The sequence below is a fragment of the Kribbella sp. CA-293567 genome (assembly GCF_027627575.1).
In the GTDB taxonomy this organism is placed as follows: domain Bacteria; phylum Actinomycetota; class Actinomycetes; order Propionibacteriales; family Kribbellaceae; genus Kribbella.
Genome location: NZ_CP114065.1, coordinates 57672 through 512146, shown reverse-complemented (window position 1 = coordinate 512146; position 454475 = coordinate 57672). Strand labels below are relative to the sequence as shown.

435 protein-coding genes, 4 tRNA genes, 1 pseudogene and 2 riboswitches (2 of these 442 cut by a window edge) are annotated in these 454475 nt (G+C 68.6%); of the genes and pseudogenes, 219 read left to right on the top strand and 221 right to left on the bottom strand.

Translation table 11 applies throughout. The annotated features are described in order from the left end of the window. A protein-coding gene (locus OX958_RS02475) for a DinB family protein (RefSeq protein ID WP_270135423.1) crosses the window boundary here: on the top strand, positions 1-203 show its end. The gene continues 385 nt to the left of window position 1, outside the view; only the last 203 of its 588 coding nucleotides appear in the window; its start codon lies beyond the left edge, outside the window; it ends in the stop codon at positions 201-203. Between the two features lie 14 nt (positions 204-217). Here OX958_RS02475 and OX958_RS02470 read toward each other — a convergent pair whose 3' ends face one another. The 11 genes from OX958_RS02470 to OX958_RS02420 all read right to left on the bottom strand — a co-directional run bounded on the left by OX958_RS02470 (position 218) and on the right by OX958_RS02420 (position 9145). Next, positions 218-586: a hypothetical protein gene (locus OX958_RS02470; protein WP_270135422.1), complete on the bottom strand. Its 369-nt coding sequence runs from the start codon at positions 584-586 to the stop codon at positions 218-220. Next, positions 583-1686 (bottom strand): alpha/beta hydrolase, encoded by a 1104-nt coding sequence (locus OX958_RS02465; RefSeq protein ID WP_270135421.1) that lies wholly within the window; start codon positions 1684-1686, stop codon positions 583-585. Before OX958_RS02465 ends, OX958_RS02470 begins: the two co-directional genes overlap by 4 nt. An 88-nt stretch (positions 1687-1774) precedes the next feature. Then, entirely contained in the window at positions 1775-2392 is a 618-nt protein-coding gene (locus tag OX958_RS02460) for a histidine phosphatase family protein (RefSeq protein ID WP_270135420.1), read from the bottom strand. Further along, positions 2389-3171, bottom strand: coding sequence for a CbtA family protein (locus OX958_RS02455; protein ID WP_270135419.1), 783 nt, complete (start codon positions 3169-3171; stop codon positions 2389-2391). The genes OX958_RS02460 and OX958_RS02455 overlap by 4 nt, the downstream gene beginning before the upstream one ends. A 39-nt stretch (positions 3172-3210) precedes the next feature. Then, the gene (locus OX958_RS02450) at positions 3211-3414 is read right to left on the bottom strand and encodes a CbtB domain-containing protein (protein WP_270135418.1); all 204 of its coding nucleotides are present in this window, start codon (positions 3412-3414) and stop codon (positions 3211-3213) included. Positions 3415-3465: 51 nt separating this feature from the next. Then, positions 3466-3530: riboswitch (cobalamin riboswitch) on the bottom strand. 96 nt (positions 3531-3626) lie between these two features. Then, positions 3627-5003 (bottom strand): MFS transporter, encoded by a 1377-nt coding sequence (locus OX958_RS02445; RefSeq protein WP_270135417.1) that lies wholly within the window; start codon positions 5001-5003, stop codon positions 3627-3629. A gap of 73 nt (positions 5004-5076) precedes the next feature. Continuing rightward, positions 5077-5445 (bottom strand): DUF1304 domain-containing protein, encoded by a 369-nt coding sequence (locus OX958_RS02440; RefSeq protein WP_270135416.1) that lies wholly within the window; start codon positions 5443-5445, stop codon positions 5077-5079. Positions 5446-5561: 116 nt separating this feature from the next. Then, the gene (locus OX958_RS02435) at positions 5562-7349 is read right to left on the bottom strand and encodes a DEAD/DEAH box helicase (RefSeq protein ID WP_270135415.1); all 1788 of its coding nucleotides are present in this window, start codon (positions 7347-7349) and stop codon (positions 5562-5564) included. A 250-nt stretch (positions 7350-7599) separates the two neighbouring features. Further along, the gene (locus OX958_RS02430; protein WP_270135414.1) at positions 7600-8271 is read right to left on the bottom strand and encodes a TetR family transcriptional regulator; all 672 of its coding nucleotides are present in this window, start codon (positions 8269-8271) and stop codon (positions 7600-7602) included. Beyond that, positions 8231-8665, bottom strand: coding sequence for a thiol-disulfide oxidoreductase DCC family protein (locus OX958_RS02425; RefSeq protein WP_270135413.1), 435 nt, complete (start codon positions 8663-8665; stop codon positions 8231-8233). Before OX958_RS02425 ends, OX958_RS02430 begins: the two co-directional genes overlap by 41 nt. A gap of 6 nt (positions 8666-8671) precedes the next feature. Continuing rightward, a complete protein-coding gene (locus OX958_RS02420; RefSeq protein WP_270135412.1) occupies positions 8672-9145 on the bottom strand; it encodes a hypothetical protein in 474 nt (157 codons plus the stop codon). Positions 9146-9267: 122 nt separating this feature from the next. On the opposite strand from OX958_RS02420, the gene OX958_RS02415 reads away from it, so the two are divergent. Together OX958_RS02415 and OX958_RS02410 are read left to right on the top strand one after the other, a co-directional pair. Further along, positions 9268-9633, top strand: a complete 366-nt coding sequence (locus OX958_RS02415) for a nuclear transport factor 2 family protein (RefSeq protein WP_270135410.1) — start codon at positions 9268-9270, stop codon at positions 9631-9633. Between the two features lie 157 nt (positions 9634-9790). Continuing rightward, positions 9791-11224, top strand: coding sequence for an ankyrin repeat domain-containing protein (locus OX958_RS02410; protein ID WP_270135409.1), 1434 nt, complete (start codon positions 9791-9793; stop codon positions 11222-11224). Here OX958_RS02410 and OX958_RS02405 read toward each other — a convergent pair. Next, positions 11214-12302 carry a calcium:proton antiporter gene (locus tag OX958_RS02405; RefSeq protein ID WP_442913284.1) on the bottom strand — a complete coding sequence of 363 codons (1089 nt, stop codon included), beginning with the start codon at positions 12300-12302 and terminating at the stop codon, positions 11214-11216. The genes OX958_RS02410 and OX958_RS02405 overlap by 11 nt on opposite strands. A 139-nt stretch (positions 12303-12441) precedes the next feature. Between OX958_RS02405 and OX958_RS02400 the strand changes: the two genes are divergently transcribed. Continuing rightward, positions 12442-12939: a GNAT family N-acetyltransferase gene (locus tag OX958_RS02400; RefSeq protein ID WP_270135407.1), complete on the top strand. Its 498-nt coding sequence runs from the start codon at positions 12442-12444 to the stop codon at positions 12937-12939. 48 nt (positions 12940-12987) lie between these two features. Next, the gene (locus OX958_RS02395) at positions 12988-13875 is read left to right on the top strand and encodes an SCO6745 family protein (RefSeq protein ID WP_270135406.1); all 888 of its coding nucleotides are present in this window, start codon (positions 12988-12990) and stop codon (positions 13873-13875) included. Here the strand turns inward: OX958_RS02395 and OX958_RS02390 are convergent. The 3 genes from OX958_RS02390 to OX958_RS02380 all read right to left on the bottom strand — a co-directional run bounded on the left by OX958_RS02390 (position 13847) and on the right by OX958_RS02380 (position 15614). Continuing rightward, positions 13847-14041 carry a hypothetical protein gene (locus OX958_RS02390; protein ID WP_270135405.1) on the bottom strand — a complete coding sequence of 65 codons (195 nt, stop codon included), beginning with the start codon at positions 14039-14041 and terminating at the stop codon, positions 13847-13849. The genes OX958_RS02395 and OX958_RS02390 overlap by 29 nt on opposite strands. 22 nt (positions 14042-14063) lie before the next feature. Next, the gene (locus tag OX958_RS02385; protein WP_270135403.1) at positions 14064-14648 is read right to left on the bottom strand and encodes a TetR/AcrR family transcriptional regulator; all 585 of its coding nucleotides are present in this window, start codon (positions 14646-14648) and stop codon (positions 14064-14066) included. Positions 14649-14726: 78 nt separating this feature from the next. Next, positions 14727-15614 carry a LysR family transcriptional regulator ArgP gene (locus tag OX958_RS02380; RefSeq protein WP_270135400.1) on the bottom strand — a complete coding sequence of 296 codons (888 nt, stop codon included), beginning with the start codon at positions 15612-15614 and terminating at the stop codon, positions 14727-14729. A 78-nt stretch (positions 15615-15692) separates the two neighbouring features. Here OX958_RS02380 and OX958_RS02375 point away from each other — a divergent pair, with 78 nt between their 5' ends. Together OX958_RS02375 and OX958_RS02370 are read left to right on the top strand one after the other, a co-directional pair. After that, a complete protein-coding gene (locus OX958_RS02375; protein ID WP_270135399.1) occupies positions 15693-16289 on the top strand; it encodes a LysE/ArgO family amino acid transporter in 597 nt (198 codons plus the stop codon). A 126-nt stretch (positions 16290-16415) separates the two neighbouring features. Continuing rightward, a complete protein-coding gene (locus OX958_RS02370) occupies positions 16416-17384 on the top strand; it encodes an Abi family protein (protein WP_270135398.1) in 969 nt (322 codons plus the stop codon). 30 nt (positions 17385-17414) lie between these two features. Here the strand turns inward: OX958_RS02370 and OX958_RS02365 are convergent, their stop codons facing one another. Further along, entirely contained in the window at positions 17415-18392 is a 978-nt protein-coding gene (locus OX958_RS02365; RefSeq protein WP_270135397.1) for an SDR family oxidoreductase, read from the bottom strand. 53 nt (positions 18393-18445) lie between these two features. On the opposite strand from OX958_RS02365, the gene OX958_RS02360 reads away from it, so the two are divergent. After that, the gene (locus OX958_RS02360; protein ID WP_270135396.1) at positions 18446-19132 is read left to right on the top strand and encodes a TetR/AcrR family transcriptional regulator; all 687 of its coding nucleotides are present in this window, start codon (positions 18446-18448) and stop codon (positions 19130-19132) included. 96 nt (positions 19133-19228) lie between these two features. Next, on the top strand, positions 19229-20041 hold the full coding sequence (locus tag OX958_RS02355) for a hypothetical protein (protein WP_270135394.1): 813 nt from the start codon (positions 19229-19231) through the stop codon (positions 20039-20041). On the opposite strand, the gene OX958_RS02350 is transcribed toward OX958_RS02355, so the two are convergent. Together OX958_RS02350 and OX958_RS02345 are read right to left on the bottom strand one after the other, a co-directional pair. After that, a complete protein-coding gene (locus OX958_RS02350) occupies positions 20015-21259 on the bottom strand; it encodes an MFS transporter (RefSeq protein WP_270135393.1) in 1245 nt (414 codons plus the stop codon). The genes OX958_RS02355 and OX958_RS02350 overlap by 27 nt on opposite strands. A gap of 63 nt (positions 21260-21322) precedes the next feature. Further along, positions 21323-21895, bottom strand: coding sequence for a DUF4865 family protein (locus OX958_RS02345; protein WP_270135392.1), 573 nt, complete (start codon positions 21893-21895; stop codon positions 21323-21325). 69 nt (positions 21896-21964) lie between these two features. Here OX958_RS02345 and OX958_RS02340 point away from each other — a divergent pair, with 69 nt between their 5' ends. Beyond that, positions 21965-22846: a hypothetical protein gene (locus OX958_RS02340; RefSeq protein WP_270135391.1), complete on the top strand. Its 882-nt coding sequence runs from the start codon at positions 21965-21967 to the stop codon at positions 22844-22846. Here OX958_RS02340 and OX958_RS02335 read toward each other — a convergent pair. From OX958_RS02335 to OX958_RS02325, 3 genes are read right to left on the bottom strand one after another with little or no spacing between them, the layout of a single operon-like run. After that, on the bottom strand, positions 22833-23228 hold the full coding sequence (locus tag OX958_RS02335; RefSeq protein ID WP_270135390.1) for a GNAT family N-acetyltransferase: 396 nt from the start codon (positions 23226-23228) through the stop codon (positions 22833-22835). The genes OX958_RS02340 and OX958_RS02335 overlap by 14 nt on opposite strands. Continuing rightward, entirely contained in the window at positions 23225-24211 is a 987-nt protein-coding gene (locus tag OX958_RS02330) for a pyridoxal-phosphate dependent enzyme (protein ID WP_270135388.1), read from the bottom strand. The genes OX958_RS02335 and OX958_RS02330 overlap by 4 nt, the downstream gene beginning before the upstream one ends. Positions 24212-24214: 3 nt before the next feature. Next, positions 24215-24571, bottom strand: a complete 357-nt coding sequence (locus OX958_RS02325; RefSeq protein WP_270135387.1) for a helix-turn-helix domain-containing protein — start codon at positions 24569-24571, stop codon at positions 24215-24217. A gap of 126 nt (positions 24572-24697) precedes the next feature. Here OX958_RS02325 and OX958_RS02320 point away from each other — a divergent pair, with 126 nt between their 5' ends. Continuing rightward, on the top strand, positions 24698-25276 hold the full coding sequence (locus OX958_RS02320; protein WP_270135385.1) for a ClpP family protease: 579 nt from the start codon (positions 24698-24700) through the stop codon (positions 25274-25276). Between the two features lie 57 nt (positions 25277-25333). Here the strand turns inward: OX958_RS02320 and OX958_RS02315 are convergent, their stop codons facing one another. Next, positions 25334-26488 (bottom strand): trans-sulfuration enzyme family protein, encoded by a 1155-nt coding sequence (locus tag OX958_RS02315; RefSeq protein ID WP_270135384.1) that lies wholly within the window; start codon positions 26486-26488, stop codon positions 25334-25336. 127 nt (positions 26489-26615) lie between these two features. On the opposite strand from OX958_RS02315, the gene OX958_RS02310 reads away from it, so the two are divergent. Continuing rightward, positions 26616-27113 carry an Lrp/AsnC family transcriptional regulator gene (locus OX958_RS02310; RefSeq protein WP_270135383.1) on the top strand — a complete coding sequence of 166 codons (498 nt, stop codon included), beginning with the start codon at positions 26616-26618 and terminating at the stop codon, positions 27111-27113. A 207-nt stretch (positions 27114-27320) separates the two neighbouring features. Here the strand turns inward: OX958_RS02310 and OX958_RS02305 are convergent, their stop codons facing one another. From OX958_RS02305 to OX958_RS02295, 3 genes are all read right to left on the bottom strand, one after another. After that, positions 27321-28340: an LLM class flavin-dependent oxidoreductase gene (locus OX958_RS02305; protein ID WP_270135382.1), complete on the bottom strand. Its 1020-nt coding sequence runs from the start codon at positions 28338-28340 to the stop codon at positions 27321-27323. Positions 28341-28397: 57 nt separating this feature from the next. Further along, the gene (locus OX958_RS02300; RefSeq protein WP_270135381.1) at positions 28398-28931 is read right to left on the bottom strand and encodes an NADPH-dependent FMN reductase; all 534 of its coding nucleotides are present in this window, start codon (positions 28929-28931) and stop codon (positions 28398-28400) included. A gap of 73 nt (positions 28932-29004) precedes the next feature. Next, positions 29005-29163: a hypothetical protein gene (locus OX958_RS02295; RefSeq protein ID WP_270135379.1), complete on the bottom strand. Its 159-nt coding sequence runs from the start codon at positions 29161-29163 to the stop codon at positions 29005-29007. A gap of 239 nt (positions 29164-29402) precedes the next feature. Between OX958_RS02295 and OX958_RS02290 the strand changes: the two genes are divergently transcribed. Beyond that, entirely contained in the window at positions 29403-31649 is a 2247-nt protein-coding gene (locus tag OX958_RS02290; RefSeq protein ID WP_270135378.1) for a HelD family protein, read from the top strand. Here the strand turns inward: OX958_RS02290 and OX958_RS02285 are convergent. Together OX958_RS02285 and OX958_RS02280 are read right to left on the bottom strand one after the other, a co-directional pair. Continuing rightward, positions 31646-32194, bottom strand: a complete 549-nt coding sequence (locus OX958_RS02285; protein WP_270135377.1) for a hypothetical protein — start codon at positions 32192-32194, stop codon at positions 31646-31648. The two genes, OX958_RS02290 and OX958_RS02285, sit on opposite strands and share 4 nt — an antisense overlap. Further along, on the bottom strand, positions 32191-33990 hold the full coding sequence (locus tag OX958_RS02280) for a PHP domain-containing protein (RefSeq protein WP_270135376.1): 1800 nt from the start codon (positions 33988-33990) through the stop codon (positions 32191-32193). Before OX958_RS02280 ends, OX958_RS02285 begins: the two co-directional genes overlap by 4 nt. 159 nt (positions 33991-34149) lie before the next feature. Here OX958_RS02280 and OX958_RS02275 point away from each other — a divergent pair, with 159 nt between their 5' ends. Next, positions 34150-34833, top strand: coding sequence for a M23 family metallopeptidase (locus tag OX958_RS02275; RefSeq protein ID WP_270135375.1), 684 nt, complete (start codon positions 34150-34152; stop codon positions 34831-34833). On the opposite strand, the gene OX958_RS02270 is transcribed toward OX958_RS02275, so the two are convergent. Together OX958_RS02270 and OX958_RS02265 are read right to left on the bottom strand one after the other, a co-directional pair. Further along, positions 34830-35951 (bottom strand): epoxide hydrolase family protein, encoded by a 1122-nt coding sequence (locus OX958_RS02270; protein ID WP_270135373.1) that lies wholly within the window; start codon positions 35949-35951, stop codon positions 34830-34832. The genes OX958_RS02275 and OX958_RS02270 overlap by 4 nt on opposite strands. A gap of 292 nt (positions 35952-36243) precedes the next feature. Next, the gene (locus OX958_RS02265; protein ID WP_164602023.1) at positions 36244-36474 is read right to left on the bottom strand and encodes a hypothetical protein; all 231 of its coding nucleotides are present in this window, start codon (positions 36472-36474) and stop codon (positions 36244-36246) included. Positions 36475-36741: 267 nt separating this feature from the next. On the opposite strand from OX958_RS02265, the gene OX958_RS02260 reads away from it, so the two are divergent. After that, positions 36742-37293 (top strand): MarR family transcriptional regulator, encoded by a 552-nt coding sequence (locus OX958_RS02260; RefSeq protein ID WP_270135372.1) that lies wholly within the window; start codon positions 36742-36744, stop codon positions 37291-37293. A 36-nt stretch (positions 37294-37329) separates the two neighbouring features. Here OX958_RS02260 and OX958_RS02255 read toward each other — a convergent pair whose 3' ends face one another. Then, entirely contained in the window at positions 37330-38292 is a 963-nt protein-coding gene (locus OX958_RS02255; RefSeq protein ID WP_270135371.1) for a DUF3152 domain-containing protein, read from the bottom strand. Positions 38293-38487: 195 nt separating this feature from the next. On the opposite strand from OX958_RS02255, the gene OX958_RS02250 reads away from it, so the two are divergent. Further along, entirely contained in the window at positions 38488-40329 is a 1842-nt protein-coding gene (locus OX958_RS02250; protein ID WP_270135370.1) for a protein-arginine deiminase family protein, read from the top strand. On the opposite strand, the gene OX958_RS02245 is transcribed toward OX958_RS02250, so the two are convergent. After that, a complete protein-coding gene (locus OX958_RS02245) occupies positions 40320-41087 on the bottom strand; it encodes an SDR family NAD(P)-dependent oxidoreductase (RefSeq protein ID WP_270135369.1) in 768 nt (255 codons plus the stop codon). The two genes, OX958_RS02250 and OX958_RS02245, sit on opposite strands and share 10 nt — an antisense overlap. 223 nt (positions 41088-41310) lie before the next feature. On the opposite strand from OX958_RS02245, the gene OX958_RS02240 reads away from it, so the two are divergent. Genes OX958_RS02240 through pip form a run of 4 tightly spaced genes read left to right on the top strand, consistent with a single transcriptional unit; the run spans position 41311 to position 45762 of the window. Then, the gene (locus tag OX958_RS02240) at positions 41311-42882 is read left to right on the top strand and encodes an ABC-F family ATP-binding cassette domain-containing protein (protein ID WP_270135367.1); all 1572 of its coding nucleotides are present in this window, start codon (positions 41311-41313) and stop codon (positions 42880-42882) included. After that, on the top strand, positions 42872-43747 hold the full coding sequence (locus OX958_RS02235) for a Vgb family protein (RefSeq protein WP_270135365.1): 876 nt from the start codon (positions 42872-42874) through the stop codon (positions 43745-43747). Before OX958_RS02240 ends, OX958_RS02235 begins: the two co-directional genes overlap by 11 nt. Before the next feature lie 57 nt (positions 43748-43804). Further along, positions 43805-44755, top strand: a complete 951-nt coding sequence (locus OX958_RS02230; RefSeq protein WP_270135364.1) for a UbiA family prenyltransferase — start codon at positions 43805-43807, stop codon at positions 44753-44755. Positions 44756-44790: 35 nt separating this feature from the next. Continuing rightward, positions 44791-45762, top strand: a complete 972-nt coding sequence (gene pip / locus OX958_RS02225) for a prolyl aminopeptidase (RefSeq protein ID WP_270135363.1) — start codon at positions 44791-44793, stop codon at positions 45760-45762. Here pip and OX958_RS02220 read toward each other — a convergent pair. Together OX958_RS02220 and OX958_RS02215 are read right to left on the bottom strand one after the other, a co-directional pair. Next, on the bottom strand, positions 45734-46870 hold the full coding sequence (locus OX958_RS02220) for a Fic family protein (RefSeq protein WP_270135362.1): 1137 nt from the start codon (positions 46868-46870) through the stop codon (positions 45734-45736). The genes pip and OX958_RS02220 overlap by 29 nt on opposite strands. A gap of 45 nt (positions 46871-46915) precedes the next feature. After that, positions 46916-47884, bottom strand: coding sequence for a helix-turn-helix transcriptional regulator (locus OX958_RS02215; protein ID WP_270135360.1), 969 nt, complete (start codon positions 47882-47884; stop codon positions 46916-46918). 91 nt (positions 47885-47975) lie between these two features. Here OX958_RS02215 and OX958_RS02210 point away from each other — a divergent pair, with 91 nt between their 5' ends. Beyond that, a complete protein-coding gene (locus OX958_RS02210) occupies positions 47976-48950 on the top strand; it encodes an ATP-binding cassette domain-containing protein (protein WP_270135358.1) in 975 nt (324 codons plus the stop codon). Further along, positions 48947-49759, top strand: a complete 813-nt coding sequence (locus OX958_RS02205) for an ABC transporter permease (RefSeq protein WP_270135356.1) — start codon at positions 48947-48949, stop codon at positions 49757-49759. Before OX958_RS02210 ends, OX958_RS02205 begins: the two co-directional genes overlap by 4 nt. A gap of 60 nt (positions 49760-49819) precedes the next feature. Here the strand turns inward: OX958_RS02205 and OX958_RS02200 are convergent, their stop codons facing one another. From OX958_RS02200 to OX958_RS02175, 6 genes are all read right to left on the bottom strand, one after another. After that, positions 49820-51139, bottom strand: a complete 1320-nt coding sequence (locus tag OX958_RS02200) for an erythromycin esterase family protein (protein WP_270135355.1) — start codon at positions 51137-51139, stop codon at positions 49820-49822. A 106-nt stretch (positions 51140-51245) separates the two neighbouring features. After that, positions 51246-51680 (bottom strand): SRPBCC family protein, encoded by a 435-nt coding sequence (locus tag OX958_RS02195; protein WP_270135343.1) that lies wholly within the window; start codon positions 51678-51680, stop codon positions 51246-51248. A 32-nt stretch (positions 51681-51712) separates the two neighbouring features. Beyond that, positions 51713-52048: a hypothetical protein gene (locus tag OX958_RS02190; protein WP_270135342.1), complete on the bottom strand. Its 336-nt coding sequence runs from the start codon at positions 52046-52048 to the stop codon at positions 51713-51715. Between the two features lie 10 nt (positions 52049-52058). Beyond that, positions 52059-52901: an alpha/beta fold hydrolase gene (locus tag OX958_RS02185; RefSeq protein ID WP_270135341.1), complete on the bottom strand. Its 843-nt coding sequence runs from the start codon at positions 52899-52901 to the stop codon at positions 52059-52061. Then, positions 52898-53437, bottom strand: a complete 540-nt coding sequence (locus OX958_RS02180; RefSeq protein ID WP_270135340.1) for an anthrone oxygenase family protein — start codon at positions 53435-53437, stop codon at positions 52898-52900. The genes OX958_RS02185 and OX958_RS02180 overlap by 4 nt, the downstream gene beginning before the upstream one ends. Beyond that, the gene (locus OX958_RS02175; RefSeq protein ID WP_270135339.1) at positions 53434-54279 is read right to left on the bottom strand and encodes an NAD(P)H-binding protein; all 846 of its coding nucleotides are present in this window, start codon (positions 54277-54279) and stop codon (positions 53434-53436) included. The genes OX958_RS02180 and OX958_RS02175 overlap by 4 nt, the downstream gene beginning before the upstream one ends. A gap of 92 nt (positions 54280-54371) precedes the next feature. On the opposite strand from OX958_RS02175, the gene OX958_RS02170 reads away from it, so the two are divergent. Beyond that, the gene (locus OX958_RS02170) at positions 54372-55313 is read left to right on the top strand and encodes an AraC family transcriptional regulator (RefSeq protein ID WP_270135338.1); all 942 of its coding nucleotides are present in this window, start codon (positions 54372-54374) and stop codon (positions 55311-55313) included. A 22-nt stretch (positions 55314-55335) separates the two neighbouring features. On the opposite strand, the gene OX958_RS02165 is transcribed toward OX958_RS02170, so the two are convergent. Both OX958_RS02165 and OX958_RS02160 read right to left on the bottom strand, forming a co-directional pair. Then, positions 55336-56046 carry a dienelactone hydrolase family protein gene (locus OX958_RS02165; protein ID WP_270135337.1) on the bottom strand — a complete coding sequence of 237 codons (711 nt, stop codon included), beginning with the start codon at positions 56044-56046 and terminating at the stop codon, positions 55336-55338. Between the two features lie 9 nt (positions 56047-56055). Continuing rightward, the gene (locus OX958_RS02160; RefSeq protein WP_270135336.1) at positions 56056-57288 is read right to left on the bottom strand and encodes an MFS transporter; all 1233 of its coding nucleotides are present in this window, start codon (positions 57286-57288) and stop codon (positions 56056-56058) included. A gap of 81 nt (positions 57289-57369) precedes the next feature. Here OX958_RS02160 and OX958_RS02155 point away from each other — a divergent pair, with 81 nt between their 5' ends. From OX958_RS02155 to OX958_RS02145, 3 genes are read left to right on the top strand one after another with little or no spacing between them, the layout of a single operon-like run. Then, positions 57370-58251: a LysR family transcriptional regulator gene (locus OX958_RS02155; protein WP_270135334.1), complete on the top strand. Its 882-nt coding sequence runs from the start codon at positions 57370-57372 to the stop codon at positions 58249-58251. A 34-nt stretch (positions 58252-58285) separates the two neighbouring features. After that, entirely contained in the window at positions 58286-58717 is a 432-nt protein-coding gene (locus OX958_RS02150; RefSeq protein WP_270135332.1) for a protein-tyrosine phosphatase family protein, read from the top strand. 19 nt (positions 58718-58736) lie between these two features. After that, positions 58737-59162: a RidA family protein gene (locus tag OX958_RS02145; RefSeq protein WP_270135330.1), complete on the top strand. Its 426-nt coding sequence runs from the start codon at positions 58737-58739 to the stop codon at positions 59160-59162. A gap of 43 nt (positions 59163-59205) precedes the next feature. Here OX958_RS02145 and OX958_RS02140 read toward each other — a convergent pair whose 3' ends face one another. Then, the gene (locus OX958_RS02140; protein WP_270135328.1) at positions 59206-59613 is read right to left on the bottom strand and encodes a hypothetical protein; all 408 of its coding nucleotides are present in this window, start codon (positions 59611-59613) and stop codon (positions 59206-59208) included. Between the two features lie 91 nt (positions 59614-59704). On the opposite strand from OX958_RS02140, the gene OX958_RS02135 reads away from it, so the two are divergent. Next, positions 59705-60352 carry a MerR family transcriptional regulator gene (locus OX958_RS02135; RefSeq protein ID WP_270135327.1) on the top strand — a complete coding sequence of 216 codons (648 nt, stop codon included), beginning with the start codon at positions 59705-59707 and terminating at the stop codon, positions 60350-60352. On the opposite strand, the gene OX958_RS02130 is transcribed toward OX958_RS02135, so the two are convergent. After that, a complete protein-coding gene (locus tag OX958_RS02130) occupies positions 60349-60684 on the bottom strand; it encodes a hypothetical protein (protein WP_270135326.1) in 336 nt (111 codons plus the stop codon). The genes OX958_RS02135 and OX958_RS02130 overlap by 4 nt on opposite strands. Before the next feature lie 17 nt (positions 60685-60701). Continuing rightward, the gene (gene dnaB / locus OX958_RS02125; RefSeq protein ID WP_270138974.1) at positions 60702-63203 is read right to left on the bottom strand and encodes a replicative DNA helicase; all 2502 of its coding nucleotides are present in this window, start codon (positions 63201-63203) and stop codon (positions 60702-60704) included. A 452-nt stretch (positions 63204-63655) separates the two neighbouring features. Here dnaB and OX958_RS02120 point away from each other — a divergent pair, with 452 nt between their 5' ends. The 3 genes from OX958_RS02120 (at position 63656) to OX958_RS02110 (ending at position 66431) form a co-directional block, all read left to right on the top strand. Continuing rightward, on the top strand, positions 63656-64972 hold the full coding sequence (locus tag OX958_RS02120; protein WP_270135325.1) for an MATE family efflux transporter: 1317 nt from the start codon (positions 63656-63658) through the stop codon (positions 64970-64972). A 67-nt stretch (positions 64973-65039) separates the two neighbouring features. After that, positions 65040-65690, top strand: a complete 651-nt coding sequence (locus tag OX958_RS02115; protein ID WP_270135324.1) for a hypothetical protein — start codon at positions 65040-65042, stop codon at positions 65688-65690. A gap of 48 nt (positions 65691-65738) precedes the next feature. Continuing rightward, positions 65739-66431, top strand: a complete 693-nt coding sequence (locus OX958_RS02110; RefSeq protein WP_270135322.1) for a TetR/AcrR family transcriptional regulator — start codon at positions 65739-65741, stop codon at positions 66429-66431. Between the two features lie 9 nt (positions 66432-66440). On the opposite strand, the gene OX958_RS02105 is transcribed toward OX958_RS02110, so the two are convergent. Genes OX958_RS02105 through OX958_RS02065 form a run of 9 tightly spaced genes read right to left on the bottom strand, consistent with a single transcriptional unit; the run spans position 66441 to position 76038 of the window. Next, positions 66441-66815, bottom strand: coding sequence for a DUF4913 domain-containing protein (locus tag OX958_RS02105; protein ID WP_270135321.1), 375 nt, complete (start codon positions 66813-66815; stop codon positions 66441-66443). After that, entirely contained in the window at positions 66805-68655 is a 1851-nt protein-coding gene (locus tag OX958_RS02100; RefSeq protein WP_270135319.1) for a type IV secretory system conjugative DNA transfer family protein, read from the bottom strand. Before OX958_RS02100 ends, OX958_RS02105 begins: the two co-directional genes overlap by 11 nt. Further along, positions 68655-70274 carry an ATP/GTP-binding protein gene (locus OX958_RS02095; RefSeq protein ID WP_270135318.1) on the bottom strand — a complete coding sequence of 540 codons (1620 nt, stop codon included), beginning with the start codon at positions 70272-70274 and terminating at the stop codon, positions 68655-68657. Before OX958_RS02095 ends, OX958_RS02100 begins: the two co-directional genes overlap by 1 nt. Then, on the bottom strand, positions 70271-71791 hold the full coding sequence (locus tag OX958_RS02090) for an SCO6880 family protein (RefSeq protein ID WP_270135317.1): 1521 nt from the start codon (positions 71789-71791) through the stop codon (positions 70271-70273). Before OX958_RS02090 ends, OX958_RS02095 begins: the two co-directional genes overlap by 4 nt. Then, entirely contained in the window at positions 71766-73343 is a 1578-nt protein-coding gene (locus OX958_RS02085) for a type IV secretion system protein (protein WP_270135316.1), read from the bottom strand. The genes OX958_RS02090 and OX958_RS02085 overlap by 26 nt, the downstream gene beginning before the upstream one ends. A gap of 1 nt (position 73344) precedes the next feature. Next, the gene (locus OX958_RS02080; protein ID WP_270135314.1) at positions 73345-74214 is read right to left on the bottom strand and encodes a hypothetical protein; all 870 of its coding nucleotides are present in this window, start codon (positions 74212-74214) and stop codon (positions 73345-73347) included. Continuing rightward, the gene (locus OX958_RS02075) at positions 74214-75074 is read right to left on the bottom strand and encodes a hypothetical protein (RefSeq protein WP_270135313.1); all 861 of its coding nucleotides are present in this window, start codon (positions 75072-75074) and stop codon (positions 74214-74216) included. The genes OX958_RS02080 and OX958_RS02075 overlap by 1 nt, the downstream gene beginning before the upstream one ends. A 44-nt stretch (positions 75075-75118) precedes the next feature. Continuing rightward, positions 75119-75388, bottom strand: a complete 270-nt coding sequence (locus tag OX958_RS02070) for a conjugal transfer protein TrbC (RefSeq protein ID WP_270135312.1) — start codon at positions 75386-75388, stop codon at positions 75119-75121. A gap of 14 nt (positions 75389-75402) precedes the next feature. Next, positions 75403-76038, bottom strand: coding sequence for a DUF6668 family protein (locus OX958_RS02065; protein ID WP_270135310.1), 636 nt, complete (start codon positions 76036-76038; stop codon positions 75403-75405). A 248-nt stretch (positions 76039-76286) separates the two neighbouring features. On the opposite strand from OX958_RS02065, the gene OX958_RS02060 reads away from it, so the two are divergent. Next, positions 76287-77690: a hypothetical protein gene (locus OX958_RS02060; RefSeq protein ID WP_270135308.1), complete on the top strand. Its 1404-nt coding sequence runs from the start codon at positions 76287-76289 to the stop codon at positions 77688-77690. Continuing rightward, positions 77687-77926 carry a hypothetical protein gene (locus OX958_RS02055; RefSeq protein WP_270135307.1) on the top strand — a complete coding sequence of 80 codons (240 nt, stop codon included), beginning with the start codon at positions 77687-77689 and terminating at the stop codon, positions 77924-77926. Before OX958_RS02060 ends, OX958_RS02055 begins: the two co-directional genes overlap by 4 nt. Before the next feature lie 210 nt (positions 77927-78136). Here OX958_RS02055 and rplI read toward each other — a convergent pair whose 3' ends face one another. From rplI to OX958_RS02030, 5 genes are all read right to left on the bottom strand, one after another. Next, a complete protein-coding gene (gene rplI / locus OX958_RS02050) occupies positions 78137-78583 on the bottom strand; it encodes a 50S ribosomal protein L9 (RefSeq protein WP_270135305.1) in 447 nt (148 codons plus the stop codon). A 14-nt stretch (positions 78584-78597) separates the two neighbouring features. Continuing rightward, positions 78598-78831 carry a 30S ribosomal protein S18 gene (gene rpsR / locus OX958_RS02045; protein WP_270135304.1) on the bottom strand — a complete coding sequence of 78 codons (234 nt, stop codon included), beginning with the start codon at positions 78829-78831 and terminating at the stop codon, positions 78598-78600. 74 nt (positions 78832-78905) lie between these two features. Then, complete coding sequence (locus OX958_RS02040) at positions 78906-79502, bottom strand: single-stranded DNA-binding protein (RefSeq protein ID WP_270135303.1); 597 nt, start codon at positions 79500-79502, stop codon at positions 78906-78908. A gap of 66 nt (positions 79503-79568) precedes the next feature. Further along, a complete protein-coding gene (gene rpsF / locus OX958_RS02035; RefSeq protein ID WP_270135302.1) occupies positions 79569-79859 on the bottom strand; it encodes a 30S ribosomal protein S6 in 291 nt (96 codons plus the stop codon). 200 nt (positions 79860-80059) lie between these two features. Continuing rightward, positions 80060-80758 carry a DUF4241 domain-containing protein gene (locus OX958_RS02030; protein WP_270135300.1) on the bottom strand — a complete coding sequence of 233 codons (699 nt, stop codon included), beginning with the start codon at positions 80756-80758 and terminating at the stop codon, positions 80060-80062. A 106-nt stretch (positions 80759-80864) separates the two neighbouring features. Here OX958_RS02030 and OX958_RS02025 point away from each other — a divergent pair, with 106 nt between their 5' ends. Further along, entirely contained in the window at positions 80865-81668 is an 804-nt protein-coding gene (locus OX958_RS02025; RefSeq protein ID WP_270135299.1) for a deoxyribonuclease IV, read from the top strand. A gap of 25 nt (positions 81669-81693) precedes the next feature. Here the strand turns inward: OX958_RS02025 and OX958_RS02020 are convergent, their stop codons facing one another. Further along, positions 81694-82110 carry a hypothetical protein gene (locus OX958_RS02020; RefSeq protein WP_270135298.1) on the bottom strand — a complete coding sequence of 139 codons (417 nt, stop codon included), beginning with the start codon at positions 82108-82110 and terminating at the stop codon, positions 81694-81696. Here OX958_RS02020 and OX958_RS02015 point away from each other — a divergent pair. After that, a complete protein-coding gene (locus OX958_RS02015) occupies positions 82109-82723 on the top strand; it encodes an NUDIX hydrolase (protein WP_270135297.1) in 615 nt (204 codons plus the stop codon). The genes OX958_RS02020 and OX958_RS02015 overlap by 2 nt on opposite strands. Here the strand turns inward: OX958_RS02015 and OX958_RS02010 are convergent. The 6 genes from OX958_RS02010 to OX958_RS01985 all read right to left on the bottom strand — a co-directional run bounded on the left by OX958_RS02010 (position 82720) and on the right by OX958_RS01985 (position 87489). Next, a complete protein-coding gene (locus OX958_RS02010) occupies positions 82720-83715 on the bottom strand; it encodes an IS481 family transposase (protein ID WP_270135063.1) in 996 nt (331 codons plus the stop codon). The two genes, OX958_RS02015 and OX958_RS02010, sit on opposite strands and share 4 nt — an antisense overlap. A gap of 77 nt (positions 83716-83792) precedes the next feature. Next, entirely contained in the window at positions 83793-85025 is a 1233-nt protein-coding gene (locus OX958_RS02005; RefSeq protein ID WP_270135296.1) for an MFS transporter, read from the bottom strand. A gap of 57 nt (positions 85026-85082) precedes the next feature. Further along, on the bottom strand, positions 85083-85646 hold the full coding sequence (locus tag OX958_RS02000; protein ID WP_270135295.1) for an SDR family NAD(P)-dependent oxidoreductase: 564 nt from the start codon (positions 85644-85646) through the stop codon (positions 85083-85085). A gap of 11 nt (positions 85647-85657) precedes the next feature. Beyond that, positions 85658-86653 carry an IS481 family transposase gene (locus tag OX958_RS01995; protein ID WP_270135063.1) on the bottom strand — a complete coding sequence of 332 codons (996 nt, stop codon included), beginning with the start codon at positions 86651-86653 and terminating at the stop codon, positions 85658-85660. Positions 86654-86720: 67 nt separating this feature from the next. Continuing rightward, positions 86721-86912 (bottom strand): SDR family oxidoreductase, encoded by a 192-nt coding sequence (locus OX958_RS01990; RefSeq protein WP_270135293.1) that lies wholly within the window; start codon positions 86910-86912, stop codon positions 86721-86723. Between the two features lie 10 nt (positions 86913-86922). After that, complete coding sequence (locus tag OX958_RS01985; RefSeq protein WP_270135291.1) at positions 86923-87489, bottom strand: TetR/AcrR family transcriptional regulator; 567 nt, start codon at positions 87487-87489, stop codon at positions 86923-86925. A gap of 183 nt (positions 87490-87672) precedes the next feature. Between OX958_RS01985 and OX958_RS01980 the strand changes: the two genes are divergently transcribed. The 3 genes from OX958_RS01980 (at position 87673) to OX958_RS01970 (ending at position 90037) form a co-directional block, all read left to right on the top strand. Beyond that, complete coding sequence (locus OX958_RS01980; protein WP_270135290.1) at positions 87673-87825, top strand: hypothetical protein; 153 nt, start codon at positions 87673-87675, stop codon at positions 87823-87825. A gap of 75 nt (positions 87826-87900) precedes the next feature. Next, entirely contained in the window at positions 87901-89031 is a 1131-nt protein-coding gene (locus OX958_RS01975) for a lipid II:glycine glycyltransferase FemX (protein WP_270135288.1), read from the top strand. A gap of 4 nt (positions 89032-89035) precedes the next feature. Continuing rightward, entirely contained in the window at positions 89036-90037 is a 1002-nt protein-coding gene (locus OX958_RS01970) for an alanine racemase (protein WP_270135287.1), read from the top strand. 117 nt (positions 90038-90154) lie between these two features. Here OX958_RS01970 and OX958_RS01965 read toward each other — a convergent pair whose 3' ends face one another. Continuing rightward, positions 90155-91372 carry an NAD-dependent epimerase/dehydratase family protein gene (locus tag OX958_RS01965; protein ID WP_270135285.1) on the bottom strand — a complete coding sequence of 406 codons (1218 nt, stop codon included), beginning with the start codon at positions 91370-91372 and terminating at the stop codon, positions 90155-90157. Between the two features lie 103 nt (positions 91373-91475). Between OX958_RS01965 and OX958_RS01960 the strand changes: the two genes are divergently transcribed. Further along, the gene (locus tag OX958_RS01960) at positions 91476-92201 is read left to right on the top strand and encodes a class I SAM-dependent methyltransferase (protein ID WP_270135283.1); all 726 of its coding nucleotides are present in this window, start codon (positions 91476-91478) and stop codon (positions 92199-92201) included. Here the strand turns inward: OX958_RS01960 and OX958_RS01955 are convergent. Together OX958_RS01955 and OX958_RS01950 are read right to left on the bottom strand one after the other, a co-directional pair. After that, on the bottom strand, positions 92119-94332 hold the full coding sequence (locus OX958_RS01955; protein WP_270135282.1) for a glycosyltransferase family 2 protein: 2214 nt from the start codon (positions 94330-94332) through the stop codon (positions 92119-92121). The genes OX958_RS01960 and OX958_RS01955 overlap by 83 nt on opposite strands. Beyond that, positions 94329-95246, bottom strand: coding sequence for an NAD-dependent epimerase/dehydratase family protein (locus OX958_RS01950; RefSeq protein ID WP_270135281.1), 918 nt, complete (start codon positions 95244-95246; stop codon positions 94329-94331). Before OX958_RS01950 ends, OX958_RS01955 begins: the two co-directional genes overlap by 4 nt. A 286-nt stretch (positions 95247-95532) precedes the next feature. On the opposite strand from OX958_RS01950, the gene OX958_RS01945 reads away from it, so the two are divergent. Continuing rightward, positions 95533-99498 carry a GH92 family glycosyl hydrolase gene (locus OX958_RS01945; protein WP_270135280.1) on the top strand — a complete coding sequence of 1322 codons (3966 nt, stop codon included), beginning with the start codon at positions 95533-95535 and terminating at the stop codon, positions 99496-99498. Between the two features lie 241 nt (positions 99499-99739). Here the strand turns inward: OX958_RS01945 and OX958_RS01940 are convergent, their stop codons facing one another. The 5 genes and pseudogenes from OX958_RS01940 to OX958_RS01920 all read right to left on the bottom strand — a co-directional run bounded on the left by OX958_RS01940 (position 99740) and on the right by OX958_RS01920 (position 106363). Continuing rightward, positions 99740-100696, bottom strand: coding sequence for a hypothetical protein (locus tag OX958_RS01940; protein WP_270135278.1), 957 nt, complete (start codon positions 100694-100696; stop codon positions 99740-99742). 697 nt (positions 100697-101393) lie between these two features. After that, positions 101394-102014: pseudogene (locus tag OX958_RS35315) on the bottom strand (mannosyltransferase family protein); the annotation flags it as partial. 64 nt (positions 102015-102078) lie between these two features. After that, on the bottom strand, positions 102079-102438 hold the full coding sequence (locus OX958_RS01930; protein WP_270135276.1) for a hypothetical protein: 360 nt from the start codon (positions 102436-102438) through the stop codon (positions 102079-102081). Positions 102439-102497: 59 nt separating this feature from the next. After that, positions 102498-104741, bottom strand: coding sequence for a transglycosylase domain-containing protein (locus OX958_RS01925; protein WP_270135274.1), 2244 nt, complete (start codon positions 104739-104741; stop codon positions 102498-102500). Positions 104742-104851: 110 nt separating this feature from the next. Beyond that, positions 104852-106363 (bottom strand): short-chain fatty acid transporter, encoded by a 1512-nt coding sequence (locus tag OX958_RS01920; protein ID WP_270135272.1) that lies wholly within the window; start codon positions 106361-106363, stop codon positions 104852-104854. Positions 106364-106586: 223 nt separating this feature from the next. Here OX958_RS01920 and OX958_RS01915 point away from each other — a divergent pair, with 223 nt between their 5' ends. From OX958_RS01915 to OX958_RS01895, 5 genes are all read left to right on the top strand, one after another. Beyond that, the gene (locus OX958_RS01915) at positions 106587-107168 is read left to right on the top strand and encodes a PadR family transcriptional regulator (protein ID WP_270135270.1); all 582 of its coding nucleotides are present in this window, start codon (positions 106587-106589) and stop codon (positions 107166-107168) included. A 10-nt stretch (positions 107169-107178) separates the two neighbouring features. After that, positions 107179-108258: an inositol-3-phosphate synthase gene (locus OX958_RS01910; RefSeq protein ID WP_270135268.1), complete on the top strand. Its 1080-nt coding sequence runs from the start codon at positions 107179-107181 to the stop codon at positions 108256-108258. Positions 108259-108351: 93 nt separating this feature from the next. Continuing rightward, the gene (locus OX958_RS01905) at positions 108352-109212 is read left to right on the top strand and encodes a DUF72 domain-containing protein (protein WP_270135266.1); all 861 of its coding nucleotides are present in this window, start codon (positions 108352-108354) and stop codon (positions 109210-109212) included. 89 nt (positions 109213-109301) lie between these two features. Beyond that, the gene (locus tag OX958_RS01900; protein ID WP_270135264.1) at positions 109302-109454 is read left to right on the top strand and encodes a hypothetical protein; all 153 of its coding nucleotides are present in this window, start codon (positions 109302-109304) and stop codon (positions 109452-109454) included. Beyond that, positions 109451-110686 carry a hypothetical protein gene (locus OX958_RS01895; RefSeq protein WP_270135261.1) on the top strand — a complete coding sequence of 412 codons (1236 nt, stop codon included), beginning with the start codon at positions 109451-109453 and terminating at the stop codon, positions 110684-110686. Before OX958_RS01900 ends, OX958_RS01895 begins: the two co-directional genes overlap by 4 nt. Before the next feature lie 22 nt (positions 110687-110708). On the opposite strand, the gene OX958_RS01890 is transcribed toward OX958_RS01895, so the two are convergent. Next, entirely contained in the window at positions 110709-112028 is a 1320-nt protein-coding gene (locus OX958_RS01890) for a PEP/pyruvate-binding domain-containing protein (protein WP_270135259.1), read from the bottom strand. A 119-nt stretch (positions 112029-112147) separates the two neighbouring features. Here OX958_RS01890 and OX958_RS01885 point away from each other — a divergent pair, with 119 nt between their 5' ends. From OX958_RS01885 to OX958_RS01875, 3 genes are all read left to right on the top strand, one after another. After that, on the top strand, positions 112148-112558 hold the full coding sequence (locus OX958_RS01885) for a hypothetical protein (protein WP_270135256.1): 411 nt from the start codon (positions 112148-112150) through the stop codon (positions 112556-112558). A gap of 74 nt (positions 112559-112632) precedes the next feature. Then, positions 112633-113295 (top strand): transcriptional regulator, encoded by a 663-nt coding sequence (locus OX958_RS01880; RefSeq protein ID WP_270135255.1) that lies wholly within the window; start codon positions 112633-112635, stop codon positions 113293-113295. Next, positions 113292-113915 carry an HAD family hydrolase gene (locus tag OX958_RS01875; protein ID WP_270135254.1) on the top strand — a complete coding sequence of 208 codons (624 nt, stop codon included), beginning with the start codon at positions 113292-113294 and terminating at the stop codon, positions 113913-113915. The genes OX958_RS01880 and OX958_RS01875 overlap by 4 nt, the downstream gene beginning before the upstream one ends. 110 nt (positions 113916-114025) lie before the next feature. On the opposite strand, the gene OX958_RS01870 is transcribed toward OX958_RS01875, so the two are convergent. Together OX958_RS01870 and OX958_RS01865 are read right to left on the bottom strand one after the other, a co-directional pair. Further along, positions 114026-115273 carry a PPC domain-containing protein gene (locus OX958_RS01870; protein ID WP_270135253.1) on the bottom strand — a complete coding sequence of 416 codons (1248 nt, stop codon included), beginning with the start codon at positions 115271-115273 and terminating at the stop codon, positions 114026-114028. Positions 115274-115553: 280 nt separating this feature from the next. Beyond that, positions 115554-117002: a M12 family metallo-peptidase gene (locus tag OX958_RS01865; protein WP_270135251.1), complete on the bottom strand. Its 1449-nt coding sequence runs from the start codon at positions 117000-117002 to the stop codon at positions 115554-115556. Between the two features lie 314 nt (positions 117003-117316). On the opposite strand from OX958_RS01865, the gene OX958_RS01860 reads away from it, so the two are divergent. After that, positions 117317-117952, top strand: a complete 636-nt coding sequence (locus tag OX958_RS01860; RefSeq protein WP_270135250.1) for a dihydrofolate reductase family protein — start codon at positions 117317-117319, stop codon at positions 117950-117952. On the opposite strand, the gene OX958_RS01855 is transcribed toward OX958_RS01860, so the two are convergent. Further along, complete coding sequence (locus OX958_RS01855) at positions 117949-119070, bottom strand: zinc-dependent alcohol dehydrogenase family protein (RefSeq protein ID WP_270135248.1); 1122 nt, start codon at positions 119068-119070, stop codon at positions 117949-117951. The genes OX958_RS01860 and OX958_RS01855 overlap by 4 nt on opposite strands. After that, the gene (locus OX958_RS01850) at positions 119067-119483 is read right to left on the bottom strand and encodes an acyl-CoA thioesterase (protein ID WP_270135247.1); all 417 of its coding nucleotides are present in this window, start codon (positions 119481-119483) and stop codon (positions 119067-119069) included. Before OX958_RS01850 ends, OX958_RS01855 begins: the two co-directional genes overlap by 4 nt. Positions 119484-119572: 89 nt before the next feature. Here OX958_RS01850 and OX958_RS01845 point away from each other — a divergent pair, with 89 nt between their 5' ends. Both OX958_RS01845 and OX958_RS01840 read left to right on the top strand, forming a co-directional pair. Then, positions 119573-120502 (top strand): acyl-ACP desaturase, encoded by a 930-nt coding sequence (locus tag OX958_RS01845; protein ID WP_270135245.1) that lies wholly within the window; start codon positions 119573-119575, stop codon positions 120500-120502. Positions 120503-120638: 136 nt separating this feature from the next. Further along, complete coding sequence (locus tag OX958_RS01840; RefSeq protein WP_270135244.1) at positions 120639-121919, top strand: MFS transporter; 1281 nt, start codon at positions 120639-120641, stop codon at positions 121917-121919. On the opposite strand, the gene OX958_RS01835 is transcribed toward OX958_RS01840, so the two are convergent. The 4 genes from OX958_RS01835 to OX958_RS01820 are packed head-to-tail and all read right to left on the bottom strand — an operon-like array spanning position 121897 to position 126417. Then, positions 121897-123375 (bottom strand): ABC transporter permease, encoded by a 1479-nt coding sequence (locus OX958_RS01835; protein WP_270135242.1) that lies wholly within the window; start codon positions 123373-123375, stop codon positions 121897-121899. The genes OX958_RS01840 and OX958_RS01835 overlap by 23 nt on opposite strands. Continuing rightward, the gene (locus OX958_RS01830; protein WP_270135241.1) at positions 123372-124064 is read right to left on the bottom strand and encodes an ABC transporter ATP-binding protein; all 693 of its coding nucleotides are present in this window, start codon (positions 124062-124064) and stop codon (positions 123372-123374) included. The genes OX958_RS01835 and OX958_RS01830 overlap by 4 nt, the downstream gene beginning before the upstream one ends. After that, on the bottom strand, positions 124061-125359 hold the full coding sequence (locus tag OX958_RS01825) for a peptidoglycan-binding protein (protein WP_270135240.1): 1299 nt from the start codon (positions 125357-125359) through the stop codon (positions 124061-124063). The genes OX958_RS01830 and OX958_RS01825 overlap by 4 nt, the downstream gene beginning before the upstream one ends. Further along, positions 125356-126417, bottom strand: a complete 1062-nt coding sequence (locus tag OX958_RS01820; protein ID WP_270135238.1) for a hypothetical protein — start codon at positions 126415-126417, stop codon at positions 125356-125358. Before OX958_RS01820 ends, OX958_RS01825 begins: the two co-directional genes overlap by 4 nt. A 111-nt stretch (positions 126418-126528) precedes the next feature. Between OX958_RS01820 and OX958_RS01815 the strand changes: the two genes are divergently transcribed. From OX958_RS01815 to OX958_RS01800, 4 genes are all read left to right on the top strand, one after another. Next, positions 126529-127242 carry a response regulator transcription factor gene (locus tag OX958_RS01815; protein WP_270135237.1) on the top strand — a complete coding sequence of 238 codons (714 nt, stop codon included), beginning with the start codon at positions 126529-126531 and terminating at the stop codon, positions 127240-127242. Beyond that, complete coding sequence (locus OX958_RS01810; protein WP_270135236.1) at positions 127232-129115, top strand: sensor histidine kinase; 1884 nt, start codon at positions 127232-127234, stop codon at positions 129113-129115. Before OX958_RS01815 ends, OX958_RS01810 begins: the two co-directional genes overlap by 11 nt. 13 nt (positions 129116-129128) lie before the next feature. Then, the gene (locus tag OX958_RS01805) at positions 129129-129545 is read left to right on the top strand and encodes an MmcQ/YjbR family DNA-binding protein (RefSeq protein ID WP_270135234.1); all 417 of its coding nucleotides are present in this window, start codon (positions 129129-129131) and stop codon (positions 129543-129545) included. A 139-nt stretch (positions 129546-129684) separates the two neighbouring features. Then, a complete protein-coding gene (locus OX958_RS01800; RefSeq protein WP_270135233.1) occupies positions 129685-131064 on the top strand; it encodes a condensation domain-containing protein in 1380 nt (459 codons plus the stop codon). A 59-nt stretch (positions 131065-131123) separates the two neighbouring features. Here OX958_RS01800 and OX958_RS01795 read toward each other — a convergent pair whose 3' ends face one another. Beyond that, positions 131124-131804, bottom strand: coding sequence for a DUF6518 family protein (locus OX958_RS01795; protein ID WP_270135232.1), 681 nt, complete (start codon positions 131802-131804; stop codon positions 131124-131126). Between the two features lie 94 nt (positions 131805-131898). Here OX958_RS01795 and OX958_RS01790 point away from each other — a divergent pair, with 94 nt between their 5' ends. Beyond that, positions 131899-132618, top strand: coding sequence for a hypothetical protein (locus OX958_RS01790; protein WP_270135231.1), 720 nt, complete (start codon positions 131899-131901; stop codon positions 132616-132618). A gap of 19 nt (positions 132619-132637) precedes the next feature. Further along, positions 132638-133450, top strand: coding sequence for a 1-aminocyclopropane-1-carboxylate deaminase/D-cysteine desulfhydrase (locus OX958_RS01785; protein WP_270135229.1), 813 nt, complete (start codon positions 132638-132640; stop codon positions 133448-133450). Here OX958_RS01785 and OX958_RS01780 read toward each other — a convergent pair. The 6 genes from OX958_RS01780 to OX958_RS01755 are packed head-to-tail and all read right to left on the bottom strand — an operon-like array spanning position 133443 to position 138933. Further along, positions 133443-134393, bottom strand: a complete 951-nt coding sequence (locus OX958_RS01780) for an LLM class F420-dependent oxidoreductase (protein ID WP_270135228.1) — start codon at positions 134391-134393, stop codon at positions 133443-133445. The two genes, OX958_RS01785 and OX958_RS01780, sit on opposite strands and share 8 nt — an antisense overlap. A 1-nt stretch (position 134394) precedes the next feature. After that, complete coding sequence (locus OX958_RS01775) at positions 134395-135138, bottom strand: SDR family oxidoreductase (protein ID WP_270135226.1); 744 nt, start codon at positions 135136-135138, stop codon at positions 134395-134397. A 9-nt stretch (positions 135139-135147) separates the two neighbouring features. Further along, positions 135148-135831 carry a histidine phosphatase family protein gene (locus tag OX958_RS01770; RefSeq protein ID WP_270135225.1) on the bottom strand — a complete coding sequence of 228 codons (684 nt, stop codon included), beginning with the start codon at positions 135829-135831 and terminating at the stop codon, positions 135148-135150. Further along, complete coding sequence (locus OX958_RS01765; protein ID WP_270135224.1) at positions 135831-136904, bottom strand: phosphotransferase family protein; 1074 nt, start codon at positions 136902-136904, stop codon at positions 135831-135833. Before OX958_RS01765 ends, OX958_RS01770 begins: the two co-directional genes overlap by 1 nt. Further along, positions 136904-137695 carry an SDR family NAD(P)-dependent oxidoreductase gene (locus OX958_RS01760; protein WP_270135223.1) on the bottom strand — a complete coding sequence of 264 codons (792 nt, stop codon included), beginning with the start codon at positions 137693-137695 and terminating at the stop codon, positions 136904-136906. Before OX958_RS01760 ends, OX958_RS01765 begins: the two co-directional genes overlap by 1 nt. Then, on the bottom strand, positions 137692-138933 hold the full coding sequence (locus OX958_RS01755; RefSeq protein ID WP_270135222.1) for an acyl-CoA dehydrogenase family protein: 1242 nt from the start codon (positions 138931-138933) through the stop codon (positions 137692-137694). Before OX958_RS01755 ends, OX958_RS01760 begins: the two co-directional genes overlap by 4 nt. A gap of 71 nt (positions 138934-139004) precedes the next feature. Between OX958_RS01755 and OX958_RS01750 the strand changes: the two genes are divergently transcribed. Further along, positions 139005-139601, top strand: coding sequence for a TetR/AcrR family transcriptional regulator (locus tag OX958_RS01750; RefSeq protein ID WP_270135220.1), 597 nt, complete (start codon positions 139005-139007; stop codon positions 139599-139601). Between the two features lie 18 nt (positions 139602-139619). Here the strand turns inward: OX958_RS01750 and OX958_RS01745 are convergent, their stop codons facing one another. Continuing rightward, positions 139620-140633 (bottom strand): LacI family DNA-binding transcriptional regulator, encoded by a 1014-nt coding sequence (locus OX958_RS01745; protein WP_270135218.1) that lies wholly within the window; start codon positions 140631-140633, stop codon positions 139620-139622. Positions 140634-140764: 131 nt separating this feature from the next. Here OX958_RS01745 and OX958_RS01740 point away from each other — a divergent pair, with 131 nt between their 5' ends. Then, positions 140765-142699, top strand: coding sequence for a discoidin domain-containing protein (locus tag OX958_RS01740; protein ID WP_270135217.1), 1935 nt, complete (start codon positions 140765-140767; stop codon positions 142697-142699). On the opposite strand, the gene OX958_RS01735 is transcribed toward OX958_RS01740, so the two are convergent. Beyond that, positions 142700-144262, bottom strand: coding sequence for an alkaline phosphatase D family protein (locus OX958_RS01735; RefSeq protein WP_270135216.1), 1563 nt, complete (start codon positions 144260-144262; stop codon positions 142700-142702). A gap of 143 nt (positions 144263-144405) precedes the next feature. Here OX958_RS01735 and OX958_RS01730 point away from each other — a divergent pair, with 143 nt between their 5' ends. After that, positions 144406-144864, top strand: a complete 459-nt coding sequence (locus OX958_RS01730; protein ID WP_270135215.1) for a GNAT family N-acetyltransferase — start codon at positions 144406-144408, stop codon at positions 144862-144864. Here the strand turns inward: OX958_RS01730 and OX958_RS01725 are convergent. The 3 genes from OX958_RS01725 to OX958_RS01715 form a co-directional block, all read right to left on the bottom strand. After that, the gene (locus OX958_RS01725) at positions 144861-146294 is read right to left on the bottom strand and encodes an ATP-binding protein (RefSeq protein WP_270135214.1); all 1434 of its coding nucleotides are present in this window, start codon (positions 146292-146294) and stop codon (positions 144861-144863) included. The two genes, OX958_RS01730 and OX958_RS01725, sit on opposite strands and share 4 nt — an antisense overlap. A 32-nt stretch (positions 146295-146326) precedes the next feature. Then, the gene (locus OX958_RS01720) at positions 146327-146956 is read right to left on the bottom strand and encodes a hypothetical protein (protein WP_270135213.1); all 630 of its coding nucleotides are present in this window, start codon (positions 146954-146956) and stop codon (positions 146327-146329) included. 82 nt (positions 146957-147038) lie between these two features. Further along, positions 147039-148499: a CCA tRNA nucleotidyltransferase gene (locus tag OX958_RS01715; RefSeq protein ID WP_442913244.1), complete on the bottom strand. Its 1461-nt coding sequence runs from the start codon at positions 148497-148499 to the stop codon at positions 147039-147041. 24 nt (positions 148500-148523) lie between these two features. On the opposite strand from OX958_RS01715, the gene OX958_RS01710 reads away from it, so the two are divergent. The 8 genes from OX958_RS01710 (at position 148524) to OX958_RS01675 (ending at position 158620) form a co-directional block, all read left to right on the top strand. Next, a complete protein-coding gene (locus OX958_RS01710; RefSeq protein ID WP_270135212.1) occupies positions 148524-150854 on the top strand; it encodes a hypothetical protein in 2331 nt (776 codons plus the stop codon). Beyond that, positions 150847-152502 (top strand): murein biosynthesis integral membrane protein MurJ, encoded by a 1656-nt coding sequence (murJ, locus tag OX958_RS01705; protein ID WP_270135211.1) that lies wholly within the window; start codon positions 150847-150849, stop codon positions 152500-152502. The genes OX958_RS01710 and murJ overlap by 8 nt, the downstream gene beginning before the upstream one ends. 159 nt (positions 152503-152661) lie before the next feature. Then, the gene (locus OX958_RS01700) at positions 152662-154335 is read left to right on the top strand and encodes a protein kinase family protein (RefSeq protein WP_270135210.1); all 1674 of its coding nucleotides are present in this window, start codon (positions 152662-152664) and stop codon (positions 154333-154335) included. Next, the gene (sigM, locus tag OX958_RS01695; protein WP_270135209.1) at positions 154332-155042 is read left to right on the top strand and encodes an RNA polymerase sigma factor SigM; all 711 of its coding nucleotides are present in this window, start codon (positions 154332-154334) and stop codon (positions 155040-155042) included. Before OX958_RS01700 ends, sigM begins: the two co-directional genes overlap by 4 nt. A 109-nt stretch (positions 155043-155151) precedes the next feature. After that, positions 155152-155913 (top strand): anti-sigma factor family protein, encoded by a 762-nt coding sequence (locus OX958_RS01690; RefSeq protein ID WP_270135208.1) that lies wholly within the window; start codon positions 155152-155154, stop codon positions 155911-155913. 121 nt (positions 155914-156034) lie between these two features. Further along, entirely contained in the window at positions 156035-157021 is a 987-nt protein-coding gene (gene trxB / locus OX958_RS01685) for a thioredoxin-disulfide reductase (protein WP_270135207.1), read from the top strand. A gap of 62 nt (positions 157022-157083) precedes the next feature. Beyond that, positions 157084-157413, top strand: a complete 330-nt coding sequence (trxA, locus tag OX958_RS01680; protein WP_270135205.1) for a thioredoxin — start codon at positions 157084-157086, stop codon at positions 157411-157413. A 79-nt stretch (positions 157414-157492) separates the two neighbouring features. Then, on the top strand, positions 157493-158620 hold the full coding sequence (locus tag OX958_RS01675; RefSeq protein ID WP_270135204.1) for an N-acetylmuramoyl-L-alanine amidase: 1128 nt from the start codon (positions 157493-157495) through the stop codon (positions 158618-158620). Here the strand turns inward: OX958_RS01675 and OX958_RS01670 are convergent. Then, the gene (locus OX958_RS01670; protein WP_270135203.1) at positions 158610-160745 is read right to left on the bottom strand and encodes an MMPL family transporter; all 2136 of its coding nucleotides are present in this window, start codon (positions 160743-160745) and stop codon (positions 158610-158612) included. The genes OX958_RS01675 and OX958_RS01670 overlap by 11 nt on opposite strands. 75 nt (positions 160746-160820) lie before the next feature. Here OX958_RS01670 and OX958_RS01665 point away from each other — a divergent pair, with 75 nt between their 5' ends. Next, complete coding sequence (locus OX958_RS01665; protein WP_270135201.1) at positions 160821-161171, top strand: PadR family transcriptional regulator; 351 nt, start codon at positions 160821-160823, stop codon at positions 161169-161171. Here OX958_RS01665 and OX958_RS01660 read toward each other — a convergent pair. The 4 genes from OX958_RS01660 to OX958_RS01645 are packed head-to-tail and all read right to left on the bottom strand — an operon-like array spanning position 161134 to position 163060. Beyond that, complete coding sequence (locus OX958_RS01660; RefSeq protein WP_270135199.1) at positions 161134-161799, bottom strand: permease prefix domain 1-containing protein; 666 nt, start codon at positions 161797-161799, stop codon at positions 161134-161136. The two genes, OX958_RS01665 and OX958_RS01660, sit on opposite strands and share 38 nt — an antisense overlap. 30 nt (positions 161800-161829) lie before the next feature. After that, a complete protein-coding gene (locus OX958_RS01655) occupies positions 161830-162210 on the bottom strand; it encodes a DUF2784 domain-containing protein (RefSeq protein WP_270135197.1) in 381 nt (126 codons plus the stop codon). Continuing rightward, entirely contained in the window at positions 162211-162867 is a 657-nt protein-coding gene (locus OX958_RS01650; protein WP_270135195.1) for a GNAT family N-acetyltransferase, read from the bottom strand. It lies immediately after the preceding gene. A gap of 16 nt (positions 162868-162883) precedes the next feature. Then, a complete protein-coding gene (locus OX958_RS01645) occupies positions 162884-163060 on the bottom strand; it encodes a hypothetical protein (protein ID WP_270135194.1) in 177 nt (58 codons plus the stop codon). Between the two features lie 213 nt (positions 163061-163273). Here OX958_RS01645 and OX958_RS01640 point away from each other — a divergent pair, with 213 nt between their 5' ends. From OX958_RS01640 to OX958_RS01625, 4 genes are all read left to right on the top strand, one after another. Then, positions 163274-164584 carry an aminotransferase-like domain-containing protein gene (locus tag OX958_RS01640; protein WP_270135193.1) on the top strand — a complete coding sequence of 437 codons (1311 nt, stop codon included), beginning with the start codon at positions 163274-163276 and terminating at the stop codon, positions 164582-164584. Positions 164585-164696: 112 nt separating this feature from the next. Continuing rightward, positions 164697-165644, top strand: coding sequence for a D-alanine--D-alanine ligase family protein (locus tag OX958_RS01635; protein WP_270135192.1), 948 nt, complete (start codon positions 164697-164699; stop codon positions 165642-165644). Positions 165645-165708: 64 nt separating this feature from the next. Continuing rightward, positions 165709-166515, top strand: a complete 807-nt coding sequence (locus tag OX958_RS01630; RefSeq protein WP_270135190.1) for an SURF1 family protein — start codon at positions 165709-165711, stop codon at positions 166513-166515. After that, positions 166512-166850 (top strand): DUF3817 domain-containing protein, encoded by a 339-nt coding sequence (locus tag OX958_RS01625; protein ID WP_270135189.1) that lies wholly within the window; start codon positions 166512-166514, stop codon positions 166848-166850. The genes OX958_RS01630 and OX958_RS01625 overlap by 4 nt, the downstream gene beginning before the upstream one ends. A 783-nt stretch (positions 166851-167633) precedes the next feature. Here the strand turns inward: OX958_RS01625 and OX958_RS01620 are convergent. The 9 genes from OX958_RS01620 to rpmH form a co-directional block, all read right to left on the bottom strand. Further along, a complete protein-coding gene (locus OX958_RS01620) occupies positions 167634-167765 on the bottom strand; it encodes a hypothetical protein (protein WP_270135188.1) in 132 nt (43 codons plus the stop codon). A gap of 2183 nt (positions 167766-169948) precedes the next feature. After that, positions 169949-170899, bottom strand: a complete 951-nt coding sequence (locus tag OX958_RS01615; RefSeq protein ID WP_270135187.1) for a ParB/RepB/Spo0J family partition protein — start codon at positions 170897-170899, stop codon at positions 169949-169951. A 330-nt stretch (positions 170900-171229) separates the two neighbouring features. Beyond that, positions 171230-172168: a ParA family protein gene (locus OX958_RS01610; protein WP_270135185.1), complete on the bottom strand. Its 939-nt coding sequence runs from the start codon at positions 172166-172168 to the stop codon at positions 171230-171232. A gap of 995 nt (positions 172169-173163) precedes the next feature. Beyond that, on the bottom strand, positions 173164-173838 hold the full coding sequence (gene rsmG / locus OX958_RS01605) for a 16S rRNA (guanine(527)-N(7))-methyltransferase RsmG (protein WP_270135184.1): 675 nt from the start codon (positions 173836-173838) through the stop codon (positions 173164-173166). Between the two features lie 52 nt (positions 173839-173890). Then, positions 173891-174415 (bottom strand): Jag family protein, encoded by a 525-nt coding sequence (locus OX958_RS01600; protein ID WP_442913243.1) that lies wholly within the window; start codon positions 174413-174415, stop codon positions 173891-173893. Positions 174416-174516: 101 nt separating this feature from the next. Beyond that, a complete protein-coding gene (gene yidC, locus OX958_RS01595) occupies positions 174517-175737 on the bottom strand; it encodes a membrane protein insertase YidC (RefSeq protein ID WP_270135183.1) in 1221 nt (406 codons plus the stop codon). After that, on the bottom strand, positions 175738-176049 hold the full coding sequence (gene yidD / locus OX958_RS01590; RefSeq protein ID WP_270135182.1) for a membrane protein insertion efficiency factor YidD: 312 nt from the start codon (positions 176047-176049) through the stop codon (positions 175738-175740). It lies immediately after the preceding gene. Beyond that, the gene (rnpA, locus tag OX958_RS01585; RefSeq protein ID WP_270135181.1) at positions 176046-176423 is read right to left on the bottom strand and encodes a ribonuclease P protein component; all 378 of its coding nucleotides are present in this window, start codon (positions 176421-176423) and stop codon (positions 176046-176048) included. Before rnpA ends, yidD begins: the two co-directional genes overlap by 4 nt. Before the next feature lie 30 nt (positions 176424-176453). Continuing rightward, positions 176454-176591 (bottom strand): 50S ribosomal protein L34, encoded by a 138-nt coding sequence (gene rpmH, locus OX958_RS01580; RefSeq protein WP_083933330.1) that lies wholly within the window; start codon positions 176589-176591, stop codon positions 176454-176456. Between the two features lie 683 nt (positions 176592-177274). Between rpmH and dnaA the strand changes: the two genes are divergently transcribed. The 6 genes from dnaA (at position 177275) to OX958_RS01550 (ending at position 184818) form a co-directional block, all read left to right on the top strand. Continuing rightward, positions 177275-179017: a chromosomal replication initiator protein DnaA gene (gene dnaA / locus OX958_RS01575; protein WP_270135178.1), complete on the top strand. Its 1743-nt coding sequence runs from the start codon at positions 177275-177277 to the stop codon at positions 179015-179017. Between the two features lie 511 nt (positions 179018-179528). Next, positions 179529-180674, top strand: coding sequence for a DNA polymerase III subunit beta (gene dnaN / locus OX958_RS01570; protein ID WP_270135177.1), 1146 nt, complete (start codon positions 179529-179531; stop codon positions 180672-180674). A 43-nt stretch (positions 180675-180717) separates the two neighbouring features. Further along, positions 180718-181638 carry a phosphogluconate dehydrogenase (NAD(+)-dependent, decarboxylating) gene (gene gnd / locus OX958_RS01565; protein ID WP_270135176.1) on the top strand — a complete coding sequence of 307 codons (921 nt, stop codon included), beginning with the start codon at positions 180718-180720 and terminating at the stop codon, positions 181636-181638. 73 nt (positions 181639-181711) lie between these two features. Continuing rightward, positions 181712-182845: a DNA replication/repair protein RecF gene (gene recF, locus OX958_RS01560; protein ID WP_270135175.1), complete on the top strand. Its 1134-nt coding sequence runs from the start codon at positions 181712-181714 to the stop codon at positions 182843-182845. Next, complete coding sequence (locus OX958_RS01555; RefSeq protein WP_270135173.1) at positions 182838-183413, top strand: DUF721 domain-containing protein; 576 nt, start codon at positions 182838-182840, stop codon at positions 183411-183413. The genes recF and OX958_RS01555 overlap by 8 nt, the downstream gene beginning before the upstream one ends. Positions 183414-183480: 67 nt before the next feature. Then, positions 183481-184818, top strand: coding sequence for a hypothetical protein (locus OX958_RS01550; protein ID WP_270135172.1), 1338 nt, complete (start codon positions 183481-183483; stop codon positions 184816-184818). 25 nt (positions 184819-184843) lie between these two features. Here the strand turns inward: OX958_RS01550 and OX958_RS01545 are convergent, their stop codons facing one another. Genes OX958_RS01545 through OX958_RS01535 form a run of 3 tightly spaced genes read right to left on the bottom strand, consistent with a single transcriptional unit; the run spans position 184844 to position 186620 of the window. Then, a complete protein-coding gene (locus tag OX958_RS01545; RefSeq protein ID WP_270135170.1) occupies positions 184844-185401 on the bottom strand; it encodes a hypothetical protein in 558 nt (185 codons plus the stop codon). Beyond that, positions 185398-185994, bottom strand: a complete 597-nt coding sequence (locus OX958_RS01540) for a hypothetical protein (RefSeq protein WP_270135168.1) — start codon at positions 185992-185994, stop codon at positions 185398-185400. The genes OX958_RS01545 and OX958_RS01540 overlap by 4 nt, the downstream gene beginning before the upstream one ends. After that, on the bottom strand, positions 185991-186620 hold the full coding sequence (locus tag OX958_RS01535; protein WP_270135166.1) for a hypothetical protein: 630 nt from the start codon (positions 186618-186620) through the stop codon (positions 185991-185993). The genes OX958_RS01540 and OX958_RS01535 overlap by 4 nt, the downstream gene beginning before the upstream one ends. A 281-nt stretch (positions 186621-186901) precedes the next feature. Between OX958_RS01535 and gyrB the strand changes: the two genes are divergently transcribed. From gyrB to OX958_RS01505, 6 genes are all read left to right on the top strand, one after another. Further along, positions 186902-188983: a DNA topoisomerase (ATP-hydrolyzing) subunit B gene (gene gyrB, locus OX958_RS01530; protein WP_442913242.1), complete on the top strand. Its 2082-nt coding sequence runs from the start codon at positions 186902-186904 to the stop codon at positions 188981-188983. 144 nt (positions 188984-189127) lie between these two features. Next, the gene (gene gyrA, locus OX958_RS01525) at positions 189128-191791 is read left to right on the top strand and encodes a DNA gyrase subunit A (RefSeq protein ID WP_442913283.1); all 2664 of its coding nucleotides are present in this window, start codon (positions 189128-189130) and stop codon (positions 191789-191791) included. Positions 191792-192108: 317 nt separating this feature from the next. Continuing rightward, positions 192109-192918 carry a DUF3566 domain-containing protein gene (locus OX958_RS01520; RefSeq protein WP_270135163.1) on the top strand — a complete coding sequence of 270 codons (810 nt, stop codon included), beginning with the start codon at positions 192109-192111 and terminating at the stop codon, positions 192916-192918. Between the two features lie 108 nt (positions 192919-193026). Further along, positions 193027-193100 (top strand) — tRNA-Ile (locus OX958_RS01515). Positions 193101-193135: 35 nt separating this feature from the next. Then, complete coding sequence (locus OX958_RS01510) at positions 193136-193267, top strand: DLW-39 family protein (RefSeq protein WP_270135162.1); 132 nt, start codon at positions 193136-193138, stop codon at positions 193265-193267. Between the two features lie 12 nt (positions 193268-193279). Further along, positions 193280-193352 (top strand) — tRNA-Ala (locus OX958_RS01505). A gap of 351 nt (positions 193353-193703) precedes the next feature. Here the strand turns inward: OX958_RS01505 and OX958_RS01500 are convergent. Both OX958_RS01500 and OX958_RS01495 read right to left on the bottom strand, forming a co-directional pair. Continuing rightward, on the bottom strand, positions 193704-193997 hold the full coding sequence (locus tag OX958_RS01500; RefSeq protein WP_270135161.1) for a hypothetical protein: 294 nt from the start codon (positions 193995-193997) through the stop codon (positions 193704-193706). A gap of 167 nt (positions 193998-194164) precedes the next feature. Then, positions 194165-194434: a hypothetical protein gene (locus OX958_RS01495; protein ID WP_270135159.1), complete on the bottom strand. Its 270-nt coding sequence runs from the start codon at positions 194432-194434 to the stop codon at positions 194165-194167. Between the two features lie 164 nt (positions 194435-194598). Here OX958_RS01495 and OX958_RS01490 point away from each other — a divergent pair, with 164 nt between their 5' ends. Continuing rightward, complete coding sequence (locus OX958_RS01490; protein WP_270135156.1) at positions 194599-195258, top strand: alpha/beta hydrolase; 660 nt, start codon at positions 194599-194601, stop codon at positions 195256-195258. A gap of 6 nt (positions 195259-195264) precedes the next feature. On the opposite strand, the gene OX958_RS01485 is transcribed toward OX958_RS01490, so the two are convergent. Genes OX958_RS01485 through OX958_RS01475 form a run of 3 tightly spaced genes read right to left on the bottom strand, consistent with a single transcriptional unit; the run spans position 195265 to position 197951 of the window. After that, the gene (locus OX958_RS01485) at positions 195265-196338 is read right to left on the bottom strand and encodes an alanine racemase (RefSeq protein WP_270135155.1); all 1074 of its coding nucleotides are present in this window, start codon (positions 196336-196338) and stop codon (positions 195265-195267) included. Then, on the bottom strand, positions 196335-197003 hold the full coding sequence (locus OX958_RS01480; RefSeq protein WP_270135154.1) for a helix-turn-helix transcriptional regulator: 669 nt from the start codon (positions 197001-197003) through the stop codon (positions 196335-196337). The genes OX958_RS01485 and OX958_RS01480 overlap by 4 nt, the downstream gene beginning before the upstream one ends. Before the next feature lie 42 nt (positions 197004-197045). Next, positions 197046-197951, bottom strand: coding sequence for an AraC family transcriptional regulator (locus OX958_RS01475; RefSeq protein WP_270135152.1), 906 nt, complete (start codon positions 197949-197951; stop codon positions 197046-197048). Positions 197952-198091: 140 nt separating this feature from the next. Between OX958_RS01475 and OX958_RS01470 the strand changes: the two genes are divergently transcribed. The 3 genes from OX958_RS01470 to OX958_RS01460 all read left to right on the top strand — a co-directional run bounded on the left by OX958_RS01470 (position 198092) and on the right by OX958_RS01460 (position 200848). Beyond that, the gene (locus OX958_RS01470) at positions 198092-199174 is read left to right on the top strand and encodes an aldo/keto reductase (RefSeq protein ID WP_270135151.1); all 1083 of its coding nucleotides are present in this window, start codon (positions 198092-198094) and stop codon (positions 199172-199174) included. Positions 199175-199460: 286 nt separating this feature from the next. After that, entirely contained in the window at positions 199461-199916 is a 456-nt protein-coding gene (locus OX958_RS01465) for a G5 domain-containing protein (RefSeq protein WP_270135150.1), read from the top strand. Positions 199917-200215: 299 nt separating this feature from the next. Beyond that, positions 200216-200848, top strand: a complete 633-nt coding sequence (locus OX958_RS01460; RefSeq protein ID WP_270135149.1) for a VanZ family protein — start codon at positions 200216-200218, stop codon at positions 200846-200848. Positions 200849-200935: 87 nt separating this feature from the next. On the opposite strand, the gene OX958_RS01455 is transcribed toward OX958_RS01460, so the two are convergent. Further along, positions 200936-201547 carry a pentapeptide repeat-containing protein gene (locus OX958_RS01455; protein WP_270135148.1) on the bottom strand — a complete coding sequence of 204 codons (612 nt, stop codon included), beginning with the start codon at positions 201545-201547 and terminating at the stop codon, positions 200936-200938. Between the two features lie 74 nt (positions 201548-201621). Here OX958_RS01455 and OX958_RS01450 point away from each other — a divergent pair, with 74 nt between their 5' ends. Together OX958_RS01450 and OX958_RS01445 are read left to right on the top strand one after the other, a co-directional pair. Continuing rightward, positions 201622-202533 carry an NAD-dependent epimerase/dehydratase family protein gene (locus OX958_RS01450; RefSeq protein WP_270135146.1) on the top strand — a complete coding sequence of 304 codons (912 nt, stop codon included), beginning with the start codon at positions 201622-201624 and terminating at the stop codon, positions 202531-202533. Positions 202534-202603: 70 nt separating this feature from the next. Further along, positions 202604-203308: a protein phosphatase 2C domain-containing protein gene (locus tag OX958_RS01445; RefSeq protein ID WP_270135145.1), complete on the top strand. Its 705-nt coding sequence runs from the start codon at positions 202604-202606 to the stop codon at positions 203306-203308. On the opposite strand, the gene OX958_RS01440 is transcribed toward OX958_RS01445, so the two are convergent. The 3 genes from OX958_RS01440 to OX958_RS01430 form a co-directional block, all read right to left on the bottom strand. After that, positions 203291-204268, bottom strand: coding sequence for a DUF4328 domain-containing protein (locus OX958_RS01440; RefSeq protein ID WP_270135144.1), 978 nt, complete (start codon positions 204266-204268; stop codon positions 203291-203293). The two genes, OX958_RS01445 and OX958_RS01440, sit on opposite strands and share 18 nt — an antisense overlap. A gap of 87 nt (positions 204269-204355) precedes the next feature. Next, a complete protein-coding gene (locus OX958_RS01435; RefSeq protein WP_270135143.1) occupies positions 204356-205909 on the bottom strand; it encodes a glycerol-3-phosphate dehydrogenase/oxidase in 1554 nt (517 codons plus the stop codon). Beyond that, positions 205906-206538, bottom strand: coding sequence for a TetR/AcrR family transcriptional regulator (locus OX958_RS01430; RefSeq protein ID WP_270138970.1), 633 nt, complete (start codon positions 206536-206538; stop codon positions 205906-205908). The genes OX958_RS01435 and OX958_RS01430 overlap by 4 nt, the downstream gene beginning before the upstream one ends. Before the next feature lie 94 nt (positions 206539-206632). Here OX958_RS01430 and OX958_RS01425 point away from each other — a divergent pair, with 94 nt between their 5' ends. Then, positions 206633-208225: an FAD-binding oxidoreductase gene (locus tag OX958_RS01425; RefSeq protein ID WP_270135141.1), complete on the top strand. Its 1593-nt coding sequence runs from the start codon at positions 206633-206635 to the stop codon at positions 208223-208225. Here the strand turns inward: OX958_RS01425 and OX958_RS01420 are convergent. After that, on the bottom strand, positions 208209-209819 hold the full coding sequence (locus tag OX958_RS01420) for an outer membrane protein assembly factor BamB family protein (RefSeq protein WP_270135140.1): 1611 nt from the start codon (positions 209817-209819) through the stop codon (positions 208209-208211). The two genes, OX958_RS01425 and OX958_RS01420, sit on opposite strands and share 17 nt — an antisense overlap. 34 nt (positions 209820-209853) lie before the next feature. Then, entirely contained in the window at positions 209854-212520 is a 2667-nt protein-coding gene (locus OX958_RS01415) for a helix-turn-helix transcriptional regulator (RefSeq protein ID WP_270135139.1), read from the bottom strand. A gap of 159 nt (positions 212521-212679) precedes the next feature. On the opposite strand from OX958_RS01415, the gene OX958_RS01410 reads away from it, so the two are divergent. The 9 genes from OX958_RS01410 (at position 212680) to OX958_RS01370 (ending at position 222387) form a co-directional block, all read left to right on the top strand. Further along, positions 212680-213489, top strand: a complete 810-nt coding sequence (locus OX958_RS01410; RefSeq protein ID WP_270135137.1) for an ABC transporter ATP-binding protein — start codon at positions 212680-212682, stop codon at positions 213487-213489. Continuing rightward, complete coding sequence (locus OX958_RS01405; protein ID WP_270135136.1) at positions 213482-214207, top strand: ABC transporter ATP-binding protein; 726 nt, start codon at positions 213482-213484, stop codon at positions 214205-214207. Before OX958_RS01410 ends, OX958_RS01405 begins: the two co-directional genes overlap by 8 nt. Next, positions 214204-215055 carry a branched-chain amino acid ABC transporter permease gene (locus OX958_RS01400; protein ID WP_270135135.1) on the top strand — a complete coding sequence of 284 codons (852 nt, stop codon included), beginning with the start codon at positions 214204-214206 and terminating at the stop codon, positions 215053-215055. The genes OX958_RS01405 and OX958_RS01400 overlap by 4 nt, the downstream gene beginning before the upstream one ends. After that, the gene (locus OX958_RS01395; RefSeq protein WP_270135134.1) at positions 215055-216074 is read left to right on the top strand and encodes a branched-chain amino acid ABC transporter permease; all 1020 of its coding nucleotides are present in this window, start codon (positions 215055-215057) and stop codon (positions 216072-216074) included. Before OX958_RS01400 ends, OX958_RS01395 begins: the two co-directional genes overlap by 1 nt. Continuing rightward, positions 216071-217387 carry an ABC transporter substrate-binding protein gene (locus OX958_RS01390; protein WP_270135132.1) on the top strand — a complete coding sequence of 439 codons (1317 nt, stop codon included), beginning with the start codon at positions 216071-216073 and terminating at the stop codon, positions 217385-217387. Before OX958_RS01395 ends, OX958_RS01390 begins: the two co-directional genes overlap by 4 nt. 36 nt (positions 217388-217423) lie before the next feature. Beyond that, a complete protein-coding gene (gene bdeA, locus OX958_RS01385) occupies positions 217424-218293 on the top strand; it encodes a bis(hydroxyethyl) terephthalate hydrolase (protein ID WP_270135131.1) in 870 nt (289 codons plus the stop codon). Between the two features lie 114 nt (positions 218294-218407). Next, positions 218408-220600, top strand: coding sequence for a discoidin domain-containing protein (locus OX958_RS01380; protein WP_270135128.1), 2193 nt, complete (start codon positions 218408-218410; stop codon positions 220598-220600). 42 nt (positions 220601-220642) lie between these two features. Then, positions 220643-221362 (top strand): SDR family NAD(P)-dependent oxidoreductase, encoded by a 720-nt coding sequence (locus OX958_RS01375; RefSeq protein ID WP_270135125.1) that lies wholly within the window; start codon positions 220643-220645, stop codon positions 221360-221362. Further along, positions 221359-222387, top strand: a complete 1029-nt coding sequence (locus tag OX958_RS01370) for an S-adenosylmethionine:tRNA ribosyltransferase-isomerase (RefSeq protein WP_270135124.1) — start codon at positions 221359-221361, stop codon at positions 222385-222387. The genes OX958_RS01375 and OX958_RS01370 overlap by 4 nt, the downstream gene beginning before the upstream one ends. Here the strand turns inward: OX958_RS01370 and OX958_RS01365 are convergent. From OX958_RS01365 to OX958_RS01350, 4 genes are all read right to left on the bottom strand, one after another. Then, complete coding sequence (locus OX958_RS01365; protein WP_270135123.1) at positions 222365-222526, bottom strand: hypothetical protein; 162 nt, start codon at positions 222524-222526, stop codon at positions 222365-222367. The two genes, OX958_RS01370 and OX958_RS01365, sit on opposite strands and share 23 nt — an antisense overlap. A 146-nt stretch (positions 222527-222672) precedes the next feature. Continuing rightward, positions 222673-223449, bottom strand: a complete 777-nt coding sequence (locus OX958_RS01360; RefSeq protein ID WP_270135122.1) for a sugar phosphate isomerase/epimerase family protein — start codon at positions 223447-223449, stop codon at positions 222673-222675. 4 nt (positions 223450-223453) lie between these two features. After that, complete coding sequence (locus OX958_RS01355) at positions 223454-225580, bottom strand: DUF4328 domain-containing protein (RefSeq protein WP_270135120.1); 2127 nt, start codon at positions 225578-225580, stop codon at positions 223454-223456. A 205-nt stretch (positions 225581-225785) separates the two neighbouring features. Then, a complete protein-coding gene (locus OX958_RS01350; protein ID WP_270135118.1) occupies positions 225786-226514 on the bottom strand; it encodes a DUF4328 domain-containing protein in 729 nt (242 codons plus the stop codon). A gap of 154 nt (positions 226515-226668) precedes the next feature. On the opposite strand from OX958_RS01350, the gene OX958_RS01345 reads away from it, so the two are divergent. Both OX958_RS01345 and OX958_RS01340 read left to right on the top strand, forming a co-directional pair. After that, positions 226669-227106, top strand: a complete 438-nt coding sequence (locus OX958_RS01345; RefSeq protein WP_270135115.1) for a methylated-DNA--[protein]-cysteine S-methyltransferase — start codon at positions 226669-226671, stop codon at positions 227104-227106. Between the two features lie 210 nt (positions 227107-227316). Continuing rightward, entirely contained in the window at positions 227317-227649 is a 333-nt protein-coding gene (locus OX958_RS01340) for a hypothetical protein (protein WP_270135113.1), read from the top strand. Positions 227650-227756: 107 nt separating this feature from the next. Here the strand turns inward: OX958_RS01340 and OX958_RS01335 are convergent, their stop codons facing one another. Next, the gene (locus OX958_RS01335) at positions 227757-228533 is read right to left on the bottom strand and encodes a hypothetical protein (protein ID WP_270135110.1); all 777 of its coding nucleotides are present in this window, start codon (positions 228531-228533) and stop codon (positions 227757-227759) included. A gap of 173 nt (positions 228534-228706) precedes the next feature. Here OX958_RS01335 and OX958_RS01330 point away from each other — a divergent pair, with 173 nt between their 5' ends. Both OX958_RS01330 and OX958_RS01325 read left to right on the top strand, forming a co-directional pair. Beyond that, a complete protein-coding gene (locus tag OX958_RS01330) occupies positions 228707-229249 on the top strand; it encodes a peptidylprolyl isomerase (RefSeq protein ID WP_442913241.1) in 543 nt (180 codons plus the stop codon). 70 nt (positions 229250-229319) lie between these two features. After that, complete coding sequence (locus OX958_RS01325; RefSeq protein WP_270135109.1) at positions 229320-230063, top strand: rhomboid family intramembrane serine protease; 744 nt, start codon at positions 229320-229322, stop codon at positions 230061-230063. On the opposite strand, the gene OX958_RS01320 is transcribed toward OX958_RS01325, so the two are convergent. Further along, positions 230053-230658, bottom strand: a complete 606-nt coding sequence (locus tag OX958_RS01320; RefSeq protein ID WP_270135108.1) for a TetR/AcrR family transcriptional regulator — start codon at positions 230656-230658, stop codon at positions 230053-230055. The two genes, OX958_RS01325 and OX958_RS01320, sit on opposite strands and share 11 nt — an antisense overlap. Before the next feature lie 110 nt (positions 230659-230768). On the opposite strand from OX958_RS01320, the gene OX958_RS01315 reads away from it, so the two are divergent. Further along, positions 230769-231923 carry an FAD-dependent oxidoreductase gene (locus OX958_RS01315; protein WP_270135106.1) on the top strand — a complete coding sequence of 385 codons (1155 nt, stop codon included), beginning with the start codon at positions 230769-230771 and terminating at the stop codon, positions 231921-231923. A 65-nt stretch (positions 231924-231988) separates the two neighbouring features. Here OX958_RS01315 and OX958_RS01310 read toward each other — a convergent pair whose 3' ends face one another. Both OX958_RS01310 and OX958_RS01305 read right to left on the bottom strand, forming a co-directional pair. After that, positions 231989-232855: a GSU2403 family nucleotidyltransferase fold protein gene (locus OX958_RS01310; RefSeq protein ID WP_270135104.1), complete on the bottom strand. Its 867-nt coding sequence runs from the start codon at positions 232853-232855 to the stop codon at positions 231989-231991. After that, a complete protein-coding gene (locus tag OX958_RS01305; RefSeq protein ID WP_270135103.1) occupies positions 232833-233909 on the bottom strand; it encodes a hypothetical protein in 1077 nt (358 codons plus the stop codon). The genes OX958_RS01310 and OX958_RS01305 overlap by 23 nt, the downstream gene beginning before the upstream one ends. A gap of 255 nt (positions 233910-234164) precedes the next feature. Between OX958_RS01305 and OX958_RS01300 the strand changes: the two genes are divergently transcribed. Beyond that, complete coding sequence (locus tag OX958_RS01300; protein WP_270135101.1) at positions 234165-234527, top strand: YciI family protein; 363 nt, start codon at positions 234165-234167, stop codon at positions 234525-234527. 46 nt (positions 234528-234573) lie between these two features. On the opposite strand, the gene OX958_RS01295 is transcribed toward OX958_RS01300, so the two are convergent. The 3 genes from OX958_RS01295 to OX958_RS01285 form a co-directional block, all read right to left on the bottom strand. Then, complete coding sequence (locus tag OX958_RS01295) at positions 234574-234846, bottom strand: hypothetical protein (RefSeq protein WP_270135100.1); 273 nt, start codon at positions 234844-234846, stop codon at positions 234574-234576. Continuing rightward, complete coding sequence (locus tag OX958_RS01290; protein WP_270135099.1) at positions 234824-235069, bottom strand: hypothetical protein; 246 nt, start codon at positions 235067-235069, stop codon at positions 234824-234826. Before OX958_RS01290 ends, OX958_RS01295 begins: the two co-directional genes overlap by 23 nt. A gap of 894 nt (positions 235070-235963) precedes the next feature. After that, complete coding sequence (locus OX958_RS01285) at positions 235964-236320, bottom strand: MerR family transcriptional regulator (protein WP_270135098.1); 357 nt, start codon at positions 236318-236320, stop codon at positions 235964-235966. Between the two features lie 83 nt (positions 236321-236403). Between OX958_RS01285 and OX958_RS01280 the strand changes: the two genes are divergently transcribed. Next, positions 236404-237117, top strand: coding sequence for an SDR family oxidoreductase (locus OX958_RS01280; RefSeq protein WP_270135097.1), 714 nt, complete (start codon positions 236404-236406; stop codon positions 237115-237117). A gap of 176 nt (positions 237118-237293) precedes the next feature. Further along, the gene (locus OX958_RS01275) at positions 237294-238958 is read left to right on the top strand and encodes a M14 family metallopeptidase (RefSeq protein WP_270135095.1); all 1665 of its coding nucleotides are present in this window, start codon (positions 237294-237296) and stop codon (positions 238956-238958) included. A gap of 69 nt (positions 238959-239027) precedes the next feature. Here OX958_RS01275 and OX958_RS01270 read toward each other — a convergent pair whose 3' ends face one another. Beyond that, entirely contained in the window at positions 239028-240029 is a 1002-nt protein-coding gene (locus tag OX958_RS01270) for a LacI family DNA-binding transcriptional regulator (RefSeq protein WP_270135094.1), read from the bottom strand. Positions 240030-240300: 271 nt separating this feature from the next. Here OX958_RS01270 and arfA point away from each other — a divergent pair, with 271 nt between their 5' ends. Genes arfA through OX958_RS01240 form a run of 6 tightly spaced genes read left to right on the top strand, consistent with a single transcriptional unit; the run spans position 240301 to position 248102 of the window. Next, positions 240301-241803: an arabinosylfuranosidase ArfA gene (gene arfA, locus OX958_RS01265; RefSeq protein ID WP_270135093.1), complete on the top strand. Its 1503-nt coding sequence runs from the start codon at positions 240301-240303 to the stop codon at positions 241801-241803. After that, positions 241800-243128, top strand: coding sequence for an ABC transporter substrate-binding protein (locus OX958_RS01260; RefSeq protein ID WP_270135092.1), 1329 nt, complete (start codon positions 241800-241802; stop codon positions 243126-243128). Before arfA ends, OX958_RS01260 begins: the two co-directional genes overlap by 4 nt. Continuing rightward, positions 243125-244006 (top strand): carbohydrate ABC transporter permease, encoded by an 882-nt coding sequence (locus tag OX958_RS01255; protein WP_270135091.1) that lies wholly within the window; start codon positions 243125-243127, stop codon positions 244004-244006. The genes OX958_RS01260 and OX958_RS01255 overlap by 4 nt, the downstream gene beginning before the upstream one ends. After that, positions 244003-244830 (top strand): carbohydrate ABC transporter permease, encoded by an 828-nt coding sequence (locus tag OX958_RS01250; protein WP_270135090.1) that lies wholly within the window; start codon positions 244003-244005, stop codon positions 244828-244830. The genes OX958_RS01255 and OX958_RS01250 overlap by 4 nt, the downstream gene beginning before the upstream one ends. A 24-nt stretch (positions 244831-244854) precedes the next feature. Beyond that, on the top strand, positions 244855-247080 hold the full coding sequence (locus OX958_RS01245) for a family 43 glycosylhydrolase (protein ID WP_270135088.1): 2226 nt from the start codon (positions 244855-244857) through the stop codon (positions 247078-247080). Next, complete coding sequence (locus OX958_RS01240) at positions 247080-248102, top strand: glycoside hydrolase family 43 protein (protein ID WP_270135086.1); 1023 nt, start codon at positions 247080-247082, stop codon at positions 248100-248102. The genes OX958_RS01245 and OX958_RS01240 overlap by 1 nt, the downstream gene beginning before the upstream one ends. Here the strand turns inward: OX958_RS01240 and pdxR are convergent. Next, a complete protein-coding gene (gene pdxR, locus OX958_RS01235; protein ID WP_270135084.1) occupies positions 248099-249466 on the bottom strand; it encodes a MocR-like pyridoxine biosynthesis transcription factor PdxR in 1368 nt (455 codons plus the stop codon). The two genes, OX958_RS01240 and pdxR, sit on opposite strands and share 4 nt — an antisense overlap. Before the next feature lie 67 nt (positions 249467-249533). On the opposite strand from pdxR, the gene OX958_RS01230 reads away from it, so the two are divergent. After that, a complete protein-coding gene (locus tag OX958_RS01230; protein ID WP_270135083.1) occupies positions 249534-250235 on the top strand; it encodes a pyridoxamine 5'-phosphate oxidase family protein in 702 nt (233 codons plus the stop codon). A gap of 86 nt (positions 250236-250321) precedes the next feature. Here the strand turns inward: OX958_RS01230 and OX958_RS01225 are convergent, their stop codons facing one another. The 3 genes from OX958_RS01225 to OX958_RS01215 all read right to left on the bottom strand — a co-directional run bounded on the left by OX958_RS01225 (position 250322) and on the right by OX958_RS01215 (position 252776). Beyond that, positions 250322-251128, bottom strand: coding sequence for an ABC transporter permease (locus OX958_RS01225; RefSeq protein WP_270135081.1), 807 nt, complete (start codon positions 251126-251128; stop codon positions 250322-250324). Continuing rightward, positions 251125-252078, bottom strand: a complete 954-nt coding sequence (locus tag OX958_RS01220; protein WP_270135080.1) for an ATP-binding cassette domain-containing protein — start codon at positions 252076-252078, stop codon at positions 251125-251127. The genes OX958_RS01225 and OX958_RS01220 overlap by 4 nt, the downstream gene beginning before the upstream one ends. A gap of 164 nt (positions 252079-252242) precedes the next feature. Next, positions 252243-252776, bottom strand: coding sequence for an EXLDI protein (locus OX958_RS01215; protein ID WP_270135079.1), 534 nt, complete (start codon positions 252774-252776; stop codon positions 252243-252245). Between the two features lie 71 nt (positions 252777-252847). On the opposite strand from OX958_RS01215, the gene OX958_RS01210 reads away from it, so the two are divergent. Next, on the top strand, positions 252848-253747 hold the full coding sequence (locus tag OX958_RS01210; RefSeq protein WP_270135078.1) for a dienelactone hydrolase family protein: 900 nt from the start codon (positions 252848-252850) through the stop codon (positions 253745-253747). 233 nt (positions 253748-253980) lie between these two features. Here the strand turns inward: OX958_RS01210 and OX958_RS01205 are convergent, their stop codons facing one another. Next, on the bottom strand, positions 253981-254247 hold the full coding sequence (locus OX958_RS01205; RefSeq protein ID WP_270135076.1) for a cell division protein CrgA: 267 nt from the start codon (positions 254245-254247) through the stop codon (positions 253981-253983). Positions 254248-254352: 105 nt separating this feature from the next. Between OX958_RS01205 and OX958_RS01200 the strand changes: the two genes are divergently transcribed. Beyond that, positions 254353-255123, top strand: a complete 771-nt coding sequence (locus tag OX958_RS01200; RefSeq protein WP_270135075.1) for a DUF881 domain-containing protein — start codon at positions 254353-254355, stop codon at positions 255121-255123. 55 nt (positions 255124-255178) lie between these two features. Continuing rightward, the gene (locus tag OX958_RS01195; RefSeq protein WP_270135074.1) at positions 255179-255796 is read left to right on the top strand and encodes an aminodeoxychorismate/anthranilate synthase component II; all 618 of its coding nucleotides are present in this window, start codon (positions 255179-255181) and stop codon (positions 255794-255796) included. An 89-nt stretch (positions 255797-255885) separates the two neighbouring features. Here the strand turns inward: OX958_RS01195 and pknB are convergent, their stop codons facing one another. The 6 genes from pknB to OX958_RS01165 all read right to left on the bottom strand — a co-directional run bounded on the left by pknB (position 255886) and on the right by OX958_RS01165 (position 263422). Further along, positions 255886-257736 carry a Stk1 family PASTA domain-containing Ser/Thr kinase gene (gene pknB / locus OX958_RS01190; protein ID WP_442913240.1) on the bottom strand — a complete coding sequence of 617 codons (1851 nt, stop codon included), beginning with the start codon at positions 257734-257736 and terminating at the stop codon, positions 255886-255888. A gap of 127 nt (positions 257737-257863) precedes the next feature. Then, complete coding sequence (locus OX958_RS01185) at positions 257864-259315, bottom strand: peptidoglycan D,D-transpeptidase FtsI family protein (RefSeq protein ID WP_270135072.1); 1452 nt, start codon at positions 259313-259315, stop codon at positions 257864-257866. Then, positions 259312-260709, bottom strand: a complete 1398-nt coding sequence (locus OX958_RS01180) for an FtsW/RodA/SpoVE family cell cycle protein (RefSeq protein ID WP_270135071.1) — start codon at positions 260707-260709, stop codon at positions 259312-259314. Before OX958_RS01180 ends, OX958_RS01185 begins: the two co-directional genes overlap by 4 nt. After that, positions 260706-262100, bottom strand: a complete 1395-nt coding sequence (locus OX958_RS01175) for a PP2C family protein-serine/threonine phosphatase (protein ID WP_270135070.1) — start codon at positions 262098-262100, stop codon at positions 260706-260708. Before OX958_RS01175 ends, OX958_RS01180 begins: the two co-directional genes overlap by 4 nt. 10 nt (positions 262101-262110) lie before the next feature. Next, positions 262111-262599 (bottom strand): FHA domain-containing protein FhaB/FipA, encoded by a 489-nt coding sequence (locus OX958_RS01170; protein ID WP_270135069.1) that lies wholly within the window; start codon positions 262597-262599, stop codon positions 262111-262113. A gap of 10 nt (positions 262600-262609) precedes the next feature. After that, positions 262610-263422 (bottom strand): FhaA domain-containing protein, encoded by an 813-nt coding sequence (locus OX958_RS01165; protein ID WP_270135068.1) that lies wholly within the window; start codon positions 263420-263422, stop codon positions 262610-262612. A 235-nt stretch (positions 263423-263657) separates the two neighbouring features. Here OX958_RS01165 and OX958_RS01160 point away from each other — a divergent pair. Then, a tRNA-Leu gene (locus OX958_RS01160) sits at positions 263658-263741 on the top strand. A 71-nt stretch (positions 263742-263812) separates the two neighbouring features. Here OX958_RS01160 and OX958_RS01155 read toward each other — a convergent pair. Further along, complete coding sequence (locus tag OX958_RS01155) at positions 263813-264307, bottom strand: hypothetical protein (RefSeq protein ID WP_270135067.1); 495 nt, start codon at positions 264305-264307, stop codon at positions 263813-263815. A 97-nt stretch (positions 264308-264404) separates the two neighbouring features. Between OX958_RS01155 and OX958_RS01150 the strand changes: the two genes are divergently transcribed. Continuing rightward, positions 264405-265238 (top strand): carbon-nitrogen hydrolase family protein, encoded by an 834-nt coding sequence (locus tag OX958_RS01150; protein ID WP_270135065.1) that lies wholly within the window; start codon positions 264405-264407, stop codon positions 265236-265238. A 117-nt stretch (positions 265239-265355) separates the two neighbouring features. Beyond that, positions 265356-266351, top strand: coding sequence for an IS481 family transposase (locus tag OX958_RS01145; RefSeq protein WP_270135063.1), 996 nt, complete (start codon positions 265356-265358; stop codon positions 266349-266351). Positions 266352-266463: 112 nt separating this feature from the next. Here OX958_RS01145 and OX958_RS01140 read toward each other — a convergent pair whose 3' ends face one another. Then, complete coding sequence (locus tag OX958_RS01140; protein ID WP_270135062.1) at positions 266464-266661, bottom strand: hypothetical protein; 198 nt, start codon at positions 266659-266661, stop codon at positions 266464-266466. Positions 266662-266792: 131 nt separating this feature from the next. Here OX958_RS01140 and OX958_RS01135 point away from each other — a divergent pair, with 131 nt between their 5' ends. Further along, positions 266793-267770 carry a helix-turn-helix domain-containing protein gene (locus OX958_RS01135; protein WP_270135060.1) on the top strand — a complete coding sequence of 326 codons (978 nt, stop codon included), beginning with the start codon at positions 266793-266795 and terminating at the stop codon, positions 267768-267770. Between the two features lie 37 nt (positions 267771-267807). Here the strand turns inward: OX958_RS01135 and OX958_RS01130 are convergent, their stop codons facing one another. Continuing rightward, the gene (locus OX958_RS01130) at positions 267808-271503 is read right to left on the bottom strand and encodes a S8 family peptidase (protein ID WP_270135058.1); all 3696 of its coding nucleotides are present in this window, start codon (positions 271501-271503) and stop codon (positions 267808-267810) included. Positions 271504-271665: 162 nt separating this feature from the next. Continuing rightward, on the bottom strand, positions 271666-271965 hold the full coding sequence (locus OX958_RS01125; protein ID WP_270135057.1) for a PASTA domain-containing protein: 300 nt from the start codon (positions 271963-271965) through the stop codon (positions 271666-271668). 195 nt (positions 271966-272160) lie between these two features. Between OX958_RS01125 and OX958_RS01120 the strand changes: the two genes are divergently transcribed. The 6 genes from OX958_RS01120 (at position 272161) to OX958_RS01095 (ending at position 278678) form a co-directional block, all read left to right on the top strand. Next, positions 272161-272952 carry a PrsW family intramembrane metalloprotease gene (locus OX958_RS01120; RefSeq protein ID WP_270135056.1) on the top strand — a complete coding sequence of 264 codons (792 nt, stop codon included), beginning with the start codon at positions 272161-272163 and terminating at the stop codon, positions 272950-272952. Between the two features lie 17 nt (positions 272953-272969). After that, positions 272970-274100 (top strand): aminotransferase class I/II-fold pyridoxal phosphate-dependent enzyme, encoded by a 1131-nt coding sequence (locus OX958_RS01115; RefSeq protein WP_270135055.1) that lies wholly within the window; start codon positions 272970-272972, stop codon positions 274098-274100. A 125-nt stretch (positions 274101-274225) separates the two neighbouring features. Then, entirely contained in the window at positions 274226-275332 is a 1107-nt protein-coding gene (locus OX958_RS01110) for a DUF4185 domain-containing protein (protein WP_270135054.1), read from the top strand. Between the two features lie 274 nt (positions 275333-275606). Next, entirely contained in the window at positions 275607-276872 is a 1266-nt protein-coding gene (locus OX958_RS01105) for an extracellular solute-binding protein (RefSeq protein ID WP_270135052.1), read from the top strand. Between the two features lie 4 nt (positions 276873-276876). Further along, positions 276877-277848, top strand: coding sequence for a carbohydrate ABC transporter permease (locus tag OX958_RS01100; RefSeq protein WP_270135050.1), 972 nt, complete (start codon positions 276877-276879; stop codon positions 277846-277848). After that, on the top strand, positions 277845-278678 hold the full coding sequence (locus tag OX958_RS01095) for a carbohydrate ABC transporter permease (RefSeq protein WP_270135048.1): 834 nt from the start codon (positions 277845-277847) through the stop codon (positions 278676-278678). Before OX958_RS01100 ends, OX958_RS01095 begins: the two co-directional genes overlap by 4 nt. Here OX958_RS01095 and OX958_RS01090 read toward each other — a convergent pair. Further along, on the bottom strand, positions 278675-279385 hold the full coding sequence (locus OX958_RS01090; RefSeq protein WP_270135046.1) for a GntR family transcriptional regulator: 711 nt from the start codon (positions 279383-279385) through the stop codon (positions 278675-278677). The genes OX958_RS01095 and OX958_RS01090 overlap by 4 nt on opposite strands. A 137-nt stretch (positions 279386-279522) precedes the next feature. Between OX958_RS01090 and OX958_RS01085 the strand changes: the two genes are divergently transcribed. The 6 genes from OX958_RS01085 to OX958_RS01060 all read left to right on the top strand — a co-directional run bounded on the left by OX958_RS01085 (position 279523) and on the right by OX958_RS01060 (position 284210). Continuing rightward, positions 279523-280458 carry a glycoside hydrolase family 16 protein gene (locus tag OX958_RS01085; protein WP_270135045.1) on the top strand — a complete coding sequence of 312 codons (936 nt, stop codon included), beginning with the start codon at positions 279523-279525 and terminating at the stop codon, positions 280456-280458. Between the two features lie 495 nt (positions 280459-280953). Beyond that, the gene (locus OX958_RS01080) at positions 280954-281697 is read left to right on the top strand and encodes a helix-turn-helix transcriptional regulator (RefSeq protein WP_270135043.1); all 744 of its coding nucleotides are present in this window, start codon (positions 280954-280956) and stop codon (positions 281695-281697) included. Between the two features lie 122 nt (positions 281698-281819). Beyond that, entirely contained in the window at positions 281820-282209 is a 390-nt protein-coding gene (locus tag OX958_RS01075; protein WP_270135042.1) for a hypothetical protein, read from the top strand. A gap of 16 nt (positions 282210-282225) precedes the next feature. After that, the gene (locus OX958_RS01070) at positions 282226-282501 is read left to right on the top strand and encodes a hypothetical protein (protein WP_270135041.1); all 276 of its coding nucleotides are present in this window, start codon (positions 282226-282228) and stop codon (positions 282499-282501) included. Between the two features lie 129 nt (positions 282502-282630). After that, positions 282631-283770 (top strand): endonuclease, encoded by a 1140-nt coding sequence (locus tag OX958_RS01065; RefSeq protein WP_270135039.1) that lies wholly within the window; start codon positions 282631-282633, stop codon positions 283768-283770. Between the two features lie 17 nt (positions 283771-283787). After that, positions 283788-284210, top strand: a complete 423-nt coding sequence (locus OX958_RS01060; RefSeq protein ID WP_270135038.1) for a VOC family protein — start codon at positions 283788-283790, stop codon at positions 284208-284210. A 21-nt stretch (positions 284211-284231) separates the two neighbouring features. Here the strand turns inward: OX958_RS01060 and OX958_RS01055 are convergent, their stop codons facing one another. Then, on the bottom strand, positions 284232-285572 hold the full coding sequence (locus tag OX958_RS01055; RefSeq protein ID WP_270135037.1) for an ATP-binding protein: 1341 nt from the start codon (positions 285570-285572) through the stop codon (positions 284232-284234). A gap of 184 nt (positions 285573-285756) precedes the next feature. Here OX958_RS01055 and OX958_RS01050 point away from each other — a divergent pair, with 184 nt between their 5' ends. The 5 genes from OX958_RS01050 (at position 285757) to OX958_RS01030 (ending at position 290602) form a co-directional block, all read left to right on the top strand. After that, positions 285757-286872, top strand: coding sequence for a hypothetical protein (locus OX958_RS01050; protein WP_270135036.1), 1116 nt, complete (start codon positions 285757-285759; stop codon positions 286870-286872). A gap of 2 nt (positions 286873-286874) precedes the next feature. Beyond that, the gene (locus tag OX958_RS01045; protein WP_270135035.1) at positions 286875-287921 is read left to right on the top strand and encodes a hypothetical protein; all 1047 of its coding nucleotides are present in this window, start codon (positions 286875-286877) and stop codon (positions 287919-287921) included. Beyond that, positions 287921-288976 carry a hypothetical protein gene (locus tag OX958_RS01040; protein ID WP_270135034.1) on the top strand — a complete coding sequence of 352 codons (1056 nt, stop codon included), beginning with the start codon at positions 287921-287923 and terminating at the stop codon, positions 288974-288976. The genes OX958_RS01045 and OX958_RS01040 overlap by 1 nt, the downstream gene beginning before the upstream one ends. A gap of 81 nt (positions 288977-289057) precedes the next feature. After that, positions 289058-289885 carry a siderophore-interacting protein gene (locus OX958_RS01035; RefSeq protein ID WP_270135033.1) on the top strand — a complete coding sequence of 276 codons (828 nt, stop codon included), beginning with the start codon at positions 289058-289060 and terminating at the stop codon, positions 289883-289885. Between the two features lie 39 nt (positions 289886-289924). Next, positions 289925-290602 carry a class I SAM-dependent methyltransferase gene (locus OX958_RS01030; RefSeq protein WP_270135032.1) on the top strand — a complete coding sequence of 226 codons (678 nt, stop codon included), beginning with the start codon at positions 289925-289927 and terminating at the stop codon, positions 290600-290602. 23 nt (positions 290603-290625) lie between these two features. Here the strand turns inward: OX958_RS01030 and OX958_RS01025 are convergent, their stop codons facing one another. Beyond that, positions 290626-291375 carry a hypothetical protein gene (locus tag OX958_RS01025; RefSeq protein WP_270135031.1) on the bottom strand — a complete coding sequence of 250 codons (750 nt, stop codon included), beginning with the start codon at positions 291373-291375 and terminating at the stop codon, positions 290626-290628. A gap of 47 nt (positions 291376-291422) precedes the next feature. Between OX958_RS01025 and OX958_RS01020 the strand changes: the two genes are divergently transcribed. The 4 genes from OX958_RS01020 (at position 291423) to OX958_RS01005 (ending at position 296522) form a co-directional block, all read left to right on the top strand. After that, on the top strand, positions 291423-292319 hold the full coding sequence (locus OX958_RS01020; protein WP_270135030.1) for an aminoglycoside phosphotransferase family protein: 897 nt from the start codon (positions 291423-291425) through the stop codon (positions 292317-292319). 195 nt (positions 292320-292514) lie between these two features. Then, a complete protein-coding gene (locus OX958_RS01015; RefSeq protein WP_270135029.1) occupies positions 292515-293603 on the top strand; it encodes a quaternary amine ABC transporter ATP-binding protein in 1089 nt (362 codons plus the stop codon). A gap of 1 nt (position 293604) precedes the next feature. Further along, a complete protein-coding gene (locus OX958_RS01010) occupies positions 293605-295563 on the top strand; it encodes an ABC transporter permease subunit (RefSeq protein ID WP_270135028.1) in 1959 nt (652 codons plus the stop codon). After that, positions 295560-296522 (top strand): ABC transporter substrate-binding protein, encoded by a 963-nt coding sequence (locus OX958_RS01005; RefSeq protein ID WP_270135027.1) that lies wholly within the window; start codon positions 295560-295562, stop codon positions 296520-296522. Before OX958_RS01010 ends, OX958_RS01005 begins: the two co-directional genes overlap by 4 nt. 3 nt (positions 296523-296525) lie before the next feature. On the opposite strand, the gene OX958_RS01000 is transcribed toward OX958_RS01005, so the two are convergent. Together OX958_RS01000 and OX958_RS00995 are read right to left on the bottom strand one after the other, a co-directional pair. Next, positions 296526-297902, bottom strand: a complete 1377-nt coding sequence (locus OX958_RS01000) for an FAD-binding protein (protein WP_270135026.1) — start codon at positions 297900-297902, stop codon at positions 296526-296528. After that, on the bottom strand, positions 297895-300921 hold the full coding sequence (locus tag OX958_RS00995; RefSeq protein ID WP_270135025.1) for a BTAD domain-containing putative transcriptional regulator: 3027 nt from the start codon (positions 300919-300921) through the stop codon (positions 297895-297897). The genes OX958_RS01000 and OX958_RS00995 overlap by 8 nt, the downstream gene beginning before the upstream one ends. A gap of 68 nt (positions 300922-300989) precedes the next feature. On the opposite strand from OX958_RS00995, the gene OX958_RS00990 reads away from it, so the two are divergent. Together OX958_RS00990 and OX958_RS00985 are read left to right on the top strand one after the other, a co-directional pair. Next, complete coding sequence (locus OX958_RS00990) at positions 300990-301877, top strand: NAD(P)-dependent oxidoreductase (RefSeq protein WP_270135024.1); 888 nt, start codon at positions 300990-300992, stop codon at positions 301875-301877. A 136-nt stretch (positions 301878-302013) separates the two neighbouring features. Beyond that, entirely contained in the window at positions 302014-302610 is a 597-nt protein-coding gene (locus OX958_RS00985) for a ParA family protein (RefSeq protein ID WP_270135023.1), read from the top strand. A 79-nt stretch (positions 302611-302689) separates the two neighbouring features. On the opposite strand, the gene OX958_RS00980 is transcribed toward OX958_RS00985, so the two are convergent. From OX958_RS00980 to OX958_RS00970, 3 genes are all read right to left on the bottom strand, one after another. Further along, complete coding sequence (locus tag OX958_RS00980; protein ID WP_270135021.1) at positions 302690-303913, bottom strand: ROK family transcriptional regulator; 1224 nt, start codon at positions 303911-303913, stop codon at positions 302690-302692. Positions 303914-304008: 95 nt separating this feature from the next. Further along, the gene (locus tag OX958_RS00975) at positions 304009-304902 is read right to left on the bottom strand and encodes an oxygenase MpaB family protein (protein ID WP_270135019.1); all 894 of its coding nucleotides are present in this window, start codon (positions 304900-304902) and stop codon (positions 304009-304011) included. A gap of 39 nt (positions 304903-304941) precedes the next feature. Then, complete coding sequence (locus OX958_RS00970) at positions 304942-306594, bottom strand: PHP domain-containing protein (protein ID WP_270135017.1); 1653 nt, start codon at positions 306592-306594, stop codon at positions 304942-304944. Positions 306595-306663: 69 nt separating this feature from the next. On the opposite strand from OX958_RS00970, the gene OX958_RS00965 reads away from it, so the two are divergent. Continuing rightward, positions 306664-307008 carry a PadR family transcriptional regulator gene (locus tag OX958_RS00965; protein ID WP_270135015.1) on the top strand — a complete coding sequence of 115 codons (345 nt, stop codon included), beginning with the start codon at positions 306664-306666 and terminating at the stop codon, positions 307006-307008. Continuing rightward, entirely contained in the window at positions 307005-308054 is a 1050-nt protein-coding gene (locus OX958_RS00960; RefSeq protein WP_270135013.1) for a hypothetical protein, read from the top strand. The genes OX958_RS00965 and OX958_RS00960 overlap by 4 nt, the downstream gene beginning before the upstream one ends. On the opposite strand, the gene OX958_RS00955 is transcribed toward OX958_RS00960, so the two are convergent. Next, positions 308018-308554, bottom strand: a complete 537-nt coding sequence (locus tag OX958_RS00955; RefSeq protein WP_270135011.1) for a GNAT family N-acetyltransferase — start codon at positions 308552-308554, stop codon at positions 308018-308020. The genes OX958_RS00960 and OX958_RS00955 overlap by 37 nt on opposite strands. 8 nt (positions 308555-308562) lie before the next feature. After that, the gene (locus OX958_RS00950) at positions 308563-309855 is read right to left on the bottom strand and encodes an XRE family transcriptional regulator (RefSeq protein WP_270135009.1); all 1293 of its coding nucleotides are present in this window, start codon (positions 309853-309855) and stop codon (positions 308563-308565) included. 229 nt (positions 309856-310084) lie between these two features. On the opposite strand from OX958_RS00950, the gene OX958_RS00945 reads away from it, so the two are divergent. Next, a complete protein-coding gene (locus OX958_RS00945; RefSeq protein WP_270135008.1) occupies positions 310085-310261 on the top strand; it encodes a hypothetical protein in 177 nt (58 codons plus the stop codon). Positions 310262-310602: 341 nt separating this feature from the next. On the opposite strand, the gene OX958_RS00940 is transcribed toward OX958_RS00945, so the two are convergent. Together OX958_RS00940 and OX958_RS00935 are read right to left on the bottom strand one after the other, a co-directional pair. After that, entirely contained in the window at positions 310603-311652 is a 1050-nt protein-coding gene (locus OX958_RS00940) for a GNAT family N-acetyltransferase (protein WP_270135007.1), read from the bottom strand. A 190-nt stretch (positions 311653-311842) separates the two neighbouring features. Then, positions 311843-313294 carry an MDR family MFS transporter gene (locus OX958_RS00935; RefSeq protein WP_270135005.1) on the bottom strand — a complete coding sequence of 484 codons (1452 nt, stop codon included), beginning with the start codon at positions 313292-313294 and terminating at the stop codon, positions 311843-311845. A gap of 771 nt (positions 313295-314065) precedes the next feature. Between OX958_RS00935 and OX958_RS00930 the strand changes: the two genes are divergently transcribed. After that, the gene (locus tag OX958_RS00930) at positions 314066-316327 is read left to right on the top strand and encodes an NACHT domain-containing protein (RefSeq protein ID WP_270138968.1); all 2262 of its coding nucleotides are present in this window, start codon (positions 314066-314068) and stop codon (positions 316325-316327) included. Here OX958_RS00930 and OX958_RS00925 read toward each other — a convergent pair. The 8 genes from OX958_RS00925 to OX958_RS00890 all read right to left on the bottom strand — a co-directional run bounded on the left by OX958_RS00925 (position 316310) and on the right by OX958_RS00890 (position 326966). Continuing rightward, positions 316310-316918 carry a TetR/AcrR family transcriptional regulator gene (locus OX958_RS00925; protein WP_270135004.1) on the bottom strand — a complete coding sequence of 203 codons (609 nt, stop codon included), beginning with the start codon at positions 316916-316918 and terminating at the stop codon, positions 316310-316312. The two genes, OX958_RS00930 and OX958_RS00925, sit on opposite strands and share 18 nt — an antisense overlap. Before the next feature lie 72 nt (positions 316919-316990). Next, positions 316991-318556 (bottom strand): AMP-binding protein, encoded by a 1566-nt coding sequence (locus OX958_RS00920; protein ID WP_270135003.1) that lies wholly within the window; start codon positions 318554-318556, stop codon positions 316991-316993. A gap of 48 nt (positions 318557-318604) precedes the next feature. Further along, positions 318605-319762: an acyl-CoA dehydrogenase family protein gene (locus OX958_RS00915; protein WP_270135002.1), complete on the bottom strand. Its 1158-nt coding sequence runs from the start codon at positions 319760-319762 to the stop codon at positions 318605-318607. Next, entirely contained in the window at positions 319759-321750 is a 1992-nt protein-coding gene (locus OX958_RS00910; protein ID WP_270135000.1) for an acetyl/propionyl/methylcrotonyl-CoA carboxylase subunit alpha, read from the bottom strand. Before OX958_RS00910 ends, OX958_RS00915 begins: the two co-directional genes overlap by 4 nt. Before the next feature lie 5 nt (positions 321751-321755). Continuing rightward, positions 321756-323330: an acyl-CoA carboxylase subunit beta gene (locus tag OX958_RS00905; protein ID WP_270134999.1), complete on the bottom strand. Its 1575-nt coding sequence runs from the start codon at positions 323328-323330 to the stop codon at positions 321756-321758. Beyond that, the gene (locus OX958_RS00900) at positions 323327-324448 is read right to left on the bottom strand and encodes an acyl-CoA dehydrogenase family protein (protein WP_270134998.1); all 1122 of its coding nucleotides are present in this window, start codon (positions 324446-324448) and stop codon (positions 323327-323329) included. Before OX958_RS00900 ends, OX958_RS00905 begins: the two co-directional genes overlap by 4 nt. Beyond that, on the bottom strand, positions 324445-326184 hold the full coding sequence (locus OX958_RS00895) for an acyclic terpene utilization AtuA family protein (protein ID WP_270134997.1): 1740 nt from the start codon (positions 326182-326184) through the stop codon (positions 324445-324447). The genes OX958_RS00900 and OX958_RS00895 overlap by 4 nt, the downstream gene beginning before the upstream one ends. Beyond that, entirely contained in the window at positions 326181-326966 is a 786-nt protein-coding gene (locus tag OX958_RS00890; protein WP_270134996.1) for a TIGR03084 family metal-binding protein, read from the bottom strand. The genes OX958_RS00895 and OX958_RS00890 overlap by 4 nt, the downstream gene beginning before the upstream one ends. A 144-nt stretch (positions 326967-327110) precedes the next feature. Between OX958_RS00890 and OX958_RS00885 the strand changes: the two genes are divergently transcribed. The 4 genes from OX958_RS00885 to OX958_RS00870 all read left to right on the top strand — a co-directional run bounded on the left by OX958_RS00885 (position 327111) and on the right by OX958_RS00870 (position 330149). Continuing rightward, positions 327111-327851, top strand: a complete 741-nt coding sequence (locus OX958_RS00885) for a GntR family transcriptional regulator (RefSeq protein ID WP_270134995.1) — start codon at positions 327111-327113, stop codon at positions 327849-327851. 143 nt (positions 327852-327994) lie between these two features. After that, positions 327995-328609, top strand: a complete 615-nt coding sequence (locus tag OX958_RS00880; protein ID WP_270134993.1) for a hypothetical protein — start codon at positions 327995-327997, stop codon at positions 328607-328609. Beyond that, positions 328525-329325, top strand: a complete 801-nt coding sequence (locus OX958_RS00875; protein WP_333486511.1) for an alpha-galactosidase — start codon at positions 328525-328527, stop codon at positions 329323-329325. The genes OX958_RS00880 and OX958_RS00875 overlap by 85 nt, the downstream gene beginning before the upstream one ends. A gap of 107 nt (positions 329326-329432) precedes the next feature. Further along, the gene (locus tag OX958_RS00870; RefSeq protein ID WP_270134992.1) at positions 329433-330149 is read left to right on the top strand and encodes a hypothetical protein; all 717 of its coding nucleotides are present in this window, start codon (positions 329433-329435) and stop codon (positions 330147-330149) included. A 62-nt stretch (positions 330150-330211) separates the two neighbouring features. On the opposite strand, the gene OX958_RS00865 is transcribed toward OX958_RS00870, so the two are convergent. Next, positions 330212-331573, bottom strand: coding sequence for an NAD(P)/FAD-dependent oxidoreductase (locus OX958_RS00865; protein WP_270134991.1), 1362 nt, complete (start codon positions 331571-331573; stop codon positions 330212-330214). Further along, positions 331558-332040 (bottom strand): Lrp/AsnC family transcriptional regulator, encoded by a 483-nt coding sequence (locus tag OX958_RS00860; RefSeq protein ID WP_270134990.1) that lies wholly within the window; start codon positions 332038-332040, stop codon positions 331558-331560. The genes OX958_RS00865 and OX958_RS00860 overlap by 16 nt, the downstream gene beginning before the upstream one ends. Before the next feature lie 169 nt (positions 332041-332209). On the opposite strand from OX958_RS00860, the gene OX958_RS00855 reads away from it, so the two are divergent. From OX958_RS00855 to OX958_RS00835, 5 genes are read left to right on the top strand one after another with little or no spacing between them, the layout of a single operon-like run. Beyond that, entirely contained in the window at positions 332210-333397 is a 1188-nt protein-coding gene (locus tag OX958_RS00855) for a polyamine ABC transporter substrate-binding protein (protein WP_270134988.1), read from the top strand. A 6-nt stretch (positions 333398-333403) separates the two neighbouring features. Continuing rightward, the gene (locus OX958_RS00850; RefSeq protein WP_270134986.1) at positions 333404-334540 is read left to right on the top strand and encodes an ABC transporter ATP-binding protein; all 1137 of its coding nucleotides are present in this window, start codon (positions 333404-333406) and stop codon (positions 334538-334540) included. Further along, positions 334537-335430 (top strand): ABC transporter permease, encoded by an 894-nt coding sequence (locus OX958_RS00845; RefSeq protein ID WP_270134984.1) that lies wholly within the window; start codon positions 334537-334539, stop codon positions 335428-335430. The genes OX958_RS00850 and OX958_RS00845 overlap by 4 nt, the downstream gene beginning before the upstream one ends. Then, positions 335427-336251, top strand: coding sequence for an ABC transporter permease (locus OX958_RS00840; protein WP_270134983.1), 825 nt, complete (start codon positions 335427-335429; stop codon positions 336249-336251). Before OX958_RS00845 ends, OX958_RS00840 begins: the two co-directional genes overlap by 4 nt. Positions 336252-336262: 11 nt before the next feature. Continuing rightward, positions 336263-337645 carry an NAD(P)/FAD-dependent oxidoreductase gene (locus OX958_RS00835; RefSeq protein WP_270134981.1) on the top strand — a complete coding sequence of 461 codons (1383 nt, stop codon included), beginning with the start codon at positions 336263-336265 and terminating at the stop codon, positions 337643-337645. Between the two features lie 9 nt (positions 337646-337654). Here the strand turns inward: OX958_RS00835 and OX958_RS00830 are convergent, their stop codons facing one another. Next, on the bottom strand, positions 337655-339046 hold the full coding sequence (locus OX958_RS00830; protein ID WP_270134980.1) for an aspartate aminotransferase family protein: 1392 nt from the start codon (positions 339044-339046) through the stop codon (positions 337655-337657). A gap of 157 nt (positions 339047-339203) precedes the next feature. On the opposite strand from OX958_RS00830, the gene OX958_RS00825 reads away from it, so the two are divergent. The 6 genes from OX958_RS00825 to OX958_RS00800 all read left to right on the top strand — a co-directional run bounded on the left by OX958_RS00825 (position 339204) and on the right by OX958_RS00800 (position 348760). Next, a complete protein-coding gene (locus tag OX958_RS00825) occupies positions 339204-340886 on the top strand; it encodes an amidohydrolase (protein ID WP_270134979.1) in 1683 nt (560 codons plus the stop codon). Between the two features lie 63 nt (positions 340887-340949). Then, positions 340950-342374 (top strand): gamma-aminobutyraldehyde dehydrogenase, encoded by a 1425-nt coding sequence (locus OX958_RS00820; protein ID WP_270134977.1) that lies wholly within the window; start codon positions 340950-340952, stop codon positions 342372-342374. Between the two features lie 120 nt (positions 342375-342494). Continuing rightward, complete coding sequence (locus tag OX958_RS00815; RefSeq protein ID WP_270134976.1) at positions 342495-343403, top strand: N-acetylglucosamine kinase; 909 nt, start codon at positions 342495-342497, stop codon at positions 343401-343403. 175 nt (positions 343404-343578) lie between these two features. Then, positions 343579-344853, top strand: a complete 1275-nt coding sequence (locus OX958_RS00810; RefSeq protein WP_270134974.1) for a hypothetical protein — start codon at positions 343579-343581, stop codon at positions 344851-344853. 104 nt (positions 344854-344957) lie between these two features. Next, entirely contained in the window at positions 344958-346622 is a 1665-nt protein-coding gene (locus tag OX958_RS00805) for a DUF4041 domain-containing protein (protein ID WP_270134973.1), read from the top strand. Between the two features lie 101 nt (positions 346623-346723). After that, a complete protein-coding gene (locus OX958_RS00800; protein WP_270134972.1) occupies positions 346724-348760 on the top strand; it encodes a DUF222 domain-containing protein in 2037 nt (678 codons plus the stop codon). A gap of 1667 nt (positions 348761-350427) precedes the next feature. Here the strand turns inward: OX958_RS00800 and OX958_RS00795 are convergent. The 3 genes from OX958_RS00795 to OX958_RS00785 all read right to left on the bottom strand — a co-directional run bounded on the left by OX958_RS00795 (position 350428) and on the right by OX958_RS00785 (position 354146). Then, the gene (locus OX958_RS00795; RefSeq protein ID WP_270134971.1) at positions 350428-351108 is read right to left on the bottom strand and encodes an MBL fold metallo-hydrolase; all 681 of its coding nucleotides are present in this window, start codon (positions 351106-351108) and stop codon (positions 350428-350430) included. 66 nt (positions 351109-351174) lie between these two features. Next, positions 351175-353238, bottom strand: coding sequence for a YhgE/Pip domain-containing protein (locus OX958_RS00790; protein ID WP_270134970.1), 2064 nt, complete (start codon positions 353236-353238; stop codon positions 351175-351177). Beyond that, on the bottom strand, positions 353235-354146 hold the full coding sequence (locus tag OX958_RS00785) for a hypothetical protein (protein ID WP_270134968.1): 912 nt from the start codon (positions 354144-354146) through the stop codon (positions 353235-353237). The genes OX958_RS00790 and OX958_RS00785 overlap by 4 nt, the downstream gene beginning before the upstream one ends. 58 nt (positions 354147-354204) lie before the next feature. On the opposite strand from OX958_RS00785, the gene OX958_RS00780 reads away from it, so the two are divergent. Then, the gene (locus tag OX958_RS00780; RefSeq protein WP_270134967.1) at positions 354205-354813 is read left to right on the top strand and encodes a TetR/AcrR family transcriptional regulator; all 609 of its coding nucleotides are present in this window, start codon (positions 354205-354207) and stop codon (positions 354811-354813) included. A gap of 37 nt (positions 354814-354850) precedes the next feature. Here OX958_RS00780 and OX958_RS00775 read toward each other — a convergent pair whose 3' ends face one another. Both OX958_RS00775 and OX958_RS00770 read right to left on the bottom strand, forming a co-directional pair. Continuing rightward, the gene (locus tag OX958_RS00775) at positions 354851-356425 is read right to left on the bottom strand and encodes a molybdopterin-dependent oxidoreductase (protein ID WP_270134966.1); all 1575 of its coding nucleotides are present in this window, start codon (positions 356423-356425) and stop codon (positions 354851-354853) included. 78 nt (positions 356426-356503) lie between these two features. Beyond that, on the bottom strand, positions 356504-357058 hold the full coding sequence (locus OX958_RS00770; RefSeq protein ID WP_270134965.1) for a MarR family winged helix-turn-helix transcriptional regulator: 555 nt from the start codon (positions 357056-357058) through the stop codon (positions 356504-356506). Between the two features lie 198 nt (positions 357059-357256). On the opposite strand from OX958_RS00770, the gene OX958_RS00765 reads away from it, so the two are divergent. The 3 genes from OX958_RS00765 (at position 357257) to OX958_RS00755 (ending at position 360919) form a co-directional block, all read left to right on the top strand. After that, the gene (locus OX958_RS00765) at positions 357257-358084 is read left to right on the top strand and encodes a hypothetical protein (RefSeq protein WP_270134963.1); all 828 of its coding nucleotides are present in this window, start codon (positions 357257-357259) and stop codon (positions 358082-358084) included. Next, on the top strand, positions 358084-359520 hold the full coding sequence (locus OX958_RS00760; RefSeq protein WP_270134962.1) for a hypothetical protein: 1437 nt from the start codon (positions 358084-358086) through the stop codon (positions 359518-359520). Before OX958_RS00765 ends, OX958_RS00760 begins: the two co-directional genes overlap by 1 nt. Positions 359521-360118: 598 nt before the next feature. After that, the gene (locus OX958_RS00755; protein WP_270134961.1) at positions 360119-360919 is read left to right on the top strand and encodes a metallophosphoesterase family protein; all 801 of its coding nucleotides are present in this window, start codon (positions 360119-360121) and stop codon (positions 360917-360919) included. Positions 360920-361127: 208 nt separating this feature from the next. Here OX958_RS00755 and OX958_RS00750 read toward each other — a convergent pair whose 3' ends face one another. From OX958_RS00750 to OX958_RS00730, 5 genes are all read right to left on the bottom strand, one after another. After that, complete coding sequence (locus OX958_RS00750) at positions 361128-364664, bottom strand: ATP-binding protein (protein ID WP_270134960.1); 3537 nt, start codon at positions 364662-364664, stop codon at positions 361128-361130. Next, positions 364661-365284 (bottom strand): hypothetical protein, encoded by a 624-nt coding sequence (locus OX958_RS00745; RefSeq protein ID WP_270134959.1) that lies wholly within the window; start codon positions 365282-365284, stop codon positions 364661-364663. Before OX958_RS00745 ends, OX958_RS00750 begins: the two co-directional genes overlap by 4 nt. 15 nt (positions 365285-365299) lie before the next feature. Next, positions 365300-366415 (bottom strand): hypothetical protein, encoded by a 1116-nt coding sequence (locus OX958_RS00740; RefSeq protein ID WP_270134958.1) that lies wholly within the window; start codon positions 366413-366415, stop codon positions 365300-365302. Next, a complete protein-coding gene (locus OX958_RS00735; RefSeq protein ID WP_270134957.1) occupies positions 366408-366893 on the bottom strand; it encodes a DUF4365 domain-containing protein in 486 nt (161 codons plus the stop codon). Before OX958_RS00735 ends, OX958_RS00740 begins: the two co-directional genes overlap by 8 nt. A gap of 94 nt (positions 366894-366987) precedes the next feature. After that, positions 366988-367632 carry a GNAT family N-acetyltransferase gene (locus OX958_RS00730; RefSeq protein ID WP_270134956.1) on the bottom strand — a complete coding sequence of 215 codons (645 nt, stop codon included), beginning with the start codon at positions 367630-367632 and terminating at the stop codon, positions 366988-366990. Positions 367633-367702: 70 nt separating this feature from the next. On the opposite strand from OX958_RS00730, the gene OX958_RS00725 reads away from it, so the two are divergent. Next, positions 367703-368629 (top strand): hydroxymethylglutaryl-CoA lyase, encoded by a 927-nt coding sequence (locus tag OX958_RS00725; RefSeq protein WP_270134955.1) that lies wholly within the window; start codon positions 367703-367705, stop codon positions 368627-368629. A gap of 42 nt (positions 368630-368671) precedes the next feature. Here OX958_RS00725 and OX958_RS00720 read toward each other — a convergent pair whose 3' ends face one another. Together OX958_RS00720 and OX958_RS00715 are read right to left on the bottom strand one after the other, a co-directional pair. Continuing rightward, positions 368672-369367: an EcsC family protein gene (locus OX958_RS00720; RefSeq protein WP_270134953.1), complete on the bottom strand. Its 696-nt coding sequence runs from the start codon at positions 369365-369367 to the stop codon at positions 368672-368674. Between the two features lie 144 nt (positions 369368-369511). Further along, complete coding sequence (locus OX958_RS00715) at positions 369512-370426, bottom strand: class I SAM-dependent methyltransferase (protein WP_270134951.1); 915 nt, start codon at positions 370424-370426, stop codon at positions 369512-369514. A gap of 97 nt (positions 370427-370523) precedes the next feature. On the opposite strand from OX958_RS00715, the gene aat reads away from it, so the two are divergent. Next, positions 370524-371189 (top strand): leucyl/phenylalanyl-tRNA--protein transferase, encoded by a 666-nt coding sequence (aat, locus tag OX958_RS00710; protein ID WP_270134949.1) that lies wholly within the window; start codon positions 370524-370526, stop codon positions 371187-371189. Here the strand turns inward: aat and OX958_RS00705 are convergent. Continuing rightward, positions 371182-371871: a TetR/AcrR family transcriptional regulator gene (locus OX958_RS00705; protein WP_270134947.1), complete on the bottom strand. Its 690-nt coding sequence runs from the start codon at positions 371869-371871 to the stop codon at positions 371182-371184. The genes aat and OX958_RS00705 overlap by 8 nt on opposite strands. A 122-nt stretch (positions 371872-371993) precedes the next feature. On the opposite strand from OX958_RS00705, the gene OX958_RS00700 reads away from it, so the two are divergent. Beyond that, on the top strand, positions 371994-372455 hold the full coding sequence (locus tag OX958_RS00700; RefSeq protein ID WP_270134945.1) for a nitroreductase/quinone reductase family protein: 462 nt from the start codon (positions 371994-371996) through the stop codon (positions 372453-372455). Between the two features lie 6 nt (positions 372456-372461). Here OX958_RS00700 and OX958_RS00695 read toward each other — a convergent pair whose 3' ends face one another. Both OX958_RS00695 and OX958_RS00690 read right to left on the bottom strand, forming a co-directional pair. Continuing rightward, positions 372462-373253: a DUF899 domain-containing protein gene (locus OX958_RS00695; RefSeq protein ID WP_270134944.1), complete on the bottom strand. Its 792-nt coding sequence runs from the start codon at positions 373251-373253 to the stop codon at positions 372462-372464. A 194-nt stretch (positions 373254-373447) separates the two neighbouring features. Beyond that, on the bottom strand, positions 373448-373933 hold the full coding sequence (locus OX958_RS00690) for a DUF1016 N-terminal domain-containing protein (protein WP_270134943.1): 486 nt from the start codon (positions 373931-373933) through the stop codon (positions 373448-373450). 73 nt (positions 373934-374006) lie between these two features. Between OX958_RS00690 and OX958_RS00685 the strand changes: the two genes are divergently transcribed. Together OX958_RS00685 and OX958_RS00680 are read left to right on the top strand one after the other, a co-directional pair. After that, positions 374007-375089 (top strand): adenosine deaminase, encoded by a 1083-nt coding sequence (locus OX958_RS00685; protein WP_270134942.1) that lies wholly within the window; start codon positions 374007-374009, stop codon positions 375087-375089. Between the two features lie 34 nt (positions 375090-375123). Further along, complete coding sequence (locus OX958_RS00680; protein WP_270134941.1) at positions 375124-375636, top strand: GNAT family N-acetyltransferase; 513 nt, start codon at positions 375124-375126, stop codon at positions 375634-375636. A gap of 14 nt (positions 375637-375650) precedes the next feature. Here OX958_RS00680 and OX958_RS00675 read toward each other — a convergent pair whose 3' ends face one another. Further along, entirely contained in the window at positions 375651-376604 is a 954-nt protein-coding gene (locus OX958_RS00675; protein WP_270134940.1) for a GlxA family transcriptional regulator, read from the bottom strand. A gap of 83 nt (positions 376605-376687) precedes the next feature. Between OX958_RS00675 and OX958_RS00670 the strand changes: the two genes are divergently transcribed. From OX958_RS00670 to OX958_RS00660, 3 genes are all read left to right on the top strand, one after another. Further along, positions 376688-376975 (top strand): hypothetical protein, encoded by a 288-nt coding sequence (locus OX958_RS00670; RefSeq protein ID WP_270134938.1) that lies wholly within the window; start codon positions 376688-376690, stop codon positions 376973-376975. 87 nt (positions 376976-377062) lie between these two features. Then, positions 377063-377578 (top strand): hypothetical protein, encoded by a 516-nt coding sequence (locus OX958_RS00665; RefSeq protein WP_270134936.1) that lies wholly within the window; start codon positions 377063-377065, stop codon positions 377576-377578. A gap of 41 nt (positions 377579-377619) precedes the next feature. Continuing rightward, positions 377620-378444 carry a class I SAM-dependent methyltransferase gene (locus OX958_RS00660; protein WP_270134935.1) on the top strand — a complete coding sequence of 275 codons (825 nt, stop codon included), beginning with the start codon at positions 377620-377622 and terminating at the stop codon, positions 378442-378444. 7 nt (positions 378445-378451) lie between these two features. On the opposite strand, the gene OX958_RS00655 is transcribed toward OX958_RS00660, so the two are convergent. Then, the gene (locus tag OX958_RS00655) at positions 378452-378595 is read right to left on the bottom strand and encodes a hypothetical protein (RefSeq protein ID WP_270134934.1); all 144 of its coding nucleotides are present in this window, start codon (positions 378593-378595) and stop codon (positions 378452-378454) included. A gap of 78 nt (positions 378596-378673) precedes the next feature. Continuing rightward, positions 378674-379195 (bottom strand): CbrC family protein, encoded by a 522-nt coding sequence (locus OX958_RS00650; RefSeq protein WP_270134933.1) that lies wholly within the window; start codon positions 379193-379195, stop codon positions 378674-378676. A gap of 90 nt (positions 379196-379285) precedes the next feature. On the opposite strand from OX958_RS00650, the gene OX958_RS00645 reads away from it, so the two are divergent. Beyond that, positions 379286-380143, top strand: coding sequence for a DNA-formamidopyrimidine glycosylase family protein (locus tag OX958_RS00645; protein WP_270134932.1), 858 nt, complete (start codon positions 379286-379288; stop codon positions 380141-380143). Between the two features lie 12 nt (positions 380144-380155). Here OX958_RS00645 and OX958_RS00640 read toward each other — a convergent pair whose 3' ends face one another. Further along, positions 380156-381127 (bottom strand): trypsin-like serine peptidase, encoded by a 972-nt coding sequence (locus OX958_RS00640; protein WP_270134931.1) that lies wholly within the window; start codon positions 381125-381127, stop codon positions 380156-380158. 148 nt (positions 381128-381275) lie between these two features. Between OX958_RS00640 and OX958_RS00635 the strand changes: the two genes are divergently transcribed. The 4 genes from OX958_RS00635 (at position 381276) to OX958_RS00620 (ending at position 386804) form a co-directional block, all read left to right on the top strand. Further along, positions 381276-381593 carry a rhodanese-like domain-containing protein gene (locus OX958_RS00635; protein WP_270134929.1) on the top strand — a complete coding sequence of 106 codons (318 nt, stop codon included), beginning with the start codon at positions 381276-381278 and terminating at the stop codon, positions 381591-381593. Between the two features lie 148 nt (positions 381594-381741). After that, the gene (locus tag OX958_RS00630) at positions 381742-385191 is read left to right on the top strand and encodes a phosphodiester glycosidase family protein (RefSeq protein ID WP_270134927.1); all 3450 of its coding nucleotides are present in this window, start codon (positions 381742-381744) and stop codon (positions 385189-385191) included. A gap of 51 nt (positions 385192-385242) precedes the next feature. Next, positions 385243-385890 carry a flavin reductase family protein gene (locus OX958_RS00625; RefSeq protein ID WP_270134925.1) on the top strand — a complete coding sequence of 216 codons (648 nt, stop codon included), beginning with the start codon at positions 385243-385245 and terminating at the stop codon, positions 385888-385890. Next, positions 385887-386804, top strand: coding sequence for a S66 peptidase family protein (locus OX958_RS00620; RefSeq protein WP_270134923.1), 918 nt, complete (start codon positions 385887-385889; stop codon positions 386802-386804). The genes OX958_RS00625 and OX958_RS00620 overlap by 4 nt, the downstream gene beginning before the upstream one ends. Here the strand turns inward: OX958_RS00620 and OX958_RS00615 are convergent. After that, the gene (locus tag OX958_RS00615) at positions 386797-388599 is read right to left on the bottom strand and encodes a S9 family peptidase (RefSeq protein WP_270134922.1); all 1803 of its coding nucleotides are present in this window, start codon (positions 388597-388599) and stop codon (positions 386797-386799) included. The two genes, OX958_RS00620 and OX958_RS00615, sit on opposite strands and share 8 nt — an antisense overlap. Before the next feature lie 108 nt (positions 388600-388707). Here OX958_RS00615 and OX958_RS00610 point away from each other — a divergent pair, with 108 nt between their 5' ends. Both OX958_RS00610 and OX958_RS00605 read left to right on the top strand, forming a co-directional pair. Next, complete coding sequence (locus OX958_RS00610; protein ID WP_270134921.1) at positions 388708-389226, top strand: SigE family RNA polymerase sigma factor; 519 nt, start codon at positions 388708-388710, stop codon at positions 389224-389226. Further along, complete coding sequence (locus OX958_RS00605; protein WP_270134919.1) at positions 389223-390014, top strand: hypothetical protein; 792 nt, start codon at positions 389223-389225, stop codon at positions 390012-390014. Before OX958_RS00610 ends, OX958_RS00605 begins: the two co-directional genes overlap by 4 nt. A gap of 36 nt (positions 390015-390050) precedes the next feature. Here OX958_RS00605 and OX958_RS00600 read toward each other — a convergent pair whose 3' ends face one another. Together OX958_RS00600 and OX958_RS00595 are read right to left on the bottom strand one after the other, a co-directional pair. Beyond that, positions 390051-391829: an ABC transporter ATP-binding protein gene (locus OX958_RS00600; RefSeq protein WP_270134917.1), complete on the bottom strand. Its 1779-nt coding sequence runs from the start codon at positions 391827-391829 to the stop codon at positions 390051-390053. Continuing rightward, positions 391826-393589 carry an ABC transporter ATP-binding protein gene (locus OX958_RS00595; RefSeq protein ID WP_270134916.1) on the bottom strand — a complete coding sequence of 588 codons (1764 nt, stop codon included), beginning with the start codon at positions 393587-393589 and terminating at the stop codon, positions 391826-391828. Before OX958_RS00595 ends, OX958_RS00600 begins: the two co-directional genes overlap by 4 nt. A 169-nt stretch (positions 393590-393758) precedes the next feature. Between OX958_RS00595 and OX958_RS00590 the strand changes: the two genes are divergently transcribed. Beyond that, positions 393759-395171: a DHA2 family efflux MFS transporter permease subunit gene (locus OX958_RS00590; protein WP_270134914.1), complete on the top strand. Its 1413-nt coding sequence runs from the start codon at positions 393759-393761 to the stop codon at positions 395169-395171. A 17-nt stretch (positions 395172-395188) separates the two neighbouring features. On the opposite strand, the gene OX958_RS00585 is transcribed toward OX958_RS00590, so the two are convergent. After that, a complete protein-coding gene (locus OX958_RS00585) occupies positions 395189-397801 on the bottom strand; it encodes a tetratricopeptide repeat protein (RefSeq protein ID WP_270134913.1) in 2613 nt (870 codons plus the stop codon). 307 nt (positions 397802-398108) lie between these two features. Here OX958_RS00585 and OX958_RS00580 point away from each other — a divergent pair, with 307 nt between their 5' ends. Both OX958_RS00580 and OX958_RS00575 read left to right on the top strand, forming a co-directional pair. After that, complete coding sequence (locus OX958_RS00580) at positions 398109-398996, top strand: sensor histidine kinase (protein ID WP_270134911.1); 888 nt, start codon at positions 398109-398111, stop codon at positions 398994-398996. Beyond that, positions 398993-399994 carry a response regulator transcription factor gene (locus tag OX958_RS00575; protein WP_270134910.1) on the top strand — a complete coding sequence of 334 codons (1002 nt, stop codon included), beginning with the start codon at positions 398993-398995 and terminating at the stop codon, positions 399992-399994. Before OX958_RS00580 ends, OX958_RS00575 begins: the two co-directional genes overlap by 4 nt. Positions 399995-400162: 168 nt before the next feature. Here the strand turns inward: OX958_RS00575 and OX958_RS00570 are convergent, their stop codons facing one another. After that, entirely contained in the window at positions 400163-401191 is a 1029-nt protein-coding gene (locus OX958_RS00570; RefSeq protein ID WP_270134909.1) for a GTP pyrophosphokinase, read from the bottom strand. 166 nt (positions 401192-401357) lie between these two features. Here OX958_RS00570 and OX958_RS00565 point away from each other — a divergent pair, with 166 nt between their 5' ends. Beyond that, positions 401358-402551, top strand: coding sequence for an ATP-binding protein (locus OX958_RS00565; RefSeq protein WP_270134908.1), 1194 nt, complete (start codon positions 401358-401360; stop codon positions 402549-402551). 20 nt (positions 402552-402571) lie between these two features. Here OX958_RS00565 and OX958_RS00560 read toward each other — a convergent pair whose 3' ends face one another. The 3 genes from OX958_RS00560 to OX958_RS35310 are packed head-to-tail and all read right to left on the bottom strand — an operon-like array spanning position 402572 to position 404611. Then, positions 402572-402859, bottom strand: coding sequence for a hypothetical protein (locus OX958_RS00560; protein ID WP_270134906.1), 288 nt, complete (start codon positions 402857-402859; stop codon positions 402572-402574). A 53-nt stretch (positions 402860-402912) separates the two neighbouring features. Further along, the gene (locus OX958_RS00555; protein ID WP_270134905.1) at positions 402913-403788 is read right to left on the bottom strand and encodes a DUF3037 domain-containing protein; all 876 of its coding nucleotides are present in this window, start codon (positions 403786-403788) and stop codon (positions 402913-402915) included. A gap of 10 nt (positions 403789-403798) precedes the next feature. Beyond that, on the bottom strand, positions 403799-404611 hold the full coding sequence (locus OX958_RS35310) for a HipA family kinase (RefSeq protein WP_442913239.1): 813 nt from the start codon (positions 404609-404611) through the stop codon (positions 403799-403801). 202 nt (positions 404612-404813) lie between these two features. Here OX958_RS35310 and OX958_RS00545 point away from each other — a divergent pair, with 202 nt between their 5' ends. From OX958_RS00545 to OX958_RS00525, 5 genes are all read left to right on the top strand, one after another. Further along, complete coding sequence (locus OX958_RS00545) at positions 404814-405671, top strand: DUF3152 domain-containing protein (protein ID WP_270134902.1); 858 nt, start codon at positions 404814-404816, stop codon at positions 405669-405671. 78 nt (positions 405672-405749) lie between these two features. Next, positions 405750-406547 (top strand): hypothetical protein, encoded by a 798-nt coding sequence (locus OX958_RS00540; protein ID WP_270134901.1) that lies wholly within the window; start codon positions 405750-405752, stop codon positions 406545-406547. Next, positions 406544-407209, top strand: a complete 666-nt coding sequence (locus tag OX958_RS00535; RefSeq protein WP_270134900.1) for an alpha/beta fold hydrolase — start codon at positions 406544-406546, stop codon at positions 407207-407209. Before OX958_RS00540 ends, OX958_RS00535 begins: the two co-directional genes overlap by 4 nt. A gap of 22 nt (positions 407210-407231) precedes the next feature. Then, a riboswitch (TPP riboswitch) is annotated at positions 407232-407359 on the top strand. Continuing rightward, positions 407354-408688: a purine-cytosine permease family protein gene (locus tag OX958_RS00530; protein WP_270134899.1), complete on the top strand. Its 1335-nt coding sequence runs from the start codon at positions 407354-407356 to the stop codon at positions 408686-408688. It overlaps the preceding riboswitch by 6 nt. A 45-nt stretch (positions 408689-408733) precedes the next feature. After that, positions 408734-409414, top strand: a complete 681-nt coding sequence (locus OX958_RS00525; protein WP_270134898.1) for a class I SAM-dependent methyltransferase — start codon at positions 408734-408736, stop codon at positions 409412-409414. 101 nt (positions 409415-409515) lie between these two features. On the opposite strand, the gene OX958_RS00520 is transcribed toward OX958_RS00525, so the two are convergent. Continuing rightward, a complete protein-coding gene (locus OX958_RS00520) occupies positions 409516-410082 on the bottom strand; it encodes a methylated-DNA--[protein]-cysteine S-methyltransferase (protein WP_270134897.1) in 567 nt (188 codons plus the stop codon). Continuing rightward, positions 410075-410557, bottom strand: coding sequence for an RNA polymerase sigma factor (locus tag OX958_RS00515; protein WP_270134895.1), 483 nt, complete (start codon positions 410555-410557; stop codon positions 410075-410077). Before OX958_RS00515 ends, OX958_RS00520 begins: the two co-directional genes overlap by 8 nt. Before the next feature lie 352 nt (positions 410558-410909). On the opposite strand from OX958_RS00515, the gene OX958_RS00510 reads away from it, so the two are divergent. The 6 genes from OX958_RS00510 to OX958_RS00485 all read left to right on the top strand — a co-directional run bounded on the left by OX958_RS00510 (position 410910) and on the right by OX958_RS00485 (position 415836). Then, positions 410910-411470 (top strand): flavin reductase family protein, encoded by a 561-nt coding sequence (locus OX958_RS00510; protein WP_270134894.1) that lies wholly within the window; start codon positions 410910-410912, stop codon positions 411468-411470. 22 nt (positions 411471-411492) lie between these two features. Beyond that, positions 411493-412545: an ABC transporter substrate-binding protein gene (locus OX958_RS00505; RefSeq protein ID WP_270134893.1), complete on the top strand. Its 1053-nt coding sequence runs from the start codon at positions 411493-411495 to the stop codon at positions 412543-412545. After that, positions 412542-413390, top strand: a complete 849-nt coding sequence (locus OX958_RS00500; RefSeq protein ID WP_270134892.1) for an ABC transporter permease — start codon at positions 412542-412544, stop codon at positions 413388-413390. Before OX958_RS00505 ends, OX958_RS00500 begins: the two co-directional genes overlap by 4 nt. Next, positions 413366-414088, top strand: a complete 723-nt coding sequence (locus OX958_RS00495; protein ID WP_270134891.1) for an ABC transporter ATP-binding protein — start codon at positions 413366-413368, stop codon at positions 414086-414088. The genes OX958_RS00500 and OX958_RS00495 overlap by 25 nt, the downstream gene beginning before the upstream one ends. Next, the gene (locus tag OX958_RS00490) at positions 414085-415422 is read left to right on the top strand and encodes an LLM class flavin-dependent oxidoreductase (protein WP_270134890.1); all 1338 of its coding nucleotides are present in this window, start codon (positions 414085-414087) and stop codon (positions 415420-415422) included. The genes OX958_RS00495 and OX958_RS00490 overlap by 4 nt, the downstream gene beginning before the upstream one ends. Positions 415423-415533: 111 nt before the next feature. Next, a complete protein-coding gene (locus OX958_RS00485; protein WP_270134888.1) occupies positions 415534-415836 on the top strand; it encodes a GNAT family N-acetyltransferase in 303 nt (100 codons plus the stop codon). Here OX958_RS00485 and OX958_RS00480 read toward each other — a convergent pair. Then, entirely contained in the window at positions 415829-416800 is a 972-nt protein-coding gene (locus OX958_RS00480) for a zinc-binding dehydrogenase (protein ID WP_270139212.1), read from the bottom strand. The two genes, OX958_RS00485 and OX958_RS00480, sit on opposite strands and share 8 nt — an antisense overlap. A gap of 267 nt (positions 416801-417067) precedes the next feature. On the opposite strand from OX958_RS00480, the gene OX958_RS00475 reads away from it, so the two are divergent. From OX958_RS00475 to OX958_RS00465, 3 genes are all read left to right on the top strand, one after another. Then, entirely contained in the window at positions 417068-417949 is an 882-nt protein-coding gene (locus OX958_RS00475) for a glycerophosphodiester phosphodiesterase (protein ID WP_270134886.1), read from the top strand. Positions 417950-418194: 245 nt separating this feature from the next. Then, the gene (locus OX958_RS00470) at positions 418195-418611 is read left to right on the top strand and encodes an ATP-binding protein (protein WP_270134885.1); all 417 of its coding nucleotides are present in this window, start codon (positions 418195-418197) and stop codon (positions 418609-418611) included. 44 nt (positions 418612-418655) lie between these two features. Further along, the gene (locus tag OX958_RS00465) at positions 418656-419624 is read left to right on the top strand and encodes a DUF5926 family protein (RefSeq protein ID WP_270134884.1); all 969 of its coding nucleotides are present in this window, start codon (positions 418656-418658) and stop codon (positions 419622-419624) included. A gap of 219 nt (positions 419625-419843) precedes the next feature. On the opposite strand, the gene OX958_RS00460 is transcribed toward OX958_RS00465, so the two are convergent. Then, on the bottom strand, positions 419844-421043 hold the full coding sequence (locus OX958_RS00460; protein ID WP_270134882.1) for an arginine deiminase: 1200 nt from the start codon (positions 421041-421043) through the stop codon (positions 419844-419846). A gap of 216 nt (positions 421044-421259) precedes the next feature. On the opposite strand from OX958_RS00460, the gene OX958_RS00455 reads away from it, so the two are divergent. Genes OX958_RS00455 through OX958_RS00445 form a run of 3 tightly spaced genes read left to right on the top strand, consistent with a single transcriptional unit; the run spans position 421260 to position 423931 of the window. Next, entirely contained in the window at positions 421260-422024 is a 765-nt protein-coding gene (locus OX958_RS00455) for a glycosyltransferase (RefSeq protein WP_270134880.1), read from the top strand. Next, positions 422021-423604: a DUF2029 domain-containing protein gene (locus OX958_RS00450; protein ID WP_270134879.1), complete on the top strand. Its 1584-nt coding sequence runs from the start codon at positions 422021-422023 to the stop codon at positions 423602-423604. Before OX958_RS00455 ends, OX958_RS00450 begins: the two co-directional genes overlap by 4 nt. Positions 423605-423613: 9 nt before the next feature. Then, entirely contained in the window at positions 423614-423931 is a 318-nt protein-coding gene (locus OX958_RS00445) for a cupin domain-containing protein (RefSeq protein WP_270134877.1), read from the top strand. Between the two features lie 43 nt (positions 423932-423974). On the opposite strand, the gene larC is transcribed toward OX958_RS00445, so the two are convergent. Then, complete coding sequence (gene larC, locus OX958_RS00440; RefSeq protein WP_270134876.1) at positions 423975-425354, bottom strand: nickel pincer cofactor biosynthesis protein LarC; 1380 nt, start codon at positions 425352-425354, stop codon at positions 423975-423977. After that, positions 425351-426079 (bottom strand): nickel pincer cofactor biosynthesis protein LarB, encoded by a 729-nt coding sequence (gene larB, locus OX958_RS00435; protein WP_270134875.1) that lies wholly within the window; start codon positions 426077-426079, stop codon positions 425351-425353. The genes larC and larB overlap by 4 nt, the downstream gene beginning before the upstream one ends. A gap of 109 nt (positions 426080-426188) precedes the next feature. On the opposite strand from larB, the gene OX958_RS00430 reads away from it, so the two are divergent. After that, positions 426189-426701, top strand: a complete 513-nt coding sequence (locus OX958_RS00430; RefSeq protein ID WP_270134874.1) for a DUF4446 family protein — start codon at positions 426189-426191, stop codon at positions 426699-426701. A gap of 18 nt (positions 426702-426719) precedes the next feature. Here OX958_RS00430 and OX958_RS00425 read toward each other — a convergent pair whose 3' ends face one another. Further along, positions 426720-428315 (bottom strand): diacylglycerol kinase family protein, encoded by a 1596-nt coding sequence (locus tag OX958_RS00425; RefSeq protein WP_270134872.1) that lies wholly within the window; start codon positions 428313-428315, stop codon positions 426720-426722. Positions 428316-428420: 105 nt separating this feature from the next. Here OX958_RS00425 and serS point away from each other — a divergent pair, with 105 nt between their 5' ends. Together serS and OX958_RS00415 are read left to right on the top strand one after the other, a co-directional pair. Then, positions 428421-429695 (top strand): serine--tRNA ligase, encoded by a 1275-nt coding sequence (serS, locus tag OX958_RS00420; RefSeq protein WP_270134870.1) that lies wholly within the window; start codon positions 428421-428423, stop codon positions 429693-429695. Further along, the gene (locus OX958_RS00415) at positions 429692-430483 is read left to right on the top strand and encodes an HAD family hydrolase (protein ID WP_270134869.1); all 792 of its coding nucleotides are present in this window, start codon (positions 429692-429694) and stop codon (positions 430481-430483) included. The genes serS and OX958_RS00415 overlap by 4 nt, the downstream gene beginning before the upstream one ends. A gap of 118 nt (positions 430484-430601) precedes the next feature. On the opposite strand, the gene OX958_RS00410 is transcribed toward OX958_RS00415, so the two are convergent. Beyond that, positions 430602-431156 carry a WhiB family transcriptional regulator gene (locus OX958_RS00410; protein ID WP_270134867.1) on the bottom strand — a complete coding sequence of 185 codons (555 nt, stop codon included), beginning with the start codon at positions 431154-431156 and terminating at the stop codon, positions 430602-430604. A 484-nt stretch (positions 431157-431640) separates the two neighbouring features. Here OX958_RS00410 and OX958_RS00405 point away from each other — a divergent pair, with 484 nt between their 5' ends. Beyond that, positions 431641-432492, top strand: a complete 852-nt coding sequence (locus OX958_RS00405) for an HAD family hydrolase (RefSeq protein ID WP_270134865.1) — start codon at positions 431641-431643, stop codon at positions 432490-432492. A gap of 4 nt (positions 432493-432496) precedes the next feature. On the opposite strand, the gene OX958_RS00400 is transcribed toward OX958_RS00405, so the two are convergent. Together OX958_RS00400 and OX958_RS00395 are read right to left on the bottom strand one after the other, a co-directional pair. After that, a complete protein-coding gene (locus OX958_RS00400) occupies positions 432497-433114 on the bottom strand; it encodes a bacterial proteasome activator family protein (RefSeq protein WP_333486475.1) in 618 nt (205 codons plus the stop codon). Positions 433115-433147: 33 nt separating this feature from the next. Next, positions 433148-433678: a CGNR zinc finger domain-containing protein gene (locus OX958_RS00395; protein WP_270134863.1), complete on the bottom strand. Its 531-nt coding sequence runs from the start codon at positions 433676-433678 to the stop codon at positions 433148-433150. Between the two features lie 25 nt (positions 433679-433703). On the opposite strand from OX958_RS00395, the gene OX958_RS00390 reads away from it, so the two are divergent. Continuing rightward, entirely contained in the window at positions 433704-433877 is a 174-nt protein-coding gene (locus OX958_RS00390; RefSeq protein ID WP_270134861.1) for a hypothetical protein, read from the top strand. A 39-nt stretch (positions 433878-433916) separates the two neighbouring features. On the opposite strand, the gene OX958_RS00385 is transcribed toward OX958_RS00390, so the two are convergent. The 4 genes from OX958_RS00385 to OX958_RS00370 are packed head-to-tail and all read right to left on the bottom strand — an operon-like array spanning position 433917 to position 438498. Next, on the bottom strand, positions 433917-436553 hold the full coding sequence (locus OX958_RS00385) for an ABC transporter permease (RefSeq protein WP_270134860.1): 2637 nt from the start codon (positions 436551-436553) through the stop codon (positions 433917-433919). Next, positions 436553-437272: an ABC transporter ATP-binding protein gene (locus OX958_RS00380; RefSeq protein ID WP_270134858.1), complete on the bottom strand. Its 720-nt coding sequence runs from the start codon at positions 437270-437272 to the stop codon at positions 436553-436555. The genes OX958_RS00385 and OX958_RS00380 overlap by 1 nt, the downstream gene beginning before the upstream one ends. Then, complete coding sequence (locus OX958_RS00375; protein ID WP_270134856.1) at positions 437269-437874, bottom strand: PadR family transcriptional regulator; 606 nt, start codon at positions 437872-437874, stop codon at positions 437269-437271. The genes OX958_RS00380 and OX958_RS00375 overlap by 4 nt, the downstream gene beginning before the upstream one ends. A gap of 33 nt (positions 437875-437907) precedes the next feature. After that, positions 437908-438498: a TetR/AcrR family transcriptional regulator gene (locus tag OX958_RS00370; protein WP_270134855.1), complete on the bottom strand. Its 591-nt coding sequence runs from the start codon at positions 438496-438498 to the stop codon at positions 437908-437910. 73 nt (positions 438499-438571) lie between these two features. Here OX958_RS00370 and OX958_RS00365 point away from each other — a divergent pair, with 73 nt between their 5' ends. Next, on the top strand, positions 438572-438991 hold the full coding sequence (locus OX958_RS00365) for a VOC family protein (protein WP_270134854.1): 420 nt from the start codon (positions 438572-438574) through the stop codon (positions 438989-438991). Between the two features lie 4 nt (positions 438992-438995). Here OX958_RS00365 and OX958_RS00360 read toward each other — a convergent pair whose 3' ends face one another. Both OX958_RS00360 and mobA read right to left on the bottom strand, forming a co-directional pair. Continuing rightward, positions 438996-439973: an NAD(P)H-quinone oxidoreductase gene (locus OX958_RS00360; RefSeq protein WP_270134853.1), complete on the bottom strand. Its 978-nt coding sequence runs from the start codon at positions 439971-439973 to the stop codon at positions 438996-438998. A gap of 64 nt (positions 439974-440037) precedes the next feature. Beyond that, positions 440038-440577, bottom strand: coding sequence for a molybdenum cofactor guanylyltransferase (gene mobA, locus OX958_RS00355; RefSeq protein ID WP_270134851.1), 540 nt, complete (start codon positions 440575-440577; stop codon positions 440038-440040). Between the two features lie 76 nt (positions 440578-440653). Between mobA and OX958_RS00350 the strand changes: the two genes are divergently transcribed. From OX958_RS00350 to OX958_RS35250, 5 genes are all read left to right on the top strand, one after another. Further along, on the top strand, positions 440654-441445 hold the full coding sequence (locus tag OX958_RS00350) for a carbon-nitrogen hydrolase family protein (protein ID WP_270134849.1): 792 nt from the start codon (positions 440654-440656) through the stop codon (positions 441443-441445). A 51-nt stretch (positions 441446-441496) separates the two neighbouring features. Further along, complete coding sequence (cobC, locus tag OX958_RS00345) at positions 441497-442534, top strand: Rv2231c family pyridoxal phosphate-dependent protein CobC (protein ID WP_270134848.1); 1038 nt, start codon at positions 441497-441499, stop codon at positions 442532-442534. Positions 442535-442653: 119 nt separating this feature from the next. Continuing rightward, complete coding sequence (locus OX958_RS00340; protein ID WP_270134847.1) at positions 442654-443190, top strand: BatC protein; 537 nt, start codon at positions 442654-442656, stop codon at positions 443188-443190. After that, complete coding sequence (locus OX958_RS00335; protein ID WP_270134846.1) at positions 443190-444425, top strand: cupin domain-containing protein; 1236 nt, start codon at positions 443190-443192, stop codon at positions 444423-444425. The genes OX958_RS00340 and OX958_RS00335 overlap by 1 nt, the downstream gene beginning before the upstream one ends. Positions 444426-444434: 9 nt before the next feature. Beyond that, the gene (locus OX958_RS35250; protein ID WP_333486474.1) at positions 444435-445622 is read left to right on the top strand and encodes a sucrase ferredoxin; all 1188 of its coding nucleotides are present in this window, start codon (positions 444435-444437) and stop codon (positions 445620-445622) included. A 786-nt stretch (positions 445623-446408) separates the two neighbouring features. Here OX958_RS35250 and OX958_RS00325 read toward each other — a convergent pair. The 4 genes from OX958_RS00325 to OX958_RS35305 form a co-directional block, all read right to left on the bottom strand. Further along, on the bottom strand, positions 446409-447011 hold the full coding sequence (locus OX958_RS00325) for a gamma carbonic anhydrase family protein (protein ID WP_270134844.1): 603 nt from the start codon (positions 447009-447011) through the stop codon (positions 446409-446411). A 275-nt stretch (positions 447012-447286) separates the two neighbouring features. Next, the gene (locus tag OX958_RS00320) at positions 447287-448516 is read right to left on the bottom strand and encodes an MFS transporter (RefSeq protein WP_270134843.1); all 1230 of its coding nucleotides are present in this window, start codon (positions 448514-448516) and stop codon (positions 447287-447289) included. A gap of 203 nt (positions 448517-448719) precedes the next feature. Beyond that, positions 448720-448884, bottom strand: coding sequence for a hypothetical protein (locus OX958_RS00315; RefSeq protein WP_270134842.1), 165 nt, complete (start codon positions 448882-448884; stop codon positions 448720-448722). Between the two features lie 21 nt (positions 448885-448905). Beyond that, entirely contained in the window at positions 448906-449097 is a 192-nt protein-coding gene (locus tag OX958_RS35305) for a hypothetical protein (protein WP_442913302.1), read from the bottom strand. A 356-nt stretch (positions 449098-449453) separates the two neighbouring features. Between OX958_RS35305 and OX958_RS00310 the strand changes: the two genes are divergently transcribed. Then, positions 449454-449542: transfer RNA gene (locus OX958_RS00310), tRNA-Ser, on the top strand. Positions 449543-449603: 61 nt separating this feature from the next. Here OX958_RS00310 and OX958_RS00305 read toward each other — a convergent pair. Further along, positions 449604-450815, bottom strand: a complete 1212-nt coding sequence (locus tag OX958_RS00305; protein ID WP_270134841.1) for an IS481 family transposase — start codon at positions 450813-450815, stop codon at positions 449604-449606. 436 nt (positions 450816-451251) lie between these two features. Beyond that, the gene (locus OX958_RS00300) at positions 451252-452916 is read right to left on the bottom strand and encodes a tetratricopeptide repeat protein (protein WP_270134840.1); all 1665 of its coding nucleotides are present in this window, start codon (positions 452914-452916) and stop codon (positions 451252-451254) included. A 200-nt stretch (positions 452917-453116) separates the two neighbouring features. On the opposite strand from OX958_RS00300, the gene OX958_RS00295 reads away from it, so the two are divergent. The 3 genes from OX958_RS00295 to OX958_RS00285 form a co-directional block, all read left to right on the top strand. Next, the gene (locus OX958_RS00295; RefSeq protein ID WP_270134839.1) at positions 453117-453623 is read left to right on the top strand and encodes a glycosyltransferase family 2 protein; all 507 of its coding nucleotides are present in this window, start codon (positions 453117-453119) and stop codon (positions 453621-453623) included. 64 nt (positions 453624-453687) lie between these two features. Beyond that, positions 453688-454293 carry a peptidoglycan-binding domain-containing protein gene (locus tag OX958_RS00290; RefSeq protein ID WP_270134837.1) on the top strand — a complete coding sequence of 202 codons (606 nt, stop codon included), beginning with the start codon at positions 453688-453690 and terminating at the stop codon, positions 454291-454293. A 48-nt stretch (positions 454294-454341) separates the two neighbouring features. After that, positions 454342-454475, top strand: the 5' portion of a protein-coding gene (locus tag OX958_RS00285) for a hypothetical protein (RefSeq protein WP_270134836.1). Its footprint extends 271 nt past the window's final position; 134 of the gene's 405 nt are visible here — the first part of the coding sequence; it begins with the start codon at positions 454342-454344; the stop codon falls past the right edge of the window.

The following is a 454475-nucleotide window of genomic DNA, read 5'->3' as shown; positions in this document are numbered from 1 at the left end:
TGAAGCTGTTCACCATCCTTGCGCACATGCTCAGCGAGACCAGCCGGCATGCCGGTCACGCCGACATCCTGCGCGAACAACTCGACGGCTCGATCGGAACCGTCGCCTCCCGTACGAAGTCCCAGCCCGATCCGGCGTACTGGGAAGCTCGCCAGGCTCAGATCGAGGACGCCGCCAGGAGGGCAGCTCAGCTCGACGGGTGAGCCCGACCTCAGGGTCAGGGGGACGGGGTTTGGCCGGTGAAGGTGATTCGCCAGTCGGTGGTCCAGGCGTGTACGGCGATGTCGAAGCCGTTCAGGGTTGCGGAGACTCGGTGGTGGCCGTCTTCTTCGGGGGCCACTTCGGTGGTCCAGCCTCGGGAGCTGAGGGCGGCAGCGGCGGCGGAGACTGCTGCGGCGGGGTCGGGCGAAGATGGTCTGCCTGTTTCCACCGTCACGCTGGCGACGGTGGCCGGCGCCCGGCCGTCGAAGAGTGCGCCGGGGTTGACCGGGCCGGGGTCGTGGGTGACGACCGCACGCTGATCCGGTACGACGATGGCCGCGATCGCGAGTAGCTCTTCCCGGAGGAACTCTCTGGCATCGGTCATCGCTGCGGGCCTCCTGGTCTTCTCGAGTGGGTCGGGGCGGCCGGTCGTGACGCGACTCGCGCGCCGTCCGTGCCGGCAGCTTGGCGAGCGGCTGCGCGGGATGGTCTGCTCAGCGCCGCCACTCCGTCGTACACCTTGCCGGCCGCGCCCGAGAGCATTCGCAGCCCGGGTCCCCAGGCGAGTTTCGTTTCCTGCGCCGGCGTCGTGTCGGTGCGGGTGATGCGGGCCAGGTCACCGCGGACCACCCGGCCGACGTTGCGCAGCGATTCGCTGTTCGTGCGGTAGTACTCGTTGTGCCAGTGCACCGAGACCGCTTCGTCGTTGCCGACCGGGTCAGCGGTTGCCATCCGGATCGCGTCCGGGAAGTCGGCCGGGTCCGGGCCGTGCCACTGGGTGTAGGAGACGTAGTCGCCGGGCGCGCGTTCGACGTACACCCGGGTGGGTGGAGCCACCAGGTCCGCCGCCTGGCCGACGTGTTTGTCGATACCGGGACTGCCGGTGAGTACGACGCGGTCGGCGTGCGCGCCGTTCAGCAGCGCCTGGCCGACCACCTCCGACCCGTAGCTGTGCCCGACCAGAGTGGTGTTTGCCTCAGGCAACTTCATCGCCGACAGTTCGGTCAGGAAGGCGGAAAGCCGCGGCCCGCCGTCGAGCCCGGCCTTCTTGCTCATCGCTTCGCGGACCCCCTGCGGCGAGTCGTAGTCCAGCCAGACGACGACGGCAGTTCCGGGACCCGACTCGTGCCGGATCGCCTGCCCACGGTCGGCCTGCCCACTGAAGGTCTCCAGCGAGTTGCCCATGCCAGGCACCAGCACGGCCAGATTGCGGGCCGCGGCCAGCTCTCCCAGAACCTCGACCGCTCGCCCCTGGCCCTCCAGGTCGACCGACAGGAAGCGCCGGTACCGCTGAACCTCGACGACGTTGCCCAAGGCATCAACCTCCGCCGAGGAAACCGGCGTGAGCAGGTCGTTGACGGTGTCCAGGCGGGTGCGCTCGTGCTTGGTCGCGACCTCCGCGTCGAGCCGCGCCTGCAGCCGATCACGGGCAGCGACCAGCTGCAGGTGACAGGCGCGGAACCGCGCCTCCAGTGCTTCTGCCATCGCGACTCCCCGTCAGCGCGTCGGCCCAGGCCTCACACCGGGCTCCCGGCAGTCTGGCATCCGGCAAGCCCTGACGGGAAGAGGCAACTCAGCCGAAAGTGAGCGACCAGCTACCAGCGTGCGCGGACAGCCGCACCACCGACAGCGGCCGTACGTCGACATGCCGCAGCGACTCGGCCGGCGCGTCGAGCACGTAGAGCACCGCCGCCCGCACGACCGAGGGATGCACCACAGCAACCGCAGTACGCCGGTCCGCCCGGCCACGACCCCCGCCATCCGCCGAGTCGAAGCCGGACCCAGAACCCGGGCCATCGGCAACAGCAGGCGACTCGGCCAGATCTCCCAGCCAGTCGGCCACCCGGGTGATCAAGTCGTTCTCGCTCTCACCACCCGGCGGCGCCGTGTGCGGCCGCTCGAGCCAGGTCGCCACCGTCCCCGGTGACGCCTCGAGCAGCTCCTCCAGCTCACGCCCGGTCCACTCGCCGTACTCGCGGTCACGCAGCGAGCGAACCACGACCGGCGACAACCCGAGCGCGTCGGCCGTCCGTAGCGCCGCGACCTCGGGACCGGAGTACACCTCGTCGGCAACGATCTTCAACTCCCGGGCCGCCTCGATTCCCGACGGATCGGGTGAGGCGTCACCCCCGAGGACCAGTCCTCGCAGAGCAGGAGTCAGCGCGTGCGCGACCAGCGTCAGAGACGTCAAGCGGCAACCACCTCAGAGTCGACCTTCCCCGTACGACGGTCCGTCACCGCCGCGTAGCCGAGCCCGAGGAGCAACCAGAGCGTGGTCTGGGTGCCCAGCGAGGCCAGCCGGAACTGCCAGAGCAGCGTAGCGGGGAACGACCCCGGAACCTCGTTGATCGTGGGCAGCACCAGGTACGCGGCGACCACCGTCGCCAGGAACGCCGCCGCACCGGCCGCGAGGCGCAGGACCTCAGGGCTCAGCCTCGACGCCGAGCTGAAGCGCGCCGACCAGCGGGACGCGGCCACGCCGGCCCACACCACGAGCAGCCCGAGCACCAGCGTCAGCAGATAGGTCACCGTGCGCTTGGTGATGGTCTCCGGGTCACCGACCGCGGGCGGGTTCGGCGGGTACTTGAGGAACGGCACCAGCACGATCCCGACGTACCCGGCGACGGCCAGCCCCAGGGCGGCGTACGAGTCGCTGGAGGTGCGGAGGCGGCGGCGCAGCAGGGTGAAGCCGACCGCGAAGATGCCGCCGAGCGCCACGCCGTACAGGGTGGTGGCGAGGAACAGCCCGGCTCGCTGGCCGTCGCGGCTGACCAGAGGTTCTTCGTCGGCTTCGGCCGGGACGGCCTTGCCGTCAGCGTCGTGCGTGTGCGCGGTACCGGCAGCTTCTTCGATCGCGATGGCGGAGTCGATGTGCGGCTCGCCCGTCACGTACGCGAAAGTTCCGGCCAGCAGGCCGGCGAAGAGACCGACGATCAGTCCGCGCACCAGGAGGGATCCGAAGGTGCGCATGGCAGTCCTGTCGTTCAGAGGATGGAGCTACGGCAGGACTCAGTGACAGGGGACGCCGAGCAGGTGGCGGCCGTCGTGCATCAGCTCGTGCAGGTACATCCCCGACTGGGAGATGGCGCCCTGGTCGAAGGCGACCAGGTAGGCGAGCATCAGCGCCAGACCGACGGTGAGCAGAGCGATCGCGAGCAGCCGCGGCGAAACCGCCGGAACGGAGACCGGCTGGGCAGGCGTGGGTACGGACATGAGACCTCCTAGGGAAGTGCGCGTCCCTATCGAAAGGCTGCTGGTGCCTGAGCGTCCTGACTCACGAGCAAGCTCGCTCACAGTGGCGCGGCCGTACCGGTCTTGCACCGGTTTCCCTCATGGCACCGCAGGTTGTCCCCCGAAAGGTAGTCGTCCGCTCACACCGGGGTCAACGCATGAGCGGGAAAGACCGCGGTGTGAGGCGCCAGGAACTAGACCCGGCGCCCGGCGAAGACGCCGATCAGGGCGAGGAGCGCAGGCAGGCCGAACGCTGTCAGGTACGCCGCGGCCGGCGAGTGCGGCTCGATCGCGGCGAACAGCGATCCACCGACCGCAAGAACCGTGGCGGTGGCCAGCGCGTCGCTGAGCTGCATCGCGGAACTGTTCGCGCCCTGCTCCTCCCGGCTGGAGTACTCCAGCACCAGCACCGACGCGGTCGGGAACACGGTCCCCATCCCGAGTCCGGTGAGTCCCCAGCCGAGGATGCCGACGGCCACCGGCACGTGCGGGTTGAGCGTCAGGGTCGCGGTCACGATGCCGAGCACGATCGAGATCATCCCGGCCTGCAGGAAGACCGAGTGCGAGAACGGCTGCTTCGGCCGGCCGCGGTACCACGAAGCCGCCGTCCAGGAGAGCGCGCTGACGGTCAGCACCAGTCCGGCGTACGACGGGGACAGCCCGCGCTCACGAGTCAGCATCAACGGCAGGAACACCTCGGCTCCGAACCCCGCCGCGGCGACCAGCCCGCGCAGTGCGATCACCGCAGGCAGCCCGTGACCGATGCGGAACGTGCCCCGGGGCAGCAGCTTCGGCGCGAACGCCGCGACCCCGGCAAGCCCCAGCAACACCAGTACTGCCTGCGACACCCCGTGCTGCTGGCCGCCGTAGCTGAGCACTCCCACACCAGCAGCAGCCGCGACAGCCCACAGCGCCCGTCGATCCCAGAGCGATCCGGACCGCTCGACGGTTTCTGAGTTGGCACCGGCCAGACCAGGCCGCATCACCAGCGCCGCCGGGACGGCCAGCACCGGTACGGCGAGGAACACGATCCGCCAGTCCGTGTGCTCGACGATCACCCCGGCGATCGCGGGTCCGACCAGGGAGGGAACCACCCAGCCGGCCGCGAAGGCAGCGAAGATCCGCGGCCGCAGCGCCGGCGGGTACAGGTGTCCCACGACGACATAGAGCGCGACGGTGACCAGGCCACCACCGAAGCCCTGGATGACCCGGCCGACGACCAGCACCTCCATCGTCGGCGCCAGACCGGCGATGAGCAGTCCGAGCAGGAACCACGCGGTGCCGTACCAGAGCGGCCGGGTAGGCCCCTTCAGGTCACTCCAGGTGCCGGAGACGACCATTGCGACCACGCTCGACGCGAGCGGGCCACCGAAGGCCAGCGCATACAGCGGTAGCCCGTCGAGCGCCTCGGCGACGGTCGGCATCGCCGTGGTGACGGCCAGGGACTCGAACGCGATCAGGGTGATCAGCGCGACCATCCCGACCGTCAGCGCCCGGTACTGCGGCGCGAGCACGCCGGGTGGTTTCGGTGTGCTCGCGAGGTCGGCCGACGGCTCGGCGGTAGCGGTCATGCCGAGCAGCCTCCAACTTGAAGCGCACTTGAGGTCAACCCGCGGACCTCAAGTGCGCATGATGCTCGGCAGGTCAGAGAACGGCGGCGAGCACCAGCGCGAGGATCGGCGGACCGGCCTGGAGGGCGGCGGAACGCAGCATCCGGCGATCGGCCGCGACCAGCACGAGACCCGCGCCGGCCATGCAGGCACAGGCGAACAAGGAGATCGCGTGCCCTTTGTCGCCACCGGCAACGAGTCCGCCCAGGGCACCGAGGGCGAGGAACAGGTTGTAGAAGCCCTGGTTGAAGGCCCACGGCCTGGCCACGGTCGCGTCGGCCTCGTTCCGGATCAGGAACCGCTGGTAGGTGCTCGGCTTCATGAAGAGGATGCTCTCCAGAGCGAAGACGGCGAGGTGGAAGACCCCGGCCAGGACGACGAAGATCTGAGCGATCGTGTTCACCTGCGAACGGTACCGCGCGCCAGGAGACCGTCAGGCGATTCCGGGCAGCCGAGCCGGACAGAGTCGAGCCCGGACAGGCTGGGCCTGTCCGGGCTCGATCGAACCGATTGGTGCTGTTAGCGCGAGCGACCCGCGCGGGAGCCGGCCGAGAAGGCGGCGGCGCCTGCCGGGCGGCTGCTCGAGCCGGGAGTGCTGGTGCTGTAGGTCTTCGGAGCAGCCGAGCCGCCGCGGCCCTGGGACCGGGTCTTGGTCGCCTGGCCTCCGCCGGAGCCTGCGCCCCGACCGCCACTGCCTGCGCCGCGACCGTTGCCACCCGAGCTGCGACCGCCGCCGGAGCTGGCGTTGCCACCGGTTGCGCCGCCACGACCGCCTGCGGAGCGGACGCCGCGCGACCCCTCGCCGGCGCTCTGCGTAGAACCCGCGCCGGTCGCCGTACGTCGGCTGCCGCGGCCACGGCCGTTGCCGCGCCCGCCACCGCCGGCACGGCGTACGGACTCTTCGTCGGAGGCGACCTTGATGGTCGGCGTCACGAAGGTCCGCTCGCCCGGGGCCAGCTTCGCGAGCAGCGGGTCGCCGACGCTGAGCTTGGTCACGGTGGCCGAGATGCCGGCCTTGCGGGTCAGGTCGCGGACGTCGCGGACCTGGTCGTCGGTCATCAACGTGACGACGGTGCCCTCGGCGCCGGCTCGCGCCGTACGGCCCGAGCGGTGCAGGTAGGCCTTGTGCTCGATCGGCGGGTCCGCGTGGATCACCAGGGTCACGTCGTCGACGTGGATGCCCCGGGCGGCGATGTCGGTCGCGACCAGGGTCTTGGCGGAACCGTCGGAGAAGGCTTCCAGGTTTCGCGTCCGGGCGCCCTGCGACAGGTTGCCGTGCAGTTCGACGGCCGGGACTCCCTGCGCGATGAGCTTCTTGGTGAGCGACTTGGCGCCGTACTTCGTCCGGGTGAAGACGAGCGTGCGGCCCGGGGCCGCGGTCAGGTCGACCAGCACGGGCAACCGGCTGTCGGTCTGGACGTGCAGCACGTGATGCGTCATCTTGGTGACCGGCGACTGCGCCGAGTCGACGCTGTGCGTGACCGGCGACTTCATGAACCGCTTGACCAGGACGTCGACGCCGGCGTCCAGGGTGGCCGAGAAGAGCAGCCGCTGGGTGTTCACCGGAGTCGCCTCCAGGATCCGTCGGACGGCGGGCAGGAAGCCGAGGTCGGCCATGTGGTCGGCCTCGTCCAGCACGGTGATCTCGATCTGGTCGAGCTTGGCGTGACCGGTCTTGACGTGGTCCTCGAGCCGGCCCGGGCAGGCGATCACGATGTCGACGCCGCGGCGCAGCTGGGTGATCTGCGGGCCCGCGCCGACGCCACCGAAGATGGTCATCGTGCGCAGGTCGAGCGCGTCGGTCAGCGGTGTGATCGAAGCCTGGATCTGGGTCGCGAGCTCCCGCGTCGGCGCCAGGATCAGCGCGCGCGGGTGGTTCGGCCGGCGCTTGCTGGTGCTCGTGGTGAGCCGGGCCAGCAGCGGCAGGACGAAGGCGTAGGTCTTGCCGGAACCGGTCCGGCCGCGGCCGAGGACGTCCTTGCCGGCCAGCGAGTCCGGCAGCGTGGCCGCCTGGATCGGGAACGGCTTCAGGATTCCGGCGGCGGCGAGGGCCTTGACCAGACCGGCCGGTACGCCGAGGTCGTCGAAGGTCAGGTTCTCGTCGACCACCGTCGGCGCGACCTCGGCGTACGCCGGGGCCTGCGAGCTCTCGGTCAGCAGCGGCGCTCCGCCGATGGTCGGGTTGTTGCCACCGGCACCGGTACGGCGGCGGCGCGGGCGGCGGGCCGAGGCCTCACCCTGGCCGCGCGACGAGCTGGTGGAAGGGGCGGAAATGGGCGTGGTGTTGCTGGGGCGGCGTGCCGCCATGGAGTACTCCAAAAGATCGGGGGGTCGTCCTGCCCGGCGCAGCCAATGGGCCGCGGCGCGTGGTGGTCGACTGCTAGCGCAGCGTATGCACTGAAGCGGCCCGAGGCAGAACTGGGCGGGCCGTCACATTCAGTGTACGGCACCGGAGGACCACCGGCGGAGAGTGACCGGAGCTGGGCGAGCGGTACTGGTCCCAGCTCTGCCTGGCGAGACGATCCGGCGCTCCGACGGGCTCACCGGCGAGGAGCGGTCAGCCGGTCTTGATCTGACGGATCACGCCGACCAGGTCGTTCACGACGCCGCGGACGCCGGGGATCCGGGTCAGGCGCAGCAACCGCTCGATCAGCGGCACCGTGCTGGTGATCAGCAGATTGGTCCGCCGCAACCCTTCGGAGTCGTCGTGCACCCAGAACAGCACGATGCCCATCTGCAGCAGCCAGAGCAGCTCGGGCAGCTCGGCCCGCAGGTCCGGCGGCAGCTTGAGATCCGAACCCTCCACCACCTGACGGAAGATCTCGACACTCGCGTCCCGGGCGGGCTGGGACTGCTCGCTGAACGGGGACAGTGGGCTCTTGGGTTCCGCCGCCGTCTTGAAGAACGTGCCGGCGAACTCGTGGTACGGCTCCGAGACCTCGAGCCAGCTCCGCAGTACGCCGGTCAGCCGCTTGGTGAACGACTTCTCTCCGGCCAGGATCTGCACGGTCGCTTCGCGGTGCAGCACCTGCAGGTGGTCGTAGTACGCCTGCATCAGGTGTTCTTTGGAGCTGTAGTAGTAGTACGCGTTGCCGACCGAGACGCCGGCCTCGGTCGCGATGGCCCGCATGGTCGTCTTGCCGTAGCCCTGCTCGCGGAACAGCCGCAGAGCCGTGGACAGGATCAGCTCACGCGTCTGCTCGCCCTTGGCGGTCGCACTGTCCGTCACATCCGTCAGCGTAGTCACCTTCCATCAACTCCCAGTTCCTGCTCCGTAGCCCGGCCGCCACCTGCACCATCGCCCGCGCCACCGGCCGCATGGCCGGACTCGCCAGCCGTACTGCGGTGGCCCGGTGCTCCCAGGTCGCCCAGAGGCAGACGATCCAAGCCCGGTCGCCGACGTAGACCGCTCCGTCGTCGGCGACCACTGTCACCTCGCGCAGTGTGGCCAGGTGGTCCAGCTCCGGGTACCGCTGCCTGGCCTCCGCCGACCCCGCCGCGACGAAGGCGAACCGCACCACTCCGCCCAGACCGTTCAGCCCTGGCTGCTGCCCCGCCAGCCACTCCTTGAAGCGGCGGCAGAGCCCACACTGCGCGTCGTACAGCACCACCAGTTCCTGCATGATCCGTCAGTAGCCCTGCGGCATCGGCTGCGGGCCACCGGCCAGCGGACCTTGGCCGACCCCCTGGCCGAATCCCTGACCGGCGCCCTGGCCGACGAAGGCGTTCGGCGGGACCGGCGGTGTGGTCATCTGCTCCATCCGGCTGCGCCGGCGGATCGCGTTGAAGGTCCACACGTTGAGCAGGTGCAGCACGCCGAGCACGACCATCACGATGCCGACCTTCACACTGAGCTGCTCGATCACCCCGCGGGCGTCGACCACGGTGCCGCCGGTGCGCAGGAACAGCGTCACGAACCCGAGGTTGACCAGGTAGAAGCCGACCACCAGCAGCCGGTTGACCGCGTCGGCGAAGTCCTCGTTGCCGTGGAACACGTCGACCAGGAAGATCCGCCCGTTGCGGCTCAGCGTCCGGGCCACCCAGATCGTCAGTGGCACCGAGATCAGCAGGTAGATCAGGTAGGTGATCACCGTCATTCTCATCACGTCCTCACTATTTGAACACGTTCAACTCTCTGACTTCCTGAGCGTAAGCCGCGCTTTTGAACATGTTCAAGTCCGGCGTGGGGTGAGCTGGGTCTCAGCCGGCCCGGCAGAATGCCCGCATGGCGCTCAAGGAGAGGCACCTGGATCGCTGGGTGACGGCGTACCGGCGGGCTTGGGAGTCGAACGATCCCGAGCACATCGCCGCGCTGTGGACCGAGGACGCCGCCTTCCACCGGCGGCCCGACGAGGAGCCCGTGGTCGGCCGGGACGCGATCGTCGCCGCCTGGCTGGAGGTGGCCGACGCGCCGGGCGAGACGCTCTTCGAGTACGAGGTGCTCGGGTTCGGCGACGGTGTCGGCTTCGTGCGCGGCTGGACGACGTACCGGACCGAGCCGCCGGGCGAGTTCAGCAACCTGTGGGTGATCCGGCTGGACCGGACCGGCCGGGCCTACGAGTTCACCGAATGGTGGATGGAGAAGCCGTGACGCGGGACGCCGGGTGGCCTACGATCGGATCAGGCACTCAGGGTGCCACCGGTCCGCGGGAAGGGCTCAGCCCACCTGAACTCGAGGTCGCGTTCGCCGTACCCACCTCCTTTCTCGCCTGACCACGCGGACAGCAGGCTGTTGAGAGGAGGTCGCCATGCCGACCCGGAATCTTCCCAGTCCGCCCAGCCTCGACCACTTGCGGAAGCAGGCCAAGAGTCTGCTCAAGCAGGTCCGTGCCGGGGACCCGGCCGCGGTCGCGCTCGCCACCGAGTTCCACCCGGTCAGCACCCTGGCCGACGCGCAGGTCGCGATCGCCCGGAGCTACGGCTTCCCCAGCTGGCCACGACTCGTGCATCACCTGGAACTGGTCGAGCGGTACAGCCGGTTCCCGCACCGGCAGGAGATCGGCGGTCCGTTGCACACTCGCGGCCGGCGCATCGACGAGTTCCTGCGGCTCGCCACGCTGCACTACGGTCAGGACGATCCTGCTCGTCAGGTCGCGGCCCGCGCCCTGGTCGATAATGTTGCCCTGAGCAACATCTATACCCAGGTGGTGGCCGGTGCCGTCGACGCGGTCCGGACGACGCTCGCGGCGGATCCGGCACTGGCCCGTCGCGAAGGTGGCCCGTTCCGCTGGGAGCCTCTGCTCTACCTGGCCTATTCACGCCTGGAAGTCGCCCCCGAGGCACCACTGGAGATCGCGCGACTGCTCCTGGCCAACGGCGCCGACCCGAACGCCGGCTATCTGTGGCAAGGACTCCCGTCACCCTTCACCGCACTCACCGGCGCCTTCGGCCGGGGCGAAGGCGACCAGCCGCCGCACCAGTGCAGGCTGGAGCTGGCGCGGATCCTGCTCGAGGCCGGCGCTGACCCCAACGACAGCCAGACGATGTACAACTGCGGTCCGGGCTGCCCTCCGCCGTACGACGACGACCACCTGGAGCTGCTGCTCGAATTCGGTCTGGGCCAGGGCGACGGTGGCCCCTGGCACGAGCGGATGACGCCCGCTCATCCGACTCCGGGACAGCTCCTGGAGGACGAGCTGGTTTTCGCCGCCTCCAAAGGACTGCCCCGCAGAGTCGAACTGATGCTTGCCCAAGGCATCGACCCTGACGCGCGCGGTACGGAGCATCCGATCTTCGTCGGCCACCGAGCCTACGAGCTGGCAGCGGTCTCCGGGTACGACGAGGTCGCCGCGCTATTGCGGGCGGCCGGCGCGGCGCCGCTCGACGACGTACACGAGCTGTACGCCGCTGCCTTCCGGGGCGGGCCGATCGAGGCCGACGCGGAGCTGGCCGCCCGCGCGGTACGGCGTAATCCGCACCTGCCGCTCGTGGCGGCCGTGCTGGGTCGGACCGAAGCTCTGGAGCCGTTGCGGCAGCTGGGCTTCGATCTGCTCATGCCAGGCCGGATCACGCCCCTCCACCAGGCGGCGTTCTCGGGTCACCTCGACACCGTCAAGAAACTGCTGGAGCTCGGCGCCGACCCGGATGCCGAGGATCCGGCCTACCACGGCACAGCCCGCGGGTGGGCCGAGCACAATCGCCAGCAGGAGGTCGTCGACTACCTGGACCGCCTCACGGACTGATCGCGAGGAACAGGAAGGAGCTGAAGATCATCAGGTGGACCGCGCCCTGCAGCAGGGTGGCCCGGCCGGTCGCCAGGGTGAGCATGCTGACCACCACGGTCAGCACGAACAGCACCAGCTCCTTGCTGTCCAGGCCGAGGACGAGCGGTCCGGTGAGCCAGATCGACGCGATGGCGATCGCCGGGATCGTCAGCCCGATGCTGGCCAGGGCCGAGCCGAGCGCGAGGTTGAGGCTGGTCTGCAGGCGGTTGCGCAGTGCCGCCCGTACCGCGGCCACAGTTTCCGGCAGCAGCACCAGCAGCGCGATCACCACACCGACGACCGCGAGCGGCGCGCCCGCCGACTCGACCGCGGACTCCAGCTTCGGCGAGACGGTCTTGGCCAGGCCCACCACCGCGATCAGGCACCCGAAGAGCAGCGCCAGGCTCAGCAGCGCGATCTTGCTGCTGGGCGCGTCCGCGTGGCTGTCGTCCTCGCCGTCGCCGTCACTGTCGGCCAGCCCCGCGGCCTCGGCCTCGCGGGCAGCTCTGGCGGTGGGATCGACCGAAGGATCGGCGTTGGGCAGGAAGTAGTCGCGGTGCCGGATGGTCTGGACGAACACGAAGACGCCGTACATGACCAGCGAGGTGACGCCGGCGAAGGCCAGCTGCGGCCCGCTGAAGGTCGCTCCCGGCGTACTGGTCGTGAAGGTCGGCAGGACCAGGCTGAGGGTGACCAGCGCGGTCATCACGGCGAGCGCGCTGCCGGAGGCGTGCACCCGGAACTCCTGCGTCTTGTGCCGCAGCGAGCCGACCACCAGCGACAGGCCGAGGATGCCGTTGCAGGTGATCATCACCGCGGCGAACACGGTGTCGCGGGCCAGCGACGCCGCCTTGTCGCCACCGGACGCCATCAACGTGACGATCAGTGCGACCTCGATCACCGTCACCGCGAGCGCCAGGATCAGTGTGCCGAACGGTTCCCCGACGCGGTGTGCCACCACCTCGGCGTGGTGCACCGCGGCGATCACCGCGGATCCGAGCCCGGCGCAGATGAGGATCAGCATGATCGTGCCCGGCTCACGGCCCCAGGACAGCATCAGGACCACCAGGGCGAGCAGCGGCACGGCCAGACTCCAGCGCGGCAGTCCTGCTGACCGCGTGGGCGGGGTAGGCGGGGTCGGATCAGGATTCACACCGTCGACTGTGGTTGTCATCCCCTGTGATTCTATCGGCTCCATGGACATCAGACCGGCCGTTGTGACCGACTGGGCAGCGATCTGGCCGTTTTTCTCGGCCATCGTCTCCGCGCAGGAGACCTACACCTACGATCCGGCACTGACCGCCGAGCAGGCGGAGGCGCTCTGGATGTCGCCGTCCGCCTCGCCACTGGCCCGGACCACCGTCGCGATCGATGCCGATGGCAAGGTTCTCGGCAGCGCCAACATGTACCCGAACCGGCCGGGTCCGGGCGCGCACGTGGCCAGCGCCAGTTTCATGGTCGACGCGGCGGCCCGCGGGCGCGGCGTGGGCCGGGCACTGTGCCAGGACATGATCGACTGGGCCGGGCGGAACGGGTTCCGGTCGATCCAGTTCAACGCCGTGGTGGAGTCCAACACGACGGCGGTCAGGCTCTGGCAGTCACTCGGCTTCGACATCATCGGCACCGTGCCCGAGGCGTTCCTCAGCCCCACGCACGGCTACGTCGGGCTGCACGTCATGCACCGGCCGCTGTAGACACCCAGAACCACGCCTGGGCGGAGGGAGTCTGCTTTGATCGGAACCATGACCGATTCCCGCGCCCGCCGGTTGTGGAAAGTCCTGGAACCGTTCCACGCGATCACCTACTTCGCACCGGACACCAGGAAGGCCACCGACGCGCTCGGCCTCCGTGGCGGCTGGATGAGCTACTTCGCCTGCCGGGCGGCCCCGCTGGGGGCAGCCGGCCCCGAACTCGTGACAGCGGTCTTCTACAACTTCCACCCGTCGATGGTCAGCCGTGCCATCCCGGACGCGTGGCAGCTGGCCACACCCGCGCAGGTCCTGACTGCCCGCCTGGAGGCGGTCGACAGCGCAGTACGCCGCTTCCCTGACGCCGGTACGCCGCTACGCCGCGCCGCGGAGTTGGCACGCCAGGCGGCCGAGTTGGCGCCTACAGCCGGCAGGCCTCTAGCGGCAGCCAACGCAGGTCTCGCCTGGCCGGAGGAGCCGCATCTGGTGTTGTGGCAGGCCACGACGATCCTCAGGGAGTCTCGTGGTGACGGGCATGTCGCTGCGCTGGTGGGAGCGGGGTTGTCGCCGTGTCAGGCGTGCATCACCATCTCCGCCGCGGGCGGGCCCTCCAAGGAGGTGTTTCAGCTCAACAGGCGCTGGAGCGACGAAGAGTGGGCGGCCGCCTCGGAGGATCTCCGGGCGCGCGGACTGCTCACGGCGGACGGCGTACTGACTGGTGCTGGGCACGCGCTGCGACAGCAGGTCGAGGACACCACCGACAGGCTGGCCGAGCAGGGTTGGACTGCTCTCGGCGACGACAACGCGGCCGAACTCGACCGGCTGATGCGGCCGATCAGCGGCGCGATCATGGCGTCGGGGGTGATCCCGGACGACAACCCGATGGCGATGCGCTGGGACGCCGCCGACCTGCCTACTTCTTCCGCGGTCCCCGGAAGGTGACGTAGAGCAGGGAGACGCCGAAGGCCGCGACGACCGGTCCGATGATGGCCCAGATGCTCTTGCCCGACATCGAGCTTCCGCCGACGTAGCCGAGGCCCTGCAACGCCCAGACCACACCGATGACCGTCAGCAGGAGCCCGAAGGCGATCGGGAGTGCTTTCTTCATCTCATGACCCTAGCGTGCTGGGTCAGCGCGCCAGCTGCTCGGCAACCAGCTGGATCGACTTCGCCAGGTCCGCGCCCGCGGGAGCCTGCTCCGGGTCGGCCAGCCAGAGAGCGATCACGCCGAGCATCAAGGCTTGGTAGAAGGTGCCGAGCCGCTGCTTCGCCGCCTCGTCGGTGCCGGCGTCGGCCGAGCCGAACAGCTCCGCCAGGCCCTCTCGCGCGTCGCCCTGCAGCTTCGACAGTTCCTGGAGCAGCTCCGGGTGCTGCGCGCCCAGGCACAGGACTTCGTACTGCGTGACCCACAGCGCGCGAGTCTCCGGCGACGACAGCGTCCCGAGCATCTGCGCCCAGGTCGCTTCGAACCGCTTCCCCGCGTCGGGTTCCTCGGGTTGATCGGCGTTCGTCGTCCGGCCGGCGCCGGCGGCCCATTCGTCCAGCGCCTGCCGCATGGCCTCGTTCAACAAGGCTTCCTTGGAACCGAAGTGGTAGCCGATCGCCGCCAGGCTGACCCCGGCCGCCGTCGCGATGTCGCGAGCGGTGGTGCGGCTGTAGCCGTTGGCCAGCAGGCAGGTCTTCGCGCCCTCGACCAGCGCCTCACGGTTTCCCATGCCGGTGATCCTAGGCGAGCTTGGTACGAACGTCTCATACGCTCGTTGGTGGAGGTTCGAGTCGTTGCGATCGCTGGTTCAGCGGGTCCGCAGGCCGGTCGCGGCGGCGGCGAGGACCGCGGCGGTGAGGGTGTCCAGGACCGCGGAGTCGAGCTTCCAGTGCTGCCAGTACAGCGGCACGTCGATATATTTGCCTTTGGCAACTTCCACCAGGCGGCCGTCGGCTAGCTCGTTCTCCACCAGCTCCGCCTCGATCATCCCCCAGCCGAGGCCGAGCCGGATCGCCCGGACGAACGGGCCCGGCGCCGGGATCGAATGGGTGGGTGGATCGAGCCGACGCCGGGTGACCTTGCGCAGCAAGCGGTGCTGCAGCTGATCCTTGGTGTTGAAGACGATCATCGGAGCGGCTTCGAGCGCCTCTGGCAACGGACGGCCGGTGAGCCAGCGGTCGGCGTACTGCGGGGTGGCGATCGACAGGTAGCGCATCTTGCCGAGCGGCTGGACCCGGCAGCCCTGGACCGGTCGCGGGTCGGCGGTCACCGCGGCCAGCACGGTGCCGTTGCGCAACAGCTCGGCCGAGTGATCCTGATCCTCCTGTCGCAGGTCGAACGCCGTCACCAGCTCGGGCGACACAGCGAAGAGCACCGGCAGGAACCAGCCGTTGAGGGAGTCGGCGTTCACGGCGATCGGCAGCCGCAGTCCTTCGAGCTTGCCCCGCACCGCGGCGATCGCCTCGACCTCCAGCAGCGAGACCTGCCGGGCGAGGCGCAGTACCGCCTCGCCTGCCTCGGTGGCGCGAGCAGGCTTGACCCGCTGCACCAGCACATGACCGAGACGGCTCTCCATCGCCTTGATCCGCTGACTGACGGCCGACGGCGTGATCTGCAGCCGGCGAGCCGCCGCGTCGAAGCTGCCTTCGTCGATCACCGCCGCGAAGGTGTCCAACTGCGCCGAGTCCAGCTGCATCGGGGTCCTTAAGAGTTGCTAAAGGCAGTGAAAGAACTTTAGCTGGTTTGTTGTCCAGCAGCCTTCTACGGTCGAGACGTGCCCCTCTTCGCCGGCTTCGCCACCACACTCTCGCTGATCGTCGCGATCGGCGCGCAGAACGCCTTCGTACTCCGCCAGGGCCTGCGCCGCGAGCACGTCGTACCGGTGGTACTGATCTGCGCGCTCTCCGACGCGCTCCTCATCTCGAGCGGCATCGCCGGCCTCGGTGCTTTGATCACCAGCAGCCAACTCGCCCTGGACATCACTCGCTACGGCGGCGCCCTCTTCCTGTTCACCTACGCCGCCATCGCAGCGCGCCGAGCGTTCAATCCAGCGACCCTGACCCCCACCGATCAGACTCCCACCGCCCTGCGCAGCGTCGTACTGACCTGCCTGGGCTTCACCTACCTCAACCCCCACGTGTACCTCGACACAGTCGTCCTGCTCGGCTCCCTGGCCAACCAACGCGGCACCGACGGCCGCTGGCTCTACGGCCTGGGCGCGGTCGCCGCCAGCTTCGCCTGGTTCGCCACCCTCGGCTTCTTCGCCCGCAAACTCGGCCCCCTCTTCGCCCGCCCCCGAGCCTGGCAACTCCTCGACACCACCATCGCCGTCATCATGACCGTCATGGGCCTGTGGTTGGTGCTGCCCTGATCTGCCCCTCATCTGCCCCGGCGCAAAGGCTCCAGCGCTCCCGAGCTGCCTGTAAGCTGGCTCCAACATGGCCAGCCCCTCTGCCCGTCAGGGCACGGGCTGGTTTTCTCTTGTGGGAGCACTGTCATGGACCTCTACACCAAGCCGCACCTCACCTTCGCCGACCAGGTCAAACTCCTGGAGAGCCGCGGCTTGCTCATCAGGGACCCGGGCGCGGCTGCTGACCTGCTGAGCGTCGTCGGCTACTACCGGCTGAGCGGATACTGGTACCCGTACCGCCGATCGATCCAAGGACAGGACGGGCGAGATGATCAGTTCGTCGCCGGGACGACCTTTGACCAGGTTGTTCACCTCTACGACACGGACCGCCGACTGAAGCTGATGGTGCTGGCCGCGATCGAGCGGGTCGAGGTCGCCCTCCGGGTCAAGATCGGCTTCACGCTTGGGCGACGCGGGGCTTATGCCCACCTGAACGGCGCCGCGCTGGACGGCCAGTTCGTTCGCGCCCGGCCCGGGCGCCTCAGCATCCACCAGGAGTGGCTGCAGAAGATTCTCACCGCTCAGACTCGCTCGTCCGAAGACTTCGTCGTCCATTTCAGGCGCAAGTACGACGGCAAGCTGCCGGTGTGGGTGCTCACCGAGATCATGGACTTCGGCTCGATGAGCTACCTCTACGGCGGCCTGAAGTCCGTCGATCGAGATGAGATCGCGCGAAGCCTGCGCGTCGTCGCTGCGAACGGGGCCGGCAACGGGCCTGCCCTGGTGAACTGGCTGAGGGTGCTGAACTACGTTCGCAACGTCTGCGCCCATCACTCGAGGCTGTGGAACAGGAACCTGGTCAGCCAGATCGCTCCGCGCCATCTCCGGGCGATCTCGCCGCTTGCCCACCTCGGTGACCCGAGCGGCGACAGCCATTTCCGGATCTATTCGACACTCTGCATTCTGGCCTTTCTGCTGCGGCGCTTCGGCGACGAGTCCCAGTGGGCAGCTTCGGTCCGGAATCTTCTGCAAACCGACATCCCTCGCTGCGGGCGACAACTCCACGAACTCGGGATTCCGGCAGGCTGGATCGACTCTCCCCAGTGGAGTAGCTGACCTACTGGTCCGGGTCGGGCTGCACGGGCTTCAGCGGTAGCCGGTGGTGTTGGCTGGTTTGCCCTGGGATTCCACCTCGACGATGTAGCGCCAGGCGTCCGGTTGGCTGCCGTCGAGGTCGGTGAAGTTGTAGACCTGGGCCAGTTCGCCGCTTGAGAGGGACTTGCCGTGGTAGCGGGAGACGTCGGGGTCGGCGGCCAGGGCGGCTACCGCGCGGCCGACGTACGACGGGCTTTCGGAGATGGCGAAGTGCGGGATCTTCTCGGTGGCGTCGCGCCAGTTCTCCTCGGTGACGCCGAAGCCCTCGAGCATCGCCTCCGAGCGGAGCCAGCCGGGGGTGAGCAGGATCGCGGTGGCGTCGTACGGCTCGAGTTCGTGGGCGAGGGCGAAGGCCATCCGGCTGACCGCGCCCTTGGCGACGTCGTAGAAGAACGAGACGCGGTAGTTGATCGCGTTGTACTCGTTGGTGCCGTCCGTCATCTCGATCACCAGGCCGCCGGGTGACTTGATCAGCAGCGGCAGCGCGAAGTGGCTGGTGATGGCGTGGGTCTCGACGCCGAGCCGCAGGAGCTTGAGGCCGTCGTCGAGGGGTGATTCCCAGACGGTCTTGTCCCAGCTGGGTTCGCCGGTCTGGCCCCAGATGTCGTTGACCAGGATGTGCAGCGCGCCTTGCTCGGTCTCGATCTTCTCGACCAGCGCCCGGACTTGCTCGGGGTCGGTGTGATCGACCCGTACGGCGATGCCGTGGCCGCCCGCCGCATCGACCAGCTCGGCGGTCTCCTCAATGGTCTCCGGCCGATCCATCTCCGAGCGCTGCGCTCGGGTGGACCGCCCGGTCACGTAGACGGTCGCGCCGGCCGCACCCAGCTGCACCGCGATCCCCCGGCCGGCCGCCCGCGTTCCGCCGGCGACCAGCGCGACCTTGCCCGCCAACGGCCTGGTCGGGTTGTCGCCTGCCGAAGGCACCGGTGCCCCGTCGCTTGCCACCGGTTTCGTCGTGTCGGTCATCTTTGCGCCTCCCGCTGTAGCCATACGCTGTATGGTTTCGTACCATACGACGTATGGTTAATGCTGGCAAGCCGGGTCGGCCCCGGGCCGGGGAAGAGCGGCTGAGCCGGCAGGCGATTCTCGAGGCCGCGCTGCGGATCGTCGATGACGAGGGCATCGAGGCGATGACGATGCGGCGGCTCGCCGCGACGCTCGGGGTGAACCCGATGTCGATCTACCACCATCTGCCGAACAAGGCCGCCGTCTTCGCCGGACTCGCCGAACTCGTCTTCGCGCAACTGGAGTCGTCGCCACCGGACGACAGCGTCTCCTGGCAGGACGAGCTCAAAAGCGCCGCGACGGCGTACCGGGACGCGCTGCGGGCTCACCCGAATCTGGCACTGCAGGTGCTGTCGGACACCTCGGCGGTCTCCGATGTCGTCGTCGTGACCGTCGAGCCGTTCTACCGCGCACTCGACCGGGCGGGCGCGTCGCCGCGGCAGATCTTCGAGGCGGTGAACACGATCATCGACTTCATCCACGGCTTCAGCCTCGGTGAGGCGTCGGTGGGCACGGACACCTTCGACCTGGCCCCCGACCTGCTCTCGCGGATCAGCAGCCTGCCTGCCGGCAAGGCGCCAACGCTGGTGCGGGTGGTGACCGAGTTGGGCGCCGAAGGTCTCAAGTACGACTTCGGCAGCGGCTTCGCCACCGGGATCTCGCTGCTGGTCGACGGTATCGAGGCACGCTTCAGCCTGTAGTCGGCGACGGTCGAGTCGGCGTTGGCCGAACCGTTGGTGCCGGATGGTTGGAGCGGGCGCTGATAATCAGACGTTCCCTATCGTCGGAGGCTCTCGATGCGCGCCAAGATCCTGTACGTCAGCGATCTCACCTATCCGGCTCGCGGCCGGCGCTACGGCGACGAGGACACCCTGCTCACCCGTGACCTGCGTGAGCACTTCGACCTGGCGTTGTGTCATCCGCTCGACGCCACCGCGTTGATGGACCGTTTCGACGCGGTCGTCGTCCGCAACAGCGGCCCGGTGCTGCACTACCAGGCCGAGTACGACGAGTTTCGGACGGCCGCGATCACCCGGGGTACCCGGGTCTTCAACCAGCTCACCGGTAAGGCCGACCAGATCGGCAAGCAGTACCTGGTGGAGTTGAGCGACGCCGGCTATCCGGTCATCCCGACCACCGACACGGACCCGTCGACTCTGCCCGAGTCAGCCGGGTACATCGTCAAGCCGAAGCTGGGCTCCGACTCGATCGGACTGCGAACGGTCTCCCGTGACCAGCTCACCACCCTTCCTCTCGACGGACTGCTGGCGCAGCCGTTGATCGATTTCCAGTACGAGGTGTCCTTCTACTTCGTCGACCGCGACTTCCAGTACGCGCTGTTCGCTCCGCAGCCTGATCGGCGCTGGGAGCTGCAGCCTTATCAGCCGACCGACGCCGATCTCGCCTTCGCGCAGCGGTTCGTCGACTGGAACGCGATCGACCACGGTGTCCAGCGCGTCGACGCCTGCCGCGCTCGCGACGGCGAGCTGCTGTTGGTAGAACTCGAAGACCTCAACCCCTTTCTCTCGCTGGCCTTGACCACGGACGATCGTCGCGCCGCCTTCGTCAATCGTCTGGTGTCGTCACTCACCACCTTTCTCACCTTGTGAAGCCAGCTCCGCTGATGGCTGCTCGGGCGGTGCCGGCGGTGCCGGCGGCGGAAGCGACGCCGGCGTGATCAGCGCGGTCAGGAACAGCGGAATCGTCAGGCCCGCCACCAGCGCGGGCAGCGTCAGCCACAGCGAACCCAAGGCGAAACCCGCATAGACCAGCACCGCGAACACCTCGGCGAACAACCCCGACACCGACGTCACCGTCGCGCGCGCCGGACCACTGATGGAGTCCTGCAACCGCGCCTCGGCCACGATGATGACGAGTTGCAGCACGCCGTAGCCGACAGCGATCGGCACGAAACCTTCAGCCGTACCGCTCAGCGCACCCCACGCCAGCACCCCTGCCGACCCCGCCAGTCCGACCGCGAGCAGCCAACCCCGCATCCGGTACGCCGGGCCCGCGAGCGCTCCACCGATCGCCTGAGCGGCCACCGTCCCGGCGATCAGCAACGGCACGAGCGTCGTCGAGGCGCCGATATCTCTTGCCAGCAAAGGGAAATACTCATCGAAAGCCAGGAAGCCACCGAGCAGGGCCACCAACCCGACGGCTCTGCGGACGACCCTGGTGGTCGCCACCTCGGTCAACCCTGACCGCAGCATGGCGGCATACCGGCCGATCGGACTGCTTCCGGCTTCTGCTTCCACCTCCTCTGTTTCGTCGGCCGTGGCGACTCGCGGCGCCTCCGGCAGGGACAGGGCAACTGCTGCCTGGGCCAGACAGCTGCCCACGCTGACGGCACCCAGCAACGGGTAGCCGCCGAGCTCGTACAGCGGTGATGCCAAGGCAGTGGCCGCCAGGTTCATGACCAAGGCCGCTGACTTGGCCCGGCCGATCAGGCCGGCGTACCGCTCGACGGCGGATCGCGCGGCGAGTTCGTCGTACACGAAGGCTTCGAACGTGCCGGAGACCAGCGCGGAGCTGATCCCCCAGAGCACGAAGCCGAGCGCGAACCCGGCGTACGAGGGAACGGCGATCCAGCTGGCATAGCCCAGGCCACTGACCAGGGCACCGAGGACCAGCAGTTTGCGCCGGGAGAAGACGTCCGCCAAAGCGCCGGAGGGCACCTCGAGAACGAAGGCGGTCGTCGACCAGATGATGAACAGCGTCGAGATCTGCGCTGCCGAGAGCCCGTGGTCGGTGAAGAGCAGGCCGTACACGGGGTACAACGGGATGAAGTCCCGCAACGCCTCGTAACCGACGATGCGCAGGGACAAGCGGTCAGGACGTCAAAGGTGCGGGCTCGAGTACGTCATACCTGCAAGATATCCGCGCACCCGCTACCGGAACAGAGCTTTTGTTCTGCCTGTGGACAAGTGCAGCACCTGGTACCGCGTGCCTGGCACGAGGCCCGGTTCGCCGCTCCACAAGGTGAAGTGCACCAGCTCCCACCGCGTCGGATCCACCGCCACCGCTGAGCTGTGGACACCAGGCAGTGTCGCAGTCCGCCGCAACTCCTCCAGCGCTTCACCGACCGGCCCAGTCGGATCTACGTCAGGTGGCAGCAACCGTACGCTCTTGGTCGCACCGGCAGCCGGTTGATCGATCTCCGGCCCGGCCACCGCCTCGGCGCCCGTCCAGTGCCGCACCACCGGCCGCCCGAACGACTGGCAGATCCCGCTGAAGAACGCCCCGCCCCACAGGAACCGGCTCATTCCAGCGGTGTCGTTCCACAGGTAGAACGGCGCGTACTGATTCGTCACCGCTCCGTTCGCCCGGTCCTGGACGAGGTACGCCTTCAGCCCGAGCCCGTCGAAGTCATCGGTCCGCGGCCCGTTCAGCTGCACCCGTCGCCGGATGATGCCCAGGTCGTAGTCGGCCGGCAGATTCAGCTCGTACTGCATCGCATACATCCCCGACATACTAGTAGGTACAGAAGAAACCGAGAAGCGGTTCCGGTCCTCCTCCGGCAGGCTTGGGGCATGACGGACGTGGGTGAGCGGGTCTGGCGGAAGGTTCCGGACGGGACGCGGGAGGCGCTGAGCCGAGGGCTGAGCCCGTCGGAGTTGCAGACCGCTCTACTCGACGTGAGCCGCGCGCGGGCGACTGCGGTGACGCCGTCGCGAGTCGTGCAGCGGTGGCGCGACGACCGGTTCGTGCGGCCGTCGGTGGTGGACCCACGGGCGTTGGTGCGGACGCAGGCGCTGCTGTGGGAGCGACTGCCTGAGAAGTTCGCGGGCGTGGAGTTGTCGCCGTTGACTCCGCTCGGTACGTGTTCGGCCGTCGCGACCGTCGACCAGAACAAGGTCGTCAGCACGATCCGCGGTACCGAGGTGGCGAGTGATCCGACCAACGAACTGGCGATCGAGGCCGCCGTACGCCGTCGCGCGGGGCAGGCGCGAGTCGACCTGGCCGCGTGTCAGCGCGTGGTGCGCGCGCAAGCGGTCGAGGGACCGGGCATGTTCGCGCATTTCCAGCTGTTCGCCCTGGTGTCGAGTGCGCGGGACACCGGGTCCGGGCTGGTCGAGGCGGAACTCCTGGTGGACCACCTGCGCTTCTGGCAGGACGTGCTGGGCGACGAGGCCCGACTGACGTTCACGACCTTCGCCCGGACCGCCGTACGAGAGCGGATCGACGACACCGTGCGGCCCGCGCTGAAGGTGGAGTTCGGCGAGGATCCCGGGCGGGACAAGGGATCCAACTACTACTCCAGTACTGCGCTCGGCGTCGGCGTCGGTGACACCGAGCTCGGGGACGGCGGGTTCACCCGGTGGACCGCGGACCTGCTCGGTGATGCGAAGGAGCGCTGCTTGATCTCCTGCGTGTCCACCGAGCGGCTGACCGCGGTGCTCAGCGGAGCTTGAGCAGGGCCGCCTCGGTGGGCGTGAACCCGCAGGCCCGCACGTAGAAGTCGGCCAGGTGCGGCTCGTAGTCCACATGCAGCCACTCGCAGCCGGCTGCCTTCGCCTCGTCGGCGGCGGCGAGCACCAACCGGCGACCGATGCCCTGGCGGCCGTGGTCCGGATGCACGGCTGTGTCGAGCACGAAGGCATGTGCGCCACCGTCCCAGCAGACCTGGACGAAACCCACGAGCTGATCGTTGCTAAAAGCACCTACCCATGTGAGCGCATGCCGCTCCAATCGCGCCGACCACGGCTGCAGCTCGACCACTGACCCGAAGGCGATCGCGTGCAAGGTGGACAGCACGGTGTCGTCGACGGCGAAGCGAACGCGGTAGTCGATCACGAAGCGGCTTCCGTGCTGATCAGGATGACCGTGCTGCTGCTGGTCAACGGCAACCTGTCCCGCGCCGCTCGGAGTCCGGCCAAGGTGGCGGCTCCGCTAGCACCGGATGAGATGCCGACTGCTCCGAGGTCTTCGACGGCTTGCAACGCCTCGCTGTCCTCGACTGTGACTGCAGCATCGAGCCCAGCGCGTAGTACGGGCCAGGCGAGACTTGAGGGCGTGCCGCAGTTCAGACCGGCCATCACTGTCCGGCCTGTCGACACAGTGATGGGTTTACCGGCCTGGAGGCTCGCAGTGACGCAGGCGGCGCTTGTCGGCTCCACACCCAGCAGCCTCGGTGCTGCAACTCCGCTGCGGTAGTGAGTGACGGCTGCCTGCGCGATGGAGCCGACACCCATCGGCAGTACGACCAGGTCGGGCTCAGTGTCGATCTCGCGGAAGAGAGTGGAGTAGCCGTCGACGATGTACTGCGGGATAGCCTCGTAGCCCGGCCAGGCCGAGTCCTGGATCAGTAGGTTGTCGCCGGTCGCCGCGGCGGCAGCAGCAGCAACCACTGCAGCGTCGTACGAGCCTTGGATGGTGGTAACTGCAGCACCTTCCGAGCGGATCGCTCCGACCGCGCGTTCGCTGATGACAGCAGGAACGAAGACGTGCGCCCTGAGACCGAGTGTGGCGGCCATCCGGGCTACTGCGCGGCCGTGGTTGCCATCGGTCGCCGTGACCAGTTCCGTGGTCTTCGGGTGGTCTTGCAGAGCCCTGTGGATGGCCCACCAAGCTCCCAGCGCCTTGAACGCGGGCAGGCCGAGCCGCTGGGACTCGTCTTTGACCAGCACCCTCCCGACACCCAACTCGGCCGCCAGCACGGGTACTGCGATCAGCGGGGTCGGCCGGTAGCCGTCGAGCGCCTGGTGGAAGGCAAGCACCTCAGCGGGCGCGGCCGTAGTACGCCAGGCTTTCGCAGCCGGGTTGCTGTGCCAGAGCACTGACTAGGCGACCAGGGCGAACGCTTGGGCCGAGGCGGAGTAGGCAGTCGGGGTGGAGGCCACTTGCTGCGGAGCGGACTCTGTCACGCGGATCGAGGTGGTCTGCAGGCGCAGCGGCAGCGTGGCCCGGACCGCGGTGGCCAGGTCGAACTGGACCTCGGTCAGCAGGTCGCTGAGCTCCAGCTCCAGCGCGCGGCAGATCGCGGCCAGGATCTCCGAGGAGGGCTCCTTGCGGCCGCGCTCGATCTCGGACAGGTACGGCACCGAGACCTGGGCCTGCTCGGCTAGCTCGCGCAGGGTGATCCCCCGCTCGCGCCTGAGCCGACGGAAGACGTTTCCGATCACCTGGCGTAGCAACACGTCTGGTCCTCCTCGGTGGTCCGTGGTCCTGTTCCGAGTGTGCCACCCCGCACGGGTCTGCGGAGGGCAGATCTGCCAAGGGCAGATTCCCGGGACGCGACCGGCCGGCGCGGTCACGCTGGAGGAATGAGCGAGACCACCGCACCGAATGCCCTCGACAACCACATCTACCAGCGCCTGCTCTGGCAGCGCATCATCGTGCTCGGCGACGAGATCAGGGACGAGAACGCCAACGCGCTGTGCGCTCAGCTGATCCTGCTGAACGCCGAGGACCCGACGGCGGACATCTCGCTGTACATCAACTCGCCCGGGGGTTCGGTCTCGGCCGGGCTGGCGATCTACGACACGATGAACTTCATCAGCAACGACGTCGCGACGTACGCGATGGGGCTGGTCGCCTCGATGGGACAGGTGCTGCTGGCCTGTGGGGCGGAGGGCAAGCGGTACTCGCTGCCGCACGCCCGGATCATGATGCACCAGCCGAGCGGCGGGATGGGCGGGACGGCGACCGACATCAAGATCCAGGCGGAGCAGTCGGTACTGGCGAAGAAGGATCTGGTCCGGCTGCTGAGTGAGCGGACCGGGCAGCCGGTCGAGCGGATCGATGCCGACTCCGACCGCGACCGCTGGTTCACGCCGGAGCAGGCACTCGATTACGGAATCATCGACAAGGTACTGCGGCAGCCGGTGCCGGTGCTCGGCTGAGTCGCCGGGTGGGGCCGGCTTGAGCCGGCCCCCGTGGACTGGCTCAAGCCGCTCCGGCTAGCCCAGGGCCTGGGCGAGGTCGGCGGTGAGGTCTTCCGAGGCCTCCAGGCCGATGCTGAGGCGGAGGAGGTTGGCGTGGGGCTTGGCCTCTTCGGCAACCAGCCGGTGGGTGAGACCTGCCGGGTGCTGGATGAGAGTGTCGACTCCGCCCAGCGAGACAGCGTGCGTGATGAGCTGCAGCGACGCTGCCACCCGTGCGGCAGCGTCGTACCCGCCGGTGGTGGTGAAGGCGAGGACGGCGCCCGGTCCGGCCTGCTGCCGTCCGATCAGGCCTAGCGGGTCGCACTCGGGCAGACCCGGGTAGTAGACGTTATCCACAGCCGGGTGTGTGCTCAGCCAGTCGGCCACCTTCTCCGCCGACGCCTGCTGCGCACGGATCCGTACCGGCAGTGTCTGCAACCCCCTGTGCAACTCGTACGCCGCCAGCGGGTGCAGCAGTCCTCCGGTGAGCGCACGGACCTGCCGCAGCCGAGCGGTCCACTCGGCATCCGCCGCGACCACTCCGCCCATGACGTCGCCGTGCCCGCCCAGGTACTTGGTTGCCGAGTGCAGGACGAGAGTGGCGCCATGCTGTGCGGGCTGCTGCAGCACTGGTGTCGCGAAGGTGTTGTCCACAAGTACCGGTACGCCGTTGGCATGGCGAACGGCTGCGGCGATATCCACAAGCTCCACGGTCGGGTTGGCGGGCGTCTCCACCAGGACCAGTCCCGTGTCGGGGCGGATGGCGTCGGCGATACCCGTGGGGGTCACCCAGCTGACCGTCGTCCCCAGAAGGCCTGTGGATAACAGGTGGTCGGAGCCGCCGTAGAGCGGGCGGACAGCCACTACGTGCGGGCGGCCGGCGACGACGGTGGCGAGCAGTGCGGCCGAGAGGGCTGCCATGCCGGAGCCGAAGGCGACTGCTCCCTCGCAGTACTCGAGCTCGGCGAGCGCCTCTTCCAGGCGGGCGACGTTGGGGTTCCACAGGCGCTGGTAGACGAGGCTGCCGCCGTCCGGGCCGTTGCCGAGCGCCAGGGCGTCGTACGACGCTCCCCCGCTCGCCACGCCGGGCAGCGGGTAGGTCGTGGAGAGGTCGATCGGGGGGACGTGGACGCCGAGCGCGGTCAGGTCGTCGCGGCCGGCGTGCACGGAACGGGTGTCCAGCTGGGTCATAGCGCCTCCTCGGTGATGCGCCGATGGTGGAATCTTGTGCGGAGCAGACGCAAGAGTTCCGAATAAAATTCGTCCACAGGCTTGTCCACACGCTGTGGATTCTGTGGATGAGACTTACAGTGGAGGCATGCCGAAGGATCGTCGGACGCCTGGACCGGCCCCGCGGCCGGTACCTGCCGCGCTCGACGAGGTCGATCAGGAGCTGGTCCGGCTGCTGACCATCGACGGCCGGATGCCGAACAACGCGCTCGCGGAGGCGACCGGGATCGCCCCGTCGACGTGTCTGACCCGCGTGCGCTCACTGCGCGATCGCGGGGTGATCCGCGGCTTCCACGCCGACGTGGATCTGGCCGCGCTGGGGCGTCCGCTGCAAGCCCTGGTGGCGATCCGGATCGGCGCGCACTCCCGCGACGAGATCGATCGCTTCCGGGCGGCGGCTCCGCACCTACCCGGCGTACTGTCCCTTTTCCACGTCAGCGGCGCCAACGACTACCTGATGCACGTGGCCGCCGAATCGCCCGACGCGCTCCGCGACTTCGTCCTGGATCACCTGACCGCGGACCCGGCCGTCATCCACGCCGAGACCAGCCTGATCTTCGAGCACGTCCGGGGAACCCACAGCTGACCTGTGGATAACTTGAACGGTGCTGAGACGGCCGCGCTGTGCCGGTAGTGGTCGAACTCCTCCGGACCGCCACCACAGACCAAGCCCCGCCGCCGAGCGGCTTCGTCCGCTGGCCACGCTCAAAACTTCTTCGTTGGTCCACGCAGCGGAGGGTTGGTCAGTGATGGAGGTCCGGGCCTGCGGGAGACCTGCTCTCGAGCAGGCAGGTCAGCGGGGCTTCAGGCCCCAGGCCCGGGCGAGCAGGTCGTAGGAGTTGCGGCGCTCGGCCGGGTTGTGGATGTTCGTGGTGATGATCAGCTCGTCCGCGCCGGCGGAGTGGGCCCGGGCGGTGAGTTCCTCGACGACCTGGTCGGGAGTGCCGACCGCGACCAGGCCTGCCCACTCTTCGACCGCCGCGCGTTCGCCGTCGGACCACGGGTAGGCCGAGGCTTCCTCGGGGGACGGGAGCGGGCCGGGGCGGCCGGAGCGGAGGCGGAGCATGGAGAGCTGGTTCGCGAGGCTGAGGGCCTCGGCGCGTTCCTCGGTCTCGGCGACGATCGCGGCGAGGGCGAGGATGGCGTGCGGCTCCGCCTGCTCGGCGCTGGGCCGGAACTGGTCGCGGTAGGCGCCGATGACGCCGGCCGGGTCGAGGTTGCCGAAATGGCCGGCATAGGCGAAGCCGGTGCCGAGGGCTGCGGCCGCCTGACCGCCGTACGCGCTGGAGCCGAGGATCCACACCGGCGGCAGCGGGATGTCGTCGGGCTGCGCGGAGATCGGGGCGAAGGGGTGACCGGCCGGGAAACCTTCGGCGTACGCGCGGAGCTCGGTGTACTGCTCGGGGAAGTCGTCGGCACTGAGGGCCTCGCGGCTGCGGCGGAGCGCGAGTGCGGTGCGCTGGTCGGTGCCGGGGGCGCGGCCGATGCCCAGGTCGATGCGGTCGGGGTACAGCCCACCGAGGACGCGGAAGGTCTCGGCGACCTTGAGCGGTGAGTGGTTCGGCAGCATGATGCCGCCGGAGCCGACCCGGATCGAGGTGGTGGCGGCGGCGACGGCCGCGATCATCACCTCGGGGCTGGTGCTGACCACGCTGGAGATGTTGTGGTGCTCCGCCAGCCAGAACCGGTGGTAGCCGGCTGCCTCGGTACTGCGCGCCAGTTCGAGCGTCTCGTGCAGCGCCTGGGACGGACGCGTTCCCGTCGGCACCGGGGAGAGGTCGAGCACGGACAGGGGAATGGGCTCAGCAGTCACATTCAACGCCAACCACCCGGTCGCCGGGAGTATTCCGTACGGCGGTCGCGCGGTCGGTCAGGCTGGGTAGGGGGTGAGCAGGCGCGCTTCGCGGAGGGAGCGGGACCACCAGGCCAGTTGGTCGAGGAGGGCTGCGGCGGCCAGCGGGGTCGTGGGGTCGGCGGGAGCGCCGGCCGCGGTGAAGGGATCGGTCGGCTGGTGGAAGCTGAGCGTCTCGCGGATCGTGACGGCGTGGAGTTCACCGAAGACCTGACGGAGCTGTTCGGCGGCTCGCAGGCCGCCGGAGCGCCCGCCGTACACGATGAATGCGACGGGTTTGGCGTACCAAGGGCGGCGGACCGCGTCGATCGCGGTCTTCAGGTCGCCGGGGTAGCCGTGGTTGTACTCGGGACAGACGATCACGATCGCGTCCGCCTCGTCGATACGGTGCGGGAGCTCGGTCAGCGGGGTCCGGGCGAGGTCGATCGGGTCGAGCTTGAAGTCGTCGCGATTCTCGACCTCGCGGGCGAACCACTCGGCCACCACGGTGCTGAAGCGGTCCGGCTCGGCGTTCCGGACGAGCAGGGCCAGGCGGAGCGGGTGCACAGTCACAGCTTCGACGGTAGGACCTCAAGACGACTTGAGGTCAAGCTCACCGCACGTCTGAGCGGCTGAGCCGGCCGGGTCAAAGGCTGGGCGCGGCCAGGGCGACCGGCTCAGGCGGCGGAGCCTTGAGGTCCAGCGAGAAGTTCGCCGCACGCATCAGCGCGGCCGCTTCGGCAGAACGCTGCTCGGGTTGCGGAGCAGGGGCTGCCGCGGCTTCGGGGGTTTCGGTGCCTTGCACGGTGGTCGCCGTTCTGTGGTGGCTTCAGTGAGGTGAAGCGAAGCTGTGAGGATCTTCCGGACGCCGCATCGTGGACGGCCCGTCGCGCTTCGGCGATCTCGGCCTCAGGCTGGAGAAGGTCCTCGTCGTCCCGGCAAGGGGTCGATGCGATAAACTCAACAATTTATGGCTGCGACCAGAGAAATCACCGAACGTGGCTCTGGGAACCATTGGGCGCAGTTTATCACGAGGGGTTTGAATTGCTGAATCCGGTCCAGGCCGAACAGGTTTACCTGTCCACTTTCTACGCGACGCTCGACCGTGAGCGGGAGCGGACCGAGGGGCGTCGCGAGGACGAGCAGATCGCCGGCACCCGGAACGCGCAGGCCCTGCATCAGCGCGACGGCCGGATCCGCGACCTGAACGCCAGGCTCTCCCGGCTGAACGCCGCCGAGGAGGGTCTGGCGTTCGGGCGCCTCGACGACGAGCACGGCGAGGTGCTGCACATCGGCCGGATCGGACTGCACGACGAGGACTACGAACCGCTGCTCGTCGACTGGCGCGCGCCCGCCGCACGGCCGTTCTACATCGCCACGGCGGTGGTGAACGAGGGAATCGTCCGCCGGCGGCACATCCAGACCAGGCTTCGCCAGGTCGTCGACGTCCAGGACGAGCAACTCGATCTGGACCGGACCGCGGACGGCGCCTCGCAGCCCGGCACCGGCGTGGTCGGCGAGGCGGTGCTGCTGAGCGCGCTGGACGCCCGGCGGACCGGCACGATGGAGTCGATCGTGCGCACGATCCAGGTCGACCAGGACCGGATCATCCGCTCCGGCCTGGCCGGCGTCCTCGTCGTCCAGGGCGGCCCGGGAACCGGGAAGACGGCCATCGCGTTGCACCGCGCCGCTTTCCTTTTGTACACCCATCGCGCTCAGCTGGAAAAGCGCGGAATTCTGGTGGTCGGGCCGAATGCGACATTTCTCCGATTCATCGGTCAGGTGCTGCCGTCACTCGGTGAGGACGGGGTTCGGCTCGTCACCGTCGCGGAGCTGTACCCCGGGCTCACCGCGACCCGTCCGGAGCCTGCCGAGGCGGCGGAGGTCAAGGGCCGCGCGGTGATGGCCGACGTGATCGCGACCGCCGTCGCCGATCGCCAGTGGGTGCCCGAGCAGCCGATCGAGGTGACCGTCGACCGCACCGTACTGCGGGTCGAACCGTCCGCCGTCGAGGAGCTCCGCGACCGGACGCGGGCTCGCCGGCTGACCCACAACCAGGCTCAGCCGTACTTCACCAAGGACTTCATCGACCACCTGGTCGCGCAGTACGCCGACATCATCGGTGAGGACCCCCTCGGCGGCGAGAACCTCCTGGACGACTACGACCTGCAGGAACTGCGCAGCGAGGTGGTCGCGGAACCGACCGTGCAGGCGTTGCTCGATCGCCTCTGGCCCGCGCTCACTCCGCAGCGACTGCTGATCGACCTGTACGGCGACGAGCAGCGGCTCGCGTCGGCGGCGCCTCAGCTCGGCGCACTCGACCGTGAGCACCTGCTCCGGTACGGCGACGACTGGAGCCCGGCCGACGTGCCGCTGCTCGACGAGGCCGCGGAACTGCTCGGCGACGACGGGCGCGAGCTGGCTCGTGAACGGGCCGAGCGCGCCCGGGCGATCGCCTACGCGCAGGGGTCGCTGGATGTCCTGTCCGGCTCGGGTTCGACCGACTTCGACGAGGACGACGAGGCAGAGGTCCTGTCGGCCAAGGACCTTCTCGATGCCGAAGCGCTGGCCGCGCGCTACGAGGCCGACGACGACCGCACGCTGGCCGAGCGCGCTTCGGGCGACCGGCGCTGGACCTACGGGCACGTCATCGTGGACGAGGCACAGGAGTTGTCGCCGATGGCATGGCGGGCGATCGCGCGGCGCTGCCCGTTGCGGTCGATGACGCTTGTCGGCGATGTGGCGCAGACCGGCGCGGCCGGTGGCGGCACAAGCTGGCGGCAGGTCTTGGCGCCGTCGTTCGGGGACCGCTGGCGGCTGGCGGAGCTGACACTCAACTACCGGACCCCCGCCGAGGTGATGGAGCTCGCTGCGGACGTACTGCGTGAGGTCGACCCGACTGCGCAGGCCCCGCGGTCAGTGCGCTCCACCGGGGTTCAGCCGTGGCACGTGGATGCGTCACCGGCCGAGCAAGCCGCGTATGTGAGCAAGGTGGCGCACGAGGAGACGCAGTACGGGCAGGTCGGCGTCATCACTTCGCGGCACCGGCTCGAGCTGGTGCAGGAGGCGGTCGGCGACGTACCCGGCGTGACGGTCCTGACGGTGGCAGGCGCGAAGGGACTCGAGTTCGACTCCGTCCTGGTCGTCGATCCCGACGGCATCCTGATCGAGTCGCCACGCGGCCTACGCGACCTGTACGTCGCGCTGACGCGTTGCACCCAACGCTTGGGCGTCATCGGTCCGCTGCCCGACGTACTGCGCGACTCGGCTGCCTGGGGAGAACGCAGCTAGTGGTTGGAGCAGCACTTGAGCTGGTGCTCGACCTCGAACGGAATCAGTACGCCGCCGGCGGCCGGCTGGACCAGGAGGACCACCTGGCCGTCGCGGCGGACCGGGCGGACGTAGTCGCGGGTGTCGACCAGGGTGGTGTCCTCGATGGATAGTCCGCCGAGGCCCTCCACCTGGTCGATGCCGCAATGGGCGCGGAGGTCGGCGGCCGTCAAGGTGCCCCGGGCGTTCTCTTGACCGGGGAAGACGACCAGGCGTCCCGCAGTACCGAGTGCTGTCTCTACTGCCGCCACGTAGGCACCGCGGATCAGTCTGCTGGGTCCTGCGACCTCTGGCTCCGCTGCGCCCGCACGGATGATCGCCGAGCCCACCTCATGACCGAGAGCGGCCTGGTCGAAGCCGGTCGCGGTGATGGAGAGCGCCAGGTGGCCGCCTGGCACCACGTGGGTGCAGGCGACCGCAGGGCCGGTCGCGGACTCCAGCAGGCCGTGGAGGAGGTGTTCGGCCTCCACGGCGTCTGCGGAGTCCGCATCGACGGCGATGATCATCGGGTCGGAAGCACCCAGATCGGGTTGGTGTAGAACCACAGGTCGACCCACGGGTCGGCGTCGCCGACCACATCGAGCTGCGGGCCTTGCGGGTCGATCGCTGCACCGAGGTAGCCCGGCTGGCTGCGGTTGCCGTCGGTACCGCGCACGCGGACGTAGTACGGCGCCTCGACCTTGCCCAACGGCAGGACCAGCTCGAAGGTGCCGCGCTTGCCGGAGGTGTCCCACTGGCGGATCACCTTGGTGTCGGGAGCTGTGAAGGTGTCGCGATCCCGGACGGCACCCGTCACCGCTCCGCGGATCGCGTCGACGCGGTTCAGCAAGGGCACGAAATTGGCCCAGTTCGGCACGTTCTGAGCGGTGATCCGGACGACCAGCTCGACGGCGCGGCCCCGGCGTACGTGCAGGGCGCCGCCGAGCGGCTCGCCGTAGCGCTTGCCGACCTCGCGGACCTCGACCTCGACACCCTTGACGAGTGCGCCGTGATCGACCCAGACCCGGCCGTTGCGCAACCCTTCCATCACCGACAGGTAGTCGCGCCGGTCGGCGCCGACATGCGTGCGGCTGTAGAAGCCCGGCCAGAAGTCGCCCGCGGTGCGGTTGACCGTGTTGCCGTAGACGGGGTCCATGTACCGGCCGTCGCGGTCGAACTGGGCCTGGTTCGAACCGTCGGGGCGACGGGACGTCTCGTTCCAGTTCACGTGCGAGTCGGAGTTGGCGCTGATCCACCACGGCTTGCCCTCGGCGAGCAGGCTGTCCCACAGCCCGCCGACCGTCGCGGTCATCCAGTCGAAGCCGCCCCAGGTCCGGTAGGACTCGGCCGGGTAGCCGGGGAAGGAGTTCGCGTTCGGGGAGTTGCCGTAGAAGCCGCGGGCCGAGCCGGAGCCGATCGCCGCGGGCAGACCGGCGGCCTGGTGGCCTGGCGCGCCCTCGAACCCGACGGCGATCCGCGGGTCGGCGTCGCGCCAGTTGCGGATCTCGTGCGGGCTGTCGATCCCGTTGCGGGCTGGGTGGTTCGCGAGGAACATCGCGTCCTGCACCCGGCGCCGGTCGACCTGCTGGCCGAGCCACTGGATGCCGGAGACCGCGAGCTGCTCGTTGACCGGGGTGTTGGCGCCGGCGTTCTGCACCCCGCCGTCGTAGCTGTTCTCGAACTGCTTCAGTACCTCGACCTCGCGGCTGCCCGGCGCGACGAAGACCGTGCCGTGCTCGGCGGCGGGGATGTTCCACTCCAGGCCCTGGAAGATCAGCGTGTCCTTCAGTTCCGACCGGGCCGCCTTGATCTGCGGGTTGACCAGGTCGACGCCGATCCGGGCGTGGGTGGCGCCACCGTGGTCGGTGATGACGAGCCAGTCGAGACCGTTGGCGGCCGCGTGCTGCGCCTGGTCGATCACCCGGTACATGCCGTCGGAGCTCAGCTGGGTGTGGATGTGGTGATCGCCCGCGAGCCAGACGTTCGGCCGGCGGCCGGCGCCGAAGACGTGTCCGGTCGGCGTGGTCGCGGCGGCGAACTCGGCGCCGGAGACGGCGAGCGCGGCGGCGCCGCCGAGGATGCCCGCCGAGCGGAGCAGTCCGCGACGCGACAGCTCGGACGGCGAGAGGTCGGTGTCCGGGATCGACTCGTCGAGTGCCGCGGTGGTGGCGGCGTCCAGCTCGGTGTTCGGGTGGTGATGGTCGTGATCGTGCCCATGACCGTGGCCGTGCTCGTGGCTGTGGTCGTGACCGTGGTTGTGGTCGTGACCGTGGTTGTGGTCATGACCGTGGTCGTGGCCGGCGTGGTCGTGGGAGTGTCCCATCGTGCGTCCTCTCGGATGGCGGAATCCAGCGGGATCATCACCTTTCCGGATGACCGCAAGGTGTTGTCCGGATGAACCTCCGACCTCACCCCTTGCCCTCGAACGCCTTGTTTTGCGACCATGTCGCACCTGTCCGGACGACTGTTACGGTGACTCGCAGTGAAGCGCTCTGTGTGGGTGATCTTTCTGTCCGCTGCCTTGGTGGTCTCCGGCGGCGGGCTGCTCGTGTTCACCGCCGTCGGCGGGTTCGACCAGCCGGAGCCGGATCGGCCTCAACGGCCGACTGTTGCTTCGAGCAACCGAACGGCGACGGCCGGCAGCGCCACGAAGTACGTGTTCCCGGTGGCCGGTTGCCGGGCGGACGCGTCGCAGAGTCATCACGACTACCCGGCGTCGGACATCTTCGCGGCGAAGGGCTGCAAGTTCGTCTCGCCGGTCGACGGGCGGGTGGACGAGGTGACCCTGGTCGACACCTGGGACCAGAAGACGAACGTCGGCCGCGATCGCGGTGGGCTGTCGGTTTCGGTCGTCGGCGTCGACGGGGTCCGGTACTACGGGTCGCACCTGTCAGCGGTCGAGGTCGAGCCGGGGCGGGTGGTACGGGCCGGACAGACGCTGGGCCTGACCGGCAAGACCGGAAGCGCGCAGGGGACGCCGCCGCATCTGCACTTCGGAATCAGCTGGCCGACCGTGGCCGGGCACTGGTGGATCCGGCGAGGTGCGGTGCCACCGCAGGCGTTCCTCAACGCGTGGCACGACGGCAGACAACTCTCACCCGTTGCCACCGTGGCCAAGGCCAAGCGTTCGTACGGCGTCGATCGAGCCTGTCGTTCGTACTGCTAGCGGAGACCGCGGAAGAACGTGCGGATGTCGTCCACCAGCAGGTCGGGGGCTTCGAGCGCGGCGAAGTGACCGCCTCGCGAGTACTCCGTCCAGTGCGTGAGGTGGTGCTCGCGTTCGAGCAGGTGCCGCATCGCGGGGTCGGTCGGGAAGACGGCGACGCCGGTCGGAACTCCACTCGGCGCCGTGGGGTAGGTCCCGCTTTCGTAGTACAGGTTGGCCGACGTGGCGCTGGTGTTGGTGAACCAGTAGATGGAGACGTTGGCCAGCAGGTGGCCGAGCGCGACGGCGTCCTCCGGCAGGGCCCGCGCCGGATCGGTCCAGTCGTGGAACTTCTCCAGGATCCAGGCGAGCTGGCCGACCGGTGAGTCGCTCAGCCCGAACGAGACGGTCTGCGGCTTGGTCGACTGCAGTACGGCGTACCCGGTGCCCGTCGCGCGGAGCTGCTCGGCGCTGGCGAGCTTCGCCTGGTCGGTGGCGCTGAGGTCGTCGAGATCGCCGGGTCCGGCGGCTGGGAACGCGAGACCGCCGTTGAGATGTACGCCGATGACGCGGTCGGGCGCCAGGCGGCCGACGAGAGGTGACACCACCGATCCGGTGTCGCCACCCTGAGCGCCGTACCGGTCGTAGCCGAGTCGTTCCATCAGCTCGATCCAGGCGCGTGCGATGCGCAGGTGATCCCAGCCGGACTCCGCCAGTGGGACCGAGAACCCGTGCCCGGGCACGGAGGGCGCGATGACGTGGAAGGCGTCGGTGGCCTCAGCGCCGTACCGGGTGGGGTCGGTGAGCGGCCCGATCACCTCGAGGAATTCAGCGACCGACCCCGGCCACCCATGCGTCAGCAGCAGCGGGACGGCAGCCGGCTCGGTCGATCGGGCGTGCAGGAAGTGGATCGTCTGCCCGTCGATCTCCGTCGTGTACTGCGGAATCGCGTTGAGCCGGGTCTCCCAGGCCCGCCAGTCGAACTCCAGCCATCGCTCGACCGTCCCTCGCAGGTACTCGACCGGTACGCCGCGCTCCCACTCCCCCGGCAGCGATCGCGGCCAGCGGGTCGCCCGAAGGCGCTGCCGCAGCTCGTCGATCGCTCCCTGCGGAACGTCGACCCGGAACGGGGAGAACACAGCTGTCACCCTACGAGCGGGCCGAGGTCAGTGACCGGCGTTCGTCTCAGTTCGGAAGCCGGCGCGGTACCACGCCTCGAGACATTCCGGGATGCCGCGGAATATCCCGATCTCGCGGCCGGACAAAAACGTCCGCACCGGAGAACCTTGCCAGGTTTCGGTGCGGACGATGAAAGTTTTTTCAGTTCAGGCGCATTTCGGTAGTACTGGTAGTTCACTCAGGCGCATCCGAAAGATCGAGGGCGCCGGCGAGGGGCGGTTGGCCCACTCTCACCGGCCGCCGATCGATGGTTCAGCGGGGTGCTACGTCCCACATGCGCTCGCCGGGCAGGGGGTCGGGGAGCCGGTCGACGACGGGCATCGGGTCGTTGGTGACCCGGAGTCCGGCGAAACGACGGCTCATGGCGTGTGCGTAGCGCTCGGCCAACGCCGGCTCGGCGTTGTAGTCGGCGATCACGTGCTCACCGAACCAGACTCGTACGCGTCGGCGCTCAGACGTCTGGGTGGCGGTGGCGGTTGTCACTTGTCCTCCATGCAGTTCCAGGGTGGTCGGCCTAAGTCGCGGAGCGAGCGCGGTGCCGGTGCGCCGTGTGTTCACCGTCACGTCAGATCCAACGGACGACCGGAACGGAAGGTCACGCGCGAATTCTGGGCAATTGTCCAGAATCTTTTGTACACCTGGCCGACCGGTCTCGAAATTGTGTTCGAATACGTCGGGAGACCTAATTCATAGCGTTTCCTCAGGTACGACACGCCGAGGTGGCCTGGTGGGGCTCCGTAGGCTGGACCGGTGACCATCGAAGACGCTGGGACCAGAGCCCTGGCTGTTCCTGACCGGGTCGTGCTGCCGACCGGGATCGCCACCGTCCAGACCGAGCACCTGATCGGGGACATCAGCGACGCCCTTCGCCTGCTGGACGCCGTCGAGCGGGTCCGCGGCCATGCCCACCCGCTCATCCTCGGCCTGCAGGACGCCGTCGGGATCAAGATGCCGGCCGCGCTCGTGCTGAGTGCCATCTCCAACGGCCACGACTCCGCCGAGGCCGTCGCCGCGCAGGTCGGTACCTCTGCCGGCGAGGCCGGGCTGGCGATCGCCGAGCTCGTCGACCTCGGCCTGGCGCGCACTACCCCGACCCTCAGCGTCACCGGCCTGGGGCAGGCCCGCTTGTCCCAGCTGGACGGCCTGACCGTCCGAGTCCTGGACGTCGTCACCGGCATCCTCGGTCCGGCCGATGCCGCGCAGCTGATCCGGCTGCTGCACACCGTCGCCGACGGTCTCGAGTCGGCCGCCATCACGGCCCCGGTCTCCGACCAGCTGGCCCCGACCATCCTGCACAACTGACAGCGGCGCCGAGGTGACGCCGGGAGGAGACACGCCCTAGCTGACCGGCGTCGGGTCGTCGTACTTGCCGAGCTGTCCCTCGTAGCGCCGGCCGTTCCGGAGGGGCCACGCGTACGCCGTACAGCCGTGCAGGCCGAGCGTCTGTTGCTGCATCACGGGAGCCGGCTGTCCCGGCCCGGGGCACAGCTCATGGGCGTTGCCGAGGCGGTGGCCGGTCTCGTGGTTGAGCATGTACTGCCGGTACGTCGCGAGGTCGGCGCCGTAGTTCGGGATGCCTCTGGCCCAGCGGGCGACGTTGAGGACGACGCGATCGCCGATTCGGCAGCTCGTGTACTGGTCGAAGCTGCCGCCGCAGTAGGTGTCGCGGGTGGCGGGCGTGACCAGCATGAGGCGGAAGTCGGCTGCCTGTCCGGGGCCGACCTGGCGGAAGCGGCGCTTGCCGTCGGACGTCCAGCCTTGCGGAGCGCCGTAGGTCTCGCGGACGAAGCGGGCGAACTGCGGTGGGTCGATGCCTTTGATGCCGCCCTCGATTGCGATCTGGAAGGTGTAGATCCGGCCTGTTTGGCCGATGGTGGTGGGGTTGGCGGGGAGGGTCGTGAGGGTGGTGGTGCCGCGGGTCGGGTAGGTGATCGCTGGGTTGCCTTGGCCGGGGGCCGCGTTGGGGTGGGGCGTTTGGGGTGGGGTTTGGAGCTCCGTGTTGCCAGGGTCGGCCGGGTTGGCGGGCTGGACGGCGCTGTTCGGTGCGGTCCGCTTCTGCGAGCCAGTGCCTGCGGCGGAGGCCGGCGGGTCGGCGGTGGGCGCTGAGATTGACGGGTCGGCGCCGGGCACTGAGGTGGACGGATTGGCGCCGGGGACTGAGGTCGATGGGTCGGCGGTGGGCGCTGAGGGCGGTCGCTGTGGGTAGTTGTTGTGGGCGAAGGGGCTGGCGGGGAGCTGGGACAGGGCTCCGGCCATGATCGCCGCCGCGATCACCAGGGCGGCGACTCTCGTCTTGCGCATCAACAGCTCCTCACCCGCGCCCGGCCGGGCACGTCCTCACCCTGTTCTTGCCTGAACGGGCGAAACCCCTTCTCGCCCCGTACCCCGCCCGCTCGCGTCCACCCTGGGGCGGAGGCGGAAAATCCACCTGCCGGATTTCGCACAATCGTGTTAGTTTCGACGAAACCACACGCTCGTACGACTACCGGGAGCGACATGAAGCGTTGGACCGCAGGTTTTGTCGTCGCAACGTTGGCGCTGTCCGGATCGCCGGTGATGCTGGCCTGGGGCGCCTCACCGCATCCGGAACTCCAGCCGGGCCTGACCGCCGACGCGAACAGGGATGGGCGGCTGACGGCCGCTGACGAAGCAGCCGAGGAGCGGTGGACCGATGCCCGCGGCGCGATCTTCTTGCCCAACCTGGACGATGACCAGCGCCGCTGCCGGGTCGATCCGGCGGACCTCGACCGAGCCGGCGCGGAGGTCGATCGGTTACTTGCCGCCTGCAACGATGCGGCAGACGACCGGATCAACGGTCCGCGCGATGCTCTCGACCTGGCGCCGCTCGAGGTGCATGCCCACCGCGACGTGAGCCGGCAGGCAGCTGGGCGGCTCAGCGTCGTACCGGCGGACAAGGCGCGGATCTTCGTGGACGGGCAGGCCGTCGAGACTCTGACCGCCGCGCAACTTCGGCGCGGAGTACGGGTCCGGCTGGAGGGGCGGGACGTGGTTCGGGATCCGGCCAAGTGGGACGGGCAGGTGTCCGTGACGTTGACCGTTGCCGATCGCGGGCGGACGACGACGGACGTGGTGAAGCTCCGGGTCGCGCCGCTGATGTTGCAGAACGAACTGCAGCGCGCCGAGACGGTGCTGGCTGCCCGGCCGAACAAGGGACCGGGTTGGCCGACCGGTGAACCGCCTTATCCGAAGGGAGTTCCGGGCGAGTGGGAGCCGTTCGCGAAGACCTTGGGCCGGGCGACCCGGTCCGCCGGAGCGAGGCTGAAGTTCGTCCAGGGCACGGCGCGGGGCTGGAAGGACATGTGGGTGCAGGACACCTTCGAGCCTGCCACCGCCAGCATGCCGGTGGTCGGGGGCAGCCGGACGATGCGGATCTTGATCCGGTCGGGCAATGTCTGGGAGTTTCCCGACCGGGACGGAACGCCGGTGGCGACCCCGCGGCCTGCCGGGCGACTGCTGTACCGCGATCTGCGGGGTCCCGACATCGGGATCGTGCAGGAGTTGAGCGCGGTGCCGTCGGACGGGCTCAACGATCTGCTCAACATGGGTGGCAACATCGAGTCGCTGCCGCCGTACGCCGGGTATCCGCACGGGCGGGTGGTCTACGGCGCGGAGTCCCGGAGACCTGATGCCGGGTTCATCAAGCTCGTGACCGGGCAGGGCTACCAGGCGCCGGTGGTGATCGACACCTCCTGGTTGATGGTCGGGCACGCGGACGAGACGACGCATGTAGTGCGGGCCGGCAACGCTCGCGGCTGGACGCTCGCGGTCGCGGACCCGCGGCTGGCGGTCGATCTGCTGCGGGAGGCTCAGCGCACGGGAGCTGGACAGGCTCGGCTCTTCGCCGACACCAACTCGCAGCAGAAGCCGACCATCGACCAAGTACTTGCTGATAGCAAGGGGCTGGCCGACAACGAGGCAGCGGCAGGTCACATCGACGAGCAGTTGAGGATCTTGCTCGCGGCCACTGGACTGACGGCGGACGAGTTGGTCAGGTTGCCGGTGCTGTTCGAGCGGGTGCCGGGCTACGGGTTGCTGCGGGCAAGGACTCCGGGGCTGGTGAACGGGCTGTCGCTGACCGCGCGGGACTTCGCCGCACCTGACCCGCACGGTCCGAAGGTTGGCGGCCGGGATGTTTTCCGGCAGGCGACGGAGCGTGCGATGCGACGTAACGGCGTACGGGTGCACTGGGTGGAGGACTTCTTCTGGGCTCACCTGGGTGGTGGTGAGGTGCACTGTGCGACCAACGCATTGCGCGACACCCGGTCCACCGATACCTGGTGGAGGTCGGCGGGAAGTTCCCAGGCACCTCAGGCGTAGCGGACGCCCAGGCCGCCGTCGACGGCCCAGTTGGCGCCGGTGACGAAGGCCGCCGCGCGGGAGGCGAGGAAGCAGACCACCTCAGCGACGTCGTCGGGGGTGCCGATCCGGCCGAGCGGATGAGCGGCCAGCGCGGACTCGCGGGCGTTCGGGATGGTGTCGAAGAACTCTTCGAGCAGGTCGGTGGCGACGAAGCCGGGGCTGACGGCGTTGACGCGGACGTTGTGCGGAGCCATGTCGAGGGCGAGGCTGCGGGTCATGCCGACCAGTCCGGACTTGGCGGCGGCGTACGGGAACATGCCGGCGGTGGTCAACTGGGAGTGGATCGAGGCGATGTTGACGATCGCCCCGTGGCCGGCCTCGATCATCGGTGGCAGCACCTCGCGGGCCATCAGCCAGGCGCCCTTGAGGTCGACGTCGAAAACACTGTCCCACTCGGCCACCGTCATCTGAGTGGCATCGGCGTAGGCGTTGACGCCGGCGTTGTTGACCAGCACGGTGGCCGGGCGGCCGAGTTCCTTCGTGAGGCCGGCGACAGTACGGCGTACCGAATCCTCGTCGGTCACGTCGCCGACGGCGGCCGCGACGGTGGCGCCGGCCTGCCGCAACTCGGCCGCGGTCGCCGCGAGTTGATCAGGCAGGATGTCGAGAACCGCGACGACCGCGCCCTCCTCGGCAGCCTTGCGCGCGATCGCGCGGCCGATCCCGCGGGCGGCCCCGGTGACGAGTACGACCTCGCCGGTCAGACGTCCGGACACTGCGACCTCCTCCGTCGTCGGGCAGCAGCACCATCCTTACAGCAGCGCCGCCGGGGCCGAGGTGAGGAGTTGCCGACACCTGCCGACGCGGGCCGTGGCATGATCGAGAGCGGACAGTTGTCGCAGTAGCAGGAGGTAGCAGTGATTTTCTGACCCGCCGTCGAACCCGGCCGTCCCCGCCTGTGTGGACGCCGAACCGTTCCAGCGCGTCAGGAGGACCCGGATGTCTCAGCTGTCCCTGCACGAGATCTCGAAGTCTTACAACCATCGCCCGGTGCTCGAACGGGTCAGCTGCGCCTTCCCGCCCGGCCAGGTCAGCGGGCTGATCGGCGAGAACGGGTCGGGCAAGTCGACCCTGCTCCGGATCCTGGCCGGCGCCGAACCGGCCGACGACGGGCTCGTGACCGTTGCCGACAGCATCGGCTTCCTCGCCCAGGACATCTCGTTGCCGCTGGAACTCTCGGTCGCCGGGGTCGCCGATCACGCGCTGGCCGAGCTGCGTTGGATCGAAGCACGCATGCTGGAGCTGGAGGGCTTGCTGACGGACGGCGATCCCGCCTTGCTGACCGAGTACGGCGAACTGCAGACCGCCTTCCAGGTCCGCGACGGGTACGACGCCGAGGCGCGATTCCGGCGGGCGCTGGCCGGGTTGGGACTGAGTTCGCTGCCGGGCGATCGGTTGCTGGCCTCGTTGTCGGGCGGTGAGCAGGCGCGGCTGCACCTGGCCGCCGTACTGGTGGCTGCTCCGGAGGTGTTGCTGCTGGACGAGCCGACCAACCATCTCGACCTCGCAGCGACCGTGTGGCTGGAGGATCACCTGCGCGCCCGGGTCGGTACGACGGTGGTGGTGTCGCACGATCGCGCGTTCCTCGAACGGGTCGCGCCGACGTTGTTCGAGGTGGACGGCGACACGCGCCAGGTGACGCGGTACGGCAACGGCTACGCGGGCTATCTCACCGAGAAGGCCGCCGAGCGGGCGCGGATCGCGCAAGCGCGGCAGGTGTGGGAGGACGAGGTCGCGGTGATGCGGACGACCGTCGGAACCGCCGCCGACCGGGTCTCGTACGGCCGGGCGATGACGGACAACAACAAGATGGCCTACGGCCGGGCCGGCGATCGGGTGAACGAAGCTGAGCGGAGCCGGATCCGCAACGCCAAGGAACGGCTGCGCCGGTTGGAGGAGAACCCGCCGCCGGTGCCGTCGAAGCCGTTGCGGTTCACGGCCTCGCTGCAGTCGGCCGGGCTGTCCGGCGTACTGATCGATGCGGCTGGGGTGTCGGTGCGCGACCGGCTCCGGCCGACCTCGATCAAGGTCTCCACCGGGGATCGGCTGCTGATCACCGGGCCGAACGGGGTCGGTAAGTCGACGCTGCTCGAAGTGCTGACCGGTGCGCTGGGGCCCGACACCGGGACGGTCGAGCGGAGCGGTCACCTCGGCTATCTGGCGCAGGAGGTCGTCGAGCCTGATCCGGACCGGACCTTGCGGCAGGAGTTGATGCTGCACCGTGGGGCCGGCCGGCTCGGGCTGTTCGCACGGGAGCAGTTGGAGACGCGGATCGGCAACCTGTCGACCGGGCAGCGGAGGCGGCTGGCGTTGGTCGGGTTGCTGACCAAACGGCACGACGTACTGGTGCTCGACGAGCCGACGAATCATCTGTCGTTGGTGCTGGTGGAAGAACTGGAAGCGGCGCTGGCCGCCTACGACGGCGCTCTGGTGGTGGTCAGTCACGATCGCCGGTTCGTCTCGCGGTGGCGTGGCGAGCGGCTCGAACTGGAGGAGGACCGTGTTGCGTAGTACAGAGATTGTGGTTGCCAACAGCAACGAAGGCCCGTACGGCGTGCTGGCCGGCGCGGGTGGCGAGGTGTGGACGACGCTGGTGCACGCCGGGGTGGTGGCGCGGGTCGTCGACGGCGAGGTCACCCGGTTCGACCTCGGTGCGACGGGCTGCCGGCCGAGTGCGATCGTGCGTGGGCCGGACGACGCGGTCTGGTTCACCCGGAACGGTGATGACCGGATCGGGCGGATCGGGGCGGACGGAACGGTCTCCTCGGTCGAGGTGGGCGACGGATCCGCGCCGTACGGGCTGTGTGTGGGGCCGGACGGGGCGTTGTGGTTCACGCTGATGAACACCGACGCGATCGGCCGGGTGAGTGTCGACGGTGAGGTGGCGACCTTCCCGATCGGGACCGAGGGCAGCTTTCCGGCGATGATCACCGCGGACGACGACGGCGTGTGGTTCACGCTCAACCAGGGGAACGCGGTGGTGCGGATCTCGGTCAGCGGTGAGGCGGTCGTCCATCCGTTGCCGACCGCATCGGCCGGGCCGGTCGGAATCTGCGCCGGGGACGACGGCGTGTGGTTCACCGAGTTGATGGCCGGGCAGGTCGGCCGGATCTCCGCGGACGGGAAGGTCGAGGAGTTTCCGCTGCCGGATCGTGAGTCGAAGCCCCATGCGGTGGTGGCGACGGCTGGCGGCGGTTGCTGGGTGACGTTGTGGGGATCGGGGTCGGCGGTCCGGCTGGATGCGCGAGGCGTGGTGGTCGAGCAGGTCGCGCTGGGCGAAGGTTCGGAGCCGCATGGCCTGGCGCTGGGAGCTGACGGCGACGTGTGGGTGGCGTTGGAGGTCGGTGTCCTTGCGCACCTCCACGCTGAGGAGTGAGCCGATTCACCCGTCAGAGGGACGCCAGTAGCTGATCGCAGGAGCACTGTGGTGTACGTGACCACAGTGGTGGGACCCAAGGCAGAGCCCGCGCGGGCTGTGGAGATCGGAGCCGGACCGCGCGCGTTCGGCCGACGGGCGCTGGACGTGCTCGCGGTAGGACGGCCCGCGTTCTGGGTCGTCTCGGTGGTGCCGTACTACGTCGGGGTGTTGCTGGCGACCCATCGATTGGTGCCTGCGGTCGAGGACTGGCCACGGCTGATCGTCGGCGCGGTGGTGATGGGTCCGCTGCTGTGGCTGAGCGTGCTGGCGATCAACGACGCGCATGACCTGCCCGGAGATCTGGTCAATCCGCGGAAGTCGAAGTCGCCGCTGCTCCACGGGCGGGTGTCGCTGCCGGCGGCGAAGCGGCTGTCGGTGGTGGCCGGGGTTCTGTCGGTGGTCGTTGCGTTGTTCGTGGGGACCACCTTCGCGTTGGGCGTCCTGTTCGCGGTGCTGCTGGGGTTCGCCTACAGCGTTCCGCCGGTGCGGCTGAAGACGCGGGCCGGGTTCGATGTCGCGGCGAACTCGCTGGCTCTCGGGACCTTCGGGCCGTTGGCGGGCTGGGCCGCGGTCGATCCGGGGCTGAGCGGATTTCCGTGGGTGATGGCGTTGCAGGGCACGTTGGCGGCGGTCGGGCTCTATCTGCCGACCACGCTGGCGGATCTGGAGGCGGATCGCGCCGCGGGGTACCGGACCATCGCGGTCCGGCTCGGCGCGCGGGCGACGTACCGGCTGGGGTTCGCGTTCTGGATCGCGGCGGCGGGGCTGTCCGTCGTACTGGCCGGCCTGGACGCGGTGATCCCGCGCAGCATGCTCGCGCTGGAGATCGTGATGGTGCCGGTGCTGATTGCGGCGTACCGGCACTTCCTCAAGCCCGGCATGACTTTTCGGGGCGTCGTGATCGTGGCGTCGCTGTTCCTGCTGCCGTGTGGCACATTCGCTCTGACCTACACCAGCGTGCTTTGAGAGCGGCTGTTCACATCGAGACCAGGAGGCACCGCATGCATCAGGAGACCGAGCCTCACGATCAGGGCCTGCTCGACGTCGGCGACGGTCACCTCGTCCACTGGGAGGTCAGCGGCAATCCCGCCGGCAAGCCGGCCGTCGTCCTGCACGGCGGGCCGGGCTCAGGCGCCGGTCCGTTCTGGCGCGGCTTCTTCGACCCGGCGCAGTACCGGATCGTCTTGTTCGACCAGCGCGGCTGCGGTCGCAGTACGCCGGACGCCGCCGAGCCGGACGCCGACCTGAGCACCAACACGACCTGGCACCTGGTCGCCGACCTCGAGCGGCTGCGCGAACACCTCGGCATCGAGAAGTGGCTCCTGCTCGGCGCCTCGTGGGGCGCCTCCCTGGCCATCGTGTACGCCGAGCAGCACCCGGCCGCGGTCTCCGAGATCGTCCTGTTCAGCGTGACCAGCTCGTCGGCCCGCGAGATCGAGTGGATCACCCGCGACATGGGCCGGATCTTCCCCGCGGAGTGGACGCGCTTCCGCGACGTCGTACCGGTGGACGAGCGGGACGGAAACCTCGCCCTCGCCTACAGCCGGCTCCTGCACGACCCCGACCCGGCCGTCCGCGACCGAGCCGCCCGAGCCTGGTGCGAGTGGGAGGACACCCACGTGGCGACGTACCACGGCTACCGACCCGACCCCCGCTACGAGGACCCCGTCTTCCGGCTCCGCTTCGCCCGACTCGTCTCGCACTACTGGGCCCACGCCGGCTGGATCGAAGACGGCGCCCTCCTCCGCGACGCGCACAAGCTGGCCGGCATCCCCGGAGTACTCATCACGGGCCGCCTCGACATCAGCAGCCCACCCGACACCGCCTGGCACCTGGCCCAGGTCTGGCCGGACGCCGAGCTCCACATCGTCGAAGACGCCGGCCACGGCGCCTCCAAAACCAGCGTCTCAGACCTGGTATTGGCTGCCGTTGATCGCTACGCGACTAAGAGTCGTAGGGATTCGTCAGGGTGATCGGCGTACGGGCGATTTCCAGCACCGCCTCAGGGAAACGCGAACCAGCGGTGTAGTAGCGAGCGCGGGTTCGGCCGACCGGCTGGAGGAACTGGGCGGTGACCAGGTCCCGGAGGTCACGCTGCGCCTGTTGGCGATTGATGCCCTCGGACTGCTCGTACCTCGAGCGCCTGACTCGCCCGGCCATGGCGATGTCGTGCAGTGCGGTGACCACCCGCTCGTCGAGACGCGTCTCTCGAGCGAAGTCGCCGAGCGCCGTCCACACTCGGGCCGAGCGATCGAAACGGCTCTGCACCGTCTGCGCTTGCTGGTGGTAAGCGACCAGATTGAAGCGGATCCACCCGGAGACGTCCTGGTCGGGAAGATAGACGGCTCCCCGCAGGTTGAGCTCCCGGTAGTACTCCCAGGTGTTTCCGGGGCGGCCGAGCCAGGCCTCGATGGAGGAGAACTCAGGCGCCAGCACCCCTTCACGAGCAATCATCAAGGTCTGCAACGAACGGGACATCCGGCCGTTGCCGTCGGCCCAGGGGTGGATGGCGACCAGTTGCAGGTGGGCCATCGCGGCTCGGACCAGCAGATGCGTGGAATCGTCCCCGTTCAGCCAGTCGACCAACTCGGCCATCAACGCGGGAAGCTCGTCCGCCGGGGGTGCCGTATAGGCGGCGATACTGGAATCGCGGACATCGGTGACGTAGACAGCGCCCTTGCGCCACTGCCCCGCCGGCTTGCGGGCGGTGTGCCGGTGCCCCTGGAGCATCCAGTGCAGCGCGTTCAGGAAACCCTTGCTGTAGGTGAAGTCCTCGACGTCGTGCAGGGTCTGGAGATAGGTCATCATGCGCTGGTAGGCCAGCGTCTCTTCCCGGTTCTCGTCCGAGACCTCGACATCCCGCTCGCCTGCCATCAGGTCCTCGACGTCGATCGTCGACACCTTGAAGCCCTCGATCGAATTGGATCCCGCTACGGCGTCGGCAGTGAGGAACTTGCGCAGACCGGACGTCCACTTGGACGGTGTGGCCTGTACCTGGTGGCGCAACGTCTCCCGCATCTTGTCGATGTCACCGAGGACGCGCTCGTCGGCAGGGCTCAGCTCGGGCGTCGGGAACAACATGACTTCACGCTAGATTGATATAATGATTGCGTCAATGTTTGATGCTCAGGATGCCGCGGTGGTGTAGCGGGCGGCTAGTTGGTGGGCGGCTTGTTTGAGTTCTGGTGGGCAGATGAACTCCAGCTCGCTCTCGAACATGCCGAAGGTGGCGGCGAGGCCGGTCCAGGACCAGGCGCTGAGGGTCAGGCGGCAGGTGGTGGGGGTGAGTTCCTCGACCAGGGCGTCGCGGCCGGCCCAGCGGGCGATGTCGGTGGCTTTGGCCTGGAGGACGGCGGTGCCGCGGCAGGGCCATTGGTTCGCGTTCTGGAAGCGGCTCGAGATGTACGTCGAGATGTCGGGGGCGGGTAGTTCGCGCGGGGTGAAGCGGGGGCCTGTGGGGGTCTTGGGCAGCATCCGGTCGACGCGGAAGGTGCGCCAGTCGGCGCGGTCGAGGTCCCAGCCGACCAGGTACCAGCGGCCGCCCCAGGTGACGAGGTGGTGCGGCTCGACCTTCCGCGGGGGTGTCCACTCGTCCTCCGATGCGCCGGGTGAGGCGTAGTCGAAGCGCAGTACTTCGCGGGCGCGGAGCGCGGTACCGATCGCGATCAGGTGGTCGGAGTCGACCTTGATCCGGCGCGAGTCGGCGTACTTGTCGATCGTGGTGACCTGGAGTGCGTCGACGCGTTGCCGGAGGCGGGCCGGCATCACCTGGCGGACCGTGGCGAGGGCACGCAGCGCGCCTTCCTCGATTCCGGTCACCGTGCTGGTCGCGGTCTGCAGCGCCACCGCGACGGCGATCGCCTGGTCGTCGTCGAAGAGCAGCGGCGGTAGTTCGGCGCCCGCGTCGAGCCGGTAGCCACCGTCCGGTCCCTTGCTCGCGCGGACCGGATAGCCGAGATCGCGCAGCCGGTCGACGTCGCGGCGAACCGTGCGCGGACTCACTTCCAACCTCTCGGCCAGCAGCGCGCCCGGCCAGTCGCGGCGGGCCTGCAGAAGGGACAGCAGCGAGAGGAGTCGAGCCGAGGTTTCGGACATGACTTCAGATTGCCACGAGTAACGGCCAGAAGCTGTCCTCTACTGCTGGAAATGTCAGCGAGGTCAGGCCCCAAGATCTCAAGGAGACATCGTGATCAGCACCCGAGAGCTCACCAAGGACTTCGTGGTGAGCCGCACCGACACCGTGCACGCGGTCCGCGGCATCAGCCTGGACGTCGAACCGGGTGAGCTCGTCGCCGTGCTCGGCCCGAACGGCGCCGGCAAGACCACCACCCTGCGGATGCTCACTACCCTGATCGCGCCGACCTCCGGCACCGCGAAGGTCGCCGGGTACGACGTCACCGCCGACCCGAGTCAGGTCCGCCGCCGGATCGGGTACGTCGGCCAGGGCAACGGCGCGGGCCACTCGCAACGGGTCCGCGACGAACTGCACGGCCAGGGCGTCATCTACGGTCTCGACTCCCGCGCGGCCAACCGGCGGACCGACGAACTGCTGGAGTCGCTCGAGCTAGGCGAACTGGCCAAGCGCAAGGTGTCCGACCTGTCCGGTGGCCAGCGCCGCCGGCTGGATGTCGCGATGGGGCTCGTGCACGCCCCCGGACTGCTGTTCCTCGACGAGCCGTCCACCGGGCTGGACCCGCAGAACCGGGCCAACCTGTGGGACCACATCCTGCGGATGCGCGAGCAGCACTCGATGACCATCATGCTGACCACGCACTACCTGGACGAGGCGGACTCGATGGCCGAGCGGGTGGTCGTGGTCGACCACGGCGAGGTGATCGCCGACGACACCGCGGACGCGTTGAAGGCCGACCTGGCCGGCGACCAGCTGGTGCTCACCGTTGTCCCCGGCAACCTCGCAGAGACCGCCCAGCTGGCCACGAAGTTGCCGGGAGCAAGAGAAATAGTTGCCGAGGGCGACCGATTGACCGTGCGGGTGGCCGACGGCCCGAGCGCGCTGCCCGACCTGATCACGGCGGCCCAGCAGTACGGCGTACCGGTGGTGACCGCTCAGGTCCACCGGCCGACCCTCGACGACGTCTTCCTCAACCTCACCGGCCGCAGCCTGCGCGAGGCCGACAGCACCGGAAAGGCCGCAGCATGACCACCCTTACCGTCCCCACCACGACGCCGGCGACCACGCGTCCGGTCAACCGGAACCTCTTCCGGGACACCCGGATCGTGATGCAGCGCGAGCTCAAGCCCGTACTGCGCGACCCGTTCTCGCTGATCTTCGGCATGATCCAGCCGCTGGTCTTCCTGGCCCTGTTCGGCCCGCTGCTCAAGGGCTCGCTCGGCGGCTCGCTGGACGGCGGTGTCTGGCAGTGGTTCGTGCCCGCCATCCTGGTGATGACGACCCTGTTCGGGACCTCGGCCACCGGGTCCAACCTGCTTTTCGAGTTCCAGACCGGCGCACACGAGCGGATGCTGGTGACGCCGCTGTCCCGTTCGTCGCTGCTGATCGGCCGGGCGCTGAAGGAGATGGTGCCGCTGTTCGGTCAAGCGGTGATCGTGATCGCGGTGATGACGCCGTTCGGCTTCGACCTGCACCTGGGCGGCGCGATCGTCGGGCTGGCGCTGCTCGCCGTGTTCGGGATCGGGCTCGGTTCGTTCAGCTACGCGCTGGCGATCGCGGTCCGCAAGCAGGACTGGATGTTCTGGGTGGTGCAGCAGACGTTCCTGTTCCCGCTGATGATCCTGTCCGGGATGCTGCTGCCGCTGGAGACCGGGCCGGAGTGGATGCGAATCGCGTCGAAGTTCAACCCACTGTCCTACCTGGTGGACGCGGAGCGGACGCTGTTCGCCGGTGACGTCACCTCGACCACCGTGCTGTGGGGCTGGGTCGCCGGCCTGGTCACGGTCGCTCTGGGGCTGACCGTCGGCATCCGCACGATGCTCCGTTCTGCTGACTGACCTCGCCGGAACGCTCGAAGGACCCGAAGCCCCGTGGGCCTCGGGTCCTTCGAGCGTGGGTCAGCGCAGCCGCGCCGCCGTGATCTGGTTGAGGTGGATGAGCAGGTCGTAACTCGGGCCGAGCCGGATCGGCAGCTCGGGGGTGGGGTAGCCTGTGCCGATGTCCCGGGTCGGACGGCGTACGTCGAACCACGCGCGGGTGCGGGCCGGCAGGCGGCGCAGGTCGACCAGGTAATCGCGGTACGGGACCTGGTCGAGGGTGTGCTCGTTGTTGCCCTTCGCCGCGGACGGCAGGGTGAAGACGCGCAGTCGGCCGTCGGCCGTGTCGTGGGAGTTGAAGGAGCCGTGGTCGAAGGACATCCCGACGGTCAGGTAGCCGCGGCCGAACTGCTCGCGCAGGAACTGTCCCTGCGTCTTCGGGTAGTCCTTCGGCGAGCCCGTCTCGAGCGCGATGTGACCGTTGTGCGCCGACAGCACCACCTTCGCGCCGGTGGCGCGGGCCCACCAGCCCGTGTTGGCGGCCATCGACTCGTCCCGGAAGTACATCGCCTTCGGCGTCACCGTCGGGTCCGTCACGTCGAACGAGTAGAACTTCGCGACCTGCCAGATCGCCCGTGCGTGCTGGGCCGCCCAGGTCCGCTCGCGGCTCGCAGGCAACGACTCCACCAGTACGACGGCCCGGCGCGCCGCCGCCTCGATCTTGACCCGCTCCGCGAGCGGCTTGGCGAAGTACGCGGCACTCCAGGCGGCGTACTCGGCGTCGGAGCGGAGACCGGCGTACAGGCGGTTGAGCTCCGGCAGGGACGCCGGGCTGGTCTTGCCGACGTAGCCGACCACGCGATCGAGCAAGGCCGGGCCGGCATAGCCGAGGTCGTTGCCGACGAAGTGCAGCTTGCGGGCGTGGGTGCGGTTGTAGGAGCGCATCCACTCGATCAGTTCGAGGTACTCGGCGGTGTTCCAGAACTTGTACGCGTCCTGGAAGTCGCGGCGCATGATCTCGCGCGGATCGCCGACGCCGCTGACGACGTACCGGTCGAGCTCGAGGCCGGTGCTCCAGGGGGCTTCGAGGGAGAAGGTGGTGAAGCCCTTGTCCACCACGAGCTCGCGGAAGATCTTGTGCTTCAGTGTGAAGAACTCACTGGAGCTGTGGGTCGCCTCGCCGAGCCCGACGATCCGGGCGTTGCCGACCATGGCGGCCAGCGGCTTCACGTCACGCAGGCTGCTGCCGGCCTCGGTACTGCGGATCGGGTGCGCCGCCGCGGTCAGGGCAGGCACCGGGTTGGCAGGCGCCGGGGCGCTGGGCGCCGCGGTCGCGGTGAGCGTCGACAAGGGCAGAGCCGCTGCAACGAGCAAGGCCGGGGCTGCCAGGAGCCGCTTCATCAAAGTCCTCCGGGAGGCTGGGTGCTGTTGACTCCCACTCTGTCCGGATCGGCTCGCCGGCCCCATCCCGCAGCCGCCCCGACCGAAGGTAGTGCCTGCTGTACCTTCAGAGCTTTTCGAGCGCTTCCCGCATGCCCACTTCGGCCTCGTCGCCGAGCTTCTTGAACTGCCCCTTGAACAGCGGCTCGATCAGCCGGGTGACGCCCTTGAACTCGAACTCGGCCCGATAGGTCACCTCGGTGCCGCCGCTGCCGGTGGCCCGGAACGTCATCGTGTCGAGCGCGGTGACGGTCTTGTTCGCGCCCCGGAGCTGGAACAGGCGGCCGGGCTCGAGCTTCTGTACGACGTACTCCAGCTCGGTCTCCCGGCCGGCGAACGACGAGGTGTTCTGGTACCTCGTGCCGGGGCCACCGTCACCCTCCACCTTGACCGTCGACACCGTCCCGGAGTCCCACTCGGTGGTCGTCTCGAAGTCGGACAGGTAGGCGAAGACCCGGTCGACGGGCTTCTCCACGGTGACAACGCGCTCGATGGTGATCACTTCGCCACGCTACCGCCCGTGACAACCCGAAGTTATGCAGCGACCCGGCGGTTGGCGACCTCGGCGACCTTGGTGAAGAACTCGCGGAAGCGCGCCTCGTCGTCGGCCGAGATCTGCAGCGAGGAGGTGGCGGCGGAGCTCAGGTCGAGCCGGTCGGTGCCGTAGAGCGGCAGGTTCGCGTCCCGGTTCCGGACCGTGCCGATGAACAGCTGACCCGGCTTACCGGGCTTCTTGAAGAAGATCAGCACCCCGAGCCACTGCAGTGGCAGACGCAGGCTCTGCTGCGCACCGATCAGGTCGAACGCCTCGAAGACCCCCCGGTCCACGCGGAAGTGCAGGTTCTCGTAGTCAAAGGTGAGCGGTTCCATGAACGGCAACCTAGCGGGTGCGGGGTGCGCTGATCGCCAGGATCTCGGGAACGGCCACCGCCCAGGTCAGCGGCGGGAGTTCGTGGCCGGCGCCTTCGAGCAGGACCAGCCGCGCGCCCGGTACTTCGTTGGCCAGCGCTTCGCCATGGGGCGGCGGGAACAGCGGATCTGCGGTGCCGTGCAGGACGAGCGCCGGTACTGCGATCTCGCCGAGCCGGGGACGGACCGATTCGCCGCCCTCGAGCATCCAGTGGTTGGTCATCGCGGCCGGATTGGTTGCCCTGGACAACGCCGCGGCGTAGAGCGCGCGGCGGGCGGGTTCGTCGTACGGGAGGGTGCCGGCGTAGAGGCGGTCGTCCCTGATCAGCGCGTCGAGCGCTGCCTCGGGGTCGGACCAGTCGGTCGGCGGTGCTTCGCCGGAGAAGCTGGCCTTGATCTCGTCGGTCGGCGGTGGCAGGTCCGGGCCCATCGGGCTGGTCGCGACGAAGGTGACCGAGGCGACGCGATCGGGGTGCTCGACGACGAGTTCCTGAACGATGCCGCCACCCATCGAGATGCCGACCAGATGCGCCCGGGAGATTTCCAGTGCGTCGAGGATGCCGAGCGGGTCGGCGACCAGCTCCGCCCCCGTGTACTGCGGATTGCCGGGCTCGTAGCTGGTCGACTCCCCCGTGTCGCGGTGGTCATAGCGAACGACGTACCGGCCGCCGTCCGCGAGCCGTCGGCAGAAGGCCGGTTCCCAGTGATCCATCGAGGCGGAAGCGCCGTGGATCAGCAGGATGGCCGGGTCCGAGGCGCTTCCGAAGGTGTCGACGCACAACTCGACGCCGTTGACCGGCAGCAGGGCAGTCATGACCAGACGGTACCGACGCCAGGGGTCTGCCGATCGGTGCCGGCAGCGGACGCGCTGCCCGCTCCGGCCTGCAGCGCCAGGGCGAAGGCCACGACGGCAAGCGCGCCGGCGACTGCGCGGAGATTGTTGGCCGGGTTCCATTTGGCCAGGTAGTTCAGCCACTCCGCAGCACCGGCCGCGGAGTGTGGGTCGACGGCAGCGAGTCGGTCGTTCAGCGGGATGTTGACGGCGAAGCTGACCACCATCACGCCGGCCAGGTAGAGCACGGAGCCGGCCAGTACCCACCATTTGCCCGGAGTGTCGCGGACCAGTGCGAGGATCGCGAGGGCGACACAGACCAGCGCCGTACCGCAGAAGACCAGCAGGAACAGCGGATTCTGGATCCGGACGTTGATCAGGTTCATCGCGACCGCGCCCTGCCCGGCCGGCATTCGCTGCAGGGAGCCCATCACCGCAGTACCGAAGGCGAAGAACAAACCGCCCGTCAACGCGCTGCCGACGAGTCCGGAGAAGATCAGGATCCTGGTGAGGTTCATGCCGACCACACTCCGGTCCGCGCCGTCGCCCGGGCCCAGTCGGCGAAGTCGCGCGGGGCCCGGCCGAGCACCTGCTGGACGCCTTCCGACACGTACTCCGAGCGGTGGTTGCGGATCACCGCGAACAGATCGCGGACCGCCTCCGCGTCCTCCTGGGGCTGCCCGAAGCCGATCAGTTCGGCCACGAACTCCTCCGGCTCGAGGTCGACGTAGGTGATCGGCCGCTCACTGACCTGGGCCAGCTCCGCGGCGACCTCGGTCATCGTCAGGGTTCGCGGTCCGGACAGCGAGTAGGTCTCGCCGGTATGTTGCTCGTCGAGCAACACCGCCGTCATCACGTCGCCGATGTCGTCGGTATCGATCCACGCCTCGCCGCCGTCACCGGCCGCCACCCGGATCTCGCCGCCGAGCACGTAGTCCAGCAGGAAGTCCTCGCTGAAGTTCTGGGCGAACCACGCCGGCCGGACGATGGTCCAGTCGGCGCCGCTGGCCTTGACCTGGTTCTCCAACTCGAGGCTGCTTTCGTAGACCGCGAAGTCGCGACCCGGGCTGCCGACGCCACGGCCGGACAGCAGCACGACCCGGCGCAGCCCTTCGGCGGCCGCCTGCCGGATGAACTTCCCGGCCTGGGCCAGTCCCGTCGGCCCGACCGGCGGCGCCAGGTACGCCGTGTCGATGCCGGCGACGGTCAGCGACCAAGTGCTCTCGTCGTACCAGTCGAAGCGTTGCTCGCTCGACCGCGAAGCCAGGCGGTAGGCGACGCCCCGGGTGTCGAGCTGCTCGGTGACGCGGCGGCCGGTCTTGCCCTTGCCGCCGAGGATGAGGATCGGTGTTGTTGTCATGACCTCAGTTCACCGTGATCAGCTGAGACAAACCATGGTTCTCCGGCGCATTTCGATGTCTGAGAGTCTCAGTCTGAGGTAGTCTCCTCGCCATGGACGTCCTGGATGACCTGCTCGCCGGCACCCGGGCACGAGGTGGCGTTTTCAACCTGACCATCCTGGATCCGCCCTGGGGACTGCACATCGTCGACGAGGCACCGCTGGCACTGGCGACCCTCGTCCGCGGCTCGGCCTGGATCGTCAGGGACGGTCAGCCGCCGATCCGGATGGAGCAAGGCGACGTCGCCGTGCTCTCCGGCCCGACGCCGTACGTCGTCGCCGACCAGCCCGGCACGGTGCCCAATCTCCGGATCCACCCGTACGGCGTCTGCGAACCGTTGCCGGGAGCACCCATTGACTACAGTTCCCGGCTCGGCGTCCGGACACACGGTGGCCGGCCGGACGGCGAGGCAATGGTGGTCAGCGGCACCTATCAGCTGGAAGGCGACGTCAGCCGCCGGCTGCTGGCCGCGTTGCCTCCGGTGCTGGTGGTCCCGGCCGCGGACGTGGCGGGTCATGTGATGGAGCTGGTGCTCGGCGAGATCCAGCGCGACGAGCCCGGTCAGCAGTCGGTGCTCGATCGGTGGCTCGACCTGGCACTGATCACCACCTTGCGCGCGTGGTTCGCCCGGCCCGAGTCGCACGCGCCGGGGTGGTACCAGGCGCAGAGCGATCCGGTGGTCGGCCTGGCGCTGCGGCTGCTGCACGAGGAGCCCGCGCATCCGTGGAGTGTCGTGGAGCTGGCCGAGCGGACCGGGGTCTCACGAGCCAGCCTGGCCAGGCGGTTCAGCGGGTTGGTCGGCGAGGCGCCGATGGCCTACCTCACCGGCTGGCGGATCACCCTGGCCGCCGACCTGCTGCGCGAGACGACGCACACGGTCGAGTCGATCGCCCGCAAGGTCGGCTATGCCAACGCGTTCGCGCTCAGCGTCGCGTTCAAACGCGTCCGCGGGACCAGCCCGACCGCGCATCGCCGCGCGAGTACGGCGGCGTAGCGCGTCGGCGTACCGGTTGCCGTCAGGCGGTGGTGGCGTCGATGAACGCGAGAGCCTGCGGCCAGGACACCCGGAAGGCGTCGACGTTCGCCGGCTTGTCATGCCGGAAGCGATCGGCGAAGCCGTGCTCGACACCCGGGTGGAAGTGGGTGATCGTCGCCCCGGTCCCGCGACTCTGCAGCGCTGTCTGCAGCGCCTCGAAATCGGCGACCGGTACCGCGGCGTCGGCGCCCGGGTAGACCACCATCACCGGCGCGGTGATGCCGATCGAGTCGGCGATCGCGTCGTGGGTCTGGTTCGGCCGAAGCTCGGAGGGCACCGTCGGGTGGTAGGCGACCACCGTGGCGACCCGGGGTTCTCTTGCTGCCAGCAACAAACTGAAACGGCCGCCGAGACACCAGCCGATCGTTCCTGCCCTGGTGCAACCGAGGTCGTCGAGCAGGTGATCCAGCAGCGCGGCCTGCTCAGCGAGCGCGGTGTCGTCATCCAGTCCGTCGGCCAGCGCGAACAGCTCCTCGCGGCTCGAGTCGTCCGTACTGCGGCCCTTGAACGGATCCCAGACCAGCGCGGTGATGCCGCGCCCCGCCAGCTCGTCCGCCCAGTCGCGAAGCTGCTCGCCGATGCCGGTGATCATCGGCAGCAGCAGCATCCCCGGTCCCGCCTCGACTCCCACCGGCCGGGCGAGATACGCGCCCAGCTCCCCGATCCGCACCTGGCCCGCTTCGATGTCCACGCAGGGAGGCTAGGGCATCGCCTTCAGCATGCGCTGTCCGGCCACGTTGACCAGGACGAAGATGATCGCGGAGAAGATCAGCAGCGCGAGCTGGGCCGGCAGCAGGGCCACCCCGACGCCGATCGCGAGGACCGGGAGCGCCAGTCCGGCGTACGCGATCAGGAAGAGTGCGGCGAGCACCTCACCCCGTGAACTCGGGTCGGCCAGCGAGGCCGCGGTCGCGACGGCGCCGCGGAAGACCAGGCCGACACCGGCTCCCGCGATGACGCCACCGGCGACGAACAGCCACAGGCTGGGCAGCAGCCCACCGACCGCGACCCCGATCAGCCCGGCCGACATCAGCACCAGCCCGAGCTTGAGCTGCCGCGGCCGGCTGAACCGGACGAACAGCATCTGGCTCACGGCCCCCGCGAGGAAGACCGCGAACGTGACGACGCCCGCCAGCAACCGCGAAGTCTGGTGCAGAGTGCCGGCCAGGAAGGTCGGGGCCAGTGAGGTGAACAGTCCGAAGATCGCGAAGGCGGCGAACGCACCGACGGCCGTCGCGAAGAACTGCGGCTTCGCGGCACTCGGCAACGCCACCCGCTGCGGCCGGTACGCCGGACGCTCCTCCTGCCGCTCGACCGTCTCCGGCACCAGCGCGATCCCCAGCGCGCTGAGCAGCAGCAGGACCAGGAACACCTCGTACGGCCGGTCCAGCGGCTTCATCCCGTACTCCGCGAGCAGCCCACCGACCAGCGGCCCGAACGCGAGGCCGCCGAGGTTGACCATCGAGGAGATCAGCGCCGAGTGGCTCGGATCCTCGTCGGGCCGCGAGATCCGCCGCAGCTCGGAGAGGTGAGCCGTCGCGGTCGCCGTCAGCACCCCGACGCCGACACCCGACACAAAACGCGCCAGCAGCAGTCCGGGGACGTCCTGCCAGAAGAGGAAGATCACCGCGGCGAGCGCCTCGGTCAGGACGGCGAGCAGTGCCACCCGGCGGCGGCCGAGCCAGTCGCTGACGTGACCGGCCAGGTAGAGGCTGACCATCACCCCGACCGCGTAGGCGGCGAAGATGACCGTGATCATGAAGGTCGGGAAGCCGTCGCGGCGCTGGTAGATCGCGTAGAGCGGCGTTGGGACCGTGGAGAACGCCATCGTGGTCAGGAAGGCGACGGCGATCATCCAGAAGCCGGCACCGTGCGCGAACCGAACGGGAGTACCGGCCCGGTCGAGCGAGCGGTGGCCGGAAAGAGTTGTCATGCTTCTAGGTTCACTGCTGCGATCTATCGAGTCCAACGAATCTTCTTGCACTGTCTTATCGACTCCGGCGATAATTGGTCGATGGACAGCCGCCAGCTGGAGTACTTCGTCGCCGTCGCGGAGGAGTTGAGCTTCACTCGTGCCGCTCAGCGGCTGTTCACCGTGCAGTCGACCGTCTCGGCGGCGATCCGTGCACTGGAGACCGATCTGAAGACGACCCTGTTCGATCGCTCCACCCGCCGCGTCACCTTGTCGGATGCCGGCGAGGCGCTGCTGCCCGAGGCGAAAGCCGCGCTCGAAGCGCTGGACCGCGCCCGGGCCGTGGTCGAGGAGGCGTCGACCGGGCTGCGGGGGAACGTCCGGATCGGCACGATGACCAGACTCGGGCTGATCGACCTACCGGCCCTGCTCGGCTCGTTCTATCAGCGGTATCCGTTGGTCGAGGTGCAGGTGACGACATCGCCGACGGGTTCGAGCGGCCTGGCCGACGACGTCCGGCACGGCCGGCTCGACGTGGCGCTGGTCGGGTTGAGCCGGGCGGAGATGAGCGGGTTGGAGCCGCGCGAGCTGGCGACGGTGTCGTTCGTCGCACTGGTGCCGTTGACGCATCGGCTGGCGTCGGCCGCTGCGGTGCGCCTGGAGGATCTCGCGGGCGAGCGGTTCGTCGACATGCTGCGCGGATTCGGGAACCGGACGACGGTGGATCGGGCGTTCGACCTTGCCGGACTGCCACGACGGGTGCAGGTGGAGGTGCCGGACCTGACGACCGTCCCGGAGTACGTGCGCGCCGGGCTGGGCGTGGCCGTCGTACCGGACATGCAGCTGGAGAACGTGCCAGGAGTGACCCGGCTGCGGTTGACCGATGTGGAGCTCACTTGGACGTTGTCCGCGATTACTCTGAGCGGCAAGCGACCGAGCCGGGCCGTGACCGCACTGCTGGATCTGATGACTGCCTCGATCTAGCCGGCGTACGCGCTCGGGCCGGTAGTTTGGCGGCGTGGAGACGTGGGAGTTGGGTGCGGCCGGGGTGCTGAAGCTGCCTTCGGGACGGCTCGTGCGGGGACGAGGGTTGCGCGATCCGTTGCCGGGCGGGGCGCTGCCGGAGTACGGGGTGTACTTGCTGGACAGGCAGCCGCCCGAGGTCGAGTGGGCTTCACGATGGGTGCGCTGGCCGGACTTCCGTCTGCCGGCCGACAGCCGGGACGCTCGGGATGCGCTGGTGGAGGTGCTCGACCGGGCTTCGTCGGAGCGAGTGGAGCTGGCCTGCGGAGGCGGCCGCGGCCGAACCGGTACTGCGCTGGCGTGCCTCGCCGTGCTCGACGGAGTCGCTCCGACCGACGCGGTCGCCTTCGTACGGGCGAACTACCACCCCAAGGCCGTCGAAACGCCGTGGCAGAAGCGCTACGTCAGGCGCTTCAGCGCGTCCTGATCGGGATATCCCGTTGACGATGGCGCGGCCGGTCGCGTTTGCTCTGGGCGTGACGATCGAGCGCTCCAATCCCACCGCCCTGCATGCGACCCCCGGCTATCACCACGTGACGAAGGTCCGGGCCGCGGAGCTGGTGATGCTGGCCGGGCAATGTCCGCTGATGCCGTCGGGTGAGCTCGCCGCCGGTGGGCTGGCCGGGCAGACCGAGCAGGTGATTCAGAACATCCTGGTCGCGCTGCAGTCCGCCGGGGCCGGCCCGACGGACGTCGTACGGACTGTGATCTATGTGGCCAGCGCCGCCCGTGAGGACCTCAGCCAAGTGTGGATCCAGCTCAACGAGTCACCGCTGGCGCCGGCTTTCACGTCGGCCAGCACCCTGCTCGGCGTCGCCCAGCTCGGCTTCCCCGGTCAGCTGGTCGAGATCGACGTGACCGCCGCGCTCTGATCGGCTGGTCGGGGACCAGTCTGTTGCCGGTTGACGGGGTGAGTCAGGCGGTGAGCAGACCGACGCCGAGGGTCAGGACGCCGGCCGCGAGGGAGAGCGCGCCGAGCCAGAGGATGGCGACGAACCGGTTCGGCGTGGTGCGGTCCTTGCCGGCCGACGAGGCGAAGAAGCCGCCCGACATCAGGATCGCCGCGATCGGGATGCCCAGGCGCCCGAGGGTGAGGAAGAAGCCTTCGAGGTTGGTCTGGTCGACGTACAGCAGGCCGACCAGGCTGAGGATGACCAGTACGCCGGCGTGACCGTGCCCGGCGCGCGCGAACGACTTCTGGAAGTCCGTCATCGGCACCTCCCCGCGAGCGACCTTGGTCAGCAACCAGCCGCCGACCTGGATCGTGACGATGGTGAGCAGGATCGTGCCGGCGATGTCCCGGGACGGGTCGCTCAGGACCATGGGTGCGCCTTTCTCTCAAAATAGATAGTGGAGGTATCCGCTTACGGATATTGGTACTATCCATCACAGCCGAAAGAAGGGCAAGACCTTTATGCGGATCGCCGAGCTGAGCCGGGTCTCCGGGGTTCCGGTCCCGACGATCAAGTACTACCTCCGGGAAAACTTGCTTCCCCCGGGCGAGCTGACCAGCCCGAACCAGGCGTCGTACGGCGAAGCGCACCTCCGCCGGCTGCGCCTGATCCGCGCTCTCGTCGACCTGGCCCAGGTGCCGGTCGCCCGGGTGAAGGACGTGCTCGAGGGCCTGGACTCAGAAACCATGCCCCTGCACGACAAGATCGGCCGCGCCCACCGCGCGATCACCCCTCAACGCCAACTCACCTCGACCTCGGCCGCCCGCGAAGCCGCCACCGCCCAGGTCACCGCCCTGATCAACACCCGCGGCTGGTCGATCGACCCCGAAGCCCCGGCCCTCACCACCCTGATCGAGACCCTCGCGGCCCTCCGCACCCTCGACCAGGAACACCTCACCGACTCCCTCGACTCCTACGCCGACGCGGTGGAGAAGTTCACCGAACTCGAAGTCGCCGCGGTCACCTCCCGCCCCGCCCCCGACGAGATCGCCGAATCAGTCGTCATCGGCACCATCCTCGGCGAAACCATCATCGCCAGCCTCCGCCTCCTCGCCCAGGAATCAATCTCCGCCAAGCGCTGGAAGGCTCTCACTGACGATCAGGCTTAGCTGCTCGGCTTCATCAGATCGCGAACCCGCTCGAGCCTGGCGGACAACTTCGCCGGGCCGGCACCGGGCGCTTTCCGTTGCTCGGCATAGCGTTCGAGAATCGCCAGCTCGGCGCGCAGATCTCCGCGTTGCCGGTGGATCACTGCGATCTGCTCGAAGTACCAGGGCGCCACCCCGCACGCATTTGCTCGGCTTTCCGCCTCAGTCGCTGCGACGAGGTTCGTGAGTAGCTCCAACGCCTGGTCCAACTGACCTGCGCGTTCGAACTCCCGCACCGCGTCAACCCAAGCACTGAAATGCTTGCCGCGGTGATACCCGGGCTTCAGCGGCATCTTCGTTGATTCTTGCGTCAGCCGTCGTGGGCCATGTCGACGAAGCGGGAGTAGTGGCCCTGGAAGGCTACGACGATGTCGGCGGTGGGGCCGTTGCGGTGTTTGGCGACGATGAAGTCGGCTTCGCCGGGGCGGGTGGACTCGCGCTCGTAGGCGTCTTCGCGGTGCAGCAGGATGACGACGTCGGCATCTTGTTCAAGCGATCCCGATTCGCGGAGGTCGGAGGCCATCGGCCGCTTGTCGGAGCGTTGCTCGGAGCCTCGGTTCAGCTGGCAGATCGCGATCACCGGGAGCTCCAGCTCCTTGGCGAGCAGCTTGATCGAGCGGGAGAACTCCGAGACCTCCAGCTGGCGGGACTCGACCTTCTTGCCCGACGTCATCAGCTGGAGGTAGTCGATCACGATCAGCTTGAGGTCGTGCCGCTGCTTCAGCCGGCGGGCCTTGGCGCGGATCTCCATCATCGTCAGGTTCGGCGAGTCGTCGATGAACAACGGCGCCTCCGAGACCTCACCCATCTTGCGGGCCAGCCGGGCCCAGTCCTCGTCGGTCATCTTGCCGTTGCGCATGTGGTGCAGCGGCACCTTCGCCTCGGCCGACAGCAACCGCATGGTGATCTCGTTGCGGCTCATCTCGAGCGAGAACACACACGAGGTCAGCCCGTGCTTGATCGAGCACGACCGGGCGAAATCCAGCCCGAGCGTCGAGTTGTGGGTCGGGATCATGGACCGGCCGGCCAGGTAGAGGTGGGCGGAGTTGTCCACCTCCACACAACGGACGGGCACGCTGTCGATCCGGCGGACCTGCTTGACCAGCCGGTTACCGATCCGGATCGTCGACTTCGGCCGGCGCTCCTTGTGCGTGATCATCTTTCGCGACAACTTGAAGACGTCGTCCACGGTACTGAAGGTCAGTACGTGCCCGATGGAGGATTCCGGCGTACGCCCCTCGACGGTCCGTGTTCGGTGTCCGCACTTGTACCCCAGGCTGACGATCAGCTCGTAGACATCCAGCGCGAGGCGTTCGTTGGTCAGCGTGATCTGGCAACTGCCCGTCGGGTTGACCGTCCCATCGGTGTCCAGCAGACCTGCCAGGAGCTCGCGCCGCTGGTTCTCGGACGCCCGCAGGAAATCGACTGGGATGTGCTTGTTGCCCAGGACGCCGATCTTGCGGAGGACGGCCTGAACCGTGCCGTGATCAGCGTGACAGGACTGGCAACGCTGGCCGCCCGCATACGCAGCGCCACAATCCGGGCAAGTCGGAGCTGCGACGGCCGGCGACAGGAATCTCGCCTTGCCTCCACAGGACTGCCCGCAGGTGCGGACCTCGACAGTCTTCGGCACGAACAGCGTTCCGCAGACGACACACTCGCGACCCGGCCGCGACTCCCGCGGAAACTGCAGCGAGTAGTTGAGGCTCGACTGCTGCCCGACCATCAACCCGGTGGCCTCCACGAACATCGCTACTTCCGGATCAGCCGACGTGAACCGGGCCGATGCCGAATGACCGTCCCCGAGCCAGACTCCCAGCGCGTACGGCGGCAGCGGAAGGCTGACCTCGGGCAGATCCAGAGCTGAGGCGTTGTCGATGGAGTGATTGACCCGCAACTCCGCGCCCGGGCAGTGCAGAGTTTCGGCGATCTCGGCCGTGGTCCGCACTGCGGCGAACTGTCGCTGACTGCGGGTTCGGTTGTGGCCGGTCTCGGCTGCCCACCGAGCCTTCCGCGAAGCGCGAGTCTCCGTCAGCCACTGGTGCTCGGCATCGGCGACCAAGGTGCTGCCGTCGGAGAACGTGATCTCGTAACACGGGCGGTCGACCAAGACCTCGGTCGCGGCAACGATCGTGGTGGGGCGCCCATCGGCGTCGATCAAGTGGTCTCCGACGCTCACCTCACCCATGGTCGTCCAGCCGGTGGGGGTCGGCAGTGGAGTGTCCAGTGCGAGCGCTTTGCCCATCGCCGGTCTGGCCGCGACGATGACCATCTGGCCGGGGTGCAGGCCGTTGGTGAGCTCGTCGAGGTCGGTGAAGCCGGTCGGTACGCCGACCATCGCGTCGCCGCGGGAGTCGATCGCCTCGATCTCGTCGAGGGCGCCCTCCATGATGTCCTTCAGCGGCGCGTAGTCCTCGGTGGTGCGCTTCTCGGTGACCGAGTAGATCTCCGCCTGGGCCTGGTCGACGACGTCGTCGACCTCGCCCTCGCCGGCGTAGCCGATCTGGACGATCTTAGTGCCGGCCTCGACCAGGCGGCGCAGGATCGCCTTCTCCCGGACGATGTGCGCGTAGTACCCGGCGTTGGCGGCCAGCGGCACCGAGGCGACCAAAGTGTGCACGTACGGCGCGCCGCCGATCCGGGTCATCTCGCCGCGCTTGGCCAGCTCGGCCGCGACGGTGATCGCGTCGGCCGGCTCGCCCCGGGCGTACAGGTCGGTGACCGCGTCGAAGACGATCTCGTGGGCCGGCCGGTAGAAGTCCGTGCCGCGCAGCGTTTCGATGACGTCGGCGATCGCGTCCTTGCTGAGCATCATCGCGCCGAGCACGCACTGCTCGGCGGCCAGGTCCTGAGGTGGGGTGCGGTCGAAGCCCATCTCCGGGCTGCGTTCTTCGTTCCCGCCGCCGGACCCCCCGCGGAACTCCGCAACGCTCACTAGCCCAGCCTCCTCGTTCGGCTCGAATCGAACACCTGATCGAACCCTAACCAGCGCCACCGACACTTTCGCTGGCAGTCACGCGACGGTACGCCTCCCACGCCGGACCCCGGTAGCCAGCCATCCACAGGGGTTGTGGACAAACGGTGCATAACCCCACGATCAGGTGTGCACAGGTTGGGCATATCCCTGTGGATATCTGTGGACGAGTTTCAACAACAGGCCTCTGACCTGCGCTTTCTTCTTCCCCACACTGTGGAGGAGAAAAAGATCCGGTACTCACAGGTCCGGTGCGCCGTCCCCCGGTGCGGCCAGGCACAATGAGGCCCATGCCCCTTACCAGCTGGTCGCAGGATCGGGAGATCCTCCGGCTGGCGGTACCGGCCTTCTTCGCGCTGGTGTCGGAACCACTGATGCTGCTGGCCGACTCCGCGATCGTCGGCCACCTCGGTACGCCGCAACTCGCGGCTCTCGGCGTCGCAGGCACTATCCTGCAGACGCTGGTCGGCATCTGCGTCTTCCTGGCCTACGGCACCACCTCCGCGGTGGCCCGGCGAATCGGGGCAGGCGACCACCGGGGCGCTCTCGCCCAAGGCATCGACGGACTCTGGCTGGCCGCGCTGCTGGGCGTCGTACTGGCTGTTGCCGGCTTGCTGTTCGCCCCTGCGGCGATAGCTGGGTTCAACCCCTCACCAGACGTGGCGGACCACGCGGTGACCTACCTGCGGATCTCCTGTCTCGGAATCCCCTCCATGTTGCTGCTGCTGGCAGCCACAGGCGTACTGCGCGGCCTGCAGGACACCAAGACGCCGATGATCGTGGCGATCGCCGCCAACCTGGTCAACATCGTCCTGAACCTCCTGCTCGTCTACGGACTCGGCCTCGACATCGCCGGCTCCGCACTCGGCACTGTGCTCGCCCAGACCGCCGCAGGCGTGGCCCTGGTCTGGGTGGTCGTCCGCGGAGCCCGCCGTGACGGCGCGAAGCTGAGGCCCGACCGCCCGGGCATCCTCGCTTCCGCCCAAGCCGGCATCCCCTTGGTCGTCCGGACCCTGACGTTGCGGGTGGCGATCATCATCACCACCTTCGTCGCCACCGACCTCGGTACGACGTCCGTCGCCGCGCACCAGGTGGCCTTCACGCTGTGGACCTTCCTCGCGCTCGCCCTGGACGCCATCGCCATCGCGGGCCAGGCGCTGACCGGCCGGGCCCTGGGCGCGGGTGACGTCACCGGGACGAAGGCGATCACCCGGCGGATGATGTGGTGGGGTCTGGTCTCGGGCTTCGTCGGCGGGCTGGCGCTGTGGGGACTGCACAGCCTGTACGTCCCCTGGTTCACCACCGACCCCGAGGTGCGGCACACGCTGGCCGCCATCCTGCTGGTTGCGGCGCTCTGGCAGCCGGTCAACGGAGTGGTGTTCGTGCTGGACGGCGTACTGATCGGCGCTGGCGACGGGCCGTACCTGGCGGTCGCCGGTGTCATTGCTCTCGTCCTTTACGTGCCGCTGGCGCTCAGCGTGCTGTGGTTCGACGGTGGCGTGGTTGCCCTGTGGTGGGCCTTCGGCGGGTTCATGCTGCTCAGGCTGCTGACCTTGCTGGCCCGTGAACGCCGCGACGGCTGGCTGGTCACCGGAGCCACCCGCTAGGCACCGACGCGGTACTAGGCGCTGACCTGGTTTTGCGGCATCGTGGGGTCCGATCGGAAGGAGCCGCATGGCCGACACGGACGACGACGAGCAGATCATCGCGCGGAAACCCAGGGTTCCGGCGCGAGGCGCTGACGGCGTACCCGAACTGGCGAAGGCCGACGACGAGCTCCGGGTCGAGGAAGAGCACGCGGAGGCCGGCCGGCTGCGGCGCGACGAAGACCTCGAACTGGACGACCGCGAGGAGCGGGAGCTACGCGAAGCCCGGCAGCGGCGCGATCAGGCGCTCGACAACGACGCCGAGATCGCCGACGCGATGCGCCGGGCCGATTTCGCCGAGCGGAACCATCGGCAACTGCGCGCCAAGGCGGCCGATGAGCGGTTGCTCGCCCGCAGCGACTCGGCCCACGCCGCACACCTGCGCGACGGTGCCGTCGGCCGCGACGATGCTCAGTCGGATGCCGACCTGAAGGCCGCCGACCGTGCGCAGGCAAGGGCGAACCACCGCGACCGGCTCGCGAACGACGACGACCGCCGCGCCGACTGGAACTACGCCGAAGGCCGCGAACAACGCCTGCGCGCCGAGCAGCCGCCCGCCGCGGAGGCGGTTCGCAACGCGCCCGAGGAGCCACCGGTCGCCCGCAAGAACGTCAAACGCCCGCGTCGGCTGGAGAAGAAGAACTCCAAGGCGCTGCGCGACTTCGGCCTGGGTGACTGAACACCCCTCACATTAGAGAGCGGAGCTCTCTGAAATACACTGGCCTGCGTGACCGAGACCCCGCGGCAGCGCCAGCACCGGCAGACGATGGCCGACATCCTCCGGATCGCTCACCAGCAGCTCGCGACCGAGGGCAGTGCCGGCCTCTCCCTGCGCGCGATCGCCCGGGAGCTCGGGCTGGTCTCCTCGGCGATCTACCGGTACGTGCCGAGTCGCGACGAGCTACTCACCCTGCTGATCGAGGAGTCCTACACCGCGTACGGCGACGCCGTCGAGGCCGCGGAGTCCCGCATCCGTCGCGACGACCTGGGCCGTCGCTGGTTGACCATAGGCCGCGCCGTACGCCGCTGGGCCGTCGCCAACCCGGCCGAGTGGGCACTGCTCTACGGTAGCCCGGTCCCCGGCTACAAGGCGCCTCCGGAGCGCACCACGGCTGCGGGTAGCCGGGTGCCACTCCTGATACTGGCTGTGCTGGCCGACGCTGACCTCCAGCCATCAGCGGACGACCCGCCCATGACCGCCGCGCTGCACCGCGAGCTTGACCGACTCAGGCCGCAGTTCCCGGGCGACTTGAAGCCGGAGGTGCTGACCCGTGGCCTGCTGGGGTTCTCGTCGCTCTGCGGGCTGGTGAGCCTCGAGCTGTTCGGTCAGTTCACCAACACAGTCACGCAGTTTCCGGGCCACCTGGATCACCAGCTGGCCCGCCTAGGCACAGTACTGGGGCTGCCTGAGCCCAGCTAGGCCACCTCGCTAGATCCCGCGGAGGTTGGGCTGGCGCTGGTCGAAGAAGAGACCGGCGGGCGGCTCCTCCACCGGCAGCGGCGGGATCGGGTAGTCGCTGTGCGTCCCGCGGCAGGCCGCGAACGGCCCGTCCGGGTCCAGCAGCGCCTGCATGTGCGGGTCCGCGTGGTCCCGCCACCAGACGGACATCCCGGTCGCCGGGTCGAGCCGCAGGTGTTCCCAGGCGCGCCAGATCGAGTCGAGCCGGCTCAGCGCCTCGGCGTGCCGGAACCACTCCGGGCACCACATGTACTGCTGGCCGATCCGCCGGCAGTACAGGTAGACCAGGCGGTCCTCCACGAAGGCCGCGACATGCGGGTAGAAGAGTTCCTGCTCACCATCCACGGCGCTGCTCCTCGCTCTGCTCCCAGATCGGGACCGGCGGACCAGACGGGGCGGCCGGAGGCGGCGCCTGACCGGTCCCGGCTGCCACCCACGCGTTCGCCCCACCCTGCGCCGCCAGCGCAGGACCCGCGCCCGGATCGTGGTTGGCCAGCGAGGCCTTGACGGCCCCCGCGTCGGGGCGCGCCATCCAGGGCACGGTCTTGATCATCGTCGCCGGGATCCCGGACGGGAAGACGACCGCGCGGCCGGGCGGCATCGAGGCGAGGTCGGAGACCTCCATGATGTGGTGCCGCTGGGTCTGCTTGCTGGTACCGCGCTCGCCCTTGTTGTACGAGACCGAGCTGGACAGGATGTCGTAGTCGCCGATCAGCTTGCTCAGCCGCTCCAGGAAGTTGGCGTCGGACGCGCCACCGCCGTACACCCGGATGTTCGCGGCGGACCAGAGCTTCTCCATCCCGCGCTCGCCCCAGCACTCCATCCCCTGGGCCCAGGACTGCAGGATCGTCATCAGCACGATGCCGCGGGAGCCGAAGTGGCTGTAGAGGTCCGGCAGGTTCTTCCAGCGGCAGACGTTGGCCGCCTCGTCCAGTACGCCGACCAGCGGGCTGGGCAGCCGGCCCATCGGGCAGGTCTTGGCGTACTCCTCCGCCGCCTCGACCACGGCCACCGTCAACGCGGTGACCAGCGGGCCCGCCGTACCGGCGCCTTCCTTGGACAGGCTGTACAGCGTGCCGCCCTCGCGGACGAACTGGTGCGGGTTGAACTGCGGGCGGTTGTCGTTCGGCCCGTTCGGGATGACCCAGCGGGTGACCTTGCGGTTGACCAGGAACTGCGCGCTCTGCTGCGCGGTGCCGTAGACACCGGCGCGCTGCTTGTCGGGCGCGTTGATCACACCGGACAACGCGTCGGCCGAGAGCTGCAGCCCCGGTGTAGCGCGCAGGATGCGCTCCGGCTCGTCGTTGCGCTGGTCCGCGAGCCAGCTGTAGACCTGCGTGATCGGGCGCTTCGCGACCGCCGCCGCGAGCAGCAGACCGGCCAGCAGGTCGGTACCGGCGGAGTCGAAGAAGGCGTCCGTCTGAGCACCTTCCTTGCGCTGCGAGGCGACGAAGTGCTCGGCCAGTTCGCGCGCCTTGGTCTCGTCGGTGATGTAGCTGAGCGGGTTCCACCACCAGTTGTTCGGCTCGCTGCAGACCTCCTGCGGGTCGAACACCCAGATCGGGCCCTTCTTCGCCCGCGGGTCGCGGGTGGCGTCGACGATGTCGCGCTTGTTCGAGGTGACCACCACGGCCCCCGGAGCGTCCAGGATCGCCGGTACGGCGCGCGACGTCGTCTTACCGGTTCTTGGTCCCCAGATGTCGACGTGCATGTCCTCCCAGGACCCGAACACCTCCAGGTTGTCCCGGACCGTCCGGCCGATCATCACGCCCGGCCCCGCGTGCCCGGCGCCCAGCCGGTTGGCGATCTCCTGCGCGCCCTGCCGGGTGAGCTTGTAGATGTCCTTGCGCTTCGACATCAGCTGCGCGGAGCGGTCCACCCGGGAGCCGGCGTTCTTCATCCGGCCGACCAGGTAGAAACCACCGACGGCGAGCAGGGCGAGCACGACCACCTCGAGGATCAGTACGCCGGTCGCCGCGCCGGACCAGCGGACCCGGCCGTTGATCAGGTCGACCAGGTTGCTCATCGGGTCGCCGATCGGCCGGGTGCCGTTGATCGAGGCGGCCACCTTGGTCGCGATCCAGGTGCCCCCGACGACCAGCGCGAACAGGCCGATCCCGATGAAGACCAGGACCGACTCGGCCGACAGCCCGCCGGGTCCGGTGCTCTTCCTGCCCTGTGCCATTACTCGTCAACTCCCGTTCTGGCGACCACCCGGGTGGTCGGGTCGGGGGGCGGCAGCGCCGTCATGGTCGGGTCGTCGAAGGTGTACTCCTCGACCACCTCTTCGGTACCGTCCTCGGCGATCTCCACCTTCAGCGGCTTCCCGTCGACACCGGTCTTCCACAGCTTGTTGGTGTCGTTGATCTCGCGCTCGACCGAGGTCAGGCCGACGTGCACCGGGATGCCCGGGCGGCCACCGACCTTGACCAGGAAGTTGCCTCGCCCGGGAGGCGCGGCCTCCTCACCGGTGGCCGGGTCCCAGGCGGGTGGGTCCTGCCAGCCGATCAGCATGTTCTGCTCTTCGCCGGACAGCGGTACGACGGCGGTCAGGTTCTCCATCTCGGCCCGTGGCAGGCCGCCGCAGATCACCATCCCGGACCGCTCGACGAAACCCTTCGCCTTCATCCGGTCCTCGGAGTGCTCCAGCGCCAGCAGGTCGGACATCGTGTGCGAGATCATCGCCATCCCGACACCGCGCTGCCGGTTCAGCCGGGTCAGCGCGTCGACCCGGTCGACCAGGCCGCGGCCGGCCCGGAGTACGCGCCAGAGCTCGTCGAGGATGACGAAGTAGTGCCGGCGCGGCTCGAGACCGGCGTCGGCCAGCGCCTGCGCGACGGCGACCGCGCCGAAGCCGTAGGACCAGCAGGCCAGCAGTACGGCGGCCTGCAGGCTGGTCTCGGAGTCGTCGATGTTCGAGACGTCGAAGACCACCGGGCGGTCCATCGCCATCGGCTGGTCGGTCTGCTCGGAGAAGATCTCCCCGAGCCGGCCACCGCCGACCAGACCGATCAGCGACGCCTCCAGGCCTTCGGTGATCTGCCGGTAGCGGTCCATGCTGCCGCGGTCGAGCGCGACGTCGCGGACCCGGTCCGGTGCCTCCTGGACGACCTGCAGCAGGTCACGCAGTACGGGGGTGCCCTCGTGCCGCTCGTCGAGCACCTTGAGCGCCTCGTCGAGGATGGTCTCCTCGCGGTCGGTCGGCGGCGCGGACCGCATGATCGAGATCAGTGCGGAGACCATCGTCTGCCGGCGGCCGTGCGCGTCGGCCTGGATCGCCTGCCGCGCGCTGCCGGTGAGCCGGAGCGCCGCACGCCGGGACTCGCCCGGGTCGAGCACGTTCAGGTGCCCACGGCCACGACCGAGCTCGATCACCTGCCCACCGAGGGCCACCACCAGGTCCTTGTAGTCAGGCTTCAGGTCGCCGAGCACCAGCGGCATGACGCCGTACCCGGACAGCCCGAGGGCCATCCGCCGGATGATCGTCGACTTGCCCAGACCGGGCTTGCCGAGGACGAAGACGGACGGGTTGGAGATCAGCTTGGCCCGCATGAACCAGCTGATCGGGTCGCAGCACATGGTGGCGCCGGAGAGGATGTTGCGGCCGATCGGTACGCCGACCATCGGGCTGCCGGTACCGGCCGAGAACGGCCACATGCCGCAGACCTGGACCGTCGTACCGCGCCACTCCTGCGGAGCCTGCAGGTACGTCGAGTAGCCGCGAGCCGGGCCGGGCCAGCCACGCGGCATCGGCCGCTTGCCGCCACGGGTCGGGTCGACCGGCGCCTTGTCCTTCTTGCTCACAGCGACTCCCGCAGACCGGCTGGGACCGACAGGTGACTCTGCAGCACGACGCCGAGCGGCAGCGCCGCCACGAAGGCCGAGTCCTGCGACCCGTACGCCGGCCGCAGCAGCACGCGGGCGGTCGCGCCGAGGTTGTCGATCGCGGCCACCATGTCCGGGATCTGATCGGCCGACATCACCGTGCCGGTGACGATCATGCCGAAGTTGACCAGGCCGGCGCCGCGAGCCTCTTCCTGCGCGGTCCGGTCGGCCGCCCTGGCCTCCGCGATCGACCGGGCCGACGGGCGGGACGACGTACTGGCGCGGAACGAGGCGTTGCGCTTGTCGGCCTCGACCATCCGGGCCGAGGTGGCGGCGTCGAGCGGACGGTAGAGCAGGGTGACACGCTTGCGGTCGATGTCGGGGTGCGGGCCGACCAGTTGGGACAGCACCGACGAGAAGACCTCTCCGCGCGGCGCCTGCGTCATCTGCCAGGTGACCGACCACGCGCTGTCGTGCCGGTACTTGTCCCAGAACGACTGGGCACCGGCCGGGCCGACGTCGGTCCACTGCAGCTCGGGCGACATGCCCTGGCTGCGGGCCTCGTCGATCAGTCCGGCGGCCGCCGGGTCGTAGGCGATCCGGATCGTCTCGCAGAGTTCCTGCGCGTTGACCGGCCGGGCAGCGCCCGCGCCGGTGGAGTTCAGGCTCTGGGTCAGCGCCGGGAGCCGGGACGCGAGCTCGCGGCCCATGTCCTCTTCCTTGCGGCGCTTGCCGCTGCGGTCGGTGCCCTTGAAGGTCAGCGCGACCCGGGCGGAGACCAGCGCGGAACCCTCGGGGTAGGTCTGGACCACCTCGGTGAGCATCGCCCGGGCGATCGCCGGGGTGCCCTCCTGCATGTTGTTGCTGACCTCGCGGCGCAGCCGGATGCCGGTGTCCGGTGCGCTCTCCACCGTCACCGAGGCGGCGATGACGCCGGGCTCGTGACCGAGCGAGGCGAGCCACTGACCCCAGTGCGCGACCCAGACGTCGATCTGGTCCTCGTCGACCAGCGACGCGCCGTCCGGTTCGGCGTTGATGATCACCGTGAAGTGCCGGGTGCTCGGGTAGAAGAGCAGCGCGAACGGGCGGCCGTAGGAGTCCTTGTACTCACTCAGCTGGGAGGCCGCCGCCAGTCCGGGCAGCTGGAACTTGCCCCACGGCGTACGGCCGAGTGGGCCGGAACGGTAGATGTTGTGTTTGGCCATCTTTGCTCGCTGCCATCCAATACGGGTCGAGATCCGTTGCAGGGCGGACTGGTTGTGTTTGTCCTTCGTCATCAGCAGACCCAGGCAGATGCCGACCAGCAGCATCACCACCAGCGCCGGGCCGATCCCGGCCGCGGTCATCACGATGATGGTGAGGATCAGGCCGCCCATCATGATGCCGGTGCCGAGCGAGCCCAGGCCGCCGATACCGGCCGAGGCCGGCTGCCGCCAGTTGCCGTAGGTCCGCGGGACGGTCCGGATGTTGTCAGCCGCTGCCACTAGGTCCCTCATCCATCGCGTCGTTGTTGATCGTCTCGTTGGCGCCGGCCTGGCCGACTTCCTTGGTCACGTCGGCGGCCTTCTTGACGGCCGCTGCCGTGGCGACCACTGCGATGCCCACCGGGCCTGCAGCAGCACCGGCTCCTGCCGCCGCACCACCGGCTGCCGCACCACCCGCAGCGGCTCCACCGCCTGCGGCCGCACCACCCGCAGCGGCACCGCCACCCGCGGCCGCGCCACCACCACCAGCCGCGCCGCCGGCTGCACCACCACTGGCGCCACCTCCGGCACCACCGCCAGCGCCACCACCGCCACCACCGGCCGCGCCACCACTAGACCCGCCGCCGGTGCCGCCACCGCCTCCTCCGCCACCACCCCCGCCTGAAGGTGCACCGCCTCCACTGCCACTGGGCTGGGACGACGGATTCTGCGAACCCTGCGGACTCGACGGCTGCTGACTGGGCCGGCCGACATTGCGAGCGCCGCTCGGGCCGTCGCTCTCGCCCTTGGTGGACTCGTTGACCTTGTCACCGATCTTGTCCGCGCCGACCATCTTGGCCGCGAGCATCCCGGCGCCTGCCGAGCCGGCCGTCGCGGCCACCATCGGAGCGATGAAGCGCATCAGCGCGGGCAGCGCGAACAAGGCCAGCACCAGCATCGTGATGCCGACGACCATGTTCATCACCTGCGCGCCGACGGGCTCCTTGATGTCGTCGAAGTTCAGGCCCTGACCGTTGTTCGACGCGAGTCTGAGGGCGGTCGCGTAGACCAGCGCGGCCACCGGTTTGTAGAGGATGAAGGCCAGCAGCCAGGAGATGATCCGCTTGAACCAGCTCTTGCCCATCTCGGTGTTGGTCGCCGCCGCCGCGATCGGCAGCACGCCGAGCAGCAGGATCAGCATTCCGCTGCGGACCACGATCAGCACGACCTGGATCACCGAGGCGAGCAGGGTCAGGATGCCGATCGTGATCATCAGCCCGACGCCGACCGCGCCGGCCGTGGCGGAGAAGCCCATCACCGCGGTCATCGCCTCGCCGAAGGCCTTGCCGCTGGCGGGAAGTTTGTCGTCCTCGGTACAGAACCAGCCGGTCGCGTTGCCGTCCTGGATCGCCGTGGTGATGATGCAGTTGGAGAACCGGTCGCCGAACTCGATCAGCACCTGGACGACCGCGATGCTGAAGGCCGAGGCGACGCCGAAGGTGATCAGCGAGCGGAGCATCTCCCGGACCGGCTCGCCACGGTGGCTGATCGCCATCTGGATGGCTGCCACCATCACGCCCAGCACCGCCACGAAGACGGCGATGTACTGCGTGTTGCCCCAGATCCAGCCGACCGTGTCGCTGGCCGGAGCACCGGTCGCGATGCTGCCCACCGACGGGGTTTTGACGAAGACCCAGAAGGTGCCGATGGTGGTGAACATGGTGCCGACGGCCACGGACAGGGCGTCGAGAATCGGCTGGAACATGAGTTCGATCAACTTTCCGACGGCGTTGCCGAGCGCTTCCTTGATCCAGCCCACCAGGCAGTCGTACCAACTGCCCGCGCAGAGCGCGATCCTGATCATCTCAAGCCGCCTTCGGGGAGACGAAGCGCAGCAGCGCCGGCAGGGCGACGACCCCCATCACCATCATCGTCACGCCGGTGATGACCTTGAAGGTGGCGTCGGTGGGCGACGACATCAGCTTGATCGCGGTGGCGTAGATCAACGCCGCCACCGGTTTGTAGATCACGAACGCGACCAGCCAGGCGATCGCCCGCTTGAACCACATCGCGCCCATCTCGGTGTTGGTGGCCGAGGCGGTCAGCGGCAGGACGCCGACCAGCAGGATCAGCATCGCGTAGCGGATGATCATCAGGGCCAGCTGGATCAGCGCGGTGATCACCATCAGGATGCCGACCAGGATCACCAGCGCCAGCCCGACCCCGCCGTCCTTCAGCGGGTCGGTGACCTTCTCGACCAGCTTCTTGGCGAAGGCGTTGTCGTCGGCGCCGAGGGCGCGGTCCAGGATCCAGGCGGAGAACTGGTCCGAGGCCTGGATCAGCAGCGCGATGAAGCCGGTCAGGCCGGCCGAGACCATCGCCATCGTGATCAGGCTCTTCATGATGTCGCGCAGTGGTTCGCCGCGCTGCGAGATGGCCATCTTCATGCCGCCGGCGATCACCGCGATCGACGCGGCCACCACCAGGATGTACTGCGTGTGGTCGTGCACGAAGGTGATCGTCCGGTGGTCCTGGACGTTCGGGGAGTCGATCTCGATCCAGAGGAAGCCGACCGCCTTGATGACGGCTTCGACGGCCGCGATCACCATCGCCTTGATGGCGTCGAAGATCAGCGAGAAGAATCCGCCGATCGCCGAAGTGACCGCCTCGCCGAGGTACTTGTCGAGGCACTCCCCCCAGTTGGGTGGCCACAGGCAGTTGATCTTCGGGATCATCACGCGCCCCCGAACCGGACGTAGCCGGTCAGCGACTGGAGCAGGTCGGGCTCGACCGCGCCGTTGAAGCTGCCGTCGGTCTGCAGCGAGGCCCTCCAGTCACCCTTGGACCAGACCATCGTCACCGGGATCGCCCCCACCTTGGTGTCCTCGGTCCGGACGGCGACCTGGATGATCGCGCGCTGTGGCAGGTAGTCGACCACCTTGAAGGCGGTGAACTGGGCCACCGACTGGGTCGGTCCCTGGGTCGGTGGGGTCGCCTTGCCCTCGGCCAGCGCGACCTTGAGTCCCGCGTTCTGGACGAACCGCTGGCGCAGTACCGGCATCGTGAGGTCTGGATTGCGGATCTGGCCCAGCGTCACCAGGGCGGCCAGTACGGCGCCGGTCGGTGAGTGGGCGAAGCAGGAGCGGACTCCGGCACTGTCCATGACGGCCGGCCCACCTTCCTGCTGCGTCGGGATCAACATGTCCGCCTCGAACTCCCACGTCACCGCGGTCGGTGTGGTTCGGGGAATCCGCAGATTGCCGGGCGTGCTCTTGCACCCGCCGACGCCCGGGGTGGGGCGCGCGGTCGGCTGGGTGGCCGACGGGTTCGTCGGCTCCTCGCTCGGCGGGGTCGCCGCCGGGCCGGTCGGCTCGATGGTGGGCTGCTCGGTGGGAGCGGTGCTGTTGGTCGGAGTCGAGGGCCGGCTGTCCGGGGTGGTGTTCCCCCGGGCGAAGAACCAGACCAGGAGGCACACGAGCACTGCACCGACGACGATCACCGACGCGACGAATCCGCGGTCCATCCAGAAGGATCCGCCGCCGTCGGTGCTGCCGTCTCCGGAATCGGAGCCGGAGTCCCTGCTGAACAGTCCCACGCCCGATCAGCCTCCGGCGACCGGGCGCGGCTGGTGGAACAGCGTCACTGCAACGCCCCGACCAGCAGCGTCGCCGAGGCGATCACGATGCAGGCGGCCAGCACCCAGCCCAGGCGGGCGGCGTGCTCGCCACCCTCACCACGACGCTGGCCGACGGCCATCATCGCGCCGGCGATCAGGATGCCGAGAATGCAGACGGTGAAGGCGATCCAGCGCACCCAGTCGACGACCTTGAGCAGCTTGTCCGAGCCGGGAGGCGCCTCGCCTCCGTTGCCCATGATCAGGTCAGGAATCAAGTGAGCCAACATCATCATTGCGGTGGTGCCTTTCAGTAAGGGGCGGGGTATCCCGCTGGGTTCGACGCGCGAAGAGCGTAAATGGATTCAAGGACTTCGAAAACCTCGTCCGGGGTGTTGTCAGGGGTGGGATCTTCCCCCCTTCGCCACTCCTCGATCCAGGGAATGTCCCAGACCCTGGGGACGCCGCCACCGACGATGTCGGCGAAGTCGTCCAGAACCCTGGGCAGCCGGCCGGGCGCGTCGGCGATCAGCACCAGGCCGAGCACCGCCACGCCCTGAACCACACCGGAGGCCCACTCGATCGCGGCGCGCTGAGCGGCCCGCAGCCCTGACCCGTGGGTGCGGGCGACCAGCACCACCGGGGTCGGCACCGGCGGCGGCGGGATCGGCCAGCGATGGCCGGAGGCCCGCGTGCCGGGCAGTAACTGTGACATCGTCGTCTCGCCGGCTCCACCGTGCACCCCGACCCACCAGAGGGTGTCGGCGGCGGGGATGGCGAACTTGGGCAGCCGCTGATCCTCCGCCGGAGCCGGTACGCCGTGCTGCGGCGTCGCCGGCCCGCGGGGAGTCAGGTCCGCAGGCTGCGGGGGACCCTGGTGCGGCTGCTGCGGACCGGGCTCCGGCTGTTGTTGCCGAGTCCACGGGTTCTGCGGCGGCTGCGTCATGGCCCCTCCTTTCGCGGCGTGTCACGGGCTGTCGCCCACAGTATTCTCTCGCTATCCGGGTGTACTGGCGTGACCCATCCACAGGCGAGGATGTTTCTACCCCCTTGTCGGGGTCAGACGAGCCTGGCCGGCTCGCGTGCTGACATGCCATCGGGCGGAAGCATGAGTTACGGGCGGACGCCATGCTAGAACGGCGTAGACACCGACGGACTACCGAGGGAGTTTTGTGGCTGGAATGAGAGGTCACCATGGCTGACAAGGGCATCCCGTCCTGGCCGAAGGTGACGATCCGGCTGTACGACGACCACAACGCCGAGGTCAAGATCGCCGGCCGGAGTCACCCGGTCAACCACCACGACCCCCGGCAGGCGGCGATCCAGCTCGTCAGCGAGCGGGCGGCCCAGCTCGGCCGCCCGGTGAAGGCGACCGCGGTCGAGTCCGACGGCGCCTCCTGGCCGCTGATCATCCACCCGGACGGCCGGGTGGAGTCGGTCGATGTCGATGTCAAGAGCAAGAAACCGATCTGGCCGATCATCGTGGCGACCGTGCTCGCCGGGCTGCTGATCGCCGGTACGGTCCTCTGGCTGGTCGTCCTCCGGAAGCCGAGCGACAACGTCACCCAGCCGACCGTCTCGCCGAAGCTGCCGGAGCTGCCCGGCCCGAGTGTCGGACCGGACCAGTTCTCCGCCCGGCCGGTACCGCCCGGCTGGACGGCCACCGCGAGCTGGACCGTGGATCTCGATCCCGACACCAAGCCCGCCGTCTCCCCCACCGGCCGCGAGGTCGCGATCATCACCCAGGACGAGAAGATCGCCGTCTTCGACGACACCGGCAAGGTGCTCTGGCAGGACAAGGTCCCGCGCGGCGCCGAAAGCCCTGTGTACACGACGATCGACGGCAAGCCGGTGGTGGCCGTGGTCGCGCCGGAGTCCTTGTACTACTGGGCCGGTGACGGCGCCGAGGCGGTCGAGCTCGAGCTGCCGAACTCCGCCAGCGTGCAGTTCTTCGGCGCCTCTCCCCTGGTGGTGCTGGGCAGCGAGGGCGGCGCGAGCGTCGTCTCCGGTGGTGAGCTCAAGGCACTGCCTGCACCGGAACGGCTCGCTACCCTCCTGCTTGCCGAGGGCGACAAGGGCTTGTCGGCGCGGTACCGCGGACCGTTGTACTGGGACCAGCCTGGCAAGGAGACGGTCACCGTGCAGCCCGCCAAGCCGAAGGGCGCGACGGGAATCAACCACATCGTTGCCGCCAGCCCCGGCCGGGCGCTGGTCATCTGGAACACGCCGGTCGCCGACAAGGTGATCCCGGTCGTCCACGACAGCACCTCGGGCGCCGCGGTGGCGACCTGCCCGACCTCGGCCCCGAACAAGGCGGCCGGCTGGCAATGGCTGCCGGACCAGGCCGGCAAGGTGGCCGCCTGGGGTGAGTGCCTGATCAACTTCACCACCAACAAAACCTCGGCGTACAAGGACTTCCAGCCGCAGTCGATCACCGGCCTGACGATCTACGGCCAGGCTCTGAGCACTCTGGTCGCCGGTACGCCGGGCGGCAAGTTCCGCCAACTGCAGCCCGGAACGGCCCGGCCGTGGGGTGTGGCCGGCACGCGCGCCATCGTCGTCTACGACGGAACCCTCTACGCGCTGGACAAAAAGTGAGGAAGCGTCTGCTGACCGGCGTCGTCGGTACCGCGCTGCTGCTCCTGCCGGGAGTCACGGCGTCCGCCGCCGACGACCCGGTGCCACCGAAGTGGCCGACGATCCAGAACTTCGGCACCACCGGGGGCACAGCGGACGACCCCAAACCCGTCACCTGGCCGGACGTCGCCGAGCCGGGTCCCGACTCGGCCGCCGACCCCAAGGCCCCTACCTGGCCGGCCCCCGAGCCGCTCTGATCCGCATCACCGTTCAGGCGCGTGGCGGGGCTGCGAGTCTCTGGGAACGGCAAAGGAAGCGCGCCGCCGAGCCGCGACACAACGACAGCTGAACGCCGGCTTGCCGTGAAACAGCGACAGCTGAACGCCAGGTTGCTCTGGCTGACACAGCGAAGGCCCGCTCTCCCCGAGGGGCGAGCGGGCCTTCGTGGTGCTGGGTGAGGCGTTGCCTCAGACTGCGACGACCTCGAGCCGGACGGTCGCGGCGACGTCAGGGTGCAGCTGCACCGAGACGGCGTGCTTGCCGGTGGTCTTGATCGGCGAGCCGATGGTGATCGCCCGCTTCTCGATCAGCGGTCCACCCGCGGACTTGATCGCGCCGGCGATGTCCGCCGGGGTGACCGAGCCGAACAGGCGACCGGTCTCGCCGGCCTTCACGTCCAGCTGGACGCCGAGCTGCTCGAGCTGGTTCTTGACCTCGCTCGCGTGCTCCTTGCCCTGGATCGCCCGGGCGTCACGCGCCCGCTTGATCGACTGGATCTGCTTCTCCGCGCCACGGGTCCAGCCGATGGCCAGGCCACGCGGAACGAGGTAGTTACGGCCGTAGCCGTCCTTGACCTCGACGATCTCGCCGGGGGCTCCGAGGCCCTCGACCTCCTGCGCCAGGATGAGCTTCATGTCTCAGACCTCCCTCAACGAGCGGTGCTCGTGTAAGGCAGCAAAGCCACCTCGCGAGCGTTCTTGATGGCAATGGCGACATCGCGCTGGTGCTGGACGCAGTTGCCCGTCACCCGACGCGCGCGGATCTTGCCGCGGTCGGAGATGAACTTGCGCAGCAAGCCGGTGTCCTTGTAATCGACGTACGTTGCCTTGTCCTTGCAGAAGCCGCAGACCTTCTTCTTCGGCTTCCGAATGATCTTGGCCATTGTGGTGCTCTCTTCCTACTACTAGAGCCCGGCGACTGCCGGAATGGTCATTCGGTCGAAACTGTCCTGCTCGATCAGAACGGGGGCTCTTCCATCGAGCCACCGCCGCCACCCTGGCCGGCCCACGGGTCGTTGGCCGGAGCGGACTGACCGCCACCGCCGCCGCCACCCGCGGGAGTCGCCCAGGGGTCGTTCTGCGGGGCGCCGCCACCTTGGTTGCCGCCGAAGCCGCCCCCTTGGTTGCCGCCGCCCTGGTTGCCGCCACCACCACCGAAGCCACCACCGCCACCGCCACCGCCGTCAGAGCGGGACGTCTTGGTGATCTTCAGGGTCGCGTACTTCATGCTGGCGCCGATTTCCTCGACATCGCACTCGAAGACCGTGCGCTTGTTGCCGTCACGATCGTCATAGCTTCGTGCCTTCAGCCGGCCATGAACGACGATGCGGGAACCACGGGTCAGCGACTCGGCGACGTTCTCGGCGACCTGTCGCCAGACAGCGCACTGAATGAAGAGGGTTTCCCCGTCCTTCCATTCGTTGCTCTGCCGGTCCAGGTTGCGCGGAGTACAGGCGATCGTGAAGTTCGCGACCGCGGCGCCTGACGGCGTGAAGCGGAGCTCCGGATCCCCGGTCAGGTTCCCGATGAGAGTGATGGGTGGCTCGCCGGCCATGTCAGCTCCTCCTGTACTACGGACGATGGGTGGTGTGAAGACGCCAGACCACCTGACGCCCCAGGGTTACTTCTGGTCCGGACGGATGACCTTGGTGCGCAGGATCGACTCGTTCAGCGAGAGCTGACGGTCGAGCTCCTTCACCACCGCCGGCGTGGCGGTCAGGTCGATGATGGCGTAGATGCCTTCGGCCTTCTTCTTGACGTCGTAGGCCAGCTTGCGACGGCCCCAGATGTCGACCTTCTCTACCGTTCCACCTTCCTTGCGGACGATGTTCAGGTACGTGTCGAGCGACGGCTCAACGGTGCGCTCTTCGAGCTCAGGGTCGAGAATCACCATGACTTCATAACGACGCATGCGCGAACTCCACCTCCTTCGGACTTTGGCGGCCACGGTCTTTCCGTGGCAGGAGGGCGATGCGTGCCCGCCGCCGACAATCGCCGTCGGCGCCGAGCTGGGTCAAGCAGTAAGCCCGGTCGAAGGACCGGGCCCACACCAACAGAATACCAGCGCCCGGACCTGCTATTGACCACTGTCCACAGGCCTGTTCCGGCGGGTCAGGTCGCTGACGCCCCAGCCACCTCGTCGGCCTCGTCCTCCTGGTCCTCGAACTCAGCCACCACGAGCAGGTCGATGTGGACGGCCAGCAGGCGCCCGTCGGAATCCGACGTGCTCAGCACGGGGTAGTACCCGTCGCCCCAGCCCGAGTGAGCCAGTACGACGTTCTCGCCGGCGGTGGCGGCGGGCATCACCACGTTCGCGCAACCCTTGATCAAGTGCTCCTTGGAGTCGATCAGCGCGAACCAACTGTCGTCCCTGCCGTTGTCGTAGACGTCCTCGTACCAGTCTCCCGCCGGCATCGCGCTCGCCACCGCGTCGGCATCGGCGAAACCGACCGTCCCGGCGTCCACCGGAACCGAGAAGTACTTGCCGTCCTCCGGCACCTCCCCGGCCCTCGCCGCCGCGGTCACGGTTGTCACCTCCCCCTCGGCCAGTACGACGCTCAGGTACGCCTCGCGCAGGTGACTGCCGTCCTGTTCGTCCGACACGTCGGCAACCGTCACGCGGACCGGATAGTCACCCGGCGGGATGTCGACGACGATCCCTTCGCCGAGGTTCACGAACGGGTCGCTGGCCTCCAGGCGGCCGCTCGGCACACGCAGTACGCCGAGGTCGTGCACGGTCAGGCTCCAGTTGTCCTTGCCGACCGAAACGGGCCCGGGCGACAGGGCGCGGAAGTTCTCGACTGTTGGCATGCCCGAAGGCTACGGACGCCCGCCGACATCGTCGTACGCCGGATCGTGCCTCCGCGGGCTGGCGAGGGGTTGCGGGACTGTCGGTGGGCGGCCATAGGGTGACGGCATGAGCTTGAGACTGGGTGCGCACGTCGAGCAGAACGACCCGCTGGCCGAGGCCGCCGACCGGGGGGCCGACCTGGTCCAGTTCTTCCTCGGCGACCCGCAGGACTACAAAGCACCGAAGGTGGCGTACGCCGACGGCGCCGAGGCGCTGAAGGTCCGGGCGGAGGCGGAGGGCATCGACCTCTACGTGCACGCGCCGTACCGGCTGAACGTGGCGACCCTGAACAACCGGATCCGGATCCCCAGCCGCAAGCTGCTGCAACAGACCCTCGACAAGGCGGCCGAGATCGGCGCCAAGGGCGTCATCGTGCACGGCGGTCACGTCGGCGAGGACGACGACCCGGAGGCCGGGTTCGACAACTGGCGCAAGTGCATCGAGCGCGCCGAGCTGCCGGTCCCGCTGCTGATCGAGAACACGGCCGGCGGTGAGAACGCGATGGCTCGCAAGCTGGAGCGGATCGCCCGGCTGTGGGACGCGGTGCAGAGCTCCGGCAACGAGCACGTCGACCGGGTCGGCTTCTGCCTGGACACCTGCCACTTCCACGCCGCCGGCGAGGACCTGCCGACCGTGGTGGAGAAGGTGGTCGCGATCACCGGCCGCATCGACCTCGTGCACGCCAACGGCTCCCGGGACGCGTTCGGCTCCGGCGCGGACCGGCACAGCAACTTCGAGGAGGGTGAGATCGACCCGGCCGAGATCGTCGCCGTGGTCAAGGCCGCCGACGCTCCCGTCGTCGTCGAGACCCCCAACGGCGATCACGGCCAGAAGGCCGACATCGACTTCCTCCGGTCACACCTGAAGTAGTCGCTCCGGTCGAGCGCTCAGGCAGTCACTCGGCCGAGGTGGTGACCCGGCCGGTGGGCGGGTTCAGGTTGTGGAGCCAGTACGTGATGCCCCACGGCAGCAGCAGCGCCAGCCCGCCGGTGTCCCGGCCGGGGATCAGGATGTCGGCCCCGACGGCGACGACCAGGCAGATGGCCGACAGCTTGAAGAGGCTCGTCGGCCCTACTTTCTTGCCAAGGGTGACCCGGCCCAGCGCGCAGGCGACGTACAGAGCGGTCAGCGCGATCATGGCGAGTGCCGCCAAGGCGACTCCCAGCCAGGCGAGCGGCCGATAGTCGGCGGTCGACTTGACGACATCGGCGACGAGGAAGCCGCCCACGAACACGGTCAGCACGGCACAACCCCAGAGAATGCGGGTGGTGATGCGCTCGGCGCGCTCGGGACTCGGTTCGGCAGCAGCCATGCGCCGGACGCTATCGCAGACCGCCAAGCCGCCGGTGCACAGCGGTGGACCGGTGGTGGACCAAGATGAGCCGATGCAGACCTGGGCCGAGCAGCTTCCCGACCTGTACGCACCCGCCCACTGGCCCTGGGGCGAGCTGGACGTCCAGTTCGGGACCGAGCAGCCGCCGGACGAGCTGATCAGCAACGCGCACGTCGTGGCCCGGACCGAGGGCGGCATCGTCGTCTGCCAGAACGACCTGGGCTGGCGCTTCCTACCCGGCGGGACCAGGGAGCCGGGCGAGACGATCGAGCGACTGGTCGAGCGCGAGGTGCTGGAGGAGGCCGGTGCCCGGATCGCCGGTCCGCTGACCTGGCTCGGCGCGCACCGCGCCGATCACCGGCGCCCCACGCCGTACCGGCCGCATCTGCCGCATCCGGTCTCGTACTGGGCGAACTACGTCGTCGACGTCGTGGTGGACGGCAAGCCGACCAACCCGGAGGACGGTGAACAGGTCACCGAGGTGCTGGTGCTGCCGCCGGACGCGGCGATCGAGTACCTCGACGGGATGGACGACAACGACGGCGTGATGGGCGAGGTGGTCAGACTGGCTCAGGCAATGGGACTGGTCTAGCTGTGATGTCCAGGGAGGTTGGTCAGTCGGCTGATTGGTGGTTTGCCTCCGATGGCGGAGTGGGCTCGGTGGTGATTGTAGAAGTGGAGCCAGCCGGGTAGGGCTGTGTTGCGTTGGTTGGTTGAGTTGTAGAGCCGGGCGTAGGCCCAGCCGTCGGCCAGGGTGCGGTGGAAGCGTTCGATTTTGCCGTTGGTTTGTGGCCGGTAGGGCCGGGTGCGTTTCGGGGTGATGGCGAGTGCTGTGCAGGTGTCGTGCCAGGCGTGGGAGCGGTAGCAGGATCCGTTGTCGGACAGGACGCGTTCGACGGTGACGCCGTGGTGGGTGAACCAGGCGACGGCGCGTTGGAGTACTGCGGTGGCGGTGCTGGCTTTCTCGTTGGTGTGGATTTCGGCGTAGGCGAGGCGGGAGTGGTCGTCGATGACGGTGTGCACGAACGCGGTACCGATGTTGGGGTGGCCTTTGGCGGTGCGTCCGGTCCGTAGCGCGGTGCCGGCACGGTTTTTGTCGCCTTGTTGTTTGCCCAGGTAGCGCCAGCCGCCGCCGTCGGGAATGTTGGCGAATTTGGTGACATCGACATGGATCAGCGATCCGGGATAGTCGTGTTCGTAGCGGCGCAGGGGTTCGCCGGTGACCCGGTCGATCCGGGACAGCCGGTTGATTCGGCAGCGCACCAGTACTGCATGGACGGTGGAGGCGGGCAGGCCGAGGCGGCCGGCGATTTGTACCGGGCCGAGCCGGTGGCGCCACCGCAACCGCACGATCCGGCGTACCAGGTGTGGCGGGGTCTTGAAGGGGCTGCGGCGCGGGCGGGAGCTGCGGTCAGCCATCCCTGCAGGTCCTTCGGCGCGGTACCGCTGGGCCCATTTGCGCGCCGTTTTGGCTGCGACCATGAACATTTTCGCCGCCGCGGCACAGCTCCAGCCTTGATCGACGATCAGACGCGCGAGCCGTAGCCGGGTGCGGGGGGTCAAAGTCGCGTTAACGTGGGACACGAAGGCCTCCGGTGTGGTGAAGCGGTGAACTAGACAGCTCCACTTCACAACCGGAGGCCTTCACCTGTCACACCGACTCACCGCCGCAACACGGGACAACCTTCCTGGACATCACATCTAGCCGACTTCCACGGCAGCACGAAGGCGCTCACCAGGCACAGACCGCCGGCGATCACCATCGCCGTGCGGATGCTGGTCAGTGCCGCCAGTACGCCGCCCGCGGCCATGAAGGCGGGCTGGACCGAGCGCGAGGTGATCGACCACGAGGTGATCACCCTGGCCATGAAGCCGTCATCGGTCACGTTCATCCGGTACGTCGCGAAGGACGGGTTGAAGGCTCCCGCGGCGACCAGCAGGCAGGTCTCGGCGACGATCAGCAGCACGAAGCCGTCCAGACCGGGGGTTGCCAGGGGCAGCAACAGCAGCCACGGGGTCCGCAGTACGCCGAAGAGCAGCAGCATTCGATGCAGCCCGAGTCGCAGGGTTAGACGCGGCGCGAACCAGGCGCCGAGTACGCCGCCCAGGCACGGCACGCCTGCCACCAGGCCGTATTGCCAGGGGTCCATGTCGAGTTCGCGCAGCATCAGCACGGGCAGCAGCGGCGACACCATCATCACCGGGCCGCCGAACAGCTGAGAGTTCCAGAACAGCGCACGCAGCCCTTGGTGGCGCCAGATGTAGCGCCAGCCCGCCGTCACGTCCCGCTTGCCCTGACGGGGTTCCGGCGCTGCCTCCGGCTCGCGGATGCGGCGGACACCGACCGCGGACAGCAGGTACGACACCGCGTCTAGGACCAGGGTCAAGGGAGCGCCGACCAGGCTGACCAGCCCGCCACCGATCGGCGGCCCGACGCTCATCGCCGTCCAGGCCGTCGACTCGAACCGGCTGTTCGCCTCGGCTCGCCCGGCGACCGGAACGAGCGCCTTGAGATGAGCGCCGCTCGCGGCGGTGAAAGCGATCAGCGCGGCGGCCTGGATCACCCCGACTATGCACAGCTGTGGATAAGTCAGCAGATCGAGCACTGCCGCGACCGGCACACTCAGCAGTGCGAGGAACCGCACGACGTCCGCCGCGACCATCACCGGTCGCTTGCGGCGCTGCTCGATGAAGTCGCCCATCGGCAACGCCAGCACGGCACCGACCACTGCCGACAACGCGGCCAGCAGCGATACCTGGAAGGTGCTCACGTCCAGCACCAGCAGAGCGACAAGTGGCAGCGCGCCGTACCCGATGCCACTCCCGAATGCGCTGATCGCATAGGCGGCCCAGAGCCGGCGGAAATCCTGACTCAGAGCGACACCGGACGACATCAGCCGATCGTAGGAGCCGCCACCGACAGACTCGCCGACCCCCAGCTCACCCGGTCATCAGCGCAGGTTGAGCCCACCGTCGAGCAGGATCACTTCACCGGTCAGATACTCGTGCACGGCCAGCGTGGCGATCAGGTCGGCGACCTCCGACGGCCGAGCCGCCCGCCCCATCGGGCTGATGGTTTTCCACAGCTCCTGCGCCTCGGTCCAGTCGGCCGTCAGCGGAGTGTCCACCAGCCCGGGCGCCACCGCATTCACCCGTACGCCGGGCCCGAGCGCCGCGGCGAGCAGCTTGGTGACGTGGTTCAGCGCCGCCTTGCTGGCGGCGTACGCGATCGAACTGCCCTTCGGCCGTACGCCGGCATGGCTGGTCACGTTCACGATGGCACCCCGCGACTCGCGGAGCGCGGGCAACGCCGCCGTGCACAGCAGCCACGGAGCGATCAGGTTGACCTCGAGCAGCCGGCGCCAGTCAGGGGCCGACAACCCGTCGAGCTCCGCATGCGGCACCGGCCAGCTGATCCCCGCGTTGTTCACCAGTACGTCGAGGCGCCCGTGGGCCGCCAGCACAGCCGGGACCAGCGTCGCTGCCTGATCTTCCTGCGACAGGTCAGCCTGCAAGTAGATCCCGCCTAGCTGTGATGTCCAGGGAGGTTGGTCAGTCGGCTGATTGGTGGTTTGCCTCCGATGGCGGAGTGGGCTCGGTGGTGATTGTAGAAGTGGAGCCAGCCGGGTAGGGCTGTGTTGCGTTGGTTGGTTGAGTTGTAGAGCCGGGCGTAGGCCCAGCCGTCGGCCAGGGTGCGGTGGAAGCGTTCGATTTTGCCGTTGGTTTGTGGCCGGTAGGGCCGGGTGCGTTTCGGGGTGATGGCGAGTGCTGTGCAGGTGTCGTGCCAGGCGTGGGAGCGGTAGCAGGATCCGTTGTCGGACAGGACGCGTTCGACGGTGACGCCGTGGTGGGTGAACCAGGCGACGGCGCGTTGGAGTACTGCGGTGGCGGTGCTGGCTTTCTCGTTGGTGTGGATTTCGGCGTAGGCGAGGCGGGAGTGGTCGTCGATGACGGTGTGCACGAACGCGGTACCGATGTTGGGGTGGCCTTTGGCGGTGCGTCCGGTCCGTAGCGCGGTGCCGGCACGGTTTTTGTCGCCTTGTTGTTTGCCCAGGTAGCGCCAGCCGCCGCCGTCGGGAATGTTGGCGAATTTGGTGACATCGACATGGATCAGCGATCCGGGATAGTCGTGTTCGTAGCGGCGCAGGGGTTCGCCGGTGACCCGGTCGATCCGGGACAGCCGGTTGATTCGGCAGCGCACCAGTACTGCATGGACGGTGGAGGCGGGCAGGCCGAGGCGGCCGGCGATTTGTACCGGGCCGAGCCGGTGGCGCCACCGCAACCGCACGATCCGGCGTACCAGGTGTGGCGGGGTCTTGAAGGGGCTGCGGCGCGGGCGGGAGCTGCGGTCAGCCATCCCTGCAGGTCCTTCGGCGCGGTACCGCTGGGCCCATTTGCGCGCCGTTTTGGCTGCGACCATGAACATTTTCGCCGCCGCGGCACAGCTCCAGCCTTGATCGACGATCAGACGCGCGAGCCGTAGCCGGGTGCGGGGGGTCAAAGTCGCGTTAACGTGGGACACGAAGGCCTCCGGTGTGGTGAAGCGGTGAACTAGACAGCTCCACTTCACAACCGGAGGCCTTCACCTGTCACACCGACTCACCGCCGCAACACGGGACAACCTTCCTGGACATCACACCTAGCTCAGCGGCAAGCGCAGCTCCCGCGTCCCGGCTGGTCCGAGAGTGCACCACCACCTGGAAACCGTCAGCAGCGAACCGCCGTACCGTCGCCTCACCGATCCCGGACGTCGAGCCCGTCACCAACGCGACCTTCTGCATGGCCAACCCTTCAGGCGCGGTAGCGCAGACCGTCCAGCAGCAGATCGAGCAGGCGCCCGGTCTGCTCGCGGTCGGAGCCGGCTGCCAGCACCACACCGCTCAGGCTCATCAGCACGTCTTCGGCGGCGATGTCGGAGCGGATCTCATCAGCCGCTGCGGCGGCCTCCAGCAACGGCTGGATCGCGCCGACCAGCAACTCGAAGCTGTGGGCGTAGGGGTCGGCGCCGGCGGCGATCAACGCCCGGAGCGCGTCGGCCATCCCGATCTTGCGGGTCATGAAGTCGACGAAGCGATCCATCCAGGCGCGGGTCGCCTGCACCGGCGGCATCGCGGCCAGCAACTCGGGCGCCGCGGCGCACACGGTCGCCAGCTCGTTACGGTAGACCGCTTCGACCAGGGCCTCACGGGTCGGGAAGTGCCGGTAGAGCGTGCCGATCCCGACGCCGGCGTTCTTGGCGATGCTCTCCAGCGTCGAGTCCGGGCCGCACTCGGTGAAGGCCTTGGCCGCGGTCGCGAGCAGCAGGTCACGATTGCGCTGGGCATCCGCGCGCAGCGGCCGCTCGTTCGGCGTACCCATCCGGCCTCCTTTGCCGCAGCGGACGTGGACCACGAACCTAGCCGACCCCACCGGCGGGTTGTGAAACGGAGGATCTTCCGATCAACTGAGGATACCGGAGGTTCCTCCGGTTAACTCTGGCTCGCCAACTGGAAGTCGACCGAGCAGGGGGCCGCGACCTCGGTCCTGCTGGCCGGCTCCCCGTTGGTCGACGGCGTCTCCGGCCGGTACTTCGAAGACTGCAACGAGGCCGAGCAGACCCTCGTACCGGGAGTGTCCGGAGTTGCCCAGCACGCACTCGACCCGGAGGCCGCCACTCGCCTCTGGGAGCTCTCGCTCGACCTGCTGCTCCAGTAGCCGGGCGAGGCAGCATCCGGTCAGGTTTCCGGCTCGGCTACGGTCTGGCGCCGCGGGCCGGTAACCTGACCGACCGTGAGTGACTTGAGCATCCGGACCATCTCCGCCGAGCAGCACGCTGCCTATCTCGCGGCGCAGCCCTCGGCGAGCTTCCTGCAGACCCCAGGGTGGGCGGCGGTGAAGAGCGAGTGGAAGGCCGAGTCGCTGGGCTGGTTCGATCCGGCGGCTCCGAACGATCTGGTCGGCGTCGCTCTGGTGCTCTACCGGCAGATGCCGAAGGTCAAGCGCTACCTCGCCTACCTGCCCGAGGGCCCGGTGATCGACTGGGACGCGATCGACCTCGGCCGCTACCTGCGCCCGCTGGCCGCGCACACTGCCGAGCAGGGCGCGTTCGGGCTGCGGATGGGACCGCCCGTGCCGACCCGGCGCTGGAGCGCGAAGACGATCAAGGACGCGATCGCCGGCGGGCAGCAGCCCAAGCTCGGCGATGTCCGCCCGGACGTGATCGAGCCGTCCGGCGCGACCGTGTCCGCGCAACTGCGCGCGCTGGGCTGGAAGGCGCCGAAGACCGGCGAGGGCTTCGCAGCGGGACAGCCGCAGTTCGTGTTCCAGGTGCCGCTGGCCGGCAAGACGCCGGAGGACCTGCTGACCGGGATGAACCAGCAGTGGCGCCGCAACATCAAGAAGTCGGCCAAGCTGGGCGTCGAGGTCACCCAGGGCACGATCGAGGACCTGAAGGCCTTCCACGGCCTCTACCTCGAGACCGCCGAGCGGGATCACTTCACCCCGCGGCCGCTGCCGTACTTCGTCAAGATGTACGAGGCGATGGCCGACCAGCCGGCCGACTGCTGTGACTTCCGGGTCTACAACGCCCATCACGAGGGCGATCTGGTCGCTTCGACGATCTGGGTCCGGGTCGGCGGTCACTCCTGGTACTCCTACGGTGCCAGCTCGACCGCCAAGCGAGACGTCCGTGGATCGAACGCGATCCAATGGCGGATGATGTCGGACGCCCTCGCCGAGGGTGCGTCCGTGTACGACCTACGGGGCATCACCGACACCCTGGACGCGAACGACCCGCACGTCGGGTTGATCCAGTTCAAGGTCGGCACCGGCGGCGAGGCCGTCGAGTACGTCGGTGAGTGGGATCTGCCGTTGAACAAGGCGCTCTACACCGCATTCGACCTCTACATGAGACGGCGATGACAACATGCCCCTGATCCTGCACATCGATTCCGATCGGTGGCGCGACCATCTACGTTCCACGTGGAACCCCGACATCGTCCCGGTGGCCAAGGGCAACGGGTACGGCGTGGGCAACACCCGGCTGCTGGCCGAGTCCCGCGCGCTCGGCGCCCGGACCGTCGCGGTCGGCACCTACACCGAGGTCCCGCCGGACTTCAAGGACGACGTCGTGGTGCTCTCGCCGTGGCGCCCGTTCCTGGAGATTCCGCAGGGCAAGAACGTCATCCACACGGTCAGCCGGCTCGCCGACCTGGTCTCGATCCCGGCCGGCAGCCGGGTCCTGATCGAGGTCCAGACGTCGATGCGGCGGCACGGAATCGGCGCCCGCGAACTGCGGCACACGATGCTGCTGAACGCGCTGGACCGGATCAAGTTCGAAGGCTGGTCGCTGCACTTCCCGATGGGCGCGGGCGGCACGTCCGCGAACATCCGGGAGGCTCAGGAGCTCGGCCGCGCGGCCCGGGCGGTCCGCAACGGACCGCTGTGGGTGTCGCACGTTCCGGCCCAGAAGCTCGCCGACGTCGGCGAGAACGTGAAGCTCCGGATGGGCACCGGCCTGTGGCTCGGTGACCGCGGCGCGTTCAGCGTCCGCGCGACGGTTCTCGACGTGCACTCGGTCCGTCGCGGTGAGCGGGTCGGCTACCGGCAGCGCCGGGTGGCCGGCGACGGTCACATCCTGGTGGTCTCGGGCGGTACGGCGCACGGCGTCGGCCTGGAGGCCCCGACCGCCGCGGCCACCGTCCGCCAGCGGGCGATCGCGATGGCCAAGGGCAGCCTGGACGCCGCCGGGATGGCGCTCTCGCCGTTCACGATAGAGGGCAAACAGCGCTGGTTCGCCGAGCCGCCGCACATGCAGGCAAGCATGCTCTTCCTGCCGTCCGCGGTGGCACCGCCCGCTGTCGGCGACGAGGTCGGCGTCGACGTCCGCTACACCACCACCGTCTTCGACAAGGTGTCGATGGACTGACCCGGCGGCGATCCTCGAAGCCCGCCGGGTAGCACGACCCGGTGGGCGGATCGTGCTGGCCGGCCGGTCAGGCCGACCAGGGCCGGCGTGACCGGCTCCGCGCCGCAGTACCGGAGATCAGGCCCCGCTGACGCCCCTGGCCTTGAGACCGCCCCGCCAGCGGACGGTCGGCAGCAGAGCGTCCAGGTTCACCCGGTCCTTGTACTCGGCGACGATCGGGAACATCGACTCGATCAGCGTCTCCGAGAGCAGGTGCGGCTGCAGGCCGAGGCCGACCAGGCCGGTGTGCTTGACGTTGTAGTAGTGCTCGGGCTGCTCGACCCGCGGGTTCTCCAGGTGCTCGACCTGGACCGGGCCAGGGAAGCACTCGGCGACCTTCTCGGCGATCTCGCTGACCGAGTAGCTCTCCGTCATCTGGTTGAAGACGCGGAACTCGCCGACGTCGGCCGGGTTCTCGACCGCGAGCCGGACGCACTCGATCGTGTCGCGGATGTCCAGCAGACCGCGGGTCTGCCCCCCGGTCCCGTAGACGGTCAGTGGCTCACCGAGCACGGCCTGGATGACGAAGCGGTTGAGCACGGTGCCGAAGACCGCGTCGTAGTCGAAGCGGGTCGCCAACCGCGGATCCCGGATCGTCTGCGGCGTCTGCTGGCCGTAGACGACGCCCTGATTCAGGTCGGTGACGCGCAGCCCCCAGACCCGGCAGCCGAACTCGAGGTTGTGCGAGTCGTGCACCTTGCTCAGGTGGTAGAACGAGCCCGGCTTCTTCGGATAGAGCATCCGGTCCTTGCGGCCGTTGTGCTCGATCTCCAGCCAGCCCTCCTCGATGTCGATGTTGGGCGTGCCGTACTCACCCATCGTGCCCAGCTTGACCAGGTGGATGTCCGGATCGAGCTCGGCGATGGCGTACATCAGGTTGAGCGTGCCGATCACGTTGTTCTGCTGCGTGTAGACCGCGTGCGCCCGGTCGATCATCGAGTACGGCGCGGCCCGCTGCTCGGCGAAGTGCACGATCGCCTCGGGCCGGAACTCCTCGAGCACCCGATAGACGAAGTCGGCGTCGCACAGGTCACCCTCGTACGTCGTGAGCTGCTGCCCGGACACCTCCTGCCAGGCGGCGACCCTGGTCCGGAGATCCTCGATCGGCACCAGACTGTCGACCCCCAGTTCGCGGTCGTAACCGCGGCGGGCGAAGTTGTCGAGCACCGCTGTCTGGTGTCCGCTGTCGGACAGATGCAGTGCTGTCGGCCACCCCAGGTAACCGTCACCACCCAGGACGAGAACGCGCACGGCTCCAACCGCCTTCCGGACGAAGAAGATGCTTTGTTCTGTCATGTGTACCCACCTGACGCCGGAAACACCTGTGGACAAGCTGGCAATCTGCTGTGAATCGGCTCGCATCGGCAACGAAAGCGGCCGACGATGCAGAATGGGCTCGATGCAAGAACACACCGGAGCCTTCAGCAACGCCACCGGCCGCGCCCTCGAGCAGGGCGGCGCCGGCCAGCCGCGGTACCGCCGCTACCAGCGAGAACTGATCACGCCGTACTGCGGCCGCTCGGTGCTCGAGGTCGGCGCCGGACTCGGCGAGTTCGCCGCCGGCCTGACCGGTCTGGACCGGTTGGTGGTCACCGATGCCGACCCCGATGCGGTCGCCCTGATGGCCCAGCGGTTCGCCGGCCGACCCGAGGTCGAGGCGCAGCAATTTGCCTTGGGCAACAAATTTTCGCTGGCCGAGCCGGTCGAGACGGTGATCGCGATCAACGTGCTGGAGCACCTGGAGGACGACGCGGCGGCGCTGGCCGGCCTGGCGGAGCTGGTCGTTCCCGGCGGCACCATCGTGTTGTGGGTGCCCGGCTACCAGCAGCTGTACGGCGAGTTCGATCGACGCGTCGGGCACTTCCGCCGCTACACCCCGGCCACCGTCAGCGACGCCGTACGGCGGGCGGGACTACAGGTCGAGGTCGCGAAACCGGTCAACCTGCTGGGTGGAATCGCTTGGTGGGCAGCGGTTCGGCGAGGTGGCAGCACGGCGCCGAACCCGAAGCTGGTGGCGATCTACGACAGGTTCGTCGTACCGGTCACGCGGGCGGTCGAGCGCCGGATACCTGTTCCTTTCGGCCAAACCGTACTGTGCGTGGCACGTACTCCCGCAGCCAGGTAGTGGTCATCACTCGCGCGTAGTTGGCACCGTAGACGAGCCCCGGCCCCTTCTTGCTGGTCCCGTCTCCCCTGCGACGCATGGTCATCGGCAACTCGACCACCCGCGCACCACTGGCCAGTACTCCGAGCAGCAGTTCCGACGACTGGTACTGCGGCTCGCGTAGCGTCACCTGCCGGGCAAGACCTGCGCGCATCGCGCGGAAACCGAAGGACGTGTCGGTCAGGCGCCGGCGGGTCAGGATCGACGCCAGCGCAGCGAAGACGCGGACGCCGAGCCAGCGCAGCCTGCTGTCGGCATCCTCGGCACCCAACCGGCGCGACCCCGTGACGAAGTCCGCCTTGCCGTCCAGGATCGGCCGCAACAACACGTCGAGTTCGTCGTTGTCGTACTGCCCGTCGGCATCGGTCGTCGCGATGTACTGCGCTGCGCCCTGGCCCGCAAGGTGGTAGCCGAGTCTGAGCGCGGCACCCTGGCCGCGGTTGCGCGGGGCAACACACACGTAGGCACCGTGCGCAGCGGCGATCTCGGCCGTGTTGTCCTCGGCACCATCCACGACGACCAGTACGTCGACCGGCAGGTCGGCGCAGATCCTGGGCATGCCTGCCAGCACGGGTCCGATGCCACCGGCCTCGTTGTAGGCGGCAATGACTACGACCAGCGGGGCGAAGCTCACGTCACCGTGCCGGTCCCGGAAGTCGTCCAGCGCCTCGGAGTCGGTCCGGTCCGGGTAGCTGTCCAGCGGCGGCCTTGCCTGGTCCTTGCCGAGGATCGCGCGAAGTCCGATCGCTCCTGCCAGCGGGAACAGCACCAGGCCGGGCAGTTGGTAGCGCCAGGAGAACTCGAAAGCCGCAGATCCCATCAGCAGGATGACTCCGGCCGCAGCCGGCAGCAGTGCAGCTGCGCGGAGCCCTGACTGCTTGGCTCGGCCTGCACCAGCTACTGCAGCCAACGCGAATAGGACAGCTAGCCCCAGCACAACACCTGACGTATAGCCGCCGTTGAGCTGGTAGGCCCGCAGTACGGCCGCTGGGCCGTGGTTGACGTGCGGCTCCATTCCACCCCAGAGCCGCGAGGCCTTGGCCGTGTTGGGATCTTCCAGGTTCGGGTAGGTCAACTGGAACTGCCAACGCTCCAGCGGTACGTCATCCGGCGACGTGGTCCGGGTCGGCGCGAAACCCTTCGCGAAGTCCTTGAGCGCGGCCCACGCGACATCGAGCGGCTGATGCCTTAGCACCAGCGCGCCGAACTCCTGAGCCAATTGCTGCTTGTTGGTGCCTGGTGGCAACTCGCCCGGCCAGTTGGGATCGCCAAGGTGGTTGTGCGCGTACTTGTCGACGCCCAGGCGCTGGCCGAGCGGCTCCTTGGGGCAGAACAGCTTGGTGCCCTCGTCGAGCGGCAGCTTGGCGCAGTCGGCGACCACTGCGGCCCGGCCGTACAGGACGGTGTTGTCGGCGCCCGAGAGGGCCCACTTGCCCGTCTCGCTGTGGATGTAGCCGACGTAAGAGCCGAAGACGACAGCGAAGCCGGCCAGTACGGCAGCGGTTCGCAGTACGAGCCGGGTGCGGTGGTGGCGCCAGTCGGAGCCGACCACCACCACGTACAGGACGGCAGCGACGATCAGGGTGAGACCGATCGTCCGCACCGCAAAGGCGGCGCCCAGGAGCAGACCCGCCAGCAGCGCTCGCCTCCACCCGGGCTTGCCCCAACCGAGGAGAGTCCAGAGGACACCGACGAGCAGTACGTCGAAGGTGGTCTCGGCCATGATGTTCTGCTCGATCTGCACCTGGTAGGCGTCGAGCAGGAGCGGTGCCGCGGCCAGGGCGGCCAGCCACTTGTAGACGCTGAGCCTCCGGGCCAGGGCGTAGACGGCGATCCCCAGGCCGAGCCCGGCGAGGTGCTGCACGATCACCACGGCGGTGAGACCGCCGAGGTCGACCAGCGGCTTCAGGACGAAGTCGTAGCCGATCGGGTTGAGCTGATCGGCCCGCAGGTGCTTCATGTTGTTCAGGTACTGCACCGAGTCGGTGTAGATGATGGCCGGCCGATAGGCGACGGTCGCCAGCACACGCAGCACCAGGCCCGCCACCAGGAAGGTGACGAGCAGCCAGTGGGCCCGGAGGCCCCGCCTCACTGGGACTGGAAGTACTGCCACGTTCGCGCCAAGCCGTCTTCCAGCGAAACCGTCGGCCGGTAGCCGAGCTTCTCCGCGCTGGCAGACACGTCGACCACCACAGCGGGCATCTCCCCGTCCGGCGCCTCCACGTGCTCTGCCGGCACGGCGGCGCCGGTCACCGCGCGCACAGTGTCGAGCAGGTCGAGCACGGAGACCGAGTTGCCGGAGCCGATGATGGCCCGGCCGTCGAAACGGTTGTCGAGCGCCAGCAGGACGGCAGCGACCACGTCGTCGACGTACACGAGGTCGCGGCGCTGCTTGCCGTCGCCGTAGACCTCCACACCGCCGCCGGTCAGCGCCGCCCGCATCATCCGCGGTACGAAGCTGTCCTTGTGGCCCATGCCGGGCCCGTAGACGTTGGTGAAGCGCAGCGCCGCCGTCGCCAGGTCATAGCTGCCGGAGTACGCCGAGAGCAGCATCTCCGCCGCAGCCTTCGTCGCGCCGTACGGCGTGAGTGGGTGCAACGCGCGCTCGGCAGTGATCGTCTCGGTGCCGACGTCGCCGACCACGGCGTTGGTGGAGGCCAGCACGAAGCTGTCCACGCCACTGCCCCGGGACAGCTCGAGCAGCACCTGGGTGATGGTCACGTTCTCGGCGAAGGTCCGCATCGGGGAGCCGACGGAGCGCAGTACCGAGGTCAAAGCCGCCAGATGCACCACCGCCCGCGGCCGGGTCTCGAACGCCGCGATGCAGACCTCCTGCTCGGACAGCTCACCGGTGATCGCGGTCACGCCCTCGTCCCACGACTCGTCCGGCGGCTCCCGGTCCACCGCCGTCACCGGCAGGTCCCGCTCCCGCAACGCGGCCACCACGGCCCGCCCGATGAAGCCGGAGGCACCCGTCACGAGCACCCTGTCGTCGAATCCGTCCATGTCCGCCAACCTACCGCCGTGGCCAGAACCGGTCGCCACCCGCGCAGGCTCCGCTCAACCGTGGCATCCCAGCCGTAGGGTTCGGTGACGAACCCTTGACCCGGGGTGACGAAGCTGGGCATCATCAGCCCCGACGCGGGCTGACAACCTTGTCATCGGGGCCGCGTAAACCTCCGGCACACGGCGACCGCCGTACGCCGGTTCCGTCGTGCAAGGAGCGTAGATGGATCTCCGCCGCCCCCTGGGGCTCGTCACGTCTCTCGGGCTTGTTGTGACAATGTCTGCCATGTCCTCCACATCGTCGAGCGCCGCGTCCGACCCGGGCCCGGCCGCCGAAGCACAGCCGGCCGCGACCGGTACCAGCTTCTTCACCTCCTTCGAGCCGGGCCAGCCGCAGCCCGGGTACACCGACGCGGTCGAGACCGGACCCGACGGGCAGCCACGCAGCGGCGGGGTCGAAGGACCGACGCCGACCGGGATCGGCGGCTCCGAGATGGACAAGGTCGTCAAGGTGACCGCCAACGGCGAGAACACCGGCGGCGGTGAGATCGCGTCCAACGTCGCCGACGGGGACAAGTTCACCAAGTGGCTGGTCTTCGAGCCGGCCGGCTGGCTGACCTACGAGACGTCGGCGCCGGTGGTGATCCGCAAGTACGCGCTCACTTCGGCCAACGACGCGGAGGGGCGCGACCCGCAGAACTGGACCCTGTCCGGTTCGGTCAACGGCACGACCTGGACCACGCTGGACACCCGGAGCGGCCAGAGCTTCGAGAACCGGTTCCAGACCAAGGAGTACAGCTTCACCAGCGCGACGGCGTACAAGTTCTTCAAGCTGGACGTCACGCTGAACCACGGCGAGGACATCGTCCAGCTCGCCGACTGGTACCTGTCCAACGGCGCCCCGCTGCCGCCCCCGGGCAAGACCGTCGAGTCCCGGCTGGACTCCGGTCCCACCAGTGCCTACAACGCGCGGGCCCGGACCGGCTTCACCGGCGTCAAGTCCTTCCGGTACGCCGGTCACCAGACCGCCGAGGGCCGCGGCTTCAGCTGGAACAAGATCGCCGACGTCGACCTGACCATCGGTCCGGACACCCGGCTCGGCTACAAGATCTTCCCCGAGCACGTCGAGGGTGACCTGAGCTATCCGAGCACCTTCGCGGCGGTCGACCTGGCCTTCTCCGACGGCACCTACCTGAGCGACCTGAAGGCCAAGGACCACCACGGCTTCGAGCTCAGCCCGCGCGGACAGGGCGACGCCAAGGGACTGTCCACGAACCAGTGGAACAACGTCGAGGCCGACCTGGGCAAGGTCGCGGCCGGCAAGACGGTCAAGCGGATCCTGGTCGGCTACGACAAGGCATCCGGCCCGGCGGACTTCCGCGGCTGGATCGACGACCTCCGGATCAGCAAGGCGACCACCACGGACGCCGCCTCGCAGCTGACCGCCCGGCACCACCCGTCGGACCTGGTGGCCACCACCCGCGGCACCAACTCCACCGGCGGCTTCTCCCGGGGCAACAACTTCCCGGCGACCGCCGTACCGCACGGCTTCAACTTCTGGACGCCGGTGACGAACGCGGGTTCGACGTCCTGGCTGTACGACTACGCCAAGGGCAACAACGACCAGAACAAGCCGGAGATCCAGGCGTTCTCGATCAGCCACGAGCCGAGCCCGTGGATGGGTGACCGGCAGACCTTCCAGGTGATGCCGTCGACGGCCGAGACGCCGACCGCGAACCGCAAGGCGCGGGCCTGGGCGTTCAGCCACGACAACGAGATCGCCCGGCCGCACTACTACGGCGTCACCTTCGACAACGGCAACGCGGCCGAGCTGACCCCGACCGACCACGCGGCGATGCTGCGGTTCTCGTTCCCGGCCGGCCGGGCGAAGCTGATCTTCGACAACACCAGCAACCTCGGCGGCCTGACGCTGGACCCGGCGACCGGCGTGGTCACCGGCTACAGCGACGTGAAGAGCGGGCTGTCCACCGGCGCGGGCCGGCTGTTCGTGTACGGCGTCGTCGACCAGAAGGTCGTTGCCAGCGGCAAGCTTTCCGACGGTGGCGGCGCCAATGTCGGCGGGTACTTCTCCTTCGACCCCAAGGTCAAGCAGGTCCAGCTCCGGCTGGCCACCTCGCTGATCGGCACCGAGCAGGCGAAGAAGAACCTCGAACTGGAACTGCCTGCGAGCAGCCGGTTCGAGAAGGTCCGCAACGCCGCCCAGAACGCGTGGGACGCCAAGCTCGGCACCATCGAGGTCGACGGCGCCACCACCGACCAGCTGATGACCATCTACGGCAACCTGTACCGGCTGTTCCTCTACCCGAACAACGGCTCGGAGAACACCGGTACGGCGAGCAAGCCGGTGATCACCTACGCGTCGCCGACCTCACCGAAGGTCGGGACCGACACTCCCACCAAGACCGGCTCGAAGATCGTGGCCGGCCAGACCTATGTGAACAACGGGTTCTGGGACACCTACCGGACCGTATGGCCGGCGTACAGCCTGTTCGCGCAGGACACGGCCGCCGACCTGGTCAACGGGTTCGTCCAGCAGTACAAGGACGGCGGCTGGATCTCCCGCTGGTCCTCGCCGGGCTACGCCAACCTGATGGTCGGCACCAGCTCGGACGTCGCCTTCGCTGATGCCTACCTGAAGGGGATCAAGGGCATCGACGTCCAGGCGGCGTACGACGCGGCACTAAAGAACGCGGCCGCCCGTCCGCCGACGGACAACGTCGGCCGCAAGGGTCTCGACCGCTCGGTGTTCAACGGCTACACGGCCAACACCACCGGTGAGGGCTTCAGCTGGTCGATGGACGGCTACATCAACGACTACGGCATCGCCAACATGTCCAAGGCGCTGTACGACGCGGCAAAGAGCGACGACCCGCGCAAGCAGGAGTACAAGGACAATTACGACTACTACCTGAACCGCGCGCGGAACTACGTGACGCTGTTCGACCCGGCGCTGAACTTCTTCCAGGGCAAGGGCCCGGACGGCGTCTGGGGCCACTCGCCGAGCACCTTCGACCCGCGCGACTGGGGTCACGACTACACCGAGACCAACGCCTGGAACATGGCCTTCTCCACTCCGCAGGACGGCGCCGGCCTGGCCGCGCTGTACGGCGGTCGCGAGGGTCTGGGCAAGAAGCTCGACGAGTTCTTCACCACCCCGGAGGACGCGCTGCACACCGGCGGCTACGGCGGCACGATCCACGAGATGCTCGAGGCGCGGGACGTCCGGATGGGCCAGTACGGCCACAGCAACCAGCCGTCGCACCACATCGCGTACATGTACGCCTTCGCCGGGCAGCCGGCCAAGACACAGGAGAAGGTCCGCGAGGTGCTGGACCGGCTCTACCTGGGGTCCGAGATCGGCCAGGGATACCCGGGCGACGAGGACAACGGCGAGATGTCGGCCTGGTACCTGTTCAGCATGCTCGGGTTCTACCCGCTGCAGGTCGGCTCGCCGTCGTACGCGATCGGGGCGCCGCTGTTCACCCGGGCCGCGGTCCGGCTGCCCGGCGGGAAGAAGCTGACCGTCGTCGCGCCGAACAACAGCGCCACGAACAAGTACGTGAAGAGCGTCAAGGTCAACGGCAAGGCCTGGACCTCGACCAACCTGCCGCACGACCTGATCGGCAACGGCGGCAAGATCGAGTTCGAGATGACGGACAAGCCGTCGGCCTGGGGCACCGGCAGCGACGATGCTCCGCCGTCGCTGACGACTCCGGGCGAGGACCCGAAGACGTGGCGCGACTCGACCGAGGACACCGGCGCGGTCGTGGCGGCCGGCGGGGTGGATGTCACCGCGCTGACCGACAACGACTCGAAGAAGCAGGTCACGCTGACCGGCGCCGCTCCGACCGTGACGGTTCAGTTGCAGCAGGGCCGGCCGGTCACGATGTACACGCTGACCAGCGGAACCACCGGTACGGCGCCCGCGGGCTGGACGCTGGAGGGGTCGAACGACGGGACGACGTGGGCCGAGGTGGACAAGCGGAGCGGCCAGGAGTGGGCGTTCCCGGCGTACACGAGGTCGTTCAGCGTTGCTTCGCCGAAGGCCTACACGCAGTACCGGCTGGTGCTGACGCCGGCGGCCGGGGCCACCGGCGTGACGCTGTCCGAGCTGGAACTGCTCGGCACCGTGAAGGGCATCGAGGCCGGGACGCACCCGAGCGAGCAGCGGGTCGCCCGGACCAAGCCGAGCCCGACGCCGTCGCAGTCCATCGATCGGAACTACGGCTGAGTTGAAGTACGGCGCCGCACCGGCCCGACCGGTGCGGCGCCGTGTTCCTCGCGGTCGAAAAGGGCAAAAAAATTTCCGGCGGAACCTGCCCCTGAGAGGTTCCGCCGGACACCTACGGCCTGCCGGCCGGAAACTTATGGAGGGGTGGCGACCCCGCCCGGCCTGCCACCCCAACACCAGTACTGACGAGCAAGGCCGCGGTTAGGTTGCCTTGGGCCGAAACTGTCCACATCGTGGACGTTCAGGCGAGCGGCGTGCAGAATCCACACTCCGCGGCAGCCGCCGCGAGCGGCCAGGCCGAGCCGGGCTCGAGCGACCGCGCGACCTCCTCGACCCGCGCGTTCTGCCGGCTGCCGTCGCCCACATAGTGGTTGGCCGACACGTGCGCCCACTGGTCGCCTTCACCGCGGACCCAGGCGTGGGCCTTGACTCCGTCCAGACCTCGCCAGATCCCAGGCTGGATTTCCACGCAGCTCTTCGTCGTACTGGCCGGGGCGAGATCGGTGAAGCCGGTGCACGGCGCCGACGACGACGGCAGCTTCCGGAGGGTGATGTCGATGTCGGCGCTTCTGGTGCCATCACTACTCGCCGGCTCCAGTACGGCGTACGTCACACCGGTCGTCCCGTAGCCGACGGCCCACAGGTCCGTGCCGGCCAGTTCGGGCTGAAGCGGCCGCTCGACCAGGCTCGCGATCCCGCGCTGCGCCTGGCGGACGTCGTTGAGCTCCTTGACCAGCGGGACGGTGGCGACGCCGAGGACGGCGGCCAGCACCAGGACCGCGATCGGTTTCGGCCGCTCCCAGCCACCCGCTGCCTGGCTGAGCGTGAAGCCGACGACCAGAGCGAGTGCTGCACCGAAGTACAGGAGAGGCGCCCAGCCCCACTGGGCCCACCAGAGGTTCGCGCCGGCGGTCAGCAGGAACGCGATGCCGGCTCCCACCCCGAACGCCACTCCGATCTGCAACCGCACGGCCAGCACGATGGCGGTGATCGCGGCGGCGACCGATCCGGCGATCAGCGCGGTGAAGAGTCCCGCCAGCAGCGCCCAGCATTCGTCGTCCGGAGCACAACGGGCCTCGTAGACCGACGTACCGATCAGCCCGGCCGCCACTGCGACCAACAGTCCAACGGCAAGTGCCCCCGCGAAGCACCTGACTTGTCCGGTCAGCCGCTCGCTACCACTCGCTTCGTCCGTCATACGACTGACGGTAGGTGAGCTTGCTCGGCGTCCGCGTGAGCACAACTACTCAGCTCTCCCCGGGTCGCTCAGCGCCCGGTGCTCAGCCGGTCCAGCGGCCGGTGAAGAAGGCGGCGGCCCAGATGGCTGCCAGGGGTATCGCCACCGCCAGGTAGAGGCGGCCCAGCCAGGGTCTTCGGTGCAGCAGCACCGCCAGGCCGATCCACAGTGGCCACCACAGCAGGGTGGCGCGGGTCAGCGAGTAGATCCAGAACGAGGTGACGAACGCCGCGATCGTGCTGGCCACCCAGGCCGCCTCGCCCCAGGAGTGCCGCCGGACCAGCCACAGCAGCACCAGCAGGCCGATCAGCAACGTCACCAGCTCGGCCCGGAACATCCAGGTCCAGTCGCTGCGATCCGCCGCGAAGTGGCCCTTCGTCGCGGCCTCGACGGTGTGCATCAGCGAGACCCACGGCGCAGTGAACTCGCGGGCCCAGCCCTTGTCCTGCGCTTCCTGCCAGGCGAACCAGGAGCCGTGGATCTGCTTCAGGTAGGCCATGAACCCGAGCACCGGGACGAGCGGCAGCGCCAGCCACGGTACGGAGTACCAGTCGCGCTTCTTCGAGGTCAGGAACTCGACGCCGAGCGCGAAGATCAGGAACAGCCCCGAGACCCGGACCGTCGACGCCAGCATGACGAAGAGGGCGGCCCGCGCCCACCTGCCCTGCCGCGCCGCGAGCCAGCCGGGGAAGGCGAACGCGCAGAACAACGCCTCCGTGTACGGCGCCGCGAGGAACACCCCGACCGGAGCCGCGAACCAGATCAGCGCCGCCTTCGGCCCTAGCTCACTGAGCTGGGGAAACTCGTGCTGCGCCAGCTTGGCGAGGTAGACCCCCGCGACGGCGCTGGCCACCAGCGAGATCACCACGCCACCCGCGACCGGACCGATCCCGGTCCAGCCGACCACCCGCATCAGATAGGGCAGCCCCGGGAAGAACGCCGCGAGCGGAGCCCCGGACGGCTCACCCTGGTTGTAGCCGAAGTCCGCGATCGCCTTGAAGTGCCAGACGTCCCACTGCAACCAAGCACGCCACACGTTGGGGTATTCGCTCCCCCGGTTGAACAACAACGGCGCCGACACCGACAGCACGAAGATTCCGATCCGGGTGACCAACCACCACCCGAGCGTCTCCCGCACCACCAGCTCAGGCCGCCACCGAATCCCGACCGCGGCTCCGTCCTTGGCCCGCCGAGCCCGCCGCGGCTGCTCCTCCGGAGCCGACCGCTCAGCAACCACCAGACGCCCGTTTCTGCGCGCGGCTCCACCGCCACGCAGCATTCTGTCCAGGCGCCCTCACACCCCCATCGTGCCCCATCCACATTTCCCAGTCGAACGAGACGCCTCACCGCTGAGGCTCGCCGGCGCCCTTCGCTCGCCGCCACACCACTGCACCGCCGAGCACCATCACCAGCCCGAGCCCGATGACCACCAACGGCAGGACGGTCACGTTGCGAGACACCAGCTCCAGCTCTTCCCCCGTCTCCGGCCACCGGCACACCGAGCTGACCGGAAACGCCCCCGGCGTCCTCGTCGGCATCCCACCGAAGTCCCGGTTGAGTCCACCCCGCGCGGTCGCGCAAGCCTCACTCGCGGGCTGGATCGGCGAGTACGCGGAGGCGAGGAAGAACCCGTAGATCAGCGCACCGGCCAGCACGACCCCACAGCCGTACAGCGCGACCGTCCGCCCTCGCACCGGCCTCATCCCCTCACCTCACCCGAATGCAGGAGACGGCACCCCGGTCGGGGTGCCGTCTCCTGGAGCTACTGATTGTCCGGGTCGTCCGGTGTTCCCGGTGGATCCGTCGGTCTGGTCGGAAGCGTCGGGAACGTCGGCTTGGGAGGCTTGGTCTTCGTCGGGGTGTCCGACGGAGACGGCGACGACGGCGGCGGTGAACTCGGCGGGGGCGGCGGCGTGCTGGAGGGAGGCGGCGTGCTGGCCGGCGGCGGAGGCGTGCTGCTCTTCGGCGGCGTGGCCGTCTTCGGCGGCGGGGTGTACGTCGGGGTCGGCGTACCCATGTTCTCCTCCGACGGCTCCGAGAACGGCTCCTCGGGCAGGTCCTCCATCGACGGTTTCATGAAGTCGACCCAGGTCTTGGTCGGGTAGTTGCCACCGAAGAAGGCGGGGTCGTCGCTGAACGGGTCGAGGTCGGACTCACCCTCCTTGCCGGCGCGGTACAGCACCGCGGTCGACAACTGGGGCGTGTAGCCGACCCACCAGGAGGTCAGCGTGTCCGAGCCGTCCTTGAACTGCTTGCACTTGCACTTGGCGTTCGCCCGGCGGTGATCGACGGAGATACCACCGGCCGTACCGGTCTTGCCCGCGGCCGGCCGGCCGAGCTCCTGCGCCCGGTTTCCGGTGCCGTTCTTGTCCTCCACGACCTGCTGCATCGCGTAGCTGGTCGTCTTGGCGATCTCCGCCTCGATCGCCTGGACCTGCTTGTACTTCGACTTCGCCGCCCAGACCACCTTGCCGGTCTGGTCCCTGACCTCACTGATCACGTGCACGGGGACGCGTTTGCCGTCCGCCGCGAAGGTCGAGTACGCCCCGGCCATGTCCACCGGCGACGCGTACGCGTTCGGACCGAGGACCAGCGCGGGCGCGTCGCGGTCGGAGGCCGGGATCTTCGGGATGCCGGCCGCTTCGGCCATCTCGACCACCTTGCCGGGCCCGCCCTCCATCTGCCGGTCGACCAGGTCGTAGAACGCCGTGTTGACGGACATCTCGGTGGCCCGCAGCAGGCTGACCCGGCCGTAGTCCTCACTCAGCTCGTTGTCGTACTTGCCGCCCCGGATCTCGATCGGCCCGTCGCCTTCGAAGGTGTCCTCGAGGGTCTTGCCGTCCTTGAGCGCCGCCGCCACCGCGAACGGCTTGAACGACGAACCGGGCCTGGCCTTCGAAGTGGCCCAGTTGATCTGGCTCTTCAGGAAGTCCGGTCCACCGACCATCGCGACCAGCTCACCGGTCTGCGGGCGGACCGAGGCAAGGCCGACATGCAGGTTGGCCGCGCTGCCCGGTTGCTTGTCGCTGAAAACGGCCGCGACGGCGTTCTTCTGGAGTCCGTAGTCGAAGGTCGTCCGGACCTGCAGGCCGCCACCGTCGATCTGGTCGTCGGTGAAGCCCTCCTTGGCCAGCTCCTTGCGCGTCATGTCGAGGAGGAAACCCTGCCAGCCCTTGTACCGGCTGCTCTTCTGCCGCTTGTTGATCTTGGGCAGCCGCGCACTGTACTGCGCCGCCTTCGCCTCGGTGATCGAGCCGGTCTGCCGCATCCCGTCGATGACGTACTGGTACCGCTCGATGATCCGCTTCTGCGCCGCCGGGTTGTCCGGGTCGAACCGGGTCGGGTTGTTCAGCACCGTCGCCAGGAACGCGGCCTGCTGGGGACTCAGGTTCTTCGGGTCCTTGACCTGGAAGTAGGCGTCACCCGCGGCGGCGATGCCGTACGCGCCCTCACCGAAGTAGATCGTGTTCAGGTAGCCCTCGAGGATCTCTTTCTTGTCCTGCGAACGGCTCAGCTTGGTGGCGATGAAGAGCTCGGAGAACTTCCGCGAGAAGGTCCGCTCCTGGTTCAGGTACATGATCTTCACGTACTGCTGGGTGATCGTCGAGCCACCCTGCAGTTGCTTACCGCGCACGATGTTGAAGGCGGCCCGCGCCATCCCCGACGGCGAGATGCCGGGGTTCGTCCAGAAGGTCCGGTCCTCGGCCGCGATCACGGCGTCCTGGACGTACTTCGGAATCTCCGCCAACGGCACCGAGCGCCGGTTCTGCTCGAAGAACGTGCCCAACGGTTGCTTGCCGTCGGAGTACGTGACCTGCGTCGTGTTGGTCGCGAACTCCTTGTTCGGGTCCGGGATGTCCGTGGTCTGGTAACCGATGAAGAAAGTGGCCACGGCACCGATCACCCCGAGGAAGCCCAACGCGAGCATCCAGCCCAGTACCCGCAGCGCCCAGTGTTTCTTTCGGCGTACCGCGCGGGTGGGGGCCTTCCTACGAGCTTCACTCACAGTGCAATCCTCGACGATCTCGCTGAAGTCATTGCGACCCAGAGTACGGCGGATGTGGTAACGGACCCTATTCCGCCTGGATCGTAGCCGTCCCGGCGGTCAGGCCGGCATCAGCCCGTCACGTGGGGTGCCAGCAGCGTCACGGCGATCAGGGCCGCCGGGAAGCAGGCGAGGAACATGGTGAACGTGTAGCCCATGATGTCGCGCGCCTTGAGCCCGAGGACGGCCAGCGTCGGCAGCATCCAGAACGGCTGCAGCAGGTTGGCGCTCGCCTCGCCGAGGTCGTAGACGACCACCATCCAGCCCGCGTCCACCTTGAGCTGGTTCGCCGCGTCCAGCACGTACGGCGCCTCGATCACCCACTTGCTGCCGCCGCTGGGCACGAACACGCCGAGGATGCAGGAGTAGATCGCCACCAGGGGCGGGAAGAAGAACTGACTGCTCGCCTGGACCAGCCACCCGGCCAGCCGGGCGGAGATCCCGGTGTACGCGATCATGCCGAAGATGCCGCCGTACAACGGGAACTGCAGCAGTACGCCGGCCGCCGCCGGTGCGCCGTCCCGCACCGCCCGGGCCATCCGCCAGGGCCGCCAGTGCAGCAGCATGGCGAGCAGGAACAGGATCAGGTTCACCGTGTTCAGGTCGAGCGCGTTGAAGAAGCTCTTGCCGTCGAAGTACCGGAGCAGGTAGATCGAGCCGAGCAGCACCACCAGCAGGCTGAACAGCGGCGAGTGCTCCAGCCAGTCACCCGGCCGGCGCTTCTCGTCCTCGGCGCCGTCCACCCGCTGGCCGTTGTCCCGCTGTCCGTTGTAGGGCGAACCACGGCCGATCAGCGGCCGCAGCTCGATCCCGAGGTCCTCCGCCGTCTTGGCGTTGTCCTCGCCCGGCGCGACGAACCACGCCATCGCCACGCCCACGACGTACACGAAGAGGGTGGCGAGGAGCGCCTGCCAGGTGAAGATCGTTTCGCTGAGCGGAATCAGTCCGGAGGCGCGACCGCCTTCCCGGATCACCTCCTGCACAGGGGCGGGGCTGCTGCTCGCACTGGCGACCTGCAGGGCCGCCGAGCCGGACAAACCCTGCGCCCAGACCGTGCCGAGCCCCAGGAACGCCATCGCGCCCAGCGCCCGGTAGTCGGCCTTCGGCACGTTGCGGGCGACCTCACGGGCCAGGATGGCGGCGAAGATCAGGCTGAACGCCCAGTTCAGGTACGACGCCAGCATGGCGACCGCCGCGACGAAGGCGACCGCCGTACGGGGTGACCTGGGGATTCGCGCGAGCCGGGTGATCAGCCGCGCGACCGGGCCGCTGGTGGCCACGGCGTACCCGCCGATGATGATCATCGCCATCTGCAGCGTGAAGGTGATCAGGCTCCAGAAGCCGAGACCCCAGGCGTCGATCAGGCCGAACCCGTTGGTCGCCGCCGGGTCGTCCGGCCGTTTCAGCAGCGGCTCGCCGGTGACCAGGCCGAAGACGAAGACCAGGAACGTGCCGACCAGGACGAAGCCGAACGCGTCCGGCAACCACTTCTCGGTGAAGGCGGTGAAGCGCAACGCGGTCCGGGCCAACGGGCCCTCGCCCTCGGTGCTGTGCTTCGCGTGCTTCCCATGGCTGTCCGCCATGACCCTCCGCTCCTGACCCACGACGCTGTGTCAGCTGATTAACGCAGCTCAGCGTCTGACGTAACAGGTTTTTCGTTCAGCGCGTCGTGATGTACCTGACAAAGCCCGCCTTTGTCAGGAGTTGTCCACCGGCGGACTCGTGCTTACAGTGGCGGAGCGATGTATCAACTCGATACATCAGGTCATGACATAGCCATGACAAAATGGTCGAGGGAGGTGGGTCATGGGAAACCGCAGTGGGGTCCTGGAACTCGCCGTACTCGGCCTGTTGCACGAAGCGCCGATGCACGGTTACGAGCTCCGCAAGCGCGTCAACGCCCAGTTCGGGTGGGGACGCGTGTTGTCGTTCGGGTCGCTCTACCCGTGCCTGAAGGCGATGCTCCGCAACGGACTGATCTCCGCCGACGCCGGTACGCCGGACGCCGGGCGGAGACAGAAGATCGTTTACACGATCACGGCCGACGGCAAGGACCACTTCGCCAGCGCGATGCACGACGCCGGTCCGTCGGCGTGGGAGGACGACACGTTCGGCGTCCGGTTCTCGTTCTTCGGCCGGACCGACCCGGCCACCCGGTTGCGCATCCTCGAGGGCCGACGGGCCCGGATGGAGGAGCGGCTGGCCAACTTCCGGGCCGCGATGAGCCGGACCGCGGAGCGGGTCGACACGTACACCCTCGAGCTGCAACGGCACGGCCTGGAGTCGGCCGAGCGAGAGGTCCGCTGGCTGAACGAGCTGATCGACGGCGAACGCAGCCGGCAGCGGACCCCCGAAGAGCACCAACCGCCTGTACCACCCCCCAACTAAGGAGTTCCAGATGACCTCGATCCGCGTAGCGATCGTCGGTGTCGGCAACTGCGCCAGCTCGCTCGTCCAGGGCGTGCACTACTACCGCGACGCGAAGCCCGACGAGCGCGTTCCCGGTCTGATGCACGTCCAGTTCGGCGAGTACCACGTCCGCGACGTCGAGTTCGTCGCCGCGTTCGACGTGGACGGCAAGAAGGTCGGCCTCGACCTCGCCGACGCGATCGGCGCCAGCGAGAACAACACGATCAAGATCTGCGACGTGCCGCCGAGCGGTGTCACGGTGCAGCGCGGTCACACGCTGGACGGTCTCGGCAAGTACTACCGCGAGACGATCACCGAGTCCGACGCGTCGCCGGTCGACGTCGTCGCCGCCCTGCGTGAGGCGCAGGTCGACGTACTCGTCTGCTACCTGCCGGTCGGTTCGGAGCAGGCCGCGAAGTTCTACGCCCAGTGCGCGATCGACGCGAACGTCGCGTTCGTCAACGCGCTGCCCGTGTTCATCGCCGGCACCAAGGAGTGGGCGGACAAGTTCACCGCCGCGGGTGTCCCGATCATCGGCGACGACATCAAGTCGCAGATCGGCGCCACCATCACGCACCGCGTGCTGGCCAAGCTGTTCGAGGACCGCGGCGTCACCGTCGACCGGACCTACCAGCTGAACGTCGGCGGCAACATGGACTTCAAGAACATGCTGGAGCGCGACCGGCTGGAGTCGAAGAAGATCAGCAAGACCCAGTCCGTCACCTCGCAGCTGGTCGACGACATCGACCCGCGCAACGTGCACATCGGCCCGTCGGACTACGTGGCCTGGCTGGACGACCGCAAGTGGGCCTTCATCCGGCTCGAGGGCCGCAACTTCGGCGACGTCCCGCTGTCGCTGGAGTACAAGCTCGAGGTGTGGGACTCGCCGAACTCGGCCGGCATCATCATCGACGCGATCCGCGCGGTGAAGATCGCCAAGGACCGCGGCATCGGCGGCCCGATCCTGTCCGCCTCGTCGTACTTCATGAAGTCGCCGCCGGAGCAGTACGCCGACGACGTCTGCCGTGACCTGGTGGAGAAGTTCATCAAGGGCGAGATCGAGCGCTGACCCAGGTACTCCGGTACTGCGGGCCCCGCGACCCTTCCCGGGTCGCGGGGCCCTGGTGCGTTCTGTCGGTGGTGATCGGTAGCGTTCCGGGTCATGCGGCTGCATGTGGGGTGCGCGATGTGGACGCACGCGCCGTGGAACGGGCGGTTCCTGCCGCATCCGTTGCCGTCCTCCGAGCGCCTGGAGGCGTACGCGACCTGGTGCAACGCGGTCGAGGGCAACACCACCTTCTACGCGACGCCGGCCCGCGCGACCGTGCAGATGTGGGCCGATCAGGTGGCGCCCGGCTTCCGGTTCGTGCTGAAGCTGCCGAAGACGATCACCCACGACCTGCGGTTGCACGACGCCGCCGATGCCGAGCTGCGGACCTTCCTGCACGCGATGCGGCCGCTCGGTTCGCGGGCGCATGCTCTGTGGATCCAGTTGCCGGCCTCGTTCTCACCGAACGAACTGGGCTCGCTGGCCGCCTTCCTGCACCGAGCGCCGTCGGCCTTCCGGTATGCGGTCGAGGTGCGGCATCCGGCGTTCTTCGAAGAGGCTCGGTGGACGCAGCAGCTCGAGCAGATCCTCGGGCGGGCCGGAGCCGAGTGGGTTCCCTTCGACACCGTGACTCTGTTCGAGACTCCTGCCGACAGTTACGGCGAGCGGGAGGCGTGGATGAAGAAGCCGCGGCTGCCTCGGCGTACTCGGGCGCTGACGGAGTTCCCGATCGTGCGGTACATCGGCCGGGACGATGTGTCCGTCACGATCAAGGGCTGGCAGTACCTCGCGGAGCAGACCGCCGTCTGGCTGCGTGAGGGCCGGTCGCCGACCGTCTTCCTGCACACGCCCGACAACGTCGAGGCGCTTGCGCTCGCACGACGTTTCTACGACGACGTCCGCGCTCTGGTGCCGGAGCTCGCGGAGTTGCCGGCACCTCTGACGGCACCGGCCGAGCCGCCCACGCTCTTCTGAGGGTTATCCACAGCTGACGAATCCGTAGCTGCGCGCGGCCCGAATCTCCATATGTTCCCTGGCGAGACCCCATCTCCGGGAGGACAGCCATGGAATCCAGTCACGACCGCCAGGCCCGCCTACAGGTGCTGATCGCCGATCTGCGCCAACGCGCCGCTGCCTGCGAGGACCCCAACGAGAAGACCAACCTCCGTCGATCCGTGGACTCCCTGGTCCGCCTGGCCGCGGCGCACCAGTCATGATCACCTCGTTCGAGGGCCTGCTGGAGCAGCACGCCTCCGCCGCCTTGCGGGTCAGTGGAGCCGACCAGTCCTCGTGGAGCGGTGAGATCGTCGAAGCCGGCGAAGGAATCCTGGGCCTGGCGCACTGGGACGGCACGCTCCACCTCGACCGCGAGTTCATCCTCGACCCGTTGCGCGAGCTCTACGCCCGCGCAGGTGAACCACGCGGCGACGCCGAGCTCCTGCGCTATCGCGAGGCACTGGTCACGCTGCTGCACGAGCAATCCCACTTCCTCGGCCCGGCCGGCGCTACCCAGAAGGCAGCCCGCACCGCCTTCAGCCTCCCCGGCGGCCGGGCTCTGGAGGAAGGCGTCGCCGAGGCCTGGGCCCACGATCACTTGAACGAGTACCTCCGCGACCTCGAGATCGACAAGGTTGCCCCCGGCATCCTCGACGTCCGCTGCGAACCGTCGTACGCCGCTTTCGTCCCCGCCGTCCGTCTCCTCACCACCGACCTCGACCAGCAAGCCGCGGCCCCACCCGGCGAAGCCCTCCACCTGCTCAATCGCCAAACCGCCGAAGGCCAATGGCATCAAGTGGTCGCCCGCATCTACCACTCCAGCCGCCTTCCCCACCTTGTCCCGGCTGCCGAAGCCCCCGCCATCCGCCTCCACCTCGAACAAGCCCTCCGCGCATCCTTCAAAGGCCTGGAGCTCTACGAACCCCTCCCCCGAGGCTTCGCCGCCTCCCGCTCCCACGCGGCCACAACCCGCATGATCTCCCTGCTCCACCAGGAGGTAGCAGTCACCGAACGCCGCTACACGCCTGCCCCACGGTCACCCCGAGTCCAGTTGACGTTCCCGCCGCCCCCCAAGCCCCTCGACGCCTCCGCGCCCTCTCCTCCACTCGCCACCCCACCGCAGCTTTCCTCGGAGCCTCAGCGCTCCACCCCACCTCGGCTCTCCTCGAAGCCTGAGCTCTTGACCCCACCTCGGGTCTCCTCGGAGAGTCAGTTCTCCACCCCACCTCAGGTTCTCTCGGAGCCTCCGAGCTGCACCCCACCTCAGGCTTCCACCCCGTCGCCTGCTTCGCCCTCCCCGGCGGCCACCGTCACGCCGATCAATTCACCCCACCTTGCCCTCCACCACGCCTTCGCCGGCCTCACCCCACCAACTGCCTCCATCAGCGCACCACCCAACGCTCCGCCATCACCGACCCCTCCGGCCGGCTCCGCAAAGCAACGGGACCTTTAGCCCTTGGGACCGCCCCGTCCGACTAGCTGGGTGGAACTGGCTCAACCAGCCCAGTGCTGCCGTCAATCCTGATCCGCTGGTTGTCGCGAAGCGCCCTCATCGCATCGACAACCCCAAGAACAGCAGGAACACGGTGCTCACGGGCAACGATCGCGGCATGCGACAGACGGCCACCGACTTCCGTCACCACCCCCGCCACACAACTGAACAGCGGAGTCCACCCAGGATCGGTGAACCGGCACACCAAGATGTCGCCCTGCTCAACCCGCCCGAAGTCCTCGACACCATTGACGATGCGTGCCGGACCGACGGCAACCCCGGCGCTGCCACCAACTCCCCGGAGTACGTCGAGATCCGCTGCCACCGATTCGCCGGAGCCAGTCGCCGCTCCATCGGAATCGGTTGCCGCTGAGCTGCTGGTCGGGTCCAGCGGAGCCGTGATGGGGCGAGACTGAAGCAGCCAGATGTGGTTGTTCTCCAGGGCGAACTCGATGTCCTGTGGTTCGCCCATGAGGTCGGCTGTTCGCTGGCCGAGCTGGATGATCCGGTGAGCCTGCTCGTCGGTGAGGCACAACTGCTGCTGTTGAGCGAGCGGAACTTCGGTGGTGGCGATGCCGGACGTCCCGGCGTGCGCTGCAGTTGAAGCGGGCGTGGTGAGGCGATCTCGACGAGTTTGCTTCGTCCCCAGAGTGCGGTTGAGGGCGCCGGTCGAGGTGAGGACGTACGTGTCCGGGGTGACCGAACCTTGCACGACGCTCTCCCCCAACCCCCAGGACGCTTCCAGTACTGCGGTGTCGGGGTTGCCGCGAGGGTCTGCAGTGAAGAGGACACCTGCCACTTCGGCATCCAGGTGGCGTTGGATCAACACCGCGATGCCGGGTGCTTCGCGGCGCGGGTCGCCACTGAGGCCAGCTCGGTACGCGATCGCTCGAGGGCTCCAGAGAGAGGCCCAGATTGCCTGGATCTTCGCGGTGAGATTCGGGAGGCCCTGAATCCCGAGGTAGGTGTCGTGCTGGCCGGCTGCTGAGGCTGTGGGGGTGTCTTCGGTGGTGGCTGAGGAGCGTACGGCGACGGGGGTGTTGCCCAGGGCGGCCAATGCTTTGGACAGGTGGTCGAGGAGCTGAGCGGGAACCGGCTGGGCTTCGACGAGGAGGCGGGCCTCGTCCGGATTCTGGCTGGTGAGCGCGCGGGGCAGGTCGAGATGCGCGGTGGCGGCTCGGTAGGCGGCGACCGGGATGACGAACGCGGGTGGCACCGAGAATCCGGCTCGGCTCAGCCCGCCCAGGACAGCGGCCTTCGCGCCGGCGTTCTGGGGCGTGGCTTCGGTGAGACGGATGATCAAGCGAATCTCTCCAGTCGCGAATCGGAGTCCAGCCAGAGCGAACAGATCTCAACAAGATGTTGACAACATTCTGTTGATAATGGACTGTTTCGAGGTGCAGCGCAATCAGAGGTGGCTCAGTGAGTGATCAGGATCAGGCCGAGCGGGAGCGGGCGGCCAGGGAGGTTTTGCTGGCGGCTGGGGCGGACGGCCTCGACCAGCGGCCGTGGCAGATTGGTGCGATGCCGCCGTCGGCGGTTGATCTCGTTCAGTTCTTCTTGTGGCACTCGAGGACGGCGGCTTTCGGCGAAGAAGGTGAGGGCGATCAGAAGCTGACTGACGAGGTGGAGGCTGCGCTGCAGTTGCTCTCGGCCGCGCGGGCGGAGCTCGATCAGTTGGAGACCGGGCTCCTGTTCGCCGCCCGCGGGCTCGGGCTGACCTGGGCTCAGATGGCGACGGCGCTCGGGCTGAACTCGCCGCAGGCCTGTCAGCAGCGACTGGATCGACTCACTGCCCGAGGAAGCCGCCCGACGGAACGGCCGGCGCAGTGAGCGGCGCGTGGGTGCCCGACGGGGAAGCTGGCGGTGCGAGCGGCGCGGGGGTGCCCGGCGGAGAGGCTGGCGGTGTGGGCGGGGACCGGGTGTCCGGGTCGGCTTCCGCGCCGGAGTTGCTGACCTTGCACGCCGTTCGGCTCAAGGGTGTTGCCGATGACCGAGGGGTCGCCGAGCGGTTCGCGCTCGATCAGGCTGCGACGACGGAGTTGCTGCTCGACTACCAGGCGTTCGGGTGGATCACCTGGAGCGAGTTCGCCGGCACGGGGGGCTGGTCCCTCACTGACGCCGGTCGGGTCGAGAACGAACGACGGTTGGCGATCGAGCTCGACCAAGCCGCCGGACGCGAGTGGATTCGCGAGACCTACTCGGAGTTCCTTCCGCTCAATGAGCGCCTGCAGCAAGCCTGTACCGACTGGCAGCTCAGGCCGACCGAGGCAGACGCCCTGGCCTTCAACGATCACACCGACTCACAGTGGGATCGCCGGGTGATCGAGGAACTGCGCTCCCTGGGGCAGGCACTGCGAACCATCTCGAACCGGATCAGCGTCGTTCTCGACCGCTTCCACGGGTACGACGAGCGGTTCGCCGCGGCGCTGGCCAAAGTACGGGCCGGCGACGGGACCTGGGTCGATCGAACCGGCGCGGACTCCTGCCACACCGTCTGGTTCGAGCTTCACGAAGACCTGATCGCGACTCTCGGCATTCCGCGGGGCGCCGAGGTTGCCGGCGGATGACGATTCAGCATGTGCTGTTCGACGCCGACGGAGTGCTGCAGGAGATCCCGGGCGGCTGGTACGCCGCAATGGAGCCGTACGCCGGAGACATGGCGCGAGACTTGCTGCACAAGACCTGGAAGGAAGAGTTGCCCTCATTGGCGGGGCGAGGCGACTACCTGCCTCTGCTCGCGGCGACCCTGGCGGAGTACGGCGTATCGGCGGCCGTGGAGGTCGTGTACGCCGACGTGTGGCACCGGATCGACCGGAACGACGAGTCGTTCGCCATCGTCGACGCCCTTCGGCGCAACGGGTATGGCGTACACCTGGGGACGAACCAGGAGAGGTATCGCGGAGCGCACATGCGCACGACCATGGGCTACGACGGTCTCTTCGACGTCAGCTGCTACTCCTACCACCTCGGGGTCGCCAAACCTGATCCGGCCTTCTTCGTCGAGGCGGCCCGGCGGATCGGGGCCGAGCCTTCGAGCATCCTCTTCGTGGATGACAGCGCGGCCAATGTCGACGGGGCGAGGAGCGCGGGGCTGATTGCTGAGCAGTGGGAGTTGGCTCAGGGGCACGACGTGCTCAGGGCCTTGCTGGCTAGACATGGGCTGAACGCGAGCGCTCCCGCCCTCTAGCGAGAGGGCGGGAGCGGGACGAGCCTGCGATTGGCCAACTCAGCAGAGAGCTGACCGATTGCAGGGGTTCGGCGGCCCGGGCCGGGGGGCGGGAGGCCCGGGCCGAAGTGTCAGGACGGGTTGATGGCCAAGGAGTAGCCGCCGCGGCTGCCGTAGGTGGAGTAGCCGGTGTTCAGCGGACTGCCGTAGCCGACGTTGTCGATGCGGAGGTAGTAGGTGCCGGGCTGGAGGTTGCTGGTGACGGTGGCGCCCAGACCGGTCGGAGTGCCTGCGTCGGTCTGGCCGGAGTCCGGGTCAGCTGTGGTGACGACTGCTCCTGCTGAGTTGAGCAGGTCGAGTTTGATGTCGAGGTTGCCGCCAAGAGCTGCGGAACTCGCGGTGGCTGTGTAGTTGCCGGCGGTCGCAACATCGACGCGGTACACATCGGTGTCGGCTTCAGCAGCGATGAATCCCGCAGCCGGGGTGCCCACTGACAGGGCAGTCGCGGCGGCGGTGCTGTCGCCGGCTTCGTCGGCGCGAAGAGCGAGACCGTGGCTGCCGATCACCGCGAAGTCGTCCTCGGCGTTGTTGGCGCCGGAGTACTCGCCCTTGCTCCACTGACTGATGCCCCGGTAGTAGCCGACGCCCATGATCGGCGCCCACGCGCCGTGGCCCTCGTAGTACCCGACCGACGCGGTGCCGTCGTGGCCGAGGCCGACGTTGTGACCTGCTTCGTGCGAAGCCGCTTCGGCGAGGTTCTTCGCGCCCGTACCGACGCCCTTCGTGAACACCAGCGCGGGTTGGTAGTAGTCGTGCTGGTCCGCGTTGTCATAGACGCCGATGTAGGCGACGCCGCCACAACCGCAGCTCGACTGGTACCAGGTGCCGGGATCGATCAGGACCCGCGTGCCGTACTGCTGGTCGGCCGCGTCCGTGCGGTTGATCGCCTCCTGCGACGGCTGCTGGGTGGTGACGTCCACATCGAAGGCGGCGTAGTCCTCCGCGACCCGCGCCCACACTTCGTGTACGACGTCCTGCTCGGCGGTGCTGAAGCTTGCCGCGTTTCCGTCGGTGTCATAGGCAGAAACGGCGATCGGATCGATCGCCTTGTCCGCGTTCCACGCCGTACCGGTGATGCTGTGACCGTCGAAGTCGAGATAGATGACCTTGTCGGCGCCCGGCTTGCTGTGCAGCTCGAACGCCGGGCCCTCCGCCGCGGCGACCTTCGTGGTCGCCCAGCGCGGCGAAACTTCGTGCGCCTGCTGGGCTTCCGTCAGCATCGGCTCACGGAAGAACAACCGGCCGGCTGAGTCGAGCCAGGCCGTCTTGTCGGCGGCCAGCGTGTCGCGGAACTTCCGCTCGGACATTCCATTGCTCACGGCAACTTCTCCGAGCCGGGACCCGGACTGGTCGAGCGCGATCCTGCCCGGTACGGGCCGGTCTGAAGTCCGGGCGTCGGCTTGGGTGCCGGCAGCTACCGACAGTGCTGCGAAAACGACCGCGCCGGCGCTCACCAGCGCACCGGCACGACGAGATTTGTCGAACAATTCGGAACCCTCCTCAAGGATTCCCCCCAGCCAAGTGGTCCGTCCCCCCGTGGACGTAGCCGGGACAGGTGTGCGGGCCGAGCGCACACCTGTCCCGAACCACAACTGGGAATCAGCCGGCGGTGACTCGCACCGAGTAGCCGCCGCGGCTGCCGTACGTCGAGTAGCCGGTGTTCAGCGGGCTGGCGTAGCCGACGTTCTCGACACGGAGGTAGTACCGGCCCGCCGTGACCTGGCGGTTGATGCTGGCGCTCAGACCGGTCGGCGTAGCGGAGTTGGTCTGGCCCGCGGCCGGGTCCGCGGTGGCCACGACGGCCCCCGAGGAGTTCAGCAACTGGAGCCTGATGTCCAGATCCGCACCCGAAGCCGCGGCGTTGGCCGCGAAGGTGAAGGTTCCGGCCGACAGGTCCACCCGGAAGGTGTCGACGTCCGAGTCGCTGGCGTAGACGCCGTTGACCGCGGTACCCAGGGTGAGGGCGGTCGCGTCGGCCGTGCCGTTGCCGTGGTCGTCGGCGCGCAGTGCCAGTCCGTTCTGGCCGGCCACCGCGAAGTCGTCTTCCTTGTTGTTGGCGCCGGAGTACTCGCCCTTGCTCCACTGGCTGATCGCCTTGGAGTAGCCGACCCCCATGATCGGCGCCCAGGCACCGTGACCGGTGTAGTAGCCGACCGAGGAGGTGCCGTCGTGGCTGAGACCGAGGTTGTGGCCGGCCTCGTGCGACGCGGCCTCCGCGATGTTCTTCGCGCCCGTACCGACGCCCTTGGTGAAGACGAGGGCGGGCTGGTAGTACGAGTGCTGGGACGTGTTGTCGTAGACACCGACGTAGGCGACGCCACCACAGCCACAGCCGGACTGGTACCAGGTGGTCGGATCGATCACGACGCGCGTGCCGTACTGCTGGTCGGACGAACCCGACCGGGTGATGGCCGACTCCGGCGGCGCCTGCGTCGTCACGTCGACGTCGAACGGCGCGTAGTCCTCGGCGATCCGGGCCCACACCTCGCGGACGACGTTCTGCTCGGCGGTGCTCCAGTTGCCGGTGTTGCCGTCGGTGTCGTACGCCGTGACGTTGACGCTGGCCGGCTTGCCACCGGTGTTCCAGGCGGTACCGCTGATCGTGTGACCGTCGAAGTCCAGGTAGATGACCCGGTTCGAGCCGGCCTTGCTGTGCAACTGGAAGGCCGGGCCGTCGGCGGCGGCCCGCGCACGGGTGGCCCACTTCGGCGACTTGGTGGTGGCGGCCCGCTCCTTCGCGGAGGCGACCGGTTCGGTGTAGAACAGCTTGCCGGTCTTGTCCAGCCAGCTGGTCTTGTCGGTGGCCAGGATCTGTTGCAACTTCTGCTCGGCGATGCCGTTGCGCTCGGCCAGTTCGGCGAGTCGCGGCTTGGCCTTGCCGAGCGCGGTCTTGCCTTGGAGCGACTGCCCTCCGAGCAGCGTGTCCAAGGGGGCGGGGGACGGACTCTGCTGGGCGCCTGCCTGGTTACCGGCAACAACGGCCAGCGCTCCGAACAGAACGGCACCGGCGCCTACGAGCGCACCGGTCCGGCGGAACCTGCTGTGCATCTGGGGCCCTCCTCAGGGACTCCTGACGGCTCCTCGGCGGTGTACGCCGGGCGGCGAGGAGGAACCGTCGTACCTCACTTGCGGTGCGTTCGCGCGCACTCTGCGTCGAAGCGTGCCCCATCGGTTGCCTCGCTGTATACGGTTTTCCGCGGAATTTACGTACTCCAAAGGCTGGCTGCGACGCTCCCGGACTCCCTGACACGGCAATCGTCGAGTGTGAGGTGGATCACAAAGCGAGAGATGTCGATCCTGCCGCCAACCGTCCGACGCGTTGTCGCAGGCACGAACCAGTTCGACGACAACGGAGACCGATCATGAAGCTCACACTGCACACCTTCCTCAGCATCGACGGCGTCATGCAGGGCCCCGGCGGCCTCGACGAGGACCGCAGCGGCGGCTTCGACCGCGGCGGCTGGCTGATTCCGTACGGCGACGAGGTGATGGGCGAGATCGCGGAGGGCTGGTTCGCCCGGGCCGACGCCATCCTGCTCGGCCGGACGACGTACACGATGATGCAGGCGTACTGGTCCCAGATCGACGACGGCAGCAACACCGCCAGCGGGCTCAACAACCTGCCGAAGTACGTCGCCACCTCGACGCCGCTGGAGCCGGTCTGGAACGACAGCACCGCGCTGACCGGCGATGTCCTGAAGCAGGTCGAGGAGCTGAAGGCGAAGCCGGGCGGCGAACTGCAGGTCCACGGCTCAGCCGGACTGGCCCGCTCGCTGCACCGCGCCGGGCTGATCGACGAGTACCGGCTGCTGACCTTCCCGGTCGCGATCGGCGCGGGCAAGCGGCTCTTCACCGAGGACGCCCCGGCGATGGGGTTCGAGCTGGTCGAGAGCCGGGTCACCAGCACCGGCGCGACGTACGCCGCTCTCCGGCCGACGCCGTTCCGGACCGGTACCGCGGTGATCGAGGACGGTACTTCGACGTTCTCGGTCGACTAGAGCACCAGCACCTGGCGGATCGCTGTTCCCGCCGCGAGGGTGTCGAATGCTTCGTTGAGGTCGTCGAGGCTGACCGTCGACGTCAGCAGGCGATCGACCGGGAGGCGGCCGGCCTGGTAGAGCGCGATGTAGCGCGGGATGTCGCGGCTGGGGATCGCCGAGCCGAGGTAGGAGCCTTTGAGCGTGCGCTCCTCCGCGACCAGGCTGACCGCCGGGATGCTCAGCAGCTGCGCGGGATCCGGCAGGCCGACGGTGACGGTGGTGCCGCCGCGGCTGGTGGCGGCGTACGCCTGGCCCAGTACTGCGGCGCTGCCGACGGTCTCGACCGCGTACTGCGCGCCGCCGCTGGTCGCCTCGCGTACCTGACCGACGACATCGTTGCTGCGGGCATCGATCGCGTGGGTGGCGCCCAGCTCTAGTGCCAGTGCGAGTTTCTCCGGTACGACGTCCACCGCGACCAGGGGGTGGGCGCCGACGAGAGCTGCGCCGAGCAGCGCTGACAGGCCGACGCCGCCGAGGCCGAACACGACCGCGCTTTGGCCGGCCTGAATGCGGGCGGTGTTGACGACGGCGCCGACGCCGGTCATCACCGCGCAGCCGAAGAGCGCGGCGACCTCTGGGGGGAGGGTGGGGTCGATCTTCACCGCGGAGCGGGCCGACACCACGGCATGGTCGGCAAAGCCGGAGACCCCGAGATGGTGGTGGAGGTCGGTCGAAGGCGGGGTACGTAGGCGGCGGTGGCCGGAGAGGAGGGTGCCGGCGGTGTTGGCTGCGGCGCCTGGTTCGCAGAGGGCGGCGCGGCCTTCGGCGCAGGGGCCGCAGGCGCCGCAGGCTGGGACGAAGGCGAAGGCGACCGTGTCGCCGGGTGCGAATCCGGGGGCTTCGGACTGGAGGACCTCGCCGGTTGCTTCGTGGCCGAGCAGCATCGGCAGGACGCGGGGGCGCGAGCCGTTGATCACCGAGAGGTCCGAGTGGCACAGGCCGGCGGCGCGAATGCGGACGAGGAGCTCGCCGGGGCCGGGGGGTGCGAGCTCGATCTCTTCGATCGCGAGCGGCCGCGATTCGGCGTACGGGCCGGGCAGTCCCATCTCCCGCAGTACTGCGCCTCGCACGATCATCCGGTGATCCCTTCCAGCGCGGCGCGGATCCCGGCCGGGATCGGTACGGGCCGGCGGTCGGAGCGATTCACGAAGACGTGCACGAACCGCCCGGTCGCGGCCGGCTCCGCTGAGCCTTCCCGGAACAGGCCGATCTCATACGTGACGCTGGAGTTGCCGAGTTTCGCCACCCGCAGTCCGGCGTCCACCGTCTCCGGGAACGCCAGCGACTGCCGGAAGCCGCACTGCGACTCCACACAGAGCCCGATCACGTCGCCGCGATGGATGTCGAGCTCCCCCACCCGGATCAGGAACTCGTTGATGACGGTGTCGAAGAAGCTGTAGTACTCGACGTTGTTCACGTGCCCGTAGACGTCGTTGTCCTTCCACCGCGTACCGATCGCGAGGAAGTGCGGGTAGGCGCTCCGATCCATCGGCCCAGCCTAGTGCGCCGGCTCCGAACCTACGGATGCGTAACTTACGGTGCCGTAGGGTGGGGGGACCCCCGACGAAGGAGATTCCGGTGAACGACAAGCTGGTGACCAACCTGCTGCACGAGCTGGAGCCCGTGGTCGAGGAGAACCTCGAGCGGCACCTGGCGATCACCAAGAACTGGAACCCGCACGACTACGTGCCGTGGAGCGAGGGCCGCGACTTCGCCTTCCTGGGCGGTGAGGACTGGTCGCCGGAGCAGTCCCGGCTCGACCCGGTCGCCAAGGTCGCGATGATCACCAACCTGCTGACCGAGGACAACCTGCCGTCGTACCACCGCGAGATCGCCACCCAGTTCGGCCTCGACGGCGCCTGGGGCACCTGGGTCGGCCGCTGGACCGCGGAGGAGGGCCGGCACGGGATCGCGCTGCGCGACTACCTGGTGGTCACCCGGGGCGTCGACCCGGTCGAGCTCGAGGTCGCCCGGATGGAGCACATGACCGCCGGGCACGAGGTCGACAAGAACATGCTGGAGGCGATCGCCTACGTCAGCTTCCAGGAGCTCGCCACCCGCGTCTCGCACCGCAACACCGGCAAGGCGACCGGCTGCCCGATCGCCGACCAGCTGCTGTCCCGGATCGCGACCGACGAGAACCTGCACATGATCTTCTACCGCAACCTGGTCTCCGCCGCGTTCGAGTCGGCGCCCAACGAGACCATGCGCGCGGTCACCAACGAGGTCCGCAACTTCTCCATGCCCGGCGCCACGATGGAGGGTTTCGCCCGCAACTCGGTGACGATCGCCAAGGCCGGCATCTACGACCTCCGGCTGCACCACGACGAGGTGGTCGCGCCGATCCTGCGGATGTGGAAGGTCTACGACCGCGAGGACCTGTCCGGCGACGGCGCCAAGGCCCGCGACGAGCTGGCCGAGTTCATGACCGCGCTGGACGCTCAGGCGTCGCGGTTCGTCGAGCAGCGCACCCGGTTGCTGGAGCGCCAGGCGGCTCGCGCCAACTAGCCCGTACTGCGTACGCCGGGTCCGGTGGAAGCTGAGCCGGGCGACTGCGACGCCGCGGGCGTCATCCCGGTGAACAAGCGGGGTGACACAGCGGCCGAGCGGCTCGGCGGCAAGTAGCTGTGACTACAGTGCAGGCGTGCAGTTCATCCGGGATCTCGGCAGGCTGTTGCGGCGTGGGGATTTTCGCCGGCTGTTCGCGGTTCGGCTGAGTTCGCAGTTCGGGGACGGCGTGTTCCAGGTGGCGCTGGCGTCGTACGTGCTGTTCTCGCCGGAGCGAGCGCCGGACGCGGCGGCGATCGCGGGGCTGTTCGCGGTGGCGTTGCTGCCGTTCTCGGTGCTGGGACCGTTCACCGGGGTGTTGCTGGACCGGTGGTCGCGGCGGCAGATCCTGTTCGGGGCGAACCTGACCCGCGCCGGGCTGGTACTGGTGGTCGGCGGGATAGTTGCTGCAGGCAACGCCGGGACGCCGTTCTACCTGGCGGTGCTGTTCACGCTCGGGGTCAACCGGTTCCTGTTGTCCGGGCTGTCCGCCGGACTGCCTCACGTGGTGGAGCGCGACGAGTTGGTGATGGCCAACGCGGTCACGCCGACCTCAGGTACGGCGTCGTTCCTGGTCGGCGGTGGTTTCGGCGCGGGCGTCAAACTCGTCTCCGACTCCGATCTGGCCGTCCTCGGTACGACGTCCGCCGTGTACGTCGTCGCCGCCCTGCTCGCGCTGCGGCTCGGACGCAACCAGCTCGGCCCCGACCTGACCGGTGACGAACCCGGTGTGGTGGAAGCGATCCGCGGCATCCTGGCCGGGTTGATCGACGGCGGCCGGCATCTGAAGGAGCGGCGGCAGGCAGCGCTCGGGCTCGCCGCGATCGGTTCGCTGAGGTTCTTCTTCGGCCTGGTCACGGTCGCGATGATTCTGCTGTACCGCAACAAGTTCTACGGTCCCGATCAGCTGGACCAGGCGTTCGGCGCGCTCGCGCTCGCGACCGGCGCGGTCGGTGCCGGGCTCTTCGTCGCGGCCCTGGTGACACCGTGGGCGACCCGCGTGCTGAGCCTGCGCCGATGGATCACCGTACTGTTCGTCGCGGCCGCCGTGGTGACCGCGTTCCCCGGCGGGCTCTACACCCAGCCCGCGATCCTGGTCTCCGGCCTGCTCACCGGTTTCTGCGCGCAGGGCGTGAAGATCAGCGTCGACACCCTCGTCCAGACGGGTGTCGACGATGTCTACCGCGGTCGCGTTTTCGCTCTCTACGACATGATCTTCAACGTCGGCCAGGTCTCCGCGGCCGCCCTCGGCGCGCTGATCCTGCCCGACAACGGCCAGTCGTACCCGGTTCTGGCCTTCGTGGTGCTCGGCTTCCTGCTGTCCGCGGTGCTCTACTCCCGCTGGTCCTCACCGCTCAGGTCCCCCGCAGTGCCGTGATCGGCTGGATGGCAGACGCCTTCCAGGCCGGGTAGGTGCCGGCGATCAGGCCGATGACGGCGCCGAGGAAGGGCGCCCCGAAGGTGAGTTGGCTGTCCAGGATCGGAGTCCAGTCGCGGGCGAAGGAGACTCCGACGGTCAGCAGGACACCCACCGCCGTACCCAGCAGTCCGCCCAGGAACCCGACGATCACGCTCTCCACCAGGAACTGCCCGGCCACGTGTCTTCGCGCGGCGCCCAGGGCGCGGCGCAGGCCGATCTCCCCCACCCGCTCCAGCACCGACAGCAGGGTCACGTTGGCGATGCCGAGACCGCCGACCAGCAACGCGACCGCGCCGAGCAGCAGGAACAGCGCGTTCAGGTTCGACTCGACGCCCTTGCGGACGCCGCCTTGTTTCGGCGGAGCGTCGACCTTCAGGCCGCTCGGGTCGTTCGGCTCGATCGCGACCGGCGCCTGTTGGGCGATCAGCTGGGCCGCGCCGACCGACGTACGGATCTCGACCGACTCCGGGGCCTTCAGGTCGTACTCCGCCCTGGCCGTCCCGTTCGGCACGATCACCGAGTCGAGCAACTCGGCCTTGCCGCTGACGGCATCGAGGATGCCGATCACCGTGTAGGCCTGGTCGCCGATGAAGACGGCCGGCTGCGAGTCGACCCGGTTGATGCCGAGCCGCTTCGCCGCGTTCTTGCCGAGGACGACGACCCGGTCGCCGCGGGCGTCGTGGCCGGCGTCGAAGAACCGGCCGGTCTGCAGCGCGGCACGTACGGCGTCGAAGAGCCCGCCCGAGGCGGCCATCACCTGCAGCTTGTAGCCGTCCTTCGCTCCGTCCAGCCCGGTGACGCTGCGGACCAGGTCTGCGCCGACCTCGACCTGGCTGACCGTGCCGGCGGCATCCACGCCGTTCAGCCGCACGATTCGCTGGGGCGCGTCCCATGGCAGTTGCGTCGCCGCTTCGCCTTCCTGTCCGTTGTCGTCCGGTGTCACCACCACCCGGGTCGCGGCGGCGAGATCGAACAGCTGAGTGATCTGACCGGCCGCGGTCTGCCCGAGGCCGACCGTTCCCACCAGCGCGGCGATGCCGAGCACCGTGCCGAGCGTGGTCAGAACCAGACGGGTCGGCCGGGCCGCGACGCCTGCCAGCGCCTCGTCGAGCAGATCGCGCAGCGCGGGTCCGCTCTTTCGCTGCGGACTTCCGGGGCGCGCCGGACGTTGATCGTCTCGCCGCGAGCCGGCGATTCGCTGTACTACGCCCGCCAGCGCCACACGTCCTTGCCTGCGGCGCCGGCGGGAGGTGGACGGCCCGCCGGCGGGATCCGGGAGGCCTGCATTGGACGAGTCGGCGTTGAGCGACCCGACATTGCGGGGGTCGGGGTTGGGCGCCCCGGCGTTCCGGGGGTCGGGGTTGGGCCGCCCGGCGTTGGCCGGGCCGGCTTTCGGGGTACGCCGCCAGCTCACCACTGCAGCGTCCCGTCGACGATGCGGACCCGGCGCTGGGCGCGCTCACTGACGTGGTCGTCGTGAGTGATCACCGCCAGCGTCATGCCCTCGTGGTGCAGTTCGTCGAACACCTGGAGGATCGCCTCCGCGTTGGCGCTGTCCAGGTTTCCGGTGGGCTCGTCGGCCAGCAGCAGACTCGGCTCGGCGACCAGCGCCCGGGCGATCGCGACGCGTTGCCGCTCGCCGCCCGACAGGGTGCTCGGCCCGAACTCCATCCGGTGTGCCAGCCCGACCCGTTCCAGGGCGACTCGTGCACGCGCCATCCGCTCCTTCCGCGGTACTCCGACGTAGACCATCGACAGCGCGACGTTCTCCAGCACCGTGCGGTGGTCGAGCAGGTGGAACGACTGGAAGACGAAGCCGATCCGCTCGCCCCGCAGGACGGCGCGGCGCCGCTCCCGCAGGCTCATCGTGTCGACGCCGTCCAGCCGGTAGATCCCGCCGGTCGGGTTGTCGAGCAGCCCGAGCAGGTGCAGCAGGGTCGACTTGCCGGAGCCGGACGGCCCGACGATCGACAGGTACTCGCCTTCGCGGATGGTCAGGTCGATCTCGCGGATCGCCTGCACCTCGGGCGGCCCGGGGAAGAACCGCCGGACGCCGATCATCTCCACCACCGGAGCCGGCAGCGCCACCGCCGTCGAGCTCATTTGCCGACCACCACTTGGTCGCCCTCGGACAGCTTCGCGTCGCCGGTCGCGGTCACCTGCGCGAACCCGTCGGCGGACAGCCCGACCTTGACCGGGATCAGCTCCACCTTGCCGTCGCGCAGGACCTCCACCCGCGAACCGCCGTCCGAGCCCGCCGACAGCGCGGCCAGCGGTACGGCGAGAACCTTGCCGTTCGTGCTCTTGAGCGGAACCGTCACCTTGACGTTCGCGTCCCGGAGCCGGCCCAGCTGAGCCGCGGTCAGCGTCTTCGGTGAGATCACCACCGTGTACTCGTCGCCGCTGCCGGTGATCCGCACGATCTTCGCCTGGACGACCGACCCGTCGCCGATGTCGAAACTGGCCGGCATCCCTGCCTTCAGCCGCTCCTTGGTTGCCGCGTCGACCTTGAGGCTGACCACCAGGGCGGCGCCGCTGGCCGACATCACCACTCCGTTGACGACGGCGCCACGCTCGGTCTTCACCTCGTCGACCCGGCGCGGCAGCGACTTCACGTAGACGACCTCGGACAGCGGCAGCGGCGTACCGGCCTTGAACTGGGCCTCGTTCTTGGCCAGCTGGGCGTCGGCCAGGTTCTCCTCCGCGTCGTCGACCAGCCCCTGCTGGACCGACGTGTCCGCCTTGCCCGGACCGGCCTTGGCCTGCTTGAGCGCCGCCTTCGCCTGCCGGAGCGCGTTCTTCGCCGCGTCGACGCTCTTGTCCGCCTGGTCGACCGCCTGCTTCAGCTGCTCGTCAGGCTCCGGCGCGTCGTACCCGGCTGCCTCGTAGAGCTCCTCGACGGCTCGCGAGGTACTGGTGTCGTACTTCGAGTCGACCTTGCCCGGATCGAAGCCCAGCTTCGCCAGCGTCTGCTCGAGCTGCAGCACGTCCGGCCCCTTGGAGCCCGGTGCCAGCGCCCGGTACATCGGCAGTACGCCGGGCAGCCCGATCACCGGGCGCCCCGCGATCTCCAGCAGCGCCTTCCCTGCCAGCAAGGACGATCCGACCTTCGGCACCTTGCCCGTCACCACCGCCGGGGTCTGCAGACCGCTGGTCTCGACCCTGATGTTCACCGCTCCGTCGAACGAGGTGTCCCCCCGCCCGACGATCTTGCTGGACAACGCCTTCAGCTCCACCGGCACGGTGATCTGGGAGGCCTTCGGCGGCGCCGTCTTGGCCGCGGCGTCCTCCGGTGACATCAGCCGGCTGCCCGCGGCGACGCCCACCCCGAGCGAGAGGGTCGCGACCGCGGAGACCCCGATCAGTACCCGGCGACGCGATTTGGGTGACGCGGTCACCGCTCCGACACCGAGTCGCGGTACTGCTCGAGCTGGGTCTTGTTCGCCTCGACGAACTCCTTCTCCAGCTCGTACTGCGCCTTCTTGAACGGCTCCTCGTAGACCTTCTGCTTGCAGCCCTGGTCGGCCTTCGCCAGCTCGATCTCCTCCTTGCGGAGGTCACCCAGCTTGGCGGCGTCCACCTTGTCCAGCGACGGCGGGCCGATCGCGGTCATCTCACCGGGCTTCGGCGCGCCCTTGTCCCCGCCGGACAACGTCTGCAGCTTCTGGCTGATCGACTCGCGCGGCTCGTTCACCTTCGTGAAGCCGCTGTGCCCCGCGTCGGCGAGGCAGTCCGACCAGGCCGAGGTGGCGTCGATGACCCGTTGGTCGGCCTCGACCCGCTTGCGCAGCGCCTCGATGTCCTTGAACAGCGAGTCGAACTTCCTGAAGTCGGTCACCTGCTCGTCGGGGCTGCCGTAGACCTCTTCGGCCGCCTTGCCCCGGCACCCCGTGTCCTGTTTCTTCCCCTTGTCACCGGTCGACGGCGCGATCCCGATCACCCCACCGCCGGGATTGTCGAACTGGCCGTTCAGCGCCTTGCCGTAGGCCTTCTGCGCCGTCGGTGACAGGGCCTTGCGGATCTTGCTGTTCGGGTCTTCGTTCGCCTGGTCGTCGGGTTTGCCCCAGTCGATCGTGGAGATGCCGTAGCCGTACTGCTCGGCGAACTTGTCCGGCGGCAGCTTGAACGCCTCGTCGAACTTGCCTTTGCCCCGCGCCTCCGGGGGCACCGCGACGTACTCGAAGCCGGCCGTCTTCATACAGGCGGCGATCGCGTCCTCCATCTTGCGCTGTTTGGCCAGCTGCTCCTCGGACGACTCGTTCGCCCCCGGACCGATGGCCCTGGTCACGCTCATCCCGCCACCACCGGAGCTGACGAATCCTTCTCCCATGTACTCCGCGAGCGGGCTCTTGCCGTCGCTCGCGACCGGTTCCTTGTCGGCTGCCGAGGTGTTGGCTCCACAGCCGGCCAGGGCCAGGGCGGCAACCATCGAGAGCGCTATGCGTGAGTTCTTCATGAGCTGGAGCCTGGCGGGAACGCCGTGAAGAACCTGTGAAGGACCGATCAGCTCCCGATGCTCTCAGCCGATCTTCATCGAAATCTCATGATGATCAGTCACTGTCGAGGCATGGCAGCCCGGATTCTCGTCGCCGAAGACGATCTCAAGCAGGCGGAGCTGATCCGGCGTTACCTCGAGCGGGAGGGCCATACGACGGTCGTCGTGCACGACGGGCGGGCCGCGATCGACGAGGCCCGCCGGCGCAGCCCCGACCTGCTCGTGCTCGATGTGATGATGCCGAAGGTCGACGGCCTGGACGTCTGCCGGGTACTCCGGGCCGATGCCTCCGGCAACGGGGACGTGCCGATCATCATGCTCACCGCCCGCTCCACCGAGGACGACCTGCTGCTCGGCCTCGACCTGGGCGCCGACGACTACCTGACCAAGCCGTACAACCCCCGCGAACTGGTCGCCCGGGTCCGGACGGTACTGCGCCGCACCCGCGGCCGCGTCGACGGCGAGAGCTACCGGGTCGGCGGGCTGGAGATCGACCCGGTGCGGCACGAGGTCCGGCTGGACGGCGACCTGGTCGAGGTGACGCCGGCCGAGTTCAAGATCCTGGCCTGCCTGGCGGCCTCCCCCGGCCGCGCGTTCTCCCGGCAGCAGTTGCTGGAGCACGCGTTCGGCTTCGACCACTACGTGTTCGACCGGACGATCGACGTGCACGTGATGAACCTGCGCAAGAAGATCGAACCGGTGCCGGCCGACCCGGCGTACCTGAAGACCGTTTACGGCGTGGGCTACAAGCTGGCCGCCGACAAGGTGGTGTCCGATGCGTCGTAGCGTGCTGGTCAGGTTCCTCGGGCTCTCGCTCGCGGTCGCGCTCGGCGCCGTCATCGCCACCGCGCTGATCGCGACCTACAGCACCTCGGAGCAGCTCCAGGGCGAGATCGACCAGAACACCTCCCAGCTCCAGGTCGACGGCGACATCTACGCCCAGCTGAGCGCGTACGCCGCCGATCACGCCGGCTGGTCGGGCGTGGACAAGCTGATCGGCACCCTGTCCGACCGGACCGGACGGCGAATCGCGCTGACCGGTGCCGACGGTGCCGTCATCGCCGACTCGGCGCGGACCCTCGGCGCCGGTCCGGAGCTGCCATCGGTGCCGGCGGCAACAGTCGACCCACGCAGCGAAGGCGGCCAGGCCGTCGCCTTCAGTCTCGCTTCCGGGGCCACCACCCGGATGGCGACCCGAGCGGTCGCGCCCCTGTCGACGACCGTAGCCGGCCTCTCGTACGCCGGTCCGCAACTCGTCGGGTCGGCCAGCTGGGGCATGACCGACGAGGAGAAGGCGCAACGCCGGCAGCTCGCGGACCAGGCGGCGGCGTGCCTGCGGTCGAAGGGCCGTCCCGTCCAGGTGATCAGCGCACCGGACGGCACCCCGCCCGCGCTGGCCTGGGAGAGCGCACAGGCCGACGGCAGCGCGATGCAGATCCAGCGGCCGGTCACGCTCCAGGGCGATCCCTGCGTGCCCGCGGGACTGTACGCGCCGAGCGCCAAGGCAGCCGCGGTCAACGCCGACGAGATCCGCCGCTCGACCGAGTGCCTGGACGCGGCCGGCCAGCCGTACAAGCTGACCGCCAACCCGGACGACGGACTCGTCGCGGTCACCCCGCTCGACGCGGAGAACACGCCGGTCTCCGCGGCGTTCTTCGAGTGCGGCAACACCGCCCGGGTCGCCGCGCTCACGCCGTACGTCGCACCGCAGGCGAAGCTCTATCTGGGGGCCAAGAGCAGTTTCAACGTCTTCTCCGGCGAGGGTTTGGCCCGGACCGCGGCGACCGCGCTCGGCGTACTGCTGATCGCGGCGCTGGTGATGGTGTTCGCCGGCCGCCGACTGGTCCGGCCGATCCTGGCGCTCACCGGGGCGGCCCAGCGGATGACGAACGGCGACCACGCGGCCCGGGTGCCGGTCAGCGGACGGGACGAGGTGGCCCGGCTCGGGCATGCCTTCAACGCGATGGCCGAGTCGATCCAGCACCACGACCATCAACGCAAGGCGATGGTCAGCGACGTCGCCCACGAACTACGGACGCCGCTGGCCAACATCAAGGGGTACCTGGTCGCCTCCGAGGACGGGGTCGTCCCCCTCGACAGCGCACTGGTGACCTCCCTGCTGGAGGAAGCCGGCCTGCTCGAACGGCTGGTTGCGGATCTGCAGGATCTGGCCCTCGCCGACGCGGGCAAGCTCCGGATGCATCCTGAGCTGAAGGACCTCTCCGAGCTGGCTCAGCAGGTGGTGTCGGCGCACCGGCCGGCGGCGGACGCGGCCGGAGTCACGCTGACCGCGGAGGTCACCGGCCCCGCGCCGGCCGTGGTGGACAACGCCCGCATCCGGCAAGCACTCGGCAACCTGGTCTCCAACGCGATTCGGTTCACACCTGCCGACGGCCGGGTCATCGTCGGCGTACGCCGAGTCGGCGACGGCTACAAGCTGACCGTCACCGACAACGGGACGGGGATCGCGGAGGAGCACCTCCCCTATCTCTTCGACCGCTTCTACCGGGCCGAACAGTCCCGCAGCCGAACCACAGGCGGCAGCGGACTCGGCCTGGCGATCACCAAGCACCTGGTCGAGGCACACCGCGGCACCATCGCCGCAACCAGCCGGCTGGGGCACGGCTCGACATTCACCATCCAGCTGCCCGCCAGGTAACTAGACTGCGGAAATGGCGAGCAAGAAGGCTCGAGTGGCCGATGTCCACGCGATCGCACTGGCGATGCCCCACGTCACGGTGGTGCAGGGCGGCGGGGAGAACCCGGTCTACCAGGTCGGCGGCAAGTCGTTCGTGTTCTTCCGAACGCCTCGGCCGGATGCCTTCGATCCCGAGACCGGCGAGCGGTACGACGACGTGATCGTGTTCTGGGTGCCGTCCGAGGACGACAAGCTGGCCCTGGTGTCGGACGAGAGCAATCCGTTCTTCACGACGCCGCATTTCGACGGGCACAAGTCGGTGCTGCTGCGTGGCAGCCGGATCGGGGAGCTCGGCCTGCAGGAGCTGACCGAGGTGATTCAGGATGCTTGGCTGTCGAGAGCGTCCAAGCGACGGGCAACTGCTTGGCTGGAGGAGCACCGGCTCACCTAGCGGGTGGCGGACGATCCGCTGGACCGACGCGCCCGGTAGCACCCGCGACAGCAGACACAAAGGGCAAGATCTAGTTGAACTTGTCTGCGCGAGGTGCTCTTCGCGCGGCCCGACGCCCAAGTCAGTGAGGTTGGTCAGCGTGATCACCGAGAGTACGACCGAGGCGCTTTTCAGCGGCGGACGGTCGCGGGTCGCACCGTTGACCTGGGGGCAGCAGGGGACCTGGGACGGCATCCACGAGTGGCTTCCGGAGATCAAGCCGTTCTTCACCCTGACCCGCTGGCTGCCGGTGCCGCTCGTGCTGAGCCTGCCGGATGTCCTGGAGCAGCTGGGCGAGCTGCTGAACCGGCACGAGTCCCTGCGAACCCTCTACCGCTCGAGCGCACGGGGTACCGCGAACCAGGAGGTGCTGGCCGCCGGTGCCGTCGCGGTGACCGTTTTCGATCGGCCGGCCGACGACCCGGTCGAGTTCCACGACCTGGTGGAGGAGAGCCTCGGCCGGGCTGTGAAGACCGCCTGGGACTACGGCACCGAACTGCCGATCCGCTTCTACGTCGCGATGCACGAAGGCATTCCGGTGCTGGTGACCTTCGGCGTCTCGCACCTGTCCGCGGACTACCTGAGTGCCGACCTGCTCTCGACCGAGTTGGCCGCGCTGTTGCAGGCGAAGGCGGACGCGAGCGCCCCTCCGGCGGCCCGATCGGGGATGCAGCCGGTCGATCTGGCGATGTTCGAGAACTCGCCGGACGGGCAACTACTGAACGTCGAGGCCATCAGCTACCAGCGACAGCAGTACAAGAAATACCAGCCGGGCATGCTTCCCTTGCGGGCCGAGCCGCTGACGCCGCGGTTCCGCCGCGGCGAGCTGGAGTCGGACGCCGTACCGGTGGCGGTGCGGGCGGCCGCGCGTCGTCATCGGACCAGTCCGTCGGCGATGCTGCTGGCCATCACGACCGCTCTGGTTCGCTCGATCGCCGGGGCGGACGTCTACTCGATCGACATCATGCAGAGCAATCGGCTGCTGCCCGAGCTGGTCGGCGCAGTGACCACCCTGAACCAGATCGTGCCGACGGCGATCGACCTGACGGCAGACTCGTTCGAGGAGATCGTCCGGCAGTCGACGGTGGCGATGGACGGAGCCCGCCGGCACGGCCGGTACGACGCTCGGGCAGCCCGGGCCATGGCGCTCTCCCTCAGAGGGGCGGACTGGGAGCCAGGCTCCCAGCTGAACGACATGTGGTCGCTGCTGCACCGGCCGAAAAGACCGGTGGCCACGGACGAGGCCGAGCTGAGAGTGCTGGCCGAGGGGACGACCTTCAGCTGGCCGGAGATGACCGATGACGAGGGCATGGTCCTGTTCCTCGACATCCGGGGGACAGCCGAGCGGATCCAGCTGTCGATGATGGCGGACACCGCCTTGCTGCCACCGCCACAGATTCAGGCTTTCCTGTACACCTTCGAACGGACGGCCATCCAGCTGGCCGTCGCGGACGTGGACCTGGAGACGCTCCGGCTGTAGCGACCAATGGCCGTGGGAACACAGTGCGCGCAGCGAGCAGCGGGGGCCGCGCGGGGAAGTCAGCCGGCCAGCAGCAGGTCGAGCAGTCCGTAGAAGGCGATGCCGGCCAGACCGAGCGGGACCAGCAGGAGGAGGCCGGTGAAGCGGTCGCGGTTGGAGCGGGCCAGCATGATCGGTGCGAGCACGGCGAGGACTACCTCGACTCGGCCGGAGGCGTGCTTGTTCTCCACCTGCCAGAGGAAGTAGATGCCTTCGGCAAGGAAGGCGCCGCTGAGCAGCGCGACGCCGACGACCGGGCGGCTGAGGTGCCACAGTCGCGCCTCGCTCCGCAGCGACTCGCCTCCGCCACTCAGCCAGCTCCCGGTACTGCGGACCGCCGCGCCCTCGCTCCACCAGCTGCCGGCGATGCCGAAGACCGGTCCTCCCACGATCGCGGCGAAGGCCCAGACCGCCATCGTCGACACGGAGCTGGTGGCGTCCTCGATGAAGCGCGCCGAGACGTAGTACCCGGTCAGTGCGCCGGTGAGGGTGAGGAAGCCGAGCAGCGCGGACCAGCCGGTCGGCAACCGCAGTACGGCGGTGACTGCGAAGGCGAAGACGACCCAGACGACTCCTGAGTTGGCCAGGGTGTTCCAGTTGCCCGGCAGGTAGGCCTGCAGGTGCTGGGTCAGGAACCCGAGTCCGAGTCCCACCACGACTGCGCCGACCACCGCTCTGACTACCCGTGCATGCTCGGTCACGCGAACAGTCTGAAGCACCATGGGAGCAGAGGCGAGTACCTTTCATTCGCGGCGCATGGACCTCGAGTGCCCCTCTCGCTGCGACACTTGCTCCGTGAGCTACCCACCGCCGCCCGGCCCACCGGGCCAAGGCCCCCAGAACGGTCCGCCCGGCTGGCAGTCGCAGCCGTACCAGCCGCAAGGCGGGCCGTCCTACCAGCCGCAGGGCGGCAACTGGGCAGCACCGCCGTACGGCGGACCGCCGCGCAAGGACAAGGCCGTCCTGATCATCGTGCTGATCGCGATCCTGCTCGCCGTCGTCCTGGGGATCGGCGGCTTCGTCGCCTACCGGCTGGCCTCGGGGAACTCCTCCGACGGCACCGCGCCCGCTCCGGCGCCATCGAGTGTGCCCGTCGCGCCTACGCCGGCCGAGGAGTCGCCGACCGCGCCGCCGCCGACCGTCCCGTCGGCGATCCCCACTCCGGCGCCCACCAAGCTGCCGACGAAGGTGCCGACGCTGCCGGTGCCGAGCAAGCCGGTGGGCCGGGGCACCAAGGCCGCGGCGGTCGCGCTGGCCGGGCGGTTCGTGGGGCACCTCAACGCCGGGAACGAGAACGCCGCGACCGCGCTCAGCTGCGCCGAGACCAGGCAGCTGTTCCCGAGCCTGATGAGGGTCTGGATCGCGGCGCCGACCAGTCTCAAGCTGAGCGACGTGGCGATCGGCCAGGACCCGTACATCATCGCGATGTCCGGCACCACCAACGGCAAGAAGATGGAAGGCATGGTCATCGTCCAGGGGTCCTGTGTCCGGGTCTTCCAGCTGTCACCTGCCTGAGCTGCGGCTGCCGTCGCCGGTGACCGAGCTCGTCGACGAGCGGCTGGGCGGGGTCCGCGTCCTGCTGAAGCGGGACGACCTGATCCACCCGGAGATGCCGGGCAACAAGTGGCGGAAGCTGAAGTACAACATCGAGCCCGCCCGCGAGGTGGGCACGATGCTGACCTTCGGCGGCGCGTACTCCAACCATCTCCGGGCGACTGCGGCGGTCGGCCGGTACGCCGGGTTCGCGACGATCGGCGTGGTGCGGGGCGAAGAGCACCTGCCGCTCAATCCGTCGCTGGCTTACGCGGTGTCGCAGGGGATGCGGCTGACCTATCTCGACCGGTCGGCTTATCGGCTGAAGACGTCGGCCGCGGTGATCGACGGTCTTGGTTGCGAGTTCGGTGAGTTCTATTTGATTCCCGAGGGTGGCAGCAACACGGCGGCCGTGTTCGGGTGCGCCGAGGTGCCCGGGGAGATCAATGAGCCCTTCGACGTCATCTACTGCGCGGTGGGGACCGGTGGGACGTTGGCCGGGGTCGCGGCAGGGCTTCGGCCAGGACAGACGGCGGTCGGGGTGTCCGTGTTGAAGGCGCCACTGGAAGACGATGTGGTGGCGCTGCAGCGGGCGGCGTACGGGGGACGGACTGGCAGTTGGCGGCTGGAGAACGACTATCACTTCGGCGGCTATGCCAAGCGGACGCCCGCGTTGGCTGCCTTCGTCGACGACTTCGAGGCCAGGCACGGGCTGCGGCTGGACCCGGTCTACGAAGCGAAGATGATGTACGCCTTGTTCGACCAGGTCCGCCGGTTCGCCACCGGAACGACAATCATCGCCTTGATCAACTAGTTGGGGCCAGCGCGCGGGCTGTCTCCAACAGGTCCGCGCCGGTCGGCAGGGTGGCGAGAATCGGGGTGTCGAGGCCGTTGGCGACGTACTCGCCGATCCTGGCGCGGCAGTCGGCGGCCGAGCCGTGCACGATCAGGTCGTCGATCACCTCGACCGGTACGGCGGCCATCGCGGCGTTGCGGTCACCGGCGGCCCACGCGTCGCGCATCGCCTTCATCGCCTCGCCGCGGCCGAGCCAGTCGTGGAAGGCCGAGTAGCCGGGCACGGTCAGGTAGGTCGCGATCAGGAAGCGGCCGATGTTGCGGGCCATCTCGGCGTCCTCGGTGACGCAGACGAAGATCCGCGCGGCCAGTTCCTTGTCGTCGCCGAGCTCGGCCCGGACCTGGCGGACGTCGCCGGCCGACAGCCAGTTGGTGATCGCGCCGTCCGCCTCACGAGCCGCCAGCCGCAGCATCTGCGGGCGGAGCGCGGCGAGCATGATCGCGGGCGCGACGTCCGGCGCCTTCTCCAGCCGGAACCGCTTGATCGTGAAACTGTCGAACTCGCCGTCGACCTTCTCCCCCGCGAACGCCTGCCGGAGGAACCGCAGGACGTCGCGCGTCCGGGCCAGCGGCGGGTCGTAGGCGATTCCGTTCCAGCCGGTCACGATCGTCTCCGACGACGCCCCGATGCCCAGCACGAACCGGCCGGGCGCGAGGTCGGCCAGTGCCGCCGCGCTCATCGCCAGCGCCGCCGGCCCACGAGTGTGAACCGGTACGACGGCCGTCCCCAGCCGCAACTCCTGCTCCCACTCCGACGCCAGTACCAGCGGCGTGAACGCGTCGGCGCCGGCCACTTCGGCCGACCACAGATCGGTGTACCCCAGTGCGGCCAGCTCGGTGATCAGCGGCTTGTGGTCCCGGATCGGTACTCCGGTCAGCGGCACGGTGAGACCCCAGCGCATGTCAGACCATCCTCTTCAGCAGCGGCAGCGGTGCGTACTTCAGGAATCGTGCCATCACGACCCACGGCCACGGCGGCGCGAACGCCTTCGCCTTCTCCGACTCGATCGCCGCGACCATCGCCCGGACGCCCGGCACGGTGTCGACGATCATCGGTGCCCTGGCGACGTGGTCGTTCAGCTCCGACCTGATGTAGCCGGGGAAGATCGTGCTGACCTTGATCGGTTTGCCGAGCAGCTCCAGCTGGAGCCCCTCGGCGAGGGTGGCGATCGCGGCCTTGGTGGCGGCGTACGTGGTGACCGACTTGGGCAGGCCGCGCATCGCGGCGACCGAGGAGATGAAGACCAGGTGACCGGCGTTCTTGCTGCGGAACAGCTCGAGAGCGGCCTCGGCCTGGGCCAGAACGGCGGTGAAGTTGGTCTGCGCGGTGATCAGGTTCGCGTCGAACCGGCCGGTGCCGAGCGGCGCGCCCTTGCCGATGCCGGCGTTCACGACGATCCGGTCCAGCGACAGGTCGGCGTCGATCGCGCGGAAGGTCGCGAACACGGCGTCGTGGTCGTTCACGTCGAGCGTGCGGACCAGAATCGTCAGCCCGGGATGGGCGGCGATCAGCTCGGTCCGCAGGGCCTTCAGCCGGTCCTCGCGCCGGGCGGTCAGCGCCAGGTTGTGACCCTTGGCTGCGAACTGCCGGGCCATCTCCTCGCCCAGCCCCGAACTCGCCCCGGTGATCAGGATGTTGCGTCGCATCAGGTCGCCTTATCTGTAGGAGAGCAGGTCGGTCCCGTCGAGATGGCCGTGTTCGTTGTAGCTGACCAGCGTGAGGCCGCCGCGTCCCGAGGTGAGCTTGGTGATCGCGGTGTTGACCGTGACCGGGTTGAGCGCGAGCCAGAGGTCGTCGGACCCGGCGAGCAGCCGGCTGGTGACGGCGGCGATCGGTCCACCTGAGGTGAAGACGATCGCGGACTCGCCCTTGCCGAGGCGGTCCGCGGTACGGCGTACGGCGTCCTCCGAGCGTTGGCAGAAGGCCTGGAAGGACTCCGGGTAACCGGTGCCGTCGCCTTCGGCCCATCGCTGGGTGGCCGCGGTGAACATCTGCTGGAACGCCCGCTGGGGATCGCCGGTGCGGGCCAGGTCGGCGAGCAGGACCGGACGGCGTTTGTAGGCGGGTTTGTAGGCGACGATCACCTGGTCGTGATCGAACTCGTTGAGTCCTTCGTCGACCTCACTGGTCGCGTCGAGACCTGCGGCCCGCAACGCGAACTCGGCGGTCTGGGCGTGCCGCCGCATCGCGCCCCTGATCACCAAGGTGGGTTTGATGCCGCGCTCGGTGAGCGCCCGGCCCAGTACCGCGGACTGCTGCTCGCCCTGCGGCGACAACCGGTCGTAGTCGCTGCGCCCGAACGACGCCTGCGCGTGCCGGATCAGGTAGATGGTCGGCATCAGCGGCTCATGATCCGGCGGCAGCGCCGCTCGAGCAGGTTGACCGGCAGCCAGAGGTTCTTGAAGCGCGGGTTGCGGGTCTGCTTGTGGTGGTAGCGGTAGTAGATCTGCTGCGCGATCACGGCCAGACGGAACAGCCCGAAGACCTCGTAGAACGCCCAGTTGGACGCGTCGAGGCCGGACTTCTCGCAGTAGTAGCGGACGATCTCGTCGCGGCCGATCATCCCCGGGGCGTCGGACGGCTGCATCTTGAACCGCCGGAAGGCCCAGTCGTCGTCAGCCTGCACCCAGTAGGCCAGCGCGCTGCCGAGATCCATCAACGGGTCACCGAGTGTGGCCAGCTCCCAGTCGAGCACCCCGACGATCTTCAACGGATCGTCCGGCGCCAGCACCACGTTGTCGAGCCGGAAGTCGTTGTGGATCACGCAGATCCGGACGTCGCCGGGCTGGTTGGCCTCGAGCCAGGCCATCACCTTCTCGAAGCTGGGCACGTTCCAGGTCTTGGCCTTGCGGTACCGGCCGGACCATCCGCTCACCTGGCGCTCGACGTACCCGTCGCCCTTGCCGAGGTCGGCGAGCCCGGCCGCGGCCGGATCCACCTGGTGCAGGTCGACCAGGGTGTCGACCAGCTTGTACCCGAGCAGCTTGGTCTTGCCCGGAGTCAGCTCGACTCCGAGCTCCGACCTGCGAGGGATCGTGCCGACGACCCGCTCCATCACGTAGAACTCGGAGCCGATCACCGCCTGGTCGTTGCAGTGGGCAACCATTTTCGGGACGTACGGGAACACCGGTGCCAACTGCTGCTGGATCCGGTATTCGCGGCCCATGTCGTGCGCGCCCTTGGCCTTGGTGCCGGCCGGCGGCCGGCGCAGGATCAGGTCACGGTCGGGATAGCGGAGGAGATAGGTGAGATTGGAGGCGCCGCCGGAGAACTGCTGGACCTCGGGGAGCCCTTCGGGCAGGCGAGGCGAGGCGGTCGCCGCGCGGAGCCAGCTGTCGACGGCCGCGACGTCGAAGGCGTCCTCGTCCCGGACCGGGCGGGCGCCTTCGACCGGAGGGTGGTCAGGGGGCATCAGCGCTTGGTCGCGCTTTCGGCGCGGCTGCGGGCCCGGGCGGCGATCTTGCGCATCTGCCGATCGTAGAGCGGGCGGGCGAACCGCTTGGTACGCCAGGCCAGCAACGCCGGGCGGTCGGGGATGATCAGGAACTGCTGCTTCCGGATCCCGGCGATCACGTTGGCGGCGATCTCGTCGGCGGTCCGGGGCGACTTCTCGATCAGCCGGCGGGCGGTGGAGGCCATCTCGGTGTCGTCGCCCTGGATCGAGTCACCCAGGTTGGTCTTGAAGAACGACGGGCAGATGACCGAGACGGTGACGCCGTACGGGTGGAGCTCGTGGGAGAGCGTCTCGGAGAGCGCGACCACACCGGCCTTCACCGTGTTGTACGAACTCATCATCGGCGGATGCACCAGACCCGCGGCCGACGCCGTGTTGACGAGGTGGCCCGAGCTCTGGCGTTTGAACAGCGGCACGAAGGCGCGGCAGCCGCGGACGACCCCCATCAGGTTGATGTCGACGACCCGGTCCCACTCGTCCAGCGACTCGACGTCGATCCGGCCGCCGGTCGCGATCCCGGCGTTGTTGACCAGGATGTCCAGCCCGCCCCAGTTCTCCTCACACCACGCGACCGCCTGCTGCCAGTCCCCCGCGTCCCGCACGTTCAGCTGCCGGTACTGCGCTCCGGTCTGCGCGGGCGACTCGGCCGCCAGGTCGGTACTGAGCACTTGGTGGCCTGCAGCAACGAACTGGGCGACCAGCGCCGCCCCGAGTCCACTGGCGCCACCGGTGACGAGAACCCTGCTCATTCGGACTCCTTGTACTTCGCCAGCTCGATCTTCGCGACCACTCCACGATGCACCTCGTCCGGCCCGTCGGCCAGCCGCAGCGCCCGCGCGCTCGTCCAGGCCGCGGCCAGCGGGAAGTCGTCGGACAGCCCGCCACCACCGTGCAGCTGGATCGCCATGTCGATCACGTCCTGCGCCATCCGCGGAACCGCGACCTTGATCTGGCTGACCTCGCTCAACGCGCCGGCCAGGCCCTTCGTGTCCAGCAGGTACGCCGTCTGCAACACCAGCAGGCGGGCCTGGTTGATCGCGATCCGCGCGTCGGCGATCCGTTCCCGGTTGCCACCGAGATTGACCAGGGGCTTGCCGAACGCCGTCCGGCTGGTGCCACGCTGGATCGCCAGCTCGAGCGACTTCTCGGCCAGCCCGATCAGCCGCATGCAGTGGTGCACGCGGCCGGGACCGAGCCGTCCCTGGGCGATCTCGAAAGCGCGACCGGGGCCGACCAGGATGTTGGCGGCAGGCACCCGAACGTCGGTGAAGGACACCTCGCCGTGGCCGTGCGGTTCGTCGTACCGGCTCATGGCGGGGAGCAGGCGCTCGACCTTCACGCCAGGGGTGGCGCGCGGGACGAGCACCATCGTGTGGCGCGCGTACCGGTGGGCGTCGGGATCGGTGAGGCCCATGAAGATGAGCAGCTCGCAGTCCGGGTGGCCGACGCCGGTGCTCCACCACTTGCGGCCGTTGATGACGACCTCGTCGCCGTCGACGATCGCGGTGGCGGCCATGTTGGTCGCGTCGGAGGAGGCGACGTCGGGCTCGGTCATGCAGAAGGCGGACCGGATCGCGCCGTCCAGCAAGGGCTCCAGCCACTGTTGCTTCTGCTCGTCGGTGCCGTAGCGGAGCAGGACTTCCATGTTGCCGGTGTCGGGGGCGTTGCAGTTGAACACGTACGGCGCGATGAACGACCGGCCGGTCAGCTCCGCGATGGGGGCGTAGTCGAGGTTGCTGAGCCCCTCCTCCGAGCTGGCGCCGTACTGCGCGTTGCCGTGCTCGGCGGGCGGGAGGAAGAGGTTCCACAAACCCTGCTTACGGGCCTTCGCCTGCAGCTCCTTGAAGACGGGCTGCGGCAGCCACGGATCCTCGGCGGCCTTGGTCGCGGCGTGCAGCTCGGCCTCGACCGGCTCGATCTCGGTCCGGACGAACTCGGCGACCTGCTCGATCAGCTGCTGCGCCCTCGCGGACGGTTCGAACCCCATCACGGCTCCCCAATCGCTTCTTCCGGCGGCTTCCTTGACGGTAGCGCACCTACTGAGCAATGCTCAATAGCGTGAAGGCGGGCGAGACACGCAAGCGGCTGACCGCGGAGGACCGCCGCAAGCAGCTGGTCGGCATCGGGCTGATGATGTTGCGCACCCAGCCGATCCACGAGCTGTCAATCGACGCCGTCGCGGCCGAGGCGGGGATCTCCCGCGGGCTGCTGTTCCACTACTTCCCGACCAAGCGGGACTTCTACGTCGAGGTGATGAGCGCCGCCGGCCGCCGGCTGTTGCGCGTCACCAAGCCGGATCCGTCGCTGCCGCGGGACGAGCAGCTTCGGCAGATGCTGCTCTCCTTCGTAGCCTTCGTCACCCGCCGGCGCGACTCCTACATTTCTTTCGTCCGTGGCGCCGCCGGCGGCGACAACTTCGTCGTCGAGGTGTACGCCGCTACTCGCGCCGGCCTCACCGCTCGGGTCCTCGACCTCCTGGACGAGCCGGAACAGGCGCCGGCCTCGCAGACCCGGATGGCGGTGCATGCCTGGCTGGCGTACGTGGAGGACCTGGCCATCGAGTGGTCAGGGCTTCCGGAGGCGGATCGGCCGAGCACGCCGGAGGACCTGGTCACCCACTTCATTGCTGCGCTGCAGGCACTCCGCGCGCTCTAGCAGGAATCCGCCGGGCGGTCAGCTCGCGGGTGGGGCGGTGGAGTCGCGGACGACCAGCTCGGTGGCCAGCTCGACGTGGAGTGCTTCCAGTTCGTGGCGGTCGAGCAGGCGGATCAGGAGGCTTACTGCCATGCGGCCCATTTCCTGGAGGGGTTGGCGGACCGTGGTGAGGGCTGGGGTGGTGGCTCGGCTCACGTCCAGATCGTCGAAGCCGGCTATCGACAAGTCACCAGGGACGGAGAGTCCTCGGGAGGTGGCGGCTTGGAGGGCGCCCACTGCGGCTTTGTCGTTGAAGCAGACCAGAGCCGTGGGGCGGTTGGGGAGATCGAGTAGCTGGGTGGCGGCTTGGTGGCCGTGGTCGGTGGTGGGCTGGATCGGGCGAACCAGGGCGGGGTCGGGGAGGATGCCGGCGTCGGCGAGGGCTGCGGCGTGGCCGCTGAGGCGGGCGTCCGAGGCCAGCCACTCGCTGGGGCCGCCGATGACGCCGATCCTGGTGTGACCGAGGCGAACCAGATGTGCGGTCACCTGACGGGCGCCGTTGAAGTGCGCGGCAGAGACAGCGGCGATGTCACGCGGCAGCGGCGTACGGGGATCGACGACGACGAACGGGAAGCGCCGGGCCCGCAACTGGATGAGCTCGTCGCTGGTCTCCGGCGGCAGGATCAGGATCGCTCCGGCCAGTTCGCGCTGCGCGGGAAGTCTGGTGAGGACCTGTTCGTGCTGGGTCGCCTCGCCCGCGTTCAGCACCAGTTGCCGGCCGTGACGGTCGAGCGTCTCCGCGATCGACGAGACGATCACCCCGAAGTAGTCGGTCAGCACGTAGGGGCAGCGCAGATAGACCGCCCCGCCGACCGGCTTGGGTGATCCGCCCCGCGGGCTCGGCGCCCGTACCCCCAGCCGCTCGACCGCCTGCTCCACCAACTCACGGGTCCGCGGCGCCACGTTGCCCTGCTGGTTGAGGACCCGCGAGACGGTCGCGATCGAGACACCGGTCTCCGCCGCGATATCGCGCACAGTGGCTCGGCTAGGCATTTGTTACATCGCTCTGTTTCACACTCCGCACGATAGAGGATCTTGACAGGCTTCGCCTAGGCGCGTTTCCTGAGCCACAGATGTTGCGTTCGTGTTTCATTTGTTACATCGGGGTTGACCTGAGGAGAACGATGAAGAGACCTGCGATCGGTGCCGTTCTGGCCGGCTCCGCCCTGCTGATCAGCGGCCTGTCCAGCGGCGCCCAGGCAGTCGAACTGCCTGCTGTCGTGACCACCACCGCCGGCACCACCAAGGCGGACGTCTGGGTGACGACCCCGGACCGCGCCGAGCTGCTCCACCAACGTGCTCCGGTCGCTTTCCAGAAGCGGCAGAGCGCGCAGACGACCATCACGGTCGACCCCGGCACGAAGTACCAGACCATGGACGGCTTCGGCGCCTCCATCACCGACTCGTCGGCCGCGGTGCTCTACCAGCTGACGCCTGCGGTGCGGGACCGGACGATGCGCTCGCTGTTCGACCGCAGGCAGGGCATCGGGGTGAGTTTCCTCCGCCAGGTCGTCGGTTCGTCCGACTTCACCGCGGCGCCGCAGCACTACACGTACGACGACGTACCGGCCGGACAGACCGACTTCCCGCTGCGGCACTTCAGCATCGCGCACGACCAGGCGCAGATCCTGCCGCTGATGCGCCGGGCCAAGCAGCTGAACCCGTCCCTCAAGGTGATGGCGACCCCGTGGAGCCCGCCCGCCTGGATGAAGACCGGCGACTCCCTGGTCGGCGGACGGCTCAAGGACGATCCGAAGATCTACAACGCCTACGCGCGCTACCTGGTGAAGTTCGTGAAGGCGTACGAAGCGGCCGGCGTACCGGTGGACTTCCTCTCGATCCAGAACGAACCGCAGAACCGGACGCCCAGTGGCTACCCCGGCACCGATCTGCCGGTGCGTCAGGCGGCCGCGGTGATCGAGCAGCTCGGCCCGATGCTGCGCGCGGTCAGTCCCCGCACCAAGATCCTCGGCTACGACCACAACTGGACCACTCACCCGGGCGACGTCAACAACACCCCGCCCGGTGAGGACCCGGAGACCGACTACCCGTACCAACTGCTCGACAGCCCGGCAGGCAAGTGGCTGGCCGGTACGGCGTACCACTGCTACTCCGGCAACCCGAGCAACCAGACCGACCTGCACAAGGCCTTCCCCAGCAAGGGAATCTGGTTCACCGAGTGCTCCGGCTCGCACGGCCCCGACGACACGCCGCCGCAGATCTTCCGCGGCACGCTGACCTGGCACGCCCGCACGCTGATGCTCGGTACGACGCGCAACTGGGGCAAGTCGGTCGTCAACTGGAACATCGCGCTCGACGACAAGGGCGGCCCCTACAACGGCGGCTGCACCACCTGCACCGGGCTGGTCACCGTGCAGCCCGACGGCAGCGTCACCACCGACGCGGAGTACTACACGATCGGGCACCTGTCGAAGTTCGTGCGCACCGGCGCGCAGCGGATCGCCAGTACGTCGTACGGGACGACCGGGTGGAACGGGCAGCTCATGTCCTCGGCCTTCCGCAACCCCGACGGCTCGACCGCTCTGCTGGTGCACAACGAGAACGACGAGCCGCGGACCTTCGCGGTGGCCGTCGGCGACCAGTCCTTCGAGTACACGCTGCCTGGCGGCTCGATCGGGACCTTCACCTGGGACCGCTCGCCCAGGTCGTCGCTGACTCCCGTGTCGCTCGACGGCGCGACGGCCAGCGCAGTACCGGCTGCTGACGCGGCGCTGGCTTTCGATGCCGACGGCTCGACGATCTGGCAGTCGAAGACAGCACAGGCGGCCGACCAGTACGTGCAGCTCGACCTCGGTACGGCGAAGCAGTTCCGCCGGGTCGCGATCGACAGCGGCGGCAACCTCGGCGACTACGCCCGCGGCTGGCAGGTCTCGACCAGCTTTGACGGCACCACCTGGCGACCGCTGGCATCGGGGGCAGGCACTGGCCAGCTCACCAACGTCGATGTGAAGCCGACTCGCGCCCGCTACGTGCGGATCTCCTCTACCGGCAGAGCCGGCAACTGGTGGACCCTTGCGGACGTGCGGCTCTACAACTAGTCAGATCACCTCGACTGTCGAGCTGCCACGGGCAGTGCGGACCTGATAGCTGGTGTCGACTCCAGCGTTGGCCTGCAGCTTATCCACAGCTCGGTAGGCGAGGGTGGCGTCGTCCTGAGTCACCTCGAGTACGCCGTACCCGTGCTGGCGCATGTCGACCTGCTTGAGATGCGGGTTGTACTGCAGCCGCTTCTGCTCCTCCGCCTTCGCACCGGCGACGCCATTGGTGTCGCCGGTGTTGGTGGACGACACGGACGGTACGACGAACTCCACGCCGGCCCGCCTGGTCCCACCAGGGTTCCCGGGTGCGCCCGGTGCGAAGCCGGTGTCCCACAGCTCGCCGGAGAAGGTGTCGTGGTCGTCGCCGGTCACCACCACCAGGTCGGACACCCGCTCGGCCGCCAGCGACAGCAGCTCGGTGCGCTCGGCGCCGTACCCGTCCCAGGTGTCCATGAAGGCACGCTCACCGGCCGCTCCGGTGACCATGCCCATCATCATGTTCGGATTGGCCAGCACCTTCCAGCGGGCGCCCGACGAGCGCAGCCCGTCCGCGAGCCAGCTCTTCTGCGCGGCGCCGAGCATGCTGCGACCTGGGGCGTCCGCCGCCTCGCAGATGACGCTGCCGCCGTCGTCACACGGCTGGTCCTCCTTGTACTGCCGGTTGTCGATGGCGAACAGCTCGACGGTCCGGCCGAGCTTGAGCGATCGGTAGGTGCGCGTCATGTCGCCGCTGAACCGCGGTACCGGCATCCGCTCGAACCACGCGTGCCAGGCGGCACTCTTCTTCTCCTGGAAGAACAGTTCCGGCAGCGTCCAGTTGTCGACGCTGTAGTTGTTGCGGAACTCGTGGTCGTCCCACAGCGGCAGGAACGCGTGCTGCGCGTGCATCGCGCGGAGGTCGGGGTCACTGCGGTAGAGCGTGTACTTCGCCCGCATGGTCGGCAGGATCTGGGGATAGAGGTTGAGGTCGATCCCCCGGACGCCGGGCACGGTGGCTTCGTAGACGTAGTCGCCGAGGCAGACCACCAGGTCGAGGTCTTCGGCGGCGAGGTGGCGGTGGGTGGCGTAGTACCCCTCGGTGAAGCCCTGGCAGGTGAAGAAGCCGATCCGGACCGGCTGGTTCGAGTCGGCCGGCCGCAGGGTCTGGAACCGGCCGACCGGGCTGACGGCGTCCTTGCCGCGGAACTGGTAGAAGTACTCCGCTCCGGCGGCGAGACCGGTCGCCTGGAAGTGCACGCAGCCGTCCCACCGCTTCTCCGCGATCACCGTCCGGACGAGCTCCGGCCGGCTCAGGTCGCGCTGGTTCGACACCACGACGGCCAGTTCGGCGTCACCGTCGAACAGTCCGCGCGGAACTCTGGTCCACAGGGTCGCGCCGTCGGTGCGCGGGACGCCGGCCATGATCCCCTCCGGGAAGGTGGCGCCACGGACGAGCGTCGGCGAGGCATCGGCGGAGGTGCGGAGCATCGGCGTACCGGCACTCCAGGCGACGGCCGTCGCTGCTGCGGTGGCACCAGCGACGGTCAGGGCGCCGAGGACGGTTCTGCGGGTGAGGTCAGCCATGGAGAAAATACTGAGAGGTAATGATGAATCTGGGAAGACCTCAGCGCGACCGATCGGTGACGGTCGGTAGACCTCACTGCTGGTCGACGACTGAGTGAGGAAAGCGAAACAGCCACGTCACGCCTGATTGCTAGCGTCCGACCATGGAACTGATGGAGGGCGTCCAACTACGCCGAGCAGCCCGGGCCGACCCTGCCGTGCTCGCGCTGACGACCGCACAACAGGCCGAACTGGCCGCCATCTACGCCGACGACCAGCCCCAGGCCGGGCCGCTGCACCCTGCCATCGAGTTCATCCTGCTGACCGTCGACGACACCCCGGTCGGCTGCGTCGGCCTGCAACCGATCAGCCCCGGCCTCGGCGAGGTGAAACGCATGTACGTCGAACCAACCTCCCGCGGCTGGGGCCTGTCCCGCCTGCTCCTCGCCGAGATCGAGTCGCAGGCCCGCGCCCGCGGCATCACCACGCTGCGCCTCGAGACCGGCACCCGGCAACAAGAAGCCAGCGCCCTCTACACGCACCACGGCTACACCCCGACCCCGCCGTACCCACCGTTCGAGAACGAACCAGCCTCCCTCTGCTTCGCGAAGCAACTGGACTAGTTCGCCCGCCGATAGAGGTCATCGAGCCCCACTGTCAGAACACTGGAGTCAAGCCCAGGCTCGAAGCCGGCTCCGCTGTAGCAGGCGAGCACAGTCTCCGAGGTGTCGTAGTCGCGAGACAGCAGATGCCGCGCTCGCTCCAGCCGGCTGACATGCCGCCGACCCATCACCTCACCCCACTTCGCCTCGCCCAGCGACAAGACCTTGCGCTTGTGGCCACTGACCGCGGGCGCCAGAACGGCGACATCCACCTCGATCTGGCTTCGGTTGTAGTGATCCGGCACTACCCCCGAGCCGATCTCCCCCGGCAGTTCACCGAACCGCTCGGCCGGCGCGGACATCGCGTACTCCCGACAGAGCTGCTCGAAGTGCGGGCCCACGACCTGCGACGAGAAGCGCGGACGCGCCGCCTCCCACACGGTGGCGGACCGGCCGCTTTCGAGCAGGCCCCACTGCGGGCGCATCACCACTTGGTAGAACACGATCAGCGGCTCGGCGACCTCGTAACCGGAGCGTCCTGACCTGAAGAGGTCCGGCCGGCGTCTCAACAGACCGCTGTCTTCCAGGACGTTCAGTTGGTGACCGATGTCGGTCGCCTTGCGGCCGACGTAGTTGGCGATCCCGCCTCTCGTCCGGTTGCCGGAAGCCACCGCCGCGAGCACCGAGTGGTACAGCGCGCTGTCCCGGACATCCATCTCCTCCTCGAGGAGATAGCGAGCCTCCCGAAACAGCGGGCTTGCCGGGCTGAGCACGGTACGCAGTACCCAGTCGTCGAAGTCCTCGAGCGACTCCGGAGCGTCGTCATTGACGAACCGCCGGTACGCCGGTGTGCCTCCGACCACGGAGTGCAGCAGGGCGGCGAGCCCCGGATCCTCAACTCCCCAGTACTGGGCCGCCAGCAGGTAGTCGAAGGGCCGGACCACCAGTTCGAGTGTCGCCCGCCCCCGCAAAGGAGCGGTGCCGGACAGTAGGCCGCCCATCACCGACATGGCCGAGCCACACAACAGGACCTTGGTCCGCCGGCCGGCGGACGTTGCCCGGTCGATCTCCCGCTGCAGAATCGATGGCAGTACCGGGGAGACCTGACTCAGGTAGGGAAACTCGTCGATGACGAACGGTCCGGGGGCATCGATCGAGAAGAAGAAGCGGACGGCGTCGTCCCAGCTGTCGAAGCGGGGCGGCACCGGTGAGTCGAGGTGAGCGGCGATCGCCGCGGCGAACTGCGCCAGCGACTCGGTCTCGGTCGCCTGGGTCGCGCCGAAGTACAGACCGCCGGTTTGCTCGGCGAGCCCCTCCACGAGGTACGTCTTTCCCTGCCTTCGCCTGCCACTGATCACACCGAGCTGAGGGCGGTCCGCCTTCACGTCGGCGAATCTGGTCAGGTGGGCCCATTCCTGGTCGCGGGCGAAGATCCGCTCAGGCTTTCTCATGATGTAGAACTATACTTATAATAAATATAGTTCTACAACTTTGGGTCATTCGGGAGGTCCATCACCAGGCTGTCGCCCTCGCGGTGGAAGCCGAGCTTCTTCAGGTAGTTGGCCGAGTCGCGCATCCGCGGCGGGGCCAGCACCTGGTGGAAGCCGTGGCCGGTGAAGACGTCGCTGCGGCGGTAGACGAACTCGCCGGGGGTGAAGTCGCGGTACTTCGGCAGCACGTAGTCGAGGTCGATCTGGGCTCGGCCGGAGCCGGCGTCGTGGGCCAGGACCACGCCGACGGTGCGCTCTCCGCGCTGGACCAGGAACGCGTACGGGCTGGTGGCGGTGGTGAAGCCGGGGTTGAACTTGGCGATGTCGCTGCGGTGCGCGGTCAGCACGTGACCGAGGTACGCGTCGGAGCTGTCGACTTCCAGGACGGCGTACTCGAGGTCGTCGTGGCGGTGCCGGAGCAGTCGCCACAGGTGGACGACGTTGATCACCGCGAGGACGGCGTTCATTCCGACCATCGGCCAGACCGGAATGGCCAGGTTGAAGCCGACCAGGATCACGCAGCCGATCAGGTTCAGTACCCGCAGCCGCAGGATCCGGGTCTGCAGCAACGACACGACAACGAGCGCCGATCCGCCCCACCCGATGATGCTCAAGAGGTCCACGCGGCGAGACTAGACCAGCAGGGAGGGTGGACTGTTCCCCGTCACCGCTACCGTCACCGTTGCACGTGAAACAGTCGACATTTCAGGAGCGGGCGCTCCACCACTCCAGCAGCTTCTCGCGAGCGGCCTCTTCGCCCAGTGGGCCCTCGTCCATCCGGAGTTCCATCAGGTACTTGTAGGCGTCGCCGACCTCGCGCCCCGGGCCGATCGCCAGGATCTGCATGATCTGGTTGCCGTCGAGGTCCGGGCGGAGCGAGTCGAGCTCCTCCTGCTCCTGGAGCCGCTCGATCCGCTTCTCCAGATCGTCGTACGCCGACCGCAGCGCGTCCGCCTTGCGCTTGTTGCGGGTCGTGCAGTCGGCCCGGGTCAGGACGTGCAGGCGGCCGAGCAGATCGCCGGCGTCCCGCACGTAGCGGCGTACGGCGGAGTCGGTCCACTCGCCGGTGCCGTACCCGTGGAAGCGCAGGTGCAGCTCGACCAGCGTGCCGACCTGGTCGATCTGCTCGTTGCTGAACCGCAGCGCCTTCATCCGCTTCTTGGCCAGCTTCGCCCCGACCACGTCGTGATGGTGGAAGGTGACCTTGCCCGCGCCCTCGAAGCGCCGGGTCTTCGGCTTGCCGATGTCGTGGATCAGCGCGGCGAACCGGACCACGAAGTCCGGCACCTCGACCCCGATCCGCGACTCCAGGTCGATGGCCTGCTCCAGCACGATCAGCGAGTGCTCGTAGACGTCCTTGTGCCGGTGGTGCTCGTCCAGCTCCAGTCGCAGGGCCGGCAGTTCGGGCAGCACGTGGTCGGCCAGCCCGGTGGAGACCAGCAGGTCGAGACCGATCCGCGGGTACGGCGCGCAGACCAGCTTGATCAGCTCGTCGCGGACCCGCTCGGCCGACACGATCGTGATCCGCTCGGCCATCGCCGTCATCGCGGCCACCACGCCGGGGTCAGGGGTGAAGCCGAGCTGCGCGGCGAACCGGGCGGCGCGCATCATCCGCAGCGGGTCGTCGGAGAACGAGTCCTCAGGCGAGCCGGGGGTGCGGATCAGCTTGTTGGCGACGTCCTCGATGCCGCCGAACGGATCGACGAACTGGTGCGACGGGAGCAGCACCGCCATCGCGTTCATGGCGAAGTCGCGGCGGGCCAGATCGCCCTGCAGGTTGTCGCCGTAGGCGACCTCCGGCTTCCGCGAGGCCGGATCGTAGGACTCCGACCGGTACGTCGTGATCTCCAGCACCCAGTCGCCCTTGCGGCAGCCGATGGTGCCGAACGCCTTGCCGATGTCCCACACGTGGTCGGCCCAGCCGGCCAGCAACCGCTCCACCGCGTCGGGACGGGCGGAGGTGGCGAAGTCGAGATCCTTGCTCCCCCGGCCGAGCAGAATGTCCCGGACCGGACCACCCACCAGGGCGAGCTCGTGCCCGGCCGCGGCGAACCGGGCGCCCAGTTCGTCGACCACCGGGGCGATCTTCAGCAGTGACTGGACACCTTGCCGCTGGACGGCGGACAACGATCCGGCAGAGGCTGAGCGGTCGGCAGTAGGAGACACGAGGAACTAGGTTACGGTGACGGCGTGTTGAGACGGCGACTGAGGCTCCCCGTGGCGGCGGGCGCGAGCCTGCTGATTGCCGCGTCGTCGGCTGGGCTGGCCTCGACGCAGGCGGTCGCGGCCCCGGTGGAGGACAACCCGGTGGTGGATGTCGCCATCGACTCGTTCAGTCCGCTGGCGCCCGTTCCCGGTCAGGCCGTCACCATCACCGGCCGGATCACGAACACCAGCCAGAGCACCTTCCAGAACTCGCAGGCGACCGCCTGTATCCACCGTGAGCGACTCGCGACGGCGGCGGCGGTCGCGGCCGTTCCGACCGAACTCGACGTGCCGATGAAGGACCGCAACCAGTGCGTCGGGCTGACCAATCCCGAGGGCACCACCCTCCAGCGGTACGACGCTCCACTGGCCCCCAAGTCCTCGGTCACGTTCAAGCTGGTGGTGCCCTGGAACGAGTGGAAGATCTCGAGCCAGCCCGGCGTCTACTCGGTCGGAGTGCGATTCCGCGGTGACCTGACCAGGACCTTCCGTACCACCGCCGGGTTGAGCCGGATCCTGATGCCGGTGGTCGCCAAGACGCCGCCACGCAAGGTGAACGCCGCCCTGGTGGTGCCGCTGACGCACCGCCCCACCCTGCTGGCCAACCGCCTCTTTGCGAACGAGTCACTGGCCGAGTCAATGGCCCCCAACGGTGATCTCGGGCGACTGCTCACGCTCGGCCGGAAGCGGGTCGTCAGCTGGCTGGTCGACCCGGCGATGATCGACGAAGCCCGCGTGATCGCGAACTCCGAGTCGTACCAGGTCGAGGCCGGCCCAGGCCGGAGCAAGGCCGGGACCGGCCGCTCGGTGGTCAAGGCCTGGCTGAGCGCCTTCGACGAGAGCCGCAAGGTCAACCCCGTCGTCCTGCTCCCGTACGGCGATCCGGACGTCGCGACCCTCGCCTCCGCGGGTCCCCCGGTGAAGCAGATCGTCACCGTCGCGCGGACCCGGAGCGCGGGCTTCGACCTGCGCCTCCCGGCCCCGAGCAATCCGACCGGTCTGTGGCTCGACGGTGGGGAACTGACCGCCAAGACGCTGAGCGCCGGAGCCTTCGGGTTCGCCGGCCTGCGCGGCGACGAGCTCAACATCGTCCAGAGCTCCTCCTGGCCGGCCACCGAGCGGCCGAACCTGCAGTCCGGCCCGTTCGCCAGGATCCTGACCCCGGAGAGTCCGTCACCCGGGCAGGTCAACGCGGTGATCGCAGACTCCACCCTGCTCGCGGGCGGGCCCGATCCCGCCACCGCCAAGCAGCCGCTCCAGCTGCGGCAACGGTTCGCGGCCGAGACCTCCTTGCTGGCCGGCACCGGCACCGGTCAGGCCACGGTGGCGGTCGTCCCGCCTCGCGGCTGGGAGACCGGCGACACCGCGCCCATCTCCGCCGTACTCGACGCGATGGCCAGTCCCTGGATCACCCCGGTCGGCATCGACCGGGTGACCGCGGGCGAGCCGAAGGTGACCACCAGGCTGCCCACTTCGCCGCCGGCCGCCGGCGGGCTCGACGACAGCCAGCTGAACGGGATCCAGGGGCTCACGGCGGCCACCGCGACGTACGACCAGCTGCTCAGTCAGGCCACCAGCTCCGACACCCGCAACATGATGTCCGAGGCGATGATGCGGGCCTCCTCCACGGAGTGGACTGCGTTCCCGGAGGAAGGCCAGCGGTACGTCGCCTACCAGCGTGCCGCCGTCGAGGCTCAGCTCAAGCTCGTCCACCTGGTCACCAACACCACCAAGAAGGGCCAGCAGCAGGGCATCAAGGTCAACCTGTCCGGCAGCAAGGGCAGCTTCCCGTTGACCGTCGAGAACGGGCTCGACGTGAGCATCAGGGTCGGCCTCCAGGTCACCGCGACCGGCAACCGGAACGACCTGCGGATCTCCGTCGAGCGCATCCTGACCCTGCCGGCGGGCCAGAAGGGCACCTTCCAGGTGCAGGCCAGCGCCGAGCAGAACGGTCTCATCAACGCCACCGCCCAGCTGGTCACGCTGGACAAGCGGCCGGTCGGCGAATCGCAGCAGCTGGTGATCCAGGCGGCGCAGTACGGCAGTGTCGGCTGGATCCTGGTCGGTGCCGCCGTCGCGCTGCTGTTCGGTACGTCGATCGTCCGGATCTACCGGCGGGTGCGCTCCGAGCGGCGCAACCCGGCCAAGCCCGAGGGCGACGCGCTGCACCCGGCGCCGCTGTCCCCCGAGGACCTCGCCCCGGCGCCGGACGACTCGGCCGGCAGCCCGGCAACTCCTGAGCCACCAGCGACGTCGAACCACGACGTGAGCGATCGCGAGAGCCTGAAAGAAGGAGTCGGAACGAAGGATGGCTGACCGCACCCTGCGCTCCGCGGCGGTGATGGCAGCCGGAACTGTGCTGTCCCGCCTGCTCGGATTCGTCCGGATCGCTCTGCTCGCCGCCGCCGTCGGCACCGCACTGCGCGGCGACATCTTCACCGCCGCGAACACGATCCCGAACAGCCTCTACATCCTGCTGGCCGGCGGCATCTTCAACACCGTGCTCGTTCCGCAACTGGTGCGGGCGATCAAGAACCACGACGACGGCGGCCGCGACTTCACCAACCGGCTGCTGACCTTCGGCTTCATCATCCTGGCCCTGGTCACGGTGCTCTGCGTGCTGTTGTCGCCGCTGATCGCCGAGCTCTACCTGCCGAAGGAGCTGCAGGACCCGTCCCGGGCCTCGGAGCGGTCGGCGATGCTGATGTTCGTCCGGCTCTGCCTGCCGCAGATCTTCTTCTACGGCGCCTTCGTGCTGGTCGGCCAGGTGCTGAACGCGCGCCGCCGGTTCGGCCCGATGATGTGGGCGCCGATCGCGAACAACATCGTCGCCTGCGCGTCGATCGTGGTCTTCCTGCTCGTCTACCGCACCGGCGACACCCCGGCGACCTTCACCCAGGGCGAGGAGCTGCTGCTGGGTCTCGGCCACACGGTCGGCATCGCCGTGCAGTTGCTGGTGCTGGTGCCCTACCTGAAGGCCAGCGGGCACACCTACGCGCCAAAGTTCGGGCTGCGGGGCACCGGGCTCGGCAGGACGGCCAAGCAGGGCCTGTGGACGCTGATGTTCGTCGCGGTCAACCAGGTGACCCTGGTCGTGGTCACGCAGCTCGCGATCGCGGGTAGCGCGTCCGAGGGGACCGGTTCCAAGGCCGGTCTGGTCGCCTACAGCACAGCCATGCTGATCATCCTGGTGCCGCACGGCATCGTCACTGTCTCGCTGGCCACGGCCGCTCTGCCACAGATGTCCTCGCTGGCCGCGGAGGGCGACGTCACCGAAGTGGCCCGGCTCTCGGCCCGGTCGATCCGGCAGACGCTGGCGATCGTCGTACCGTCGGCGGCCGCGATGGTGGCCTTCGCGCATCCGATCACCACGGTCATCGCCGGGTACGGCGCGGGCGCGGGCAACACGCGGTTGATGGCCTACACGTTGATGACCCTGGCGCTGGGCATCGTGCCGTTCACCATCCAGTACTTCCAGCTCCGCACTTTCTACGCCTTCGAGGACACCCGCACCCCGTTCTTCCTGCAGTGCGTGATCGCCGCCACCAACATCGCGGCCGCCACCATCGGCGTCCGGGTGCTGCTCGACGAGGAACACCTGCGGTACTCCGGTGTCGTGCTCGGCGGCGCCTACTCGGTCTCCTATCTGGTCGCGGTGGTGATGTCGCGCCGGGTGCTCGCCCGCAAGGTGCCCCGGGTACACGGCGCGGGCGTCGGCCTGCCGCTGCTCGCGATGGTGATCGCTGCCGTGATCGGCGCCGGTCTCGGCCGCGCGGTACTGTCCCTGGTCGAGTCGGCCACCGACTGGTCGGGTCCGCTCGGCTCGATCCTGCAGCTCGCGGTCGGCGGAATCGTGATGCTCCCGGTGTACGTCGGGGTGGCCCGGGTACTTCGTATCCACGAGGTCACCGACGTGGTGGCCATGGTCACATCCAAGCTTCCGGGGCGGGGCCGCAGGTCCTGATCGCCCCCCTTGTGCGCTCGTGCACCACTTGTCCCGTCAACGGGGCACTAGCATGGGGCCTGCGATCGGACCGCCAACCGCTCGCAGCCGGGCCCGAACCCACTGGGCCCGGAGCGGAGACGCAGGACGACCAGTGCATCGAGGAGGGCGAGAGACACCGTGTCGAACCAGACCGTCAGTCCTGGTGCCCTGCTCGCCGGCCGCTACCGGATCGCCGAGTTGCTCGCGGAGATCGACGGTGCGCGGGTCTGGCGAGCAGTGGACGAGGTGCTCAGCCGAGCCGTCGTCGTGGACGTCCTGCCAGTCGGCGATCCACGGACCGATTTGCTCTTCGACGCTGCTCGGCGCGCGGCGGCAGCGGCAGACCCGCGGTTCCTGCGAGTGCTCGACTGCGACATGCACGAAGGCGTCACGTACTGCGTCCGAGAGTGGGCGGGAGGCCGCCCGCTGGAGCGGATGCTCGGCGCCGGCCCACTGACCGGCCAGCAGGCCGGCTGGCTCGCTCGCGAGGTCTCCGAGGCACTGGAGAACCTGCACCGCACCGGCCACTCGCACGGCTCGATCAGCCCCTCCACTGTGGTCGTGACGGACGCCGGAGCGATCAAGGTCGTCGGCCTCGCCACCGAGGCCGCCCTGCGCTCCACCGGCCCCGGCACGCCGGAGGAGGACGTCCGCGCGCTCGGAGAGCTGCTCTACGCCTCGCTGACCGGCCGCTGGCCAGGCCCCGCGCCCGCGTGGGGTCTGCAGCCCGCTCCGGTCGAACACGGCCGGCTGATGAGCCCGCGGCAGGTGCGCGCCGGCGTACCGCGCTCACTCGACGACATCTCGGACCGGCTGCTCGGCGACCCGCCGCGGCACCACTCGGTCCCGATCACCAGTGCGGCCGGCCTCTCCGCCGCGCTGTCCGGCGTCATCGGCAGCTCGCACGAGCCGCCGAGCCAGATGGACGAGACGGTCGCGGTCGCCCGGCAGAACGGGAGCGTCGACGACGCCACCCAGATCGCGCCGGCGATCCAGCCTCCGCCTGCGCTCGATCCGCCGGTCCCGCACTACCAGCAGAGCGCGTACGCCGAGAACAACGGCCACGCCGCGCCGCAACCGTCGTACGCGACCGCAGCCGAGACCCAGCCGGTACGCCGTCAGCCCAGCCCGCCGCAGAACGGCAACGGCCGGCGCAAACCGCCGTCCGACGAGCCGAAGCAGCGCGGCAGCTGGGGTGGCCGGATCCTGATCCTGCTCGCCGTACTGGCACTGCTGTCCGTGGTCGCGATGGCGCAGTTCCTGGTGAAGGGCGCGATCAACAAGGACCAGGGCACCGACGGCAAGACGAGTGCGCCGCCCCCCGCCAACACGCCGCCGCCCGCCGCGTCCGGTACGCCGGTGAAGATCGCCGGCGCCAAGGACTTCGACCCGGAGCCGCAGGGCAACGGCGAGGAGCACCCCGAGGACGTCGGGAACACCTACGACGGCAAGGCCAGCACCACCTGGACGACGATGTCGTACAAGCGGCGCCCCGATCTCGGCGGCACCAAGGACGGCGTCGGCATCGTCTACGACCTCGGCGCACTGACCGACGTCTCCAAGGTGACGGTCAATCTGGTCGGCGAGCCCACCGACCTGTCGCTGATGATCCCGAAGGCGGATCCGGCCGTCTCGGCGCCCGACGTGAGCGGCTGGAAGGCCGTCGCCTCGCTGGAGAAGCAAGGTGCCCAGGCGGCCCTGACGCCGACCGCGCCGGTCAAGACCCGGTACGTTCTGGTCTGGCTGACCAGCCTTCCGAAGGAAGGCAGCGGCTATCGCGGCGAGATCTCGGAGGTCACGGTCCAGAAATGACCTCCCTGGATTCGAGCCCCACCCCACCGCCCCGATCGGACCTCAGCCGGATCGGACCGCCGGCCGACGGCTCCCTGGTCGCGCCGCCCGCCGGCTACGACTCGATGGACGATCACGAGCTGCTCCGGCTGCACGTCTCGGGCAACCCGGACACGTTCGGCATCCTGGTCAAGCGGCACCGGGACCGGATGTGGGCCGTGGCGATCCGCACCCTCGGCGAGCCCGAGGAGGCGGCCGACGCGCTGCAGGAGGCCTTCATCTCGGCCTTCCGCCGGGCCGACTCGTTCCGCGGTGACGCCAAGGTGACCACCTGGCTGCACCGGATCGTGGTCAACGCCTGTCTGGACCGGATCCGCCGCCGGCAGGTCCGGCAGGCCGATCCGCTGCCGGAGGACGAGGACCGCGCGGCCGAGCTGGCCGGGCCGGTCGAGGAGGACGCCGCCGAGGTGCGCGAGCGCCGGCTCGACGTCCTGAACGCCCTGAAGCAGATCAACGTCGACCAGCGCAGCGCGCTCGTTCTGGTCGACATGGAGGGCTACTCGATCGAGGAGGCGGCGGCGATCCTCGGCTGCGCCCCCGGAACGGTGAAGAGCCGCTGTGCCCGCGGACGGGCCCGCCTGCTGCCGCTGCTGAGGCACTGGCAGACCACTCGGGGCGGCTCCGACCTGCCCGTGAAAACCGCGGCAGAATCAAGGGGAACCGAATGACCGCCGGCCCCGTCGTAGCAGAGTCGCCATCCTGCGGCCCCACGCTCGCCGACCGGAGCTTTTCACCGATGACCACTCTGCGCACCTCCCGTGAGGGGGCGATTTCCCGATGACCGAATCCGGTCTGCCGACCAGTGAACATCTCGAGCATCTGGACCCGGACACCATCGCCGACCTGATCGAGAACCTGCTCCCCGCTCCCGAGGCACATCGCGCTCGTGAGCACGTGAAGGCCTGCCCGGACTGCCAGCAGACCTACGACGCGCTGCTGCAACTGACCGAGGACCTGGCCGACGAGGGTCGCGCGGACATCCCGATGCCGACCGACGTGGCCGACCACCTGGACGCCGTGATCGTCTCCGAGTCCGTACTCCGCGCCTCCACGGTCGGCGTGCACTCGCTGGTGCAGTTGCGGGAGGAGCCACGCCGGCACCTGCCGAAACTCGTCCTGGCCGCGGCCGGCGTGATCGTGGTCGCCGCGGTGGGCGTCGGCGTGGTGATCGCCACGGCGGACCACAGCAACGACGGTGCCGCCGGGATCAACCCGACCGTGCCGATGGACTCGGTTCCGACGCTCAGCACCGACCAGGTCGGGCCGAACGTGCAGCGCTGGCTGGAGAACGCCAACGGCCCGGTGCTGCGGGCCGGTCCGGCTGAGGTCGAGTGCGCCCAGAGGTTCGCGGCCGAACGCTCCAATCCCGAGCTGCGGCTGGTCCAGCAGGCCAAGGTCGACGGCAAGCGGGCGACGGTGATCGGGCTGGAGGGTAGCTCTCAGCGCGACATCCTGATCACCGTGGTGACCGGGTGTAGCGGCTCCGGGGACACCGCCGCGCCGTTCGCCGAGACCAAGGTGACTTTGCGTAACCGCTGATCCCGTTCGGTGAGGCGATTGGGTGCCTGATCCACCCGATGGGTACCGTGGGAATGGTCGGGCTCCGAGTTCCGTTGAGTACGACGTACCATCCGTCTCGACGACCCCGAGGAACGCCTGAATGAGCGAGGCAGAAGTCCGCAACGTCATCATCATCGGTTCCGGCCCGGCCGGTTACACCGCCGCCGTCTACGCCGCCCGCGCCCAGCTGGCGCCGCTCGTCTTCGAAGGCTCCGTCACCGCCGGTGGCGCGTTGATGACCACCACCGAGGTGGAGAACTACCCGGGCTTCTCCGCGGGCATCATGGGCCCGGCGCTGATGGACGAGATGCGCACCCAGGCGGAGCGCTTCGGCGCCGAGCTGATCGCCGACGACATCACCGCCGTCGACCTGACCGGTGAGATCAAGTCGGTCACCGACTCCGGCGGCACCGTGCACCGCGCCAAGAGCGTCGTCCTGGCGATGGGCTCGGGGTACCGCAAGCTCGGCCTGGAGCACGAGGACCGGCTGTCCGGTCACGGCGTCTCCTGGTGTGCGACCTGTGACGGCTTCTTCTTCCGCCAGCACGAGATCGCCGTGATCGGCGGTGGCGACACCGCGATCGAGGAGGCGACCTTCCTGACCCGGTTCGCCGACAAGGTCACCCTCGTGCACCGCCGCGGCGAGCTGCGCGCCTCCAAGATCATGGCCGAGCGCGCCTTCGCCAACGAGAAGATCGAGTTCGCCTGGAACTCCGAGGTGGCCGCGATCTTGGGCGACGAGAAGCTGTCCGGCATCGTGCTGCGTGACACCGTCACCGGTGAGACCCGCGAGATCGCGGTCACCGGCCTGTTCATCGCGATCGGTCACGACCCGCGCTCGGAGCTGGTCAAGGGCCAGGTGCACCTCGACGAGGACGGCTACGTGCTGGTCCAGCCCGACAGCACCCGGACCAACCTGCCCGGCGTGTTCGCCGCCGGCGACCTGGTCGACCACACCTACCGCCAGGCCATCACCGCGGCCGGCACCGGCTGTGCCGCGGCCCTGGACGCCGAGCGCTTCCTGGCCACCCTGGAGTTCGAGGCGACCGCGGCGGCAGCCGAGGCCACCACGCCCGTCGGCGTCTGACTCCGAACCACCCCCGCGCCACTTCCGGCACCACCTCGAGCAGCACTCAGAAGGAGATACTCATGGGCGACAAGATGAACGCAGTGACGGACGCCGAGTTCGAGCAGACCGTGCTGAAGAGCGACAAGCCCGTACTGGTCGACTTCTGGGCCGAGTGGTGCGGCCCGTGCCGCCAGGTCTCGCCGATCCTGGAGGAGCTGGCCGGTGACCACGGCGACAAGCTGACGTTCCTGAAGATGAACGTCGACGAGAACCCGGTCACCCCGAGCAACTACCGGGTGATCTCTATCCCTACCATCAACGTCTACGTGAACGGCGAACTCGCCAAGTCCATCGTCGGCGCGAAGCCCAAGGCTGCGCTGCTGAAGGAACTGGCCGCCTTCACTCAGTAGGCTCGGTACCGGCCGAGACACGCTTTACCGGCGGTCCCGCGAGGGACCGCCTTCCGCCGCACGGCAGCAAGGAGCATTGATGGCAGCCTCCCAGGGCATCTACCGGATCGGCGACAGCGGCGAAGCCGTGGCCGAGATCATCGGGAAGCTCCAGCGGCTCGGCCTGCTGGAACTGGGCGATCACTTCGTCTACGACGAAGCGACCGCTCGTGCCGTGCGGGGGTTCCAGCAGCAACGAGGGCTGATGATCGACGGCATCGTCGGTCCGCAGACCTACCGGGCGATCGACGACGCGCGCTGGCGGCTGGGTGACCGGCTGCTGACGTTCGTCGTCTCGCACCCGCTGACCGGTGACGACGTCCAGGCGCTGCAGGCGAAGCTGCAGGAGCTGGGCTTCGCGGTCGCGCGGGTGGACGGCATCTTCGGGCCGGACACCCAGCGCGCGGTGACCGAGTTCCAGCGCAACATGGGCCTGCCGGCCGACGGCACCTGTGGCCCTTCGACCTTCAAGGCCCTGCACCGGATCCGTCCGATGGCGACCGGTGGCCGGCCCGACGCGCTGCGTGCGTCCGAGGCGGTTCGCGCCGCCGGACCGCGGTTGTCGGGCAAGACAGTGGTGATCGACCCGGGTCACGGCGGCTTCGACCACGGCTGGCAGGGTTTCGGCCTGCGCGAGTCCGACGTCGCCTACGACCTGGCTTCCCGGATCGAGGGCCGGCTGGGCGCGACCGGCGTACGGGCTTATCTTTCGCGGGGTCGCGACCAGGGGCCGGACGAGCTGGCTCGGGCCGCCTTCGCCAACGACACCGACGCGAACCTCTGCGTCTCGCTGCACACCGACGGGTCGATGAACCCCGAGGCGCAGGGCATCGCGACGTACTACTACGGCTCCGACCTGCACGGCGCCTCCTCCAGCGTGGGTGAGCAGTTCGCCGGCCTGGTGCAGCGCGAGATCGTCGCGCGCACCGACCTGCTGAACTGCCGCACCCACCAGAAGACCTGGGATCTGCTGCGCCGGACCAAGATGCCCGCGGTCCGGCTGGAGATCGGCTACGTGACGAACCCGCACGACTCGTCCCGGCTGGCCGATCCGGCCTTCCGCGACGTGATCGCCGAGGCCATCGTGGTCGCGATCCAGCGCGTGTACCTGCCGCCGGAGCAGGACGCCGCCACCGGCATGCTGCGCTTCGGCCAGCTCACCGTCTGACCTCCGCCAACTCCCCCGGTACGTCGTCCGCCGCGTCCTCTCGCTCGAGGGCGACGGCCGGGAGCACGCGGTCGAGCCAACCCGGTAGCCACCAGGCCCGGGTGCCCAGCAGGCGCAGTACGGCCGGGACGATCACGCAGCGGATCAGCAGTGCATCGAGCAGTACGGCGACAGCCAGGCCGAGGCCGAACTGCTTCAGCATCCGGTCCGGACTGAGCAGGAAGGCGCCGAAGACGACGATCATGATCGCGGCCGCGGCGGTGATGACGCTGCCGGTGTTGGCCAGCCCTTCACGGACGGCCCCGAGCGCGTCACCGGTCCGCCGCCACTCCTCGTGGATCCGGGAGATCAGGAACACCTCGTAGTCCATCGACAGGCCGAAGACGATCGCGAAGATCATCACCGGCACGAACGCCTCGATCGGGCCTTCCTGTACGCCGAACCAGCCCTGCTGGAAGACCAGCGTGATGATGCCGAGGGACGCGCCGATACTGAGCAGGTTGAGCAGTGCGGCCTTGAGCGGGATCAGCACCGACCGGAAGACCGCCATCAGCAGCAGGGCCGAGAGCCCGACCACGACGAGGACGAAGATCGGCAGCCGCTTGCTCACCGCACTGGCGAAGTCGTCGGCCGCAGCGGTCGATCCACCCACCAGGTACGTCGCCTTCGTCTGCTCGGCCAACTGCGGCAGCGTCTCGTTCCGCAAGCGTTCCACCAGCTCACTCGTCGCCGCGTCCTGCGGCGCCGACTTGGGGAAGACCAGAACGGTCGCGACCTTGCCGTCGGCGAGCAGTTGCGGAGGTGTCACCGCCGCGATGCCGGGATCCGTTGCCAGCTTGGCGTTCAGCGCCTGTGCTGCCTGCGGCGATCCCTCCGAGACGACGATCAGCGGACCGTTGAAGCCCGGCCCGAAGCCGCTCGCCAGCAGATCGTAGGCCTTGCGGCTGGTCTTGGCCGGGTCGTCCGTGCCGGCATCGGCGAAGCCGAGCCGCAGGTCCAGCGCTGGGAGGCAAAGCGTAACCAGGGCAAGGGTTCCGAGCACGAGTGGTGCCCAGGGACGACGCTGGACCATCGTCGCGAGCTTGCGCCAGCCGTCGCCCGGGCGACGACGCGCCTTGGCCGCGTGCTTGCGGACGCTGCGCTCGATCCGCCCGCCGAACAAGGTGAGCAACGCCGGCAGCAGACTCACCGCGGCGAGCATCGTCATCAGGACGGTGACCGTCACCCCGAGCGCGAGGCCTTGCAGGGAGCCAAGTCCCAACGCCAGCAGGCCGAGCAGCGCGATCACGACCGTGCAGCCTGCGAAGAGGACGGACCGTCCAGCGGTGTCGAGCGCGATTCGGGCCGCCTGGTGGCGATCCGCTCCTTCGAGCAGTTCGCTGCGGTACCGGGAGAAGATCAACAGCGCATAGTCGATGCCGACTCCGAGCCCGACCAGCATCATCACCGGCGCCGTGTAGTCGGGGATCGTGAACAGGTGCGAGGCCAGCACCAGCAGGCCAAGAGTGCCACCGACCGCGAACACCGCAGTGAGCAGCGGCAGGCTGGCAGCCAGCAGTGATCCGAAGAGGAAGACCAGGATCACCAACGCAGCAAGCATTCCAGCGCCTTCCGAAGCGCCGCCGTCACTCTCCTGCGCACTGCGGACCAGGTCGCCACCGAGCTCCACCTGAAGCCCGTCCTTCGCGATCCCCTGGGCCTTGTCGATGATCGTCCGGACATCCTCGGCGGGCATGTCCGGCGCCGCCACGTCCAGCTGCACCGTCGCGTACGCCGTCCTGCCGTCAGTCGACAAAGAGCCTTTTCCGGCGAAGGGATCGGCTACGGCCGCCACCTGCGGCAGCTCCCCGACCTCGGTCAGCATCGCGTTGATCCTGCCTTTGGCGGCCACCAGGCCGCTGTCGTCGAACAGGACGATCTGGATCGACTCGGTCGCACCCTGCGGCTGGTGATCGCGGAAGGTGTCGACCACCCGCTGCGAATCCGTGCCCGGCAAGGAGTTGTCGTTCCGGTAGGCGTCGCCCACCAGCGTCGATCCTGCGGTCACGGCGATCAGCGCCACCACCCACAGCGCCACGGCCAGCCCGGCCCGCCGCATCGCCCACCCCACCACCCGGTGCATCATCTCGTCGCCTCTCTACATGTAGCGTCTCTACATGTTGCCTCACGACGGTAGCACTCTCATGGGTAGACTGCCTACATGAAGGCCGATGCGCTCCGGGGGCACTTGGACCCGATGATCCTGGCTGTGGTCGAGCCCGAGCCGCTGCACGGCTACGCGATCATGGAGGCTCTGCTGGAGCGCAGCGGTGGCGCGCTGGACCTACCCACGGGGACGCTCTACCCAGCGCTCAGGCGACTGGAGAGGGCCGGCTACCTGGCCAGTGAGTGGAGCACCGTGGGGGGCCGCAAGCGGCGTACGTACCAACTGACTTCAGCCGGGCAGAAGATGCTCGCCACCAGCAAGTCCGAGTGGGACGCCTTCCGTGCCGTCGTCGAAGGCGTACTGCGCCCTAAGCCAGGCGCAGGCAGAGGTGAGCTGAGCGGCTGACCAGCAGGAGCGGTACGACGACGAAGGCGCCGACCACGAGCAACGCTTGAGCGCCTGTGCCCTCGGTGGCCGAGCTGGCCGTCGCCAGCAACACGGCGATGCCGCTCACCGCCACACAGCTCGTCAGCGCGAACCGCGCGATCACTCTGGTAGCGCGCTCACGAACGGCCGGAAAGCGCAGGCCTACACCGCTCGCGATCAGGGCAAGGACACTGCCGGCGATGGACATCATCCCCACCGCTTGCACCAGGTCGTTGAGCACGGTGACGACGGCGACGCCCGAGTCGGCGTGCTGCGTCCAGCTCCAGGTGCCTTCCAGCCAGACGATCGGTTGAGCGAGCATCACGAGCACCAGCAGCACCGCAGTACGCCGTCCCTGCGCGATCGCCAGTTCCGACCGGTACCCCGGCACGACCTCCGTCAGGTCGCCGAAATCCTCGACTGCTCGTTCCGCCGCCACCCGTGGGCTCAATCCGCCGGCCTCGAAAGCCTCGGTGGCGTCGATCAGGCTGTCCCGGGCCTCCGCGAGCAGATCCGCCTTGCGGCGGCGTGGACCCCGCAGCGCGCGGCTGAGCCCGGTCAGGTAGACGTCGACCGGGTCCGGCAGGACGGTTCGATGGCTGGACACGTCATCAAGTATGGGGAAGAACCGGTGAGATCACGTCCGGGTCTCCACTGACCGTCCCCTGGTTCGCCGGCTGACGAAGTACAGGCCGAGGTAGGAGATCACCAGCAACGCGAAGCCGATCCGCTCGGCGAGCCAGGTGTAGCCCTCGGGGTAGACGGTGCCGTCGACGTAGTGCTGGATGAAGCCGCCCTCGTAGACCTGCTCGCCGCCTTCCCGCCGCCAGTGCTTCTCCAGGGCCGTCACCGGGCAGCCGAAGTCGAGGATCACGATCGTCAGGTTCCAGACCGCGACGAACAGGTGGGCCCAGATCACCCGCCGCCACTTCCAGGCCAGGAAGCCGCCGATCACGAAGAAGATCAGGAAGGCTCCGTGCGCGATCATCACCAGGTCGGCGAGGGCTCGGTAGATCATCTACAGCTCCGTCCGGCGGGTCGAGGTGTCGCGGACCGCGGCCGGGACCGGCCGGGCGGGTTCGGGCCGGATGGCGCCCATCAGGCGTTCGACCGCGGCCTCCATCTCGCTCCGCCAGGTGACGGTGGAGCGGAGGTCGAGCCGCAGCCGCGGATGCCGAGGATGCTCCCGTACGACGCCGAAGCCGACCGCCTGCAGGAAGTCGGTGGGCCAGACACAGCCCGGCCCGTCCCAGCGGGAGTCCCCGAACGCCTCGACCGCCCGGAAGCCCCGCTTGAGCACATCCTTGGCGACCGCCTGGACGAGGACCTTGCCGAGCCCCATCCCGAGGTACCGCGGGAGAACCCGTCCAGTGGCCAGTACGACGGCGTCCGGGCTCACCGGTGCCGTGGGGAAGGCCTGGGTCCGGGGCAGGTACGACGCGGGCGCGTAGAGCACGAAGCCGGCCGGGACGTCGTCGACGTACAGGACGACTCCGGCGGTGCCCCAGTCGAGCAGCAACTGGGAGAGCCAGGCTTCCTTCTCCAGTTGGGTGTCGCCGGTGCGGTTCGCCTGCCGCGAGGCGACCGGATCTAGCTCCCAGAAGACACAGGCACGGCAGGGAAGCGGTAGCTCGCCGAGGTTGTCGAGCTTGAGCGGTTCCAGCCGTCGGGCCATCAGGGCGTCCGCTGGTCTACCGAGCTGCCGGTGCCGGGGTCCGGGCGCCAGGGGTTTCGGCCGCCTCCGGGGCGACGTAGCGCTGCTGCACCTTGGCCGCGGGCTGCCGTCTGAACAGCTCACCCGCGAACCCGGCGAGCACGCCGAGGAGTAGTCCGCCGAGCATCAATCCGAACGCCTTGCCCACGCTCATCCCATCCTGCCTTCCACGGCACACCAGGTCGTGCTCAGGGCCGGTGGCCATCTCAGCCACCAGTCGGCACCATGGTCGAACCTGGCCCTATAAGGCATGGTAGTGAGAGGTTGCTCCGATCGGCAGTCCGGGCGCGCGAACACGCTCGGCTACTTCGGCGTAGCCTGGTGCCTTCCCGGCATGCCCCTCGTCGCCCGTTCCTGGAGCCGCTCCGTGAGTGCTGACCTGCCCGATGTCCGGCAGACCCGTCTCGACAACTACGTCGATCGGTACGCGGCACGGACCAAGGGCATGACCGCATCGGAGATCCGCGCCCTGTTCGCGGTGGCCAGCCGTCCCGAGGTGGTCTCGCTGGCGGGCGGAATGCCCAACATCGCCGGCCTGCCGCTCGACGTGGTCGGCGGCGCGGTCCGCGATCTGGTGGTCGACCACGGCGCGGTCGCGATGCAGTACGGGTCGGGCCAGGGCGATCCGACCCTGCGCGACCAGATCTGCGACGTGATGCGGCTGGAGGGGATCGACGCCCATCCGGACGACGTCGTGGTGACCGTGGGTAGCCAGCAGGCGGTCGATCTGGTCACCCGGGTGTTCTGCGATCCCGGCGACGTGGTGATCTGTGAGGCCCCGTCGTACGTCGGAGCGCTGGGGGTTTTCCGCGCGTACCAGTGTGAGGTCGTTCACGTCGCGATGGACGACGACGGCGTCGTACCGGAGGCGCTGGAGCAGGCGATCGCGTCGGTCCGCGCGGCCGGCAAGAAGATCAAGTTCTTCTACACGATCCCGAACTTCCACAACCCGGCCGGTGTCTCGCTGTCCGACGAGCGTCGCCGCCGGGTGCTGGAGATCTGCCAGCGCGCCGATCTGCTGATCCTGGAGGACAACCCGTACGGGTTGCTCGGGTTCGACGGGGAGCCGCAGCGGGCGCTGCGGGCCGACGATCGCGAAGGCGTCATCTACCTCGGGTCGTTCTCGAAGACGTTCGCGCCCGGTTTCCGGGTGGGCTGGGCGGTGGCACCGCACGCAGTACGGGAGAAACTCGTGCTGGCGCAGGAGTCGGCGACCCTGTGTCCACCGGTCTTCAGCCAGCTGGCCATCTCGTCGTACCTGAGCCGGCACGACTGGCTCGGTCAGGTGAAGCAGTTCCAGGAGATGTACCGCGAACGCCGTGACGCGTTGCTGGCCGCCCTCGCGGACAAGATGCCGGCGGCAACGACGTGGACCAGACCCGGTGGCGGGTTCTACGTCTGGCTGACGCTTCCCGACGGTCTGGACGCGAAGGCGATGCTGCCCCGAGCGGTGACCGCCCGGGTTGCCTATGTGCCCGGCACTGCCTTCTTCTCCGACGGTTTCGGCTCGCAGTGCATGCGGCTGTCCTACTGTCACCCGACACCTGAGCGCATCACCGAGGGGGTCGCCCGGCTCGCCGCGGTGATCAACGAGGAGCTCGAGCTCCGGCAGACCTTCGGGCCGCTGAAGCCGGGTGCCGGGCGGGACTACGACGCGCCTGGGCCCGAGCTGAGTTAGCGCTTGTTTTACCGGGCACTGGACGACTCGGCCCGTGGATCGCGGTACCGTTCAAATGGGCCTCGGGACCGGCGCCCTGCCGGAGTCGCCCACGAGTGATCGGGAAGTCTTGATGAGTGATCTGGGTCGAGTGCTGGTACTGGCCGGCGGACTGTCGCACGAGCGGGACGTTTCACTGCGCTCCGGTCGCCGAGTCGCCGATGCGTTGCGCAGCGTCGGTGTCGAGGTGGAGCAAAGCGACGTCGATGCTGGCCTGGTCGAGCGGCTGCGCAACGACCCACCCGACGCGGTCTTCCCGGTCCTGCACGGCGTGACCGGTGAGGACGGCGCGCTCCGCCAGGTGCTCGACCTGTACGGCGTTCCGTACGTCGGCGCCGACGCGGCTGCCTGCCGGACCGCCTTCGACAAGCCGGTGGCGGCGACGATGGTCGGCTCGGCCGGGCTGCACACGCCGCCTTCCGTCGTACTGGGGCATGACACGTTTCGCGAGCTGGGTGCCGCGGCGCTGATGGAGGCCGTCATCGGCCAGATCGGACTGCCGCTGGTGGTCAAGCCCGCTCGCGGCGGTTCGGCACTCGGCGCCTCCATCGTGCGGTCGGCCGATGAGCTGCCGACCGCAATGGTCAACTGCTACGCCTATGGGCCGGTCGCGCTGATCGAGCGGTATGTCGAAGGCACCGAGGTCGCCGTGACGGTGGTCGACACCGGCGATGGTCCTCGGGCGCTGCCGGCCGTGGAGATCCGGCCCGACTCCGGGTTCTACGACTACGAAGCTCGGTACACGGCGGGCGCGACGCAGTTCGTCGTACCGGCTCGGCTGGATGTTTCGGTCGCCGCTGCCTGCGCGGAGGCTGCTGTGACGGCGCATCGCGCGTTGGGCCTGCGCGACTTGTCGCGGTCGGATCTGGTCGTCGACCCCGACGGTGTCCCGTGGTTCCTCGAGGTGAACGTGGCGCCGGGGATGACCGAGACGTCGCTGGTCCCGTTGGCTGCTGAGGCCGCCGGAATCGAACTGGGCGTGCTGTGCCGCGATCTGCTGGCCGCGGCTGCTGCTCGCTGAGGTCCTGATGTCTGTCGAATCCCCTGCGGCACCTTCTTCCCCGCCTCGACCGCTTTGGCGGACCGTGCTGACGCCGCATTGGCTCGGGCTCGGCCTGCTCGCTTTGGCGATCGCCACGGTGATGTCCGTCCTCGGTGTCTGGCAGCTCGACGTCTATCAGTCGAAGACCGCGGCGGCGACGGCGAAGCGAGCGGAGGGCGCGCCGATCGCCCTGCAGTCGCTGTTCTCGATCAACGACGGATTGCCATCGAAGGCTGTCGGTCGCAGGGTGACCGTCGAGGGGACCTGGGGACCGGCGGCCGATCAGCTCTTCATCACGGATCGACGATTCGGTGACCGCGACGGTTTCTGGGTGGTGATGCCGCTGATCCTCACCGAAAGCGGTACTGCGGACGGCACACCCGGCGCTGCGATGATCATCCGCGGCTGGGTGCCCAGCGTCTCGGACCCCGCGGCGACACCGCCCTCCGGCCAGGTCTCGCTGACCGGAGCGATCGCGCAGTCCGAGGCACAGGATGCTTCTGGTGACGCGGCCAAGGGCAGGACTCTCCAGTCGCTACGGATCCCGACCATCGTGGACCTGGTGGACTACCGCGTCTACGACGCCTTCGTCGTACTGTCGTCGATCGACAAATCCATCCCCGCCGCTGCTGTGCCGTCGCAGGCTCCCGCGATCGTGCCGGCGCCGGCTCCCCCGACCGACCACGCCGGCCTGCGCAATGTCGCCTACGCCTTCCAGTGGTGGATCTTCGCAGCCTTCACGCTCTGGATGTGGGGCCGAATGGTCCTCGACGCCCACCGCTCGAACGACTCCGAGGACGCCGACCAGCCGGACGACGAACTGGAGCCAAGCGGTACCGTTTCAGCGTGACCTCCCCCGTTGAACCCGCCCGCACCCTGACCCCCGCGGTGAAGAGCGCCCTCACCCGGTACCGCGTGATCGCCTACATCGTCGGCGTCATGCTGCTCCTGCTGCTGTTCGTCGCGATGCCGATGAAGTACCTCGCCGACAACCCGGCCGCCATGAACGTCATCGGCCCGATGCACGGCTTCCTCTACGTCGTCTACCTCCTCGGCGCCTTCGACCTGGCCCGCCGTGTCCGCTGGGGCCTCCCCCGCCTGGTCCTGGTAGCAATCGCCGGCACCATCCCGTTCCTGTCGTTCTACGCCGAGCGCAAGGTAAGCCAGGAACTCAACCCTTCCTGACCCGTAGTCCCCTCTTCACCCCTGTCGCCCGCCACGGCCGACCTGCCAACTCCTCCGCGCAGGCGGCCCGCCCTCGAACATTTCGAGCTGGCCCGTCGATGTTTCACATGAAACATCGCGGCCGATAGGTCGCCAAGTAGTTATATCGACAAATCGCGACCGTAGGTTCTGAGCGCTACCGCAGACTGGGTTCGTGCGTGAAATCGCCCCGAACCGCTCAAAGTCCCCTGAATCCGAGCCGCCACCAGAAGTCCGTCGCTGACAAGACGCCACAGCGGTCCAAGGCCAAAGTCCCGCAGAATCGCTCTGACAGAACCCAAACGAGTCGTCGAGCACTCACCCTGGCTCAGACCTCGACATGCGTTCGACCGAACGTCGGTGAACCGGCCATACCGCGATGCCTTGTAAGAGCCGCCCGGCGCCAGCTCAGCGGACTTGCCCGGGACGTGTCGCACTCCCTGGCATCAAGCGATGGACCTCATGAACGCCAACCGCTTCGCCGATCGATCTCCCCCGAGTCCCCCAAATCGCGCGACAAGGGCGAGCCGGCCAGCTCCCGCAGAATGCCGCACACAGAACTTCTGGCCACCTCGGCGTGGTCGGCACAACGCCCCGAGCCGTCGCCACGAAGAGCACAGCTCCCCAGCGCTCGGCCCAAGCCGACCGCCTCGACCCGTCGACGGTTCCTGCTCACCCGCTCGTTCGCACCGACGGCACTCCATCGCCTCGATCAGCGCGGGCCGTTGGAGCCAAACAGGTCGAGCTCACCACACCTCTCACCGGTCACGACCTCACCCAGACGATCCAACGCGAAGTTCTGCGGACGAACTGGTTCATCGACACCGCGAGCGGGCAGTCGTTCATCGACACCGCGCGCAGGCAGTCGTCGGCGAACCGCGGGGGTGGCACAGCCATCAACCCGACTCGCCGCCCCCCACATCAATCGCCGAACGTAGGTCGCACCGTGCCCACCGGCACCACGCCGCGCCGACACCACCTCAAGCCAGCGCCTTCACCGATTTTCGACCCCGACACGGCTTGCCACCCGCGACCGTCGGCGCACTGTCTGCCTCTGTGCGGAGGTCGAGTGTCTTTACACGGATTGCATGCTCGGCGGCTTCACGCTACCCCGCCATTTGCGAAGTGCTCAGGTGCCAGACCGAGGCAGGCGGCAAACCCGAACCGGCTTCCCTATCCCTAAATCCGCCACCGAGCTCGACATCAGTACCGCGGCCGTCGTCACCACACGCACTAGCGTCTCAATTGGCTCCGTCCCGCCTGCATCCACTCCTCTCGCGCCATCCAACGGCCGCGCACCACAGGCAATTTGCCGAGATTCGCGCCCAACCGTCATCCCCGCGCCAGGCGCAACGATCCGCCTCCCTGACCGGAGTGCAAGTGTCTCCGCATGACCGCGACGCAGGCGGACTCTTGCCACTGACGAGTCCCGGGCGACGCAGGTGCTAGACCACCCCGGCGATCCCGCGACTTCGCCTCCCCAGATTCGGTCACCAACTTCAAGAGTCACGCCGAAGCCGGTGAGTACTGCTGTGAGCCGCCGTCAGCACCCGGCCTAGAAGCCGACACATCCTCAACACGTTTGCCAGTGCCGATTTTGACTGACGCCTTCCGACCTTGTTGAGCGCCGCCTCGGCATCAACCATCGCTTTTGACGGACTGCCTCCTCCAGGATCGCGCGCCGCACCGCCGACCACAGCGCGGCGGCGAACTCCGAGCCCGCAACTGTCGTCGTAGCCGCCTGCCTTGCCGCTTTCGCGATCTCCACACTCTCGTCGATTCGCGCCGTAAATCCATCGCTGCATCGCCTCAGCCGCCGCCCTCGAATCCTCCGCGCAGCTGCACACGAAACCCAAGACATCATCGGCTTCGAACTGCCAGGGCCTGGCTCGAGTAGGTTGCCCCAGTCGTCCGAGCCCATCTCAGTGGGGGTGGTTGGTTGCAGGCAATCGGACAAGGGCCGGCGAGTGCCCCCGAGGGAGTCAGTTTTGGAGGCCGGTGAGCTGGACCGCGATCAACTGAACCCTGCCAGGCGGTGGGAGCCGCATCCGGCTTGGGCTGCTCCGCAGCTTGCTGAATCACTTCTCGACATCTGCCATCGAGCCCGCGATGCAACCGCGGTCCATCAGCGCCGCCCCGCATCCGATGCTCCGGTGGGGCGGCACCCTCGGTCAGTTCATCCTCGAGCCGTTGCCACATCATGTCCATCCGCGTCCCGACCGGGTCCGTGAGCCTCTGCGCCTGCCACAAGATCCACAGATCCGGGAGATTGCCGCCTACCCCACTGGCTCCCATGCCCTGCATCTGAATCGCGGTTCGCGGTTCGCGGTTCGCGGTTCGCGGTTCGCGGTTCGCGGTTCGCGGTTCGCGGTTCGCGGTTCGCGGTTCGCGGTTCGCGGTTCGCGGCAGTGAATCATCCTTGGCGCACCAGTCGAAGCAGGCTGTCCCTGAGGCTGCTACGCGGGACTCGCTTCGGTGTCGAAGCGGACGAAGTCCAGCGAAGTTGGCAAGCGTGAAGGTGATCTGCCCGAATCGCTGGAGTCGCGTAGTTGGGCGACTGAACTGGGCCGGGCTCCTCCGATCCGAACAGCCTTCGAGCGTTAGGCGCTGAGGTGTTCCGATGTGCCGACTGTCTTCTCTATCCGTTGTGAGCACGGAACCCGAACTGAGTCCGGCGGCTCGGCGGCACGACGGTACGGCTCATTCACGAGTCTGGTGGCAGGCACTCGGAAACGTGGGAAGAACGTCGGTCCGGTGACACGGAGGTACACGTGTCGATAGGTCTGCGAGCCAGCGTGCTGTGATCGTTGCCCGTAGCGCCAAGCGCATTGTTGATGGCGAGCGTGTGTCGACGCCGGTATGACCGATGGGCTTCTGTGTCGTCAGGTCAGAGCGTGCAGCTGTGGTGTGGCCGGACGTAGAGCTCAGCAACTCCATGGGTATGGGCTCGGCCCAGTGACCTGCCGACGCACCGGCGGATGCGGTTGGACTCGAGCGGTCAGCGGTCAGCGGTCGCGGCCGGCAACGAAGAACGCCCTGCCTTCATCATCAGATGAGGGCAGGGCGTTGGAGGATCGGGCCTACTGCTGCTGCTTGTTCGGGTCCATCAGGGTGACGATTCGTTCGAGGTCGTCGAGGGTGGCGAACTCCACGGTGATGCGTCCCTTGGACTTGCCCAGGTCTACCTTCACCCGGGTTTCGAAGCGGTCGGAGAGGCGGTCGGCGAGGTCGACCAGGCGGGGGGCCACGGGCTTCTTGCGGCGGCGCGCGGGGGTTGGGTCGTCGCCGTCCATGTCGCCCATGGAGACGATCTCTTCGACGGTGCGGACCGACATTCCTTCGGCGACGATGCGTTGCGCGAGGCGCTCGATAGCGTCTCCGCTGGGGAGGCCGAGGAGGGCGCGGGCGTGGCCGGCTGAGAGGACGCCGGCGGCTACGCGGCGCTGGACCGAGGCTGGGAGCTTCAGGAGGCGGAGGGTGTTGGAGATCTGGGGGCGCGAGCGGCCGATGCGGTTCGCCAGTACTTCCTGGGTGCAGCCGAAATCGTCGAGCATCTGCTGGTACGCCGCAGCCTCTTCCAGCGGGTTCAGCTGGCTTCGGTGCAGGTTCTCCAGGAGCGCGTCCCGAAGCAGGTTGTCGTCGGCGGTGTCGCGGACGATCGCGGGGATCGTGGTGAGGCCGGCCTGCTGGGTCGCGCGCCAGCGGCGCTCACCCATCACCAGTTCGTACGTCGTGTCGGTCAGCCGACGGACGACGATCGGCTGCAGCAGGCCGATCTCCTTCACCGAGTGGACGAGCTCCGCCATCGCGTCCTCGTCGAAGACGCTGCGGGGCTGCTTCGGGTTCGGCGTGATCTTGTCGACGTCGATCTCCGCGAACTCAGCGCCCGGGACGGCGGTCAGTTCGGGCCCGGCCGGTACCGGCGGGGCGCCTGGGATCGAGTTCGACTTGCTGCCCAGCGAGTTGCTGGCTCCAGGAGCTGGCGTGCTGGGAATCAGCGCACCGAGTCCACGTCCGAGTCGTGTGTTCATCGCCGCTCCTTGAGTTCAGTACTTCGGATCGATCAGGTTCATCGACAGCAACTGCGCCACGGTAGCTGGTCGGGAGTGGCGACCGCAGTACCGGTCCCCCGTTCTGTGGATAACGCCTCCGGCGTCGTCCTCGTTTCACGTGGAACGAGGACGACACTCTCTCGCGGTTCACGTGGAACCGAGAGCTCGAAGGCACTCGCTCCCGCGACCATCCGATTCACCTCCACGAGGTTTCACGTGGAACGCCAGAGGTGGTTTCACGTGGAACAGCTATGGGAAGCAAACAGCTCGCCGACACCCAGGTGTCGGCGAGCTGCTGATAGCGCGAGGTCAGGAAGCGTTGTTGCGCATCGCGATCTCGCGCGAAGCCTCCAGGTAGGACAACGCGCCCGCCGACGCCGGGTCGTAGGCAAGCACCGTCTGCCCGTGGCTGGGCGCTTCCGAGATTCGGACGGAGCGCGGTACCGCGGTCCGCAGCACCGAGTCCTGGAAGTGGTTGCGCACCTCGGTCGCCACCTCGCCGGCCAGCTTGGTGCGGGCGTCGTACATGGTCAGCAGAATTGTCGATACATCGAGAGTTGGATTCAGGTGCGACTTGACCATGTCGATATGCCGCAGCAATTGCGATAGTCCCTCGAGCGCGTAGTACTCGCTCTGGATCGGTACGAGTACCTCGCGGGCGGCGGTCAGCGCGTTGACGGTCAGCAGGCCGAGTGACGGCGGGCAGTCGATGAAGACGTAGTCGTACCTCTCACCGGCGGCCTCGGTCTCGGCCAGGTGCGCGTCCAGAGCCTTCTTCAACCGGCTCTCCCGCGCCACGATGCTGACCAACTCGATCTCTGCGCCGGCCAGGTCGATGGTGGCCGGAACTACCACGATGCCGGGGTGCTCGACGCAAGGAGCGAGCAGCTTGCTCAGCGGCTCCCCCTCGATGACTGCTTCATAGACACCCGGAGTGCCTTCCGAGTGGGCGATGCCCAATGCGGTCGAGGCGTTGCCCTGAGGGTCCAGGTCGATGACCAGGACGCGCGCGCCGTAGAGGGCAAGGCCGGCAGCGACGTTGACGGTGGTCGTCGTCTTGCCGACACCGCCCTTCTGGTTGGCGACCACGAAGACCCGGGTCTCCTTGGGCAGCGGGAACTCGCGGCCCATCGTGCGTCCTTCATTCACCAGCAGGGTCCGTTCGGTGGCGGCGGCGATCGGAGGTTCGAGGAGGCGTCGCTGGAGCTCGTCCGAGGTAGCCCGCGCGGCGATCTGTGCGGCAGTCATAGCGCCCATTCCGATAGATGCGGTACTTGGCCCGAAGAGGATGTCGGTGGGGGTCGGGGCCGGCTTACCCCCAGCTTTATCCACAGGCCTCTGTGGATGAATTCCCGCCTGAGAAGGGCTGATCAGGGGGTGGTCATCCACAGGTGGGGGCGATTCTGGGAACTCGTCCTCAGGGGTGCTGGAAGCGCGCGTCTCGGGCGCTTCGAGCTCTTCGGTTTCACGTGAAACAGGTGCTGCGGCGGCGACTGCCGGCTCTGCGTCCAATCCGATCGAGGCGGCTGCACGAAGGGCTGAGTGACCCGACGAAGCGGAGGTGAAGCCGGACTCAAACGGGCCATCAGTCGTGATCGGATTGGAAGACTCGGTCGGGGACTCCGGGCGAGCCGCAGGGGTGGAGACGGGAGCAGTAGCCGGCTCGAAAGCTTCAGGATCGCGCTGTACGTCGCCCGCCGTGGTCGACGCAGCAGCCCTTGCCTCGACGCCCCTCGCTTCATCGGCGGTGGCCTCGGGCGCGGCGGCTTCATCGAGCACACCGACGATCTCATCGGGCACACCGACCGAAGGCACCGCACCAGCGGAGGCGGAGAACGCGACGGACCCGGACCCATCGGACGAGGCGGGAGCATCGGAAGTGGCGGACGCATCGGAAGCGGCGGACGCATCGGGCGAGGTGGAGGCATCGGACCCGGCAAACGCATCGGACGAGGCGGGAGCATCGGACGTGGCAAACGCATCGGACACGGCGGAGGTACCGGACGCGACCCTGCCCGCATCATCCACAACTCCACCCTCAGGTGCAGCGGGAGGGAGGTCTTCAGCAACAGCCGGATCATCCAGGCTTGCGGGTTCAGCGGCCGCAACGGCCGCGGAGGTGGAGTCGGAAGCTACTTGGACGGTGCCGACGGACTCTTCCACCGGCCAGCCGATTCCTTGTGACACCTGAGGCTCACCAGTACTTTTCTCAGGCCATCCGAGAGCACGACTCACCAACCCGATCACCTCCCGCGTCTCCTGTGCTGGGATCCCCGCGCAGCACGTCCGGCCACAATACTCACGACTGTCGTCGGCTGGGCCAGTTCTTCGACGCCGAGTTGGTGGACGTGCCATTCCTCGGCGCCGAGGGCCTCGAGTTCGTCTTCCGACGCAGCGAGTTCCTCCTCCGCGGAGACACCCTTCATCGCCAGCATCAGCCCGCCCTCGGCGGTCAGTGGCAGGCACCAGCCGGCCAGCTTGCCGAGTGGCGCGACGGCGCGCGAAGCCACCACGTCGTACGGCGCCTGGCCTAGTGCGGCTCCCTCGGCAGCGGAGCGGCGACCTGGGATGAGGTCCTCAGCACGGGCACGAACCACCACGGCATTGGTGCAGCCGAGGAGCTCGACGGCTTCTTGCAGGAACGTCGTACGTCGCAGCAGCGGCTCGACCAGTGCGACCTGAAGATCAGGCCGGACGAGAGCGAGCACGATCCCCGGCAGTCCCGCACCGGTACCGATGTCGGCAACGGTCGATTCCTCGGGGATCAAGCGCTCCAGCACCGCACAGTTCAGCAGGTGCCGATCCCAGAGCCGGGGAACCTCACGCGGGCCGATCAGCCCCCGCAGCGTTCCTTCGGTAGCCAGCAGCTCGGCGAACGCCACAAGCCGGTCCGCCGCCCGCGGATAAAGCTCCTCCACGAGCGGCGGTGTTTCACGTGAAACGTCTTCCGTCACGAGCGGGCCAGGGCGATCATGCGGGCTGAACGACGACCCGGCGACGCGGCTCCTCGCCTTCGGACTCACTGGTCAGGCCGGCCGCGGCGACGACGTCATGCACGACCTTGCGCTCGAACGGCGTCATCGGAGCGAGCTTCACCGCGGCACCGGAGGTCTTGACCTCGTCGACCGCCTTGCGTCCGACCTCTTCCAGCTCCGCCTTCCGGTTGGCCCGGTAGTTCGACACGTCGAGCATCAGCCGCGACCGCTCGCCGGTCTCGCGGTAAACGGCCAGCCGGGTCAGCTCCTGCAGTGCCTCGAGCACCTTGCCGCCTTCACCGACCAAGTTGCTCAGGTCCGCGCCGACGATCGACACCGCGGCCCGATCGCCGTCGATGTCCATGTCGATGTCACCGTCGAGATCGGCGATGTCGAGCAGCTCTTCCAGGTAGTCGGCCGCGATGTCGCTCTCGGCCTCCAGTGCCTTCAGCCGGTCGCCCGGCTGGTCTGCCGGCGCGGACTTCTCCGCTGCCTCGGTGTTCTGCATGCCGTCGCTCACGGCCACTCCTTCACGTTTTCGAGATCCGCCCCACGGGGACCAGGTCGTACACAGCAGAGAAAAACGGGTGCCGGTTCAGCCGGCCGTTCCGACGCCTGGCGTCAGGAGCGACCGGACGAGCCGCCACCGGGCTTCTTCTGCGTCGGCTTCTTCTGGGCGGCCTGCTTCTGAGCGGCCTGACGAGCGGCCCGCGACTTCGCGGCCGGCTGTCGCTTGGCACCCGACGTCTGCTTGGCCGCGGCGGCCTTCTTGGCCGGCTGCTGGCCGTTGCTCGCTGCCTTCGGAGTGTCCTGAACCCTGGGCGTGTCCTGCACCGGAGACTCGCCCGCCGGCGCAACCGTCTTGCGCGTACTCCGGGACTGGCGCTTCGGCTGCTGGCGGTTGGCCGGACGACGGTCGGTCGCGACCGAGCCCTCCTCCTCATCGCCCAGGCCCTCTTCGGCCGGTCGACCGGCCCGCAGGTTCTGCTCGCGCTTGCGGGCTTCCAGCGCGTCGAACGCCGGGGTGCCCGGAGCCGGGTTGCGGCGGATCACGTAGAACTGCTGGCCCATCGTCCACACGTTGGAGACGAACCAGTAGATCAGCACACCGATCGGGAAGTTGAAGCCACCGATCAGGAAGAACACCGGGAAGACGTAGAGCATGATCTTCTGCATCTGCGCTGCCTGGCCCTCGAGGGCCTCCTTCGGCATGTTCTTGCGCATCAGCTGCAGCTGGGTGATGAACATCGTCGCGGTCATCAGGATGATCAGCACGATCGCGACGAACTTGACGTTGGTCGCGCCGGAGCCGTTCGCCTTCAGGAACGTCTGGGAGATCTCCGCACCGAAGATCTTCGCGTGCTGCAGCGAGAAGACGTGCGGATCCATGATGTCGCTGTGCGTCTTGCCCTTGGAGGCGTAGTCCAGCACCCGGAAGAGGGCCAGGAAGATCGGCGACTGCAGGAGCAGCGGCAGGCACGAGGAGAACGGGTTGGTGCCCGTGTCCTTGTACAGCTTCATCATTTCCTGACCGAGCTTCTCCCGGTCGTGGCCGTACTTCTTCTGCAGTTCCTTCATCTTCGGCTGCAGCAGCTGCATGTTCCGGCTGGAGCGGATCTGGCGCACGAACAGCGGGATCAGCAGCGTCCGGATGACGATCGTCAGGCCGGCGATGGACAGCGCCCAGGCCCAGCCGCTGTCCGGGTCGAACACCTGTGACAACAGCCAGTGCCACCCCACCAGCAGCGCCGAGACCGCCCAGTACAGCGGCGTCATGACGGCGTTGAAAACGTCTACGATCCCGTCCCACAAAGCGAGCTGGGGGATGGCCAGATCAATCACTCAAGCACCTCGCTGCACAGGCCCGGGGTCCGCTGACGGCCCGGGCTGATTGGCGGAGACGACGTCCCCGCGCTGGTCGACATCTGTGGGTGGAACGGGGTCGTAGCCGCCGGGGTTCCACGGGTGGCAGCGGGCGAGTCTCCTCGCCGCCAGCCAGCTACCGCGCACCGCGCCGTGGCGTTCGACCGCCTCCAGGGCATAGGCAGAACAACTGGGGTAGAACCGGCACACCTGCCCGTACATCGGGCTCACGAACTTCCGGTAGAGCTTCAGAAACCCGATGATCCCGTACTTGACGGGCGCGATCTTCATCGACCGTCATTCGCGGGCACGGGTTTCGACGGGCCCGTCAGCACCCGTCGCAGCGCGCCGGCCAGGTCGTCCGCCAGTTCGTCGTACGACGAAGCGGCCGACGGCGGCAGTGCCCGTACGACGGTCAGACTGCCGGCCGGCAGGCCGGAGAGCTGCGCTGCCATCAAGGCACGCAGACGGCGGTGGACACGGTTCCGCAGAACCGCATTGCCCACCGCCTTGTTCACCACGAATCCGACACGAGCGGGCTCGGCCGTCGGGCCGGACCCCGGCAACAGATGGACCACCACGGCACGCCGACCAGCCCGCCGTCCGGTTCGGACAGCGCGGCGGAATTCGTCGGACCGGCGAAGCCGGTTCGACGCGGGTAACACGAGGTGGTCACCGTCGCCAGCTCAACGGCGTCAGGCCGCGAGGCGCTGGCGACCCTTCGCACGACGGGTTGCGAGGATGGCGCGGCCCGCGCGGGTGCGCATCCGAAGACGGAAGCCGTGCTTCTTGTGCCGACGACGGTTGTTCGGCTGGAACGTCCGCTTGCTCACTGGAATGACTCCGGTTACTCGAGATCACGTTTGTCGACAAATCCATTGATAGATTTGTCGCTGGTGCAGGTCCTGCCCACCGTCCAGAAACCTTCACAACAGGAGGGTCTCGCTGGGAGCGCAGCACGAAACGGCCGGCTCAACACCGACTGATCCACGGTACGTGGCGGCCTGTGGACAGGTCAAACCAGCTGTCCCCATAGTTTTCCACAGGGCCTGTGGATGAAACGTCCTGTCAGGTGCCGGTCACTACCGGGTGACCGGCACCGCGAACTCCGGGCAAACCCGGATCTCGCACCACGACTACGCTCCGGCGTCTACCCGACACGCCGCAAGTTGCCCCCAATTTACGCCCCATAGCCTGTGGATGACGGCTTGAAGAGGGGTGGGCGGGCTTGTTAGCGTCAGCCCCTCACACCAGAGGTCCCACACCCCGAGACCGGTAACCAACTGCCCGCGCGCTTCGTTCACAACTGTGGACAAGGATGTGGACAATGAGGAAAACCGGCTGAGGAGAAAGCCAACTGCTCAGTGCGGCCGACCTGGCCGGACGAGCCGAGTGTCGGGTCGAACGGCCGCACTGCACCGGGAGCCAGCCCGGGAGCGCAGGCCACCGCAGCAAAGGATTCGGGGAGCAACGCGTGGTCGAGGACCAGTCCGCCAATGCGGAAAGCAAGGCGGAAGTGAATGATCTGGACGTTGCCTGGACCAGGGTCCTCGCCGGCCTGCCACCCAACCAGCGGGCCTGGCTGACCAACTCACGGCCGGTCACCCTGCACGAGAGCACCGCGATCGTCGCCGTTCCGGACGACTTCACCCGCGGTCAGCTGGAGACCCGGCTGCGTCCCGACCTCGAGCGGATCCTGACCGAGAGCTTCGGCCGCGACATCCGGATCGCCGTCACCGTCGACCCGACGCTGGATCCGGAGCTCCGCGAGCCGACCCCGGCACCGAAGCCCGTCGTACGGGAACAGGCGCCGGCCTTCCAGTCGCCGCTGAACCAGCCGCCGAACCTGCCGCTCACCCAGCCGTTCGGTCAGCCGATGCATCAGCAGTACCAGCCGCAGTACCAACCCCAGCACCAGCCGGTGCAGCACCAACCTGTTCAGCACCAGCCGGTACAGCACCAGCCGGTACAGCAGCAACCCGTGCAGCACCAGCCGGTACAACAACCGGAACAGCAGCCCTCGCACCAACCGAGTCATCAGCCCCAAGACCAGGGACTGCAAGACCAGGGACTGCAGGAGCCCGCACCGGTTCAGCACCAGCAGCCGGTACAGCACCGGCAGCCCGAGCCGGTAGCGCAGATCACGCCGCCGCCGCTCGGCTCGGTCGCGCCGCCGCCGAACGGCTCCGCCCAGTTCCAGCCGCCGACCGACTCGCAGGGCGAGGCGCGCCTCAACCCGAAGTACACGTTCGAGACCTTCGTCATCGGTAGCTCGAATCGCTTCGCGCACGCCGCGGCCGTCGCGGTCGCCGAGGCACCAGGCAAGGCGTACAACCCGCAGTTGATCTACGGCGACTCCGGTCTGGGCAAGACCCACCTGTTGCACGCGATCGGGCACTACGTCCGCAGTCTCTACACCGGCGCCCGCGTGCGTTATGTCTCCAGCGAAGAGTTCACCAACGACTTCATCAACGCGATCCGCGACGACAAGGCCGCCCAGTTCCAGCGCCGGTACCGCGACGTCGACGTCCTGCTGATCGACGACATCCAGTTCCTGGAAGGCAAGATCCAGACCCAGGAAGAGTTCTTCCACACCTTCAACACGCTGCACAACGCGAACAAGCAGATCGTGATCAGCTCCGACCGGGCGCCGAAACGGCTCGAGGCGCTGGAGGACCGGCTGCGCAACCGGTTCGAGTGGGGCCTGATCACCGACATCCAGCCGCCCGACCTCGAGACCCGGATCGCGATCCTGCGGAAGAAGGCCGCCACCGAGCGGCTGACCGCGCCGCCGGAGGTGCTCGAGTTCATCGCGAGCAAGGTGCAGACCAACATCCGTGAGCTCGAGGGCGCGCTGATCCGCGTCACCGCGTTCGCCAGCCTGAACCGGCAGCCGGTCGACCTGTCGCTGGCCGAGATCGTGCTGAAGGACCTGATTCCCGAGGGCAGCAAGCCCGAGGTGACGGCCGCCGTGATCATGGGCCAGACCGCCTCGTACTTCGGGCTGTCGATCGACGACCTCTGCGGACCGAGCCGGAGCCGGGTGCTGGTGACCGCTCGCCAGATCGCGATGTACCTGTGCCGCGAGCTCACCGACCTGTCGCTGCCGAAGATCGGCCAGCAGTTCGGTGGGCGCGACCACACCACCGTGATGCACGCCGAGCGAAAGATCCGCCAGCTGATGTCGGAACGGCGCAGCGTCTTCAACCAGGTGACCGAGTTGACCAACCGGATCAAGCACCAGGCCAAGCAGCAATGAGGCGGCGTGTGACGGGGTCGGGGAGCCGGTACGACGGGCGCTCCGACACGGTCACACGAACCTCACAGGCTGGGGATACATCTGTGGATAACTGTGGGTATCTCGGTGGATACAGCCCAGTCATCTGTGGATTGCCTGTGTGTACAGAAACCGTCGTACCCAGGCAACCCCAGGTTGCCCCCAATTCGTCCACAGTCCGTACACAGGGCAAAACCGGGTCTGACCTGCGAACTCGTCGCTTTTCCACACAATCCACAAGTGCGAAGAACCCTATGGATACATCAAGAGGTTCCAAGTCCGAAAAAGGTTGTGGCGGCCAAACCTGGGGAAAACTCCGTTTTCGGGCCTGCCCGAGCGGCCCCTGGAACGACCTGTCAGGCTGTCCCCCCGAGCCGCACAGCGACGGGGTCGCGACCCGCCCGAACCGCCACGTCAAGCCCGGTTGGCGCACATCACATCTGTCCGTGGCAGGATTCGCCTGGCACACAGCCGATACAGGAGGCACCCAGCGGTGAAGTTTCGCGTCGAGCGCGACGTACTGGCCGAGTCGGTGGCCTGGGCCGCGCGCAGCTTGCCCAGTCGACCCAGTGTTCCGATCCTTGCCGGCCTTCTGGTCGAAGCCGAAGAAGGCCAGATCACTCTGTCCGGCTTCGACTACGAGACCTCCGTGCGAGTGACCGTCCCCGCTCAGGTGGCGGACGCCGGAAAATGCCTGATCTCCGGCCGGCTGGTCGCCGACATCTCGAAGAGTCTCCCGAATCAGCCCGTGGACTTCGCTGTGGACGGCGCCAAGGCGCAGGTCACCTGCGGCACTTCCCGGTTCACGCTCCAAACGCTTCCCACAGAGGAATATCCGGCTCTGCCGGATCTCCCCGCGGCCAGCGGCACGGTCCGGAGCGACGTTTTCGCTCAGGCGGTCGCTCAGGTCGTCACCGCGGCCGGCCGGGAAGACACGCTTCCGGTGCTCACCGGCGTCCGGGTCGAGATCGAAGGCTCCACGATCTCGCTGCTGGCCACCGACCGGTACCGATTGGCGATCCGCGAGCTCGAATGGAGCCCGGAAAGCCCAGATGCCTCTGCTGCAGCCCTTATCCCGGCCAGAGTGCTCTCGGAAACCGCGAAAGCGATGACCGGAACGACCATCACGGTCTCGCTGGCCGCTCCTGGCAGCGGCGAGGGCATCGTCGGCTTCGAGGGTGAGGTGTCCGGTGGCAACCGGCGCGCCACCACCCGGTTGCTCGACGGTGAGTTCCCGAAGGTCCGCGGCATCATCCCGACCGACGCGGCGATCGCGACCCGGGTCCGGATCGAGACCGCGACCCTGGTCGAGGCCGTCAAGCGGGTCGCGCTGGTCGCCGAGCGGAACGCGCCGGTCCGGCTGACGTTCTCCGACGACACCGTGACGCTGGATGCCGGCTCCGGCGACGAAGCTCAGGCGTCGGAGTCGATCGAGGCGCGCGTGGTTGGCGAGCCGGTTACGGTGGGTTTCAACCCGACGTACCTGCTGGACGGCCTGAACGCGATCGGCACCTCGGTCGCGCACCTGGCTTTCACGCAGGCGACGAAGCCGGCCGAACTGACCGGCGTGAAAGATTTCGACGGCGACCCGATAGCTGAGTTCCGGTACGTGCTGATGCCGGTCCGCCTGAACAGCTGACGCAAGCTGACCGCTAAACGCCAATAGAACAAGGGGATTCACGATGGAGCTCGGCCTTGTCGGTCTCGGCAAGATGGGCGGCAACATGCGCGAGCGGATTCGCGCTGCAGGCCTGACCGTCGTCGGTTTCGATCACAACCAAGCCATCTCCGATGCGACGGACCTGGCCGACATGGTCGGGCAGCTGACGGCGACCGGCCAGCCCAAGGTGGTCTGGGTGATGGTGCCGGTGCAGGCCATCGACCCGGTGCTGACCGAGCTGGCCGAGTTGCTGTCCGAAGGCGACATCGTGATCGACGGCGGCAACAGCCGGTGGACCGATGACATCCGCCGGGCCGAACTGCTTTCCCACAAGGGCATCAAGTTCGTCGACTGCGGTGTCTCCGGTGGCGTCTGGGGTCTCGAGAATGGCTACGCCCTGATGTGTGGCGGAGACGCTGAGACAGTCGCCGCGGTGATGCCCATCTTCACGGCGCTCAAGCCCGAGGGTGAGTTCGGTTTCGTGCACGCCGGCCAGGTCGGCGCCGGTCACTTCGCCAAGATGGTCCACAACGGCATCGAGTACGCGATCATGCAGGCGTACGCCGAGGGCTTCGAGCTGCTCGAGGCCGCGGAGATCGTCGAGAACGTGCCGGAGGCGTTCGACTCCTGGCGCGAGGGCACGGTGATCCGGTCCTGGCTGCTCGACCTGATGGTCAACGCGCTCAAGGAAGACACCCACCTGGACAAGATCCGCGGGTACGCCGACGACTCGGGTGAAGGTCGCTGGACCGTCGAGGCCGCGATCGACCACGCCGTCCCGGTGCCGGCCATCGCCGCGTCGCTGTTCGCGCGGTTCGCCTCCCGCCAGGAAGACTCCCCCGCGATGAAGGCGATCGCGGCGATGCGCAACCAGTTCGGTGGTCACGCCGTCAAGGGCGCGTCCGCGGACCCGTCGTACGCGACTCCCCCGGCCAAGCACTGAGCTCGTAGTCCGGGCCGCCGAGTTCGGCGGCCCGGACTTCCGGCTCAGGATCCGCCCAGCAGAGGAATATCAGGTGTTTGTCACCGCACTCGGCCTGATCGACTTCCGGTCGTACCACCAGGCGGAGGTCCAGCTCCAGCCGGGAGTGACCGCCTTCGTCGGCCCGAACGGCCAGGGCAAGACCAACCTGGTCGAGGCGATCCACTACACCGCGACCCTCGGTTCGCACCGGGTCGCGAACGACGCGCCGCTGGTCCGGGCCGGCGCTCCGCGCGCGATCGTCCGGACCGAGTTCCGGTCCGACCAGGACCGGGCGCTGGTGGTCGAGCTGGAAATCAATCCTGGGAGGGCAAACCGGGCCCGGCTGAACCGTTCGCCGGTCCCGCGGCCGCGCGAAGTGCTCGGATTGCTCCGTACGGTGCTTTTTGCGCCGGAAGACCTCGCGCTGGTGAAGGGCGATCCGTCCGAGCGGCGCCGCTTCCTGGACGACCTGCTCACTCTGCGGACGCCGCGGCTGGCCGGCGTCCGGGCCGACTACGACCGGGTGCTGAAACAACGTAACTCGCTGCTGAAGAGTGCGTCGATCGCGCGCCGGCAGGGCCGTTCGGGGGAGGCGCAGTTGCGCACCCTCGAAGTGTGGGACGACCACCTCGTCCGGACCGGCTCGGAGCTGCTCGCAGCGCGGCTCGACCTGCTGGAATCCCTGCGTCCGCTGGTCTCCGGCTCTTACGATGCCGTTGCCAGAGGAAAAGGCGATGCCCGGCTGGAGTACAAGTCGTCGGTTCCGCTGGAGCCTGGGGTCTCGAGCCGCGAGCAGCTCGCCGAGGTCATCAAGACCACCGTGTTCGAGCGTCGTTCGGACGAGCTGGACCGAGGCGTTTCCCTGGTCGGGCCGCACCGTGACGACCTGCTCCTCGGCCTCGGGGACTTGCCCGCGAAGGGGTATGCGAGTCACGGTGAGTCCTGGTCGTACGCGCTCGCGCTGCGGCTGGCGTCGTACGAACTGCTCAGGACGGACGGGGGTGAGCCGGTGCTGATTCTGGACGACGTGTTCGCCGAGCTCGACACGAGTCGCCGCGACCGGCTGGCCGAACTGGTCGCACCCGCCGAGCAGGTCCTGGTCACCGCGGCGGTCGGCGCCGACGTACCGGCGGAGCTCAGTGGGGCCCGTTTCGACGTCGGTGAGGGCTCGGTACGCCGTGCCTGACCAGCTGCTGCCCGACCCGAAAGGCCAGAATTCCTCTGAGAGCGGCGTCGAGAGCGAGTCCGTCGAAGCGCCTGAGCACGACAAACGAGGCCTCGAGCTGGCCAAGACGCTGGCCAGCCGGCTCAAGGGCGCCGGTCCCATCCAGCCTGTCAAGAAGGCGCGCCGCCGCCGCCCGACCGGGAACCAGGTCAGCAGCGCCCGCGCCGACGACCGCGATCCCCAGCTGCTCACCAACACCCTCGGCCGGCTGATGCGCGAACAGGGCTGGGAGGTCGACGTCGCCGTCCACGGCGTGATGGCGCGCTGGCCCTCCATCGTCGGTCCGGAGATGGCGTCCCACTGTCAGCCGGAGACCTACCAGGACACCGAGCTGACCGTCCGCACCGACTCGACCGCCTGGGCCACTCAGGTGCGCCTGCTCGCCCCCGACCTCGTACGCCGCCTCAACGCCGAGCTCGGCGACGGCACCGTCACCCGGGTGAAGGTCGAGGGCCCCAACGCCCCCAGCTGGCGCAAGGGACCCCGCACGGTCCGCGGCGGCCGAGGCCCCCGCGACACCTACGGCTGAGCCCATCCGGCGTACGTCGCGCGGGGACGTTCCGGCCGACCCCGGCGGTCGCCTAGGATCGGGCGCGATGCGCACGATCGTTGATGGTTTTCGCGAGATGGTCCACCTGGTCGGAGACACCTTCCGGCTGTGGTGGCGCAACCTGCTGCCGTTGCTCACCTGGTTCCTGGCCGGGTACGTCGGCTTCCGGGCCGCGATCAACGGCGCCATCTGGCTGGACGAGCACCAGCACTCGAGTCTGGGCGTCGGGGTGTTCTCGACCGGCGTACTGATCCAGATCGCCGCCACCATCGGGATGATCCGCACCTGTGCCACCTCGCTCTACCGCTGGCGCGACGCGGCCGGCAACCAGGCCGAGGAGACCTCCGACCCGACCCAGCAGGGCCTGATGGAGCTGCTGGCCGTCACCCTGCTGCCGATGATCGCGGTCTGGTCGGCCTGGGGATTCCTGGACGACCGGATCTCCGAGCTGTCGATCAGCAACATCGTCCAGCGCGGGATGGGGCCCGGCGCCACCTTCCTCGAGGTGACCAACGGCGCCTGGCGGGCCTATCTCCCCGCGATCGTCATCCTGCTCGTCCTGCGCCGGGTGCTGGAGGCGATCGACGATCGCTGGCCGAGCCGGCCGGTCAGGTTCGCCCAGGTCTGGGCCGAAGCGTTCTTCCTGCTGATCACCGTCGTGGTGACGCCGTACGCCGTCGGCGACCTGACGGGCTGGATCGAGACCCGCGACTTCTGGTACGTCACGGTCGGCTGGTGGGACGGGCTGAAGGAGTTCTTCGCCGGGATCAACATCCCGATCCCGGCCGGGATCGAGTTCCTCTGGGGCTTCTTCTGGGAGAGCCTGTGGCCGTTGTTCAAGTCCGGCGTCGCCGAGCCGCTGACCTGGCTGGCGATCACCACGGTCGTCTTCGGGCACCGGGTGCTGACCAGCAGCGGGGTCTTCAAGGGCACCCGGATCGAGCGGCGACTCGGTAACCAGCCTGCCGCCGAGGCCGAGGCCGCCAAGCCGAATCGCCTGGTGACGTTGACGAACCAGGCCCCGAACCTGCTGCTCGGCGGTCTGCGAGAGAAGTTCTACCCGACCCTGACCGCGTTCCGGTTGCTGGTCCGGGTGGGTCCGGTCTTCCTCGGTGTGGTCTGCATGGTCTACACGTTCTGGATCCTCGCCGACCAGTGGGCGCTGGTCGGGCTGACCCGGCTGATCGGCGTCCACGGCACCGGCTCCGACTGGAACCTGATGAACCACGAGATCGCCACGCTGATCCGTGACTCGATCTTCGCGACGCTGCGAATCGCCTTGCTGGCGGCGGCTTTCGACCTCTGTATCTCCGTCGGGGCCGAGCGCCGGGCCGAGGCTGCCGCGGCCGAGAAGCAGGAAACAGCGGAGTCCGTCCAGGCGTGATCGCCGGCCGTACCGCGAATTCGGGTCAGCGCGTCATCAGGACCCGGCGGAACTCCGTCAGATCCTCGACCTGGATACCGCTCAGATGCTTCACCGCGGACTCCGGTACGACGAAGATCTGCGCGACCTGACCCGGCTTGTTGCGGGTGAACGGGAAGTCCGAGTCGCTGCAGTTGGTCGGCATCCCAAGCCCATAAGGGCTTTCGGGCTTCCACACGTTGCCGCGGTCGTCACGGAGCTTGGCCGCGCAGGTGAAGCCGCTGTCACTCATCTTCACTCCGTCGAGCGGCGTGACCGAGGCCTTGGCGACGATCACCACCGAGCCGGCCGGCTGCTCGAGGTCGACCTTCTTCTTCTCGGCGTTCACCAGTTGGGTGTAGACCTCCAGCGACTCCAGCTTCCACTGCACCTCGCCGATCGTCACCGGCCCCTGCTGGACGACCTCGGTGATCTCACCCTGCCGGAAGACCTTGTCGTTGTCGGTGAGATAGGTGCGCAGCAGCAGGAACGCGCTGGTCGCGGCGAGCGCGAGCAGCAAGGAGATCTGGGCGGTGAGCCGGAGCGCGCGCTGTGACTTCGTCATGAGGCCACCCGCTTGACGCCGCCGCGGGGAATCAGATACTCCGGGGCGGCCGCGTCGATCAACTGCTGGGCGACCTTCTCGTCCGGTACGCCGAGGTCGACCGCCACGTCCTGGGTCAGCACGTTGTACAGCGGGCCGGTGCGGACCTGCAGGGTGAGTCCCTCCACGTTCGTGGGGTCGACCTCGAAGACGACGGAGCTGGAGATGCCGAATCCCGGCTCGGCGAAGTCGATGTTGTTGCCCCAGGTCTCGGAGATCGGGGCGTAGACGGTGTCGTCGGCGGTGACCAGCCGGGTGGTCGGGTAGGGCACTTCCGCGGTACCGCGGACCGTGTCGTACTCGACCGCGACATAGATCCCGCTGGACTGCACGGGCTTCTCGTCGGAGTCGCCGGTCAGGTAGGCCCGGGCGAACTTCACCCGCTGCACGGTGACGGTCGAACCGTTGTAGTCGAGCGCCTCGCCGATCGTGCCCTGGACGACGACCCGGTTCGCCTCGTCGAACACCTGGTCCGGCGCGGCCAGCCGGCTCAGGCCGCCGAGCAGCACGAACATGACGCCGACCAGTACGGTGGCCGGCCGATAGAGCTTCATCCTTCGGTCTCCGTCGTCGTCTCGGTCTTCATCCGGACCACCGCGACCGCGTTCTCGCCCTGCCAGTACGGATCCTCGGTCGCGCCCAGCAGGCCGTTCGCCGACGTGTAGCTCTCGGCCAGTACGCCGACCTCGATCGAGTCCGCCTTGTAGTTGGGCGACACGTCGAACTTCGCCACGCAGTTCTCGGCCGGCAGCCCGTAGACGAGGACGTAGCCGACCACCCTGTCCTTGCAGCTCACGTTCTCGGGCTTGACCGGATCCTTGCCAGGCACCACCCAGCGCAGCAGGTCGGTGTCGAAGCTGACGCTCTTGTGCTCTTCCTCGTCGATGTTCTTCAACTGCAGGGCAACCTCCAGCCGGGCCTTGGCCGGGCTGTAGTCGGTCTTCGGAGTCTGGATCAGCTTGGCACCGCTGACGCCGACCTCGAACCGGCCGGCCTTCAGGGTGGCCGGTGCGTCCATCGTGTCGACCGTGCGGCCCTTGCGTTCCTTCCAGCCGCCGGTCAGCAGGATGACCAGGGCGAGGACCAGGACGACGCCGACGGCGATCAGCCACTTCCGGCGGTGCCGATGGATCACCCGGTCGGCGATCATGGCGTCGATGACGTCGTCGAGACTCTCCACGGCAGCGATCCTAGAGGGCTCCGGGGGCGGTGTCCCCGGAGTGTCCCGGTCTCGGTTCTCAGACGGTCAGGGGCGATCCGGTCAGAAGCCACTGAGCGGCGTGAGCGCTTGGGAAGCCCCCTCCCCGCGTGGGGGGACATGGCAAGGAGTCCAAAAAGACGTTCTGTCCGCGACTAGGGGCGCCTGGTGACCGGTTCTGCTTCGGTCGACGGGTAAGATGGGGCTGTTGAGAAAGCCGCACCACTGATGAACACAGTAGGGGCGGCTTCCACTGTGCATCGATGCCCCGTGCACGCGGGGTCCGAGGAGGACAACAGCCGGTGACCGACGAGCCGACCGAGATCGACGAAACACCGTCCGCCGACAGCACCGGTATCCCAGCAGAAGCACCGCTGACCGAGATCACCCGAAGCGCGGTCGACCGCGAGTACGACGCGAGCGCGATCCAGGTGCTGGAGGGCCTCGACGCGGTCCGCAAGCGCCCGGGAATGTACATCGGCTCGACCGGTGAGCGCGGTCTCCACCACCTGGTCTACGAGGTCGTCGACAACGCCGTGGACGAGGCGCTGGCCGGCTTCTGCGACCGGATCGTGGTCACCCTGCTGCCGGACGGCGGCGTCCGGGTGGTCGACAACGGCCGTGGCATCCCGGTCGACATCGTCGAGTCCGAGGGCAAGCCGGCCGTCACCGTCGTGCTGACCGTGCTGCACGCCGGCGGCAAGTTCGGTGGCGGCGGGTACAAGGTCTCCGGTGGTCTGCACGGCGTCGGTGTCTCCGTGGTGAACGCACTGTCCAGCCGGCTCCAGGTGGACGTCCGGAAGAACAGCAAGACGTACACCCAGTCCTTCACGATCGGCGTCCCGGACGAGGACCTGGCCGAGATCGGTCCGTCCGACACCAACGGCACCACGATCACCTTCTGGCCGAGCCCGGACGTGTTCGAGACGACGACGTACTCCTACGAGACGCTGTCCACCCGCTTCCGTGAGTACGCCTTCCTGAACAGGGGGCTCGAGCTGGTCATCCGCGACGAGCGGCCGGACCACACCGAGGACGGCAACCCGACCGAGATGTCGTTCAAGTACGACGACGGCCTGGTCGACTACGTCAAGTACCTGACCGGCATCCGCGAGACCGTGCACCGCGACGTGATCGCCTTCGAGGCGGCCACCGGTGAGGACTCGCTCAGCCTCGAGGTCGCGATGCAGTGGAGCGGCTCCTTCCAGGAGTCCGTGCACACCTTCGCGAACGCGATCAACACCCACGAGGGCGGTACCCACGAAGAGGGCTTCCGGGCCGCGCTCACCTCACTGGTCAACTCGTTCGGCGAGGACCAGGGGATGATCAAGAAGAAGGAGGACAGGCTCACCGGTGACGACATCCGGGAGGGCCTGACCGCGATCATCTCGGTCAAGCTGGCGGAGCCGCAGTTCGAGGGCCAGACCAAGACCAAGCTCGGCAACACCGAGGTCAAGGGTTTCGTCCAGCGGGTCGTGAACGACCGGCTGGGTGCCTGGTTCGAGCAGAACCCGCAGGAGGGCAAGGAGATCATCCGCAAGGCCACCGCGGCCGCGAGTGCCCGGATCGCCGCCCGCAAGGCGCGCGACCTGGCCCGCAACCGCAAGGGCCTGCTGGGTGGCGGTGGCCTGCCGGGCAAGCTGTCCGACTGCCAGTCGACCAACCCGGAGGAGTGCGAGGTCTACATCGTCGAGGGTGACTCGGCCGGTGGCTCCGCGAAGGGTGGCCGGGACCCGAAGTACCAGGCGATCCTGCCGATCCGGGGCAAGATCCTGAACGTCGAGAAGGCGCGGATCGACCGGGTCCTGCAGAACAACGAAGTGCTGGCGATCATCTCGGCGCTCGGGACCGGCATCCACGAGGACTTCGACGAGGAGAAGCTGCGCTACCACAAGATCGTCCTGATGGCCGACGCGGACGTCGACGGTCAGCACATCCGGACGCTGCTGCTCACGCTGCTGTTCCGCTTCATGCGGCCGCTGATCGAGCGCGGTCACGTGTACGCCGCGCAGCCGCCGCTGTACAAGATCCGCTGGAGCAACCAGACGCCCGAGCTCGCCTACACCGAGCGCGAGAAGGACGGTCTGCTCGAGGCCGGGTTCGAGGCCGGCAAGAAGCTGCCGAAGGACAACGCGATCCAGCGCTACAAGGGTCTGGGTGAGATGAACGCGCAGGAGCTGTGGGAGACCACGATGGACCCGGCCAACCGGGTGCTGCTGCAGATCACCCTGGACGACGCCGCCCGGGCCGACGAGACCTTCGCGACGCTGATGGGTGACGACATCGAGGCCCGCCGCAACTTCATCCAGCGCAACGCCAAGGACGTTCGGTTCCTTGATATCTGAGGGCCGCCCGGGTTCTGCCCGGGCGCACCTCGCGCAGCGCCGACCTCACCGACGTACTGACACGAACGGGACGAGCACCAGATGACCGAGACCCCTATCTCTCCGGGACACGACCGGATCGAGCCCCTCGATCTGCAGACGGAGATGCAGCAGTCGTACCTCGACTACGCGATGGCCGTCATCGTCGGCCGCGCGCTGCCCGAGGTCCGCGACGGCCTCAAGCCGGTGCACCGCCGGATCCTCTACGCGATGTACGACGGTGGCTACCGGCCCGACCGCGGCTTCTCCAAGTGCTCCCGCATCGTCGGTGACGTGATGGGTCAGTACCACCCGCACGGTGACTCCGCGATCTACGACACCCTGGTGCGGCTCGCGCAGCCGTGGGTGATGCGCGCGCCGATGATCCAGGGCCAGGGCAACTTCGGCTCGCCGGGTAACGACCCCGCCGCCGCGATGCGGTACACGGAGTGCCGGCTGGCGCCGCTGGCGATGGAGATGGTGCGCGACATCGACCAGGAGACGGTCGACTTCCGCCCGAACTACGACGGCCGTTCGCAGGAGCCGGTGATCCTGCCGAGCCGTTTCCCGAACCTGCTGGTCAACGGCTCGGCCGGGATCGCGGTCGGGATGGCGACGATGATCCCGCCGCACAACCTGCGCGAGGTCGCTGCCGCGGCCCAGTGGTGCCTGGAGCACCCGGACGCCACCCAGGAAGAGGTCCTGGCGGCGTGCATGGAGAACATCAAGGGCCCGGACTTCCCGAACGGCGCCCTGATCGTCGGCTACAAGGGCATCGACGACGCCTACCGCACCGGTCGTGGCTCGGTCACGATGCGCGCGGTGGTCGACATCGAGGAGGACGCCAAGGGCCGGACCAGCCTGGTCGTCAGCCAGCTGCCCTACATGGTCAACCCGGACAACCTGGCGCAGAAGATCGCCGAACTGGTGAACACCGGCAAGATGACCGGCATCGCCGACATCCGCGACGACACCTCGTCGCGGACCGGCCAGCGGCTGGTGATCGTGCTGAAGCGCGACGCGCAGCCCCGCGTCGTACTGAACAACCTCTACAAGCACACCCAACTGCAGGACACCTTCGGCTGCAACATGCTCGCGCTGGTCGACGGCGTACCGCGCACGCTCAGCCTGGACCTGTTCATCACGCACTGGATCGACCACCAGATCGAGGTCATCCAGCGCCGGACCCGCTACCGCCTCCGTGAGGCCGAGAAGCAGGCGCACATCTACCGCGGTCTGGTGAAGGCGCTGGACGCGCTGGACGAGGTGATCGCGCTGATCCGCCGCAGCCCGGACGTCGAGGAGGCCCGCACCGGCCTGATGTCGCTGCTGGAGATCGACGAGATCCAGGCGCAGGCGATCCTGGACATGCAGCTGCGCCGGCTGGCCGCCCTGGAGCGGCAGAAGATCATGGACCGGCTGCACGAGCTCGAGATCGTGATCGCCGACCTCGAGGACATCCTGGCCGACCCGGTCCGGCAGCGCACCATCATCCGCGACGAGCTGGCCGAGATCGTGGACAAGTTCGGCGACGACCGGCGGACCGAGATCATCGCGGCCGACGGCGACCTGTCCGTGCAGGACCTGGTCCCGGACGAGGAGGTGGTCGTCACGATCACCCGCGGCGGGTACGCGAAGCGCACCAAGACCGACCTGTACCGGACCCAGAACCGCGGCGGCAAGGGGGTCCGTGGCGCGACCATGCGGGCCGAGGACGAGATCGGCCACTTCTTCGCCACCACGAACCACCACTGGATGCTGTTCTTCACCACCAAGGGCCGGGTCTACCGGGCGAAGGTGTGGCAGCTGCCGGAGTCCGCGCGCGACGCCAAGGGCTCGCACGTGGCCGGCCTGCTGTCCTTCCAGCCCGACGAGGAGATCGCGCAGGTCCTGACGCTGCGCGACTACCAGCAGCAGCCGTACCTGTTGCTGGCCACCAAGCGTGGTCTGGTGAAGAAGACGGCACTGACCGACTACGACTCGGCCCGGCAGAGCGGCATCATCGCGGTGAATTTCCGCGACGAGGACGACGAGCTGATCGGCGCCGAGCTGGCCTCGGCCGAGGACGACCTGATGCTGGTCTCCCGGAAGGGTCAGTCGATCCGGTTCACCGCGAACGACGAGCAGCTGCGGCCGATGGGCCGGGCCACCTCGGGTGTGACCGGGATGAAGTTCCGCAACGACGACGAACTGCTGTCGATGGCGGTCATCCGGGCGGGGTCGGAGGAGGACACGCAGTTCGTCTTCACCGTCACCAACGCCGGCTACGCCAAGCGCAGCCGGGTCTCGGAGTACCGGCAGCAGGGTCGTGGCGGGCTGGGCATCAAGGCGGTCAAGCTGAACGACGAACGCGGTTCGCTGGTCGGCGCGCTGATCGTGGTCGACTCCGACCAGGTGCTCGCGATCAAGAACAGCGGCCAGGTGGTCCGCAGCCGGGTGGACAGCGTGCCGGTCAAGGGCCGCGACACGATGGGCGTCAGGTTCGCCGGTGTCGGTGAGTCGGACGCGGTGGTCGCGATCGCCCGCAACACCGACCTCGCGGTCGCCGACGAGTCCGACGCGGCAGCGGGTACCGATGCCCTGGTCGTGGACGGCGTGGTGGTCGACGAGGGCGGCCCGCTGGACGGTGTGGTCGTCGACAGCGGCGAGTTCGCCGGTGATGTCCAGGATGTGGACTCGGAGACAACCGAAACCGTCCCTGGGAGCGTCAGTTCAGATGACCAGCATTCGACGGACGTCGACGGCGCGGCTACCGTCGAGGATGACGAAGCCGGCCAGGAGGGCACCTGATGACCAACCGCGCGAGGCCGACATGGCCTGATGGAGCGGACAGCCCCAAGTCTCAGCGGCCGCAGGGCAGCTCGGGCAAGGGACAGTCCACCCCACCGGCCACCCAGGCCTCCAACGGTCGTACCACTTCGACCAGCAACGCCCCGAGATCCGGTACGGCGAACGGCCAGCGGCCCGGCGATGCGCGTCAGCAGCCTCGCCCTGGCGGGCCGTCGGCGAGCCCGACTTCCACCCAGACCTCGACGTCGGGGCCTGCGGGGAGCGCAGGGGCCGCAGGCAACGCCGGTAAGCAGTCACGGCCGCCACAGCAGCCGCCGGTGCGGCCCTCGTCGTCCGGCCAGCAGGCTCCTGCTGCTGGGAGCCCGTTCTCGGGCGGGGCCGGCTCCGGTGTGGGGTCGTCGGCTGGTTCCTCGGCGCCCGGCTCCACCCGGCCGGGCAACCCGGCTCCGGTCGGCAACCCGAGTACTCCGGGTCGCCCCGAGCCGCGGCTGCCTTCGGGCGGTGGCCAGCCCGGCGCAGCGGCGTACGGGCAGACGGGGAAGCCGTCGACACCGACGCACACCACGACCGAGTCCTTCGGCGACAAGCTGAACGCGGCCAAGCAGGCCGTGCTCGGCCGCGCCAGCGCGCTGAAGGAGTCCGCGACCTCGGCGACGTCCGGGGCGCAGAGCGCGGAGCCGAAGGCCAAGCTCGACCAGCGCGAGAGCCCGGCGCCCGCGGTCGAGACGGCACCGAAGACCTCGACCCGGCCGCAGACCCGCAAGGCGCGGCTGCGATTGTCGCGGATCGACCCGTGGTCGGTGATGAAGACCGCGTTCCTGCTCTCGATCGCGTTCGGCATCGTGATCTGGGTGGCCGTCTTCATCGTCTGGTCGGCGATCGGCGCGGCCGGCGTCTTCGACAACATCAACAACACGGTGCGCGAGGTCCTGGGCAACCAGGAGGGCACCGACCCGTTCCAGATCGAGACGTACATCAACACCGGCAAGGTGATGGGTTTCACCACCCTGCTGGCCTGTGCCGATGTGCTGATCATCACGGCGCTGGCGACGCTCGGATCGTTCCTCTACAACATCGCGGCGACCCTGCTGGGCGGCCTCGAAGTGACGCTGGCCTCGGAGGACTGAGGCCTGAACGGTGGCTTCGATCGGGTCGTTCCGCGGCCCGATCGAATCCAATTTGGGAGCCGGGCACCGGGTGCGGTAATCTTCCCGAGGTTCGTCCCCCGCAGTTGCGGGCCTATAGCTCAGTTGGTTAGAGCGCTGCCCTGATAAGGCAGAGGTCACAGGTTCAAATCCTGTTAGGCCCACCCCCTGTTCGTCCCAGATCCGAGGGAGATCCCCGATGCTGAAGAAAATCCTGCTGGTCCTGCTGGCCAGCCTCGGGGGATACTTCGTCTTCAAGAAGTCCCAGCAGTCCCGCGCCGAGCAGGACCTCTGGGCCGAGGCCGTCGACCCGGTCACCCCGGGCCGCTGATCTCACCCCCACGGGGGCGTAGCTCAACTGGCAGAGCACTGCCTTTGCAAGGCAGGGGTTAGGGGTTCGAGTCCCCTCGTCTCCACCCCGTAGTAAGCCGGTTCCTTCGGGAGCCGGTTTTTTTCGTACTCCGGAAGTGCGCCCACGCGCCCGCTCCGCTCCTGCGTCGCGCGGAGCTGCCGCTCCTGCGTCGCGGTGGGCGCTGGGTGCGGCTGCCTAATCGCTGCCGGAGGGTAGGCGACGCTTCCTTCATCAATCACGTGCAGGTGTCGCCTGCCTGGTGAGAGCCGTCAAGTGCAACCCTGCGCGATCTGTCCCGATGTTCGATCGGCGATCCGGAACGCGAGGTTCGATCCAGTGAACGTGAGAGCCGACCGGCTGCCGTCCGCGTGGCAGTTGCCGCCGGTCACTCGTGGTGTCCAACTAGCTGGCTGACTCAGCCAGGCAGGATGGTGCCGACTGCCCAGAGTTTCGTTCCGTTGAGGCAAGCGCGGTGGGTCCAGTTTTCGTTGAATCGGTCGATGCCGCCTCCGCCCATGATGAAGGCGGCTCCTGAGCGGGCGATGACGTTCTTGCCGGCGTCGAGGACTTCGAAGGACTTCGCGCCGCCTTGGACGGTATAGCCGAGCGGCCATACGGGCGTCGACGAGTACTGTCCGGAAGTCCCGGATCTCACTCGGACACAGCCGCTTTCGTCCGCGGTCAGCGTGCCTCGCAGTGCAGCTTCCATTCCTGACGTATTCGGATGGTCGGACTCGATGATGCGGAGCGGTGCCGTCTGGATCGAGGGGGACGGCGTGGCCGGCGTTGAAGATGAGCACCCGGCTGCGACCAGTACCGCGGCCGATCCAAGAACCGCTGTTGGCCAGCCAATGCGCAGAGCGGGGCGCCTCTCCGTCACGGCTGGATTTCTGGTGCGTAGTACTGCGGCAGCGGTTCGGGGCCGTCGTACAGCTGGCACGAGCAGGCGACGAACATCTGGACGCCGTTGGCGGACACCTTGTTCGTGGCCTGGCAGGCGGCTTTGCCGTCGATGTGCTGGCCGCGGGAGTGCTGGCAGGAGCAGACCGCTCCGGTGGTGTTCGGTGGCGTGGTGGGGCGGCTGCGGCGGCCGGCGAGGTAGCCGGCCAGCAGGCCTGCCAACAGGATCGCTGCTCCCTCGATCATGCTGCCTCATCTCCTGGGAACGTGAACTCCGTTCCCATTCTGCTCCTGATATCGGCTCACAGGCCGAACGCGTGACCCTCGATCAGGATCAGCAGGCCGATGGCGACCAGGACGATCGGCAGTACGACGTGGGCACGGCGCAGGTACTGCGTTACGTTCGACCGATGGATGCCACAGCGGGCGAGCTGGTCACGGAGGCGTTCGGGTACGACGGCGGCCGGCAGGTCACGGTGTACGTGCCGCCGGATCCGCCTGAGGCGGTGGTGTTCGCCGGTGATGGTCAGCTGATCTCGCAGTGGGGTGGGTCTCTCGAGGCGGCCGACGTACCGCCCACGATGGTTGTCGGTGTTCATGGCACGGACGATGAGGACGAGATGGCGCGCATCCGCGAGTACTCGCCGTCGTTCGACCGGGAACGCTTTGCGGCGCACGAGAAATTTTTCGTGGGCGAGGTCCGCGACTGGGTGCGATCGCGCTTCGGTGTCGCGCTGCCGCCCGAACGGACCGCGGCGTACGGCGTATCGGCGGGTGGAGAGCTCGCTCTCGCCCTGGGGCTTCGGCATCCGGATGTTTACAGCGTGATCTTCTGTGCCTCGCCCGGTGGTGGGTATCGGCCGCCCGCCGTGATGCCGAGTCCGCTCCCACGCACTTACCTCGTCGCCGGCACGCAGGAGCCGTGGTTCCTGGAGAACGCGACGCGCTGGGCGGATGCTCTCCGGGACGCCGACGCGGACGTTGTGCTGACGGAGCGGGCCGGCGACCACGGGGACCCGTTCTGGCAAGCAGAGTTCCCGCTGATGGTCGCCTGGGCTTTCGGCAGCTGAAAACCCTTACCAGCCGTGGATTCGCGGCCAGAACGCTTCGCCGACCTGGTAGCCCTCGTGTTGGGCGGCAGTGGCGCAGGCATGGTTCGGGAGGATGCGCAGGCGGGTGCCGATGGGGAGGTTGGGGAGCGCGGCAGAGCTTCCGGGGCGGAGAGAGAGGATGCCGTGTTCCTGGCTGGCAGCCGTCATCAGCAGATCAGGAAGTGGGCGGCCGTCGAGCGTGGTGACGACGCCGTAGCACTGGTCGATGGACTGTTTGGCGGTCGACCGGTCTCGAGAGGTCGCCATCCAGCCTGCGTCGGTGAGGATCCAGCCCCTGTCCGGGCGATGCCCGATGACGGTGGTGACGACCGAGAGAGCGAGGTCGTCCTGGCTGCAGACGCCCAGGCCGGCCATGAAGAGGTCGAAGAAGACGAAGTTGCCTGCCCGGACTTCTGTGACGCCGGTCAGGTCTTGGGCGAAATGCGCGGTCGGAGTGGCGCCGACGCTGACCACCGGGCAGGCGAGGCCGGCATCGCGGAGGTCCTGAGCCACCGCGACTGCGGTGAACCGCTCGTGTTCGGCGGCTGCGATCAGTTCGGCCGGCGAGCTGGCGTGGTACGACTCCCCTGCGTGTGTGAGGATTCCGGCGAAGTTCGCACCGAGGGTCTCGGCGATGCGGTGGATCGTGGGGTCGCCGCGGAGAAGGCCGCCTCGGTGGCCGTCGCAGTCGATCTCCAGCAGGGCCGGGATTCCAGCAGACGCCACGGCCGAAGCCTGCTCGACGCTGTCCAGCAACACCGTCACACGGATCCCCCGGTCGTGCAGGTCGCGGACCCGGTCGAGTTTGCCGGGCGCGATGCCGACGGCGTACAGGATGTCGGTGAAGCCGGCAGCGCCGAAGACCTCGGCTTCGCGCAGCGTCGAGACGGTGACCGGGCCCGTGCCGCCGTCGAAGAGCAAGTGGGCGACGTCGATGGATTTCGCCGTCTTCAGATGCGGCCGCAGCGGTACGCCGAGCGCACGCAGGCGGGTCGAGAGCCGCGCGATGTTGGCCTCGACGCGAGAGCGGTCGAGCAGCAGGAAGGGCGTTGTCGTCATGAGGTCGCTCCTGTGCGGCGGCACTCGGCCAGGTCGGCGTAGAGGGAGGCGCGGGAGATGCCCAGCGCATCCGCGATGCGGGGCGCGGCCCGGCGTACGGCGAAGGCGCCGCGCTGGTCGAGAGCACGCAGTACGTCGATCCGCTCGGAGCGGCTCAGCGTGGTGGCCGGCTTGCCCAGTTCGTGAGCCTGCTTGCGCAGTACTGCGTCGACCACGTCGTCGAAGTCGGAACTGAAGGTGGTGGTGGGCAGCTCGGCGGGTTCGTCACCGGCGAGTTCGCCCAGCAGGTCCCGGGCCTGCCAGAGCGAGGTGACGTCGACGTTGAGGCAGAGGGCCCCGAAAAGCCGGCCTGTGCGGTCTTTCAACGGCAAGGTGGAGGACTTCAGCACCTGGCCGTCGGCAGTGCGGGTGAGGTAGTTCAGTTCGGCGGTGGCGTCGTCGCCCTTAGCCAGCACCGACAAGCCGATCTTGCTCATCGGGCTGCCGACCTCCCGCGCGGTCAACTGCCCGGCGACCGCGACAACTGAGGCGTCTGCCTTGCGGTAGTCGTGCAGCACCACCTCACAAGAGCGGCCGAACGTCGCCGCGATGCCGTCGACCACCTGAGCCAGTGCCGCGAGCACCGCGTCCGGTTCGTCTTCGGTAGGCAACGCGGGAGTCTCCATACCTGCCAGTCTAGATCATTCGTCCAGGAGTCAGACAAACTGTCAAGGAAGCTGGGGTTGAGCGGCGAGACGGAGCTGGGCGGCGTCCGCACCGGGCGGGGAGCCGAAAAGGCGGCGGTACTCGCGGTTGAACTGGGACGGGCTGTCGTAGCCGACCAGATGCCCGACTCCGGCCACGTCGCCAGGTTGGGCAGCGAGGAGTGACCGGGCCTCCTGGAGACGGATGCGCTTCTGGAACTGCAGCGGACTCAGCGCGGTGATGGCGCGGAAGTGGCGATGGAAGGCGGCCGGGCTCATGCCGGCCAAGCGGGCGAGGTCGGCGACGCGCATGGGCTCGGCGTAGTTGTCGCGGATCCAGCGGATCGCTCGGCTGATGTGGGTCAGGCTGCTGTCGGCAAGGCCGATCTGCCGGATCACTTCGGCGTGCGGACCGGTGAGCAGGCGCCAGAGGATCTCCCGCTCGATCATCGGGCCGAGCACGGGCGCATCGGCCGGTGAGTCGAGCAGGCGAAGCAGCCGGACCGATGCGTCGAGCAGCTCCGGACTGGCATCCCCGGTGGCCATTGCAGGGCCGTTGGGGGTTGCCCGGCCCCGCTGGCCGGCTGCGGACTCCAGCAGCAGCGGGGCGATCGTGGCGGGACGTAGTACAAGGCCTAGGCCGAGTGCCGGTGTCTGGGGAGTGGCTTCGATGAAGTGGCCGGTGATGGGCAGATCGGCGGTGACCAGCAGGAGCTGGCCGGCTCGGTACTCGAAGATCTGGTCGCCGAGCAGGAGTTGTTTGCCGCCCTGGGCCATCACGACCAGCAGCGGCTCGGTCAGCGAATGCTCCTGCGCTGAACTCTCCATCCGGGAGACGAAGAGGCCGTCGATCGAGGTTCGCAGGTCCGGTCGGGCATGAGCGGCGATCAGATCGCGCAACTCGGTCATCAACGCTCGGCTGTCGGGCATGGTCACAGCACAGCACACGACAGTGCGATCCGGACCCAGAAGATCGGAATAGGCAAGAACCGGCGCGGAACGATCTACCGTCGGTGGCCGACAGCCAGTGAGATGGAGGAAGCCAGCAAACCAGCGATAGGAGCACGATCATGCAACTCGATCACTACCTCACCCTCGGCCGTTCCGGCCTCCGCGTCAGCCCGTTCGCGCTCGGCGCGATGACGTTCGGCGAGGACTCGGGCGCGGCCGGCACCAGCGTCGAGGAGTCCGAGCAGATCCTGGCCACCTACCTGGACCGCGGCGGCAACTTCATCGACACCGCGAACTTCTACACCAACGGCCACTCGGAGAAGATCCTCGGCGACTACTTCGCCGCCCGGCCCGGCCGCCGCGAGCACGTCGTACTGGCGTCGAAGTTCTTCGGCAACATGTTCCCCGGCGACCCGAACGGCGGCGGCGCGGGCCGTACGTCGATCCGCGCGCAACTCGACCAGACGCTTCGCCGGCTGCAGACCGACTACCTCGACCTCTACTGGCTGCACAACTGGGACCGGCACACCCCGGTCGAGGAGACGCTGCGGACGCTCGACGACCTCGTCCAGGCCGGCAAGATCCGCTACCTCGGCTTCTCCAACACCCCCGCCTGGTTCACCGCCCAGGCGCAGACGACGGCCCAGCTGAAGGGCTGGACCCCGCTCATCGCGCTGCAGGTCGAGTACTCCCTGCTCGCCCGCACGGTCGAAGGCGAACTGGCCCCGTTCGCCCAGGACCAGGGCATGGCGCTGGTCCCGTGGAGCCCGCTCAAGAACGGCTTCCTCTCCGGCAAGTACCGCCGCGGCAGCGAAGTCACCGACTCGGCCCGTGCCGCGTACGTCGGCGAACCGAGCGACCACGAGTACGTCGTCATCGAGACCGTCGCCGGCATCGCCGAAGAACTCGGCACCAACTCCGCCGCAGTCTCCCTCGCCTGGCTCCGCGCCCGCCAGGCAACCGTCGTACCGATCATCGGCGCACGCCGGGTGGAACACCTCGAGAAGAACATCGCCGGCCTCGCGGTAACCCTCACCCCCGACCAGCTGCGGCGCCTGGACGAGGTGTCGAGCCCGACCCTCGGCTACCCCGCCCCGATGCACGGCGACCAGAACGCCATGCTCCAGTTCGCCGGCGCCACCGTCGACGGCCGGGAGTCGACGGTCTATCCCCCGCTGCTGCAGAGCGACGTCCGCTACTGAGAGTCGCTGAGCTCTGGTCGTCGACGGCCTCCGGGTGGAGGGTGTGGAGATGAAAACCAGAAAGCGGGTGTGAAGTATGTGGGGGGTAAGGGAGAGGCGATCGGCGGGGGGACTGCTGATCGCCACGGGACTGCTGCTGACCGGATGCGGTGGCGAAGGAGTCACGCCGTTGGCCGGCGTCGGTTCTACGGAGTCGGTCAAGGCATCGAGCAGTCCGGGAAGCGAACAACCGAGCACGACACCGCGCACGGCACCGAGCACGCCGCCGACCGAGCCGGTGCCACCGGTGACGCCGCCGCCGAAGCGCGTTCCGCGGGTGGTGACGAAGAATCTGGTGGTGACCCGGGCGATCCCGTTCAAGAAGAAGAACGTGAAGGACCCGGAGTTGCCACAAGGTGAGGTTGTCGTCACCACGGTTGGGGTCAAGGGCACCAAGAAGCTGACCTACGCGGTCACCTACACCGACGGCAGGGAGACCAGGCGCCGCTTGGTGCGCCAGCAGATCACCGTGCGGGCCGTCACCCAGGTCACGTCGATCGGGACCCTGGAGGAGGAGTCCGAGCCGGCCGGCGGCTGCGATCCGAACTACGGCGGGGGCTGCGTCCCGATCGCCAGCGATGTCGACTGTTCGAGCGGCAGTGGCAACGGACCGGCCTATGTCACCGGTCCGGTCCAGGTGATCGGCTCGGATGTCTACGACCTGGACCGCGACAACGACGGTCTCGGTTGCGAGGACGGCTGAGCCTCCGCAGGGCCGGGGTTCACCAGGGCCGGCGGCAGGACAAGTTGCCTCCGGCTACCAGTTGATTGCCTTGCGCATCGATTCAAACGCTGCCGGCCGTGACAGTTCGTGTACGGATTGTCACGGCGGTCTCACTGTTTGTTTGCGGGTGCGTGCAGATGTCCGGAGCGGCCTAGCGGCCGTCGGTGCGGACACCGGAGTCTCTGTTGAGGAAGGGACAACGGGCTAACCACTGACGACGTGATCGCGTGGACACCGACCGGACTGCGCGAGCCGGCGACTACGGAGGTTCCGGACGCGTGCTCGAGACCTATCGCGGGATTCCGCATCTGCTGGACACCTGGATCGTGCTGACCGGGATGGCGGTGCCGATCGCCATCTCGTCGGTCCGCCGGCGAGGGGACGCGGTCCCCCGGATCGCCTCCTTGCTGATGCCGGCCGCCATCGCACTGATCTTCGCGGCCACGCTCAGCCCGACGGCGCACCGAATACCCGGGATCGGCACCTGTGGCACCCAGCTGACCACCACCGGCGGTCTCACCTCGCTGCAGGGGCTGCTCAACGTCTTGTTGTTCATCCCGGCAGCGGCCCTGTTGACGCTGGCGAGCGGCCGGCCCGCGGACGGGATCGCCGCCGGGATCGGGATGTCGGCCACCGTCGAGGCGATCCAGGCGCTGATCCCGTCGCTCGGCCGCTCGTGTCAGTTGCACGACCTGATGACGAACACGCTCGGCGCCTTCGCGGGCGTCGGCCTCGCCGCGGGACTGCTGATCGCCGTGCGAGTGGCGTCCAGCCCGGTGCTGCTGCGGACCCCTCCGGAGTACGTCGTGGAGCACAGCGCGATGCTGATCAGGCGTCCGGCCGCGAGACACCGGCGGGGCGAGCTGGCGCCGGTGCTGGTCAAGGCGCGACCCGTCGTCAGGACTCGGTGAGGATTGTCGGATGGTTATCCACAGGTTGTGGGTAAACCGGGGGATGAAGGGTCATCACCCCGGAGATATCCACAGGCAAGGCTCGTATCAGGGCCGGACGTCGAGCCCGAGCGAGGTGGTGATGACGACGGCCTGGGTCAGGTCGACGATGGCGTCCCTGAGCCCGACGGTGAGTGGATCGACGGTCGACAGGTCGGATCCCCGCAGGTCGGCGCCGGTGAAGTCGGCCCGCTGCAGCGAGGCTCCGGACAGGTCCACGTCACGTAGTACGGCCTTGCTCGCGCGCAGGCCGGTGAGATCGGCCTCCCGCAGTTTCGTGCCGGTCAGCTCGACGCCGCGCAGGTCGGCCCCCGGTAGTCCGACGAACGACCAGTCGCCGCCCACGACCTTCATCAGGTTGTAGGTGCAGTCGTCGAACATGCTGCCCATCAGCTTGCACCGGGTGAAGGTGCTGTCGAAGAACGAGCACCGGACGAAGGTGCAGTTCACGAAAGCCGCCTCGGTGTGCGTCGACGCGTTGAACCGGACGCCGCGGAACACACACTCCTCGAACACGCCCCGCTGGTTGGCGACCTCGGTCAGGTCCGAGTCGACGAAGAGCACCCGGGTGTACGTCTGCCCGGACGGGTCGGCGTCGTCCCAGTCCCGGATCGTCGACTCGGTCTTCGCTGCCGCCCTGCCACCCACACGATCTGCCATGCCGCTCCCTTGGTTAGCCAGCAGTTTGCCCTCAGCCACCGACAATGTTCAGCCCGACCGGGAGGATGACAGATGTGAGCGGATCAGAGCGAGTGATGGTGTTCGGCGCCGGCGGCTTCCTCGGCGGCGCGATCTGCGAGTTGCTCGCGGAGCGGGGGATCGAGCACCGCGGCTTCACCCGAAGTACGGGTGATCCGCATCGGCGGTTCGACCTGGCGAGCGCGCACTGCTTCGCGCTCGACACCCAGCTGGCCCTCTACAAGCCGACGGTGATCGTCAACGCGGCCGCCGCGACGCAGGGCGACGTGCTCGAGCTGACCAGGGGAAACGTCGTCGCGGTGCAGGCGTTGCTGTCCGCGATGAACGGGCACGCCAGCAACGCGCGCTTCGTCCAGATCGGGTCGGCAGCCGAGTACGGCGGAGCGCCGCGCGGGACGAGCCAGGACGAGCAGGCCGAGCTTCGCCCGGGGGCGGCGTACGGGTACACCAAGCTGGCCGGCTCCGAGCTCGTACTGCGCGCGCAGCGCAACGGCGCCGACGCGGTCGTGCTGCGCTCCTTCAACATCACCGGTCCGGGCTCACCGCCGAGCACCCTGTTCGGCCGCGTACTGCGGCAGCTCGGCACCACCGACACGATCGAGCTCGGGTCCCTGGAGGCCTGGCGCGACTATGTCGACGTGCGGGATGTCGCCGAGGCGGTGGTCGCCGTCGCGACGGCCGGTGGGAAGCTGCCGTCGGTGCTCAACGTGGGCTCCGGCAAAGCGACACTGGCCCGGGACGCCGTCCACAGGCTGGTCGAGCTGAGCGAGACGGCCACGAAGATCGTCGAGGGTCAGCCGCACGCCGGCCATGCGGGCTCGCCCGCCGACGCGGTCGCCTGGCAACAGGCCGACACCTCCCTCATCGGCAAACACCTCGGCTGGTCCAGCAAGATCTCCCTCGATCAGTCCCTCGCCGATACCTGGACCGCCCGCCCCAGAGAATGAGGCCCAGCCTGTGGATATCTCCTCGGTTTGCGAACCCGCGCCGGATCGGCAGGGGCCGAACGAGGATCTGGTGGTCAGCGGCCCGGACTTCGTGGTCGTGCTCGACGGAGCGACCGCGCCGGCTCAGCTCGATTCGGGCTGCCGGCACTCCGTGGCTTGGCTGGTCGCGCGGCTGGGAGCCCAACTGGCCGTCCCGCTGCTCGGGCGATCGAAGGCCACCCTCGCGGACCTACTGGCCGACGCGATCACCGCGGTCATGGCCGAGCACGCGGACACCTGCGATCTGGCCAACCCGGACAGTCCGTCGTCCACAGTCGCGATGGTGCGAGTCATGGACGAGCAGGTCGAGCACCTGGTGCTGGCCGACTCACCGATCGTGCTGCGCGGTCCCGACCGGCAGGTGACGGTCATGGCGGACAATCGGGTGGACCTGCTGCCGGAATACACCTTCGAGGCCGTACGCCGGTCGCGCAACCAGCCAGCTGGCTTCTGGGTCGCCAGCACCGATCCGAAAGCTGCCTACCAAGCAGTCTCCGGTACGACGAACCGCGCGGCGGTCGAGCTGGTAGCGCTGCTGACCGACGGCGCCTCTCGCTACTCGGAGCGCTACGGCCACTCGTGGCAGGACCTGGTTGACCTGCTCGACACTGCCGGGCCGCAGGCGCTGATCGACACGGTCAGGCAGTACGACGCCGCTGCGGCCACGACTGCGTTTCGGGGGAAGCGGCACGACGACGCGACCGCAGTACTGTGCCGCCTACCGCTGCCAGGGTGAGCGTTGCGTGTACGACGGGAAGGCCGGCCGCGGCACGTATTGCGGCGGACCACTCGGTGGTTGGGAGAACCGCGCGGCCATCCGCCCGTCCTGCCAGGAGTTGGTGCGGATCATCAGCAGCACGATCGTCGCACCCGCCACGACCAGCGCCACGGCAGCGACGGTGAAGCCGATGTTCACCGCGAGGGCCAGCCGCACCATGAAGGTCTGCAGGTCGTAGAGGTCCAGGTAGTCACCGCTGGCGTCCGCCGCCTCCGCGCGCTCGACCACCCGCACGATCCAGACCAGGACGCTGAACATGGCGACGCTGCCACCGCCGACGATGATCACCCAGAACGTCGTCCAGGCGGTCCACCAGCCGTAGAGCAGCGTCCTGACCTGACCCCTCTGCGTCCATCCGGCGGTCCGGTGGGGGCCTGGAGCCTCGGTCGGCTCGCTGGCGCGCACCACGTCCTCGACCACCTGCAGCGGATACCAGAACTGGACGATCGGGCAGACCCAGGCACCGATCACCCAGCCCTGCTCGTGTCGATGTGGACCGCCGCGACCACGCTGCCCGCCGTGCTGCGCACCTTGATACCCGCCCTGGAAGCCACCGGCCGCCGGAGTCAGCACCTCGGTGTTCTCCCGGGCCCGCCACAACCAGATCAGGAAGACGATCGTGGTCCCGAGGAAGAGCAGGCCGACCACGTTGAGGAGCGGCCCGCTGCCGGCCACCGACTGGACCGCCCGATCGAGCTCGTCGTCGGAGAGCAGACCGAAGACGAACCGCTTGACCTCGTCGTACGACCGCCACATCAGCGCTGCCTGCACGCCGGTGACGATCGTGGTCAGCGCCATCAGGATCCCGAAGACCACCGTGATCCGGCGCAACGACTGATAGGTCCGCGGAACCATCGGCGGAACGCCCGGATGAGGCGCTGGAAAATAGCCGGGTGGTCCCGGATAGTGCTGGCTCACGCGCCTCACCTCCCACCGACAAGTTAACCCGCTGGTGGGAGCCCCGGGCGGTTGTCCACAGGCCAGTTGCTGCAACTCACCGCCGGGTCACACCGCGGCGAAGGCCTCGCGCGCGGCAGGCAGGGCCAGCAGCCGATCCACCGCGGACAACCCGATCCGGGTCCGCCGGTCGAGCAGATCGTCCTCCGTCATCGCCCCTTCGTGCCGTACGGCGAACCGCAGCTCGGCATGTGTCGTCGACAACCCCGGCGCGATCGGCTGCAGCAGCGCAGGCTCGACCGCGATCACCTGAGTCGCCTCCACGCCGTACCGGTCGACGAAGCGGCCCGGTGCCCGCACCGCCGCCAGGTGTACCCGATCTGCCGCTCCCACCAGCGGAATCCGGTGCGTCAGACACGGTCGCCGCGCTGTCAGCGACTGGCGGGCCGAGGACTGCTGCAGGGCGGTGTCGAGCGCGTCCTGCGCCATTCGCCGGTACGTCGTCAGCTTCCCGCCCACGATCGTCACCACCCCGTCAGGACTGGTGATCACCGCATGCCGCCGGGAGATGTCGGCCGTCTTGCCGATCCCCTTGTGGTGCCCGGTGTCGAGCAGCGGCCGCAGCCCCGCGTAGCTGCCGAGCAGATCGTCCCGCGTCAATGGCACTCGCACGGCCGCACTGATCGTGGTCAGCAGGAAGTCGATCTCCGCCTCGGTCGCGTGCGGCACGTCGCTGACCGGGCCAGGCGCGTCCTCATCGGTCAGCCCGACATAGACCCGCCCGTCAGGCGCCGGAATCGCCATCACCACCCGCCGCAGCTCCCCCGGCACCGGCACGGTCAGCACCGCCGACAGCCCACCGAACGCCGATTGCGGCAGCACCAGATGCGTCCCCCGGCTCGGCCGGAGCTTGATGCCGGAGGCAACCTGATCGGCCCAGATCCCGGTCGCGTTGATGACGATGCCGGCATCCAGGTCGAGTCGCCGCCCGGACAGCTGGTCCACCAGCACCGCCCCGCGCCCGGTCACCTGCTCGGCCGCGCAGTGCGTGATCACGCGAGCGCCGTACGACGCGGCGGTGCGCGCGATCGCGACCACCAGCCGCGCGTCGTCGTACAGCTGGCCGTCCCAGGTGAGGAAGCCGCCGCGCAGGCCATCGGGCCGCACGGTCGGGGCATAACGCAGCACCTCGGCAGAGCTGACCCGGCGGGAGTGCGGCAGATAGTCGTCGCTGGTGCGGGCGAAGGTGCGGAGGACGTCGCCACCGAGGAAGGCGCCGCGCAGCATCGCGGCCTGAGCGAAACGGGCCTGCGGGAACCAGGGCGCGACCTGCGGCACCGGGTGGACGAGATGGGGAGCGGTCGTCTTCATCAGGATGCCGCGCTCGACGGCGCTCTCGTAGGCGATTCCCACCTGACCGGAGGCGAGATACCGCAGGCCGCCGTGAACGAGCTTGGAGCTCCAGCGGCTGGTACCGAAGGCGAGGTCGTGCTTCTCGACCAGCGCGACGGTCAGACCGCGGGCAGCCGCGTCGAGGGCCACTCCAGCACCGGTGACGCCGCCACCGATCACCAGCACGTCGACCCGGCCGGTGGTGTCGAGCGAGTCGAGCTCACGCGTCCGGCGGGCCGCGTTGAGGCTGGAGTTGCCCACCGCGATCATGGCGTCAGGTACCTGACCAGCATGACCCGCAGCTCCTCGTCCAGCTCCGGATACTCCTTCGGCTCGGCCAGCACCGGTCCGGACACCGCGGAGGCGAGCGAGACCAGGATGATCTGCCGGGAGATCCACTCGGGATCGCCGGCCCGGATCGAACCGTCCGCCTGCCCGGACTCGATCCCGGCCTTCACCAGGGCGAGATGCGCGACCGTGCTGCTGCCGCGCCGCTCCAGCAGGTACGGCGTGAGGAACTCGGGGTCCAGCTCGATGATCTTGCGCATCAGCGGATGCGTCCGGGTCTTGGCCACCACCTCGACCACTCCCTCGACCAGCCGAGCGCGACCGTCGACGGCGTCGGGCTGGAAGGCGGAGACCAGCGCCGTGGTCCACTCCCGCGTCATCAGCGCGGCGACCACCGCCTGCACGTTCGGCCAGCGCCGGTAGAGGGTGGCCCGGGAGACCTCCGCATGGCGGGCGATGTCGGCCATCGTCATCCGGCGCATACCGATCGCCAGCAGCAACTCGTACGCCGCGTCGAGGATCCGCTCCTCGCCGATCGCGTTCGCCGGGGTCGGGCGCGACGATCCGGTCGGGCTGGAGGCGGTATCGGCTTCGCTGCTACGCTGAGACATCACACGTCAGAGTGTATCAGCGACTTGGCCGACTGCAACAGCGTTGCAGCGCCTCCGCGACGCTACCTCCGAAGACCTCAGATGGGGAGCCTCCATGACCGAGTCCGACCTTGCGGTGGTCAAGCTCACGCCCGGCCGCTGGGGCGACCCGGCCCAGGTGGTCGAGGTGCCGGCCGCCGCGTTGGAGGCGCTCAAACACCTCGGCGTACGCCGCCCGCCGGCTCCTGTGTCTCCGGTGCCGAGGGCCGGCGCCGGCGACGACACCATCGCGCTGCTGGAGAAGGTGCTCGGCGCGGAGTACGTGAAGACGGATCTGGAGACCCGCTGGGCCCACACTCGCGGCTACTCGACTCCTGATCTCCTGCGCCACCGCGCGGGCGACACCACCGACATGCCTGCCGCGGTCGTCTACCCCGGCTCCCACGACGACGTACAGGCTCTGCTGGCCGCGTGCTCCGAGCAGCGCATCGCCGTAGTCCCGTTCGCCGGTGGCACCTCGGTGGTCGGCGGGCTGGCGCCACAGGACACTCAGTTCGTGGCGGTCGATTTGAGCCGGCTCGATCGCCTGGTTGCGGTCGACGAGGTCTCCAGGACGGCGACGATCGAGGCGGGCGTCCGCGGTACCGCTGCCGAGGCTCTGCTGGCCGAGCACGGCTACACGCTCGGGCACTTTCCGCAGTCCTACGAGGGCGCGAGCATCGGCGGCTATGCGGCGACCCGGTCGAGCGGGCAGTCCTCCGCGGGGTACGGACGCTTCGACCAGATGGTCGTCGGCCTCACGCTCGCGACCCCGCGCGGCACCATCGAGCTCGGCCACGCCCCGATGTCGGCAGCAGGTCCGGATCTCCGCCAGCTCGTGCTCGGTTCCGAAGGCGCTCTCGGCATCATCACCAGCGTCGTCCTGCGGATCCGCCCACGTCCCACCGAGCGGTCCTTCGAGGGCTGGCGCTTCGAGTCGTTCGACCAGGGCCTGGCCGCGATCCGCCGGCTCGCGCAGGACGGGCCGTTGCCGACCGTCCTGCGGCTGTCCGACGAAGCCGAGACCGCGATCAACCTGGCCGATCCTGATGTCCTCGGTGGTGGCTCCGGCGGAGTGCTGGCGATCGTCGGCTTCGAAGGCCCCCGTACTGCGGTACGCCGCGCCGAGGTGGCCGAGGTCCTGACAGCGGCCGGCGGCGAGCCGGTCGGAGAAGGCCCCGGCGAGACGTGGCGCCAAGGCCGGTACCGCGCTCCGTACCTCCGCGATCCCCTGCTCGACGAAGGCGCGCTGGTGGAGACCCTCGAGACGGCCGGCTTCTGGTCGGCACTACCTGCTCTGAAGGCCCGCGTCACCGAGGCGCTGGTCAGCTCACTGTCCGGTCAGGGCACACCGCCGATCGTGCTCTGCCACGTCTCGCACGTCTACGAGACCGGCGCCTCGCTCTACTTCACCGTCGTCTCCGCCCAGACGGACGAGCCGGTCACCCAATGGCGCAAGGCGAAAGCCGCGGCCGGTCAGGCGATCGCCGCGGCGGGCGGCACCATCACCCACCACCACGCGGTGGGCACCGACCACCGCGAGGCCTACGTGGCCGAGGTCGGCCCACTCGCCATCGAGGCACTGCAGGCGGTCAAGCAGGTGCTCGACCCGAACGGCATCCTCAACCCCGGCATCCTTCTTCCGCCGAGGCTCAACGCAACGCGATGAGCGAGTCCTTCCCCCGCGCCAGTACGACGTTGCCCACGGCCCGAAGCCCCAGGGGACAGCGGACCTCGTCCGGCACCGGAGCGGCGCGGTAGCCGGTCTCCTCGACCACGTTCAGCCTGCACCCGGCCGGCAGGTCGACGAACGACACCACCCGGCCGTCAGTCGTCACCGCCGGCTTCGCGGAAGTGTCGATCGGCGCCGTCCGCTGCCAGCCGACCACGCCGGTGGTGGCGTCGATCACCGTCACCACCGTCTGGGTCTTGTCCGTGCCGGCCGGGCAGTTGAGCAGCACGACCTTCTGGTCCGCCTCGAACAGCTTGGTCTCGCACGACAGCGCGGCCGGCAACTGCCAGCGCCATTTCACGTCACCGGTGCGGGCCTCCATCCCCACCAGCTCGCGGTCCGTCCGTAGCCCGACCACCAGACCGCCGGCCACCACCGGGCTCGCGGACCACTTCTCGGCCCGGCTCCACAGCTTCCTCCCACTCCGGAGATCGAGCGCGGTCAGCTCGTCGGGGTCCTTGCCGCAGCTCCGGTGGAAGGAGGCCAGCGCGGTGTCCGCCGTGGCGACGGCGGTGATGCTGGTGCACCGGCCGGGTTCGAAGGTCCACCGGTCGTTGCCATCAGCATCGACACCGCGCAGCTTGTCCGAGCCCTTGCCGACGGCCTCACCGGTGAGCAGTGGGTCGGCGGACAGAACGTCGTGATCCTGGGTCCTGCCCGGCCAGGCCGCCTTGCGTTCGCCGGTGTCGGCATCGAGCAGGAGGTAGCCGACATCGTCGAACGACACGAGCAGGAACCGGCCGTCGCCGGTGACGGTGAGATCGGGCAGGCCGTCGGAGTCCGACCGTGAGTACCGCCAGCGCAGCTCGCCGGTGGCCGGATCGAGCATCTCGACGCTGCCGATCGTCCGGGTGGTGGCCACCCCGTACGGCGTACTCACGGCATTGCGGAAGCCGTCGGAGTTGTAACCGTTCGACCTGCTGGACCAGGCCACCTGGCCGGTCAGCTCCGACCACGCGATCGGTGCGACCGGTGACCGCGAATCACTCACGTACTCGTTGGTGGTGAGCGCGTACGCGCGCCAGAGCGGCAGGACGCCGAGCACCATCACCAATACGAGGGCCAGTGGCACCGCGGTCCTGGCCAGCAGCGGTCCGCGGGCGAGCGGCGGCGCCGGGTCGAGCGCGGACGCGGCCATCGACGAGCCACCCGCGACGACGAGCAATACCGAAGCGGTGAGCAGCAAGGGCACTCGAGCGCCGACACCGACTGCTGGGTTCGTGTCCGGGGCGAAGTACAGGACGGCTGCCACGCCGAGCACACCGGCCGCGGTCACCCCGCCGTCCACCATCCGCGCCGTACGGCCCTTGCGGCGCGAGAAGCGGAACAGCAACGGAACGGCTGCCAGCGCGACGATTGTCAGGAGCACCGCCAGCCAGAGCCGGGTCGGCGCGAAATCCGGCATCCGCCAAGGCCACTGGGTGGACGCGAACGCGAGCAAGAAGGCGAGTGAGGCACCACAGACGGCGAGGGAGGCCAGCGCCGCTCGCTGCCAGCCACGCCAAGGTGTCGACCGCTCGTCATCCGTCACGCCGTCATCGTGTCAGAGCAGAGGTCATCGGCCGCTATCCCAGCAACCGGGCCAGCTCGACCCGGGAGCGCACCTCCAGCCGGGCGAAGATGTTGCGCAGATGGTGTTCCACCGTGCGGTGGCTGATGAACAACTGCGCCCCGATCTCCCGGTTGGTCGCACCTTCGGCAGCCAGCCGGGCGATCTGCGACTGCTGCGGCGTCAACTCGGCGGTGGCGGTCGTCCGGGTGGGCGCGATGGTGTCGCCGGAGGCCCGCAGTTCGGCCCTGACCAGGCCGACGAAGTGGTCGGAGTCGTACTGCTGGAAGATCCGCAAGGCGTCGCGGAGGTGCTCCCGCGCGGCCTTGGGCTGGCGATCGCGCCGGAGCCGGTGACCGTAGAACAGCTCGGTCTTGGCCAGTTCCATCGGCGTACCGCCGACCCGGTGCAGCCGGATCGCTTCGCGGAAGTGCTCGTCCGCCGAGGGATGAGTGCCGGCCAGCAGGGCATGCGAACGATGGGAGAGCGCCAGCCTTGCCGGGCAGCCCGTCCCGGTCGCCCAGCCCTCGAACTGCTGAAGCACCTTGGCAGCCGCCGCCTGCCGGCCGCAGGCCACCGCGGCCTCGACGAAGTGCGGCGCGGTCATCACCTTGATACCGGGGTGCACGCGACCGGTGTCGACGGCGAGCAGCCGCAGCCGGTTGAGTGCGTCGGCAGGCCGGTTGTCGACGAGGTCCACACACGCCAGCGTCCAGGACCCGAAGGTGCTGGGCCGGCCGAGGCCACGGCGGCTGACGTCGGCGGCGGCCAGGTGCAGCCGGTGGACAGCGGTGGTCTTGTCGCCCTGCAACGCCGCCATCAACGCCAGGATCGTCAGGTGGTCGACCACCGTGTTGGGCTGGCCCATCGCGGTCGCCTCGCGCACGCCTTCCAGCGAAGAGTCCAGCGAGATCGAGTGCTGGTCGAGCAGCAGCGCGGCCAGTGACTTGTAGACCAGCGCCCATGGCACGAGCGAGGTCATCCCGGTGTCACGCGCTGCTGCCGCCGCCTGGGTCGCCAGCTCCAGCGAACGGCTGGCGCGGCCGAGAACATAAGCGGCCTGGCTGCCCCAGATCTTCGATCGCGGATCCGGCAGTTCGGTCGCCAGCCGCACCGCTCGGTCGAGGGCGGGCCTGGCGGCGAGATGGTCCCCGGCGAAGGTGGCGGCCATCCCTTCGAGGTGGTCGAACATCAGCGCCGTGGCCGGCGGTTCGTCCGTCCGGCGAAGGGCGGCCGCGCGCGCGGCGGTGGTGGCGTGATCGGCCTGGTCGCCCGCGATGCTCGCGGCCTCGGCAGCGAAGACCAAGGCGGTGACGGCCAACGGGCGATGCGAGTCGAGCAGTTCGTCGGAGGCCTTCAGCAGGCTGCGGACCGCCGTACCGGGGACGCTGTCGCCCAGTTCGATCCCGCCACGGACGAAGTCCGCCAGCCCGCGCAGCTCTCGCCCGCGAACGTGGACGGCAGCTTCACGAAGCATCGCGCGGGACCGCCGTGGCCGCCCGGTCGACCACTCGTCGGCCGCCGCGGCGAGCAGATGGGCGGCCTTGTCCTGCGGTGACCTTGCCAGTGAGGCCGCGCGTTCGGACGCCAGCGAAGCCGCCGGATAATCGCCCGTACGCCGTGCGCGCGCGGCCGCGGCGCCGAGTTCGCCGGCCTGACCCTCGATCGGCTCGCGGCTCATCGCTGCCCGGTGCCACAGCCAGCGCGACGTGTGCTGCTCGGAGTCGAGCACGTCCGCCAGCAACGCGTGGGCCTGCCGATGGTCGCTGACCGGGACCTCGGTTCGCAGTACGGAGCGGGTCAGCTGGGTCGCCAGCTCGACGCGCTCGCCACGCAGTACGAGCAGGCCGCCGGCCCGGGCCTCTTCCAGCGCTTCGGTCTCCAGTTCCGCGCGGATGACGGAGTCGAGTTCCAGGTCTTCGTCGGCCACCGCGAGCAGGACGAGCCGCCGGGTATCCGGCGACAGAGCGTCGAAGCGGGCTCTGAGGCGCGCCCGCAACGCACTGTCCGGCGGTAGCTCTCCCGTCCTCGCCAGCTCGGTCAGCGCCAGCGGATTGCCGCCGGCCAGCCGGAGCACCTCTTCGGCGAAGTCCTCCGACAGCCCGAGTGGACTGAGATCGGACAGCACCTCCATCGCCGCAGGGTCGTCGAGCGGCCGCAACTCCAGGACGGGGAGGCCGGTCAGGGGATTCTCACCCCGGTGGGGTTCCAGCGCGAACAGCACCGCCAGCCGGTGGCCCGCGGCGCGGCGAGCGACGAAGGCCAGTGCTTCCAGGGACGGCCGGTCGAGCGAGCCGGCGTCGTCGACGAGGACGAGCACCGGATCCTCGGTCGCCAGTTCGCACAGCAGCCGATGCAGCTCGGTCTGCCGCGCGAAGGTGCTGGACGGAGAGCCCGGCGCCAATCCCGTTGCCAGTCGCAATGACTCGGGGAGCCGATCGGTCAGCGGCTGCAGCAAGCGGTGCAGACCCGCGGGCTCGAGCGCAGACTCGGCCGGTACGCCTTGCGCCGTCAGTACGCGGAAGCCGGCGGTCGGAGCGGCCTTCAAGAGCGAGGACTTGCCCGTTCCGGAGCCACCGGTGATCACCAACGCGGAGCCCTGGCCGGCTCGAGAGGCTGCCAGCAGTTCCTGCACTGTGGCGCGCTCCTGATCCCGCCCGCGGAGTACGACCTCGGCAGCCATACCGACCAGTAAAGGTTGCCTGGCCCGAGCACGGAAGGGCTGGGGCCGAATTACCGCCTGTGACGAGACAGGACCACATGACTGGTGGTTCTACCGATGCCCCCCGCGAGCGATCGGCCCAGACTGCTGCTCACTGTCGGCCTCGGGAAGGAGTCACACATGAGTGTCCCCCTCCACAACGACCCTTCCCCTGAGAAGCTGCTGGACGTCACCGGCGTCACGGTCAGGTTCGGCGGCCTGGTCGCGCTCCGTGAGGTCTCGCTGAGCATCCCGCCGCGCAGTGTGGTGGGGGTGATCGGGCCCAACGGCGCGGGCAAGACGACCTTGTTCAACGTGATCTGTGGCTTCCTCCGGCCGGAGGCAGGGCAGCTGCGCTGGAAGGGCCGGCCGCTGCCCGCTCACCGGCCGGACCAGCTCGCCCGGCTCGGCATCGCCCGTACGCTCCAGGGGCTCGGCCTGTTCGGTGGCCTCACCGTGCTGGAGAACGTGATGACCGGTGCCGGCAGGTTCGCCCGGACCGGATCAGTGGCGGCGCTTCTCGGCACCGCCAAAGCTGCTCGTGACGAGGACGAACTGCGCAGCCGGTCGCTGCGGCTGCTGGCCGAGCTCGACCTGGCCGACGTACGCGACCTGCTCCCCAGCGCGCTGCCGTACGGCTCGCGCAAGCGGGTCGCTCTCGCCCGGGCACTCGTCTCCGAGCCGGAACTGCTGCTGCTCGACGAACCCGCGAGCGGCCTGTCGATGGCGGAGACGGACGAACTGGCGGCCCGGATCCGGGCGTTGACCGGCAAGACGGCGGTCGTGCTGGTGGAACACCACATGGATCTGGTGATGGGCGTCTGCGACCAGGTCGTGGTACTCGACTTCGGAGAGGTGATCGCGACCGGTACGCCGGACGAGGTCCGCGCCGCGCCGGCCGTCGCCGACGCCTATCTGGGCCTCGCCCCCGGGGAGCCGTCGAGTGCTTGAGATCGAGGAACTGACCGCTCACCACGGACTCGTCCGGGCGCTCTCGAACGTGTCGCTGACGGTCCGGGAAGGCAGCATCACCGCCATCCTCGGCGCGAACGGCGCCGGGAAGACGACGCTGCTGCGGGTGATCAGCGGCCTGCTCCGGCCGACCACCGGCCGGATCACCGCGTTCGGCCAGGACATCACCGCCTGGTCGGCCGACCAGATCGCCCGGTCCGGCGTAGCGCACGTGCCGGAAGGCGGCGGCGTGATCCCGGAGCTGACCGTGCTGGAGAACCTGCGCCTCGGCGCGCTCTGGCGGGCCGATCGAGCGGACCGGGTCACAGCCCTCGACGAGATGGTCGAGCTGTTCCCGCCGCTCGGGCCACGCCTGACCAAGGCGGCGGGCACCCTCTCCGGCGGCGAGCGGCAGATGCTCGCGATCGGCCGCGGCCTGATGGGCCGGCCGCGGATGCTGTTGCTGGACGAGCCCTCCCTCGGTCTGGCACCGCTGGTCGCCGCCAGGATCATGGCCGTCCTCCGCGACCTCCGCGCGGAGACCGGCCTCACCGTTCTGCTCGTCGAGCAGAACGCGCACAGCGCGTTGTCCGTGGCGGACCACGGCTTCGTGCTGGGCCTCGGGGAGGTGGTGGCGTCGGACGACGCCGCCACGCTCCTCGCAGACGAGCAGCTGAGCGACGCGTACCTCGGCCTCCGGCTCAAGGGAGCCCGATGACCACCTTCCTGAACCTGACCGTGGCCGGCTTGTCCAGCGGTGCCGTGTACGCCGCGCTGGGCCTGTCGCTGGTGATCATCTACCGCGCGACCCGGGTGGTGAACTTCGCTCAGCCCGCGCTCGCCCTGATCTCGGGCTACCTGGCCTACTCCGTCACCAAGAGCACCGGCAGCTACTGGCTGGGCTTCGCCGTCGCCATCGTCGCGGGCACTCTCCTCGGCGTCGCGGTGGAGCGGCTGCTGATCCGGCCACTGCGCAACGCGGGCGAGTTGAGCGCGATCATCGTGACGCTGGGACTGCTGCTGGTGTTGCAGGCGGTGGCCGGAATGATCTGGTCCAACGAGCCGCACGCCTTCTCGTACGCGTTCGACTTCCGTGGCCGGTTCGCCGCGAGCGACCTGTTCGCCGTTCTCGCGGTGATCGGTACGGCGGCCGGAGTCCTGCTGCTGTTCAAGTTCACCTCGCTCGGGCTCCGGCTCCGGGCGGCCGCGTTCAACCCCGAGGTGGCACGGCTGCTCGGCGTACGGGTGGGGCTGATGCTGACGATCGGGTGGGGACTGGCCGCTGCGGTCGGCTCACTGGCCGGGATGCTGGCGATTCCTCCGTTCATCTCCCCGACCGTGCTGGACGAGGTGTTCGTCTACGCGCTCACCGCGGCGGTTCTCGGTGGGCTGGACAATCCGCTCGGCACGATCGTCGGCGGCCTCGCCGTCGGCATCGGCCTGTCGTACGTGTCAGGACTGCTGGGGCCGGAGCTGGTGCCGCTCGCCGCCTTGGCGATTCTCGTTGCAGTGCTGGCGATCCGGCCCACCGGCCTCTTCGGCCGGGCGACGGCGAGGCGAGCCTGATGCTTCGCAGACTCCCGCCTTCGGCGACCCATCTCCTGGCGGCACTGGCCGGCCTGGTGCTGCTGGTCCTGCTGACCTTCCTGACGGATCCGTTCACGAACCTCCGCATCGCGACCGTCGGCTACTACCTGATCGCAGTCGCCGGACTGGCGTTGCTGACCGGCTTCAACGGTCAGATCTCCTTGGGTCACGGGGCTTTCATGTTCATCGGCGCCTACACGGTCGCCCTCTTGGTACTGCGGGTTCCGGCGCTCCCGATCTGGGTGGACCTGCTGCTGGCGGCGGTCGCGGGTGGTCTGGCCGGATTGCTGGCCGGTGCTGCCGCAGCTCGCTTGCGCGGTCCGTACCTGGCGGGTGCCACACTGGCGCTGGCGGTCGGGCTTCCTGCTGTGACACAACGCTTCCCGGACTTGCTGGCAGGCAGCAACGGGCTGAGCTTCACCGTCAACAGTCAGCCGGCCGCGCTCAGCGCAGTACCGGCGACTCGGTGGCAGGCGTGGATCGTCTGGCTTGCCGTTCTGCTCGCCCTTGTGGTGCTGGCGAATCTCGCTCGTGGCCGGCTGGGCCGCACCCTGCGGGCAGTGCGTGACGACGAGGTGGCCGCGTCACTGGCAGGCATCCACGTCGGTCGCACGAAGATCCTGGCGTTCCTCGTCAGCTCGGCCTGCGGAGGCCTGGCGGGTGGTCTGCAAGCGTTCCTGCTCGGGACTGCCGCACCTGGCTCGTTCACACCGGCCTTGTCGCTGAGTCTGCTGGCCGCGCTGGTGCTCGGCGGTCTCGGCAGCCTGTGGGGTGCGCTGTGGGGCGCCATCGCTCTCGTCTACGTCCAGGTCTGGACCGACGATCTCGCCGAACTGTTCAGTCTGCGCAGCAACCTGTCCGACAACCTCCCCCTCGCCCTGTACGGCGTGGTGCTGATCGTGATCGTCCTCGCCTTCCCGGCGGGGATCCAAGGCGGCCTGCACAAGGTCTGGACCCGGGTACGACGCCCGGCTCCCTCTCACCGAGGAGAACAATGAGGAACAAGCGTTCTGCCGTTGCGGTCGCCCTGGCCACCGCACTCGTGATCAGTGGTTGCGGCGGCGCCGGTGAGACACCGGCCGACGGCGGCCAGAAGGGCGAGGCTGCTCCCGGCGTCACCGACACCGAGGTGGTGATCGGAACGCACCAGCCGCTCACCGGGCCCGCCGCGCCGGGGTACAGCAAGATCTCCGTCGGGGCCAGGGCCGTCTACGACCACCTCAACGACGGCGGCGGGATCAACGGGCGCAAGATCACCTACAAGGTCGAGGACGACGGCTACAACCCGACCAGGACGGTCGAGGTGGTCAAGAAACTCGTCCTGCAGGACAAGGTCTTCGCGATCGTCGGCGGCCTGGGAACGCCGACGCACTCGAAGGTGCTCGACTACCTCACCGCCGAGGGCGTACCGGATCTGCTGGTCTCCTCCGGCGCGCTGATGTGGAACTCACCGGACAAACACCCGAACACCTTCGGCTATCAGGTCGACTACACCCGCGAGGGCAAGGTGCAGGGCCAGTACATCAAGGAGAAGTTCGCCGGCAAGAAGGTCGGCCTGCTGGTCCAGGGCGACGACGTCGGCGCCGACACCCAGAAGGGCCTCGACCAGTTCATCAAGCCGCAGATCGTGGCGCGCAAGACCTACGACCCGGCGAACACGGACGTGACTCCGCAACTCTCCGCCCTGAAGGCCGCGGGCGCCGAAGTGCTGGTGTGCGAGTGCATCCCGGCCTTCACCGCGCTGACGATCCTGACCTCACTGAAGCTCGGCTACAGGCCGCAGCTGGTGGTGAGCAGCATCGGGGCCGACCCGGCGACGTTGACCGGACTGGTCGAGCAGTTCGCCAAGCAGGGCGGGAGCGAGGTGTCCGGTGGTGCCCTGCTGACCGGCGTGATCGGTACGCGGTACCTGCCGAGCTCCCGGGCGGCCGACGACCCGTGGACCAAGTACTTCCGCGGGATCCACGACAAGTACATCCCCAAGGAGCCGTTCACCGACACGCTGCTCTACGGGATGGTGCAGGCCTACACCTTCGGTCAGGTGCTCAAGGCCGCCGGCCGGGACCTGACCCGGCAGAAGCTGATGGACGCGATGAGCTCGGGTGAGCTCAAGGGCCCGGGCCTGACGCCGTTCGCCTTCAGCAAGGACGACCACGCCGGCTACACCGGCGCCATGGTGTTCCGGATCGCGGCCGACGGCAACGTCGAGACGCTGCAGGAGCCCAGGGTGACCGACCGTGAGACCGGTGAGGTGACGCCGTACGAGGAGAAGCGATCGACCCCGGAAGAGATCAGCCTCGTCGGCCAGTGAGATCGAACCGCCCCAACCCAGAAGGACGTGGACGCCATGAAACTTCGCAACGTACTCACGACCCTGACGATGACGACCGCCCTGGTGGGCGCCGTCGCCGTCACGGCTCCTTCGGTGCAGGCCGCCGAGAATCCCTACGAGCGTGGCCCGGCGCCGACCAACTCCAGTATCGAGGCGACCCGCGGTTCGTTCGCGACCGCTTCGACCTCGGTGTCCTCTGCCGTCGCCGGCTTCGGCGGTGGCACGATCTACTACCCGACCACCACCACCGCGGGAACATTCGGCGCGATCGCCATCTCGCCCGGTTTCACCGCCCGGCAGTCGTCGATCTCCTGGCTGGGGCCGCGGCTGGCCTCCCAGGGCTTCGTGGTGTTCACCATCGACACCAACTCGGTCTACGACCAGCCGGACAGCCGGTCCACCCAGTTGCTGGCCGCGCTGGACTACCTGACCCAGCGCAGTACGGTCCGGACCCGGATCGATGCCAGCCGGCTCGGCGTGATGGGTCACTCGATGGGCGGCGGTGGCACCCTGCGCGCGGCGGCGCAGCGCCCGGCGCTGCAGGCGGCGATCCCGCTGACCGGGTGGCACACCGACAAGACGTGGGGTGACGTCTCGGTACCGACCCTGGTGATCGGCGCGGACGGCGACACGGTCGCGCCGGTCTCTTCGCACTCGTCGCCGTTCTACAACACGCTGCCGTCGTCGCTGGACAAGGCCTACCTGGAGCTGCGGAACGCGAGCCACTTCACCCCGAACAGCTCGAACACCACGATCGCGAAGTACAGCATCTCGTGGCTCAAGCGGTTCATCGACAACGACACCAGATACGAGCAGTTCCTCTGCCCGGCGCCCTCGGCCAACCTGCAGATCGCGGAGTACCGGGACACCTGCCCGCACTCCTGAATCACTCACTGTTAAAAACTTGCAAGACGTAGTCGAACTCTTGCGCGGGGTTGTCTCCTTCCTTAGGGTGTGGCGCACCTTGCCCTCCGTCCGCCCCCCAGGAAGGCGCAGTTCATGCCCCCACGCAAGTACCCCCACCTGGCCGCCGCGCTCGCGATGGCCGCCGGAGCCGGTCTGACCGCGCTCCCAGCTCAAGCCGTAGCTCAGGCGCCGGCCGCGATCCAGGCGGCCGGCGCCACCCTCCCCTTCACCATCCTGGAGGCGGAGAGCGCCGCGACCAACGGCAGCAGGATCGGCCCCAGCTACGCCCAGGGAACGCTGGCTGCCGAAGCCTCCAACCGCCAGGCGGTGACGCTGAACGGCGGCCAGTTCGTCGAGTTCACCGCTCCTGGCACCACCAACGCCATCAACGTCGCGTACTCCGTTCCGGATGGCCGCACCGGCACACTGTCGGTCTACGTCAACGGCCAGAAGCTCTCGCGGTCCCTAGCGGTGACAGCGAAGTACAGCTACCTCGACACCAGTTGGATCCCGGGGTCACGCACTCACAAGCTCTACGACCACTCGCGCCTGCTGCTCGGCCAGACCGTTGCCGCGGGCGCGAAGATCAGGCTGCAGGTGGACGGCGAGAACACCGCCGGCCCGTACACGATCGACGACGTCGAGTTCGAGAACGTGGCCGGTCCCGCCGGTCAGCCGGCCGGCTCGATCTCGATCACCGACCGCGGCGCCGACCCGAACGGCACCAACGACTCCACCGGCGCGATCCAGAGCGCCATCGACAGTGCTCGCGGCTCCGGTGGAACCGTCTGGATCCCGGCCGGCCGGTTCCGGGTCGGTGGCACCATCAACCCCGACGGGGTGACGCTGCGCGGGGCCGGCCGCTGGCACTCGACGCTGCTCAGCCATCACCTGATCGACCGCCCGAACGGTGGCGGCAACCTCCGGCTGCACGACTTCGCGGTGATCGGCGAGGTGACCGAACGCAACGACCAGTCGCCGGACAACTTCGTCAACGGCAGTCTCGGGCCGAACTCGGTGGTCTCCGGCCTGTGGCTGCAGCACCTCAAGGTCGGGCTGTGGCTGACCGGCAACAACGACAACCTGGTGGTCGAGAACAACCGGTTCTACGACATGACCGCCGACGGCCTGAACCTGAACGGTACGGCGTACAACGTGCAGGTGCGGAACAACTTCCTCCGCAACCAGGGTGACGACGCGCTCGCGGCCTGGTCGCTGCACGCGGCGAACCGGAACAGCACCTTCGCCAACAACACGATCGTGCAGCCGAACCTGGCGAACGGCATCGCGATCTACGGTGGCACCGACCTGACCGTGCGGGACAACCTGATCTCCGACACCAACGCGCTCGGTGGCGGGATCGCCATCTCGAACCAGTCGTTCGGGTCGCCGTTCTTCCCGCTCGCGGGAACGATCAACGTCGCAGGCAACACGCTGATCCGGACCGGCGCGATGAACCCGAACTGGGGCCAGAACCACCCGCACGGCGCGATCCGGGTGGATGCGTACGACACCCAGATCAACGCGCAGGTGCGGTTGACCAACAACCGGCTGGTCGCCAGCCCGTGGTCGGCGTACCAGTTCGTCGATGGTGGTGGCGCCGGCCGGCGGGTGCAGAACATCACCGTGGACGGCGGTTCGATCGAGGGCGCGGGCACCTTCGCCTTCCAGGCCGAGACGGCCGGAGCGGCCACGATCAGCAACGTCGTCGCGAGCGGGATCGGCCGGGCCGGTGTCTACAACTGCGCCTACCCCAGCGGGACGTTCGCGCTCAACCGTGGCTCCGGCAACAGCGGCTGGGACTCCACCTGGAGTGGGTGCAACTGGGTCGAGCCCGGCAGCGGTGGCGGTACCGACCCGGGTCAGCCGACCGGAAACCTTGCCGCAGGCAAGCAAGTTTCGGCGAGCAGCGTCAACCAGAACTACGTCGCGGGCAACACGGTCGACGGCAACGCGGGAAGCTACTGGGAGAGCGCCAACAACAGCTGGCCGCAGTCGCTGACCGTCGACCTGGGCGGCAACCTGAACGTCAAGCGGCTGGTCCTGAAACTCCCGCCTGGCTGGGGTTCCCGGACCCAGACCATCGCGGTGCTGGGCAGCACGAACAACTCGTCGTACAGCCAGCTGGCCGGTGCGGCGGGTCGTACGTTCGACCCCGGCTCGGGCAACGCGGCGACGATCACGCTGCCGGCCGCGGTCAGCACCCGCTGGGTGCGGCTCACCTTCACCGGCAACACCGGGTGGCCGGCCGGTCAGCTCTCGGAGTACGAGATCTACGGCAGCTGACCGCTTGACCTCAAGTTCGCTTGAGGTACGAGGGTGACCGGCATGACCTCAGAATCTGTGACTCGTCCTGTTGCACTCCTCACCGGCGCCAGCGCGGGGCTCGGCCTCGCGCTGGCGCACGGTCTGGCCGATCGCGGCTGGGCCCTGATCATCGACGCCCGGGGCGCCGCGGCGCTGAAGGACGCGGCCGACGCGCTGGCCGCCAAGACCGATGTGGTGCCGCTGGCCGGTGACGTCACCGATGCCGAGCATCGCGCCGACCTGGTCGACGCGGTGGGTGAACTCGGCCGCCTCGATCTGCTGGTCAACAACGCGAGCTACCTCGGGGCCAGTCCGCTCCAGCCGTTGGCAGGGGTGGAGCTGGAGGAACTGCGGCGCGTGTACGAGGTCGACGTGGTGGCGCCGATCGCGCTGACCCAGGCGCTGGTGCCCGAGTTGAGCAAGGCGGCCGGGATCGTGATCAACCTCAGCTCGGATGCCGCGGTCGAGGCCTACGAAGGGTGGGGTGGCTACGGTTCGGCCAAGGCGGCGCTGGACCACGCGAGCGCGGTACTGGCAGTGGAGAACCCTGGACTGGCTGTGTACGCGGTCGATCCGGGCGATCTGCGGACCGCGATGCATCAGGCGGCCTTCCCCGGCGAGGACATCTCCGACCGGCCCGAGCCGGCGAGCGTCGTACCGGCGTTCCTGCGGTTGCTGGACAGCCGGCCGGCCAGTGGCCGGTACCGCGCCTCCGAGTTCGCGCCGGCGGTGACTTCATGACGCTTCATCCCCACACGAGATTCACGCTGCCCGACGAGCTGAACGCGGTCGAGCCGCCCGAGGCCCGTGGACTGGCGCGGGACCAGGTGAAGCTACTGGTCGCGAAGGGGACGACCGTCACGCACACCCGGTTCGATCGCATCGGCGAGCACCTGCGGCCGGGCGACCTGCTGCTGGTCAACACGTCGGAGACCCTGGCCGCCGCGGTGGACGGATCGTGGATCACCGGTTCGGGGGTCGCTCCCGTAGTCGTGCACTTCTCGACCGCGCTCGACGACGGCGACTGGGTGGTCGAGCTCCGTCACGACGGCTCACCCGTGTTCGGTGGCTCGGCAGGTGATCAGGTGGAGCTGCCTGAAGGAGTGCTGACGTTGCTGGAGCCGTACCAGCCGAGTGGTACCAGGCTGTGGCGGGCCAGACCGCCAGTTGGCGAGATGGTGGGCTATCTGCGGAGGAACGGGCGTCCGATCAGCTACAAGTACGTCGGCCGGCGGTGGCCGCTCGCGCTCTACCAGACGGTGTTCGCGGACCAGCCCGGTTCTGCTGAGATGCCCAGTGCGGGCAGGCCGTTCAGCTTCGAACTGGTGAGCCGGCTGGCGGCAGCCGGCATACTGATCGCGCCGATCCTGTTGCACTGCGGGGTCTCGTCACTGGAGAGTCACGAGCCACCTCTGCCCGAGCGGTTCGAGGTCTCGGAGCACACTGCCCGGCTGGTCAACTGGGTGAAGGCCAACGGCGGCAGGGTGATCGCCGCTGGTACCACGGCGGTGCGGGCGATCGAGTCGGCAGCCCGGCCTGACGTGGTCGCGTCGAAGGGCTGGACCGATCTCGTGCTCGGACCCGACCACCCGGCAACAGTGGTCGACGGATTGATCACCGGCATGCATGCGCCGGAGGCGTCGCACCTGCTGCTGCTCGAGTCGGTGGTCGGGGGCGACGTCGTACAGAACGCTTACGACGCCGCCCTCGAACACTCCTACCTGTGGCACGAGTTCGGTGACGTCAGTCTGCTGCTGCGTCACTGACCTCGGCGTCGTCGGCGACGACCACGACCTGCTCGGCCGGGTCGAAGTCGGCAGTGCTGAGGGCTGCCGGTGGTCCGATGGGTGCCGGGCTTGCTTCGTTGCCGGGCCGGGCCCGCTTGTCGACGGCCCGCGGACTCACCGCGGCCACCACCTGATGTTCGTAGACGTCATGACTGTCCTTACCTGCAGGTCCCCCGTTGGGACTTCACTCCTTTGACGAGTGATCGGTGCCCAATGTCATGCGTCGAGGCGAAATTGTGGCCTAGGCCCAAACTGGTACCGGATTCAACGACGGTGGGCCGACAGCCACTCTCGGGTGGCCGGCAGGGCTTCGCCCAGCGGAGGCAGGTGGGGATGCCACTTCAGTTCCCACTCGAGGGAGAGCCAGTAGCCGGTGCCTTCGAGGGCGGTCAGCAGGTCGGCGATCGGGTAGTCGCCGGCGCCGATCGCGACCGGTTTGAAGCGCACCGAGTCCTCGTCCTTGATCTGGACGAAGTCGATCCACGGCTCGAGCAGAGCGAAGGACTCGGCCGGGGTCTCGCCGCGGCTCCAGGTGTGGGCGCTGTCCCAGAGCACCTTCACGTTGTGACCGGGCGCCTCGGCGTCGAGCAGCCGGCACAGCGAGGCCATCTTGGCGCCGGCCGAGTGCGAGTCGTGGGTCTCCAGCAGGATGCAGGAGTCCTTCGGCGCGGAGGTGACCCGGTCGAGCGCGCGGATCTCACCAGGGCTCGGCGAAGTACCGGCGAAGTCGGGATCGTCGCCCGGGAAGACCCGGACCCCGCGGGCGCCGAGATCGGCCGCCAGTTCGAGGTGGGACTCCAGAGGCTGTTCCTCGACGGCGCACAGCTTCACGTAGCTGTTGACCGCGAGGATCTCCAGGCCGGCGTCCTCGATCCGGGTGCGCAGCCCACGCCGCTCGGTGGCGGTCAGGCCGACGTGGGTGAACTCGTCGTCGGCGGTCCGCAGTTCCAGGCCGGTGAAGCCGTGGCGCTCGGCCAGCGCCAGGACGTGATCGAGGGGCTCTCCAGGACAACCGAGGGTGGAGAAGGCGAGCGAGGTCACTCGGTCAGACCCAGCGTCGACGCGGGTGCGTGCGGGGAGCTGTGGTCTCCGGCTCGTCGTTTCCGGCGTCCTGCTTGGCCGGGGCGGCCGGCTCGGACGGTGCCTCGTAGGAGTACGGCGAGGACTGCTCGTCCGCGGCCGGCCGGCCGGAGTAGCTGGAGCTGTAGTCCGACGAGTAGTCGCTGGAGTAGTCGGTCTGCGGGTACGTCGGGCTGTAGGAGCTGTCGTAGCTCGCCTGGCTGTAGTCCGACTGCGGCGCGGTGTAGGAGGTCTCCGGCGTCGACGGCGGCGTGTACGAGTCGTAGCTCGCGTTCGCGCTGTAGGCGTCGTACGAGCTCTCCGAGGAGTAGTTGTCGTACGACGTCGAGGTGTAGCTGGTGTCCGGCGTGTAGGCCGGCTCGGGCGTGACTGGCGCGGCCGGCTCGGAGTACGAGTAGTTGGACGAGTAGTCCGAGGTGTACGACGTCTCGTAGTCGGTGGTGCTCGGCGGGACGGTGGGAGCGTCGTACCCGGTGTAGGTGGTGTCCGGCGCGTAGCTCGGTGCCGGGGCGCTGTAGCTGGTCTCGGGCGCGTACGACGGCTCCGGCCCGTACGACGGGACCGACGGCAGCGGCTTCGAGGGAGTCAGGTAGTCGTCCTGCGAGGGCAGGGACGGCGCCTGCTGGTAGTAGCTGTCCGAGGAGGGCTCCGCCGCCTGCGGGACCGTCGACGGGCTGTCGACCGCGACCCGAGCGGCCCTGCGACCAGCGCGCGCAACGGGCGCGGGCTCAGGCTCGGGTGCGGGCTGGGTGGAGGTCAGGTAATCGGAATTGGTGTCGCTGTACGAGTAGGGCTCGGAGTACGAGCTCGACCACGACGGCTCTTCGGTACTGCGGGCCGCGGGCTGGTACGCGTACGGCTCGGGCTGGGCGGGGGCGAGCGACGGCGGGGCCACGGTCTCGGCCTGCCAGCTCGGCAGCGGCGCCGACAGCAGATCGTTGCTGGCAGCCGGCGGGTAGGGATTCGCAGGGCTCGACCAGGTCGGCGCGTCCAGACCGGAGGCGGTCGGCTGGTACGACGGCTGTGCCTCGATGACCTGGCCGGTGTCTTCGCGCCAGCTCTCCACCGGACTGAACTGCTCCGTGGCTGGGCCTGCGTCATCCCAGGACGGAGCGGCGGGGGCCTGAGCGGCCGGGGCCGGGGCGAACGGGCTCCACTTCGGCGCCTCGTCCGCGGGGGCGGCAGGGCTGCCGAACGAGCCACCGACCGGCGCGCCGGCGGCGAGGGCAAGTGCGGGCTGACGCTCCGGGCGGGCGGCGGGGGCCGCGATCGGCTCGGCGATCACGGGCTGCTCGGAGGTGTCGTCGTCGGCGGCCACCCGGTACGACGGGACGGCGACCAGCTTCGGCTCGCGCTGGTCCCACCAGGGCATCCACTCGCGGGAGGTCTGCATGGCGTTGATCTTGCGGATGATCAGCGTCGCGGCGACGGCCGAGACGGCGGTCAGCACCAGGGACGCCGTACCGGCCAGGGCGATGCCGCGGAGGGAGCCGATGGTGGCCTCCATCCACATCAGCGCGCGGCGGACCACCACGTCGAACACGAGAGCGCCGACCCAGGCGACCCACCACACGTTCGTGAGGAGGGGCTTCCTGAGCCGGCGCAGGTCGTCGGCGTAGACCGGCGTCCGCGGATCGCTCGCCAGCCAGATGTCGTCGACGATCTGTTTCGGATAGACCAGGTTGGGGCCGGGGCAGAACCAGCTGGCCAGCACCCAGCCGTGGCTGCGGCGGTGGTCGGCCTGGCAGAAGACCTCGGAGTTGACCCGGACCCGCCACAGCCAGATCACGAAGACCACGGCGGCGGCGACGGAGACGATCACGTTCGGGATCGCGGTCAGGCGGGAGATCGCGTCCGCGCGGTTCAGGTCCGGGTTGTCGACGCCGGGCCCGCCGCTGAGATAGGTGTTGACCACGCCGTAGGTGTTCCAGTCGGACCACGTACAGAGCAGATGGGTCACCGTGGAGGCACCGAGCAGCCCGATCGCGATCTTTCCGACCGTGCCGACCTGCTGGAACTCCTCGGCGGCATGTGGCTGCCACTCGTCGTTGTCTTCAACAGCAGAAAGAACTGCTCGTTGCGGGTGGCTCACGTCGTGCGTCCCTCGCGTTGCTGGAACTCCGTCTGTTCGGCGTTTCGGTCGAATCCTGCCCCCGCGTGACCGAGCCACATTGATACCACGAAGTAAGTACCCCTGTGGAGTCGATGCCAGCACGGAGGGTATCGACTTAACGCGGTCTTTTCGTAGGCCCATCACCACTTGTAACGACCAACTCGACCATCTGTGACGGTCCGGTTTACCCCGTGGGCGGTGGGAAACCGCGGCCGAGCGGGAAATCCGCCTGGTCCCGGGACCACCAGGGAGTCCAGGGCCGGTGCAGCTGGAGCTCGTTGACGCGCTGGATCAGGATCACTGCCAGTACTGCCGCGACCGACGTACTGAGGGCCGAGATGAAGGACATCACAGCGTTCGTCCGGAGTTCGGAAAGCTGCGGCTCACCGTCCAGGACGCTGCGCTGGGCGACGTTGTCCAGCACCAGCCCGACCACCCAGGTGAGCCACCAGGCCCAGACCAGCCGGGTGCCGGGGATACCGCGCAGACTCAGGACGTGAGCGGGGGTGCGCGGGTCGCTGGCCGCGACCACGTCGTCCATCACCCACTTCGGGTACCAGAGGTTCACCACCGGGCAGATCCAGCTGCCGAGCACCCAGCCGCGGGTCAGCCGGTGCTCGCCGCGGCAGAACATCTCCGCGTTCCAGCGGACCCGCCAGAGCCAGACGATGAAGACCACGGCGGCGGCCAGCAGCGCGAGCGCGGCGACGATGCCGAACAGGCCGGAGATCAGGTCGGCCTGGTCGAGCCGGCGCTCGTCGTCGGCGTACAGCAGCAGGGTGCGGTAGGAGTACCAGTCGGACCATGCGGTGGCCCAGCCCAGCACCGTGACCACGCCGATCAGCACCGAGGCGCCCAGGCCCATCGCCTGCTCGGAGCTGAACCATCGGTCCATCGGTGGCTGAGCGGTCATCCGCACCCCCTGGGAAAGAAGAGGAAAACCAGGAATAGCACACCGACAGTGATCGGACCCGAACCTTGCGTACGGTCTGGAAAGTGTCGGTCCCGGGCGGGACGATGGCCCGATGCGCTGGTCTGTGTTCGATTCTCCGATAGGGGACCTGTCCGTGGCGGTCGACGACGACGGTCTGTGCCGGCTGCGGTTCGGTGCCGTCGAGCTCGGCCCGGAGCGGTCACGCGACGAGTTGCTGCTGGCCGCGGGGAAGCAACTGCAGGGGTACTTCGCCGGTGAGCTGACCGCGTTCGACCTGCCGCTGTCGGTGCGGAGCGGGTCGCAGTTCGAGCGTGCGGTCTGGGAGCGGCTCAAGCAGATCCCGTACGGCGAGATGCAGACCTACGGCGACATCGCCAAGGCGCTCGGTGACCCGGGCGCCGCTCGCGCGGTCGGGGTGGCCTGCAACCGCAACCCGATCGCGGTGGTTGTGCCGTGTCATCGGGTGGTCGGGGCGGGCGGCAAGATGGTCGGCTTCGGCGGCGGGATCCCGGCCAAGCGGCACCTGCTCGAGCTGGAGGCGCGGGTCACGCTCGAAACCAGCTGGCTCTGAACAATCCGTGAAGAAGTTCGGGCCGCAGCGTAAAGAAGTCTCCGGACCGGCCCTACCGATGACCGCCGTCGGCCGGCCAAGCGCTAATGTCGCGGTGTGCAATCGGGCTGACACGAGTTCGATCACCCACCAGGCCAAGAGCTCCGGTCCGTTCGCCGCTGCCCGCGGTCGCATCCTGGTTCCGCCCCGACCTGCCCGGAGACCGAAGAGATGACTCACCCCTCGTCCAGCTCAGCGCCTCACGACGACGACCTGAGCCAGCTGATGGACAAGAGCGCCGAAGAGTGGTCCGCGCCAGAGATCCAGGACGCCGCCCGCTCGGCCCTTCAGCTGCACGCGCCGGACCGCGAGCCACTGACCTGGATCAAACGCTTCGGCGTTCTGCCCTGGTTGCACCGCAACGACGCCGTCTGCCGCGAGTGCGGCGGCAGCTATCCGTGCATCACCCACCGCTACGCCACGCAGCTGCTGTCGGCCGGCCGGCTCCCCAATTCCCGCCCGGACCGGCACGACGAGGACTCCGCGGAGCCCACGGCGAACTGACCGCCGGCGCCGAGCAGTTGCCACGACGAACGAAGGCCGCGACCTCCACCTGAGGATCGCGGCCTTCGTCGTCACGGGATCGGCGAGCCGGTGCGGCCCGCCGGTCATCAGGAGTCGGTCGGCTTGGTCTCCGTCGACTTCCGGGTGGTGCTGGTCTTCTTCGCGGCGCCGTTCGAGGAGGCCTTGGCCGCCTCGTCGGTCTTGGCGTCGGTCTCCGCCTTCGCGTCCACGGTCTTGCCGTTGGCAGACCCGTTGACGGCCGAGGTGTCGGCCGACTCGGCCTTCGGCGCGGCAGCGGCCGGCTTGTCGGCGGCCGGGCGCGACGTCGTACCGGCTGGGGCGGAGCTGTAGTCGCGGCCGCTGGTCGGCGTCGACTGCCAGGCCGGCTCCGGCGGAGTCAGCAGCTTCTTCACTGCCGCGGCAGCGAGGGCGCCGAAGCCGAGGAAGAGGACCACCTTGCGCAGCTTGTGGCTCTTCTTCGGTACCTCGATCTCGCCCTTCAGCGCGGCTGCCGTGGCCCGGCCCCGGCGCGAGCTCTCCTCGATGACCGGCTCGGCCGCGGCGGCCAGCGTCGCGAGCGCGGCGGTCACCTTCGGCAGCAGGTCGTCGTTGAAGCGCTCACGGGCCTTCTCGGCGGCGTGCTCGGTGGCTGGACCCACCTTGCGGAGCGCGTCGTCGATCACCGGCCCGGCCTTCTCCACGGCCGCGTGGGCGACGTTGGCGCCACGCTCGACCGCCTTCTCGGCGTACGGCGAGACTCGCTCCACGGCTTTTTCGGCGTACGGCGACACGCGGTCCCGTGCGCTGCCCACGGCGGACTCGGCCAGCGGACGGACCTTGTCCTTCGCGGTCTCGACCCGGCCCTTGGACTTCAACAAACCCACGGTTCCTCCATGGACGCTTCGATTACGACTTCTGGACAAATCTGGCTTCATCTGCATCGTACGACGTACCCAGTCGATAAACGGGTCAGCCGCCCCTGAGATCCCCCTGACGGCCGATTTTGTGGGCCATGACAGGATCGTTGCCGTAAGCCGTAACCGATGAGGAGTATCTCGTGGCCGAAGAACTGTTCGCGACGCTGCAGACGACGAAGGGCGATGTCGTCATCAAGCTGTTCCCCGATCACGCCCCGAAGACGGTGCAGAACTTCGTCGGTCTGGCCGAGGGCACGAAGGAGTGGACCGACCCGACCACGGGCGAGGCGAGCACCGCGCGCTTCTACGACGGCCTCGGCTTCCACCGGGTGATCGACGGATTCATGATCCAGGGCGGCTGCCCGCTCGGCACCGGCACCGGCTCGCCGGGCTACAGCTTCGACGACGAGATCCACCCGGAGCTCCAGTTCGACCGGCCGTACCTGCTGGCGATGGCCAACGCCGGGATCCAGTTCGGCAAGGGCACCAACGGGTCGCAGTTCTTCGTGACCGTGGTCCCGACCCCGCACCTGAACCGCAAGCACACCATCTTCGGCGAGGTCGTCGACGAGGACTCGAAGAAGATCGTGGACGCGATCGCCACCGCCGACACCACGGCGGGCGACCGGCCGACCGAGCCGATCGTGATCAACAGCGTCAAGATCGAGCGCAAGACCGTCTGATCCGAGTCACCGTGGGCCGGCCGCCGGAAGGTGGCCGGCCTGCATCTTTCCCCACAGCGGAGGACCTGGCGTGATCGAGACCGTCTGCTACCGGCACCCGGATCGACCGGCAGGAGTCCGCTGCCAGCGCTGTGAGAAGCCGATCTGCCCGTCCTGTATGAACAGCGCGGCGGTCGGCTTCCAGTGCCCGTCGTGCTTCAACGAGGGCGTGAAGTCGGTCCCCAAGACCCGTACGTCGCTCGGTGGTGTCGCGGCGCGCGGCAACACGCCGGTCGTCACCTACGTGATGCTCGCGTTGAACGTGCTGGTCTTCATCGCCGTGCAGAGCGGCAGCGACCGGCTGCTCAGCGATCTGGTGCTCTACCCGTTCCTGGTGCAGTCGGAGCCGTGGCGGCTGCTCACGTCGGCGTTCACGCACGTGGCGATCTTCCACATCTTCTCGAACCTGTTCATGTTGTTCCAGGTCGGTCCGCAGTTGGAACACATGCTCGGCCGGTTCAGGTTCGCCGCGCTCTACCTGCTGTCAGCGCTCGGCGGCGGCGTTGCGGTCTGGCTGCTGAGCAGCCCCGTCCGGCCGACTCTCGGCGCCTCCGGCGCGGTGCTGGGCCTGGTGGGCGCGCTGCTGGTGATCAGCAAGGCCCGGGGTCTGGAGACGACCTGGATCCTCGTCTACGTGGCGATCACCGCGGTGATCTCGTTCGCCGTCCCGAACATCTCCTGGCAGGGCCACCTCGGGGGTTTCGTCACCGGTGCCGCGCTGGCCTGGATCTTCCTGCAGGACGCGAAACGCCGGCGCTCCAAGTTCAGTCGCTGAGGCTGCCGGTCAGATAGCGGGTGATCGTCGGCCCGAGCCAGGCGACCGCTTCCTCGCGGCTGAGCGCTGCCACCGGTGGCAGCGCGAGGACGTAGCGGCAGAGCGCGAAGCCGAGGGCTTGAGTGGCGACCAGACCGGCGCGGGTCGCCGCGGTCGCCGGGTCGGCCAGGGTGGAGATCATCGGGCCGAGTTGCTCGGCGAAAAGCTGCCGCATGCGGTCGGCCGCGACCTCGTTGGTGACGCTGGCGCGGAGCAGTGCCTTGAGCGACTCGTCGTCCTCCCACCGGTCGAGGAAGTGGTTGGTGAGGGCCGCGCCGACCTGCTCTCGCGGTAGTCCGCTCAGGTCGGGGAGTCGGAGATCGAACTCAGCCGCCGCCGCGAACAGCTTCTCCTTGGTGCCGAAGTACCGCATGACCATCGCCGGATCGATCGCCGCGTCCGCCGCGATCGCCCGGATGGTCGCCCGTTCGTACCCGTCGGCGGCGAACCGCTCCCGCGCCGCCGTCAGGATCGTCGCCCGGGTCTGGTCTCCCGAGCGCTTGCCGCGAGCCGGTACGCCGGTCTGCGTGGTCGGCCGGGAATCGCCTGCTGTCATGGCGCCATCCTAGGTCAACACCTGTTGACCTGCTCGCCGGATCGCCCTACTGTTGAAGTCAACAAGCGTTGGCCAACGGTTGTTGACTTTGACTGAGAGGGTGGGCCGGGATGATGCCGAAGCGGGCTGACGTGGTGATCGTGGGAGCCGGTCCGGTCGGGCTGGCGCTGGCCGTCGGTCTGGTCGACCGCGGTCACGAGGTCGTGGTGGTCGACCGGCTGGCGGCCGGTGCGAACACCTCGCGCGCTTGTGTGGTGCATCCGCGAACGCTGGAGATGCTCGAGCGGATCGGCGTGACCGAGCAACTCACCACGGCCGGGATCCACGCCGAGCAGTTCGCCATCCGCGACGGTGACCGCGCGCTGGTGCCGCTGCAGTTCCGCGAGCTGGCGTCGGCGTACCGGTATGTGCTGATGGTTCCGCAGCAGGTCACCGAGCAGGTGCTGCTGGAGCGGCTGGAGGAGTTGGGCGGCTCGGTGCATCGCCCGTACGCCGCAGTCGACGTGACCCAGAGCGCCGAAGGAGCCGAGGTGACGCTCGACAGTGGAGACGTGGTCACTGCCCGGTACGTCGTTGCCGCCGACGGGATGAACAGCAAGATCCGCGACGCCGCCGGGCTGGGCTTCGATCACTCGGACACGCTCGCGCTGAACTTCACGCTGGCCGACGTACGGGTGCAGGACGGGCTACAGCACGACGTCGTTCAGCTCTACCTGTCCCGCCCCGGCATGCTGGTGGTGGCTCCCCTGCCCGACGGCTCGTTCCGGCTGGTCGCGGAGGTCGACGATGCTCCCGAGCGGCCGGACGTCGCCTACGCGCAGGGCCTCCTTGAACTGCGCGGTCCGCAGAGCGCTCCGGTCCGCGTCACCGAGGTGGTCTGGGGTTCACGCTTCCGGATTCATGAGCGGGTGGCCGACCGGTACCGCGACCGCCGAGTCCTGCTGGCCGGCGACGCCGCCCACACCCACAGTCCCGCTGGCGGCCAGGGCATGAACCTGGGCCTCCGAGACGCCGTCACTCTTGGGGAGGCACTGTCGGCAGCACTGACGACCGGCAATGAGAGTCAACTCGACCAGTACGCCGCAGCGAGTCGCGCCGAAGCTGTTCGGGTAGTAGCCCTCGCCCACCGCCTGACCCGAGTAGCAACCGTCCCACCCTTTGCCCGGCCGTCCCGCAACGCAGTACTCCGGTTGCTCTCCCGCTTCCCCGCCTTCCGCCGATCTCTGACCAACCAGCTCGCCGGCCTCACCCATACGCGCCAATGAGCATCCGGGATCATGAACCGGCAGGCCGGGCCATTGCTTGAGACGTAGTGGATGTTCGCGCTGGCTCAGGTCGCAACCGCCGAGAAACTGACTGCGGAAAGCAGGTCCTCGGCGAGGGCCGAAACGCTCGCAGCGACCTGGTCTGGGTTTCCGATGCCGTCCTCGGCTCGCCCAGCGATCGCGGAGCCATGTGCGTGCGGACCCGCAGCAAACAGTTCGCGCAAGTGGGTAAGCGCTTCCGCGGTCACTGCTCCGGATACCTCCGCACCGAGCAGATGCATCATCGGTGCTGCTAGGTCTTCGGTCTCGATCGCGACGAGCAACCGATACACGTCATGGGCATCTTTGTCCTGCAGGCGTTTGGGATTGGAGTCGCCGACGCGCTCACCAATCTTGTGAAGTTTGGCCACCAGCAGCGCCGCGGGACCTGCGACAGCGACTAGGAGCCGTCGGGGATCAGACGGATCGAGAGCACTGATGTACATCGGGGAGTTGTCGACCATGGAGGCTTCGAGGCCGCGCGCGCGACGTGCAGCACGCTTGGAATGCGGCGGAATCCGGGCGCCACGTGTCTGCTGACCTCCGCTGCCCGCCAGTACAGCGGGAACCATCAGATCGACCTCGAGCCCAGCGGCATTTACCCAGGCGCCAGGCTGGTTCTTGATCGGGTTCGGAGTGAAGCCGCCGCGCAGCATCGCCTCTTCGAGCAGCGGTTCGTCTGCAAGTTTCTGTGGGTCGACCGCCACGTCGCTGTCCTTGGTCGACTCAGCGAGGGCCACCCTGCTACGCACTTCGCTGGTGTGGAGATAGACCGCTTGGGCGCCGATGACCACGACGGCGTCGCGGTGTTCGGCCAATGCGTTGAGTGCGTCCAGCAGCGCGCCTCGAGAGGCGACCAAGAGATCCGGGCTACCAGCGCCAGGAGGATTCATTGCGGGTCATCCATCCAAGTAGTTCCTCGCCCTCGGAGGGGTTCCGTCCGGGGCCGGTCAACAAGTCGGCGGTCACTTGAGCAGGTGCTGCCAGTACGCCGTGCCAGTTCTGCGCTATGACCGGTCGCGTGAAGGCGTAGTTGCCGGAAGGCTCGGCAAGCAGGACGTTCGCTTCGGTCTCAGCAGGACGCAAGTTCCACTCCGCAGCTGCTGCGGACGGATCGGGCGTGAAAATCATCGCCGCGCGGACGGGCGCATACGGAGCCCACTCTGCAGCCGCGATGCTGCCTGTAACGACATACGGCACCTGTCCGGCCGTCAGTACGCCTTGGAGGTGGTCCAGTCCCCTAGGGGCCAGCCAGCGCGTAGTCGTATTGCTATGGACGAAGCTGTAGTCACGCGACCAGCGCCGTAGCAAGGCGGACCAGTCCGGCACATAGATCTGGGAACCGTCGCGCTCGAGTATCCGCTCCTGCTCGAGCAGTTCGACCACCCGGTACGTCGAACCTGTCGACGTGCCGGCTGCAGCGATGAGCCCGGTGATTCGCCACTCCCGGTCGACGTCGATCAAAGTGCGGACGATTGCCGCGGCGACCGGCCCCTTAAGATCCCCTGAAGGTCGGCCTGGCCCTCTCCAAGGGTCGCTGTCTGCGCCGCGATCGGCCAAGAACACCGCCGGTTGCTCAACGACAAGGCGGATGTTCCCGGTGAGATCGAGATAGGAAATCCCTTCCTCGGTAAGGCGGTCACGAACCGTTGGGCCGAGGTAGCGCGCGAGTAGTACAGGAGTCGCCTGGGGGAATCGGTGCCGCCAGAGACGCAAGTATTCGCTGACTGAAGCCAGGTCACGAAGCCTGGGTGAGGAGGGTTTCGTCTGGATCAAAAGCCCGGCGCTGTCACCGCCCGGACTCACCAGATCGACGAGCAGGTCTGGCCCGTCCGATCGGGCGGGCCCGACTGCGACTTCCCATCCAGGAGGCAAGCGGTCCTTGAGAAGCGCCAAGGAGCGGTCGAGGAACTCTCGCTCCGTCATTCGAGCAGCGGGCTGCGTCATTGAGGCCGACCTCCTCGAATTCAGGTTAAGGTCCACCTCCGTGGACCACGGAATCATTGAATATCATGAACACCGCTGATGAGAAGATTCAGTGCGCTCCGGCGCGCCGTCCCTCCACCGGGTTTCTGTTCCGTCGGCCGTGCGAACCCGTCTTGAACCGGACTGCTGGATGGTGTCGTATCGGGGTGCTGCTGTTCGTTGAGTTGATGCGCGGCGGCCGTGCTGGACGTCGGCATGACCTGAGAGGAGACAGCAGTGGCGGAGTACCTGATCAGTTTCAATGACGAGTGGGTGCCGGAGCACAACCTGGACCAGTTGCGGGCGAAGTCGGTCTCCGGAACAGCTGTGGTCGAGGAGATGAAGGCGGCGGGCATCTTCCTCTTCAGCAACGGAGGCATCGACGCGTCGACCGCGTTGTGCAGCGTCGAGGCGCAGAACGGGGAGCCGGTATTCACCGACGGTCCGTACGCCGAGACCAAGGAACACCTGGGTGGCTTCGCCGTGATCGAAGTCCCCGACGACGCCACCGCGAAGTACTGGGCCGGGCGGCTGGCTGTCGCGCTCGACTGGCCGCAGGAGGTCCACCGGTTCCCTCAGTTCCCGGGCACCGACTCCTGAAGACCTGTCGCCCGGCACACCGATCGGTGCTGCCGGGCGAGCCCGTCTAGATGTACTGGTTGCGCCAGGACGGCTGGACGCACCCGGTCACCGTGCCGCTGGGCTTGCGCAGGCAGAACTGGATCTCGACGCGAAGGATGCGGCGGTTCGGCATATCCCAGCTGTGCAGTGCGATCATCCCGGCGTTGTCCGCGCAACCGCTGTTGTCGCCCTCCCACTCAGACCAGGCGGTCACGGTCCCGTCGCCACGGATCGCGCGCCCGCGGATCATCGCGACGAACCCGTCCCCCTGCCCGTCACCGGCGCACTCGTCGTGCACCCTCGAAGTAGTAGGAAGCGCGCTGAGTGCTGAAGAACTTCACCGAACCGGCCCGCGCGACCCCGTACCCGCTCGGGTACGCCGTCGGGTCCGTCCGCAGATACGGCACGCTGGCGTCGGCCGCCGCCGGTTGCGCGCCCCCGGCAACCATCGTCGCGACCACCGCCAACCCGGTGACACTCTTGACCAGCCTGGACCTCAGAAAGCCCGGGGAGATGCGCATGACAACACCTTTCGAAGCGTCGATCGCCGTGAACCTGGCGGTCCCCCAGCCGGCAGGCCGACTCTAGTTGCCGGATCCCCGGCCGACAATGCTGTGCTGGTTGGTCGGTGGGTGGGCTCGCGGCGCCCGCTCCACTTCGTTACGCCGGCTGCATCGTAGGCGAGTGCTGGCGCTCCGCGCGGACCCGCAGTGCTGGAGCTTCGCGTGCGCCCGGGCTCGCGACGGCTGCTCCGCTTCGCTCCGCCGCCTGCATCGCAGCGTGAGGTCTGGCGCTGCGCGCGTGAACCCGCGTGGTGCAGGTTCGCTCGCGGGGTACGCGGGCTCGCGACGGCTGCTCCGCTTCGCTCCGCCGCCTGCATCGCAGGGCGGGTGCTGGCGCTGCGCACGAACTCGGTGTGGGGCTCGCGACGGCTGCTGCGCTTCGCTCCGCTGCCTGCATCGCAGCGTGATGGGGCTGCGCGCGCAAACCCGCGGCGGAGCTGAGGTGGCTCGCGACGGCTGCTCCGCTTCGCTTCGCCGCCTGCATCGCAGCGTGAGGTTTGGCGCCGCGCGCACGAACCCGAGTGTGCAGGTACGTGCTGGGTGGGCTCGCGGCGCCTGCTCCACTTCGTTACGCCGGCTGCATCGCCGGGGTGATGGGTGGTGCTGCGGGCGAATCGGCGGTGCTGGAGTTTGCGCGCGCGGGCTCGCGACGGCTGCTGCGCTTCGCTCCGCCGCCTGCATCGCAGCGTGAGGTTTGGCGCTGCGCGCGTGAACCCGAGTGGTGCAGGTTCGCTCGCGGGGTACGCGGGCTGCGCGCGAACTCGGTGTGGGGCTCGCGACGGCTGCTGCGCTCCAACCCCGCCGCCCGCATCGCTGAAAGCAGAAGCAACAACCCCGCAATACAGCCGCCGCTTACGCGGGCATACGCAAGCGCGCAGTAGCCGCGACGAGGATGCCGTCGAGGCGTTCGCGGGTTGCGATCAGTTCGGTGACCTTGGCGTCGAGGCGGGATCGTTCGGCGGCGAGCCGGTCGAGCATCGCGGGTGTCGTCGTGCCGGATTCCGCGCAGGGCATGATCGCCAGGACGTCGCGGCTGCTGACGCCCGCGCGGAACAGTAGCTGGATCAAGTCGACGTAGCCGACGGTTGTTTTCGAGTAGACGCGTTGCCCGCCTGAAGTGCGCTCGGAGGTGATCAGGCCTTGTTCTTCGTAGTAGCGCAGTGACCGCACGCTGACGCCCGTACGTCGTGCCAGTTCGCCGATCTTCACGCATCCTCCGGGGGGTGTAGTGAGGCAGGTCACATGGGTCGGGGTTGAACCTCACATGGATGTCAGATTCTACCGTGGACGGTATGAAGATCACGAATGCGACTGCCCTTGTCACCGGCGCCAACCGTGGGATCGGCCGTGAGTTCGCTCGCCAGCTGGTCGAGCGGGGTGCGATGGTCTATGCCACTGCCCGCCGGCCTGAGACGATCGATCTCGACGGAGTCAAGGCGCTGGCCCTCGACATCACCGATCCGGACGCTGTTCGCGCTGTTGCCGAGGCCGCGCGCGACGTCGACCTGCTGATCAACAACGCGGGCATCACGACGCACCAGAACCTGCTGACCGGCGACCTGGAGCTGGTCCGCGCCGAGCTCGACACCCACTTCTACGGAACCCTCGCGGTGACCCGGGCCTTCGCTCCCATCCTGGGCGCCAACGGCGGCGGCGGGATCATCAACGTCTTGTCGAACCTGTCGTTCCGGGCCTTCCCGAACGCCGGCGCGTACGCCGTGGGGAAGGCGGCCGAGTGGATGCTGACCAACAGCACCCGGCTCGAGCTGGCGGATCAGGGCACTCAGGTGCTCGGGCTGCACCTCGCGGCCACCGACACCGACATGATGGCCGGCTGGGACATCCCCAAGAACCGGCCCGAGGACGTGGTGAGCGCGGCCCTCGACGGACTGGAGGCCGGGCTGACCGAGGTGCTCGTCGACGACGACACCCGGCAGTCGAAGGCGTTGCTGTCCGGCCCGCCCGAGGACATGTACCCCGACCTCGCCCGCACCTGGCGCGACTGACCGGACACCCGGCACGGGCCGCGGAAGTCTGCAGGCAGGGAAGCCTGCAGACACGGAAGCCCTGAAACACTCCGCGCAAGTTTCCCCGCGCTCTTCCCCGAACGGCTTCCGCCTAACCCACCCCGCCCCCTACCCTCCAGTTACCCAATGCGACAACCTCACTACTGGAGGTCACCGTGTTCCATCCCGCCCGATGGCACCGACTTGTCCCGCTCGCGATCGCGGCCGCCGTCGTGATCGGCGCCGGCGCGAACGTCCAGGCGACCGCGCCGCCGGATCGCAAGACGCAGGCCTACGAGAACGCGGAGTTGATCCAGCTGCTCCGGATCAACACCCCGACCGCGGCCGATCGCCAGCGGCTGGCCGGCCTCGATCTCGATCTGGCCGAGTCGGCCGGGCCGGGGTACGTCGATGTTGTTGCTTACGGCAACCAGGATCGGCGGTTGCTGAAGCTGGCCGGCTTCAGCTGGTCGGTGATCGAGGACGATCTGGTCGGCGCGGACCAGGAGCGGGAGGCGGCCGACGCGGCGTACGCGAAGGCGGTCCGGAGCCGGGCGATCCTGGCGACCTTGCCCAGTGGGCGATCGGCGTACCGGCAGCTGGCCGACTACACCAACGACCTGACCGCGCTGGCGCAGCAGTACCCGACGAAGGTCAAGCCGATCACGTTGAAGAACACCTCGCTGGAGGGTCGCGCGGTGCGCGGCATCGAGATCAGCCGGGACGTCAACGTGAGCAGCGGAAAGCCCGTCTTCGTCATGATGGGGCTGCACCACGCGCGGGAGTGGCCGTCGGGTGAGCTGACCATCGAGTTCGCCTACGACCTGCTGAAGAACGACGGGGTGGTGCCGCGGATCACCAACATCCTGGACAAGGCGCGGGTGGTCATCGTCCCGGTGGTGAATCCCGACGGCTTCACCCTGAGCCGCACCCTCGGCTACGAGATGAAGCGGAAGAACTGCCGGATCACCAACGGCCAGCTGCCGACTCCCGGTCAGTGCGCGCAGTCGTCCAACCAGTCGCGCGGTACCGACCTCAACCGCAACTATGCCGGCTTCTGGGGCGGACCGGGCGCGTCGACCAGCCTCACCTCGGAGACGTACCGCGGTCCGAGCGCGTTCAGTGAGCCCGAGTCGCGCAACATCCAGTCCCTCCTCTCGGGCTACCAGGCGACCACGCTGATCACCAACCACACCTACTCCAACCTCGTACTGCGTCCGCCGGGCTACGCGAGCGCCGGCAAGACCCCCGACGAGACGCTCTACAAGTCGCTCGGTGACCAGATGGCCGCGCAGAACGGCTACTCCAGCCAGTACAGCTACCAGCTCTACGACACCACCGGCACCACCGAGGACTGGTCGTACTACGCGACAGGCGGTCTCGGCTTCACCTTCGAGGTCGGCGCCAGCAGCTTCCACCCGGCCTTCAGCAACATCCCGAACTACTACTTCGGCTCCGGAAGCACCGCAGGCAAGGGAAATCGCGAGGCCTACCTGATCGCGGCCGAGAGCACGATCAACCCGGCCCGGCACTCGGTCATCACCGGCACTGGTCCGGCCGGCGCCGTACTGCGGCTGAAGAAGTCCTTCAACACCAAGACCTGGAACGGCACCAACATCCCCGATGTCCTGAACACCACGATGACCGTCCCGGCCAACGGCAGCTACACGTACCACGCCAACCCGTCGACGCGCCCGATCGTCGTCCAGCAAGGCGGTACGGAGGCCTGGACGCTGACCTGTGAGCGACCGACCGGTCAGGTCCTGGAGACCCGGCAGATCACGGTGGCCCGCGGCGCGTCGGTCACCGCGAACCTCACCACCTGCGCGGCGAACTTCTGATGCAACGCGCCTGATCGAAAGCGGACTGATCGGAGGCCGCCTGATCGAAAGCGGGCTGATCGAGCACCGTCAGCCGGCCGAGGACTCCCTGATCTGCAACGTGTAGGGGACGGTGAGGTCGCGTCGAGCGACCTCACCGGTTCCCGCGATCCGGTCCAGCAGCAGCCCGACGGCGTTCTCCGCGAGCCACTCCTTGTCCGGCGAGATCGTGGTCAGCGACGGCGAGTGGTAGCGGCCGTCCTCGATGTCGTCGAAGCCCACCACCGCGACGTCGCCCGGCACCGACAAGCCCGCCTCGGCGAGGGTCCGCAACGCGCCGAGCGCGAGCAGATCGTTGAAGCAGAAGACGGCATCGGGCGGTTCGGGCAGCGCCAGCAGTTCGCGCATGGACGCGGCGCCGTCCTCGCGGTGATAGCCGGTGCCGGCCAGCTCGAGCGCGGGGTCGTGCGCCAGTCCGGCCGCCTTCAGCGCCTTGCGGTACCCCTTACGCCGTACGGCACCCGTCCCGGCCCCGCCGCCGACGCCGATAGCGGCGATCCGGCGCCGGCCGATCGAGATCAGGTGCGTGGTCGCGTCGAAGGAGGCCTGGACGGAGTCGACCGCGACGTGGTCGAGCGTGCCGCCGGCCTGCCGCTCGCCCAGCAGCACGATCGGTTTCGCGGTGGCGGCCAGGTCGATCCTGGCCGGTGAGGTGGTGATCGGCGAGAAGATGATGCCGTCGATCAGCTGACCGCGCATCCCGTCGAGGACCAGCTTCTCGCCGGCCGCCTCTCCCTCGGTCTGGTCGATCAGCACGGTGATGCCGCGCTTCTTCGCGGCCCGGCTGATCGCGGCGCCGAGCTCGGCGAAGTACGGCGAACCCATCTCCGGGATCGCCAGCGCGATGAAGTCCGAGCGGCCCTTGCGCAGCGACCGGGCGCTCACGTTCGGGGTGTAGTCGAGCGCCTCGATCGCGGCCTCGACCTTGGCCCGGGTCCGCGCGGTGATGTGCGGGTAGTCGTTGATGACGTTGGAGACCGTCTTCACCGACACCCCGGCGCGTGCCGCCACGTCACTCAACCTGGTCGCCATCTGGACTCCCTCCCGCAAGATCTGTCGCAGTCTGTCACGTCGGCGCCGCGCTCAGGGTGCGTCTCCCAGTACCCGCCTACTGCGCGGCACTCGGCACGGCACCTCGACGCACCGAGCACCTGCTCGCTACGGCGGGTACTGGGAGACGCACCCTTTGTGCGGTCACAACACGGCGACAAGACCAGTTGACTCAATGGTCGGGTCTTTACAGCCGATGTCAATCGTTGTAGAAACTCAGGTTAATCGTTGTAGAGATTTTCCTGGAGGATCTGTGGCGCGTCTTGCGGTTGATCCCGCGTTTGTCGTCGGTGCACTGGACCGGCGCCTGTTCGGCTCGTTCGTCGAGCACATGGGCCGCTGCGTCTACACCGGCATCTACGAGCCGGGGCACGCCACGGCGGACCCGGACGGTTTCCGCGAGGACGTGCTGGCGCTGGTCCGCGAGCTGGGCGTGACCGCGATCCGCTATCCCGGCGGCAACTTCGTCTCCAACTACCGCTGGGAGGACGGCGTCGGCCCGGCGGACCAGCGGCCGCGGCGGCTCGATCTGGCCTGGCGCGCGATCGAGTCGAACCAGTTCGGTACCGACGAGTTCGTCAAGTGGTCCCGCAAGGCGGACGTCGAGCCGATCTGGGCGGTCAACCTCGGCACCCGCGGGATCACCGAGGCGGTCGAGCTGCTCGAGTACTGCAACCTCCCGGCCGGTACGGCGACCGCCGACCGCCGGGTGGCCAACGGCACCCCCGAGCCGCACGGCATCAAGGTCTGGTGCCTGGGCAACGAGATGGACGGCCCCTGGCAGATCGGCCACAAGACCGCCGAGGAGTACGCCCGGCTGGCCGAGGAGACCGCGAACGCGATGCGCCGGGTCGACGCGAGCGTCGAGTTCGTCGCCTGCGGATCGAGCAACCGGCACATGCCGACCTTCGGCGAGTGGGAGCGCACCGTCCTGGAGCGCACCTACGACCTGGTCGACCACATCAGCCTGCACGCGTACTACGAGCCGAAGAACGGCGACCAGCAGAGCTTCCTCGCGGCCGCCGAGGAGATGGACCGGATGATCTCCGAGGTGGTCGCCACCGCGGACCACGTCAAGGCGCTGAAGCGCAGCGACAAGGAGATCACCCTCTCCTTCGACGAGTGGAACGTCTGGTACCAGGAGAAGTTCCCCGGCGAGCTGGGCCTGGACGTCCGCGAGGTCGCCCCGCTGATCGAGGACACCTACTCGGTCGACGACGCGGTGGTGGTCGGCAGCCTGCTGATCACCCTGCTGCGGCACGCCGACCGGGTGAAGATCGCCTGCCTGGCCCAGTTGGTGAACGTGATCGGACCGATCCGGACCGAGCCGGACGGCCGGGCCTGGCGGCAGACGATCTTCCATCCCTTCGCGCTGACCGCGAGACACGCCGGCTCGACCGTACTGCGGACCGAGGTGGCCGGCCCCGAGATCGAGACCGCGGCGTACGGGCGGGTACCGGCGCTGTGGAGCACCGCGACGTACGAGGAAAGCACCGGCGAGGTGGTGCTGTTCGTGGTCAACCGGAGCGAGACCGACAAGGTCGAGCTCGAAGCCCCTCTGATGCCGGGCCTGCAAGTGGTCGAGCACCTGGCGCTCTACGACGACGACCGGAGTGCGGTCAACACCGCCGAGGACCCCGACCGGGTGGTGCCGCGACGTATCGACGGCACCGAGGTCAAGGACAACAGCTGTACGGCCACGTTGCCTCCTGCCTCGTGGCACATGATCAGGCTCTCCCCTGGAGGTACACGGTGAACACCATCAATCGGCGGCTCATGCTCGGCGGACTCGGCGCTCTGGGGGCGGCCGGCGTACTGGCCGGCTGTGGCTCCGGCTCGGCCGGCACGCCCGGCGCGGGACCCGCGAACGGCGACGGCGGCGCCAAGGGGTACGACGGTCCTGCCGTCGAGCTCGACTTCTGGAACGGGTTCACCGGTGGTGACGGCCCGTTCATGCGCAAGCTGGTCGACTCGTTCAACGCCGAGAACCCGAACATCAAGGTCAAGATGACCGTGATGCAGTGGGCCGACTACTACACCAAGCTGCCCACCGCCGTCAGCAGCGGCCGCGGCCCCGCGGTCGCGATCATGCACGTCGACTCGCTGGCCACCAACGCGGCCCGCAACGTGATCGAGCCGCTCGACGACGTGGCCAAGGCGCTCGACCTCAAGCAGGACGACTTCGCCGAGGTGGTCTGGAAGGCCGGCGAGTTCAACGGCAAGCGGTACGGGATCCCGCTGGACGTGCACCCGCTCGGCTTCTTCTACAACAAGACCCTGATGACGCAGGCCGGCCTCGACCCGGCCAAGCCGCCGACCAACGCCGACGAGTACATGGCGGCGCTGGAAGCGCTGAAGGGCAAGGGCATCCAGGGCCACTGGGCGACGCCGTTCCAGTTCACCGGCGTGCTCAGTGTCGAGGCGCTGCTGTGGCAGTTCGGCGGCGAGTTGTTCAACGACGACTCGAGCAAGGCGACCTGGGCCGAGGAGCCCGGCGTCAAGGCGCTGAGCTGGTTCACCGACCTGGTGAAGAAGGGCTACAGCCCCAAGAACGTTGCCCAGGACGCCGACGCCATCGCGCTGCAGAACGGCAAGAACGCGTTCAACTGGAACGGCATCTGGAACATCAACACGCTCAAGGAGAAGAAGGGCCTGGAGTGGGGCGTCGCGCCGCTGCCGAACATCGGCGGCCAGAAGGCGGCCTGGGCCGGCTCGCACCAGTTCTGCCTGCCGAAGCTGAAGACGCCGGACCAGAACAAGTCCACCGCGGCCCGCGTCTTCGTCAACTACGTCAGCCAGAAGTCGCTGGAGTGGGCCAAGGGCGGTCAGGTCCCGGCCCGCAAGCAGGTCCGCGAGTCGGGCGACTTCAAGGCGCTGACCGACCAGGCCGCGCTGGCCACCCAGATCGACGACCTGCACTTCCCGCCGCCGGTGCCCGGTATCGGTGACGCGCTGGCCGAGCTGAACAAGGCGGTCAACGAGGCGGTACTGCAGAAGGCCGAGCCCGCCAAGGCGCTGTCCGACGCGGCCGCCCGCGCGGACAAGATCCTGGAGGCCAACCGCAAGAAGTACGGAGCATGAGAGCGCACGGCCGGGCCACGCCGTACCTGTTCCTGGCGCCGTACCTGCTGCTGTTCCTGTTGTTCGTGATCGGTCCGGCGGTCTTCGGTCTCTGGATGAGCCTGCACGACTGGGACTTCCAGCTGCCGGGCAAACCGTTCGTCGGGCTGCAGAACTACAAGGACCTGTTCGACCCGCTGTCGGCCACGGCCGAGCCGTTCTGGCACGGCATGCGGGCGACCGGGATCTTCACGGTCGCGTCGGTGCCGTTCCTGGTGGCGGTACCGCTCGGCCTGGCCGTGCTGCTGAACCGCAAGTTCCCGGGCCGGACGTTCTTCCGGGCCGTGTACTTCGCGCCGTACGTGCTGGGGGTGGCGGTCATCGGCCTGATGTTCCGCTACATCCTGGACACCACGTTCGGCATCCTGAACGCCTTCCTCGGAGTCTTCGGGATCAGCGAGATCGGCTGGACCACCGAGCAGCCGTGGGCCTTCGTCGCGCTGGTCGCGGTGACGGTGTGGTGGACGGCCGGCTTCAACGCGATCATCTACCTGGCCGGGCTGCAGGACATCCCGGGCGAGCAGTACGAGGCGGCCGAGCTGGACGGGGCCAACGCCTGGCAGCAGTTCCGTCACGTCACCCTGCCCGGCCTGCGCCCGGTCACTGTCTTCATCGTGGTGATCACGCTGCTGGCCAGCGCCAACATGTTCGGCCAGGCGTTGCTGATCACCCAGGGCGGGCCCGGTGACACCACCACGACCGCGTTGATGGTGATCACCGACACCGGCTTCAGCCAGTTCCGGATGGGGCAGGCCGCCGCGATGAGCTACCTGCTCGCGATCTGCCTGGCGATCGTCGCGCTGGTCACCTTCCGGCTGATGAAGGAGCGTGAGTCATGAAACGCCGACCGTCCGCCGCGTTCTGGGTGATGGTGGTCCTGCTGACCTTGCTGGTGGTGCTGCCACTGCTGTGGATGGTGATCACCTCGATCAAGAGCGTCGGCGAGGCCCAGGCGGATCCACCCACCCTGGTCCCGCAGGACCCGAGTGGGCGAGCGTTCGGCGAGGTGCTCACCACCGGCGGCCAGAACCCGGTCCTGCGCTGGGCGCTGAACAGCTTCGCCGCGGCGACCCTGCACGCCGCCCTGGTCGTGGTGGTCGCCTCGATGGCCGGGTACGCGCTGGCCAGGATGCAGTTCCGGTTCAAGAACTTCATCTTCAGCTTCATCCTGCTGACGTTGTTCATCCCGGGCTTCGTCTTCCTGATGCCGAACTACCTGTTGATGGACAACCTGGGCTGGCTGGACACGCTGTGGGCGCTGGTCGTCCCGGGCGCGGCCGGCGCGTTCGGGGTGTTCTTCATGCGGCAGTTCTTCCTGGCCATCCCCAAGGAGCTGGAGGAGGTCGCGCTGATCGACGGCGCGAACGCCTGGACGGTCTTCACCCGGATCATCCTGCCGAACGCCAAACCGGCCCTGGCCACCCTGACGGTGCTCTCGTTCCTGGCCAACTGGAACGACTTCGTCTGGCCGCTGTTCGTGCTCTTCAGCCCCGAACGTCTCACCCTGCCGGCCGGTCTGAGCCTGCTGCAGGGCGCCTACACCACCGACTACCCGGTGATCATGGCCGGCGCGACCGTCGCCGCCGTACCGGTGCTGATCCTCTACGTCTTCGTCCAGCGGTACGTCATCGAAGGTGTCGCACGCAGCGGCATCAAAGGCTGAATCTTTTGTGAGAGGAACCCGCCCGTGCCTCCTAAGCGCTTTCTAGCGGCAGCGCTTGCCGTCGCAGCGGTAGCCACCGGTACCACGGCTGCCGTCGCCGCGCCCCCGCGACCGCCTCTGACCACCCAGAACGACATCTCCAAGCCGTTCGCCGACACCTTTGCCGACCCGTCGATCATCCAGGGCCGCGACGGTTACTGGTACGCCTACGCCACCTCCGACCCGCTGGTCGCAGGCGGCCCCTTCGGCCTGATGCACATGGCCAGGACCAAGGACTTCGGTTCCTGGGAGTACCTCGGCACGGTCTTCAACGACAGCAACAAACCCGCCTGGGCAGCACCGGGCTCGTTCTTCTGGGCACCCGACATCCGGTACTTCGGCGGCCGGTACGTCATGTACTTCACCGTCACCGACACCGCTGCCAACCCTGGTGGCGACCCGGCGATCGGCGTGGCCACCGCACCGACCCCGCGCGGTCCGTGGACCGCCACCGACGGTCCGGTCGTGGCGCCGAAGCCCGACGGCAACGGCGGCTACTTCGGGAACATCGACCCGGCCATGCTGACCGCCGCCGACGGCAAGCGCTACATGTACTCCGGCGGCTTCTACGGTGGCATCGCGGTCACCGAGCTGACCCCTGACGGCCTCCGCTCCGTCGGTACGCCGACCCAGGTCACCATCGGCGACCGTTACGAGGGCGCGTACGTCGTCTACCGCGACGGCTGGTACTACTTCATGGGCTCGTCGAGCAACTGCTGCGCGGGCCCGACCACCGGGTACTCCGTCTTCGCCGGGCGCTCGCGCTCGCCGAAGGGGCCGTTCCTCGACAAGGACGGCGTCGACCTGACCGAGTCGCGGGTCGGCGGCACCACGGTGATCACCCAGAACGGCAACAAGTGGATCGGTCCGGGCCACCACGCCTTCATGACCGACGCGGCGGGGCAGGACCACATCGTCTACCACGCCATCGACCGGGCGACGCCGTGGCTGACCGACCCGTTCGGGATCAACCGGCGGCCGATGCTGATCGACCGGATCGACTGGATCGACGGCTGGCCGCGGACCCGGGCCGGTGCCGGCCCGTCCGACACTCCGCAGCCCGCGCCCACGACCGGCTCGGGCGCCGGGATCGACGCCGCTGATCCGGCCGGCGGCATCCGCGGCGCGACCAGGTCGGCCGGCGACTCGCTCGGTGGGCCCACCGCTTCGATTCGTGTCGCGGCCGCGACGAGGCAACCGGCGCCTGCGGGGTCGGTGCGGGTCGAGGCGAACGTCAAGCTGGGCAGCAGCTTCACCACCGTGGTCGGTGGTGGCGCGGTGGTGGTCACCGTCGGTCGCGACAAGCTCAGCATCGTTGCCGGGGGCAAGGTTGCGAGCGCGCCGTTGCCCGCGGGCTTCGACCGGTCGCAGTGGAACAACCTGGTGGTGCAGGTCGCCGGAAGCACCGTCACCGCCCGGGTGAACGATGCGGGCCTGGGTGATCTCTATGCCGAGGCGCGACTCGAGGTTCGTGGGTTGAAGGTGCGATCCGTTCCGGTTGCCTGGCTCGGAACTGCCGAGCTCGACAACCTCACGGTGCGCCCGGTGGCGGCGCCGGTACGCCGCGAGGCCGCAGTACCGGTGACCGGGAAGTTGCTGGCCGGTGACGAGTTCAGCGCACCGCTGGGCGCCCAGTGGTCGTGGGTTCGGCCGGACGCCCGCGCTGTTGTTGCCAATGGCAACTTGTCCTGGCCGTTGTCCAACACCGACCTGGTCGGCTCGGGCAACAACGCCGGGTTGCTCTTCCACCGGACGCCGGCCGGCACCAGCTGGATCGCGGAGACGAAGCTGCACCTCGACCTCGGGGAGGGGGACATCCGCAACTACCAGCAGGCCGGGATGATCGCCTACCTGAACGACGACGACTTCGCCCGGCTCGGTGACGTGTCGATCTGGCGCACGCGGCAGACCGAGTTCGGCCGTGAGCTGGTGGCGCGTGCCGACGGAGCGACGAGCTACGGCGGCGCGGCGATCGGGCGGCAGGCGTCGACGATGTGGATGCGGCTCGCCTACCACCGCAACGCGGCCGGGGAGCACGTCTACCGGGCGGGCACGAGCACCGACGGCAAGGCCTGGACCTGGGGCGCTTCCTGGGTGCTGCCGGCCGGAACGACTCCGAAGCTCGGCCTGTTCGCGCACGGCGACCAGACCGGTTCCAACCCGCCGCCGGTCGCCACGTTCGACTACCTGCGGTTCTACGCGAGCAAGTGATGTCACGCTGGCCGGGGTTGCTGCTGCTCGTCGTGCTGACGGTGGGGTGCAGCAGCTCCGGCAGCGCTACCGGCAGCGCTACCAACAAGGCCTCCGAGCAGGTTACCGAGGGGACGACGATGGGCTTCACGAATCCGGTGTACGACGGGAACTTCGCCGACCCGCAGGTGGTCGCCGTCGGCTCGGAGTACTACGCCTTCGCGACGAACGGGCCGCTCGGCAACGTGCAGACGCTGCGGTCCACCGACCTGGTCTCGTGGGACCAGGTCGGGGACGCGCTGCCGTCGCTGCCCGCCTGGACGTCGGCGGGCAAGGTCTGGGCGCCCGAGGTCGGCGTACTGGGGGCGGATCGGTTCGCCATGTACTACACGACCTCCGACACCGCGTCCGGTCACCAGTGCATCGGTGTCGCGATCGCCGCGTCGACCAAAGGTCCATATGTCGACAAGTCGAGTAAGCCACTCATTTGCCAGGCTGACGAGGGTGGCTCGATCGACGCGAGCCCGTTCCGGGACTCGAGCGGTCAGTGGTGGCTGTACTGGAAGAACGACGGCAACGCGGTCGGCAAGGACACCTGGATCTACGTCTCGCGGCTGTCGCCGGACGGCCTGAAGCTGGTCGGCGAGACCACTCGGCTGATCAAACAGACCCTGCCGTGGGAGGGCAATCTGGTCGAGGCGCCCTATGTCGTCGAGCGCAACGGCAAGTTCCACCTCTTCTACTCCGCCAACGCCTACGACAAGGCCGAGTACGCCGTCGGTCACGCCCTTTGCGCCACCCCGGCCGGCCCATGTCAGAAGTCCGGCGACCCGATCCTCACCACCTCGGACGATGCCGCCGGGCCCGGTCACAACATGGTGCTGGTGAAGGACGACCGCTACTGGTTCGTCTACCACGCCTGGGATCCGGCCCTGGTCGGTGCCGACCCGCCCGGCCGCACGATGTGGCTCTCCGAGCTGACCTGGAACGGCGATGTGCCCGTCGTCCAGCCGCCACTGGCGGACAACCCGGAGAAGCCCTAACCAGATCGACCGAGTACTGCGCAGAGCCTGGTCAGGGCCTGGTGAAAGTCTTCGTCAGTAGGTGTGGCGTAGCCGATCACCAGGCCCGGAAGGCCGGGAACGGAGCGGCGGTAGTCGGAGAGTGGAGCGACCACCACCCCGGCCGCTCTCGCTTCGGCGGCCAGGGCCACGTCGTCCGTGCCCGGTAGCAGCAAGGTGATGTGGAGTCCGGCGTCCTGACCGACGATCTGGCCGTAGGGAGCCAGCGCTGCGCAGGTGCGGTTGCGGCGGTCGGAGTACAGGCGTCTTGATCTGCGGATCACCTGGTCGAGGTAGCCGTCGCGGAGCATGGCCAGGAACGCGGCCTGCATCGGCCAGCCGGGCCAGTCGCCGACAGCCTGCCGGTACTCCGCCAGCCGGTCGACCACCTCCGGTGAGGCGACCAGCCAGCCCAGGCGCAGGGCCGGGCTGAGGATCTTCGACAGCGTGCCGAGGTGGACGACCCGGTCGAGGTCGAGCTGGGCCAGTGCGGGCAGCGGCGCCACGTCGTACCGGAACTCGCTGTCGTAGTCGTCCTCGATCAGGGTCGCCCCGGTACGCCGGGCCCAGCGGATCAACTCGTTGCGTCTGGCAACGGGGAGCCGGCCGCCCAGCGGATACTGATGCGACGGCGTCACGTAGACCGCCGACAGGTCCGGACCCAGGTCGGAGACCAGCAGACCGTCTTCGTCCACACCGATATCCACAATCTCCAGACCGTGCTGCTGGGCAGCGGAGACCGCGGTGGCGAACCCGGGGTCCTCGATCGCGATCCGGTCGCCGCGCCGCAGAGTCAGCGACAGCAGGAGACGCAGGCCGTGGGAGGTGCCGTCGGTGATGAGCAGGTTCTCCGGGCCGCAAGCGATACCGCGGACGCGTCCGACGTGATCAGCCAGCGCCGCTCGCAGTTCCGGTAGCCCAGCAGGGTGGTCGTAGCCACGAGTCGGCGGTTGAACCGATACCTCTCGCCAGGCGCGCTTCCACCCGGCGTCAACCGCGGGACTGATGTACGGGATCCCCGGGCGGAGTGTGAGAAGAGGCGGCCCTGCAGACGCCGGTGGGCGCGTGGCGGCGCGTAGTGCGGGCTGGAGCGGTACGACGTCAGCGACGTAGGTGCCCGAGCCGGTCCGCCCCGCGATCCACCCCTCGGCGTGCAGTTGGTCGTACGCCGCCTGTGCCACCGAGCGCGAAACGGAGAGCTCCCTCGCCAGGTCTCGCGTGGAGGGGAGCCGGTGACCAGCCTGCAGTCGCCCGTCGCGCACCGCTGCCCGAAACTGCTCGGCCAACTGCAGATGCAGCGGGCCGGCGCCGTCGCGCGCCAGCACCAGCGGGAGTGAGCTGTCCAAAGTGGACTACCTGTTTCGTCGATGAGTGGACCGTGCCAGCATGCCATTGAGTCGCGAAGCTGGTCTCATGACCATCACCTCGCCGCTCCAGCCCACCGACCGGACCAAGCTGCGCCGGTCGAAGGAACGCGCCGCGACCGACCGTGGTGTGCTGCACGACGTCCTGCTTGACGGCATGTTCTGCCATTTCGGGGTGGTCCTCGACGGGGCGCCGCTCGTCCTGCCCACGGCGTACGGGGTGGATCTGGACCGGGGACCCGACGGCACGCTCTATCTGCACGGCTCGGTGGCCGCCCGCAGCGTGATGGCCGCCCCGGACCAGACGATCTGCGTCACGGTCACCCACGCCGACGGGCTGGTGCTGGCGCGGTCCGCCTTCCACCACTCGGTGAACTACCGCTCGGCGGTGATCTTCGGCCTCCCGCGGATCGTCACCGACCCGGACGAGAAGCTGCACGGACTCAACCGGATCGTCGACCACCTGGTCCCCGGCCGCTCCGGTTCCGTCCGCCCGCCGAACCGGAAGGAACTGGCCAAGACCACCGTCCTGGCGCTCGCCCTCACCGAAGCCTCCGTCAAGACCCGCAGCGGCGCCGCCAACGACGACGAGGACGACCTGGACCTCCCGCACTGGACCGGTGTGATCCCGCTCCGGGTCGTCGCCGACGCCCCCGTCACCAACCCCGACTGCGACCTGCTGGTCCCTGCCCACATCCGGACCCGCGCCAACCAGCTCGGCGCTCCGTCTGTGCACAACGACAGGAAGTAGTGCACGGCAAATAGTGCACCCGAGCGCGATCTGCGCCGACGCGTACAGCGTCTCCGGGTGCACTACCTGTCGTTGCGCACGCCGCGTCAGGCAGCGGTGCCCTTGTTGTAGTTCTTCTGGGCCCAGAAGTAGCCGACCAGGCCGATCGCCAGGCACCAGGCGAGCGAGAGCCAGCCGTTGCCGGACTCGAGCGGGCTGCCGAGGAGCAGGTGACGCAGGGTCTCGATGATCGGGGTGAAGGGCTGGTACTCGACGAACCAGCGCAGGCCGCCCGGCATCGCCGCGAGCGGGACGAACGTGGTGCTGAGCAGCGGCAGCAGCAGGGAGATCGGCAGCACGATGTTGCTCGCGCCCTCCGGTGTCTTGCTGATCAGCCCGAGGGCGACGCCGAACCAGGTCAGGGCGACGGTCAGGGCGATCAGCAGGCCGCTCGCCAGCAGCCAGTCGGCCAGGGACGCGTTCGGGCGGAAGCCGATCAGCGTGGCGAAACCGATCAGCAGGGCCAGGCTGACGACGGTCAGGATCGCGTTCGCCAGCACATGGCCGGTCAGCACGGCGGGGCGGAAGATCGCCATCGTCCGGAACCGGGCGACGATGCCCTCGGACATGTCGGTGGCGGCGCCGATCGCGGGCGACATGATCCCGGACGCGACCGACATCAGCAGCAGGCCCGGGGTGAGGAAGTCGATGTACTCGAAGCCGTTGCCGCCGCCGATCCCGGCCGAGAAGGTCTTGCCGAAGACGACGCCGAACAGCAGCAGCATCACCACCGGCATCCCGATCGCGCCCAGCGAGAGGCCGGGGTAGCGCAGGGCGTGCCGGAGGTTGCGCCGCAACATGGTCGCCGTGTCGGCGATCGGGTGGGTCCTGGTCGACAGTTGCACGGTGCTCATCTGCTGGTCACCTTCCGGTCAGTGTTCTGGCCCGTGACGGCGAAGAAGACGTCGTCCAGGTCGGGGGTGTGGACAGTCAGTTCGTCCACCTCGAGAGAGGCGTCGTCGATCCGGGCCAGCAGCGCGCGCAGTGCCTGCACGCTGCCGTCGCTCGGCACCTGGAGCACCAGCGCCTCTTCGTCGGGAGCCGCCGTCGGCAATGCCTGCGTGGCCAGGGCGAACTCGTCCGGTGCGTTGAACCTGAGCCGGATGTGCCCGCCCGGTACCAGCCGCTTCAGCTGCTCGGGAGTGCCCTCGGCAACGAACTTCCCGTGATCCAGTACTGCGATCCGGCCGGCGAGCTGGTCTGCCTCCTCCAGGTACTGCGTGGTGAGGAGAACCGTCACGCCACCGGCGACGAGCTCGCGGATGACCTGCCACATGCGATGCCGGCTGCGTGGGTCGAGCCCGGTCGTCGGCTCGTCCAGGAAGATGATCCGCGGGCTGCCGACCAGCGTCATCGCCAGGTCGAGCCGGCGCTTCATGCCCCCGGAGTACGTCATGGCCGGCTTCTTGCCGGCCTCGACCAGATCGAACTGCTCCAGCAGTTCGGCCGCCCGGCGGCGTCCCTCCACCCGGCCGAGGTGGTACAGGTCGGCCATCATGATCAGGTTCTCCTCGCCGGTCAGCAGACCGTCGACCGCGGAGAACTGTCCGGTGACGCCGATCGAGGCGCGGACCGCGTCGGGGTCGCCGTGCAGGTCGTGCCCGGCGACCCGGATCTCGCCGGCGTCGGCGGTGATCAGGGTGGACAGGATCTGCACCGCGGTGGTCTTGCCGGCGCCGTTCGGGCCGAGCAGGGCAAAGATGGTGCCTTCGGCAACTTTCAGGTCGATGCCGTCGAGCACCACCTGGTCGCCGTAGGACTTGTGCAGTCCGGTGACGTCGATCGCCAGGGATGAGTTGTTCATGGGTCCTCGCTTGGTTTTGGGCAGGGTGAACCCGACCCAGGTGGCTTGGCAGTGTGGGAGGAGGAGCTCGCCGCCGTTTCGGGGCGCACTGATCCGGCCGGCCGGCCGTGGGTGCGCCGCCGTACGGGGAGATCAGGTGTTCGGTTGGTCAGACTGCGGAGGGGTCAGATGTCGAGGTCCTCCACGGCCGGCTGGTCGGCCGCCTCCTCGACCAGGGTGTAGAGGTCCTCAGGGATCAGTTCCCGGAGCTCTTCCACCGTTTCCACGACGTGCAGCGTCGCCTCGCCCTGGGCCATGCTCCAGCTCTGGTTGGTGGCGAGGCTGCCGATCCAGCTGCGCCAGCCGGTGAACTCCTGTTCCACGCCGTCGACGGTGGTCAGGTTGCTGTACTGCTGGCTGCGGTCGGCGTACAGGACGAACTTGCCGGTCCGGCTGCGGTAGACCTTGAAGGCCTCGTAGCCGTTCTTGTTGGAGCGGCCGCCCTCGGCCAGCAGGACGCCGGAGAACCGCTGTTTGCGGCCGGCCCCCCGCCCGACCCGGACGGTGATCTCCTCGAAGCCCTCGAGCCGGCCCTCCTCCATCTCGACGTACCGGCGCAGCGCGGTCGAGATCGCCTGGGACAGGTTTCCGGCCAGTTCCTGGGCCCGCTTGTAGAGGGCCAGGTCGTCGTCGGACACGTAGATCGTCTTGTTCGGCATGATGTCTCCTCCTACGTAGAACTATACGCATGTCTCTACGTAGGCGTCTACATATATGCCAAACTCGTCCGGTGCAGACTCCTGAGAACCGCTACGACCAGCTCACCGACCGAGTGTCCGCTCTGTACGACGAGGGCCTGCAGCAGGTCGCGCTGGACCTGCTGGACACCGCTGACGCCGAGCTCCAGCCCTGGACGGCGGAGCTCGCCCATCTGCGGGCCTGCCTGCTGGGCTCGATCGGTGAGTCGACTCAGGCCTTGGTCGCGTTGCAGCAGGCCAGCGAGGCCGGCGGCTGGTGGGAAGAGAGCATCCTCACCGAGGACGACGACCTGACCGCCCTCCAGTACCTTCCCGCGTTCCAGGCGATCGTCGAGCTGTCACGCGCTCGCAAGGTCGTCGCGGAGGATCCGCCGCTGATCGCTCTGCCCGAGTCGGGTAAGCCCGGCGGTGTCGTCGTCGCGTTGCACGGCGCCGGGCAGCGCGCCACGCACGCGATGCGCGACTGGGCCGGTGTGCTCGACCTCGGCTACGCGCTGGTCGGCGTGGAGTCGTCGCAACTGATGTCGCCGATGTACCGGACCTGGCCGGATCCGGCGCAGTCGGCCAAGGACGTCGCCCGGGCGCTGGATCACCTGCCGGCGGAGCTCCGTGACCTGCCGCTGATCGCCGCGGGCTTCTCGGCCGGCGGACGGATCGCGCTCAACTGGGCTCTCGAAGCCGAGCCGGTGCCGACGGCGGGGGTCGTAGTAGTGGGGCCGGCTCTGCGCGTCCTGCCGGAGCAGGCTCAGCAGCCGTTGGCTCCGGCCACGATCCTGATCGGCACCGCCGACGAACTGCTCGAGGTGGTGGACGACGCGGCAGCCCGGCTGACCTCGTTCGGCATCACGATCGAGCGGGTGCCGGGCCTGGCCCATGAGTTTCCCCAGGACTTCGCCGCCCGGCTGGGGAGCGTGCTCCCCAGCTGTGGATAAAGCCGTGATCAAACCTTCTTTATCCACAGATTTCGGCCATTTTCGGCCGAATCGGCCGGAAAACCGGGGAAAACCTGGGGAAAAGTCGGCTGAAAGCTGTGCACAGCTGGGGATACCCATGTGGATAAACCGCCGAGCCGAGCGGCGCTGACGCTACCGCGGTTGACTTCGGACCCGAGCCGGTTGCGCCCGATCGCCGGCTGGGGTCCGAAGTCCGGAACGCTGGGGAACGGCTAGATCCACTGGGTGGAGACGACGAAGCCGACGGCGATCAGACCCATGCCGATCAGCAGGTTCCAGTTGTTCAGGTCGCGCATCACCGGGATGTCCTGGCCGGCCACGTAGAACACGACCAGCCAGATCAGGCCGAGCAGCCAGCAGCCCAGCATCACCGGGGCGACCCACACCCGGCTGGTGGTACGCGGCTTCTTCGGAGTCTTCTCCACCTTGACCTTCTCGGCGGACGACTTCTTGGTTTTGCGACTGCTCGACTCGGGCACGACTCGACTCCTCGTAACGGACACCTGACAGGATCACTGCTGGAGACACATAAGCTAGCTCTGGCCTCGGTTAGCGTAGTGCAGACGAGAGCAAGGGGATCACGGGTGAGCAAGCTGCGGCGTTTTTCGCTCTGGCGCGCGAGTGCGCCGGTGGCTCTGCTGTGCGCCGGCCTGCTCTTCGCCACCAGTGCCACGAACGCCCGCGGTACCGATCTGCGTCCCAGCCGTAACACTACGCTCGCGGGCCTCGTCGAGGAACAGAGTCGCCGCAGCGCCAACCTGACCCGCCAGCACGCCGCGCTGAGCCAGGACATCGTCAAGCTGCAGGCTCAGCAGGGCTCGATCGAGCCCAGACTGGCCAAGCAGCTGAAGGACCTGTCCGACCAGGTCGGGACGACGCCGGTCACCGGCCCGGGCCTCACCGTCACGCTCAAGGACGCCCCGCCCGAGGTGGTCAAGGAGAACCCGGACGTGGACGCCGACTGGCTGGTGATCCACCAGCAGGACATCCAGGCGGTGGTGAACGCACTGTGGGCCGGTGGCGCCGACGCCCTCTCGATCCAGAACCATCGGGTGATCTCTACCACGGGGATCAAGTGCGTCGGCAACTCCGTCGTGCTGCACGGCGTGCCTTACCTCCCGCCGTACAAGATCACCGCGATCGGCGACCGGCAGAAGCTGCAACGCGCGCTGGACGACTCGAAGTACATCGAGAACCTGCAGGACTACGTGGTCCGGTTCCAGCTCGGCTACGAGGTGAAGAACGAGGCCTCGATCGCGATGCCCGCCTACGAGGGCACGCTGGAGCTGCAGAGCGCGACCGTGCCCGGCTTCGAGAAGACGCCGAGCACCAGCCCTTCGGTCACCAGCCGCTGAGGGCCGCTGAGCCGACCGGACCGGCGGCCTGGGCCGGTCTGTGACAATGGTCCGCATGCCGCGGATCCTCGTCGTCGACAACTACGACTCCTTCGTCTACAACCTCGTGCAGTACCTGCAGCAGCTGCAGGCCGACACGACCGTGCTGCGCAACGACGAGGTCACCCCGGACCAGGTCTCGGAGTACGACGGCGTCCTGCTCTCCCCCGGCCCCGGTACGCCGGAGGAAGCCGGCGCGTGCGTGGACATCGTCAAGGAGAAGGGCGGCGAGGTGCCGATCTTCGGCGTCTGCCTGGGCCTGCAGGCGATCGGCGTCGCGTACGGCGGGGTGGTGGGCCGCGCGGACGAGTTGCTGCACGGCAAGACCAGCGAGGTCTTCCACGAGGGCGCCGGCGTACTGTCCGGGCTGCCGTCACCGTTCACCGCGACTCGTTACCACTCGCTGGCGATCGCCCAGGACAGCGTGCCGGCCGCCCTCCAGGTGACCGCGCGGACCGAGGCCGGCGTGATCATGGCCGCCCGGCACCGCGACCTGCCGGTCGAGGGCGTGCAGTTCCACCCCGAGTCGGTGCTGACCGAGGGCGGCCACCGGATGCTCGCCAACTGGCTGGAGATGTGCGGCGACGTGGGTGCCGTCGAGCGCTCCGCCGGGATGGCCCCGGTAGTCAGCTAGCCCCGGTCGTCAGCTGGCCCGAACCAACAGCAAAGGGCCGCCGGAGCAGTTGCTCCAGCGGCCCTTTCGCGTTCGTCAGGCGCGGCCGGTCAGCCCTCGCCGCCACCGCCACCGATGGTGATCGGCGGGGTGTACGGCGTGTCGGTCGGCGTCGGGGAGCTGGGCGGCGGGGAGGGCTTGGTGGCGATCGACAGGATCACCTTGGTGCCCTCCTTGACCTTCGAGCCGGCCTTGACACTCTGCTTGGTCACGGTGCCCTCAGGAGCGGCCGGGTTGGTGTCGTCGTTGATCAACCCGACGGTCAGCCCCAGCTCCTTGAGCTGCTTCTCCGCGTCGGCCTTGCTCAGCGCCGCGACGTCCGGCACGGTCACCTCGACCTGCCCGGTCGAGATGGTCAGGGTGAACCGCTGGCCCTTCGGGTACTGCTGGTCCGGGCCGGGCTCGATCCCGATCACGGTGCCCTTGGGAGCCTCGTTGTCGACCTCCTTGGAGTTCGACGCCACCTTGAAGTCGCCGGGCGCGTTCTGCAGCAGCTTCTTCGCCTCGGACTCGGACTTGTTCAGCACGTCCGGCACCGAGAAGGCGGTCGGCTCGGCCCGGCCGGACGAGACCACCACGGACACGGCGGTGTTCCTGTCCACCTTGGTCCCCGACGCCGGGTCCTGGCTGATGATCGTGCTCTTGCCGACCGTGCTGCTGGTCTCGTAGGTCGGCTTGATCGTCAGTCCCTGGGCGGCCAGCAGATCGGTGGCCTCCTTCAGCGCCACCCCCTCCACCTTCGGTACGTCGACCTGGGCGGCCGGCGTGTTGCTGGTGGTCGGGTCGCCCCCGGCAGCGTCCTTGTCGCCCATGTTCGTGATGATCGCGTAGGCACCGACGGCGATCGCCACGATCGCCAGACCGAGCAGGAAGTACGCGAGCCCGCGGTTGCGCCGGGACCGGGCGTCCTCGACCTCGTGGTTGCCGTCGCCGGGCGGCAGCAGGTCGCTGGACTGCGGCTGGTACGCCTGGGTGGCGGCGGCCGGCGCGACCTGCGTCGGTGCCATCGAGCGGGTCTCGGCGACGGCCGCCATCGGCGCGGTCACCTGCTGCCCGGCCAGCACCCGGTGGATGTCCTGGCGCATCTCGTTCGCGCTCTGGTACCGGTGCTCGCGGTTCTTCGTCAGCGCCTTCAGGACGACGGCGTCGACCTCCGGCGGGATGTCGGGGTCGAACGACGACGGCGGCACCGGCTCCTCGCGGACGTGCTGGTAGGCCACCGACACCGGCGACTCACCGACGAACGGCGGCCGGCCGACGAGCAGTTCGTAGAGCAGGCAACCGGTCGAGTACAGGTCGGAGCGGGCGTCCACGGTCTCGCCGCGGGCCTGCTCGGGCGACAGGTACTGCGCCGTACCGATGACGGCCGCGGTCTGGGTCATGTCGGAGGTGGTGTCGGCGACCGCCCGGGCGATACCGAAGTCCATCACCTTGACCTGGCCCTGCGGGGTCAGCATCACGTTGCCGGGCTTGATGTCGCGGTGCACGATGCCGGCCCGGTGGCTGTAGTCGAGCGCCTCGAGCACGCCGGACGTCATCTCCAGCGCGCGCTCCGGCATGATCTTGCGGCCTTCGCGGATCAAATCCCGCAGGGTCTTGCCGGCCACGTACTCCATCACGATGTACGGGATGGTGACGCCGGAACCGTTCGGGTCCGGCTCCTCGCCGGTGTCGTAGACCGACACGATCGTCGGGTGGTTCAGCGAGGCGGCCGACTGCGCCTCCCGCCGGAATCTGGCCTGGAAGGTCGAGTCGCTGGCCAGATCGACCCGCAGCCGCTTGATCGCGACCGTCCGGCCCAGACGGTTGTCGACGCCCTTGCGGACCTCTGCCATCCCCCCTCGACCGAGCGGTTCGCCTTCTTCGTAGCGCCCGCCGACGAGACGTGCCTGCGATGTCATTACTCTGCCTTCCAACCTGCGCGGATCGAACTCGGCCAAATCTCACTCAAGATGCCCACGGTAGCCCGGGTGCTGCACCGGGCCCCGCCGGCCGGACGCTCCGTCACCGGGCGACGTCGCATCGTCGTCACCGGCCGAGCACCGCTTCCATCACCTTCTTGGCGACCGGGGCCGCCAAGGTTCCACCGGCGATCTCGTCGCGCTTGACTCCGGCGTCCTCGATCATCACCGCCACCGCGACCTGCGGGTTGTCGGCGGGCGCGAAGGCGGTGAACCACGCGTACGGCGGGCGATCCTTGGCCGTCTGCGCGGTGCCCGTCTTGCCCGCCACCTGGACGCCGTCGATCCGGCCCGGCTTGCCGGTGCCGTTGTTCACGACGTCGACCATCATCGCGGTCAGCTGAGCGGCGACGTCGGAGTCGACCGCCTGGTGCAGCGACTCCGGCTTCGTCTCCGACACGGTCTTCAGATCCGAGGTACGGATGTTCTGGACCAGGTAGGGCTTCATCACCTCGCCCTTGTTGGCGATCCCGGCCGCCACCATCGCCATCTGCAGCGGGGTGGCCCGGACGTCGAACTGGCCGATCGCGGACTGCGCGGTCTGCGGCTCGTTCGGGTCGCCGGGGAACTGGCTGGCGACCGCGCCCAGCTCGGGCAGCTGCCGCTCGCCGAAGCCGAACTTCTCGGCCTGCTCGCGCAGCGCGTCCGCCTTCAGGTCGAGCCCGATCGTGCCGAACGCGGTGTTGCAGGACAGCCGCAGCGCGACGGTCAGCGTCGCGTTGTTGCTGCCACCGCAGTTGCTGCCGTTCTCGTTCACCAGCGGGACGGTGGTCTGCGGCAGCGGCAGCTCGGCCGGCGAGTTCACCGGGGTGTCCGGCTTGTACTTGCCGCTGGCCAGCGCGGCCGCCGCGGTGACCAGCTTGAAGGTCGAGCCCGGTGGGTAGAGCTCCTTGATCCCCCGGTTCAGCATCGGCTTGTCGTCACTGGCGTTCAGCGACTTCCAGGCGTCGCTGGCCTTGCCGAGGTCGTGCGAGGCGAGCAGGTTCGGGTCGTACGACGGCTTGCTGACCAGAGCGAGCACCTTGCCGGTCTTCGGGTCGAGCGCGACCACCGCGCCCTTCTTGCTGCCCAGCGCGCTGTACGCCGCCTGCTGGGCCGCCGCGTTCAGCGTCAGGGTGACGCTCGCGCCCTTCTGCCGGCGGTTGGTGATCACGTCGACGACCCGGCGGAACGCCAGCGACGGGTCGGACCCGTTCAGCTCGCTGTTCTGGTTCAGCTCGATCCCGCCGCGGCCGAACTGGAACGAGTAGAACCCGGTCACCGGCGCGTACAGCGGACCGTTGGAGTAGGTCCGCTGGTACTTGTACTGGTCGTTGGTCTCCTTGCTGTCCACGATCGGGGTGTTGCCGATCAGGATCGGGCCGCGGTCGACCGAGAACTGCTGGTCGCGGACCCGGGTGTTGTCGTTGCGGCCGTTCAGCTCGGTGGAGCGGAAGGCCTGCAGGTAGGTCGAGTTGGCCATCAGCGCGAGCATCAGGATGATCGCGCCCACGGCCAGTCGTCGGATCGCCGAGTTCATGCCTTCTGCACCGCCATCGCGATCGTCTCGTCGGAGACCGGGGCCGCAGGGGTCTGCGGCCGCCGGGCCTGGTCACTGATCCGCAGCAGCAGCGCCACGATCGCCCAGTTGGCGACCAGCGAGGTGCCACCGAGCGCCATGAACGGCGTGACCAGACCGGTCAACGGGATCAGGCCGGTGACGCCGCCGATGATCACGAACACCTGCAGCGCGAACGACATCGCCAGGCCGGTCGCGATCAGCTTGCCGAAGACGTCCCGGCAGCCCAGCGCCGTGCGCAGGCCGCGCTCGATGATCAGGGTGTAGACCAGGATGATCGCGATCACCCCGGTCAGGCCGAGCTCCTCGCCGAACGAGGAGATGATGAAGTCGCTCTGCCCGTAGAGGGTGAGGTCCGGCCGGCCCTGACCGAGGCCCCGGCCCAGGATGCCGCCCCAGGCCTGACCCATCAGACCGGTCGCGACCTGGCCACGGTCCTCGGCGAACGGGTCCAGCCAGCCGTCCACGCGCCGCTGCACGTGGCCGAAGGTCTGGGAGGCGAAGAACGCGCCGCCGGCGAACAGCAGGCCACCGATGATCAGCCAGCCGGCCCGCTCGGTCGCGACGTACAGCAGGAACAGGAAGAGCCCGAAGAACAGCAGCGAGGAGCCGAGGTCCTTCTCGAAGACCAGCACGCCCAGGCTGACCGCCCAGGCGATGCCGATCGGCCCGAGGTCGCGAGCGCGGGGCAGGTCGAGCCCGAGGAACCGGTGCCCGGCCAGCGTCAGGACGTCACGTTTCAGCACCAGGTAACCGGCGAAGAAGACGACCAGGCAGAGTTTCGCGAACTCACCGGGCTGGAACGACATCCCGGCCAGCCGGATCCAGATCCGGGCGCCGTTCAGGTCGACGCCGAGGCCCGGGACCAGCGGCAGCACCAGCAGCACCAGACCGGCCAGGCCGGCGGTGTAGGTCAGTGCCTGCAGCCGACGGTGGTCCCTGATCAGCAGGATGACGAGCAGGAACAAGATCACCCCCACCGCCGTCCAGGTGATCTGCTGCGGCGCGGCGGCCGCCTTGGGGGCCTGCCCCTTGGCGATCCTGGTCGCGGCCAGGCCGAGGTCGATCCGGTGGATCATCGCGACGCCGAGGCCGTTCAGCAGCACCGCGCACGGCAGCAGGACGGGATCGGCGTACGGCGCCCGGTAGCGCAGCGCGAGGTGGGCGATCAACGCGAGCAGGCCGATGCCGGCCGCGTAGTACCCGGTGCTGGCCGGGACCCTGTTCTGGACGGTCAGGCCGATGTTGACGTAGGCACCGACCGAGACGCCGATCGCCACGATCAGCAGCATCAGCTCCACCCCGCGCCGGCTGCGCGGGATGATCTGGATGACGGACGTCGAAGCGATACTCATTTGACGCCGTCACAGTCGTCGGGGTTGACCCCGCCGTTGCCCGGCGTGGAGACCGGAGGGGTCACCGGCGTCGAGACAGGCGTGGTCGCCGGCGGCTTGGGCGGCGTCGAGACGGGAGGAGCGACCTTCGGCGGAGTGCTGACCGGGGTGCTCGGCTTCGGGTTCGGCTTGGCGGCGCACTCGGTGGCGGCGCGCTGCAGCTCGCTGACGATCTGCCGGGCCGCGCCGAGGTCGTCGGCCTGGATCGTGCCCTCGACCTGCTCCCGGTTGTACGTCGGCAGCTGGTCGACCTGCAGGCTCTGCTTCTCGAACAGGCTGGACAGGTTGAGCCCGGGCAGCACCTGGTCGACACCCTTGTAGATCGCGACGTAGTCGCCGTCGGTGCCTACGTAGTACTGCTTCTGGGTCCAGCTGTAGGCGAACCAGCCACCGCCGCCGATCAGACCGAGCACCACGACCAGGACGGCGAGGCGGCGTAGCCACAGGAAGCGCTTGGGGGCCTGCGGGGCGTAGCGGAGCTCCTCGGGATCGAGGTTCGCCGTACCGCCGCCCCCGCCTCCGCTGCCCTCGCCGCCGACGGCGCGCATGGACGACGTCGCCGGGCCGGTGCTGCCCTGCGCCAGCTCGGCGGCCGCACCGACCAGCTGCGGCTGACTGCCGCTGGTGGGGTCGGTCTCGACCACGTCGGCCACCACACAGGTGACGTTGTCGTTGGAGCCCGCTTCGAGTGCCTGGGTGATCAGGTCGACCACGACCGAGTCCGGCGTACCGTCGGCCATCGCGGTGGCGATCACCTGGTCGCTCACGTAGTCGGGTAGACCGTCGCTGCACAGCATCAGCCGGTCGCCGGCCTGGACGTCGAGCATCTCCAGGTCCGGGTCGGAGTCGGGCCGGCCGTCCAGCACGCGCAGGATCAGGTTGCGGTGCGGGTGGGTGAAGGCCTCCTCCTTGGAGATCCGGCCCTCGTCCACCAGCGACTGGACGAACGTGTGGTCGTGGCTGAGCTGGTAGAGCAGCCCGTCGCGCATCCGGTAGGCACGGGAGTCGCCGAGGTGGGCGAGCCCGAGCTGAGAACCGTCGAAGAGCAGCGCGGTCACGGTCGACCCCATGCCCTCGCGCTCGGGATCCTCCTCGACCAGCTCGGAGAGGCGCTCGTTGGCCCGGTGGACGGCGCCGGCCAGCGCCTCCATCATGTCGGGACCCTCGATGCCGGGCTTGTCCAGACGTCGGATCACCTGCACGGCCGCGGCACTGGCGACCTCACCGGCGGCGGCCCCGCCCATGCCGTCGGCCAGCAGCAGCAGGTGCGGACCGGCGTACGCGGAGTCCTCGTTGTTGCGGCGCACGCGTCCGACATCGGACAGTGCGGCGTAGTCTAGCGAAAGCGTCATGACCGGCGCCCTACTTCGCGATGTTGAGCGTCGTGCGACCGATCCGGATGGAACCGCCGATCTCTGCCGGGACCGGCCGGGTCACCCGCTGGCCGTCCAGGTACGTGCCGTTGGTCGAGCCCAGGTCCTCGACCCACCACTCGCCCTCGGACAGGAACACCCGGGAGTGCCTGGTGGAGGAGTAGTCGTCGTCGAGCCGGATCTGGCAGTCGGAGCCGCGGCCGATCACGACCGGCTCCTCGACCAGGGTCGCGCCGACACCGGCCTGCGGGCCGTCGGCGATGGTGACCGAACCGGGCAGGCCCTTGCGCTTCTTGCTGGGCTTGGCGGGCTTCGGGGTCCGGCCGTTGGGCTGCGGCGAGGAGGCCGGCGCGATCGACCGGGCGTCCACCTTGGCGCCGAACAGATCGGACCTGATCACGGACAGCACCGCGAGCACGAACATCCACAACAGGGCCAGGAACCCCAGTTTGATCAGGGTCAGTGTCAGTTCCGACATGGAAGTCCAGTCACCACCCGCTGCTCGGCGGCTGGGCGATGGGCTCGTCCGCTAGGCGCAGCGTCATGGTGGTGTTCCCGATCCTCACGGTCGATCCGTCGGTCAGTTCGGCCTCGGCGGCCCGGCGTCCGTTGACCAGGGTGCCGTTGGTGGACCCCAGGTCGACCAGGACCACCTTGACACCTCCGGGTCCCTCGGGCATCAACCGGATCTCCGCATGCCGCCGGGACACCCCCGGATCGTTGATCTGGATGTCGGCGTCGGTCCCCCGGCCGAGCACGACGCCCGGCGGGTTGATCGGCCGGCGCCGGCCGTTCACCTCGAGCATCACCTGCGGGTGGCCACGGCGGACCGGCGGCGGGCCGGGCGGTGGCGGCACGGGCGCGCTCTGCAGCACGGTCGCGTTCGGGTCCGGCTCCGGCGGGCGCTGCGGCTGCTGCGGGCGCGGCTGGTTGCCGACGGTGGCACTGACGACGCGGAACTTGCCGGTCGGCAGCTCGTCTTCCTGGGTCAACTGGATCTCGATCGGTCCGGAGAAGGTGTAGCGCTGGATGTCTGCGTGGTCGCGCAGTTCGTTCGCGAGCTCGTGGTTGAGCGTCCGCCCGTAGGCGTTCAGCCGCTCGAAGTCCCCCGGGCCGAGCTCGATGGTGAAGTGGTTGGGCACCAGCCGGCGGTCCCGGGACAGGATCCGGGCGGTGTTGTCGATCTCGCGTTTGAGGGCCGCGGCCAGCTCGATCGGCTCCACGTCTCCCTTGAACGCGCGCGCGAAGACACCACTCACGATGCCCTCGAGGCGTCGCTCGAAGCGCTGCAGCGGTCGCACGCGTCCTCCTCCACGGTTCGGTCGTCGGGTGGACCCAACGATCGTGCTTGCCGTACGGCACCTTCAAGAGGCTCGCCGTACCCCGTGTCCACCGGTGCGTGGGTGAACACACTGGTACGACGATCGATCGTATCGGCAGGTTCGACCGAACCCGCAATGTCAGAGTCTGCCCGAGGCCGTGCTAGTGTTTTCTCTCGGTTGCAGATGGCAGTTTTTCGGCCCTCGAACAGCCAGCGCGCGAGTGGCGGAATAGGCAGACGCGCACGGTTCAGGTCCGTGTGCCCGAAAGGGTGTGGGGGTTCAACTCCCCCCTCGCGCACAGCGACTCCCGGTCAGTGATCACTGACCGGGAGTTTTTGTTTGCCCCGAAACGCGGTTGTGATCTAGCCCTCAGCGGTTCCAGAGGCCGGTGGTCCGGAGCAGGGTCTGGATGCGGGTTTCGAGGTAGCGGGCGTCGTGGCTGTCGGGGGTGACCGACCAGGCGACCTCGAGGTCCAGCCGGAGGACGGCTTCGCGGGCCCAGTCCTGGGCGCGTTTGGGGCCGTGGTGGCGCAGGTCGAGGAGTTGTTGCTCCAGCCAGGCGGGGTCGGCGAGGGCGCGGTCCAGGGCGGCTTCGCCGAAGCCGCTGATGGCGCCGCGGCCGTTGCTGTAGACGCGGAGGCGGCCGTAGAGGCCTTGGGGGCGGCCGCCGCCGGCGCGCTCGCCGGCCATGCCGACGTACCGGATGACGGCGGTGACGGGCTCGCGGAGGAGGTAGACGCCGGGCTCGCGAGGGGCGCTGGGGACGGCGGCTTCGAAGGGCATCCAGTCGGACCACTCCGCCAGCTCGCGGACCTCGGCGTACCGCTCGCGCAGGGTGTGGTCATGGACGGCGGACCAGCTCATCGCCTCAGCATGACGGCCGGGTCCGACAATCCCGACAGGTTCGTGAAGCTCGCCGGGTCAGGCCGGGATTGTCGGCGCGGGATGGGACCGTGGGGTGATGACGGGGATTCGTATTGCTGTTGCCGAACCGATGATCACCAAGGACGCCGCCGAGAACGGGACCAGGGTCCGGGAGCTGATGAAGACCGCCGCGGCCGGGGAGGCGCGGCTGATCCAGTTCCCGGAGGGACACCTGTCGGGCGCGCCGGAGGTCCAAGACCGGGACTGGCCCGAGGCCGACCGGCGGGAGCTCGCCGACGAGCTGGCGAAGATCGAGAAGCTCGCCGCCCGGCTGAAGCTCTGGGTGGTGCTCGGCTCGGCCCACCCGCTGACCCCGCCGAACCGGCCGCACAACAGCCTCTACGTGATCTCGGCCGAGGGCCGGATCGCCGACCGGTACGACAAGCAGTATCTGTCCGGCTCCGAGGTCGGCCGCAGCTTCAGCCCCGGCTTCGAGCCGACCGTCTTCGACGTGGACGGCTACCGGTTCGGCTGCGTGCTCGGCGGCGAGATCGACTTCCCGCAGCTCTTCGGCCACTACGAGCGTCTCGGCGTCGAGTGCCTGCTGCTGTCGGCGTACCCGGCGGACAGGATCTTCGAGGTGAAGGCACGCGCCTACGCCGCGATCAACAGCTACTGGGTCGCGATGTCCCTCCCCGCCCAGACCGCCGACCTGATGCCGTCGGGCCTGATCGCCCCCGACGGCACCTACGTCTCCACGGTCACCGCCCCCGCGGAGCTCACCATCGCGACCATCGACCGCGACGACCCCGCGTACGCCGTGGCCCTCACTCAAGCCCGCCCGTGGCGCACGACCGCCCGCAAGGGCGACCTGTACGCCGCCCGCCGAGTCACCGGCGACCCCCGCTCGACCAACCACACCATCAGCTAGCTGTGATGTCCAGGAAGGTTGTCCCGTGTTGCGGCGGTGAGTCGGTGTGACAGGTGAAGGCCTCCGGTTGTGAAGTGGAGCTGTCTAGTTCACCGCTTCACCACACCGGAGGCCTTCGTGTCCCACGTTAACGCGACTTTGACCCCCCGCACCCGGCTACGGCTCGCGCGTCTGATCGTCGATCAAGGCTGGAGCTGTGCCGCGGCGGCGAAAATGTTCATGGTCGCAGCCAAAACGGCGCGCAAATGGGCCCAGCGGTACCGCGCCGAAGGACCTGCAGGGATGGCTGACCGCAGCTCCCGCCCGCGCCGCAGCCCCTTCAAGACCCCGCCACACCTGGTACGCCGGATCGTGCGGTTGCGGTGGCGCCACCGGCTCGGCCCGGTACAAATCGCCGGCCGCCTCGGCCTGCCCGCCTCCACCGTCCATGCAGTACTGGTGCGCTGCCGAATCAACCGGCTGTCCCGGATCGACCGGGTCACCGGCGAACCCCTGCGCCGCTACGAACACGACTATCCCGGATCGCTGATCCATGTCGATGTCACCAAATTCGCCAACATTCCCGACGGCGGCGGCTGGCGCTACCTGGGCAAACAACAAGGCGACAAAAACCGTGCCGGCACCGCGCTACGGACCGGACGCACCGCCAAAGGCCACCCCAACATCGGTACCGCGTTCGTGCACACCGTCATCGACGACCACTCCCGCCTCGCCTACGCCGAAATCCACACCAACGAGAAAGCCAGCACCGCCACCGCAGTACTCCAACGCGCCGTCGCCTGGTTCACCCACCACGGCGTCACCGTCGAACGCGTCCTGTCCGACAACGGATCCTGCTACCGCTCCCACGCCTGGCACGACACCTGCACAGCACTCGCCATCACCCCGAAACGCACCCGGCCCTACCGGCCACAAACCAACGGCAAAATCGAACGCTTCCACCGCACCCTGGCCGACGGCTGGGCCTACGCCCGGCTCTACAACTCAACCAACCAACGCAACACAGCCCTACCCGGCTGGCTCCACTTCTACAATCACCACCGAGCCCACTCCGCCATCGGAGGCAAACCACCAATCAGCCGACTGACCAACCTCCCTGGACATCACAGCTAGCCCGTACGCCGCCGCGCCCACGCCCGCGATCTCCTCGGCGCCCGGCGCCGAGGAGGACAGTTGACTCGCCCAGTTTCTGATCAAATATCAACCGGTGACCTGGTCCGGCTGTTCAGCGGACCCCCAGCCGGGCGAGCAGGCGCCGGCCCTGGGCCCGGTGCCGGCCGGAACCCAGCCGGTGGCCCGGATTTCCCGAATGTCGTGGCGTTCCGCGGTGCGGCGTGGTGGTGTTGGTGCCCAGCAGCGTCCAGCCGGCCAGTACCGCGGCAGCAACGAGGCCGACGAGGCCGGCGTAGTCCGTCCAGTTCATGGTGATCTCTCTCGATGGCGGCTCGGGCGGGAGGTCCGCGATTGCGTCTTCACCGGTAGTGACGGGCCGAGCGGGATTTCGTGACGGCACTTCGGTGCCTCGATTCAGTGGAGTTTTGGGAGGTGGGCACGATGCACGACGGATCGCTGCTGGACGCCGACGAGGAGCAGGCCTACCGGCTGCTGGTCGGCCTGTCGGTCGCGCGGTCGGCGGAGCTCGCCGAGGTGGCGCGGTTGCCGCAGCAGGACGCGGTCGAGGTGCTGCAGCGGCTGCAGGCGAAGGGCCTGGTCACGGTGCAGCCCGGTGAGGACCCTGTTTTCAGCCCACTTCCGCCTGACGTGGCCCTCGGTACAACGTTGTTACGGCGCCAGGAGTCGCTCGAGTCGGCCCGCCAGACGGTGGCGTCGCTGAGTGAGGAGTTCCGTGCCAGCGCCAGTCGCCGGGACGCCCACCACCTGGTCGAGGTGATCGTCGGTGCCGCCCCGCTGCGCGACCGGCTGCGGGACCTGCAGGAGTCGGCGCGCACGGAGATCCTGTGGTTCTGCCGCGCCAACCCCCTGGCGATGGCGGGCGCGGAGAACACGGAGGAGTACGGCGCCCTGAGTCGCGGCGTCCGCTACCGAGCGATCTACGAGCGAGCGCTGCTGGAGACTCCCGGCGAGCTGGACACCATCGCCGAGGGCGTGAGCTGGGGCGAGGAGGCCCGGACGCTGCCGACGCTCCCGGTGCGGCTGGCCATCGTGGACCGCGCCACTGCCGTCTGTCCGCTCGTGCGGGACGAGGAGGCGGGCATCGGTGAGCCGACGGCCGCAGTGATCGGCAGAGGCCAGCTACTGGACGCGCTGCTCGCCTTGTTCGAGAGCCAGTGGGAGGCAGCGACGCCGGTGAAGCTCCAGTCCAACGAGGCGCAGGACCCGGAGGGACTGGACGACAACGAGCGCTTCCTGCTATCCCTGCTGGTCGCCGGAGTGCCGGACAAGTCGATCGCGTCGCAGCTCGGTATCAGCCGCCGGACCGTGCAGCGGCGGCTCGATCGAATGATGGCGCTGGCCGGGGTCGACACCCGTACTGGTCTCGCCTTCCAGGCCGCCCGCCGAAATTGGCTGTAGCCGGGGCCCGTGAGGGAGCCCCGGCTACAGCGGTCACCTACTTGAGCCCGTAGGCCCGGATGACGGTCTGGGTCACCTTGTTGCCGGCACTGTCACCAGCGACGACCTTCAGCGACACAGTCCCCTTGCCCGCCGGTACGACGGCCACGTAGCGGCCCAGCGCCCCGACAGTGATGACACGCCGCCACGTCTTGCCCTCGTCGAAGGACACCGACGCCTGCAGCGAGGTGGAGCGCGCAGCAGCCGCACCGGCCTGCTGGCGAACGCTGAACCCGATCACGTGCGGCCGGGCAGCCACCCGCCCGGTCAGGTCGGTCGGTACGTCGTACCCGACCTGCAGGAGCGGCAGAGCAACGGCCTTGTCAGCAGGAGCCTGCTTGGAGCGGAAGTCCCAGGCGGTCCGAGTGCTGGTGCCCCAGTTCCACTCGCCCTCCGTGTCGTTGCGCTCGGTCGCCAGTTCCAGCTTGTACGCCGCGTCGCCGCCGCTCGTGATGACGTCCTGCCACGCGTTGGGCAGCTCCGCCACGACAGCGCCGTTGCGGCTCAGTACTGCGGACGCCGAGGTGGTCTCGCCGACCGTGTAGTGGCCGTCAGCGTCGACGAAGGTCGGCACTCGCAGCGACAGCCGATCGCCGGTACGGGTGGAGACGACCCCAGGCGCTGCCGCCGGACGAACCACCGGACCGAACCAGGTCTCTTTGGACGTTCCCGGCTTGTAGCTACGCGGCAACGACGACATCCCGCCGAGCAGCGGACCCATGCTGTTCCAGGTGTAGAGGTGGTTCACCCGGTGCTGCCAAAGGGAGTCGCCGGTGGTCACCCACTCCTCCCGGACCTTCGGGGTCTGGACGAACCGCTGCGCGTCGTTCCAGGAGTAGTCCTGCCACGGACGCCAGCCGAAGCGCTGCTCCTTGGCCCAGTCGAAGCCACCGTTGTCGGCGTACGACGTGGTCACCCGCGCGCTGTTGGCGGTGGTCACCTTGTAGTCGATCTTCGGCGGGATGAAGCCGCTCGACACCTGCTGCACGTCGTACAGGTAGGGGCTCGAGGTGGTCAGCGTCAGGTCGATGGTCGCCTTGCCCTTGCGGATCCGGTCCAGCAGCTTCTGGCCGTCGTTGGCACCCGTCACCATCGCCGGGATCGGCTCCCGGTCGCCGACGGGCGTCCAGACGGTCCAGGCAGACCAGCCCGCCGGCCGCACCAGGATGATGCCCGCGGCACCGGCCTTGGCCGCCGCTGCGATCTGTTCCTGCTCACTGCCGTTGCCGTTGCCGTCCTCACTGGAGTTGAGCACAGCGATCGCGCCCTTGACGCCCTTGAGGTCCGGACCGGCCGCGACCAGCGGGAACTTCTTCTTGCCCTCGTACGACGGCGACTGGTGCAGCAGGTTGATGTCCAGCGGCCCACTGACCCCCGGGATGGCGGCCTGGACCAGCGGCGCGACCAATTGCCAGCGGGAGGAGAACTCGAAGCTGCCGGCCGTGACCGGCTTCGTGCCCGTCACCAGCACCTGCTTGACGGTGCTGAAGTGCATGACCCCGTGGCTGATGCTGCGGCCGTTCGGGTAGACCCGGTTCACGTAGTAGCTGAGCACGGCCTGCTGTTCGGACGGCTTGGGCGTCGTGATCGTGATCGGCACCGCCTTACGGGCGTCGATGACGATCTCGATGTCCTTGGTGACCGAGATGTTGGGGTCGGTGAAGAGGCTGACGTTCTCGTTCTGGACGTCGTAGTCCTCGACCAGTCCGTGCACCAGGTAGTTGCCTTCCTCGACCTGGACGGTGGCGGTCTCGCCATCGTCCAGCCAGCCGAGCACGTCCGACCGGGAGTTGTCACCGAACAGGCTGACCACCGGTACGCCGGTCGGCTTGCCGTCGCGGTCGACTGCCCGCACCGTGACGTTGTGCTTCGGCCCGGCCTTCAGCGTGCCGACCGCGGTGTGCGTCACCAGCCCATTGGCGCCGGTGGCGACGATCCAGCCGCTGTAGAGGCCCCGGACCAGCTTGGCCGGGTCAAGCGCGACCGGTACGTCGACGCTGCCACCGGACGGCACGGTGACGGTGCTGGGCACCGTGTACGCGTCCGTCTCGGGCTGCTTGGTGTCCAGGTTGGTGACCGAAACCGACAGGGTGAGGGTCACCGCGGCGGCAGAGTCGTTGGTGTACGTGACGGTCTTGGTGGAGCCGGCACTGACCAGACCGAAGTCGGCCGTCGCGGTCGCGTAGACCTTCTGCGCGACGGCACGGGCGACGTCCACCCGGCCGGAACCCTGGGCGTAGACGCTCAGCTTCTGGTTGGTCTCGGCGGTGCTGACCAGCGCGTTCTTGAGCCGGTCGGCCTTCCAGTCCGGGTGGGCCTGGGCGAGCAACGCGGCCGAGCCGGCCACGTGCGGCGTCGCCATCGACGTACCGGAGGCGGCGGTGTAGAGGTCGTCGATCGGCTGACCCATCGCCGTACCGGCCGCGCGGGCCGCGACGATGTCGACGCCGGGTGCGGTGATCTCGGGCTTGAGACCGTCGTCGCCGAGCCGCGGTCCGCGGCTGGAGAAGTCGGCCAGCTCGTCGTCGCGGTCGACGGCTCCGACGGTCAGCGCGGCCGGCGACGTGCCGGGAGTGCCGACGCTCTGGTCGGCGCCGTCGTTGCCGGCGGCCACCACGAACAGCGTGCCGGACGACGCGGTGATCCGGTCGACCGCCTGGCTGAGCGGGTCGGAGCCGTCGGTCGGGCCGCCGCCGAGGCTCATGTTGACGACCCGGGCGCCCTCGGCCGCGGCCCACTCCATCCCGGAGATGATCCCGGACTCGAAGCCGAAGCCGTCGTCCCCGAGGACCTTGCCGATCAGCAGGTCGGCCTTCGGCGCGACGCCCTTGCGGGTGCCGCCGGCGCCCGCGCCGGTGCCGGCGATCGTCGCCGCGACGTGGGTGCCGTGGCCGAAGTGGTCGGCCGGGCCGGTCGGGCTGTCGGAGAAGTCCTTGGCCTCCTTGACCTTGCCCTTCAGGTCCGGGTGGTCCGCGTCGACACCGGTGTCCAGTACGGCGACCGTGACACCGCTGCCTTCGTAGCCGGCCTGCCAAGCGGCGGGCGCGCCGATCTGCGGCACGCTCTTGTCGAGCACCGGGCGGACCCGGCCGTCGAGCCAGATCTTCGCGATTCCCCGGCTCAGCGAGCGGGCGTTCCGGGTCGGCTCCAGCGACCTCCACAGCGCGGGCAGCTCGCCCTTGGTCGCCTTGACCGCGGCGGCGCCGATCGAGTCGAGGGACCGCGTGGTTGTCGTACCGGTGAGGGCCTGGGCCCGGGCGGCGGACGGATCGGCGTACCGGATGATCAGCGGCAGGGTGGTCGCGGCCGAGTCGCCGAAGCCGTCGGCGATCAGCTCGTCGACGTCGAAGAGGTCGGCGTCCAGGACACCGGTCGAGATGTACGGCACGGCGTCGCTCGGCAGGACGCGCAGGGCGCCGTCCACCTCGAGGGTGTGGAAGGCGATCCGCTCGCGGCCGGCGGCCGGGCGGACACTGGCCGCCTTCTTGCCGTTGCCGGCGTCGCTGACCTCGACGACGTCACCGGTGATCAGCGTGACGACCGACGACTTCCCCGGTACGCCGTTCGCGCGCGGGCCGGTGGGGGTGGTGGGTGGCGCGGCACCGGCGGGGATCACCGCGGCGACGCTGAGCGCGAGGACGGCCGCGACGGTGGCGGCGGCCTTCCTGGACGGCACAGGTACGGGGGAGGACATGGGCAGGATCTCCTCTTCGAGAGGCTTCGGGGGGCAGGGCACCTCTTGCGAGTGAGTCTGCAACCGGAACCCGCGCCCATGCCCTGTCCAGCACTGCCGTAGCTGCGACATGGCGCAAGCGCGCCATCGCGACATCATGCTGAACTCAGGGGAAACAGCCGGCTACTCGCCGATCTTCTTCGACCGGAGCAAGATCTTGGAGTCGACCGCCGCGGTGGTACCGGCCTCCGGCGACTGGGTGACGACGACCCAGTTGCGGTCGCTGACCAGCAGCCTGCCCTGGCCCGTGGCGTCCTCCTCGGTCAGATAGAAGAAGCCGGCCGCCTGCATCGTGTCCTGCGCCAGTTGGTGGTTCACCCCGACCACGTTCGGTACGACGGCGCTCCGCGACTCCTGCGGCGGAGTCGGCGGCTTGGACGAGCTGGGAGCAGCCGGAGGAGTGCTGGGAGGCGGGGTGCTCACAGGGGCGCTGGGAGGAGTGCTGACTGGATTGCTGGCCGGCACACTCGTAGTGACAGTGACTGTGGGCTGCTGTTGGGGCTGCTCGCCACCGTCACCGCCACAGCCAGTAGCCAGCAGAAGCAGCGGTACACACCAGGCGATCCTCATCGGCGTCCCCTCTCGTCACTGCAGGTTACTGCTTGCGACAATCTCACCATGACGGCACAGCAGTTGGTGCGCAGGTGGGCGTGGGTCGGGACGTTCCTGGTCGGCGGCGGGCTCTATCTGCTCGTCCTGGCGGTTCTGACCGACACCAACAACCCCAATCTCTTTCCCACGATGATCCTGCTCGGTGCGCTCGTCGTACCGCTCACGTTCGTCATGTTCGCCGCCGGCCGGTCCGGCCGCTGGCTGATCGACGGACCGACGCTCGGTGGCTCGCTGCTGTTCGGTGGCGTGGTCGGGGTGGTGGTGGCAGGCCTGCTCGAGTACGACGCGATGCGCAAGCTCGGGACGCTCCCGATGCTCGGTGTCGGCCTGATCGAGGAGGCGGCCAAGCTGATCGTGCCAGCCGTCCTGGTGGTTTTCTTCGGCCACCGCTACCGGCACTCGATCGGCACCGGCATCATCATCGGCGTCGCGGTCGGCACCGGCTTCGCCGTCCTGGAGACGATGGGCTACGCCTTCGTCGCGCTGCTCCAGTCCGGCGGCAACGTCGGCGCGGCGGAGCAGTCACTCTTCATCCGCGGCCTGCTGTCGCCGGCCGGACATGCCTCCTGGACCGGGATCACCTGCTGGGGCCTGTGGCGCTTCGTCGTAGAGCCGGCCGGCAAGCGGTTCCTCGGCTTCCTCGGACTGTACGCCGTCGCTGTCGCGCTGCACACCGCCTGGGACGGCATCGGCGGCAAGCTCACCTACGCGATCGTCGGCGTGATCAGCATCGGCCTGCTGCTCACCGGCCTCCGGCACGCTCAGCGCCAGGACGCGTTGCCCGCCCACGCCGTCTAGATCCCAGGAGCCGATCGATGCCGACCCTGCCCGACTTCAGGCTGGAGACCTACTTCTCGCGCTGGGAGTTCAGCGCCCGCTACCACCTGACTGCCTCCGACGCGGAGACGATCGCGGTGTCCGAGCTGCTGGAACTCGCCGACGACGACGGCCGGCGCCGGTGGGAGACGCTTGCCCTCGGCTACACCGAGACGCGCGGGCTGCCCGCGTTGCGGGAGGAGATCGCCCGCACGTACGACGGCGTCGTACCGGCGGACGTGGTGTGTTTCGCCGGAGCGGAGGAAGCGCTCTACCTGGCGATGCACGCGTTGCTGGAGACGGGTGACCACGCCGTCGTGGTGACACCCAACTACCAGGCCGCCGAGACGATCCCGTTGTCGATCTGCGAGGTCACCGGTGTCGCATTAGTTGCCAGCAGCAACTGGATGCTGGATGTCGACGCGGTCGAACGGGCGCTCCGGCCGAACACCCGGCTGGTCTCGGTCAACTTCCCCAACAACCCGACCGGCGCCGTACCCGAGTTGGCCGACTGGCTACGGCTGGTGCGGTTGTGCGACGACCGCGGCATCACCCTGTTCAGCGACGAGGTGTACCGGGGTCTGGAGCTCGACCGAGAACCCTTGCCACAGGCAACGGATCTGTCCGCGACGGCCGTCTCGCTGAACGTGATGTCGAAGGCCTACGGGCTACCGGGCCTGCGACTCGGCTGGATCGCCTGCCGGGACCACGCGCTGCTGGACAAGCTGGAGCGGGCCAAGCACTACACGTCGATCTGCAACTCCGCGCCGAGCGAGATCCTCGCACTGATCGCCCTGCGGGCTCGCGACCAGCTGCTCGACCGCAACCGCGGCATCGTCGCGGCCAACCTGCCGTTGTTCGAGGAGTTCTTCGGCCGCTATCCCGAGCTGTTCGAGTTCGCCCGCCCACAAGGCGGTTGCGTCTGCTACCCGCGCTATCTCGGCGCGGACGGGGTGGAGGCGATGTGCACCCGGCTGGTCGAGGAGGCTGGAGTCCTGCTGCTGCCGTCGCGCATCTATCGCTCCGAGCTGACCAGTACTCCGGCCGACCGGTTCCGCGTCGGGGTCGGCAGGCGCGCGCCGCAAGAAGCTCTGGCGCGGTGGGCAGCGTGGCTGGAGCAGCGCAGTTGACACCGGAAATCGATTTTCCATCCTGATCGAATAGCTCTGGCCCGATCCGGGATCCCGTGCAAGGTTCGTAGCCGACCAGTGCCACCGTCGCTCCGCCCGTTCCGACGTCTGGAAGGCCGATCCCCATGAAACGACGCACATTTCTCGGCAGTATCGCCGCGGCCGGTGTGACCGCGACCGCGCTCCCGAACGTGATCACCCCCGCTACCGCCCGAGCCGCCACCTACAAGAAGCGCCTGACCGGCGCGGACCTGGACACCAACAGCCGCTGGCGAGTAGCCGGCACCGACCTCGGCATTCCCTACGTGCTCGAGAACGGCTCCATCGGCTACCTCTTCGGCGACACCTTCAACTCCCCCTGGCCGGAGCAGCCCAACAACGACTGGCGCTCCCCGGTGATGCTGCGCTCGGCGGTCCATCCCGGCGCGGCCGGCGGCATCGTCTTCGACAGCGCGGCCCGCGTCGCCGGCAACGGCCGGGCGCCCGAGGTGATGCACAACGGGCACAACGGGATCGGCATCGACGGCCTCTGGGAGGTCACGGTGATCCCCAACGACGGCATCAGCTTCCCCGAGACCGGCCGCCAGCTGATCTCGTACATGAGTATCGAGAACTGGAACTCGGCCGGCCCGAACGGCCCGCAGTGGAAGTCCCGGTACGCCGGTCTGGCCTACTCCGACAACGGCAACGACTTCGTCCGGACCAACCTGAAGTGGTTCAACAGCGGCAACAACCTCGATCCGTTCCAGATGTGGACGATGCAACGCGACGGCGACTGGGTCTACGTCTTCTCGGTCCGCTCCGGCCGCCAGGACGGCCCGATGATGTTGCGCCGGGTGCGCTGGGACCGGCTGTTCTTCCCGGAGTCCTACGAGGGCTGGGGCTGGAACGGCAGCAACTGGGGCTGGGGCCGGCCGTGCACGCCGATCCTCAACGGCCGCTTCGGTGAACCGTCGGTCCGCCGGCTGAGCGACGGCACCTGGGCGATGGCCTACCTGAACTGCGCCACCGGCAACATCGTCACCCGGACCGCGGCCGGCCCCGACCAGGCCTGGACGAACGAGCGGATCCAGGTCACCTTCGCCCAGGAGCCGGCCCTGTACGGCGGATTCATCCACCCGTGGTCGACCAAGGCAGCCGGTGGCCTGCACCTGATGGTCTCGAAGTGGACCCGCAACGCCGGCGGCGGAAGTACGGCGTACCACGTCAGTCAGTACGCCGGTTCTCTGTAGGTAAGTAGTCGGCTACACCTACTGGTCCGGTAAATAACTAACCACCGCGAAAAGTGGTCTGTTGCATAATGCGCAACGGAAACTGCGGAAGCTGCTCGTTAACACCACGTTTCGGGCAGCTTTCCGCGCGAGTACGCTCTCACGACTTAGTAACGGATGCTCCTGAACTATTGACGGGTCCGCCGAAGCTGGGCAATTCTCTACGCCACTGAACGACAGGTTCATACCAGTCAGCCGGAGGCCGATCCGGCTACTTCGTTAGAGGTGGGATCCGATGAAGTTCCGCTCCCTTGCCGTCGCCGCTGTCGCGGCTCTGTCCCTTACCGCCGTTGCCGCCTGTGGCGGCAGCTCGGACGACAAGAAAGACGCCGCCGCCTCCGGGCCGACGACGATCGATGTCTGGTTGATGAAAGGCAGCGTCTCCGACGACTTCCTGAAGCGGTTCGAGGCGGACTTCGCCGCGAGCCACCCGGACGTCAAGGCCAACGTCCAGATCCAGGAGTGGAACGGGATCGGCGCGAAGATCATCGGCGCGCTGGCCAGCAAGGACGCGCCGGACGTGATCGAGGTCGGCAACACCCAGGTCGCGCAGTACTCGGCCAGCGGTGGCGTCAAGGACCTGACCGACAAGAAGTCCGACCTCAAGGGTGACGACTGGATCGAGGGTCTGGCCGGGCCGGGCCTGTACGAGGGCAAGCAGTACGGCATCCCGTACTACGCGGCGAACCGGGTCGTGGTCTACCGCAAGGACCTGTTCCAGGCGGCCGGCGTGACCCCGCCGAAGACCCGCGACGAGTGGCTCGCCTCGACTGCCAAGCTGAACACCGGCGGCAACCAGGGCATCTACCTGCCCGGCCAGAACTTCTACGTCCTGTCCGGCTTCATCTGGGACGAGGGCGGCGACCTCGCGGTCAAGGACGGCGACCAGTGGAAGGGCGGCCTGTCCTCCCCGGAGGCGCTGAAGGGGATGGACTTCTACAAGCAGATCCAGGCGCTCGGCAAGGGCCCGAAGGACTCCGACGAGGCGAAGCCGACCCAGACCGACGTCTTCGCGCAGGGCAAGGTCGCGCAGATGATCGCGGTACCGGGCGCGGCCGAGCTGATCGTCCAGGCCAACCCGGCGCTGAAGGGCAAGCTGGGCTTCTTCCCGATCCCCGGCAAGACCGCCGACAAGCCGGGTGCCGTCTTCACCGGTGGCTCTGACCTGATCATCCCGGAGGCCTCGGACGGCCAGGACGCGGCGTACACGTTCATCAAGGAGCTGGCCGGCGAAAAGTGGCAGACCGACCTCGCCAAGACGATGAAGTACGTGCCGAACCGGACCAGCCTGGCCTCCTCGGTCGGCGCTGACGAGGGCGTCGCGGCGATGGCGGCCGGTGCCGCCAACGGCAAGGCCACCCCGAACTCCCCGAACTGGGCCGCCGTCGAGGCGAAGAACCCGATCAAGGAGTACCAGACCAAGGTGCTGACCGGCGGTGACCCGGCCGCCGCGGCCAAGGCCGCCGACGAGATCATCACCCAGGCCCTGAACACCAAGTAGAGCCATGGCTGTGGCTGAAGCAGAGACCACCACAGCAGCCCCCGCCCCCGGGACCGGTACGCCGGCCCCGGCCCGGCGGGGGCGACCCCTGTGGGCCCGTCTGCTGCCCTATCTCCTGGTCGCGCCGACCATCGTCGGTACGGCGTACCTGCTGGTCTATCCGCTGATCCGCAACCTGCTGATCTCGCTGCAGAAGTTCGGCATCGCGCAGCTGATCCGCGGTGGCGCCGAGTTCGTCGGCCTCGACAACTACGCGCAGATCCTGTCCGACGACATGTTCTGGGGCGTGGTCGCCCGGACCTTCGTCTTCACCGCCATCAACGTCAGCCTGATCATGGTGCTGGCCACCCTGGTCGCCCTGCTGATCGGTGCCCTGGGCAAGTGGATGCGGTTCGCCGTGATGGGTGGCCTGGTGGTCGCCTGGGCGATCCCGGTGATCGCCGCGACCACCGTCTTCCAGTGGCTGTTCCAGTCCCAGCTGGGGGTGGTGAACTGGATCCTGGTCGCGCTCGGCTTCGAGCAGTTCGACGGCAAGGCCTGGTTCGCCGACGGCAACTCGACCTTCGCGATCATCGTCTTCCTGATCGTCTGGCAGTCGGTGCCGTTCGCGGCGCTGACCCTGTACGCCGCGATCACGACGGTGCCGAAGGAACTGCACGAGTCGGCCCAGATCGACGGCGCCGGCTCGGTGAAGACGTTCTGGCTGATCACCTTCCCGATCCTGCGGCCGATGTTCGGGCTGATCCTGTGCCTGGAGGTGATCTGGGTGTTCAAGTGCTTCGTCCAGATCTGGGCGATCAGCCAGGGCGGCCCGGGCAACGCCACCCTGACGCTGCCCGTCTACGCCTACCAGATCGCCCAGTCGCTGAACCGCTACGACCTGGGGGCGGCGATCTCGATGGTCACCGTACTGATCCTGGCCGTCGTCCTGCTGGCCTACTTCCGGCAGATGTTCAAGGAGGAGGGCGAACTGTGAGAACCCGCCTCAGTCGCAAGATCACCTTCAACCTGCTGGCCCTCGGCGTGCTGGCGTTCTCGGTCTTCCCCGTCTACTGGATGGTGCTGACCGCGTTCAAGCCGACCAAGGACATCCAGGCCGAGACGCCGACGTTCCTGCCGACGAACATCACCTTCACCCATTTCGGTACCGCGGTGAACGCCGACGGCTTCTGGATCTTCTGGCGCAACAGCGCGATGGTCGCGGTCAGTGCCGTGCTGCTGTCACTGGTCATCGCCTGCCTGGCGGCGTACGCGGTCGGCCGGATGAAGTGGAAGGGCCGGCAGGCGTTCATCCTGATGGTGTTCATCGCCCAGATGACGCCGTGGGAGGCGCTGCTGATCCCGATGTACGTGATCTCGCGGGACACCGACATGCTGGACAAGCTGCCGATGCTGACCCTGATCTACTTCATGATGACGCTGCCGTTCACGATCGTGACGCTGCGCGGATTCCTGAAGGGCATCCCGGTCGAGCTCGAGGAAGCCGCCCAGGTCGACGGTTGCAACCAGTTCGAGGCGTTCCGGCGGATCGTCTTCCCGCTGCTCGCCCCCGGCCTGTTGTCGACGTCGCTGTTCGGCTTCATCACCGCGTGGAACGAGTTCGCCTTCGCCAACCTGCTGATCATCAAGAACCAGGACCAGCGCACGCTGCCGGTCTGGCTCTCGTCGTTCAGCAACACCTTCGGCACCGACTGGGGCGCGACGATGGCCGCCGCGACCCTGTTCATGCTCCCGGTCCTGCTGATCTTCCTGGTCCTGCAGGGACGAGTGACGACCGGCGTCGCCGCCGGAGCCGTCAAGGGCTAGTCGCCTTCACCGAACGTCAGCCGCGTCGTGATCCGGTACCGGTCTCCTCTGTAGAGGGAGCGGGTGTACTCGATCACGGCGCGGTCGGCATTGCGGGTCGTCCGCTCGAACAACAGTGCCGGCGAGTGCAGCGGTACGCCGAGCAGCGCCGCCTCCTGCGCGTCGGTCACGGTCGGCTCGGTCGTCTGTACGGCGTCCTTCGCCGCCACCCCGTACCTCGAGCGCAGCAACCCGTAGAGCGAACCGATCTCGAAGTCGCGGCCGGTGATACCGGACACGAACGCCGCCGGGATCCTGATCCGCTCGATGCACATCGCGGCGCCGTCGACCAGCCGCAGCCGGACCACCGAGACCAGTTGGTCGCCCGGCGAGATCTCCAGCCGCTGCCCGAGCCGCGCACCGGCCGGCTCGATCTCGAAACTGATCAGCCGGCTCTGCCAGGGCGTGCCCTCGGCCGGCGGTACCTGGAAGTCGCCCTCCGCGGTGGGCTCGAGCGCCTGGTGGATCTTGCGTGAGCTGGTGAAGGTGCCGCGACCGTGCTCGCGGACCACCAGGCCGTCACGGGCCAGGTCGTCGAGCGCGGCGCGCAGGGTCGGCCGGGAGACGCCGAGCGACTCGCTCAGGCTGCGCTCGGACGGCAGTGGCTCACCCGGGTTGCGAAGCTCGATCAAACGCAGCAGGCGGTCCCGCGCTTCGGTCCTTCTCATCGAGCAATCCTAGCAATCTTTACCAGTGGTTGGACCAGTGGGAGCGCGATCATTCCGTAGCGAACGCTTGACTTGACCACTTGGATAGACCATTTTACTAACCAGATCTCCGCCCCGAGACGAAGGTGTGTAACTCCATGAACCGATCACGCAAGCTCCGCATCACCGCGACGGCCGTCGTACTGGCCGCCCTCGCCACCACCGGCGCCGGCACGGCCGCCAACGCCCGCACCAGCCCCGAGAAACTGGCTGCGTGCGGGGCGTTCTTCGACGACTTCAACTACAGCTCCCGCACCGACCCGAACTTCACCAACCGCCGATGGCAGGTCCGGACCAACGCCGGTGGCCCCGGCGTCGGCGGCGCGATCTGGGCCGCGAGCAACGTCACCTTCCCGACCGTGGACGGCCAGAAGTCGCTGCAGTTGCGCGCCTCCACCAACGGAACGCCCAGCGGTACGACGCACGCGCAGGTCCAGCAGCGCGATCTGCGGTTCTTCGAAGGCACCTACGCGACCCGCTTCAAGTTCAGTGACACTCCGGTCAGCGGCGCCGACGGCGACCGGGTGAACCAGACCTTCTACACGATCTCCCCGCTCGACTACGACTGGGAGCCGACGTACAGCGAGCTCGACATCTCCGAGTACCTGCCGAACGGCGGCTGGGGTGAGACCGGGCCGGTCAACTTCCTGACCAGCTGGAACACCTACCAGGCCGATCCGTTCGACGGCTGGCGGATCAGTGCCGCCCGCCGGTTCAGCCACGCCGGCTGGCACACGCTGGTCGCCACGGTCGGCGCCGGGCACGTGAAGTACTACATCGACGGCGCCCTCGTCGCCGACCACACCACCGACGACGCCGGGCGCTCGGTCTACCCGCGGCGGCCGATGACGCTGAACTACAACCAGTGGTTCATCGACCTGGAGAAGCACACCGGCGGCACCAGCGCCTACGTGCAGTCGGCGGACTGGGTCTACTACGCCAAGAACGAAGTACTGTCGCCGGCCACCGCCACCGCGCGGGTGAACTCCTACCGCTCGGCCGGCGCCTCCCACGCGGACACGATCAGCTGCTGAAACGGTGACCCGTCAGTAGCGTGAGACGGCCCGCGCGACCCATGGACTTTCCGTTCCGGACTGAGTACGGTCCGTTACGGCGTCCGCACCACGCCACCGTCGGAGAAGGACCTTTCGGTCCTCCTCCCACCGGACGGTGAGGTGCTGCCCGCCAGTAGCGCCTCACTGGTGGATGGGCGAGCAGCCCGTGGCAGGAGCCGCGAGCTGATGGGGGCCTGTACACCTAGGTGGGGCGGCCGAGCGCCTGCGCTCCCGCCCCACCGACTCAACTCCGACCGCCGCGGTCCGAGCCGGGAGAACCGATGGTCCGCACCAGGTTGACCACCGTGGGGATCGAGCCCGACTCCCAGTTCGAGGTCTGGCAGGCCCTGCTCAGCGACGCTCTCTACCCGATCGGCATCAGCCCGGTCAGCCCCCGGCCGGCCGGCTTCCACGCCGACTTCACCGCGTCCAGGGGCCGGTACGACGAGCATCACCCGCGGCGTCCTCGACCCGATGCGCAGCGAGGTCTCGGCGACCACCGCGGCGAACGGTCCGGACGAGCTGCTGCAACTGGTGGTGCACGGCGGCGAGCAGCGGCTGATCCGGGCCCGCGGTGCCACCACGGCGTTCTCCCCACGGAACCTGCTGATTCAGGGCGCCGACGAGCCGTGCGCGCACATCCATCTGCGCCGGCACGACGTGATCATGCTGAACGTACCGATCGCCCGGCTGTCCTACGACGTCTCGACCCTGCGCAGGTCGATGTTCGCCCCGCTGCCTCTGCCTGAGGCGGCCGGCGCCGTCCTGCGTTCGGCCGCTCAGCACGTCCTGACGGCTTCGTCGCCTCTCGACGCCGCCGCGGTCGAGCCCTACCTGCTGGGCGTCGCCGAACTCGTACTGCGGACCGCGGCCGGCGACGAGGCGGATCAGGCCGACACGATCCCCGCTCGCCGCCAGCAGGTTCTCGACCACCTGGCGGCGAACCTCCATGACGAGACGCTCACCGCGCAGGACGTGGCGGAGGCCCTCAACATGTCGCGCCGACGGTTGTATCTGCTCTTCGAGGGTGAAGCCGCGATCGGGGAGCGGCTGCGGTCGATGCGGCTCGAACGCGCCCGCGCGCTGCTGCGGGACCCGGCCAAGGCGCAGTGGGGAGTCGAGCGGATCGCCCGGGCGTGCGGCTTCCGCAGCCGCTCCCACTTCTCCCGGATCTTCACGGCGGCCACCGGAACGACGCCGCGCGACTTCCGCCGCTGAGCCTTCCGGGTTGCACGGAATCGCACCAGGACTGCACGCCCGGGCACCGCCGGGGATCGTCGCGGGCCGCTCAGGTGGAGATTCTTGACGGGCCAAGGTCCCCGCCCGGAAGGAATTCTCCGATGACCGACTCGCTCCTGGCTGGACGGCGCTCCCGCCGTACCGGCGCGCTGCTTGCTCTTTCCGTCGCCGCAGTCGCGCTGCTGGCACCCGCTGCTCAGGCCAACGCGGTCGAGTTCGACCCCGACGACGCCTCCGCCACCATGCAGCGCGGTACCGGCACACTGACCGACCCCTGGGTCCCGATGCTGTCCGCCAGGACCACCTGCGACTCGACCACGTTGTTCGGCAACTACTCGTCGAGCACCGGCCACCGCGACCCGATCGTCACGCTGCCTGCCGGCACCTGGATGGGCGTCCGCTACCTCGTCCGTGGCGGCTACTCGGCCAACGTGCTGTGGCACGGCGGCGACAAGTGGGGCTTCATGCGCGACGACTGCATCTCCTACTGACCCCGAAAGGCATCTGATGAACACTCGCACCCTCGCGACCACCGTCGTCGCCATCGCCGCCCTGATCACCCCGCTGGCAGTCACCCAGACCGCCTCGGCCGCCACTCTCAAAACCGTCTGCGCCGACGACCTGTACGTCCGCGACACCGCCTCCGGCCAACTGATCGGCACCCTCTACCGCGGTCAGCACTTCAACCTCTCCCGGTACTCCGCCAGCGGCCAGTGGGCCGAAGGCGCCGCCTGGGGCAACGTCAACAAATGGGGCTGGGTCCAGTCCGGCTGGTTCTGCTGATCGCTCTTCTGTTTCCAGAGGTTTGCTGGATCGTCGGACAAGCTTTGCCGGGTTCGACGTTCGATCGGGCTACGCCGAGGGCAGACTGAAGGCGATGCAGTGGTTCCCAACCGCCCCTGGGAGATTGCCGTGCCTGCTCTTCGTGCTCTGCGTCCGGCCGTGGTCGTCGGCGTCCTGCTGGCGTTGCTCGCGTTCGGGATCAAACCCTCGACCGCGGCCTCGACAGCGAATCTGACGGTCGCCGCGGCGATCCAGCAACAGAACGGGTCGGTCGGCACGGTCGAGGGCTACGTGGTCGGTCAACCGACGGCCGCGAACACGGTGATCCGCAGTGGTTTCACCGGGGACACGGCGCTGGCGCTGGCCGACTCGGCTTCGCAGACGAGTACGGCGTCGATGCTCTACGTGCAGATCCCGAGCGGCTTCCGCGCGCAGTACGGGCTGAAGACGAAGCCCGGGTTGCTCGGCACGAAGATCAGCGTGACCGGGACGCTCACGCCGTACTTCACTCCGCACGCGGGGCTGAAGGACCCGACCGCGTTCGGCGGTGGCGGTGGGACCGACCCGGGCGATCCGCCGGACCCGAGCGACTACTACGCGCCCGCGGCCGGCAAGACGGGCGCGGCGCTCAAGGCCGCGCTGCACACGATCATCTCCAGCCAGACCAAGCTGAGCTACGACCAGGTCTGGAACGCGCTCAAGGACACCGACCAGGATCCCGCCAACGCGAACAACGTGATCCTGCTGTACTCCGGCCGCTCGCAGAGCAAGGCCACCAACGGCGGCGGCGTCAACGACTGGAACCGTGAGCACGTCTGGGCCAAGTCGCACGGTGACTTCGGTACGGCGACCGGCCCCGGTACCGACGTGCACCACCTGCGCCCCGAGGACGTGTCGGTCAACTCCGCCCGCGGCAACCTCGATTTCGACAACGGCGGCGCTGCCGTGGCGGAGTGCTCGGGATGCGCGGCGGACGGCGACTCGTTCTCCCCGCGAGCCGCTGTTCGCGGTGACGTCGCGCGGATGATCCTTTACATGGCGGTGCGCTACGAGGGTGGTGACGGCTGGCCGAACCTGGAGCCGAACAACTCGGTCGGCAACGGCTCGGCGCCGTACATCGGCAAGCTGACGGTGCTGAAGGCGTGGAGCGCGGCCGACCCGCCGGACGCCTTCGAGAAGCGCCGCAACCAGGTCATCTTCGACACCTGGCAGCACAACCGCAACCCGTTCATCGACCACCCCGAATGGGTCAACTCGATCTGGCCCTAGCACGTAGGTTGAGAGACATGAGCCCTTCCATCCCACGCTTCCACCTGGCCATGCCGGTCGACGACCTCGCCGCCGCCGCGGAGTTCTACGGCACCGTGATCGGCTGCGAGCGCGGTCGCAGCTCCGACACCTGGATCGACTGGAACCTGCGCGGCCACCAGTTCGTGACCCACCTGGCCCCGGCTCGCCCACAGGCTGTTCACAACCCTGTGGACGGCCACGACGTCCCGGTCCCGCACTTCGGCCTGATCCTGGAGATCCCCGACTTCCACGCGCTGGCCGACCGCTTCCGCGCCGCCGGCACCGCCTTCGTCATCGACCCCTACCTCCGCTTCGAAGGCAAACCCGGCGAGCAGTGGACGATGTTCCTGCACGACCCGGCCGGCAACGCCCTGGAGTTCAAAGCGTTCGCCAACGACGAAGACGTCTTCGCCACCTGACCCTGCGACTGGTCGTAGACGTCAGCCGTTGATCCGGAAGGTCGTGTTGCCGACCTGTCGGGTCGAGGCCGCCGGGCCTCGGACGTGCTTTCCGCCGCCGCGCGGATCAGCCTGCGTGACGGCCGGCGCCGGCGTACCGGCCAGTGCGATCCCAGCATGAGCGGCTGACTGCCCGACCCGCGTCTGCACCCACTCCTCGAGACCGGGATCGGCCAGCGAAACCCGTTCCCCGCTCGGGCTGTCCCGCAGCATGCCGCGAGCCACCAACCCGTGCCGGGCGGCATCGACCTCCTGCCACTTCCCGGGCCCGGCGGCCTGCGTCTCGCTCGGCATCGCCAACCCCCGCGGCCCCCGTACGGCGACCTTGGCCAGCAACTCCTTTTCCGCGACCGAGCACGCATTCCACGCGGCCTGGTAGAAAACCCGGCTCTGCGCATTCACCTGAGCCGTCGCGTGTTTGGCCACTTCGACCCCCACCCCGTACGGCGGCTGCGCGAATCGCAATGCCGTCTCGGCCAGCTCCCGCAGCCGGCTGGGATTGCCGTTGGCCGCCTTGAGCAGATTCTCCACCGCCGCCGGCTGGTACGGAATTCCTGCTCGCCGCAGTGGCTCGGTCACGCTCGGCCGCAACTCGTCGGGAGTCAGCGCCCCACACTCCCGTACGTCGAACCGCCCGGTCACCCCCGTCGCGATCCCCGACATCCCTCCCGACGCGGCCATCAGCCGGGTCGCGGCCAGCTCGCCGCCAGCGCCCACGAGGTACACCGGCTGCCCCTTGCGCTCCAGATGAGCCGACAGTTCGGTCAGCGCCGCCAGGTCTCGTTCGGTCGCGACGTCGAGGTTGTCGACCATCAGCATCACCGGCTGCCGCTTCTTCCCGCCCAGCTCGCCCAGGTCGTCGGCGAGCTGGTTCAGCGTGCTGCTGACGCCGTCCTTGCCGGGCGCGTCCCATTGCTTCTTGACCACCGCCTGCACCGGCGCGACGCCGAAACGCAGCTCGGCCCCGTTCTGCTGGCCGCGGCTGCGCTGGGTGAGGTCCCGCAGCGTCTTCTTCAGCTTGCGCAGCGCGAAGTAGCCGTGCCGCTTGCGCAGCCCGCCGAGGTCCTCGCTGACCGCCCGGACGAAACGGTTCTCCAGCGGCTCCCGCGGCGACGCGTCGACCCGGATCGCGATCCAGCCGCTGCGCCGGGCGAGGTCCTGGGCGCGGTCGAGCTCGAGACTCTTGCCCATCCCCGGAGCGCCGGTGAAGAGCACCGAGTTGCTCTCGGGCCCGCGCCGGTCGAGGGAGATCGGCCGGCCCAGCCGATCCGTCCGGGTGACCGCGTACGCCGGGCGCCGGGGCGTGCCGAAGACCTGACTCATCCCGCCAGCCAACGCGCTCCGGGCGTCCGCCGGATGAACTGACGCTGAACCCCTCGGAACGCTTGATGCCGCAAGTCCCGGAAAAGTTGCGGTAAATGCACGGCTATTTCTATTTGTTTCGGCAATTGCCCTTTTCGCCGGTAAACTCTAGGCAATTACCGCAGGCTCGTGTAATCCTGCGAAAATGAACACAGGGGTGGGACGTCTGCGGACCGGAACGGCCGCACTGGTGGGAATTACGGCGATGCTGGTGGCGGCTCCGGCCGCGGCCGGAGCCGTCACGGCAACAGCCACGACCTCGGCTATCGCGGTGCCGGCCAAGGCCCAGTCGCCGGACCCGAAACTGACCGTCGCCGGCGTGACGCTCGGCCGGACCACGGTCGCCGTCTCCGGCCTCAACCGGGTCGCGGTGCCGGTCACGGTCAAGGCCGGCTACAACTCCGACGATCCACTGGACGACGGCACCGTGCTCAACGTCTTCCTGCGCCGTACCGGTGGGACCGGTGCGGTCCGGACGATGATCGCGGGCCACCTGAAGCTGACCGCCGGCACGCTCAAGAACGGCACCTGGACCGGCACGGTCGAGGTGCCCTCGACGGCGAACGGGACGTTCAAGGTCTACGGCGTACGGCCCGGCACCATCCTCGACGGCTCGGACGGCAGCATGACGACCGAGACACCGTTCGACGGTCCGAGCATCGCCGTCACCGGCTTGCACGTGCCGAAGCTCGGCGTCTCGGTGATCCCCCGGGTGGTGCCGTTCGGCCAGGCCTTCCAGGTGAAGGCCGCCATCTACGACTCGGTCACCCGCAAGCCCTACGGCAGCCGCATCCTGCTCCAGGTCGTCAACGACAACCTCTGCGTCGAGTACGACGCCGGCTCGAAGTACACCGATCGGGCAGGCATCCTGCTGACCAGCTTCCCGGCGGCCGCCGCCGACTCGCTGGTCTGCGTGCGAGTGCGCGGCAAGTTCTTCGACACTCTCGGAACCGGGTTCTTCGTCCTCCGGCCCGGCATAGTCGGCGCCACCCCGTCGAAGACCAGCGCGAAGGTCGGCACCATTGTCCCGGTCAACGGCACGGTCGCCGGTGCTCCGTCCAACTGCCCGATCTTCCTGCAGCGGTTGCGGGGCGCGAGCCAGTGGCGCGGAGTCAGCCAGGACGTGGTCCGGCAGAGCGGCCGCTTCACGCTGCTGGCGCAGCCGCCGTACGCCGGGAACATCATCTACCGCGCGTACTTCCCCACCTGCTCGCGCTTCCAGGCCGGTGTCAGCAAGAGCTTCGTCATCAAGGGAATCTGACGATGAGCCTCAGAGGCGCGACGGTCGCCGTACTGGCCGTGCTCGGCTCGACGTTGGTCGCGGTGCCGACGGCGCAAGCGGCTCCGGACCCGAAACTGACGATTACCGCCGTCACGCTGGGCCGCTCGGCGGTCGCGGTCTCGGGGCTCAACACGGTCGCCGTACCGGTGCGGGTGAAGGCCGGCTACGACTCCGCCGATCCGCAGGCGCAGTACTTGTCGCTCGTGGTGTTCTTGCAGCGCACGGGCGGAACCGGGCAGCTGACCACGATGGTCACGACCGATCTCGAGCGGGTCGCCGGTCCGGTGCAGGACGGCGAATGGCTCGGCGCGGTGCAGGTGCCGTCGACCGCTGACGGGACCTTCAAGGTGGCGAGTGTCCGGGTCGGGCCTTTCGACCGGCCCAACCCGGCCGATCCGACTCCGTTCGCGGGCCCGAGCCTGGTGGTCACCGGGGTGCATCAGCCGCGCATCACCGCCGTCGTCATCCCGCGGGTGGTGCCGTTCGGTTCCGGCTTCACCGTCCGGGCTGCGGTGACCGATTCGGCGACCGGAAAGCCTTACGGTACGAGGATTCCGCTCACCTTCCTCGCGACCGCCGCTTGGTGCCGGCAGCTGGGCCCGAGCTCCGGCATTCTCACCGACACGGCCGGAATCGGCCAACGGTCGTACGAGGGCACGCTGGGCGACGTCCCCAACTGTGTCCGGTTGCGCAACGGCCCGTTCGACAAACTCTCCCTGACCCTCACCCCCGCCCGGCCGGGCATCCTGGCCGCGACGCCGGCGGCGACCAGCGCGCGAGTCGGCACGAAGGTCGACGTCAACGGCTCGGTCAGAGGTGCCCCGGCCGGCTGCGGGGTCACCCTCCAACGCCTGTACGGCGCCTCGCAGTGGCGCGGCGTGAGCACCGGCACGGTCCGGGCGAGTGGCCGGTTCACCGTGACAGCGCAGCCGCCGTACGTCGGCAACGTCAGGTACCGGGTCTTCTTCCCGACCTGCGGCCGCTTCCAGTCCGGAATCAGCAACGTCTTCACTGTTCGAGGCATCTGATGGGTACGAGCACCGCTCGCATTCTGACCGCCGTACTTGCGGTGATCGGTTCGACGCTGGCGGCGGTTCCTGCAGCACAGGCGGTTCCGGACCCGGAGTTGACGGTCACGGCGGTGACGCTGGGCCGCGCGTCCGTCGCGGTGTCAGGGCTGAACACGGTCGCCGTACCGGTCACCGTGAAGGCCGGCTACGACTCCGACCAGCCGTGGGTCGAGAAGGCGTTGCTCAACGTGGTTCTCAAGCGCACGGGCGGTTCCGGCCCGGTCGATCTGATCGTCGCCGGTGAGCTGAAGCGGACGGCGGGTACAGCGCGCAACGGCACCTGGACCGGCAGCCTGCACGTCCAGTCGACGGCCAACGGAACCTTCCAGGTCGACGGCGTGGTCGGAGGCACCAACTACGACGGTTCGGACGGCAGCATGGTCAGCCCGACGCCGTTCGCGGGGCCGAGGATCGCGATCACCGGCGTCCATCAACCGAAGCTCGGCGTCTCGGTGATCCCCCGCGTGGTGCCGTTCGGTTCGGCGTACCAGGTGAAGGCAGCGGTGTACGACTCGGCGACCGGTAAGCCGTACGGGACGCGGATCCTGCTGCAGGTCGTGCGGAGCAACCTCTGCGTCGAGTACGACGCCGGCTCCAGGTACGCGTCGACGGCCGGACTGCTGGTGACGAACTTCGAGGGGGTGTACGGAGACGTCAACCACTGCGTCCGAATTCGCGGCCGGTACGTCGACGTGCTGAAGCTCCCGTTCACCCCGCTCCGGCCAGGCCTGGTCGCTGCCGTGCCGCGGCTGACCAGCGCGCCGGTCGGGACGGTTGTCGAGGTCGACGGCTCAGTGGCCGGTCGAACCTATCGCTGCCGGGTCGAGCTGCAGCGCCTCTACGGCTCGACCCAGTGGCGTGCCGTCGGCAGTGCCTCCGTCCGGGCCAGCGGGCGCTTCACGCTCAAAGCCCAGCCGGCGTACGTCGGGAACATCCACTACCGGGCCTTCTTCCCGGCCTGCCATCACTACCAGCAGGGTGTCAGCAGGAGCTTCGTGATTCGCGGCAGCTGAGCAGGTTTGGGCGGGGTGGGTTAGCCTAACTTAGGTATGCCTAACCAATCCCGCCCGAAGGTCGAAAGGACCGTGGCCAGCGTGAGCACTCCCGCACCCCGAAACCGCCGAGCGAAGCTGGCGGTGGTCCGACGGACCGAGCGCGTCACCCCGCACATGATCAGGATGGTGCTGAGCAGCGACGACTTCGTCGACAACGGCACCACCGACCACTACGTCAAGCTGCTCTTCCTGAAGCAGGGCGTGCAGTATCCGGACCCGCTCGACCTGGGCCAGGTCCGGGAGCAGTTGCCGTCCGAGCACTGGCCCACGATGCGGACCTACACCGTCCGCTCCTGGGACGAGGCGGCCAAGGAGCTGACCATCGACTTCGTCCACCACGGCGACGAGGGCATCGCCGGTCCCTGGGCAGCGTCGGCCCAGCCCGGTGACAAGGTCTGGTTCAACGGTCCCGGCGGTGCCTACGCGCCGCAGGAGACCGCCGCCTGGCACCTGCTGGTCGGTGACGAGAGCGCGCTGCCGGCGATCGGCGCCGCGATCGAGGGGCTGCCGGCCGGTGCGCACGCCAAGGCGTTCGTCGAGGTCCAGGACGAGACCGAGGAGCAGAAGTTCGACACCGCCGGTGACCTGGAGCTGACCTACCTGCACCGCGCCGGTGCGACCGGGGACCGCGGCGACGGCCTGGTCAAGGCGGTCGAGGCGCTCGACTTCCCCGACGGCGTCCAGGTCTTCGTGCACGGCGAGGCCGGATTCGTACTGCGGCTGCGCAAGCACCTCTTCGCCGAGCGGGGACTCGCACGCGACCAGGTGTCGCTGTCGGGCTACTGGCGGCTCGGCAAGAACGAGGACGGCTGGCAGGCGGAGAAGGCCGAGACGGTCCGCAAGGAACGCGAAGCCGCCGGCAACTGACCGCCAACCATCCGGCGACGGCGGGCGTCGTACTGGTCGATGACTGCTGACCCTGCGCTCTTCGACCGGTTCGCCGCCGACTACGACCGCTTCGTCAGCCTGCAGCCCGGCCAGCACACCCACTGGCTGACCGGGCTGGGGCTGAGCGGCGAGCGGGCGATCGACGTCGGCTGCGGTTCCGGCCATGCGGTGGAGCGGCTGGCCGACGACTTCCAGTACGTGCTCGGGGTCGACCTGAGCGGGCCGATGATCGAGATCGCCCGGGCCACCCGGGCCCGCCCGAACCTCGAGTACCGGGTGGCGGACGTGTTCGCGCTGGCGGACGACGGGTTCGACCTGGTCTACAGCCACACGATGATGCATCACCTGCCCGACTATCGGGCCGGGCTGGAGCAGCTGAGGTCGCTGGTCCGGCCGGGTGGCACGGTCGCGGTGGTCGACAACGTCTCCGATCTCTACCCGACGCCGCCGCGGTGGATCTACACCGAGGGCGCCCTGCGCGGTTTCCCCGCCGAGGTCCGGCGGATCGGGCTGCGGGCGGCGTGGTTCCAGCTGCGGTTCTGGTTCAGCGAGCCCTGGCTCGCGCACCTGGCGAGCGACAGCTATCTGTCCCGCGACCAGTTCCGGCTGGTCTACGACGAGGTGTTCCCCGGGGCTCGGTACGACGACCTCGGTTTCGCTCTCGCGATGAGCTGGACCGACGAACGCGCCGACTGATCCGGCTGCCGGCTGCCGGCTGGCTAGTGGGTGCGCGCGGAGGCGATGCGGCGGTCGAGGATCTGGGCGATGGCGGGGGCCTCGTTCTGCGGCAGCACCCAGTCGTCGCCCTGGACCTGCAGGATGAGCGCGGGGCCGGGGCTGCCGGCCGGGGCCAGTCTGAGGTTCACCGGGAACCTGAGTCGCTCGGCGCCCGACAGGGACACGTCGAAGACCCCGGTCACGGCCGTCAGCGGGTACGCCTTCTCCCGCTCGATCTTCTTCCGGCCGTCCTCGGTGTGGACCACGATCTGCTCGTGCAACGCGACCCGCTCGGCATCGATCGACAACCGCAGCCGGGTCAGCCCGCGGATCCGGAAGCTCAACTCGTACGCCGACTCCGCCAGCTCCGCGATCGCGGGCGACATCACCGTGCGGAAGCCGTACCGCCCGAAGCCCGCGCCGAGAATCGCCCCGGCGATCGTCACCGGCAGGAACCAGGCGGCCAGCCGGCCGCTCTCCAGCATGCCCGTGAACAAAGCCGTGCACAGCGCCGTCAGGCTGCCCATCGCAGTACCGGCCGACGTCCATCGAGCGGGCTTCAACCGGCTTTCTCCGCGTCGCCACCAGCCCACGGCGAGCAGCACCAGCGGAATCAGCACCACCAGCCAGTCGGGTTCTTTCGCGGCCGAGACGATCCACAACGTCAGTCCGAGGAACACCAACGGGATCCCCAGATAGACGAACGACACGACGAGCTGGGCCTGCCGGTGCCTTGCCTCCAGTGAGCTCACCGGAAAACCCAAGCACATCGGCCGGCCGGCAACTAATGTTGCCGCCGATGACCGCGCTGTTCGCAGTACCGCCCCCGCTCTTCGAAACCCTCTCCGACCGGTTGCCCTGGCTCGAAGCCGTGCCCACGCTGGCGGCGGCGTACCTCGATCGCTGGCAGCTGACCCTCGACGGCCGGCCGCTGCACGGGATGGCTTCGGTGGTGCTGCCGGTCGTCCGCCGCGACGGCACCCCGGCGATGCTGAAGCTCCAGCCCTTCGACGAGGAGAACGCGGACGAGGCCCTCGCGCTGCGCAGCTGGCCCCGGGACGCGGTCGTGCAGGTCCTGGAGGACGACCCGTCGAGCGCGACGATCCTGCTGGAGCGGCTCGAGCCCCGGTCGCTCAGCGAGGTCGCCGACGACACGGAGGCGACTCGCATCCTGGCCGAGTTGCTCGTCCGGCTCAACGGCGTACCGGCTCCTGCTGGGGTACGGCGGCTGTCCGAGGTCGTGGCCGAGATGCTGGACGGTGCGCCGGCGCTGATCCCCCTCCTGTCGGACCCCGCCCAGCAGTCCCTCGTACGCCGGTACGCCGCGCAAGCCGCCGAGTTGGTCCAGGAGCCCGGTGACCGCCTGCTGCACTGGGACCTGCACTACGGCAACGTGCTGGCCGGCCGCCGCGCGCCCTGGCTGGTGATCGACCCCAAGCCGCTGGCCGGCGATCCGGCTTTCGAGGTGTTCCAGGTGCTGCACAACCGCTGGGACGACCTGGTCGCGACCGGGGACCTGCGGGGCGCCATCCGGCGGCGGTTCGACCTGATGGTCGAGGTGACCGGTCTGGAGCGGGACCGGGCGGTCGGCTGGACCATGGTCCGGATCCTGCAGAACGTGCTGTGGGACCTGGCGGGCGCGCAGGACGACGCGATCGATCCCGACCACCTGGAGATCGCCCGGGCCATCGTGTGAGCCTGCCCACCCCGCGCCGGTCGCCACGCTGTGACGTAACCGATGCGATGACGGGCTTTCGCCGCGGCCGGAGCGGGGTAAGACCTGGTAAAGGTTGCTGTATCAGAGGCCCGCGGGGGAACTCGGGACCCAGCGTTTCGATATTGTCGGCGGTTCACGACGAACCCGGTGGCCGGGATGCGAGGGTGAACCATTGTGACCGCTCAGCTCGAGTACCCCGACTTGCAGGACAGCGAGGCGCTGCTGTCGATCCAGGGTCTGTGGAAGGTCTTCGGGCCGAAGGCCGCCCGGGTGCCCCGCCGGCCGGAGCTGGCGGCGATGAGCCGTGCCCAGTTGCTGGACCGGACCGGCTGTACCGCGGCCGTCCGTGACCTGAGCTTCGACGTCGCTCCGGGCGAGGTCTTCGTGGTGATGGGCCTGTCGGGATCGGGCAAGTCGACCCTGGTCCGCTGCCTGACCCGGCTGATCGAGCCGACCGCCGGCAGCATCATCTTCGAGGGTGAGGACCTGCGCGCCGCCGACGAGAAGCGGCTGCGGACCCTGCGCCGGAGCAAGTTCTCGATGGTCTTCCAGCACTTCGGCCTGCTCCCGCACCGCAAGGTGATCGACAACGTCTCCTACGGCCTGGAGGTCCGCGGCGAGAGCAAGCCCGACCGCAAGCGCCGGGCCCAGGAAGTGATCGACCTGGTCGGTCTGCGCGGCAATGAGAACCTGTACCCCGAGCAGCTCTCCGGCGGAATGCAGCAGCGGGTCGGCCTGGCCCGCGCACTCGCCAACGACCCCGACGTGCTGCTCTTCGACGAGCCGTTCTCCGCGCTGGACCCGCTGATCCGCCGCGAGATGCAGACCGAGGTGGTCCGGCTGCACCAGGAGGTCGGCAAGACGATGGTCTTCATCACCCACGACCTGAACGAGGCGCTCAAGCTCGGTGACCGGATCCTGCTGATGCGCGACGGCGAGGCCGTCCAGCTCGGCACCGGCGACGAACTGGTCGGCGCCCCGGCCGACGACTACGTGCGCGACTTCGTCCGCGACATCCCGCGCGCCGACGTCCTCACCCTGCGCTGGATCGTCCGGCAGCCGCGGGACGGCGAGGAGCTGGCCAATCTCGAGCTCGGCCCCGACGTGCTGGTCCGGGAGGCGACCCGGCAGGTGCTGGAGTCGCCGCACCCGGTCAAGGTCGTCGCGGACGGCCAGCTGCTCGGCGTGATCGGCGACGAGGAGATCCTCGCCGTGGTCGCGGACCGGGAGACCTCTGCCGTCGTGCCCGCTGCGCGGCACTGAGATGGCCTCCATCACCGGCAACGTCGAGATCCGGGTCCGCAAACCACACCGTGGCGTGATCGTCGGCGTCCTGCTGGTCGCCTGGGTCGCGGCCTGGTTCGTGCTGAAGGGCATCAACACCCTCGCGCTCGGCGGGCAGGAGACCACCGGGCTGCATCGCTGGCTGACCGACCAGCGCGACTTCCTGGGCGGCGGCAACGCCTTCCTCGACGCGATCCGGGTCGCGGTCGACCAGCTCGTCGTGCTGCTGCAGGCGGTCATCGCGCAACCGTCGTACGGGCGGCCGGTGCCGGTGGTCGGCTGGCTCGGCGTGGTCGCCGTCGCGGCGTACCTGGCCTGGGCCTTCGGGAACTGGAAGGTGGCCGTGCTGACCGCGGCCGGCCTGACCTTCCTGGGGCTGCAGGGGTTGTGGCAGGAGAGCATGGACACGCTCTCGCTGACCATCGCGGCCGTCCTGCTCGCGCTGCTGGCCGGCATCCCGCTCGGCATCTGGGCGGGGCTGTCGGATCGCGTCTTCAAGGTGGCGACGCTGCTGCTCGACCTGATGCAGACGCTGCCGACCTTCGTGTACCTCGCGCCGCTCACCCTCTTCTTCGCGATCGGCCCGGCCGCGGCCACGATCGCCACCCTGATCTACGCCGCGCCGCCGGTGATCCGCCTGACCGCGCACGCGATCCGCTCGGTCCCGCGGGAGAGCGTCGAGGCGGCCCGCTCGCTCGGCTCGTCCGGCGGCCAGACGCTGGTCAAGGTGCTGCTGCCGATGTCGCGCAGCACGGTCGTGGTCGGGATCAACCAGACCATCATGGCCGCGCTGTCGATGGTGACCGTCGCGGCGCTGATCGACGCGCCCGGCCTCGGTCAGACCGTCCTGAAGGCGCTCCAGACGCTGGATGTCGGGGTCGCCTTCAACGCGGGGCTGGCGATCGTCGTGCTGGCGATCGTGCTCGACCGGGTGACCACCGCGGCCGGCGACCGTCCTTGGCGTACTGCGAGCCTGCGCCGCAAGGTGCTGCTCGGCGCCGGTGCCGTGGCCGCGCTGGTCGCGATCTGGTTCTCGCGGACCTATGTGTGGGCGGCGGAGTTCCCCACCGGAGCCAACATCGGCTCGAAGATCGCCGTCGCGGCGACCGAGGTGACGAACTGGGTGCAGGACGTCTTCGGCGGCTTCACGTACGGCCTCCGCGACGTGGTCACCAAGGGCGTTCTCAACCCGCTCGAAGCGCTGCTCACCGAGTCGCCGTGGTGGCTGGTGGCGGTGGTCGTCGTGGCGCTGGCCGGGTTGCTGGGGAGCTGGCGGGGCGCCGTACCGGCTGCTGTTTGCCTTGGTCTGCTGGTCGCCACCGGCGTCTGGCACGACAGCATGGTGACGCTGGCCTCGACCCTGCTCGCCACGGTCGTGGTGGTGGCCGTCGGGCTGGTGCTCGGCGTCTGGACCGGGCGTAACCAGCGCGCCGACAGCTGGCTGCGGCCGGTGCTCGACGCCGGCCAGACGATGCCGCCGTTCGTGTACCTCGTACCGTTCCTGGCGCTCTTCGGTACCAGCCGCTTCACCGCGATCGCGGCGGCGGTGGTGTTCGCCGTACCGGTGACCACGAAGATCGTTGCCGACGGCATCAGAGCGGTACCGGTCGCGACCGTCGAGGCGGCCAACTCGGTCGGCTCCAGCACCTGGCAGGTGATCAGCAAGGTGCAGCTCCCGGTGGCCCGGCGGGCGATCACGCTGGCGATCAACCAGGGCCTGATCTACGTGCTGTCGATGGTCGTGGTCGGTGGACTCGTCGGGGCCGGCGCGCTCGGGTACGACGTCGCCGCGGGCTTCGCGCAGAGTGAGCTGTACGGCAAGGGACTTGCCGCCGGGCTGGCCATCGTGCTGCTCGGCGTGATGCTCGACCGGATCACCCAGGCCGCGGCCCGGCGGACCCGGAAGTTCAAAGGATCTAGAGGAGACAACCTGTGGTGACCAAGAAGCTCCGGACCGCTGGAGTGCTGACCGCTGTGGCGCTGGCCCTGACCGCCTGTGGTGGCGCGAAGGTCGGCGAGGCCGAGAAGCCGGCCGCGAGCGGTGGCAAGGAGTGCGGCACCTTCAACCTGGCCGTCAGCCCGTGGGTCGGGTACGAGGCGAACGCGGCCGTGGTCGCGTACGTCGCGACCAAGGAGCTCGGCTGCAAGGTGGTGAAGAAGAACCTCAAGGAGGAGATCTCCTGGCAGGGCTTCGGCACCGGCGAGGTCGACGCGGTGCTGGAGAACTGGGGTCACGAGGACCTGAAGAAGAAGTACGTCACCGACCAGAAGGTCGCCGTGGTGGTCGGTCCGTCGGGGAACAAGGGCGTCATCGGCTGGTACCTGCCGCCGTGGCTCGCGGCCGAGAAGCCGGAGCTGAAGGACTGGAAGAACCTGAACAAGAACGCGGCGCTGTTCAAGACGTCGGAGTCCGGCGGCAAGGGACAGTTGCTGGACGGCGACCCGTCGTTCGTCACCAACGACGAGGCGCTGGTGAAGAACCTGAAGCTGGACTACAAGGTCGTCTACGCGGGCTCCGAGACGGCCCTGATCCAGGCGTTCCGGGACGCGGAGAAGAACAAGAAGCCGGTGATCGGGTACTTCTACGAGCCGCAGTGGTTCTTCAACGAGCTGAAGCTGGTCAAGGTCGACCTGCCGGCGTACACGGCCGGTTGTGACGCGGTGCCGGAGAAGATCGCCTGCGACTACCCGGCCTACGACCTGGACAAGGTGGTCTCGAAGAAGTTCGCCGACTCCGGCAGCCCGGCGTACGAGCTGGTGAAGAAGTTCAACTGGACCAACGACGACCAGAACGTGGTCGCCAAGTACATCGCCGAGGACAAGCTGACGCCGGACGCCGCGGCCGAGAAGTGGGTCAAGGACAACCAGTCCAAGGTCGACGCCTGGCTGGCCAAGTAACCGCTAGAAGACGTTCGGCCCGGGGGTGAGGATTCCGCCCGGGTCGATCTTCTGTTTCAGGGCCTGGAGCTGCGGCCAGCGATCGCCGTAGTGGTCCGCCCAGTCGTCCGGTGTGAAGGCGATCGACTCGATCGGGTACCGCGTGCCGCCGAGCGCGCGGGCCCGGTCGTACAGCCGGCGGTTCCTGGCCAGCATCTCGTCGGTGAACTCGGCGCTCGGCGGGCCGGCCGTCATCAGCGTGAACAGGTAGACCCATTCGCCGTCGTCCGCAGGCAGGCGCAGTGACGGTCTGGTCAGCTCGGATCGGCGGTGGGCGTAGAGCAGCACGAAGCCGCCGTCGCCGACGTCCTTCGGGGTCAGCTGCCGGACCACCTCGGTGACGTACTGCTCGACGGTCGCTTCGGGCAGCCAGAGGGTGAGCCACGGCTTGGCCAGGTTGCCCCAGTCGAGGACGGTGTTCAGCTCGTCGACCGCGACGTCGATCCGGGTCACGTGCGGGAGGAAGCCGGCCTCGCTGACCTCGATCTCGCGCGGCGTCAGGCCCCGGAGTACGTGCGCGTCGTCGGGTGGCTCGGCTTCGGAGTGGAAGGTGAAGGCGTTGAGGTGCTGCACCTCGCCGTGCTCACCCGGCCGCCACCAGTCGCCGTAGAGCTCGCTGATCTCGGCCCGCTCCAGCAGCGTGCGGAAGTCCTCGAAGAAGTCGCTGAGGTCGGGATAGGTGAGCTCGTGCCCTCTCACCCGCGCCGGTGCCGCTCCCAGCGCGACGGTCGCCTTGGTGATGATGCCGAACTGTCCCAGCCCGCCGAGCACCGCCTCGAACAGCTCGCCATTCTCTTCGGCCGAGCAGCGCTTCAGCTCACCGGTTCCGGTGACCACCTCCAGCTCGATCACGCTGTCCACCTGCCCGCCGGACTGGATCGCAGGCGGGATGCCGCCCAGCGACAAGGTGCCGCCGAGACTGAGCCCGAGAAATCCGGTCAGCGCGGGTGGCGTCAGGTGGTGGGCGTGCGCCGCGTTGGTCAGCCGCAGCCAGTCCGCGCCCGCGTCGGCGACCGCTCGATCGAGGCCGATCTCGTGAATGGTGTCCAGCGAGCGCATGTCGATCAGCACCCCGCCGACCAGTCCCTGCCCGTCGGTGGTGTTGGCCAGGCCCCGAGCCGCGACCGGGATGCCGTGCCGGTGGCAGAACCTGACCACCGCCTGGATATCCGCGACGGACGCCGGCCGCAGTACGGCGTACGGCAGCTGGACCCGGTACCGTCCGGCGTCTCGCGAGACCTCCGCCCGGCTCTCAGCGTCGAGCGCCAACTCGCCGTCCAGCTCCGCCGTCAGCTCGTTCCAGTCCACTTCGCCCGCGGAGCCGTCGCTGAACTTATCCACGCTGCACCTCATCCAGTCGCCGTCTGATCCGCTCCACGTCAGCTCTCTCGCCCTCCGGCAACGGTGCGCCCACCGCCTGCCGTAGCTTCTCGGCCCGGTCCAAGAGCTCTGCTGCCTCATCTGCCTGACCGGCGCCGGCCTTGGCCCCGGCCAAGCCCTCCAGCGTCAGCGCGATCGCACGCTCGTCGCCGGTGGCCACCGCGAGGGCATGGGCCTCTTGCTGCAGCTGGAGGGCTGCCACGTAGTCCCCGCGCTGGTCGGCGATGAAACCGAGCTGGGTGAGGATGAAGGCAACCCCCGAGTCGCCGCCGACCTGTCGCAACCACGGCAGCCAGTTGGCGAGGTGCTCCTCGGCTTTGTCGAGTTCGCCCCGGCGCCGGGCGACCAGGCCGAGGCCGACCTCGGCGTACTCCTCGGCCGACTTGTTGGACTGCTCGATCGCCAAACGGCGCGCCCGCTCGTGCAGCTCGTCGGCCTGGTCGTACTCCCCGGTGAGCAACGCGATCCGGCCCAGTCCCGCAGTACGGAAGGAGACTTCTGTCCACATGCCCAGCTCTTCCGCCACTCGCAGCGCCTCTTGCAGCAGGCGCGTAGCGACGGCGTACTCCCCGGCGATCTCCGCGGCCACGATGAGCGAGTAGCTGGCCTGCAGCTGTCCCCATCTGTCACCGAGCTTGTCGAACAACTCCAGGCTGCGCAGCCCGTCTCGCCGCAGTGCTGCCAGATCCACGTGCGTCAACGACAACTCGGCCCGAGTGCTCAGCGCAGCGGCCAATCCCCACTGGTCATCCAGCCGCGTGAACGTCGCAGTCGCTCGCTCGATCCGTTCCAGCAGCACCTGCCGACCGCCGTACGCCCATTGTGTTGCCGTCAGGAACCACTCGGCTCTGGCCTGACCGAGTGGGTCGTCAAGAGAGTCGTAGGCGGTCAGCGCCTCTGCGCTGGCCGCAGTGAGGTTGCTTCCGTCTGCGGCTGTCGCGGCGAAGCCCACACTCCAGACGGTGGCCGCAGCGCGTGCGGCGTTCGCCGGACCCGGTACTGCGAGAGCTGTGGCGAGCGCTCGTCTTCCCTCGCTCAGCCGGCCGCGGAGGTACCAGTACCAGGCCATGGCATTCACCAGCCGCAGCGCGGACTCCGGCGATGCGTACTGCAGAGCCAACCGGAGGTTCGCGCTTTCGAGGTCGAGCTGACGCAACCAGAGCACTTGCTCGGCGCCGCGCAGGTGAGGCTCCGCCTGCTCAGCCAGCGACACGTAGTACGCCGTATGGCGGCGCCGCAGCCGCGGCTCCTCGCCCGACTCGACGAGTCGCTCGAGGCTGTAGGCGGCGACAGACTCCAGCAGTCGGTACCTGCCTTCGCTGGACACCACGAGTGATCTGTCGACGAGGCGAGCGAGCACCTCGGCCGGTAGCTCCCCGACCTCCTCTGCCGCCTGCAGGCTGAAGCTGTCGGCATGCACTGCGAGCCGTCTGAGCAGGACCTGCTCCTCGTCGCTCAGCAGCTCCCAACTCCAGTCGATGGTCGCCCGCAGTGTCCGCTGCCGCTCCGGAACCCCACGCCCTCCCGCCAGCAGCCGGAATCGGTCGTCAAGCTTCGCCGCGAGTCCCTGCACACCCAGCGCACGCACCCGGGTCGCCGCCAACTCCAGCGCCAACGGAATCCCGTCCAACCGCTGGCAGATGCCATCGACAGCAGCATCCTCCGTGCGGAGGGAGTCGCCCGCGCCGGCCGCGGCTGCTCGCTCCCGAAACAACTGCGCCGCAGCTGCTGGTTCCAGCGGGCCCACTTCCAGCAGGTGCTCACCTGCCAGGCCCAGCGGCTCACGACTGGTCGCCAGCACTCGCAGGCCCGGCGCTTCGACCAGCAGCATCCCCACGAGATCTGCTGCGGCCTCCACCAGATGCTCACAGTTGTCCAGCACCAGTAGAGTCGGCCGAGCCTCCAACGCCCCGACCAGCCGCTTGCCCAGCTCCCGGCCCACAACCGGCGCGGGCATTCCCATCACGTCATCCCGCAGTCCCACTCCAGCCGCCACGGCATCCAGCACGTCTACGCCTTGGAGAGCAGCCAGCTCCACCAACATCACTTGTTCCACCACGGCAGCCTCATTCGGCGCAGCGGCTTCTCGGGCCAGCTCCAGCGCCAGCCGGGTCTTTCCGACTCCTCCGGGACCGATCAGCGTCAGCAGCCGGGTCTTTCCCAGCAGCTCCATCGCCTCCGCCGCCACTGCTTCCCGGCCGATCAGCTCGTTCAGCGGCACCGGCAGTCTGCTCCCGCCCGCCGCGGTCAGCGCTGGATCATGCCGCAGGATCGCCTGGTGCAACGCCGCCAGCTCAGGCCCCGGATCAGCCCCCAACTCCTCAGCCAGCAACTCCCGATAGTCGGCGAACGCCTTCAACGCCTCGTGTTGCCGCCCCGCCCGATACAGCGCCCGCAGTTGCGTTCCCCGCGCCCGCTCCCGCAACGGATGCCGTGCCACCAGCTCGGCCACCCCAGCCAGCACCCGCTGAAGCTCCGACCCTCGATCGAGCTGGATCTCCAGCAACTCCTCCGTAGCGGCCAGGCGCAGCTCTTCCAACCGATCCCGCGCCGCCCGCGCGAACTCGCGATCCGCCACCTCCGCGTACGCCGGGCCCCGCCACAGCCCGAGCGCCTGCTGCAGCACCTCGGCCCGCCGTGACCCCGGCGCTGTCAACCGCTCAAACTCGTTGCTATCGACAACCTCTTGCGGCACGTCGAGCCGATAGCCGCCCGGCCCGTGGGTGATCAGCGCTCGCCCGCCCGGCTCAGCCCGCGCGAGCGCCGTACGGAGCTGGGAGACGCGGGCCTGCAACGTGCCGGACGCGTTGCGCGGCGGGTGGTCACCCCACAGGTCGTCGATCAAACGGTCCGCCGACACCGGCCGGCCGAGGTTGATCAGCAGATCGAGCAGCAACGTGCGGACCTTGGTGTCAGGCACCACGACCGGATCGCCCGCATCCGTCCGGACGACCAGCGGCCCCAGCACCTCGAAGTACACGCCGCAACAGTAGCCACCGCCACCGACACCCGTAGTGAATCCGTAGCGGCCTTTTCGAGGATCGGGGCATGACCAACAACCACGCAGCAGTCACCGTCATCGGCCTCGGCGCGATGGGCGCCAAGATGGCCGAGACCTTCCTCGCCGCCGGTCACCCGACCACCGTCTGGAACCGTACGCCGGGCCGCGCCACCCACCTGATCGCAGCCGGAGCCAGCGAGGCCGCAACGGCAGCGGAGGCCGTCGCCGCCAGCAACCTCATAGTCATCAGCCAGCTCGACTACGCCGCCATGGACGACTCACTGCAGGGCGTGGACATCTCCGGCCGAGTACTGGTCAACCTGAGCTCTGACAGCCCCGACCGTCTTCGCCAGAGCAGCCGTCGGGCGACAGAGCGCGGTGCCACTCTCATCACGGCCGGAATCATGGTTCCGCCGCCGGGTATCGGCCAGCCGGGTGCCTACTCCTTCTACAGCGGGCCGCGGGAGGCACTGGAGACCCACAAGCCCGTGCTGGAGGCACTGGGCCGGGTGGACCACGTCGGAACCGATCCAGGTCTGTCGATGATCTACTACCAGGCCATGATCAACCTGTTCTGCACGACGCTGGTCAGCTACTTCTACTCGGCGGCACTGCTGGGCGCGGCCGGAATCAGCGCGGAACAGTCCCGGCCGTACGCCGCGGCGCTGCTGGCAGACCTCACCGACGACGGCCCGATGGGCTTCCTCAAGATCCTCGCCGCCGAGATCGACTCCGGCAGCTATCCCGGTGAGGAGAACAACCTGCACATGATGGCGGTCGGCAGCGAACACATCGTGCAGGCCTTCGCCCAGGCGGGCCTGGACACCACGATGCCGGCCGCGCTGGCCGCCCTGTTCGCGCGGACGGACGCCGACGGGCACGGGCTCGAGGGCTTCAGCTCGATGATCGAGACGATCCGGAAACCGGCCCGCTGACCGGTACCGGCCGCGGCGGCCGGACAGGTTGAAGGGTGGTTGAGCTTGTACGGGGGCTGTCGGCAATTATCACGCGGCGCGCGAGCAACGCCGACGACACGCCGGAAATCGGGTCCGAGCGGGTAGCGTCGGTCCCATGATCATCGTGACAGCTGCACTGAAGGGCGGGGTCGGCAAGACAACCACGTCGGTGTACTTGGCCGCGCTGGCATCTTCCAACCGTCGTACAGCCACCCTCATCGACGCCGATCCGCAGGGAAGCGCGGCCGACTGGATCGCCGACTCCGACGACGACCACCTGGCCAGGATCGAGATCGCCGAGGCGCCGACCGAGCGACTCCTGACCAAGGCCCTGGACCGGGTGCCACCCGAGGGCATCGGGGTGGTGGACATGCCGCCCTCGCACGAGCGCCTGCTCAACAAAGCCCTCGACCGGGCCCGGATGGTGGTCATCCCGACCCGCGTCGGCGGCGTCGAGACCCCTCGCGTGCGGGCGGTCCTGGAGCTGGTCCCGAAGGACATCCCGGTCGGCCTGGTGATCTGCTCGGCCCGCACGTACACCCGCAGCTACCAGGAAGCCATGCAGCTTTACGCCGAGGAGAACATCCCTGTCTGGGGCACCATCCCCGAGCGAGTCTCGATCACCGCGGGCCCCACCGGCCCGCTGGCCGAGGACGGCCTCGAGTCCTACCGCAAGGTCTGGCGAAAGATCCTGGCCGCCGCCCGCAGTTGACCGGCGCGCGAAGTGCCCTTCCCAGCCGGGAGGGGCACTTCGGCAGGTCCCTTCACGGGCGGTGGCAGTCGCCTCCGGATCAAGAGCCGTGTGGTTGCCTGCTGAGCGGCGGTTCGCCCCGCACGTAGGAGCGGATGACCGTGGTCGCGGCACCCCGCGCCCAGTCGTCGAACGTGTGTGAGCGAAGCATCAGCCGGCAGTCCCCGGCCGCACCGAACGCGTGCTCACCGAAGGTCTGCCGCATCCGCTGGTCGTACAGGTCGTAGTCGGCGACCCCCTCACCGGCGATCACCACCAGCTCGGGCCCGACCAGATTCACCATCGCGGCCAGGGCCGATCCGATCACCTCACCGGCCCGGTCGAACGCCTCCCGTGCCTGCGGATCGCCGCTGTGGGCCAATTCGATCGCCCCGGACAGGTCCAGCTCCGGCCGGCCGGTCGTTTCGCGCACCCGCGCCAGGATCGCGTCCGACGAAGCCACCGTCTCGACGCACCCCCGTCGTCCGCACGTGCACACCAGGTCACCGGGCGCGAGCGGCAGATGCCCCAGCTCGCCCGACACCCCGTGCGCTCCCGACACCACCTCGCCGTTGATGTAGAGCCCGCAGCCGACCCCCGACCCGATCGTCACCACCGCGAACGAGTCGGCATCCACCCCGACCCCGAACCAGTGCTCGGCCACCGTCAGCGCCCGCACGTCGTTCGACACCACCACCGGGACCTTGACCTGGTCGGTCAGCAGCGTCGCCAGCGGGATGTCGCGCCAGCCCATGAACGGCGAGTCCCGCACCACCCCGTGCCGCGCGTCGACATCACCCGACACCGCGACGCCGATCCCGATCAGTGGTCCGGCCGAATCGTCCAGGGTCTCGAGCAGCTCCTTCGCCAGCTCGGCCAGCCGTTTGATCACCGCCTCGGGCGACAGATCGGTCAGCTGCTGATGCCGGACGGTGCGGATCCCGGCCCGGAAGTCGGTCGTCACCCCGATCAGCTCGGTCGGCGTCACCTTCAGCCCGATCACCGAGATGCTGTCCGGTACGACGGTCAACGGGCTGACCGGCCGCCCGATCCCCAGCTCGGCCCGGCTCGGCGTACTCTCGTCGACCGGTCCGGCGACCGGCTGGTCGGTCACGAATCCCGCCTCGATCAACGGCGCGACGGCCTTGGTGACGGCCGCCTGCGACAGGCCCGTCCGGCGGGCGATCTCGACCCGCGGGATCGGTCCCTGGGTCAGAATCCTGGTCAGCACCTCGACCCCCGCCGGAGTAGCGAGCGGCAGCGGGCGGTTCGAGCGCTTCGGCACAGGACCAAGCTACCGGCGTCCGGAGCCAATCATCCCTCCGGGCGCACTTCTCGCCGCAAACAATGCGAGGGAACCGTCCGCGATCCGGCGCTCGGTCAGCGGCCCGGCTCGATCGAGCCCAGTGTCGGCGAGGTCAACGCCCAGCGAATCGTTCTGGTCAAGCCGTCGCCCGCAGCCCGCACCACCGTGCCCTCGGCCAGCGGCAGGAGTGGCAGCCGCAGCGGCCACCGCGTCCACCAAGGCAACAGGCCGACCGCCGCAGCCGTCAGTACGGCGTACGCGGGTCTCGCGGCGAGCGGCACCGGCGGGTGCACGAGGATGAAGCGCGCCGCCTGCCGAGCTTCCGTCGTACCGCGTAGCTCTGGCCTGTACTCGTCGAGCATCTGTCGCAGCTCCACCTGAGTGCTCGGCGGGTCTACAACGCCCAGTGCCCGGGCCACTCGCGCAGTGTCCTCGACATACCCGTCCTGCTCGGCAGCGTCGAGCGGCGCAGCGCCGTACTGCTGGTGTGCTGCGAGGAAGCTGTCCACCTCAGCCAGGTGCACCCACTTCAGCAGGTGCGGGTCGGAGGCCCTGTAGCGAACACCGTCCGGGCTGGTCCCGCGCACTCGCTCGTGCACCGCCCGGACCCGGGCAACCGCCTCACTCGCATCGGCGTCAGCGCCGTACGTGGTGATCGCCAGGAAGTAGCTGGTCCGCTGCAGTCGCCCCCATGGATCTCCGCGGTAGCCCGAATGCGCCGACACCGCAGCCATCGCCGATGGATGCAGCGACTGCAGCAGCAGCGCCCGCAGTCCGCCGGCGAACATGGAGGCGTCGCCGTGCACCCGCCGGATCGGCCGGTCCGGCGCGAACCACCTAGGCCCTGGGGTGTTGTGAACGCGGTCCCGCTCGGCCCGAGGATCCGGGCCGGCCACCTTGGTCATGATCATCCGTGCGAGCCCGTCTCTCAACGGGTTGAGCACCTTCTCCTGCGGGGTGACGGACATACGTCCAGTCTCCCCACCACTCCAAACCCTCGACCATCGTCACCGGCTCACCTCCACGAACACCGGGTTCGTGTAGAGCCAGGTGTCGAGCCACGGGTCGCCGTCACCGTTCGGATGCCGAATCGGTCCGGCCGGGTCGATCTGGCGGCCCAGGTAGCCAGGACCGTTCCGTCGGCCGTCACTGCCACGTAGGCGCAGGTAGTGGGACCGCTCGGCCCGGCCGAGCGGGATGCGCAGCGTGTAGGTTCCCGTCTTCCGGCGTACGTCGACCTGTTCGACCACGCGGGTGTCCGGAGCGCGCCAGCTGTCCTTATCGGGCGCACTGCCGGTCACTACGCCGCGGATGACGTCCAGGTGAGCCAGTCGTGGCAGTAGACCGTGGAAGTTAGGTCGAGTCGCACTGGTCACCGTGACCCGCAGTTCCAGCCGCTCGGTACGCCGTACCTTCAACCGCCCGCCCAGCGTGACTCCACGCCGCGACGACCCGGCCGGCGCCACCCGGACGTCGATGCCGTCCACCAGTTGACCGTGATCCACCCAGACCCGCCCGGCTCGCAGGCCGGCCATCACGTCCAGGTAGCCGTACTTGGTGACCCCCACGTGCGTCCGGCTGAACTGACCGGGCCAGAAGTCGCTGCCCGCTTGCGGCGTACCAGCGTCGGTCGGGGACGGCTTCCACCCGAGCGAGTCGAAGTTCTGTCCCTCCGGGAACACGCCGTCCTTCCAGGTGTCCCAGATGGTTCGGTGGTTGTCACTGTTGGAGGTGATCGAGAACAGCTTCCCCTCGGCGAGCATGGCGTCCCACAGCCCGCCCACTGTCGCCGTCGCCCAGTCGAAGCCGCCGTACGTCCGGTAGGCGTCGTTCGGGTACCCCGGGAAGCTCCCGGTGCCGGGGTTGTTCACATACTCACCGCGCTGCGAGTTCGTCGCGCCGCGGAAGGCGACCCAGGCCGGTTCGGCGTCACCCTGGGATCCGGGCGCACCCTCCATGCCGATCAGTACTCCGGTGTCGCGCCAGCCTCGCAGCTCGTGCGGAGCGTCGATCCCCAGTCGCAGTGGGTGGTTCGCCAGCGCGAGCACGTCGTCGACGAACCCGCTCTTCTTCTGCGCGGCCAGCCAGTGCAGCGCTTTGAGCGCGTGCAGCTCGTTCTCGGCCGTGTCGGCGGCGCGGCCGGTCAGCTTGCCGTCGTACTCGCGCTCGAACTGCTGGAGCAACGCGACGTTGTTCGGTCCGGGTGCGACCAGGATGGTGCCGTGCTCAGCGGCCGGGATGTACCACTCGAGGCCCTGGAAGATCAGCATCCGCGGGTTCTCCGCCCGCGCCTTCAGCACCTCCGCGTTCTCCGCCTGCGCGCCGCGGTCGGCGTGCCCGAAGTTGCTGTGCTCGGTGAACGCCATCCAGTCCAGCCCGAACTGCGCCCCCCGCTGCGCGAGCTGGGTGAAGTCGTACTTCGCGTCGTGGCTGTAGCGGCTGTGAACGTGGTGATCGCCGACCAGATAAACCAGCTCAGGATCCCCATACGCCGTACCGCCGCCGGCCGCCGCCTCAGCCGCGCCCACTCCTGCAGCAGCGAAACCGACCCCCAGCATCCCGGCGCCCCGGATCAACCCGCGCCGCGAGACCCCCTGCGGATCCAGTGTCTCTTCCGGAACCTCAGGATCGGCCCAGGCAGGCACCTGCTGCTTTGTCATGGCAAAAGCATAGAGGGCCTTATGGGTCGATCATTGTCATATACCGATGGTCTGACTATTGTTCATCTCATGTCTTCCTCCGAGATGCGCGAGCCGACGTTTCTCGTCCTGGCAGCGCTCGCCGACGGCCGGAAACACGGCTACGCGGTGATCACCGAGGTGTCCGGCCTGTCCAGTGGCCGCGTCACCCTCCGCCCAGGCACGCTGTACGCCGCCCTCGACCGCCTGCGCGACGAAGGCCTGGTCCGGCCGGCGGGCGAGGAGGTCGTCGACGGCCGACTCCGCCGGTACTACGAACTCACGGACGCCGGCGCCGAGTCGCTCGCCACCGAGGCCGCCCGTCTCCAGTCCAACGCCGACCAGGCTGTCCGCCGCCTCCGGTTGCGTCCGGCGACCGGGGGTGGTGTCGCGTGAGCGCCCTGCACCGCGCAGTACTCCGGTGTTATCCGCGCTGGTGGCGCGAGCAGCACGGCGAGGAAGCGCTCGGTCTGCTGCTCGACTCCGCCGGGGCCAGCGGTCGCACCGACCCAAGAGACCTGCTCAACCTGGCAGCCCACGCCGCCCGGGTCCGCTTCACCCAGGCGGGCCCGCCGACCCTGATCCAGGGGATCCGCAACCGAGTGTCGGTAATCGCCGCGCCGCTGCTCGCCGCGATCAGCAGTACATTCCTGATCTTCGGCGAATGGGCCCCCTGGGACCCGCAGACCAGCATGGTGCCCTCGCCGATCGGCAATCTGACCACCGGATCGATCTGCTTCCTGGCCGGCCTGCTCGCTGCTCTTGCCGCAGCTCTAGGCCGAGCAACCGCGGCCCGGTGGCTAGCGGCCTTCAGCGGTATCAGTGCCCTGGCGATCATGCTGCCGCCGATCGAGCAACTCGCCTCCGGCTTCGGCTTCACCCGGCCTCCCGGAGGAATTCTCGGCTTCACAGCGCTGATCGCTGCGCTCGCCGCCCTCGGCGAACCGCGGTGGCCGAACGCCTGGAGTGCGGACTCGGCGATCGACGGCGCCCGCGAGCCCGCCGGCCACTCCGGCGACCCCGGCCGCGCCAGATCTCGCGGTCTGGTCATCTTCCTCGGGGCACTCCCCACCATCGGCGCCCTGCCCATCGGCGCCTCCGCGTTGAACACCGATTCGTGGTTCTTCTACCGATCGCCCGATCAGCTCCTGCTGTGGTTCAGTGCCGGGATCCTGCTGGGCATCGGCCTGCTGGCGATCGCCGTCACCGTCCTGCTGAGCGGCGGCAGCCGGGCTTGGGCAACGGCACTCGCGGTGAACTCGATGCCCTGGCTGCTGCTGTTCTACTTCGACTCGCTCCGGGGCTACGACACTGTCCTGCCGCTCGGTGTGGTCATTGTGCTGGTTGCTGTCATCGGGGCCGCGACGTTGATCGGGATCGTTGCGATCACCGTCAGCCGCCGGTCTCAGTCAGCCCGGAACTCGGTCGCCAGCAGCGAGTAGAGCAGGGAATCACGCCAGTCGCCGTTGGTGAAGACGTGGTGGCGGATGCGTCCTTCGTAGCTGAACCCGAGGCGTTTGACCACGGCGACCGAGGCCAGGTTCTCCGGGCCGATGGCGGCGCTGACGCGGTGCAGTGCGAGCGGCCCGAAGGCGAAATTCACCAGCGTCCGGGCCGCGGCGGTGGCGTAGCCGTGACCCCAGTGGCCGGCGGCGATCGCGTAACCGAGGTGGGCCGCCTGGACGCCGGTGGGCCCGAGACGGGCGAAACCGATCAGCCGGTCGTCGTCGAGGCGGGTGACGGCGAGGGTGTAGTCCGGCCGATCGGCGAGCGCCGCGCGCTCCACCATGCCCCCGAGTTGCTTCTCGGCGGCGGCGCGGTCGCGGCTGTCGAAGGACAGCCAACTGGTGACCCGGTCATCACCGACGACGGCCAGGTAGTCGTCCAGGTCGTCGAGCCTGAACTCGCGCAACCTGATGCCGTCGCCGGTGAGGGGATCCATCCCGCCTGCTACTGCGGGAAGGTCTGCATCGGCGTACGGGTGAACATTTCGATCTCTTCCTGGAGTTCGCGCGCGTCGTCGCCGTGGCCGGACTGCCGCAGCGCCTGGTGCACCCGGCGGGCCGAGTGCACGACCCCGTTGATCCGGCGCTCGGCGGGCAGCCCGAGGACCGGCGCGAGCGCGTCGGCCGCGCCCTCCAGCTCACCGTTCGCGATCCGGGTGATGGCCATGGCGGCGTGGCTGCCGGCGGCGTCGCCGAAGGCCCACTCGGGGTGCGACTGGTCGGTGTAGGCGTCCACTGCCTGCCGAGAATACTGCTCCGCGGTCTCGACCTCACCCGGAAGCCAGGCGAGCGCGTCGGCCGCGTAGTACAGCTGCCGATTGCGGCCGAAGGTGCAGAGACCGCCCATCTCGTCGAGCTCGTCGGCCTGCACCGAGCCCCACGCGTTCTCCGCGCGGACCAGGGCGGCCCGGGCGGCGTCGGCGTTGCCCAGGGCGGCCCAGGCCCGGGCCTCGCTCACCGGAAGCCAGACGCCGGTGGTGCTGTTGGCCTGCTCGGCGTATCCGGCGCCCAGTTGGGCGTACCGGACGGAGTCGTGCGGGTTGCCGGCCCAGTACGAGACCAGCGACTGCAGTCCGCGCACCCACGCGCGCAGGCCGTGGTGGTCGGCGTTGTCGGCGCACAGGAACGCGGTCCTGGCCTGGGTCAGCGCGGCGTGGGGGTTGCCGAGGTCGTGGGAAGCCTTGGCCAGCAGACCACCGGTCACGCCGCCGAGGAAGTACAGCTGCCGCAGGTGTTCCGGACGCTGCCGGCTCTCCAACAGCGCGAAGACCAGGTCCTGCGTCTCGACCAGCTGGCCGAGGATCTCCGGCAGCGGGCGCTGCGGGTAGGCCTTCGCGACGTGTCTCACGTCGTCGTACACCTGTTCCATGGCCTCGCTTCCGAGACCTGTCTGGGCCGCGAGGGCGAAAGCCCGCGCACGGCTGGCAGCCATGTCGAGTACCTCCATCTCATTACCTGTCGTGATCCGTCCACTGGCAGCCGCCGGCACCACCTGGGCGGCCGGCTCGGGGACGTACGGAGCGAGGAGTTCCTCGACCGGCTTGCCGAACATGCGTTGCAGGGTGCGCCGAGTCTGAGGCGTGGTTCCTGCGCGCTCGCCCGATGCGAGGCGCCGCAGGTGCCGCTCGGTGATGGTTCCACCCAGCTCGACGAACTCGGCGACGATCTCGGAGTAGGTCTGGTTCCGGCGCTGGATCAGGTGCGCCAGGACCGTTCTCGGCGTATACCTACCCGCCATCGTTCCTCCCGTTCACGTCAGGTAGACGTTGTCTCGACTCATGCCCCACGACAAGGTGCAGTCCCCATGATGTCCGCCAGAGGTCCGGAAGAGGTCCGGCAAAGGTCCTCTCCAGGTCCTAGAGCGGTCACGGTCGGTCTGTGCACCATTACTGCCATGACAACCAGTAAGTCCAACTGGTTGCAAGGGCTGAGAGTTACGGGGTGAGCAAGCAGTGACTGTTGCAGAGATGACGTCGAGGCAACACCGCCGTCGAGTGCGGGTCTGGTTCGGCGAACACGTGATCGCCCAGTACGTCGCGGAGGCTCCGCTCGCCGCGCGGTACGAGCAAGCGATGCGGCGGCGTTTCGCCGGTCTCCGGGTCACCAACGACCTGCTCGGCCCGCAGCAGGAAGCGGACAGTTAAAACGAATGCTTCCGGGTCCTCCTCAGACCCGGAGTTGCTCCTGGGGTCTCCTCACGTCCAGGAGTAGCGATCGAAGGTCCGGGGCACTCCTCAGTCCCGGACAGAACCGAGGTGCGGTCCGGGGCCTCCTCAGCTCCGGACCGCACCGCCCGAAGCCCGGCTGGGCAGGCGGCTGAATCCCTGCATCGCCGCCGCCCAGCCGTTCCAACCACCTCCTGGCCGACACCTCGGGCCAGGCGGTGGGTGGCTGGTGACACCTCACCACCAGCCACCCACCGAGGTGGCGACTCCGCTGTGTGACCGCCGCGCCTGGGCGGTCACACAGCGGAGCCATTTGTACGTCAGCGTCTCTCCCTGATGTTGCTGGATGAGCAGGAGTGCGATTCGGCGACGTACACAGCGAACGGCGCGCCCGGATGTACGCCGGGCCGGCCCTCCACCAGCCCCTCGGCGCGAATCTGCCCGGCGTACCTCATCGCCAGCCGCTCCATCACCGCCCGGGACGCCGTGTTGTGCCGCTCGGTCACCGCGACCACCGACCGGGCTCCCAGCACCCCGAAGGCATGGTCGAGCGCGGCCCGCCCGAGTTCGGTGGCGAAGCCCTGACCGCGAGCCGAGCGGAGCAGTGCCCACCCGAGCTCCAGCCGGTCAGCCAGCCACGCGCCTCCGTCGTCGAGCAACGCGGCAACCTTTCCCACCAGCGCACCATCCGGCGCCCATCGCTCCAGCCCACCGCGCCCGACCAGCGAACCGTCCGACCGGCGAAAAGCCATCCACTTGCTCACCCCGTTCGCTTCCCACCGCGCCTGGAACCCACCGGCCCGCCGCATCGACTCCTCGGCCGACCACGCTCCGCCGTACCACTCCGCCACCCACGGATCGGCGTGCAGCCGCTCCAGGTCCGCCGCATGTCCGGTCAGGACCTCACCCGGTCCAGCGATCGGCATCAGCGTCAACCGGTCGCTCAGCACCATCCGTACGGCGTACGCGACGATGTCCCGCAACCGCCGATCCCCGTCGGTGCGACCGACCATCAGCAGCTCCAGTTCCTCCGGCCCGACCCACGCACCCGCATCATGCTTGCCGGCTTCCAGCCGCGGCCGACTCAGATCGCCGTCGACAGTGACCAGGTAGTCGAGCTCCCGCCGTACCCGGCCCTCGTACTCCCACTCCCAGTCGGTGACGGCCATGACGACCTCCCGCACCCGCCAGCCGGTCTCTTCCTCGACCTCCCGCACCAGCGCCTGCTCCGGCGTCTCCCCGTCCTCCAGATGCCCGCCGACGATGTCCCAGATCCCCGGCAGCAACCGCCGCTCCGCAGTACGGCGATGCACGTACACCCGCTGTCGCTCATCCCGGATCAGCGCCCCGACACAGTCCACTGCTCGCATGACCCAACAACCTAAACCGGCCGCGCTGTCCAACCAGCTTCTCTCGAGAAAGTTGAGCCCCCGTCCAGCCAGTGGTCGCACGCGTTCTCGCACTGTGGATCGGCGATGGAACTGACCGCTGGCAGACTGGCGAGCGCGCACGGCCCGGCTGGTTCCGCTGCTGGCTCCGCCGAGTCCCGAGGCGCCTAGCTCACTGCTCGTGAGGAACTTCGGTGACCCGGTTGGGCATGAACATCACTGCGACCACCAGGAGCACCGCGGCCACCGCTGCGCCGTAGTACACGTCGTGGATAGCCGGCGCGAGGATCTCGCCGGGCAGGTGTTCGAGGTCGTCGTGGTTGTCGCCCAGACGAGAGGCCACCACGGCGTTCGCGATCGCGCCGAAGATGGCGACGCCGACCGCGCTGCCGACCGAGCGGGCGAACATGTTGGCGCCGGTCACCACGCCGCGGCTCTTCCAGTCGACCGACGACTGGGCCGCCACCACCCCGGGTGACGCGGAGAAGCCGAGACCGATGCCGATCACGAAACAGGCGAACGCGAGGTAGAGCACCGAACTGGACGGCTTGACCGTCAGCAGCAGGCCGACGCCGATCCCGACGAAGACCGAGCCGATCACCATCGTGGTCCGGAAACCGAACCGCAGGTAGATCCGGCCCGCGAGCGACGCGGCGATCGGCCAGCCCAGCGTCATCGCGGCGAGCGCGAAGCCGGCCACCAGGGCCGACGTACCGAGCACGCCTTGGGCGTAGAGCGGCACGTACGTCGTCAGGCCGATCATCAGCACACCGACCAGCAACGCGGTCGAGTTGGCGGAGTTGAGGACACGTTTGCCGAGCACCCACAGCGGCAGGATCGGCTCGGGCGCCCGGCGCTCGACGAACGCGAAGGCGACCAGCAGTACGACGGCGACGGCGAGGATCGCGATACTGGTGACCGAGTCCCAGGACCACATCACGCCGCCTTCGAGCAGCCCGAGCAGGAGCAGCGAGCCGCCGACCGCGAGCAGCACCGTACCGGCGTAGTCGATCTGCGGCTTCGCGGTACGGACGACCTTCTCCTGGAACTTGCGGTAGAACACCACCCCCGCGGCCAGGCCGAGCGGGATGTTGACGAAGAAGATCCAGCGCCACGAGATGTAGTCGGAGAAGACCCCACCGAGCGCCGGACCCACGAACGAGGCGATCCCCCAGACGCTGGCCAGATAGCCCTGCACCTTGGCACGCTCGGCAACCGAGTAGATGTCACCGACGATGGTCATCGCGATCGGCTGAATCGCTCCCGCGCCGAGCCCCTGGATCAACCGGGAGGCGATCAGCGCCGGCATGCTCCAGGCGAACCCGCAGAGCACCGAGCCGAGCACGAACAACACGATGCCGAGCAGCATCATCGGCTTGCGCCCACGCAGGTCGGCGAGCTTGGCGTAGATCGGCACCGAGACGGCCTGCGCCAGCAGGTAGATGGAGAACAGCCACGGGAACTGCGTGAACCCACCGAGATCCGCAACCACCGAGGGGACCGCGGTTGCCAGGATGGTCGCGTCGATCGCCACCAGCCCGACGCTGAGCATCACTGCCAGCAGAATCGGCCCACGCTCGGACCGCAGCCCCACGCTGGCTCGGTCGATCCGCTCAGTAGTCATGACAAACCGAACTTACGTGACGAGACACCGGTTGCCGAACTGTGGGTCAGACTGTGGAATCTGGCTCGGCTCGTTCGGGCTCGCGACGGCTGCTCCGCTGCGCTACGCAGCCTGCATCGCTGGTGAGTGCAGCTGCGCATGACCTCCGTCGGCTCGCGGCGGCCGCTGCGCTACCTGCATCGCACACGAGTGCTGGCGCGACGCATGTAGCCCGTTGCGGGTGAGTCGGCGAACTCGGCTCGCGGCGGCTGCTCCGCTGCGCTACGCCGCCTGCATCGCAAACGAACACTGATGGGTGACGCTGGACCCGTCGCGGGTAAGCCTCCGCGCGGTCGGGCTCGCGACGGCTGCTGCGCTGCGCTACGCCGCCTGCATCGCTGATGAGTGTGGTTGCCGGGGCATAGCCGCGTTCGAGTAGGCGGCTCACGCGCTAGGGCTCCCGCCAACTGCTCCGCTGCGCTCTCCGCCGCCTGCTCCGCCTGCACCCCTCACGCCTACCTCGCTGACCTCAACCCCGCCGCACCAACCAACCGAACCGCGTTGGAATCCACTCCCCGGCTCACCACACACCCACCTCCCCACCCGCACCCCACACCCACCCCGCCGACACCCAACCTCGCCCCACCAACCAACCAGACCTCATCAGCATCCACGCCCGGTCTCACCACCCCCCACCAACCTCCCGCCCCAACACCCCTCCCAACCACCCGCCCCCAACACCCCGCCACCCACCCGCCCAACCCCTCACCTAGGTACTCTCCGTGGGTGAGGATGCACGGACTGCTGCGCGCAATCGTGCTGATCGCCACCATCTCCCTCACCCTCGTCCTCCTCCCCATCGCCATCAACGTCGGCACCGGCGGCACCGCGCCCACCTTCCTCCAGCCCTACGTCACCTGGACCTGGCCACTCATCGGCGTCCTCTGGCTGATCGCCATCATCACCGGCCTCCTCGAGTACCGAAGCCGCCGCACAATCAGCCACACCGCCCGGTCAGCCGACCAGCCTCGCAACCGCCCCAACGCCCTCGCGCGGATCGATCGTTACCTCGCCGATCGCTTCACCGGCTCACTCGCCTCGCAAACCCGGCTGGCTCTCGCGCTCGATGTCAGCCCTGAGGCCGTCATCCGGCCGTACGACCTGCTGGTTCAGCCGCTCAACAGTGAGGTTGCCGAGGTTCGGGAGGATGCTGATATCGGCGCCGCGTTCGATGATCTCCAGGACTCGATGCTGATCCTCGGAGCGCCCGGTGCGGGCAAGACGACCTTGTTGCTGGAGCTTGCGCGGACCCTGGCGGCGAAGGCTCACGAGGATCCTCGTGGTCCGATTCCGGTGGTCGTCGACCTGGCCTCCTGGAACGCCCCGACGGCTCGGGAGGAAGATGACGCCCCAGGCGACAGTCCGCTGCTGGCCGGCTTCATTCGTTGGTTGCTGGCAGAGTTGGCGGCTCGCTACCAGATCCCTGAGGCTGTCGGCCGGGTCTGGCTGAGCAAGGGGCGCTTGGGGCTGTTTCTCGATGGACTGGACGAGGTCGCTCTGGCCCACCAGGAGAAGCTCGCGCCGGTGCTGGCCGAGTTGGGGCAGCGTTATCTGGTCGGTCAGGTCGCTGTTACGTGCCGTATTCACGAGTACGAGCAGCTGCAGCATCGGCTCAAGTTGTACGGCGCGGTTCGCATTCGGCCGCTCAGCCGGCAGCAGGTGATCGACTACTTCGCCTCCGGTGGTGAGGAGTTGGCCGGTGCGCTGGCCGCGATGGAGCGGGACGACGACCTGTGGGATCTGGTCAACTCGCCGCTGATGCTCAACGTCATGGCTCTGGCCTATCAAGGCCGGGATGCCCGGGACATCGCTTCCGGCGTACTGGCCGACCACCGGCGGGAGCTCTTCGACACGTTCCTCTCCGAGGTACTGGCCCGCTACCGCCCCAGCAGCCCGCAGTTCGACTCACGCGCGGCTGTCCGCTCGCTCTGGTGCCTCGCCTGGTGGACACGCACCAGAGCGGGCGACCGTATCGAAGTACCGCGTCGCTTGACGCCCAACGGCTGGTACGGCCTGGTACTGCCCGCAGTCGGCTACCTGGCTCACATGGTTTGCCTCCCAGGCCTCTTCGCCGGTCTGGCAGCGGGAGCCGCAGTCGGCGCCACAGCCCTGTACGGCGTAGCGGCTGGCCTGGCAGTCGGTGCCATCGCCCTGGTACTGGTCCACGTGCGACCGCACACGTGGTGGAACCTCCAGCAAGGCAGTGACCAGCCTCGCAAGCAGTTGCTGGCCGTCATGATCTGCACAGGCGCCACTGCGGGCTTGGCCTCGGTCCTCTTCGTCACTGCACTGGCAGAGAACCTGCCGGCGGCACTAGGACTGGCAATCCAAGGCGGGATTGTCCTGGTGTCGTACGGCCTGGAGTCCGTCCTCTCCGGTAACAACCGCCGCCGCCTCTGGCTCACTGTCCGGCTGCTCGGCGTCACCGCGGCGAGCTGGGCCGTCTTCACGGTCGTCGACCATCCACAGGACTTCGTCGCGGGCGCCGCCATCGGCCTGATAGTTGCCCAGGGCATCCGTTTCGTCAAGGCGCTGCCGATGGATCATCTGGTCAAGGAGGAACGCCCCGGCGACAGCCGGCTGATGGACAAGTGGACCGTCGCCGGCGCCCTGGCCGGTCTCACCGTCGCGGCAGCTCTCGGTGCCGACCTCTGGTGGTCGAACGGTCCCGAGGCAGTCCTGGGCATCGTCGCCGGCACGGTCGCGGCGAAGGCGTGGCGCCGCCGCGCACCCTTCTTCGCAGGCGGTCTTTCCCGTGGCCTGCACGGCTTCCTGCTCCGCTGGAGCGGCTACCTGCCCTGGCGTCGCGGCGCCTTCCTCCGGTACGCCGCCGAGCGCTTCGTACTCGCCAAGACCGGTCCTGGCGAGTACGCCTTCATCCATCTCCTGGTGCGCGATCACCTGGCCGAGTGCGACCCGGACGCTCTGGCAGCCAAGGTGGACCAACGCATCGCCGCCCGCGCCCAGCGCAGCAATCTAGCGCGCCGCCGCTAACACCTGATCGAGAATCAACGACCACTGCCGCACGATGCCGCGGCGGCGTACCGCATCGTCGGTCAGCAGATCCGCCAGTCCCAGACCCCGAGCCATGTCGAGCACACCTTGTACGGTCTCCCGCACTCCCGGCGTGCGCTCCTCGACCTTGAGCACCTCCAGCAGCGCCCGGTGGGCCTGCCGCCCGACATGCGCCTCCAGCCGGACGAGCTGCTGCCGCAGCGGCTCCTCAGTGGACGCTGCAACCCACAGATGCAGCGCCGCACGGAACAGCGGACCGGTGTAGACGTCGGCAAGCATCCCGACGATCGCCTCGGTCCGCCCCTCGCCAACCGGAAGCCCAGACGCCTGCTGCCGGATCTCAGCCAGCCGCACCTCGGTCATGTACTCCACGGCCGCCGCGAACAGATCCGCCCGCGTCGGGAAGTGGTGCTGCGCCGCACCGCGCGAGACCCCGGCCCGGGCGGCCACTACCGCGACAGTGGTCGCCGCGTAGCCGACCTGGGCCAGTGACTCGAGTGACGCCTCCAAGAGCTTCTGCCGGGTCGCCCTGCTGCGGTCCTGCTGCGGCTCACGCAGTGCTTCGCTCACAGCGAATCCCGGAAGATGTCTGGCCTCAGACCAATGCCGCCGGACCTGATCAAGGTCCGGCCGGTCGGCGTCTCACTCACGGGTCGCCTCCCGCGCCCGCAGTTCGCGCCGCAGGATCTTGCCCGACGCGGCCTTCGGGACGGCCTCGATGAACTCCACCTGCCGGATCTTCTTGTACGGCGCGACCCGCTCCGCGACGTACGCGATCACGTCGTCCTCGGTCAGCTGCACCCCGGGCATCGGAACCACGAACGCCTTCGGCACCTCGTTCCCGTCAGCCTGTACGCCGATCACGGCGGCATCCGCGATCCGGTCGTCGGTCAGCAGCACGGCCTCCAGTTCGGCCGGCGGCACCTGGTAGCCGTGGTACTTGATCAGCTCCTTGACCCGATCCACGATGTACAGGTAGCCACGCTCGTCCTCGCGCCCAAGGTCGCCGGTGTGCAGCCAGCCGTCCGGGTCGATGGTCGCGGCGGTCTCCTCCGGCCGGCCCAGGTAGCCCTTCATCACCTGCGGTCCGCGGATCCAGACCTCGCCGATCTCACCCTCGGCCACATCGTTGCCATCGGCACCTACCAGCCGCATCTCGGTCGACGGGAAGAGCTTGCCGACCGCTCCGGCCGGCGGATCGACGTCGGTCTGCGGCACCGAGTGCGTACCCGGCGACAACTCGGTCATCCCGTACGCCTGCAGTACGGCGTGCAGCCCGAGTCGCTTGGCGCAGGCCTCGGCCAGGTCGCCGTCCAGCGGAGCCGCAGCCGACGTCACGTACTTCAGCGCAGACAGGTCCACCCCGTCGACCGCCGGGTGTTTCGCCAGCGCCAGCACGATCGGCGGCGCGACGAAGGCCCGGGTGATCTTCTGTTCGTCCAGGACGGTCAGGAACTGCTGCAGGTCGAACTTCGGCAGCACCACCACGGTCGCGCCGAGCCGTAGCGGCAGGTTCATGAGCACGGTCAGCCCGTAGATGTGGAAGAAGGGCAGGATCGCGATGATCCGCTCCTGCTCGCCGAGCTCGATCATCGGCTCGGCCTGGGCGATGTTGGTGCCGATGTTGCGATGGGTCAGCATCACGCCCTTGGCCGCGCCCGTCGTACCGCTCGAGTAGGGCAGCACGGCGACGTCGTTCACCGGATCGAACTCGATCACCGGCTCCGGCCCGGTCGAGGCCAGCAGTTCCTGCACCGATCGGTAGCCCTCCGCCTGGTCGCAGACGAGGATCTCCTGGACGTCGGTGCCCTCCACCGCCGCCGTCGCGATCGGCAGGAAGAGCGAGATCGTCACCAGCAGTTTCGCCTTGGAGTCCACCAGCTGCTTGTGCAGCTCACCCGCCGTGTAGAGCGCGTTGACCGTGGTCACCGTCGCGCCCGCCCGGGTCGCGCCGTAGAAGACGGCCGGGTAGATGATCGTGTTCGGGCTGTGCAGCGCGATCGTGTCACCGTGCACGATGCCCAGCTCGGCGAAGCCGGCCGCGATCCGCCGGCTCATCCCGTCCAGCTGGGCGTAGCTGATCTCCCGCCCGCTGACTCCGTCGACCAGCGCGATCCGGTCGCCGTACTCCTGGGCGCGGCCGAGCACCGCGTCGTGGATCGGCACATCGAGAACGTCGACTGCTGGGTACTGACTCTGGATGACCACGGGCGGGCCCTCTCTGTGCGACTGGTGTGGAGCAGAACGATGGCGCAATCAGTACGACTTCGGTAGGCCCAGACTGTGTTGCGCCACGAAGTTGAGGATCATCTCCCGGCTGACCGGCGCGATCCGGCCGGCCCGGGCGGCCGCGACCAGCGACGCGACGCCGTACTCGACGGTCATGCCGTTGCCGCCGAGGGACTGGACGGCCTGGTCGGTGGCCCGCACGGTCGCCTCACCGGCGGCGTACTTGGCCATGTTCGCCGCTTCGCCCGCGCCGAGGTCGTCGCCCGCGTCGTACAGGGCGGCGGCCTTCTGCATCATCAAGCGGGCCAGTTCGAGCTCGATCTTGTTCTGCGCGAGCGGGTGCGCGATCCCCTGGTGAGCGCCGATCGGGGTCTTCCAGACCTGGCGTTCCTTGACGTAGGCAACGGCTTTGCCGAGCGCGTGCCGGCCGATCCCGATCGCGAACGCCGACGCCATGATCCGCTCCGGGTTCAGCCCGGCGAAGAGCTGCATCAGCCCGGCGTCCTCGCTGCCGACCAGTGACTCGGCCGGCAGTCGCACGTCGTCGAGAAAGAGCGAGAACTGCTTGTCCGGGCTGATCAGGTCCATCTCGATCTGCCGGAACTCGACGCCGGGAGCATCGGTCGGCACGATGAACAGCGCGGGCTTGAGCTTGCCGGTCCGGGCGTCCTCGGTGCGTCCCACCACCAGCACGGCGCGCGCGACGTCGAGGCCGGAGATGTAGACCTTCCGCCCCGACAACGACCAGCCACCCTCGGTACGCCGGGCCGTCGTGGTGATCCCGTGCGAGTTGGAGCCGGCGTCCGGCTCGGTGATCGCGAACGCCATCGTGGTCGTCCCGTCGGCCAGCGACGGCAGCCACTGCTCCTGCTGCCCGTCGGTGCCGAACCGAGCGATCACCGTGCCGCAGATGGCGGGCGAGACCACCATCATCAGCAACGGGCAGCCGGCCGCGCCGAGCTCCTCCAGCACGATCGACAGGTCGCCCATCCCGCCGCCGCCACCGCCGTACTGCTCGGGCAGGTTGACGCCCAGATAGCCGAGCTTGCCGGCTTCCTCCCAGAGCTCCGTGGTCTGCCCTCCCGAGCGCGCCCGCTGGTTGAAGTACGTGTAGCCGTACTTCTTGCCCAGCTCACCCACGGCCGCCCGCAATGCGCGGCGTTCCTCGGACTCGACGAAACTCATACGTCCTCCTCCACTCGTACGACGGCCAGTACGGCGCCCACCTCGACCTGCTGGCCGGCGGCGACAGCAAGTTCCACCAAGATCCCGTCGGCCGGCGCGGAGATGGTGTGCTCCATCTTCATCGCCTCCAGCCAGACCAGTCCCTGTCCGGCGGTGACCTTGTCACCGACCTCGACCCCGACCCGGACCACGGTCCCCGGCATCGGCGCCACCAACGACCCGGCCACCAACTGCCGCGACGGATCCGGGAACCGCGCGACCGGCGTCAGCGCGATCGACCCGACACAGACCAGTCCCGGGTACGCCGCCACCTGGTGCGCCCGCCGCACGCCATCGACCTCCAGCACCACCCGCTCGGCGCTCGCCTCGACCACGGTGACGCCTTCGACGACAGTGCCGTCCCGGGTCGCGCGGTAGTCGACGTCGTACTGCCGATCGCCAACCAGGTAGCTCTTCCGCTGCGCCTGCGAGGCCAGGTTCCGCCACCCGCCAGGCAATCCGCGTTGCACCCCCGCCGTCACCCGCCGCGCCGCTGCATCCGCAAGCGCCGCGGCAATTGCAGCCACTCGCTCAGCAGCCTCATCCACAGGCACACCCACGCCGTGCTTCGCGAAGAAAGCGGTATCGGTATCGCCGGCCAGGAACGCGGGATGCCGGAGAATCCACACCAGCAGGTCGCGGTTGGTCCGCACACCGTGAATCTCAGCCCGCTGTAGCTCAGCAGCCAACCGCGCCGCCGCCTGCGCCCGGGTCGCACCCCACACGATGACCTTCGCCAGCATCGCGTCGTAGTACGGCGAAACCTCGCTCCCACTCACCACCCCAGCGTCAAGCCGAATCCACGGCGCGCCCTCCCGTGGCCCACCGGCAGCAAACTCCGCCACGCCCGCCGCTCGGGCTGGCGCGGCACTCCGCCTTCCCTCCCCGGCACCCTCCACCGCGAAGCGGTGGAGGGTGCCGGTTTGAGGTTGCCAATCGGCCTGCGGATCCTCGGCGTACAACCGCACCTCGATCGAATGCCCAACAGCAGCAGGTGGCTCGGCCGGGAGCGCCTCACCAGCGGCGATCGACAGCTGCAGCGCCACCAGATCCAGCCCGGTGACCGACTCCGTCACCGGATGCTCGACCTGCAACCGCGTGTTCATCTCGAGGAAGTAGAACTCGCCGTCCTCGTCGGCCAGGAACTCCACCGTCCCGGCGCCGACGTACCCGATCGCCTCGGCAGCCTTCCGCGCCGCGTCGAACAACCGCTCGCGCATCGCCGGAATGCGTTCCACCAAAGGCGAAGGTGCCTCCTCGACGACCTTCTGATGCCGCCGCTGGATCGAGCACTCCCGTTCACCGACCGCCCAGACGGTCCCGTGCCGGTCGGCCAGCACCTGGACCTCGATGTGCCGCCCGGTCGCCAGATACGGCTCGCAGAAGACGGTCCCGTCGCCGAAGGCGGACAAGGCCTCGGCCTCGGCGGACGCGATCTCCGAAGTGAGCTCCGCCAAGGACCCGACTACCCGCATACCCCGCCCGCCGCCACCCGCCGAGGCTTTCACCAGCACCGGCAGGTCCGCATCGGTGACATCACCAGCCGAGAGCTGCCGCAGTACCGGCACCCCCGCCGCGTCCATCAGCTTCTTGGCCTCGATCTTCGACCCCATCGACGCGATCGCCTCGACCGGCGGCCCGATCCAGGTCAGCCCCGCCTCGATCACCGCCGCCGCGAACTCGGCGTTCTCCGAGAGGAACCCGTACCCGGGGTGCACGGCGTCCGCGCCTGCCTTCAGCGCCGCCTCGATCACCAGTTCGCCGCGCAGGTAGGTGTCCGCGGGCGCCGTACCGGGCAGGTGCACCGCCGCATCTGCCTCCGCGACGTACGGCGCGGAGGCGTCCGCCGTCGAGTGCACCGCCACACACTCCAGCCCCAGTGCCCGGGCGGTCCGGAACACCCGCCGCGCGATCTCGCCACGATTGGCGACCAGTACCGACCTGAACATCGCCATCACATCCTGAAGACGCCGAAGTTGGCGCCATCGAAACGAGTGCCCTCGACCGGGCCGGAGTGGATCGCCGACAAGCACAGCCCGAGCACGGTCCGGGTGTCGCGCGGGTCGATCACGCCGTCGTCGTAGAGCCGTCCCGACAGGAACATCGGCAGCGACTCGGCCTCGATCTGGCCTTCCACGTAGGCCCGCATCGCGGCGTCACCGTCCTCGTCGTACGGCTGTCCCTTCGCGGTCGCGGCGGCCCGCGCCACGATCGACAGCACGCCGGCCAGCTGCTGCGGACCCATCACCGCCGACTTCGCCGACGGCCAGGCGAACAGGAACCGTGGATCGAAAGCCCGCCCGCACATGCCGTAGTGGCCGGCGCCGTACGACGCCCCCATCAGCACCGAGAGGTGCGGCACCTTGGAGTTGGAGACCGCGTTGATCATCTGCGCGCCGTGCTTGATGATCCCGCCCTGCTCGTACTCCTGGCCGACCATGTAGCCGGTGGTGTTGTGCAGGAAGATCAGCGGAGTGCCTGCCCGGTTCGCCAACTGGATGAACTGCGCGGCCTTCTGTGACTCCTCGCTGAACAGCACGCCCCGCGCGTTCGCCAGGATTCCCACCGGATACCCGTGCAGCGTCGCCCAGCCGGTCGCCAGCGACGACCCGTAGAGCGGTTTGAACTCGTCGAAGACCGACCCGTCCACCACCCGGGAGATCACGTCCCGCGGGTCGAACGGGATCTTCAGATCCCCCGGCACGATCCCGAGCAGCTCGTCGGCGTCGAACAACGGCTCCCGGTACTCCGCTGCCGGGGCGGGACCGAGCTTCTTCCAGTTCAGCCGCGACACGATCTGCCGCCCGAGCCGGATCGCGTCCCGCTCGTCCACCGCGAAGTAGTCGGCCAGCCCCGACTTGCGGGCGTGCATCCCGGCACCGCCCAGCGACTCGTCGTCGGCGTCCTCACCGGTCGCCATCTTCACCAGTGGCGGCCCGGCCAGGAACACCTTCGCGCCACCGTCGACCATCACCACGTAGTCGCTCATGCCGGGGATGTACGCGCCGCCCGCGGTGGAGTTGCCGAACACCAGCGCGATCGTCGGGATCCCTTCCGACGACAACCGGGTCAGGTTGCGGAACATCGCGCCGCCCGGGATGAAGATCTCCTTCTGCGTCGGCAGATCCGCGCCGCCCGACTCGACCAGGCTGATCACCGGCAGCCGGTTCGCCCGGGCGATCTCGTCCGACCGCAGCGCCTTGCGCAGCGTCCACGGGTTGCTCGCGCCGCCCTTGACGGTCGGATCGTTCGCGGTGATCAGGCACTCGACGCCCTCCACCACGCCGATCCCGGTGACCAGGCTCGCGCCGACCGTGAAGTCGCTGCCCCAGCCCGCGAGCGGTGACAGCTCCAGGAACGCGGTGTCCGGGTCGAGCAGCAGCTCGATCCGATCCCGCGCGAGCAGCTTGCCGCGCTGGTGGTGACGGGCGACGTACTTCTCGCCGCCACCCGCCAGCGCCTTCTGGTGCTCGGTCTCCAGCTCCGCGAGCTTGGTCAGCATCGCGGAGCGGTTGTCAGTGACAGTCATGCGGTGAACCCCAGTCGTTTGGCTGCCAAACCCGTCATGATCTCGGTGCTGCCGCCGCCGATCGCGAGGATCTTCTGGTCGCGGTACTGGCGCTCCACCTCGGCCTCGCGCAGATAGCCGAGCCCACCGTGCAGTTGCAGCGCCTGGTCACACACCCACTGACCCGCCTCGACCGCGGTGTTCTTGGCGAAGCACGTCTCGGCGATCACTTCTTCGCCGGCGTCCGCCCGCGCGGCTGTCGCGTGCACATAAGTCCGAGCGACCTCGACCTTCCGAGCCATCTCGGTCAGCGTGTGCTGCACGCTCTGCCGGGAGATCAGTGGCCTGCCGAAGGTCTCCCGAGTCCTGCACCACTCGACGGTGAGATCCAGCGCCCGTTGTGCCCCGGCGTACGCCTGTACGGCGAGGGTCAGCCGCTCCGCGACGAAGTTCACCGCGAGCTGGACGAACCCGCTCCCCTCCTCGCCGACCAGGTTGGCCGCCGGCACCCGGACATCGGTGAACGACAACTCGGCCGTGTCCGAGCACAGCCAGCCCATCTTCTCCAGCTTGCGGGAGACCTGGAAGCCGGGCGTTCCGCGCTCGATCACCAGCAGGCTGATGCCGTGCGCGCCCGGTCCGCCGGTCCGGACCGCCGTGGTCACGAAGTCCGCGCGGCAACCCGAGGTGATGTACGTCTTGGCCCCGTTGACGACGAAGTCGTCCCCGTCGCGTCGCGCCGTGGTCCGGAGCGAGGCGACGTCGGAGCCACCGTCCGGCTCGGTGATCGCCAGCGATCCGATCAGTTCACCCTCGAGCGTCGGCCGCACCCACTGGGCGATCTGATCTTCATTGCCAGCAGCAACGATATGCGGAAGGGCGATACCGCAGGTCAGCAACGAGGCGACCAGGCCGCCGGATCCGCCCGCGTAGTGCATCTCCTCGACCACGCCGATCGCGTCGAGGAGCGACCCGCCGCCACCGCCGGACTGCTCGGGGAACGCGACCCCGAGCAGTCCGAGCTGACCAGCCTTCTTGTGCAGCTCACGCGGCAGCTCGCCGTCCCGCTCCCACTGCGCCAGATTCGGCAGCACCTCCGCCGCCATGAAGCGCCGCACGCTCTGCCGGAAGTCGCTCACAACAGCACCTCCGGTACGTCGACGTACCGCGACCGCAGCCACTCGCCGACCGCCTTCGCCTGCGGATCGAAACGTGCCTGCGAAGCGACGCCCTCGCCCAGCAACCCGCCGACGACGAAGTTGAGTGCCCACAGATTCGGCAGCACGTGCCTGGTCACGGGCAGGCCGGCGGTCTCCGGCAGCAGTTCCTGGAACTTCTCCACCGTCAACGTGTGCGCGAACCAGCGCCAGGCGGTCTCGTTCCGCACCCACACCCCGACGTTCGCGTCACCACCCTTGTCGCCGCTGCGTGCTCCCATGACTCGCCCGAGCGGCACCTCCCGCGTGAGCGACCTGGCCGGCCGCCCCGCTGCCACGAGTTGTGGCAACGGCATCGGCAGCGCACCGCCTTCGGCCGGCTCCAGCTCCTGCGTCTCTTCCGCCGGCCGGATCGTGCGGAGCGCGCCGTCGGGCAGCACCACCACGTGCTCGACCTCGTGCGCGTCGACGTACCCGGCCGTGAACACGCCGTACGGCGAAGCCTCTCCGGGCGGCGCCGTCACGTGGAATCCCGGGTAGCTGGCCAGCGCCAGCTCGATCGCCACACCGGAGAACGCGCGGCCGACCACCTTCGGGTCAGGGTCCCTGACGATGCACCTGAGCAGCACGCTCGCGAGCTCCTCGGTGTCCGCGTTCGGCTGTTCCGTCCAGACCAGCGACCACTTCAGCTCGGCCGGCTCGGTCGGCAGCTCCTGTTCGAGCTGCCGTTTGACCAGCTCGGCCTTCGCTTCCAGTTCGAGGCCGGTCAGCACGAAAGCCACCTCGTTGCGGAACCCGCCGACGCTGTTCAGCGACACCTTGTACGTCGGCGGTGGCGGCTCGCCCTCGACGCCGGTGATCCGGATCCGGTCAGGGCCGTCCTGGGACAGCTCGATGGTGTCCATCCGGGCGGTCACGTCCGGACCGGCGTACCGGGCGCCGGTGATCTCGTAGAGGAGTTGCGCCTTGACCGTGTCGATCGTGACCGCGCCGCCGGTGCCGTCGTGCTTGGTGATCACGCTGCTGCCGTCGGCGTGGATCTCCGCGATCGGGAAGCCGGGCCGGTCGAGGTTGCGGAGCTCGTGGAAGAAGGCGTAGTTGCCGCCGGTCGCCTGGCAACCGCACTCGATCACGTGCCCGGCGACGACGGCGCCCGCGAGTTCGTCGTACTGGTCGCGCCGCCAGCCGTGATGGGCGGCGGCCGGCCCGACGATCACCGAGGCGTCGGTGACCCGGCCGGTGACGACCACCTCCGCTCCGGCCTGGAGGGCCTCGGTGATTCCCCAGGCTCCGAGGTAGGCGTTGGCCGTCAGTGGTCGGCCGAGGTCGAGCTCACCGGCGCGCGGCAGCAGGTCGTCGCCTTCGACGTACGCGATCTTGGGATGCAGTCCGAGCTTGCCGGCCAGTGCCTCGATCGCCCGCGCGAGTCCCGCGGGGTTGAGTCCGCCCGCGTTGCTGACCACCTTGATCTGCCGGTCCAGCGCCTCACCGAGCCCTGCTTCGAGCTGCTTGAGGAAGGTCTTCGCATAACCCAGGGACGGATCCTTCAGCCGGTCGCGGCCGAGGATCAGCATCGTCAGCTCGGCCAGGTAGTCACCGGTCACCACGTCCAGCGGCCCGCCGGTCACCATCTCCTGGAACGCGCTGAACCGGTCCCCGTAGAACCCCGACGCGTTCCCGATCCGGATCGGCGCCCGCTCGCTGCTGCCCTCCGTCACGCGAACTGCCCCCGCTCGCGACCCTTCCCCGGCATCCCGGCGAACGTCTGGATGATCCCCAGCCACTCGTCGGCCTCGGTACCCACCGCCCGTACGTCGAGGTCGTCACGATGCCGTCGCTGCGTCGCGAGCAGACAGAAGTCGAGCGCACTGCCGGTGACCCGCTGCTCAGCATCCTCCGGGCCCCAGCTCCACTGGTCGCCCTCCGGACCCGTCAGTTCCACGTGGAACGGAGCAGCCGGCGGTTGGCGGTCGTTCAGCAGGTAGGCGAAGTCCCTCGTCCGTACGGCGAGATGCGCGACGTGCTTCAACCGGTTGGACGGCGTCCGCTTCACGCCCAGCGCATCGGCCACGTCCTGCCCATGGGCCCACGTCTCCATCAACCGGGCAGTGGCCATCGAGGCCGGACTCATCGGCGGCCCGAACCACGCGACCTGCTGCCCACGCGGCACTGCCCGCAGCGCCTCCTGCAGCTCACCTCGAGCCTGCCGCCAGTACGTCAGCAACTCCCCAGGCCCCAGCGCGACCCCCTCCGCGGCCCCGTCATCCACAAACCGGCTCGGGTTCTCCACAGCCTTCCGCAGTTCCTCCTGGAACTCCTCCGGCTCGGCCGCGGCCAACCGCGCGGCCTCGTCCGTCCACGCGAGGTGAGCGATCTGATGCGCGACGGTCCATCCGTCGGCAGGTGTCGGCGTGGCCCACCCCTCCGCGGTCAACCCGCCCACCAGCAGATCCAGCTCGACACTCTCGGCACTCAGTTCAGCCAGCAGCTCATCAAGCACGCGGCCCTCCAGCCTCAACTCGGTGCACCGACCCTCCCACTCCCACCGGGAAGAATCAAGCACGCGTGCTTGTTTTTGTCCGGCGACAGTTGCACCGGATTCGAAAGGCTTACCGGGGACCCTCGGCGGGTGTTAGGCAAAGGGATGAACAGTTCGCTGCCCGGCAAGGCCGCTGAGATCCGGGCGCTGTTGCTCAGTCTGATCGACACCCTGCCGGAAGGTGCCGCGCTGCCGCCGGAGCGGGAGCTGTCGGTGCGGTGGAACGTCGCGCGGATGACGCTGCGGCGGGCGGTCGACGAGTTGGTGATCGAGGAACTGCTGGTCCGGCGGCACGGCAGTGGCACCTACACCGCCCGGCCGAAGGTGACCAAGTGGCTCGGGATGATGGGGTTCTCCGAGGACCTCCGGCGGCGCGGCATGCGGCCGGGGAGCCGGATGCTGGAGTTCCGCCGGACGAAGGCCGAGCGGCCGGCGGCTCGGCGGTTGCGGATCCCGGTCGGCGACCCGGTGGTCACGTTCACCCGGCTCCGGCTCGCCGACGAGACGCCGATGGCAGTCGAGCGTACGACGCTGCCGGGCAGCTACGTGCCGGGACTCGAAGCCGAAGACCTGAACGGTTCGCTGTACGACCTGCTGACCAGCCGCTACGGCATCGAGCTGGGCAGCGGTACGTCGAAACTCGAGCCGGTGATGCCCGACGCCAAGACCGCCGGCTGGCTCGGCATCCCTGGCACGCAGCCATGCCTCGCGTTGCACGGCGTCAGCTTCGACCGCCGCGAGCGCGTCTTCGAGTACACCTCCGCCGTCTTCCGCGGCGACCGCTACGCGTTCACCGCCGAGCTCCGGACGGCGCCGACCGTGCGGGCGAACGCGAAGGGCATCTAGCGGCGTTCCGCGCGGGCCGTCAGCGGTCCAGACCTTGATAGTCACGAGTCTTGACTGTCACCCACCAAAAGTAGTTGCCTCGTCACTCGATTGGCCCGGTCCAAACTCTGTTCCTGTGCAGCCCGTACCGGTTAGCGTTCGGCATGGAGCGGATCGCGGTGGTCGAGGTCGACCTGGAGCTCGGTCGCGTCTACGAGCACGGGTGGCAGAGCTGGAGCCCGAGCACCGACCATCCGGTGACGGGCCGGGGTCATCGACCGAATTCGCCGGAGTCGCGGGTGAGCGGTTATTGCGCTGGGGTCGAGTCGTCCCCCGGTGGCTTCCAGGGTGAGGGGTTGCTGGCCGTCGTACCGGGTGGGGGTGCGACGCATGTCTTCGCGACCACGACACCTGATGTCGTACCGTCCATCCGCGCGACCCTCACCGGCACGACTCTCGTCGTCGAGGCAGACGGTCCGGTCGAGCACAGGGTCATCGAGCTGCCCTTGTACGCCGCTCTCGGCGCCTGGGCGGAGTCGTTCGCGCCGAGGCCCGCCGTCATCCGTCCCGCACCGACCGGCTGGTCCTCCTGGCACGCGTACGCCGCGGCGGTCACCGACGCCGATGTCCGGGACAACGTCGAGGCGATCGCGAAGTACGAGCTGCCCGTCGACGTGATCCAGCTCGGCGACGGCTGGCAGTCGGGCCTCGGCGACTGGCTCCGGCCGTCCCGCGATTCGATCACTTCAGTACTTTCCAGCTCCACGGTCACCGGCTGATCAGGTCGTCGCTGGAAGGTCTGACCGGGCTCACCGACTTCATCCGTACGTCGGGCCACCGGCCGGGCGTCTGGGTCGCGCCGTTCGTTGCCGGCTCTGACAGCCAGATGCTCCGCCGGCATCCCGACTGGGCCGGCCAGTCGATCGGTACCGGCCGGAACCAGGAGATCCACGCGCTCGACCTGACCAACGATGACGTCCGGTCCCATCTGGTCGAGGTGTTCACCGAACTGGCGCGCTATTTCGACCACTTCACACTCGACCACCTCTTCGCCGGCGCCCTCTCCGGCCTGCCGCTCTACCGCGAGACCCTCGCCCAGCTCCGCGCGGCCGTCGGCGACGCCTACCTGGTCGGCTCCCGCGCACCGATCCTCCCGACGGTCGGCCTGGTCGACGCGATGCGTGTCGGCCCCGACATCGCACCGCACTACGCGCCCCTGACCGACGACCTCTCCGCCGCGTCCCAGCAGTCCGCCACCCTCACCACCACCGGCCGAGCCTGGCAACACGACCGCTTCTGGGTCAACGACCCCGACTCCCTGATCGCCCACCCCTCTGTAGAACGCCGAGCCGACTGGGCCGAAACGATCACCCATCACGGTGGTCTCCGCACCACCTCGGACAAACTCCAGTCCCTCGACGGCTGGGCCCTGGAGATCACCAAAACACTCCTGGCCTCCACTCCACCCCCCACCCCGTTCCCATCGCTCTCCTGACCGGAACGACCGTCAGCTCCCTTGAGACCCTGCTGACCCCCTGTGATCATTCGGTCACTATGCTCACAATAGTGATCACGTACGCAGAATTGTGGGCACGGTAGCCGGTGGACTTCAGTACGCCGATCAGCACCGTCATCCCGTCTCTCGACGGCCCTGTCCTCCAAGTGCTCGCCCGCGCCGACCGCCTGCTCTCCGGTCGCCAGGTGCATGCCCGCGCGGGCACAGGCAGCGTCGCGGGCGTCCGGCTGGTCCTCCAGCGCCTGGCCTCCACCGGCCTGGTTCACGTCGACGAGGCCGGCAGCGCGCTCCTCTACCGCCTCAACCGCTCACACCTCGCGGCCCAAGCGGTCGAGATCCTCGCCAACCTGCGTGCCACCTTCGCCGACACCCTCGCGGCCAACATCGCGTCCTGGCGCATCCCACCCCTCCACGCCAGCCTGTACGGCGCTGCCGCCCGCGGCGAGGGCGATCACCAGAGCGACGTCACCCTCCTGCTGATCCGCTCCGACGAAGTTGCCAGCGACAACCTGCTCTGGGTGGAACAGGTCAGCGCCCTGATGAGCGACATCGTCGAGCTCACCGGCAACCCGGTCGACGTCGACGAGCTCACCCTTCGGGACCTCACCAACCACCACCGCGCCGCCGTCCCCGTCCTGGACGAGTGGCTCGATCAGCCCACCATCCTGCACGGCCCCCGCCTCCAAGCCCTCCTGGCAACCCGGGCCAGCATCGAACGCCCGACCCTCGCCAACCTGCCGTCCCTCCCCAACCTCGCCAACTTTCCAGCTCTGCCGGCCCTCACAAGCACCCCTACCAACTAGCCGGCACCACACGGCGTTGTGGTGGAAGCGCGACGGCAATCACCCGTTTCCGCGCCCAACCGTCAACCACCCAGCAACGGACCCATCAATCGCGCGATCCGGCTGTCCCGGCGCGTCACCCGCTCCTCCGCGTCAGCCGCCGTCATCGCGCGCAATCCCGCGTTGATCCCCAGCCAGCGCAGCGGTTCCGGCTCCCACCGCGGGGAACGGTGGTCCACCCACGGGAGATGGATCAGCCGGGTGTCGCGGCGGAGGATCAGGTCCGTCAGCGTGCGGCCGGCGAGGTTCGTCGTACTCACACCGTCACCGACATAACCCCCGGCCCAAGCCAACCCCGTCTGGTGGTCGATCCCGACCGACGCGCACCAGTCCCGCGGTACGCCGAGCGCTCCGCCCCACGCGTGCGTGAAGGCAACGTCCTCCAATCCGTCGAACAGCTCCCGCAACGTCGCCTTCAGTGCAGCGAAAACGCGCGGCTCGGAGTCGAAGGAGGGCTTGACTCGCGACCCGAAGTGGTACGGCGCACCGCGTCCACCGAAGGCCAGCCGCCCGTCCGCCGTCCGCTGCCCGTAGATCACCAGATGCCGATGATCGCTGAACGTCGGCCGATCAGCCAGCCCGATCCGCCGCCAAGTTGCCTCAGGCAACGGCTCCGTCGCCACCATCAACGAGTACACCGGCGCCAAGGTCCGCGATTCCCCAGCCAGCGAAGGCGTGAACCCCTCCGTCGCCCGGACGACAACCTCGGCCCGCAGTACGCCGTACTGCGTCACCGCCTGTCCAGCGGAGATCGAGACCACCGGCGTACGTTCGTAGATCGTCACCCCGAGCCCCTCGACGACAGCCGCGAGCCCACGCACCAGCTTGCCGGGATGGATCGCCGCGCAGTGCGGGGTGAACGTTGCCCCCAGCACCTTCGTTGCGCGCACCTTGGTGGCCACCTCGTCCGGCTCCAGGAACCGCAGATCCCCCGGCCCCCACTCAGCAGCTTCGGCAACCTCAGCTCGCGCGCGGGCCAACTGCGCAGCGCTCCGGGCCAGCACGATCGTTCCGCCCTTGTGGTAGTCGCAGTCGATCCCCTCCGCCGCGCTCACCAGCCCAACCTCGTTCACCGACGCCTGCATCGCCCGGTGCATCGCGATCGCGCCGTCACGTCCGCCTCCCGGCATCGCGGCCAGCCGCTGCGACGACACCGGAAACAGCGCCGAACACCAGCCCCCGTTGCGACCCGACGCGCCGAACCCGACGGTCTCGGCCTCGAGCACCACGATCCGCAACGAAGGATCGGCCTTGGCCAGGTAGTAGGCCGTCCACAACCCCGTGTACCCCGCGCCGACGATCGCGACGTCGGCATCCCGGTCACCCGCCAGCGCCGGCCGGTCGACGGCGGACGCGGCGCTCCACAGAATCAGCGCACACCCCACGAGTACGTCTGCTTGACCAGCTTCAGGTAAACGAAAGTCTCGGTTCCCTTGACCCCGGGGATCGACCGCACCCGCTCCGACAGCACCCGCAGCAACTGTTCGTCGCTCTCACAGAGCACCTCGGCCAGCAGGTCGAACGAGCCGGCCGTGATCACCACGTACTCGATCTCGTCCATCGCGGCCAGCGCTTCGGCGATCGGCTCCAGCGCCCCCTCGGACTTGATCCCGATCATCGCCTGCCGGGCGAACCCCATCTCCAGCGGATCGGTGACCGCGACCACCTGCATGATCCCCGCCTCGGTCAGCCGCTGGACGCGCTGCCGGACCGCGGCCTCGGACAACCCGACCGCTTTGCCGATCGCGGCGTACGACTTGCGCCCGTCCAGCTGCAGCTCGCGGATGATCGCCTTGGCGGTGTCGTCGAGCAGTACTGCGTTCTTGTCGGGGTTCCCCGTGCGTGCGGTCACCTGCAGATCCTGTCAGCGCTACCAGGCGTAGGCAAGCACGGATACCGGAATCAGTTGCGGAATCACCATTCAACTGCGGAATCCCTTGTCTTGGCGGAGAGCCTTTGACAGTATCGCCCGCGACAGACCCTCAGGAAAGACCCCCAACGCTACCTGCCAGGGAGGTTCGATGAGCCCTCGTCCGCAGCCCGCCGTCGGGCGCCGGACCGTCCTCCGGGGCGCCGCGCTCGGCCTGGGGATGGGCGGGCTGCTCTCCGCCTGCGGCATTCCGGCGGCCAAGCAGAGCGCCGGCAGTTGCCTGAGCACCGACAGGTCGGGGACCGAGAAGACACTGATCTTCTCCAACTGGCCCAGCTACATGGACGAGTCGGAGGAGCAGGTCAACGGCCGGACCGTGCTGCCGACCCTGGCCGACTTCGAGCAGCAGTCCGGCGTGAAGGTCACCTACACCGCCGACGTCAACGACAACTCCGAGTTCTACGCGAAGGTGCGCGACCAGCTCGGCTCCTGCCAGCCCTGTGGCCGCGACATCTTCGTGCTGACCGACTGGATGGCCGCCCGCACGGTCGGGCTCGGCTGGATCCAGCAGCTCGACCACAGCAAGATCCCCAACGTCGACAAGAACCTGCTCGCGCAACTGAAGGCGCCGCGCTGGGATCCCGACCGCGACTACAGCGTGCCGTGGCAGACCGGCCTGACCGGAATCGCCTACAACGCGAAGTACACCAAGGAGGTCGGCAGTTACGCCGACCTGCTCAGCCGCGGCGATCTCAAGGGCAAGATCACGCTGCTGTCCGAGATGCCCGACACGATGTCGTTCATGCTCCGGCTGGACGGCGCCGACCCGGGCAAGTTCGACGACGCCGCCTGGAGCAAGGCGCTCGACCGGCTCAGCGGGTACGTCGCCTCCGGGCAGATCCGCCGCTTCACCGGCAACGACTACGTGCAGGACCTGAACGCCGGCAACATCGTCGCCTGCGAAGCCTGGTCCGGTGACGTGCTCGCGTTGCAGGCCGACAACCCCGACATCAAGTTCGTCGTGCCCGAAGAAGGTCTGGGGCTCTGGTCGGACAACATGCTGGTGCCCAACAAGGCGACGCACAAGGCCAACGCCGAGGCGCTGATGAACTACTACTACGACCCCGAGGTGGCCGCCACGCTGGCCGCCTGGGTGAACTACATCTGTCCGGTCGAGGGCGCCCGGGAGGCGATGGAGAAGGTCGATCCCGAGCTGGTCGACAGCCCGCTGATCTTCCCCGACCGGACCGTGCTGGACCGGACCTTCGCGTTCATGCCGCTGGACACGGCCAAGGCGAAGCTCTACGAAACCGACTTCAACCTCGCGATCGGGGGCTGACCGCCAATGACCACTGCCGGGACCAGCGATCTGGTACTCCGTGGCATCAGCAAACAGTTCGCCGGCCATCGTGCCGTGCACGAACTGGACCTGACCGTGCCGCAGGGTGAGTTCTTCGCACTGCTCGGCCCGTCCGGCTGCGGCAAGACCACGACGCTGCGGATGGTCGCCGGACTGGAGGAGCCGACCAGCGGGACGATCAGCCTGGGCGAGCAGAACATCACCCGGCTGCGCCCGTACCAGCGTCCGGTCAACACGGTCTTCCAGAACTACGCGCTCTTCCCGCACCTGGACATCTTCGAGAACGTCGCCTTCGGCCTGCGTCGCCGCAAGGTCAAGGAAGTCGGGCCGAAGGTCGAAGAGATGCTCGCCCTGGTCGAACTGGGGGCCTACGGCAAGCGAAAGCCCAGCCAGCTGTCCGGTGGCCAGCAGCAACGGGTCGCGCTGGCCCGCGCGCTGATCAACCGCCCGCAGGTGCTACTGCTCGACGAGCCGCTCGGCGCGCTGGATCTCAAGCTCAGAAGGCAGATGCAGCTCGAGCTGAAGCGGATCCAGACCGAGGTCGGGATCACCTTCGTGCACGTCACGCACGACCAGGAAGAAGCGATGACGATGGCCGACACGATCGCGGTGATGAACGGCGGCGTGATCGAGCAGCAGGGGTCGCCGGCCGAGCTGTACGACCTGCCGGCCACCACCTTCGTCGCCAACTTCCTCGGCCAGTCCAACCTGGTCCGCGCGGCCATCGTCGGGCAGGCCGACGACCACCTCGTGGTCGACATCCAGGGCAGCAAGGTGCTCGTGCCGGTACCGCGCTGCCGGGTGACCGAGGGCGAGGTGTGGCTGGGGATCAGACCGGAGAAGGTCTTCCTCGCCCCGGCCGGCACCGAGGAGGATGCCGGCTCCAACGTACTGCGGGCCGCGGTGGTGACCGATGTCAGCTACATCGGCGTCAGTACGCAGTACCTGGCGAAGCTGCCATGGGGAGCGGAGCTGACCGTGTTCGAGCAGAACACCGGCGCGCGAGCCGCGCTGAAGGTCGGCGACCGGGTGGATCTGCACTGGCAGCCCGCCCACACGTTCGTGCTCGACGCCGCCCAGGACGCGAAGGCCGGTGTCGAGGACATCGCGGACGCGGGATGAGCGCGCTGACCCAGCTTCCGGCGGCCACGGCCGAGAAGCCGCAACGCCAGGGGCGCCGGTTCACGGCGTACCTGCTGCTGCTTCCGGGTGGGCTTTGGCTGTTGCTGTTCTTCGTCGTACCGATCGTGACGCTGCTCGCGGCCAGTCTCTACGACCCCGACGGCTCGATCGAGGCCGGCTTCTCGATGACGTGGAGCTTCCACAACTACGTGGACGCGCTGGCCGACTATGCCAGACCCTTCGGCCGGTCGCTCTGGTATGCCTTGCTCACCACGGCCTTCTGCCTGCTGCTCGGCTATCCCCTCGCCTACGCGATCGCGTTCAAGGCCGGCCGCTGGAAGAACTTCCTGCTGGCGTTGGTGATCGCGCCGTTCTTCACCAGCTTCCTGATCCGCACGCTGTCGTGGAAGCTGCTGCTCAGCGACAACGGCTTCGTCGTGGACGCCCTGAAGGCAGTGCGCATCCTCGGCTCGGACGGTCGCCTGCTGGCCACGACGGCGGCGGTGGTGACCGGGCTGACCTACAACTTCCTGCCGTTCATGATCCTGCCGCTCTACGCCAGCCTGGAGAAGATCGACCATCGGCTGATCGAGGCGGGCGGTGACCTCTTCGCCGGGCCGGTCACCACCTTCCGCACGGTGACGCTGCCGCTGTCGATGCCCGGGGTGGTGGCCGGCACCCTGCTGACCTTCATCCCTGCGGCCGGCGACTACATCAACGCCCAGCTCCTCGGTACGCCGAGACAACGGATGATCGGCAACGACATCCAGCGTCTCTTCGCGGCCGGTGCCTACCCGACGGCAGCCGCCCTCTCGGTCACGCTGATGGCGGCCATCGTCGTCCTCGTCCTCTTCTACGTACGCCGCGCCGGAACGGAGGACCTGGTATGACCAGGCCGAGTCTGACCGGGCTGGGCCGCTGGATCGGCCGGCACCTGATCCTCTTCCTCGGACTGCTCGTGCTGCTGTACCTCTTCGCGCCGATCTTCGTCGTCATCCTGATGTCGTTCAACGCGCCGAAGAGCAAGCTCTCCTACACCTTCGACGGCTTCACCTGGGACAACTGGCAGCATCCGTGCCGTCCGTCCGGACTCTGCGACGCGGTCGGCGTCAGCCTGCAGATCGGACTGGCCTCGACCGTGGTGGCGACGGGGCTGGGCACGCTGATGGCGTTCGCGATGGTCCGCCGCCGGTTCCGCGGCCGGTCCGGGACCAACCTGTTCATCTTCCTGCCGATGGCCTCACCGGAGATCGTGCTCGGCTCTTCGCTGCTCGCGTTGTTCGTCTCCGCCGGCTTCGGTGGCCGGCTCGGCTTCTGGACGATCCTGATCGCGCACGTGATGTTCTGCCTGTCGTTCGTCGTCGTCACGGTGAAGGCGCGGCTGACGGGGATGGACTCGCGGCTCGAACAGGCGGCGATGGACCTGTACGCCAACGAGTGGCAGACGTTCTGGCGGATCACCTTCCCGCTGGTCTTCCCCGGCATCCTGGCCGCGGCGCTGCTCAGCTTCTCGCTGTCCTTCGACGACTTCATCATCACCAACCTGAACGCCGGCACCACGGTGACGTTCCCGATGTTCGTCTGGGGATCGGCGCAGCGCGACATCCCGCCACAGATCAACGTGATCGGTACGGCGATGTTCCTGCTCTCCCTGGTGCTCGTGCTCGGCGGCGAACTCGCCCGCCGCAGGCGGAACGCCCGCGCCCGGTGAGCGGAGCGCCCGTGCTCCCCTCGTCCGCCCTACGCGACGCTCAGCCGCGCGCCTTCTGGCTGGACGACCCGTTCGCACCCGCGGCCGCGGAACCGCTGGTCGACGACCAGCGCGCCGATCTCGCCGTCGTCGGTGGCGGCTACACCGGCCTGTGGACGGCGCTTCGGGCCAAGGAGCGGTACCCCGGTCTGGACATCGTGGTCCTGGAAGCGTCGACCTGCGGACACGCAGCGAGCGGACGCAACGGTGGCTTCTGCGACTCCAGCCTGACGCACGGCTTTCGCAACGGCCAGGCGCGTTGGCCGGAGGAGCTGCCGACCTTGGAGCGCCTCGGCGAGGAGAACCTGGACGCGATCGGCGCCACGATCGCGCAGTACGGGATCGACTGTGGCTGGGAGCGCACCGGTGAGCTGACGGTCGCGACGGCGCCGCACGAGTTGGCAGACCTCGCCGAAGAGGCTGAAGCTCGCCAGGCTCTCGGTCATCACGTCAAGCTCCTCGACGCGGTCGAGGTCCGCGCAGAGGTCGATTCCCCCACCTACCTAGGAGCCCTGGCCGACCATTCCGGTACGGCGCTGGTCGAGCCGGCCCGACTCGTCTGGGGACTGCGACAGGCCTGTCTCGACCTCGGCGTACGGATCTTCGAGCACTCGCCAGTCACCGGACTGCGCGGAGATTTGTTGCGCACGGCAACAGGATCGATCCGGGCCGACCGGATTGCCCTGGCCACCAACGCCTTCCCGTCCTTGCTGCGGCGACTACGCCTCTACACGGTGCCGGTCTACGACCTGGTGCTGATGACCGAGCCGCTGTCGGCTGACCAATTGAGATCGATCGGCTGGCAGGGAAGGCAGGGCGTGGGCGACGCGTCGAATCTCTTCCACTACTACCGGCTCACCCGCGACAACCGCATCCTGTGGGGCGGCTACACCCCGCTCTACTACTTCGGCAGCCGGATCGACCCGGCTCTGGAGCAGCGCGACGGCATCCACGAACTGCTCGCCCGGCACTTCTTCGCGACCTTCCCGCAGCTGGAAGGACTGCGCTTCACCCACCGCTGGGGTGGCGTGATCGACACCAGTACACGTTTCTGCGCCTTCTTCGGTACTGCGTCCGAAGGGCGGATCGCCTACGCGCTCGGGTACACCGGCCTCGGTGTGGCCGCCACCCGCTTCGGCGCCGACGTGATGCTCGACCTCCTGTACGGCGAGAAGACCGAGCGCACCGAACTCAGGATGGTTCGCGAGCGCCCGCTGCCCTTCCCGCCGGAGCCGGTCCGTTCCGCCGGTATCCACCTGACCCGCTGGTCGATGGCCCACGCGGACTCCCACGCGGGCCATCGCAACCTCTGGCTCAGAACCCTCGACCGCCTGGGCCTCGGCTTCGACTTCTGATGCAACGTGTCAGAGCTTGGACTCCGCCTCGGTGAGCACCGCGCGGAGGATCTGCTCCATCTCGTCGAAGTGGGTCTGGTCGCAGATCAGCGGCGGCGACAGCTGGATGACGGGATCGCCGCGGTCGTCGGCGCGGCAGTACAGACCGGCGTCGAGCAGCGCCTTGGAGAGGAAGCCGCGCAGCAGCCGCTCGGACTCCTCGTTGTCGAAGGTCTCCTTGGTCGCCTTGTCCTTGACCAGTTCGATCCCGTAGAAGTACCCGTCACCCCGGACGTCGCCGACCAGCGGCAGGTCGAGCAGCTTCTCGAGCGTCGCGCGGAACTCCCCCTCGGTGTCCCGGACGTGCTCGTTGATGTTCTCCCGCTCGAAGATGTCGAGGTTGGTGAGCGCGACGGCCGCGGAGACCGGATGGCCGCCGAAGGTGTAGCCGTGCGCGAACGACGCGTTCTCCCGCAGGAACGGCTCCATCAGCCGGTCCGAGGCGATCATCGCGCCCAGCGGCGAGTAGCCCGAGGTGAGGCCCTTCGCGCAGGTGATCATGTCCGGCTGGTAGCCGTACCGCTCGGCGCCGAACATGTGGCCGAGCCGGCCGAAGGCGCAGATCACCTCGTCGCTGACCAGCAGGACGTCGTACTGGTCGCAGATCTCACGGACCCGCTCGAAGTAGCCGGGCGGCGGCGGGAAGCAGCCGCCCGCGTTCTGCACCGGCTCCAGGAAGACGGCGGCGACGGTGTCGGGGCCCTCGTTCTCGATCGCGACGGCGATCTGGTCGGCGGCCCAGCGACCGAACGCGATCGAGTCGTCGGCGTGGATCGGGGCGCGGTAGAGGTTCGTGTTCGGCACCCGGAAGGTGCTCGGCACCAGCGGCTCGAACTGCTGCTTGAGCTCCGGCAGGCCGGTGATCGAGAGCGCGCCGTGGGTGGTGCCGTGGTAGGCGATCGCGCGGCTGATCACCTTGTGCTTCATCGGCTTGCCGGTCAGCCGGAAGTAGTTCTTCGCCAGCTTCCAGGCGGTCTCGACCGCCTCGCCGCCACCGCTGGTGAAGAAGATCCGGTTCAGGTCGCCCGGCGCGTAGCCGGCCAGTCGTTCCGCCAGTTCGATCGCCTTCGGGTGCGCGTAGGACCACAGCGGCATGAAGGCGAGCTCCGAAGCCTGCTTGGCCGCCGCCTCGGCGAGCTCGGTGCGGCCGTGGCCCAGTTGGCTGACGAACAGCCCGGCCAGGCCGTCCAGGTAGCGCTTGCCGCGGGCGTCGTAGATGTAGGCCCCGTCGCCGCGGACGATGATCGGGACCTCGGACGTCTGGTAGCTGCCCATCCTGGTGAAATGCATCCAGAGGTGGTCGCGCGAAGACTGCTGCAGACGGGCGAAGTCGGCGTCGTCAAGGGCGTCGGACGGCATCATCGTATTCCTCATCTCGAACTGACCGGTGCCCGCCATCCTGCCTGTCCGGGTTGAGGGCTGGCAAGTGATTACGTTTGTGGTCTGCCAATATCCTGCTGATCTCATCCGTTGACAGGCTTTACACCTTCGGATTCCGTACCTCAAGGAGCGCTCTCAGGTGATCACCACTCTCTTCACCAACGGCACGGTCTTCGACGGCCGGACGCAGCACCCCGACTGGTCCGTGGCGGTCCAGGGCGGCCGGATCACCGCCGCCGGCCCCGCTGGTGACGGCCGGCTCTTCGCCGACCTTCGCGGTCCCGCGACCGAAGTGATCGATCTCCGGGGCGGTCTGTTGCTCCCGGGCTTCGTCGACGCCCATGTCCACCCCGTCCAGGGCGGTCTGGAGCGAGCCCGCTGCGACCTCTCTCCGGTCTCTGGCCGCGAAGCGACGCTCGCCACCATCGCGGCGTACGTCGAGGCTCACCCTGACGTCGAGTGGATTCTGGGCGGTGGCTGGCATCAGCCCGACTACCCCGGCGGCACCCCGACCGCCGCGGACCTCGATCTCGTCACCGGCGACCGGCCGGCCTTCCTCGTCAACGCCGACCACCACGGCGCCTGGGCGAACTCCCGCGCGCTCGCCTTGGCCGGTCTCGACGCCCGTACGCCGGACCCGGCCGACGGTCGCATCGAGCGCGACCACGACGGCAATCCCACCGGCACCCTGCACGAAGGCGCCATGGATCTCGTCGGCCGGCTCGTCCCGCCGACCACTCATGAGGAGCAGGTCGCGGCGCTGGTCGAAGCCCAGGCCTACCTCCACTCGATGGGCGTCACCGGCTGGCAGGACGCGATCCTCGGCGACTACGCGAACCTCTCCGACTCCACCCCGGCGTACGTCGAACTGGCTCGCGCGGGCCGCCTCACCGCCCGCGTCAACGGTGCGCTCTGGTGGCGACGGGACCGGGGCGCCGAGCAGATTCCCGAGCTGATCGAGCGCCGGGACGCACTTCGCTTCCCACGCCTCAGAGCCGGCAGCGTCAAGATCATGCAGGACGGTGTCGTCGAGAACTTCACCGCCGGACTGCTCGACCCGTACTGGACGAGCTCTGACCCCACCGCAGCGCCCCGGCCAGGAGCCGGTTGCGGCTGTGGCAGTGGCAGTGGCAGTGCCAACGTGGGCCTGTCCTTCGTCGATCCGCTCGCTCTCCGCGACCACGTCACCGCCCTCGACGCCGCCGGCTTCCAGGTGCACGTCCACGCCATCGGTGACCGTGCTGTCCGCGAGGCGCTGGACGCCTTCGAGGCGGCCCGATCCGCGAACGGTGACAGCGATCTACGCCACCACATCGCCCATCTCCAAGTCGTCCATCCCGAGGACCTCGGCCGGTTCGCGGCGCTCGGTGTGGCCGCCAACCTGCAAGCGCTGTGGGCGGTGCACGAGCCGCAGATGGACGAGCTGACCATCCCGTTCCTCGGTCCTGAGCGAACCCGTTGGCAGTACCCGTTCGGCGCTCTCGCGCGGTCGGGTGCGCGGCTCGCGGCCGGCTCCGACTGGCCGGTGTCGAGCCCGGACCCGCTGGCCGCGGTACAGGTCGCTGTGAATCGGCATACGGGTGACGGAGAGTACGAGGCGTTCCTGCCGGAGCAGGCGCTCGACCTGGCGACGGCGCTCGCGGCGTACACGGCGGGGAGTGCGTGGGTGAACCATGCGGACGAGACCGGCCGCATCGCGCCGGGCCTGCTGGCCGATCTGGCCGTGCTCGATCGCGATCCGTTCGCCGGGCCGATGGAGGAGATCGGTTCAGCGCGGGTCGTAGCAACCTTTGTCGAAGGCGAATGTGTCTATGGCACGTGAATCAGTTGCCGGATCGGCGGAAGGCCTACCGAATCCGTTGTCGATGCGGTTAGGCTCCCCGGCATGCAGACGCTCACGAACCTTGTGGATGGCAAGCCGGCCGGCGCGCTCGGCGGTGCGACGTACGACCTGATCGATCCGTCCACCGGTGAGGTCTACGCGCAGGCGCCGAAGTCCGGGGCCGAGGACGTCGACCAGGCGATGAAGGCGGCGGCTCGCGCCTTCGAGAGTTGGCGCGACACCACCCCGGCCGAGCGGCAGCGGATGCTGCTGAAGATCGCGGACGCGCTGGAGACGCGGGCGGACGAGTTCACCCGGGTGGAGAGCGAGAACACCGGCAAGCCGCTCGCGCTGACCGCGTCCGAGGAGCTGCCTCCCTGTGTGGACCAGTTGCGGTTCTTCGCCGGCGCGGCGCGGGTGCTGGAGGGTCGGTCGGCCGGGGAGTACATGCCCGGCCACACGTCGTGGGTCCGCCGCGAGCCGATCGGTGTCGTCGGTCAGGTGACGCCGTGGAACTACCCGCTGATGATGGCGATCTGGAAGATCGCGCCCGCGCTGGCCGCCGGCAACACGATCGTGCTGAAGCCGAGCGACACCACGCCTGCCTCGACGGTGCTGCTGGCCGAGCTGTGCAACGAGTTCCTGCCGCCGGGGGTGTTCAACGTCGTGTGTGGGGATCGCGACACCGGTCGCGCGCTGGTGGACCACGAGATTCCGCAGTTGGTCGCGATCACCGGTTCGGTGCGCGCGGGGATGGAGGTGGCGAGCGCTGCTGCTCGTCAGCTGAAGCGCACCCACCTGGAGCTGGGCGGGAAGGCTCCGGTGGTCGTCTTCGACGACGCCGACCTGGAAGCCGCCGCGGAGGCGATCGCCGAGGCGGGCTACTTCAACGCCGGCCAGGACTGCACCGCGGCCACCCGCGTTCTCGCCGGGCCCCGCATCCACGACGACTTCGTCGCGGCCCTCACCGAGCAGGCGCGGGCCACCAGGACCGGACGCCCCGAGGACGACGTCGCGTACGGCGCCCTGAACAACGCCGGCCAACTGCACCGGGTCAGCGGCTTCGTCGACCGGCTGCCCGACCACGCGTCGCTGCAGACCGGTGGCCATGCCGTCGGCGACCGGGGCTACTTCTACGAACCGACCGTCGTCTCGGGCCTGCGCCAGGACGACGAGGCGATCCAGCAGGAGATCTTCGGCCCGGTCATCACCGTGCAGCGCTTCTCCGACGAGGACGAGGCCCTTCGCTGGGCCAACGGCGTCGAGTACGGCCTCGCCTCCTCGGTCTTCACCCGCGACCACGGCCGCGCGATGCGGATGGCCCGCCGCCTCGACTTCGGCTGCGTCTGGATCAACACCCACATCCCGATCGTCGCCGAGATGCCGCACGGCGGGTTCAAGAACTCCGGTCACGGCAAGGACCTCTCGATGTACGGCCTGGAGGACTACACCCGGATCAAGCACGTGATGTCGAACATCGAGGTCTGATCGGCGGGGTCCCCGCGATGGAATCCGCGAGTGGTCTGCCCGGTTCGCTTTACCTCAGCGCGGCCGAGCGTCCACAGTAGGTCCATCACCGGTCCGCGGAAGGCAGAGGTGTCCAACCCGATGACCCACCTGGCCTTCGACGGCGGCCAATCAGCCCTGCGTCTGCGAGTGGTTGCCTCGGGAGCGGTCGTGCAAGGCCCGGGCCACACCCACGGCAGCAACAGCCCGCAGGCGACCTTGGACGCCGTACGCCTGACTGCGGAGAGGGCCGGCCTCTCCGCAGGTACCGGCGGGCCGGTCGACGTTGCCGCGCTCGGCCTCACCGGCTTCCCTCAGCACCCGCCGACCGCACGAACGCTGGCCGCGGGAATCGCCGAGATCCTCCAGGCCGCCGAGGTCCGGCTCACCCAGGACATGGTGACCGCGCATGCGGGAGCGCTCCCCGACGGGTACGGCGTAGTGGTTGCCGCAGGCACCGGATTGGTCTGCCTGGCGGTCGATCGGGACGGTTCCTGGCACAAGCTCGACGGGCACGGCTACCTCTTCGGTGATGCCGGCAGCGCCTTCGCGATCGGCCGCGCCGGGTACGTCGCCGTACAGCGCGCCCGGGACGGCCGCGGCCCGTCGACCTCCCTCGCCGACACCGCTCTCGATCCGATCAACTTGTACTCGTCCCCGACCGTGGTGGACGACGTCGCCCGCTTCGCACCCGCAGTACTGCGAGCTGCCGCCGACGGCGATCTAGTTGCTCAAAGCATCTTCTCTGCTGCCGTAGCCGACATCGCGGAGACGATCACCACCGCCGTCGAGCGGCTGACCGGCGACGGGCAGGTCCCGGTCGCTTGCGTGGGCGGCCTGTTCGCGGGCGCCGGCGAGCAACTCACCGAGCCGCTGCAGGCGGCCCTGCCTCGACGCGCCAACCTCACGGAGGCGGCCGGAAACTGCCTTGACGGCGCCGAACGCCTGGCCACCGAACCCCCCGGCCCGTACGCCGATCTGCTCGTCATCCACCGCGGCGCCGATCGGTGACCAGCAGCCATCCAAGTGGTGCCTTGCCCGACCGACCCCGGCAACCCGATCTTCTCGCCCGCCGCGCTGGCGTGGCGTACTCCGGCACCGGAGGTTTGGTAAGCATCGTTGTGACGCAGTGTTGGGACAGGAACTTCTCCGGGTTCTCCGCCCGGCCGATTGCTGGAGCATCGAGATGAGTGAGCTACTGCTGGCGGCTGCCTCGCTGGACGTGACACCTCCGCCAGGTCATCGTCTCGACGGCTACTCGGCCCGCGAAGGCCTGGCAACCGGGACCGCCGACCCGCTGCGCGCGACCCTGATCTGGCTCAGCACCGAAGGCTCGCCGGGAGTGCTCTGGCTGAGCCTTGACGCCATCGCGGCCGGTACGGCGCTGACCGCCGAACTGGCTGCCGCAGCCGGAGCCGCAGCCGGCATTCCGCCGGAATGCGTGCTCGTCTGCGCCTCCCACACCCATTCGGCGCCGTCGGGCTGGACCGGCCAGATCCATCCCGTCATCCCCTCGTTGCGAGAGCCCTCGCTGTACGAGCCGCTCATCGCCGCCGTCGCCGCGACCCCTCTGGACCGCCACCCGGTGCGCGCGTCCTGGCGATCGATCGAGGTGATCGGCGTCGGTACCAACCGCCACCACCGCGACGGCCCACACGACAACACCGCGGGAGTACTGGCGTTGCGCTCCGCCATCGACGACACCCTCCGCGCGGTCCTGCTCGACTTTGCCTGCCACCCCACGACGTACGGGCCGGAGAACCTGCTCTACTCCGCCGACTGGCCCGGAGCCACCCGTACGGCGCTCGCCCACCTCGCTGCGGCCGGCACGAGGTCCGAACCGGTCGTCGGCTATCTCCAAGGAGCCGCAGGCGACGTCAGCCCTCGCTTCACCCGCCAAGGCCGAGGCGCACCCGAGGTCGAGCGCCTAGGTAGCCTCCTGGCCGCCCGAGTAGCCGAAGCCCTCACCGCCCCAGGCCTCGACCTACCGTCCGTCGCCCCGACCATCCACCGCGCAACTGTCAGCCTGAAGGTCCGCGACCTCCCTACCCCCGCAGAGCTGGCAGCCGTCATCAACACCGCCGAAGCCGGCCTCCACGGCAGCCTCGACGACCCCGCCCACCGAATAGCCCAAACCCGCCTGGACGGCGCCCGCGGCCAATCCCTGATGGCAGCCGCCCGGCTCCCAGCAGCCCTCGACCTCCCCATCAGCGTCGCAAGACTAGGCGACGTCACCTGGGTCCACCTCCCGGTAGAACTCTTCGCCACTCACGGCCGCCAACTCCAAACCGAAAGCCCGCACCCCATCACCCGAGTGATCGGCTACACCGATGGCTATTTCGGCTACGTAGTAGATCCCGACGCCGCCCACCGCGGCACTTACGAAGCCCTCATCACCTACTTCGACCAACCAACCACCACCCAACTCCTCACCGCCGCAACAGCCCTCCTGACCAGGTAGGCGCCTGCCGAGGTCGCCCGCAACGAGGTCTGTTCGCCGGTTACGCAGAGTGTTACGTTCCCCGCGGGGGATGTCGTAGTAGACGGCATCTGGGGAGGGACGCCATGAAGCATGGCCGCAACGAACAGCAGACCGGCGCAGGTATGGCGAAGCCGCCTGACTGGATCGTGAACTGGCAGTACAACTCGCCACCGAACTGGCCGCAGCCACCATCCGGCTGGGTACCGCCACCGGACTGGCGCCCCGATCCGGCATGGGGCCCGCCGCCGGCCAACTGGACCTTCTGGCTACCACGGCAGACCGGGCTGGCCGCGCCGGTCGCGGCTGCACCTGCCCCGGCGACCCCGCAGGCCGAAGTACCGGCTGCGGCGCCTCAGTTCGCGCCGCCCGAGCCAGTTGCTGCTCCGCGAGGCAAGGGCTCCGCTGAGCTTTCCATCGGATTGTTCGGCGCTCGGGGAAAGGCCAGAAAACTCGCAGTTGAGGTACAACACCTCGCGGCGCAGAACGAACGGTTGAGGGACCAGTTGGAGCGCCACGGAGCGCTCTCGCTGGTGGAGATCGAGGAGCGGAAAGCTGAGCTGACCGCCGATCTCGAGAGCCAGAAGCTCAGGCTCACGCACGAACTGGAGGCAGAGCAGGCACGGCGTACCGCGGTCGTGAGCGCACTCGCCGCAGAGGAGGCGGCGGTTGCCGACCGGCTGAAAGCCCTGCAGAATCAGGTGATCGTGACCGAGGACCAGCTGATCCTGCAGGAAGTTGGCATCTACGAGTACACGCATCCGTTGGACCACTCCGTGGCCTACAAGGCCGAACTCGCGAAACTCCAGGATCAGATCAAGGCGATGAGCCGGAAGGACGGCGGCGCGGTCTCGGGCTCGACCCAGATGACCATGAACGACTCACTGCCGCAGGGCCAGAAGATGGTTCGCGAGTTCTCCAAGTTGTTGCTCAGGGCCTACAACAACGAGGCCGACAACCTCGTTCGTGGGATGCGCCCGTACAAGCTGTCGACCTCGACCGATCGGCTGACGAAGGCCAAGGCGACCATCGAGAAGCTCGGCCAGAGCATGAGCATCCAGATCGGCGGCCACTACCATGCGCTCCGTCTCCAGGAGATGGAGCTGACCGCGGACTACCTCGAGAAGGTCGCTCGCGAGAAGGAGAACGAACGGGAGGAGCGGGCCCGGCTTCGAGAGGAACGTCAAGCCCAGCAGGAATTTCAACGTCAGCGGGACAAGTTGGAGCGCGAGCGCACGCACTACCTCAACGCGCTGGCGGCCCTGGAGGCGAAGGGCGATCTCGAGGCGGCGGACCGGATGCGCGCTGAGATGGGCGAGATCGAGAAGGCCATCGAGGACGTCGACTACCGGGCCGCCAACATCAGGGCCGGCTATGTCTACGTCATCTCCAACTTGGGAGCGTTCGGCGGCCGGATGGTGAAGGTAGGGATGACGCGACGCCTCGAACCGCTGGATCGCGTACGTGAATTGTCCGACGCTTCGGTTCCCTTCAACTTCGACGTCCACGCGATCCACTTCTCCAACGACGCGGTCGGCGTCGAGGCCGAGATGCACCGCAGGCTGGCGGATCGGCGAGTCAATCGGGTGAACCTGCGCAGGGAGTTCTTCTATGCGACGCCGACGGAGGTCCGTGACCTGCTGGCCGAGGTTGCCGGTGATCTGCTGGAGTTCACCGAGTCCGCGGAGGCGTTCGAGTTTCATCAGTCGGTCAACGACTCCACCGATGAGGAGGTACCGGCCCTGCCGTAGCTGCCTACCCGTTTTCACGCCTTTCTGAATGTGATGTTCTCTCCTTGTGTGTAAAGGATTTCCCGTCAGAAAGTGCCGGCGCTGACGACTAGTGTTCGGGTATGGACGATCGTGCGGTGGTGTTGATGAGCGGCAGCGAGTTGCTGTCCGCCTATGACGTCCTGCACGAAGAGGTCTGTGAACGACAGGCTCGGCAGGCCCAGATCGTCGCCAGGCTGGACGAAATGGGTCACGCGAAAGAGATCGGTGCCCACGACACCGCCCGGCTGCTGTCGAAGCGATACCGGCTCGACGCCGCTGAGGCTCATCGCCGCGTCCGGTTTGCGACCCAGCTGCACAAGTACCCCGCGGTCGCCGCTGCGCTCCCCGTTCCTGGTGCTGTGCTTGCTACTGACGGAGTGGTGCTGCACCTGGACCAGGCGGAGGCGATCGTCGCGGCATTGGAGAAGATCCCCGCGAAGGCGAACGTGCCGGTCGAAGACCTGTCCGAAGCCGAGCTCCGGATGGTGGAGGCCGCCGAGCACCTGCCACCAGCCGGTCTGCGCAAGTTGGGCGCGCAGGTCCGCGACGTACTCGACACCGACGGCCCCGAACCCCGCGAGGAAGCCGCCCGCCGGCGCGAAGAAGTGTGGGTCAAGCGAGCCGACGGCGGCATCAAGTTCGGCGGCTACCTGGCCGGCGAGAATGCCGAACGCCTGGAAACCGTCCTCCAGTCCGGCGCAAAGCCCCACAAAACCGAGCAGGGCGAGCGAGACCCGCGATCGCGAGGCAAACGCCAGGCCGACGCACTGTCCGACGCCCTCTCGATCGCGCTCGGCTCCGGCGCCTTGCCAGGCCACGGCGGAATCAAGCCCCACCTCACCGTCACCATCGACCTCAAAGACCTGATCGAAGCCGGCCAGAACGCCACCGGCGACCTGACCTTCGGCGACGGCCTCTCCGCCAGTGCCGTACGCCGCCTGGCCTGCGACGCCGGAATCATCCCCGTCATCCTCGGCTCCGACAGCGACCTCCTCGACGTCGGCCGCGAACACCGCTTCGTCACCACCGGCCTCCGCAACGCCCTCAACCTCCGAGACCGAGGCTGCGTAGTCTGCAACGCCCCACCGCTCTACTGCGACGCCCACCACCTCACCAGCTGGCTGGACGGAGGCACCACCAGCCTCACCAACCTGGTACTCCTGTGCCGCGTCCACCACACCGCCCTACACAACGGCCACTGGACCATCACCATCCACAACAACCAGGTCCACGTCTCCCGCCCCACCTGGGCCACCCGCCCACCCGCCAGACACAGAAGCCCAGCACCACCCACCACCCCCGCCTCCGCGCACGCCGCGACGACGGCCACTGCCCCACGGCCAAAACCCGGAGCCACCCCCGCGACGCCGGGAGCCACCTCGGAGGCGCCCGGAGACACCCCCGCGACGTCCGAAGCCACCTCGGCGACGCTCGGAGGCACCCCCACGACGCCCGAAGCCACCCCCGCGATGCCTGGAGCCACCTCGGCGACGCTCGGAGGCACCCCCACGACGCCCGAAGCCACCCCCGCGATGCCTGGAGCCACCCCGGCGGCGCTCGACGAAAACACTGCGACGTCTGAAGGCATCCCGGCGGCGCTCGGCGAAACGGTCGAGGTGCCCGCAGACACCACCGCGGCGGACGGGCACACCGTCGCAGCGGAGACCTTCGGCGCGCTGCTCGGTCACGCTGGTGCAGCTGTCGGAGACACCACCGCGATTGCCGAAGCTGCCAACGTGACAACCGACGTCGCCAGCGCGATGGACGGAGGTGCCGCCGCAGCAGTCGAGGACACCAGCGCGATCGCCGAAGGCATCAACTCGGCCGACGCAGGCACCGGCGTGACGAGCAAAGGCGCCACCGCAGTGGATGAAAGTGCCGGCTCGGAGGTCGACGGCACCAGCGCGATGGGCAAAGGCACCACCGTGACGGGCGAAGGAACCAATGCTCCGTCTTCAGTCGCCCGGGTCTGGCCGTTCACGGGCGATACCTCCTGGATCACTCCCGAGGAAACAGCCGCCCTCAACCCATGGGGCGATGACCCCGAAACCACCGGTCATCCTCCGCTCAAGCCCCAGCAGGCGCCTCAGTTCGACCCATGGGCAGACAGCGCCTGATGATTGCCCGCCTGCCCGCCTGCCCGCCTGCCCGCCTGCCCGCCTGCCCGCCTGCCCGCCTGCCCGCCTGCCCGACCGCCCGTGAGTCCGTGAAACCGTCAGGATCCGCCGCAGCCGGCATCAACATCGGGTAGCCTTCCGCGACTCCGCGACTCCGCGACTCCGCGACTCCGCGACTCCGCGACTCCGCGACTCCGCGACTCCGCGACTCCGCGACTCCGCGACTCCGCGACTCCGCGACTCCGCGACTCCGCGACTCCGCGACTCCGCGACTCCGCGACTCCGCGACTCCGCGACTCCGCGACTCCGCGACTCCGCGACTCCGCGACTCCGCGACTCCGCGACTCCGCGACTCCGCGACTCCGCGACTCCGCGACTCCGCGACTCCGCGACTCCGCGACTCCGCGACTCCGCGACTCCGCGACTCCGCGACTCCGCGACTCCCGCACGGGGCAGTACGCAGAGATCGCCGAAGCGCAGTACGCGAAGATCGCCGAAGCGAGGCTGGGGCGACTCCGGCGACTAGCTGGTCGGGCTGCCGGCCGACGACAACGTTCGCGAGCTGAACGCACTCGACGCAACCTTCGACGCTCGGTACGGCGAACTGCGCTCGCAGGAGCGTTGCCTCGGCTGCCCGCCACTCCCGCGCCTGGCTGGTCGGGCTGCCAGCTGACGACCTTCGATGTCTGGTGCGCGGAGTGCACTCGTACGGCCGCTGTCAGCTTTCCACCACTCCCACGACCGAGTTTGGGTGCCGCATGCCACGTATCTGACTGCCGTGGGCGGCGCGGCGAGTACTCCGCCGCTGGCTGGTGCGCGGTCCGGGCAGGCAGCGTGTTGAGCATCAGGTGCTTCCGGCGGGCTAACAGCTCGGGCGTCGCGCCTGGTGCGTGGTGTCCGGTTAAGCAGACCGCGCAGAACCTGCTCGGCGCCGATGCGGACCTCGTCGGCTGATCGCCCGCAAGGGGTGGCGGCGCCTACGACCTGCCGGTTGGTGCGATTTAGGTCGGCAGCGCGACGGGTGCTGACGTGTGACTGGAGAGGGCAGCGCGGCGGGCGCTGGGTGTGACTCGCGTGATCCAGCCGAGCAGCGGCGACGGGTTGGCGCGCTGGCCCCACCGTCGTCAGGGAAGGCCCAGTGATGGCGTCCCGGCTGGCCGAGGCGACGGGGGAACTGGTCGGGTGCTGCTACTTATAGGCAACCGACGGCAGGCGTGTGGCCGGAGTGATCTGGTGCAACGAGCGCTTTGTACGACTCGTGCGATCCAGGCGAGCAGCGTGGCGGGTACCGGTGTCTGAAGTGGTGCGAGCACGGCGAGGGACACAGTTGCCGACTGGCGATCTATGCAAGCAGCGCTGGTGGCTGCCAGTTGCTTGTCGGCAGACGAGCTAGCGCGAGTAGGCATTGGCCGACTGATCGAGGCGAGCTAGCGCGAGTGGGCACTGGCCGACTGATAGAGACGACCTAGCGCGAGTGGGCACTGGGCGACCCATCGAGGCGACCTAGCGCGACCGGTGCTGGCTGCCTGGCTGAGGGGTCGAGCTTCGCGGATTCTGGTCCGGCGAGCTGGGCGGGAGTTCGACGGTTTCGCCGCGGGCGGGGGCTTCGATTCGCCAGGTTTCGTGGTCTTGCTCGGCCAGTGTAAGGAAGTCGGACAGGGGGGACTTCATGATGCGGTAGTCGTCGTAGTGCACCGGTACGGCGAGTTGCGGGCGGATTCGGCGGAGGAAGTCGAGGCCTTGGGGGCGTCCATGGTGACGGTGGCGAACAGGATCTTGGTTCCGCCCAGGTGGACGATCGCGGCATCGAGGTGGGGGTGGCGGTCGTGGATCTCGTCGAGGTGGTCGCCGGTGAGTGTGTCGCCGGTCAGGTAGATGCGGCGGCGTACCTCGCCGTCCACGCGGTGGACCAGGAGCGAGCCCATCACCGGGGGCAGCAGTTTGCCGAAGATGCCGCGCCCGTGAGTGCCGGGCAGCGCCTCGACCGTCAGCGTCTCAGTGCCTTGGGTCAGCTCGTGCGACTCCCACACCTGCAGGCCTCGGGTGGCGAAGCCGTACTTGGCCAACCGGTCGGCGGCGGGTTCCGTGGTCACCAGCGGTACGGCGCGGTCGAGCTCCCGCCGCGCGATTCGGTCGAAGTGGTCGCCGTGCAGATGTGAGAGCACGATGGCGTCGAGCTGCGGCAGGTCTGCCGGTTGCATCGCGGGTTCGGTGAGGCGACGGCTCCACAGACCCTTGCCCAGATAGGCCCGCTGGCCACGGTGCAGGAAGTTCGGATCGGTCAGCAGGGTGAAGCTTCCCAGCCTGATCAGCGTCGTGGCGGTTCCGATGAAGGTGATGCTGTCCATGAAAGCCTCAGCTCCGGATCGAGATGAGCTGCCGCAGTACCCATCTCGATCCGCTGGAACCAGCGGTCAGAGCGCGAGTTCCGGCTGAAGCTTCTTTGCCGGCCAGACACGTTGCTTGCGGGCGGCCAGCGAGGACGCGACCAGGCCGGCTGCCAGCCAGGCGATCAGTACCAGCAGATCCTTGGGGAGGCTGTTGCCAGGACCGCCGTACATGAGGTGCCGTACGCCGTCGATCGCGTAGCTCATCGGCAGGACGTGGTGGAAGAAGTAGAGCGGGGCGGGGATCGTCTGCCAGGGGAAGGTTCCGCCGGCGCTGACCAGCTGGATCACCATCAGCACCAGGCCGAGGAACTTGCCGACCGCGCCGAACCAGGCCGACAGGGCGTGCAGGATGGCTACGAAGGTGATCGAGGTGAGCATCAGATAGCCGACGGTCAGCCAGGGTTGGGCGGTGTCGATGCCCAGACCGAAGATGACTGCTGTGAAGACCAGAGCTGCCTGGACGGCGCCGAAGATCGCCGGGGGGAGCCAGCCGCCGAGAGCGACGCGGGCCGGCGCCTGCAACCCGGCCAGAGCGCGGGGCGACAGCGGACGGACCAGGAGGAACAGTACGTAGGCGCCGATCCAGCAGGAGAGGCTGAGGAAGAACGGAGCCAGGCCGGCGCCGTAGCTGTCGGCGGTGGCTTGCGAGTCGTTCTTGAGGCCGACCGGGGCGCCGAGGGTCTCGGCGACCGCCTTGCGGGCTTCGGGGGACGGGTCCGGGATCTGCTTGGCGCCGTTGGTCAGGGCAGTGTTCAGGTCGGTCGCGCCGGTCTTGAGCTTGACGACACCGGTCGCGAGGCTGTTGACGCCGGTCAGCAACTGACCTTGGCCAGCGACCGCCTCCTGCTCTCCGGTCGCGAGCTGCGAGGCACCTGACTGCAGCGTGCCGATACCGGTCTTCAGCTGCGTCGCGCCGGTCTTGAGTTGGCTCGCGCCCGTCGCGGCGCTCTTGATGCCGCCGGTCAGTGCCGGGGTGGCGTCGGCCAGCTTCTGTGCGCCGGTCGCGACCTGCCGCGCTCCCGACGCCAGCTGGGTGAGCTGCTTGGAGGTCGACTGGATCTTGGTGTTCGCGGTCAGTACCGGGGTGCGTAGCTTCGCCGTCTCGGTGAGGACCTGATTGATCTGGGTCTGGGTGAAGCCGCGCGCCTTGAGCCTTGCCGCCAGGCCCTGATCCAAGGTGGTCAGGTCGCTGACCAGCGTGCTCGACGCGGTGGCGACCTGCTGACCGACGCCGGCGATCTTCTCATTGCCATCAGCAACTTGATCGGCGCCGCTGGCAAGCTTCCTGGTATCGGCCGGCAGGGTGGCCGTCTTGTTCTTCAACGTCGTCAGGCCGGTGCTCAGCTGGCCGGCGCCGTTCGCGAGATCGCCGGCGCCCTTCGAAGCCTGGGTGAGCCCGCCGTTCAGCTTCGTCGCGCCCGCGGCCAGTTGTTGCTGCGCGGTGTTGAGCTGACCCGCGCCGCTCTGCAGCTTGCCGACTCCGGTGGCCGCCGAGGTGAGTCCGCTCTGCAGCTGCCCGGCGCCACCGGCCGCCTTGGTGATCTGGCCGTGAATGGTGCTGAACCCGGCCAGCAGCTTGCTCGCCGCCGTCTCGCTCACCTGCGCAGCGACCGACTTGGTCACCTGCGCGACGACCTGGTTCGCGATCGTGTGGGCGAGGTAGTTGTTGGCGTCGTTGGTCAGCAGTTCGAGATTCGCCTGCCGCGGTGTGAACTCGGCGCTCGACGCGAGATCGGCCGAGAACGTCTTCGGCAGGACCAGCGCGAACTCGTACTTCCCGTTCTGCACCCCCGTCGTCGCCTCGGCGCGCGTCACCCGGTGCCAGTCGAAACTCTTCGAGTCGACCAGTTCGTCGGCGACCTGGGGACCGACCGACAGCTTCTCGCCGGTGGACAACGTCGTACCGGCGTCCTCGACGACGACGGCGGTCGGCACCTCGCCGAGCCGGCCGTACGGGTCGTGGTTGGCGTAGAGGTAGAGGCCGCCGTAGAGCGTCGGGACGAGAATCATCGCGATCACGGCCAGCTTGGGCAACCGCCCCGCGGTCAGCCGCCGCAGCTCGCTCATCGCCATCCGGATCGAGGTCATGCGTCGCCCTTCTTCTCGTCAGCTTCGCTGGCCGGCGCAGGTTCGGTTGCGGCCTTTTCCGGTACTTCGCTGTCCTTCGCCGTGGGTTTCGCAGGTTCCTCGGCCTCCGCCGATTCCGCCGACTCCGCCGATTCCGCGGGTTCTTCGGTGTCCGCCGGTTCCGCGGGTTCCGCGGGTTCCTCGGCCTCCGCCGATTCCGCCGGTTCCTCGACCCCCGCTGGCTCCTCTGACTGCACCGGTTCTGACTGCACCGCCTCGACCTGCGCCGCCTCGACCTGCACCGGGTCGGGCTGATTCACCGACCCAAACTGCGCCGCCTCGACACCCAGCAGCCGCGCCGACGCTTCGGCACACGTGACGATCACGCCGTACCCACGAGACGCCAGCTCCCGCCCCACGCCGTACCAGTCGTGCGGGTCCCCGCCGAGCCGATCCGGCATCGTCAGAATCACCACCTTGACGTCCGGCCGCGCCACCGTCAGCTCAGCCAGCATCCTGGTCCGTACCGCGACCGGCAGATGCTCCCACCGCCGGTCGGCGTATTCGGCCCAGTCATGCGAGCTCAGCCACTCGGCAACCGCCTTGCGCCCCGCCTTGAGCCCAGCGATCGCCAACTCCTCGCCAACCACCGTCTGCACCGGCAGCGCGTCGTCAGGCTCCGTGATCCCCGGCGCGTCGACCACGGCAACCCGCTGCCGCAGTACTCGCCCGTTCGTCGACCCGTCCAGCTGTACGTCACCGCCGTTCGGCTTGAGCCGTCCGGAGAGCCCGAGCGCGAGAGCGACGTGACCAGGCCCGGGGTAGCCCGCGAGCAGGACCAGCTGATGGTCACTGACGCTGACCGACGTCGCCAACAGCATCGGCGCGTGCGGACCCTGCACGCTGATCGCGTGTGCCCTGAGCTCCATCGTGAGCAACCCCGTTCAATACGGTTGTGTATCCAATACAGAACTGTATCCTACTGCCATGGAACCGCCCAAGCGACGTCGCTCAGCCACCCGGGCCCGGCTGCTCGAAGGTGCCCTCGCAGTGTTCGCCGAGCGTGGCTTCCACGGCGCCTCGGTCGAGGACATCTGCGACCGAGCCGGATTCACCCGGGGCGCGTTCTACTCGAACTTCGGATCCAAGGACGAGTTGGTGCTCGCCTTGTTCCAGGCGACCACGGATCGCCTGCTGGAGCAGATCGCCGCGCTGCTGCCGGACCTTGCGAATCAGCCAGGAACCCTGCTGGACGCAGTACTGGGCCTGCTCGACGAGACCGCGCCGGATCAGCGGCAGTGGCACCTGATCTCGACCGAGTTCACCCTGCACGCGCTGCGGCATCCCGAGGCTGCTGAGGCGCTGAACCAGCAGCGCGCGATGTTCCGCGACCAACTGACCCAATTGGTGGAGGAAATCACGAAGGCGAGCGGGCTGCGGCTGACTGTGCCGCCGCAGCAGTTCGTCCGGCTGGTGATCGCTCTGCACGAGGGTGCCCGTGCGCAGAGTCTGCTCGAGCCGGACCTCGTACCGGCCGGCTCTCTCGAGCACACGTTCCTGCCGCTGGTTCTGGACGCGGTGTCCAGTCGCGCCTGACCGCGACGCGGCGCCCCGTCCGTACGATCGCGGGCGGCTAGCCGACCTTGATGTCGACGCTGTGCAACCCGGTCGAACCGTCGGGCGCGGGCGGCGCCTGCGCCTCGATCTGAGGGTTGCCCTTGGCATCGAACGCGCGAACCTGCAGTACGTGGTTCCCGCGCGGCGCGTCCCAGGTCCAGTGCCACTGCCGCCAAGTGTCCACCGACGCGTCACTCGCCAGCTCGGCCTGTTGCCAAGGGCCACCATCGACGCGGACCTCGACCTTCGAGACGCCGACCTGCTGGTCCCAGGCGACACCCGCCACAGTGACCTGACCGGTCTCGGCCTTCGACCGCGGTACGTCGATCCGCGACGACAACTTGATCGGCCCGAGCGCCGACCAGCCGCGCGGCGTCCAGTACCCCTCGAACCGGTCGAACCGGCTCACCTCGATCTCGGTCAGCCACTTCGTCGCCGAGACGTACCCGTACAGCCCCGGTACGACGATGCGCACCGGGAACCCGTGCTCGACCGGCAACGGCTGCCCGTTCATCGCGAACGCGAGCATCGCCTCGCGGTCGTCGGTCAGCGTGCCCAGCGGCGTACCGGCGGTGAAGCCGTCCTTCGAGGTCGACTTGATCGCGTCGGCGTCAGCGGCGGGTCCGGCCTCGGCGAGCAGGTCCTTCAGCAGTACGCCGGACCAGAGAGCGTTCCCGATCAGGTCACCGCCGACCTCGTTGCTCACGCAGGTCAACGTGACCCACTTGTGCACCACCTTGCGCTTCAACAGGTCCTCGAAGCTCAGTTCGAGCTCGCGGTCGACCATGCCGTGGATCCGCAGCTTCCAGTCGCTCGGCATGATCAGCGGCACCGATAGCGCCGTGTCGATCCGGTAGAACTTGTCGTTGGGCGTGGCCCATGGAACAGCTCCAGCGGCCTGTACTCCGGCCGGCGGGTCGAGGCTCGGCGGTAGCGGCAACTGCAGCGCCTCGCGAGCGTCGGACACCGCTGCTCGCCGTCCGCCGACCACGCGGCCGAGAGCTCCGATCGCAACCGTGCCGAGCGTGACTCCGGCCGACAGTTGCAGGAAGCCGCGGCGGCTGACGCCGTCCTGCGGATCGTGGGCCAGGCCCGCCAGCCGGGTGGCGAACAAGCGCAGAATGAGGAGCGCGACGATTCCGGCGACGAACGACGGGGCGAAGCCGGTCTGGCCGGCATCGGGACGCGTCGAGGCGGCGAGGACGGCCAGACCGGCGAGGACGATGACGACCGCAGCGCCCGCCCAGTACCGGCGTACGGCGAGAATGCCGCCGACAGCGGCGAGAGCCAGCAAGACGATCAGGATGCCGGTTTTGAGCGCGGTCTTGTCGTGGGTCCCGAAGAGGGAGATCGCGAGGTCCTTCAGCCACGGCGGGACCTGGTCGATGAAGGCCGAACCGATCGCCACGACCGGGGTCTGGCGGGTGCCGAGCAGGGCGGCGGCCACCGAACCGGCTGCCAGGCCCGCGAGGGCGGCAAGTACTCCGCCGAGGGCCGATCTGAGGATGAGTCCGCTCCGGCCGGGTCGCGCGGGGGCGCTGCCGTCGGGGGTGCTGAGCTCGTGGGGAGACCGGACCAGAGGTTGGTTCACGTCTCAACAATCGCTCGGTGCGGCGCTCGGCACCAGCCGGGCGCCGCATCCGTTAGTAGCGGGTAATGCGGTGACTGGTCAGATTCGGTCTGCCGCGGGGAGCGGACCGAGGTTGGGCCGGCCGTTGGGCCAGCGACGGGCGTTGTCGCGAACGCGACGGAGCTTGCCGAGGACGAGTTCACGCTCGTCCGCCAGCTGGGACATCCACAGGCTGTCGATCTCCAGGAGGTGGTCCGGCAGCGCTTCGCGCAGCCGCCGCTTTCCCTCCTCCGTGAGAACGGCGTACGAGCCGCGGGCGTCATCGGGACAGGGCTCCCGGCGCACCAGACCGAGGTTCTCGGCGCGGTCGACCAGCCGGGTGATGCCACCGGTGGTGACGGTCAGCTCCCGGGCGAGTGAGGTGAGACGCTGCTTCTCCCCGTGACTGCGGGCAAGCCGCAGCAACAGTTCGAACATTGCCATTTGCAGACCACTGCGCTTCAGGGAATGGCGCATCAGGTGATCGAGTTCGGCTGCTGCTTCTCGCAACAGGCCGTACGCGGTGATCACGTCGCTTTCCCAGGGTTCCGCGGCGTGAGTGGGTTCTGCATCGGCGAGCGCTAGGGGCGAGCAAAGCGAAGGCGCGATGGTCATGCGCGGACTCTATTAGCTGACCCGGTTACTTCGCTACACGGGGTGACCTTTCGGCTACAGGTCGAGACCCGATCGATGGCCGATCGAGCGTGACTCAGGCCCGTTTCGGCGCTACCTGTGGATAACTTTCGCGGCGTCCGGCCGATCTTTGCCAGGCTTTCCCTGGTCAGCACGCCGCCCGGGGAAAGTGGGGAACCGATGAGTGAGACCGAAGACCAGTCGCCGTTCGGACGCGGGTTCATCGCCGCCACCATCGTCATCGTAGCGATTCTCGCCTGCGGTGGCATCGTTCTCACCACAGCCCTCACTTCCGACCAGCCCGCAGTGTCCGGAGAGCCGGGCGAGACCTCCGCCCAACCCACCACACCCACAACTGCCGACCCCAACAACTCCGCCGCCGCACAAAACCCTCAGCAGCCCGAGACCTCACCCGCAACCCCGACCACCGCCACCCAGCCCAACGCAAACACAGCGGCCGGTACGGCGACCCGCTGCGGACCACCCGACGGCGACCAAACCATCCCCGCCCAACACCCACCCACCAGCGACGGCTGGGAGGTCAGCCGTCGAGTCGTCGTCCCCCGCTCAGCGACCTACGGCCCCGCGAAGACCGACCCCGACGGCTTCCGCCGCTGTTTCGCCCACTCACCGACCGGCGCGGTCTACGCGGCGTACAACGTGCTGGCCGCCCTCGCCGATCAAACCAAATCCGTCCCGACCGCCCGCAAACTCATGCGGCCCGGTCGCGACACCGACGCCCTCCTTGAGCAACTGAAGCGCGAATCCGCCGACAGCGCCTCCGCCCCGACCCAGCTCGCGGGGTACCGAGTGCTGGACGCCGACCGCGACCGGGCCACGATCATGCTCGCCCTGCCGGTCGAGTCGGAGTACATGAGCGCCACCATCACCCTCACCTGGTACGCCGGTGACTGGCGCCTGGTGCCACCAGTGGGCGACGACCCGGTCGGCGCGCCGTACTCGCAGCACCGTGACCTCGACGGTTTCGTCGCCTGGAGCGGTGTCTGATGTGCAGCAAGATGGATCTCGGTTGCCACGTCAAAGAAGGCTTCCAGTCGGTGATCAGCAACCAGTTCAACTCCTTGCTGGAAGACCTGAACAAGGCCGTCCTGGAGACCCTGCACTCGCTGTCGACCTTCTGGATCAACATCCCGAGCCCGACCCTGGCCACCGGCAGCGGTCAGCGCTGGGCCGACAGCGGGCCGGTCGCTTTCCTGCAGGACAACACTTTCTGGCTGACCGGACTGATCTTCACCCTCGCGATCATGCTGGCCGGGCTGCGGATCGCCTGGGAGCAGCGCGCCGAGCCGCTCCGACGGTTGCTCAAGGCAATGATGTTGTTCGCTGCGGTGGCAGGTGCCGGATCGGCCGCCCTGCAACTGCTGACGATGTGGTCGGACGAGTTCTCCAAACACGTGGTCACCACCGCGCTGCCGGCCGGCCAGTCCTTCGACAGCGCCCTCAGCGGCCTGGTGACCAACGGTGGGCAGATCGGCCAGAAACTGCCGATCCTGATCGCGATGTTCGCCGGCGCGATGGCGCTGGTGTCGTCGCTGATCCAGATCGTCCTGCTACTGATCCGGTCCGCGATGCTGGTACTGCTGGCCGGCCTCTTCCCGCTCGCGGCCGCGGCGACGAACACCGAGGTCGGCAAGGCGTGGTTCAAGAAGTTCTGCGGCTGGGCGCTCGCCTTCATCGCCTACAAACCTGCCGCGGCGCTGATCTACGCCGCCGCGATCAGGATGAGCCACGACGGCATGATGAACCGGACCGGCGACGGTCTGGTCCAGGTCCTCACCGGCCTGATGATGCTGGCGATGGCGGTCATCGCGCTCCCCGCCCTCCTGCGTTTCGCCGTACCCCTCACCGCAGCCGTCGCCGGCGGCGGCTCAGCCTCCGGCGCGGCCCTCGCCGACCCGGGCGGGCTGGCGTCCGGCGCCATCAACATCGGCCGCCGCTCCACCAGCCGCGGTGGTGGAGGCGGTGGAGGTGGCGGTTCTGACAGCGGTGGCGGTGGCGGTGGAGGCGGTGGTGGAGGCAGCGCCACAGGCGCGATCGGCGTGGCCGCAGGTGCCGCCGGATCCGCCCTGAACGCATCCAAGAAGGCCGCTGGAGCCCTGTCCGGAGCCACCTCCCACTCAGCCGGCGAATCCGGCGGCGGCGGTTCCTCCCCGTCCGGCAGTTCCCGCTCAGGTTCCTCCCGCTCAAGCAGGTCCGCCAAAGGCGGCGGCCGCAGCGGTGGCGGCGGGGGTGGGGGTGGCGGAGACGGCGGTGGAGGTGGAGGAGGCGGTGGAAATGGCGGGGGCGGTGGAGGCGGAGGTGGCTGGTCCCCAAGCCCGCCGACTCCCCGAGGCAGCTCCAACCCCACCCCTAAGCCCCCGCCCCCGCCTCCATCCCCAACCTCCTTCCACGACTCCCACACCGGCCCCACCGGCAACTGGTAAGCCGCCCCGCCCCCTGCACTCCGTCTCACCTCACCAGTCACCCGCACAGGCATCACCGACCACCGGCACCCCGCTCCGCCTCACCGGCACCCCGACAGGCCCGGACTACCGTGGGGCTGGTCGGAGTCAGCGTCTCCGACGGCCAAAAGACCGTGCTTACCGCTGCCGCCGGGTCGCCGCAGCGCACCGAGCCGACCGCTGCCCGGGTCGCCGCGATCCTGCCTGCCGACGGATGCCTCGCCGACTCACGCGCGTGCCGCCTCGCCTCACCCGTACCCCGAAAACGCCCGCACGCCGCCTCGTTCCCCTCGTACCTCCGCGAACGGCCCGCACGCCCCCAACCCGCCCGCATGCTCTTCGCCTCACCGCCTCCAACCGCCTCGCCTCCCCTGCACCCCTCCACCCACCTCGTACGCCGACCGCGACGGCACGCAGCTCCTCGGGATTCCCGAACCAGCGGGGGTACGGCAATTCGTCTCGCCCGGCCGAAGTCACCGCGTACGACGTCGAACACTTGTCAGGTGACCTGGCAGCCGCTTCACCCACCGGTACTCCGCCCGCCGGGTCGGCGACCCTTGGTGGGACGGAGGATGGGGTTATGGCTCTGCAGCGGATTGCTCTCATCTCTGACGTGCACGGGAATCTCTCCGCGTTGGAGGCGGTGCTGGCGGATATCGGGCAGCGGGGGATCGAGCGGATCTTCAATCTTGGTGACTACGTCGGGAAGGGGCCTCGGGGGAGTGCGGTGGTGGATCTGTGCCGGGAGCGTTGTGAGGTGAACATCCTCGGGAACTGGGACGACTTCCTGCCGGATCCGGAGCGCACGTTCGACAGCGAGGGGTTGCAGTGGTGGAAGAACGAGCTTCGCGAGGACCAGTGGGCCTGGTTGCGGGCGTTGCCGTTCAGCTACGACTTCTTGCTCAGTGGGCGGCGGGTCAGGCTTTTTCATGCTTCGGCGAGCAGCGTTCATCGGCGGGTTCGGTTCGATCATGACGAGCAGGAGTTTCTCGGGTTGTTCGAGAACACCGAGGCGACCGGTGATGGTCCGGTACCGACCGTGGTCGGGTACGGCGACACCCACGATGCCTTCTACGAGGTCGATCTGGGACGCACTCTCTTCAACACCGGCAGTGTCGGCAACAGCATGTCCGACCCGACCCCCGTCTACGTGATTCTCGAAGGCGTCCCGGACTCGCTCGACGACGCCTCCTTCTCGATCCAGTTCGTCCGCGTTCCGTACGACGCCCGCGCCGAACTGGAGGTTGCCCGGGCGCTGCGGATGCCCGAGCTCAACGGCTACGAAGCCGAGATCCTGCACGGCGTGTACCGCGGCGACTTGTACGCCGACGAGGCGCCCACCTACCACCGCCGTTCGCTCACCGCCGTCCAGCCCGTCTGACGCCCAGCGCGAAAGCCTGCTCCGCGCCGCCCGTGCTGCGCCGCCCGTGCCTGCCAGTGCCGCGCAGCGTGTGCCGTGCCGTGCGGCTCACCTGGCGCCGTGCCGCCGTGCCGCCGTGCTGCGCCCCCCGTGCCGTGCGGCCCGTGCCGCGCGGCTCACCTGGCGCCGTTCCGCCGTTCCGCCGTCGCGCGGTACCGCCGGCTGACGATCACCGCCGGCTCTGCTGGGCGCGGCTGACCACCTCGTCGGCGGTGAGCGCGCTCTGCGGATGGTGGCTCAGACACATCGGTACCTGCAGCTTCTCGAAGCCCAGTCCTTCGCTGGTCGCGTAGAAGTGTCCGGATCGGAGCCGGGCGATGTCGTCCACTCGCCCGCCCTTCGCTTTGGCCAGGTCGGTGGCCGCGCTGATCTGGGCGCCTGCGTTCAGCAGACCGAAGAACTGCGTGGTGGCGTTGCCGGGGATCCGGTTGTGCAGGCCCTTCGGTGCCTGAGTGGCGAAGACCAGGCCGAGCCCGTACTTCCGGGCCTGCGCGGCGAGCGCCAGAGTGCTGGCTGTGCAGGCGGTCGCCGCGCCCGACGGCGCGTAGGTCTGGGCTTCGTCCATCACCAGCAGCCCGCCCAGTGGCCGGTCGCCCGCGGGATTGCGTTTGATCCAGGCGAACAACGCCATCTGCAACTGGTTGACGAAGCTCTGCCGCTGCTCCTCGGCCGGCAGACCGACGAAGCTGATCACCGAGACTCTGGCTCGGTAGCCGTTCGCCGGAGTGAGGAGGACCCCGGGGTCCAGCGCCTCGCCGGTTCCGCCGAACAGAGGATCGTTCACTGTCTCGGCGTTGAGTGCTTCGGCGATGTCGGCGGCGACCCGGTGTGCGCTCCGCAAGCGGCTGACGCCGTCGGGGAGGTCGGTCAGCAGGTCGATGAACGCGGTCAGTTCGGTGCCGCCGTCCAGGGCGAAGTACTCGAGAGCCTCCCGTAGGACCGCTTGGCCGGTCTTCATCTTGCGGCCGGTGAGCTGTGCCCGGGGCAGGAGGCCCGCGACGGCTGCCTCCACCGCGTCGCCGAATTCGTCGGCGTCGTCGAGGACATCGGCGAAGTCGGGCAGTGGGCGGAAGGAGAGTGGGCGGCCCTTCGCGCGGCGCGGGGTCCAGACGACTACCTCGGTACTGCGTAGATACGCGTCGGAGCGGGCTTCGTCGCCTGGGAGCCAGCCGGTGGGTGGGGTCGGCCAGGCGTCGCCGAGCCTGGCGAGGTCGTTGTTTGGGTCGAGCACGATCGAGGAGACGCCGTGCAGGGCGCATTCCTCGATCAGGCGTCGGAGCAGGACGGTCTTTCCTGAGCCGGAACCGGCGAAGGCGACTGTGTGCTTCCGCAGTTGCACTAGTGGGACGCCGAAGACTCGCTGGGAGTTGATGCCAATGCCGATCGGCACGATGGGGTCGGCAGGAGCTGGTACGCCGGTTGTTCGTCCCGTTGGTACTGGTTGGCTACCACTGGAGTTGGCTGACCGGCGGGTTGTGTCACCAGCCGAGGAAGACGGGTGCGACGGGCCGGAGGCACCAGCGGCGAGCGGTGAGCCAGAAACAGCAGCGTCAGGCGAGGCGTGGGCAGCGGCGCCTGCAGGTGGGGTGGTAGCGCCGGTAGTGGTGGCTGGGTTGGGGCCGGCGGCTTTGGGCCAGTTGGGCGCAGCGGCGTCAGGCGAGCCGGGGGCAGAAGTACCTGCAGGTGGGGTGGCAGCGCCGGCGGTAGTGGTTGCGGTAGGCGCATCAGCGTTGGGCGGGGGAGTTGCACCCGAGGGTGCCGACTCGAGATCAGGTGGGCTCAGTGGTGACGCAGGAGCACCAGCGGGGCTCAGTGGTGACGCTGAAGAACCAGTGGGGCTCAGTGGTGAGTCGGAGGTATCAGCAGACGGTGGGGCTCCGGCGGGGAGGCGTGGGGGTTGGGTGGCTTCGCCGAAGACTCGGCGGAACAGTTCTGAGTTTCCGGCGGGGCGGCGGGTGACCAGCCATTGCAGGAAGCCTGGGTCGGGTCGGCGGCGTAGGGCGTCGAGGGCGGCGAAGGTTTTCAGGTCTTCGACCGTGATCGGCAGCGAGAGCCCGCCGGCGGCGGTGAACTGGGCGACCTCCCGGCTCGTCATCGGCCCGGAGGACCAGCGGGTGTTCCGGAGTACGACGAGCTTGCGTTTCGTCACGCCGACCTCGAGGCCGGCCTCTGTCCGGGCAGCTCGCAGCCGGGTCAGGGCCGCGCGGCCGTGGTCGCTGGCGATGGCGCGGAAGCCCCAGTGCATCTCGTCGTCCGTCTGCTCGTCGAGCGTTCGCCGGAGCCGGGCGTGCAGAGCGGGTTTGGCGCCCGGCGGAGGATCCAGCTCGAACTCCTGCCCGGTGCCGCCGAGCTCCGCGATGTACGCACTGAGCGCGGCTGCCAGCAGTACCGGCATGTACGCGTCCTCGCTCTTCGGATCGAGCGCCGCGTCGACGTCCGCGGCCTCGCGCAGCTCAGCGAATCGCGCGTCCAGACGCCCGAGCCCGGTGGGCGCGGAGTGCTTGCCCGGCCGGATCGCTTCGGGTTCCTCGCCGAAGTCGGCCAGTTCGGCCAGACGGTCGGTCTCGAGACAGTGCCGGATGTGACTGTCGACCCGCTGCAGGAGCCGGCGTGGGGTGAAGTCCCTGGCGCCGTCGTCGTCGAACGCCGACCGCAGTACCGGCCACGTCGGGTACGCCGGTACGTAGCCTGCGGCGGAGTACAACCCGGCGAGCCGCCTCGCCACCAGGTCCACGGCGATGTCCGGATCGGGCAACTGGCTCTGCATGGTGACGGTCCGGAAGCGATCGGCGGCCGGACTGATCGCCATCGTCCGGATCAGCTCCCAGGTGGTCGGGATGCAGGCCACCACCGACAACGTCCGCTGGGTCTGTTCCCGAAGCTCCATCAACCCGTCGGCGAGCTCGTTCACCAGCCGGACGCGCGCTTGCTGGTTCGCCGCGTTGTCACTGCGGCCGGAGGAGACCTGGGCCATCACGCTGTCGATCTGGTCGACGGCGATGACGCCCGGCCCGGTCAGCGCCAGCAGCCGGGACAGGTCCCCGAGGATCTGCTGCGGCAGCCGGCTGCCACGCCGGAAACCCCAGAGCTCGCGCTCTGCGTCCTGCACGTCGCCGTCGAGTTCGAAATAGCTGTAGCCGACTTCCTGAGCGGCCTGGTCGGGGCTGCGGTAGAGAACGAGCGCGCGGGCCGTGTTCTGGCACTCGGTACCGACTCGCAGATCGATCTCCTTCAGACCGGCGACGAACGCGTCCAGGTCCGCCCGCGTCGCCGGCGCCTCGCCGCGCAGCCGGCTCTGCAGGCTTTCCGAGAGGCCGGCCTGTTCGCCGAGCCGGTGCAGCAGCAGGGTGAGCTGATCGCCCTGACCCGCGTGGAAGCCGTCGATCACGCCACGGACCGCGCTCGCCCAGAAGGAGGCGCCGTTCACCAGCTTGATCAGGAAGAAGTACCCGCCGCTGGCCTGGACGCGCTGCCGGACCCAGCCGAGCAGGTGGGTCTTGCCGACCCCCTTCTCCCCTTCGAGCGCGATCCCGATCGGACTCCCGCCGGTACTGCGCCGCGCGGCGCCGACGGAGGCCATCACGGTCTGGATCACGTTCGCGTGCAGGCCTTCGACGTGGTGCTCGGCCGGGCTCCAGATGGCGTCCGGCGTGACCGCCCAGTTGAACTGGACCGCGGCCAGCGCGGCTCGCTCCTCGTTCCTCATGGGTTGTCGATCTTCAGCAGGTGCCGGCTGCTCCCACCGAAGCGGACGGCCGCTTCGTGGTCCTCGCCGGTCAGCGCCTGCTGGTTCGCCTCGGCCTGCACATGCACCCCTGGCTGCCGCGAGAGCTGCTGGAGGACCGCGTCGAGGTCGGCCCGGTCGACGTCGGTCAGCTCGGCCCGCAGAGCAGCCAGCCCGACCCAGGACGACCCCGACTTCGAGCTCAGTACGCCGTACGCCGTCCGCACCCGCGTCTCGAGGTCGTCGACCGGTTCAGCCGGCTGGAACAAGTCGGACAGCAACTGGCCGGTTCGCTGCAGATAGCGCTGCAGGCCGGCAAGGACCGCGTAGAGCGCCCCGCCACCTGCGCCGGACCGCTCAGGACGCTCAGCCGTCAACTCGTCCGCGCACCAGGCCGCACCGTCGTCGGTGATCTCGTGGACGAAGGCCCGGCCCTCCTTGCTGCTCGACACGAGTTTGAGCTCGTTGAGCTTCAGCCGGCTCGCTCCGTCCAGCGTGATCCCCGCAGACTCCCGCAGTTCCGCGTTGGTCAGCGGACGGGCCTCGGCCAGGAGCGCGAGCAGCACGGCTCGCTCCTTCAGGTTCAGCGGTTGAGCAGGCACAGTTCCATCCTTCGGTCAGGGGTTTTCCAGGATCCGCAGACCATCGGGGTCGGCGATGATCCGGACGCGGTGGGTGTCCTCGGCGGTCCACAGGCCGTCGATCTGGACCTGCTGGTGGTTCCGGTGCGCCGACAACGCCTCGTCGTACGCCGCCTGGCCCGGTAACCGGACCCAAAGCACCCGGCGGGTCAGCGGCCGGTTCTCGGCCCGGAGCGCGCCGCGGACCTTGACCCGCCACCGGTCGGTACCGATCTCGTTGTCGTGCAGCGCCTCGACCCGGCCCAGGATGCTCACCGGTCCGGCCAGATCACGACTCGCCGCGGCGACCACCGGGAGCTGCTCGTCCTGGTCGCCGCGCAGCTCCTCCGAGAGGTCGCGCAGGGCCGGACCGCTGCCGGGCGGAAAGCCCATCACGCCGTCGGGCAGCGGTGAGGGAAGTCCACGAGCCCAGCGAAAACCGAGCTCGAAGGATCCGTCGGGGGCGGCCAAGGTGCTCAGCGCCGTACAGAAGCCGGGCGATACCGACTCCGGGAGGGAATCGATGCCAGGAGAGGCCGGCCGAGCGACACTGCGGCGTACGGCGGCCGCGGCACCGTAGAGCTCGGCCAGCACCCTGCGTCCGGGCGGTGGCTGTGCTGCCGACGTCTCGTCGCCCAGCGGAACCAGCAGCGTGACGCTGAACTGCTGGGAGGTCGTCGTGCCGAGATGGATACCGCTGAGCAGTTCGGTGACGAGGGCATCGCTGCCCGCGGCGAAGTGCTGGGATCGCAGTACTGTCTGGGCGGCGATCCGGAACAGGTCGTGCAGTCCCTGCAACGCTTCGAGCCCTGATTCGAGCCGGACGAAGCCGTCCGGCTGGGAAACGGCGGGAGCCCGGTACGACGTGGTATCGAGCAGCGGGTAGGCGATGTCCCGGGCGATCTCGTCAGCCGGCCGGCTCTCGAAACCCTCCAGCGCGCGCAGCAGATCCTTGAGGCGGGCAGCGCTGTCGCCGAGGCCGTCGCGTGGCGGCACCAGGACTTCCTGTGCGCCGTTCGTCCAGATCGCGGCACCGTTCCAGGTCTGTTCGCTACGGGTCCAGCCGGCGCCCGACAGGTAGCTGCTGACCGCGCCGACCCCGAGGTCAGCCATCGATCAACTGCCGCAGGGTGGTGACCGTGAGGACGTTGGCGGTCGGCACGGTCACCCGAACGTGACGTTTCTTGTCCGGGTTCTCGATCGGCGCCCGGTCGCGCAGCGAGACGTAGTAGCCGACGTCCCGGAGCAGCAGGCCGGTGGTGTTCAGCGCGGCGTACTCGTCGGCCTTGGTCGGCACGATCACCAGGAACAGGTACCGGTGCACGAGAAAGTCCGGGCCGGCCAGCTTGTTGAACTGGGACTGGTTCAGGCCGTCGAAGTCGAACGCGGCGGCGCGGCGCTTCGGCCGGGAGGTGGTCTTCACCTGGACCTCGATCCGCGGCGACCAGCCCTGGTCGGAGTGCTTCTTGATACAGAAGTCCACGCCGTCGTAGTCGACGTCGTCCTGGGAGATCAGCAGACCGGCCGCGGAGGCCAGCACCCGCACGTAGTCCTCGCCGAACTTCCCCTGATGAACAAGCGCATCCAGCATCCGACCCCCGGCAACGAAAGCATCCCCCCTGCTCTGTGCCACCGACCCTAGAGGCCCGGCAGGAAGTTGTCAGCCCCAAGGTGTTTCGCGGGAGCTACCCGAGCAGCAGGGCTTCGGACCCGACCGGCCGGTAACCCGCGGCGAGAAAAGTCCGGGTCGAGGCGGCGTTGCCGGGGCTGACCTGGGACCAGATCTGGGTGCCGGGCGGGACGAGCGCACGCGCCGCGACGGCGAGGCGGCGACCGTGGCCGGCGCCGCGGGCAGCGACGGGTACCTCCAGGGCGACCTCTTGGCGGCCGGCCAGCCCTCGGCCGGTGAGCACCAGACCGCCGTACGGGGCGGTGTAGGCGTGTACGTCGTCGCGGTACCGCCAGGCCCGTTCGATCCGGGGATGGCCGCGGTCGGTCAGTTCGGTCAGACCCTCGACGGCGGCAGCACGCTCGGCCGGGTCGGTGAGCGCCGGGGCGAGCAGCAGTTGGTCGATCGCGGTGACCCGGCGGCCGCTCAGTTCTTCCAGGGCGGACAGGAAGGGTGGGTTGAGCGGAGCTGACAGGTCGCCGTCCGGGATCAGCTCGGTCACCCAGGCCGGGGAGACGTTCGCCGCGATCACGATGTGCGCGGTGAAGGCCACCACGGCCAGCTCGCGAGCGGACGGCGCCGGTACGACGGTGATGCTCAGGTCCGGGGTGGGGAAGACGCCGTTCTCGATGCCCCGCAGAATGTCAGCCAGAGTTGTCATCACGAGCCATTGTGGAGGAGACCCCTCCCGGCCCCTTCGACGGAGCCAGGCTCACGAGACGGAGGCACAAGTGCGCAAGCCTGAGCAGGTTCCGACCGGTGGGCTGCCCGAGCGGGTGACGATCTACGAGGTCGGCCCGCGGGACGGGTTGCAGAACGAGGAGGCGATCGTCGACGTGGCGGTGAAGGCCGAGTTCATCCAGCGGCTGGCCGCGGCCGGGCTGACCACGATCGAGACGACCAGCTTCGTCCACCCCAAGTGGGTACCCCAGCTCGCCGACGCCGCCGAACTGCTGCAGCGGCTCGACCTTCCCGACGGGCTTCGGGCGCCGGTACTGGTACCGAACGAGCGCGGTCTCGATCGTGCGCTCGAGGCGGGGGTGGAGGAGATCGCGATCTTCGCCAGCGCGACCGAGACGTTCGCCGCGAAGAACCTGAACTCCACCGTCGACGAGCAGTTCGCGATGTTCGCCCCGACCGTGCGGCGGGCGCTCGACGAGGGTCTGCGGGTCCGTGGCTACGTCTCGATGTGTTACGGCGATCCGTGGGAGGGCGCCGTACCGATCGACCAGGTGGTGAAGGTCGGCGCGCGCCTGACCGAGCTCGGCTGCCACGAGCTCTCCCTCGGCGACACGATCGGGGTCGCCACGCCGGGGCAGGTGATCGCGTTGATCAAGGCCTTCGCCGGAGCCGGGGTCGGCGTCGACCAGCTCGCCGTGCATTTCCACGACACCTACGGGCAGGCGCTCGCCAACACCTTCACCGCGCTGCGGGAAGGCGTCACGGTCGTCGACAGCTCGGCCGGCGGCCTCGGCGGCTGCCCGTACGCCGAGAGCGCCACCGGCAACCTCGCCACGGAAGACCTGCTGTGGCAGCTCGACGGCCTCGGCATCGAGACCGGTGTGGACCTCGAGAGTCTCGTCGCCACCAGCGCCTGGATGGCCACCCAGCTGGGCAAGCCGTCCGCAAGCCGGGTCGTCCAGGCCCTGGTCGGCTGACCTCCGGCTGACCGAGCAGCTGACCGTGCGCCGGCCGGAGCGTTACGGCTCGATCGGGCGCCGGATCCGGCGGACCAGGCTCTCGTCGGCGTACCGGCCGATCCGGTACGTCGACCAGCCGTCGACGCCCGCACCCACGGCACCACCGAGCAGCGGCACCCGGCGGGTTACCATCAGGCCCATCCGCTTGCCGCTGACCCGCGCGATCAGTTCGCCCACCACCTCGCCGGCCACCAGCCGGTCGAGCTCCGGGTCGAACACCGGCGCGGTCGCGATCGCGAGCGGCGACGTCGGCAGGCTCGCCTTCTTCAGCCGGTCGGTCACGCCGTCCTCGCCGAGCAGGCAGGTGATCACCGCGGTCCGCACCCGCGGGTCGTCCAGGTCGTACCCCCGCAGATGGGCGATCGAGGCGACCATCCGCACCTGGACCACGGCGATCCCGGTCAGGTTCGCGGGCAGCGCGACCGGGAGGGTGACCAGCCCGCCGACGCTGGTGACGAACCCCTGCACCGACGCGAGCCGGATGTGCTGCTCGATCACGGTGTCGACCGCGAGCTCTGCGTCGCCGTCGTGCTTGGCCAACTGCCGCTCGGCCACCTTCTCGGCACCGGGAAACCGCTGGTACCCGTCGATGGCGATCTCCAGCACCTGACGCAGGACCCCGGCCGCGGCTTGCGGGGCGAACCGCTGGGCGGCAGGCGCGAGACTGCTGGCAACGAATCTGGCTACTCCGGCCACAGCACTCCTTCACAACTCGGACACCCGCTCCCGGAGTCCGGTGGGCGGGCGCAGCACTGTCAACTCTACGTGCCGCGCCAGCTCGCGCCACTCGGGAGAAACCCCGGCCGGCCCCTTGGTGACGCAGAGCCAGCGAGTGGTCGATCAGGTCAGGCGGGCCCGGGTGCAGCGGGTGACATAGGGCATCGAGAGTTTCCGCCGGCCCCGCAGGTCGAGATGTGAGTCGAGCAGCTCGATCACCTGGTGCATCAGCTCGTCGCGGTCCGCGGCCGGCATCGTGATGACGTAGGACCGCGACGCGACCAGGTCCAGCAGCTCGGCCCGGGTCAGCGGATGCTCCCACCGGACCTCGAACCGCTCCACCAGACGGAACGGCGTACCGATCGAGGGGGTGGTGTCGATCTCCTGGCGGGTGTGCCGATGCAGCACCCGGTCCAGTTCGGCGACCCACGGCACGCTGTGGTCACGAATGTTCCAGACCAGCCCCAGCGTCCCACCCGGCGCCAGCACCCGCGCGATCTCCGGCAGCGCCTTCGCGGCGTCGAACCAGTGCCACGCCTGCGCGACCACCACAGAGTCAACAGTGCCGTCGCCCAGCGGAATCTCCTCGGCCGAACCGTCGAGAACCTCGACCCCAGGAACCGCGGCGACCAGTTCCTCGCGCATCGCCGCCAACGGTTCGACAGCCGTCACGGTCAGGTCTCGCGCGGCCAGTAGCTGCGTGAGCTTCCCCGTGCCGGCGCCGAGATCGAGCGCGGACCTCGCCGTACCGGGGACGAGCCAGTCGACGGCCGATTCCGGGTACGGCGGCCGCCCACGCCGGTACGCCGCTGCTGCATCGCCGAACGAGGTCGCCTGCGCCTGCTGTGACCAGCGACGGCTCGCGCCCTGCCGAGTCATCCCGCAGGCCTGCCCGATCTCCTCCCAGCTCGCCAGTCGCTGGGACCTCAACTGCGCGATCAGCTCGGTCCGCCGGGTCTCCAGCGCCGCGATGGCCTCGGTCATCCGGGCCAGCCCGCCGAGCCCACCGGAACCCTCGATCTCCTCGACGATCTGCATGCTCGGCAGCATATGTTGCGCTACTGACTGACTGTCAACAAATGTTGCGGCGGTGACCCCGCGTTCCGCCGTCCGGTGGGTAGGTCAGGATGGTGGCGTGCCAGTCGAACCACCTGCCTCCGTGTGGGACTTCCCGCCGGTCGCGGTCGCCGGTCCCAGCGATGTCGTCGCGGCCGGGGCCGATCTCGAGCCGGGCACCGTGCTGGCGGCGTACCGGCGGGGGCTCTTCCCGATGCCGGACAGCCACGGGCCGTTGCTGTGGTGGTCGCCGGTCGAGCGCGGAATCATCGAGGTGGACACCTTCGCGCCGTCCCGGTCGCTGCGGCGGGCCCGGCAGCGGTTCGAGATCCGGGTCAACACGGCCTTCGACCAGGTGATCCGGGCCTGTGCCGACCCGCGCCGGCCGGGCGCTTGGATCGACGCCGGCATCATCGCGTCGTACACCCGCCTGCACGAGCTGGGCTGGGTCCACTCGGTCGAGGCCTGGGACGGCGACGTACTGGCCGGCGGCCTGTACGGCGTGGCGATCGGCGGGCTGGTCGCGGGCGAGTCGATGTTCCATCACAGGACCGACGGGTCGAAGGCCGCGGTGGCCGGGCTGGTGGAGCTGCTGAGCGACAAGTACGCCGCCGACCGCGTGCTGGACATCCAGTGGGTGACCAGTCACCTGGCCACGCTCGGCGCGGTGGAGATTCCGCGGGAGGTCTACGTCCGGCGGGTCGAGCGCGCGCTGGAGCTGCCACTGCCCGAAGCGTTCAGCTGAGGCCGAGGAAGGTGGCCAGCTGACCCGTCGCCTCAGCGAAGAACTCGTCGGCGGGATCGACCCAGCCGGCGAACTGGCCGAAGAGCTCGAAGTTGATCATTCCGAAGAGCTGCGTCCAGGCGATCGGCGTACGGGCCAGGATCTGCGGTGGCAGGCCGGGTGCGGCGCCGGCGAGGATCTGGAGCCGGCTCGCCAGTAGCGCGGAGGGTTCCGGGCTGCCCGCCGGTGGAGTCAGTACGCCGGAAGCCTGTGCCTGGGCGAGGATTCCGAGCAGGACGAAAGCGACCCGGCCGGCCGGGCGGATCGTGCTCGCGGGTGCTTGGTAGCCGGCGACGGGCGAGCCGTAGATCAGCGCGTACTCCTGGGGATGGGCTCTGGCCCAGGAGCGGATGGCTTGGCAGACGGCCAGCCAGGCAGCGCGTGGGTCGGGCCGGCTCTTGGCTGCTGCCTCGGCGTGGCTGCCCAGGGCGTCGTACGCGTCGATGATGAGCTCGGTGAGGAGGTCGTCGCGGCTGGGGAAGTAGCGGTAGAGGGCGGACGAGACCATGCCGAGCTCGCGGGAGACGGCGCGCAGGGACAGCCGTTCGGCGCCGTCGATGGCTAGCTGACGGCGTGCGGCGTCCTTGATCTCCCGCGTCAGCTCGGCCCGGGCGCGGTCGCGGGCGGTCCGTCCGGTGGTCATACCGGCCAGTCTGCCATGAGCACTGCTCTAAAACGAGAGCACCGCTCTTGACTCGCCGGTCGCGCTGGTGTTCACTAGTGCCAACAGAGAGCGCCGCTCTCGAATTTCGGAGGCTGAGTTCGATGCAGGAGTACAACGACAAGCGCGTGGTGACCAGCGGGCACCGGAGCATGCTGGCGATGAACAAGATGGTCGCCGGCCTGACGAATCTCGGCATCAGCCTGATGGGCAGCCGGATGCTGTCGGTCCAGGGCCGCAAGTCCGGCGAGTGGCGCAGCAACCCGGTCAATCTGCTCACGATCGACGGCCGGCGGTACCTGGTGGCGCCTCGCGGTCACGTCCAGTGGGTTCGCAACCTGCGGGCCAGTGGTCACGGCTCACTGCGGATCGGCCGCCGGGTGGAGCTGTTCCGCGCGGAGGAGCTGGCCGATGCCGACAAGCCCGACATCATCCGCACGTACCTGAAGAAGTGGGCCTGGGAGGTGCAGTCCTTCTTCGGCAAGGACGTCGACGCGGACTCTTCGCTGGAGACCCTGCTGCAGGTCGCACCCGGCGTGCCGGTGTTCAGGATCCACACGAAATAAGAGTTCTCAGGGCAGGTCGTACTCGTCGGGGAGGCGCAGGTTGGGCCCGCCGACCTGCAGGCCGAGCGGGGTCGCGCGACCCTTCGGCTGCTCCCAGTCCTCCTGCCGGCCGAGCGCGGTCAGGTCCAGGTAGTGGTAACCGTTGTGGAACTCCTCGATCCCGCGGCCGAAGGTGGAGTAGGTGTGGAACACCTCGTCACCGACCCGCAGGAACGCGCTGATCCCCGGCATCTCCTCACCGTTCAGATCGCTGGTCCACGGGCCGTCCGTCCACGGCGTACCGACCTCGGCGACCTCGTCCGCGGTCCGGTGGTGCAGCTGGATCGGCGCCACCTGGTCGTCCAGGGTGGCGTGGAAGTCGTAGTTGAAGGCGCTGCCGAACGACGAGTACCAGGGGAAGGTCCAGCCCATCCGCTCGCGGAACGCGGCCAGCTTCTCGTACGGCGCGCGGCTCACCGCCACCAGCGACGTGTTGCGCACGTGCAGTTGCCGCAGCCGCCCGATCCCGTCGGCCGCGGACGAGCAACTCGAACATCCGGCGTCCCAGCCCGGCGCGAACATGAAGTGGTGCATCACCAGCTGGTCGCGCCCCTCGAACATCTCCAACAGCCCGACCTCCCCATCGGGCCCCTGGAACCGGTACTCCGCTTCGACCTTGACCATCGGCAGCTCACGCCGCCGGGTGTTCACCCGGTCCCGGGCCCGAGTGACTTCCTTCTCCCGCTCCAGCAGCTCCCGCCGGGCCTCGAACCACTCCTCCCGCGAAACCACCCGCGGCAACTTCCCCGGCTCCGTCATCCCACTCTCCGTCCACTAGTGCCGTTGCTCTTTCCCATCAGTCGGAGCAATCCATCGCACCTTGCGCCACTTGCCCAGGATCCTGCCCCGACCTCGGCCGAGACCTCCAGCACTTCGACACCCGGCGACACCGTCGACGACCTGATGGGCCTTGGCGGGGCAGCGGGATCTGCCCGCGCGGTGTCCGGATCGGGCTATCTGCGGCGGTGCAGGTTGCCGGCGATGTTCGCGGTCAGGGTCGCCCGGGTCCAGCCGTCCTCGACGGCGCGCTTGGCGTACCAGAGGCGGAGGTTGAGGTCGTCGAGTTTCTGGAGCAGGACCAGGTGGTGGTGCCAGGGAAGTCTCGCGAGCGGGCCTCGGGCGTACGCCTCGTGCGGCCAGGCTTCGGCGAAGGCACGCATGTGCCGCAGGTTGCGCGCCGACAGACCCTTGTCGTCGGGGAAGCGCGCTCTGAGGTCGGTGGAGAGGTGGTCGACGACGCGGCTCACCCATCCCTCCTGTGACTGCCGGCGAAGGATTTCGTGGCCGATCGACCAATAGGTCAGCAGCCGCTCGTCCCCCGCCGTCCGGTCGGCCGGGATCACGGCTGCCACCGCCTCGACGAAGTCCGGGTACCAGGCGGGCATCGAAGGTCTCGGCGGCGGGGCGGAGGTTCCGGGGCGAGGGCTGCGCTTGTCCATGGCACAAAGGATGGAACCGGGCCCGGCGGCGACACGAAGGCCTTTCGGGGGCAGCTTGGGGCAAGATGGCTTGATGATCACGCAGGAGGAGTTGAAGCTCGCGCCGAAGGTGTTGCTGCACGACCATCTGGACGGCGGGTTGCGGCCGGAGACGGTGCTGGAACTGGCGGCGGAGGTCGGGCACCAGCTGCCGCGGACCGATGCCGCCGAACTGGGCCAGTGGTTCGTCGAGTCGGCGGACTCCGGTTCGCTGGAGCGGTACCTGGAGACCTTCGACCAGACCGTCGCGGTGATGCAGACCGCGGAGGCGATCAAGCGGGTCGCCAGCGAGTGCGTGCAGGACCTGGCGGCCGACGGAGTCGTGTACGCCGAGGTCCGCTACGCGCCCGAGCAGCACCTGACCGCCGGGCTCAGCCTCGAGCAGGTCGTCGACGCGGTCCGGGAGGGGTTCGAGGACGGGATGGCCCGGGCCGAGCGGCCGATCGTGGCCCGGCAGTTGCTGACCGCGATGCGGCACCAGGCGCGGTCGATGGAGATCGCCGAGCTGTCGGTCGCCTATCGCGACGGCGGCGTGGTCGGCTTCGACATCGCCGGCGCCGAGGCCGGCTACCCGCCCACCCGGCACCTGGACGCCTTCGAGTACCTGCAGCGCGAGAACGCGCACTTCACCATCCACGCCGGCGAGGCCTTCGGGCTGCCCTCGATCTGGCAGGCGATCCAGTGGTGCGGCGCCGACCGGCTCGGTCACGGCGTCCGGATCATCGACGACATCACCTACGACGAGAGCGCCGGGCCGGACGGCAAGGTCGAGCTCGGCCGGCTGGCGGCGTACGTGCGGGACCGGCGGATCCCGCTGGAGATGTGCCCGAGCTCCAACCTGCAGACCGGCGCGGCCGACTCGATCGCCCAGCACCCGATCGGTCTGCTGGCGAAGCTGAAGTTCCGGGTCACGGTGAACACCGACAACCGGTTGATGAGCGGTACGTCGATGAGCCGCGAGCTCGCTCTGCTCGCCGACGCGTTCGGCTACGGGCTGCCCGAGTTCCGCTGGTTCGCGATCAACGCGATGAAGTCCGCCTTCCTCCCCTTCGACGAGCGGCTCGCGATCATCGACGGCGTCATCAAGCCCTGGTACGCCGAAGCCGTAAACCGATAGACGCCGGGCCACCGCGGGCCGGAGCATCGTCGGCATGACGGCGCAGCAGATCAGATTCGTGGAGTTGTCCGGTCCGGCGATGGCCGCGTTGCTCGCGGACGACCTGGAGACGGCCGGCCGCGAGACGGGCGTGGAGCTGACCGACCTCTTCGTCGACGACGACTCCAAGTGGTTGTGGAACTACCGGATCGCCCAACTCGCGGAGAACCCGGCGGCCGCTCGCTGGATCGTCCGAGCGGCTGTTGCCGAGCCCGCGGGCGTGGTGATCGGTCATGGCGGGTATCACGGCCCGCCCGACGAGAACGGCATGGTCGAGGTCGGCTACACCGTCGACCCGCGGTACCGGCGCCAGGGGTACGCGAAGGCGATCCTGTCCGCGCTGCTCGACCGGGCCGCGGCCGAGCCCGGCGTCCAGGTGGTGCGTGCCTCGATCAGTCCCACCAACGCTCCCTCCCTCGCCACCATCGCCGGCTTCGGCTTCCTGGAAGCAGGCGAGCAGTGGGACGAGGAAGACGGCTTGGAACTCCTCTTCGAGCGGCCGGTCTGAGGCCGGCCGCCAGCTCAGCCGGCCGTCTGGAAGGTCCGGCGGTAGTCCTGGGGCGGGACGCCCACTACTCGGCGGAAGTGGTGGCGGAGCAGCGCGGCGGTGCCGAAGCCGGCCTCGGTGGCGATCTGCTCGATGCCGAGTCTGGTCTGTTCCAGCAGGGTCCTGGCGTGCAGAACGCGTTGGGTGGTCACCCACTTCAGTGGCGTCGTACCGGTCTCGGCCACGAAGCGGCGGGCGAAGGTGCGGTCGGACATCTGCGCCCGCCGGGCCAGGTCGGCGACGGTGTGTTCGATGGTCAGGTTGTCCACCATCCAGTCGAGGACCGGCTGCAGGCTCTCGCCGGACGACTCGGGCACCGGCACTTCGACGTACTGGCGCTGGCCGCCGTCCCGCTGCGGCGGTACCACCATCCGGCGCGCGATGCGGGTGGCCACCGCGCTGCCCAGCTCCCGGCGGACCAGGTGCAGGCAGGCGTCGATCCCGGCGGCCGTGCCGGCACTGGTGATGATGTCGCCGTCGTCCACGAACAGCACGTCCGCGTCGAGCTTGGCCTCGGGGAACTGGTCGCGGAACTTGTCCGCGTAGCGCCAGTGCGTCGCGCAGGACCGTCCGTCGAGCAGCCCGGCCGCGCCGAGCACGAAGGCGCCCGAGCAGACCGTCAGCAGGATCGCGCCGCGAGCGTGCGCCTGGCGAAGCGCCGCCAGGATGCGTTCGTCGTACTCGCCTCGCCAGGTGGTGGCCGGCAGCGCCACCAGGTCGGCGTTCTCCAGCTCCTCCAGCCCGTACGGCGCGATCACGGCGGAGTGGCTGCTGGTGGCCAACGGCACCCCGGGGGTGACCGAGCACACCTTGAAGTCGAACGGCGGGCAGCCGTCGTCGGTCCGGTCGATCCCGAACACCTCGGCCAGTACGCCGAACTCGAACAGCGCGACGTCCTCCATCAGCACGACAGCGATCTTCCGGAGCATGTCAGTCAGTATGGCAGGAATTAGTGGAAGAGTGTCAATAGTGCCAATTGTGGCTGAATCTGGCAGATAGCATGATTACTGCCATGACCGGAATCATCGTCCTCGCAGTACTCGCGCTGGTAGTGATCGCGGCGCTCGAAGGCAGCAACAGGCGCAACGCCACCGGGCTCGGCCACGGGCCCGACGGCAGCTGGGTTGCCGACGATCGTGATCTCGCCAGGTCCAAGCTCGACCTGCTCGCCCTCGGTGGCGCCGCAGAGCCGTTCTCCCACAAGCCCGTCGCCAGCACCGGCAGCGTCACCAGCATCCGCCGGGCCCGGGTCTTCCTCAACGACCACACCATCCATCACCACGGACGTCACGCGGCCTGACGCGCACGGAGCAGTGGCGGCCACGAGGAAGCACTGCAGTGCAGCGGCCGGGTATGCCAGCGCCGTACCATACGGTATGGTCTGGTCATGACGCAGCTTCCGTGGAACTGGCAGGCGACGCCCGGCGAGGTGGCCGAGGAGTACCCGTGCGATCGGTTCGTCACCGGGCCGGTCGTCGGGTGCTGGCGGGCTGCCGACTCGACCGCGAGCGTCGACCAGTTGTTCCGCTGGCTGTGCCAGTTGCGGGTCGCGCCGTACAGCTATGACCTCGTCGACAACTTCGGCAGATCGAGTCCACGCACGCTGACGGCCGAGGCCGACCAGCTGGAACGCGGGCAGATCTTCATGACCATCTTCGAACTGGCCGACTTCACGCCCGGCCGCCACCTCACGCTGAACCTCGTCGATCCCAAGGCGCTCAAACTCTTCGGTCAGGTCGCGGTCACCTATCTCGCCGTACCGACCGCCACGGGTTCTCGGCTGATCGTGAAGCTCGCGCTCCCGGCCCGAGGCAACGCCGTACGCCGGACCCTGCTGGCCTGGGGTGATCTGTTGATGATGCGAAAACAAGTCCTCGAGTTGACTCGCCTCGCGGCCGGATAACCGAAGGCGAAACCCGGTGCGTCTGTGTCACAGTCAGCCTCATGGACGACTACCGCGCGGTGAACCGGGCCAGCTGGGACGAGCGAGTGCCGGCGCACGCCGCCTCCCCTGACTACATGTTGCAGAAATTCGCCGAGGACCCGAAGTTCCTGAGCCAGGTGGTCCAGTTCGACGTACCGCGGCTCGGCGACATCACCGGCCTGCGGGGAGTCCACCTGCAGTGCCACATCGGCACCGACACGGTGTCACTCGCGCGGCTCGGTGCCCGGATGAGCGGGCTGGACTTCTCGGGTCCGGCGGTCGCTCAGGCGCAGTCGTTCGCCGAGTCGCTCGGACACGAGATCGACTTCCACCAGGCCGACGTGTACGACGCGGTCGAGGTGCTCGGCGCGGCGCAGTACGACCTGGTCTTCACCGGGATCGGCGCGATCGGCTGGCTGCCGAGCATCGAGCGCTGGGCCGCCGTGGTGGCCGGGCTGCTCAAGCCCGGCGGCCGGCTGTTCATCCGTGAGGGGCACCCGATGCTGTGGTCGCTCGACGTCTCGCAGACGAGCGGCGAGATCGTGCTGGCCACGCCGTACTTCGAGACCGAGGCGCCGCAGATCTGGGACGAGGGCGGCACCTACGTCGAGACCGACGCGGAGTTCAGCCACAACGTCACGCACGAGTGGAACCACGGGCTCGGCGAGATCTTCACGGCGCTCCAGAGCGCCGGCCTGGACGTCACCCATCTCGAGGAGCACGACAGTGCGCCCTGGATGCCGCTGGCCGGTCACATGACCCGCGACGAGCAGGGCGAGTGGCGCCTCACGGATCAACCGGAGCGTCTCCCCGCCACCTACACCCTGCAAGCACGGCGTCGCTGATACCTGGTTAGCGAGAGTTCCGGCGCTGTTGCACCTTCTGGAACATCTCCTTGGCCTTCCGCTGGTTCTCCGGCTTGCTCGCCTCGCGCTGCACTACCTGCAGCACCTTGGCGACGACAGCGCCTTTGAGCAGTGACTTCACGAAACCCATCGGGGGCCTCCTTCTCTGTTCCTACGAAGGTAGCGGTACCCACAACCATTCCCCATGGGTGATCCCCCCGTCTCTCCCCTAGGACCTGTCCGCGTAGGCCAGGTGGGTACCACAGTGCAGGCAGCGGAAGAGGTAGCCGGTCGCCTCGCCGTCGGCTCGCAGGGAGCGGACCCGGAGCTCGGCCTGCTCCGGGGCGCTGTCCTCCATCACCATCTCCAGCGCCTCGGGGAAAGCCTGCAGTTCCGCGTACCCCACCTTGCCCAGATAGGCCGCGGCGTCGGCGCAGTGGAACATCCAGTGCTCCTGCTGCCAGCCGCTGAAGCCGGGAGTCCTGGTCAGTACCTCGGTCAGGACAGGTCGCGGTACGTCGTCCGGGACGTCGGTGAAATCGGTGAACTCGGCCTCGAAGAGGGTCGCGGCGGAGCCGTCAGCGATGCACGGCAGGCAGAGTTCGTCGACCACCTCCTCCTCGGCGTAGACCGGTCCGGTGTAGATGAACTCCTGTCGCCGGCCGCAGCAGCGGCAGGGCGCGTCACTGGTGATCACTTCGCCGGTGCCCACCGGGTCGGGGTGGTAGCGAAACCTCGGTACGTCGGTCACCCCCTGACCCTGGCCGACCGGCGTACCGGGTGCAAGTGACCCGCCCTGTGGTTGCCTTGCGCTGTCCGTGGCGTAGGGCACACTGGTCGGGTGCCCGAGTTGCCGGAGGTCGAGTCGCTGGCGGGGTTCCTGCGGGAACGAGCCGTCGAGCGCGCGTTCGTGCGCGCCGACATCACCGCGATCAGCGCGCTGAAGACCTTCGATCCGCCGATCTCCTCGCTGCTCGGGCTGCCGATCGACGACGTGCGGCGGCACGGGAAGTTCATCGACATCTCGGCGCAGGGCATCCACCTGATCATCCACCTGGCCCGCGCGGGCTGGCTGCGCTGGCGCGAGGAGCAGTCCACCGGCCTGGTTCGCCCGGGCAAGGGCCCGATCGCCTGCCGGGTGGTGTTCGACGACGGGTCCGGGTTCGACCTGACCGAGGCCGGCACCCAGAAGAAGCTCGCGGTGTACGTCGTCCGCGACCCGGCCGAGGTGCCCGGGATCGCGAAGCTCGGCCCCGATCCGTTCACGCTGACCGTCGAGCAGTTCGGCGACATCCTCAAGGCAGCCGGCCGGGTCCAGCTCAAAGGGGTGCTGCGGAGCCAGTCGGTGATCGCGGGGATCGGCAACGCCTACTCCGACGAGATCCTGCACGTGGCCCGGATGAGCCCGTTCAAACCGGCGTCGAACCTGTCCGCCGACGAGCTCCAGCAGCTCTTCGACGCGATGCACGACACCCTGCGCGACGCGGTCGCCCGCTCGGCCGGCCTCGCCGTCCAGGACCTGAAGTCGGAGAAGAAGAGCGGGATGCGGGTGCACGGCCGCAAGGGCCAGAAGTGCCCGGTCTGCGGTGACCTGGTCCGCGAGGTCAGCTTCGCCGACTCGTCGCTGCAGTACTGCGCCACCTGTCAGACAGGCGGCAAGCCGTTGGCCGACCGTCGCCTGTCCAAGCTGCTCAAGTAGTCCGCCCGGTGCTCAGGTCATCTGGTTGAACATGTCCAGCACCTCGGAGTTGAACGGCGTGGCCAGCAGGATCTGCGGGCCACTGGTCGTCCGTCGCGAGGTCGCGGCGAAGATGTAGCCGAGGTCCTGGTTGATCCGGTCCTTCAGCCACGGCCCACCGCTGGCGCCGCCGTTCATGTTGCAGCCCAGGGCGGCGTCGGTCGAGCCCCAGGCGGAGGTGCCACCGTCGCAGTAGTAAGGCACCTGGCCGTTGAACGGCGCCTCGGCGGGCCAGCCCCAGATCCGCGTGTTCGCCTGGTTGCGGCTGTTGTTGATCGCCAGCCCGTTGCCGCCGACGGCGTCGATCAGGTTGCGGCCGTTGCGCTGGTGGAACGAGACGAAGGCCTGGTCGTAGCTGAAGTTGCTGTTGTTGATCCAGGCGTTGAAGGTGCGGGCCGCGGCCCAGTTCCACAGCCCGGCCCCGGACTGGCCGTTGTAGTACGACGGCGCGAAGACGATGTTCGCGTGCCAGCCCCCGCCCTGGCCGCCGTGCACGCAGTGGCCGGCGGTGACGGTCAGGTTCTTGTGGTTGCTGTTGACCGAGGCGGCCGAGCACACGTAGTTCAGGCCGTTCTTCGTGAAGAAGACCTTGCCGGCCGTGCTGGGCACCGGGTCGTTGAGCGGTGCCCGGCCCTGCGGCGCGACCGGGTGCGAGGCGACGCTCGGCGGTCCGGTGGGCCGCTGCGCGGCCGGGAGCTTGGCGTCACCGGGAAGGTCGGCCGGGATCGCGGTGCGCAGCTTCTCGGCAGTCCAGTAGCCGGTGGCCTCCAAGGCTCCCGCTGGCGCTTTGGCCGGCAATGCGGGCGCCTGTACTGCGGACGTCGAGCCCTGTGTGGAGTCGGGCGCGACGGGTGCGGCAAGGGCTGGGGAGGCGACGGTGGCCAGCAGCAGGCCGGCGACGGCCAGTCGGAGTGATCGGTTTCCGGGCAGGTGGAAAGTGCGCATGGTGGCTCCTGGTTCGGGCGGGAAGAGTCACTGCGTGATCACAGACAGTAGAAGTGAAACGTTCCCAGAGAGCAAGGCCTCGGCGGGCGAACAGCGAATGCAGGGGTCGATCGGCGTGGCGGCCGGCCGAGGCTGCGATGATCGAGCCATGACTCCGGAGATTCCCGCAGTGGTGGTTGCCGACGTCGATGACGCGCTGCTCGCCGAAGCGTTCGTGCTCGACGTCCGCGAACCCGACGAGTGGGCCCGCGGGCACATCGAGAACGCGGTGCACATCCCCCTCGGCCAGCTGCAGGAGCGGGTCGGCGAGGTGCCGCTCGGCCAGAAGGTGCTCTGTGTCTGCGCGGTCGGCGGCCGATCCTCGATGGCGACCCAGTTCCTCGCCTCGCAGGGGCGGGACGCGATCAACCTGGACGGTGGGATGACCGCCTGGGAAGGTGCCGGCCGCCCGGTCTCGTTCGACTGATTCCGGTCCTTTAGGACAGAAATCTTCCGGTTGCCGACTGGAGACGTTACTTTGTCACCGGTTGGTCGATCGGCGGACACCCCTGCCTCATCCGGCGGCACGGGACACGGCGTCGGATGGCCTTGTCCGCCCGCGCCGAGGAGGCCCCGTGTCCAGGCTTGTCCCGTTCCGTCGTACCGCGATCAGCGTCGTGCTGGGTGGCTTGCTCGCCGGCTCAGCACTGAACTCGGCCGCTGCTGCTCCTTGGCCGGGCCTCGACCTGCCATCGGCTCCGGTCGAGGCCCAGCGGCATTCCTCGAGTGCCTCCGACATCGCCGACGTAGCGATCGCGCCGGTCGGCGAGGGGCTGGTGACCAGCCGGCAGGACAGTCCGGTCGCGCCCGGAGTCGGTTACACGGCGTTCGAGCGGCTCGACGCGCGTGGCTGGTTGCGGGGTGACTTCCTTGTCGCCGACCTCGACCAGCGTGGTGTGACCGTCGACTACGTGAACACCGGCAAGGTCTCGGGTGGTCAACCGCTCAGTCAGCAGTTGGCGCGCAAGGGCGCGATCGCGGGGGTCAACGGCGACTTCTTCGACATCAACGACACCACCGCCCCGCTCGGCGTCGGGATCGAGCGCAACGGCACGGCCGGTCGGCTGCTCAACGCGCCGGCCGCTGGGCACAACGAGACCGCGGTGATCGGCAAGGACGGCCTCGGCCGGATCGCGCAGGTCTTCCTGCAGGGATCGGCGACCGACGACGACGCCACCCAACTCGACCTGACCAACCTCAACTCGCCCGGCGTCAGCGCCAACGGCATCGGCCTCTACACGCCCGAGTGGGGCGACGTGGCGCGCACCAGGACCGTCGACGGCGTACCGGCCGTTCGTGAGGTGCTGCTCCGCGACGGCGTGGTCGTCTCCGTCGGCACAACTCCCGGTACGACGCCGCTGGCGGCCGGCGAACTGGCCTTGATCGGCCGCGACGCGGGCGCGACCGCGTTAACTGCGTTCGAGCCGGGGGACAAGGTCGAAGTGCAGTACGGCCCGCGCGCCGACGCGGTGGACGCGGCGGTCGCGATCAGCGGCAACGTGCAGCTCGCTCGCGACGGCAAGGTCCCGGACGACGTACCGGATGCGGATCTCGCGCCCCGAACTGCTGTCGGGTTCAGCGCGAACGGCCGCCGGATGGTGCTGCTCACGGTCGACGGCCGCGCGACCGGCTCGCGGGGGCTGACGCTCAAGGAGATGGGCCGGCTGATGGTCGGCCTCGGCGCCGACGACGTGCTCAACCTCGACGGCGGTGGCTCGTCCACCATGCTCGCGCGCTCGCCCGGCGAGGCGGCTCCCGGGATCGTCAACGATCCTTCGGACGGCGGCGAGCGCCCGGTTCCGAACGGGCTCGGACTCCTGCCGGTCAAGGGATCGGGCAAGCTCAAGGGCTTCCGGCTCGAAGCAGCCGGTACCGCGGCCGAAGAAGCCGACACCGACGTCTCCAAGAGCTCCCGCGTCCTCACCGGCCTCACTCGCGTCTTGACCGCCCGCGGCCACGACGAGACCTACGCCCCCGCCGCCGGTACGCCGTACTGGTCCGCGGGCAGCAACGCCAGTGTCACCAGCAAGGGAGTCGTCACTGGTCGCCGTGCCGGTGACGTGACTGTCACGGCCGCCAGGGGAGCGGCGCGCGGCCGATTCCCCCTCACCGTCCTCGGTACGCCGGTCCGCCTGGCGCCCTCCACCCGTCAGGTGTCGGTGCCCGACGCGGCGGCCAAGGGCTTCTTCACCGTCAACGGCTACGACGCGGACGGCTTCTCCACCTGGATCGAGCCGCGTGATGTCAAGCTGAGCTACGATGCGGCGCTCGTCAAAGTGGTTGCTAAGGGCAATGGATTCGACGTGCAGGCGATCGGTGCCGAGGCGGTCGCCACGGTCGTCACCGTCAAGGTCGGCTCGCTCAGCACGCAGCTCAGCGTCACCGCCGGTCTGACCGCCGAGGTGGTGGACGAACTCGACGACGCGACCCGCTGGCAGGCCAACGCCGTACCGGCCGGTGCCGCGAAGGCCTCGCGATCGGTTGCTGAAGGCCACGATGGTGGTCAGGCGATCGCGCTCGACTACTCCCTGACGGGAAGCACCGCCACGCGCGCGGCGTACCTGGCGCAGACGCCGCAGCAGACGCTGCCCGGCCAGCCGCAGAAACTCGGCGCCTGGGTGTACGGCGACGGCAAGGGCGCCTGGCTGCGTGCGAACGCCTACGACGGCGCGGGTGGTTCGGCGCAGACGCTCAACCTGGCGGCGGCGGTCGACTGGACCGGCTGGAAGTACGTCGAGGCCGACATCCCGCCGGGCCTGACGATGCCGCTGCGCTTCTGGCGGCTCTATGTGGTCGAGACGGTGCCGACCCGCCAGTACTCCGGGCGGATCGTGATCGACGACCTGACGGTGCGCGGTGCGCCGCCGGTGACGGTCGCGCCGCCGGCCAAGGTGATCGATCCGATGGTCGTCACCGACGGGTCCGTGACCGGCGCCGGCCGCTGGCGGTTCGCCGTCCTGTCGGACGCGCAGTTCACCGCCGACGATCCGGACTCGGGCTTCGTCCGCCAGGCCCGCCGGACGATCCGCGAGGCGCTCGCCCAGCGCCCGGACTTCCTGGTCGTCAACGGTGACTTCGTCGACCGTGGCTTCGCCGGCGACATCGCGCTGGCCAAGCGGATCCTCGACGAGGAGGTCGCGAGCAAGGTGCCGGTGCACTACGTGCCGGGCAACCACGAGAGCTACGGGCCGGGCGACCTGTCGGAGTGGACCAAGGTCTTCGGCGCCCCGACCAGCACCTTCGACCACCTGGGCACGCGGTTCGTGCTGCGTGACTCGTCGCTGGGATCGCTGCGGGCCGGTGGGTTCGCGCAGATCCTGGACCTGAAGCGGCAGCTCGACGACGCCAGGAGCAACCGGTCGATCCGCAACGTGGTGGTGATGGCGCATCACCCGATCGACGACCCGTCGCCGACCCAGAACTCGCAGCTCGGCGATCGCAAGGAGGCCGAGTTGCTGGTGCGCTGGCTCGCGGACTTCCGGGCGTCCACCGGTAAGGGAGCGGCGTACATGGCCGCTCATGCCGGGACCTTCGCGGCGACTCGGACCGACGGAGTGCTGCTGCCGCTGACCGGCAACTCCGGCAAGGGCCCGGCGGCTGCTCCCGATGCCGGTGGGTTCACCGGATGGGCGCTGGTCGGGATCGACCCCAACGCGCGCGAGGCGGCGGCCGGTGAACGCCACTGGTCGGCTCCGGAGCGCTCCTGGTTCCAGGTCGAGCTGCGGCCGCATGTGGACTCACTGGAGCTGACGGCGCCGACCGCACTCAAGCTGGGCAAGACAGGGCCGGTGGCGGCAACCGTCGTACAGGAGAGCCGGCGGGTGCCAGTGGCGTTCCCGGTGTCGGCCGACTGGTCCGGCTCATCGCTACTGCACCTCGGGCCGATCCGTACGGCGCCGTTCTGGGCCATCGCCTCGTACGACCCGGCCACTGGCGTTGTCACCGGTCTGCGGCCCGGCACAGTCCAACTAGCCGTCACCGTCAACGGCACCACCAAGTCCACCCCCGTGCAGATCAACTGGTAGCCGTTTCGTCAGGCGCCCTCACACGCTGGGGGCGGCTGACGTTCAACCGGCATGAAGCGAATCGTTGAACCCAAGGTCCTGTACTTCGGTACGCCGGTGGTGCTGATCAGTTCGCGCAACGCGGACGGAAGCACCAACCTGGGCCCCATGTCGTCGGCCTGGTGGCTGAACCGATCTGCGATGCTGGGGATGTCCGTCAGCTCGCAGACCGTGCAGAACCTGCTGGAGCGCCCTGAGTGCATCCTCAACCTGGTCGACCCGGCCATGGTCGCCGCGCTCGACCGGATCGCTCTGCTGACCGGCTCGCGGCAGATGTCCGACGCGAAGCGGGCGCGCGGCTACCGGTTCGAGCCGGACAAGTTCGCGGCGGCCGGGCTGACCAGGTCGCCGGGCAGTCTGGTGGACGTGGACGCCGTCGAGGAGAGCCCGATCAATCTCGAAGGGCGGATCGAGGCGATCCACCAGCTCGGTGGGCCGGACTCCAACCTGCGCGCGTTGGAGATGTCGGTGCAGCGGGTGCACGTGCGCGAAGACCTGCTGATGGCCAACGATCGCTACATCGATCCGCTGCGTTGGGACCCGTTGATCATGAAGTTCACCGAGTACTTCGCGGGTGGTGTTCCGGCGCACGAGTCGTCGCTGGCGCGTGGCTGGGAGATGCCGCCGATGAAGGCGGGGGCACTATCGTCTGGGGCATGACTGAGGTGAGGCGGCCGGAGCGGTTGCGTGCTGGTGATTCGATCGCGGTGGTCGCGCCGGCTGGGCCGCTTGACGCCGAGCGGCTCGAGCTGGGGATCAAGTACCTGCTGGACTGGGGTGTCGAGGTCGAGGTGATGCCCTCCGCGCTCGCGCGGGACGAGCGGCTGCCCTACCTGGCAGGGGACGACCGGGCGCGTGCCGCCGACTTCCGGACCGCCTGGCTGGACCCTTCGTTCAAGGCGGTCTTCGCGGGCCGCGGCGGGTACGGCGTCCAGCGGTTGCTGCAGCACCTCGACCTGGCGGAGCTTGCTCCGGTCAGCAAGATCCTGGTCGGCTTCAGCGACATCACTGCCTTGCACGAGGTCTTCAACGCTCAGGGCCTGGTCACCGTGCACAGCCCGATGGCGGCCGGTATCGGGCAGCTCAGGGTGCAGGAGTCGCACGACCGGCTGCGGGACCTGCTGTTCGCGCCCGAATCGATCGCTGACCTGCTGGCGCCCACCGGTGCCCGGACCGTGGTCGCCGGTACTGCGGAAGGACGGCTCCTCGGCGGCAACCTGGCCCTGCTGGCAACCAGCATCGGTACGCCGACCTTCGCCCAGCCCGCCGGCATCGTGCTGCTGGAGGACGTCGGCGAGGAGTCCTACCGCGCCGACCGGATGCTCACCCAGCTGCTCAGGTCGGGGTGGTTCGACCAGGTCACCGGCCTGGTGATCGGCGACTTCAGCGAAGCGGGCGACCAGGCGCTGGTGGCCGACGTGATCCGCGAGCGGCTCGAGCCGCTCGGCGTACCGATGGTCGAGGGGGCCGCGATCGGTCACGAGGACCTCAACCTCGCCGTACCGCTCGGGCTTCCGGTCGTGCTGGACGCGAGCGCGGGCACGCTGAAGCCCCAACTGCCCGCGTTCAGCTAGACAGCTGCTCCCGGAGGAAGGCGAAGGCTCGCGGATAGGCGTCGAGGCGGTTGCCGCGCTTCGCCAAGCCGTGGCCCTCGTCGGGATAGACCAGCAGCTGACACGGGACGTCCCGCTTGGTGAGCGCCTCGACGATCTGCTCCGCCTCCGACAGCGGCACCCGCGGGTCGTTCGCGCCGTGGATGACGAACAGCGGCGCCCGGATGTCGTCCACCCGGTTCAGCGGACTCGCGGCCTCCAGGAACTCCCGATCCTCCGCCAGTACGCCGTACTCCCGCTCACGCGCCACCCGCCGGTACGCCGAGGTGTTCTCCAGGAACGTCACCAGCGAGGCGATGCCGACGATATCCACCCCGGCGGCCCACCGCTCCGGCTGGAACGCGAGACCGGCCAGCACCATGTAGCCGCCGTACGAGCCGCCCCACAGGGCAGTGCGCCCCGGGTCGACGTCGATCGACGGCAGCCAGTCGTGGATCGCGGCGAGGTCCTTCACGGAGTCGAGCCGCAACTCCTTGTCGTCCAGCGAGTACCAGCGCTTCCCGTACGTCGCTGAGCCGCGCACGTTGGGCACGATCACCGTGTGGCCCTCCGCGGTCAATGCCGTCGCCACCGGGTTCCAGTTGCGCAGGGCCATCATCTCGGGGCCACCGTGCACCCACACCACGGCTGAGCCGTTCCCGCCACCGATAGGCCGGTAGACGAACACAGGGACCTGCTCGCCGTCGAAGGAGGTGACCCGATGGCTCTCAGGGTGCGTGAGGCCCTCGGGAAGCGCCGGACTGTCCGGAATCCGCACTGCGGCGACCGCGCCGGTCTCTCGCGTGTACCTGAACACGGCCAGCGGACTGATCGGCGAGCTGTGGTTGATCAGCGCGTAGCCGCCGTCGGACGACCACAGCGGGTCCGGAGCGATGTGCTGCCGAGCAGCGCAGCCGTTGGCCGGCAGGTCGAGGTCGGCGACGAAGGCCGCGTCCGCGAGCCGGTGCAGCGCCAGGGTGACGACACCGTCGTCAGTGGTGCCCACCAGCAGGTGCTCCCCGTCAGGACAGACCCAGCCGCTCAGGTCGTGCTTGTCGTCGACCAGGAGATCGGTCCAGGTCGCAGTACCGACCTCGTAGCGGCGCAGGGCGAGCCGGTCGCGGCCCTGGTCGGTGGAGATGACGAACCCCGAGGAGTCGGGCAGCCACGACGGTGCCTCCTGGTACGTCGGTTCGTCGTACGACGTGAGCTCGGTGACGGTCCGGGCGATCACGTCGACCAGCAGGAGCTGCACCGAGTTGCCAGGACCGCCGGCCAGGGCGATCGCGACCAAGCGCTCGTCCGGCGACACGTGAGCCGAGCTGAGGTAGCCGCCGCCGTCGTACAGGACGGTCTCGTCGCCGCTGGCCAGGTCGAGCACGATGAGGTCGAAGTCCACCTCGTTGCGGCGGTTGGTGGTGTAGAAGATCCGGCCCGGCCTGGCATCCACCAAGTGATGGAAGTGCGCCGGATCGAGCACGAGTGGAGACAGCACGGGCAGTTCGTCCGGTCCGCTGGTGTCGTCCAGATCGAGCAGGGAGAGCTGGCCGCGTTCGTCGCCACCGCTGTCGTGCTCCACGACCACCTGCCGGCTCTCCGGCACGAACCGCGCCGACCGGGCAGGGTCGTCGAGCGCCGTCAGGGCCCGCCAGCTTCCGTCGGCCGTGACTTGATGGATCTGCCGGATCCCGCTGCCGTCGTAGCCGAGCAGCAGACTGCCTGTCGAGTCGACATCGAAGGCGATCACGGTCGGCAGCGAGAGCAGCGTCGTCAGCACTCCTCAATCCTCACACGCGATCAGGACACTTCGACGACGACCGCGTGCAACCCGGCGGCGCAGCTCGCCGTCCTTACGATTGTCAACGACGCGAGACGAGGGGCACCGATGAACGGTGGGGCACGGCGTGACCAGGAGTTCACCGAGTTCGTCAGAGCCCGGCGATCACGTCTGGTGGGAGCGGCCTACCTGTTGTGCGGGGACCGGCACGCGGCGGAGGACCTGGTTCAGACGGCACTCGCCAAGCTGTACGCCGCCTGGCCGAGGATTCACGACCGCGGCGCCGAGGACGCCTACGCCCGGAAGATCCTGGTTCGCACCACGATCGACGCGGGCCGGCGCAGATGGCGCCGTGAGCTGAGCTCCGACGTCCTGCCCGAGCAGGTGGTAGCCGGCCCGGACCTGGCAGGACGCGACGAACTGGTCCGGGCGCTGGCGACTCTGGGACCACGGCAACGGCGGATCGTGGTGCTGCGGTTCTGGCTGGACCTCAGCATCGAAGAGGTCGCCGCGGACCTGAAGATCAGCACCGGAACGGTGAAGAGCCAGTCCTCCCGGGCTCTCGAGCAGCTCCGCACCCGGCTGACCGCCGATCGTCTCGACGAACTCACCGAGGAGAGAGCATGAACGAGCAGGACCTCCGCGAACGGCTGGAGCTCAGTGTCGGCACCGATCTCGGCGATCCGGTGGTCGACCCGGCAGCCGACATCAGCCGCGGGCGCAAACGCCTTCGCCGCATCCGGCTGGCCAGTGGCCTGGCCGCCGCGACCTCAGTGGCGGCAGTCGCTGCTCTCGGCGTGCAGTTCCTGCCGGCGGACGACCAGCTCCCGGTACCGGCAGCGAAGCCGACGGCCGTGCCCAAGAGCGAGGAGGCCGGTCAAGACTGGCAGGCGGACCTGGCCGCAGCGGTCTACCGGAACGTCGACCCGAAGCGGGCCCACCTCACGAAGGAGTCCGGCTGGACCTTCGTCCACCAGACCGGCCGCAAGAAGAACCCCGTCCAGGAAGCGGTTCTCGGCCAAGTGTGGCAGCAAGGCGGCGGGACCGGCCGGCTGCTGGTCTCGGTGTCCGCCCCGGACCGGGCGCAGGCAGAGGCGACCTGGTGCGATCCGGAGTACGACAAGGACCACATCAAGGCGACTTGCTCCGCAGGGAGGACGGCCGGCGGCGCCCCGATCGTCAGTGGACCACTCGGGCAGGTGGTGAACTCCAAGGGCGTCGCCTACCCCGACAGCGGCGGGACGTTCGTGCGGTACGTCCGGCCTGACGGGCAGGTGGTCGTCGTGGCGATCTCGCGGCTCAACACCTTCAAGCGAGTCGCCGACGATCTCCCGGCCGCAGCCGAGCCCGCGGTGACGCTCGAGCAGCTCTACGCGCTGGCGACCGATCCGGCGTTGTCCATCACCGACAAGTAGTGGGGAGGGCAGGCCCGGGGCCTGCCCTCCCCACTGTCAGCGGTCGCCGTGCCAGGAGTGCCAGAGAGCCGCATAGGGGCCCCCGGCACCGACCAGCTCGTCGTGGCCGCCCAGCTCGACGATCCGGCCGTCCTCGACCACGGCGATCACATCCGCGTCGTGCGCGGTGTGCAGCCGGTGAGCGATTGCGACGACCGTCCTGCCTTCCAGTACTCCGGCCAGCGACCGCTCCAGGTGACGGGCGGCTCGCGGGTCCATCAGCGAGGTCGCCTCGTCCAGCACCAGCGTGTGCGGGTCGGCCAGCACCAGGCGGGCCAACGCGACCTGCTGTGCCTGCGCCGGGGTCAGCGAGACTCCACCGGAGCCGACCTCGGTGTCCAGGCCGTGCTCGAACCCGGCAACCCACGCGTGAGCGTCCACGGCCCGCAACGCGGTCCACAGCTCGGCATCCGCCGCTGACGGCCTGGCCAGCCGCAGGTTGTCGCGGACGCTGCCGACGAACACGTGGTGCTCCTGGTTCACCAGGGCCACGTGGCTGCGCACCTGCTCGGCCGACATCTTGTCGAGCGCCGCCCCGCCCAAGGTGATGTCACCTACACGTGGCGAGTAGATACCAGCCAGCAGTCGGCCGAGAGTCGATTTCCCAGCACCGGAAGGGCCTACCAGCGCGACCCGGGCGCCCGGCTCGACAGTCAGTGTCACGCCGTGCAGCACGTCGCGACCTTCCAGGTAGCCGAAGCGGACCTCGTCCGCCAGCACGGTGCGGCCGTCCGGCTCGTCCTGGTGACCGGCCGTCTCCTCCTCGATCTCCCGTACGCCGACCAGCCGGGCCAGGGAAACCTGAGCCACCTGCAGTTCGTCGTACCAGCGGATCATCATGTTGACCGGCTCGACCAGCATCTGGATGTAGAGCGCACCAGTGGTCAGGGCACCGACGGTGATCCAGCCCTCGATCGCCAGGCCACCACCGATGACCAGTACTGCGGCCAGCGCCACCGCATGGGTCATGTTGATGACCGGGAACAGGATCATCCGCAGATAGAGCGTGTAGCGCTCCCAGCCGACCCACTGGCCGATCCGGGTGTCACCGAGGTCGACCCGGCGGTTGCCGAGCCGGTGGGACTCGACGGTCCGGCCGGCGTCGACAGTCTCCGCCAGTGCCGAGGCGACGGCCGCATAGCCGGCTGCCTCCGACCGGTACGCCTTGGGCGCCCGGCGGAAGTACCAGCGGCCACCGATGATCAGGATCGGTGCGGCGATCACGACGGCCACCGCCAGCTCCGGCGCCGTGACGATCAGAGCGCTGATCAACAGACCGGCCCAGATGACCGCGATGGTCAGCTGCGGCACGGCGTCGCGCATGGCATGAGAGAGGCGGTCGACGTCGGTCGTGATCCGGGACAGCAGGTCGCCCGTCCCGGCGCGCTCCAGCACGCCCGGCGGCAGCGCGACCGCACGGACCAGGAAGTCCTCGCGCAGGTCAGCCAGCATCTCCTCGCCCAGGACCGCGCCGCGCAGCCGCGTGAGCCGCACGAACACCGTCTGCACGAGCAGGGCGATGACAAAGCCCATCACCACGTAGGGAAGGTCGACGTCCTTCTCGCCCAGCGACAGCTTCTCCACGACGTTGCCGAGCAGCCAGGGCCCGACCATGCCGCTCAAAGCCGCCACCGCGTTGACCAGGGTCAGCCAGCCGAAGGCACGCCGGTGCCTGCGGAACAGGGTCCTCAAGTAGGCCCGGACGGTCGCAGTACCGGCCACTGGCAGGCGCGCGGCCTCCTGCGGGGCGGCCGGGTCGTACTCCGGGGGCTTCACAGCGACTCCTCGAGAGTTGGCTCTTCTTCACGGGTGACGACCGCGCGGTAGCGCGGGTTGGTGTGCAGCAGTTCGTGATGGGTGCCGACGGCATCGACCTGGCCGTCCGGCACGAACACGACCCGCTCAGCCCGGTCCAGCATCAGCGGGCTGGAGGTGAACACCACAGTGGTCCGGCCGGCCCGCAGGAGCCGCAAGCCGTCTGCGATCCGCGCCTCCGTGTGGGCGTCCACAGCGCTCGTCGGCTCGTCGAGCACCAGCACTGCCGGGTCGACGTACAGGGAGCGCGCCAGGGCGACCCGCTGGCGTTGGCCACCGGACAGGGACCGGCCCCGCTCGGTCAGCACCGCTGCAGTGGCATCCGTGCCGCCGTCGGGCAGCGACTGACGCAGTACGTCGAGAATGTCCGCGCACTGCGCCGAGTCGAGAGCCCGCTCGACCGAGACCGCACCACTGGCCGGTACGTCGAACAGCTGACGCACGGTGCCCGACAGGAGCACTGGGTCCTTGTCCTGCACCAGCACCGCAGTACGGGCCGAGTCCAGCGGGAGGTCGTCGAGTGCGACGCCACCCAGTAGCACCGACGGGTCGTCCGGCTCGGCCTCGGGGCTGTGGCCACCCAGGCGATCCGCCAGCCTGCCACCGGCGTCCGGGTCGCCGGAGACCACGGCGGTGAAGCTCCCGGCCGGCACCAGCAGCCCGGACTTCGGGTCGACCAGGTCACCGTGAGGCACCTCGGCCTGCGCCGTGCCCTTGCTGTCGTCCATCCGCTGCAGCGACAGCACCCGGGCCGCCCGGCGCGCCGACACCTTCGAGAAGATGAAGGCGCTCGCCGTCTCCTCGAACGTGTGCAGCGGAACGAGCATGAACGTGATGAACCCGTACGTCGTGACGAGCTCGCCGACGCTGATCCGGCCGGCGGTCACCATCCCGATGCCCAGCCAGACGATCAGCACCAGGAACAGGCCGAACAGCAGCACCTGGATCGCGGCGATCAGCGACCACATCCGCGCGCTGCGGACCGCGCTGGTCCGGTACTCCTGGGAGGCCGCGCGGTAGCGGTCGAGGAACAGTTGCTCGCCGCCGATACCGCGCAGGACGCGCAGGCCGGCCACGGTGTCGGCGGCCAGCTCGGTGGCACGGCCGCCCTTGGCCCGCTGGGCGTCGGCGCGACGCTCGGCCGGACCCATCAGCGGCAGGATCGAGAAGGCCAGGATCGGGACCGCGATCAGCACCACCAGCCCGAGCTGCGGTTCGTAGAAGAGCAGCCCGACGACGACGGCGAAACAGGTCAGCAGCGCGGCCGCGAACCGGCCCAGTACCTCGACGAACCAGCCGATCTTCTCCACGTCGCCGCTGCTCACGGCGACCACCTCACCGGCGGCGATCCGGCGGGTCAGCAGCGAGCCGAGGTCGGCGGCCTTGCGCGACAGCAGTTGCTGCAGCCGCGAAGCGGTACTGATCCAGTTCGTCACGACGGCGCGGTGGAAGAACGCGTCGGCGCCGGACTTGATCGCGCCCATCGCGAGCAGCAGCACGCCGGACACGATCAGCTTGGTCCAGGACCTGTCGATGACGGCCTGGATCGCCATCCCGACCGCGACCGGGGCGGCGGCGATGCCGCCGAAGTACAGCAGGCCCCAGAACACCGCCACGACCTGTCCGCGCAGCTGCTGGTGTTCGAGCCAGAGAATGAGTCGGAGGCCGGACCGGGTGTCTGGCACACCGGGATCGGCGAACGGGATTTGGCGCAGCGACATGACGTCCCAAAGGAACTAGAGGAGGGGTGATCGAGTGACCTGAGCAGGCGAATGGAGCAAGCCTAGGCGGGCCCGCCGACAGCCCGTCAAACCGTTTTCAGCCCGTGGGCAGCGGCCGTCCCACCCCAGAGTAGTAAAGTCTTGAACGAATTTGCGGAGAGGATCGCTCGTGCGGGAGCTGAGCCGGCGGCGCCGGTCGCTGGTACTGGCGATCTGCTGCCTGAGCCTGTTCATCGTCGGGCTCGACTCCACCGTGGTGAACCTGGCGCTGCCGTCGATCCGGTCCGAGCTGGACGCCTCGGTGTCGAAGCTGCAGTGGACGATCGACGCCTACACGCTGGTGCTGGCCAGCCTGCTGATGCTGTCCGGCTCGACCGCGGACCGGCTCGGCCGGCGGCGGATCTTCCAGATCGGCCTGGTGCTGTTCGGGCTCGGCTCGCTGGCCTGCGGGTTCGCGCCGACGATCGAGCTGCTGATCGCGTTCCGGATGGTGCAGGCGGTCGGCGGCTCGATGCTCAACCCGGTGGCGATGTCGATCATCACCAACACCTTCACCGATCCGCGCGAGCGGGCCCGGGCGATCGGGGTCTGGGGCGGCGTGGTCGGGCTGAGCATGTCCGTCGGTCCCGTCGTCGGCGGTGCGCTGGTCGACTCGGTCGGCTGGCGGTTCATCTTCTGGATGAACGTGCCGGTGGTCGTGGCAGCGCTGGTACTGACCGTGTTCTTCGTGCCCGAGTCCCGGGCGGCGGTGGCACGCCGGCTCGATCCGGTCGGGCAGACGCTGGTGATCGTGTTCCTGGTCGGCCTGACCTTCGGCATCATCGAGGGGCGCGGGGCCGGCTGGGGCTCACCGCTGATCATCGGCTGCTTCGCCGCGGTCGTGCTCTCGTTCGGGCTGCTGATCAGCTACGAACGCCGCCGCGACCAGCCGTTGCTCGATCCCAGGTTCTTCCGCAGCGCGCCGTTCTCCGGCGCGACCGTCATCGCGGTCGCCGGGTTCGCCGCGCTGTCGGGGTTCCTGTTCCTCAACTCCCTCTATCTGCAGGAGGTTCGCGGCTTCTCCGCGCTGGACGCCGGCCTGCTGACGCTGCCGATGGCGGTGATGGCGATGATCTTCGCTCCGGTCTCGGGCTGGCTGGTCGGCAGCCGGGGACCGCGGCTGCCGCTGGTCGTCGCCGGGACGATGCTGGCCGCGAGCGGGCTCGTCCTCGCGCAGCTGACCATCAGTACGACGGTCCCGGTGTTGCTGGCGGGCTATCTGGTCTTCGGTCTGGGCTTCGGCATGCTCAACTCGCCGATCACCAACGCGGCCGTCTCCGGCATGCCTCGCTCCCAGGCCGGGGTGGCCGCCGCCATCGCCTCCACCAGTCGCCAGGTCGGGGCCTCGCTGGGCGTCGCGATCGTCGGCACCGTGCTGACCGCCCGCCTCAGTGGTCCGCTGCAGACGGGCTTCGTGCCCGCTGCCAGGCTCGGCTGGTACGTCATCGCGGGCTGCGGAGCACTGGTGCTCGTCTTCGGCCTGATCACCACCGGGCGCTGGGCACGCAGTACTGCGGACAAGGTTGCCGCCGAAGTCGCCTGACAGTGCGGCAAGCGGCGCTAGTTGGTCACTGACTCCGCCAACCCGCGGGCGGAGCCGGTGCCGAGCTGGGTGCGGAGCTGTTCGGCCTCCGGCTGGCCGAGCTGGGTGTAGAGCGCGATCGCCCGCTCGAAATGGCGACGGGCTCGGGCCGGGCGGTCCAGGGAACGATGGGCCGTGCCAAGACCTGCCTGGGCCCGGGCCTGCTGGTACGGATCGCCGATGTCGAGCGCGATGATGTTGGCCGCGCTGTACTGATCGAGCGCTGCCGCGGTCTGTCCGGAGGCGTGTTCGGTGGCGGCGAGCCCGTTGAGTGCCGAAGCCTCGCCGGCCTGCTCGCCCGTCTCGCAGCAGATCTCCAGGGCGTCGCGGTAGTGCTCGATGGCTTGCTCGAACTCGCCGCGGAGGAAGAAGATCTCGCCGAGATTCTCCAACGCCGTCGCCTCACCGTTGCGGTGCCCGAGCTGCCGGTACCTGACCAGAGCCTCCTGCAGGTGGGCGGACGCCTGCTCGTACCGGCCTTGCCGCCCCTCGACTCCGCCCAGACTGGCAAGCGCGTGGGCCTCGCTGGTCTGGTGCCCTGTCTCTCGTGCCAGCACCAGCGCCTGGTTGAGGTGCTCCGCAGCCTGCTCCTGCCGGCCGAGACGTTTCTCGATCAGGCCGAGATTGGTCAGGGTGTTGGCCTCGCCGCTGCGGTTTCCGAGGTCCTGATAGAGCAGCAGCGCCTCTTCGTGGTGCTCGAACGCCGCGGCGTACCGGCCCAGCCGGACCTCGGCGATGCCCAGGTTGTGCAACGCGTGGGCCTGGCCGACGGAGTCCTCTGCCTGCTGGAACAACCGCAGGGCCTGCTGGAGATGCTCGGTCGCCGACCTGTACTGCCCCAGTTGCGAATGGGTGGCCCCGAAGTTGGTCAGGGCCACCCCCTGCTGGCTGACGTCTCCAACCTGTACTGCGGCCTCGAACGCCTGGCAGTGGATCGTCAGAGCCTCAGTCGCGTAGCCACCGGCCAGGTAGCGCCGCAAAGTCGCCGCTAGCCGGACGCTGTGGGTCGGCCAGGCATGAGTGGTCGCGTGGACGACCAGAGCCACCAGGGTCTGTCGCTCGGTATCCAGCCAGGACAGAGCCGCATCGGGGTCAGTGACAGTGGGGGCCGGGCTGTCGGCGGGCTTGCTCTTGGGGCGGCTGTCCGCCTCGGCGGGGTGCAGTGTGTCCATTGCCTGCGCGCTGATGGCCAGGTAGTGGTCGAGGAGTCGGGCGACGGCGCCACGACGGTCACTGGGCCGGTCCTCCTCGACCGCCCGGACACCGGCGTACGCGCGAACGAGGTCATGGAAGGTGTAGCGGCCAGGGCCGGTCAGCTCCAGCAGGTGGTCGCGGTACAGCTGGCTCAAGGCTGCTTGGGCGGTCGCAAGGTCGGTGCTGCACATCGCGGCGGCCGCGTAGGCGTCGAAGTCCTGGCCGGGATGCTGCGCGGCGAGTCGCAGCAGCCGCTGCTGGGCGGTCGGCAGGTGCCGGTAGGAGACGTCCAGTGCCATCTCGACGCCGCGGTCGAGGCGGCGGTCGCGGTGGTGCTCGTCGAGGCGCTCGGCGTGGTCGGTGAGAGTCCAGCCCGGGGTGGCGCGGATGTAGCCGGCGACCAGGCCGAGGGCGAGCGGCAGGTAGCCGCAGCGGTCGGCGATCCGGTCGGCCGCGTGCGGGTCGCTGCCGATCGGGATGCCACGCAGCGTCCGGGTCAGGAACGCGTGCGCCTCGTCGGGGTTGAAGACGTCCACCGCCAGGTGGGTGGTGGTCGGCAGTTCGGTGAGGCTGCGGCGGCTGGTGACGATCGCGAGGCTGCCGGGTGTGTTCGGCAGCAACGCTTCCAGTTGCTTCTCGTCGGCCGCGTTGTCGAGCAGTACCAGCGCTCTGGTCTCTTCGAGCAGCTTGCGGTACGCCGCCGTACGGGCTCTGAGCGTGTGCGGGATCTGATGCCCGGAGACGCCGAGCAGCCGGAGGAAGCCGTCCAGTACGGCGGCCGGGTCCGCCGGTGGCTGCGCCGGATCCGGGTGGAAGCCGCGGAGGTTGACGAACAGGATGTGGTCGAACGGCTCGGCCCGGTGCAGCAGGTGGCCGGCGTGGACGGCCAGCTGGGTCTTGCCGACGCCCGCCATCCCCTCGATCGCCGAGATCACCACCGCGCCGCCGGCTTGCCGTCTGGCCTCGACCGCGGCGCGCAGCCGGTCGATCTCGGCCGTGCGACCAGTGAACTCGGCCAGGTCCTGCGGCAGCTCGCTGAGCACCTTGACCTGCGCGGCCGCCTGCGTCTCCCCGGCGATCACCCGGAACATCTGCCGCCAGTGGGCGACGTACGCCGGATGGTCGTTCAGCGCCTCGACCGTGGCGAGGGTCAGGTCGGTGTTCAGCCGCCGGCGCCCGATCCGGAAGCAGTCGGCGACCGTGGTCCGCCGGGCCAGCTCGGCCTCCGGCCGGCCCGCGGCGCGTCTGGCCTGGTTGATCCGGCCGGTGATGACGTCGTACGACGGGTTGCCGGCCCAGACCTTCAGGGCCCGGAGCGCCTCGACCAGCTCGCCGACAGTGCTGATCCGGCCGGGATCGGGTGGATCGGTGAAAGCTCCCTGCGCATGCTTCGCCATCGCCTCAGCAACCTCCCGTGAAAGATCGCTCAGGTCCCGTCGATCCTCAGCACGTCAGTTTAGGTTCGTAATCAGTCATTCGCAGTGTGTTATCTCAGAATCGCTAGATCGTAGGGTCCAACCAGATCACTGTCGCGGCGCCTCGCGAGCTAGGTTCTGCCCCTCCGGCGCCATGCTTAGTAATGGTGGCAGGGGCCTCATCTGCCCGTAGCTCCTCAGTCTGATGAACTGGTCCCGTCCTAGACATCCTACGATTGCTTTCACGAGTTGCGGGCGGGAGATGAACGTACTGGCGTACCGTATAAGCGTGAACCTCGATCTGCTGGCCCTCATTGTCTCTTCGGTCGCGGCTTCGTTGGCGATCACGATGTTGACCTTCTTCAATCGGCGACTCGTTCGCGGCGAGCAGCGGGACAACGAGCAAGCGCGCCGAGTACTGAAAGAGTTGTCGCGCCTTCAGGCGACTTCGCGTGAGACGGTTTCCTATTCTACTCAAATAGCGGTCAATCAACTATTAAACCTAGATAATACTCGAGCTGTCGGAAGTGCCACCGCTGCAGAGTTGATGCGTGAAGTGAGTCATGCACTAAACACTCCTCTTGCTCAAATAGAGCTAACGCTAGAAGAAATCTATCCTGATGTTAAGTCTGCAGACCGAGCGCTTCTTCGGGATGCCGAACAGTCAATCGCGATAGCGCGCGCGGTCGTGCACTCGTATAGGGTTCTCACAGAATATGTTAATATAGACGAAGAAGATCCTGGGGAACTATCGAACTTAGTTCGGTCGGTATTCAAAGCAGCCCGGGCGCAATCCAATCGAGCCGCAGTGGCCCTAACTGTCTCGATCCCTGAAAGAGTTGAAGGGTATGGCAATTATTTTGTAATTTCTCTCCTTTTGCCACTCCTGCAGAATGCCGCTGAAGCAGCTCCCGATGGCTCTGTTGTCCGTGTTTCATTCGGGCGGGGGACAACACGTATCCTGCTTGAGGTACGCAATGATTGCTCTGATCCCGGCGGCTCGCGTGATGCGGCCGCCATGTTGCGCAGTAATAAGAGTGGCGCAGGACATATGGGCATCGGGTTGAAGTCAGTATCCACGCTTTTGTCAAGGACCCGGGGTGCAGAGTTTGCGACTAAAGTCGTTGGAGATGAGTTCATCGCTCGGATAGAACTTCCGGCGCAAGGAGAACTGTGAACACGTACGAAGTGCTGTTTGTTGACGACGATAAGAAGCTCGCTGCTGGCTATGCCCGCTTAATCGGTAATCGATTGGAGGTCGAGTGCATCGCAACAGATAAGCCAACTGATGCTTTGAAGCTGGTGAGTGAGGGGTCGATCCGGGTTGCCGTCCTGGATCAGAGAATGCCGATCACCTCAGGTGTTGAGCTCATGCGCGAGATTCATCAGATAAGTCCGACGACCCGAGTCATCATCTTAAGTGGCTTAGCAGAGGGTCGTGAGATCGCGGAAGCTTACGATGGCGGGACTGTAAAATTTCTGCAGAAAAATAATGCGCGCGCTCAATTGCCTGCCGTTATCGAGGCTCAATTGCTAGACTTCGAGATTGATCTCTCAGAGAAGTATAGAGCTGCTGCTGAGTCGAGGTCCGTATTCTCGACATCTTCGAGTAAATTCCCATTTGGGAGGAAGCTGCGCTTCTACCTGCTGGAGTCCGCCACTCTTGATGAAAAGTATATCTTCGATGCTTCTTGGCAAACGGCGGGCAGGATCGACGCCGGTATCGAATCGGAGATAATATTTGAGATTGAATGGAAGGCTAGCAGTGAAACGCTAGCTAAGCTTGGGACTTTGACCGGCGCAGACTTCTCCATGTCAGCAGGGAAGCTCTCGAAGCTGTCTTTGAAGCTCGCCCAACAGATAACTTCATCGACTGAATACAAAGACACTACTGAGGCGCGTGACAAGACCTCGCAGCGGCGGAGGGTTTCTCTGCCGCCGGAGCCTACGAATCCAGATGCGCTTCACATTAGAGCGCGAGCATATGAGTTTGCTCCGGTGTTCACTTTGGTTCGCTCTACACTCCTTGGACGATGCGGAGAGTGCAGCGCGGTGCAATTATTTAAGAAAGATACTTACCTACCTCGCCGGAGATATGCTACTCGTCAGATTGACTATATGAGCGATAATAGTGAACCTCGTATTCAGATGACTGGCGTACACGATCTAATTTAATCATAGAACAATGCGCTTTGAGGTTCCGCCTTCGGCGCATCGCGCTGTAGGTCATGGCACTGGAATTTTTCCGCTGATGGTCTTCGCAACTTTCAGGCGCAAGATGCAGGGATGGTTCGTCCGATTAAGGCGGCCCGCGACTCACGGTCCTAAGCCCGAACTGCCGATTCAGCCGGTCTGCAGGCCCGCCCGGGCCAGCGCCTTCAGCCGGCCGCGGAGGATCTTCTGCCGCCGTTCCTCCTCCGGGAACAGGTCCACGTACGCCGTGCCCTTCGCCGCCAGCACGTCGTCGTCGAGGCGGCGGACCGTTCCGGCCGGGAAGCGATGGGTCATCGCGGCCTGCACCGCCTCGCTGTCGATGTCCTGCAGCAGTTCGGTCAGTTGCTCCTCGGTGGTGACGCCGAGCTGGGCCAGGATGCCGAGGATCCACGCGTAGTGGTTCGTCTTGGCGTGCGGTGCGTCGGGATAACGCCTGGTCAGGTACGTGGTCAGCGTCGCCGTGGTGAGGTCCATCGGTTCCGCGTCGGGCTCGGCCGCCGCGAGCTCGCGGTACAGCTTGTCGATCTCGGCGAACTCGTTGTCCGCCAGCTCCATCAGCGCCGCCGCCAGCAGGAACCGCCGATCGAACTCCGGCTTGCGGTCCGGCGGGATGTCGAGCTTGTAGCGGATGTCGTGCTCGAACTCGGCCCACGCGTGCTGGACCGCGGTCCGGACCTGGATCTCCATCGTCAGGTTCTTCAGGACGGCGTACTCCGGCAGTTCGCGGCGGTGCGCGTTGAGCCGGACCAGGTAGTGCTTGCTGGCGTAGCCGAAGGCGCCCTGGGCGCGGGTGTGGGCGCCCATGTCGGTGTGCTCGACGATCTCGAACTCGGACTCGATGACCTCGCAGACCCGGTCCACGGCCTCGACCAGGAAGGTGATGATCCGGGCCGCGACCAGGTCGGTGATCTGGTTCAGCGGGTCGTCGTACTTCGGCTTGCCGGCGTCGTCGGGATGCGGCTTGGCGGCCTTCGCCAGGAACGACTCGGGGTCCTTGGCGCGGGCGGTGGCGGAGAGGTAGTTGATCCCCTCTTCCTCACCGATCAGCTCGTTGATCAGCGCCTCGAGCTTGCGCGCGCCACCGACGTACTGCTGATGCGTCCGCTCGTACTGCGCGGCCGCCTGCACCGTCCACTCCCGCAGCTCAGCCCCACCCATGCGCAGACCTTAGTGCGCCGGCCGGTCCCTAGGCGGCGCTATCGGTGTCTAGCAAATTCTAGTGTTTTCCCTAGAGAGGATAGGAATCTGACAGATCAGCGACACGCGATCGGATCGGCTAGCGAAATCTAAGGAAAACGCTAGACAGGCTCATAGAGTGAAATGCATGGATCCGATCCGGAATCCCTATGCGCCCGGCGCCGGTCAGCGCCCGCCAGAGCTGGCCGGTCGCGACACCGAGGTGCGGCAGTTCGAGGTGGTCCTCGAACGCGTCGCGGCGGGACGGCCCGAGCGGAGCCTGGTGCTGTCCGGGCTGCGCGGGGTCGGCAAGACGGTGCTGCTCAACACGCTGCGGAGCCAGGCGATCAAACGCGCCTGGGGAACCGGCAAGATCGAGGCCCGGCCGGATCAGAGCATCCGGCTGCCGATCGCGCAGGCGATGCACACGGCGATGCGCGAACTGGGCCATCGGCACCGCGACTCCGACCGGGTCGACGAGTTCAGCGCGGTCCTGAAGGCCTTCGCGCTGCGCACCGGGCTGAACGACCGCAAGGGCATCCGCTGGCAACCCCCGGTCGACGTGATCGCCGCCAAGGGCCGGGCCGACTCGGGGGACCTCGAGATGGACCTGATCGAGCTCTTCGCCGACGCGGCCGACCTGGCCGGCGACCTGTCGGTCGGAGTCGGGCTGTTCATCGACGAGATGCAGGACATCAGCGCCGACGACCTGTCGGCCCTGTGCGCGGCCTGCCACGAGATCTCCCAGCAGAGCGCCGCACTGGTCGTCGTGGGCGCCGGGCTGCCGCACCTGCCCGCAGTACTGTCCGCCAGCAAGTCGTACTCCGAGCGCCTCTTCCGCTACGTGCGCGTCGACCGCCTGTCCCGCGAGGCCTGCGACCGGGCCCTGATGATCCCGGCCGAGACCGAGGGCGTCGTGTTCGAGGAGGAGGCCCTCGACGAGCTCTACGCCCAGACCGACGGCTACCCGTACTTCGTCCAGGCCTTCGCCCACGCCACCTGGGACCACGCCCCGGCGAGCCCGATCACCATCAAGGACGTCGCCGTGGCCGCCCCCGAAGCCTCCGCCGAACTGACCGTCGGCTTCTTCGGCTCCCGCTACGAACGAGCCACCCCCGCCGAGCGGGAGTACATGCGCGCGATGGCCGAACTGGGCATCAACGCCGACGACGGCTCGGTCCCCACCGCCGAGGTCGCCACCACCCTCAACCGCAAACCCCAGTCCCTCTCCCCGGCCCGCGACGGCCTGATCAAGAAAGGCCTGGTCTTCTCCGCCGAACGCGGCACCGTCGCCTTCACCGTCCCCCACTTCGGCAAGTTCCTCCGCACCCGCACGGGGTAGCACGACGTCCCACGCGGCTCCTACGTCGCAGCTCCCACCCACCCTGGCCCGCAGCTCCTACGTCGCAGCTGATCATGATCAGCTCGCCCGTACTGGTTCTCGATGACGAACTCGGTGCCGTCCTCGACCTGAGCGACGATATCGATCCGTCGTCCTCCGGTCGTCTGCACTTCGGCTTGCCCCGCAGCTGTCAGGTCAACGCGAATGGCCGCACCGAGCTGGTCCAGACGCTCGACGAGCAGTGGAGTGAAATCCGATGCTTCACCGCGCCACGCCTCGGTGAGTCTTCCGAAGGTCAGTCTTCCCATAGACACCACGCTGGTGTAACACACCACGGTCATTCTCGGGTCAGCGTGCGGCGCTATTCGCTAGGGGCACTCGACCGGAGCAGCCGCTCGGCCTCGTCGATGATGCTCTCCGACTCCGACGACGGAACGACGTCGACACCGAGTCTTCGCCATCCCTCGCGAGCGATGGCGAACTGAGCCTCGCCTGCTGCTGTTACGGGGTCTGCGTAAACAGCATTGATCTCTACCCCGCTGGGTATCTGAACCCCATTGGAATTGTGGTTCCTGGGTGTCAGCCGGCCGCCGTCTTCACGGAGGAGGGCCAGGAGATAGTTCCACGCCTGAATCTGGGTCTGCAGATTGCGGGTGTCCTTCACGTCGAACGCCCAGACCTGGGACATCTGACGGACGATGCCGTCCTCGACTGCGAAGTCGATACTCGTCTCCTGCGCACCCACAGCGGCAAGTTGGGATCGCGAGACATGTCGTCCGAGTTCAGGTCGGAGAGCGAAGGCATCCCTGAGCCGGTGAACCACCCGCGTTCTGGTGCGGTGGTTCACATCGGCTTCGGATTCCACCACCATCAGCTCGAAGGCCAGCTTCACCGCTTCGTCCGCGGATCTGGCCAGAACGGGCCGTGGATCGGACAACTGGACGAGGTTGTTCATCCGCACTCGGAGGTCCTCGATATCGCCCCTACCGAAGGCAGGTGTCGAACCGTCGGGGAAGAAAGCATCGACGGCTTCCAGCCGTGCCTCGATCACCCTTTCGATCTTCTGACTGAAAGCGTCCGAGTAGCTGGGCGAACCGCCTAGCCGGGCCGCTCGGCGAAGATTGCTCACACGCCGGTACGACCACTCGTCGTCATGGCCCGCGATCACGCCGATGTTCACGAACTCGCCGCGCACGACGTCGGGAACATAACGAACGACCCAGTAGTCGTAACGCATGCTGTCCCCCTCATCGGTACCACGCTGCGGCTTGTCGTAGCCGTTCCGACACTGCAGATCGGCGTTCGTAGACGAACCTTGCCAAGGTTCGTAGGGTTTCGTCAGCGATACCCCACTCTAACGGTACGCCGCCCAGTACGTCGGCCAGATCTTGACAGGTCAGACCGTCCACGGCCGCTCCCGCACTGAGAAAAGCAGCGCGGCTGAACGGTTGGGGTCGTGCGCCATCCGGCCATGGCCAGGGGAGGCTGCCTTGTCTGGACAGGTGCGCGGCTGACCAGTCGCCTTCGAGGCTGTCGAACCACAGCCCGTGATCGATAGACCAGACCTGGTCGGTCTCTGCCAGGTGATAGAGCAGCTGAAGATCCGTTCCCAGGCAGAGATCCCACAGAGCGAGGTAGTAAGCGAATCGAGCGGCGTTGTCCGCCCGCCGTACTCGGGCGACCACCGTGTCCTCCTCAACCTCCGTGAGGAGCTCGGATCCTGCGTAGAGACCAGCTGGCAGCCGCTGACCGTCAACGAACTGGTCTATGACCAAGGCGGGGTCGACATAGATCAGCGAAACCCGGCGTACGGGTGCTCCGAGGAGCCGACCTATACCTGCGACGAGGACCTCATGGGCAAGTGACAGGTTGCCATGGGGGTTCCCGGGCCATTTGAGCCAGTATTGTTGCTGGTCGTCCGCGGAGGCGAGGATGGGCTTCGACCCTGTTTCGGCCTGCTTGATGAGGACCTGGGCCGCAGCCTGGGCCCTGGCACGACCGGGCGAATCAAGAGCCGCAGCTACGGCTGCGTCTGACCACGCGCTCTGTCCTGCGGTCATCCGCTCTCCTGGTTTCGTTCTACTTCGCAGCCGTCCTGGATATCGATCTGTACGCCGAGGCCGATTGCTGTAGAGAGCCTAGACCGTCTCCCACTTCCGCAAGTTCCTCCGCACGCGCACGGGGTAGTAGCTGATCGTGCGCGGGCTGTGCCGGAAGTTGCTCTTTCGTGATCTAACGCAGAGTGGATAGGGTGGCGGTCTTATGACCACCGGGCAGAGCGGGCAGCGTGCCGGCGGTCGCGCGCGCCGGAGCCGGGGTGGGCGGCACAGCCGGCGGAAGTCGTACAAGGCGCAGTGGTTCTCGGTGACCGCGCTGGCGGTGCTGGGGACGGTGATGGTGGTGCATCCCGACGCCACCCGGCAGACCAATCTGGCGGCGCAGTTCAGCGGCAGCGTGGTGGCGGCGCAGGAGCCGCCGAAGGCTCCGGTGATGGTGCCGACCGAGGTGCCGACGCCGTCGGTGACGCTGACCACTCCGTTGCGTCCGGCACCTACCCTGACCCGGCAGCCGAAGGGCTCCAAGCCGAACGTGACGGTCTCCAGCGGCCGGCTGCGGGTGGTGCCCGGCGTCTCGAAGGCGAACGGGGTGCGCGACAAGCTCACCTACCGGGTCGAGATCGAGGAGGGGCTCTCGGTCAACGGGGCGAACATCGCGGCGTCGGTGCACCGGACGCTCACCGACACCCGCGGCTGGCAGGCGCTGCACCCGGTCAGCTTCGAGCGCAGCGACAAGGCCGACGTCGATCTCCGCATCATCGTGGCCACGCCGACTCTCACCGACAAGCTCTGCCTGCCGCTCGACACCGGGGGCGAGGTCTCCTGCCGGGTCGAGGACCGGGTGGTCCTCAACGCCAAGCGCTGGATGTACGCCGTCCCCGCATACGCCGGCAAGGTCGACCTCTACCGCAGCTACCTGGTCAACCACGAGGTGGGTCACGCCCTCGGCTACGGCCACTCGACCTGCGCCAAGGCCGGCACCCCGGCGCCGGTGATGATGCAGCAGACCAAGGGCCTGGCCGGCTGTCTTCCCAACGCCTGGCCGACGACCAAAGCCACCTAGCGCCGCTTGACGTCTCCTGAGGCCGCACTCGTGAGAGCCTGTCGGAAGAGCGTCGGAGCGAGCGGGAGGGTGTAGCGAATGTCGTCACAGGACTTCCCCACCTACGGCCGGGGCGACAACCCCGATGAGCCGCGCGAGGGTGAGTACTACGCCAAGCCGGCGCCGTACGGCGGCAACACCTTCAGCCACGGCTCGTACGCCGAACCTGGCCAGCAGCAGCAACAACCGCCACCACCCCCGTACGGCGACCCGCAGGCGCACGCCTACAACCAGCCGCCCGCCTACCGCCCCGGCCAGCCCTACGGCCCAGCCGCATCCCCCGAGCCGCATGAGCTGCCGACGTACGGGCGAGAAGGCCAGCCCGCACCCCGCGACCCTCGCGCCGCCCGGGTGGTACTGATTGCCGCGATCATCGCCGCCGTCTACGGCCTCCTGGTCATCTCAGTCCAGCGCGTCTCGCTCCGGGAGATCTCCCAGTCACCCGGCTCGCCGCTGAACCACCCGCTCCGCACGGACACCATCGACACCATCGGCCAGCTACTGATCGTCATAGTCGGCTTGACCGGCCTCGGCATGTGGCTGCGCGACGTACACAACCGCCGCAAGGCCGGGCGCCGGCCGGACCCGATCGAGCTGACCGGACTCGGCCTGATCGCCGCCTCGCTGATTCCCCTGATGGTCTGGTTCGTGATGCTCCTGACCACCGGCATGGGCGCGATCGACGAATCCCTCGACCGCCTGCCGACGGCGTACGGGTGGGGTGGCTTCGGCTTGCTCCTGCTGGCCGTGGGGTTTGCGCTCGGGTACCGCGAGCTCAAGCCCGCAGTCCGCAACCCAGTCGTGCAGCAAGCGCCGGACCGCCCACCCTGGGAGTGACGTTGCCTGTTGTGCTGGTTCCCGGTCTCGGCCTCGGACCAGAGTCGTATGCGCCGACAGTGGAGCACCTGCAGGCGCCGTACGACGTGGTGCCGCTCCCCGGCTACGGCGAGCCCGTACGCCGCGGCGACGACCTGCGAACCGAGGCACTGGCGCAACGCGTAGCGGCTCGCGTGACCGAGCCCTCCGTCCTGGTTGGCCATTCGGCAAGCTGCCAGATCGTGGTCGCGGTCGCGCTGGCTCAACCCGAGCTGGTGAAGGGTGTTGTGCTGCTGGGCCCCACCGGCGACGTCGAGACCTCCCACTGGCCGACACTCGCCGCGCGATGGGTGCGGTCGGCAGTGTGGGAGTCGCCGCGACTGGTGCCGGTGCTGGCTCCGCAGTACCGGCGTACCGGCCTGGTGTCGATGGCACGGGCGATGGAGGTCGCCAGGCACTACGACCTGGCCGCGGCGATCACTGGGCTCGAGTGCCCGGCCATAGTCGTCCGCTCCAAGCACGACAGCCTCTGCTCGCCCGAGTGGACCCGGCGGCTGGCCGAGCTGGCTGATGGCGGAGAAGCCTGGACCTTGCCGACCGGCTCGCACATGCCGGTTCTGACGAACGGCCGGGAGCTGGCGGAGTTCATCAATCGGGCAGCCGGTGTATACAACCAGCAGTGACGGGCTATCGTTGACGAAGTAACAAAACCTCCGCGGGAGCTCGCACCGATGTTGGCGGGCTGAGAGGGCGACGAGCTGAGCGCAGCCGGGTCGCCGACCGCCTGAACCTGACCGGGTAATGCCGGCGTAGGGAGCAGGTCAGCCATGACCACTACCGCTGCACGCACGTCCACTGCCACCGAGGCGCCGCTGGTCCTCACCACGGACACCCCACGCACGCTGGGTTTCCTCGACCAGTTCACGCTCTGGGGCAACCTCGGCATCTCGCTGTTCGGCCCAGTGACCGGCGCCCTGGTCGCGGCGTACACGGGATCGCTGGTGCAGGGCCTGATCGCGGTCGTCGTCGGCTGTGGGATCGGCGCGCTCGTACTGGGCGGCGCGGCCGTCTTCGGGTCGCACACGGGCGCGCCCGCGATGGTCAGCCTGAGAGGCATCTTCGGCCGCCGCGGTTCGGTCGCGCCGACGGTGCTCAACATCGCGCAGAACATCGGCTGGGCCACGATGGAGATCATCGTCATCTCCCAGGCGGCCGTGGCGGTGACGAGTGAGCGCTGGCGCTGGCTGTTCGTGCTGATCGCGGGCCTGATCGCGACCGCGATGGCCGTGCGTCCGCTCGGCAGCGTCCGCCTGCTGCGCAAGTTCATGGTCTGGCTGGTCCTGCTCGCCTCGGTCTACCTGTTCATCCAGGTGCTGAGCAAGCCGGTGCACGACCTGCCGCAGGAAGGCGTCTTCGGCTTCTGGCCCGGCGTCGACCTGGCCGCGGCCGGCGTCGTCTCGTTCGCGCCGCTCGCCGCCGACTACACCCGGCACTCGCGCACCAACAAGGCCGCCTTCGCCGGATCGGCCCTCGGCTACGGCCTGGCCGCGATCCTGTACTACGCACTCGGTGTGATCGCCGTCGCGACCCTGCAGACCAACAGCACCGACGTGATCACCGCGCTGGTCACCCTGCCGGCCGGTGCGATCGCGCTGTTCGTGCTGCTGGTGGACGAGGTCGACGAGGCCTACGCCAACGTCTACTCGACCACGATGGCCGCGCACAACCTGGTCGGGCACCTCGACCGGCGCTGGCTCTCGGTCGCGATCGGCGCGCTGGCCACCGGTCTCGCGCTTTTCGTTGACCTGGGCAACTACACCCAGTTCCTCTACCTGATCGGCTCGGTCTTCATCCCGTTGTTCGCGGTCGCGATCGCCGACTTCTTCGTGGTCAGCAAGATGAACTGGGACGTCTCCGACACCGCCAGGTTCCGCTGGCAGCCCACGCTGGCCTGGGTCTTCGGCTTCGTCGCCTACCAGTTGGTCAACCCCGGCACGGTCAACGGCTGGTCGCCGTTCTGGCTCGAGCTCCAGCAGACCGTGTTCGGCGATCGGCCGGTACCGGGCTGGCTCGGCGCGACGTACACCTCGATCGTCGTCTCGATGGTGGCCGCGATCCTCTTCGGCCGGATCGGGCGCAAGACCGGGAAGGTCTCGATCTAGCAGCATGTACTGACAGTGACCCAGCGTGGCCGGGATACTGGCGCAATGCTGAACTCTGCACTGCGCAGCCGGGCCGAGTACGAAGAACTCGGGGTCGAGGGGCTGGCCAGTCGCACCACACCCGAACGGGATGCCGCCGTCATCACCGCCGTCGAGGAACTTCTGCAGGGCCGGGAATCCGTGCTGGACCTGTGCTGCGGCTACGGCCGGATCAGTCTGCCGCTGCGGCGGGCCGGCAAGGTCGTCCGCGGGCTGGACATCTCGCCGAACCTGGTCCGGGCCGGTCAGGCCAAGGCCCGGGAGGAAGAACTGTCGATCGACTGGGCGATCGGGTCGATGACCGACCTGCCGTACCGGTCGGACTCGTTCGACGCGGTGATCTGCCTGTGGACCGCGTTCCACGAACTGTTCGCCGAGGACGAGCAGATGTCGACGATCTGGGAGATCTCCCGGGTGCTCAAGCCGGGCGGGCTGGCCGTGATCGAGGGTCCGGTCTGGGGACCGGCGACGGCCTCGGAGATCGCCAACGGGCTGCGGCAGGGCCCGGAGCACCGGATCGTCACCACCGAGCAGTTCGGCGGCAGCAGCGTCCACTTCATCCACGACGAGGCCAGCTACGGCCGGTTGTGCTCGGCCGCCGGGATCAAGGACTACAAGGTCTACAAACGCGAATGGGGCGGCCGCCGCCGGCTGATCCTGGAAATCCACCAGCCCAGCCACGATTAGGAAAGCGGCAGGTCCCCACTCCACATTGGGGACCTGCCGCTTTCTCAGCAGCACGCTGCTTGCTCTGCAGGATAGGGGAAATCCTCTACCCGCCGGAAAACTCACCGTTTCGATTCAAGATTCAGCAAGAAGCGTTTTGCGTCCAGCCCGCCGGCATAGCCGGTGAGCGCGCCGCTCGCGCCGATCACCCGGTGGCAGGGAAGTACCACGCACAAGGGGTTCGCGCCGAGCGCCGTACCGACCGCCCGGGCCGCCTTGGGCCGGTCGATCGCGCCGGCGAGTTGTCCGTACGTCGTCGTCCGGCCATAACCGGTGTGATCCGGAAGATCGGCCAGCACAAGGCGCTGAAAAGGCGTCGCGAGCGTCAGGTCGATCTCCACTTCGAACGCTTTTCGTTGACCGGTCAGGTATTCGTCGAGCTGACGCCGTACGCCGTCCAGCGCGGCCGGCTGACGCAGTACGCGCGGGGAAATCGCCCGGGCGAGGCGGTTGGTCAGCGTCTCCTCGTCGCCGAACGAGCTCGCCACCACCCGGCCGCCCGCGGTCGCCAGCAGCAGCGTGCCGACGGGGGTGTCGTGCAGGACGTAGGAGACGTCGGCGGCGGGCAGTACCGGCGGTCGCGCGCCTCCAGCGGTCAGCCGGCTCAGCCGGCCTTCGAGGTCAGTCATGGTCCACTCCGAGTTCGGTGCGCAGGGTCGCGAGCGCATCGCTGACGAGTCGGCGCGATGCGGCGGGCGTGGTGTCCAGGGCGGCGGCCACGCCGTGGTGGTCCAGGTCGCCGACGTACTTGAGGGTGACGGCGACGCGCTGCCGTTCGGGCAGGTTTTGTACCGCGCGCCAGAGGCCCGGATCGGGGAAGTCGGCGGCCTCCGGGCCATCGACGGTGATCGGCGGCGCGTCGTCCAGCGGCGTCTGCGGTTTGCGGGCCCGGTGCAGATCGGTCGCGCAGCGAGCGGTGATGGTGAGCAGCCAGCCGCGCAGGTTCCGGGCCGAAGTGAGGTTCGGGTACGCGGCGAAGGCCTTCTCCCAGGCGCGCTGGGCGACGTCGTCACCGTCGACCGGTCCGGCCAGCGCGCGGGCGAGCCTGGCGACGTCGCGCCAGTGATCGTCCACGAGCGCCTGGAACGGCGGCAGCCTCACCATCTCCGAAATCATCACGTCAGTAGAACGCACCCACGGTCGCTGGTGTGAGGGGGCTGGGCGGCGTGCCGTATCGCCTGACGAGATTGTCTAGTTATCCAGTCTACTTTGATGAGAAGCTGACTGACATGACAAGTTGTCTGCTCACTCGCCGCCGCGTCATCGACATGATGCGCACCGCGAGCGCCACCTGTCGCTAGCACCACCGCACCACCGCCTGTCCGTACGACGGGCGACGACGCTTCCTGGCCTCGAGAGCCAGCTGCAACTTCACCCGCCCGGCCGCGGTCACCCCGAACTGGTCATGCCTGCCTGCCCGCGGCCGGTCGTCCCTGCCCCGTCCCGAGGGAGAGACATGTCCGTCCATGCGATCAACCCTGCCCTGCCTGCTCGTCCCGGCTTGAGCATCGTCCCGAATCCACCAGTGGAGCGGAGCGTCGACGCCGGCATCTTCCGCGCGGTGTTCCGCCGGCACGCGGCCGGCGTGGTGGTGATCACCGCCGACGCGGGCAACGGCCCGGTCGGCTTCACCGCGACCTCGCTGGTCTCGGTCAGCCTGTTGCCGCCGCTGGTGTCGTTCTCGATCGCCACCACCGCCTCCAGTTGGCCGACCGTGCACCGGGCCGACAGCCTGGTGATCAACTTCCTCGACGCCGGCCAGCACGAGATCGCCGGCCGGTTCGCCACCAGCGGCATCGACCGGTTCGCCGAACCGACCCGCTGGTCCCGCCTGCGGACCGGTGAACCCGTGCTGGACGAGGCGCCCAGCTACCTGCGCGCTCTCGTCGAGCATCGCTTCGCAGTGGCCGATCACCACCTCGTCGTGGCCCGGCTCGCCATCCATGCCGAACGCCGCGAGCACGAGCCGTTGCTGTACCACGACGGCCGCTACGCGACCACCGACCGGCCCTCCTGAATCCCTTGTCTGGAAGAAGCTCATGCCCAAGAAACCCTTCGTAGTACTGGCCGCGGCCGTGACCGCGCTCACCCTGCTCTCCGGCTGCGGCGGCGACGCCCAGGCCGGGGGCGGCCCCAAGCTCGCACTGGACGCGGCGCTGCCGACCGACGTACCGGACGGGACCAGGATCGTGGTCGGCGATCCGGCCACCCAGGTCGCGCTCAAGCTGTCGGGCCGGCTCGAGCAGGTCTCGAAGTACGTCCAGTTCGCCAACCTGAGCGGTGGTCCGCAGACCACCGAGGCGTTCCGCGCCAAGGCGCTCGATCTCGGCTCGGTCGCCGAGATCCCGTCGATCCACGCCACCTGGACCGGACTGCGGGTGAAGATCGTCGCCTCCAAGTTCCGCCAGGACGCGGTCGACCACCCGATCTACCAGCTGGGCGTCGCTCCCGGCGTACAGGTGCGGACGCTGGCCGACCTGCGCGGCAAGAAGATCGCCTACAGTCCCGGCCAGGCGCAGGGCGCGTTGGTGCTCAAGGCGCTGAAGAAGGCCGGGTTGACCAAGCAGGACGTCGAGTTCGTCGAGTTGCCGAGCACCGGCGACGTCTACGCGAGCGCGCTGGCCGCCAAGCAGGTGGAGGTCGCGCCGATCGGCGGCGTACAGATCAAGCGCTACCTGGCGAAGTACGGCAAGGACGGCGCCACCACGATCCGGCACGGGATCAGGGACGACGCGACTCATCTCTACGGGCCGGCCGAATCACTCGAGGACGCCGGCAAGGCGGCCGCGATCCGGGCGTACGTCGCAGCCTGGGGCGTTGCCCAGCAGTGGATCGACCAGCACCCGAAGGAGTGGATCGAGGGGTACTACGTCAAGGACCAGGGGCTCACCGAGGCCGATGGTCAGTGGCTGGTCCAGAACGCCGGGCACCCCGACATCAGTGCTGACTGGAGCGAAGCGATCAAGCGGCAGCAGGAGACGATCGAGCTGCTCGCCAAGGAGACCGGCAACAAGGTGATCCAGGCGGCCGACCTCTACGACCTGCGCTTCCAGACGGTGGCGTCCGACGCGATCAAGGCGGCGGCCAAATGACGCAGCTGGCCATTCCCGGCATCCGCGCCGACCACGGTCGCCGTGCCGTCGTCCAGCCCGTACGTCGTCGGCGCCGGCTCGGGCCGGGCCGGCAGATCAAGTTCGGCGCCGCCATCGGGCCGGTCCTGCTGCTGATCAGCTGGTCGATCGGCTCGGCGACCGGCCTGCTCGACCCGCGCATCCTGTCGGCGCCGTGGACGGTCGTCACCACCACCGGCGACCTGATCGCCGACGGCAGGCTGCAGTCCAACCTGCTGACCTCGGCCCAGCGCGCTCTCGCAGGCCTCGGCCTCGGCATCCTGCTCGGCACGGTCCTGGCCCTGCTCTCGGGGCTGAGCCGCGTCGGCGAGGCGATCCTCGACGGCCCGATCCAGATCAAGCGCGCGATTCCGTCGCTCGCGCTGCTGCCACTGCTGATCCTCTGGCTCGGGATCGGCGAGACGATGAAGGTGGTCACGATCACGCTCGGCGTCTTCGTGCCGATCTACATCCACACCCACAACGGGCTGCGCACGATCGACAGCCGGTACGTCGAACTCGCCGAGACCGTCGGCCTGTCCCGCTGGCACTTCATCCGCCGGGTGGTCCTGCCCGGCGCGCTGCCGGGCTTCCTGCTCGGCCTGCGCTTCGCGGTGACCGGCGCCTGGCTGGCGCTCGTGGTGGTCGAGCAGATCAACTCCACCAGCGGGATCGGCTACATGATGGAGCTGGCCCGCACCTACGGCCAGACCGACATCATCATCGTCGGCCTGGTTCTCTACGGCGCGCTCGGCCTGCTGTCCGACGGAGCCGTCCGGCTGGTCCAGAGGAAGGCACTGTCATGGCGACGCACACTGGCGGACTGACCCTGAAGCAGGCCGTCGAGGTTCGCGGCCTGACTCGCCGCTACGACGACCGAGTGGTCCTCGATGATCTCGACCTGAGTATCGAACCCGGCGAATTTGTTGCCCTGCTAGGGAAAAGTGGCTCCGGCAAGAGCACTCTGCTCCGCGCTCTGGCCGGATTGGACTACGACGTCGAGGGCTCCGGCGAACTCGTCGTACCGGAGAACGTGTCGGTGGTCTTCCAGGACTCCCGTTTGTTGCCTTGGGCCCGGGTTTTGGAGAATGTCCTGCTGGGGCTGAAGAACGCCGGCGAGCGCGGTCGGCAGAGTCTCGCCGAGGTGGGGCTGGCGGGTCGCGAGCAGGCCTGGCCGAACGAGTTGTCCGGTGGCGAGCAGCAACGGGTCGCGCTGGCCAGATCCCTGGTGCGCGAACCGGCTCTGTTGCTGGCCGACGAACCGTTCGGAGCGCTGGATGCGCTGACCCGGTTGAAGATGCACGTCCTGCTGCGGAAGCTCTGCGCCGCGCACCAGCCCGCCGTCCTGCTGGTCACTCACGACGTCGACGAGTCCATCGTGCTTGCCGACCGGGTGATCGTGCTCGACGAAGGCCGGATCGTCGCCGAACAGACGATCGAGCTCGACCAGCCCCGCAGTCCCGCCGACCCGGGCTTCGCCGCGGTCCGGACCGAACTTCTCGATGCCTTGGGAGTATCACTGTGAGCCGCCAGTTGCACCTGAACGCCTTCCTGATGAGCACCGGACACCACGAAGCTTCCTGGCGCCTGCCGGAGAGCAATCCCGTCGCGAACACCGACGTGGCGCACTACCAAAACCTGGCGCGGATCGCGGAGCGCGGCAGGTTCGACTCGATCTTCTTCGCGGACTCACCGCAGCTGATCGGCGACGTGGGGCGCCGTCCGGCCGGTTCGCTGGAGCCGACCGTGCTGCTCACCGCGATCGCGGCGGCGACGTCGCGGATCGGGCTGATCGCGACCGCCAGTACGACGTACAACGATCCCTACAACCTGGCCCGCCGGTTCGCCAGCGTCGACCACGTGAGCGGCGGGCGCGCGGGCTGGAACGTGGTCACCACCGCGGGCCCGGACGCGGCGAAGAACTTCAACCTGGCCGACCAGCCCACGCACGCGGAGCGGTACGACCGGGCGGCGGAGTTCCTCGAGGTCGCCTACCAGCTGTGGGACTCATGGGAGGACGACGCGACCATTGCCGACAAGGAGTCCGGCGTCTGGGGTGACGACTCCAAGGTCAGGCCGATCGAGCACGTCGGGCGGCATTTCCAGGTGCACGGACCGCTCAACCTGCCGCGGTCACCGCAGGGTCATCCACTGATCGTGCAGGCCGGCTCGTCCGAGGACGGCAAGGGGCTGGCCGCGCGGTACGCCGAAGCTGTCTTCACCGCCCAGCAGACCCTCGAGGACGCACAGGCCTTCTACGCCGACCTGAAGGCCCGCACCGCCGCGCTCGGTCGCGACCCTTCGGCGATCAAGATCCTACCCGGCATCGTCCCGGTGATCGGCGGCACCGAGGAGGAGGCGCTGCGGCTGGAACGCGAGCTCGACGACCTGATCAAGCCCGAGTACGCCCGCCGGCAACTCGCCAAGACACTCCGCGTCGCGCCCGAGGACCTCCCGCTGGACCAGCAACTTCCCGCGGAGCTCCCCGCCGAGGACGAGATCGAGGGCGCCAAGAGCCGCTACACCCTGATCGTCACCCTCGCCCGCCGCGAAAAACTCACCGTTCGCCAGCTGATCGGCCGCCTGGGCGGCGGCCGCGGTCACCGAACCTTCAGCGGCACTCCTGAGCAGGTCGCCGACGCGATCCAGGACTGGTTCGACGCCGGCGCGGCAGACGGCTTCAACATCATGCCCGCCGTCCTCCCCTCCGGCCTGCAGGTCTTCGCCGACCAGGTAGTCCCGATCCTTCAGCAACGTGGCCTGTTCCGCACCGACTACACCGGCACCACCCTCCGAGACCACTACGGCCTACCCCGCCCACCCGGCCGCACCCGCTCCCTCCAGCAAGCCGCCGGTTAACCATTGGCCTGCCGCGCTTCCTGGACGGCAACATGGCAGGCATGTCTCTGCCTGCCCCGACCCTGACCACGGCCCGCCTGCGTCTGCGTCCAATCGAGGACGCAGACGCGGATGGGCTACTGCTACGCCACCGCCTCGTGGGGCCACGGCTACGGCACGGAAGCCGCGAGAGCCCTGCTGCAGTGGACCTTTGCCACGCTGGACCTGAATCGGGTCCAGGCCGAGGCCGACACCCGGAACGCGGCCTCGGCCCGCATCCTGGAGAAGCTCGGATTCGTCCGGGAAGGGACGTTGCGGGAGGACTGCATCGTGAACGGCGAGGTTTCGGACTCGTGGGTCTACGGCCTGCTCAGCCGCGACTGGCAGCGAAACGAAGGAGCGAGCGAGCAGCGGCTACGCGGGGGAACTAACTGACGCGGACCACGAGCTTCCCGACCGCTTCGCCGTCTTCCATGATGCGGTGGGCCTCGGCGATCTCGTCCAGCGCGAACACCCGGTCGATCCGGACCGGGAGTTTGCCTGCGGCAACCAAATCGACGTAGCGCTGGAAGGCTTCGGTGGGGAGGTCGCTGCGTTCGCCGCTGTAGGCGGTCAGGCGGACGCCGTTGGGCAGGTAGCCGATCGGGTAGAAGTCCGGGATGGTCCAGGCGTCGCTGAGCATGCCGGTGAAGCAGACGGTTCCTTGCACGGCCGTGGCCTTCAAGGTGTCGGGGAGCACGTTGGTGCCGACCAGTTCCAGCGCCGCGTCGACGCCGGCCGGGACGATCTCCCGCACCTGGGCGGCAATGTTGCCGTCGTCAACCAATGGGTGGTCGACGCCCAGGTCGCGCAGCAGGTCGAGGCGCTTCGGGTTGCGGGTGGTGGAGAAGACGGTCAGGCCCTGCTCCTTGGCCAGGACCGCGGCGGCGACTCCGACGGACGACGTACCGCCGCGGATCAGGATGCTCTGCCCTGGCCGGATGCCCAGGCCGGTGTGCAGTGAACCGTGGGCTGTCTGCAACATCTCCGGCAGGGCGCCGAGCGTGGCCCAGTCGAGGTCGGTCGTCACCGGGACGACAGAAGCAGCCGGTACGACGGTGTACTCCGCGTACCCGCCGTCGTAGCTGCGGCCCATCCCGCCCATCATCGCGACCACCTGCCGGCCGGGCTCGAACTCGCCACCCGGGGCGAGGTCCACCGTGCCGGTCGCCTCGATGCCCGGGATGATCGGGAAAGTGGCGTCGGAGGCCATCCCCGCGCGGAGGTGGTACTCGGACCGGTTCAGGCCGAACGCCTCGACCTTGATCCTGATCCAGCCCTCGCGGGGCTCCGGCCGCTCGACGGTGCTGACCGTCAGCGATTCCGGCGGCCCCGGTTGTTTCAGCACGACTGCTCGCATCCGCGTCACCGGCTCAGTGTGACTCACCCCGGCCACAGGTCCGGGATCGCCGACCGCAGGGTGAAACCGGCGGTCCTTCTCGACGGCTTTCGCTGCATTGTCCGAGTACGGTTGCGGGAAAGGCGAGATTCGGTTGATCAAATTCTCCAATCGTCCAAAAAATCGTTCACCGAGGCCTCAGGACCGGATTCCCGCGCGTAATCGTTGCCCGACCGGTGGGCGCGCCTGCGCGAGTGCGTCCCGAGACGGCATGCCAGAGTTGTCGTCATGGCGAAACGCCCCAGCGTGGTGGCCCACCGTGGCTCCAGCGAAGTGAGTCCCGAGCACACGCTGGCGGCGTACCGCCGGGCCGTCGAGGCCGGAGCGGACGGGCTGGAGTGTGACATCAGGCTGACCGCGGACGGGCATCTGGTCTGTGTGCACGACCGCCGGATCGACCGCACCTCCAACGGGCGCGGTGTGCTGTCCACGATGAGCCTGGAGGAGCTGGACGGCTTCGACTGGGGATCGTGGAAGAACCCGTGGGCGGAGCTCGACGAGGAGGCCGAGCTGCCGGACCCGGACCTGACCAAGGTGCTCACGCTGGAGCGGCTGCTGGAGACGGTTCACGACGCCGGCCGGCCGCTCGAGCTGGCGATCGAGACCAAACACCCCACCCGGTACGCCGGACTGGTGGAGCGCCGGCTGATCGAGATGCTCGACCGCTTCGGCTGGGCGCATCCGCGGATCGGCTCGGAGTCCCCGGTGCGGGTGATGAGCTTCTCCTGGCTCTCCCTGCGCCGGATGCGCGTTCTGGCGCCGGGCCTGCGCACGGTGCTGCTGATGGACCGGGTGCCGCTGCGTTTCCGCGACGGCTCGCTGCCGACCGGGGTCTCGTACGCCGGTCCGAGCCTGGAGATCGTCACCGCCCACCCGGAGTACGTCGATCGCGCCCACAAGCACGGCCACCAGGTGCATGTCTGGACCGTCAACACCGAGCAGGACGTCCGGCACTGCCAGAGCATCGGCGTGGACGCGTTGATCAGCGACCGCCCCGAGCTGGCCATCCAGACGCTCGCGAGTCCGCTGCCCACCTCGCCCGCGCTGCCGATTCAGCCGCAGCGCCGCAAGTTGCACCTGCCGCTGCGCCGGTCCTCACCGCCGCAATGAGCCGCTCGTTCGAGCGGCGTCCCTGGAACGCGGAGCGTTAGTGAACTGCGTCTCACTTTGGTCGATCTGTGTGACGAAGTGAATGCAAGCGGTGATTAGGACGTTCGATTCCGTCGATTTCGTCTCGAAAGTTCCGTCAATCGTGTGATCTTCGGCGTCGCTGTGTAACGGAATACCTGCAAGGGTTTTCATGGCCCCGATCGGGGGCAGAAGTGGGAGTGTTGTTCCGACCTGAGGAGACCTGGTTGTCCTCTGCGACCCTGCCCGCCGACGTCAGCGTTGTGGACGTCGTACTGCCGCACGAAGTGTCCGCCGTGGCGGACGCCCGCCGCCGTCTGGCCGGCTACCTCAAGCGGCACCGGGTCGCCGCCAACGTGAGTGACGACGCTCAACTGGTCCTGTCGGAGCTGCTCTCCAACGCGATCCGGTACGCGCCGGCCCTGCCCGGTGGCGAGGTCCGGGCCGCCTGGTGGATCGACAAGGCCGGCATCCACCTGGAGGTCGTCGACGGCTGCGGCGACACCGAGCCGCAGCGGATCACCGGCGCCCATCCCGAATCCGTCGGCGGCCGTGGTCTGGCCATCGTCGACATGCTCACCGCAGAGTGGGGCGTCCGGACCGTCAGCCACCGCCGGACCGTGTACGCCGTCGTACCGCGCTGACGCGGGTAGGTGACCGGCGGCCGGATGCTGCCAGACTGCGGGGTATGGGAAAGAAGTCGCGCAACCGCGCCAAGAACACCACGACCGTCACGCTGGATCCGGCCGACCTGACCGACGTCGGCCCGCGCGAGCCCTGCCCGTGCGGATCGGGGAAGCGGTTCAAGCAGTGCCACGGCCGTGAGCAGGCGCAGGCGGCGGACAGTTTCGTGGTCCGCCCGTTCGAGGGCCTGCCGTCCGAGTGCGACCTGATCGCCTTCCGTGAGATCGTCCCGGCCGGTACGGCGGAGCTGACGCTGGCCGGCGAGCACCAGGGCAAGAAGGTCAACCTGGTCACCCTGCTGCCGATGGCGATGCCCGGCCTGGTGCGTGACGACGAGACGATCTGGATCGGCCTGCAGACGCATGCCTCCTCCGGCGACCCGAGCCGCGACGTCGCGCACGCCATCACCGCGGCGCTGAAAACCGAGCCGGGCAACCCGATCCAGCTCGGCGACCTGCTCAAGGACGGACCGCGACTGCAGGACCTGGTCGACGCCGGCGAGCCGATCACCGTGAAGGTGCACGACGGTTTCGACTACTGGGTCGGCGAGAACGTCGAAGACCCGACCGGTGAGGTGGCGGCCGGACTGGAGCGCGCGAACGCGGCGGCTGCTCCGACCGTCCGGCTGGAGTCGGTCGAGGCGGCGTACTGGACCCAGATCGGCGACCGTCGCTACCTGCGCTGGGTGCTGCCGCACGCCGAGGACACGCTGCTCGACGCGCTGGCCCGGCTGCACGCGGCCGGCTCGTCCTCGCTGACCGAGGGCAGCCGCCTGATCGGCTCGTTCCGTGCGCTCGGCGTGCTCGCGCCGGTGTGGGAGCTCCCGGCCGACGCCGAGGCCGCCGACCTGGAGAAGCCGGCTGCCGAGTTCGCGGTCGCGCTCGACCAGGCGCTGGCCACCGAGGCCGCGCTGACCACCGAAGAGCGGGCCGCCCGCGCCGGTCTGGCCAGCCGGCAGCTGACGATCCGCTAGGACAGCAAAAGCCCCCGCACTCGAGGAGTGCGGGGGCCTTTTCACGTGGACGGCCCAAGTCCTGCTGACGGGGGAGCAACAGGGCCTGGGCCTAGGCACGAAGAATACTCATAACCGGCCCTGCCGACAACCCCCGATTTCGCTCGGCGCGTCGGGCCGGGTAGTTGCTTCGTCAGCCACCTTCGCGGGTGCGGCATCGCTGCCACATTCAGGCCTCGGTCAGGCGGTCGTCAGCGGATCCCGCAGGACCGGGCACGACATGCAACGGGGGCCGCCGCGACCGGAACCGAGCTCGGAACCGGAGATCCGGATGACCTCGATCCCGGACTCCTCCAGCCGCTGGTTGGTCTCCTCGGTGCGCTCGTAGGCGATGCAGACCCGCGGAGCCAGCGCGAGGGTGTTGTTGCCGTCGTCCCACTGCTCGCGCTCGGCGGTGACCGGGTCCAGGCCGGTGTCGATCCGGCGCAACGTGTCGATGCCGAGCGCCTTGGCCGCGGCCACCAGGAACGGCTCGGACTCCGCGACATGCAGCTCGTCGCCCTCGGCGGTGACGGCCAGCGCGCGCATCTCCTCGGCCATGTTCGGATACATCAGTACGGCATCCACGTCGACCATCGTGCAGACCGTGTCGAGGTGCATCGTGGCGCGCTGCTGCGCGATCGGTACGGCCAGCACCGTGTGCGCCAGCCCCTTCGCGAACACCCGCCGGGCCAGTCGCTCGACGCCGGCCGGCGTGGTCCGCTCGCCGACTCCCACAGCCAGTACGCCGGGCCCGAGGGCGAGCACGTCGCCGCCTTCGACGTGTTCCAGGCTGTGGTCGTAGACCTTCTCCGCCCCGGCGAAACGGGGGTGAAAGGTGTAGATCAGCTCGGTCAGCTGCGACTCGCGGACCCGGGCCGGCATCGCCAGCGAGGTGACGGCGACGTGGTCACGGATCCACAGGCTCGAGTCGCGGGTGAACAGCAGGTTCGGCAGCGGATCGATCAGGAAGTCCTCGTGCGCGAGTAGGGAGGTGACCAGACCGCCGGCCCGCACCTCGTCGTTCCGCACGCCGGCCATCAGGGCCTCGGCCAGCTCCTGCGGGTCGAGCGCGGTCAGTGCGGTCTGGAGGTAGTCGCGCAGGGTGTCGCCGAGCCGGAGGTCCTCGGTCGCGCCGGCCACCGCCTCGGCGCGGGCGGCCGGATCACCGAGCGCCTGGGCGAGCAGTTCGTGCAGGTAGAGCACCTCGACGTCGCGGTCCCGGAGCACCTGCGCGAAGGCGTCGTGCTCCTCCTGCGCGCGGCCGACCCAGGGAAGGCCGTCGAAGAGCAGCTTGTCGTTGTTGCGCGGGGTGAGTCGGCGGAGCTCGTTGCCCGGCCGGTGAAGCATCACCGTCCGCAGTGGCCCGACCTCGCTGTCGACGCCGTACGCCTCAGTCATCTGCGTGCCCTCTCGTCCGGATCCGGTTTCCACCAAGCTACGGCAGCCCTGGCGTCGGTGCCGGAGGCTGCTGTGATTCTGTCTGATTGTCCGACAATCTTGGCAGAACTCCAACTCGGTCGCGCGGCCGGCCCAATCCGCCGAAAGAACGAGATATCCACAGAGCCCGGGGACGGAGGCGGGGGATCGGCCGCCGAACAACTAGGCTGCGGTGCTGTGTCCGGTACTGATCTGCCTCCCGTCGAGCCCGCTCAGGGCTCCGTCGCGTGCGTGATCCCGGCCAAGGACGAGGCCGAGCGGATCGTCGCCACGGTCGACGCGGTGCGCAAGATCACCGGCGTGGACCTGGTCGTGGTCGTCGACGACGGCTCGACCGACGGCACCGCCGAGGTCGCCGAGCGGGCCGGCGCGGTCGTCGTCCGGCATCCGCGCAACCGCGGCAAGGCGGCGGCGATGGAGACCGGAGCGGCTGCGGTCGCGGAGCGCGATGGCGCGCGAGCGAGGCACCTGCTGTTCCTGGACGCCGACCTGGCCGACTCCGCCGCGGGCGCCGAGCCGTTGATCGAGCCGGTCCTGGCGGGTCGCGCCGACATGACCATCGGAACGCTGCCGGCTCAGGTCCGGCCGGACGGTAGCAAGGCCGGCGGCCACGGTTTCGTCGTCCGGCTGGCTCGGGCCGGAATCGAGCAGGCCACCGGCTGGGCGCCGGAGCAGCCGCTGTCCGGGCAGCGCTGCCTGACCCGAGTTGCCTTCGAGGCCGCGCTCCCGCTGGCCCGGGGTTTCGGCGTCGAGGCCGCGCTGAGCATCGACCTCGGCCGCAAGGGTTTCCGCATCGTCGAGGTCCCGATCGACGTCCGGCACCGGGCGACCGGCACCGACTGGCGGGGGCAGTTGCATCGCGGCCGCCAGTTCCTGCACGTCCGCCGGGCGCTCGCGGCGCGCAGCGCGTTGCCGGCTCGCGGCGGCAGGCCGGCGCGATGAGTACCGACAAGACGAGCAGCGCCGGGACGGGCGATGTTGAGGTGGTCGCGGGTTCGCCGACGGCCGATCGGGACGGCAAGCGGGCGGTCGGGCTCTACCTGGCTTCCACCGCCCTGATGGTCGCCGCCGGGCTGCTCGGGCCGTCCGTGGTGGTTCTCACGCTGACCAACCGGCACGCCTGGCTGCCGTCGTACTGGTTCGACGCGAAGCCGAACGACTGGCTCGTGACGATGATGATCTACGTCGCGATCCTGCTCGGTGGCTACGGCGTCTTCCTGGCCGCCCGGGCGATCAAGAACGGCTGGGCCCCGCGGGTCCAGCGATTAGTTGCCCTAGGCATCGGTACGACGGCCGCCGTCACGCTGGTGCCGCCGATGGCGTCCGGCGACGTGCTGATCTACGCGGCGTACGGGCGGATCATGTCGCTCGGCGGCAACCCGTACACGACCGCCCCGGCCGACACCATCCGGCTCGGCTACGACCCGGTGATCGCGGCGACCGAGCGGCCGTGGCAGGGCGCGAAGAGCGTCTACGGCCCGATCGCGACCTGGATCCAGTGGTTCTCGTCCTGGGTCGGCGGCGACTCGATGCAGCTCACCGTCTGGATGCTGCAGCTGTCCGTCGCGGTCAGCCTGATCGTCTCCGGACTTCTGCTGATGAAGCTGGTCGGCCCCGACCTGGTCGCCCGCCGCCGGGTCGCGATGCTGGCCCTCGGCAACCCGCTGCTGCTGTGGACCGTGCTGGCCGGCGCGCACAACGACTCGATCGCGGTGATGTTCGCGATCATCGCGCTGGTGCTGTTCCGCCGGCATCTGTTCTGGGCCGGCGTCATGCTCGGCGTCGCGGGCTGCACGAAACTCTCGATCGGTCTGGTCGGCGTCGCGATGCTCTGGTCGCTGCGCGCCGACCGGCGCAAGGCGATCACCTTCTGCCTCGGCGCCGGCGTCGCGATGGTCGGCCTGTACGCCGTGGTCGGCGTGCAGGCGCTGCAACAGGCCCGGTCGAACAGCGCGTACATCTCCACCGGTACGCCGCACAAGGTGCTGCTGAGCTTCTTCACCCTCTTCCTGCCCAACGGCCTGGTCCGCACCGTGATCGCGATCGCCGCCTGGGCCGGGCTGATCGTGGTGGCGATCCTGCTGTCCCAGGTGTTCCCGAAGTCGCTCGTCCCCCGGACCCATCCGGACGACCACACGCCCGAGGCGATCCGCTACACCGCGATCTACGGGATCGCCTGGATCGTCACCGCGATGTACTCGCTGCCCTGGTACGACGTGATCGCCTGGGTCGCGCTGGCGGCGGTGGCCGCGTCGAAGGTGGACAAGTGGATGGTCATCCGGACCACCATGATCGCGATCGCCTACGTTCCCGGCCGGGATCCGAACGCGCGGCAGGTCGCGCCGTTCCTGTCGGACTCGCTGGAGTGGTTCAGCACCCGGCTGCGGGACACGATCTGCCCCGCGATCGAGCTCGCCGTACTGGTCGGGCTGATCGTCTGGGCCCGGCGCAACGGCGCGCAGTGGTGGCCGTACGACTGGCCCCGGCGCAAGGCCGAGCCGAAGACCGAGAAGACCGTCTAGTCTCTGCGGATGCAGAAGCTAGTGGGAGCCGGCGAGTTCCAGCGGGCCGAGCCGAATCATTTCGCGGAGCAGTTGAGGACCGAGTCGTTGTCGGTGGGGACCTACTCGATTCCCGCGGGCGGCGTCGACGACCAGGCGCCGCATCACGAGGACGAGATCTACGTCGTCACCGCCGGCCGGGCCACCATCGTGACGCCCGGCGGCACCGAACCGATCGGGCCGGGTGACGTGCTCTTCGTACCGGCGGAGGAAGAACACCGCTTCACCGAGGTCACCGAGGACCTGGCGCTGCTGGTGTTCTTCGCCCCGCCGTACTCCGGCCGCTGACGGCGCCGCGGATGGCGCCGCGCGTGTCACCGGCCCGGCGTGGCTAGCTCCAGAGGTCGTGACCGGCCGCGATCGCCTTGGCGAGGACGGTCTTGATCGGCTTGCGCAGGACCGCGGCGGCCGCGGCGACGTCGTCGTACTCGGGCTGGACGTTGACCACCTGACCGCCGTACCGGGCGATCTTGACGTGGATGCGCTGCCCGTCGACCTCGACGCTCGCGAATTCACGGTCGGCCGCGTGCTTGCGGACCTGCGACTCGCGCAGACCGATCGCGGAGGTCTCCGACAGGATCACCGAGCGGACCTCCTCGGCGTTCGCGCCGCCGACCAGCACCGACAGGGTGTGCGCCGGGCGACCCTTCTTCATCAGGATCGGGGTCAGCCAGGCGTCGGCCGCGCCGGCCTCCATCAGCCGGGCCAGGACCTGCGGCCAGATCCGCGGGTCGAGGTCGTCGACGTTGGTCTCGTAGACGAGTTCGCTGGCCGGCCGGTCGAGTGCGTCACCGACGATCACGCGGACGATGTTCGGTACCTCGACCGGGTCGCGGCCGCCCGCGCCGACCCCGGTCTGCTGGATCCGCATCGGCGGCAGCAGCCCGTAGTCGTCCGCCAGGGAGGCCAGCAGTGCCGCGCCGGTCGGCGTCGTCATCTCGTACGGCGCTGTGCCGCCGACCACGGGCGCGTCGGCCTCGGACAGCAGCGCGAGCACCGCGGGACCGGGCACCGGAATGCCTCCGTGCTGTCCCCGCACCTGCCGCCCACCACCGAGCGCGATGGTCGAGACGATGACGCGATCGAGCTCCAACGCCACCGAAGCGGCAGCCACCCCGACGATGTCCGCGATCGCGTCCAGCGCCCCGACCTCGTGGAAGTGCACGTCGTCGGGCTCGACGCCATGAGCCTGTCCCTCCGCCCTGGCCAGCCGGGCGAAGGTGTCCAACGCCCGGTCGCGTACGGCGTCAGCCAGTCCCGCGGCCTCGATCAGCCGCCGGACTTCCGCCCAGGTCCGGGTATGCCCACCACTCGCGGCGTCCTCACCATGCCCATGCCCATGGCCGTGCCCAACCCCATCGCCCTCAGCCCCGCCATGCTCGTGCGCTGCTCCGCCGTGCCCAGCCCCGCCGTGCTCATGCCCAGCCCCGCCGTGCGCAGCCCCGCCAACCGCCTGCGCGACTCCGCCTTCCTTCCCCGACGCGGAACCGTCCGGGAAGTTCTCCGGATGCAACTCCCCGGCGACTCTGACCGACGCTTTGGTAGCAGCGATCTGGTGCCGGCTGGTCTGCTCGACCGTGACCGACAGCGACGGATCCACCGCGGCGACCGCCGCGTTGACGACTTCCAGATCAGCTCCGGCCGACAGGAAAGCTCCAAGCAGCATGTCGCCGGAGGCACCGGCCGCGCAGTCGATCCAGGCGACTCTCACTGCGACTTCACCTCCGCCGGCGCCGCGCGTCGCGCCACCCGAGCAGCGAACACCCCGGCCCCGAACCCGTTGTCGATGTTCACCACGGTCACCCCGGGCGCGCAGGAGTTCAGCATCCCCAGCAGCGCCGCCACCCCACCGAACGAGGCGCCGTACCCGACAGAGGTCGGTACGGCGACCAGCGGCACTCCGACGAGTCCGCCCACGACGCTCGGCAACGCGCCTTCCATCCCGGCGACCACGATCAGGCAGTCCGCGGCGTTCAGACGCTCCCGCACGCTCATGATGCGATGCAGCCCCGCCACCCCGACATCGGTGATCAGATCGACGTTCGCCCCGAACACACCGACCGTCGTGGCTGCTTCAGCGGCCACCGGCGCATCCGAAGTACCGGCTGCTACGACCGCCACCGTGCCACGCAGTACCGGGGCAGCCCCGAGCACCGCAGTACGGCCTACCGGGTCGACTATTGCCTGCGGCAGGGCTGCGGAGACGACAGCCTGCGCCTCCTCGCTCAGGCGAGTCGCCAGTACGGCGTGACCCGGGTGGGTCTCGTGCAGGGTCTGCAGCAGCCCGACGATCTGCTCCGGCGTCTTCCCGGCGCCGTAGACCACCTCGGCATCCCCTGTGCGCTCCAGGCGATCCGTGTCGAGGCGTGCGTAGCCGAGGTCATGCACTCCGGGCAGTGGGCCGCCGTCCGGGCTTGAATCAGGCAAATGAGTCACCCCGCGAATCTACGTGGCCCAGCAGCAAACACCCGATTCGGACCCTACCGAGCCCTCGTACCGACACTCAGCGCATGCACTTGACCACGCAGCCATTAGGCTGCGGTGCGTGTCTTCGACGTTAGCCGGTGCTTTCGGGATCGCCGCTCTGTTCGTGGCGGTGCTCGCCCTCGTGTTCGCCATCCAGGCGCTGAGGGCGCAGTCCGGCGTGCCGAAGCCCGCGGCGAAACTCCCAGCCGCCCCGCAACCGCAGCCCCAGGTCCAGTCGGCGCCCCAGCCCGAGGCCAAGCCGGGCACGGTCAAATCGGAGCTCCGGCGGCTGAGCAAGGAGCTCGAGGACGCCCGCAGCGAGCTTCGCGACACCCTCCAGCACCTGGCCGTCGTGCGGTACGACGCCTACGGCGACATGGGCGGTCGGCTCTCCTGGTCGATGGCGCTGCTCGACGACAACGGCGACGGCGTCGTGCTCACCTCGATCAACAGCCGCAACGACGCCCGCTCCTACGCGAAGGAAGTCAAGTCCTTCGAGAGCGAGTCGAAGCTGTCCCCGGAAGAGGGCGAAGCCCTCGAAACCCTCCGCAAAGAGGCTGCCCAACCCCGCCACACCCCCGGTCAGTCCTGACCGAGGCCGTCCGCCGGGTCAGCGGCGCTTGGGGACCCGGACCACCAGCGAGCCGGGCTCGACCTCGGCGGTGAGCGTCCGGCCGGGGCCGATGCCGTCGCCGTCGAGCTGCCGCTGGACGTCGGCCGTCGCCACGACCTCCACCTTGCGGCCGGTGAAGCGCTCCAGATACATCTCCGTGCGTTTGGTCCGCGTCATCACCCGCCAGAACACCAGTGGCCACTGGGTCACCCGGCGAGGAGCGATCACGACGACGTCGATCAGACCGTCGTCGGGGCGGGCGTCCGGGAGCAGCGGGATGTTCGCCTGCAGCATGCCGACGTTGCCGATCACCACGGTGCGGACCCGGCGCTCGACCTGCTCGTCGTCGTCCAGCGTGATCCTGACCCTCACCGACGGGTGGTTGATGTTCTTGGCCGCCGAGACCAGGTACGCCGTCCAGCCGAGCTGCGCCTTGAGGATCGGTGGCGCCCCGGTGATGATCGCCGCGTCCAGCCCGAGCCCCGCCATCACCGCGAAGCGATCGGTGTCGAGCCCGTCACCGGAGACCTTGACCAGGTCGATCCGCCGGTCGCGACCGTCCAGGATGCGCTCCAGCGCGTCGTCCAGATCGAGCGGGATGTGCAGGTTGCGGGCCAGCAGGTTGCCGGTACCGGCCGGGATCACGCCGACCGGGATACCGGTGTTGGCCAGCGCGGCGCAGACCACCCGGACCGTGCCGTCACCGCCCGCGACCAGCACCAGGTCCGACTCGTTCTCGATCGCGCGCTTGGCCATCGTGTTCCCGGCGTCGTCCTGGCGGGTCTCCAGCCAGAGCGGATCGTCGAAGCCGCGGACGGCCAGCGCGCGGGTCACCTTGCGCCGGAACGCCACCCCGTCGCCCACCTTGATCGGGTTGACGATCACCGCCGCGCGAGGCGGCACCGAGGACGCGCTGTGCTCGTCCGCCGCAGTACGCCGCCGCCGGCGCCGCAGCCCCGGCCGCAGCCCGAACCCGATCGACGTCGCGGTCAGGATCGCCAGTCCCAGTGCCCAGCCACCGAGTACGTCGGACACCCAGTGCGCGTTGAGCAGCACCCGGTCGATCGACGCGATCAGGACCACCGCGATCGTCGGCAGGGTCACCAGCAGCCGGAAACGGCGTCGCCAGCCACGGACCGACGGCAGCACCACACCCAGAGCGCCGGCCATCACGAACGCGGCCGTGGCATGCCCGGAAACATAGGACCAGCCGCCGGTCTCGACCAGTACCTGAGCGGGCCGGGACCGGTCGAAGATATGCAGTACCGCCTGCACCAGCCCGAGCTCGGCGCCCGCGGAGACGATCAGCCAGACGGTCAGCAGCCGGGCCCGCCGGTGCCAGAGGTAGGCGGCGACGACCAGGATGACGGCCCGCGAGGTCCAGGGCAGGATCACCGCGCCCGTCACCTGCCAGACGTCGACCATGCTCGGGTGCGCCGCCCCGTACGCCGCCACCCGGGACGCCACCGACTCGTCCCAGCGGCGCAGCGGCGGCCAGCCCCCGAAGACCAGCAGGGTCACCACGGTGAACGGCAGCACCCCCAGCACGACCGTCAGCGCCCGGCCGACGTGAGTGGGTGGGTGATGGTTCATGCCGCCTGATCTCCCCCTCGCAAAGATCGCTGCTGATCCGCTGGTGCCAGCTCATCATCCCGAATAGACTTCGCCGTCGCTGACACGCCCCGATACCCTGCAGGTGTGATCGATGCCAAATTGCTCCGTGAGACCCCCGATGTCGTCCGTGCGTCCCTGACCAAGCGCGGCGAGAGTACCGACCTGGTCGACCAGGTGCTGGCGGCCGACGGTGATCGCCGATCGTCCATCGCGGCGTTCGAGTCGCTGCGGGCGGAGCAGAAGGGCCTCGGCAAGCAGGTCGCGCAGGCCAAGGGCGACGAGCGCACCGCGCTGCTCGAGCGCACCAAGGCGCTGGCCGCCGAGGTGAAGGCCAACGAGGCCGCCGCCACCGAGACCGAGGCGCGCTTCGACGAACTGGCCGGCAAGCTGCCGAACCTGGTCTCCGACCAGGCTCCGGTCGGCGGCGAGAAGGACTTCGTCGTGCTGGAGGAGATCGGCAAGCCGCGCGACTTCGCCGCCGAGGGCTTCGAGCCCCGGGACCACCTCGAGCTGGGCGAGCTGCTCGGCGCGATCGACATGGAGCGCGGCGCGAAGGTGTCCGGCGCCCGGTTCTACTTCCTCAAGGGCGTCGGCGCGCTGCTCCAGCTCGGCATGCTCCAGCTGGCCATCGCCCAGGCGGTCGAGAACGGCTTCACCCCGATGATCACGCCGACCCTGGTCAAGCCCGAGGTGATGGGCGGCACCGGCTACCTGAACGCCCATGACGACGTCTACCGGCTGGAGGAGCCCGAGCTCTACCTGGTCGGTACGTCGGAGGTGCCGCTGGCCGGCTACCACATGGACGAGATCATCGACGTCTCCGCCGGACCCGTCCGGTACGCCGGCTGGTCGTCCTGCTACCGCCGCGAGGCCGGGTCCTACGGGAAGGACACCCGTGGGATCATTCGCGTCCACCAGTTCGACAAGGTGGAGATGTTCTCCTACTGCAACCTGGAGGACGCCGCCGCGGAGCACCAGCGGCTGCTCGGCTGGGAGAAGGAGATGCTGGACAAGATGGAGCTGGCCTACCGGGTGATCGACACCGCCACCGGTGACCTGGGCGCCTCGGCGTACCGGAAGTTCGACTGCGAGGCCTGGGTGCCGACCCAGGGCGCGTACCGCGAACTCACCTCGACGTCGAACTGCACCGACTTCCAGGCCCGCCGGCTGAACATCCGGCACCGCGACGCCGACGGCCGGCCGCGCCCGGTCGCGACGCTGAACGGCACGCTGGCCACCACCCGCTGGCTGGTCGCCATCCTGGAGACCCACCAGCTGGCCGACGGTTCGGTCCGGGTGCCGGCGGCGCTCCGCCCGTACGTCGGCGGCCGCGAGATCCTCGAGCCGGTGGGCAGATGACCCAGGGCTGGCGGCCGGCGGCCGTTGCCCTCGACATCGACGGAACACTGATCGACCACGACGAGCGGGTCTCGCCCGCCGTGGTGGACGCGGTTCGCCGCGCCGCCGCTCAGGTGCCGATCATCCTGTGCACCGGCAGGTCCTGGCAGACCACCAGGCCGGTCGCCGAACTGCTCGGACTGCCGGACGGTTTTGTTGTCTGCAGCAACGGTGCGCGCACGTTGAAGTACCCGTCCGGCGAGGTGGTGGACGAGCGCACCTTCGACCCGACCACGGTGATCGCCTCGGTCCGCGAACACGCGCCGAACGCACGGATGGCGGTCGAGGAGCAGGACGGCAGCTATCTGGTCACCGAGCCTTTCCCGGAAGGGGATCTCGGCGCGGCGGCAACGGTCCGGGTGGTCACCGACGCCGAGCTGGCGCCACAACCGGTGACCCGGCTGATCATCCGGGACCCGGAGCAGTCCGAGAGCGACTTCGTCCAGCTGGCCGAGCGGCTCGGCCTGCACGGGGTCGGCTACTTCGTCGGCTGGACCGCCTGGCTCGACATCGCGCCGGAGGGCGTCGACAAGAGCACCGGGCTGAAGGTGGCGCTGGCGCAGTACGGGCTGGAGGCCGACGGTCTGCTCGCGCTGGGCGACGGGCGCAACGACATCGAGATGCTGGTCTACGCCGGGCTCGGGATCGCGATGGGCGCGGCGCCGGACGAGGTGAAGGCGAAAGCGGACGAGGTGACCAAGTCCGTCACCGACGACGGTGTCGCCGCGGTGCTCAACAGGTATTTCTGAGAATTCACCGATCGAGACGGCCGAAAGCCCGGAACTCCTGCAATCGCAGGGGTTCCGGGCTTTTGCGTTTCTCGCTTCGACGTACTCCGATAGTCCGCTGGCGGGCCGAGTATCAGCGTCAGGCGACGCGGGTGTTGCCAGGACGAGGTGACTGCCGCGGCCGGTCCACCACGGCGTCGAACGCGTCCAGGACGGCGTTCACCTCCGGGCGGGGACGCGGAGCCTTGGTGGCCGGGCTCTGGCCGCGACGGGCCCGGCGCAGATGGCGCTTGACGGTCGACAGCGAGCAACCCAGCCGCATGGCCAGCGATTCCAGGCTGTCGTTCGGGTACTGCGTGCGCAGCCGCAGCACTTCTTCGTGGCTGACCGGCCGGCGCGTCCCCCGAGCGCCGGCGAGCTGGTCGAAGTCGTCCGCCTGGACCTCGACGTCCAGCAGGTTGCGCATAGAGCGTCGCTGCGCGGCCGTGGTGCCGGCCACGAAGCCGCTGACATCATGCTCGGCGACGGCGCTGAACAGGCAGTCGGTGAACATCGGGCAGGACGCGCAGACGGCCTTGGCCTCACGGACCAGCTGGTCGTAGCGTTCCCGGGTCCGCCGCGTCGCCGAAGCCGGCGGCGGCTCTTCCATCAACCGGTGCTGGAAGATGTCCGTGCGTGCAGTGCAGCCCGTCATCGCCCCCTCCACGATGGAAGATGTGTCGACAGCCGCACGAGAGCCGTTGCTCCCTTGCCCCGCTATCTTGGCGCTGTTGACGATCATCATGGCTCCCCAAGTTCCAGGACCCGGGTGAACGAACGATGAATGACGTCCGAACTTCCGAGCCCACTAGCTGATGGACCGATCTGTTGCCGACCCACCCTGGTCGTCCCGGCGCGGGACGCACCGATCCATAACTGTTGACGTTGTGGATGTGGATTTGGTTGCACCCAATTCCACATCGATATGCCGCTGCTGTTTCGTGGGGGTGGGACGCGGCAGAATCGGCCCTGGTTCCCCACTGGCCACCGCATGAAATCACGCGGAAACCCTGCTGGGCATAGGAACTGGCTGCAATTGCAGCTTCCTGCCGTAACGGTCTGGTGACGTTGTTCAATGGTCAATCAGATTGCAGGGAAAACGGTGTCCAAACGCTTGCGCGCGAGCCCCTCGGAGGGGTATGGGCGACAGAGTCGCAGAAAGATACGGTGGTCGGGTGCCGATCCCCGAAGTAGTTCGCCCACCTCGTCTGGTCGCAACCGATCTTGACGGAACCTTAGTACACAGTGATCGTTCGATCTCGCCGCGGACCAGGGCCGCCGTGCTGGCGATCCAGGAAGCCGGCGCCCAGTTCGTCATGGTGACCGCCCGGCCGCCGCGCTGGCTGCACGAGCTGGCCGACCTGGTCGGCGCGCACGGCGTAGCGATCGTTGCCAACGGCGCCATTCTGTACGACGTCGTTCAGCGCAAGGCGATCCGGACCGCGTTGATCGATCCGGCGATCGGTCTGGAGATCGCGCTCGCGATCCGGGCCGCCGTACCGGAGGTCGAGTTCGCGATCGAGCGCGCCGACCGTTACGGACAGGAACCGAGGTATCTCAATCGGTGGCCGACGCCGGACGACACGTTGGTCGCCGAGGTCGAGGAGCTGCTGTCCGAGCCGGCCGCGAAACTGCTGGTCCGCCATCCCGAGTGGCATTCGGACGAGCTGCTGGCGCGGGTCGGCGCGGTGGTCGGCACACGGGTGACGGCCAGCCACAGTGGCGGTCACAGCCTGGTGGAGATCTCGGCGAGCGGAGTCTCGAAGGCGGCGATGCTGGCCGAGTTCGCGGCGGAGCTGGGAATCACGGCGGCCGAGTCGATCGCGTTCGGCGACTCGCTGAACGATCTGCCGATGCTCGCCTGGGCCGGAACGTCGTACGGGATGGGCAACGCGCATCCCGACGTACTGGCGATGGCCGATGTCGTCTGCCCGACGAACGACGAGGACGGTGTCGCCACCGTCCTCGAAGAACTCTTCGGCCTCGACTGAGGTCCTACAGGTACATCCCGCCGCTGCCCGGGCCGTCCGTGGTGCCCGGCTGCGGCGGGCCGGGGAACGGTGAGCCGTCCTCGGGTGACTGCGGCATCTGCTGCTGGCCGCCGGGCAGCGCGCGACGCATTTGCTCCAGCTGCTGGCGTGCGGCCATCTGCTGGGCGAACAAGGCGGTCTGGATGCCGTGGAACAGACCCTCGAGCCAGCCCACCAGCTGCGCCTGCGCGATCCGCAGCTCCGCCTCGGTCGGCGTGCTGTCCTCGGTGAAGTCGAGGCTCAGCCGCTCCAGCTCCTCCACCAGCTCCGGTGCCAGCCCGCTCTCCAGCTCCTTGATCGAAGCCTCGTGGATGGCGCGCAGTTGCTGGCGGGACGCTTCGTCGAGCGGCGCGGCCTTCACCTCGTCGAGCAGTTGGCGGATCATGTTCGCGACCCGCATCACCTTGGCCGGCTGCTCGACCAGCTCGGTCACCGAGCGCGGTTCGTTGTCCCGCTCGTCGCTCCGGTCGCGCGGCGGCCCCTCGACGGCCATACCGTCCGGGCCGACGATCAGGATCTTGCCGTCCTCGGTCTGCGCGCCGGTCATCTGGACTTCCTGGTTCTCGCCGCTGCTCTCGCTCATTGACCCATCCTAGATCCGTAGAGAAACAGGGGCTCAGGAGGTCTTGGAGCGGTGCCTTCGCACTGCGTCACGATTCGCGCACGCAGGGCTGCAGTAGCGCTGGCGCCCGCCCCTGGACAGATCGGCGTACACGTTGTCGCAGCCGTTCGCCGCGCAGCGACCGAGCCGGGAGATGCCTCGTCCCGCGAGGTGCAGCGCCGTACCGGTGCTGATCAGCGTCGCGACCAGGCGTCCGACCGGTACGTCGTCAGGGCGGTAGTGCATGTGCCAGCCGTCGCCGGCGTGGTTGGTGAGCCGAGGATGCTCCGTGTACTTCGCCAGCATGGCGTTCATCAGCCGCACCCGGCTCTGCTCGTCGGGCGCGTCCACGACCTCGAGCCACTCTTCCAGAGCAACCCGCACCGCGGCCAGATCCGCCGCCGTCACGTGTCTGTTCCGCACGAGCCGGCTCTCGACCCCGCTCTCCTCGCAGCGTTCGGCCAGCTCGATCGCGCTGGTGGCGGGATTGGTGGCCAGGTTCACGGCCAGCAGGACCGCGTCGGCGCCGTAAGGGTTGAGATGCACAATGCCATTACAGCACGATGGACTCATGACCACCACGGAAGAAGCACACCGGCACAGCTGGCGGGTCGCCTCGGCGCATCCCGTCAGCGAAGGACTGCTCACCTACCAGCAGTGCGGCTGCGGTCAGTGGCGCGTCACGAGTACGCCGCTGCACCCGATCGCCCATCCCGACCTGGCGCGATCGCCGAGTAGGTGCTAAAGGCAACAAGCTGCAACGGCGTACGGCGTACTGGGGGTTCTAGTCGACCCGGCTGACCATCGGCAGCCGGGACCTGGTCAGCAACCAGGCCAGCAGCCCGGCGAACAACGGCACCACGATCACGATGCCCGCAAGCTCCCGCCAGGGGATCTCGAACTGTGGTGAGCCGAAGGCAGCGTGCGCGGTATAGCCGTAGAGCGCCCCGATTCCCGCGCCGAGCAGGCAACCCAGCTGGCCGAGCACCCAGGCCTGAGCGGCCGCGAGGCTTCGCCGGCGCCGTGGGGGAGCGCCGATAGCGGCCAAGGTCGCGAGGTCTGCGCGCCCCTCCGCCGCAGACAGCGAGACCGAGATCGCGACTCCGAGCAGCGTGACAAGCGATGCCACCCCCATCAGCACGAGGAACGCCAGCCGGGCAGGGCTCTGATATCCCTTCTCGACCTTCACGGAGTCGTCGTGTCCGAGCAGCGTGGCGACCGCCGCGAGTTCGCCCTCGGTGGGTGCCCGCTTCAGCTCGTAGACAGCCCGGAAGGTGGTGACGGTGCCGAGTTTCTTCGCGGCCTCCGTGCTGATCAGGGCCGAGATCGACAACCGCCCGGTCGTCGGCGCCGACGGGACCAGCGCCGCGGGGTGGGGCGTCGTCGACTTCCCTTCCAGGTCGTCGTCGGTGGTCAGCTTGACCGAGCCGCCGGAGATCGCGGCCGTGGACGGCACGACCACCTTGCCGGCCCGCAACGCGGCAGCGGCCTTCGGTCCGTAGCCGGGGAACCGCGCGACGTACGCCGGATCGACGGCCATCAAGGAGTACCCCGACTGCCCCTGCGAGATGGGCGTGAACACCGTCAGCGACGGCGTGTATCCACCGGGGAAGGTCTTCTGGCCCACCCGGGCCACCTGCCCCAGCTCGTAGGTCGCCTTGGTCGGCAGCAGAAAGCCCGTCTTCTCGACGGTGGCAGGCGAATAGGGAACCCCACCGAACTCCAGTACGACGTCGCCGTGGATGCTGTCCGGAACGTAGTCGGCGGACTCGGCCGCGACCGAGTTGGAGACCGCGAAGGCGATCGCCGCCGTCGCTCCGACGGACATCATGATCGCCGCCGCGGCGGGACCCGTACGGTGCCGGTGGCGAGCCGCGTCGCGCAACGCGAGCCGTCCGCTCAACGGCAGGACCCGGGCCAGGCCGGCCAGCTTGGCGACCAGGTTCGGCAGTAGCCACACCAGTCCGATGAGCGCGGCGGTGATCCCGAACAGGACCAGGGCGATCGGCCCGGTCGGCGTCACCGTGGCGCGGTACGACTCGACCTGCTCGGCCACTCGCTGGCGAGCCGCTTCGAGTTCGCCGGACATCCAGATGCTGCCGAGAACAGTGCTGACCACACCGGCGCCGACCAAAACGAGCGCCGGCTTGCGCAGCTTGACCTCCCCGCCCGCCGTCGTGAACCGGCCGCTCAGGGCTGCCATCGGCGCCATCCGGCCCGCGCTGACGGCCGGTACCACCGCCGCGGCCAGCCCGGCCAGCAGTCCCAGCAGCGCGATCGGCAGCAGTTGGAGCCACGGAATCTCGATGCTGGAGATCAGCGTCGAGAACATCCGTTCCCACAACGGCCGGCCGGCGATGGTGGCCACGAGCGCGAGGAGCAGCCCGCCGCCCGCGCCGGTCGCCCCCGCGAAAGCGCCCTGGGCAAGGACGATGCGGCGGATGTCGCGAGGCGTGCCACCGGCCGCGGTGACCAGGCCGAGCTCACGGGTCTGCCGCCGCGCGCCGACCGCGAACGCGGTGCCGGCCAGCAGCACGATCTCGAGTACGCCGAAGCCGATCACCAGCGCCATCACGGCGGTCGCGCCCGCGTCGGTGGTAGGACCGAGGGCAGTCGGCGGCGGGTCGATGATATTTGCTCGGGGCAACAACTCCAGGCCGTTGGCGAGCAGCTGGTCGCTCAGCGCGTCCGCATCGGTGCCGGCCGGCAGATCGGCCAGGTAGACCAGGGAAGTGCTCGAATCGGGGGCCACCAGTGCACTGTCCGGAGTGGCGAAAAGTGCTCGTTCACCGGGCCCGCTGAGGCTGCGCGCCAGCCCGACGACGGCGTACCGCTGATCGTCCGCGGTGGTCACCGCCGCGCCGGCCCGCAACTTGTCGCCGTCGAGCAGGTCCAGGTACTTCGCGAGCGCGGGGGAGATCGCGACCTCGGCCGGCCTGCCGGGCATCTGCCCGCTGTCGAGCTTGAAGGTGCCCGACGCCAGCGGGCTGCGACCGTCACCGGTGAACAGCCGGACGGAGGTATCGGCATGCGGGCCGCGAAGGTCCGCCTTGCCCACCTCGGTCAACCTGCGGGCCGCCGTACTGCCGGCCGGCAGGAGCTGCAGCGGATCGACCTTGCCGGTGTCCCGCTCCCGCTGTTCGGTGCCCGCCAGTGGGCCCGGTGAGCCGGACGACGGGCCGGGGCGTTCCGGCCAGGGATTGAGTTTCCCGTACGCCGACACGGTGAGCTGCGCATCCGCCGTACCGATCGTCTCGCGGGCCAGCGTCTCGCCGGTGGGATTGTCGGCCGCGTTCATCAGCCCGATCCAGGACGCCGCGAAGACCGGTACGCCGATCAGCGCGGCGACGAGCAGAGTCCTCCCCAGGGAACGCCGGGCGGTTCGCCGGGCGATCCGCAGCGGTGGCCGCCAGCCGGCCATCAGTGGGTTTCCAGCAGCACGTCGGCCTCGGGCAGCGGACCCGACTGACCTACCAGGACGCCATCACGCAGGTAGACGACGCGGTCGGCCCAGGCGGCGTGCCGGGCGTCGTGGGTGACCAGGACCCCGGCGATCCCGTGCTGGTCGCAGCGGTCGCGCAGGAGTTGGAGGACGGCTTCGCCGGTCTCCGAGTCGAGGGCTCCGGTCGGCTCGTCGGCGAGCAGGATCCGGCGCTCGCCGACGATCGCGCGGGCGATCGCGACGCGCTGCCGCTGACCGCCGGACATCTCGTCGGGAAATCGGTCGGCCAGCTCGGGGATGGCCACCTCCGTCAGCGCGGCTTCGGCGTACTTGCGGGCGGTCCGGGCCCGGGTGCCGTCCAGCTCGAGCGGCAGCATCACGTTCTCGGCCGCGGTCAGGGCCGGGATCAGGTTGAAGTCCTGGAAGACGTAGCCGATCCGGCGCCGGCGCAGCGCGGCGACCGCCTTGGCGCCGAGCGTGGCCAGGTCGTTGCCGTCGATCAGGATCTCGCCGCTGGTCGGCCGGTCGAGACCGCCGGCGCAGGTCAGCAGGGTGGACTTGCCCGAACCCGACGGGCCCATCACCGCGACCAGTTCGCCGGCGGCCACCGACAGCTCGACGCCACGGAGGGCGTGCACGGCCTGTTCGCCGGTGCCGTGCACGCGGGAGAGGTTGCGGATGTCGAGGATCGCGTTCATCGGTGGGCCTCCGCCTCTAGGTCTGCCTGGTCCTCGAGCTGAGCTGCCGATGCCTGCGCGGCCGGCGTACCGGCCTGGGTGGACCTTCGGTGGCGGGAGAGCATCGCCTCGCAGTGGTCCAGCCAGCGGATCTCCGCCTCGGCGCCGAAGATCATCGACTCGAGCACCAGCAGCCAGGAGATCTCACCGTCGCGGCTGCCGCGCTTGAGTCGCGTCAGTTCCTGCATGGCCCGCATCGTCGAGGCGCGCTGCCGCTGCAGCACCGCCGAGACGTCGATCCCCGGTACGGCGAGCGCCAGCGCGAGCTTGATCGCCAGCTCGTCCCGCGGCCGCGACTCCCGGGTCACCGGGGTCTCGAACCACTTGGTCAGCTCGTCGCGGCCGGCCGCGGTGATCTCGTACAGCGCTCGCCCGTCGTCGTCCTTGCCGGCCGGTCCCGCCTGCACCAGACCGTCGCGTTCGAGCCGGGTCAGGGTGGTGTAGACCTGCCCGATGTTCAGCGGCCAGGTCGAGTTGGTGGCCGCCTCGAACTCGCCGCGCAGTTGGTACCCGTACTTCGGCTCCGTCCGGAGCAACGCCAGCAGACCGTGTTTGATCGACATAGATACTGAGTATGCATACTCAGTATGCTCCGGTCAACGAGCTCGATCGGTCCCGTCCTGGTGCAGCAGTCGCCGGACCAGCCGGGCGGTGACGGTTTCCACGTCGTACCGGCGGCCGACGCCGGGGGTCAGCTGGTCGAGAACCAAGCCGTCGATCGCGAAGTGCAGCAGCCGCACTTCCTCGGCGCCGCCGGGCAGGCCGGCCTGAACATGGAACGACACGTCGGTGTCGAAGCCCTGTTGCAGGGTGCGCGACAGGATCTCGTTCAGCTCTGGTCGTCGAGTCGCTTCCAGGCGCAGCTCGAGCAGGGCGAGTGAGAGCTCTGGCCGGCCGAGCAGCCGCTCGACGATGTAGCGCACGTAGTCGACGACCAGGTCGACCGATGGTGCGCGCTCGGCCAGTGGGGCCAGTACGGCCTCGTCCGGGGTCAGTCGCTCGAAGATCCGCTCGCCGAGAGCGCCGAGCAGGGCGTCGCGGCTGCGGAAGTAGTTCGACGCAGTACCGGCCGGCAGTCCGGCGGCGGCGTCGACCGCGCGGTGGGTGAGGCCGCGGGCGCCCGATTCGGCCAGTACGGCGAGGCCTGCGTCGGCGAGCTGAGTACGGCGTTCCGGGTTTCTCGGCACGTTGACAAGATTACCAGAGGTGCACTACAACTGTCGTACTTAACCACAACAGATGTAGTACTCAAGGAGATCTATGCAACCCGCTTCTTTCGGTGCCACCGTCGTCACGACACGCCCCGCCGAGGTCGCCGCGTTCTACCAGCGGCACTTCGACCTGAAGATCACGCTCGACATCGGCTGGTTCGTCTGTCTGCGCCGCGGTGACGCGGACTGGGAACTGGCCATCACCGAGCGCGGTCACGAGTCGGTGCCGGCCGCCGTCTCGGCGCTTCCGGAGAGCTCGAACGTCTTCGGTTTCGTCGTCGAGGACGCCGATCAGGTCGCCGCCGCGCTCGTCGACGGCGGAGTTCCACTGGAGACCGAGGTGGTCACCGAGGTCTGGGGCCAGCGGCACTTCTTCGTCCGCGACCCCGAAGGCACCTGGATCGACGTCATCCAGCTGGTCGCCCCGGATCCGGCCTGGCTGGCCGCCAACTTCCCCACGGCCGAGTAGGCCGTCAGGTGGTCAGCAGGATCTTGCCGATGTGGTTGGACTCCGCGAGCGCCTCGTGCGCCTGCGCGACCGCCTCCAGCGGGTAGGTGCGGTGCACGATCGGCCGCACCTTCTTCGCGGCCACCAGCGGCCACACGTGGCCGACCACCTCGGCGATGATCTCGCCCTTCTCCGCCACCGACCGGACCCGCAGCCCCGTACCGGTGATCGAGCCGCGGCGTGACATCAGCCGGCCGAGGTCCAGCTCGCCCTTGGTGCCGCCCTGCATGCCGATCACCACCAGCCGGCCGTCGTACGCGAGGGTCTTGACGTTGTCCGCCAGGTACTTCGCGCCCATGATGTCGAGGATCACGTCGGCGCCAACCTTGCCGGTCGCCTCGTTCACCACCGAGGCCCACTCGGCTTCCTTGTAGTTGATCGCGACGTCCGCGCCGAGCCGGGTGCAGAAGTCCATCTTGTCCTTGCTGCCGACGGTGCAGAGCACGCGGGCACCGTGCGCGACCGCGAGCTGGATCGCCATCGTGCCGATCCCGGACGAGCCACCGTGGACGAGCAGCGTCTCGCCGTCCTTCAGGTGCGCGGTCATGAACACGTTCGACCAGACCGTGGCGACCACCTCCGGCAGGGCGGCCGCGCTGATCAGGTCGACGCCCTCCGGCACCGGCATCACCTGCGGCGCCGGCACGACCACCTTCTCGGCGTACCCGCCGCCGGCGAGCAGGGCGCAGCACTCGTCGCCGACCGCCCAGTCCTCGACCTCGGCTCCGACGGCGGCGATCGTGCCCGAGACCTCGAGCCCGATCGTTCCCGGAGCGCCGGGCGGCGGTGGGTAGTGGCCCTGCCGCTGGAGCAGGTCGGCGCGGTTCACTCCCGCGGCGATCACGTCGATGACGACCTCGTCCACCGCCGGGGTGGGATCCTCGATCTCACCGATCGTCAGAACCTCGACGCCACCAGTTCCCTCACACACCACAGCTCGCATGGCAGTAACGGTACTGCGTTCGTCCGGTGGTCGCCTGACGTCCGCCAGGTCGGCGTACCACGGGTCAATCGTCCAGGTCCGCCCAGGAGTCGACGTCGTCGCCGGCCCGGCTCGGCGCCGACCAGCCGAGTTCCAGCCCGCGGAACAACCGCCGTACCGACTGGTTCTGTGGGTCCCCCACGCGCTCCAGTGCCGCCACCAACGCAGTACGCCGGTACGCCGCCGCCAGCCACTGCTCCCGGCCGCCCGTATCGAGCAGCCCGAACCCGTCCAGCTCGCCGATGCTCTCGACCAGCCCGCCGACCTCCTGAGCGGTGATCCACGGCAGGTCGCAGGACAGCAGCACCACGACCGGCGCCTGTCCAACGGCGAGCCCGGCCGCGATTCCGGCCACCGGCCCACCGCCGGCAGGCTCCTCCCGCGTCCACCCCACCTCGCGGCAGACCGCGCGCTCGGGACCGACGACGACCGTCGAACGGGCCAGAATCGTTGCCTTCAGCACCCGATCCAGCAGCGAGGTCCCGTCCAGCACCAGCAGCGCCTTGTCCACCCCGCCGAACCGGGTGGACCCACCCCCGGCCAGTACCACCGCGTCGAATTCCACTCCCTCAGTCTGCCCCTTGCTTCGCACCGCACGGCGGGTCCGGATCAAGTCGGCCGGGATGGGGCACCATGGAAGGGTGAAGATCGCCGTGGTGCAGACCGCCAGTTCGGCCGACAAGGCCGCCAACCGCGAGTTGGTGACGCGCCTGGTGGCCGGCGCCGCCGTCGGGGGGACCGATCTGGTCGTGCTGCCCGAGGCGATGATGGCCGACTTCGCGATCGACGGCGGCTCGGTCGGCGAGCTGGCCGAGGCACTCGACGGGGAGTTCGTCGGCACGCTGCGCAAGGCCGCGGCCGAGCACGGTGTCGCGATCGTGGCGGGCATGTTCGAGCGGAGCTGCGACGAGGCCCGGCCGTACAACACGCTGCTCGCCGTCGGTCCGGACGGCGATCTGCTCGGTGCCTACCGCAAGATCCACCTGTACGACGCGTTCGGCTACCGCGAGTCCAATCAGCTGACCCCGGGCGACGTCGCGCCGGTCGTCGTCGAGATCGCGGGCCGCAAGCTCGGGCTGATGACGTGTTACGACCTGCGGTTCCCCGAGTTGTCCCGGGCGCTGGTCGACGCGGGGGCGGAGGTGTTCGTCGTACCGGCTGCTTGGGTGCGTGGGCCGCTCAAGGAGCACCACTGGACCACGTTGCTGACAGCACGCGCGATCGAGAACACCTGCTACGTCGCCGCGGCCGCACAGAACGGCAAGAAGTACTGCGGTCTGAGCCAGATCATCGATCCGCAGGGCATCGCGATCGCCGCTGCCGGTGAAGCGGACGGGTTCGTCTCGGCCGAGATCTCGACGGACCGGCTGGCCGAGACCCGGCACCGCAATCCTTCTCTGCGGAACCGCCGCTTCACGGTGACTTCTCGCTAGGTTTGCCGAGATCCGCCCCCTGGTCAGGACTTTGGGACTAGCCTCCTGCCTGTGACCCAACGGGCGGACGGCTTCGACCTGGACCACCACGGCGACCTCGAGGTGGGCCACGGCCTGGTCGATCTCGCCGTCAACGTCCGCGCCGGTACGCCGCCCGCGTGGCTGGTCGAGGAGATCGGCGCGAGCCTGACCGACCTGGCCGCCTACCCGCGCCAGGACGCCGCGCTGGCCGCCGTCGCGAACCGGCACCACCGTGATCCGTCGCAGCTCCTGCTCACCGCGGGCGCGGCCGAAGCCTTCGTGTTGATCGCCCGGGCCTTCCGGCCGCGGCACCCGGTGGTCGTCCACCCGCAGTTCACCGAGCCCGAGGCAGCGCTCCGATCAGCCGGCCACCTGGTCGACCGGGTCGTGCTGAGCCCGGAGAACGGTTTTGTCCTCGATCCCCGATCGGTTCCGGCGGATGCGGATCTGGTGGTGATCGGCAACCCGACCAACCCGACCTCGGTCCTGCACCGCGCCGACGACCTGCGGGAGCTCGCCCGTCCGGATCGGATCCTGGTCGTCGACGAAGCCTTCATGGACGCCGTGCCCGGTGAACCGGAGTCGCTGCTCGGAGCCTCGATCCCGGGGCTCGTGGTGGTGCGCAGCCTCACCAAGACCTGGGGGCTGGCCGGGCTGCGGGTCGGCTACCTCGTGGCGGCGCCCGGGCTGATCGAGCAACTCGCCTCGGTCCAGCCGCACTGGCCGGTGTCCACCCCCGCCCTGGCGGCCGCGATTGCCTGCAGCAACGAGCGGGCGCTGGGCGAGGCCGGGCAGGCGGCGGTCGAGCTGGATCGGCAACGTGCGCATTTGCTGGCAGGACTCACGGGGACGGCCGGCGTTTCGACGTACGGGGTGGCTCGCGGGCCTTTCGTGCTGGTGCGAGTCGAGGGTGCGGCGGTACTGCGGGAGCGGTTGCGCGAGCGCGGGTTCGCCGTACGGCGGGGAGATACGTTCCCTGGCCTGGGCCCGGACTGGCTGCGGATCGCTGTGCGTCCCGAGACGATCACGGACGGGTTCCTGAAGGTCTGGCAGGACCTGCTCGGCTGAGCTGGCGATCGCCGCCGAACCGATTGTCCGTTGTGACGCGGGTGCACGTTTGAATCAGGTCTACTTTGCGCACTGGGTGATCGGCAAGACACTTCGGGCAGTGCGAAAGGAGCACCATCATGGGCTTGAACGACGACGACATGACGACCTCGTCGGCCGACAGCGAGGGGCCGGCCGACGGCGGAGCATCGAGTGGTACGACCGATGGCGGTGCTGACGGCGGTGCCGGCGGCAACATCTCCGGTGGTTCGGGCGACTCCGGTTTCGGTAACGGCGAAGGCCTTGCCGACGGTGGCGCGACGATCGGTGGCACCGACGGCGGTGCAGACGGCGGAGCTGACAGTGGCGCCGGCAGTGAAGGTCCCGCTGACGGTGGAGCCGTAGGCGGCGGAACCGATGGCGGTGCTGACGGCGGAGCCGGCGGTGAAGGTCCCGCTGACGGTGGAGCTGTCGGCGGCGGTACGGATGGCGGTGCTGACGGCGGAGCAGGTGGCTTCGGCTCGTCCGGCGGCGACTCCGAAGGACCTGCCGATGGCGGCGCCTCAGCTGGTGTCAGCGACGGCGGCGCGGACGGCGGAGCGGGTGAAGGCCCTGCTGATGGTGGGGCCGACCCGAACGCGACCGACGGCGGCGCCGACGGCGGTACCGGGAACTGATGATGCCGATGCCGGAGAGCGGGTTGCCGCCGGAAGGGCGCCCAGCTCTCCGGCGCTGTATTACCGGTGAGCTGGACCTCGACGAGTTCGGTCGCTCCTACTGGGGTGCCCGCGCCTTGCTCTCGCATGGCGGCGACTACCGAGATCTGTTCAGCTTGGAGGCCGCCGACGAGCTCTTGTCCCGTCGCGGCCTCCGCACGCCGTTCCTGCGCGTCGCCAAAAACGGAACCGTCGTCAGCGACAACCAGTTCACCGGACCGGGCGGGGTCGGCGCGGAGATCGGCGACCAGGTCCGCGACGACAAGGTGGCCGCGCTCTTCGCGAGCGGCCACACCATCGTTCTGCAGGCTCTCCATCGCACCTGGCCCGCGCTGGTCGACTTCGCGACCCAACTGTCGACGGATGCCGGGCACCCCGTGCAGATCAACGCCTACATCACTCCGGCGGAATCGCAGGGCTTCTCCGCGCACTACGACGTCCATGACGTCTTCGTGCTGCAGGTGGCCGGTGAGAAGCACTGGACGGTGCACGAGCCAGTGCACGCGGATCCGCTGCGCAGCCAGCCGTGGACCGACCACTCCAAGGCAGTAGCGGCCGCAGCCCGCGACCGCGCGCCGGTGATCGACGAGGTACTGCGCCCCGGTGACGCGCTCTACGTCCCGCGCGGCTTCCTCCACTCGGCCAAGGCGCTCGGCGGCGTCAGTGCTCACCTGACTGTCGGCATGCACACCCTGACGCGCTACCTGCTCGTCCAGGAACTGGCCGCCCTGGCAGCCGACGAATCGTCGCTTCGCACGGCCCTGCCGCTCGGCTTCGACCCCGGCGACCCTGCTCAACTGGCCACCGTCCTGGACGACGTGGCCTCGCTCCTGATCAAGCGGATCGAGCAGACCACCCCCGACGACCTCGCGCCGCGACTGCGACGCCGTACCTGGTCCGGGAACCGCCCAGCCCCCATCCCCCCGCTGGCCCACGCCGCCGCGATCGCCGACCTCGCTGCCGGTACGACGGTCCGCCTGCGCCCCGGCCTGCGCTTCCACCTGGCCGACGGCGACCCGGTCCGCCTCCAACTCACCGACCGCACCATTTCTTTGCCCAAGGCAACTTATCCGGCGGTCGAGCGTCTCTGCTCCGGCGGAGCGGTAGCGGTCGGCGACCTCCCGGCCCTGGACGAACCCGACCAGTTGGTCCTGGTCCGCCGTCTCCTCACCGAAGCAGTTCTGACCACCGCATAACCTGACCCTGTGGATTCTGAGACACCACCGCTGAGATGCGCCCCCGCCGCCGAGCAGCGCCAGGACCAGCTCTTCGCGACCGCCCCACCCGCGTCGCGCTGGCTGCTGATCGAAAACCGCTCCGCCTGGCCGCGCCAAGCGCTCAACGCACTGGAGACGGACGCGGCCAAGATCTCCCAACTGTGCGTGGCGGAGGGTATCCGCCCGGTACTGATTAGGCGCCACGGGCGGCAGAAGCCAGCCGCCCGCCAGGATCGAGCGGTCTCGAACTCCGGAGTCTCGAACTCGGCAGTTCTGGGCTCCGGGATTCCGGATTCAGCAGTTCCGGGGTCTGGGGTCCGGAACTCGGCAGTGCCGGGCTCCGGGGTCTCGGGCTCGGCAGTTCCGGGGTCTGGGGTCCGGAACTCGGCGGTCCCGGGCTCCGGGGTCTCGGAGTCGGCAGTCTCGGGGTCCGGGGTGCCGAACTCGGCGACCTCTGATTCGGCCGGCGCGGACCCCACCGGCCCGGGGCGCTCAGGTCTGGACCGGACTGATCCGGCTCCGCGCCGCTGGGCTCTGGTCGACTCCCGCCCTGGCCAGGAATCCATCCGCTGGGGCATCCTCCCCACCGACGACCACCTCCTGAATGTCCTGGCCGGCACCGACCCCGGCACCCCCAGCACCGACCCGATCTATCTGGTCTGCACCCACGGCCGCCACGACACCTGCTGCGCCATGCGAGGACGCCCCGCCGCAGCCGCACTCTCCGCCGCCTTCCCCGACAACACCTGGGAATGCAGCCACATCGGCGGCGACCGCTTCGCCGCCAACCTCGTCTTCCTCCCCCACAGCCTCTTCTACGGCCACGTCCCCACGGCAGAAGCGGTCCCACTCGCCACCCGCTACAACGAAGGCTTCGTAGTACCCGACCACCTCCGAGGCTCAGGCGCCCACCCACCACCGGTCCAAGCAGCCCAACACTTCGCCCGCGCAGCCGGAGCCCCCCTGACCCTCACCGCCCCCCACCCAACCCAAATCACCAGACCCACCCCCACCACGTGGCAGATCCACCTGACCACCCCCACCCACACCTACGCAGTAACCGTCACCGCCGCCCCCACCACAGTCCAGGCTGCTCTGACCTGCGCCTCCACACCCCCAGGCCACCTGATGACTTACACCCTCACTTCACTGGAAGCCTTCCCCGCAACGCAGTAACTCCGGCAAGCCGCAGACGCCACCACACGATCCGCCCGCCCTGCCAACACAGACGCCAGCCGCACCGCGCGTACTCTCAACGCAAGCGTCAGCCGTACTGCGCTCACGACCAGCACCCGCCAGCCGTACCACGCGAAGAACCCGCACGCGGCAGCCGTACTACGCCAATCACCTGCGCACGTACCAGCCGCGTTTAGACCCAGCAATGCATGCACAGCCGAGCTGCGCAGCACCACGCCTGCGCAGCCGTACTGCGGAGCGCCACACGTATGCGCGGCTGTGTACTACCGAGCACCAACGCATCCGCATCCGCGCGCCAACCGGCGCACGTACCACCCGCAATGCGTACCCAGCAACGCATGCACAGCCAGCCGTGCCGCGGAGCGCCACGCCTGTGCAGCTGTACCGCCGAGCACCAACGCATCCGCAGCCACGCACCAACCGGCGCACGTACCACCCGCATTGCGGACCCAGCAACGCGCGCACAGCCGTGCTGCGGAGCGTCACGCATGCGCAAGCTGTACTGCGGAGCACCACGCACGTGCAGCTGTACTGCCGAGCACCAATGCATCTGCACCCGCGCACCATCTCGCGCGGGCACCGGCCGCATCGCGGACCCAGCAACGCATGCACGGCCGTACTGCGGAGATCACCAACGCGCGCGCAACCGCACCACGCGAACTACCGCGGACGCCAACTGATCGGCTCAACTGCCCGCAAATACCAACCAACTGTCAACGCGAGCGACTTCGCGTATATAGCCTCCGCCGGCACCCACACCGACAGCTACCCGCCAGCCGGCAACTCCCGGTCACCCCGGTGCGCACCGTAGTACTCCGACTGACCAACCATGATCTCGCGCATCGTCGCATCGCGGCCGACGCCGTACACGGTGCCGGGAAAGTCGAGGGTCTGCTGGATCTTCCACAAATCTTCATGGCGATCGGGGGAGAAGAGCTGAGCCGGGTCGCCGACCGCGACCCAGCCGATCGGCAGGACGGTGCCGGGCAGCAGGCGGGAGTTGACCTGGAGGACGCTATTGATGCGGAGCTCGGCACGGCTGCCGGCGTGTGAACCTGGGAACAACGAGGCGCCCGTGGCGATGAAGACCTCTGCTTCGACCGTGGCGCCGTTCACGTGGGCATGTGGTCCGATCATCACCGCTGAGCCGATCATCGCGGGATGGTCTGCCCGGCCGCGGACCAAGGCGTTCTCCATCACCACGCTGTTCTCTCCGAGGTGGACCTCACCGTCCTCGGCCGTCAGTACTGCGCCGTGCAGCACCCGGCTTCCTTCGCCGAGCACGACGGCTCCACACAGCACGGCTGATGGCGCCACGTACGCGGACGAGGGGACGACCGGTCGGCGGCCACGGTGTTCCAGCAACATCGGCGGATCCTCTCGTCGTGCATCACCTCGAACTTCCTCTGGCAGTTGTACTGGGTAACAGGCGGGCACTCCACAGCCCGGGCCCTCACTGCCCGGGCGGCCATCGCCGGCAGCGGCTGTCCACATCGAGGTGGGAGGCCCAGCCGCAGAGGCGAAGGTTTGGGGTGGGAGTGAACCCGCGAGCTACGAGAAGGACATTAGAACACCTGTTCGAAGATCGCAAGAAAGCCTGACCCGTCAACCGCAGTCGTGTCGACCGCCACTTCGAGGCCCGCTCAGGTACGCCGAACGGCCGCGTCAGGCAGCACCCGCTCGAGCACTACGATCGCCATCCCGGCAACCAGAGCCAGCGCGGACAGCGTCACCCAAGGCAGCTCCTGCCGCACCTCGAAGAGCTGAGCGAAGAACCCCGGCACCAGCACGCTCGCAATCGTGAACGAGTACTGCCAGTACGACAGGTACTTCCCGCGCCCGTTGTCGGGCGCCACAGCAGCCGCAAGTGCATTGCCCGTAGCCGCATGCAACACGTCGGCCGCCGCGAACACCGCAGCCGCCAGGACCAGCCCAGGCACCACCAACCAGGCAGGCACGTGCAACAGCCCGGCCATCAGCACACCCCACACGGCCCACAGCGCAGCCGCCACCACCAGCACTTGCGTACGCCGCCGCTTCTCGGTATGCCGCACCACCAACGTCTGCCCAGTCGCCAGTACGACGGAGATTGCCGCCAGCAGCACGCCCACGATCCACTTGGGTGCCTCCGGCAGCGCTTCGGTCACATAGACCGGCAGCCCCACCCCGATCATCATGGTGCACAGCGCCAGGACGGTGTTCGCCGCGATCAGTACCAGGAACGCCTTGTCCTTCCGCAGCAGCGGAGCCGGCCCACTGTCCTGAGCGGCAGCCGCAGCCGGAGCAACGTGATCGGCCCGGATCCGGAGCAGCAGCACTCCAGCGACGAAGAACGACACCGCGTTGGCCGCGATCCCGATCAGGAACGGCCGATCCCCGTCGAAGCTCAGCAGTACTCCGGCCGCCAGCGCCCCGAACCCGAACCCGGCTGCCTGCATCATCCCGCCGAGCCCGAACCAGCGATCCCGGTCGCCCGGGTCCGCGACATCCGACAGCAGGGTGAAGATCGCCGACCAGAACACCCGCTGCCCGGTGGTCGAAACCAGCGCGCAGAGGAACAGCAGCCACAGCGACCGGCCGACGAAGAACCCGGCGAAGGCCAGGCCCTGCGCGAACTGTGCGCCGATCACCAGGTTGCGCGGCCCGACCCGGTCGATCACCATTCCCACGGCGGCCGGTGCCGCGATGGAGAACATGGTCGCGACGGTCAGCAGCAGCCCCGCGGTACCGAGCGGGATGTCCGCGACGCGAACGAAGAACAACAGCATCAGCGGTCCGGCGCAGCCGCCGCCGAAGGAGTCGATGGCCAGACCGGCGAGCAGAGGCGCGCGACCGCGGATGTTCGGCAGGCCGAGGGATGTAGCTGTTGGCATCTGATTTCCCCGACCGCAGTATGGAAGCTCCCGACCGGCAAGACTAACAATCGCCGATCGGGAGACTCCAGCCAATTACCGCCCTCGTACGCCGATGTGCCGCAACGGCCGCCACGCGATCGCGGTCACCACCGCCGGGCTCCGAGTGACGGCCAGGACGAGATGGATGGTCGTCTCCACCATCAGACCGGCCCGAAGCAGCTTCAGGCTGCCGACTCGCGGTTCGAGAAGTGGTACACGGGCATTCCCGCGATCGCTCCGATCGCGCTCACCGAGATCAACAGCCTGTACTGCGTATCGCTCAGCCCGAGCTGCTGCTTCGCGAACAGCACCCAGGTCGCGAACCCGGCCATGAAGGTCAGGTTCATGACCAGGCAGTACGGCAAGCCCTAGCGCTCCCGGACAACTGCACGAAAGATGCCTGAGGCAACTATCACGGCACGGCGATCAAGCCGGTCGACCAAAGCGCCGCTGAGCAATGCGAAGAGCAACCATGGCAACTGCTGCACAAAGACGGCGGCGCCGACAGCCAGTGGTTCATCGGTGAGAGAGGCAATCAAGAGTGGGCCCGCGGCAAGCATCATGCCGTCCCCGAGATTGGAGACGGCCGCGGCGGGCCAGATCTTGCGGAAGCCCTGTCCCAATTCAGCGGACCGGCCTGACCGGTCAGTCACCCGTGGTCAGCAACAACTGATCAACGAGCTGACCGGACGGCAAAAGTCATGTCCTCTGATCCCTGAGACATCACTTCCACCTCCCGCCTCCGATGCAGGACAGGCGGCACGCCCGCCCATCAGCCCACAAACCTTACTCACCCGCGCCGTCCGCGTCGCGCCCTTCCGCCCACCCAGTACGCCGTACGCCGCTCCCCGCTCCACCAGCCCCGCCCCGGGAGCGCTATCCTCGATCCTCGGCGACCACCTCCGGGCGGCCGCCTGGAGGGTTCGCATAGTGGCCGAGTGCGCTGGTCTTGAAAACCGGTATGGCGGGTGACCGTCATCGTGGGTTCGAATCCCACACCCTCCGCTCTGTGATGTCTCGAGTCATCGGCGACAGCTGAACCTGCGATTCGTGGGTTCAGCTGTTGTCATTTGGGGTGTTTGCGGGCTGGTCCTGGGGGTCGGCCGGTGGGTTGGTAGTCCTTGGTGGGGTCGAGGGTGAGTTCGCGGAGGAGTTCGCCGGTGGCGGCGTCGACGACTCTGATTTCGAGGTCGTGGGCGAGGATCAGGACGTGGGTTCGGGCGTGGGTTCGTCCGATGCCGATGTGGTGGAGCCGGCCGTTGACGCGCAGGGTGACCACGCCGGTGTGATCGACGCGGTCGGTGCGGACCCGGTGGTGGACCTCGCCGGTCCGGTCGGTGCCTGGGGTGGCTTTCGGGCGCGCGGCATAGGCGGTGGCAGGGGTTGCTCGGTGCGGCAGGGACCGGTGTGGTCGGCGCTGGTTGTACTCGTCGGTGAAGGTGTCGAGCAGTGTCTGGAGTTCGCTCAGGGTGGTGGGCTGGATCGGTTGGGCGCGCAGCCATTTCTTCATCGTCTGCTGGAACCGTTCGACCTTGCCGCAGGTGGTGGGGTGGTTCGGGCGGGAGTTCTTCTGGGTGATGTTCAAGCGGCGCAGTTCGGTCTCGAGGCCGTTGCGGCCACCTTTCCCACCTGACAGCCGGGTGGTGTAGACCATGCCGTTGTCGGTCAGAGTGGAGGCCGGGATCCCGTACTGGGCAACGGTTTCACCGAAGCTGGCGAGCACGATCTGGCCGGTGATCCGAACATGGGCGGTGATCGTCAGGGCGTAGCGGGAGTGGTCGTCGAGCCAGCTGATGATCTCTACGTCTGTCCCGGGCCGGCCGGCCGCTGTGGTGAGGCGGTAGTGGGTGAAGTCGGACTGCCAGCACTCGTTGGGCTGCTCGGCGGCGAACCGCACGTACGACGACCTGGGCCGCTTGCCCGGATCCGGTACGACCGACCCGGCCCGGACGAGGATCCGGTGGATCGTGGCCCGTGACAGCACGGTGGCATGGTGATGACCCAGGTGCCAGCCGATCGTGTCCGCGCCCGCGTCCAGACCCTGCTCGGTCAACTGTTTGCGCAGCGCCAGTACCAGCTCGACCGTCTCGGCCGGGGTGGCCCGCGGTGAGGTCTTCGGACGCCGGCTGCGTGCCTCGAACGCTGCCTCGCCCTCGGCCAGATACCGCGCTTTCAGTTTGTAGACCCAAGCCCGATGGACGCCGTACCGCGCGGCGACCTCCGAGGCTGTCTGTCCCTCGATGAACAGGGCCGTGATGACCAACCGAGCCTTCGACATGCCCGAGCGTCCAGCCCGACCAGCCTGTCGCCGATCACCTGAGACACGTGTCGCCTATGTCTTGAGACACCTGTCGCCGATGTGTTGAACCACAACACCACACCCTCCGCTCGCCAGAACCAGAGAGCGCCTCTGACCTGCGGAAACGCAGGCTGAAGGGCTGCCCTGCGAATGTCCGGCCGTGTCCGGCCGCGTCCGACTGAAGGCGGCCAGTTTCGGCCGTCTGTGCCAAATGCGTGCCATGGTGATCTGGACGCCACGGGGACAGATTTACAGACCACACTCTGCAAGCCCCTGACCAGGGCGGGAAGGCGTCCTGGGTGCCGAGATGGCATGCCGGTGGCGTGGTGTCGTCACTTCCCCCTCGAACTGACAGAACGCCCCATCTTTGTTGGGAACCACAACCAGGGCCTTTGTCGGGCGTAGATATGGATGCTCAGCCGGATGATCCTTCGGCAGAAACTGCAGCGCCGAGGGCCAGATGGGCATGGGATCCGGATCGAGACAAACGAACAATACGCTCGGTGTCTCTGGACACTTCCGATAAGAGCAACACGATCTGGTCGTCCTTACAGTAGGCGAACCCGTGAACCATTGGTTCGAACTCGCTCGGACGCACCCCGGCGGCTAGTTCGCCGTCCTTCAGAGTCAGCGTAACTAGATTCTTCTTCTTACTGTCTTTTCCGCTGAGGGTGTCACCGGCGGCAGTCAGGACTATCTCCCTCTCGTCGTCTAGCTTCCACGTGCCCGACATGCGGTTCAGGTCTATCGCGGGGGCATCGAGGGCGTCAGCCATAGCTGCTCGTAGCAGAACCGCGTCGTTGTTAAGTTTTTCTGCTCTTTCAGATTCTGTTTTGATAACGGTCGCAAGCGACTCTCGCGCAGAGATAATGCGATCTTCGCTGTCGCTGAGGGCAGCACCTTTTTCGATGCACTGTTTTGCTCGCTCGAAGTCACCAGCTTCGATAAGCATGTGGGCCATATTTGCCCAGGCTAATGCTGAACCCTCCTCACCCGCTCGATTATACATAGCGAACCCTCGACCCGGCAATTCCAGTGCCACTAAGCAAGCACCGAGATTATTGGTCGCTGTAGGTACTGCTAGATTTGCGTTATAGGTTACGCCGTAATGGTATCTCGCAAGTATGTGGAATCCGTGCTTGGAATATAGATAAGCCAAGCTGAAGCGCGCAGCGGTATTTGCTGGTGATAGTTTGAGAGCTCGTTCATAGCTCGCCATAGCCTGCATCGGTGTTCGCGCCTTGACTCCGTCACCGATGTACTTCCAAGCCTCAGCTCGCTGAGTGTCATCGACGTCTCGGTTGGACAGGATCGGAGTTAGCAGCGCGATACCTTCATCATGACGGCCCGACTTGCCATAATAGTCGGCAGCGTTCAGCAATGCCGAAACGCGATCGTTGAGTGTGAATAATTCCGAATACTGCAGGAGCGCTCCAATTGCCCCGTCGGTTTCGCCGAGTATAGCGAGCGCGCCCGCGTAGAAAGTGAGAATGTTCTCCTGTGGGGCGAGTCTATCTTCTACCATCTTTTTGAGAGATTCTAGACTCTCTGAAGTTCTTCCCGAGTCTCCAGCATGTACATATGCGTACTCAAACCAGGCCCGCTTCTTATTTCGTTCTTCGTCAGATGCGGTCTTAGCCATCTCGGTTTCATATAGAGCCTGCAGGCTCTTTACGTCTCCCTTGTCTGCAAGCTCGGTTGAGATTTCCATGTATCGAGCTTCCGCATCATCGGCCGGACTCGAATCATCAGTTGCCTCCGGCAGGCTGGATATCTCGATGCCCTCACCAACTTTCGAATCATCGATACCGATAGGCAACGAAGGTGCTTCCATCTCCACCGGTTTCTCGTCGGCCGAGTCGCCATCCACTATTTCAGGGCGAACAGCATTCGATTGTTTCGCTACTGACCAGAGGGCTGAGAGAAACAGGACAAACGAAAGTACTGCGACAAATGAGATGGCGACGATAAGTTTGGATAGTATAAATTGTGCGACGCTTGAAGCTATGGCCAGCCCAGGGATAAGCCATCTGTTATCGTACGAGAACCTTCCGAGACCATCCCATAATTGCTTTTTCACGTACCGCCGCCTTGTCTTCTAATCTGGGGGCAAGAGCGTATACGGACATGTACCGCACCGCTACATGTCGAGTGCCAGCTGAAGTTGCAGTAGGACCAGTGGCGCGGGGAGGCCCCAGATGGGCATGTTCGGGGTCCTCTAAGTTGCCCGTAAGCTAGAGGGCTAGCTGAGCTGGGTTGAGTTACGGTCGAAGGAGCGATATGACGGTTTCAGTGGTGGTACCTACCGTCGGCCGGTACTCGGTGCGCGGGGTCCTCGATGCGCTGGCGCGTCAGGATGGACCGCCGCCGTTCGAGGTCATCGTCTCTATTGATGGTAGCTCTGAACCTGACTTCGGCGGTGCAGTTCTGCATTCTCAGTGCAATCGGTTGCTACTGGTGCAGCTCGGGATTTCGCAAGGTGTGAGTGTTGCTCGGAATCGGGCTGTGGAGCAAGCCGCCGGTGAGTTCGTCGGCTTTCTAGACGATGACACCGTGCCTGAGTCGGATTGGTTAAACAGGTTGTCAAAGGATCTATCTGGTCCTGATATCGCTGTTGCGGGACGCATCGTTGAGCGGGCAGGGGGCTCTGTCTTAGGTCGCTTGCGCGCTTTGGCTTTCGAGAACCGTCATCAGACGAACCTGGCGCGTATCGCGACGACCTTCCCCGCCTCTGCCTGCACAAGAGGCGGGGAACCCGCAAGACTCATCCGAACACCCTATCGATGACTGCCGCCGGTACGGGTGAGGTACGGGCAGCAGAATGACAGCGTCCGGTCGTAGGTTTCGGGCCATGGCGATCCGGAGCACGGACACAGACGAACAGAAGCTCGACGACACGGCACAACGCGTGCCGGTCAGGCGCAGGATCGGCATTCGGCGCGCGGCCGCCGCGATCACGTTGACCGTTGCATCGGTCGCAGGGGTGGCCATCGGGGCCGGCCAGGCGGCTGCGGACGGCTCCTATACCGGTCAGGCGTACTTCCGGGGCTCCGGAGGCCTCGTCGACGACTGGGACGACGAAGGCGTCGTCAACGTCAGCACCCACCGCGTCTCCAACGTCACGTGCCTCTGGCAGCACGTACTCGAGGCCGACGGCTACTTGGATCTGCGGGAGACCGACGGCATCTTCGGCGACCGAACCCATGCCGCCACCGTGCGCTGGCAGCGGGATCGCGGACTGACCCCGGATGGCTCGGTCGGACGTCTCAGCTGGGCCAGAGCCGGCAACAACCTGCAGGACCTCGGCACCGACACCTCCGGCTACCGCACCGGGCATTACAACGGATCGTCCTCCGGCAAGTCGCTTCGCCGCAATACCGCGGGCGTTCATCAGTTCTGGGACCAAGACGGTGGGGTGTACCGCACGGTTTCGTACAACTCGCGGACGTGCAGATAATCACCGAGCCCGGCCTGGCGTCGTCCGGGCCTGTTACACATTCAGTTCATGAGAAAGGGAAGTCTGTTGTTCTCCAAATCCACTAAGCGCGCGCTGGCGGTTTGCGCCGCTTTGACGGTTAGCTTCATCGGTTCGGCGGGGCCGGCCCAGGCGGCCAATGCCTACCTGCTCCTGGACGATCG

Bases quoted from the DNA above. Each gene is read 5' to 3' on its own strand.
- OX958_RS02470 (WP_270135422.1), bottom strand. From the start codon at position 586: ATGACCGATGCCAGAGAGTTCCTCCGGGAAGAGCTACTCGCGATCGCG.
- OX958_RS02465 (WP_270135421.1), bottom strand. From the start codon at position 1,686: ATGGCAGAAGCACTGGAGGCGCGGTTCCGCGCCTGTCACCTGCAGCTG.
- OX958_RS02455 (WP_270135419.1), bottom strand. From the start codon at position 3,171: ATGCGCACCTTCGGATCCCTCCTGGTGCGCGGACTGATCGTCGGTCTC.
- OX958_RS02450 (WP_270135418.1), bottom strand. From the start codon at position 3,414: ATGTCCGTACCCACGCCTGCCCAGCCGGTCTCCGTTCCGGCGGTTTCG.
- OX958_RS02445 (WP_270135417.1), bottom strand. From the start codon at position 5,003: ATGACCGCTACCGCCGAGCCGTCGGCCGACCTCGCGAGCACACCGAAA.
- OX958_RS02435 (WP_270135415.1), bottom strand. From the start codon at position 7,349: ATGGCGGCACGCCGCCCCAGCAACACCACGCCCATTTCCGCCCCTTCC.
- OX958_RS02425 (WP_270135413.1), bottom strand. From the start codon at position 8,665: ATGCAGGAACTGGTGGTGCTGTACGACGCGCAGTGTGGGCTCTGCCGC.
- OX958_RS02420 (WP_270135412.1), bottom strand. From the start codon at position 9,145: ATGAGAATGACGGTGATCACCTACCTGATCTACCTGCTGATCTCGGTG.
- OX958_RS02415 (WP_270135410.1), top strand. From the start codon at position 9,268: ATGGCGCTCAAGGAGAGGCACCTGGATCGCTGGGTGACGGCGTACCGG.
- OX958_RS02410 (WP_270135409.1), top strand. From the start codon at position 9,791: ATGCCGACCCGGAATCTTCCCAGTCCGCCCAGCCTCGACCACTTGCGG.
- OX958_RS02405 (WP_442913284.1), bottom strand. From the start codon at position 12,302: ATGCTGTCCTGGGGCCGTGAGCCGGGCACGATCATGCTGATCCTCATC.
- OX958_RS02400 (WP_270135407.1), top strand. From the start codon at position 12,442: ATGGACATCAGACCGGCCGTTGTGACCGACTGGGCAGCGATCTGGCCG.
- OX958_RS02395 (WP_270135406.1), top strand. From the start codon at position 12,988: ATGACCGATTCCCGCGCCCGCCGGTTGTGGAAAGTCCTGGAACCGTTC.
- OX958_RS02390 (WP_270135405.1), bottom strand. From the start codon at position 14,041: ATGAAGAAAGCACTCCCGATCGCCTTCGGGCTCCTGCTGACGGTCATC.
- OX958_RS02385 (WP_270135403.1), bottom strand. From the start codon at position 14,648: ATGGGAAACCGTGAGGCGCTGGTCGAGGGCGCGAAGACCTGCCTGCTG.
- OX958_RS02380 (WP_270135400.1), bottom strand. From the start codon at position 15,614: ATGCAGCTGGACTCGGCGCAGTTGGACACCTTCGCGGCGGTGATCGAC.
- OX958_RS02370 (WP_270135398.1), top strand. From the start codon at position 16,416: ATGGACCTCTACACCAAGCCGCACCTCACCTTCGCCGACCAGGTCAAA.
- OX958_RS02365 (WP_270135397.1), bottom strand. From the start codon at position 18,392: ATGACCGACACGACGAAACCGGTGGCAAGCGACGGGGCACCGGTGCCT.
- OX958_RS02360 (WP_270135396.1), top strand. From the start codon at position 18,446: ATGGTTAATGCTGGCAAGCCGGGTCGGCCCCGGGCCGGGGAAGAGCGG.
- OX958_RS02355 (WP_270135394.1), top strand. From the start codon at position 19,229: ATGCGCGCCAAGATCCTGTACGTCAGCGATCTCACCTATCCGGCTCGC.
- OX958_RS02345 (WP_270135392.1), bottom strand. From the start codon at position 21,895: ATGTATGCGATGCAGTACGAGCTGAATCTGCCGGCCGACTACGACCTG.
- OX958_RS02340 (WP_270135391.1), top strand. From the start codon at position 21,965: ATGACGGACGTGGGTGAGCGGGTCTGGCGGAAGGTTCCGGACGGGACG.
- OX958_RS02320 (WP_270135385.1), top strand. From the start codon at position 24,698: ATGAGCGAGACCACCGCACCGAATGCCCTCGACAACCACATCTACCAG.
- OX958_RS02315 (WP_270135384.1), bottom strand. From the start codon at position 26,488: ATGACCCAGCTGGACACCCGTTCCGTGCACGCCGGCCGCGACGACCTG.
- OX958_RS02310 (WP_270135383.1), top strand. From the start codon at position 26,616: ATGCCGAAGGATCGTCGGACGCCTGGACCGGCCCCGCGGCCGGTACCT.
- OX958_RS02285 (WP_270135377.1), bottom strand. From the start codon at position 32,194: ATGATCATCGCCGTCGATGCGGACTCCGCAGACGCCGTGGAGGCCGAA.
- OX958_RS02280 (WP_270135376.1), bottom strand. From the start codon at position 33,990: ATGGGACACTCCCACGACCACGCCGGCCACGACCACGGTCATGACCAC.
- OX958_RS02255 (WP_270135371.1), bottom strand. From the start codon at position 38,292: ATGCGCAAGACGAGAGTCGCCGCCCTGGTGATCGCGGCGGCGATCATG.
- OX958_RS02250 (WP_270135370.1), top strand. From the start codon at position 38,488: ATGAAGCGTTGGACCGCAGGTTTTGTCGTCGCAACGTTGGCGCTGTCC.
- OX958_RS02240 (WP_270135367.1), top strand. From the start codon at position 41,311: ATGTCTCAGCTGTCCCTGCACGAGATCTCGAAGTCTTACAACCATCGC.
- pip (WP_270135363.1), top strand. From the start codon at position 44,791: ATGCATCAGGAGACCGAGCCTCACGATCAGGGCCTGCTCGACGTCGGC.
- OX958_RS02220 (WP_270135362.1), bottom strand. From the start codon at position 46,870: ATGTTGTTCCCGACGCCCGAGCTGAGCCCTGCCGACGAGCGCGTCCTC.
- OX958_RS02215 (WP_270135360.1), bottom strand. From the start codon at position 47,884: ATGTCCGAAACCTCGGCTCGACTCCTCTCGCTGCTGTCCCTTCTGCAG.
- OX958_RS02205 (WP_270135356.1), top strand. From the start codon at position 48,947: ATGACCACCCTTACCGTCCCCACCACGACGCCGGCGACCACGCGTCCG.
- OX958_RS02200 (WP_270135355.1), bottom strand. From the start codon at position 51,139: ATGAAGCGGCTCCTGGCAGCCCCGGCCTTGCTCGTTGCAGCGGCTCTG.
- OX958_RS02190 (WP_270135342.1), bottom strand. From the start codon at position 52,048: ATGGAACCGCTCACCTTTGACTACGAGAACCTGCACTTCCGCGTGGAC.
- OX958_RS02185 (WP_270135341.1), bottom strand. From the start codon at position 52,901: ATGACTGCCCTGCTGCCGGTCAACGGCGTCGAGTTGTGCGTCGACACC.
- OX958_RS02180 (WP_270135340.1), bottom strand. From the start codon at position 53,437: ATGAACCTCACCAGGATCCTGATCTTCTCCGGACTCGTCGGCAGCGCG.
- OX958_RS02175 (WP_270135339.1), bottom strand. From the start codon at position 54,279: ATGACAACAACACCGATCCTCATCCTCGGCGGCAAGGGCAAGACCGGC.
- OX958_RS02170 (WP_270135338.1), top strand. From the start codon at position 54,372: ATGGACGTCCTGGATGACCTGCTCGCCGGCACCCGGGCACGAGGTGGC.
- OX958_RS02160 (WP_270135336.1), bottom strand. From the start codon at position 57,288: ATGACAACTCTTTCCGGCCACCGCTCGCTCGACCGGGCCGGTACTCCC.
- OX958_RS02155 (WP_270135334.1), top strand. From the start codon at position 57,370: ATGGACAGCCGCCAGCTGGAGTACTTCGTCGCCGTCGCGGAGGAGTTG.
- OX958_RS02145 (WP_270135330.1), top strand. From the start codon at position 58,737: ATGGCGCGGCCGGTCGCGTTTGCTCTGGGCGTGACGATCGAGCGCTCC.
- OX958_RS02140 (WP_270135328.1), bottom strand. From the start codon at position 59,613: ATGGTCCTGAGCGACCCGTCCCGGGACATCGCCGGCACGATCCTGCTC.
- OX958_RS02135 (WP_270135327.1), top strand. From the start codon at position 59,705: ATGCGGATCGCCGAGCTGAGCCGGGTCTCCGGGGTTCCGGTCCCGACG.
- OX958_RS02130 (WP_270135326.1), bottom strand. From the start codon at position 60,684: ATGCCGCTGAAGCCCGGGTATCACCGCGGCAAGCATTTCAGTGCTTGG.
- dnaB (WP_270138974.1), bottom strand. From the start codon at position 63,203: ATGCTCAGCAAGGACGCGATCGCCGACGTCATCGAAACGCTGCGCGGC.
- OX958_RS02120 (WP_270135325.1), top strand. From the start codon at position 63,656: ATGCCCCTTACCAGCTGGTCGCAGGATCGGGAGATCCTCCGGCTGGCG.
- OX958_RS02115 (WP_270135324.1), top strand. From the start codon at position 65,040: ATGGCCGACACGGACGACGACGAGCAGATCATCGCGCGGAAACCCAGG.
- OX958_RS02100 (WP_270135319.1), bottom strand. From the start codon at position 68,655: ATGGCACAGGGCAGGAAGAGCACCGGACCCGGCGGGCTGTCGGCCGAG.
- OX958_RS02090 (WP_270135317.1), bottom strand. From the start codon at position 71,791: ATGAGGGACCTAGTGGCAGCGGCTGACAACATCCGGACCGTCCCGCGG.
- OX958_RS02085 (WP_270135316.1), bottom strand. From the start codon at position 73,343: ATGATCAGGATCGCGCTCTGCGCGGGCAGTTGGTACGACTGCCTGGTG.
- OX958_RS02080 (WP_270135314.1), bottom strand. From the start codon at position 74,214: ATGATCCCGAAGATCAACTGCCTGTGGCCACCCAACTGGGGGGAGTGC.
- OX958_RS02070 (WP_270135312.1), bottom strand. From the start codon at position 75,388: ATGATGATGTTGGCTCACTTGATTCCTGACCTGATCATGGGCAACGGA.
- OX958_RS02065 (WP_270135310.1), bottom strand. From the start codon at position 76,038: ATGACGCAGCCGCCGCAGAACCCGTGGACTCGGCAACAACAGCCGGAG.
- OX958_RS02060 (WP_270135308.1), top strand. From the start codon at position 76,287: ATGGCTGACAAGGGCATCCCGTCCTGGCCGAAGGTGACGATCCGGCTG.
- rplI (WP_270135305.1), bottom strand. From the start codon at position 78,583: ATGAAGCTCATCCTGGCGCAGGAGGTCGAGGGCCTCGGAGCCCCCGGC.
- rpsR (WP_270135304.1), bottom strand. From the start codon at position 78,831: ATGGCCAAGATCATTCGGAAGCCGAAGAAGAAGGTCTGCGGCTTCTGC.
- OX958_RS02040 (WP_270135303.1), bottom strand. From the start codon at position 79,502: ATGGCCGGCGAGCCACCCATCACTCTCATCGGGAACCTGACCGGGGAT.
- rpsF (WP_270135302.1), bottom strand. From the start codon at position 79,859: ATGCGTCGTTATGAAGTCATGGTGATTCTCGACCCTGAGCTCGAAGAG.
- OX958_RS02030 (WP_270135300.1), bottom strand. From the start codon at position 80,758: ATGCCAACAGTCGAGAACTTCCGCGCCCTGTCGCCCGGGCCCGTTTCG.
- OX958_RS02025 (WP_270135299.1), top strand. From the start codon at position 80,865: ATGAGCTTGAGACTGGGTGCGCACGTCGAGCAGAACGACCCGCTGGCC.
- OX958_RS02015 (WP_270135297.1), top strand. From the start codon at position 82,109: ATGCGCCGGACGCTATCGCAGACCGCCAAGCCGCCGGTGCACAGCGGT.
- OX958_RS02020 (WP_270135298.1), bottom strand. From the start codon at position 82,110: ATGGCTGCTGCCGAACCGAGTCCCGAGCGCGCCGAGCGCATCACCACC.
- OX958_RS02005 (WP_270135296.1), bottom strand. From the start codon at position 85,025: ATGTCGTCCGGTGTCGCTCTGAGTCAGGATTTCCGCCGGCTCTGGGCC.
- OX958_RS01990 (WP_270135293.1), bottom strand. From the start codon at position 86,912: ATGCAGAAGGTCGCGTTGGTGACGGGCTCGACGTCCGGGATCGGTGAG.
- OX958_RS01985 (WP_270135291.1), bottom strand. From the start codon at position 87,489: ATGGGTACGCCGAACGAGCGGCCGCTGCGCGCGGATGCCCAGCGCAAT.
- OX958_RS01970 (WP_270135287.1), top strand. From the start codon at position 89,036: ATGCCCCTGATCCTGCACATCGATTCCGATCGGTGGCGCGACCATCTA.
- OX958_RS01965 (WP_270135285.1), bottom strand. From the start codon at position 91,372: ATGACAGAACAAAGCATCTTCTTCGTCCGGAAGGCGGTTGGAGCCGTG.
- OX958_RS01960 (WP_270135283.1), top strand. From the start codon at position 91,476: ATGCAAGAACACACCGGAGCCTTCAGCAACGCCACCGGCCGCGCCCTC.
- OX958_RS01950 (WP_270135281.1), bottom strand. From the start codon at position 95,246: ATGGACGGATTCGACGACAGGGTGCTCGTGACGGGTGCCTCCGGCTTC.
- OX958_RS01945 (WP_270135280.1), top strand. From the start codon at position 95,533: ATGTCCTCCACATCGTCGAGCGCCGCGTCCGACCCGGGCCCGGCCGCC.
- OX958_RS01940 (WP_270135278.1), bottom strand. From the start codon at position 100,696: ATGACGGACGAAGCGAGTGGTAGCGAGCGGCTGACCGGACAAGTCAGG.
- OX958_RS01930 (WP_270135276.1), bottom strand. From the start codon at position 102,438: ATGAGGCCGGTGCGAGGGCGGACGGTCGCGCTGTACGGCTGTGGGGTC.
- OX958_RS01920 (WP_270135272.1), bottom strand. From the start codon at position 106,363: ATGGCGGACAGCCATGGGAAGCACGCGAAGCACAGCACCGAGGGCGAG.
- OX958_RS01915 (WP_270135270.1), top strand. From the start codon at position 106,587: ATGGGAAACCGCAGTGGGGTCCTGGAACTCGCCGTACTCGGCCTGTTG.
- OX958_RS01910 (WP_270135268.1), top strand. From the start codon at position 107,179: ATGACCTCGATCCGCGTAGCGATCGTCGGTGTCGGCAACTGCGCCAGC.
- OX958_RS01905 (WP_270135266.1), top strand. From the start codon at position 108,352: ATGCGGCTGCATGTGGGGTGCGCGATGTGGACGCACGCGCCGTGGAAC.
- OX958_RS01900 (WP_270135264.1), top strand. From the start codon at position 109,302: ATGGAATCCAGTCACGACCGCCAGGCCCGCCTACAGGTGCTGATCGCC.
- OX958_RS01895 (WP_270135261.1), top strand. From the start codon at position 109,451: ATGATCACCTCGTTCGAGGGCCTGCTGGAGCAGCACGCCTCCGCCGCC.
- OX958_RS01875 (WP_270135254.1), top strand. From the start codon at position 113,292: ATGACGATTCAGCATGTGCTGTTCGACGCCGACGGAGTGCTGCAGGAG.
- OX958_RS01865 (WP_270135251.1), bottom strand. From the start codon at position 117,002: ATGCACAGCAGGTTCCGCCGGACCGGTGCGCTCGTAGGCGCCGGTGCC.
- OX958_RS01860 (WP_270135250.1), top strand. From the start codon at position 117,317: ATGAAGCTCACACTGCACACCTTCCTCAGCATCGACGGCGTCATGCAG.
- OX958_RS01855 (WP_270135248.1), bottom strand. From the start codon at position 119,070: ATGATCGTGCGAGGCGCAGTACTGCGGGAGATGGGACTGCCCGGCCCG.
- OX958_RS01850 (WP_270135247.1), bottom strand. From the start codon at position 119,483: ATGGATCGGAGCGCCTACCCGCACTTCCTCGCGATCGGTACGCGGTGG.
- OX958_RS01830 (WP_270135241.1), bottom strand. From the start codon at position 124,064: ATGAGCTCGACGGCGGTGGCGCTGCCGGCTCCGGTGGTGGAGATGATC.
- OX958_RS01820 (WP_270135238.1), bottom strand. From the start codon at position 126,417: ATGAAGAACTCACGCATAGCGCTCTCGATGGTTGCCGCCCTGGCCCTG.
- OX958_RS01815 (WP_270135237.1), top strand. From the start codon at position 126,529: ATGGCAGCCCGGATTCTCGTCGCCGAAGACGATCTCAAGCAGGCGGAG.
- OX958_RS01810 (WP_270135236.1), top strand. From the start codon at position 127,232: ATGCGTCGTAGCGTGCTGGTCAGGTTCCTCGGGCTCTCGCTCGCGGTC.
- OX958_RS01805 (WP_270135234.1), top strand. From the start codon at position 129,129: ATGGCGAGCAAGAAGGCTCGAGTGGCCGATGTCCACGCGATCGCACTG.
- OX958_RS01780 (WP_270135228.1), bottom strand. From the start codon at position 134,393: ATGCGCTGGGGTCTCACCGTGCCGCTGACCGGAGTACCGATCCGGGAC.
- OX958_RS01775 (WP_270135226.1), bottom strand. From the start codon at position 135,138: ATGCGACGCAACATCCTGATCACCGGGGCGAGTTCGGGGCTGGGCGAG.
- OX958_RS01770 (WP_270135225.1), bottom strand. From the start codon at position 135,831: ATGCCGACCATCTACCTGATCCGGCACGCGCAGGCGTCGTTCGGGCGC.
- OX958_RS01765 (WP_270135224.1), bottom strand. From the start codon at position 136,904: ATGCCCCCTGACCACCCTCCGGTCGAAGGCGCCCGCCCGGTCCGGGAC.
- OX958_RS01760 (WP_270135223.1), bottom strand. From the start codon at position 137,695: ATGAGCAGGGTTCTCGTCACCGGTGGCGCCAGTGGACTCGGGGCGGCG.
- OX958_RS01755 (WP_270135222.1), bottom strand. From the start codon at position 138,933: ATGGGGTTCGAACCGTCCGCGAGGGCGCAGCAGCTGATCGAGCAGGTC.
- OX958_RS01745 (WP_270135218.1), bottom strand. From the start codon at position 140,633: ATGCCTAGCCGAGCCACTGTGCGCGATATCGCGGCGGAGACCGGTGTC.
- OX958_RS01740 (WP_270135217.1), top strand. From the start codon at position 140,765: ATGAAGAGACCTGCGATCGGTGCCGTTCTGGCCGGCTCCGCCCTGCTG.
- OX958_RS01735 (WP_270135216.1), bottom strand. From the start codon at position 144,262: ATGGCTGACCTCACCCGCAGAACCGTCCTCGGCGCCCTGACCGTCGCT.
- OX958_RS01730 (WP_270135215.1), top strand. From the start codon at position 144,406: ATGGAACTGATGGAGGGCGTCCAACTACGCCGAGCAGCCCGGGCCGAC.
- OX958_RS01725 (WP_270135214.1), bottom strand. From the start codon at position 146,294: ATGAGAAAGCCTGAGCGGATCTTCGCCCGCGACCAGGAATGGGCCCAC.
- murJ (WP_270135211.1), top strand. From the start codon at position 150,847: ATGGCTGACCGCACCCTGCGCTCCGCGGCGGTGATGGCAGCCGGAACT.
- sigM (WP_270135209.1), top strand. From the start codon at position 154,332: ATGACCTCCCTGGATTCGAGCCCCACCCCACCGCCCCGATCGGACCTC.
- OX958_RS01690 (WP_270135208.1), top strand. From the start codon at position 155,152: ATGACCGAATCCGGTCTGCCGACCAGTGAACATCTCGAGCATCTGGAC.
- trxB (WP_270135207.1), top strand. From the start codon at position 156,035: ATGAGCGAGGCAGAAGTCCGCAACGTCATCATCATCGGTTCCGGCCCG.
- trxA (WP_270135205.1), top strand. From the start codon at position 157,084: ATGGGCGACAAGATGAACGCAGTGACGGACGCCGAGTTCGAGCAGACC.
- OX958_RS01675 (WP_270135204.1), top strand. From the start codon at position 157,493: ATGGCAGCCTCCCAGGGCATCTACCGGATCGGCGACAGCGGCGAAGCC.
- OX958_RS01670 (WP_270135203.1), bottom strand. From the start codon at position 160,745: ATGATGCACCGGGTGGTGGGGTGGGCGATGCGGCGGGCCGGGCTGGCC.
- OX958_RS01665 (WP_270135201.1), top strand. From the start codon at position 160,821: ATGAAGGCCGATGCGCTCCGGGGGCACTTGGACCCGATGATCCTGGCT.
- OX958_RS01655 (WP_270135197.1), bottom strand. From the start codon at position 162,210: ATGATCTACCGAGCCCTCGCCGACCTGGTGATGATCGCGCACGGAGCC.
- OX958_RS01650 (WP_270135195.1), bottom strand. From the start codon at position 162,867: ATGGCCCGACGGCTGGAACCGCTCAAGCTCGACAACCTCGGCGAGCTA.
- OX958_RS01645 (WP_270135194.1), bottom strand. From the start codon at position 163,060: ATGAGCGTGGGCAAGGCGTTCGGATTGATGCTCGGCGGACTACTCCTC.
- OX958_RS01635 (WP_270135192.1), top strand. From the start codon at position 164,697: ATGAGTGATCTGGGTCGAGTGCTGGTACTGGCCGGCGGACTGTCGCAC.
- OX958_RS01620 (WP_270135188.1), bottom strand. From the start codon at position 167,765: ATGGCTGTGCCACCCCCGCGGTTCGCCGACGACTGCCTGCGCGCGGTG.
- OX958_RS01615 (WP_270135187.1), bottom strand. From the start codon at position 170,899: ATGAACACACGACTCGGACGTGGACTCGGTGCGCTGATTCCCAGCACG.
- OX958_RS01610 (WP_270135185.1), bottom strand. From the start codon at position 172,168: ATGACTGCCGCACAGATCGCCGCGCGGGCTACCTCGGACGAGCTCCAG.
- yidD (WP_270135182.1), bottom strand. From the start codon at position 176,049: ATGAAGATCGCGCCCGTCAAGTACGGGATCATCGGGTTTCTGAAGCTC.
- gnd (WP_270135176.1), top strand. From the start codon at position 180,718: ATGGAGCTCGGCCTTGTCGGTCTCGGCAAGATGGGCGGCAACATGCGC.
- OX958_RS01550 (WP_270135172.1), top strand. From the start codon at position 183,481: ATGCGCACGATCGTTGATGGTTTTCGCGAGATGGTCCACCTGGTCGGA.
- OX958_RS01545 (WP_270135170.1), bottom strand. From the start codon at position 185,401: ATGACGAAGTCACAGCGCGCGCTCCGGCTCACCGCCCAGATCTCCTTG.
- OX958_RS01540 (WP_270135168.1), bottom strand. From the start codon at position 185,994: ATGAAGCTCTATCGGCCGGCCACCGTACTGGTCGGCGTCATGTTCGTG.
- gyrB (WP_442913242.1), top strand. From the start codon at position 186,902: ATGCCCCGTGCACGCGGGGTCCGAGGAGGACAACAGCCGGTGACCGAC.
- gyrA (WP_442913283.1), top strand. From the start codon at position 189,128: ATGCAGCAGTCGTACCTCGACTACGCGATGGCCGTCATCGTCGGCCGC.
- OX958_RS01510 (WP_270135162.1), top strand. From the start codon at position 193,136: ATGCTGAAGAAAATCCTGCTGGTCCTGCTGGCCAGCCTCGGGGGATAC.
- OX958_RS01500 (WP_270135161.1), bottom strand. From the start codon at position 193,997: ATGGAAGCTGCACTGCGAGGCACGCTGACCGCGGACGAAAGCGGCTGT.
- OX958_RS01495 (WP_270135159.1), bottom strand. From the start codon at position 194,434: ATGATCGAGGGAGCAGCGATCCTGTTGGCAGGCCTGCTGGCCGGCTAC.
- OX958_RS01490 (WP_270135156.1), top strand. From the start codon at position 194,599: ATGGATGCCACAGCGGGCGAGCTGGTCACGGAGGCGTTCGGGTACGAC.
- OX958_RS01485 (WP_270135155.1), bottom strand. From the start codon at position 196,338: ATGACGACAACGCCCTTCCTGCTGCTCGACCGCTCTCGCGTCGAGGCC.
- OX958_RS01480 (WP_270135154.1), bottom strand. From the start codon at position 197,003: ATGGAGACTCCCGCGTTGCCTACCGAAGACGAACCGGACGCGGTGCTC.
- OX958_RS01475 (WP_270135152.1), bottom strand. From the start codon at position 197,951: ATGCCCGACAGCCGAGCGTTGATGACCGAGTTGCGCGATCTGATCGCC.
- OX958_RS01470 (WP_270135151.1), top strand. From the start codon at position 198,092: ATGCAACTCGATCACTACCTCACCCTCGGCCGTTCCGGCCTCCGCGTC.
- OX958_RS01455 (WP_270135148.1), bottom strand. From the start codon at position 201,547: ATGGCAGATCGTGTGGGTGGCAGGGCGGCAGCGAAGACCGAGTCGACG.
- OX958_RS01435 (WP_270135143.1), bottom strand. From the start codon at position 205,909: ATGATCGCGGTGGGCAACTCCAGCCTCAACGCGGCCCGCCGGACGCGT.
- OX958_RS01430 (WP_270138970.1), bottom strand. From the start codon at position 206,538: ATGTCTCAGCGTAGCAGCGAAGCCGATACCGCCTCCAGCCCGACCGGA.
- OX958_RS01425 (WP_270135141.1), top strand. From the start codon at position 206,633: ATGACCGAGTCCGACCTTGCGGTGGTCAAGCTCACGCCCGGCCGCTGG.
- OX958_RS01415 (WP_270135139.1), bottom strand. From the start codon at position 212,520: ATGGCTGCCGAGGTCGTACTCCGCGGGCGGGATCAGGAGCGCGCCACA.
- OX958_RS01410 (WP_270135137.1), top strand. From the start codon at position 212,680: ATGAGTGTCCCCCTCCACAACGACCCTTCCCCTGAGAAGCTGCTGGAC.
- OX958_RS01400 (WP_270135135.1), top strand. From the start codon at position 214,204: ATGACCACCTTCCTGAACCTGACCGTGGCCGGCTTGTCCAGCGGTGCC.
- OX958_RS01395 (WP_270135134.1), top strand. From the start codon at position 215,055: ATGCTTCGCAGACTCCCGCCTTCGGCGACCCATCTCCTGGCGGCACTG.
- OX958_RS01390 (WP_270135132.1), top strand. From the start codon at position 216,071: ATGAGGAACAAGCGTTCTGCCGTTGCGGTCGCCCTGGCCACCGCACTC.
- bdeA (WP_270135131.1), top strand. From the start codon at position 217,424: ATGAAACTTCGCAACGTACTCACGACCCTGACGATGACGACCGCCCTG.
- OX958_RS01380 (WP_270135128.1), top strand. From the start codon at position 218,408: ATGCCCCCACGCAAGTACCCCCACCTGGCCGCCGCGCTCGCGATGGCC.
- OX958_RS01375 (WP_270135125.1), top strand. From the start codon at position 220,643: ATGACCTCAGAATCTGTGACTCGTCCTGTTGCACTCCTCACCGGCGCC.
- OX958_RS01370 (WP_270135124.1), top strand. From the start codon at position 221,359: ATGACGCTTCATCCCCACACGAGATTCACGCTGCCCGACGAGCTGAAC.
- OX958_RS01350 (WP_270135118.1), bottom strand. From the start codon at position 226,514: ATGACCGCTCAGCCACCGATGGACCGATGGTTCAGCTCCGAGCAGGCG.
- OX958_RS01340 (WP_270135113.1), top strand. From the start codon at position 227,317: ATGACTCACCCCTCGTCCAGCTCAGCGCCTCACGACGACGACCTGAGC.
- OX958_RS01320 (WP_270135108.1), bottom strand. From the start codon at position 230,658: ATGACAGCAGGCGATTCCCGGCCGACCACGCAGACCGGCGTACCGGCT.
- OX958_RS01315 (WP_270135106.1), top strand. From the start codon at position 230,769: ATGATGCCGAAGCGGGCTGACGTGGTGATCGTGGGAGCCGGTCCGGTC.
- OX958_RS01310 (WP_270135104.1), bottom strand. From the start codon at position 232,855: ATGAATCCTCCTGGCGCTGGTAGCCCGGATCTCTTGGTCGCCTCTCGA.
- OX958_RS01305 (WP_270135103.1), bottom strand. From the start codon at position 233,909: ATGACGCAGCCCGCTGCTCGAATGACGGAGCGAGAGTTCCTCGACCGC.
- OX958_RS01290 (WP_270135099.1), bottom strand. From the start codon at position 235,069: ATGCGCATCTCCCCGGGCTTTCTGAGGTCCAGGCTGGTCAAGAGTGTC.
- OX958_RS01280 (WP_270135097.1), top strand. From the start codon at position 236,404: ATGAAGATCACGAATGCGACTGCCCTTGTCACCGGCGCCAACCGTGGG.
- OX958_RS01270 (WP_270135094.1), bottom strand. From the start codon at position 240,029: ATGGCGACCAGGTTGAGTGACGTGGCGGCACGCGCCGGGGTGTCGGTG.
- OX958_RS01255 (WP_270135091.1), top strand. From the start codon at position 243,125: ATGAGAGCGCACGGCCGGGCCACGCCGTACCTGTTCCTGGCGCCGTAC.
- OX958_RS01250 (WP_270135090.1), top strand. From the start codon at position 244,003: ATGAAACGCCGACCGTCCGCCGCGTTCTGGGTGATGGTGGTCCTGCTG.
- OX958_RS01240 (WP_270135086.1), top strand. From the start codon at position 247,080: ATGTCACGCTGGCCGGGGTTGCTGCTGCTCGTCGTGCTGACGGTGGGG.
- OX958_RS01230 (WP_270135083.1), top strand. From the start codon at position 249,534: ATGACCATCACCTCGCCGCTCCAGCCCACCGACCGGACCAAGCTGCGC.
- OX958_RS01225 (WP_270135081.1), bottom strand. From the start codon at position 251,128: ATGAGCACCGTGCAACTGTCGACCAGGACCCACCCGATCGCCGACACG.
- OX958_RS01220 (WP_270135080.1), bottom strand. From the start codon at position 252,078: ATGAACAACTCATCCCTGGCGATCGACGTCACCGGACTGCACAAGTCC.
- OX958_RS01215 (WP_270135079.1), bottom strand. From the start codon at position 252,776: ATGCCGAACAAGACGATCTACGTGTCCGACGACGACCTGGCCCTCTAC.
- OX958_RS01195 (WP_270135074.1), top strand. From the start codon at position 255,179: ATGCCGCGGATCCTCGTCGTCGACAACTACGACTCCTTCGTCTACAAC.
- pknB (WP_442913240.1), bottom strand. From the start codon at position 257,736: ATGACATCGCAGGCACGTCTCGTCGGCGGGCGCTACGAAGAAGGCGAA.
- OX958_RS01185 (WP_270135072.1), bottom strand. From the start codon at position 259,315: ATGAACTCGGCGATCCGACGACTGGCCGTGGGCGCGATCATCCTGATG.
- OX958_RS01180 (WP_270135071.1), bottom strand. From the start codon at position 260,709: ATGAGTATCGCTTCGACGTCCGTCATCCAGATCATCCCGCGCAGCCGG.
- OX958_RS01175 (WP_270135070.1), bottom strand. From the start codon at position 262,100: ATGACGCTTTCGCTAGACTACGCCGCACTGTCCGATGTCGGACGCGTG.
- OX958_RS01170 (WP_270135069.1), bottom strand. From the start codon at position 262,599: ATGTCGGAACTGACACTGACCCTGATCAAACTGGGGTTCCTGGCCCTG.
- OX958_RS01155 (WP_270135067.1), bottom strand. From the start codon at position 264,307: ATGAGCTGGTCCGCCGTCCATGACCACACCCTGCGCGAGCGGTACGCC.
- OX958_RS01150 (WP_270135065.1), top strand. From the start codon at position 264,405: ATGACGGGGATTCGTATTGCTGTTGCCGAACCGATGATCACCAAGGAC.
- OX958_RS01140 (WP_270135062.1), bottom strand. From the start codon at position 266,661: ATGAACTGGACGGACTACGCCGGCCTCGTCGGCCTCGTTGCTGCCGCG.
- OX958_RS01135 (WP_270135060.1), top strand. From the start codon at position 266,793: ATGCACGACGGATCGCTGCTGGACGCCGACGAGGAGCAGGCCTACCGG.
- OX958_RS01130 (WP_270135058.1), bottom strand. From the start codon at position 271,503: ATGTCCTCCCCCGTACCTGTGCCGTCCAGGAAGGCCGCCGCCACCGTC.
- OX958_RS01120 (WP_270135056.1), top strand. From the start codon at position 272,161: ATGACGGCACAGCAGTTGGTGCGCAGGTGGGCGTGGGTCGGGACGTTC.
- OX958_RS01115 (WP_270135055.1), top strand. From the start codon at position 272,970: ATGCCGACCCTGCCCGACTTCAGGCTGGAGACCTACTTCTCGCGCTGG.
- OX958_RS01110 (WP_270135054.1), top strand. From the start codon at position 274,226: ATGAAACGACGCACATTTCTCGGCAGTATCGCCGCGGCCGGTGTGACC.
- OX958_RS01105 (WP_270135052.1), top strand. From the start codon at position 275,607: ATGAAGTTCCGCTCCCTTGCCGTCGCCGCTGTCGCGGCTCTGTCCCTT.
- OX958_RS01100 (WP_270135050.1), top strand. From the start codon at position 276,877: ATGGCTGTGGCTGAAGCAGAGACCACCACAGCAGCCCCCGCCCCCGGG.
- OX958_RS01090 (WP_270135046.1), bottom strand. From the start codon at position 279,385: ATGAGAAGGACCGAAGCGCGGGACCGCCTGCTGCGTTTGATCGAGCTT.
- OX958_RS01085 (WP_270135045.1), top strand. From the start codon at position 279,523: ATGAACCGATCACGCAAGCTCCGCATCACCGCGACGGCCGTCGTACTG.
- OX958_RS01080 (WP_270135043.1), top strand. From the start codon at position 280,954: ATGCGCAGCGAGGTCTCGGCGACCACCGCGGCGAACGGTCCGGACGAG.
- OX958_RS01075 (WP_270135042.1), top strand. From the start codon at position 281,820: ATGACCGACTCGCTCCTGGCTGGACGGCGCTCCCGCCGTACCGGCGCG.
- OX958_RS01070 (WP_270135041.1), top strand. From the start codon at position 282,226: ATGAACACTCGCACCCTCGCGACCACCGTCGTCGCCATCGCCGCCCTG.
- OX958_RS01060 (WP_270135038.1), top strand. From the start codon at position 283,788: ATGAGCCCTTCCATCCCACGCTTCCACCTGGCCATGCCGGTCGACGAC.
- OX958_RS01055 (WP_270135037.1), bottom strand. From the start codon at position 285,572: ATGAGTCAGGTCTTCGGCACGCCCCGGCGCCCGGCGTACGCGGTCACC.
- OX958_RS01050 (WP_270135036.1), top strand. From the start codon at position 285,757: ATGAACACAGGGGTGGGACGTCTGCGGACCGGAACGGCCGCACTGGTG.
- OX958_RS01045 (WP_270135035.1), top strand. From the start codon at position 286,875: ATGAGCCTCAGAGGCGCGACGGTCGCCGTACTGGCCGTGCTCGGCTCG.
- OX958_RS01040 (WP_270135034.1), top strand. From the start codon at position 287,921: ATGGGTACGAGCACCGCTCGCATTCTGACCGCCGTACTTGCGGTGATC.
- OX958_RS01030 (WP_270135032.1), top strand. From the start codon at position 289,925: ATGACTGCTGACCCTGCGCTCTTCGACCGGTTCGCCGCCGACTACGAC.
- OX958_RS01020 (WP_270135030.1), top strand. From the start codon at position 291,423: ATGACCGCGCTGTTCGCAGTACCGCCCCCGCTCTTCGAAACCCTCTCC.
- OX958_RS01010 (WP_270135028.1), top strand. From the start codon at position 293,605: ATGGCCTCCATCACCGGCAACGTCGAGATCCGGGTCCGCAAACCACAC.
- OX958_RS00990 (WP_270135024.1), top strand. From the start codon at position 300,990: ATGACCAACAACCACGCAGCAGTCACCGTCATCGGCCTCGGCGCGATG.
- OX958_RS00985 (WP_270135023.1), top strand. From the start codon at position 302,014: ATGATCATCGTGACAGCTGCACTGAAGGGCGGGGTCGGCAAGACAACC.
- OX958_RS00975 (WP_270135019.1), bottom strand. From the start codon at position 304,902: ATGTCCGTCACCCCGCAGGAGAAGGTGCTCAACCCGTTGAGAGACGGG.
- OX958_RS00970 (WP_270135017.1), bottom strand. From the start codon at position 306,594: ATGACAAAGCAGCAGGTGCCTGCCTGGGCCGATCCTGAGGTTCCGGAA.
- OX958_RS00965 (WP_270135015.1), top strand. From the start codon at position 306,664: ATGTCTTCCTCCGAGATGCGCGAGCCGACGTTTCTCGTCCTGGCAGCG.
- OX958_RS00955 (WP_270135011.1), bottom strand. From the start codon at position 308,554: ATGGATCCCCTCACCGGCGACGGCATCAGGTTGCGCGAGTTCAGGCTC.
- OX958_RS00950 (WP_270135009.1), bottom strand. From the start codon at position 309,855: ATGGCGGGTAGGTATACGCCGAGAACGGTCCTGGCGCACCTGATCCAG.
- OX958_RS00945 (WP_270135008.1), top strand. From the start codon at position 310,085: ATGACGTCGAGGCAACACCGCCGTCGAGTGCGGGTCTGGTTCGGCGAA.
- OX958_RS00940 (WP_270135007.1), bottom strand. From the start codon at position 311,652: ATGCGAGCAGTGGACTGTGTCGGGGCGCTGATCCGGGATGAGCGACAG.
- OX958_RS00935 (WP_270135005.1), bottom strand. From the start codon at position 313,294: ATGACTACTGAGCGGATCGACCGAGCCAGCGTGGGGCTGCGGTCCGAG.
- OX958_RS00930 (WP_270138968.1), top strand. From the start codon at position 314,066: ATGCACGGACTGCTGCGCGCAATCGTGCTGATCGCCACCATCTCCCTC.
- OX958_RS00915 (WP_270135002.1), bottom strand. From the start codon at position 319,762: ATGAGTTTCGTCGAGTCCGAGGAACGCCGCGCATTGCGGGCGGCCGTG.
- OX958_RS00910 (WP_270135000.1), bottom strand. From the start codon at position 321,750: ATGTTCAGGTCGGTACTGGTCGCCAATCGTGGCGAGATCGCGCGGCGG.
- OX958_RS00905 (WP_270134999.1), bottom strand. From the start codon at position 323,330: ATGACTGTCACTGACAACCGCTCCGCGATGCTGACCAAGCTCGCGGAG.
- OX958_RS00885 (WP_270134995.1), top strand. From the start codon at position 327,111: ATGAACAGTTCGCTGCCCGGCAAGGCCGCTGAGATCCGGGCGCTGTTG.
- OX958_RS00880 (WP_270134993.1), top strand. From the start codon at position 327,995: ATGGAGCGGATCGCGGTGGTCGAGGTCGACCTGGAGCTCGGTCGCGTC.
- OX958_RS00855 (WP_270134988.1), top strand. From the start codon at position 332,210: ATGAGCCCTCGTCCGCAGCCCGCCGTCGGGCGCCGGACCGTCCTCCGG.
- OX958_RS00850 (WP_270134986.1), top strand. From the start codon at position 333,404: ATGACCACTGCCGGGACCAGCGATCTGGTACTCCGTGGCATCAGCAAA.
- OX958_RS00845 (WP_270134984.1), top strand. From the start codon at position 334,537: ATGAGCGCGCTGACCCAGCTTCCGGCGGCCACGGCCGAGAAGCCGCAA.
- OX958_RS00840 (WP_270134983.1), top strand. From the start codon at position 335,427: ATGACCAGGCCGAGTCTGACCGGGCTGGGCCGCTGGATCGGCCGGCAC.
- OX958_RS00830 (WP_270134980.1), bottom strand. From the start codon at position 339,046: ATGATGCCGTCCGACGCCCTTGACGACGCCGACTTCGCCCGTCTGCAG.
- OX958_RS00820 (WP_270134977.1), top strand. From the start codon at position 340,950: ATGCAGACGCTCACGAACCTTGTGGATGGCAAGCCGGCCGGCGCGCTC.
- OX958_RS00815 (WP_270134976.1), top strand. From the start codon at position 342,495: ATGACCCACCTGGCCTTCGACGGCGGCCAATCAGCCCTGCGTCTGCGA.
- OX958_RS00810 (WP_270134974.1), top strand. From the start codon at position 343,579: ATGAGTGAGCTACTGCTGGCGGCTGCCTCGCTGGACGTGACACCTCCG.
- OX958_RS00805 (WP_270134973.1), top strand. From the start codon at position 344,958: ATGAAGCATGGCCGCAACGAACAGCAGACCGGCGCAGGTATGGCGAAG.
- OX958_RS00800 (WP_270134972.1), top strand. From the start codon at position 346,724: ATGGACGATCGTGCGGTGGTGTTGATGAGCGGCAGCGAGTTGCTGTCC.
- OX958_RS00795 (WP_270134971.1), bottom strand. From the start codon at position 351,108: ATGGACAGCATCACCTTCATCGGAACCGCCACGACGCTGATCAGGCTG.
- OX958_RS00790 (WP_270134970.1), bottom strand. From the start codon at position 353,238: ATGACCTCGATCCGGATGGCGATGAGCGAGCTGCGGCGGCTGACCGCG.
- OX958_RS00785 (WP_270134968.1), bottom strand. From the start codon at position 354,146: ATGGAGCTCAGGGCACACGCGATCAGCGTGCAGGGTCCGCACGCGCCG.
- OX958_RS00780 (WP_270134967.1), top strand. From the start codon at position 354,205: ATGGAACCGCCCAAGCGACGTCGCTCAGCCACCCGGGCCCGGCTGCTC.
- OX958_RS00770 (WP_270134965.1), bottom strand. From the start codon at position 357,058: ATGACCATCGCGCCTTCGCTTTGCTCGCCCCTAGCGCTCGCCGATGCA.
- OX958_RS00765 (WP_270134963.1), top strand. From the start codon at position 357,257: ATGAGTGAGACCGAAGACCAGTCGCCGTTCGGACGCGGGTTCATCGCC.
- OX958_RS00760 (WP_270134962.1), top strand. From the start codon at position 358,084: ATGTGCAGCAAGATGGATCTCGGTTGCCACGTCAAAGAAGGCTTCCAG.
- OX958_RS00755 (WP_270134961.1), top strand. From the start codon at position 360,119: ATGGCTCTGCAGCGGATTGCTCTCATCTCTGACGTGCACGGGAATCTC.
- OX958_RS00750 (WP_270134960.1), bottom strand. From the start codon at position 364,664: ATGAGGAACGAGGAGCGAGCCGCGCTGGCCGCGGTCCAGTTCAACTGG.
- OX958_RS00740 (WP_270134958.1), bottom strand. From the start codon at position 366,415: ATGGCTGACCTCGGGGTCGGCGCGGTCAGCAGCTACCTGTCGGGCGCC.
- OX958_RS00735 (WP_270134957.1), bottom strand. From the start codon at position 366,893: ATGCTGGATGCGCTTGTTCATCAGGGGAAGTTCGGCGAGGACTACGTG.
- OX958_RS00730 (WP_270134956.1), bottom strand. From the start codon at position 367,632: ATGACAACTCTGGCTGACATTCTGCGGGGCATCGAGAACGGCGTCTTC.
- OX958_RS00715 (WP_270134951.1), bottom strand. From the start codon at position 370,426: ATGCAGATCGTCGAGGAGATCGAGGGTTCCGGTGGGCTCGGCGGGCTG.
- OX958_RS00705 (WP_270134947.1), bottom strand. From the start codon at position 371,871: ATGACCACCGGACGGACCGCCCGCGACCGCGCCCGGGCCGAGCTGACG.
- OX958_RS00700 (WP_270134945.1), top strand. From the start codon at position 371,994: ATGCAGGAGTACAACGACAAGCGCGTGGTGACCAGCGGGCACCGGAGC.
- OX958_RS00695 (WP_270134944.1), bottom strand. From the start codon at position 373,253: ATGACGGAGCCGGGGAAGTTGCCGCGGGTGGTTTCGCGGGAGGAGTGG.
- OX958_RS00690 (WP_270134943.1), bottom strand. From the start codon at position 373,933: ATGGACAAGCGCAGCCCTCGCCCCGGAACCTCCGCCCCGCCGCCGAGA.
- OX958_RS00685 (WP_270134942.1), top strand. From the start codon at position 374,007: ATGATCACGCAGGAGGAGTTGAAGCTCGCGCCGAAGGTGTTGCTGCAC.
- OX958_RS00680 (WP_270134941.1), top strand. From the start codon at position 375,124: ATGACGGCGCAGCAGATCAGATTCGTGGAGTTGTCCGGTCCGGCGATG.
- OX958_RS00675 (WP_270134940.1), bottom strand. From the start codon at position 376,604: ATGCTCCGGAAGATCGCTGTCGTGCTGATGGAGGACGTCGCGCTGTTC.
- OX958_RS00670 (WP_270134938.1), top strand. From the start codon at position 376,688: ATGACCGGAATCATCGTCCTCGCAGTACTCGCGCTGGTAGTGATCGCG.
- OX958_RS00665 (WP_270134936.1), top strand. From the start codon at position 377,063: ATGACGCAGCTTCCGTGGAACTGGCAGGCGACGCCCGGCGAGGTGGCC.
- OX958_RS00660 (WP_270134935.1), top strand. From the start codon at position 377,620: ATGGACGACTACCGCGCGGTGAACCGGGCCAGCTGGGACGAGCGAGTG.
- OX958_RS00655 (WP_270134934.1), bottom strand. From the start codon at position 378,595: ATGGGTTTCGTGAAGTCACTGCTCAAAGGCGCTGTCGTCGCCAAGGTG.
- OX958_RS00640 (WP_270134931.1), bottom strand. From the start codon at position 381,127: ATGCGCACTTTCCACCTGCCCGGAAACCGATCACTCCGACTGGCCGTC.
- OX958_RS00635 (WP_270134929.1), top strand. From the start codon at position 381,276: ATGACTCCGGAGATTCCCGCAGTGGTGGTTGCCGACGTCGATGACGCG.
- OX958_RS00625 (WP_270134925.1), top strand. From the start codon at position 385,243: ATGAAGCGAATCGTTGAACCCAAGGTCCTGTACTTCGGTACGCCGGTG.
- OX958_RS00620 (WP_270134923.1), top strand. From the start codon at position 385,887: ATGACTGAGGTGAGGCGGCCGGAGCGGTTGCGTGCTGGTGATTCGATC.
- OX958_RS00610 (WP_270134921.1), top strand. From the start codon at position 388,708: ATGAACGGTGGGGCACGGCGTGACCAGGAGTTCACCGAGTTCGTCAGA.
- OX958_RS00605 (WP_270134919.1), top strand. From the start codon at position 389,223: ATGAACGAGCAGGACCTCCGCGAACGGCTGGAGCTCAGTGTCGGCACC.
- OX958_RS00595 (WP_270134916.1), bottom strand. From the start codon at position 393,589: ATGTCGCTGCGCCAAATCCCGTTCGCCGATCCCGGTGTGCCAGACACC.
- OX958_RS00585 (WP_270134913.1), bottom strand. From the start codon at position 397,801: ATGGCGAAGCATGCGCAGGGAGCTTTCACCGATCCACCCGATCCCGGC.
- OX958_RS00570 (WP_270134909.1), bottom strand. From the start codon at position 401,191: ATGGGTGGGGCTGAGCTGCGGGAGTGGACGGTGCAGGCGGCCGCGCAG.
- OX958_RS00565 (WP_270134908.1), top strand. From the start codon at position 401,358: ATGGATCCGATCCGGAATCCCTATGCGCCCGGCGCCGGTCAGCGCCCG.
- OX958_RS00560 (WP_270134906.1), bottom strand. From the start codon at position 402,859: ATGGGAAGACTGACCTTCGGAAGACTCACCGAGGCGTGGCGCGGTGAA.
- OX958_RS00555 (WP_270134905.1), bottom strand. From the start codon at position 403,788: ATGCGTTACGACTACTGGGTCGTTCGTTATGTTCCCGACGTCGTGCGC.
- OX958_RS35310 (WP_442913239.1), bottom strand. From the start codon at position 404,611: ATGACCGCAGGACAGAGCGCGTGGTCAGACGCAGCCGTAGCTGCGGCT.
- OX958_RS00545 (WP_270134902.1), top strand. From the start codon at position 404,814: ATGACCACCGGGCAGAGCGGGCAGCGTGCCGGCGGTCGCGCGCGCCGG.
- OX958_RS00540 (WP_270134901.1), top strand. From the start codon at position 405,750: ATGTCGTCACAGGACTTCCCCACCTACGGCCGGGGCGACAACCCCGAT.
- OX958_RS00530 (WP_270134899.1), top strand. From the start codon at position 407,354: ATGACCACTACCGCTGCACGCACGTCCACTGCCACCGAGGCGCCGCTG.
- OX958_RS00525 (WP_270134898.1), top strand. From the start codon at position 408,734: ATGCTGAACTCTGCACTGCGCAGCCGGGCCGAGTACGAAGAACTCGGG.
- OX958_RS00520 (WP_270134897.1), bottom strand. From the start codon at position 410,082: ATGACTGACCTCGAAGGCCGGCTGAGCCGGCTGACCGCTGGAGGCGCG.
- OX958_RS00515 (WP_270134895.1), bottom strand. From the start codon at position 410,557: ATGGTGAGGCTGCCGCCGTTCCAGGCGCTCGTGGACGATCACTGGCGC.
- OX958_RS00510 (WP_270134894.1), top strand. From the start codon at position 410,910: ATGTCCGTCCATGCGATCAACCCTGCCCTGCCTGCTCGTCCCGGCTTG.
- OX958_RS00505 (WP_270134893.1), top strand. From the start codon at position 411,493: ATGCCCAAGAAACCCTTCGTAGTACTGGCCGCGGCCGTGACCGCGCTC.
- OX958_RS00500 (WP_270134892.1), top strand. From the start codon at position 412,542: ATGACGCAGCTGGCCATTCCCGGCATCCGCGCCGACCACGGTCGCCGT.
- OX958_RS00495 (WP_270134891.1), top strand. From the start codon at position 413,366: ATGGCGACGCACACTGGCGGACTGACCCTGAAGCAGGCCGTCGAGGTT.
- OX958_RS00485 (WP_270134888.1), top strand. From the start codon at position 415,534: ATGGGCTACTGCTACGCCACCGCCTCGTGGGGCCACGGCTACGGCACG.
- OX958_RS00480 (WP_270139212.1), bottom strand. From the start codon at position 416,800: ATGCGAGCAGTCGTGCTGAAACAACCGGGGCCGCCGGAATCGCTGACG.
- OX958_RS00475 (WP_270134886.1), top strand. From the start codon at position 417,068: ATGGCGAAACGCCCCAGCGTGGTGGCCCACCGTGGCTCCAGCGAAGTG.
- OX958_RS00465 (WP_270134884.1), top strand. From the start codon at position 418,656: ATGGGAAAGAAGTCGCGCAACCGCGCCAAGAACACCACGACCGTCACG.
- OX958_RS00460 (WP_270134882.1), bottom strand. From the start codon at position 421,043: ATGACTGAGGCGTACGGCGTCGACAGCGAGGTCGGGCCACTGCGGACG.
- OX958_RS00450 (WP_270134879.1), top strand. From the start codon at position 422,021: ATGAGTACCGACAAGACGAGCAGCGCCGGGACGGGCGATGTTGAGGTG.
- OX958_RS00445 (WP_270134877.1), top strand. From the start codon at position 423,614: ATGCAGAAGCTAGTGGGAGCCGGCGAGTTCCAGCGGGCCGAGCCGAAT.
- OX958_RS00425 (WP_270134872.1), bottom strand. From the start codon at position 428,315: ATGAACCATCACCCACCCACTCACGTCGGCCGGGCGCTGACGGTCGTG.
- OX958_RS00415 (WP_270134869.1), top strand. From the start codon at position 429,692: ATGACCCAGGGCTGGCGGCCGGCGGCCGTTGCCCTCGACATCGACGGA.
- OX958_RS00410 (WP_270134867.1), bottom strand. From the start codon at position 431,156: ATGACGGGCTGCACTGCACGCACGGACATCTTCCAGCACCGGTTGATG.
- OX958_RS00405 (WP_270134865.1), top strand. From the start codon at position 431,641: ATGGGCGACAGAGTCGCAGAAAGATACGGTGGTCGGGTGCCGATCCCC.
- OX958_RS00400 (WP_333486475.1), bottom strand. From the start codon at position 433,114: ATGAGCGAGAGCAGCGGCGAGAACCAGGAAGTCCAGATGACCGGCGCG.
- OX958_RS00390 (WP_270134861.1), top strand. From the start codon at position 433,704: ATGACCACCACGGAAGAAGCACACCGGCACAGCTGGCGGGTCGCCTCG.
- OX958_RS00385 (WP_270134860.1), bottom strand. From the start codon at position 436,553: ATGGCCGGCTGGCGGCCACCGCTGCGGATCGCCCGGCGAACCGCCCGG.
- OX958_RS00380 (WP_270134858.1), bottom strand. From the start codon at position 437,272: ATGAACGCGATCCTCGACATCCGCAACCTCTCCCGCGTGCACGGCACC.
- OX958_RS00375 (WP_270134856.1), bottom strand. From the start codon at position 437,874: ATGTCGATCAAACACGGTCTGCTGGCGTTGCTCCGGACGGAGCCGAAG.
- OX958_RS00365 (WP_270134854.1), top strand. From the start codon at position 438,572: ATGCAACCCGCTTCTTTCGGTGCCACCGTCGTCACGACACGCCCCGCC.
- OX958_RS00360 (WP_270134853.1), bottom strand. From the start codon at position 439,973: ATGCGAGCTGTGGTGTGTGAGGGAACTGGTGGCGTCGAGGTTCTGACG.
- OX958_RS00340 (WP_270134847.1), top strand. From the start codon at position 442,654: ATGGGCTTGAACGACGACGACATGACGACCTCGTCGGCCGACAGCGAG.
- OX958_RS00335 (WP_270134846.1), top strand. From the start codon at position 443,190: ATGATGCCGATGCCGGAGAGCGGGTTGCCGCCGGAAGGGCGCCCAGCT.
- OX958_RS00325 (WP_270134844.1), bottom strand. From the start codon at position 447,011: ATGTTGCTGGAACACCGTGGCCGCCGACCGGTCGTCCCCTCGTCCGCG.
- OX958_RS00320 (WP_270134843.1), bottom strand. From the start codon at position 448,516: ATGCCAACAGCTACATCCCTCGGCCTGCCGAACATCCGCGGTCGCGCG.
- OX958_RS00315 (WP_270134842.1), bottom strand. From the start codon at position 448,884: ATGAACCTGACCTTCATGGCCGGGTTCGCGACCTGGGTGCTGTTCGCG.
- OX958_RS35305 (WP_442913302.1), bottom strand. From the start codon at position 449,097: ATGCTTGCCGCGGGCCCACTCTTGATTGCCTCTCTCACCGATGAACCA.
- OX958_RS00305 (WP_270134841.1), bottom strand. From the start codon at position 450,815: ATGTCGAAGGCTCGGTTGGTCATCACGGCCCTGTTCATCGAGGGACAG.
- OX958_RS00295 (WP_270134839.1), top strand. From the start codon at position 453,117: ATGACGGTTTCAGTGGTGGTACCTACCGTCGGCCGGTACTCGGTGCGC.
- OX958_RS00290 (WP_270134837.1), top strand. From the start codon at position 453,688: ATGGCGATCCGGAGCACGGACACAGACGAACAGAAGCTCGACGACACG.